Source organism: Streptomyces sp. ATCC 21386 (assembly GCF_018728545.1).
In the GTDB taxonomy this organism is placed as follows: domain Bacteria; phylum Actinomycetota; class Actinomycetes; order Streptomycetales; family Streptomycetaceae; genus Streptomyces.
On record NZ_JAAVVL010000001.1, the window covers coordinates 4,865,106 to 5,326,478 of the forward strand.

Genomic DNA, 461,373 nt, shown 5'->3' on the forward strand with positions numbered 1-461,373 from the left:
ACCTGCCCGTCACCAAGTCCACGACCACCCACCACTTCCGGGTGCTGCGCGAGAGCGGGGTGATCCGGCAGGTCTACCGGGGCACGGCCAAGATGAACGGTCTGCGCCGGGACGACCTCGACGGTCTCTTCCCGGGGCTCCTCGACACCCTCGTCGACGCCGCCGCCCGGGAGGCCGCCCGCCTCGGGGCCGACTGAACCCACGACGAACACCGACCGAACCCGCCCCCCGGGGACGCCGACCGAACCCGCCCCCGCCCCTCAGGGCGCGGTGCCGCCGCGCGCGGCCGTCATCAGGGACTCCCAGTCGGGGATCTTCACCACGCCTCTGCCCAGGGAGGCTCCCAGGGCCGCCTCGGCCCGCTCTATCGACTGCCAGCCGGACCACTCGACCGGCTCGCAGCCCGCTGCCCGCAGCAGCGCCACCGGGTCGTCCGGCAGGCTCCTGGCCGCGAGCTCCGGCGCGTCCTCCAGCAGCGAGGTCGCCGTCTCCTTCGCACAGGGGCGGTTGGTGCCGATCACTCCGGTGGGGCCGCGCTTGATCCAGCCGGCCACGTACTCGCCCGGGGAGGGCACCCCGTCGCGGAGCACGCGTCCGGCGGCGTGCGGGACCGTGCCGTGGACCGGGTCGAAGGGGAGGCCGTCGACCGGGACGCCCCGGTAGCCGACCGAGCGGAGGACCAGCTGGGTCTCGATCTCCTCGTACCGTCCGGTGCCGCTCACCCCGCCGTGTCCGTCGGGCTCCGTGCGCTCCAGGCGTACGGCGCGGACGCGGTCCCCGTCGGCGAGGATCTCGACGGGCCGCAGGAAGAAGCGCAGTCGGATGCCGTGGCGGCCGGCCGGGGCGGGCGCGGTGGCCCAGCCGCGCAGCACCTCGACGTTGCGGCGCTGCGCGGCGGGCAGGGACGACGGGTCGGCATAGCCGGGATCCAGCTCCAGCTCGGCCGGGTCGACGGTCACCCGGGTGTCGGGGAGGGCGCCCAGCTCGCGCAGCTCCTTGGTGGTGAACCGCGCCTGGGAGGGGCCCCGGCGGCCGATCATGTGCACGCGGGTGACCGTGCCGACGGCGAGGGAGTCCAGGGCGGCCTGGGGCATGTCGGTGGGCGTCAGTTCGGCCGCCCCGCGCGCGAGCATCCGCGTGACGTCCACCGCGACGTTGCCCACCCCGACGACGACGGCGGTACGGGCCCCGGCGAGGAAGCCGTCGGCCACCGCGTCCGGGTGCGCGCTGTACCAGGCGACGAACTCCGTCGCCGACCAGCTGCCGCGCAGTTCCTCGCCCGGGATGTCCAGCCGTCTGTCCGTCGCGGCGCCCACGCAGTACACGACCGCGTGGTACAGCTCCCGCAGCCGGGCGACGGGCACCCCGCCCGCGCCCACCCGCACGCCGCCGAGGAAACGCACCCGCTCGTGCTCCAGGACGGTCCGCAGGTTGTTCTGCAGCGACTTGATCTTCTCGTGGTCCGGGGCCACCCCGTAGCGCACCAGGCCGTACGGGCACGGCAGCCGGTCCAGCACGTGGACGTGCACCCCCGGGTCCTGCTGGACGAGGCTCTGGGCGGTGTAGCACCCGCTCGGCCCCGAACCGACGACGGCGACTCGCAGCACGGCGGAACTCCTTGCGCGAGGAGATGCGCTGATGCCTCAAGGATCCCACCGCCGGGCCCGCCGGGGGAGGTGGGAAGCGAGGGCGGGATGCTGCGCCGTCGGGGTGCCGTGCATCCCCGGCACGCGTGGCTGCGCGCAGAGAATGTGATCATGCGTTTACGTTGCGTGGGTGCTGGAAGCATCCTTTCTCAATCTCTCCGACCGCCACTGGCAGGACGGCGCGGTGTCCGTGTGGCCCGCGTGGGAAGTGCAGGAGCACGACGGCGCCACGGCCTGGTTCAACGCCCGGCTCTCGTTCCCGGACGGTGCCGGGGTCGAGGTCCTCGCGGTGGTCTGCGGGGGCCGGCTGTCACTGGAGGACGTACGCGCCCAGCCACCGCTGTCCCTGGACGACCTCTCGGAGCTCGCCGACTGGATCGAGGGGCCGCTGTTCGAGGCGTGCGGCACGGTGCCGGACCTCGTCGAGGAGGAGCCGCCGCGGACCTCGTACGGGCCCGGGCGGCGGGCCCGGCCGGCGTGGCCGCGCGGTGTGGAGGGGCGGCGGCTGGTGGCCGAGGAGTATCTCGCCGCGCAGCGGAGCGGCTACGACCCGGTCCTCGCGGTGATGTGCGCGACCGGGCACAGTCGCCGCAAGGCGCTGCGGCTGATCGCCGGGGCGCGTGACGAGGGCCTGCTCGGCCCCCGTCACGCCCGCCGCTGAGTCCGGGGCCGGGGACGCGGGGGAGGGCGGCCGGTCACTGCGTCAGGTCGCGCATCCGGCTGATCTCCGTGGTCTGCTGGGCGATGACGTCGTCGGCCATCTCCTCGATCAGGATGTTGTTGCCCTGCGCCTTCACATCCGTGGCCATGGTGATCGCCCCCTCGTGATGGGTGATCATCAGTTTCAGGAACAACTGGTCGAACTTCGCCCCGTCGAGCGTGCCGAGTTCCTTCAGCTGGGCCCCGGTCGCCATGCCGGGCATCTTGTCGTGGTCGTGCGAAGTGTCCTGCCCGTCGTCGCCGTTGGCCTTCAGCCATCCCTCCATGGCCTCGATCTCCGGCTTCTGGGCGGCCGAGATGCGCTCGGCGATCCGCTTCACCCCGGTCGACTTCGCGTGGTCGGGGGCGAGTTCGGTCATCTCCAGGGCCTGGGTGTGGTGCTGGATCATCATGCGGGCGTAGTCGAAGTCCGCGGAATTCGGGGAGTCGTCCTCCGCCCGCTGCTTCTCGGCGTCTTCCGGCGAGAGGGTTCGAGCGGCCTCACCGGGTTTTCCGGGCGCGATCACCGCCGGTCCGCTCGACCCGCCCGATCCGCCGTCCGGGGCCGCCTCGGTCCCCGAGTCGCAGCCCGCGAGCACCAGCAGGGCGACCGTCAGCGAGGCCGTGACCAGCGGCGCGCGGGATGTGCGGCGAACGAGCACAGTGACCTCCTGGGACACAGTAACGGGCGTACACCTCGTGAGTGTTGACGAACGTTCCTAACACGCTTTCGCGTGCGGGTGATCAAATTTGTTCGTTACAAATACATTTCCGTCTGTTGATCTGTGCATGATGAAGACGATACTGCGGAGGTGCTCGAACCGTTCAACTGCGAACGGCCACAAGGGAGGACACAGTGACCCTGTTGAACAACCTTCGGACGCGGCGCAGACGTCTGGGAGTCGCCGCGACTGCGGCCGGCCTCCTGGCCGCGTTGCTCACCGCCGGTCCGGCGGCCGCGACCCCCGACCCCGGGGACTCGCCCGCCGTGCGGGAGAAGGTCTCCAAGAGCGATGCCGCCGAGGCGCGGGAGGCGATAGCCGCCGGCGAGATCCCCGGCCAGGACGAGATCGTCCACTCCAGCAACATCCAGCACCTGACCAACATCCCCAAGGACGCGCTGCCGGGCACCAACTCGGACCTCGCCTTCCAGGGCAAGTACGCCTTCGCCGGCAACTACGACGGCTTCCGCGTCTTCGACATCAGCAACCCGAGGGCGCCGAAGACGGTCGCCCAGGTCCTCTGCCCGGGCTCGCAGAACGACATCTCCGTCTCCGGGAACCTGCTGTTCCTGTCCACGGACTCCTCGCGCAGCGACAACTCCTGCAGCAGCACCACGCAGCCCGCGACGGAGAAGTCGTCGTGGGAGGGCATGAAGATCTTCGACATCAGCGACAAGGCGAACCCGAAGTACGTCGCCGCCGTGGAGACGCCCTGCGGCTCGCACACCCACACCCTGGTGCCCGAGCGCAGGAACGTCTACGTCTACGTCTCCTCGTACTCGCCGAACGCCGCGTTCCCCGACTGCCAGCCCCCGCACGACGGCATCTCCGTCATCAAGGTGCCGCGCAAGTCCCCGGAGAAGGCGGCCGTGGTGGGCTTCCCGGTGCTGTTCCCCGGTGAGGGCCCGGACGGCGGCGGCAACCCGGGTTCACCCACGAACCCCGGCGTCTCCAAGACCACCGGCTGCCACGACATCACGGTGCTGCCGTCGAAGGACCTCGCCGCCGGCGCGTGCATGGGCGACGGCATCCTGTTCTCCATCAAGGACCCGGAGAACCCGAAGGTCATCGACCAGGTCCAGGACAACGTGAACTTCGCGTTCTGGCACTCGGCCAGCTTCAACCAGAAGGCGAACAAGGTCGTCTTCACCGACGAGTTGGGCGGCGGCGGCGCGGCCACCTGCAACGAGGCGACCGGCCCGAACCGCGGTGCCGACGGCATCTACGACATCGTCGGCAAGGGCGATCAGCGCAAGCTCGTCTTCAAGAGCTACTACAAGATCCCCCGCCACCAGGCCGACACCGAGAACTGCGTCGCCCACAACGGCTCGCTGATCCCGGTCCCGGGCAAGGACATCATGGTCCAGGCCTGGTACCAGGGCGGTGTCTCCGTCTGGGACTTCACCGACTCCTCCAAGCCCAAGGAGATCGCGTACTTCGAGCGCGGCCCGATCTCCACCACCACCCTGGTGGGCGGCGGCTCCTGGTCGGCGTACTACTACAACGGCTACATCTACTCGAACGACATGGTGAAGGGCTTCGACGTCCTGAAGATCAACGACAGGCGCACGGACCCGGCGAAGTGGGTCCCCATGCGTGAGCTCAACGTCCAGACCCAGCCGGACTACTACGGCTTCGACTGGTAGGAGGCAGCGGCACCGCGACCGCCACCGCGGTCGGGTCACCCGTCCCGCCGGGCCCTTCGGGGACCGGCGGGACACCGCGCTCCCGGCGCCCGCGTCGACCGGGGCGCCCTGCGAGGACATCCTGTAACTCCCGCGCGGGCGACGATCGGCGAACTATACTCAGCGCCTCCGGGCGGCGACCCTGTGTGCGCCGGCCCGGCCGTTGTTCGTCCCGGGCCGCACGGGGGACGGTCCGGGACGGACGTCCGGCGGCGACGAACAGCCGTGCGGCGCACCGGACACGGGCGGACGGCCCCCGCACGGTGAGACGGCCGACGGCACCTCAGTCCAGCAACTCCAGTACGGGCCGCAGCCCGTCCGGCCGCCCCGCGATCGGCAGATGGTTCACGAAGTGCACCCGGCACCCCAGCGCCGCGGCACCGCCGTCGGCGCGCCGGTCGTCACCGACCATGAGGGTGTCCCGCGCGTCCACACCGAGCTCCGCGCAGGCCAGCGCGAACAGCCTCGGGTCCGGCTTCTGCGCACCGTGCTCGTACGACAGCACGTAGACGTCGACGTACGCGTCGAGGCCGTGCGCGCGGAACACCGGCCGCAGGTCCCAGCCGATGTTGCTCACCACACCGACGGCGACCCCGCGCCGCCGCAGGGCCGCGAGCACCTTGGCGGCGTCCGGGTAGGGGCTCCAGGCCGACGGTGTCATATGGCGGTCGTACAGCGCGTCGTGGAGCGAGGGGGTCGGGAGCGCCACCTGCCGGGAGAGGCCGGTGAACGCGGCCCGGTGCTCCTCGGCGCTCCGGTCCCGCAGCGCCCACAGGCCGGCCAGTTCGCCGGTCGGCGCTTCCGCCGGTGGCGCCCCGCCCGGCAGGGCGCCCGCACGCTCCAGCGCCTGTGCCGTACGAGTCAACTCGGCCTCGGGCAGGGTGAGCGAGGAGTCGGTGAGGGCCGCGCGGAGCCAGGACTCGGTGGACTCCACGCGGAAGAGCGTCCCGGAGAAGTCGAACAGCACTCCTTTGACCGTCATGCCGTCGATCCTTCGTGACCGTGCGCGCCCGGTCAAGGACGCCTCGGCGCACCCCACTTCTCGTACGCGAGCAGCGCCAGCGCGATCGTCAGGCCGCCCAGCAGCCAACCGGCCAGCACGTCCGACGCCCAGTGCACGCCCAGCCAGATCCGGGTCAGCCCGACGCCCACGACGGAGACGACGGTCACCACCACCGCCGTGCGCACGACGGCGCGTCCGGCGCCGTACCGGTGCAGCAGCCACACCAGCAGTCCGAGGACGACCGTGGCCGTCATGGCGTGACCCGAGGGATACGCGGCGTAGTGGGCGGAGTCGACGGGATCGGGCCACGCGGGCCGTTCCCGGCCGACGGCCGCCTTCAGTCCCTGCTGGAGCGCCGTGCCCGCCGCGCAGGTGACCGCGAGCCAGAGGGCGAGCCACCACTCCCGGTGGCGCCACACCAACCAGATCGCGGTGGCCGCCACCAGCAGTCGCATCGTCACCGGGTCCCAGACCCAGTCCGTCAGGATGCGGAACGCGTGGGTGACGCCGGGTTCGTCGACGGCCCATCCGTGCGTGGTGTTCGCGATGTTCTCGTCCAGCGCCATGAGCGGCGCCCATGAGACAGCGACCAGGACGAGCAGGACGACGGAGGACGCCGCGCACCCGGCGGTGGCGCGGACGGTGCGGTGGGTCGACGGCCGGTGGGGCGGCGAGTCGACGGTGGGGGTGTGCATACAGCGATCCTGGCCGACTCCCGGGGTCTCGGGCCAATACCGAGGCGTGAGATCACTGTCACGCCGTGCGACCGGAGCAAAGTCCTCGCGCCGCGCGTTGTCCTTGGGTTGGTCTTGATCACCTCTTTGCCGAATCACAACCTGTCGAGTGCCCGCAATGCCGGGACGAAAGCCACCGGACCGGTCGGGGTGTGGGGCCGGGCAGCCGCCGGCGTCCAGTCGCGCCCTCGACCACGACCAGCCGGTCGCCGTCCGGCTCCTCGCCGGGCAACGGCGGGGCGCGCAGCCGGAGTTCGCTCGCGGCGGTTCAGACCGTCAGCAGCATGGCGAACATCCCGATGCCCATGGAGAGCCGGCAGGCCCGCGCCAGCTCCGGCCGGTCGCCCCAGCCGGCCGCCCCGGCCCGAACCGGCGCCCCGGGGGCGGCCGCCAAGGGCACGAGCCGGAGCCCCGCCCGCACCACGTACCCGGCGAAGTACACCAGCAGCGCACCTGTCACCAGGGGCAGGCCCGTGCCGCCGTGACCGCCGTTCGGCGCGGCGGCCATGACCGCGGCCATGTAGACCATCGCCAGCGCGCCCACCAGATGGTGCAGATGGTGCGCGTTCCCGCGGGCCGCCCACAGCGCGCGCACCGCGGCCGCGCCGAACACGAGCGCGTAGCAGAGCCACGCCCAGCGCGGCGGAGTCAGGGCCGCGGCGGGCACGGCCATCGCCGCCATGCCGAACCCCATGAGCGCCTCGCCGCCGGCGGCGCGCCGCTGCTCCTCCACGGCGCTGCGCATCCGCAGCAGGCAGTACCCCCCGGTCACCGCGCACAGCGCGACCAGCAGCCAGCCGGCCGAAACCGGTCCGTGCACCAGTACCTCCCCGTTCGACGACGTAGGTCGGGCCGAGAGTGAGGTCGGACAGTCGGTCAGGGCATGCCCGGGCCCGATGGCGCGCATACGAGCGCAAGGGTGTACGCGGGGGAGCGCGCGGGAGTGCGCGATGGCGGGCGGGTGCCACCGAGAAGCGCGAGACGAGTGCCACAGCTGCATATACTTCACAAGTAAAACACCAGCTAAGGTTAGGGGATGCGCAGCGTCCGACCACACCGTGCCCGCCGGCTCCCGCTCTCCGGCGTCCTCCGGTTGAACCGCCCCTCCGAGATCTGGTTCAAGCCCGCGCTCAGCGTGGTCGTCGCGATGGCACCGCCGAACCTGGCGCTGCTCGCGCTCGGCCGCCTCGACCTGGCCATGTACGCGATGGCCGGTTCCCTGTGCGCGCTCTACGCCCACCACCGCCCCTACGCGGACCGCGCCCTGACCCTCGCCCGGGTCGTGCTCGGCATGGTCGCCGGACTCGCGGTCGCCCTCGTCACCGCCTCGCTCACCACGAACGCGGTGGTGCTCGTGACCGTCGGCGCGCTCCTCGCCGCCGCGCAGAAGGCCCTGAGCGACGCGAGCCGGATCGGGCCGCCCGCCAACGTCATCTTCACCTTCGTCACCTCGGCGGCCCTCTTCACGCCCCAGAGCCTCGCCCAGGTCCCCGGCCACCTCGCCGTGGCCGCCCTCGCGGGCGCCTGGGCCTGGCTCGTGTGCATGGCCCCCGGCCTGGTGCGCCCCTACGGCCCGGAGTGCCGCGCCACCGCCCAGGCGCTGAACGCGGTGGCCGCCCACGCCGAGGCACCCGAGCGGCCCGGGTCCCGCGCGGCCGCCGCGGCCGCCGTGCACACCGCCTGGCAGACCCTGCTCGCCGCCGGCGCCCGCACCGAGCCGCGGCGCGCCCTCGCGGCGCTCCTGGTCCGCGCCGACACCGCACTCGCCGCGCCCGCCGAGGCGCACCCCGGCCGGCTGCGCGCGCTCGCACCGCGACCGCGCACCGCTGCCCACCTCGGGCGGGCCGCCACCTCGGCGGAGGAGGCCGACGAACCACTCGACACACGGCCAGGACGGCGGCCCCGCCGTCCGGCGCTGTGCAGCGCGCTCGGTCCGCTCGCCCCCCTCGCCGTCCGCACGGCGCTCGGGTGCGCCCTCGCCGGGTACGCCTCCCTCGCGCTCGGGGTCGGCCGCCCCTACTGGGCCCTCGTCACCGCCGCCTCGCTCTACCAGGCGAACCTCACCCTCACCTGGAACCGGGGCGTCCAGCGCGTCGTCGGAAACATCGCCGGGGTACTCGCCTTCGCCGCCCTCGTCCCGCTCGCCCACCTCGGCCCGACGGCGCTCGTCCTGTGCTGCCTCGCGCTCGGCTTCGGCGCCGAGGCCCTGATCAGCCGCAACTACTGGCTCGGCACGGTCTGCGTCACCCCGATGGCCCTCCTCGCCACCGAGTTCATCCGCTTCGCGGACCCCGGCGAACTGATCACCGCCCGGCTCCTGGACACCCTCGTCGGCGTGACGGTCGGCTTCCTCACGGCGGTCGTCGTCACCGACCGGCGCTCCGGCGACCGGGTCGCCCACGCCCTCGCCGCCGTGGAGCGCGCCCGCGCGCACACCCTCCGCACCGCCGCCGACGGGGACGCCACCCCCGGCGCCCTGCCCGCCGCACGGCACGCCCTGGCCGCGGCCCTGGTCGAACTGCGCGCCGTCACCGACACCGCGAGCGGCGAATGGTGGCAACGCGCCCTGCCGTCGGAGCGGGTGACACACGTCGAACGGGCCGGACACCGTACGCTCGCGGCGACGGTACGACAGCACGGGTTCCGGGAAGCGGAGGGCGCACGGGCATGACGGCAGGCAACGGGCGGGCGGGGGCGGGGAGCGGCGCGGCTCTCGGGGACACGGTCGCCAAGGTGGTGCGCCAGTGGCAGACGGTGCACCCCGGTCTCGACACGGCCCCGATGGAGATCATCGGCCGCGTCAACCGGTGTGCCGCCCTCCTTCAGCAGGCCGAGGACGCGCCGTTGCGTCACGCCGGGCTCACCCGCCCCGAGTTCGACGTCCTCGGCACGCTGCGCCGCACGGGCCACGAACTGACGCCCAGTGAGATCGCCCGTGAGACCTTCGCCTCCGGCGCCGCCGTCACCAAGCGCCTGAAGCTGCTCACCGAGCGCGGCCTCGTCGAGCGGCGGGGCGACTCCCGCGACCGGCGCGTCGCCCACGTCCGGCTCACCGACACCGGCCGGGACCTCGTGGACAGCGTCATTCCGGAGCAACTGGCGTACGAGGAGACCGTGCTCTCGGGGGTGGACACGGGAGACCGCCGCGAACTGGCCGTACTGCTGGGCGAGTTGCTGATCCAACTGGAGGGCCGACTGGGACTGCCGCGCGCCTGAGCCGGCGCGGGGCCGCGCCTAGGTTTCCGCCCCGCGGGCACCGAACACGGCCCCCTGGGGATCCCGCAGCACCGCGATCCGCGGCCCCTCCGGCACCGTGGTGGGCTCCATGAGGAGGGTGCCGCCCGCCTCGGTGACGATCCGGGCGGTGTCCTCGACGTCCTCCACGGTGAAGTACGGCAGCCAGTGCGAGGGCACCTCGGGCGGGAACTTCTCGTCCATCGTGATCATGCCGCCGAAGCGGGCGCCGTCGATGTCCCACCGTGGGTAGTCACCGGTGCTCACGCCCCAGCCGAACACCGCGGCGTAGAAGGGCTGCGCGCGCTCCGGCGCACGGGTCAGCAGCTCGACCCAGCCGAGTGCGCCGGGCGCGTTGAACAGTCCGGCGCCGGGAAAGCTCCGCGCCTGCCAGAGCTGGAAGGCCGCGCCGCCCGGGTCGAAGACCACGGCGAACCGCCCAAGGTCGAAGACGTCCACGGGCTCCAGCGCGACGGTCCCGCCGGCCGCCCGCACGGCCGTCACCGCCGCGTCCGCGTCGCGCACCGCGAACGACACGTTCCAGGCCACCGGCTGCGATTCCTGGTACAGCGGCGCGAGGGCGGCCACCGCCGCGTCCCCGAGGTGGGCCACCGTGTAGCCGCCCGCCTCCTGGCGCGGATCGGTCTCGGGGCGCCAGCCGAACAGCTCGGTGTAGAACCGCTCGGCCGCCTCCAGGTCGCTGGTCCCCAGCTCGGTCCAGCAGGGCCCACCGGTCACGGGCCGCTCGAGCTCCATGGCGTCCTCCCGAAGGGAATCGGGCGCGGTGCGCGTGTCCCCCTCCAGCACGCTATGCCCGCGCCCGGGCCCCGGCCACCGGGGTGTGCCCTCAGATCCCGGGGCGATAGCGCAGCGGATGGTCCGCGGGGATCTCCACCAGCACGATCTCTGTCCCGTCGGGGTCGGCGATCCACATCTCGATCAGTCCCCAGGGCTCCTTCACCGGCTCTCGCCGTACCTCCACCCCGGCCGCCAGCAGCTCCGTGTGCGCCGCCGCCACGTCCGCGACCTGCAGCCACAGCTTCAGCGCGGGCGACGGCGGAGTCGGCGAGCGACCCGCGACCTCCAGGAAACCGCCGCCGAGGAAGTACACGACGCCCCGGTGGTCGCCCGTACCGAACTCCCGGTACACGGGGAGCCCGAGCTGCTCGCCGTAGAACACGCGGGAGCGCTCCGGGTCGGTCGGACGCAGGAGGGTGCGGCTGCTCAGTACGTGGATCATGTGGACGAGGGTAGGCGCTCCGCCGGGGCGGGCTGTCGATACCCTCTTCGGTGTTCGAGCCCTGCGGAGACCGACCAGGAGCAGCCCGTGGACACCACCACCGACCTGACCTTCCGTGACGCCACCGACGCGGACGTGGACGTCCTGGTCGCGCTGATCGAGTCGGCGTACCGAGGGGACTCCAGCCGGGCCGGGTGGACCACGGAGGCGGACATCCTCGACGGGCAGCGGACCGATCCCGAGGGTGTCCTGGCGGTCGTCGAGGCACCGGACAGCCGGTTGCTCGCCGTCGAGCGGGACGGCACGGTCGTCGCCTGCTGCCAGCTCGAACACCGTGGCGCGCACGCCTACTTCGGGATGTTCGCGGTGAGCCCGGCCCTCCAGGGCGCCGGCCTCGGCAGGGTGATCATCGCCGAGGCCGAGCGGATCGCGCGCGAGACCTGGGGCGTGCGCGAGATGCACATGACCGTGATCTCCGTACGGGACGACCTCATCGCCTGGTACGAGCGGCGGGGCTACCGCCGTACGGGACGGACGACCCCGTTCCCGTACGGCGACGAGCGCTTCGGCATTCCGCGCCGCGACGACCTGCGGTTCGAGCTCCTGGTCAAGGAGCTGGCGTAGTGGTTCAGGCCGTGAAGCGGCCCGTGCGTTTGATGTCCGGGTAGTCGGTCGTCGCGCCGTCCAGCTGGAGGGCGCGGACCAGGCGCAGGTGGTCCTGGGTGTTCACCACCCAGCCGATGATCCGCAGGTTGGCCTTGCGGGCCTTCTCCACGACCTCCAGCGTCAGCCGCCGGATGTTGAGCACCAGGGTGGCGGCTCCCACCGCCACCGCCCGGTCCACGACGTCGGTGCCGTAGCGGCTGGCGACCAGCGCGGTGCGTACGCCCGGCACGAGACGGGCGATCTCCGCGACCGCCTCGTCGTGGAAGGACAGCACCTCGACCCGGCTCACCAGGTCGCGCCGGTGCATGACCTCGGCGAGAGCGCGGGCCGCCGCCGTGTCCTTGATCTCGGCCTGGAGCGGCGCCCGCACCGCGTCCAGCACCTCCTCGAAGGTGGGCACGCGCTCGCCGCGGCCCGCGTCCAGCGCGCGCAGCTCGGCGAGGGTCTTGTCGGCGATCGGGCCCGTGCCGTCCGTCGTCCGGTCCACATCCGCGTCGTGCATGACGACGAGGGCGCCGTCCTTGCTCAGATGCAGATCGAGTTCGATGACGTCGAGGCCCGCGCGATCGGCGGCCACGAAGGAACGGAGGGTGTTCTCGGGTTCGACACCCATGACTCCGCGGTGACCGATGGTGAGGAAGTTCAAGGTGGACTCGCTTCCGTCGACGGCGGCTCGGCCCGCGTGACCGGGGGAGGGGCGGCACGCGGCTGGGGCGCAGCGTAGTCCTCCCGCCGTGCGATGCATCCGCATGTGCACGGGCCCTTTCGGGTCGTGTCACCCCGTGTCGGCCCGGGGAACAGGACCGTTTCCGCACCTGGCCCGCACCGATCAGGTCATCCCTGAGTGGGCGAGTCCGGCGCGCGTTGACCCCGAGTGCCATGGGCACCGAGGGCGTGACGCACGAAGTGTGATCTACGACGCGTGTGACAGGAGATTCAGCGGTTAGGTGCGGGGAGTGGCGGGAAGATTTCCGGCTGGGCCGCTCAAGATCGGTCTTGCGGTGAGGAACCCTCGCTACGTACGGTGTCACTACGAAAGGTTCTCCCGTGGAGGATGGGTCATGACGGAAATTCTTGTGCAGATGGCTGCGGAGGACGTTGTTCCTTCGGTCGGTAGGGTGGTGGAGCACCCGGCCTGGCCCGTGCTCAAGGATGCCGTGGAGCGGATCCGGCCATGGCAGTCCAAGGACGGTTCGATCGACTTCGGCGCCGAGCGGGCCCCCGACCGGGGTGCCGCCGAGCAGGCCGTGCGGGACGTCGTCGGGGCTGTCGAGGCGCTGTCCCCGCTGCTGCCGCACGACGCCGCCTACCACCGGGCCCTCGTCGGGGACCTGCGGCGCTGGGCCGACCAGGGCTTCGAGGTGCCCGACTTCCTCGACTCGCTGCTCGCCTTCCAGCCCGCCGCGAACCGCGCGGACGGCCTCCAGCACCTGGTCGTCTTCCCGATGTACACGCAGAACGGAAACCCCGACCGCAACCTCGAAGCGGTCGTGCTGCGCATGGTCTGGCCCGAGTGGCTGGCCGAGCTGGAGCGCACCCGGTACGACAACCCGCTGTTCTGCGGCATCAAGTTCGAGGACTTCACGGCGGGCTACGACACCAACTCCGCCGTGCTCTTCCCGGAGACCATCGCCGTGCGCGAGGCGCCGGAACGATTCTCCTGGGGTGGCATCTTCTGCGACCGCGAGGCCGCCCGCTTCCGCCGGGTGACCGACGCCGCCGTCGACATCCTCGGCCTGGAGCTGCCCGAGGACATCGCCGCGATGGTCCACGACCAGACCCGCTGCGAGGAGGCCTTCGTCCTGTGGGACATGGTCCACGACCGCACCCACAGCCACGGCGACCTGCCCTTCGACCCGTTCATGATCAAGCAGCGCCAGCCGTTCTGGATGTACGGCCTGGAGGAGCTGCGCTGCGACCTGACCGCCTTCAAGGAGGCCGTGAAGCTGGAGGCCGAAGGCGTCGCGCAGGCCCGTGACGTGCAGTTCGCGGTCCTTTTCGACCGGATGTTCCGTTTCCCGGTCACCGGTGAGCGCGTCCGCAACTACGACGGCCTCGGCGGCCAGCTCCTCTTCGCCTACCTGCACAAGCACGACGTCGTCCGCTGGACCGACAACAAGCTGCACATCGACTGGCAGCGCGCCCCGCAGGTCACCAACCAGCTCTGCGCCGACATCGAGCAGCTCTACCGCGACGGCATCGACCGTCCGAAGCTCGTCCACTGGTTCGCCGGGTACGAGCTGGTCTCCACCTACCTCGCCCCGCACCCCGGCTCCCGCTGGGCCAAGGGCCCGGACGCCCTGGATCTGACGCAGCCGCCGCGGAAACTCGTCGACGACGTGCTTCCGGACGAGTTTCCGCTCAGCATGTTCTATGAGGCGCTCGCCAAGAAGCTGAAGACCGTGATCGCCTCCACCAAGGGCATCACCGCGGCGGACACCGAGCGGGTCGCCGCGTGACCGCCCGGCTCGCAGGCGTCACAGTCGCTGCCCAGGAGGCGAAGACCATGCAGAACGGCAACGGTGCACTGAGCGGCGCGGTGATCGCGGTGGCCGGCGCGGGCGGACCCGCCGGCCGGGCGGCCCTGCTGCGGCTGGCCGACGCGGGAGCGATCGTCGTCGGCTCGGACAACGACCCCGAGCGGCTCTCGGAGGCCGTGGACGCGGCCCGCTACGCGCACGGCGGCGCCACCGTCGTCGGCGACACGGTCGATCTCCTCGACCTGCAGTCGACCCGTGACTGGGCCACCCGCATCGAGAAGGACTTCGGCCGGGTCGACGGTCTCGTCCACCTCGTCGGCGGCTGGCGCGGCAGCGAGACCTTCACCCGGACCAGCCTCGACGACTGGGACTTCCTGGAGATGCTGCTGATCCGCACCGTGCAGCACACCTCCCTCGCCTTCCACGAGGCCCTCCAGCGCAGCGAGCGCGGCCGGTACGTCCTGATCAGCGCGGCCGGCGCCAGCAAGCCCACCGCCGGCAACGCCGCGTACGCCGCCGCCAAGGCCGCCGCCGAGGCGTGGACGCTCGCCACGGCCGACTACTTCCGCAAGGCGGGCGGGCCGGAGGGACCGACCTCCGCGGCTGCCATCCTGGTCGTGAAGGCGTTGGTGCACGACGCGATGCGCGCCGACCGCCCCAACGCGAAGTTCGCGGGCTTCACCGACGTCAAGGAGCTGGCCGAGGCCATCGCCGGGGTCTGGGACAAGCCCGCCGCCGAAGTGAACGGAAACCGTCTGTGGCTGACCGACAAGCCGTGAATCCTCCGAAGACCGACGCCCGACGCCATCACGACCCGGAGGTCCGCGGCTTCGCCAGCGACAACTACGCGGGCGTCCACCCCGAGGTGTTCGCCGCCCTGGCCCTGGCCGACGGCGGGCACCAGGTCTCCTACGGCGAGGACGACTACACCGAGAACCTCCAGCGGATCGTGCGCAGCCACTTCGGCGCGACCGCGGAGGCGTTCCCCGTCTTCAACGGCACCGGCGCCAACGTCGTCGCGCTCCAGGCCGTCACCGACCGCTGGGGCGCGGTGATCTGTGCCGAGAGTGCGCACATCCACGTCGACGAGTGCGGGGCGCCCGAGCGGGTCGGCGGCCTGAAGCTGCTCACCGTGCCCACACCCGACGGCAAGCTCACCCCCGAGCTGATCGACCGGCAGGCGTACGGCTGGGACGACGAGCACCGCGCCATGCCGCAGGTCGTCTCGATCACCCAGAGCACCGAACTCGGCACCCTCTACACGCCCGAGGAGATCCGCGCGATCTGCGACCACGCCCACGCGCACGGCATGAAGGTGCACCTGGACGGCTCGCGGATAGCGAACGCCGCCGCCTCCCTGGACGTGCCGATGCGGACGTTCACCAACGCGGTCGGCGTGGACCTGCTCTCCCTGGGTGGCACCAAGAACGGTGCGATGTTCGGCGAGGCGGTCGTCGTGATCAACCAGGACGCCGTCCGCAGGATGAAGCACCTGCGCAAGCTCTCCATGCAGCTCGCGTCCAAGATGCGCTTCGTGTCGGTGCAGTTGGAGGCCCTGCTGGCGAAGGATCTGTGGCTGCGCAACGCCCGCCACTCCAACGAGATGGCCCAGCGGCTCGCCGAGGGCGTCCGCGCGGTCCACGGCGTCGAGATCCTGTACCCCGTGCAGGCCAACGCCGTCTTCGCCCGCCTCCCGCACGACGTGAGCGAACGCCTGCAGAAGCGTTACCGCTTCTACTTCTGGGACGAGGCGGCCGGTGACGTCCGCTGGATGTGCTCCTACGACACGACGGAGGAGGACGTGGACGGGTTCGTCGCGGCGCTGAAGGAGGAGATGGCGCGCTGACGGCCCTAGGAAGGTCTGCATAGATATACGGTCACCCGAAAAGTCATTGACTCCCGGGTGATCGTTTTTCTATGCTCTGCGGGCATGGAGCTGATCCAGCACAACCCCGACCTTTCCGCCTACTTGGCCGCTGACGAGGTCATAGACCATCACCATCCACAGGTGCGGCAGACGGCCGCGCGGCTGGCCAGGGAAGCGACGGACTCGTATGACTATGCGCGTGTCGCGTTCGAGTACGTCCGCGACGGCATCCCGCACTCCCAGGACGCCGGCGATCCGCGCGTGACCTGGCGCGCCTCCGACGTCCTCGAACAGCGCACCGGGATCTGCTACGCCAAGGCCCACGCCCTGGCCGCCCTGCTGCGTGCCGAGGACATCCCGACCGCGCTCTGCTACCAGCGGCTGGCGCACGACGACGGCGAGGGGCACGTCGTCCACGGCCTGGTCGCCGTCCGCTTCCACGGCGCCTGGCACCGCCAGGACCCCCGCGGCAACAAACCCGGCGTGGACGCGCGGTTCTCGCTGGACGGGGAGCGCCTGGCCTTCGTACCCGATGCCGCGGCGGGCGAGTCGGACGACCCGATCCTCCACGCCGCGCCGCACCCGGCCGTGCTCGGCGCCCTCCGGGCGGCCCGCGACCGGGCGCACCTGTGGAGGACGCTCCCCGTGGCCCTGTAGGGCCGGGTCAGCGGGCCTCGGCCTCGCGGACCTGCTCCGGGGTCGGGGCCGTGCCGCCGAGGTGGGCGGGCATCCACCAGGTGTCGTCCGGGCCCTTGGGGCGGACCGGGTAGGCGCGCTGCGCCGCCTCCAGCAACTCCTGCACCCGCTCGCGGAGTTGGCGGGTGATGGCGCCCGCGTACTTGTCCTTGGAGGCCTCTATCGCCTCGCCGACCCGGATGGTGATCGGGATGTGGCTGCGCTTGAAGTTGCGCGGGTGGCCCTTGGTCCACAGCCGCTGGGTGCCCCACACGGCCATGGGGATCAGCGGGACGCCCGCCTCCTGGGCCAGCCGGGCGGCGCCCGACTTGAAGCTCTTCAGCGTGAACGACTGGGAGATGGTGGCCTCGGGGAAGACGCCGATGATCTCGCCGGAACGCAGCGAGTCCAGCGCGTGCGCGTAGGCCGCCTCACCCTGCTCGCGGTCGACCGGAATGTGCCGCATGTTGCGCATCAGCGGACCGGAGATCTTGTGCCGGAACACCGACTCCTTGGCCATGAAGCGCACCAGCCGCTTCTGCGGGAGCGCCGCCAGGCCGTCGAAGATGAAGTCCAGGTAGCTGATGTGATTGCTCACCAGCACGGCGCCGCCCTGGCGCGGGATGTTCTCCGAACCCTTGCAGTCGATCTTCAGGTCCCAGACCTTGAACAGGGTGTGGGCGAGACCGACAGCGGGACGGTAGACAAGCTCTGCCATGGGCGGAGTGGACCCTTCTCTCTGCCTGGGAAGAGGGGCTCCCGGCGGGAGGTTACGCAGCCGTAGGTTTACGGCATCTCGCAGATCGTGCCCCAAGAACGCACGAGTAGCCAGTCCTGGCACCGGCCGCGGGCGAGATTCTCGTCACGTCGGACACACGATCGACCGCTGGTCGTTCACCAGGACGTCACCGCGCGCGTATGGTCGCCCGCCGGACCAGCAGGTACATCTCGCACCCCAGGCAGTACCCGAACACCGCGTTCAGGAAGGCCGCGGCGAGCGCCGCGCCGGTCGCCGCCAGTCCCAGCCACCCCGGCCCGACCGTGAAGCCGACCAGGCCCACCAGCGCGAAGACCAGCCCGACTCCCTGGGCGAACCGCGGCGGCTCCGGCGCCTCGAACTCCGTCGGCGGCCCGAGACGCGGTCGGACGAGCGCGCGGAAGACACGGCCGTACGGCGAACGCCCCACCCCGCCCGCCGCGCCCAGCGCGAACGCGAACGTCTGCCAGGCCAGCAGCCACGCGCTGCCGGTGATCAGCACGACCGCCAGCACCGCGGTCGTCACGGCGGCCCCGAAGCGGGGTCCCCTCACATCGATGTCCATGCGTCAAGCATTCCGCAGGCCAATCTCCGTGGGGAGGCGGGAATCTTTGCAGTCTCGTGAACGCTGAAGCACGCTGTGACCGGACTTGTGGTGTGTGGACTGGTGCTCGCGGCGGCGAGCGCCTACGGAGTGCTGCATCGGCGGCGGAGCGGGAGGGTCAGGGTGCGCGGGCGGGACGGCGACAAGCGGCTCGGCGCGGCGGAGTTGGGGGAGGAGCTCGGGGGCCGGGCCACGCTGGTGCAGTTCTCCAGTGCCTTCTGTGCCCCCTGCCGGGCGACCCGCAGGGTCCTCGCCGACGTGGCCGCGATGGTGCCGGGCGTCGCCCATGTGGAGATCGACGCCGAGGAACACCTGGACCTCGTGCGCCGGTTCGACATCCTCAAGACGCCGACCGTGCTCGTGCTCGACGCCGATGGCCGGATCGTGCGCAGGGCGACCGGACAGCCGCGCAAGGCGGATGTGATCGCCGCGCTGGGCGAGGCCGTGTGACACCGCATACCGGAACGCTCTTGACGATACGTGTCACCCGTCGTCAGCCTGACCGTATGCCACCGGAAATCCTTCTTTTCGAGCGCGTCCATGTGGACCTCGTCCGCACGGCGGGTTCGCGCTGTCCGGGAACCTGAGCTCTTCACGGACCAGCCCGTCGACTCCACCAGAAGGACATCTCCATGACGGCCACCTCCGGCCTCGGTTCGCCCCGGCTCGCCTCCCCCGACCTCCTGCGCTCCGTCTTCCGGCGCCATGCAGCCGGTGTGGCGGTGATCACGGCCCAGGGTGCCGCCGGACCCGTCGGCTTCACCGCCACCTCGCTCAGCTCGGTCTCCGCCGATCCCCCGCTGCTCTCGTTCGGTATCGGCACCGGCGCCTCCAGCTGGCCGGTGATCTCTGAGGCGGAGCACATCGGCGTGCACATACTCGGGGAGCACCAGCGGGAGCTGGCGGCCACCTTCGCCCGCAGCGGCGCCGACCGGTTCGGGGCGCCCACCGGATGGCGTAGCGGCCCGGAGCGAGTTCCGGTCCTCGACGACGTGCTCGCCTGGCTGGTCTGCCGGGTGGTGGCGCGGGTCCCGGCCGGCGAGCACCGCATCGTCCTCGCCGAGGTGGTGGTGGGGGATCCCTCGGGCGCCGGCCGGCCGCTGCTGTATCACCAGGGCCGCTTCAACGGTCTGCGAGACTGATTCCCGCGCGATTACGCAGGGTTGCCTAACTCACAGTTCAAAGCGCTTGCTTAGCGGGCACGAGATGCGGGAACGTAAGCGTCGTACTGGCGAGTAATATTTCGACCGGAGCGCAGGTCGCCCCGATCGGGATCGGCCGCTTCAGGCGCCTATGCTGCCTGGAAGAAGGCAGCCCAGAAATGACGATGCAGTAGGAGAGCCGGCGTGAGCTTGAGGATCGTTGTCACTGTGAAGTACGTGCCCGACGCCACTGGCGACCGGCACTTCGCCGATGACCTGACCGTCGACCGTGACGACGTGGACGGTCTGCTCTCCGAGCTGGACGAGTACGCGGTCGAGCAGGCGCTGCAGATCGCCGACGAGGCCGACGACGCCGAGATCACCGTGCTGACCGTGGGTCCGGAGGACGCCAAGGACGCGCTGCGCAAGGCGCTGTCGATGGGTGCGGACAAGGCGATCCACGTCGAGGACGACGATGTGCACGGCACCGACGCCATCGGTACCTCGCTGGTGCTGGCGAAGGCGATCGAGAAGGCCGGTTACGACCTGGTGATCTCCGGCATGGCCTCCACCGACGGCACCATGGGTGTCGTCCCGGCGCTGCTCGCCGAGCGGCTGGGTGTCCCGCAGGTCACGCTGCTCTCCGAGGTCTCCGTCGAGGACGGCGTGGTCAAGGGCCGCCGTGACGGCGACGCCGCCTCCGAACAGCTTGAGGCATCCCTGCCGGCGGTCGTGTCGGTCACCGACCAGTCGGGCGAGGCGCGTTACCCGTCCTTCAAGGGCATCATGGCGGCCAAGAAGAAGCCGGTTCAGTCCTGGGACCTGTCCGACCTCGACATCGAGGCCGAGGAAGTCGGTCTGGAGGGCGCCTGGACGGCTGTCGACTCCGCGGCCGCGCGCCCGGCGCGTACCGCCGGCACGATCGTCAAGGACGAGGGCGAGGGCGGCAAGCAGCTCGCTGAGTTCCTCGCGGGCCAGAAGTTCATCTGAGCCCCGCACCCGCCGACCGCCCCTCAACTTCGTTTCGCAGGAGAGCAATCCCATGGCTGAAGTTCTCGTCTACGTCGACCACGTGGACGGTGCCGTCCGCAAGCCCACCCTGGAGCTGCTGACCCTGGCCCGTCGCATCGGCGAGCCCGTCGCCGTCGCGCTCGGCGCCGGTGCCGCCGACACCGCCGCCTCCCTCGCCGAGCACGGCGCGGCTCGGGTCCTCACCCACGACGCCGCCGAGTACGCCGACTACCTGGTCGTTCCCAAGGTCGACGCGCTGCAGGCCGCCGTCGCCGCCGTCTCCCCGGCCGCCGTGCTGGTCTCCTCCTCCGCCGAGGGCAAGGAGATCGCCGCCCGTCTCGCGCTGCGCATCGGCTCGGGCATCATCACCGACGCCGTCGACCTGGAGGCGTCCGACGAGGGCCCGGTGGCCACGCAGTCGGTGTTCGCCGCCTCCTTCACCACCAAGTCCCGTGTCTCCAAGGGCACCCCGGTCATCACGGTCAAGCCCAACTCCGCCGCCGTGGAGGCCGCCCCGGCCGCAGGCAGCGTCGAGGCCCTGGACGTCACCTTCGGCGCGCTGGCCACCGGCACCAAGGTCACCGGCCGCACCCCGCGCGAGTCGACCGGCCGCCCGGAGCTGACCGAGGCCGCGATCGTGGTCTCCGGCGGCCGCGGCGTCAACGGCACCGAGAACTTCGCCCTCATCGAGGCCCTCGCCGACTCCCTCGGCGCGGCCGTCGGCGCCTCCCGCGCCGCGGTGGACGCCGGCTGGTACCCGCACACCAACCAGGTCGGCCAGACCGGCAAGTCGGTCTCCCCGCAGCTGTACATCGCCAACGGCATCTCCGGTGCCATCCAGCACCGCGCCGGCATGCAGACCTCGAAGACCATCGTGGCCGTCAACAAGGACGCCGAGGCCCCGATCTTCGACCTCGTCGACTACGGCGTGGTCGGCGACCTCTTCGACGTCGTCCCCCAGCTCACCGAGGAGATCAAGGCCCGCAAGGGCTGAGCCTCACCGGTCCTGCCGAGGCCCCCACGACCGTTCGCGCGGTCGCGGGGGCCTCGGCTCATCCCAGGGTCAGCGAGGCCTGCACCGGCAGGTGGTCGCTCGGGTATGTCCCGCCCCTCGAGAAGGTGTTCATCGCCGCCCAGTGCGTGGTCACCCCGGGCGAGGTGAGGATCCAGTCGATGCGCCTGCCGTCGGGCTTGAGCGCCCGGTAGCCGTGGTACGTCCCGTACGCCTCGGTGCGCGAGGCGGCGGCGTCCCAGGCGTCCACGAGGCCGTTGCCCAGCATCAGGTCGTACACCCGGTTGTCGTGGGCGGCCGCGTTGAAGTCGCCGGTGACGACCACCGGTGCCGAGCGGTCCCAGCCGGCGATCGTCTCGCCGATCAGCTTCGCCGAACGCTCCCGGGCGTACTGGCTGACGCTGTCCAGATGGGTGTTCAGGACGTAGAACTCCCGGCCCTCGTCGGCCAGATCGGCGAATTTCACCCAGGTCACCATGCGCAGCCAGTCCGCGCCCCAGGTGTTGGAGGCGACCGTGTACGGGGTGTCGGACAGCCAGAAGTGGTCGAACTCGATCGGATCGAGTCTGCGGGTGTCGTAGAAGATCGCCATGAACTCGTCCTTGCTGCCGCCCCCTCGGCCGGTGCCGATCCAGTCGTAGTGCCCGCCCAGATCCTTCTCGATCATGCGCAGCTGCTGGTAGAGCCCTTCCTGGGTGCCGATGACGTGCGGTCGCTCGCGACGCAGCAGTTCCCGCATCACCGGGCGGCGAACGGCCCAGCGCGGTGTGCTGTCGACGACGGTCGCGAAGCGCACGTTGAACGTCATGACGTTCAACGCGCCCGCGTACTCACCGGCGGACGCCGGTTGTGACGAGCCCGCCGTCGTCAGCAGTGGCACAGCGATGGCGGCGGCCGCCGCGGACCTGAGTCCCTGGCGGCGCGTCACTCCGACCTCTTTCGGCACGCGAAGTCCTCCCCTGCGAGTCACCATGAAGCTTGCCTACTGATACGGATGAAGAGGCCAGATCGGCGGTGACCAGGCAAAGAGCTTGGGTAATCCCACATCCGGAGGGTGTTGACCGTGGCGAAGATCGACAGTTAGCTTCGTTATGCGGATTGTTGATTCCGTACTGCGGAAAGCGGAGGGTTTGGAATGGGGCAGGGCCGACAGGAGAACGTGGCGACGAGTCTCGCGGGCGCCGTCAGCGAGGAGATCAGCGCCGCCCTCGCCCCCGTCGACGCGGAGCTGGAGCGCCGCTACCCGGGCGACCCCGGCACGCGCCAGCCCGTGCACACCGTCTACGTCCCCGGCGACGTCTTCGCCGCCGACACCCTGCGCACCTGGGGCGACCGGGCCCTCGCCGCCCTCGACGAGCACGCCCCCGACGCGGCGTCCTTCGCCGCCGTCCTCGGCCTCCGCGACGACCTCGCCGAACCCGTGTACGACCGCGTCCGCGCCAAACTGGAGCGCGAACCGATCGAGGACCTCCGGGTCGACTTCGAGGACGGCTACGGGGCCCGCCCCGACGCCGAGGAGGACGAGGCCGCCGCCCGCGCCGCCCGGCTCATCGCCCGGGCTCATGCGGACGGCACGGCCGCCCCGTACATGGGCATCCGCATGAAGTGCATGGAGGCACCGGTCCGCGACCGGGGCATCCGCACCCTCGACATCTTCCTCACGGGCCTCCTGGAGGCCGGCGGCCTGCCCGACGGACTGGTCCTGACCTTGCCCAAGGTGACCTACGCCGAGCAGGTCACCGCCATGGTCCGGCTGCTGGAGGCCTTCGAGAAGGCGCGCGGCCTGGAACCCGGCCGGATCGGCTTCGAGATCCAGATCGAGACCAGCCAGTCCATCCTCGCCGCCGACGGCACCGCCACCGTCGCCCGGATGATCGGAGCCGCCGAGGGCCGTGCCACCGGGCTGCACTACGGCACCTTCGACTACAGCGCCTGCCTCGGCGTCTCCGCCGCCCACCAGGCCAGCGACCACCCGGCCGCCGACCACGCCAAGGCGATCATGCAGGTCGCGGCCGCCGGCACCGGCGTACGCGTCTCGGACGGCTCGACGAACGTCCTGCCCGTCGGCCCGACCGCCCAGGTCCACGACGCCTGGCGACTGCACTACGGCCTCACCCGCCGCGCCCTGGCCCGCGCCTACTACCAGGGCTGGGACATGCACCCGGGCCACATCCCGACCCGCTACGCGGCCGTCTTCGCCTTCTACCGGGAGGGGTACGCGCAGGCCGCCGCCCGCCTCTCCCGCTACGCCAACCGCGCGGGCGGCGACGTGATGGACGAGCCGGCGACCGCCAAGGCGCTCAGCGGCTATCTGCTGCGCGGCCTGGACTGCGGCGCCCTCGACCTCGACGAGGTCTCCGGGGCGACCGGCCTGACCCGCGCCGATCTGGAGGGCTTCGCCGCGCCGAGGCGGGCGGATCTGACCGTCTCCGGCCACTAGGAACCGGTACGGGACGGTACGGACGGGTGGGTCGGCGGCGGGGTGCGTAGCGGTCCTGTGACAGCCGCCGCCGACGGTCAGGAGCGCCCCCGACCACCGCTTAGGCTTACGCCATTCATCGGTGTGTCACAGGAACGAGGCGCGGGTGTCTTCGGGGGCGAACGAACAGACGGACGATGCCGGGCGGATCCTCGCCGGGCGGTACCGGATCGTGGAGCAGCTCGGACGCGGCGGCATGGGCGTCGTCTGGCGGGCCGTGGACGAGGTGCTCCACCGCGAGGTCGCCCTCAAGGAACTGCGCACCTACACGGACGCCGGGGCGCCCGAACTGGCCGACCTGGGGCTGCGCATGCAGCGCGAGGCCCGGGCCGCCGCCCGTGTCCGGCACCCCGGAGTCGTCGCCGTGCACGACGTGGCCGAGGTCGACGGCCGCCCGCTGATCGTGATGGAGCTGGTCGACGGGCCGTCCCTGGACGACGTCCTCAGCGACCGGGGCCTGCTCGACCCGCGTGAGGCCGCCGCCATCGGCGCCAAGGTCATGGACGCCCTCGCCGCCGCCCACCGGGTCGGTGTGCTGCACCGGGACGTCAAACCCGGCAACATCCTGCTGGACCGGTCGGGCCGCGTCGTCCTCACCGACTTCGGCATCGCCACGATGGAGAACCCGGGCGACGGCTCAGCCACGCACCTCACCCGCAGCGGCGAACTCGTCGGCTCCCTCGACTACCTGGCCCCCGAACGCGCCCAGGGCAACGACCCCGGCCCCGCCTCCGACGTCTGGGCCCTCGGCGCCACCCTCTACGCGGCCGTGGAGGGCTCGTCCCCGTTCCGGCGTACGTCCACCTGGTCGACGCTCACCGCGATCGTGACCGACGAGCTGCCCGAACCCCGGCGGGCCGGGCCCCTCGGACCGGTGCTGCGGCAACTCATGGACAAGCGGCCGGAGTTCCGCCCGGACGCCGACGCGGCCCGCGCACTGCTGGAGGCCGTGGCCTCCGGCGGCCCGCTCGACCCCTCGACGACCGGGGCCACCGCGCCCGCGCCGCAGCCCAGGGCGGAGACCCAGCACAGTGTCCCCTCGGTGCCGCCCGGGTTCGGGCCGCCGACCGCGGAGACCCCGGCGGCCGGGACGGCCGCGGGATTCGGCGCGCCCGCACCGACCCCCGGCTTCGGACCTCCCCAGCCGCTCGCCGGTCCCGGCACCGGCGCCTCCCCGGCCGTCGGGAGCCCCGCCGCGGGCACGCCCGCGCCCCCCTCGGGTCCCGTCACCACCGTCTCCTCCACCGGCGGCCGTCCGCGCAAGGGCCGCGCCCTGCTCGCCGCCGTGGCCGTCACCGTCGTGCTCGCGGCCACAGGAGTCACGGTCGCCCTGCTGAACGGCGACGACAGCAAGGAGACGGGCGCCCGCCCCTCCGTCGACGCGACCGACAGCGGCACACCTTCCCCGGGCCGCAGCCGGGGCACGGTCGACCTCACCGACGACTCGGCCGCGAAGGAGAAGGACGACAAGAAGTCCGCGAGTCCCGACGAGAAGACCGACGAGGCCGAGAAGGACGGCAAGGCGCCTGAGGCGTCCGCGTCGCCGACGAAGAACGCGAGCGGCGGCACCACCGGCGCCGGCACGGGAGGCTCCGACACCTCGGGCGGCACCACCGGCGGGAGCACGACCGGGGGCACGACCGGCGGCGGGACCACCGAGGAACCGGTCTGCCACTCCATCGGCGGCGGCAAGTACAACTGCACCGTCTGGACCACCGCCAAGTCCTACACGGCCGCCGGGACCGAGGTCGGCATCCTCAGGCAGGGCATCAACTACTTCTACTGTCAGTCCAACCTGGGCCGCCGCGAGACCTCCGGCGAGTGGACCAACGTCTGGTGGGCCAAGACCGACGACGACAGCGGCAACACCGATGTCTGGGTCAGCGACGTCTACATCCAGGGCGGCGACAACGACGCCCCGGTGCCCGGCCTCCCGGTCTGCTGAGGCCGGTACCCGCCGTCACGGCCGCACCCGGGTCCCCGGGTGCGGCCGTACGTACTGCTCCAGGCCCGACACCGTCGTCCACCTCCGCTCGGCGAACAACTCCCTGCCCCGGACGCACAGTTCCCGGTTGCCGCGCGCACGGGCGGCGAACTCCTCGGGCGTGGTGCCGAACAGCTCGCGCAACTCGGCCGAGGCATCGAGGAGTTCGGTGAGCAGCGGGCGCTGACGGCCGGGATGGGGGCGGGGGTCCGGGCCGCCGTCGCGCAGCACGCCCCACCGGTTGACGTAGATCCAGGCGTGGTCGAGGACCTGGCCCGACTCCAGCTCGACCCGGAAGTCGGCGGCGGGCAGGGCGGCCCGCTGGAAGTTGCCGGTCGGTGAGTCGACGCCCTCGCTGGCGTCGACCACGGCGAGCTGGGCCTCGTCGAGCCAGGTGAGGAACAGGTCGGCGGTCGAGCCGGGGGAGTGGAACGGCGACCCCGAGAGGTAGCCGAGCAGGCTCACATGGGCGGAGACACCGATCCCGATGCCCGTGACCCGGGCCTTGACCATGGGGATCCGGCACGCGACCCCGCGCTCCGCCATCTTGTGGACGAGCTGCGCCGGACAGGCGTTGGAGCCGACGGAGAGCACCGGCAGCCGGTCCTCGAAGACCAGCGTGTCCAGCGGCAGCATCCGGTTGCCGTCCAGGAGTGCGGACTCGGCCGGCCACGTGCCGGGATAGCTCAGCGGGTCCTCGCGCGGCGCCACGGCGAGGCCGAGCGCTTCGAGCGTACGAGGGTCGGGGGCGTCCAAGGGTCAGTCCGCGGGTGGGAGTTCGCCCGAGCCGCGGACGATCAGCCGGGTCGGCAGCTCGATGCGCTCGGGGGCGACGAGGGAGCCGTCCAGCTGCTGGAAGAGCCGTTCGGCGGCGGTGCGGCCGAGCCGGGAGGGATCCTGAGCGACGACGGTGATGCCCGGCCGGAGCAGATCGGCCAGCTCGAAGTCGTCGAAGCCCACGAGGGCGACCGGACGGGTGTGCTCGGCGAGGACCCGTACGACCGTGACCGTCACCCGGTTGTTGCCGGCGAAGACCGCCGTCACGGGCGAGGGGCCCGACAGCATGTCCTCGGCCGCCCTGCGGACCCGCTCGGGATCGGTGACGCCCAGCGACATCCACGCGTCCTCGACGGGTATGCCGGCGTCCTCCATGGCCGCCCGATAGCCGCGCAGCCGCTCGGCGGCGGTGTGGATACGGGGCATGTCGCCGATGAAGCCGATCCGGCGGTGGCCGTGGGCGATGAGATGGGCGACACCGTCACGGGCCCCGCCGAAACTGTCCGCGAGCACCACGTCGGCGTCGATCCGCCCGGCCGGGCGGTCCACGAACACCATGGCGACGCCCGCCCTGATCTCGGGCTCCAGGTACCGGTGGTCGTCACCGGCCGGGACGATCACGAGCCCGTCCACCCGGCGGGCGCACAGCGCCAGCGCCAACTCCTGCTCGCGGTCCGGGTCCTCCGCGCTGGACCCGTTGATCAGCAGCGACCCGTGGGCCCGGGAGACCTCCTCCACCGCCCGGCTGAGCGGGCCGTAGAACGGGTCGGCGAGGTCCTCCAGGACCAGGCCGATGCTGGCCGTGCGGCCCTTGCGCAGCACCCGGGCGCTGTCGTTGCGCCGGAAGCCGAGCGCCTCGATGGCCTCCTGGACCCTGCGCTCGGTGTCCGGGGTGACGCCCGGCTCGCCGTTCACCACCCGGGAGACCGTCTTCAGGCCCACCCCGGCCCGGGCCGCGACGTCCTTCATCGTGGGACGGTTGCCGTAGCGGTTCTCGGGGCGGCGGCTGATGCCGGCTGCGGTCTCGGGCACGTGCGCTGTCCTGTCCTGTCGTCCACGGGGGCGGTCGCGGGTGCGGCCGCGGTCCGGTCGGTGGCGCGGGTGCGCCGGGGTCGGCGCCGCGATCGGTGGTGCGGTTGCGTCGCGGTCGGTGGTGTCGTGTGGAAACGGTGCGGCTGTTGTGGATACGCCGTCGAGCATAGAGCCTGGACAACGTTGTCACAGCCGGGGGAGACTGTCTATCGCATTCTCTGGCCGGCGCCCCCCACCAGGCGATCGTCGTGCTGCCGGTTTTCCGGCCGGAGAGCCGGGTGTCGCAGGATTCGGGCGCCCGGTAGGAGACTCGCAGCGGGAGAACTGACACTGATGCAGACCGACCTCGTGGCCGCGCTCGACATAGGCGGCACCAAGATCGCCGGGGCGCTGGTGGACGGCCACGGCCGGATCCTGGTGCGCGCACAGCGCCCGACGCCCGCGCGGGAGGACGGCGACACCGTGATGCGGGCCGTCGAGGAGGTGTTCGGCGACCTGGCCGCCGATCCGCGGTGGAGCGGGGCGACGGCGGTGGGCATCGGCAGCGCCGGACCGGTGGACGCCTCCGCCGGAACGGTGAGTCCGGTGAACATCCACGGCTGGCGTGGCTTCCCTCTCGTCGAGCGGGTCCGGGGCGTGACCGGTGGGCTGCCCGTCGAGCTGATCGGCGACGGCGCGGCCATCACGGCGGCCGAGCACTGGCAGGGTGCCGCGCGCGGCCACGACAACGCGCTGTGCATGGTCGTGTCGACGGGCGTCGGCGGCGGCCTCGTCCTCGGCGGGAAACTGCACACGGGCCCCACCGGGAACGCCGGGCACATCGGTCACATCAGCGTCGACCTCGACGGTGACGCGTGCCCGTGCGGCGCCCGCGGTTGTGTCGAGCGCATCGCCAGCGGGCCCAACATCGCCCGCCGCGCCCTGGAGAACGGCTGGCGGCCCGGGCCCGACGGCGACACCTCCGCCGCCGCGGTCGCCGCCGCGGCGCGGGCCGGCGACCCGGTCGCCGTGGCCTCGTTCGAACGGGCCGCGCAGGCCCTCGCCGCCGGGATCGCGGCCACCGCCACCCTCGTCGAGATCGATCTCGCGGTCATCGGCGGTGGCGTCGCGAACGCCGGTGACGTTCTCTTCGCCCCGCTCCGCACCGCCCTCAAGAACTACGCCACCCTCTCCTTCGTCCAGGACCTGACCATCGCCCCCGCCGTGATGGGGACCGACGCGGGCCTGGTCGGCGCGGCCGCGGCGGCGCTGACCGGACGACGGAGCGGGCCGGGATCCGGGACGGAGTGACCGGCGCGAGAGGAAACGCGGAAACCGGGCGTGACCCCTCGGGGGCTTGGGCAGTTGAGCGGGGCATGAAGAAGCGCAGCATGCTCGCCATCGCCTCCCTCGCCACCGGTTTCGTCGTCGCGGCCGTCACGCCGTCGCACGGTCTCGAAGCCGCCGACACGCTCGGCAAGACCGACGCACTGAGCAAACTGGACGTCGAGGGCACGCTCGGCGAGGTCGGCCAGACCGTCTCCAGCGACAGCCTGGCGGTCGACGACGACGCCCTGGGAGGCCTGGGGCAGGAGGGCAAGGACGGCAAGCAGGGCTGACGTCCTGGTGGCGGGAGGCGGATCCTCCGTCCGCCGCCCCACGCACCGCGCACGGCGGGCCCGCTTCGGCGGGCCCGCCGTCGTCGTATTCCGGCTCCTCATCAGCGGCTGGTTTCCGTGGCGGAGTGGAGGGCAAGCCTCAGGGGGTCAACAGAAGAGGGGGAACCGTGATCGTCTGGATCAACGGTGCGTTCGGTGCGGGGAAGACCACCACCGCACGGGAACTGATCGAACTGATCCCGAACAGCACGCTCTTCGACCCCGAGGTCATCGGCGGCGCCCTGACGCACATGCTGCCGGCCAAACGCCTCGCCGAGGTCGGCGACTTCCAGGACCTGCCGAGCTGGCGACGGCTGGTGGTCGAGACCGCCGCCGCACTGCTCGCCGAGCTGGGCGGCACCCTCGTGGTCCCCATGACCCTGCTCCGCCAGGAGTACCGCGACGAGATATTCGGCGGCCTCGCCTCCCGCCGCATCCCTGTACGGCATCTGCTCCTGGCCCCGGCCGAAACGATACTGCGGGAGCGAATAGCCGGGCGGGAGATTCCGCCAGACCTCCCCGACGGCGAGATGCGGCTGCGTCAATGGGCGTACGACCACATCGCGCCGTACCGCGCCGCGCTGAGCGGCTGGCTCACCTCGGACGCCCATCTCGTCGACACCGGCACCCTCACCCCGTACGAGACCGCGCGGCGCATCGCCGATGCCGTGGCCACCGACGGCGTACCCGTGTGCGACATCGTGCAGACCCCCGAGCCGACCGCCGAGACGGTCGCCGCGGGGGTTCTGTTGTTCGACGAGCAGGACCGGGTGCTGCTCGTCGATCCGACCTACAAGCCCGGGTGGGAGTTCCCCGGAGGGGTCGTGGAGGCGGGAGAGGCGCCGGCCAGGGCGGGGGTGCGGGAGGTGCTGGAGGAGACCGGGATACGGCTCGACGAGGTGCCCCGGCTGCTGGTCGTCGACTGGGAGGCGCCGGCGGCACCGAGGTACGGAGGGCTGCGGCTGCTGTTCGACGGCGGGCGACTGGACGTCAGTGGTCCGCAGCGGCCCGTGCTGCCGGGGACCGAGCTGCGTGACTGGCGGTTCGTCACGGAGGAGGAGGCCGCGGATCTGCTGCCGCCGGTTCGCTACGAGCGGTTGCGGTGGGCCCTGCGGGCTCGGGAGCGGGGCGCTGCGCTGTACCTGGAGGCCGGGGTTCCGGTGTAGGGGGCTGTTAGCGCCCCCGCCGTTTCGGGTCGGTCGTGCGGAGGGTGCGGGTGGGTCCTGGTTGCTCGCGCCCACACGGCGGAGCCGCATATGTCACAGCCCCGCGCCCCTTTCGGGGCGCGGGTTCGCTCAGCTGTTTGCGTAGTTGCGCAGGAACAGCGCCTCCGTCACCGACATGCGCTCCAACTCCTCCGGGGACACGCTCTCGTTGACCGCGTGGATCCGGGCCTCCGGTTCGCTGAGCCCGATGAGGAGGATCTCGGCGTCGGGGTAGAGGGCGGCAAGGGCGTTGCAGAGGGGAATGGAACCGCCGTGCCCGGCGTACTGCATCTCCTGACCCGGGTGGGCGACGGCCATGGCCGTCGCCATCGCCTCGTACGCCGGGCTGGAGGTGTCGGCGCGGAACGCCTGGCCGTGGCCGATGAGTTCGCAAGTGACCCGGGCGCTCCACGGGGTGTGGGCCACCAGGTGCGCTTCGAGCAGCTTGATCGCCTGCTGGACGTCCACGCCCGGCGGGACGCGCAGCCCGATCAGGGCGCGGGCGCTCGCCTGGATCGACGGGGTCGCGCCGACCACGGGCGGGGCGTCGATGCCCAGCACGGTGGCGGCGGGGCGCGCCCAGATCCGGTCGGCGACGGTGCCGGCGCCGACCAGGTCCACACCGTCGAGCACCTTGGCGTCCTCGCGGAACTGTGCGTCGGCGTACCGCAGGCCGTCCCACGTCCCGTCGCTCGCGAGTCCGTCGACGGTCGTCGTGCCGTCCTCGGCGCGCAGGGAGTCCAGGACACGGATCAGCGCGGCCAGCGCGTCGGGGGCCGCGCCGCCGAACTGGCCCGAGTGCAGGTTGCCTTCGAGGGCGTCGACGCGGACCCGCATGAGGATCATGCCGCGCAGGGAGGTGGTGACCGTCGGCAGGCCCACCCGGAAGTTGCCCGCGTCCCCGATCACGACGGTGTCGGCGGCGAGCAGTTCGGGGTGCGCCTCGGCGTACTGCTGGAGGCCGCCCGTGCCCATCTCCTCGGAGCCCTCGACGATCACCTTGACCGTGACCGGCACCCCGCCGTCGGCCTTCAGGGCCCGCAACGCCAGCAGGTGCATGATCACACCGCCCTTGCAGTCGGCGGCGCCCCGCCCGTACCAGCGGCCGTCGCGCTCGGTCAGCTCGAACGGCGGCGACACCCAGGCGGCCTCGTCGAGCGGTGGCTGCACGTCGTAGTGGGCGTAGAGGAGGACCGTCTTCGCGCCCACGGGTCCCGGGAGGCAGCCGTACACGGACTGGGTGCCGTCGGGGGTGTCCAGCAGGGCCACGTCCTGGAAGCCCTCGGCGCGCAGCGCGTCGGCGACCCAGCGCGCGGCGCCCTCGCTCTCGCTCCTCGGGAACTGGTCGAAGTCCGCCACCGACTTGAAGGCCACCAGTTCGGCGAGCTCCTGCTTCGCCCGGGGTATCAGCGAGGCGACGGTCTCGGCGACCGGGTTCGACGGCATGGGCACGCTCCTGGTGGGTGCGACGTTGTCCTTCTGGGTACGGGGTCGCACACGCTCCTGCCCGGTGTGTCGGTGTAGGGCGCATGCGCTGCCGATCCTCCCACAGCGGCCCGGGGCGTCACCCGCCGTAGGATGCGGGGGACAGGTGCGGCAGGCGGCTGGATCGGGAGCAGTAGACCATCGTGAGCAGCGAGAACTCTTCGGCGGACGACGTGCAGCGGGTGTGGGACGTCGTCGTGGTGGGCGCGGGCCCCGCAGGGGCTTCGGCCGCCTACGCGGCGGCGGTCGCGGGACGCAGCGTCCTGTTGCTGGAGAAGGCGGAGCTGCCGCGCTACAAGACGTGCGGCGGCGGCATCATCGGCCCCTCGCGCGACGCGCTGCCGCCCGGTTTCGAACTGCCCTTCAAGGACCGGGTGCACGCGGTCACCTTCTCCCTCGACGGCCGCTACGCCCGCACACGCAAGTCGAAACAGATGCTCTTCGGGCTGATCAACCGGCCCGAGTTCGACCAGCAGCTCGTCGAGCACGCCCAGAAGGCGGGCGCCGAGCTGCGGACGGGCGTCACGGTCACCCGTGTCGAGCAGCACGGCTCGGCGGTGCCCGACCGGCGTACCGTCGCCGTCGTCCTCCAGGGCGGTGAGACGCTGCTCGCGCGTGCGGTCGTAGGCGCGGACGGCAGCGCCAGCCGCATAGGGGCACATGTCGGGGTGAAGCTCGACCAGGTCGATCTCGGCCTGGAGGCGGAGATCCCCGTTCCGGAGACGGTCGCCGAGGACTGGAAGGGGCGCGTCCTCATCGACTGGGGCCCGATGCCCGGCAGTTACGGATGGGTCTTCCCCAAGGGCGACACCCTGACCGTCGGGGTGATCTCCGCGCGCGGTGAAGGCGCCGCCACCAAGCGGTACCTGGAGGACTTCATCGGGCGGCTCGGCCTCGCCGGCTTCGAACCGAGCGTCTCCTCCGGGCACTTGACGCGCTGCCGTGCCGACGACTCGCCGCTGTCGCGGGGCAGGGTGCTGGTCTGCGGGGACGCGGCGGGGCTGTTGGAGCCGTGGACCCGGGAGGGCATCTCCTTCGCGCTGCGCTCGGGGCGGCTGGCCGGTGAGTGGGCGGTGCGGATCGCCGAGGCCCATGACGCGGTGGACACCCGTCGCCAGGCCCTGAACTACGCGTTCGCCGTGAAGGCGGGGCTCGGTGTCGAGATGAGCGTCGGCAAGCGGCTGCTGATCGCCTTCGAGCGGCGGCCGGGGCTCTTCCACGCGGCGCTCACCGGATTCCGGCCCGCTTGGCGGGCGTTCGTCGACATCACGCGCGGGTCGACCTCCCTGGGGGAGATCGTCCGCAGCCACCCGATCGCCCAGCGTGCGCTGACCGCGTTCGACAAGTAGGCCCACGCCGTCGCTCGTGTCGCCACCGGCACCCCGGCCGGTCACCGCTGGACGGTGATCCGGAACACGGGGTGCTTCGGCGCGGCGGCGAGCAGTTCCGCGTCGCTGGAGTCGGCGTCGACGTCACCGAAGAACCGGCCCACTTCCCAGCCCCATTTCTTCAGGTAGGAGCGCAGCACGGCGGGCTTCTCCTCGTCGGGCAGCTCGACCGCCGTGAACTCCCGCACCCGGCGGCCCACCTGGAGCCGTCCGCCGCCCGCCGCCCGCATGTTGCGCACCCACTCCGAGTGGCCGCGCGCCGAGACCAGGTAGGGGCCGCCCTCGTACGGCAACGGATTGACCGGAAGCCGACGCCACTCGCCGCTCCTGCGGCCGCGCACGGAGAGTTCGGCCGTGCCGAGGAGGCTGACGCCGTGGCGTGCGAGCCAGCCGATGAAGCCGTTGAGCGCGCGGTCGACGCGGTTGGCCTTGATGTAGTGGGGCGACGACGACATGGAGTTCCTCCGTGGGCGGGCGAGCGGGTCGGTGGGTGCGCGTTCCAGAGAGCACTGCTCTCGCTTGAGAGCAGTGTGCACGAGATCAGTGCTCCGCGGCAAGAGCAGTGCTCTCATTTGTGTGCAGTGCTCTTGATCTGTGGCACACTCCTCTTCATGAGCACCGCACGAGGGGTTCGCGCCCGTGCCCGGATCGAGGTCACCGCCGCCATCAAGGACGAGGCACGCAGACAGCTCGCCGCGGAGGGTGCCGCCAAGCTGTCGCTGAGGGCCGTCGCACGCGAACTCGGCATGGTCTCCTCCGCGTTGTACCGCTACTTCCCGAGCCGTGACGAGCTGCTCACGGCGCTGATCATCGACGCGTACGAGTCCCTGGGCGAGGCTGCCGAGGCCGCGCACGCGAAGGCCGCCGGGGAGAGCCCGGCCGGGCAGTGGGTCGCCGTGTGCGAGGGGGTGCGGGCGTGGGCGCTGGCGCGGCCGCACGAGTACGCGTTGATCTACGGCTCGCCGGTGCCCGGGTACAGCGCGCCCGAGACGACGGTGCCGGCCGCCGCCCGGACGGGGCAGGTGCTCATCCGGATCCTGCGGGACGCCCATCTGGCCGACGCGTTGGCCTTGCGGGAGCTGCCCGCCGAGCTGCGGCCCGAGGCGGTGCGGATGGCCGAGGACTTCGCGCCCGATCTGCCGCCGGAGGCGCTCGCGGTGCTGGTCGGGGCGTGGGCCCAGTTGTTCGGGCTGGTCAACTTCGAGGTGTTCGGCCAGTTCAACAAGGTGGTCGAGAACCGTGAGGTGTTCTTCCGGCACGCGGCGCAGGGGCTCGCCCGGCATGTGGGACTGGCCGACGTGGTGCGCCCGGAGTAGACGTGATCACCGACCGGGCGGGCGGCGACTGGGCGCGACCGGGCGACCTCGCCGCGACCGCGCCCCCGGATGGTCGCCCTGGCCTACGAGGACTACGAGTTCGGGTGGTTGCGGCCGGGTGGGCCGGGCTGAGCCGCGCCGGGTCCGGCGGGCGGTGCGGCAGCCGGCCGGCCCGGCCGGAGGGCGTGCCTGAAGCGGGTCAGCACGATGGTGACGACCGCGATGAAGACCACGACCGTGGCGGCGGTCGAGAGGTGACGGAGCAGGTCCTCCCGGCCGCGCAGGGAGCCGACGACGTCCGGCAGGAACTCGCTCACGCCGAAATAGGCCGCGCCCGCCATCACCGCCCCCGCGAAGAGGGCGAACCCGATCTCTGTCGTGATCGCGTCCCGCTCGGCCTGCGTCCGTCTCCCCATGGACCGAGTGTGGGGGCGGCGGGCGTACCGGACAAGAAGGCCGACGCGCCCGCCGGTTCGGTTTCAGACGATGCCCGAGGTCTCCCGCCACAGCTCGGCGAGTGTGGGGTCGCCGGTGACGGAGGGGAAGGGGAGCCGGTTCCACAGAGCCAGGTAGAGCCGGGACGCAGGGCCCGTGATCTCGCAGTCGGCGTCCGGGGCGTGTGAGACGTCCACGCGTTCCGCCGCAGGTGGTTCGGACGACAGCCGTACGGTCCAGAGGGCGTCCGTGTCGGTCGCGCGCACCCGCAGGACACGTGGTGCTTCGGTGCGTACCCGGCTCTTGGGGCGGGCGTGGAAGCCGAGCAGCAGTTCGTCGATGCCGTCGACCGCGAAGTCGACCGCGAAGTCGGTGGCGAAGTCGGTGGTCAGGGTGGGGGCCATGGTCGCCGGGGGGTCGTCGGTGGGGTTCGCGGTGGGGTCCAGGACGGCCTCGGCGAGGTGAGCGCGCGGTGCGTCGCCGAGGGCGGACTCCGCGTCGGCGCGGTGCACGGCCGTCTCGTGGGCCTGGCGGCGTGCCCAGAAGGCCGGTGGGGAGGGGGCGGGCAGGAAGCTCCAGCAGTCCAGGTCGGCGGGGGCGGCACGCAGGGTGTCGAGGAGGCGCCGGTGACCCTCCTCGAACCAGGTCAGCAGCGCGTCACCATCCAGTTCTCCCGGCCCGTCCGGGAGGGGGCGGGGCGTGGGGTGCCCCTCGGCGACGAAGGCCGTGGCCCAGCGGTGCACGGCTCCCGTGTGGCGTACCAGGTCCCGTACCCGCCACGACGGACAGGTCGGGACCTCGGCGTCCGCGCCGGCCTTGCGGGCGGCCGCGGCGAGCAGTCGGCCTTCCTCGTCCAGGGCTCTGATGTGCTCAGCGGTCTCCATGGGAGGAGTCTGCCGGACGAACCGCGCACAGCGCCCGTTCCGGGCCGACGCATGTGCCTACGCCGAGGTGTCGGCCGGGGCCGAAGTGCCTGTACCGGGCCGACCCATCTGCCGAGCCGACGTGAGTGCTCCGGCTCGACGCAGTTGCCGAGTCGGCGTGTGCGCCCCGGTAGGCGCGATGCCCGGGGTGTCGAGCCGGCCGGAGCGACGCGCATGCCTGGCACCGCGTGGCCGTCAGCGAGTGGAGCGCCCGCGCCGGTCGGGCGGGCGCTCGGGGTGTGCCGGAGTCGCCGGTGGGCTCAGGGGGACGCGCGGATGCAGCTGTGGTGGCGGTCCCTCACCCTCGGTTCCCCCTCGGCCAGCCACTCGGCGACGCTGCGGGCGATTGGCTGGCCGGTGTCCATCTCCACGAACCCGAACTGGCCGGACTGGTTGCACTCCAGGAACCACCAGACCCCGTCCGCGTCCTCGGCGAAGTCGAAGGCGCCGTAGGCGAGTTCGGCGTCCCGGAGGTAGGCGCGCACGGCGGCGGCGGTACGCGCCGGGACCTCCACCGGCCGCCAGGGCGTGGTGGAGGCCGTGAAGCGGACGTCGACGTCGTCGGGATGCGCGTCCGGGGCGGCCGCCTTGCGGGCGGCCAGCATGCGGCCGCCGACGGCGGTGAGCCTGATGTCCGCCGCCTTGGCGATCCGGCGCTGCAGCAGCGTGGGTCCGAACGCCACGGCGGCGAAGTCGGTGCCGGGCGCAACCCTGCTCGTGGGGACCGTGCGGGCCGGCTCCTGCGGGTGGGTGCCGGAGACCGGCTTGACGACCAGGTCCGGGAAGCGTTCGGCGAAGTCACGGGCGGCCTGCGGGAACGTGGTGATGAGCGTGGCCGGTACGGGGAGACCGCAGCGTTGGGCGTGCCGCAGCTGCCACGGCTTGTGACGGGCCCGCCGGGCCGCGTCCGGGTCGTTCATCCAGCGGGCCCCCGTGCCGCGCAGCATGCCGTACAGGGCCTGCGAGGACTCCTCGGTCAGCCAGGCGGAGGGCTCGCCGACCCGGCTGGCCGGGACCCCTGGTCGGCGCAGCCAGATGGAGCGCAGTCCGCTCATGCTCACCAGGCGTCCGCCGGCGGACAGGTGCCCGCGGAAGGCGCCGTGCACGTACTCGCCGGAGAGGGCCACCCCGCCCGGAAGGTCGGCGGGGTCGAGCCGGACCACCGGGACGCCGGTCCTGTTCAGTTGTGCCACCACCAGGTCCGCCGTCACATCCTGTTCGGAGGTGAGGATCAGCACCGTCATCGTCGCCGGTCCGCGTTCAGTCGTCGAAATGGGTCTTCGAACCCGCGGTGGACGTCGTCGCCCCCAATTCCCGCATAAGACCCTGGTCGTGAGCGGCTATCCGCCCATCGGCGAGCACGTTCAACTGCAGCCCGGAGTCGTAGGTGTACGGAGCGCTGAACTCCAACTGCTCAGCGGAGCGAGCGTAGTTGAGCACGAACAGTCGCATCGTCTCTCCTTGTTCGGGACCATCCGGAAAAAGCGGATGGTGACGCTCCGGCCGCCTCTGTTCGGCCGGGTCGCAGTGTCTCCAGGGAGTTATACGAATCGAACGACTGAATGGTTGCCTCATGTTCTCGGAGGGCTGACTTCATACACCGCGAGGGGTCAAGGGGCAACGTAGAGTGGTCAATTCGCGGCCGAGTGGCGCGTGGCGAAGGCGATGACGGAGGCGAACGCGGCGAGTACCGCGACGCTTGTGAGGGCGGTGGGCAGGGAGAACCACTCGGCCATGAAACCGATCGCGGGCGGGCCGAGGAGCATGCCGAGATAGCCGAGCGTGGAGGCGGTCGCGACACCGCCCGGACCGGCCAGCGCCCCGGCCCGTTCGATGGCCACCGGGAAGATGTTGGCGAGGCCGAGACCGGTGACCGCGAAGCCGAGGAGGGTCGCCCAGATCGAGGGGGCGAGGGAGCCGAGCAGCATGCCCGCCGTCGCGGTGGCCCCGCCGGCCACGAGCACCGTGGTCCTGCCCAGACGTTCGAGCAGGGTGGTTCCGGTCAGTCGGCCGACGGTCATGGCGAGTGCGAAACACGAGTAACCGATCGCCGCGACACCGGGTGAGGCGTCCAGGTCCGCCTCCAGGTGCAGGGCGCCCCAGTCGGCCAGCGCCCCCTCGCCGTAGGCCGTGCAGCCGGCGATCAGGCCGAGGACGACCACCAGCGCGCGCGTACGGGCGTCCAGGCGGCCGGGGGCCCGCGGGCCGGTCTCCCGGGCGGGGGGGCCAGGGGCGCGGTCGAGGGGTGCGGGGGGTTCGTGGCGCAGCAGGGCGGGCGCGGCGACGGCGGTCACCAGGAGGCCGATCACGGTGATGCCGAGCAGATGACGGGTGGGGGAGAGCGAGCCCGCGACGAGGCTGCCGAGCCCGGCCCCGACCATGCCGCCGAGACTGAACGCGGCGTGGAAACCGGGCATGACGGGTCGCCCCAGCGCGGCCACCAGGTCGACGGCGGCGCTGTTGAAGGCGACGTTGATCCCGCCGAAGGCAGCGCCGAACACCAGGAGCACCGCACCCAGGGCGAGCGCCGAGTGGGTGAGTGGGGGCAGCGCCACGCTGAGGGACAGCAGCACGGCACAGGCGACCGTCACCGGGTGGCTGCCGAAGCGGCGGCAGAGGCGGCCGGTGAGCATCATCGTGATCACCGCTCCGGCGGACACGCCCAGCAGGGCGAGCCCCAGCGCGCCGGGGGAGGCGCCGGTCTGTTCCTTGATCGCGGGGATTCTGACCACCCAGCCGGCGAAGACGAAGCCGTCGAGGGCGAAGAAGGCGGTGATGGCGATACGGAGGGTTCGCAGATGTGGGGGGCCGGCGGGGTGGCCCGGCACGGCGTTGTGCGATCGGGTTTTGTTTATTCGCGGCACAAAACCAGGCTAAGTGGGGGTCGAAGGTGGGGCAAGGTGGTTCGCCCGACGGCCGCCGGACGGCCCGGGAACGACCTGCGCATCCTGCCCGGAACCAAGATCGTCATCGGGCCGCCGAGGAGGGGGCGCAGGAGAAGAAGCGCTGGACCATCGCCAACAGGTCACCACCGCCACGGCGTTGGGCGTCACCGGGCTCCTGAGGAACAGGGGCCTCTCGACCGGGACGCGGACGGGCTGCTGCCGAAGTTCCTCGCCCGCCTCGGCAACCGTCACCCTCAGTGATCGCTCGCGTCGAATTCGATCAGCGGTGCCGGCGGCTTTCCGCGGCCCCGGTGCGGAATTCGGCAAGGGCGCGGTATTCGGGCGCGATCTCCCGGCCGTAAGCGATGTGATTCACGGCACAGTTCCGCGATTTGCCACCCGGTCGAACCGGAACCGGTAATTCGGCGGCGATTTCGTCCGAGGTGACGCGGGCGTGGCCTTGAATCGCTCGGCGCCCCGGTCCGGGGGCGTGACCTCGGTGAATTGGCCAAGGCCGCGAATTCACCGAGGTCACGCCCGGCGGGGAACGGCCCCACGGGTAGGGCCGGTCGATTCAGCCGACCGCCCGGAACGTGCGCAGGCGAAGGGAGTTGCCGACGACGAAGACCGAGGAGAAGGCCATGGCCGCCCCCGCGATCATCGGGTTGAGGAGACCGGCCGCCGCGAGCGGCAGAGCGGCCACGTTGTAGGCGAACGCCCAGAACAGGTTGGACCGGATCGTGCCGAGGGTCCGGCGGGCGAGGCGGATGGCGTCGGCCGCCGCGCGCAGGTCGCCCCGTACGAGGGTCAGGTCGCCGGCCTCGATCGCGGCGTCCGTGCCCGTGCCCAGCGCCAGCCCCAGGTCGGCCTGGGCGAGCGCGGCCGCGTCGTTGACGCCGTCACCGACCATGGCGACCGAACGGCCCCGCGCCTGCAGTCGCCGGACGACGTCGACCTTGTCCTGCGGCAGCACCTCCGCGACCACGTCCTCGGGCGCGATCCCGACCTCACGGGCGACGGACTCGGCGACGGCCCGATTGTCCCCGGTCAGCAGGATCGGGGTGAGGCCGAGCCCACGCAGCCGTGCGATCGCCTCGGCACTGGTCTCCTTCACCGCGTCGGCGACTTCGAGGACCGCGCGGACCTCGCCGTCCCACGCGACCACGACGGCGGTGCTGCCGGCGGCCGCGGCCCGCTCCTTGGCCTGCCGCAGGTCCGCCGGCAGTTCCATGGCCCACTCGGCGAGCAGCCGTGAGCGGCCGACGAGCACCGCGTGGCCGTCGACGACGCCCTGGACCCCGAGGCCGGGCACGTTCGCGAAGTCCTCCGGCGTGGGCAGCGAACCGTGGCGGGCCAGGGCGCCCTCGGCGACGGCACGGGCGACCGGGTGCTCGGAGGCGTGCTCCAACGCGCCCGCCAGGCGCAGCACCTCGGCCTCGTCGGTGCCGTCGGCGGGGCGCACCGCCAGCAGGGTCATCCGGCCGGTGGTGACGGTGCCGGTCTTGTCGAGGACGACCGTGTCGACCCTGCGGGTGGACTCCAGCACCTCCGGGCCCTTGATCAGGATGCCCAGCTGCGCGCCGCGTCCGGTGCCGACCAGCAGCGCGGTCGGTGTGGCGAGGCCCAGGGCGCAGGGGCAGGCGATGATCAGTACGGCGACCGCCGCCGTGAAGGCGGCCGTGAGCCCGGCGCCGTTGCCGAGCCAGAAGCCGAGGGTGCCCAGGGCGAGGGCGATCACGATCGGCACGAACACGGCGGAGATGCGGTCCGCGAGCCGCTGGGCCGAGGCCTTCCCGTTCTGCGCGTCCTCCACCAGCTTCGCCATCCGGGCCAGTTGGGTGTCGGAGCCGATCCTGGTGGCCTCCACGACGAGACGCCCGCCCGCGTTCACGGTGGCGCCGGTGACCGTGTCGCCGACCGCGACCTCCACGGGCACGGACTCGCCGGTCAGCATGGACGCGTCCACGGCGGACGAGCCCTCGACGACGGTGCCGTCGGTGGCGATCTTCTCGCCCGGCCGCACCAGGAAACGGTCGCCGACCCGCAACTCGGCGACGGGCACCGTCCGTTCGCCGCCGCCGGGAGTGAGCACGGTGACGTCCTTCGCGCCCAGCTCCAGCAGTGCCCGCAGGGCCGCGCCCGCCTTCCGCTTGGAGCGGGCCTCGAAGTAGCGCCCGGCGAGGATGAAGGCGGTCACCCCGGCGGCCGCCTCCAGATAGATCGAGCCGGCGCCGTCACCCCGGACGATGGTCAGCTCGAAGGGATGCGTCATCCCCGGTGTGCCCGCCGTTCCGAAGAACAGCGCCCACAGTGACCAGCCGAAGGCGGCCAGGGTGCCGATGGAGATCAGGGTGTCCATGGTGGCGGCCCCGTGCCGGGCGTTCTTCCAGGCGGCTCGGTGGAAGGGCCACCCGGCGTACGTCACCACGGGAGCCGCCAGCGTCAGGGACAGCCACTGCCAGTACTCGAACTGCCACGCGGGCACCATCGCCATGGCGACCACGGGGACGGCCAGGGCCACCGCGGTGACCAGGCGCTGCCGGAGCAACCGCAGCTCGTCGTCCGCCGCCTCGCGGGTGCCGTCCCCGCCGTTCTCGCCGTCGGCGCCGAGCGGCTCGGTCCGGGCGGGCGGCGCGGGTTCCCGTGCCGTGTAGCCGGTCGCCTCCACGGTGGCGATCAGGTCCCGCACCGAGAGGCCGTCCGGATAGCTGACCTTCGCCTTCTCGGTGGCGTAGTTGACCGTCGCGGAGACGCCCTCCATCCGGTTCAGCTTCTTCTCGACGCGTGCGGCGCAGGAGGCGCAGGTCATGCCGCCGATGGTGAGCTCCACCTCCGCGGCGGTCCCGGTACCGGTGCTGGTGACGGTCATGGCTGCTCCCTCGTACGTGGTGGGCGGCGATCTGCTCGGATACGGGGCGGGGGTATCCTTGCGCACTGCTGTCTGTATACCCCTCAGGGGTATTGATGGCAAGCGTGAGCCGACGTTGACTCTATACCCCCTAGGGGTATGGTGAGCTGTGTGAAGACCTGGACCTCGAAGGAGACGGCCATGAACACCGGTCTGAGGATCACCGCGTTCGCCGCCGCGCTGGCCGCGACGTTCGGCGCCGCCTACGGCGTGGGCAAGGGCGTCGAACCCGTCGTCTCGGACACGGCGAGGAAAGAGCCCGCGCGCCACGACGGCCACACCGAGAAGTCACCGAGGCCCGGAGAGGGCGCCGGCGCGCACGCGACCGCCCCGGCCGGCGGACTGCAGATCTCCGAGGGCGGCTACAGCCTCGACCTGCGCACCCCGAGCGTCACCGCCGGAGACCGCTCCGACCTGCGCTTCGTCATCAGGGACGCGAAAGGCCGCGCCGTCACCGCGTACCAGCGCGAGCACGACAAGGAACTCCATCTGATCCTCGCCTCACGCGACCTGGTCACCTATCGCCATCTGCACCCCACCCGCGCCGCCGACGGCACCTGGAGCACCCCCGTCGACCTGCCGGAGGCCGGTGACTACCGAGTCTTCGCCGACTTCACCCCGGCCGGCGAGGACGCCGAGAACCTCACCCTCGGCGCCGACCTCGCCGCCTCGGGGACGTACAAGCCGCGCAAGCTCCCGGCGCCGGCCGTCACCGCCGAGGCCAACGGCTACGAGGTCGAGCTGGACGGCGGCCTGCGCCCGGGCGCCGCGAGCGAACTGGAACTGAAGGTCTCCCGCGACGGCAGGCCCGTCACCGACCTGCAGCCCTACCTCGGTGCGTACGGCCACCTGGTCGCCCTGCGCTCAGGTGACCTCGCCTACCTGCACGTCCACCCGAACGGCGAGCCCGGCGACGGCACGACCGCACCCGGCCCGGACATTTCCTTCACGGCCACCGCTCCCAGTGCGGGCAGCTACCGGCTCTTCCTGGACTTCAAGCACGACGGGAAGGTCCACACGGCGGCCTTCACGGTCGAGGCCGGGGCAGCGGCCACGCCGGACGCGGCTGAGGAACCTCCGGCCGAGCACACGCACTGACAGCCGGGCGGCGCGTCACGGAGATCAGGTGCGCCGAGCGCATCCAGTCGAGAGGGGTCTCCACCGGGGTGCCCTCCACGACCGTCGGGTACGCCCCGTGACAGCCCTCAGGCGGTGACGACCCGTACCCCGGCCTCCTCGAAGCGGCGCACCGTCGCGGGCGCGGCGGCCGAGTCCGTGACCAGCGTGTCCACGGCCTCCGTCGCACAGATCCAAGCGAAGGCCCGCCGCCCCAGCTTGCTGGAGTCGGCCGCGACGACGACCCGCTCGGCACGTTCGCACAGCAGCCGGTTGACGGCGGCCTCGGCCTCGTCGTGCGCGGCGGCGCCATGGGTCACGTCGAGGGCGACGACACCGAGCACGGCCACGTCCAGGGTGATCCGTTCCAGCACCCCGTCGGCGAGCGGGCCCACGAGTTCGTACGACTGGGCGCGGGCCACTCCGCCCGTCACCACGATCTTGAACTGGGGGCGCACCGCCAGTTCGCTCGCGATGTTGAGCGCGTTCGTGACGACGGTCAGCGCGGGCGCGCCGGACGCCAGATCGCCCCGCAGGGCCAGGGCCCGCGCCACCTCAGTGGTCGTCGTGCCACCGGTCAGCCCCACCGCCTCGCCGGGCGCCACGAGATCCGCCACCGCCTTCGCGACGCGCTGCTTCTCGGTGGCACGCCGGGCCGTCTTGTAGCGCAGCGGCAGCTCGTACGAGACGCCGTGCACGACCGCCCCGCCCCGGGTGCGCACGAGCATCTGCTGCTCCGCGAGCCCGTCGAGGTCGCGCCGGACGGTCGCGGCGGACACCCCGAGCTCGACGGCCGCCTCCTCGACGGCCAGCCGCCCCCGTTCGACGAGCAGTTCGAGCAGTGTCTGCCAGCGTTCGGCGCGGGACATCTGTCTCCTCGTGCTTGAAGATGCTCGAAAGAAGACTCTATCTTGCATAAACAAGCATGAGCCCTGCGAATCCCGGGGAGGGTTCCCGCATGACCCATGTCGAGGACGAGCTGCACAGTCAGCCCGAATGCTGGGCCCGCGTCGCCGCCGACGCGCCCGGACACGCCAGGGCCCTGCCGGCGCCGGGGGAGCGGGTGGCGCTCGTCGGCTGCGGAACCTCGTACTTCATGGCGCGGGCCGCCGCCGGCTTGCGCGAGCGGGCCGGGCAGGGCGAGACCGACGCCTTTCCGGCCTCGGAGTTCCCGCACGGGCGGGCCTACGACCGCGTCGTCGCCCTCACCCGCTCCGGCACCACGACCGAGGTGCTGGACCTGCTGGGCGCGCTGCGCGGCCGTACCCGCACCACGGCGGTCACGGCCGACCCGGACACTCCCGTCATGACGGCCGCGGACGACCTGGTCGTGCTGGACTTCGCCGACGAGAAGTCCGTCGTCCAGACCCGCTTCGCCACCACCGCCCTCACCCTCCTGCGCGCCCACCTCGGCCTGCACCCGGAGGCCGCCGTCGCCGACGCGCGTGCCGCGCTGGAGGCGCCGCTGCCCGAAGGGCTCGTCGACAGCGCCCAGTTCACCTTCCTCGGCCGGGGCTGGACCGTGGGCCTCGCCCACGAGGCCGCCCTGAAGATGCGCGAGGCCGCGCTGGCGTGGAGCGAGGCCTACCCGGCGATGGAGTACCGGCACGGCCCGATCAGCGTCACCACCCGCTCCACGGTGACCTGGATGTTCGGTGAGGCGCCCGACGGCCTGGCCGCGCAGGTGCGGGAGACCGGCGCGACCTGGGTGGCCGGCGGGCTCGATCCGCTCGCCGAACTGGTCCGTGCCCAGCGGCTCGCCGTCGCCGTGGCCGCCGCCCGCGGCCTCGACCCCGACCGTCCGCGCCATCTGACGCGTTCGGTGATCCTCGACGCGAACGACCGCTGAACCAGGAGGAGTCGTGCCCCTGACGACGACCGGTGCGCTGATCACCGAGGCCGCCGCCGCGCACTCCGCGGTGGCCGCGTTCAACGTCATCACCCTGGAACACGTCGAGGCGATCGTCGCGGGCGCCGAGTCCGTGGCCGCGCCCGTGGTCCTCCAGGTCAGCGAGAACGCCGTCAGGTTCCACGACGGTGACCTGCTTCCGCTGGCCCGCGCCGCGTCGGCGGCCGCCGAGCGGGCGGCCGTGCCCGTCGCCCTCCACCTCGACCACATCCGCGGCGACGACCTGCTGCGCAGGGCGGCCGACGCAGGCTTCAGCTCCGTGATGTACGACGCCTCCCGTCTGCCCTACCTGGACAACCTCGCCGCGACCCACGCCGCCGTTCAGTGGGCGCACGGCCAAGGGCTGTGGATCGAGGCCGAGTTGGGGCAGGTCGGGGGCAAGAACGGCGCGCCGCCGCTCGACGCGCACGCGCCGGGCGCCCGTACCGACCCCGAGGAGGCGCGGGCCTTCGTGGCGGACTCGGGCGTGGACGCGCTCGCCGTCGCCATCGGCAGCGCCCACGCGATGACCACCCGCACCGCCGCCCTCGACCACGTCCTGCTGAAACGGCTGGCCGCCGCCCTCGACGTCCCCCTCGTCCTGCACGGCTCCTCCGGAGTCCCGGACGGCGAACTGCGCGCGGCCGTGGCGGGCGGCATCGCCAAGGTCAACATCGGCACCGCGCTCAACATCGCCCTGACCGGCGCGGTCCGGGACCACCTCGCCGCCCACCCCGACGCGGTGGACCCGCGCACCTACCTCGCGGCGGGCCGGACGGCGATGGCGGACACGGTCGCCCGGCTGATCGGCGTCCTGCGGACGGAAGAGACGCTTCCGCCCGCGTAGGAAGCCCGTACGTGTCCGTCCCGCGTGGGAATGTGACCGTCTCGCGAAGCGCCCCTCCCCAGGAGCGAAGTGTGACGCCCGTCACTGATACGTTTCCGGTCATGCGGGAGATGGAGATCCACCTCGGTGAGCCACCGGACGTCGCCCTCACCGGTGTCGGCGTGCACGGCGTCGCGAGCCGCACGGACGTGTTCCGGCTGCCGGAGCTGTGGCAGCTGCACCTCTACCAGTACGACGCCGAACTGACCGTCGACGGCACCACCCACGCCATCCGCCCCGGCCGGGTCAGCCTCGTCCCGCCCGACACCACCGTCCACTACCGCTACCGGGGCCGCTCCGAACACCTCTTCGCCCACCTGCGCATCGCCCCGTCCGGACCGCCCCGCACGGTGCCGGTCGTCCAGGACGCCGGCGCCGAACTGCCCGCGCTCACCGGCCTGTTGCTCCAGGCGGTGGCCGCCGCGCCGAGCGAGCCGGACCGCACCCGGGCCGAACTGTGGACCGCCCTGTGGCGGGTGGCCCAGCTCACCCCGCCCGTCGCGGCCGCCCCCGGACCGCACCCGGCGGTCACCACCGCCATCGCCCACATCGAGGCCCACCTGGCCGCCCCGCTCACCATCCCGGAGGTGGCACGCGTGGCCGGCGTCTCCCACAACCACCTGACCCGGCTCTTCCACGCCGAGACCGGCGGCACCGTCGTCGCCTACATCCGCCGCCGCAGACTCGAACGCGCCCACCATCTGCTGCGCGCCACGACCCTCTCCATCCCCGCCGTGGCCGCCTCCGTCGGCATCCCCGACCTCCAGGCCTTCAACAAGGCATGCCGCCGCGAACTGGGCGCCTCGCCGCGCGCCCTGCGCGGGGCCACCTTCGCGGCGGGGGTCGCTAGGTCCGCCTGACCGCCCTGAGCACCACGAACTTGGCATCGCTCGCGACGAGTTCGCTGTTGCCGAAGATCCGCTGCAGCGTCACGTGATAGCCCAGATGGCGGTTGCCCACCACCCACAGCTCACCACCGGGCCGCAGCGCCCGCCGCGCCCCGGTGAACATCCGCCGCGCCGTGGCGTCGCTCGTCGCCTGGTGCGAGTGGAACGGCGGGTTGTTCAGGACCAGATCGACACTGCCCGGCGCGAACCCCTCCAGTCCGTCACCGACCAGGAACTCGGCCGCCCCGCCGGCCTCGCCTCCAGCGGCACCGGGTGCCCTACCGCGGACCGCTGCGCCGCCCTTCCCGTCGGCGTCCGGCAGATTCGCCCGGTAGGTCGCCTCCGCCGAGGCCACCGCCTGGTAGGACTCGTCGACGAACACCACCTCGGCGTCCGGATCGGCCAGCGCGACCGCCGTACCGACCACCCCGTTGCCGCACCCCAGATCGACGACCCGCCCGCCGCGCGGCGCCTTCGGCAACTGCCGCAGGAAGAACCGGGTGCCGATGTCGAGCCGGTCGGCACAGAACACGCCGGCGTGGTTGACGACGGTGCGTCCGGCCAGCACACCTATGTCGTCCGGCAGCCGGTAGGCGTACGGCCACGGATCGTCCCCCCGGGCCTCGAGCGTCGCCGTGTCCGGGGTGCAGTGGATCAGCCGCGCCTTCTGCCGGGCGAGCGAGGTGCGGGTCGGGCCGAGGATCCGCTCGAAGAGCTTCAGCGTCGAGGTGTGGATCTCCTTGACCATCCCGGTGCCGACCACGACCGTGCCCTCGTGCACGGCGGGCGCGAGCCGGTGCAGCTGGTCCTCCAGGAGCGCGAGGCTCTTGGGGACCCGTACGAGGAGCACGTCGACGCGGTCCGGGGGCGTGTCCCGGGTGGTGAGCAGCCGCGGGCCGTCCGCCTCGACGCCGTTGCGTTCCAGGTTGGCCCGCGTCGCCTGCCGGCCCAGGAAGGAGTCGGTGATCTGCGTCGGCCGGTGCGCGGCGAGCGCGGTGGTCAGCGCGCCCCAGCGGTCCCCGACGACCACGAGGGTCCCGTCCAGCCGCGTCCCGCTCTCCGCGAGGTGGCGCAGCAGATACGCGTCGGACGCGTCCCAGGCGCGCAGCGGGTCACGAGGGTCCTCGGGAAAGCGGGCCAGGTCGTACTCGCCCTCGGGCGCGGTCATACGGTCGCTCATCGTGCGCCCAGGCTAACCGAGCACGGCCCCGCTCCCGGCCCCGAGCAGCCGTGGGGGCGAGGGCCCCGCCGACACCTGGCCGGCGTGCGGGACGATGGTCCCATGGACGCCGAGCTGTTCCCCCGGAGCCGGACGGAGATCGCGCCCGGCGCGGTCCACGTGCCCGACTGGCTGGACGCCGAACAGCAGCGCCACCTTCTGGACGCCTGCCGCGCGTGGGCCCGGCCGCCCGCCGGGCTCCGTACCGTCCGCACACCGGGCGGCGGCACGATGACCGCCCGGCAGGTCTGCCTCGGCCGGCACTGGTACCCGTACGCCTACGCCATGATCGTCGTCGACGGCGACGGCGCGCCCGTGAAGCCGTTCCCGGACTGGCTGGGGGAGCTGGGCCGGCGCGCCGTCACGGACACCCTCGGCGCGCAGGCGGCGACCGCCGCGTACGACATCGCCCTGATCAACTTCTACGACGGCGACGCGCGCATGGGGATGCACCGCGACGCCGACGAGAAGTCGGACGCGCCGGTGGTGTCGCTGAGCCTCGGTGACAGCTGTGTCTTCCGTTTCGGCAACACGCGGACCCGGACCCGGCCCTACACGGATGTGGAGCTGCGCAGCGGTGACCTCTTCGTGTTCGGCGGGCCGGCCCGGTCCGCCCACCACGGGGTGCCCCGGGTGTACGCGGGGACCGCGCCGGCCGGGCTGGGGCTGGTAGGGCGGCTGAACATCACCCTGCGAGTCGGCGGGTTCGACGACGGCTGAGGCAGGCCGGGCGGGGCTCGACGCCGAGCGGATCATGGGAGACTCGCCCTCATGGACGGGAAGGCGGCCCCCAAGGCGGCGGGCGAAGGGACGACGGCACGGGCGCGGCTGGACCGGGGCAGGGGCGCCCTCGGTCCGGCGCTGGAGCTGGTGCACACCGGGCGAGCCCCGACGAGGGCCGTGCTCACCGCCGAACTGGGCGTCACCCGGGCCACCGCCGGTGCCGTGGCCGCCGAGCTTGAGGCCCTCGGACTGATCCGGGTCGACGCGCACCCGGGGGCCGCCGCCGGCTCCCAGGGCCGCCCCTCCCACCGCCTGGAAGTCGCCGAGGAGGGACCCGTCGCGCTCGCCGCCCAGGTGCACTCCGACGGCTGGCGCGCCGCGCTGGTCGGGCTCGGCGGGCAGATCGTCGCCACCACACCCGCCTGCGAGATCGTCGACGCCGACCCGGCGAAGGTGCTCGGCTCGGTCGTCGACGCGGGCGCCGAACTGCTGGCGGAGACCGGACGCCGGTGCGTGGGGTCGGGCCTGGCCGTGCCGTCGGCCGTCGCCGAACCGGCGGGGCTGGCCCTGAACCCGCTGCACCTGGCGTGGCCGGCCGGGGCGCCGGTCCGGCAGATCTTCGCGGAGCGGGTCCACGCGGCCGGGATCGCGGGGCCCGCGTTCGCGGCGAACGACGTCAACCTCGCCGCCCTGGCCGAACACCGGCACGGCGCCGGGCGCGGCTCCCGCGAACTGCTGTGCGTGGCGACCGGGCACCGGGGCGTCGGTGGCGCGCTGGTCCTCGACGGCCGTCTGCACACGGGCAGTTCGGGCCTGGCCCTGGAGGTCGGTCACCTCACCGTCAATCCCGAGGGCCGGCCCTGCCACTGCGGCAGCCGGGGCTGCCTCGACGTCGAGGCCGACCCGCGTGCCTTCCTGTCCGCCGTGGGCCGCGATCCGGGCCCCGAGGGTTCGCTGCTGCAACAGGCAAACGAACTGATCCGCACGCAGTACGGCGACCCCGGTGTCCGTACGGCCGCCGAGGCCGTCATCGACCGTCTCGGCCTCGGGCTCGCCGGGCTCGTCAACATCCTCAACCCCGACCGCATCATCCTCGGCGGCATGCACCGGGCCCTGCTCGACGCCGACCCCGACCGGCTTCGGGCGGTCGTCGCCGAGCGCAGTCTGTGGGGACGGCAGAGCGGGGTCGCCCCGATCCTGGCCTGCACCCTGGATCACAACAGCCTGGTCGGAGCGGCGGAGTTGGCGTGGCAGCCGGTGCTCGACGACCCGCTGGGCGCGCTGGCCTGAGGCGGCTCATCCGGACCCGGAATCCCGCAGCATGATCGTGCGGGACACCAGGAACGTCACCGGGATCGCCGCCCCGGACGCCAGCAGGGGCGCGAACCTGCTGCCCGCGTGCAGCACGTCCACGATCACGTACACACCAGCCGTCGTGAGCAGGAAATTCGTGGCGTTGGTCAGCGGGAACAACAGGAATTTACGCCAGGTCGGACGGGTGCGATAAGTGAACCGCGCGTTGAGGAAAAACGAGCCCGTCATACTCAGGGCGAATGCGAGAACATGCGCGGCGAGATAGGGAAGCCCGTTGAGGAACAACAGATAAAGGCCGTAATAGACCCCGGTGTTGACGACCCCGACCAGAGCGAACGTCATGATCTGTCCTGATATACGCCGCTCGGGTGCCGGGTGGGCCGCGGGGTGCGGCGGTGTACGCGTCGCCGTCCCCATCAGCGAATGAGGTCCTTCGTCGTGCCGCACGCGGCGTGCCCCTCCGTCTGTTCCGCGTTGGTCGCCTGCACCAGGAAGTGCGGGCGCCCCTTCACCTCGTAATAGATCCGGCCGGTGTACTCCCCGATCACCCCGAGCATGATCATCTGCACTCCGGCGAGGGCGGTCACGGCCATGACGATGGTGACATAGCCCGGCGTCTCCACGCCGTTGACGAGTGCGTCACCCACGATCCAGGCCGTGTAGAGCCCCGCGCACACCAGCAGGCACAGACCGAGGTGGAGGGCGGCACGCAGCGGACGGTTGTTGAAGGAGAGCAGCCCGTCCAGTCCGTAGTTCAGGAGCGACCGGAAACTCCAGGAGCTGCGCCCGTGCCGGCGCACGGCGTTCTCGTACTCGAAGGTCGTCCCGGGGAAACCGACCCAGGCGAAGAGCCCCTTGGAGAAGCGGTTGTACTCCGTCAGGTCCAGGACGGCGTCGACGACCCGGCGCGACAGCAGCCGGAAGTCCCCCACGCCGTCGACGAGTTCCACGTCGACCAGCCGGTTCACCAGCCGGTAGTACAGGCGGGCGGTGGCGGTGCGCAGCAGACCGTCGCCGGTCCGGGTGCGGCGCGCTATGACCTGGTCGTAGCCCTGCTCGCGCAGGCCGACCATGCGGCGGATCAGTTCCGGCGGGTGCTGCAGGTCGGCGTCCATGACGACCACACAGTCGCCCGAGGCGTGCCGCAGCCCCGCGAGCAGTGCGGATTCCTTGCCGAAGTTGCGGCTGAACGACACGTACCGGACCCGCGCGTCGAACTCCGCCAGCCCCTTCAGAACGGCGAGCGTACGGTCCCGGCTGCCGTCGTCGACGTACACGAACTCCATGTCGTGTCCGAGCGGCAGCAGTTTCTCCGCGACCTTCTGGATCTCCTCGTGGAACCGTCCGACGACGGCGTCCTCGTTGTAGCAGGGTGCGACGATCGAGATGAGCATGGAACTCCCCCAGGGGTGCGGTTCACGGAGCGGTGGTCACGCGCTCGCGTACGGTCGGGTCGTCGGGCGCGGGGTGAGCGGTGTCCGGGGTCACGGGGCGCGCCTGCCCCCGCAGCCGACGGCGGCGGAGCGACCCCGCGGCCGCGATCACCAGGACGGCGGTGAGCGAGAGCGCCCCCACCGCCGTGCCCAGACGCAGCCCGGGCGGATGGAACGTGCAGGTCACGCTGGAGGCCGAGCCGTACAGCGGTACGGCGACGAGGCCGTGGTGGCTCTTGGCGGGCAGGGCCGGGGCGCCGTCGGCGGCGCAGCGCCACCCCGAGATCCGGGGCGTGGCGAGCACCGCGATCCCCGTGCTGTGGGCGGGCAGTTCGGCCCGGACGGTGCCGTCGTCCACCCGCACGCGCGTGGCGCCGGTGGCCTTCAGCCCCGCCACGGCGGTGCGCAGCCGTGCGGTGTCCAGACAGCCCACCGCGCCCTTCGGGACCAGGCTCGTCCGGTTCGGCGACAGCTCGATCCGGAACCGCCCGGAGTCCCCGACCGTGCCCAGCCGCTGCATCGGGGCGATCTTGGTGACGGGCTGGTCGGACCGGAACCGCCCGGTCGGCTCCCCACCGGGTCCGACTCCTGAGGCTCCGCCGTCGGCGAGCCGCGCCGTGCCCGACAGATGCGGCGCCCACAGGTACAGCTCGGACCCGGCCGGACAACCGCCCGTGATCGTCGGCTTCTTCGGCGCGCTCGTGTGGGGCAGCGGGCCCACCCGCATCCCCGGCCGCCCGTCGTCGCCGGGCGACGGAGACCTCCCGGCGGCGGTGCGCACGGTGATCCGGGGCACGGTGTACACCCGCGCGCCCAGCAGCAGTTCCTGGTTGCGGTACGGCGAGGGACCGAAACCGGAGTGGTCCCCGGGGCCGTCGGCGCGATCGGCGTGCGGTCGCACCGTGACCAGCGGCGGCACGTCCTGCCGGGTCACGGTCACCCCGCTGCCGTCCTGCGGGAACCAGTCCTGGTGCGGGTCCGGCGGGGAGTGCACCCGGGCGCCCACGGAGAAGATGACGTCCGTCACGGCGTTGTCCAGGCTCTGCACACTGCGGCCGCGCGAGGTCCAGCCGCCCCCGAGGGCGGTGAGCGTCCGGCTGAGCACGTCCGAGGTGAGACTGCTGTAGTACTGCGCGCCCTGCCCGCCCACCAGCAACGGGTCGTTGCCGACGGTCTGCTCCCGGCCCGGGTCGGTCCGGTGACGGGGCCAGCCGTCGGCCCCGGCGATCGCCGCCGCCTGCTCCCGCTGCCGCGCGCCCCAGGGGGCGTAGTCGTCCATGTGCCCGAGCCGCAGCCGGGTGTCGGCGGCGGAGGTCACGGCGGTCTCGCCGAACTGCGTGCACACCAGCAGCGCCACCGCGAGGACGGCGACGCGCCGGCCGTCCCCCCGCCTCCGCCCGAGCAGGAGCAGACCGCCCAGCGCGCCCACGGCGGCGAGCAGCGCGAGCGGGAGGGTGAAGGCACGGGTGGTCCGCTCACTGCCGCTCGCGACCACGATCACCAGCGTGAGCAGCGCCCCCGCCGCGCCCAGCGCACGCGGGCCGGGAACGCCGTAGGACAGGGTGTGCCAGGCGGTGATCACCAGCAGCGCGCAGAGCACGAAGACCTGACGGTACGAGCCGCCCTGCGGGGTGGCGAAGGCGTGCCAGACCAGATGTGTCGGCCCCCACTGCGTCGACAGGGCCACCGCCACCACCAGCAGCGTCCACCCGGCACGTGTGCGTACCGGGGCCTCCCTGTGGAAGGGCAGGGCGAGCGCGAGCAGCAGCGCGGTGGTCCCGACGAAGACGGCCGGCGTGCCGAAGCTGTAGGTCCCCGGCAACAGGCGGGCGAGCAGGTCCTCCGTCGGCACGGGCACGAACTGCCGGACCCGGCCCGGACGGGCGTGCCGGGTGCCGAAGTAGACGACGGCCACCACAGGGGCGGACAGACCCATGCCGAGGACGGTGATCAGGGCGGCGCGCCCCGCGGCCCGGAGCCGCTGCCGGCGCGTGAGGTCGCCGAGCCACAGCCGGAGCAGCAGCACCAGGCCCGCGCCCAGGGTGGCCATGTACGCGGTGTAGAAGTTGGCCGTCCAGGCGAGCGCCACGATCAGCACACCGAACAGGGGCCGCCGCCCCCGCCGCGCCCACTCGCCGACCAGGCACAGCAGCGGCAGGAAGACCAGACCGTCGAGCCACATGGGGTTGTAGACCGCGTCCGCCAGGGTCCAGCCGCACAGCGCGTACGACGACCCGAGCAGCCCCGCCGCCCACCAGCGGCCGGGACGCAGGGCGAGCAGCAGCCAGGCCATCGCGGAGGCGGCCGACGCCACCTTCAGCAGGGTGATCACGTACACCGCGAGGTCGATCTCGTCGCGCGGGAACAGCGCCACGAGCGGGGCGAACGGGCTGCTGAGGTAAGTCCCGAGGTCGGGCAGGAAGGCAGTGCCGAAGCCCGACTGCCAGTTGACGAACAGGCCCCCGTCCGCCCTGCCGTGCAGCAGGTCCCACAGGTGCGCGTGGAACGGCACGTACTGGTTGCCGAGGTCGTTGACGCTGCGGGTGCGCGGGCCGAAGGGATGGCTGCGGGCCACGGCATCGGCGGTGCAGAGCACGGCGAGGGTGAACGTGGCGGCGAGCAGCGCGGCTTTCCCCCGCGGTCCGACTCCCGCCGCGGAATAGGCTTTCGGTTTCACACCCCGACCCTGTCCGCTCGCCACATCGAGTTCCGCTGAACCAACCACTTCATTTTTCCGACGGACCTTCCTCTCGGCTCGCCGGATTAGAGGCTCGCGACTCGTTGAAGGTTGTGCCGCCGACGAAAAGTGAAAGCGGTAGTTCCGAATTCCGCAGAGGAGGGGAAAGGGAGAATTGAATTCATGGATACGGGAGTTGTCACCCAGATGATCGACGGGTGAACTCGGCCGTGAGACTCCACAGCGCGGCCACCTGGGGCCGCCGCAGATCCGCCCGTCGCACGCACAGCCCGATCAGGAACGGCCGCGGAGGCGTGTGGGTGGGGATCACCGCGAGCCGGTCGCGTACCGCGCTGTGGTCCAGCACCAGGCGGGGGACCACGCCCGTGCCGCAGCCCAGTGCGACGAGGGTCAACAGCGCCTCGTGACCCTCCGGTTCGGCCGCCAGGTCGGGGGCGGTACCGCGGGCGCGGAACCACCGGTCGGCCGCGTCGCGCACGGCACCTCGGTGGGGGAGCACGAAGGGCCCGTCGAGACCGGGGTCGGGGCGGTGGTGCGCGGTGACGAACACCAGGTCCGTCGTCGCCACGGTCCGGCTCACCAACGGCTCCGGCAACCGCGCCGGGAGTCCCGCGACCGCCACGTCCACCTCGCCCTCGTCCAGCCGGGCCAACGCGGCCGCCGCGTCTCCGGTGCGCAGGTCCAGCCGGACCTGGGGATGCGCCGCCCGGAAGGGCGTCAGCAGCTCCGGCAGCAGCGCCTGACACGCGGTCACCGTCGCGAACACGGTCAGCCGACCGGTGAGTTCGGCCGGGTCCGGGTGCTCCTCCCGGTACGCCCGCCACAACTCCAACGCCCGGGCGGCATATTCGCGGAAGCGATGCCCCTCGGCCGTCAACGAGACACCCTTCGGCCCCCGGTCGAGGAGCCGGTGCCCGAGGTCGGACTCCAGCCGCTGCACGGTCCGGGTCAGGGTCGCCGGGCTGACGTGGCAGTCCAGGCTGGTCCGCCCGTAGTTCAGGGTCCCGGCCAGATGGAGGAAGAGCCGAAGCTCGCGATGGTCGTCCCGCACACCGCCACCTGCGCCTTTCGTTCTCCGCAACGCCCCGCTGCAAAGGTTGCGCTTGTCGCAACACTCGCCGGGACCCTACAACTCCACCATGACCACCTCCACCGTCTTCGCCCTCGAAACCATGGACGTGCCCGGCGGTACCGAGACCGTCCTGCGCGGCGGCCGTCACCTCTTCCCCCTGTTGCCGCGTGCCTTCGCCGGGGTCCGGCGCATCGGGGTCGTCGGCTGGGGACCGCAGGGCCGGGCCCAGGCCCGCAACCTGCGCGACTCCCTCTCCGGCACCGGTATCACCGTCTCCGTGGGCCTGCGCCCCATTTCCGCCTCCGCGGCCGATGCCCGAGCCCACGGTTTCACCGAGGCGGACGGCACCCTCGGCGACTGGCTCGCCGTCACCGCCGAGAGCGACCTCGTCATCCTGCTGATCGCCGACGCGGCACTCGCCGCCCACCACCGGGAGATCTTCGCCGCCCTGAAGCCCGGCGCCACCCTCGGCCTCTCCCACGGCTTCCTCCTCGGCCACCTCCGGGCGACCGGGGGCGACTTCCCACCCGGCCACGGAGTCATCGCCGTCTGCCCGAAGGGGATGGGTGACTCGGTCCGCCGCCTCTACGAGCAGGGGGCCGAGATCAACGGCGCCGGGATCAACAGCAGTTACGCCGTCCACGCCGACCCCGACGGCCACGCGACCGACCGTGCCCTCGCCTGGTCGGTCGCCCTCGGCTCCCCGTACACCTTCCGCACGACCCTGGAGAGCGAGTACCTCTCCGACATCGTCGGCGAGCGCGCCATCCTGCTCGGCGCCGTGCACGGCATCGTGGAGAGCCTCTACACCCGCCACCGGCTCGCCGGCGACGACGAGGTGACCGCGTACGAGCGTTCCTGCGAGAACATCACCGGCCCGATCGCCCGCACCATCTCCCGTGCCGGGCTGCGCGCGGTCCGCGAGGGCCTCGACGCGGACGGCCGGGACGTCTTCGACCGCGCTTACACCGCCACCTACGGGCCCGCCCGGGAGATCGTCGCGGAGATCTACGACGAGGTCGCGGACGGCACCGAACTGCGCAGCGTCGTCCTGGCCGAACGCCGCCTCGGTGCCCGCCCGATGAGCGTGATCGGTGGTTCACCGATGTGGTCGGTGAGTGCCAGGGCCCACGCCCGCCGGGAAGGGCGCGACCTGCCCGTCGACCCGTTCACCGCGGGGGTCTTCGTCGCCACGATGACCGCGCAGATCGACGAGTTCGTCGAGCGCGGCCACCCTTGGTCGGAGATCGTCAACGAGTCCGTCATCGAGGCCGTCGACTCCCTCCTGCCCTACATGCGTGCCCGGGACGTCGCTCACATGGTCGACAACTGCTCCCGCACGGCCCGCCTCGGAGCCCGCCGCTGGGGCCCCCGCTTCCAGGCCGCCTACACGCAGATCGCCTACCCCGCCGCCGAACAACCCGCCGACGAGGACCTGTTGGCGTCCTTCACCGTCCACCCCGTGCACCAGGCCCTGGCTGCGGCGGCGAAGCTCCGGCCACCGGTGGACATCTCGGTGGCCTGAAGGCCTGAAGGCCTGAAGGGGCCTGAAGGGTGGTCACCGCCCGGTCAGCCTGCGACGGTCGACCGGGCGGGAGCGTGTTCGGACCGGTGCCCACGCGTGGCGGGCCTGCGTCCGGTGTCGTACGGCGGGGCGGTGTCGAGCGTCAGTCCGGTGTCAAGCGTCAGCCCATTGTCGAGCGTCAGGCCCGTGTCGTACGGCGAGATCTTCGGTACCGCGGCCGAGGACGCCGGCAGGGTGAACCACACGACCTTCCCCGTCTCGCCGTGCGGCCGCACACCCCAGCTCTCGCTCACCGCTGCGACCATCGCGAGCCCCCGGCCGCAGGTGGCGAAGGGGTCCGCGTCCTGGACGACCGGGAGACGGGGGTCGTGGTCGTGCACCGAGACCGTGAGCCGGCCGAGGAGCAACTCCATCTCCACGGTGCACGTCTTGTCCGGCTCCGCGTGCCGGTGGACGTTGGACAGCAGCTCGGTCACCCCGAGTGCGGCCCGCTCTATCAAGGGATCCAGATGCCAGTAGCGCAATTGCGCAGATACGATTCTGCGGACCTGGCCGATCCGCGACGGCAGGGCTTGGAGCTCCACCGTGCAGTGCCTGCTTTGCTGGCTGATCACGGCTGCGACTCCCCGAATTGAGTCCGGAAGAAGATCGGAGTACGGATCCAGCGAGGTGGCTGGGCGAAAAACGCCGCCTGCTGAGGTGCGGCCGCCTACGACTGCCGCCTGGGGCGGAGGCCTGAGCCGCCGCCTGCTCGTGGGTGGCTGTCGACGACCGCCGCCCGCTGACGTGGCCGGCGGGCTGGTTCGCAGCGTTATCGCCGGTAAACCCAGAGTGACGTGAGACCAGAGTGACCCAGGGGGGCCGCTCCCGCAACTCGCGATTCGTCAGCCGCTGCGACCGGCCGCCCTGCGCACCGCCTCTATGAACCGGCGCGCGGACGGTGGACCGGGCTTGCCCGGAGCGGGGTCGTGCTCGTTCAGCGTGAGCGTGTAACGGGTGCCGTTGACATCGGCCAACGCCCGGTCCTCGTTGGCGAACCAGGGCTTCGAGGCCCGGACCGCCTGCACCGGGGCGCTGTCGATCTCGCTGCCGTAACTGGTGAGCAGCTGCAGTCGGCCGTCCTCGATCCGGACCTGCCCCGCCCGGGTGAGCTGCCGCAACCTCTTCCCGATCCGCACGCCCGTGGCCGTGAACTCCGGCTCGGCCATGTACCCCGCCCCCTAGTGCGCTCCGACTGTGCCCTGTCGTCTGATCCGTCGCGGACCGTGATCCAGTGTGCCCGAGGTCGCCTCCCCCTGGACGGCTCCGGCGGCGTCGACTCGGCCCGTGCGGTGAAGTCTGCCCGTCCCCCGCGTCGAGCACCAGTGCGCACGGTGGACCGGGGGCGGGGTTCCGGCGCATGCGCGGCATGCGCCCCCCATGCGCCCCGCGCATCCTCACCACAGGAGTCTCTTTGAGGGGCTCAAAGGCATGTTTATGCAGGTGAGAAGCGTGCGGAAGGTGTCTATCATCGGGACGTCCGACGCCGCGATCCGCCGTCGGCGCAATGCGTGAGGAGCACGCCGTGACCACCGCCCACCCCACCCGTCCTGGCGCCACCCTCGACGTCGATCACAGCGACACCGAGTACCGCGGCTGGCTCAAAGAGGCCGTCCGCAAGGTCCAGGCGGACGCCAACCGCTCCGCCGACACCCATCTGCTGCGCTTCCCACTGCCCGAGAGCTGGGGGATCGACCTGTATCTCAAGGACGAGTCCACCCACCCCACCGGCAGCCTGAAGCACCGCCTCGCCCGCTCCCTGTTCCTCTACGGCCTCTGCAACGGCTGGATCAGGCCTGGCCGCCCCGTCATCGAGGCCTCCAGTGGTTCCACGGCCGTCTCCGAGGCGTACTTCGCCAAACTGATCGGCGTCCCCTTCATCGCTGTGATGCCCCGCACGACCAGCGCCGAGAAGATCCGTCTGATCGAGTTCCACGGCGGACGCTGCCACTTCGTCGACGACTCACGCAGGATGTACGAGGAGTCGGCCCGCCTCGCGGCGGAGACCGGCGGCCACTACATGGACCAGTTCACGTACGCCGAGCGGGCCACGGACTGGCGCGGCAACAACAACATCGCCGAATCCGTCTTCCGCCAGCTCCGTCTGGAGCGCTTCCCCGAGCCCACCTGGATCGTCGCCACCGCCGGGACGGGCGGCACCTCCGCGACCATCGCCCGCTACGTCCACTACATGCAGTACGACACCCGCATCTGTGTCGCCGACCCGGAGAACTCCTGCTTCTTCGAGGGCTGGACCACCGGCGACCCCGACGTCACCTGCGACTGCGGCTCCCGTATCGAGGGCATCGGCCGTCCCCGCATGGAGCCCAGCTTCGTCCCCGGGGCCGTCGACCGCATGATGAAGGTGCCCGACGCCGCCAGCGTCGCCGCGGTCAGGGCCCTGGAGAGTGCCATCGGCCGCAAGGCCGGCGGCTCCACCGGCACGGGCCTGTGGAGCGCCCTGAAGATCGTCGCCGAGATGGTGGCCGAGGGCCGCCAGGGCAGCGTGGTCACCCTGCTGTGCGACCCGGGCGACCGCTACCTCGACAAGTACTACTCCGACGAGTGGCTCGGGCGTCAGGGCCTGGACATCGAGCCGTACGCGGCGGCCATCGAGAGGCTGCTGACGACGGGTGTCTGGACGGACTGAGGCGCGCTCGGCCCCGCCGTGCACGTCCGCGCCCCCTCAGGGGCGCGGGAACCGCGACCGGCGGCCACGAACGCCCGGGCGTCTCGAACCGACTCATCCGTGGCGGCGCTCAGAAGGTCCGCGCGCCCAGAGGTCCACGCGCTCAGAGGTCCGCGCCGTCGTCCTCGTCCTCCCCGGCCACCACCAGCCGCCGCAGATGCTCGGAGATCTCGGCCCGCGCCTGCGCGGCCAACCCCGCGTCGGTCACCAACGTGTCGACCTGCTCCAACGCGGCGAACGAACTCAACCCCACCGTCCCCCACTTGGTGTGGTCGGCCACCACCACGACCCGCCGCGCCGACTGCACCAGACGCCGGTTCGTCTCGGCCTCCGCCAGGTTCGGCGTCGACAGGCCGGCCTCGACCGATATCCCGTGCACACCGAGGAACAGCACATCGAAGTGGAGCGCCGCGATCGCCTGATCGGCCACCGGCCCCACCAGCGAGTCGGACGGCGTCCGCACCCCACCGGTGAGCACGACGGTCGCCGCACCCTGCCGGGGGCCGGTCGTGCGCTGGGCGGCGTGGAAGACGTCGGCCACCCGCACCGAGTTGGTGACCACGGTCAGATCCGGCACGTCCACGAGCCGGTGCGCCAGCGCGTACGTCGTCGTGCCGCCCGACAGGGCGATCGCCGAGCCCGGCGCCACCAGTTCCGCGGCCGCCCGTGCGATGTCCTCCTTGGCGGTCAGCTCCAGCCCGGACTTCGCCTCGAAACCCGGCTCGTGGGTGCTCGCCTCGGCCACCGGCACGGCGCCGCCGTGCACCTTCTCCACCGCGCCCTGACGGGCCAGCGCGTCCAGATCGCGGCGGACGGTCATGTCCGACACACCGAGTTTCCGCGTCAGCTCGTTGACCCGGACCCCGCCCCGCCGTCGTACCTCGTCGAGGATCAGGGCCCGGCGCTGCTCCGCGAGGAGGTTCTGGTTCTCACTCACGTTCGCTCCGGTCCTCTCGCCCCATCACGCCCGACACGCCTTCCCTACCCCCTCCGACGAGGACATTTCCCCGTCCCCGGTCCCGAGGACGTCCCATATTCGCACGCTCCACCACAGGTGACGCCATTCCCGGCACAGTCGCGTGCACGTCACGCTCCGTTTCTCGCGCCCGCCACTATCACACGGATCGGGGAGATTCGGTGATCACAGGTGTATGACGTCCGATCAGGGGCGATCATCAGTGCCTGCACATCACACCGACTTGTGGCGCGTCACGGGGGAAGCGGAACAGTGGATCGTGCGAGGGAACATACGACACACACGGAACCCAGGGAACAGCCGGCATCGCGGCACGGAGGCCGACACCCCTGTTCCGGCCGCTCCGCGACGGACGCGACCGCCCTCGAACTCCTGGTCCACGGCGTCGGCGGCACCACCCCCGAACGCATGCTCGACGATCCGCGCACGGTCCGCGTCACCGGCGACGACACGGCCGCGGTCTTCCGGCGCATCGACGACGCCGACGCGGAGAAACGTCCCGCCGACTACCGCGGCAAGCCCGTCCCCGAGGCCTACGTCTGGTGCAACCTCACCTCCGGGAACAGCTCTCGGGCCCTGTGGCTGTTGCTGCTGCCGTTCATGGTCGTCAACCTCGCGCACTGGATGCGCCCCAGCACGCGCGGCCGCCGCCGCACGGTACGCCTCTACGGGCTCCTCGTCCGGCTGGCCGGCCTGACCCTGACCGTGCTGCTCGTCGCGGCGGCCTGTGAGGTCGCGCTCGACCTGACCGCCTGGCAGTGCGCCGGCGCACGCGCGTGCGCGGACGCGCACACCTGGCTCGGCTTCCTCTCTCCCGCCGTCTCGGGCGACGGCTGGTGGAGTCAGCCCGGCCGCCGCCTCGCCGTGGCGGCCGTGGTGCCCGCCGCGCTGACCGGCCTGCTGTGGTACCTCTCGCACCGCACCTGGAGCGCGTACGAGTCCCAGCGCCCCATGGACCGCGACGACGGCCGCGCAGAGGAAGAGGAACCGGCCCCGGACTCACCCGAGGGCGACGGCAGGACCCACATCGCACCCGACGTCGGGCAAAAGGCAGGCGCCACAGCCGATGTCCAGGAGACGGCCCGCGTCGCACCCGACGTCGAGGACACGGCCCGCGTCGCGCTCGGCCGACCCGGCTTCTGGTACGGGCGCCGTCTCGTCGCCAGGCTGCGCGCCGCCCACGCGGCGGCCGGGTTCCTCACCGTCGCGGCGGCCGTCGGCACCTCGGCGGCCCGCCACGACCGCCGAGCGGGCGGACCGGCCCTCCTGGAGCTCCTGGGCTGGCTGCTGAACTCGGCACTCGTGCTGCTGGCGGTGAGCGTGGTCTGGGTGGTCTGCCGCCGAGGCCGCAGCGAGCGGCGCCTCGACAAGGAACTCGACGAGAACCTGGTCCGCCGCCTCCCGGCCTGCTCGATCGCCGTGCTCGTCCTCGCCGTGGTGTACGCCGGGTGGTCGCGCCCCGGCTGGAGGTCGACGGGGCGACTGCCGGGCGACCTGGCCTTCGGAGGGATCACCCTGGTGCAGGGCTTCCTCGTGGTCGCGCTCGGTGTGGTCGCCCACACCCTCCACCGCTCCCGCCCCGACCCGCGCACCGCCATGTACGGCCTGGCCGGCCCCGCCGTCGCGATGCTCGCCTGTGCCCTCGGCGGCGTGATGTCCGCCGGTGTCGCCCAGCGGGTGGCCGACTGGCTGGGCGGCACGCAGGACGCCCTCTCCGGCCCGCCCGTCCTCCTGACCTGGCAGGCCTCCGTCATCCCGCCACTCCTCCTGGTCCTCCTCGCCCTCCTGGGCTGGCTGACCCACCGCACCTGGGTCCTGCGCGAGGCGGAGACGGCGGCGGTGGAGCGCGAGTACGGCCTGCTGCGAGAACCGCCGCAGGAGCAGCACGAGCCGCAGAAGTCCCCGGCACCCGGAGCTTCCGGTCCGGCGGCGAACGGGGAGCACGAGGCACAGGACGCCGGTCGCACCCGTCGTATCGCGCGGACCCGCGCCGTGGCGGCCCTCACCGACCGGGCGCCCCGTGTCGTCGCCGTCACCTCCACCGTGACCCTGCTGCTCGGCGCGGCGGCCCTCACCGGTGCCCTGGTGACGGGCGAGACACCGGCGGGGGCCGCGCACGGCTCGTACGACGTCGTCGCGGGCGCCGCCGAGACCGCGCAGGCGCTGGGGTCCTGGCTGATCGGCGTGGGCTTCCTGCTGTTCGTCACCTGGGGACGCCGGGCCTACAAGGACGCCTCCGCGCGGCGCACGATCGGCATCCTCTGGGACGTGGGCACCTTCTGGCCCCGCGCCGCACACCCGTTCGCACCGCCCTGCTACGCCGAGCGGGCCGTACCCGACCTGACCTGGCGCATGGCCACCTGGACCCGCTCCACCGGGGGCCGGCTCGTCATCTCCGGCCACTCCCAGGGCAGCGTCCTCGCGGCGGCCGCCGCATGGCAGCTCACCCCGTCGGTGCGCCGACGCGTCGCGCTGCTCACCTACGGATCACCGCTGGAGCGGCTGTACGGGCGCTGGTTCCCGGCCCACTTCGGCCCGGAGTCGCTCGCCGCCCTGCACCGCGAGGTCGACTGCTGGCGCAACCTGTACCGCCGCACCGACCCCATCGGCGGCCCCGTGCGGCTGACGAGCCGGCACGGACCGCAGGTCGACGCCGAGCCCTTCACGGACCCGCTCGCCTACGGCCGCACCGGCGCCCACCCGCTGCCCGCCCCGATCCTCGGCCACTCCGACTACCAGGCCGACCCGGCCTTCGTGGCCGAACGCAAGCACCTGCTGGACAGGCTCGGCACCGACCTGCCGGGCCCACGAACCTCGCCCTAGTCGCCGCAGCTGACATCCCGCGAGGGACGCTCGCCCGTGGTCAGGAACGCGGTCACGGCACGGTTGCCGCAGGCGTTGCCCGTACCCAGGTAGACGCCGTGACCGCCCCGCTCGACCGTGACGAGCCGCGCCCGGTCACCGAAGGCCGTACGCATCCGCAGCGCGCCGACGTACGGGGTCGCCGGGTCCCGCCGGTTCTGGATCATCAGGATGTTGGACGGGCCCCGGTCGGTGAGCCGGGTGGGCTTGTCGGCGGGGGCGTCCTTCCAGAAGGCGCAGGGGAAGATGTTCCCCGGCAGCCCGGCCGTGAGCGGGTACCGCGCCCGGTTCGCGGCCACCGCCCGCTCGTACCCGGCCACCGACTTCGGCCAGCGCACATCGTTGCAGACCACGGCCATCGTGACGGCGGCGTCCTCGTCACTCAGCGGTCCGGCGACCTCCGGCGGCAGCACCGGGGTCGCCCCCGGCGTCAGAGCCGCCCGCATCAGCCCCGCCAGGCGGGGAAAGGAGGCGTCGTTGTAGAGGGAGTCGTACATGACCTGCCGCAGCACGTTGCCGGTGAGCGGCACACCGGGTGTCGTCGACTCCCTCGGGGCGCGGTCCAGCGCCGCCGCCAGGGAGAGGAACAGCGGCCGGATCTCCTCGGTCCGCGCGGCGAGCCGCAGGCCCTCCGCGTCCCGGGCCGGATCGGCGGCCCAGGCCGCGAAGTCGGGGAAGCGGTCCTCCGTGCCGACGGCCATGTTCGCCACCCAGGCCCTCTCGACGAGGCGGGGATCGGGGTCGTCGTTGCTGTCCAGCACCCAACGGTCCGTGTGTTCCGGGTACTTCTGCGCGTACACGGCGCCCGCATAGGACCCGTACGAGACGCCGTACGCCGACAGTTTCTCCTCGCCGAGGGCCCGGCGCAGGAGGTCGATGTCGCGTACCTCGTTGGCGGTGCTGAAGCTGCGCAGCAACGCACCGCCGTTGCGGGCGCACGACTCCGCGGTGCGGCGGGAGCGGGCGACGTTCTCCGCGATGGTGCCGTCCGGCGCGGGCCAGGGCCGCAGGGTCACCAAATGCCGGTCGGCTGCGGGCAGTTGGCAGGATGCGCGGGTGCTGGCGCCGACCCCGCGCGGGTCGAGGCTCACGATGTCGTACGTGCCGCCGAGTTCCCGGCGCAGTGCCTCGCCCTGCCGGGTGAGCCGGGCGATGCCGGAGCCGCCGGGGCCGCCGGGCAGCACCAGCAGGGTGCCCCGCCGGGCCTCGGGGCGCTCACTGGGCAGCCGGGACACGGCGAGGCTCAACCGGGGGCCGTCGGGGGCCCGGTGGTCGATCGGTACGGCCAGCTCGGCGCACTCCTGCCCGGCCGGGCCGCCGGGCTGGGCGCACGGGCGCCAGGCGAGCGACGGTGAGGACGGTGAGGCGAGGGCGGGGGTCGTGGCCGTCAGCGCGGTGCCGACGACCGAGGCGGTGAGAGCGAGGACCAGGGCGTTCCGGGTGCGAGCTGTCATGGCCCCATGCTGTCCGGGGGACCACTGCCGCCCCATCCGGCAGCCCGGTCACCCGGAGGTGGGGTTTGCCCCCGGCCCTCGGCCCGCTACCCCCCGGCCCGCGAACCCGTGCCCTACGGCAGCTCCGGCAGGTCCTCCGCGTAGAGCAACGTCAGGTCGTCCGTGCTCGGTTCGTCGACCTGGGCCACCCGGCTCGCGTGCCGCTCGACCATCGCCTCGAAGGTCTGGCGCGCGGTACGGCCGTTGCCGAAGGCCGGGCCCTTGGGGAGGGCGGTGAAGTACTTCAGCAGGGCGTCGCCCGCGCCCGGCGCCAGCCGGTACTCGTGCTCCTCGGCCTGCTGCTCCACGATCCGCAACAGCTCGTCGGGGACGTAGTCGTCGAAGGTGATGGTCCGTGAGAAGCGGGACGCCACACCGGGGTTGACGGTGAGGAAGCGCTCCATCTCGACCGTGTAGCCCGCGACGATGACCACCACCGCGTCGCGGTGGTCCTCCATCAGCTTCACCAGGGTGTCGATGGCCTCCTTGCCGAAGTCCCTGCCCGAGTCCTCCGGCGACAGCGCGTACGCCTCGTCGATGAACAGCACCCCGCCGCGGGCCCGTTCGAACGCCTCCTGGGTGCGGATCGCGGTGGAGCCGATGTGCTCGCCGACCAGGTCCACCCGGGAGACCTCGACGAGATGCCCCTTCTCCAGGACGCCGAGCGAGGCCAGGATCTCGCCGTAGAGGCGGGCCACCGTGGTCTTGCCGGTGCCGGGGGAGCCCGTGAACACCAGGTGCCGTTTGACGGATGCAGCCTTGAGACCGGCCTGCTGGCGGCGGCGGCCCACCTCGATCATGTCGGTGAGGGCGCGGACCTCGCGCTTGACGCTGTCCAGGCCGACCAGGGCGTCGAGTTCGCCGAGGACAGCCTTCGAGGTCCGCGCCGGCGCCTCGGGCGCCGTGGCGGGCACGGCGGTCGGCGGCTGCTCGGCGGGGCGCTGACCCGGGATCGAGCCCAGCACGCCGGTCGTCTGAGCGGTGGTCCGGGTGGCCGTCTCCCGCGCGACGGGGGTTCGCACGCCGGCGCTCTCGTCGCTGGTGCAGTCCTCGACCACCGGACCACCGCCGGCCGTGCCGGGGCCGCCGTCCGCGAACTCGTAACCGCCGCGTGCGCAGCGCTCCGTACGGCACTTGCGCAGCGTCGCCCGGCAGCCGTCGATGACGTGGAAGCCGTAGCCCCCGCTGCCGGTCACCCGGCAGTTGAGGAAGCTGCCCCGGCCCTCGGCGGAGACGTAGAAGCCCGCCTCGGCGGGCGAGGTCACCGTGCAGCGCTCGATGGTCGGGTCGGCGCCCTTGGTGACGATCACGCCGGTCTGGGTGCCGTCCACGGTGCAGCCGTTGAGGGTGCCGCCGCTGCCGTGGTCGCGGAACCAGGCGCCCGTGGCGGCGTCCCGGATTCGGCAGTCGTCGAGCTGCGCGGTGGCGCCGTCGCTCACCGACACCGCCGTGTTGCGCACCTGCGACAGGTCGCTGTCGACGACGTCCGCGCGGGAGCCGCGGTCCAGCACGAACAGCGCGTCCGGCACGTCGTGCACCCGGCAGGACTCCAGCACCGCCGTCGCGCCGTCGCTGACCCAGACCGCCGGGTAGTCACCGGTGCTGTCGAAGATCTCGCACTGGTTGGCGTCCACCCGGGTGCCCGGGTCCCACACCGACAGGCCGTTGCGCCCGAACTGCCGGACCGACGTACGGGTCAGGGTGAGGACCGAGCGCGAGCGGAGGTCCACCGCGTTCTCGGGGATGTCGTGGATGCGGCAGTCCGCGAGGGTGAGCACGGCGTCGGTGTCGAGGGTGACCCCGTCGGCCGTGGTCCGGTGCACATCGCAGTCGGTGAGATGGGCCGTGGCCCGCCCGGTGATCTGTACGCCGCTGCCGCGGACCTCGTAGATCTCGCAACCGACCGCCTCCAGCGCGGAGTTCTCCCCGGTCGCCGTCAGGCCGGAGCCCGAGGTGTGGTGGATGCGGCAGCGCTCCAGCCGGGGGTGTCCGCCGCCGCGCACCGCGACTCCGGCCTGGCCGGCCGCGACGACCTCGCACTCCTCGAACACGCCCCCGCCGCCGTCGACCACGGCGATGCCGATGCCGGCCGGGTTGTCGACCGTGCAGCGCCGGACCGTGGGGCGGGCGCCGCCGCGCACCTCGATACCCGCCGCGGAGCGGGTGACGATCCGCAGGTCCAGCAGCTCGGGGGTGCCGTCCTCGACGAGCAGTGCGGGCGCCGCCGCGTCCTGCCCCTCCACATGCAGGTCCTGGACGACGGCCGAGGCGGAGACGGTCAGCGGTACCCCGTCCACGGGCGCGATGCGCACCGAGCCCGGCGAACCCTCCGGGCCGCGCAGCGTGACCCCGCGCCGCACCACGAGGTTCTCCCGGTACGTGCCCGGAGCGACGATGAGCACGTCCCCGTCGCTCGCGGCCTCCAGGGCCGCCGCGAGCGACGAGTACTCACCCGTGCGGCGCCGCCACCGCGATGTACCGGTGTGCGTCACCTGGACCGTGCCCTGTGCCATGGCGTTGCTGTGCCCCCACCTCGTGGAACGCGGGTCGATGCCGAACAGTTCGGCTGGTCGGTCCACCGTAGCGTGCGCGGGCAGGGGGAGTTGACCGGAGTGGGAAGGCGGTCAGCTGCCGGCGCCCGTCCTGCCCCAGTCCGGCCCGGCCTTGTCCCATGCCTGGTCCCACCGGGTGTAGCGATGTCGGATCATGCGCCAGAGGATCAGCCGTCGGATCCCCTCGACGAGTCCCGCGGCGAGCACGGTCGAGCCGAATCCGGCCAGCACCGCGTGGGTCGTCGCGGTGGCGGTGTCCAGGGGGCGGCCCACCGTGCGGCCCTGGCCGTCCGTCCACAGCGTGAAGTGGTCGCCGGGCCGAGGGGTCTTGAGGTTCGCCATGACCGTGCCGTGCCGGGCGGTGCCGTCCGGGCCGGTCCAGTCGGCGACGACCCGGCTCTGCCGGTCCCGGGTCGTCGCGGTCTCCGGATCCGGGTCCAGAGGGGAGCCGTCGACCTTCTTGACGACCGTGGCCGTGACCCGGTGGCGACTCAGCTGCTGGTCCCGCACGGACTGCTGCAGGGCGCTCTGGGCGCTGGTGCCGACGACGGTGCCGATCAGCGGCGCGGCGACGAGGATCAGGAGGAGGGCGGCGAACGCCAGCCAGGCCTCGACCAGATCGGTCGTCCGCCGCAGCGGGTTGTGACGCCAGCGCCACAGCCCGCCGAACGCCCGTAGCCCACCGATTGCCCGCACTCGCCCCACACCCCCTTACGCGTCCGTGATAGCCCCGGGCGGAGCCGTCCACGCGCGATCCCGGTCCAGAGAGAGGGAAATCACCCTCCGGCCGGCCTTCTCATGAACTTCTCATCAAGACCCAACGGCCGGACCCGCGGCGCGTGTTCCCCGCACGAACCGAATCGTAGGCCGAATCGTAGGAGATTGAATTTTCAAGAGGGGATCGGGGGTTCTCTCAGGACCGCTCGGAACCCCTCGGGACGGAACTCGCTATTCGAGCACCCTGACCGGATCGCCCACCCGAACCGTGCCCGGGGATTCCGGGACGAGGTTCTGTCCGAAGACCAGCTTGTCGCCGAAGCGGCGGTGGCGGGCCAGGGTCCGCAGCGGCTCACGGCCGCGCTCGGCGGTGTCCTGGTCCGTGGTGGTGACCACGCACCGGCCGCACATCTTGGCGACCCGGAAGCTCACTTCGCCGATGGCGACCCGCCGCCATCCGTCCTCGGCCCAGGCGTCCGTGCCGTCGACGACGACGTTCGGCCGGAAGCGGCTCATCGGCAGCGGGCCCTCCTCGGCGTGGTCGCCCCGTGCGATCAGGTCGTTGAGCGCGTCCAGCGAGGCGAGCGTGGTGAGCAGCAGCGGATAGCCGTCGGCGAAGCTGACGGTCTCGCCGGGGCGGGCGTACTCGGGGTCGATCGGCCGGCGGGTGGCCGGGTCGTCGAGGTGCACGAGCCGGACCGGGAGGCCCAGGTAGTCACTGAACCAGGTGTGCGCCGCCACGCCGGCGGGGACGCCCTCCACCTTGTCCCGCCAGATCTCCACGGTGGCCGTGTCGGAGGGGGCGGGCACCGGGACGGTGAGGGGCTCGCGGCCGGGCGCGGACAGCAAGAGGCCGCCGCCGGACTGCTGCCCGGCGGCGGCCAACGCCATACGCGGATGCGGACGTTGAGTGATGACCTTGCCCGAGTCGTCGACCAGCACCCAACGGCGGTCGCCCGCCAGCCCCCAAGGCTCCACGACGGCCTCGTCGGGGGCGAAGCCCCGGGCCGCCTTCAGCGGGTGGACATGGATCGAGTGCAGTGACGGATTCCCCATGGGGTCATCCTGCCAGCAGGCTGTGACAACCCCACGCGAAAGGTTCCAGATGCCTCAGTACCCGCGGTACTGCTGCCCGTTGTACGGGTCCTGCTGGTACGGGGCCGCGGGGGCCGGGCGGGGGGCCGCCGGGCGCATGGCCTCGTAGCCCGCCATCGGACGTTGCTGCTGCGGCGGCTGGGCGCCCGGGTAGCCGCGCGGGCCGGCGGCCTGCTGCGGGATGTACGCGTTCGGCGCCTGCTGGAGCGGCGAAGGCTGCTGGGCCTGCGGATAACCGTAGGCGGGCTGGGAGGGACCGGCCGGCAGCGCGGGCAGCGCGGACGGGAGGGCGGGCAGGTTGCTGCCCGGCGTGTCGTACGCGGCGGGTACCCGGATCGGGGCGATCTGAGGGGTTCCCCGCTCGGCGACGAGAGAGTCGTAGATCGGGGTGTCCGCGAAGGACGAGGCGGAGTAGTAACCGCCGCCGTAGGTGGAGCGGGGGGAGGTCATGGCACATAAGTTAAGCCCACGATGTGCTGGTTGGGGAGACCGATAAGAGGGTTGTTTTCCGTGTCGGCAGTGACGCCGGATCCCCAATGCGAGCGAACTCGGCGAAAAAGGGCAGCAAAGCGCGTTCTGATCGTGTAATGGGCGAGTTACCGGCGGTTGACCAAGGATCTTTCGGTGCGGGTCCTGGGGCATCCGGGCCCCGGGGGAATAGGTTGGGCCGACAACGGATCCGGCCGGATCCGACGGACTGCGTGGGACGCGGCCTGGTGACGACCTTCTGGATGACCATCTGATGGGGGCGGACATGTCAATGCCGAAAGGATCGAACACCGCGGTGCCGACGACCGCGCTGCGCGTGGAGCTGGGCTGGCGTTCCGGACCGGGCGTCCCCGACGCGGACGCCTCGGCGTTGTTGCTGGTCGGCGGAAAAGTGCGCTCGGACGCCGACTTCGTCTTCTACAACCAGCCCGCGCACTCCTCCGGCGCGGTCCGGCACGAGGGCAAGCGCGACGCCGGGGGACAGGTGACCGACGCGCTCCTCGTCGACCTCGCGCGCGTGGAGCCCGCCATCGAAACCATGGTGCTGGTCGCCTCGGCGGACGGCGGCACCTTCGGACAGGTGCCCGGACTGCACATCCGCGTGCTCGACGAGCGGGCGGGCACCGAGGTGGCCCGCTACGACAGCGCGGACGCCGGCGTCGAAACCGCTTTCGTCCTCGGGGAGTTCTACCGCCGCCAGGGCGCCTGGAAGTTCCGCGCCGTCGGCCAGGGCTACAGCACCGGGCTCGAAGGCCTCGCCACCGACTACGGCATCACGGTGGACGAGCCCCAGCAGGCGGCGGCACCGACGCCCGCTCCCGCCCCGGTCGCCCCGCCCGCGCCCGTCGCTCCCGTCGCCCCTCCCGTCACCGTGCCGCCGCCGGTCACGACCGCCCCGCCCCCGCCTCCCGCCCCGCCCGTGGCGCCCCCGGCCCCGGTCCGGCTGACCAAGGTGACGCTCACCAAGGAAGCCCCGGCGGTCTCCCTGACCAAACAGGGCGGCACATCCGGCGCCATGCGTGTGAACCTCAACTGGGAGGTGCGCAAGCAGTTCAAGGGATGGGGCAGCAAGCTGGGCCGGGCCGTCGCCATGCACGCGGACCTCGACCTCGACCTGTGCGCCCTGTTCGAACTCTCCGACGGCAGCAAGGGCGTCGTCCAGTCACTCGGCAACGCCTTCGGCTCCCTGCACCAGCCGCCCTTCATCCACCTCGACGGCGACGACCGCACCGGTGCCGTCAGCAGCGGCGAGAACCTCACCGTCAACCTCGACCACAAGCAGTACTTCCGGCGCATCCTCATCTTCGTGACCATCTACGAGGGCGCCCGCTCGTTCGCCGACCTGCACGCCACGGTCACCCTCCAGCCTCAGCACGGAGCACCCATCGACTTCTCGCTCGACGAGTGCACGGTCCCCTCCACCGTCTGTGCCCTCGCCCTCATCACCAACCAGGGCGGCGACCTCATCGTCCAGCGCGAGGCCCGCTACCTCGTCCCCGAGCGCGGGGTGAGCCCGCAGCGCACGGTCGACTACGCCTACGGGTGGGGCATGAACTGGACACCGGGCCGGAAGTAACCGCGCATGCGAGGAAAGGGTTCCGCACCCGAGGCAGGTCCCGGTGCAGACCTCTAACCCTCGTCCGGCACCGGCTCGGGGCGGGCGTAGGTGCGGCCCTTCCAGGCCGCGCCGCGCCCCCGGTGGTGCCGCACCGCCGAGTCGACCGTCATCAGCAGGTACAGGAACGCGGTGAACGGCAGCAGGAGGGCGAGGCTCGGCGGCTGCCCGTAGTGACGGATCATCGGCACGTACGTCACCGTCATCACCAGCCAGGCGAGCCCGCCGGGCAGCGCCGCCGCCGGGTCCGCCGTGACCAGGCCCGTCACGAGCGCGACCGGCGGGACGAGATAGACCAGGGCCAGGCCGAGGACCGTCCCCGCGAGCAGCAGCGGACTGTGCAGCAGCTGGGCGTAGGCGCTGCGCGCCACCATGTGCCACAGGTCGCGCAGCCGTGGGTAGGGCCGCACGCTCTCCACACGCTCCGCCAGCCCGAGCCAGATGTGGCCGCCGCTCCTCTTGACCGCGGCGGCCAGCGCCACGTCGTCGATGACGGACTGCCGGATCGCGTCCGGGATCCGCGCCCGCCCGGCGGCCTCGGCGCTCAGCAGCACACAGCCGCCCGCCGCTGCCGCCGTGCGCGAACCCGGTACACCGATCCGCCGGAACGGATAGAGCTGGGCGAAGAAGTACACGAAGGCCGGAACGACGAGTTTCTCCCACACGCTCTCGGTACGCAGCCGGGCCATCTGGGACACCAGGTCGAACCCGCCGGTCCGTGCGGCCGCCACCAGCGCGCGCAGGCTGTCCGGGCGATGCGCGATGTCCGCGTCCGTCAGCAGCAGGAACTCGGGTTCCCGCGCGCGTGTCAGCGCGATGCCGTGGCGTACGGCCCAGAGCTTGCCCGTCCAGCCCGCCGGCGGCTCCCCGGGCGAGGACACGGTCAGGGGCAGGCCGCCGAACCGGCGGGAAAGCTCACGGGCCAGCTCACCGGTCCCGTCCGAACTGCCGTCGTCGACCAGGAAGACCTCCGCCCGGCCCGGATAGTCCTGACCCAGCAGCGAGGGCAGGCTCTCGGGCAGGACGGCGGCCTCGTCACGGGCGGGGACGACGACACAGACACTTGGCCATTCGCCGGGGTCCCGGCGGGGTGGCAGGCGCACATCCGTGCGCCAGAAGAAACCCTGGCCGAGCAGCAGCCACAGCCAGGCGGCGAGTGATCCGACGGCGGTCCACGCGATGGCGCTCACGCCCGCAGTCTGCCCCACGGCAGCGGCCGTACCGAGGCCATCGTCTATCGTGGCCGGGTGAAGATCGCGCTCATGGACTCCGGTATCGGTCTGCTGCCCGCCGCCGCTGCGGTACGGCGGCTACGGCCCGACGCGGACCTCGTGATCTCCTCGGACCCCGACGGCATGCCCTGGGGACCGCGCACTCCCCAGGACCTGACCGAGCGCGCGCTCGCCGTCGCCGAGGCGGCCGCAGCCCACCGGCCCGACGCACTGATCGTCGGCTGCAACACCGCCTCCGTGCACGCCCTGCCCGCCCTGCGCGCCCTCCTCGAACCCGGTCTGCCGGTGATCGGCACCGTCCCGGCGATCAAGCCGGCCGCGTCCGGCGGCGGCCCCTTCACCATCTGGGCGACACCCGCCACCACCGGCAGCCCCTACCAGCGCGGCCTCATCGAGGAGTTCGCCGACGGCGTCCCGGTCACCGAGGTGCCCTGCTGGGGACTGGCGGAAGCGGTGGAGCACGCCGACGACGCGGCGATCGACGCCGCCATCGCCGCGGCGGCCGCGCTGACGCCCACCGATGTGACGACCGTCGTCCTCGGCTGCACCCACTACGAGCTGGTCGCCGAACGCATCCGCGCGGCCGTCCAGCAGCCCGGCCTCCCGCCCCTCGTCCTGCACGGCTCCGCCGGCGCCGTGGCCGCGCAGGCGCTGCGCCGCATCGGTGAACTGCCCAAGCCCGAGGCCGACTGGACCGGGTCGACGCTGACCGTCATCCTCAGTGGACGCGAGGGCTCGCTGCCCGCCCCCGCGCTGGCCTACGAGGAGGGCCGACTCCTCGGGACCGCCGGCGCGACGACGGCTGTCATCGCCGAGCGGTAACGCTCCGCGACCAGGTGCCCGCGCAGCGGAACCTGAGTACTCTCAAGGCCATGAGGGACCACCCCCACGGCGAGCCGGGCACCCCCGAAGGCCCGCACCCCGAGGTCTGGACCGGCCGCGCGACCAACCGCGGCCAGTGGCTGCTGGCACTCGGCGGCGCCGCCTGCATGGCACTGGGCATCGAACTCGCGGTCGACTCCGCGTGGGCGTCCGGTGTCGCTCCGCTCGTCATGTCCGTCGTCGGCTGCATCGCGGCCGGGCTGCTCGTCCTCTTCGGCACGCTCGCCTTCGTGCACGTCTCCGTGAAGGTCGACGAGGACTGCCTGGAGGTCCGCTGCGGTCACATCGGTGTGCCGCGCCGTCGCATCCCCCTGTCCCAGGTCGCCGACGCCGCCTTCGCCCCCTGCGTCACGCCCCACCAATGGGGCGGCTGGGGCTACCGCTGGCGGCCCGAGAAGGGCACCGCCGTCGTCGTACGACGTGGCGAGGCCGTGGTGCTGAGCCTCTGGGACGGTCGCACGTTCACGATCACCGTGGACAACGCGGAGACGGCCGTGGACGTCATCCGCGCCCGGCTCACCCCCCAGGCGTCCGACGCCGCGCACTGACGCCGTTTACGTCCGCCGGTCGCACAGAGTCTGTCGTGCCTGGCGTCGTGAGGCAGGCGGGAAGGTGACGACAACCCCTAACGGCCGTCGAGGTCCGGCGTCCCCGCCGTCTCCCCGTCCGGCAGGGGCCGGGCCGTCGCCATGCCCGCGAGCAGGCCCGCTCCCGCCGTCACCGTGGTGAAGCTCAGCGCGTTGCCCACGGCGGCGATCGCGGCCACCGCCGTCAGAGCGGCGCCCGCCGTGAGCACCACCGGCGTGGAGCGCGGGGTCCGCCACAGGACGTACAGAACCCAGCCGAACACGGCGGCGAGCAGCGCCACACCGACGATCCCCTGCTCGGCGGCCAGCTGAAACAGCGCCGAATGGGGCCGGTCGTCGGTCGACAGCGACTCGGCGACCGTCGGGCTGAGCTCGCCGAAGCGGCCCGGTCCCGCGCCGAGCAGCGCGTCGTCGTGGACGAGGACGAGCGCGTCGTGCCACAGCAGGATCCGGTGCGGCGTGAGCTGGCCCTCCAGCGAGTCGGTCAGCCCGGCCGGCAGGGCGTTCTCGGCGACGGCCCAGACCGTCGCCGTGACCAGGGCCGTGGCGAGGGCGAGGCCCACGAGCCCCGGGCCCCGGCGCATCCGGGCCGCCGCGAGCGAACACAGCAGCACCCCGGCGCACGCGGCGAAACCGGTCGTCGAGCCGAGCACCGCCGCGGTCACCGCGATCCCGCAGGCCAGCAGCCGCAGCGTCAGCCTCAGGCCGGGCGACCGGGTCGCCCAGGCGGCACAGCAGGCGGCACCCGCCGCCAGGACCAGCAGCGCGGCGGTCGCCCCGGTGTGCCCGAGCGGTGAGACCAGCGGCGAGCCCGTCATGGTGTGCGGGTCGGTGACCGCCAGACCGAGGCCGGCCAGCGCGCCCGCGGACGGTGCCACCACCGGCAGCAGGGCCCCGCAGATCCGGCCCGCGGCATAACCGGCCGCCACGGCGAGCACCGCCAGCAGCACACCCTCAGGACGGCCGCCCCGCGCCGCCGCGGTGATCAAGGACCAGGCGGCGCACGCCCCGAGCAGCAGCACTCCCGTGACATCGGAGACGTTCCGTCTCTCGTGCGAGGCCGACGCTCCGGCCGCGGACTCCGTCCCCGTGGACCCCAACGTGTCGCCCCCCGACTGTGCCGGGCCTCGACCGCCCGGACCGCATCCGGCCGCACGTCAGAGGCTCGCGCACACCGTAACGGGTGATGCGCCGGTTTGTGGACGAGTTATGCAGGAACGATGCGGCCGGCGGGCGACAAATGCCGCACCCGGGACGTGCGGACCGCGCTGTCGGCGCCGGGGTGACGCGCCGTACACTCCCCGAGTGACCGTCACCGCCACTCCCGTAGACGAGCCGGAGCAGCTCGAACCCCAGGCCACGCCCGTCTCCCGGGTGTCCCGATGGGTCGGCCGGCTCCTTCCGGCCGTCGTCGCGGCCCTCTCCGGGGTATTGCTCTACGTCAGCTTCCCGCCCCGCACCCTGTGGTGGCTCGCCCTGCCGGCCTTCGCCGGCTTCGGCTGGGTGCTGCGCGGACGCGGCTGGAAGGCGGGCCTCGGTCTCGGCTACCTGTTCGGTCTGGGGTTCCTGCTGCCGCTGCTGGTGTGGACCGGCGTGGAGGTCGGCCCCGGTCCGTGGCTCGCGCTCGTTGCCATCGAGGCGGTGTTCGTGGCGCTCGTCGGCGCGGGCGTCGCCGTCGTCTCGAAGCTGCCCGGCGGGCCCGTGTGGGCCGCCGCCCTGTGGATCGCGGGTGAGGCGGCACGCGCGCGTGCCCCGTTCAACGGATTTCCCTGGGGCAAGATCGCCTTCGGCCAGGCGGACGGCGTCTTCCTGCCGTTGGCCGCGCTCGGCGGCACACCGGTCATGGGGTTCGCGGTCGTCCTGTGCGGGTTCGGCCTTTACGAGGTGGTGCGCCTGGTCGTGGAGAACCGGCGCACCGGCGAGGCCGTACGCCGGGGCACCGCCGCCGTGGCGGCGCTCTCCGTGGCCGTACCCCTGGTGGGCGCCTTCGCCTCCCGCGCGCTGGTGAGCGACAAGGCGGAGGACGGCACCGCGACCGTCGCGGTCATCCAGGGCAATGTCCCGCGCCTGGGGCTCGACTTCAACGCCCAGCGACGGGCCGTCCTCGACTACCACGCCCGGGAGACCGAGCGGCTGGCCGCCGAGGTCAAGGCCGGCAAGGTCGCCCGGCCCGACTTCGTGCTCTGGCCGGAGAACTCCTCCGACATCGACCCCTTCGCCAACGCCGACGCCCGCACGGTGATCGAGGATGCGGCCACTGCCATCGGCGCCCCGATCTCCGTCGGCGGGGTCGTGGAGCGGGACGGCAGGCTCTACAACGAACAGATCCTGTGGGACCCCGAGAAGGGTCCCGTCGACACCTACGACAAGCGGCAGATCCAGCCGTTCGGCGAGTACCTGCCGCTGCGGTCGCTGATCGGCGCCATCAACAGCGAGTGGACGTCCATGGTCCGTCAGGACTTCAGCCGGGGCACGAAGCCCGGCGTGTTCACCATGGACGGTGCCGAGGTCGGTCTCGTGACCTGCTACGAGGCGGCCTTCGACTGGGCCGTGCGCTCCGAGGTCACCGACGGCGCGCAGCTGATCTCGGTGCCGAGCAACAACGCCACCTTCGACCGCAGCGAGATGACCTACCAGCAGCTCGCCATGTCCCGCGTCCGCGCCGTGGAGCACAGCCGCACCGTCACCGTCCCGGTGACCAGCGGGGTCAGCGCGATCATCATGCCGGACGGGCGGATCACGCAGAGGACGGGCATGTTCGTCCCGGACTCCCTGGTGCAGAAGGTCCCGCTGCGGTCCTCGCAGACGCCCGCCACCCGTGTCGGCATCGCGCCCGAGATGCTTCTGGTGCTGGTCGCGGCGGGTGGACTCGGCTGGGCGATCGGGGCCGGTGTGCGCGGGAGGCGCGCCGGTGGCGTGTAGCCGTACGCCTCGCGTGCGCGTGGTGGATGCGGCGGGGTGAGGGGACGGGCCCGTTAGGGTCGGCTCCATGGCTACCCCTGATTTCATCCGCACACTCCGTGCTTCCGCCGGCAACCAGCTCCTCTGGCTCCCCGGAGTCACCGCCCTCGTCTTCGACGACGAGGGCAGAGTGCTGCTGGGCCGCCGGTCCGACACCGGCAGGTGGGCGCTGATCGGCGGCATCCCGGACCCGGGGGAGCAGCCGGCGGCCTGTGCCGTGCGGGAGGTCCACGAGGAGACCGCGGTGCGGTGCGTGGCCGAACGGGTCGTTCTCGTACAGGCGCTGGAACCGGTGCGGTACGACAACGGGGACGTCTGTCAGTACATGGACATCACGTTCTCCTGCCGTGCCGTGGGCGGGGAGGCGCGGGTCAACGACGACGAGTCCCTGGACGTCGGCTGGTTCTCGTTGGACGCCCTGCCGCCGGATCTGTGCGAGTTCGCGTTGTTCCGCATCAAGCAGGCCATGTCCGACACGGCCACGTGGTTCGACCCAACCGTCTGAGACCGCGCGGGACGCCGGGGCCTGGTCCGTCCGCGTGGTGCGCGCGCTCGCCGCGCGGGCGTGCGCCCGGGCACCGGCCCCGACCGTCCCTTCCTTCGGTGGCGTTGGCACGGTCGAACGACGGCTCCCGGAACGGGCCGCGACTACCGGGTCCGCACGGATGCGGGCGACCGGGTCCTCGAGATCCTCATTCCCGCGACGGATCCGGCGGCGCTGGGCGCCCGGGACGTCAGTGGCGCCCTGGAGCCGCAGCGCTCGCACACGGCGTCACGTCGATCACCATCGCGTCGGCGGACTCCTCGACGTCCGCCGGCAGCCGCCCGCCGATCGCCGTCATGTCGGCCGCCCGCTCCAGGAAGTGGACCTGGAACCCGGCCCGCGCGGCGAGGCGAACTGGCCGACCTCGGGCACGAGGACCGCGTCCGTCAGAGTCTCGGCCGACGTCCGACGCTGTTCCAGGCTCAGACGCCCCTGTGCGGTGTTCACGGTGATGACGGTCATGACCGCCCTTCTGTAGCGATCGTTATAGAAGCCGCCGTACACAGCTCTATGGCGACTGTTCTCATCCGTCGCCGTGGCGGAAGGGGGACGTTCTCGCTGGTCATGGCGCGCGGTAAGGTGCGCCTAAGTGGACGGTTGTCCATGAAGGTGAGGGGACGGTGAGTCGTGTCGAGAGGCGAGGTGCCGCAGCGGTCGGACGCGCAGCGCAACCGTGAGCGCATTCTGGAGGTGGCACTCGCCGAGCTGTCGCGCTCCCCTGACGTCCCCCTCAGTGCGATCGCCAAGAAGGCGGGTGTCGGACAGGGCACCCTCTACCGGCACTTCCCCGACCGCGAGGCGCTCGTCCTGGAGATCCACCGCCAGGAGGTACAGCAACTGGCCGACAGCGCAGCCGAGTTGCTGCGGACCCGGGAACCCGACCGGGCCCTGCGGGAATGGATGGACGGCCTCGCCCGGTACGCCATGGCCAAGGCCGGCCTGGCGGACGCGCTCAGGCGGGCCGCCGCCGTGACGGGTGGTGCGGCGAAACCGGGCTATCCGCTCTTCGTCGCCGCGATCGATCGTCTGCTGGCCGCCAACCACGAGGCCGGTACCATCCGCCCCGGCGTGACCACGGACGACTTCGTCCTCGCCATCGCGGGCGTCTGGCAGATGGACCCCGCGGGCGATTGGCGCCCTCGGGCCGACCGCCTCTTCGACCTGGTCATGCGCGGCCTGCGCACGGGGGCGCCGGGCCGGGGCTGAGAGTTGCGGCCCCGAGCGGTGAGAAAGGCCTCGACGGCGCGCTCCGCCCGGCCGAGGGTGATCGCACGGGGGCCGCAGAGCCAGGACTTCGGTGAGGGGCAGGGCGAGACGTGCCTGCTCACCCGGTGAGTGCGTCCAGGAGCAGGTCCGCGCCGAACGGTACGGTCAGGGCCCGGGGCGCCAGGTCGGCGGGGGCCTCGGGACGGTCGGGCTTCCGTCGTCCGTGGCGTCGTCCGTGGCGTCGTTCTGGGCGGTCATCTGTGGGGTCCTTTCGAGCGTCCTCCCAACGTAGGGCGGGGACCGGCCGGGGCCCGGGTCGGTTCGGGACCGATGATGGTCGGAATCCGACAGCCGCTGCCCTCTCGCCTGCCACTCCGCCGCCCCCTCGCCCGCCGCCCCGCCGCCCCGCCGCCCCGGCGGTCCCCTTCGGCCGTGTCACTCGTTGTGCAGCACCTGCGCGATCGTCAGCCGGGCCGCACGGCGTGCAGGGACGTACGCGCCCATGACGGCGATCACGACGCCCGCGACGGCGAGCGCGGCCAGGGCCGGGGCGTTCCAGACGTCCGTCATGTACGACGGCAGGGTGAGGTCCACGGCGTCCGCCATACGCGGAACGACCACCTGGTGGCCCGCCATGCCGAGCGGTATGCCCAGGAGCGAGCCGAGGGCGCCGAGCAGCGCCATCGAGGCCACTGTCATCACCGTGACCTGGCGCGGTGTCATCCCGATGGACTTGAGCATGCCGAGGTCGCGGCGGCGGTCGCGGGTGTTGAGGACGACGGTGTTGAAGACACCGAGCGACGCGACGGCGGCGAGCAGGAGGGTGAGCGCGGTGGCAGAGCCGATGATGGTCCGCGTGACGGAGTCGGCGCCGGTCGCGGACGGGCTGAGCCCCGGATCGGCCGCCGCGGCGGCACGGGCGTAGGCGCCCGCGTCGGCCCCGTCGCGGAGCTTGACGTGGTAGGCGATGGGATTCTCCGCCGGGGCCACGGTCCGCATGGTCGCCCAGTCCGCCACCACGACACGCGCGTTGGTCTCCATGTACTCGCCGACGACGACCACGTCCGCGTCGCGATCGCCCTTCTCCATCCGGAACCGGTCGCCGACGTCCAGACCGTGACCGCGCAGGAAGGCGGAGCCCGCCACCACCTCACCGGTGCCCCGGAGCCACCGGCCCTTGGTGAGCACGCTGCCCATCGGGGGATTGTCGCCGCGGCGGGCTTCCAGCCAGAGCTTCTCCGTGGAACCCGCCAGCCGGACCTCGGTGTTCGCCCGGGCGGTGACCTCACGCGCGTCCGGCAGCGAACGCAGCAGGGAGTGCAGGGCGAGGTCGTCGTGGACCGGCCTGATCTCCTTGCCGTCGTGATACTTCCCCACGTAGACCGTGACCTGGTAGGCGTCACGGCCCGCATTGCCGAACCGGTCCATCGTCGTGGCCAGGCCGGTCGCGAACGTCACGGTGGTCACGCCGAGGACCACGGCGGCGAGCGTGAGGGCGCTGCGCCCCGGCCGGGCGAACGGCAGCCCCATCCCGAGGCTCACCGAGCGCGGCAGCCGGCTGCCCGCCAACCGGCGCTGCACACCGAGCGCCCGGCCGGCGCGCGGCGCGCTGCCCGCGCTGATCGCCCGCGCGGCGGAGAGCCGGTGGGCGCGCACCGAGGGCGCTAGCGCGGCGAGGAGGCACACGGCCGGCATGCCGGCCAGGGCGAGGACGTTCACCCAGGGGGCGAGCGAGACACTGTTGTGGAACACCCCCGCGTCCGGACCCGTGAACGCGAACTGGAGCAGGGGCCGTGCCGCCAGATTGCCGGCGACCGTCCCGAGGACACAGCCCAGCACCGCCGGGACGGAGATCATCACCAGATAGACGGCCACCACCTGCCCCGGGGTGAACCCCAGCGCCTTGAGGATGCCGATGTGCCGGAAACCGGAGATCACCGCGCCGCTGACGACGTTGGCGACGATGAGCACGGCCACCGCGACGCCGAGGACTCCGAAGGCCAGCAGATAGGGCGCGTACGCCCGCGCCGCACTGCCTATCTGGTCCTTGAGGGTGAGGTAGGACCGTGAGCCTGCCAGTGCACCCGTCGGCAACTCCTCGGTCACCGCGTTCAGTTGGCTGCCGAGCCGACGGTCCGACGAGGCGTCGTCGAAGCGGAACAGCATTTGCGTGGCCGTCGGGTGCAGGGCCTCGATCTGCCCGGGGGAGACCCAGGCGTCGGCGGTGAGGCTCAGATCGAAGGCGAAGCCGACGATCGTGAGCGTGGGTCCGGAAGGCAACCGGAGCCTCTTGCCCAGGTCGTCCTCCGTCCAGCCCGACTGCCGGTTGAGGACGACCTCGCCGGGCCCGGTGGCCCAGCGGCCCGCCCACAGGTCCAGCCGGTCCACCGGGCCGCCGGGGCCGGACCGGCCCACGACGGTCAGCTCGCTGCCGAGGCCGTAGCCCATGGCCTCCCGCGGCAGCTCGACGGTGGCCTGCGCGAAGGGGCCGGCGGTCGCCGCGACTCCGGGCTGCCGGGCCGCCCGTCTCAGTTGACCGTCCGAGACCTTCGCGGCATCGAACGCCGCGACCACGTGCGGCCCGCGCTGCGCGCCGAAGGCCTTGTCGAACGGGGACGAGGCCGCGTCGACGAGACCGAGTGCCACCACGATCGCTGCCGTCGAGGTCAGGGTGACCAGCCCGATCACCAGTGTCTGGAGCCTGCGCCGCCGTACCGCCGCGCGCGCGGCCCGCCACACGGCCCTCATACGGACGGCTCCAGGGTGTGCTCGCCGCGCACGCGGCCGTCGGCGAACTCGACGAGACGGCTGGCGCAGCGCCGCGCGAGACGCTCGTCGTGCGTCACCAGGATCAGCGTCTGGCCGATCTGGTTGAGGTCGAGCAGCAGGTCCATCACCTGCTCGCCGGCACGGCTGTCCAGCGCGCCGGTCGGTTCGTCGGCCAGCAGCAGGGCCGGCCGGTTCATCAACGCCCGTGCCACCGCCACCCGTTGCCGCTCACCGCCGCTGAGCACCGCCGGGTAGGCGTTGCGCCGGTCGGCGATGCCGAGTTCGTCGAACAGCTCCAGAGCGCGGCGGCGGGCCTGCCGGGCCGGGGTACCGGTCAACTGGGCGGCCAGGGCCACGTTGTCGAGGGCCGACAGATCGTCGATCAGGTTGAAGAACTGGAAGATCATGCCGATGCGGCGCCGCCGGTACAGGGCGAGCCCCTTCTCGGTCAGTTCCCCCACGCTCTCACCGTGCACCACCACCGTGCCGCCCGTCGGACGGTCCAGGCCCGCGATCATGTTCAGCAGCGTCGACTTGCCGCACCCCGAGGGGCCCATCACCGCGACCGCCTCACCGGCCCGGATCTCCAGTGACACCCCGTCCAGCGCCGTCGTCTCCCCGTACTCCTTGCGCACACCGTCGAGTCGTACGACGGCCTCCGCGCTGCTGTTCTCGTTCTTCTCGGTGACCATGCACCGGACGCTAGGCGAGCGGCGCCGCCGGGACATCCCTCCTCGGACGGCACCGTGGCCCGTGCCTCATCCCGCAGATGCAGGGGACCGCATCCCGGGGCGGATGCGCGGCGGCGGGCAGGTCTGCGAAGGTGAACCCCATGCGGGAGTGGGGGACGAACGGACCGTTGGTCGCGCTGGGGGTGGTGGCAGCGGTCGCGGTGTGGCTGGCGGTGGCTCTGCTGCGCACCCGGCGCCGTTGGCGGAAGACCATCGGGGAGCGTGGCTGGTTGCTCGAACGGGAGCGGGAGAGCGCCGCGCGGGCCGCGGTCGCGGCCGAACGGGACCGTATCGCCCGGGAGTTGCACGACATCGTCAGCCACAACGTCAGCCTGATGGTGGTTCAGGCGAGCGCGGCCCGCGAGGTGTTGGACACCATGCCGGACGAGGCGGCGGCGGCTCTGCTGGCCGTCGAGGACGCGGGGCGCGGGGCGATGACCGACCTACGGCATCTGCTGGGCCTGCTGGCGCCCTCGCAGGACGGCGAGGACCCGGAGGAGGGGACGGCCGCGCGAGGGGACGCGGTCCGGGAGGCGGACCTGGCGGGGGGTGCGGGCATGGCCGGGGGTGCGGACATCGCCGGGGCCGACCGTGGGGCGGGGGAGGGAACACGGCGGGTGGTGTGCCTGGAGCGGGCGGAGGGAGCGGCGCGGGCGGAGGTGTCGGAGCTGGCGCCCCAACCCGGACTCGACCGGCTGGGGTCGCTCGTCGACCGGATCTCGTTCGCCGGTCTGCCCGTCGAGGTACGGATCTCCGGTGAACCGCGTCCGTTGCCACAGGGCATCGACGTGACGGCGTACCGGATCGTCCAGGAGGCGCTCACCAACGCGCTCCGACACGGTGACGGCGGAAAGGCCGAGGTCACCGTGCGCTATGCCGACCGTGCGCTGCGCGTGGAGGTGCTGAACAGCGGCCCCAGCGTGCTGACCGGCGGCACCCCCTCCCCACCGCGTCCCGCACGGCCCGCCCCGCGCCATCCGAGCGGTACCGGGCGCGGGCTGCTGGGCCTGCGCGAGCGCGTCGCGGTGTACGGCGGCGACCTGGACGCCCGACGTCGCCTCGGCGGTGGCTACCGGGTCCGCGCCCGCATCCCCCTGGACCGGCCATGACACCGGCGGAGGAGCCGGTGACGAGGCCGGTGGAGAGGCCGGTGGAGAAGCCGGTTGAGAGGCCGGTTGAGACGTCGGCCGGGACGTCGGCCGGGATGTCGGCCGGGACCGAAGCGGTGGCGCCGCGGGTGCTCGTGGTCGACGACCAGACGTTGATCCGGACCGGGTTCCGGCTGATCCTCACCGCCCGGGGCATCGAGGTGGTGGGCGAGGCCGCCGACGGCGCGGAAGCGGTGGCGATGGCCCGCGAACTGGAACCGGACGTCGTGCTGATGGACATCCGGATGCCGATCATGGACGGCCTGGAGGCCACCCGGCGCATCCTCGCCGCGAACCCGGAGTGCCGAGTGCTCATGCTCACCACCTTCGACCTCGACCGCTACGTCTACGCGGCCCTGTCGATCGGCGCCAGCGGTTTCCTCCTGAAGGACGTCACACCGCGGCATCTCTCGGCGGCCGTACGCCTGGTCGACACCGGCGACGCGCTGCTGGCCCCCTCGATCACCCGACGCCTGGTGGAACGCTTCGCCGCGGAAGCCGCCGAAACGCCCGCGGTCCCCGCGGACCTCCAGGTCCTGACCCCGCGCGAACTGGAGGTCCTGACTCTCCTCGGGCGCGGTCTGTCCAACACGGAACTCGCGGCCGAACTCACCCTGAGCGAGGCCACCGTGAAGTCGCACGTGGCCCGCATCTTCGCCAAGCTGCAGCTGCGCGACCGCGCCCAGGCCGTCGTGATCGCCTATGAGAAGGGGCTGGTCAGAGCCAGGGAGCCCTGAGGGGCGAGGGCGCCGCGCCACGGGCCGACCCCCGTGGGCTCGTCCGACGAGCGCCGCCGACGCCGTGCTCGGTCCGGTGGCCGCCCTCGTCCCCACCGCCGGGACCGGTTGTTTCGTCGCCCAGGAGTTTCGTCCACGTCTCCGCCGACCGGACACGGCGCGAACCTCTGAGGGGATGACGGCCCACCGGGGCCGCCGGGCGCCGGGGCCCCGGTGGGCCCGAGGTTCCGGCGCCCCGGTGGGCCGAGGGCCCGGAGCGGTGCGATGGCGCTCGGCCGTGTTCGGCCGAGGGTCAGGTGGTGGGGGCCGGGAGCCGCCAGGTGGACCGGATCAGGGCGCGTTCGGTGCCGGTCAGGTAGACCGCGGTGGCGAGCCAGGCGCGGGCATAGCGGTCCGGGTCGGGGTCGGTGACGCGTCCGAAGACGTCGCGGGAGCGGCGGTCCGCCTCTGCGGTGAGCGCGGTCGCCAGGTCCGCGCCCGCCTTGAACCCACTGCGCCGCAGCGCCGTGCCCGCTCCGTCCCGGTCGCCGTCGCGGGCCGGCTCGGCGACCGCGCGGCGGCCTCCGGAGACGGCGACCTCGACCAGTCGGCGCAGCCGCCACAGCGGAGCCTCGGCGAGCGGGTCGGCCGGGGCCCCGGCCGGGCCGTCGACCTCGGGCAGCGCGTCCTGCGGCGGGAAGTGCGCGCCCCGCAGGCGGTCGTAGCCCAGGTCGGCGTGACCCTGCCACTCGTCCGGCAGCCGCAGCGTCGCCTCGGTGCCCGGGACCGGGCCGATCGCGAGCGGGCGGAGCGTGGCCGCTCGGTCGGGTTCCAGGCGTCCGAGCACCCGTATCCGCAGCCCGGGACGGCCGGCCAGCTGACGGAAGTTCGCGGTGTGCGCGAGATCGGTGTGGCCGTTGGCCGGGGTCAGCCGGACGAGGAGACCGCTGTCGGCCGACTCCCCGGAGCGGGACACCTCGCGGGCGAACAGGTGGTCGCCCGCCGCGCCGACGAGGACCAGGTCGCAGCCGATCAGTCTGCGCGCCTCCAGCTCCGCCTGCTCGGGGTCGGCCCCCGGGTCGCCGGTGAGCCGCTCGGCCACCGCCTCCGCGAGGGGGCGGGCGAACAGGGCGGCGAGCGGGCCCGCCGTCCAGGAGAGACCGGCGAGCGGAGTGGCCCGCACGCCCTTGCCGGAGCCGAGGCGGCCCTCCGGCGAGACAGTGGCGCCGGAGATCAGCAGTCCGCCCCGGGAGAGTCCGGCGTGGTCGAGGGTCCCGGAGCCGAGGGCGACCGTGGCCTTGGCGGCGCCCCGGGCGCGGGCCGGACCGCCAGGCTTCACATCGGCGATCGAGTACCAGCTCCCGTCGTCGGAGACGAGATGCGTGACGACACCGCCGTATCCGGTGGCCGAGATCACCGGTTCCCGGCACACACCGTGCACCCGCAGACCACCGCCCGGCCGATAGGCGCGCCGCGCCGTGCCGACGAGGGCGGGGTCGGTGTCGGACGCCGCCAACAGGCCGGTGGTGAGCAGCAGTTCGCGCACGGCGGCGACCAGGTCGGTCAGCCGGTGGCCGTCGTGCCGGGCGCGGGCCCCGCGCAGCCCGCGGACGACCCGCAGAGCCGCCGCCTCGGCGCGGTGCAGTCCGGCGAGGCGCGCGGTGTGCGCGGCCCGCAGCAACTCCGCCTGTGGCACCGCCCCCGCCGCCGGGACCCCGGCGGCCAGCACGGCCGCGGTGGCCGTCCACAGACCGGCCGCGGCGGCGACCTGGGCGGGGGAGGGGGCCTTGCCGCCGCCACGGCCTCTGTCGCCGGCCCCGCCGACGGGGCCCACACCCGCGCCGACGCCGGTGCCGGTGCCGGTGGTGCCGGGTTCGGCCGGTCCCTTCGCGTCGGCGGGGGCGATGGGATCGGCCTGCCTCGGGCCTTCGGCCGGGGTGACGGTGGCGGAGGAGCCGTCCGCTGTGCTGGAGCCATTGGCCCTGCCGGCTGAGCCGGACGCCGGAGCCTCACCATCGCTCCCGTGGAGGTCGTCCGCCGCCGGCTCGGCCGCGGCCGTGTCCTCGGCGTCGGCCACCGGGCAGGCGCTCAGGACGGCGGCACGGTGCAGACAGCGGGGTGCGAGCAGGCAACTGCACACCGCCCGCTCGGCGTCGGTCACCGCGCCCGAAGGACCGGGCGCCAGCGTGACTTCGGCGTCCTCGCCGCACCGGACGCGCAGGACACCGTCGTCGACCTCGACGGGCAGGGCCGCGTACGTCTCGACCGCGGCGTCCAGTTTCTTGCGCAACCGGGAGGTCAGGCTCTCCACGGCGGCGGCCACCACCTCGGGTGCCACCGGGGGCAGTTCGGCGTTCATCGGCTCTCTCCGCGCAGGCGGTCCCCCACCCAGCGGGCGAGGGCGAGGGGACTGAGGGCGGCGACCGGCATGCCGGCCGCGACGAGTTGCTGGGCGACGGGCACCGAGTAGCGCGGGGTGCCCGTGTCGTCCAGGGCGGCACAACCCATCAGGTGCACACCCGAACTCGCGAGGGCCCGCACCTCTCCCAGGAGGCCGCCCAGCGGGTAACCCTCCTCGAAGTCGCTCACCACGACCACGAGGGTCCGGCTGGGCACGGTCACCAGGGAACGGGCGTGCGCGAGCCCCGCCGCGATGTGCGTGCCACCGCCGACCCGGACCTCCAGCAGCAGCGACAGCGGGTCGTCCACCCGGTCGGTCAGATCGATCACCTCGGTCGAGAACGCCAGGAAGTGCGTCGACAGCGTGGGCACGCCGCCCAGTACGGCCGCGGTCAGCGCCGACCAGATGACGGAGGCCTCCATCGACCCGGACACGTCGACGACCAGGATCAGCCGCCAGTCCGCCTCCTTGCGGGACCGGGTGCTGAACACCGGCCGCTCCGGTACGACCATGGTCCGGCCGTCCGCCGTACGGTGGGTGCTCGCCAGGTTGGCCCGCAGGGTGCGCGGCAGATCGAGCCTGCCACCGGGTCGCCGGGTCGGACGCGGGGTGGCCAGGCCGGTGAGCGCGGGGCGCATCCGGGTGGCCAGCTCCTTGGCCAGTTCGTCGACGAGCCGCCGTACCAGCGGGCGCAGCCTGGCCAGTTGCTGTTCGGGCATTCCGCCGGCGAGGTTCAGCACGGAGGTCAGCAGGTCGACCGACGGGCGGACGGCCTTGGGGTCCAACTCGGCCAGTACGTCCGTACGGCCACGGTCGGCGGCCCGCGCCAGCACCTCCTCACGGACTTCGGTACCGAACAGCGCGTCCAACTCCTCGCCCCACTCCCGGGCCGTGGGGAACGACGTCTCCTGAGAACCGCCCTGACCGGGGCCGCCCCGGCCGAGGTCCGAGGAGCCCTCGCCCCGTCCGGTGCCGTACAACTCGTCGAGCGCGTGCGCGTAACGCCGGGCGTTCTGCGGCAGCTTCTCGCTCTCCCGGCCGAGGAGCAGCCGCCAGCGGTCGGTGGGGGAGAGGTGGAGGGGCTCGACGGACGGCTGAGTGGTGGGGTGGGGTGCGTCGGCGGTGGCAGGGCGGGCGGCGTCGGCCGTGACTGCGGCCTCGGCAGTTTCGGCCGACGCAGCGCTCTTGCCGACGTCGGGCGCATCCTTCGGATCACCGGTGACAGCCGGGGGCCGCGCGACGGTGGTGTCGTCGGCAGACCCCACCGAGGTCGCACCGATCGGCAGCCGGAGCGAGTCGACCGCCATCAGGCCCGCCGTGTCCGCCGCCGTCCACAGCGCGAGGAGTTCCGGGGAGGCGCTGAGGGACAGGTCGAGGCGGTCGCCGAGGCGTTCGGTGACCGTACCGAGCAGACGGTCGCGGCCGGCCGGGGTGAGCGTGTCGAAGCCGCCGCGCAGGGCGGGCAGCCGATCCAGGAAGCCCTGGTCCGTGAGCGTGTCGATCCGGTCGAGCAGTGGGTCCAGCGCGGTCGGCGCGGACTGGAGCAGCGGCGCGGCGCCGCTGAGCAGACCGCTGAGCCGAAGGGCCAGCGCGAGGCGGCCGTCGGGCCCGGTGGCCGTGTCGATCCAGCCTGCCGCACGCGTCCCGACGGTGTCGGCGCCGTCGAGGTCGAGCAGTACCCGCGCGGCGAGGGCTGCCCCTTGGATCAACGGGGAGCCGGAGCGCGCGAGCGTGCCCAGGGCGTCGTCCATGCGCAGTCCGAGGCGGTGTTCACCGGCCCGGGACGCGAGCGCCACGAGTGCGGCCGCGTCCTCCGGCTGGTCACTGCCCGCGAGACCGGGCAGCGCGCGGACCGCCGCTTCCAGAAGGCCGACGGCCAGCTCGGCCGCCGCCGACCTGCTCTCGGGCGTGGTGCCGGGCAGGTGTCCCCGCCGCAGTGCCTCCAACAGGTCGAGCCCTTCCAGCAGTTCGGGCAGGGTGGCCGTGGACGGGAGCACGACGGCCGCGTCCGCCAGCCGGTCGGCGACCAGCGCGGGCAGGTCGCAGCGGGCCGCCGCCCGGAGCCCGGCGAGGACCAGGGCACAGGTGGGCCCGCCGTCCGCCGACTCCCGGCGGAAGGTCTCCCGCAGGGTGCCCTCGGCGGCCAGGGCCGCGGTCACACCCCGGATCCCGGCCAGGTCGAGCCGGACGGGGACGGCCGGGGTCCACGACACCCGCCACCGGGTGGTGAGCGCCGTGCCGTCGCCCGTGCCGGTCACCTCCACGGATTCGCCGTAGCCCGCACCGCACACCGCGAGGCGCTGCAGCAGGATCTCGCGGCGGCCGTCGAGGGCGGAGCGGAGCGGGTCGAGCCGGAGTTCGCGCGAGGCGGGGTCCTCCGGGCCGGGCAGCCGCAGCGCGGCCACCTCCGCCTCCACGGACGGGCCGAGGCCGGAACGAGGGGTGCCCGGTGCGATCCGGCCCCGATCGGTGCCGACCAGCACCACTTCGAGCGCCCGGGCGAGAGCCCGGCCCCGGCCGAGCGGCTCGCCCTGGCCCAGCACCGTCGTCAGCGCCTCCAGGACCTCGCCCCGGCCGGGGGCCGCGAGCCCCCGGAGACTGGCCAGGTCGCCCGCCACCCGCAGGGCCTCGGTCGCCTCGCCCGTGCCCGCGGTGTGCCCGGCAGCGCGCAGCTCCCGGCACACATCGGTGACGGCCCGCGCGGCGGCGCCGTACAGCTGCTCGGGGTCGCCCCCGGCCGTGAACACCGCCTGCTGCCAGCGCGGGTCACGGATGCCCGCCGGATACCCGGAGCGGGAGTCGAGCAGGTCGAATGCGTACGGGACGAGCGAGGTGACGACCGGCGGGTGGTCCCCGACGAGGTCCGCTCCCCGGGCCCCGGCCGCGACGCCGTCCGCCCTCGCGGCCGACACCGCACCACCCGTGCCGGCCGTCTCCTCGCCGGCGAGTGCGACCGTTCCGTCCTGCGCGCCGGCCGGGTCGGCGTCCACCTGGGCCGCGTCCGTCAGCGCCGGGGCGTGGAACGCGCCGATCACGGCCGCCACCCGGCGCCCACCCGCCGCCGCGCGGGCGATCGTGTCCCGCATGTGCGCCTCACGGGCCAGGTCGACCGACGGCACGCCGCCCGCCGTCCGGGCGTCGCTGCGCAACGCCCACCCCACGCCCAGAGCCGCCCGGCGGATCGCCTCGGGCGTACAACCGGGAGCGAGTACCTCCACACACCGGTCCCACAGATCGTCACCGTCACGGCCGGTTCCGGCGGCGGTGAGCGCCGCCGCGAAGGCGGTGGGCGAGACGAGGGACGCCCTCGGCCGGTCCGCGTCCGTCGCCGGTCGGTCCGTGTCCGTCGCCGGTCGGTCCGTGTCCGTCGCCGGACGACCGGTGTCCGGGGAGGGCTCTCCGGTGTCCGTGGTCGCACAGTCGGTGTCCGTGACGGGATCCGCCGTGTCTGTCGCCGGTCGGTCCGTGGCAGGGAGGAGCTTCTCCGTCACAGTCCCAGGTCGGCCGATGTCCGTGCTCGGTCGGTCCGTGCCCGGTCGGTCCGTGTCCGTCCCCAGTTGGTCCGCGCTCCACGCCGGATGGGACATCGGCAGGTCGCAGCACACCACCTCCTTCCCCCGCTCCCGGGCCCAGCGGAGGGCGGCGAGTTCGGGGGAGAAGTCGGCGAACGGGTAGAAACCGAGGCGGCCGCCCTCGCTCGCCCCGGCCAGGGCCACCGGCGCGTGGGTGCCCGGCGCGGCGAGGTGAGGCAGCCAGTGCTGGAAGTCGGCCGGCAGCTCCACGCAGACGACATCCGCGCCGGACGCGTCCAGCAGGGCGGGCACGGCCGCGGCGAGTGCCGGGCTGTGGTGTCGTACCCCCAGCAGGTACGGCGCCGCCGAGTCGGCGAGGACCGTGACGGCGGCCCTCGGGTCCTGAGTGGTCGTCACCGAAGGTTCTCCCGCAGGTCCCAGAGGCGGCGCCACATCGCCGAGCCGTCCTCGGCGCGACGGCGCACCGGGCCGTCCCAGTAGCCGAGCAGCCGGGCGTGGTCGGCCGGGTCGTCCTTGCGGACCACGCCCAGCAGGTGCCCGGGGACGAGGTCGAGCGCGTCCCCGCCGGGCAGGTACGCGGCGGCCACCCCGAGCGAGGCCGCGACCGACACGGCCTCGGCGGTGGACATCACCGTGCCCGGACGCTCCACGTCCCATCCCTCGGCGGAGCGCCCCGCACGCAGATCGCGGAAGACGGTGACCAGCACGTCGAGCACCGCGTCGTCCACGCCGAAGGCCGCGCCCGCCCGCTGCACCGCCGCCTCCGCCTGCCGCCGGACCAGGGCCGTCTCGGCGTCGACGTCGGCGATGGGGTGCACGGTCTCGAAGTTGAAGCGGCGCTTGAGGGCGGCCGACATCTCCGAGACACCCCGGTCGCGCAGGTTGGCCGTGGCGATGACCGTGAACCCGGGCGCCGCCGCGACCTGGGCGTCGTCCGTGCCGGACAGCTCGGGCACGCTCACCCGGCGGTCGGACAGGATCGACACCAGGGCGTCCTGCACCTCCGGCAGACAGCGGGTGATCTCCTCGACCCGCGCCACCCGGCCTGAGCGCATCGCGCCGAGCACCGGCGAGTCGACCAGCGCCTGCGGGGTGGGCCCCTGGGCGAGCAGCAGGGCGTAGTTCCAGCCGTAGCGGAAGGCGTCCTCGGTGGTGCCGGCCGTGCCCTGCACGGTGAGCGCGCTGGTGCCGCACACGGCGGCCGACAGCAGCTCGGAGAGCATCGACTTGGCCGTGCCGGGCTCGCCGACGAGCAGCAGGCCGCGCTCACCGGCGAGGGTCACCACGCACCGTTCGACCAGGGCGCGTTCGCCGACGAACTTGGGCGCGATCACCAGCTTGTCCGGCAGCGTCTCGTGCGGCTTGGCCAGCTTGAGGGCCTCGCCGCCGCTGCCGCAGACGAAGGTGACCACGGAACGCGGGGTCAGGCGCCAGCCGGGCGGCCGCGGACCCTCGTCGTGGGCGGCGAGGAAGTCGAGCTCGGTGGCGTGGCGCTCCTCGGCGGGCAGGATCTGCCGGGCCGGAAGGGCCGTCGCCGTGTCGGTCGGGGTCATGAACGTCCTTGCTCAGTGGGTCAGTGGGTCAGTGGTCAGTAGGTAAAGGCGTAAGCAGGAATGCCGGTGAGTGCGTGGAAAGGGGCGAGGTCGGGCCGGGGCGCCCGGTGGCCGGGCGCCCCGGTCCCGATCAGCGGCGGCGGCCCCGACGCACCTTCAGTTCCTCGAACCGTGGCGCGTCGCCGTCCTGGATCCGCTGCCAGGCCCTGCGGTACAGCTCGGCGGCCGGTTCGGAGGGCACGATCACGCCGAACGTGGCGTGCTCGTCGGTCATCAGGCCGTCGAACAGCGGCAGCTTCCACCGCTCCAGCGGCAGCCGCGGCGCCTTCGGGTCGACCCAGCCGCCGGGCAGGAAGAGCGAACGCCCGGCCCTGGCACGGCTGGCCTCCACCACCAGCTCGCCTCCGGCCAGTTCGGCACGGGCCGCCTTGAGCCGGGCCGGCTTCCACCCCGTCCAGCGGGCCGTCATACGGTCCGTCGGGTCGGGCATGGCGAGCAGCATCAGATACAGCGTGGCCGCGTCCTCGCCGATGCCGTACTCCTTCGCCACCTCGGTCACCAGCTCGGGCACCGAACGGCTCGGGTCCTGCGGCCACCAGGTGCCGTCCTTGCCGCGCTCGCCCGCCACCGGGTCGCCCGGGTCGGCCAGCAGAGCGGCGTACGGGGCGGAACGGGCCAGCCGCAGCGCCACCTCGACGGCGTAGGGCCGCTGGTTGTCGATGCGCAGCGCGGGCAGGTACGGATCCTCGCCCGCCTCGTCGAGCAGCGCGACCCGGATGCCCGGCGCGGGCTGGTCGTCCTGGGTGGCCAGGATCACCGCGCCGTACCGCTCGAACCCCTCGCCGACCTCGGTCGGGGTGCCCGCGGTCTTCCGGAACTGGGGGAGGCCGATGTACCGCCCGACGTCCAGGACGAGCCCGGGGTGCGCGAGCCGCTCGCGTACGGCGGTCAGCGCGGTGGGCAGCGCGGCCCGCAGCGGGTCGCCGGCGGGCAGCCGGTGGGCGAGCCAGGCGGCGAGGCCCACCGAGCCGACGAGGGTGTCGGCGGTGAACCCGACCGCGCCGTCGTCGACGGGCCGGACCCGGTCGCCCCTGACCGCCCATTCCAGGTCCCGGGCGAGGCGGGGTTCACCGGCCGGGCTGAGCAGCGCGGGCAGGGCGCTGCGGAGTTCCCATGGGGAGTGCTTGACCGCGCGGGTCGCGTCGGCGAGCAGTTCCTCGGGGATCGCGATTCGCCTGCCGACCCTGCTGTTCCAGACCTCGGCCGCGGCGGCCACGTCGGGCCCCTCGGTCCACAGCCGGGCGGGGTCGGAGGGCAGCAGCGCGGCCACGACGGCGGCGCGGATCTCGCCGTCGACGCCGCGCAGTTCGTCCTTGGCGACGGCCGCGGGAGCCTGCTTCACACCGATGGCGTTGCGGGTCTCCGTGGACAGGAACGCCCGCTGGTAGACGTCGACCTGGGGAAGTCCGGCGACGATCAGCCGGGCCATCGTCTCGGTGACACCGGTGCGGCGCGCGAACTCCTCGGCGGCCTCCGGGAACCAGGGGGCCGGGCCACGCTCGGCCAGTTCGGTGAGAAACGCGCCGAGCCGGGCGGCATGCGCTTCCCCGGCCAGTCGGCAGGACTCGCGGAGGGTGTACGGCTCCGGGATCTCGAAGCGTCCCGTCGGGTCGTGGAAGAACCCGGTGAAGACGGCGCCGTCGTCGTCGTTGAGGGAGAGGCGTCCCACGACGGCGAGGAAGGCGCCGTCGCCCAGTGGCAGCAGGCCGTTCCACGAGCCGGCGCGCCAGTCGCCGGACGCGGTGCGCAGTTGATCGGCCTTCAGGCCCAGTATCACCGCGCGCCACCGCTCGGAGGCGGCACCGATCCCCAGCCCCAGCGTCGCGAACCGGTCGAGCAGGGCGCGCAGCGCCTCCCGGTGCTCTTCCGGGGTGGTGAGGGCAAGGGCTCGGAAGACGATGGCGCTCGTGCGGTCGGCCAGCGACCACAGATCCGGCCGTCCGCTCGGCAGTTCGGTCCCGTCGATGTGGAGGCGGACCGCCCCTCCCTTCGATGCGGTGGTGGCGGGGAGGAGTCCGGCGGCCCTGCTCATCACCCGCAGCGAACGGAAGACGGTGTCGGCCTCCTCGTCGCGGTTCCACCAGTGGTGGGGCGGCTCGCCGAGGCCGCTCAGGGCGCTCTGGAGGACGGTGTCGGCGGGGCCCGCGGGTCCCTCCGGCTCGTCCACTCCCTCGTCCAGCGCCCGGGTGAGGCGGGCCGCCGCCGCGTCGAGGACGGCCTGCTGCCCGGCGGCGTGGCGGACGACTCCGGCGATGCCCGCCACGAGGGCGTCATGGGTGACCGGCAGCAGCGCGCGGATCGCGTCGGGCAGCGCGTCCTTGTCCTCCTGCGCGGCGGCGGCCAGCAGGGCCGTCGACGTGGCCGCGTCGATGCGGCGCAGCGCCGCGGAGCCCTCCGGGTCGCGGGGCGTCATGCACTCCCAGAACTGCACCGGAGGCAGCAGCAGCGTGCCCTCGCCGAAGACGCCCGGGGTGCGGTCCGTCTTCGCGACGGAGGTGACGACGCCGTCGGTGTCGACGATCTCCAGCTGCCAGCCGTTGCGGACGACGGCGCGGGCCCGGTCGTCGCCCGGGAAGACGACCAGCGCGGACGGCCGGCCCTTCCCGGTGGGCAGGGTCACGGTGTGCCCGGCCAGGTCCTGCGTGCGGTAGGCGCCGTCGGGCAGCCGGATCGTGCGGAGGCCGACCACACCGTCGACGGGTGCGCAGGCCGGCGCGTGGCCGACGGTCGGGGAGGGGCCGAGCCAGCCGCCGTCGTACACGCTGCCCTCGGGGGCGTCGCGCAGCGCGTCGGCGAGGAAGGCGGGCATGCTCATGCGCCCGCGCCTGTGCGTCGCCGGGTCGTACTCGTAGAAGCCGTGTGTCTCCCGCTCGCCCTCCGCGTGCCAGACCCAGTACGAGGCGCCGTCGAACATCAGCCACCGCTCGTCGGGGATCGTGGTGTCCCCGGCGTGCAGCACCCCCGCGCCGGTCGCGCGGCCGCCGCCCGGCAGGGGCAGGGTGAGCTTCAGGTCGGCCTTGTACCAGTCCATCTCGGTGCTCCGGGTGCCGCCCGGACCCTCCATGGGCTGGGGGCTGTCGGCCCGGGTGTGCCAGTAGCCGCGCAGGCCGTTGTCGCGGGACCGCCAGTAGACGAGCAGCTCCCCGTCCACGTGGTGGAAGCCCGGGTCGCCCCACCTGTCGTCCGCGGAGACCCGCAGGTCGTGGGTGAGGAGTGTGCCCTCCGCACCGATCACCCGGGCCTGGGCGGCGCCCGCCACGACGAGGTGCGGCCAGGCGTCGGCGACGACGATGTCCTCGACGTCGTCCTTCGGGACGAGCGTGGCCGTCGCGTCCTCCCAGGCGGGCCAGCCCAGTTCGTCGAAGAGCCCGGCGCGCAGCGTGCGCGACAGCACCGGTGCCAGGTCGGTGGAGACGGCACCGCGCACCTCGTCCTCGGCGAGCGCCAGCGCCTCGGCGGGCAGCCACTTCAGCCGGGCGAGCGCGTCGGGCAGCTGCGGCAGACCCACGGCGGCGAACCGCCGGACGACCCCGCGCACCCACTCGGCCAGCAGCGGCCGCCCGCCCGGCGACGCGGCCAGCATCCGGATCGCGCGCCGTCCCTGGTCGTCGTCGCCGAACCGGTCCGCGCCCCGCCGGAAAGCCTTGTGGAAGCGGGAGTCGGCGGCCAGCGACAGCAGCTCGCGGTGTCCCTCACCCGGGGCCCACTGCTCCAGCGGCAGCGCCGAGTCCCCCGGCGGGGCGGCCACGGGCACGTCCAGGGAGAGCAGCAGATCCATCAGGTCGATGTCGTGCGTGACCCGCAACTCGCGTCCGGTGCTGGTCAGTTCGGCGCGCAGCCGGTCCGCCGTCCGCTCGACGAGCGGATACAGCTCGGGCATCCGGGTGGAGCCGCGCCAGGACCGTGCCCGCTCACGGTAGGTCAGGAACCGCTCCAGCCAGCCCGCCGTGCCGTCGTGCGGACGCTGCTCCTCGGGCAGGGAGCCGTCCCACAGCCCGGCCGTGGCGCCGGAGGCCTCCAGCATCTCCAGCCACATCGCGGGCATGTCGTCGTCGTGCGACGAGGGGAGCGTGTCCAGCAGGGTGCCCCGTACCTTGGGCTCGCGCTCCGCCAGCGCCACCAGTGCCGTACGGTGCCCCTTCCACCAGCCCGCCGCAGCGCGCAGCGTGGACGGCAGGACCAGCAGTTCGGCCAGGTACTCCTGTTCGGTCCGGTTCGCGTCCCGTCCGGCGGCCCGCGCCAGCCGGCGCAGGTCGTTCGCCATCTGAGCCGAGGGCGGCAGACCGCCTGCCGTACGGCGCAGGCACAGCTTGGTGAAGCGCCGCAGCGCCTCCTCGGCCGGGACCCGCGCGGCCAGCTCCTTCGCGTACGCCGACAGCACCTTCACCGGGAGGGCGCCGGCCAGCGCGAACTCCAGGAACACGGCGTCGAGCCGCTCCTCCTCCACGACGAGCCCGTGTTCCGCCTCGGCCCTGCGGGCGCGGGTGAACAACTGGGCCGCGTACGTGGCGTTCTCCTCGGCGAGGAACACCCGCCCGGCCTGCTCGAAGAAGGTCGGCAGGAAGTGCGGCACCGACGCCGCAAGCCGCTCGCCGAGTTCCAGATAGGCGTCCATGGCCGTCTTCGGCTTGGACTTCGCGTGCCGGGCCGCCTTCTCCAGGTCCGGCACGATGCCCAGCGCGTGGTGCCCGTCCGCCGGGTGGTGGACCAGTACCCACTCGGGGAAGCCCAGCGACTGCCGCAGCCCCAGCCCGACGACCGCCGGCTCCGCGTCCTGCTCCAGGCCCAGGAACCCGGCGGCCAGATCCTCCGCCGCGCCCAGCTCCCCGGCGACCAGCTGCACCACCACCCGGTCGTCCAGGCCCGGATGACGGTACGTCCGCGCCGTCAGCGGCACCGCCCGCTCCCCGGCCCCCTCGGTGTCCGGCGGCAGCACCCCGCCCGCTGCCAGCACATCCTCGTACGACACCCGTGTCCCCCCGCTCATGCGTCCTTGCCCTCCTCGATCACGCGCCCGGCGTACAGCGCTGCGGCCATCCGCATCCCCTCCGACCACGCCACCGGGCCCACTTCGCCGAGCGGCAGGGCGTGGCCGTCCTGGTCCTGCCAGGTGAGGCTGCCGGTCTCCACCTCGTCGTCCCAGTACGGCTCCCCGATCCACACGGAGGCCTCGACGGTGCGCCCGCCGTCCCGGACCCGGGCGGTGGCGTACCCGCCGGAGACGCGGTACCCCAGGGACGTGGCCCGTGCGGCGAGCGCGAACCGGGAGCGGTACCGGCCGCCGGTGAACTCCCGCACCTGGGTGGCCTTGGCGGCCAGGTCCTCCGGGCGCCGCCAAGTGGCCCGGTGTATCTGCTCGACGCGCTGGACGATGCCGAGCTCCGCCGCGAACTCGCGGATGTCGTCGAGGTCCGGCAGCAGCACCGGGTGCGGCAGGGTCACCGTGCGCGGGGAGAGACGGACCGTCTCACCGTCCAGGTTCACCACGCGCAGTTCGCCGGAGTCGGTGGCGCCCCGCAGGAAGCCCACCTCGTCCGGGTCGTCACCGACCACCGCGAGGTCGCGAAGGGCGACCTGCCACGCCTCGTCCGGCCACACCCGGGCCAGGAGGCCGGTGGGTACGGGCAGTGACGACACCATCCAGGCGTCCACCTGTTCGACGCACGCCGTTGCGTGCCGATCCAGCCATTCGGCGAACCGGCGCAGCCGGTCCACCTCGGGATGGTCCTTCAGCGCCCTCGGCAGCGACTTCAACTGCCGTCCCGCCGCACGGCCCGAGGTGGCTCGTGCGGCCACCCGCCCCTCCACAAGAGCGACTTCGTACCCGTCGCCCGCCGACAGCCATCCCACGAACCCCAGCCCCTAGCGTCAATTGCACAAGAAGAAAGCACAGTTCAGCCGGGGAATCCCGGCCCAAGTGCGACCATGTGCGGAACGCTAGCGGCAGCCACTGACAATCGGTCCGGCGCCTCCCCCCGAGGCCCCCTGCGGCACCTCGGGAAGCCCGACCGCGCAAGGGGCACGCGAGAGGATCCCCCCGGCGCCCGGCAAGCCAATCGAAGCGAACAGGGCAGACGCATCCGTAGACCTACGTAACCGGAGTACGTATTACCGGCCAGTCGCCGTAGGCGGCGCCGCGCGGCCGACGTGGGTCCGTCGCGTTCACCCTCCGCAGTGACACGTGCCCTGGCCGGCGGTCGCGCCGGGGGCACCGATCGCCCGACGGGCGGCGTCCCCCTCCGGGGGTGGCCGACCACCGGGCGCGGCCATGCCGCGGGCGATGCCCCGCGGCGTTCCCACGGACAGGGGCCGGAAATCGGCGGATGGCCGAGATCCCGCGCACCGCGCGGTGGCGGGAGAGCGGCGCGCGGTGTGCGATACGCGCCAATGCCGTCCGGATGCCGCCCCGCCCGCCGGACGGCCCGAACGGGTGGCGCCGGCCCCGCCCGTACCCCCTGTCACACCGTGGTTACCGTGCGCTGATGTGGGCTCGCGGGGTGGATGTCCCAGCTCCGCCGTACCGTCTTCACCCGGCGTGCACTTCCGGCCGGGCCGCGGCCGACCGCCGCCCGTCGGGGCAGACGGTGCGCCCGGCGGATGCCTAGCCTCCCGGCCCATGCGATCACCACTGATGAGACGCTTCGGCCTCGGTGCCGTACTCGCCCTCGCCCTCACCGTGTTCGGTACGGCCCCCGGCGCGAGCGCGGCCGCCCCGGCCCCCGCGGAGCTGACGTTCGCCACCGACAGCGCCACCACCACGCCCGGCGGCACGGTCGACCTGTCGATGACGATCACGAACAACCACACATACGACGTCTGGTTCATCTACCAGACCATCGAGCCCACCTGGCTGACCAACCAGCGCCCCGACCTGAAGTACTCCTTCACCGGCTGCAGCCTCGCCACGGCCTCCGGCGCCACCCCCTGCGCCGGCACCGGTCCCGCCAACCTCGGTACCAACTACGGCGCCACCATCCCGCCCGGCCAGAGCCGCACCGTCACGCTGACCCTCCAGGTCGCCGGTGACTCCGGCTGCAACGGGAACATCGGCTTCTACTCGTACTACTACGCCGAGTTCAGCGACAGGACCAATGTCAGCGCCGGTCCGGTGTTCACGCCCGAGACCCGGGTGCTCTGCGCCTGACGGCCGTCGGCCAGGTGTGCGGTCGTGACGGGAGTGACCTGAAATGATCTGCGGTCAGGCTTCCGTCATGGTCTGAACCACTGGCGAACGATCTGGCGGACCCCGGAGGTCCGCCGACCCGCCCCGCAGGGCCCGGACCAGCGCGCCGGGCCCTCGCGGTCGTCGTGCGCCCATTCGAGGGCGGATGAGAAAACGTTCAATTCGGTTCCAGATGTGCCCACTTGGACACCTGCGCTTTTCCGTCATGTTTCGCGGCATGACCACGAAAGCCACACACAGACACCACTATGTGACGCGACGGATGCGTCGACGACTGGGTTCAGAGGGGGACGCCGGCGTCACGCAAGGGGGTGCGTCCGCTCCAGGAGGCGTGCTCACCCCTGCCCGGGGAGGGGACTTCACCGCATGAAGCGGACTTCACGCACCACCGTGCTCACGGTGGGCGCGCTCATCGCCGCACTCGGCCTGCCCGCCGGTCCGGCCCAGGCCGACGACCCCGCACCCCGCATCGATCTGCGGGTCCTGGTGGTCAGCGACGGTGGCCCGTCCACCGACGCGATAGCCGCCGAACTCACCACCGCCGGCACGCCGTACACCGAGGTCGACCTGACGAGCTCCGACCGGCCCGTGATCGACGCCGGCTTCCTCGCGGACACCGTCGACGGCCGCCCGCGCGCCAAGTACCAGGCGGTCGTCCTGCCCAACGACAACCCGTTCCCGGCCGGCTCCACCGAGATGACGGCGCTCGCGGAGTACGAGCGCACGTACGCGATCCCCCAGGTCGACGCCTACACCTACGCGCGTCCGGAGGCCGGTCTGCAGTACCCGGTGTACGGCGGCTACTCCGGCGGACTCGACGGCGCCGAGGCCCAGGTGACCGACGCCGGGAAGGCGGGCCCCTTCGGCTACCTCGACGGTGCGGTGCCCTTCGAGGACAACGACCCCGCCGTCGGCGAGAGTTACGGCTATCTGTCGAGACCGGTGGCGGGCGCCGACTTCACGTCCTACGTCGACGCGGCGATCCCCGGCGGGTCCACGCGCGGCAGCCTGGTGGGCGAGTACCGCCACGACGGGCGGCGCGAACTCGTCGTCACCTTCGTGTACAACCAGTACCAGCAGCAGTTCCGGCTGCTCGCCCGCGGCATCGTCGAGTGGATGACCGCCGGGGTGCACCTGGGCGCCACGCGGAACTACTTCGCCGTGCACGTGGACGACGTGTTCGCCGCCGACGACCGCTGGAACACCGCACTCAACTGCACCCCCGGCGACGTCGACTGCGCCGACCCGAACGTCGAGCCCGACCCCATCCGCATGACCCCGGCCGACGTCGACCACGCCACCGCCTGGCAGACCGAAAAGGGCTTCACGCTCGACCTCGCCTACAACGGTGCCGGCAGCGTCGACCACCGCGAGGACAACAACGGAGACGACCCCCTCACCGACCGGTTCGTCGCGGAGCGCAACCGCTTCCGCTGGATCAACCACACCTACTCGCACCCCTTCCTCGGCTGTGTCCAGGACACCAGCGTGGTCCCCTGGCGATGCGCGACCGAAGCCGACGGCTCCACCCGGTGGGTGAGCCGCAACGACATCTCCGACGAGATCGCCACCAACCGCGTCTGGGGCGAGACGGCCGGACTCCCCCTGGAGGACGGCGAGTTGGTCACCGGTGAGCACTCAGGCATGAAGGTGCTGCCGCAACAGCCCGCGGACAACCCCAACCTGGCGCTCGCCCTCGACGACAACGACATCACCTGGCTCGGCTCCGACAACTCCCGCGAGCCCGTCCAGCGCGAGGTCGGCCCCGCCACGACCGTGCCCCGCCACCCGATGAACGTCTTCTACAACGCCGGCCGCGCGGCCGAACAGGTCGACGAGTACAACTGGATCTACACCGGCCGAGCCCAGGGCGGCAGCGGCATCTGCGAGGACAACCCCGCCACCACCACCTGCCTCACGGCACCGCTGGACCCGGCCACCGGGTACGAAGAGGTCATCGTGCCGCTGGAGAAGCGGATCGCCCTCGGCCACGTCCTCGCCGGCGACCCCAAGCCGCACTTCATCCACCAGTCGAACCTGGCCGAGGACCGCATCGCCTACCCGGTGCTCGACGGCGTCCTCGACGGCTACGCGGCCCTGTTCGCCGAGAACACCCCCGTGGTCAACCTGCGGATGAAGGACATCGGCGCCGAACTCCGCCGCAGGGCCGCCTGGCAGGCCGCGCTGCAGGCCGGTGACGTCACCGCCCACCGCATCGGCGACACCGTCACCGTCGAGGCACCGGACGGCCTGGCGGTCACCGTCACCGCGCCCACCGGCACCACCCTCGCCGGTTCCGCCTTCGGCGATCCCTACGCGGGCGCCGTCTCCGGCTGGACCCCCTCCACGGGTGCCCCCCTCTCCCTCGGCCTGCCCGCCTCCGTCGGCCCCTCGGCCACCGACGCCACCGGGCCCGTCGAGAGCACGGCCCCCGCACCGGACACCCGCGTTCCCGCGGGCGTGAACGAGAGAGTGCCGTACACCGCGGACTCCGTCACCTCGGGCTCCACCACCGCGGACGACTGACCCGCGGCACCCGCCCATCGAGCCGTCCCGGCCGCACCACCCGGCCGGGACCGGCAGGAAGCACCCCACACCACGGCCGTGGAGCACACCGATGCCCGTTCCCCACGACGCGCGCCGACTCGGCGCGGCGCGCGTCACCCTCCTCACCGAAGGCACCTATCCCCACAGTCACGGCGGCGTCAGCGTCTGGTGCGACCAACTCGTCCAGGGCATGCCGGACGTCGACTTCGACGTCATCGCCGTCACCGGCACCGGACGCGAACCCCTCGTCTGGGACCTGCCCGCACACGTGTCCCGTGTGCTGTCGGTCCCCATGTGGGGCGACCCGCCCGAGGGCCGCGCGGCCCGGGGCCGTGCCCGTCACCGACTCGCCGGCGCCTACGAACGGTTCCTCACCGCCCTGCTCGACCCGGCGGCCGAGGCCGGCTTCGCGCCCGCCCTGTACGAGCTGGCCCGAGCAGCGGGGGACGGCACGCTCAGCCCCTTCCTGCGCTCGGACCGGGCCATCGCCCAGCTGACCGCCGTCTGGAACCGCCCCGGCCTCGCCGTCCGCGAGGCCCGCCCCACGCTGCACGACGCGCTCACCGCGACCTCCCTGCTCGAACACGCCCTGCGCCCGCTCGCCGCACCGGCTCCCGAGACCGGCGTCGCCCACGCGGTCAGCGGCGGCGTCGCCGTCCTGCCGGGCCTCGCCGCCCTCGAACGGCACGGCGTCCCCCTGCTGCTGACCGAACACGGTGTCTATCTGCGCGAGCGCTACCTCGGCTACCGCACCGCGCCCTACCGCTGGCCCGTGAAGGCGGTCGTCCTCGGCTTCTTCCGCCTCCTCGCCGAGGAGACCTACCGGCGGGCCGCCCTGATCACCCCGGGCAACCGCTACAACCGTCTCTGGGAAGAACAGGGCGGCGCCGACCCCGAGTCGATCCGTACCGTCTACAACGGCGTCGACCCCGCCGCGTTCCCGCCCGCCGGGCCCGAACCGGAGGCGCTCACCCTCAGCTGGGCGGGCCGCGTCGACCCCATCAAGGACCTGGAGACCCTCATCCGGGCGTTCGCCCTCGTCAGGGCGGAACTCCCGGACGCGCGACTGCGGTTGTTCGGCGGGACACCGCGCGGCGGCGAGGCCTACCGGGAGCGCTGCGAGGCCCTCGCCGCCGAGCTGGGCCACGGCGACGCCGTCACCTTCGAGGGCCGCGTCGACGACATCAAGGACGCCTACGCCGCCGGTAACGTCGTCATGCTCTCCAGCATCAGCGAAGGCTTCCCGTTCACCCTCATCGAGGCCATGTCCTGCGGGCGGGCCACCGTCTCCACCGACGTGGGCGGTGTGCGCGAGGCCGTCGGCGACACCGGGCTCGTGGTGCCGCCGCGCGACCCGGAGGCGATGGCGAAGGCCGCGCTGGAGCTGCTGGGCGACCCGGCGCGCCGCCGGGCCATGGGGGAGGCGGCCCGGCTCCGGGTGATCGAGCAGTTCACCCTCCGCCGGACCATCGACACCTTCCGCTCCATCTACCTCGAACTGCCCACCCTGGAAGAGCGATCGGCGGCCGTCGTCCTCCCGGCGCCGACGCCCGCCCCGATCAGCACGGTGGCCGGATGAGCGGCCCCCTGTCCCTCGAACCCGGCGGCGTCGAACACGACACCCTCGCCATCCGGCTGGCCGACCGGCGCCGCCCGCGCCGCCGCCCCAGCTGGGCCCTCGGCGACGACACCACCCTCACCATCCGGCTCCCGCACCGGGGCCCGGACGAGGAAGCGGTCAACGCACTCGCCGCCGAACTGGCCGACCGCGTCGGCCCCGCCGTCCACCCGTACGAAGTGGCCGCCCTGCTGGAGGCGGAGGGCCTGTCCACCTCCCTCATCAAGGAACGCTACGGCCACCCGAACCTGTTCTCGCTGGCCTCGGCCCTGTACGAACGGGTGCCGAGGACGTTCCCGGAACCCGCGCCGGGCCCCGACCCCTGGCGCCCGGACACCCTGCGCTGCCTGCTGCGGGGCGTCCTCTTCGCCCTGCCCGGCCTCGCCTATCTGCTGACCGCCCCGCTGTGGAACCCCGGCGCGCACGCCCCGGCGCTCATCGTGGCGGGACTCGTCTCCTGGGCCTGGGGCCAAGCCCTCGGCCACCGCGCCCACCTGCGGTTGGCGACCGGGCCGCGCGAAGCGGGCCGTACGCTCCTGATCGGCGCGCCCGTCGGAGCGCTCGTCGCCACGGCCGTCGCGGCACTGCCCGCCGACGGCGGACCCGTGACCCTCGTGGCGGCCGCCCAGTCCGTGTACCTGGCGGCGGCCGGCGTCCTGCTCGTCCTCGGCCGGGAGCGCCTCCTGCTCGCCGCGCTCAGCCCGTTGACCGCCGGGGCCGGCGTCCTGCCCTGGTGGGAACCGGGACCGTGGCTCCGCGCCGCACTGCCCCTCCTCGCCCTGGCCGCCACCCTCGCCGCCACCGGCCTGACCCTGCGGACCGCCCTCGCCGCCCCGGCCGTCCCGGACGCCCGCCGCCCCCGCCCGCTGTGGTCCCTGCCGTACGGCCTCTTCGGACTGGCCGCCGGCGTCCTCGTGCTGCTGGAGGGCAGGCAGGAGCCGTACGCGGTGATCGTGCTGACGGTGAGCATGGGCCCGGCGGAATGGCTGCTCCACCGCTACCGGGGACTGTCCGTCTCCGCGCTGCGCGCCGTCGCGACCCCCGCCGGGTTCCTGCTGCGCTCGGCCGGGATCCTCGGCCTCTGCCTGCTCGCCCACCTGCTGCCGCTGCTGCCCGCAGCCCTGCTCACCGGGGCCGACCCCGTCCCACTGCTGCTGCTCGCCGCCGTCCTGTGGACCGCGCTGCTGCTGCAGGCCTTCGGCGTGGCCTGGCCGTCGGCCGCCATCTGTCTCGCGGCGGCCGGCGGCGCCGGGACGGTCACCCTGCTGCGCCTGCCACCGGGCGACCTGGCGCTGCCCCTGTGCTGCGCCGCCGCCGCGCTCTGTCTGTCGGCGTGCGCGCTGCGGCTGCTCGGCCGGCCCGCACCGCACGCCTGAGCCCCGTGCTCACCACGACCACCGCACACCCCCCCGTGCCACCCCCACACAACCGACCGACCGGAAGGACACACCAGTTGACCTCCGCACCGCTCGCCGCCGTCACCGGAGCCGAGGGCTTCATCGGCTCGCACCTGACCGAGGCGCTCGTCGCCTCCGGACACCGGGTCCGGGCCATGGCCCAGTACAACTCCTTCTCCTCCTACGGCTGGCTGGAGACCCTGCACCCGGATGTCCTCGACCAGGTCGAGATCGTCCTCGGCGACGTCCGCGACCCCGGCTCGGTCCGCGGCCTCCTCGACGGCGCCGACACCGCGTACCACCTGGCGGCCCTCATCGCGATCCCGTACTCCTACCAGGCGCCGCACAGCTACGTGGACACCAACGTCACCGGCACCCTCAACGTCCTGGAGGCCGTCCGAACCCTCGGCACACCCCGCCTGGTGCACACCTCCACCAGCGAGACCTACGGCACCGCGCGGACCGTGCCGATCACCGAGGACCACCCCATCAACACCCAGTCCCCGTACGCCGCCTCGAAGGCCGGCGGGGACCGACTGGCCGACAGCTACCACGCGAGCTTCGACACCTCGGTCGTCACCCTGAGACCGTTCAACACCTTCGGGCCCCGCCAGTCGATGCGCGCGGTGATCCCCACGGTGATCGGGCAGGTCGCGGCGGGGGAGCGCAGCATCACCCTCGGCGATCTGCGTCCCACCCGGGACTTCACCTTCGTCAAGGACACCGCGCACGCGTTCCTGACCGTCGGCACCGCGCCCGCCGACAAGGTCGTGGGCCGCACCTTCAACGCCGGCACCGGGGGCGAGATCTCCGTCGGCGACCTCGTCGCGCTGATCGGCAAGGTCATGGACCGCGAACTCGACGTCCGCGAGGACGAGGCTCGCATCCGGCCCGCGAACTCCGAGGTCATGCGGCTGGTCGCGGACGCGAGCCGGCTGACCGCCGCAACCGGCTGGCAGCCCGCCCACACGCTGGAGGAAGGCCTCGCGCACACCGTGGAGTTCTTCCGCGACCCGGCCAACCTCGCCCGCTACAAGACCGGCATCTACAACATCTGACTCCCGTCCACGCACGGCACGAAGCATGAAGGAGGAGCACCATGCACGCAGTGATCCTGGCGGGAGGCAAGGGCGTCCGGCTGCGGCCCTACACGACCGCGCTGCCGAAGCCGCTCGTCCCCATCGGCGACCAGCACGCCATCCTGGAGATCGTGCTTCGCCAGCTCTCCACGGCCGGCTTCACCCACGTCACCATCGCCATCGGCCACCTCGGCGAGATCATCCGTGCCTACGTCGGCGACGGCTCCCAGTGGGGCCTGACCGTCGACTACGCCCCCGAGGAGAGCCCGCTGGGCACCATGGGCCCGCTGCTCAACCTGCGCGAGAAGCTGCCCGAGTCGTTCCTCGTGATGAACGGCGACATCCTCACCGACCTCGACTACGCCGACGTCCTGCGCCGGCACCGGGATTCCGGGGCGCCGCTCACCATCGCCACCTACACCCGCGAGGTCCACATCGACTTCGGTGTCCTGACCACCGACGACAGCAAGGTCGTCGCCTTCACCGAGAAGCCGAGCATGGACTACCGCGTCTCCATGGGCGTCTACGGCGTCTCCCGCTCCACCCTGGAGGGCTACACCCCCGGCCTCCCGCTGGGCTTCGACGAGTTGGTGCTCGACCTGATAAGGGCTCAGAACCAGCCGCACGCCTACGACTTCGACGGGTACTGGCTCGACATAGGCCGCCCGGACGACTACGACCGGGCCAACGCCGAGTTCACCACCCGCAAGTCGCTTCTGCTCAAGGGAGCCTGAGCACCACATGCGCATTCTCGTCCTGGGTTTCACCGGCTATCTCGGTTCTCATGTCGTCGAGGGGCTGCGTGCCCTGCCGGGCGCGCTGGTCCTCGGCGGCGGCCGTGCGCCGGCCGCCGACCACGCCGTCGACGTCGCCGTCGACCTCGCCACGGTCAGCCGTGCGGAACTGGCGAAGAGCCTGGCGTCGGCCGCGCCCGACACCGTGATCAACTGCGCGGGCGCGACCGGCGGTGACCCCGTCACCCTCGCCGAGGTCAACGCCAGGGGCGCCGCCGTCCTGTGCGCGGCGCTCCGCGAGGCCGCGCCCGGCGCCCGGCTGGTGCACCTGGGCTCGGCCGCCGAGTACGGGCCCGGCGTCGCGGACGTGCGGGTGACCGAGTCGGCGGCCACCCGTCCGGTCGCCCTCTACGGCGCGACCAAGCTCGCGGGGACGGTCGCCGTCACCACCTCCGGCCTGGACGCGGTGGTGCTGCGGGTCGGCAACCCGGTCGGCCCCGGGGCACCGGCCACCAGCCTCCCCGGGCGCATCGCCACCCTGCTCCGCGCGGCCGGCCCCGACCCCGAGGCCGTTCTGCCCCTCGGTGACCTCTCCGCGTACCGCGACTTCGTCGACGTCCGCGACGTCGCCCGAGCGGTCGTCCTCGCCGCCACGGCCACCGGCCCGCTGCCGCCCGTCCTCAACATCTCCGGCGGCCGAGCCGTGCCGGTCCGCACCCTGGTCCGGCTCCTGTCCGAGAAGGCCGGCTTCCGAGGACATATCACCGAGAACGCGACGGCCGGGCGCGCGGCCGACGCTCACGCGGCCGGGTCGGTGCGGTCGGCGGAGGTGTCGTGGCAGTGCTCCGACATCACCGCTGCCGAGGCTGCCCTCGGCTGGCGTCCGGCCCACAGCCTGGACGACGCGCTCACCGCGCTGTGGGAGAGCGGCGAAGACACCGGGGAGAACACAGGCATGGGGAAGGACCAGGCTGTCGGCAAGAACAAGGCCGCAGAGCAGAACGAAGCCGTCGAGACCGAGGCGGTCGGGGAACGGCACGGCCCCGGGGAACGGCACGGCGTCTGGGAACGAGACGGCGTCGGGGAACGCGGGGGCGGCGAGAAGGGTGTCCGTACGTCGTGAGTCTGCTGATCCCGCTCTACGTCCACCCGGCCGAGGACCCGGGCGCCTGGCACCGCCTCATCACGGCGGCGCCCCGCACGTACGCCGTCGTCCTCAACCCCGCGAACGGCCCCGGCGACGTCCCGGACCCCGCGTTCACCGCGGCGGCCGGGGCCCTGCGCGTGGCCGGCGCCCGGCTCCTCGGCTACGTCGACACCGACTACGGGGTGCGCGACCGAGCCGAGATCGCCGACGACGTACGCCGTCACCGGGAGTGGTACGACGCCGACGGGTGCTTCCTCGACCAGGTGACGGCCACCCCGGACGGCCTGCCCGACTGCCGCAGGCTCGTCCGGGCCGTCCGCCGGCTCGGCGCCGCCACCGTCGTCCTCAACCCCGGGGTCCACCCGGCCCCGGGCTACGCCCGTCTAGCCGACCTGACCGTCACCTTCGAGGGCCACTGGTCGACGTACGTCTCGGCGTTCAGCCGGCCCGCCTGGGCCGCCCGCCACCCGCCCGAGCGGATCTGCCACCTCGTCTACGGCGTCCCCGAGGCACTCGTCCCGCTCGCCGTGCGCACCGCGCACGACCGGGGCGCCGCCGTCTGCGGTCCGGTGACCGGGGAACCACCGAACCCCTGGGCCCAGTTGACGCCCGCCCTCACCGGGACGGACCGATGAGGAGGCCGACGTTCGCGTACGTGGCGCTGCTGACCGCCCTGCTGGCCTCGACCCTGGCGGGCTGCGGCGACTCCGAGCCGGACACCGAGTCCACGACCGGGCCGCGCTGGAGACCCCGGCCCGGTCTCGCCTGGCAGTGGCAGTTGGACGGCAGGGTCGACCCCTCGGCGGACGTCCCCGTCTACGACATCGACGGCTTCGAGAACTCCGCCGGGGACGTGGCCCGGCTGCACCGGGACGGCCGCAAGGTCATCTGCTACATCAACGTCGGAGCCTGGGAGGACTTCCGGCCCGACAAGGACGCCTTCCCGCGCTCGTTGCTCGGTGAGGAGAACGGCTGGGCGGGCGAACGCTGGCTGGACATACGGCAGGTGGACGTCCTGCGGCCCCTCATGGAACGCCGCTTCGACATGTGCCGGGACAAGGGCTTCGACGCGGTGGAGCCCGACTTGATGGAGGGCTACGGCGACGACACCGGCTTCCCCCTCACCGCGCGCGACCAGCTGACCTACAACCGCATGATCGCGGACATCGCCCACGAGCGCGGGCTGGCGGTGGGCCTGAAGAACGACCTGCCCCAGATACCCCAGCTGCTGGCCGACTTCGACTTCGCGGTCAACGAGGAGTGCGCCCAGTACGACGAATGCGAGCGGCTCTCGCCCTTCGTCGAGGCAGGCAAGGCGGTTTTCCACGTCGAGTACACGGAACCCAGGAGCCGTTTCTGCGCGGAGTCCCGTCGGCTCGGGCTCTCGTCCATGGTCAAACGACTGGAGCTGGGGGTGTGGCGCCAGCCATGCTGAGCGCGGCCAGCCCGGTCGGCGCCCTCGCAACGAAATCCTCACCCTGCGTGACCCGTGCGAGGACGCCCGGCACGCGGGGACCGACATCGGTCCCTCCGCGGGAGGTCGCCGAGCTGTCCCGTCACGAGGACGGGCACGGCTGGGCCCGACGCGCGACATCCTCCTGCGCACCGCCCGCTGACGACCTCCGGCGGCGCCCCTCGCGCCCGCGACGCTGTGTCGTCGCTCGTGCAACCGTGCGTGACCGGGTTGTTCTCCTGGAACGAGAAGCGCGCCCACACGGCTCTCGGCTCCTATGGTGGAGTTCTCAGGCTGGCACGGACGCTGAGGCGGCGACCATGGCGGATACGGCGATCGACTACGCGGCGGTGTTCCAGGCGCTGCCGGGCATGGTGGCGCTGCTGACACCCGAGCTGGTGTACGCGGACGCGAACGAGGAGTTCCTGCGGATGTCGGGGCGCACCCGCGAGCAGGTGGTGAACCGGTACCTCTTCGACGTCTTCCCCGACAATCCCGAGGACCCGTCCGCGAACGGGATGCGGAACCTGGCGGCCTCGCTCAACCGTGTGGTGACGACCGGCGAGCGCGACGCAATGGCGTTGCAGCGCTACGACGTGGAGTCGGCGGAGCGGCCGGGGGAGTGGGAGGAGCGGTACTGGAGCCCCGTGAACGCGCCCGTGTGCGACGCCCAGGGGAAGGTGGTGCTGCTGATCCACAAGGTGGAGGAGGTCACCGAGCTGATCCGCGCCCGCGAGCGCGCCCCCGGCGACCGGGCCCGCGTGCTGGAGGCCGAGCTCTACACCCGCGCACGGGAGCTGCAGGAGGTCAACGAACGACTGCGCGAGTCGCACGCCCACGAACGGGAGGTCGCACTCGCCCTGCAGAAGGCGATGCTGCCCGCGCCCGACCCGATCGGGAACCACCGCGCGGCCGTCCGCTACCAGCCGGCGACGGACGCCCTGAACGTGTGCGGCGACTGGTACGACCTGGTCGACCTGGCCGGCGCCGACCGTGTCGGGATCGCCGTCGGTGACGTGGTCGGTCACGGTCTGGCCGCCGCCTGTGTCATGGGCAAGCTCCGCAGCGCGCTGAGCGCCGCGTCCCTGGTGGCCGACGGCCCCGCCCAGGCACTGGACGCGCTCGGCCTGTACGCCCGCTCCGTCGACGGCGCCGAGAACACCACCGCCGTGCAGACCTGCGTCGACTGGGACACCCACACCATCACCTACAGCAGCGCGGGCCATCTGCCGCCCGCCCTGCTGTGCCGTGACGGCACGGTCGTCTTCCTCGACGGGGCCACCGACCCGCCGCTCGGCGCCCGCCCCGAGCACATCCCCCGTCCCGAGGCCACCCTCGACTTCACCGAGGGCGACATCCTGGTCCTCTACACGGACGGTCTGATCGAACGCCGTGACGAGGACATCGACGTCAGCCTCGGGCGCCTCGCCACAGCGCTCACCCGCCATCGCCGCTCCGCCCCCGAGCTTCTCGCCGACGCCCTGCTCCTCGACCTCCTCCATCACGGCCGCGTCACCGACGACACGGCCCTCGTGATCCTTCGGCTGTGAGGCGTACACCCGGTGGCCACGGCGAGCACCGCCCGCCGAGCCACCCCGAGGCCCTGCCGCGTGACGCCGCTCACCGCGCCGTCACGAACGGTCAGTCCAGGAAGTCGGCCACCAGCGCGGCGAACTCGTCCGGGTCGGCCAGGCGGATGCCGAGGGCTTCGGCCTTGGCGCGCTTGGAGCCGGCGTTCTCCCCCGCGACGACCAGGGACGTCCGCTTGGAGACGCTGGAGGAGGCGCGGCCCCCGGCGCGTTCGACGAGTTCGTTCATCTGGTGGCGGCTGAGCTTCTCCAGGACGCCGGTCATCGCGCCCGTGACCACCACCGCCATCCCGGCGAGCGGCCCGCCCGCGGCCCCGGTGCCCTCCTCGGCGCCGGCGGAGCTCTCGGTGCCGGGGGAGTCCTCGCCGGCCGGCGCGGGAGGCGTGGCGCCCGGCTCGGTCATGTTCACCCCGGCCGCCACGAGCTTGTCGATGAGCGGGGCGAGTTCGGCGAGTTCGGCCACGATCGACGGGGCCTTCTCGGTGCCGATGCCCTCGACCCGCTGGATCGCCTCTGCGTCCGCGGCCCGGATGTTCTCCATGGTGGCGAAGTGGCGGGCGATACGGCGGGACATGGAACGTCCGGTGCCCCGCACCCCCAGCGCGCACAGCACCCGTGACAACGGCCGCCCCTTGGCCGTCTGCAGCGCGGCGAGGAGATTGTCGGTGCTGGTCTCCCCCATGCGCTCCAGTCCGAGGAGCTGCTCCCGGGTGAGGGCGAACAGGTCCGCGAGGTCGGCCACCAGGCCCGCCTCGACGAGCTGGACGACCCGGGTGTGCCCGAGCCCCTCCACATCGAGCTGGTCACGGCCGACGGCGTACGACAGGGAGGCGACCAGGTGGCAGTTGCGGCCGTTCTCGCAGCGCCAGCGCTGTTCGCCGGTGTCGATGCCGGAGCCGCATCTGGGGCACACTTCGGGGAACGCGATGGGCTGTTCGTCGCCGGTGCGCAGATGGGCGACGGGCGCCTCCACGCGGGGGATCACGTCACCGGCGCGGTGCACCATGACATGGTCGCCCAGCCGCAGGTCGCGGCGCGTGATGTCGGCCGGGTTGTGCAGGGTGGCGTACGTGATGGTGGAGCCGTCGATCTCGACGGGCTCCAGCACGCCGCGCGGCGCGATGATGCCGGTGCGGCCGACGTTCCACTGCACCTCCAGCAGCCGTGTGATCTTCTCGACGGCCGGCAGCTTGTAGGCGATCGCCCAGCGCGGGGCGCGGGAACCGGATCCGGCGGCCCGCTGGTCGGCGGCCAGGTCGGCCTTGACGACGATCCCGTCGATCCCGAAGGGCAGCCCGGCCCGCAGCGCGGCGATCTCCGTCACCCGGGTGAGCACTTCCTCGACCGAGTCGGCGGTGACACCGGGCACGGCCGTGCTCGCGGTGGTGTTGACCCCCAGTTCGGCGGCGCGGGTCATCAGCTCGCTGTGGGCGAGTTCGGTCAGCCGGGCGGCGTCGGCGGCGTCCGTGCCCGGCAGCGCCAGGAGCCCGTACCCGAAGAACGTCATCGGCACGGTGTAGGCACGCTCCTTGGCGCGCAGGGTGCCCGCCGCGGCGTTGCGCGGGTTCGCGAACGGCTGCCCGCCGTGCCCGGTGCGTATCTCGTTGGCGTGCTCGAACTGGGCGGTGGTCATGAGGACTTCGCCCCGCACCTCGACCGTGACCGGCTCGGTGAGCGCGTCCGGCAGCCCCTCGATGGTGCCGATGGCGTGCGAGACGTCCTCCCCGGCCGTCCCGTCGCCACGGGTGATCAACCGCGTGAGCCGGCCCCGTGTGTAGCGTGCGGCGACCGCGAGCCCGTCGAGCTTGGGCTCCACGCTGAACCGCTCCACGTCGTGCCCGATGCGCCGGGCCAGCGACGCCGTCCACGCGGTGAACTCCTCATCCGAGAAGACGTTGTCCAGGCTCAGCATCGCCACCGTGTGGGGCACGTCCCCCTCGACCGCGCCACCGGCGACCTTGCCGGTGGGCGAGTCGGGCAGGATCAGATCGGGATGCTCGGCCTCCCACGCCGCGATGCCGCGCACGAGCCGGTCATAGGTGTCGTCGTCCAGCGCCGACGTACCACCGGTGTAGTAGGCGGCCGAGGCCCGCACCGCGTCCTCGACGGCCTGTGCGTAGGCGGCGGCATCCACGATCACTGCAGCTGATGTCGTCATGCCCCCATCCTGCCGCCCACCACTGACAACGCCCCCGAACCGGCGCAGCGCGGGGCTTCAGCCCTTGGGCTCGGTGAAGCGGATGCTGTTGCCGAAGGGGTCGCGCAGACCGCAGTCGATGCCGTAGGGGCGGTCGGTGGGTTCCTCGGTGAACTCGACGCCCTTGCCGAGGAGGGTCTCGTAGGTCTTGCGGCAGTCGTCCGTGCTGAAGATGAGGTGGCCGCCCATGGCCCCCTTGGTGAGCAGCTCGCGGACCTGTGCCGCGGTCGCCTCGGAGAGCGCCGGCGGACCGGGCTTCTCCAGGAGGATCTGGCGCTCGGGCCGGCCGGGCACCTGGACGGTCAGCCAGCGCATGAAGCCCAGGTCGACATCGGTGTTGACCTCCAGGCCGAGCTTGCCGACGTAGAAGTCGAGGGCCTCGTCCTGGTCGAGGACGTAGATCTGCGAGTGCGTGATGGCGGTGAACATGGGTTTCACGCTACCGAGCGGGCGGCGCGGAAACTTATCCAGAACTGCTCAATCACCAACTGCTCGATCGCCGACTGCTCGATCGCTCGGCCGCGTCCACGCCTTCGCGAAACACGTCGGTACGGGCAGCGGCGGCGCTTCCTTGCGGTACTGCCGCGGCGAGGTGCCCACGATGTCGCGGAAGGTGCGGCTGAAGGTCCCCGGGCTGGCGAAACCCACGTCGAAGCAGATGTCCGTCACGCCGCGGTCGGTCTCCCGCAGCAGGAACATCGCCCGTTCGACGCGACGGCGCTGCAGATAGCGGTGGGGTGTCTCGCCGAACGTGGCCCGGAACGTCCGCGCGAAGTGAGCCTCGGAGACATGGGCGATCCGGGCCAGCGCGGGCACGTCCAGAGGGTGCGCGTACGCCCGGTCCATGGCGTCCCGGGCCCGCAGCATACGGCGGTTGGACTCTTCTGACGCTCGGCTCACCAGGCCATCACACCATGCGGGCCGGACGTACAGGTGGGCCGGTCGACCGGTGGGCCGGAGCCGTCAGCCGGCCGCAGCGTCGTCGAGGGGCCCTATCCCGAATCAAGACGTTCCGAGGGGTTCCGTGGAACGCGAACCGCCCGCCGGGCGGAAGGCCCGGCGGGCGGCCGGTGTCACGTGAGAGGGCCCTGGGCCCGGTGGATCAGACCGCCGGAGCCGGGTACGTCGGGTACTCCACCCCGGAGACGTGCTGGACGACCCGGATGACCTGGCAGGAGTAGCCGAACTCGTTGTCGTACCAGAGGTAGAGGATCGCGTTGTCGCCGTCGACCTTGGTGGCACCGGCGTCGACGATCGAGGCGTGACGGGAGCCGATGAAGTCGCTGGAGACCGAGTCGGGCGCGTTGGTGAAGTCGATCTGGCGCTTGAGCGGCGAGGTCAGCGAGACGCCCCGGAGGTAGTCGAGGACCTCCTCACGGTCCGTCTCACGGCCGAGGCGCAGGCTGAGGATCGCGATCGAGACGTCCGGGACGGGGACGCGGATCGAGCTGCCGGTGATGGGCGCCTTCAGGTCGGGCAGCGCCTTGGCGACGGCCGAGGCGGCACCTGTCTCGGTGATGACCATGTTGAGCGGCGCGGAGCGGCCACGACGGTCCGACTTGTGGTAGTTGTCCAGCAGGTTCTGGTCGTTGGTGAACGAGTGGACGGTCTCCACGTGACCGCGCAGCACACCGAACTCGTCGTCCATCGCCTTCAGCGGCGGCACGATCGCGTTGGTGGTGCAGGACGCGCAGGACAGGATCTGCTCGTCCGGCTTGATCGTGTGGTGGTTGACGCCGTGCACGATGTTCGGGACGTCGCCCTTGCCGGGCGCGGTCAGCACGACCTTGTCGATGCCGGGACGCAGGTGCTTCGACAGGCCCTCGCGGTCGCGCCACTTGCCCGTGTTGTCGATGAGGATGGCGTTCTTGATGCCGTACTCGGTGTAGTCGACCTCGGACGGGTCGCCGGCGTAGATCACCTTGATCTCGTTGCCGTTGGCGTTGATCGTGCTGGTGGCCTCGTCGACGGTGATCGTGCCCTGGAACTGGCCGTGGATGGAGTCCCGGCGCAACAGAGAGGCACGCTTGACGATGTCCTGGTCCCCGCCGCCGCGTACCACGATGGCCCGCAACCGCAGGCCGTTGCCGGAGCCGGCCTTCTCGATGAGCAGGCGGGCGACGAGGCGGCCGATGCGACCGAAGCCGTAGAGGACGACGTCGCGGCCCTCGCCGCCCTCGATCTTGTTGGCGCCGGTGGCACCGGCGACGGCCTCGGCGGTGAATTCCGCGACCGACAGCCCCCGGTCGTCGGCCTGGTGGGCCTCGGCGAGCAGGCCGATGTCGATCTGCGAGGGGCCGAGGTCGAGCGTGGTGAGGGCCTGGAGGAACGGCAGGGTGTCGGTGACCGAGAGCTCCACGCCGGCGATCTGGCGGGCGAACCGGTGGGTCTTCAGGATGCTGACCACCGACTTGTTCACCAGGGAGCGGCTGTGCAGCAGAACCGTCACGTCCCGCTCGCGGTGCAGCTTCCCGATGATCGGGATCATCGATTCCGCGATCTCCTCGCGGTGCTTCCAGGCGGTGAACGAGTCCTCGTTACGAGTCACAGGTTTATCTTTCGAGCTAGGCGGCGCTCATATGCTAAACGGTCGCCGAAAGTGCCATGCCACCGGGGTCCGACCCGGTGGCATGGCCTCCAACGAGTTCAGTGGCTCATCACGAGACACGCCAGGACACGGCGTAGGGCTGGGCGAACTGGGTGATGCGGTGGGCGCGCACGACGACCTCCGCGTCACCGGCGGGGACACCGCTCCAGTTGACCTGCTCCACGTTGTTGACGCGGTCGAAGCCGGACCCCGTGCCCATGTTGCCGTGGCGCTCCTGACCGCCCGCGCGGACGATCAGATCCAGGTCGTTCTGCAGAGCCGCGCCGGGCGGGTCGGTCCACACCAGGGTGACCTTCAAGGTGCGGGCCGTCCCCTGGGGCACCGGCACGCGGAAGGAGCGTTCGTCGCCCTGCTCCAACTCCTCCTCGTCCGCGAAACCGGCCCGGTCGTCGTCACCCGGGAGGACGACGGAACGATCGAGGTTCACCAGGCCGAAACCAGAGTTGTTGTTGGGGGACGGGCCGGCCTCACTGGGGTTGTACTGGCCCGGGAGCTCCTCCGCGCCGTTGATCAGCATGGCTTTCAGGAGGGCTGCGCTGGGGTCGGGAGTGCCGTTCCGCACCAGGGTCTCGCGGAGTACGGCCACACAGCCCGCGACGAGGGGGGTGGCCATGCTGGTGCCGCTGAGGAAGGAGTAGGCCGGGTCCGAGGAGACCCCGAACCGTGAGTCGTCCGGAGCCACCTGGGAGCGGGCCGAGAGGATCGACGTGCCGGGGGCGACGACATCGGGCGCTATCCGGCCCTCCTGGGTCGGCCCGCGGCTGCTGAAGGCCGCCATCCCGGACGGGTTGTCGGCCTGCGGGTCGTCCCGGATCGGATTGGCGGGGAAGGCGACGATGCTCAGGTCGCCGTACGTCAGCGGGATGCCTGGACGTTTGCTCTCGCTGGCGCCGACCGTGATCGTGTTCTTGGCCCCTGCCTGTCCGCTGACCGAGGACTGGTTGATCCGGCCGTCGCGGTCCCGGTCGTGCCCCTTGTTGCCCGCCGAGAAGCAGATGACGAAGTCCTTGTGGTCCCAGACCATCCGGTCGGCCTCGAACGCTCTGCTGTCGTACGGCAGGCTGGGGGACTTCGGCCCCCACGAGTTGGTGTGGATCCTCGCCCCGCGCTGGAACGCGGGCTCGAACAGGTCGCTCAGGTCGGTCGGGACTCCACCGAGGCCGCCGCCGTCGTCGAGGAGCGACTGCAGTACCAGTTTCGCCTCGGGGGCCGTGCCGGTGACGGCGCCGCCCATCGACGGGGAATTCCCGTTGCCGAGGACGGACCCCGCCACATGGGTGCCATGGCCGTCGGGGTCGTCCACCGCCTGCGAGAGCGGGCGGCCGAGGGCGGCCAGGTGCTGGACCCGGCCGGTGAAGGCGGGATGCACGTTCGTCGTGGAGCCGAGGTCGAAGCCGGTGTCGGCCACCGCCACCACCTGCCCCTTGCCCCGGAAGGACGTCCCGTTGAGAGAGATCCTGGCGTGCATCAGCGTCGCGGCGACGTTGTTGTGCAACACCAGCTCCGGTACTTCCTCGACGTGGCGCACCTCGTCCAGCGCGGCGAGCGCGGGGAGGTCCGTTTCCTGGACCGTCAGTCGCACCTTGTGGCGGTTGGTCTCGATGCCGTCGGCAGAGGCGCCGACCGCTCGGGCGATCAGGTCCCGTACCGCGCCGTTCGTCGTATCGATGTCGTCGTGCAACACGACGTCCACGGTGTGCGTACGGGACGACGTGGTCTCGACGGGCTCGGCCAGCAGGGCGAGAGCGGGCTGCAGCCGGTCCGGCCTCAGCGACGGAGCGATCTTGAAACCATCGAGATACACGTCGGCCCACGCGACGAACGGCAGTGCGCGCACCGCCTCCAGGTCCGTGGGCCGGTAGCCGCACAGATACGTGCTGTCCGGAACATATTCGTGGATCACCACGCCGAGTGCCGCGAGCTGTTCCTTCTCCTCGGCGGTGGGGGGTCGCGTGGTCTGTACGAGCAGATAGTTGGACCGCGAGGCGTCCTCCGACACCAGGGACGCGGCGGCGAGTTCGGCGGACTGCGCCAGAGGGTCGATGCTCACGCCGTTGATGGTGATGCGAGCCATGAGGCACTCCTTGGGGATGGTGGGGCGGTTCGGGCGGGCGGTTCAGGGCCAGACGCCGGAGAGGCCGTTCTTCTGCGCCCATTCCGGGCGGTCGATCAACGGGTGGTGGTTGCCCTGGAGTTCGGCGACGGCGGCGTTGCGGTGGCGTTCGTATTCGCTCACCGGTTCACCGGCGTGCACGGGACCAGTCGGTGCCCAGGAGGTTCAGCCGCTTCTCGACACGCTCCGGTTCGTCGGCGTACAGCACGCCGCGGGAGGGAGAGGAGTTCCGCCGTCGTCATGGGTCCGCCTCCCATGTGAAGGGGTGGGGAGCGCGGCGCGTCACGCCACGAGTCGTGTGCTGCGTGATGCCTCGTCGGGGTGCGTGCCGAGGCAGCCGTGCGCCGAATTCCACAACTCCTGGGAGGAGCCGCCGACTTGGTTCGATACCAGGGTGGTCCCGGCCGCTCCTTGTGTGTGCAGCCCCCTCTTCGATGCTGACAGCTCGGGCAAACGCACGCAAAAGGTGCAAGTGTTTCTCGTCGGAGATCACGGCCGACTACGGCGACCCGGATCTCGGAGTACAGCGGCGCCGCCGCCGACAACCGACCGACTGGAGAACGCTGTCGGCCGAGGGAGCATGTGTCGCGTCACGCCGGGCCGGGCACCCCAACCCATACCCGGCTCAGACGCCGCCCTCGCGCAGCTCGTCGCGGGTCTGGAGGGCCGCCAGTGCCGCCCGGGACGTGACGCCCGTCTTGCGGTAGATGCGGGACAGGTGGGTCTCGACCGTGCGCGGGCTGAGGAAGAGCTGCTCGGCGATGGCGGGACTGGTCAGGCCCTTCGCGACGAGGGCGGCGATCTCCCGCTCCCGCGCGGACAGCACGGCCAGCTCCTCGGCCGCCCCGGCGCGCGAGGGGGCGGCCGAGGAGCCGGCCGTGCCCTGCGACGTCGCCGACTCCACGAAGACCGCCGGGCGGATCACCTCCGCGAGGCCCGTCAGCAGGTGGGCGCCGGTCCCCTCGCTCAGCCGCACGGCGCGCTCCCACATGGCGCGGGCGCGGGCCGGGCGTCCCGCCGACGCGGTCAGGGGCGCGCCCATGAGCAGGGTCTGCGTCTCCCACAGCGTGCCCGGCCCCCGGGCCGCCTCCTCGGCGGCCTGCTCGAACAGCTCGGCCGCGGCGACCGGATCGCCCTCGGCCAACGGCACCTGCGCCCGGCTGCGCAGCGCCGACGCCCGCTGTGCGACCAGCCCGAGCCGTTCCGCCTCCTTGCGGGCGCGTTCCGCCCACTGCCGGGCCTCGTCCGCGTTCCCTACGGCCACGGCGGCGAAGACGAGGGTCTCGATGAACAGGGGCCGCATGCTCGGCTGCAGCCCGGCCAGATCCTCCCCGCCCGCCCGCAGCACGGCCGCCCGGGCCCGCGCCGGATCTCCGGCGTGCAGCGCGGCGAACCCCAGCATGCACCACGCGATGGACGCCCACCAGCCGGTGCCGGCACCGGCCCGCGCGACAGCCTCCTCGGCCACGGCCAGCGCACCACCGTCACCCGGCGCGAGCGCGGGGATCAGCGCCTGGGCCTTGGACGCCAGGACGAAGGCGAGCAGTTCGTCGCTGCCGATGCCCCGCGCGATCGTCTCCGCCTCCTCCGCGAGTTCCAGGGCCGACCCCAGCCGCAGCGTCATGACGTGGAGGTGGGACCGGCACAGCAGCAGGTGCGGCACCACATAGAGCAGACCGCCCCGGCGGGCGATCACGAGACCGCGTTCCGCGTGCCGTTCGGCGTCGGCGTACCGCTCCAGGAACGCCTCCGCCCAGCTGAGCCGGGCCAGAGGTTCGCACAGGCCCGCGAGATCCTGGTCGGTGAGGGAGTCGATGAGCGCGGCCGCCCGGTCGGTCGCCTCGGTGGCGGCCTCGATGTCGCCCTCGTACGCCCTCCCGAGCGCGGTGACGGCGAGCGCTCCCGCCTCCGCGACCTCGTCACCGAGCGACCGGGCCAGCTCCAGGGTGCGGGCCACTTCGTCGTGCACGTCCGGGTACGAGCTGGCGTGCGGAGCGGACGAGCCCAGCTCCAGCCCGAGCCGGACGGTCTCGGCGGGGGAGAGGTCGGCCCCCCGGGCCAGTTCACGGCGGAGCAGGGCCACGGCCTCCGTGTACCGGCCGAGATGGCGCTCCATCACCGCGCACAGGGTGACGGCCAGGGCGCGCGCGCCGTCGTCGGTGCCCGGCGGAGACAGGCTGATCACCTCGTGCAGCAGGTCCCGGCTCTCACGCAGTCCGCCGCAGACGCCGAGGGCCTCGGCCCGGCGCAGCATCAGATCCCGGCGCGGCACGCTGTGCGCAGGTCCCTCGGGCAGCTGGGCGAGGGCGACGCCGAGCCAGTGGGCGCTGCTCGCGGGCGCGGTCGCGGCGGCCTGCCGGGCGGCCTCCGTGAGCACGGCCACGGCATCCGGGTCGAAGCCGGTCAGTGCCAGCTCCACGTGGTGCGCCCGCTCGCTGGCCGGCGCCCCGATCCGGGCCAGTTCGACGGCGGCGAGGTGGTGCATCCGGGTGCGCAGCGTGGGATCGATGCTGTCGTGGACGAGGGACCGCAGCACCGGATGCCGGAGCGCCAGGCGGCCGTCGGGCCCCGGCCGCGCGAGATCCCGGGCGGCCAACTCGCTGAAGTCCGCGTCGAGTTCGTGCTCGGGTCGGCCGGTGACGGCCGCCACCAGAGCGGGTGCGGCATGGTCGCCGAGCACGGCCACGGCCTGCACCGTCCGGCGTGGCCCGTCGGTGAGCGGCGTCAGTTCGTCCAGCAGCAGTGAGCTGAGCCCTGCCGGCCTGCCGGCCTGGAGCAGAGCGAGGAAGTACAGCGGGTTGCCCTCGCTGGCGGTGTACAGCTCGGCGGCGAGACCGGCCGGGCGGCCGGGGGCCAGGGCCGCGAGGCAGGCGTCCCGGTCCAGGGGGCCCAGTTCGAGCCGGAGCACCGTCCCGGCCTCCACTCCCCGGGTGAGGGAGGCCGCGAGCCGGGGCGCGGTCTGCCGTTCACGCCGGGCCACCACGATCACCACGGGGGCGCGCCGCGGCGGATGCCGGACGAGGTGGTCGAGGAGTTCCAGCGAGGCCGGGTCGGCCCAGTGCACGTCGTCGAGGGCCACCACGAGACCGTCGCCCGCGCGCGCTGTCCGGGCCAGGAAAGCGGCCGCCGCGCGTTGCAGGGCGAAACGGTCCATGGTGTGGATCTCGGTGAACGGCGACGGGATCCCGGTCTCGGTGTCGAGGTCGGCGAGGGCATCGGTGAGCGGCTGGTAGGGCAGGTGCCGCTCGTACTCGGTCGCCCGGCCGCGCAGCACCGTCATGCCCCTGTCCCGCGCCCGTGCGCAGAACTCGGAGACCAGCCTGCTCTTGCCGATGCCCGCCGCACCGGTGACATCGACGACCGCGGGACCGGCCACGGCCCCGCGGTCGGGGCCCGCCCCGGTGAGTGCGTCGAGTACGCCGGTGAGGCGGGCAAGTTCGGTCTCCCGGCTCACCAGAGGAGCCACGTCCCACGGCACTGCGATTCCCCCCGAAACGGGCCCGGGGCCGTCCCGGGCCGGTCCGGAGGTTCATGAACGCGAACCTCCGGTCGATTCCCGAGGATTGTACGTAGCCGCCGACAGGCCCCCGCCGAGGTGTCCCCGCCGGTCAGTCGCGCCCCGAGCCCCGGTAGAGGTCCAGCTCTCCCTCCAGCTCCACGGCGAGGACGGTCGCGTACGGATCGAGGTCGGCCTGGGCGGGCGCGTCGATCCACGTCACGCCGGGCACCGCGTCGAGACCGCCGACGACCCGGTGGCCCAGCTCGGTGCCGGCGCCGAGGACGGTGACCCTCTTGACCGGGTTGCGCAGCCCCCGTACCGCCACGGACTCACGCGGTACGTCGAAGCACATCAGGTACAAAGTGCGCCGGTCGGCGGAGAGGGTGCTCGGACCGTAGTGGTGCCCGGCGGGCAGCCCGGCGACCGTGCCGTACACGGCGTCGGAGTGCCGCCCGATCCACGCCCCGAGCCCCTCCAGCCGCTCGACCTGCTCGGCGGGGATCGTCCCGTCCGCCCTGGGGCCGACGTCCAGCAGCAGATTGCCGCCCATGCCGATCGTCTCGGCGAAGTAACGCACCAGCTGCCGCACGGATTTGTGGTTGTGGTCCGCGTGCTGGAAGCCCCATGAGTCGTTGATGGTCAGACACAACTCCCAGGGCCCTCCGGGTGCTTCGAGGGGCACGCCCTGTTCCGGGGTGGCGTAGTCGCCGTACGAGAGCATGCGGGCGTTGAGCACGGTGTCCGGGTGCTCGCCGAGGATCAGCTCGGCCAACTCCTTTGTCCGCCACTGCTGTTCGGTACGTTCCCACTCGCCGTCGAACCACAGCAGGTCGGGGTGGAACCGCTCGACCAGCTCGCGCACCTGGCCGTCCCGGTAGGCGAGGTAGCGATCCCAGGCGGCCGGGTCCTCCTCGCCGGAGGCGGCGTGGGAGTAGGGATTGGCGTCGTTGCCGCCTGGGTGCTCGTTCGTCCACCGGTCGATCTCGGGGTGGCGGGCACTGGCGTAGTCGGGGTGGTTCCAGTCGGAGTGCGAGTAGTAGAGGCCGACCTTCAGGCCCCGTTCGCGCAGCGCGTCGACGTAGCCGGTGACCAGGTCCCGGCCCGCCGGCGTACGGCGGACGACGCCCAGGTCGCCGTGGGCGGTGTCCCACAGGGCGACACCGTCGTGGTGACGTGCGGTGAGCACCGCGTACCTGGCGCCCGCCCGGGCGAACAACTCGGCCCAGGCCGTGGGGTCGTACGCGGACGCGGTGAAGCCGTCGAGCTGTTTCATGTACTGCTCGTGCGTGACCTCGCCCCAGTAGAAGGACCAGGACTCCGGCACGCCGTCCACGGCGTAGATGCCGTAGTGGATGAAGATGCCCAGCTTGGCGTCGGGAAACCAGGGTTGCATGGTCATGCGGCCACGCTAGGACCGGGACCCCGGCGGGCGCGTGGGCGCGGGTCACCACTACTGGTTCATTTTCACCTGCCTCGGGAGCCGCCGAGGCCCCCGGAACGCTTCGGCGGAGCAGAGGCCGGGTGACCTCCTCGCGCGGCGGTCCCGGCTCGCCCGGAGACGGCATCCGCGGTGTCTCCGAGATGACCGCACCCGTCGTGACCGGGGCTCCTCGGGCCTCAGCGGTCCCTCGTGTCCCGTATGCATCGACCAGGCAGAGGAATGCCGGCCTCGCCCTCGGGTACGCGAGGGGCGCAGCGCCCGGGACGGACGCCGTCCCGGGCGGCCTTTCCGCTACTAGCTGGGATCTTCCGATGGACATACCCGCCAATGGCCACACTCCGCACCAGGCCGCCTCGCCGGCCCAGCGGGCGCTGACCGCGCTCGCCTTCGACACCCACGACACGGCCGCGCTCCACACGCTCGCCGACACCGACGTGCTGATCCCGGTCCCGGACGACGCCGACGAGGCGGCCGTCAACGATCCGACGGCCGTGGCGCTGCCTGTGCTGGAGCAGCCCGGCGGCGAGCAGATCGTGCCGGTCTTCACCTCGGAACCCGCGATGGCCGAGCTCCTGCCCTATGTGTCGCGCTACCGACTGGTGCCCCTGGGCGCCCTGGCCTCCCAGTGGCCCGCCGACGCCGACCTCTCCCTCACCATCGACGCCGGCTCCCCGCACGGCCTCACCCTCGACGCCCACGACGTGGGCACCCTGCTGGGAGGTCAAGGGATCTGATCCGCACGGGGGAAACTCGCCCGACGGACGAGGGGACGGCCCGCAGAGCGTTCCCGCGGCCCCGAGGGCGGGTCAGTCCTGCCGCAGCATGCGCGCTAGGACCTCACGCTGCAGGGGCTGGACCTCTGTGTGCAGCTCGCGGCCCCTGTCCGTCAATGCCACCCACACGCCCCGTCGATCCTCCGCGCACACCGTCCGCTCCACCAGGCCGTCCTTCTCCAGCCGGCCGATCAGCCGGGACAGCGCGCTCTGGCTGAGGTGGACCTTCTCCGCGATGTTCTGCACCCGGCACTGGTCCCCGGAAGCGCTCGCGGCCGCCATCCCCGACGCGAGGATGTCGAGCACCTCGAAGTCGCTGGCGCCCAGCCCGTGCGGATGCAGCACGCGGTCGATCTCGCACATCGTGCGGGCGTGCACGGACAGGATGTCCCGCCACTGGTCCTCGAGCCGGACACCGGTCGTGTTCGCTGCCATGTCTGCACGGTAACAGAGGGCGAAGTGTTCTTTGTCCGTGCAACTAGTGCAGACGCAACCATCGCGGGCGCTACGCCACCTCCGTGTCCTCCATCAGCCCGATCAGATTGCCGTCCGCGTCCTTCACCGAGGCGATCAGCCGGCCGCCGCCCACGTCGTGGACGTCCTCCAGCGTCTGCGCCCCGGCCTCCAGCAGCGCCGCGAGCCTCGTGCGGATGTCGGTGACGTGCCAGTACGGCACCGGTCCCGTCATCCCCTTGGCGTGGCCGTTCGGGTCCAGCCCCACGTCCTGCCCCGCGTCCTTGAAGCCGACGTAGTACGCCGAGTCCGCGTACGGCTCGACCTGGAGCAGGGCACTGAACAGGGCCTTCGCCCGAGCCAGGTCCTTGACGGGGTAGATGACGGTCTTCAGTCCGGCAGTCATGTCGCACTCCTACGGGGTGATGTCGGGTGATCCCCGGTCGCTCGGATCAGCCCTCACGCTAGGGCGCACCGGCGCCGCCGGGCTTCTCCGATCCTGATCGGTCGCCCCGGGGGCGGGCGACGGCTCGGGGAGGAGCCAGACCGTGGCCAGCGGGGGCAGCGTCAGCCGGACACTGGCCGGCCGGCCGTGCCAGGCGTGCGGCTCGGCCTCGACGGGGTCGGGGTGCGTGACCCCGCCGCCCCCGTAGACGGCCGCGTCGGTGTTCAGCACCTCGTGCCACACCGCGACGCCGTCCGGCACCCCGAGTCGGTAGTCCTCCCGCACCACCGGGCTGAAGTTCGAGACGGCCAGCAGCGGTGTTCCGTCCGCGGCGAGCCGCAGGAACGCGAAGACGTTGTCCTCGGCCGCGTCCGCACTCACCCACTGGAAGCCGGCCGGGTCGGTGTCCCGCTGCCAGAGGGCCGGCGTGCGGCGGTAGGTCGTGTTGAGGTCGCGGACGAGGTCCCGCACTCCCCGGTGGTCGGCCTCGGCGCCGTACCCCGGATCGAGCAGCCACCAGTCCGGCCCCTGAGCCTCCACCCACTCCCCGCCCTGGGCGAACTCCTGGCCCATGAAGAGGAGTTGCTTGCCGGGGTGGGCCCACATGAAGCCCAGGTACGCGCGGTGGTTGGCGCGCTGCTGCCACCAGTCGCCCGGCATCTTCGACACCAGAGCCCGCTTGCCGTGCACGACCTCGTCGTGGGAGATGGGCAGGACGTAGTTCTCGCTGTACGCGTACACCATCGAGAACGACATCTCGTTGTGGTGGTACTTGCGGTGCACGGGTTCGTGCTCCATGTAGCCCAGCGAGTCGTGCATCCACCCCATGTTCCACTTCAGTCCGAAACCCAGTCCGCCGCTGTCGGTCGGGCGGGTCACGCCGTCCCAGGCGGTGGACTCCTCCGCGATGGTCACCACACCCGGCGCCCGCCGGTACACGGTGGCGTTCATCTCCTGGAGGAAGGCGACCGCGTCCAGATCCTCGCGCCCGCCGAACACATTGGGCGACCACTGTCCGGAGTCCCGCGAGTAGTCGAGGTAGAGCATGGAGGCGACCGCGTCCACCCGCAGCCCGTCGACGTGGTACTCCTCGCACCAGTACACGGCGTTCGCCACGAGGAAGTTGCGCACCTCGGTGCGGCCGAAGTCGAACTCGTACGTACCCCAGTCCGGATGCTCCGCCCGACGGCTGTCCCCGGGCTCGTACAGCGGCTCCCCGTCGAAGCGGCCGAGCGCCCAGTCGTCCTTGGGGAAGTGGGCGGGCACCCAGTCCACGATGACCCCGATCCCGGCCCGGTGCAGGGCGTCGACCAGGTACTTGAAGTCGTCCGGGGTGCCGAGGCGGGCCGTCGGGGCGTAGAAGCCGGTGACCTGGTAGCCCCAGGAACCGCTGAACGGGTGCTGGGCGACCGGCATCAACTCGACATGGGTGAACCCGAGGTCCCGCACGTAGCCGGGCAGCACATCAGCCAGTTGACGGTACGTCAGTCCCGGTCTCCAGGACGGGAGATGGATCTCGTACACGGAGAACGGCGCCTCGTGCACCGGGACGTCACCGCGCCGGGCCATCCACTGCGCGTCACCCCACTCGTAGCGCGAGGCGTGGACGACGGACGCCGTCGCGGGGGGCACCTCCGCGCGGCGGGCCATCGGGTCGGCCTTGAGCAGACGCCGGCCGTCGCGCGCGGTGATCTCGAACTTGTAGAGGGCGCCCTCGCCCACCCCCGGAAGGAACAGCTCCCACACCCCGGAGGAACCGAGGGACCGCATCGGGAACGCCGTCCCGTCCCAGCAGGCGAAGTCCCCGACCACCCGTACCCCCTGGGCGTTCGGTGCCCAGACGGTGAAGCGGGTGCCGGTGACGCCCTGGTGGGTCATGGGCTCGGCCCCGAGCGCCTTCCACAGCTGCTCGTGCCGCCCCTCCCGGATCAGGTGCAGGTCGAGTTCACCCAGCGCGGGCAGGAAACGGTACGGGTCGTGGACCTCGTGGTCGGCGTCCTCGTAGGACACGAACAGCGTGTACGCGGGCACGGCGTCGAGCGGCAGGAGGACGGAGAAGAGACCGTCGCCCTCCGAGGCGAGGTAGGTGCGTTCGCCCTCGATCACGACGCTCACGGCGTGCGCGTACGGGCGCAGGGCCCGTACGGCGACCCCGCCGCCCGGCACCGGATGGGCGCCCAGCAGGGCGTGCGGATCGTGGTGTGCGCCGCAGAGCAGCCGTGCGCGCTCCTCGGGGGGCAGGGGAGGGGCGGCCACGGTCAGCCGGGGGCGGCGCCGGGGCGGACCGGCGGACTCGGGGGGCGTGGTGTCACGCAGAGCCACGGATTCAGTCTCCTCTCACGGCGAGACGCTCGATCGCCGCCATCGGTACGGGGAGCCAGTCGGGCCGGTGCCGGGCCTCGTAGAGGACCTCGTACACCGCTCGGTCCGTCTCGTAGGCGCGCAGCAGACCGTGCTTCTCGCGCGGGTCCCAGCCGGCGCGGGCGGCGTAGCCCGCGCAGTACTCCTCCCGGCAGCGGCGCGCCCACTCCGGGCGCCAGGGCCGGCGCTGCCGGGCGGCGTAGTCGAAGGAGCGCAGCATCCCGGCGATGTCCCGCACCGGAGACTGCGTGCCGCACCGCTCGGCGAGCGGACGGGACGGCTCTCCCTCGAAGTCGATGACGAACCAGTCCTGGCCGGCCCGCAGCACCTGTCCGAGGTGCAGATCGCCATGGACGCGCTGCGCGGGCGGCCCCGGGTCGCAGGCGAGCAGGGCGCGGAAGGCCGTTCGCAGCCCGGGGACGTACGGCCGCAGGGCCGGTACGGAGCGCGCGGCGGCGTCCAGCCGTTCGGTCATCGCGGCCGCCGTCCGCCCGGTCTCGTCATGGGCGCCGGTGGGGAAGGCCGAGGCCAGCGCGAGATGCACCTCCGCCGTGGCCCGGCCCAGCTCACGGGCCTGTGCCGTGAAGTCCTGCCCGGCGGCGAGCGCGCCGAGCGCCAGCGTCCAGCCGTCCGACGCGTCGGGCAGGAACGGCTGCAGCACACCGAGGGTCGCCGGGAACGGATCGATCGTCCGGAACCAGGCCACCGGCGCCGGCACCCGGCCGCATCCCTGCCCGGCCAGCGCGCCCGGCACCTCCAGATCGGGGTTCACGCCCGGCTGGACGCGCCGGAAGACCTTCAGGATGTACGCGTCCCCGTACACCAGCGAGGAGTTGGACTGCTCGGCGTCCAGCAGCCGGGGCGCCAGCCCGGCCGGTACCCGGGCGCCGGGGTCCGCCTCGAAACGCAGCGGGCCCGCCGAGCCGGGATGCCGCAGCCGTTCGAGGAGCAGCTCGGCCGACCGGGGGTCGTACAGCGCGTCGTACACCGTCAGACCGGCGAGCGGTCCCTCGTGGGCCTGCCCGATGAGCGCCCGGGCCAGGCGCGGCACCGGATGCTCACGCACTCCGAGCAGGAGCTGGTAGCAGTCGCCGGCCGGGGGTGGTCCGCCCGGCGCGGGCACCCCGCCGTGCGCGGGATGGCTCGGCTGACCGGTGTGCACGAGCAGATGCAGGCAGCCCGGATACAGCTCGGTCATCGACAGCAGGGCGAGCTCCGTGACCGGCCGGTCCTTGCCGGCGAACCAGCGCTGCCGCGGCAGCCACTCGCGCAGCAGTCCCGCCAGCGAGGTCATGAGACCGGCGGCGACCTCTTCGCCACTCGGGCGGAGCAGTGCGATTGCGGTCTTCGACATGGTGACGCGTCCTTTCGCCGGCCCGCGCTTCAACGCCCTAGGGCAGCGCGGGAGAGGACTCGGGAGAGCCGGAACCAGTAGAAGCCGTGGCCCGCGAGGGTGAGGAGGTAGGGCAGTTCACCGATGGCGGGGAAGCGGACTCCGCCGATGAGTTCGACGGGGTGGCGTCCTTCGTAGGCGTGCAGGTCGAGCTCGGTGGGCTGGGCGAAACGGGAGAAGTTGTTCACGCACAGCACCAGGTCGTCCTTGTACTCGCGCAGGTAGGCGAGCACGGACGGGTTGGAGGAGGGCAGTTCGGTGTAGGTGCCCAGGCCGAACGCCGGGTTCTGCTTGCGGATCTCGATCATCCGGCGGGTCCAGTGCAGCAGCGACGACGGCGAGGACATGGACGCCTCGACGTTGGTGACCTGGTAGCCGTAGACCGGGTCCATGATCGTCGGCAGTGACAGTCGCCCCGGATCACAGGAGGAGAAACCGGCGTTGCGGTCCGGGGTCCACTGCATGGGGGTGCGGACGGCGTCGCGGTCGCCGAGCCAGATGTTGTCGCCCATGCCGATCTCGTCGCCGTAGTAGAGGATCGGCGAGCCGGGCAGGGACAGCAGCAGGGCGGTGAAGAGTTCGATCTGGTTGCGGTCGTTGTCCAGGAGGGGCGCCAGGCGGCGGCGGATGCCGATGTTGGCGCGCATGCGCGGGTCCTTGGCGTACTCCGCGTACATGTAGTCGCGTTCCTCGTCGGTGACCATTTCGAGGGTGAGCTCGTCGTGGTTCCGCAGGAAGATGCCCCACTGGCAGTTCGAGGGGATGGCGGGGGTCTTGGCGAGGATTTCCGAGACCGGGTAACGCGATTCCCGTCGTACGGCCATGAAGATGCGGGGCATGACGGGGAAGTGGAACGCCATGTGGCATTCGTCGCCGCCGCTGGCGAAATCGCCGAAGTAGTCGACGACGTCTTCCGGCCATTGATTGGCTTCCGCGAGGATGACCGTGTCCGGATACAGCGCGTCGATCTCTTGGCGGACATGTTTCAGGAACGCGTGGGTGGCCGGGAGGTTCTCGCAGTTGGTCCCTTCCTCCTGGTAGAGGTAGGGGACGGCGTCCAGCCGGAAGCCGTCGATGCCGAGATCCAGCCAGAACCGCAGGGCGGCCAGCATTTCCTCCTGCACGGCCGGGTTCTCGTAGTTGAGATCGGGCTGGTGGGAGAAGAAGCGGTGCCAGAAATACTGTTTGCGGACGGGGTCGAAGGTCCAGTTGGAGGCTTCGGTGTCGACGAAGATGATGCGGGCGTCGGGGAACTGCTTGTCGTCGTCGGCCCAGACGTAGTAGTCGCCGTAGGGTCCGTCGGGGTCTTTTCTCGATTCCTGGAACCACGGGTGCTGGTCGCTGGTGTGGTTCATGACGAAGTCGATGATGACGCGCATGCCGCGCTGGTGGGCCGCGTCGACGAATTCCACGAAGTCGGCGAGGTCGCCGAATTCGGGGAGGACGGCGGTGTAGTCGGAGACGTCGTAACCGCCGTCGCGCAGGGGCGACTTGAAGAACGGCGGGAGCCAGATGCAGTCGATGCCGAGCCACTGCAGGTAGTCGAGTTTGGCGGTGAGGCCCTTGAGGTCGCCGACGCCGTCGCCGTTGCTGTCCTGGAAGGAACGGACGAGGACCTCGTAGAAGACGGCGCGTTTGAACCAGTCCGGGTCCCGGTCCTTCTGCGGCGTGTCCTCGAAGGTGTCCGGAACGGGCTCGTTGACGATCATTGTGTGGGTGACCCCCCGATCTGCGGGTTGGACGGTCGCAGGACGGTCAGTACGTGGGCGGGCGAGCGGCCCGGTTCCAGACGTACGTAGTTGTTCCTGCCCCAGGTGTAGACCTCGCCGGTGAGCTCGTCGCGCACCAGCACGGACTCATGCCAGTCCAGGCCGAGTCGCGGCATGTCCAACGAGACCGTGGCCTCCTGGGTGTGGTGGGGGTCGAGGTTGACCACCACCAGAACCGTGTTCGAGCCCGCGCGCTTCGAGTAGACGATCACCGCTTCCTGGTCGGCATGGTGGAAGTGCAGATCCCGTAGCTGACGCAGCGCAGGGCTCCGACGCCTGATCTCGTTGAGCTTGCCGAGCAGGGGCGCGATGGTGCGTCCGTCGCGTTCGGCGGCGTCCCAGTCGCGGGGGCGGAGTTGGTATTTCTCGGAGTCGAGGTATTCCTCGCTGCCGGGTTTGAGGGGGGTGTTCTCGCAGAGTTCGTAGCCGGAGTAGACGCCCCAGGTGGGGGAGAGGGTGGCGGCGAGGACGGCGCGGAGTTCGAAGGCGGGGCGGCCGCCTTCCTGGAGGAAGGCGTGGAGGATGTCGGGGGTGTTGACGAAGAAGTTGGGCCGCATGTAGGCGGCTGCTTCGCCGGCGAGTTCGGTGGCGTAGTCGGTGAGTTCCTGTTTGGTGTTGCGCCAGGTGAAGTAGGTGTAGGACTGCTGGAAGCCGGTGGCGGCCAGGGTGTGCATCATCGCGGGGCGGGTGAAGGCCTCGGCGAGGAAGATGACGTCGGGGTCGGTGGCGTTGATCCGGGCGATGACCTGTTCCCAGAAGACGACCGGTTTGGTGTGGGGGTTGTCGACGCGGAAGATGCGGACCCCGTGGTCCATCCAGTGCCGCAGGATCCGGACGGTCTCGGTGATCAGGCCGGGCATGTCGGCGTCGAAGGCGATGGGGTAGATGTCCTGGTACTTCTTGGGCGGGTTCTCGGCGTAGGCGATGGTGCCGTCGGGGCGGTGGTGGAACCACTCGGGGTGTTTGTGGACCCAGGGGTGGTCGGGGGAGCATTGCAGGGCGAAGTCCAGGGCCACTTCCATGCCCAGGGCGCGGGCCTGGGCGACGAAGTGGTCGAAGTCCTCGAGGGTGCCCAGGTCGGGGTGGACGGTGTCGTGGCCGCCTTCGGGGGAGCCGATGGCCCAGGGCACGCCGACGTCGTCGGGGGTGGGGGAGAGGGTGTTGTTGCGGCCCTTGCGGAAGGTGGTGCCGATGGGGTGGATGGGGGGCAGGTAGACGACGTCGAAGCCCATGGCGGCGATGGCGGGCAGGCGCCGTGCGGCGGTGCGGAAGGTTCCGTGGGGCTGCTCGGGGGTGCCCTCGGAACGGGGGAAGAACTCGTACCAGGAGCCGAACAGGGCCCGTTCGCGTTCCACCAGCAGGGGCAGCGGCTCGGAGGAGGTGACCAGTTCCCGCAGGGGATGGCGGGCCAGGACCTCGTCCACCTCCGGCGCCAACGCCGCCGCCAGCCGGTCGGCGGCCGGCAGGGTGTCGTCGCGGAGCTTGCCGACCACCGTCACCAGGACCGCGTGGAGGTCCGCCTCCGGCACCCCGGCGGCCGCCCGCACGAAAAGTTCGGCGCCCTCCTCCAGGACGAGCCCCGTGTCGATGCCGGCCGGGACCTTGATGCGGGCGGTGTGACGCCAGGTGGCGACGGGGTCGCTCCAGGCCTCGACGCGGTACGTCCAGCGGCCCTCGGAGGTGGGGGTGACCAAGGCACCCCAGCGGTCGGTGCCGGGAGCCAGTTCGCGCATCGGGGTCCACGGGGCCGGACGGCCCTCGGGGTCCTTGAGCACGACGTTGGCGGCCACCACGCCGTGCCCCTCGCGGAACAGCGTCGCGGTGACCTCGAATGTCTCGCCGACGACTGCCTTCGCGGGACGCCTGCCGCACTCGACGAGCGGGCGGACATCCCTGACGGGGACGCGGCCGACGGCCGGGGCCGGAGTCGGGCTCATGGGTCTCACCTCCGCCGTGCTCGGGGATCGGCGCTGGGCCGAACGGATGCTCTGCGGGTCCTACAGCCCTGCCGTGGAACGCCGACCGGACGGCGGACCACCTTTGGCGGAACGGCCCTCGCCGGTCCGGGGCGTGCCGCTCCCCTGACGGGCCCGGTCCTTACGGGTCTTGCCACCGGGCTCCTGCTGAGGACGGTCGCCCTGCTCCTGGAGACGGGCGGGCGGGCTCGTCTGCAGATAGCGCTCGGCGGCCGCCACGGCCTCCCGGGCACAGCGTTTGCCCATGAGGACGCAGAGCGTGTAGCCCGAGTCCTCGAAACTGTCCCGGGCCGCGCGGTCGGTCGGGGACGCGAGCATCACGCGTTCCCAGGTGCGGTAGCGCCGCAGATGTCTGGCCACCTCGTTCTTGGCGGGCAGCAGCATGTGCTGGTCCCTCCCGGCACTCTCGGCGGAGCACGCTTCCCGGGGGAGGTCGTGCACGGAGGGGCATCGACCCCTCACGGAACCGATGCCTTCACTCATGGTGCACGCGCAACCACCAGGCGTCTTGTTGGTTCTTCAACAACCTCGGGCGTCGCTCGTGTTGCACGAATGGCGTAGCCCTCCCACTCTGTAGGTGACTCAGAAGTAATCGGTGCTCACGCTTCGTGCATGCGCGGAGGGAGCTTCGCCGGTGAGGAGCCCACGACGATGAAGACCGCAGTGCCTCGCTACTACCACCTCGACGTGGAAGTCAGTCCGGAGCGGGTCGGGCAGGTCAGCCGCATCCTGGCCGCGCACCTCCGGTTCTGGGACCTGGAGACGCTCGTCCAGCCCGTCTGCCACAGTGCCGAACTCCTCCTGCACGCCATCGAGGAGCACGCGACGGACAAGAACACGTCGATCGAGATGTGGTGGAACGGTCAGCACCTCATCTCGGCGGTGGCCGAGAACGACCGGGAGCTGCGCCCCGACCGGGAGTTGCGTCCCTGCCTGACCCGTATCGCCGCGCTCAGCGACGGCTGGGGCTGTTGCTCCACGGACAACGGCAGCACGGTCATCTGGTTCACCCAGCGGGCCCCCGTCGACCAGAGCGCGCCCCTGGTGCCGACGACACCCGAGCCGGCCCTGCGCGCGATGCTCCAGGTGCCCCGCGAGACGCCCGTCGCGACGCTCGCCGGTGTGCCCGGCGGCGAGGCCCCGGACATCCTCGAAGACGCGCGGTGACCGTGCGCCCGGACCGCGAAGGGGTGCCCGTGTGGAGCGGGCACCCCTACCCGCTGGGCGCCTCCTACGACGGCACCGGCACCAACTTCGCGCTCTTCAGCGAGGTCGCCGACCGCGTCGACCTCGTCCTCGTCGACGACACGGGCCGCCATCGCGCCGTCCCGCTCACCGAGGTCGACGGGTTCGTCTGGCACGGCCGGCTCCCCGGCGTCGGCCCCGGGCAGCGCTACGGCTACCGGGTGCACGGCCCCTGGGACCCCGCCGCGGGTCACCGCTGCGATCCGGCGAAACTGCTCCTCGACCCGTACACCACGGCCGTCGACGGACAGGTGGACAACCATCCCTCCCTCCGCGAACCCGGCGCCGACAGCGCCGGGCATACCATGCTCGGCGTCGTCACCGACCCGTTCTTCGACTGGGGGGACGACCGCCCGCCCCGACGTCCCTACGCCGACACCGTCATCTACGAGGCGCACGTCCGCGGCCTCACCCGCACCCACCCCGACGTACCCCCTGAACTGCGCGGCACCTACGCGGGGTTGGCGCACCCCGCCGTCGTCGAACACCTCACGTCGCTGGGCGTGACCGCGATCGAGCTGATGCCGGTCCACCAGTTCGTGCAGGACGGCGTCCTCCAGGACCGGGGTCTCGCCAACTACTGGGGCTACAACACCATCGGCTACTTCGCGCCCCACAACGCCTACGCCGCGCACGGCACCCGGGGCCAGCAGGTCACCGAGTTCAAGTCGATGGTCAAGGCCCTGCACGCGGCTGGCCTCGAAGTGATCCTCGACGTGGTCTACAACCACACCGCCGAGGGCAACGAGAAGGGGCCCACCCTCTCCTTCCGGGGCATCGACAACAGCTCCTACTACCGCCTGGTGGACGGCGACTGGGCGCACTACTACGACACCACCGGCACCGGGAACAGCCTCCTGATGCGGCACCCGTACGTCCTGCAACTGATCATGGACTCGCTGCGGTACTGGGTCACCGAGATGCGTGTCGACGGCTTCCGCTTCGACCTCGCCGCCACGCTGGCCCGGCAGTTCCACGAGGTGGACCGCCTCTCGGCGTTCTTCGACCTGATCCAGCAGGACCCCGTGATCAGCAGGGTCAAGCTCATCGCCGAACCCTGGGACGTCGGCGAGGGCGGCTACCAGGTCGGCAACTTCCCGCCCCTGTGGTCCGAGTGGAACGGCAGATACCGTGACGCCGTACGGGACTTCTGGCGCGGCCGCCCCCATATGCTCGGCGAGTTCGCGTCCCGGCTGACCGGCTCCGCCGACCTCTACGAGCACAGTCGGCGCCGCCCGCGCGCCAGCGTCAACTTCGTCACCGCGCACGACGGTTTCACCCTGCGCGACCTGGTCTCCTACGACGACAAGCACAACGAGGCCAACGGCGAGGGCAACCGGGACGGCGAGAGCGTCAACCGCTCCTGGAACTGCGGCGCCGAAGGACCCACCAGGGACCCGCGGGTCCTCGCCCTGCGGGCCCGGCAGCAACGCAACCTGCTGGCCACCCTGCTGCTGTCCCAGGGCATCCCGATGATCTGCCACGGCGACGAGTCGGGCCGCACCCAGCGCGGCAACAACAACGCCTACTGCCAGGACAACGAGGTCTCCTGGCTCGACTGGCGGCTCGACGACGAACGGCGCGCGCTGCTCGCGTTCACCCGCGACCTGATCGCCCTGCGCGCGGCACACCCGGTGCTGCGCCGACGCCGCTTCTTCCGGGGCGACACCCCGACCCGCGCGGACCAACCGCTGCCCGACCTGGTGTGGCTGCGGCCGGACGCCCACGAGATGACCGACGCCGACTGGGACCGCTCCGACGCGCACGCCGTGGCCGTGTTCCTCAACGGTGACGCCATCGCCGAACGCGACCACGGCGGCAACCCCGTCGTCGACGACTCCTTCCTGCTGCTGCTGAACAGCCACTGGGAGCCACGGGTCTTCCGGCTCCCCGGCGCCCCGTACGGCGAGCGCTGGACGACCCGGGTCGACACGACCGCGGAACCCGACGGCGTCCCGGACGAGTCGGAGCACAAGGCGGGTGCCGAGATCACCTTGGCGGCGCGGGGGCTGATGCTGCTGTCCCGGCCCTCCCGGGCCGACTGATCCCCGGCCGTCCCGGTCAGGGTTCGCCGCGCGACGTGATCGTGAACTGGGCGCCGTCCGGGTCGCGGAGGACCGCCTCGTGCGCGTCCTGGGTGAGGACCGTGCCGCCGTGGTGCGTGGCGGCCTGGACACGGGCCGCCACGTCGGAGACGGAGAAGTGGACCTGCCAGTGCGGGCGGATCGTGGGATCGGGAGCGGCCTCCAGCGCGCCGGAGGTGATCCGGGCGACCACCTCGCCCTCGCTGCGCAGGACGACCTCGTTCGCCTCGTAGCGCACCTCGCAGCAGCCGGGCTTCTCGGTGGCCCACTCCAGGACCTCGCCGTAGAAGATCGCCGCGTCGAAGGCGTCCCGGGTGTGCAGCCGGATGAAGGCCGGGGCGGCCTTGCGCCAGGTGTCCCAGTCGGTGAAGAGCGCGCCCTCCCAGATCCCGAAGGAGGCGCCGTGCCGGTCCGCCAGCAGGGCGGCGCGTCCGGGCGGGAAGGAGAGGGGGCCGACCGCGACCGTGCCGCCGCGTTCCCTGGCCCGGGACGCGGCCGCGTCGGCGTCCGACACGGCGAAGTACGGGGTCCAGGCCACCGCCATCTGCCACAGGGAGGCCACCCCGGCGATGCCGGCGACCGGCACCCCGTCGGCGAGCGCGATCCGGAAGTGGTCGCCGAGCTTGGCGGTACGCCACTGCCAGCCGAGCACGGCGGCGTAGAAGTCCTCCGTGGCCGGCAGGTCCCGGCTGGTGAGGCTCACCCAGCAGGGCGCGCCGAAGACGGAATGGCTGGAGACGACGTTCTCGTCGTCCCGGTGATTGCTGTCGCAGTTCATGGCAGTCGTGTCCTGGTCTCGTCCCTCGGCGCAACCCGGCCGCACTCCAGTGTCCAACCGGATCCGGGGCCGGTGCGCGTCGAGTACCCCGGGACGGGCTTCCGACCCCGGTGGCGGCGCGATCTTCGGACGGCCGTTCGGGTGGTGACTCAGAGTCCCCGGTCCTTACGGAACGTCGCCGCCGAGCGTTGGCCCGGGAAGCACCCGGGCATCCGAGGACATGGACGCCCGAGGAGGAACGACGCCTGAGGAGAAACAGACGCCCGAGGAGACACGGACGCCCGAGCGGGGGCCCGCGCACCGCTGACGTCGGCGAGCGCCCGTGCGCGGCCGCGTCCTACGTGGACTCCCGCCGCACCAGCTCCGTCGGCAGGATCACGGCGGCCGGGGCCTCGCCGCCGATCTGCGCCAGCAGGACCCGCACCATCTCATTGCTGATCCGGTCGTAGGGCTGGCGGATGGTGGTCAGGGCGGGGACGGACTCCGTCGCCGCGGCCGAGTCGTCGAAGCCGCCCACGGCCACGTCCTCGGGGACCCGGCGGCCCGCCCGGCGCAGTGCCGTGAGGGCGCCCTGCGCCATCAGGTCGGAGGCCACGAACACGGCGTCCATGTCGGGGGCCCGCTCCAGCAGCAGGTCGGTGCCCGCCTCGCCACTGGCGCGGCTGTAGTCGCCGGAGGTGACGAGCCGCTCGTCGATCTCGACGCCCGCCTCGGTGAGCACCTCCTTGTAGCCGGCGAGGCGGTCGACACCGCCGGGCGAGTCCAGCGGACCGGTGACCACACCGATCCTCCGACGGCCCAGCGACAGCAGATGGCGCACCATGTCACGGGCGCCGTCGCGGTCGTCGGCGGCCACGTAACTCACCTTGGAGCCGGGAGTCATGGGCTTGCCGCACTGGACGAGGGGAATGCCCGCCTCGCGGAGCTCCTGGGCGACCGGGTCCGCGGAGTGGCTGGAGACCACCAGCACACCGTCGACGTGGCCCGCCGTGATGTACCGCGTGATCCGGCGCCGCTCGTCCTCCGTGCCCGCCACCATCAGCAGCAGCGGGATGTCGTGCGCCGCCAGCGCCTGGGTGCAACACCGCAGGAGGACATTGAAGTTGGGGTCCTCGAAGAGCTTCTCCTGCGGTTCCGTCAGCAGGAAGCCGACCGAGTCGGAACGGCCCGTGATCAGCGAGCGGGCGTGCCGGTTCACGACGTAACCCGTCTTGCGGATCGCCGCGTTGACCGCCTCGGCCGCCGTCGGGCTGACGTAGTGACCGCCGTTGAGCACGCGCGAGACGGTTCCCCGGGAGACTCCCGCCTCGCGCGCCACGTCGTGAATGGTCGGCGGTTTGCGCCTGCCCCCCGTGTTGCTCATGGTCATGACTTTACGGCTCCGGAGAGCAGATCGAGACTCCAGAACCGCTGGACCACCAGGAAGAGCGCGATCAGCGGGATCACCGCGAGCAGCGCGCCCGTGATCACCAGGGTGTAGAGCGCCGGGGTGTTGGAGCCCTGTTCGAGGAGGGTGAACAGGCCCAGGGCGATCGGGAACTTCTCGTCGTCGCTGAGCATGATGTACGGCAGCAGGAAGTTGTTCCACACGGCCACGAACTGGAACAGGAAGACCGTCACCAGACCTGGGATCATCATCGGCAGCGCGATCCGGGTGAAGATCCGCCACTCGCTCGCCCCGTCCATCCGCCCGGCCTCCACCACGTCGGAGGGGACGGCGGCAGCGGCGTAGATCCGGGACAGATAGACGCCGTACGGGGAGAGGACCAGCGGTAGCAGCACCGACCAGTAGCTGTCGGCCAGGTCCGCCTTCGCCATCAGCAGGTACTGCGGGATCGCCAGGATCACCGGCGGCATCAGTACGCCCGCCATCAGCACGTTGAAGACGGCCTCGCGGCCCTTGAAGCGGTAGATCGCCAGCGCGTAGCCGCTGATCGCGGAGACGGCGGTGGACAGCAGGGCGCCGACACCCGCGTACAGCGCGGAGTTGCCCATCCACGTCCAGTACACGCCGTCGCGGTAGGCGTTCAGGTCGGACAGGTTCTCCGTGAAGCCGGTGCCCGGCAGGAAGGTGAACGTGCTGAACAGCTCGCTGCCCGACTTGGTGGCCGCGATCAGCACCCAGGCGACCGGCAGCAGACAGTAGAGCGCGCCCAGCAGCAGGGTGAGCGTCGGGACGAGTGCGATCCGGCGCCGCAGCGGCGGGCCCTGGGCGGTGCCGGGTGCGGTGCCGGGTGCGGTGCCTGGGGTGGTGCCGGCCGCCGGGGCGGCCTTGCGTACGGCAAGAGAACTCATCGTGCTGCCTCCTGCTTGCTACGGGAGTTCGCGGCCTTCAGGAAGCCGAAGGAGAGGACGAGCGTCGCCACGGCGATGATCACGGCACCCGCGGCCGCCGAGTGGATGTCGCCCTCGCCGAACGCGTCCCGGTACACCTTCATCAGCGGACTCCACGTCGTGGAGACCGAGTTGGTGAGGGGCTTGAGGGTGGTGGGTTCGCTGAAGACCTGGAGCGTGGCGATGATCGAGAAGAAGAAGGTCAGCACCAGCGAGGGCGCCACCATCGGGACCTTGATCCGCAGCGCGATCTGCAGCGGCGACGCGCCGTCCAGCCTGGCCGCCTCGTACACCTCGGCGGGGATCGCCTGCAGCGAGGTGTAGATGACGATCATGTTGAAGCCGGTGCCGCCCCAGATCGCGATGTTCGACAGCGCCGCGTACAGGCCGCCGCCGTCCAGCAGGTCCGGCTGCGGCAGACCCAGCCGCTCCAGTACGAAGGAGAAGGGGCTGACGTCCGGGAGGTAGAGGAAGCCCCAGAGCAGGGCCGCCACGACACCGGGGACGGCGTACGGCAGGAAGATCGCCAGCCGGGTGAAGGGGGCCAGCCGCACCTTGTCGTTGTCCAGCATCAGGGCGAGGACCAGGGCCAGACCGAGCATGACCGGGACGACGATCGCGCCGTAGCCGAGGACGCGCAGGGTGCCGTCGAGCAGTTCGGAGTCGGTCAGCGCGTCGGTGTAGTTCTCCAGGCCCGCCCACACCTCGCTGCGCGCGCCCGAGCCGAGGCCGAGCCCCTTGACCTGCACCTTGTGCAGGCTGAGCCAGACCGCGTAGCCGATGGGCAGCGCGAAGAAGAGGGCGAACAGGATCGTCGCGGGGAGGAGGAACACGTAGGGAGCGCTTCGCGCTCGTTCGAGGGTGGTGGTGGGAGAGGGGTGGGCGTACGGGGCCCCCTCGACCCCGTGCGCCCTCCGGCGTGCCGTCGTCACCGAGCGACCTCGAAGCCCTGCTTCTTCATGTCGGCGACCGTGTCGTCCTGCATCGTCTTCAGGGCGGTACCGAAGTCCGACTTGTTCTTCGCGGCGGCGCCGAACGCGTCCTTGAAGGTGGTGTAGGCGACGTTCACGTTCGGGCCCCAGGCGGACGGTGCGGTGGTCTTCGCGATCTCGGAGGCCACGGTGTAGAAGTCGGCCTGGTTGGAGAAGAAGGCCGGCGGCTGGGCGAACACGTCACTGGTCTGCGCGGTGGTGGCGGCCGGGTAGATGCCGCCCTCCTTGGCCAGCGCGGTCAGCGCCTCGGGGTCCGTGTTCAGCCAGGTGGCGAACTTCGCGGCGGCACCCTTGTTCTTCGAGTCCGTGGTGACGGCGGTCGAGGAGCCGCCCCAGCTGCCGGTGGTGTTCTCGGAGGCCGACCACTGCGGCAGCGGCGCCACCTTCCACTTGCCCTCGGTGTCGGGCGCGGCGGTGGTCAGCGTGCCCGGCGCCCACACGGCGCTGACCCAGGCGATCTGCTTGCCGGTGTTCAGGGCCTTGTTCCAGGCCGGGGTGTACATCGGCTGGTTGTCGATGGCGCCTTCCTTCACCAGCCCGCCCCAGAAGTCTGCGACGCGTCGGGTGGCCGCGTCGTCGATGCCGACCTTCCACTTCTGGCCCTCGGTGGTCCACCACCGCGCGCCCGCCTGCTGGGCGAGACCGGCGAAGAGACCGGAGTCGTTCGCGGAGAACGTCGTCAGGTCGACGTCCGCGTCCTCCTTCTTGAGCTTGCGCGCGGTCTCGGCGAACTCGTCCCAGGTCCTGGGGACCGTGAGGTCGTACTTCTTGAAGAGGTCCTCGCGGTAGTAGAACATCATCGGCCCGATGTCCTGCGGTATCGCGTAGACGGCGTCGGAGCCCAGCGTGGTCTGCTGCCAGACGCCGGTGGCGAACTTGCCCTTCGCGTCACCCGCCTCGCCCGCGATGTCGGCGACCGCGTCGTTGCTGACCAGGGTCGGCAGCGCCTGGTACTCGGCCTGCACCAGGTCCGGGCCCTTGCCCGCCTTGTGCGCGGTGAGGATCTTGGTGACCAGGGTGTCGCCGGAGGCCTGCTTCTTCACCGTGACGGTGATCTGCTGCTTCTTGCCGGGGCCCTCGTTCCAGAGGTCGACGACCTTGTCCATGCCGGGCGTCCAGGTCCAGTACGTCAGCCGGGCGGGCCCCGACTGAGCCTCGCCGTCCTCGTCGGACCCGCCGCAGGCGGCGAGTGTGGTGGCGCCGAGCGTGACGGCGACGGCAGTGGCCACAAAGCGCCGGTGCTTCGTGATGTCGGACATGGATCGTTCTCCCCTGACCTGGGTCCTCGTCTACTGCGAGGACCATGCCATGCTTCTGTGAGCGTTCACAGTAGAGAAACATCCCGGACACTTGTCAATGGTTGTTGCTGTGCGGTTATGTAGGGCTCCGCACCGCGCCGACGTGTGTGCACGTTCCCAGATGATCGACAAAACGGGAGAGATCCATGCCGGAGACCACCCCCACCGGCCTGACCGGGCTCGCCTTCGGTGGGGACTACAACCCCGAGCAGTGGCCGGAAACCGTCTGGCGCGAGGACGTCCGGCTGATGCGTGAGGCCGGCGTCACGATGGTGAGCGTCGGCATCTTCTCCTGGGCCCTGCTGGAGACCTCACGGGGCACCTACGACTTCGCGTGGCTCGACCGTCTGCTCGACCTGCTCCACGACAACGGCATCCGCGTCGACCTCGGCACCCCCACGGTCGTCCCGCCGGCCTGGTTCTACCGCGAACACCCCGGGGCGCTCCCCGTGGCCGCCGACGGCACCCGCTACGAGTTCGGCTCGCGCGGCGCCATCTGCCACAGCAACGCCGACTACCGGGCCGCCGCCGGCGGCATCACCACGAAGCTCGCCGAGCGCTACGCCGACCACCCGGCGCTCGCCCTGTGGCACGTCCACAACGAGTACGGCGTCCCCGTCTCCGCCTGCTACTGCGACTCCTGCGCCGTGCACTTCCGCCGCTGGCTGGAGCGGACGTACGGCGACGTAGCGGCGGTCAACGAGGCCTGGGGCACCGCCTTCTGGGGCCAGCACTACACCGACTTCGCACAGATCAACCCGCCGCGCGTCACCCCCACGGTCGGCAACCCCGGCCAGGCCCTCGACTACAAGCGGTTCGCCGACGAGACGATCCGCGAGAACTTCGTCGCCGAACGGGACATCCTGCACCGCCTCGCCCCCGGCATCCCGGTCACCACCAACTTCATGACCGCGCTCAGCCAGTGCGACTCCCTGGACTACTGGGCCTGGGGCCGCGAGGTCGACCTCGTCACCAACGACCACTACCTGATCACCGACGGCCGCCGCACCCACGTCAACCTCGCGATGGCCGCCGACCTCACCCGCTCGGTCGGCGGCGGCGCCCCCTGGCTGCTCCTGGAGCACTCCACCTCCGGCGTCAACTGGCAGGCCCGCAACCCTGTCAAGGCCCCCGGTCAGATGGCCCGCAACTCTCTCGCCCACGTGGCACGCGGCTCCGAGGGCGCCATGTTCTTCCAGTGGCGGCAGTCCCGGCGCGGCGCCGAGAAGTTCCACTCGGCGATGCTGCCGCAGGCCGGCACCGACTCGCGCGTGTGGCGCGAGGTCGTCGGACTGGGGGCCTCCCTGGACTCGCTGAGCCAGGTCAAGGGCAGCCGGACCGTCGCCGACGTGGCCGTCCTGTGGGACTGGCACTCCTGGTGGGCGCAGAACCTCGCCTGGCGCCCCAGCGAGGACCACGAGGCCCGCGAGCGCGCCGACGCCTTCTACGAGGCCCTCTACGACCGCCACCTCACGGTCGACTTCGCCCACCCGGAAGCCGACTTGTCGGCTTATCCCCTTGTCGTCGTTCCCGCCCTGTACCTGATGACGCGAGCGGCGGGGGACAACCTCAAGGCGTACGTCGAGAACGGCGGCACCCTCGTCGTCTCCTACTTCTCCGGGATCGTCGACGAGCACGACGCCGTCCACGAGGGGCCCTACCCCGGCGTCCTGCGCGACGTACTCGGCCTGACCGTCGAGGAGTTCTCGCCCCTGCTGGGCGGCGAGAGCGTCCGCCTCACCGGCCCCGACGGCTCCGAACTGACCGGCGACGTGTGGACCGAGTTCGTGGTGCCGCGCGGTGCCGAGCCCGTGTGGACCTACGCCGACGGACTCGCCGCCGGCCGGCCCGCCGTGACCCGGCACCGGCTCGGGGAGGGCTCCGCCTGGTACGTGTCGACCCGTCTCGACGCACACGGCCTCGACGCGCTCCTCGGCTGGGCCGCCGACGACGCGGGCGTCGCACCCCGCGCCGACCTGCCGCGCGACGTCGAAGTGGTCCGCCGCGCGGGGGAGTCGGGCGACTTCCTCTTCGCGATCAACCACACCGCGCTCGACGCGAAGGTGCCGCTGGACACGGCCGGCACCGAACTCCTCACCGGCGAACGCGCGGCGGGCCGCCTCGTCGTACCCGCCGGCGGCGTCAGGGTCGTACGTCTCGACCCCTGATCAGCAGATGTGGGCGGCAGCCCGTCACCGAGCCGCACGGGTGACGGCCGCCGCTCCCCGCCCGGGGGCGTTTCCCCGCCCCGGGGCATCCCCGACCCCGACCGGATCTCTGGGGACATCCGGTCGGCCCCGGCGGCGCCGCGCCCACGGCCTTCGGGCGCGGCGCCGTCACAACACCGCATCACCCGGCTCCCCACCTTCGTCGAAGGGACGACGATGTTCCACGCGAGACGTGCCCTCAGGGCCCTGCTCATACCGCTGTTCGCGGGTCTGGCGCTCACCACCGTGCCCGCCGGCTCGGCACACGCCGCCTCCACCCTCACCAACGGGGGCTTCGAGTCCGACGGCACCGGGACCGCGACGCCGGCCGGCTGGTCGACGTACTCGGCGGGCGGGCAGAACGCCGCCTCCTTCACCGAGTCCGGTGGCCACGGCGGCAGTCACCGCCTCACCCACTGGTCGTCCTCCGCCTACAAGGTGGAGACGTACCAGTACCTGTCCGGCCTGACGAACGGGAACTACAAGCTCACCGCGTGGGTGCGCTCCGGCGGCGGCCAGAACTCCGCGTACCTCGCGCTGAAGAACTGCGGCAGCGCCGAACAGCGCACCGACATCCCGGTCTCCGCCAGTGGCTGGATCCGGATCGTCACCTCGATCGCGGTGACCAACAACCAGTGCACCATCAGCGTCAACTCCGACGCCAAGGCCGGGAACTGGATCAACGTCGACGACCTGACCTTCGCGTCCGGGACGACGGGCGTGCCCATCAAGGGCTCCGACGTGTCCTCGCTCGTCAAGAGCGAGGCCAAGGGCGGCGTCTACAGGAACAGCTCCGGCACCACCGGCGACGCCCTCGCCGTCCTCAAGGGCGCGGGCCAGAACTACGCACGCCTCAAGGTCTGGGTGAACCCCGCCGACGGCTACAACAACAAGACCCGCGTGCTCGCCGCCGCCAAGCGCGTCAAGGCGCAGGGCATGAAGCTCCTGGTCGACTTCCACTACTCGGACACCTGGGCCGACCCGGGCGCCCAGACCGTGCCGTCCGCGTGGGCCGGTCACTCCTACAGCCAGCTGCGGACGGACGTCTACAACCACACCTACGACGTCCTGGGCGCCCTCAAGGCGCAGGGCTCCACCGCCGACATGGTCCAGGTCGGCAACGAGATCAACGGCGGCATGCTGTGGCCGGCGGGCTCCACCTCCAACTGGTCGCAGCTCGCCGGACTGCTCAACTCCGGCTACGACGCGGTCAAGGCGGTCAACTCCTCCACCCAGGTGGCGCTGCACCTCGCCAAGGGCGGGGACCTGTCCGGCACCCGCAGGTGGTTCGACAACGCGGTCTCCCATGGTGTGAAGTTCGACGTCATCGGCCTGTCGTACTACGGCTACTGGCACGGCACGCTCGCCGACTTCCAGAGCACGCTGGACGACGCGGCGTCCCGCTACGCCAAGCCGGTGTTCGTCGCCGAGACGGCGTACCCGTTCCGGCTGGACAGCGAGGACGCGCACGAGAACATCATCGACCTGAGCAGCGAACTCGTGTCCGGCTACCCGGCCACGACCGCCGGTCAGACGCGGTGGATGAAGGACATCGCGAGCATCGTCGAGGCCGTCCCGGGCGGGCGGGGTCTCGGGATCTTCCACTGGGAATCGACGTGGACCGCGGTCGACGGCAACGGCTGGGACCCGACGGACGCGGCCTCCGGGAACGGTTGGGAGAATCAGGCGCTGTTCGGGTACGACGACAGGCTGCTGCCGGCGGCGGCGTGGTTCAGCCACCGGTGAGGAGATCACCGGTTCGGGCCGTGGTGATACCGCGGGCCGGTGGGGGCTGGTCGCGCAGTTCCCCGCGCCCCTGAAGGGCGCGGTCGTGGGGCCGTACGTGATTGCGTGCGGCCCCTCCTGATGTTTTCAGCCGCCGAGGAACGCGTGCAGCGAACCGGTCATGGCCGTGACGAAGGTGTCCCGGACCCGCTCGGGGAGCCGGTCCAGGGAGAGGTAGGGATTGAGGTCCTCCAGTTCGACCAGGAGGAGGTCGCCGTCCTGCGTTCGGCAGGCGTCCACGCGCTGGATGCCGTGGTCGAGGGTGTTCCAGTCGATGAAGCGCCGGGCGAAGGAGAGGTCGGCCTCGGAGGCCTCGTAGGGCTCCAGGACCCAGCGGCGGTCGGGGTCGGGCGCGTGGAGGGCGTACTGGAAGGTGTCGTCGACGTAGTAGAAGGACACCTCGTAGCGGAAGTCGACGCGCGGCTGGACGAGGAGGTCGCCCCCGGCCAGGCCCGCCAGCTCGGGGCCGGTCAGGAAGCGCAGGCCGACGGAGTCCGCGCCGGCCTTCGGCTTCACCACGTACGCGGCGGACTCCGGCAGCCGCGTGAGGTCCTCGGGCCGGTCGACGGTGGGGATGACCGGGTACCCGGCGGCGGTGAGGTCCAGCAGGTACTGCTTGCCGCCCATGTCGGCGCGGCCGGTCAGCGGGTTGTAGACGCGGGTCCCGAGCGCCGTCGCCCGCTCGCGGAAGGCGTCGTACGCCTCTTGGTGGTGCAGGACGGGCCCGCTGTTGCGGACCACGACGGCGTCGAACCCGTCCATCAGAGCCACCGTGTCCAGGGGGTGGCACAGGGCGATGTCGAACTCCGCGCGCAACCGGGAGGTGAGGAAGATGTCCTCGTCGCAGTACCGCCGCCCTCGGGCCGGATAGGCGAGGTCGGTGACGTACAGCAGGCGGGGGCGGACGGGCACGGCGGTCTCCCTGGTCGGCGACGGCCAATCTAACCCGGGCCACCGGTGGGGCGGCGCGGCCCCTGCCAGGGTGGAGCGGCGCGGGCGATCGGGCGCAGCACCTGTTGCCGCCGGGCGGCGTGCTCCGGCCCGAGGGTGCGTCGTAGGCGGGCCGGAGGGGCCGCGCCGAGTCCGGAAGTTCGGCGAAGGCGGACCGAGCCGTCCCCGAGGCGCGGGAGGCACGGTCGGGTGCTGTGGTCCGTCGTGCCTTCCGCCGGTCATGTGGAGCCCGGGGGTCGGCACCCGGCCACCGGCGAGACACGAGGCCCGACCCAGGGGACCGGTCCGGTGCGGCCCGCTCGTGCGCGTGCGGTGCGAGCGTTGCACCGCCGAGTGCGGCGGCGAGGACGGGCGCGTTACGCTGTCGGCCGAGCCGCGATCACGGTCGCGGCGCGGCGGTGGGGCCCGCCGTACCCGAACCGCGGCGACGACGCCGACAACGGTCCCTGCTTGCGACGGAGCACGCCCGGCGACCTCCGGGCCCGGCGAGTAGGAGACCCGCACCCATGCCGCCCCCACCCCCCGACAGGCCCGGATCCCGGCCGTCCTCCGGTGAGCCCGAAGTCCCGCCGCCCGGCGGGTCACCGGATGTCCTGCCGCTCCCAGGTGGGCCGCCGGGCGTCCTCCCGTCCGTCGGCGACTCCGAGGTCCCGCAGTCTCCCGACGCCCCCGTCCCCGATCCGCCCCGGCCCGCCCCCTGGCACGGTCAGGCACCCGTGGTCGCGGTCGTGGCGGTCGGTGGGGGTCTCGGGGCCGCGGCCCGCCACGGTGCCGCGCTGCTCTGGCCCACCGGGACCACGGGTTTCCCCTGGACCACCTTCTGGGTGAACGTCGTCGGCTGCTTCGTGGTCGGCCTCTTCATGGTCGCCGTCACCGAGGCGTGGACGGTCCACCGCCTCGTCCGCCCCTTCTTCGGCACCGGAGTCCTCGGCGGCTTCACCACCTTCTCGACGTACGTCGTCGACATCCAGCGCCTCATCGAGGAGGGCCGCCCCGAGACCGCCCTCGGCTACCTGGCCGTGACCCTGCTCGCCGCCCTCACGGCGGTCTTGGTCGCGACGGCGACGGCGCGTCGCGTGCTGCGCCCCACGCCCGTCCCGGCACATGAGAAGGGTAAGAGTCCGTCGTGAACTGGCTTCTCGTCGTCGTCGGCGGAATGGTGGGCGCCCCCCTGCGTTACCTCACCGACCGCGTGGTGCAGTCCCGCCACGACAGGGCCTTCCCCTGGGGTACCTTCACCGTCAACGTGGCGGGCTCCGGCGTCCTCGGCTTCCTCACCGGTGCCGTGGCGGCCGGCGCTGTCGGCTCCCACCTGCAGCTTCTCCTCGGCACCGGCCTGTGCGGAGCGCTCACCACCTACTCGACCTTCTCCTACGAGACCCTGCGCCTGGCGGGAGCCGGCGACCGCTTCCACGCCGCCGCCAACGCGGTCGCCGGCGTGACGGCCGGCCTGGGCGCGGTCTACGTGGGGCTCGCGGTCGCGCGGGCGTTCTGGTCCTGAGCGCGGGCCTTACCCGGCCGTAGTACGACTGCTGTCCCGGCGCGATCACGGTCGCCGTGACCCGTGGCGCCCGGCCGATCCTCAGCCGTGCCCCCCGTCGGTCATGCCCTCGCGAAGCAGAACTGGACCTCATGAGCACCATCAGCGTCGGTCAGGCAGTCGTCCTCGGAGCAGTGGAGGGGGTGACGGAGTTCCTGCCGGTGTCCTCCACCGGTCATCTGAAGATCACCGAAGGGCTGATGGGGATCCAGGTGGACGACAAGGCGGTCGTCGGGTTCTCGGCGGTCATCCAGGTCGGCGCGATCGCCGCGGTGCTCGTGTACTTCCGTCACGACATCGCGCGCATCGGGTCCGCCTGGTTCCGGGGGCTGTTCGACGCGGACAAGCGGCAGGAGCGGGACTATCGCTTCGCGTGGTGGGCGATCGCCGCGACGATCCCGATCGTCGTCGTGGGGCTGGCCGCCCGGTCGCTGATCGAGGGGCCGCTCGCCTCCCTGTGGGTGGTGGCCGGCTCCCTGATCGTCGGCAGCGGAGTGATGTGGCTCGCCGAACAGGTGGGCCGGCGCGGGCGAGCCGAGGAGGACACCCGGTTCCGGGACGCGATGCTCGTCGGCGGTTCGCAGATCCTCGCTTTGCTGTTCCCCGGTTTCTCCCGCTCCGGCGCCACCATGTCCACCGCGCTGCTGCTCGACCTCGACCGCGTCGCCGCCACCCGACTCTCCTTCTTCCTCGGCATCCCCGCTCTCACCGGCGCCGGTCTGTACGAGCTGAAGGACGCCCTCGGCGCGGGCGTGGGCGCGGCCCCGCTGATCGCCGGCACCACCGTGTCGTTCGCGGTCGCGTACGCCTCGGTCGCCTGGCTGCTGAAGTTCGTGACCAGGCACTCCTTCCAGGTGTTCGTGTCCTACCGGATCGTCGTCGGCGTGCTGCTGTTCGGGCTGCTCGCTGCCGGTGGCCTCAGCTGACGTGGTCCGCGGGGTGCGGCCGGCACCCGACGCACGGTCGATCCACCACCGCCCATGACCTGGAAGATCGAATACGCACCCCCTTGACAGCCCCCTCCGGTCACCCGCAGGATCACCCCCGTGAACCTGTCAGACAGCCAGACAGGTGGCTCGGCACCCCGGCGCGTCAGCGCCATGGAAGCGGTGCTCACCCACCTCCGCGACGCGATCGAGCGCGGCAAGTACGCCATCGGGGAGAAGCTTCCCTCGGAGGCGGAGCTCTGCCGGCAGCTCGAAGTGAGCCGTCCGGTCCTGCGCGAGGCGCTGCGCGCCCTTCAGGTGATGGGGCTGACCCAGTCCCGCACCGGCAAGGGCACCTTCGTGATCGCGAACGCCGTCGAGGACCCCACCTTCGGCGACTACGCGGCGAGCGACCTGCTGGAGGTGCGCCGGCACGTGGAGATCCCGGTCGCCGGGTACGCGGCAGTGCGCCGCACCCCGGAGAACCTGGACCATCTGGCCCACCTGCTGGACCGGATGGAGCGGGAGACCGATACCACCGCCTGGGTCGCGATGGACACCCTCTTCCATCTGGCCGTGGCGGAAGCCGCCCAGAACCCGGTGTTCCGCCGGGTGATCGAGGAGATCCGGGACGCACTGGCGCGCCAGTCGGCCTTCCTCAACGAACTGGGCGGACGGCGCGAGCAGTCCAACCGCGAGCACCGGGCCATCGTCGAGGCGCTGATCGACGGTTCCGAACACGACGCGGTGGAGGCCATGTCCCACCATCTCGACCGCGTCGAGACCACCCTCACCGACATCGTGCGTTCCCCGCGCACGGACAGTTCCACGGAAGGCGGACCCGAGGCGTGAGCGAGCAGTCCCTCGAAAAAGACGCCGTACAGGCCGGGCAGCCGGCGGCCCACGTCGACGCCGGAGACGCCGGCTACAGCAAGTCCCTCAAGTCCCGCCACGTCAACATGATCGCCATCGGCGGCGCGATCGGCACCGGCCTCTTCCTCGGCGCCGGCGGACGTCTCGTCGACGCGGGACCCTCCCTCTTCATCGCCTACGCGGTCTGCGGAGTCTTCGCCTTCCTCGTCGTCCGCGCCCTCGGCGAGCTGGTCCTCTACCGGCCCTCGTCCGGCGCCTTCGTGTCCTACGCCCGGGAGTTCCTGGGGGAGAAGGGCGCCTACACGGCCGGCTGGATGTACTTCCTGAACTGGGCCACCACCGGTATCGCCGACATCACCGCGGTCGCCCTCTACACCCACTACTGGGGCATGTTCTCCGACATCCCCCAGTGGGTGATCGCGCTCATCGCGCTCGGGGTCGTCCTCGCCGTGAACCTGATCTCGGTGAAGATGTTCGGCGAACTGGAGTTCTGGTTCGCGATCATCAAGGTGGGCGCGCTCGTCACCTTCATGCTGATCGGCATCTTCCTGCTGGTCACCCAGCAGCCGGTCGACGGCCACACCCCCGGGCCGTCCCTGATCACCGACAACGGCGGCATCTTCCCCAACGGTCTGCTGCCCATGCTGCTGATCATCCAGGGTGTCGTCTTCGCCTACGCCTCCGTCGAACTGGTCGGCGTCGCGGCCGGCGAGACCGAGAACCCCGAGCAGGTCATGCCGAAGGCGATCAACTCGATCATGTGGCGCGTCGGTCTGTTCTACGTCGGCTCCGTGATCCTGCTGGCGATGCTGCTGCCCTGGTCCTCGTACAAGGCCGGCGAGAGCCCCTTCGTCACGGTGCTCTCCAACATCGGCGTCCCGGCGGCCGGCGGCATCATGAACCTGGTCGTGATGACCGCGGCCATGTCCTCGCTCAACTCGGGCCTGTACTCCACCGGCCGCATCCTGCGCTCCATGGCGATGGCGGGCTCCGCCCCGAAGTTCACCGGCGTGATGAGCCGCAACCAGGTCCCCTACGGCGGCATCCTGCTCACCAGCGGTATCTGTGTGCTGGGCGTCGGGCTGAACTTCGTGGTCCCGGCCGACGCGTTCGAGATCGTGCTCAACTTCGCCGCGATCGGCATCATCTGCACCTGGGGCATGATCATGATCTGTCACCTGGTGTTCTGGCAGAAGACCGAGAAGGGCGAGCTGACCCGGCCGAGCTACCGGTTGCCCGGCTCCCCCTGGACCGAACTGGTGACCCTGTTCTTCCTGGCGTCGGTCCTGGTCCTGATGTACGCGGACGGCGGCGCGGGCCGCACGACCGTGCTGTGCCTGCCCCTCATCGTGCTGGCGCTGATCGCGGGGTGGTTCGGCGTGCGTCGCCGGGTCGCCCAGCAGTCGGCCGGAGTGAAGAAGTGATCCACGCAGTGACGTACGACCCCACGACCACCGGCGCCTCGGCGACCCCTGCGGCTCCGGTGGCCGCGGCCCCCGCGATCCGGGAACCGCTGCACGCCCCCGTCGCCCACCTCGTACGCGGAGGTGTCATCGAGGGCATCCACCACGGCTCCGTCGTGGTGCTGGGTGCCGACGGGGAGGTGGAACTCCAACTCGGCGACATCGAGGCGGCGTTCTACCCCCGGTCGGCGCTCAAGCCGGTCCAGGCCGTGGCGATGCTGCGCGCCGGACTTCCCCTGGACGGCGAACTGCTGTCGCTGACCGCCGCCAGCCACTCCGGCGAGGAACGCCACCTCGCCGGAGCCCGGCGGATCCTGGAGCTGGCCGGCCTCACCGAGGCCGCCCTGCGCAACGTCACCGACATGCCGTACGACCCGGCCGTCCGCGACGCGTGGATACGCGACGGGAGGCAGCCCTCCCGTCTCGCACAGAACTGCTCCGGCAAGCACGCCGCCATGCTGTACACCTGCAGGCTCAACGGCTGGTCCCTGGACGACTACCTCGACCCGGCCCACCCCCTGCAGCAGGCCATCGCGGAGATCGTCGAGGACCTCACCGGGCAGGCCGTCGCCCGGGTGACCGTCGACGGCTGTGGCGCGCCCCTGTTCTCCGTCTCCCTGCACGGTCTCGCCCGCGCCCTCGCCCGGATCACCACCGCCGCCGAGGGCACCCCCGAGCGCACCGTCGCCGACGCGATGCGCGACCACGCCGAGATGGCCTCCGGCGCCGGACGCGACGTCGCCGAGCTGATGCGGGCCGTGCCCGGACTGCTCACCAAGGACGGCTTCGAGGGCGTCCAGGTCGCCGCGCTGCCCGACGGCCGGGCCGTCGCGGTGAAGATCGCCGACGGCGCGAACAGGGCGCGGGTGCCGGTGACCGCGGCGGCGCTCGTACGGGCCGGGATCGATCCGGAGACTCTCGCCGGGTTCTCGGGTGAGGCGCTGCTCGGGGGCGGGCGGGAAGTGGGGCGGGTCAGTGCGGTGCGGGCGCTGGATCCGATGCCGCGTCTGCCCTGACCAGAGTCTGCGTCGTCGGGCGCGGGCCCGGTGGGGCTTCTCGCGCAGTTCCCCGCGCCCCTGAAAAGCGGGGCTGCGCCCCTGCTTTTCCGTGCCCGAGGAGCACGGGGCGCAGCCCCGGCCCTTCAGGGGCGCGGGGAACTGCGCGACCAGCCCTCACCCACCCGCACCCGACGACGCACCCACCCCACCCCGACCACCGACTCACCCGCAGTTCACGAAAGAAGGCCCCCTGCCATGACCGCCGCCGCAGCGACCCGCAGCGAACACGATCTGCTCGGAGACCGTGACGTCCCCGCCGACGCGTACTGGGGCGTCCACACCCTGCGCGCCACGGAGAACTTCCCCATCACGGGCACCCCGATCTCCGCCTACCCCCACCTGGTCGACGCCCTGGCCGCCGTCAAGGAGGCCGCCGCCCGCGCCAACGAGGAACTCGGCCTGCTCGCCCCGGAGAAGGCCGCCGCGATCATCGAGGCCTGCCGGGAGATCCGCGACGGCAAGCTGCACGAGCAGTTCGTCGTCGACGTGATCCAGGGCGGCGCCGGCACCTCCACCAACATGAACGCCAACGAGGTGATCGCCAACCGGGCGCTGGAGCTGCTGGGCCACCCCAAGGGCCGGTACGAGCACCTGCACCCCAACGAGGACGTCAACCTCGGCCAGTCCACCAACGACGTCTACCCGACCGCCGTCAAGGTCGCCACCGTCTTCGCGGTGCGCGGGCTGCTCCAGGCGATGGCCGTCCTCCAGGACTCCTTCGCGGCCAAGGCCGTCGAGTTCCGCCAGGTGCTCAAGATGGGCCGCACCCAGCTCCAGGACGCGGTCCCCATGACGCTCGGCCAGGAGTTCTCCGCGTTCGCCGTCATGATCGACGAGGACCGCAGCCGCCTCGCCGAGGCCGTCGAGCTGATCCACGAGATCAACCTCGGCGCCACCGCCATCGGCACCGGCCTCAACGCCCCCGCCGGCTACGCCGAAGCGGCCCGCCGCCACCTCGCCGAGATCACCGGGCTGCCGCTGGTCACCGCCGCCAACCTCGTCGAGGCCACCCAGGACTGCGGCGCCTTCGTGCAGATGTCGGGCGTGCTCAAGCGCATCGCCGTCAAGCTCTCCAAGAGCTGCAACGACCTTCGTCTGCTCTCCTCCGGCCCGCGCGCCGGCCTCAACGAGATCAACCTGCCCCCGGTGCAGGCCGGTTCGTCGATCATGCCCGGCAAGGTCAACCCGGTGATCCCCGAGGTCGTCAACCAGGTCGCCTTCGAGGTCATCGGCAACGACGTCGCCATCACCATGGCCGCCGAGGCCGGACAGCTCCAACTCAACGCCTTCGAGCCGATCATCCTGCACTCCCTCTCGGAGTCCCTCACCCACCTCCGCGCGGCCTGCCTCACCCTCGCCGAGCGCTGTGTCGACGGCATCACCGCCAACGAGGACGAACTGCGCGCCGCCGTGGAGAACTCCATCGGCCTGGTCACCGCCCTCAACCCGCACATCGGGTACACGGCCGCCACCGACATCGCCAAGGAGGCCCTCGCCACCGGCCGGGGCGTGGCCGAACTCGTCCAGGAGAAGGGCCTGTTGCCTGCCGAACGCCTGCGGGAACTGCTGCGGCCCGAGGTCCTCGCGGGCAGCGGCGCACCGTCGGCCTGATGGAGACCCCCGCCTTCGGGCCGATCCTGGAACGCATCGCCGAGGAGATCGAACGGACCCCGGGCCGGGGCCGGCCCGCCGACTACATCCCGGCGCTCGCGGCCCGCGACCCGCGCCGCTTCGGCATGGCCGTCGCGGAGCCCGACGGCACGGTGTACGGCGTGGGGGACTGGCGTGAGCCGTTCTCCACGCAGTCCATCACCAAGGTCTTCACCCTCGCGCTCGATCTGGAGCGCGAGGGTGACGCCCTCTGGGAACACGTGGGCCGCGAACCCTCCGGCAACCCCTTCAACTCCCTGGTCCAGCTGGAGTACGAGAACGGCATCCCGCGCAACCCGTTCATCAACGCGGGCGCCCTCGTCGTCACCGACCGCCTGCACACCCGGACCGGCGACGCGGCGGGCACGCTGCTGTCCTTCCTCCGCACGGAGAGCGGCAACCCCGACCTCGACTTCGACCCGCAGATCGCCGCCTCCGAATCCGCCCACGGCGACCGCAACGCGGCCCTCGCCCACTTCATGGCCTCGTACGGCAACATCGACAACCCCGTGCCGGTCATCCTCGACCAGTACTTCCGCCAGTGCTCCCTCAGCGCCTCCTGCGCCGACCTCGCCCTGGCCACCGGCTTCCTGGCGCGCCACGGCGTCCGCGCCGACGGCACCCGGCTGCTGACCCGCAGCCAGGCGAAACAGATCAACGCGGTGATGCTCACCTGCGGCACGTACGACGCCGCCGGTGACTTCGCGTACCGCGTGGGCCTGCCCGGCAAGAGCGGGGTGGGCGGCGGCATCATCGCCGTCGTCCCCGGCCGGTGCACGCTCTGCGTCTGGAGCCCCGGGCTGGACGAGCGCGGCAACTCGGTGGCCGGGGTGGCGGCCCTGGACCGGTTCACCACCCTGACGGGGCTGTCGATCTTCTGACCCTCCCACCCCGGGCCCGCCGCCGAGAGCCCGCAGCCCCGGTACCGCGGTCGCCGACCGGGGCGGCGGGTTCGCTCCTGGTCACGTCCCGGTACCCGGCCGGAAGGCGCGGCGTCGCTTCCCCGCCACCCGGCGTTGACAGCCTGACCGAGTGTTGGCCATCGCTTTTCCCGTCGACCTGCGCCGCTGTCAGGCACTCGGCCTGGCCGGAACCGCCTTCCTCGCCCTCGGAGGTGAGACCGCCGGAGCCCTGCCCGTGCGGGAGCTGCTGTCGCCGACCTCGGGGCGCGGCGCGCTGGGGCTCGTCGGCGTCTACTTCGGCGTCGTGCTGCTGACAGCCGCCTGGGCGCTGCTCGGCAAGGTGATACGCGGCCCGGAACCACCGACTCCGCGCGCCCTGCTGCTCGTTCTGGCCGTCTGGGCGGCGCCGCTGCTGCTCGCGCCCCCGCTGTTCAGCCGGGACGTCTACAGCTACCTCGCCCAGGGCGCCATGGTCGACGCGCACATGGACGTCCATCTGCACGGGCCCGCCCGGCTCGGCGGACCGCTCGCCGACGAGGTGGCCCCGATGTGGCGGCACACCCCGACCCCCTACGGCCCGGTCTTCCTCGCCCTGGCCTCCGGGCTGTCCGCGCTCACCGACGGCCGGATCCCGGCCGGGCTCATCGGGATGCGCCTGATCGCACTGCTCGGCGTGGCGCTGATGGCCGTGGCACTGCCCCGCCTCGCCCGGCACAGCGGAACCGACCCGGCGGTCGCGCTCTGGCTCGGCGCGCTCAACCCGCTCGTCCTCCTGCACCTGGTGGCCGGGGCCCACAACGACGCGATGATGCTGGGACTGCTGGGCGTCGGGCTGGTGCTCGCGCGGGGCCGCTGGTATCCGGTCGGCGTCGTCCTGGTCACCCTCGCCGCGCTGGTGAAGGCACCCGCCGCGCTCGGGCTGGTGGCGGTGGTGGTGATGCGCGGTCGTACGGGACGGGTCCGCACGGCGGCGGCGACTCTGGCCGTCGCCGCCGGCACCACGGCCGCCGCGACCGCACTGGCCGGCACGGGGTACGGCTGGATCGCCGCGCTGCGCACCCCCGTGTCACCCCAGAACTGGTCGCCCACCACCGTCCTGGGCCGCGCCACCGCCACCCTGCTGCACGACCTCGGCAGCGACCTGGCCCCCCTCGCCCTCCCGGCCTGGCGCGCCGCCGGACTGCTGCTGACCCTCGCCGTCGTCCTCCACATATGGTTCCGGCTGCGACCCGGCCCGGTGTACGCGCTCGGCCTCAGCCTGGCCGCCGTGGCCGCGCTGGGCCCCGCGATCCGCCCCTGGTACGCCCTGTGGGGCCTGTTCCTCATCGCCGCCGCCGCCCGGGACGTCTCCGTACAGCGCCGGGTCGCGGCCGCCAGCGGGGTTCTCGCGCTCGCCGTCCTGCCGAGCGGCGACCCGGCGGACACCGAGCAGTTCGTCCTCGCGGTGTGCGGGGCCGTGCTCGCGGTGGTCGTGCTCTGGCAGGCCGAACTGGCCTCCCGTGCACCGGCCCTGGAGCGCACGGCATGAGCGAACCGCGCCCGAGGCAGGTTCGGCCACGCACCGAGCGGACCCGCGTCCTCCTCGTCCTCGCGTCGGCCCTCGCCGTCACCGCCTTCACCGCGACCGTCCCGCTGCTGCGCGGCTTCTTCGACCTGCGCGTCTACCACGGCACGATCGACCACTGGGTCCACCACGACGGCAGCCTCTACGACTACCTGGTGCCGGGCACGACCTACGGCTTCACCTATCCGCCGTTCGCGGCCGTCGTCATGCTGCCGATGGCGCTGGTCGGACTGCGCACCGCGATCGTGCTGTGCCTGGGGCTGAACCTGGCGGCACTCGCGGTCGTCCTGCGGGTACTGGCCGGCCCGGCACCGAGCCGCCACGGCTGGTTCGGCTTCTCCTTGCTTCTCTGCGCCCTCGCGCTGTTCGAACCGTTGCGGGACACCTTCAGCTTCGGGCAGGTGAACCTCCTGCTGCTGGCCCTGGTCCTCGCCGACGCCAGGCTGCTGGCCACGGGCCGGGGCCGCTGGGCGGGCGTCGGCATCGGCCTGGCGGCGGCGGTCAAGCTGACGCCCGCGATCTTCATCGGACTGCTGCTGCTCGCCCGGCGGTGGCGGGCCGCCGGGCTCGCGACGGCCGTCGCCGCGGCCGCCACCGCGGCGGCGGCCTGGATCGCCCCGGCCGCCTCGCGCTTCTACTGGACCGAGGCGCTCTGGGACACCAGCCGCGTCGGCCGCCTCGACTACGTCTCCAACCAGTCGTTGCAGGGTGTCCTGGCCCGGCTCGTGGCGCCGCACGAACCGAGCCGCGCCGTCTGGGCGGCGCTGGTGCTCGTGGTGCTGTGCGTGTGGGCGTGGCGGACCCGTGCCGCGGTGCGCGCCGCCGACTGGACCGCCGCCTTCGCCCTCACCGGGCTGACCGGCGCCCTGGTCAGCCCGATCACCTGGGTGCACCACCTGGTCTGGCTGCTGCCGGCCTTCGCCGTCCTGCTCAGGCACCGCCGGCTGCTGCCGCTCACGGCGGCGCTGTACGCGGTGCTGTGCAGCAGCGTCGTGTGGCTGTGGTTCGACGACGCGTCCGGCGTCGTCGGCTTCGTCGGCAGCAACACCTACGTGTGGATCACGCTCGGGCTGCTGCTGTGGCTGCCGGTCGGTCAGCCCCGGGCGGACCGGCCGGTCCTGAGCCGCAGCGCCAGGGCCACGGCCGCCGCGCCCACCCCGGCCGCACCCGCGATCGCACCCACCACCGGCCAGTCGGGAACGGTCACCTCGGCCGCCTCCGCGCGGGTCACGGGCCGCGGTCCGGGGCCGGCCTGAGGCGCCGCCGCCGGGCGCGGCGGCAGCAGGGAGCCCACGGCGTCCACCTGCCCGGCGGCGTCGAACCCCCAGTCGAGCAGGGAGCGCGTTTCCTCGTACACGGCCAGGCCGCCGGACTCGGGGCGCATCACCGTCACCACGAGGGTGCGCCCGCCCCGTTTCGCGGCGGCGATCAGCGTGTTGCCCGCGTTGGTGGTGTAGCCGTTCTTGACGCCGATCAGCCCCGGATACCGTTCCACTCCGGCGCCGGTGAGCAGCCGGTTGGTGTTCTGGATGCCGTACGACCAGCCGCCCGCAGGGAACTTCGCGGTCGCCGTGGCGCAGTACCCGGCGAACTCGGCGTTGCGCAGCCCCGCCCGTCCGAACACCGCCAGGTCGTAGGCGGACGACACCTGACCGGGCGCGTCGTAGCCGTCGGGGGAGACGACGTGTGTGTCCCGGGCGCCCAGCGCGCGGGCCTTGTCCCGCATCTGACGGGCGGTCGCCTTCCAGCCGCCGTTGAGGTGGGCCAGGACGCGCACGGCGTCGTTGCCCGAGCTGAGGAAGACCCCGCGCCACAGGTCGGCGACGGTGTACGTGCGGCCCTCCTTGACGCCGACCAGACTGCTCCCGGCGCCGATGCCCGCCAGCTCCTCGCTCTTCACGGTGTGTCTGAGACCCGACGGGAGGCCCGGCAGCACGGTGAGCGCGAACAGGGTCTTCAGGGTGCTCGCGGGCGGCAGTCTGCGGTGCGCGTCGTGCGCGGCGAGGACCGCGCCGCTGTCGGCGTCGGCCACCAGCCACGACACCGCGGTCACGTCCGGCACCTCGGGCGCCCCGGCCCGCGGCCGCACCTGTGTCCCCTGCCGGTACAGGATCGGCGCCCCCTGCGCGGCCTTGGCGTCCTGCGCGTCCGTCGCGGACCGGGGGCCGGTGGCTTCCGGGTCGGTCACGACGGCCAGGGCCCCGAGCGCGCAGACGGCGGTGCAGCACACGGCGAGGCGGGCCGCACGGGAAGCGCGGGCGGCACGGGGAGCACGAGGACCGCGGGGAGCACGGGGTGAGAATCCGATGGTCATATCGCAAACGTAGGAAAGGGGGGTGCCGTACTCCCGGGTGCCAGGGCCGAGCGCACGGATCGAGCACCCGGATGCCGCATGTCATGCCGCCGGCAGCGTGGGCCGCACCTGCCGCAGGAAGGCGGTGTTGTCCGGTGTGGCGCGCATCCGCTCCAGCAGTGTCTCCAGGTTCGCCTGCCCCTCGCGTGACCGCAGGACCTGCCGCAGACCGCGTACGGCCGCCAACTCGCCCGCTGTCAGGAGGAGTTCCTCGCGGCGGGTGCCGGAGGGGGTGATGTCGACGGCGGGGAAGACCCGACGGTCGGCGAGGGCGCGGTCCAGGCGGAGTTCCATGTTGCCGGTGCCCTTGAGCTCCTCGAAGAAGAAGCCGTCGGCGCGGGACCCGGTCTCCACCAGGGCGGTGGCCAGGATGGTGAGGGAGCCGCCCTCCTCGGTCAGCCGAGCGGCGCCGAAGAGCCGCTTGGGGCCGTGCAGGGCGGCGGCGTCCACTCCGCCGCTGAGGGTGCGGCCACCGGACGCGGCCGCGTTGTTGTGGGCCCGGCACAGCCGGGTCAGGGAGTCCAGGAGGATCACCACGTCCTCGCCCTGCTCGACGAGCCGCTTGGCGCGCTCCACGACGAGTTCGGCGAGCGCGATGTGCTGCTTGGGGGACCGGTCGAACGTCGAGGCGTACACCTCGCCCCGCACGGAGCGCCGCATGTCGGTCACCTCCTCGGGCCGTTCGTCGAGCAGCACCACCATCAGGCGGGCCTCGGGGTGGTTGGCGGCGATCGCGGCGGCCACCTGCTGCAGCAGGACGGTCTTGCCGGTCCTGGGCGGGGCCACGATCAGCCCGCGCTGCCCCTTGCCGACAGGGGCGACGAGGTCGACCAGACGGCCCGTCAGACCGCTCGCCGGGTGTTCGAGCCGCAGCCGCTCGCGGGGGTGCAGCGGCGTGAGGTCGCAAAAGTGCGGGCGTGCGCGCAGCTCCCCGGGCGTACGGCCGTTGATCCGCTCGACCTCGGTGAGGGTGCGCCGGCCGTCGCGCAGGCCCTCGACGGTGTCGCCCTTGCGCAGGCCGTACCGGCGGATGAGCGCCGCGGGGACCTGCGGGTCGGAGGGGGTCGGCAGACAGCCGTCGACGCGCAGCTGCCCCTGCCCGCCCTGTGTGGTCTCCAGGACGCCGGTGACCCGGACCGGCGGCCGAGATTCGGTGGAAGTGCGTTCGAGAGTGGTGGTGGTCATGGGGGGAGGTCCTTTCGAGGACGTGAGGAAAACGCGAGAGGGGGGAGGGGAAGGCGCACACCCGGAGCGTGGCCGAGCCGTGCACGGCCGCGTTGCGAGAGGCGGCCCGTGCGTCGCGGGTGGTTGCGCTGAAGCCGACGGCCGGTCGGGGATCGACGGGCGGTGCGGCGAGAAAGACCTCAGGATCCATGGGATCCGAGAGAGAGTGGCAACGGCGCCCGAGAAAGGGCGATACACACGTGCCGACTTGAGCATACCACCATCGGTGGCTGGCTGTGGAGAGTTCCTTACCGACGGCTTACCCGTGGTCGTTGAACTGATCTCGCGGAGCTCCCGTACAGATGGGGGCACCGCCAGCGGTCTTCGCACGGAAGGAACGTCGCGTGTCGCTCTTCACGCGCTCCAGCCCCTCGTCCGACACGGACGAGACGAGCAAGCCCTCGACCGAGGACGCACCGCCGAAGGCCGTCGACCCCGTCCGCCGATGGCACGGTTACCGGACTGCGTTGCGGACGAAGTACCCCGTCGCGGCGCGGAGCGTGTCGTGGGGCGTCACGGGACTGGCCGCCGCCCTGGTCCTCTTCGCGCTGCTGATGCCCGGCAAGGCCGAGTACTTCGAGGCACGGCAGTTTCTGCGGCTGCCCGTGGAACCGATCCTCGCCGCCGCCCTGATGCTGGTGCTGCCCCGGCGGCCGAGGCTGGTCGCGGCGGTCGTCATCGGGCTCGGCCTGGCCGCGCTGGTGGTCGTGAAGGCACTCGACATCGGCTTCAACCAGTTCCTCGGCCGCGGCTTCAACGTGGTCCTCGACTGGGGCCTGCTGGACGACGCCGAGTCGTACGTCCAGGACACGCTCGGCCCGACGGGCGCGACGGCCGCCGTGGTCGGCCTCGTGGTCCTCGTGCTGCTGCTGTTCGCCGTCATGGCGCTGGCGGTCGTGCGGCTCGTCGCCCTCCTGGTCCGCGACCGGGACCGGGCGACCCGGGGCACCATCGTCGCCGGGACCGTGTGGATCACCTGCGCCGCACTCGGCCTGACGCCGATCCAGAACACGGCGGTCGCCTCGAGGAACACCATCGGTTTCGTGCAGGACCGTCTGGACCGGGTGCGGGAGACCCTGCGGGACGAGGCCGCGTTCGCCAAGGAGGCCAAGAAGGACGAGTTCGCCGATGTGCCCGCCGACCGGCTGCTGACCGGACTGCGCGGCAAAAACGTCATGATCACTTTCATCGAGAGCTACGGCCGCGCGGCCCTGGAGGACCCGGCCGTCGCACCGGGCGTGAACGCGGCCCTCGACGAGGAGGGCAAGGCCCTGACCGACGCCGGGTTCGCCGCGAGGAGCGGCTGGTTGACCTCCGCGACGTACGGCGGCAGCAGCTGGCTCGGCCACTCCACGTTCCTGACGGGCCTGTGGATCGACAACCAGAGCCGCTACCGCACGGTCACCGCCGGCGAACGCCTCACGCTGCCCGGCGCGTTCCACAAGAGCGGCGCCTGGCGGACGGTCGGCATCGTGCCCGGCGTGCAGAAGAACTGGCCGGAGGGCGACTTCTACGGTCTCGACAAGGTCTACGACTCCCGTGATCTCGGCTACCAGGGGCCGAAGTTCAGCTGGTCGACCATGCCCGACCAGTACGCCCTCACCGCCTTCGAGCGCCTGGAAGCCGCCAAGAAGGGCGACAAGCCGCTGATGTCGGAGATCATCCTGACCTCCAGTCACCAGCCCTGGGCACCGCTGCCGGAGATGGTCGGCTGGGACGAGGTCGGCGACGGCTCCGTCTACCGGGACATCGAGAAGGCCGGCAAGGACCCCGCCGACGTCTTCACCGACCCCGTCAAGGTCAAGGAGGAGTACGGCAAGTCCGTCCAGTATTCGCTGCACAGCCTCCTGCAGTACGTGGAGAAGTACGGCGACGAGAACACCGTCCTGGTCTTCCTCGGCGACCACCAGCCCATGGCGAGCGTCAGCGGCAACGGCGCGAGCCACGACGTACCGGTCACCGTCGTGGCCCACGACCCGAAGGTCCTCGACCGGATCGCCGACTGGGGCTGGTCCGACGGCCTGCGGCCCGGCGACGACGCCCCGGTCTGGCGCATGGACACCTTCCGCGACCGTTTCCTGACGGCGTACGGCGAGGAGCCGAGGACGGCCGGCTCGCCCGCGCCGTAGAGGTGCCACCCCGGCGCGGGCATGCGTGCCGCGCCGGCTAGTCGGCGAGCTCGAAGATTCCGTGTCCGAAGCCCTGTGCGGTGATCGTGCCGTCCGTGATCTCCACGCCCCGCCCCTCCAGGGCCCCGCGGACGGCGCGCCCGTACGACCAGCCGGCGGTGTCGCGCCGGGGGTTGACCACCACCAGATAGCGCCCGCCCCGGACGTACACGAACGGACTGCCGGTGTGCAGCACCTCCACCGAGCCGCCGGAGCCCAGTTCGGGGGTCCGGCGGCGCAGGGCGATCAGGCGGCGGACGAGGTGGAGGAGCGAGGCGGTGTCGGCGCGCTGGGCGGCGACGGTCGGGCGGTCGGGGGAGGGGTCGAGGGGGAGGTAGAGGCGGTCGGCGGGGGCGGTGGAGAAGCCCGCGTTCGGGGTGTCGTCCCACTGCATGGGGGTGCGGGAGCCCGCGCGGTTGTAGTCGGCGCCGAGGACGCTGCCCTCCTTGTCGGGCAGGCCCGGAAGGTAGCGCATGCCGATCTCGTCGCCGTAGTAGATCGCCGGGAGCGTCGGCCAGGTCAGCTGGAAGACGAAGGCCGCGGGCAGCTGTTCGGGCGTACGGGGGCCGCAGTTGAGGCGGGAGAAGTCGTGGTTGGCGCTGGGCAGGGAGATGAAGCCCGTGTCGCCGACGGCCGAACTCGCCTGCCGCCAGGCATCCACGAACGGGCCCGGTGAACCTCCACCGCCCGCGTCGAAGAAACAGTCGAGGGGGTCCCAGTTCCCGTGGACCGTGCCCGTGCTGTTGTTCCACAGCGAGCGCAGGGCGAGACCGTCGGTGGGGCCGCCGAAGTGCAGGAAGAAGTCGGCGTGGAAACCGGCCGGGATCGACACCTCCGGCTCGCCCCACTCGGCGAGCAGCACGGCGTCCGGGTGAGCTGTGTCCAGCCAGTGCCGCAGTTCGGTCCAGACCCGGGCGGTCTCGGCCCGGTCCGGATCGTCTTTCACGAGTGAGGCGGCCATGTCGACCCGGAAACCGGAGAGACCGAGGCGCAGCCAGTGGTCCATGATCGTGCGGAGGGCCTCGCGGTTGGCGCGTGGCCCGTCGGCGTCGACCGGCAGCCGCCACGGCTCGGCCGGATTGCCGCGTGCGTAACCGAAGTTGAGGGCCGGCTGGGAGTCGAAGAAGTTCGGCAGGTACGCGCCGGGCCGGGTGCCGGGGGAGGCGACGAAGCCCTCGGGCCGGCCCTCGGCCGTCCAGATGTAGCGGTGGTCGTCCGGGTCGTTCGCGGAGGCCCGGAACCACGGGTGGTCGATCGACGTGTGCCCGGCGACGAGATCCAGCAGGATCCGGATGCCCCGGCGGCCCGCAGCGTCGACGAGCCTCGCCAGGTCGTCGTTGGACCCGTAACGCGGGGCGACGTTCAGATAGTCCGCGACGTCGTACCCGGCGTCACGGAACGGCGAGACGAAACAGGGGTTCAGCCAGACGGTGTCGACGCCCAGCCAGGACAGGTGGTCGAGACGGTCGGTGATCCCGGCGAGATCCCCGATGCCGTCCCCGTCGGAGTCGGCGAAGGACTGCGGATAGATCTGGTAGAAGACGGCGTCGGCCAGCCAGGTCGGGGCGGGACGGAACGAAGTCATGCTCCGGACCCTAGGCGAGAGTCCGGGCCCGGCGCTGCCCCGAGTCAGGGCCTAAGCTGAGGTGATGTTCACCCCGCAAGGCCCCAGCCTCCGCGAACTCGCCGTTCAGGCGCTCTCCTCCGTCGAACACGGCTACGACCTGCTCGCGCCCAAGTTCGATCACACCCCGTTCCGTACCCCGGACTCCGTCCTGGAGGCGGTCGAGGCGGCCCTGTCGTCGATGGGCCCGTTCGAGGACGGCCTCGACCTCTGCTGCGGCACCGGGGCCGGGATGGAGGTGCTGCGCGAGGTCTGCCGGAAGAGCGTCACCGGCGTGGACATCAGCGCCGGGATGCTGGCCGTGGGCAGGGAGCGGGTGGGCTCCGGCACCACCCGCTCCCCGGGTCCCGGGGAGTCCGCCGACAGTCGATCGGGCTCCGGGGGAGCCTCGGCCGCAGGCGAAGGCCCCGGCCTGTCCTGGGTGCGGGGAGACGCCCTTGCCCTGCCCTTCGCCTCGGCCTTCGACCTGGCCGTCAGTTTCGGCGCGTTCGGGCACTTCCTGCCCGAGGAGCTGCCGCGCCTGTTCTCCGAGGTCCACTCCGTCCTCAGGCCGGGCGGGCGCTTCGCGTTCCCGCTGCCCGCCCCCGCCCCGGCCCGCTCCCCCTGGTACTGGGCAGCCCTGGGCTTCGATGCCGCGATGCGGGTGCGTAACGCGGTCTGGCGGCCGCCGTTCGTCATGTACTACCGGCCGTTCCGGCTCGGGCTCGTGCGGAGCGAGCTGGAACGCGCCGGCTTCGAGGTGGAGCTGTTCGTGCTGCCCGAGTTCGGCCGACGGTCCGACGGCAGCCCCCGCTGCCGCATGGTGGTGGCCACCCGCAGGGGCTGACGCGGAAGCGTCGGGCCGAGCCTCAACGAGTGGACTTCGCCGCCGACTTGATCAGTGCGGTCACCTTGTCCGGGTGCGACATCATCGCCACGTGCGAGGAGTCGACCTCGATCGTGTGCGAGCCCGCCCGCTTCGCCTGGAAGCGCTCCAGCGCGGGGGAGATGGTCTTGTCCTGGGTGGCCACCAGGAACCACGAAGGGATCGAGCGCCATGCCGCTGCCTGCGCGGTGGATTCGAACGCCCCTACGCTGACCGGGCGTTGGGACACCGCCAGCACCGACGTCGTGGAGCGCGGCAGATCGGCCGCGAACACGTCGTGGAACTTGTCGGGCTTGATCGCCACGTCGTGGTGGCCGGCCCCGTCCGGCAGCGCCTCCAACGCCGGGTCGAGCTCCGAGCCCGGGAAACGGTTCGCCAGTTCGCCGAGCACCTCACCCTTGTCGGGCATGAAGGCCGCCACGTACACCAGCGCCTTCACCTCGGGCACGGACGCGGCGGCCTCGGTGATGACGGCGCCGCCGTACGAGTGCCCGACGACGGTCTTCGGACCGGCGATCGTGCCCAGGAGCGAGGAGAGGTACGCGGCGTCCGACTGCAGGCCCCGCAGCGGATTGGCCGGGGCGACGACCGGATAGCCGGCCTTCTTCAGCCGTGAGACGACGCCGGACCAGCCGGAGGCGTCCGCGAACGCGCCGTGCACCAGGACGACCGTGGGCTTCGGTGACGTCCGGCCGGCGGAGGGGGCGGCGGCCGACGGGATGACCGTGGCGGCGAGCACCCCGACCGTGACGGCGAGGCCCAGGACCAGAGGACGGTGATGTCTGCGCATGCGTGTGTCAGCTCCTGACGAAGACGAGAAATCGGCGTCGAAGGACCGCTGTTCGCCGCGGGAGCGGCGATGGACCGCAGTTCGCTCGGGGTCGATACTGGCACCGGACGAGGGGCGGGAATCGACTGAGCGTGCACTGCCGCCGGACTCTCCGTGCAGGGTGAGCACACATCCCGGACCTAGGCGGGGCGGGTCGCCCCTTGGGTCACAGCGCGCTGTAGAGCGCGTCGACGAGCGCCATCTTGCGTGGGTCGTCGGCGATGTGCGGACCCATCCGGTTCATGACGTAGCCGAGGGAGACACCGGCCTCCGGGTCGGCGAGACCGCAGGAGCCGCCGTAGCCGTCGTGACCGAAGGCCCTGGGATTCGGCCCGTACGAGCCGTGCGGGCCGCTCAGCCACAGCCCCAGCCCGATCTCCGTGTCCCGGCCGAATCCCGCGCCGAGCACCAGGTCGCGGCAGGCCCCCTGTCCCTCGCGGACCCGCTCGGCCGCCCGCGCGGACAGCACCTTCCGGCCGCCCCAGGTACCGCGCAGCGCGAGGATCCCGTACAGCGCGGCCACCGCCCGCGCGGTGCCGTGGCCGTTGGCGGCGGGCACCTCGGCGGCCCGCCACTCGGCGGTGTTGGCCTCGGCCGCGCCGACCAGCGGGTTGGCGAGTGCGGCCAGCGCGGTGGGCGTCAACTGGGCGAAGGCCGCCGCCTGTTCGCTGGTGGTCGCGGCCGGCGGATGGACCAGCTCGGCCGCCCGTGACTCCTCCGTCTCCGGCAGCCCGACGGTGAAGTCGATGCCCAGCGGACCGGTCACCTCCCGCGCCAGGAACGCGCCCGGCAGCAGCCCCGACACCCGCCGGACCAGCTCGCCGACGAGGAAACCGAACGTCATGGCGTGGTACCCGGACCCGGTGCCCGGCTCCCACCACGGCTCCTGGGCGGCGAGTCGCTTGACGGTCAGCTCCCAGTCCAGGAGCTGCTCGAACGACAGGGGCTCACGGGGCCCGGCGAGCCCCGACCGGTGCGAGAGAAGATGCCGGACGAGGACGCCCTCCTTGCCGGCCGCCGCGAACTCCGGCCAGTACGTGGCCACGGGGGCGTCCAGGTCGAGCAGGCCCCGGTCGGCGAGGAGGTGCGCGCACAGTGCGGTCGGGCCCTTGGTCGTCGACCAGACGTTGACCACGGTGTCCCGCTCCCAGGGACGGGTCCGCGCCGCGTCGGCCCAGCCGCCCCACAGGTCCACCACCGGCTCTCCCCGCAGTGTCACGGTGACCGCCGCCCCCAGCTCGTCGCGCTCGGTGAAGTTCTCCTCGAACGCGCTGCGCACGGCCTCGAACCGCGCCTCGCAGTGACCCCGCACGTGAGACATGAACCCTCCGTCGTCCGCGGCCGTGCGCCGGGATCGCCGACCCCCCTGAACGTACCGACTGGTCGGACAGGAGGGAAGGCGTGCGACGGAACCGCGGCTACCGCTGCGGCCGCCCAGGCCGCCCGAGCAGGAACATCGGCGGGGCGGGCTCCGTGTGGACCGGGACCAGATGCCAGTAGTCCCGGGACTCCACCGCCAGGCCGGACGCGTCGAACCGGACGAAGACACAGCCCGCGAGGGTCTGCGGGTCCTCCTTGCTGACCTGGGACAGGACCCGGAACTCGGCCACGGCCACGCCGTCCGGGCCGACCATCGGCTCCGAGAACCGCACGTCCTCCACCCGCTCGTCGGTGAACGACCAGCGCAGGTACTCGGCGAGTTCGTCGTGGCCCCGGTGCGGCTCCCGGAAGGGCATGGACCGGTGCACGCAGTCCCGCGCGTACAACTGCAGGATCGCGTCGACGTCATGAGCCGCCCACGCCCGCTGCCACACCCCCACGAACCGCTCCGCGGCCTCGGCCGTGTCCATCAGGTCCCCCTCAGATCTGTGCGGCCAACCAGCGCAGCTTGACCGCCTCCTGGAACGGGCCGCCGCCCTCGTGGTCGTTGAAGTCGTAGACCTCGATGCGCTTGTTGGCCTCGGCCCACGCGTTGAAGGCCGCGAAGACCGTGGACGGCGGGCAGGTCTGGTCCTCCAGGGCCGCCGAGAACAGCGCGGCGGCCCGGCCGCGCGCGGCGAAGTGCACGGCGTCGAAGTAGGCGAGGGTGCGCCCGACCTGCTCCGTGCGGCCGCGGTGCGTCTTGAGGTACTTGCCGATCTCGCGGTACGGATCCCGGTCGGTGATCGTCGTGGAGCGCGGGAAGTCGCACAGGAAAGGCACGTCGGGTGCGACGGCCACCAGGTCGGGGACGAGTCCGCCGACCGCGATGGCGATACCGCCGCCCTGGCTGGTACCGATCACGGCGGTGCGCGCGGCGTCGGTGCGCGGATGCGCGCGGGCGGCCTCCACCGCGCGTACGGCGTCGGTGTAGACCCGGCGGTAGTAGTAGTTCTCGGGGGCGTCGATGCCCCGGGTCATGAAGCCGGGGAAGGCGGGCACGCCCGCCACCGGGTCGGGGGTGTCGCCGCCCCCGCCCCAGGCGCTGCCCTGGCCCCGGGTGTCCATGACGAAGTGCGCGTAGCCCGCCGAGGCCCACAGGAGATGGGTGTGGGGCAGGTCGCGCCCGCCGCCGTAGCCGATGAACTCCACGACGGTGGGTAGTGGTTCGGTCGCTCCGGCCGGGAGGACCAGCCAGCCCTTGACCGGGTGGCCGCCGAATCCGGAGTAGGTGACGTCGTGGACCTCGACCGTCCGCAGATGGGTCTCGACCGGCTCGAAGCGGGCGTCCAGGTCGTGTGCGCGGGCCTCCTGGAGCGTCTTCGCCCAGAAGGCGTCGAAGTCCTCGGGCTCCGTTGAAGCGCTTCGATAACCACGGAGCTCGTCCAACGGCAGGTCGAACAGGGCCATGAAGGACCACCTTCTGGGTTCTGGGGTGCGGATGATCACACCGTACGTGGGGCGTCGCGGCCCGCCAAGGGGGCTTTCCGGGGGTGCGACGCCCCACGGTTCACCCGTGGCCGGTACCGGCGCCGGTGCTCACCTCAGGTCGGCCGACCAGGGCTTGGACCTCGAAGTCCTCGTAGACGTTCTCCCGCTCCCGGGGGCCGAGACGGGAGCCGAGCCATCCCAGCAGGAAGCCCGCGGGGATCGAGACGATGCCGGGGTTCTGCAGCGGGAACCACGCGAAGTCGGACTGCGGATAGACCGACCCGGGGGTGGAGGAGACCACCGGCGAGAACAGCACGAGCAGTACCGAGGTGGTCAGACCGCCGTACAGGCTGAGCAGGGCGCCGCGCGCCGTGAACCCCCGCCAGAACAGGCTGTAGACGAGGGTCGGCAGGATGGCGGACGCGGCGATCGCGAAGGCCAGGAACGCGAGCGTGGCGGTGTTGGTGCCCCAGGCGAGGAGGGCGAACAGCATGCTCAGGACCCCCAGGATCACCGCGGCGATCCGGGCCACGGTCAGCTCCTGCGTCTCCTTGGCCCTGCCCTTGCGGATCACCTCGCCGTACAGGTCGTGGGCGACGGACGAGGCCGCGGCCAGCATGAGACCGGCGGCGACCGCGAGCAGGGTGACGAAGGCCAGAGCCGAGACGATCGCGGTGAGCACCTCACCGCCCAGTGCGTGGGCGAGGAGCAGGACGGCCGCGTCGCCCTTGTGGTCGATGTCGACGATGGCCTTGCGGCCGACGACGGCCGTGGCGCCGAGGCCCAGCACGCCGGCCAGCAGGCACACGAACCCGACCAGGCCCACCGCCCACACCACCGAGGCGCGCAGCACCCTGGTCCGGCGCGGTGCGAACAGCCGCATCATGACGTGGGGGAGCGCGGCGAGCCCCAGCACGATGGCCAGTTGGAGACTGAAGAAGTCGATCTTGCTGATCGGTCCCGCCCCGTAGCGCAGACCGGGCTGCAGGTACTGGTCGCCCAGTCCACTGCCCGTGGTGGCGGACGCCAGGAGGCCGTCGATGTTCCAGTCGAAGCGGTTCAGGACGAGGAACGCGAGCACCGTGACCCCGGCGACGAGCATCACGGCCTTGACCACCTGGATGAACGTCGCGCCGGGCATTCCGCCGATGGCCGCGTAGATGGTGACGATGGAGCCGATGATGATCACGGTCATCATGCGGGTGTTCGGGCCGGGTTCGCCGACGAACTGTGTCATCAGCGCGATGCTGCCGACCAGTTGGGCCACGAGGTACAGGGTGCACACGGAGAGCGTGCAGACGGCGAGGGCCAGCCGGACCTGCCGCTGCCGCAACGGGAGCCGGCGGGCCAGGGCGTCACCGAGGGTGAACTTCCCGGCGTTGCGCAGGGGTTCGGCGATGAGCAGCAGCACCATCATCCAGGCGACGACCGTGCCGCCGAGGTAGAGCAGACCGTCGTACCCGGTGAGGGCGACGAGGCCGGTGCTGCCGAGCAGGGTCGCCGCCGAGAGGTAGTCACCGCACATGGCGAGGCCGTTGCGCAGGGGCGACATGTCACGGTTGCCGAGGTAGAACTCGCCGATCTCGTCCCGCTGCGGCGCCGTCAGCAGGGCGGTGAACAGGCTGATCACGACGACGGTCAGGAACAGCACGAAGGTCAGCCGCAGGCTGAACGCGTCGGCCACGGTCGCGGAGACGGTCACCATGCGCCGAACCGCCGTCCGGCCGGAACCTGACGCCGCTCGGTCTCCTGCTCCTCCATCCGGGCGCGGAGCCTGCGGACGACCGGGTCGATGTTCTCGCGCATGTGCCGGACGTACAGGAACGCGGTCAGGCCCATGACGGCGAACTGTGCGAGGCCCAGGGCCAGCCCGAGCGTCAGATGTCCGGTCAATCGCTCATTCATCACCCCTGGCGCGAAACTCGACAGGAGGACATACGACAGGAATGCGCCGACGGACAATGCGGTCGCCGTTATCCCGAATCTGCGAAATGACGAGCTTATTGAATGAAATTCAGGGTCGGCGTGGATGGGCTGTCGGCTTGTCCGTGCGGGGGGCGGTGAGGCCGAACTCCCGTACCGTGCCGCGTGGTTGGACACAATGCACCCTCTTCGCTGCCTTATTCCTGTGGGGGGGAGGAAGCGGAGTATGGCAGCAAGGCAATTGAAGTATCAACTGCGTTGGACAAGTGGATTTTGTGGATGTTCCGGGGTGGCCTACACGCGCTGCGCAGCTATGAGCCGAGAATTGTTCGTGCTCCGCGTCAGGCCCAACGGTGTCCCCAGTCGGGCCCCGTCCGCGCCCACTCCCGCTCCCATTCGGCGAGCCGGTGCCGAATGGCGACCCGGCGGACCACGACGTGCCCGAGCAGCACCACGGTGACGGCGCCGCCCGTGGCGCAGGTCCCCATGGCCAGCGCGTGCTGCCAGACGGCGGTGTCGGACGGTGGCGGCGGGACGCTGCGCCCGGCCTCGTCCAGCCACACATCGGCACGGTCGCCGCGCTCGGTGCCCGCCGGGACCCGGGCCTCGCCGGTACGGGAGCCACCGTCGGGTTCGGTCCAACGTGCCCCCACCCAGTACCTGGGCTGCCTGTCGCCGTGCGCCGACGGCACGGACGCCGGCGCCCTCTCGACGACCACGGCGCTGACCCGGTCCAGCGTGGCGCGCTCGGCGGCGGCGTGCGCCCGCGCGTCCCCGTGGGCCCACCGGCCCACCACGACCCCGAGGGCCGGGGCGCCGAGGGCGAGCAGCAGCACGACGCACAGCACCGTCCACGCCTCGACGACGTCCGATCGTCGCCGCAGCGGGTTGGCGCGCCAACGCCACCCGAAGACCTGGCCTCGCATCTCGCCCTCCCTCACCGGCGCGGCCCTCTGATACGAGAACCCCGGTTAGGACTGGTCCGCACTTCCGGTGTACCCGAAAGAGGCCGGGATGGCATGGTTTGCGCCATGGATCAGGGTGGAAAGGCCGGATCCCGGGGCGTGCGGCACCCGCGTCGGACGGTCGGGCGGGGCAGCCCGGCCCGGCTGCCCGGGACGCGTGAGGGTCAGCCGAACCGTTCGATGCGGATGCGGTCCACCGGCTGTCCCGCAGCCACCAGCAGCCGCGAGGCGTGCTCGGCGAACGCGTTGGAGCCGCACACGTACGCCTCCCACCCGCCCGGTGGCCGCTCGGCCAGCACCGGCGCGACCTGCGCCGCCGACAGCCGCCCCACCGGCACGCCCTTGGGCGCCCGCCTGGTGAACACGGCCGTGGTCTCCGCGCCGTACTCCGCCGCGTAGATCAGCTCCTCCGGTCCGCGCGCGGACACCAGCAGCCGCAGGGGCACGTCGAGCGCCCGCCCGCGATGGTGGCGGAGCATCGACATCAGCGGTACGACACCGGAGCCGGCGCCGATCAGCAGCGCGGGCCGGTCCCCGGGCCAGGCGAAGAAACCGCTGAGCGGGCCGCGCACCTCCACCACGTCGCCCGGCCGGGCCTCGGTGTGGAACCAGCCGGAGACCTCACCGCCCTCGACGTGGTCCAGGGTCAGCTCGATGTGCCCCGCGTCGTCCGGCGGTGACGCCAGCGAGTAGTGGCGCTGCGCCGTGTAACCGTCACCGGCGGTCAGCCGCAGCATCAGGTGCTGCCCCGGCAGATGTCCCGCCCACCCGGGCACCGCGAACCGGAACGTGGACACGGCCGGCGTCTCCCGCCGGATCTCCGTCAGGGTGGCCGTCTGCCACCGGGCCGCCTCCCGGGTGCTCACGGCGATACGGCCGGGCACGGCGAACCGGGTGGGCGGCGAGAAGGGCGGGTGTGCCGCTGTCGTCTCGGCCGGTGCGGTCGGATCAGTCACCGATGTCGTCCCGGTCGCCGTTGTCGTCCCGGTCGACGTTGTCGTCTCAGTCACCGGAGTACCGCTGTTCCTCCCACGGGTTGCCCCGCGCGTGGTACCCGTTCTGCTCCCAGAAGCCGGGCTCGTCGTGGTCGAGGAGCCGCAGGCCGGCGATCCACTTGGCGCTCTTCCAGAAGTACAGGTGCGGCACCAGCAGCCGCGCCGGACCGCCGTGCTCGGCGGGCAGCGGCCGACCGTCGTACTCCCACGCGATCCAGGCACGTCCGCCGGTGAGGTCGGCGAGCGGGAGATTCGTGGTGTAACCGCTGTGCGAGTACGCGACCACGTGCGTGGCGGACGCGTCGGGCCGGACCGCGTCCCAGAACGCGTCCAGCGAGACGCCCCCGAAGCGCACCCCGAACTTCGACCAGCTCGTCACGCAGTGGATGTCGCCCTCGTACACCGAGGCGGGAAGTGCGTGCGCCTCGTCCCAGTCCCAGGTGCGGGGCTCCGCCACCAGACCGTCGATCCGAAACGTCCAGTCGGCGGGCGCGAGGTCGGGGGTGACCTCGGCCGACAGCACGGGCCAGTCGTCGCCGGCGTCGTACTGGCCGGGCGGCAGTCCTGGGTGGTGGACGCGAGGGCGTCCGGTGAAGCCTCGGGTGACGTTCATGGGGGTCCAACGTGACGGCGGCGGTTGCTGAGTCGTACAACCGTACGCGCCGCCGAGGCTGGCCCCGGCCCCGGGGCGGGGGAGGAGCCGGTGGGGGTGCAGAGCGGGAGCGGCACCGGGGGCGTCCGCCGGACCGGGTGGTTCGGGTACGGGCACGCCGGTGCGGCTCGGGCTCCCCGACCTGGCGAACGGCCTCGTCGCCCCCGGCGCCGTGCGCGGGGCGGGCGTTGGGCGTCACACCTCATGCCTCCCGAGGGTCGCGGCGGCGCCGCCCGGCCCCCGTCGGTCGGTCGTGACCATGGGGTAGGGTTGCCGGGCCAGTCAGTACGTGGACCCGGGAGGTGAGACCCATTACCGCTGTAGCAGGTCGGGTGCTCTCCCCTCGACGCGGCGCGGTGCCTCGCCGATAGGTCACCGCGGAGCGCCCTTCGGCCCACCGAAAGGCTCTTCGGCTGTCATGCCACTTCTCTCCCTCGCCTCCGTCGTCTCGGCACTGCGCGCCGCCGGTTGCGTCTTCGCCGAGGACGAGGCGGAGTTGATTCTCTCGACCGCCCGCACCCCGGACGACGCCGCCGCCATGGTGGACCGGCGTGTCGCGGGCCTGCCCCTCGAACTCGTCCTCGGCTGGGCGGAGTTCGCCGGCCTACGCATCACCGTGGAGCCCGGCGTCTTCGTCCCCCGCCGCCGCACCGAGTTCCTCGTCGAGCAGGCCCTCGCCACCGCCCCCCGCGCCCGTGTCGTCGTCGACCTCTGCTGCGGCTCCGGCGCGGTGGGTGCCGCCCTGGCCGCATCGCTCGACGGCGCCGAACTGCACGCCGCCGACATCGACCCGGCGGCGGTCAGCTGCGCCCGGCGCAACCTCGCGCCCTACGACGGCCACGCCCATCTGGGCGACCTCTACACCGCGCTCCCCGAGCGCCTGCGGGGCCGGATCGACATCCTCGCGGCGAACGTCCCGTACGTCCCCACCGGCGAGGTCCCGCTCCTGCCGAGCGAGGCTCGCGACCACGAGCCCCTGGTCGCCCTCGACGGCGGCACGGACGGCCTCGACGTCCTGCGCAGGGTCGCCGCCGAGGCCCCCGACTGGCTCGCCCCCGGCGGCTGTCTCCTCGTCGAGACCAGCCGCCGCCAGGCCCCGCCGGCCCTCGAAACCTTCCGCCGCTCCGGCCTGACGGCCCGCACGGCCGTCGCGGCGGAGGCGTACGCCCACGTGGTGATCGGCACCAGGGCCTGAGAATCCGCCGGTTCCCACGCGCCGACCCCGCCCGCCCGGCCCCTTCGCGGTCCTGCGCAACCTGATGTGGTCTTGCCCTCAGTCATTGTGCAACTAGTTGCATAATAGTCGTGGCGTCGTCTACAACCTTGCTGACGACGCCACGCACGGAGGGCCCCATGAGCCGTTACCCGCACCTGCTGAGCCCGCTGGACCTGGGCTTCACCACGCTCCCCAACCGCGTGCTCATGGGCTCCATGCACGTGGGCCTGGAGGAGGCCGAGCGCGGCTTCGAGCGCATGGCGGAGTTCTACGCCGCCCGGGCGCGCGGGGGAGTGGGCCTCATCGTCACCGGCGGCATCGCGCCCAACGAGGCCGGCCGTCCCTACGAGGGCGGCGCCAAGCTCACCACCGACGCCGAGGCCGACCGGCACCGCGAGATCACCGACGCCGTACATCGCGAGGGCGGCCGGATCGCGATGCAGATCCTGCACTTCGGCCGGTACGCCTACCACCGCGACCTCGTCGCGCCGAGCGCCCTGCAGGCCCCGATCAGCCCGTTCGTCCCGCACGCGCTCACCGACGCCGAGGTCGAGCAGACGATCGACGACTACGCGAACGCGGCCCGCCTCGCCCGCCGGGCCGGGTACGACGGCGTGGAGATCATGGGCTCCGAGGGCTATCTGATCAACGAGTTCATCGCCGCCGGGACCAACCGCCGCGACGACCGCTGGGGCGGCTCGTACGAGAACCGGATGCGCTTCCCCGTCGAGATCGTGCGCCGGGTCCGCGAGGCGGTCGGCGAGGACTTCATCGTCGTCTACCGGCTGTCGATGCTCGACCTGGTCCCCGGGGGCTCCACGCTCGACGAGGTGGTCACGCTGGCGAAGGCCGTCGAGGCGGCCGGGGCGACCATCATCAACACGGGCATCGGCTGGCACGAGGCCCGTATCCCCACCATCGCGACCTCGGTGCCGCGCGGCGCGTACACCTGGGTGACGAAGAAGCTGATGGGCGAGGTCTCCGTCCCGCTCGTCACCACCAACCGCATCAACACCCCTGAACTGGCCGAGGAGTTGCTCGCCGACGGTCATGCCGACATGGTGTCCATGGCCCGCCCGATGCTCGCCGACCCGGACTTCGTCAACAAGGCTCGCGAGGGCCGCTCCGACGCCATCAACACCTGCATCGGCTGCAACCAGGCCTGCCTGGACCACACCTTCAGCGGCAAGATCACCTCCTGCCTGGTCAATCCGCGCGCCTGCCACGAGACGGAACTCGTGCTCTCCCCGACCCGGCGGCGCAAGCGCGTCGCGGTCGTCGGCGCGGGCCCGGCGGGACTCGCCTGCGCGGTGAGCGCGGCCGAACGCGGCCACGAGGTCACCCTGTTCGACGCGGCGAGCGAGATCGGCGGCCAGCTGAACGTCGCCCGCAGGGTCCCCGGCAAGCAGGAGTTCGACGAGACGCTGCGCTACTTCCGCACCCAACTCGACGCGCACGGCGTCGACGTACGCCTGGGCACCCGGGTCACGGCCGACGACCTCGCGGCGACGGCGTACGACGAGGTCGTCGTCGCCACCGGTGTCACCCCCCGCACCCCCGAACTCCCCGGCGTCGACCACCCCAAGGTCCTCGGCTATCTGGACGTCCTGCGCGACAACGCTCCCGTCGGCGACCGCGTCGCCATCCTCGGCGCCGGCGGTATCGGCTTCGACGTCGCCGAGTTCCTGACCGACGGCGGGGAGAAGACGAGCGAGGACCCGGCCGCGTACTTCCGGCAGTGGGGCGTCGACATGGACTACCGCGCCCCCGGCGGTCTCGCCGCCCCCGAGCGGCCCGCGCCGCCGCGATCGGTCCACCTGCTCCAGCGCAAGACCACCAAGGTCGGCGCCGGACTGGGCAAGACCACCGGCTGGATCCACCGCACCGAACTCAAGCACCGCGGCGTCACCATGGTCCCCGGCGTCCAGTACGACCTGATCGACGACGCCGGGCTGCACGTCACCGTCGACGGCGTCCGCCAGGTGCTGGAGGTCGACACGGTCGTCCTGTGCACCGGCCAGGACCCGCGCCGCGACCTCTACGACGACCTGATCGCCGCGGGGCGCTCCGCACACCTCATCGGCGGGGCCGACGTGGCGGCCGAACTGGACGCCAAGCGGGCGATCAAACAGGGGACGGAGCTGGCGGCGGCACTGTAGGAGGGGGCCGCGGGCGTCCGGCCGAGGCGGCGCGAGCGGCCGTGGCCGGCCTCCGGCCTTCCTAGGATGGGCCCATGTCACTCCCGCACGCGATTCTCACCGCCCTGCTCGAGAAGCCCTCGTCGGGCCTGGAGCTGACCCGGCGGTTCGACCGGTCGATCGGCTACTTCTGGTCGGCCACGCACCAGCAGATCTATCGCGAGCTCGGGAAACTGGAGGGCGAGGGCTACATCCGGGCCCTGCCCTCCGAGCGGCCCGCCCGGGGCCAGAAGAAGAGCTACGAGGTGCTGCCGGCCGGCCGGGAGGAACTGGCCCGTTGGACCTCCGCGCCCCAGGACCCCAAGCCGTGGCGCGACGCGCTCTTCGTCCGGCTGCGCGCCGCCGCCGTGGTCGGCACCGACGGCCTGGAGGACGATCTGCGGCGCCATCTCACTTTGCACCGGAGGAAGTTGGCGGAGTACGAGCAGATCGAGAAGCGGGACTTCGGGCCGGGCCGGGACACGGCCCAGGACCGTCTCCAGCATCTGATCCTGCGGGCGGGGATCGATCTGCAGACCTTCTGGACGCAGTGGCTGACCAACGCCCTGGAGGAGTTCTCGACGCTGCCGGGGGACACCGGCGGCGGCGAGGACAGCGGTGGGGCGGGCGCCGCGGAAGAGGTCGGCGCGGAAGACATGAGCGGGAAAGACCTGAGCGTGAAGGACGTGCGCGCGGACGGCGGCGACAAGGTGGGGGACGGCCGCGCTGAGGAAGAGCGCGCGAGGCAGGAGTAGCGGGCCCCGTGGTCACAGACGGTGCGGCTTGGCCCGGCGGCGCAGGTACCAGACGGCCGCCCCGCTGCCCAGGGCCACCAGCGCCCCGCCGCCGACGAGGGTGACGGTGCCGTATTCCCGGGTCGCGCCGCCGACGCCGCCCATGACGCCGCGCGCCGGCGATGCCGTCGTGGAGATGGTGGGGGTCGCCGCCGTCACGATGACGGACTGGGTGCCCGCCGTGGTCCCGTCCTTGCACACCACGATCACGGTGTACGTGCCCGGGCCCACGTTCTCCCACGACGCGGACTGGGCGGTGCTGGTGCCGGTCAGGGTCACCTGACGCCCCTGGGAGAAGTTCGCCTGCCCGCCGGAGAGCAGCGAGGCGGTGCCGAACGTGCCGTTGGTGCTGTCGGGGCAATCGCTCGTGGTCACGCTGACCGAGGAGCCCGTGGTGCTCACCGAGATGCCCGTCGGCACCGCCGAGGCCGGCTGCGCGGTCAGGGCGATCGGCAGCGCGGCGGCGGCCACCGTCAGGCCGGAGCGGAGGAGTAGCTGAGACGTACGCATGGTCTGCCCTCCAGCGGCACGGTCGCGGCACATCCCTTGCGCCGCCGAGGTTCGGGGGACCCGTGCTGCCTCAGGGTGAGCCAACGTGCCCCGCGCCCCGCCCGCATGCGGACGACACCCGGGCAGGTGACGGATACCGCCGTGCGGGGGAACCGCGGCCCTCACCCGCCGGTGGTGACCGTCCGCTCCACCGAGAACCCGCCCCAGGTCCCGTCCGGCAGCTTGGCCCGGATCCGCACGCGGTACGTCACCCCCGCCTCCCGGCCCACATAGAAGTCGTACGAGGCCCGGCCCCGGGGCGGTGCTCCGCCCCACACGAGGGTGGTCGCCGGCCGCCCGTCGAGCTCGATCTCGTACTCCGTGACGACCCCGTCGACGAGCGGAGGAAGCCAGGACAGCTCGACGGAGTACGCCCCGTCGTGCCGGCGTGCTTCCGCACGGAACCCGGTGGGCGCGGTGCCCCGCCCGTCGTCCGCTCCCGGACGGGTGCTGAGCCGGACCTCCGCGCTCGCGGGCGAGACGTTGTCCGCGGCGTCCCGGGCCCGCACGGTGAAGGAGTACCGGGTACCGGGCCGCAACCCCGTGACCACGGCCGACGTCCGCTCCCCGCCCACACCGTGGATCTTCGAGCCGCCTTGCAGGATGTCGTACGACTCCACGTCCCGGTCGTCCCTCGACGGCTCCCACGACAACCGCACCGTCCCGCTCCCGAGCACCTTCCCGTCGAGGCGCTCCGGCCGACTCGGGGGTCGCCGGTCCGCCGGGCCGGCGGCGGGCGTCGTGGCGCGGACCTCCGCACTCGGCGGCCCGAGGTCCCCGGAGGTGCCGCGGGCCCGCACGGTGAACACGTACGTGGTGGAGGGCCTGAGCCGGGTGATGTCCACCATGTGCTCGTCGCCCGGCACATCCTTGACCTTGGTCCTGCCCCGGTACACCTCGTACGCGGCGATCTCCGAGTCACCGGGGGCCCGGTTCCACATGACGTGCACGCTGGTGGCGCTTCCGGAATCGGCGGTGACGCCGGGCGGGGCGGGCGGCGGGCGGCCGCCGGGGCGCTCCTCCACCGCGCAGCCGACGGTGAGGAGCAGCGAGCCACTGAGCGTGGGCACCAGGACGAGTGCCGACACGAAAACGCGTCGCACGATCTGCCCCCTCGATCGATGCGGGATTGGTCTGTACCTATCTCCATGTATGACATGACTGACGCGGTCACATCAAGAGGTGCGTTCGAGGTGGACGCGGTTCACGGCTCCGTGGGCGGCTACGTATGCTGGTGCTCCGACACGGCGTGAACTCGCCTCTGTGCCAGGCCCGTTCATGCCGTACGGCGCGGGCCGCTGTCGTCGCCGAACCCGCGCCGACGAGAGCGGCCGAGTGGCCGGGGCCGAGGCGAGCCCGGGCCCTCGGCCGCGCCCGTGGTCCGTCCGGCCCCCTCCCGGTGGCCGTTCTCTCCGACCCGCACCACCTTTGGGTGAGTGTCCGTCATGTCCCCCCAGGAGAGGGTTCCTCATCGTGCGAGTCCGCTCGTTGACGCTGGCCGCGGTCGGCGCCGCCCTGCTGGCCCCGGTCGCCCTGCCCGCCCTGGCCCATCCGCAGCGCCCCGCGCAACACGAGGGCGGCGTGACCGCCGCCGAGCTGCTGGCCAGGGCGCGCGGCTGTGTCCGGGTCTCCGAGGGGCTGTACAGCAGTGACGCCGGGAAGCCCGCAGTGATCCCGGTCTGCGGTGTCGACGGCGCGGTGCACTGGAAGGCGGACATGGACATCGACTGCGACGGCCGGCCGAGCCCGCGCTGCAACCGCGAGACCGACCCGTGGTTCCAGCCCGCCACGTCCTTCCTGCAGTCCGACGGGCGCTATCTCCGCTCCGAGAGCCTGCCGTTCGTCGTCGTCCCCGCCCCGAGCCGCGTCTGGGACTTCCGGGTGCACGGCATCAAGGGCGGCTCCGTCGCGGCTGTCGTCCACGGGGACCGGGTCCAGTACGCCGTCGTGGGCGACACCGGCCCGCAGAACATCATCGGCGAGGCCTCCTACGCCACGGCCAAAGGGCTCGGCATCCGCCCCGACCCGCGCACCGGCGGCACCGCCTCCGGGGTCACCTACATCGTCTTCGAGGACTCCGAGGTGACCCCGATCCAGGACCACGGAGCGGCGGTCGAACTCGGCGAGGCACTCGCCCGAAAGTGGGTGGAGGGCGCGGGGCTGCGCCGCGGGGCGGCGATGCGGGGCGGGGCGACGAACTGATTCCGCCGACGCTGGGGAGGCGCCGAACGGCCCCGCGTCCGCCGCCGACCGCCTGGCGGCACCGCGCCGACCGTCCGACGGTGCCGCGTCGTTCGCCTGGCCTCATCGCGGGGATCGTCCGACGGTGCCGCGTGGATCCCCCGATGCCACCTCGTGGATCGTCCGACGGTGTCGCTCCGTCCGCCCGGACGCCATCGCGCCGGGCGGACGAACGGCTCCCATCTTCCCGGCTCGGCCCCGGTCGCCGGCAGGTCGGGCCCCGTGGGGCCCGAGTGGGCTCGCCCACGTTAGTTTCGATCGCGGTGGGCTCGACCCGCGAGTTTCGATCGCTGGTGGGATCGGCCCGGGGGTGTCGGTCGCTGGTGGGCTCGGGCCCCCGGGGGTCGCCCTCCGGTCCGCCGGAGGGTCAGTCCTTCCGATACGTGTACGCCTCCGCGGCCGCGGCCGCCACCGTCGCGAGGTCCGCGCCCGTCGACGCCGTGACGACCGCAGCGACCGCGCCCTCGACGAACGGGGCGTCCACCAGGCGTGTGTCCGCCGGGAGTTCGTCGCCCTCGGCGAGCAGCGCCTTCACGGTGAGGACCGCGCTGCCGAGGTCGGTCAGGACCGCGACCCCGGCACCCCGGTCCACGGAGGCGGCCGCTGCCGAGATCAGTTCGGCGCTGGTGCCCAGCCCCCCGCCCTCGGTGCCCCCGGCCGGCGCGACGGGAACGGAGACCCCCGTGCCGGCGAGCCCCTGTGCCAGCTCGGCCACCGAGGCGGCGACTGCGGCACTGTGCGACACCAGCACGATGCCGACCCGCTTCTCCTCAGACATCGGCGGCCTCCGGGTCGGCGGTGGCGGCGAGGGCCGCGATCAGCAGCGCGGCGGAGGTGGCACCCGGATCCTGGTGGCCGATGCTCCGCTCACCGAGATAGCTGGCCCTGCCCTTGCGGGCCTGCAACGGCGTGGTCGCGAGGGCACCCTCCTCGGCCGCGGCCCGCGCGGCGGCGAACGACCCCGCGAGCGCGTCGACCGCCGGGATCAGCGCGTCGATCATGGTCTTGTCCCCGGGGGCCGCACCGCCCAGCGTCATGACGGCGTCGACCCCGACGCGCAGGGCGTCCGTGAGCTGGGCCTCGCTCACCTCGGCGGCGTCGCCGAGCGCCTTGCCCGTCCGGCGCAACAGAGTGCCGTACAGCGGGCCGGACGCGCCGCCGACGGTCGAGATGAGCTGCCGCCCGGCGAGCACGAGGACGGCGCCGGGCGTGTCCGGGGCCTCCTTCTCCAGCACGGCCGCCACGGCGGTGAACCCGCGTTGCAGGTTGCTGCCGTGGTCGGCGTCCCCGATCGGCGAGTCGAGCGCCGTGAGCCGCTCGGCATCGCGTTCGACCGAGGCCGCGGTGGCCGTCATCCAGCGACGGAAGAAGTCGGCGTCGAGCACGGAATCTCCTTGCGTGGTCAATGAACTGACGGGCAGTGAGGCATTCTGCCGCGGAGGGCGGTGCGAGCGCGGCCGTCGGTGCGCCCCGCTCACACGCCCCAGCGCAGACCCGGTGTCCGCACCGGCGCGTCGTACAGCCGCAGCAGCTCCTCGTCGACCTGGCACAGCGTCACCGACGCGCCTGCCATGTCGAGGGAGGTGACGTAGTTGCCGACGAGGGTGCGGGCCACGGCCACGCCGCGCTCGGTGAGCACCCGCTGCACCTCGGCGTTGAAGCCGTACAGCTCCAGCAGGGGTGTGGCACCCATGCCGTTGACGAGCAGGAGCACCGGGTTGCGGGGGCTCATGTCGTCCAGAATGGCGTTCACCGAGAAGTCGGCGATCTCCCGCGAGGTCATCATGGCGCGCCGTTCACGCCCCGGCTCGCCGTGGATTCCGACGCCCAACTCCAGCTCTCCGGAGGGGAGTTCGAAGGTGGGGCTGCCCTTGGCCGGAGTGGTGCAGGCGCTCAGGGCGACCCCGAAGCTGCGGGAGTTCTCGTTGACCTGCCGAGCCAGCGCCTCCACGCGCTCCAGCGGCTGCCCCTCCTCGGCGGCGGCCCCGGCGATCTTCTCCACGAACAGCGTGGCGCCCGTGCCACGCCGCCCGGCGGTGTAGAGGCTGTCGGTGACGGCCACGTCGTCGTCGACGAGGACCTTGGCGATCCGGATGCCCTCGTCCTCGGCGAGCTCGGCCGCCATGTCGAAGTTCAGCACGTCGCCGGTGTAGTTCTTCACGATGAACAGCACTCCGGCGCCGCTGTCGACGGCCGCCGCGGCCCGCACCATCTGGTCCGGCACCGGGGACGTGAACACCTCCCCGGGACAAGCCGCCGACAGCATCCCGGGTCCCACGAACCCACCGTGCAACGGCTCGTGCCCCGAACCACCCCCGGAGACCAGACCTACCTTCCCGTCCACCGGCGCGTCCCGCCGCACCACCACCCGGTTCTCCACGTCCACGGTCAGCTCGGGATGCGCGGCCGCCATGCCTCGCAACGCATCAGCGACAACGCTCTCGGCCACGTTGATCAGCATCTTCACTGCTACCTCCTGCAGACGTTCTCGGGCGAGCCGCTCAATTATTGATGGTGACGATCGACGGCGGTCGTAGGCGAGCTCCGGCGGTACTGACGCTGACTCCATACTGACCTCCATGACGGGACGTCAGGTGTCAGGGGTTGGCGGACAGGGTTCGGCGCATTCGCATCTGCAGGAAGTATCGACCGAGCAGCGGCGAAGGTCACGTGCCTGAGCGCGCATGAGCGTGCCGGGGCTCTCGAGCCCTCTGTCAGTCGCAGCGTGGGAGGTTCAGGACCGGCATGATCGCGATCCGCGGCCGGAGACCAGGTCGGTCGGTGCGGTGAAGGCGGTGCGGTGAAGGCGGCGCGCCGGCTCTTGAGCGGGCCGGGTCGGGCCGGCTTCGGGCCGGAGGCGCGGTGTCCCCGGCCGGGACGGGGGTCGCGTCCCGGCCGGGGGCCGGTTCAACGGGCCACGGGCCGGCCGAGGCCTTCCAGAACCGGCGTTGGCGTCATCAGTCGCTCAGGCCGGGGAGGAAGGAGACCATCCTGCTGCCGCTCCGGGCGATCAGTACGTCCTCGTAGAGCAGGGCCTGGGGCATGGCGCCGTACTTGCCGGCGTCGACGTGACCGCGCCAGATCCGCTCACCGGTGTCCGCGTCGAGGCCGGACAGATCGCCGTCCGGGCCGAAGAAGTACACGACGTTCCGGTGCGGCGACACCACCGGCGTCGCCAGGTCGGTCCAGTTCGCCTCGCTGTCGGGCACCTTGATGCCGACCGGGGCGGTCCACAGGGTCTTTCCTGTCGTGAGCGAGTAGGAGGACGACTGGCCCGCGCGGGACACGGAGATCAGACGGTCCCCGACGAGGGCCTTGGCGACCGGCGTCCCCTGGACCGGGTAGGTCAGCGGGGTCTGCCTGCCGGAGCTGTCGACGACCGTCAGCCTCTCGGTCCTCGCCTTCTGCTCCTCCTTCTCGAAGACCACGCTCGTCCGCTCCGGCATCCTGGTCAGGACGATCCGGTCCCCCCAGATGCCGACGATCTGCTGCCTGCCGGGGACGGCCGTGACCTTGGTGGTCCGTCCGGTGGTCGGGTCGAGACGGAGGACCTCGGTCGGGCCGGGCTTCTTGCTCTCCGGCGAGCACAGCAGGTAGGGGACACCGCTCAGCGCCACCCGGTCGCACCAGATGCCCTTGGCCCAGCTGTGGCGCCACTTCACCTTGCCGGTCCGCGGATCGACGGCCGACAGCGTCCGGTCCCTGGGGGTGTTGGCCAGGACCGCGCCGTCGATGAGCAGGGCGGCCTGGTCGTCGCGGTTGTCACTCGCCAGCTCCACCGACCACAGCACCTTGCCGCTGTCGGTGTCCACCGCCATCAGGTCGGTGCCGGGGGCGTAGTTCCCGTCCGGCCCCTTTTCGGCGGTGTGGGCGCGGTAGGCGTAGAGCACGCCGTCGCGCACGGCGACAGGCCGGCTGGACACGGACACGGGTCCCGAGCCGTCGCCGATCGCCTTGAGCTTCCACAGCCGTTCGCCGGTGTTCGCGTCGAACTTCACGGCGTCGTACTTGTACCCGGCGCAGTACAGCGCGGAGCCGTCCACCAGACAGCCCCGGTCGACGGCGCCACGGGCGTCGGTCCGCCACGGCTGCCAGCCCTCCGGCGACTGAGCCGCCGGCCGCACAGGCCGGTCCTGGTCGCCGCCCCCGCCGCCCCCGAAACCGAACACCGCACCCACGGTGATCGCGGCCACGGCCGCCACCGTCCCCGCCACCTGCGACAAGCGGCGCCGCGCGCGCCGCCGCAGCACCTTCTCGACCAGGTCGCCGGGGGCCCGTACGCGGTCCAGGTCGACGGCGTGCAGCGTCTCCCGGACCTTCTGCTCCATCAGTTCCGTCGTCATCCCTGAACCCCCTTCGGCGTAAAGCTGAGCTGCTGCACCTGTTCCTCCGCGAGCCCGGCGGGCCCCAGTTCCGGTACGAGGGCCCGGAGCTTGGCGAGCGATCTGTGTGCCGTGCTGCGCACGGTGCCGACCGGGCACCTCAGCAGCGCCGCGACCTCGGCCTCCGGCAGGTCCTCGAAGTAGCGCAGGACGACCACGGCCCGCTGCCGCTTCGTCAGTCGCGCGAGCGCCGCCCACAGCGCGATCCGCAGCTCGGACTCCGCCCCGGCGTCGGCGTCGGTGCCCGATTCGGGCAGTACGGGCACCGTCGTCTCCGCGCGGTGCCCGCGCAGCCGCCAGCGATTGACCTGCTGGCGGTACATGACCTGGCGCACATACGCCTCGGGCTGCTCGATGCTCGACCAGCGCCCGTAGACCTTCATCAGCGCGATCTGCAGCAGATCCTCGGCTCCATGCCGGTCTCCGCCCGTGAGCAGCACCGCGAGCCGCAGCAGCGCGGTGGAGCGCATCGCTACGAACTCCCGGAACTCGTCGTGACTCGACGCTTTCATCAACCCTCCCCCTTCTCGGCACGCCTTACGACGTGCCGAGCCGCGCACGGCTATCCCTCGTCGAGGAAGATTGTGCGTCCGCTGCCGGGGACAGAAGCACGCGGCCGCCGAACGCACGGGTCCCCGCACCCCGAATGACGGGTGCGGGGACCTGTCCCACGTCCTGCTCGCCACGAGGGCGGGCGCACATGTGCCCCGGGCCCTGGTCGGCGGCCGGGTCAGCGCAGTCCGGCGAAGAGGTCGTCCTCGGGTGTGGCCGCGCCGGTGGTGTCCCGGACACGTACGAAGGTCTCCATGCCCATGAACTCGCCGAACCTCTCCTTGCCCATCTTGAGGAAGAAGATGTTCTCGCCCTGACTGGCGTGCGCGGCCAGCGCGTCGTACTTCTGACCACTGAACGCGGTGGTGTCCACCCACGTGGTGATCTCGTCGTCCGGGAGACCGATCTCGGCCATGGCGGCGGCCTCGGCGGGATCCGGTTCGGGCATGTCCGGATGGAACTCGCGCATGAGCTCGCCGAATCGCCGCATCATCGAGCGCGGCGCCGTGGTCCAGTACACCTTCGGCGTCAGCGCGGTCATGTCCAGCGCCGCCATCGTGATGCGGTGGGCCTGGATGTGGTCGGGGTGGCCGTAGAACCCGTTCTCGTCGTAGGTGACGACCACATCGGGCCGGTAGTGCCGCATGAGCTCCGCGAGGCGGGCCGCGCCCTCCTGCACGGGCGTCCGCCAGAACGACCGGGGGGCGTCGTTGCTCGGCCAGCCGATCATCCCGGAGTCGGCGTAGTCAAGCGTCTCCAGATCGCTGATCTTCAGGACGTCACAGCTCGCCTCGAGTTCCCGGCGGCGCAGCGAGGCGACCGCCGCCGGATCGTGGCCCGGCTCACCCGGTTTGACGCCTCCTGGTCCGTCACCGCAACCGCCGTCGGTACACGTCACGAGAACCGTGCGGATGCCTTCCGCCGCGTACCGCGCGAGGACTCCTCCGGTTCCGGTGGCCTCGTCGTCGGGGTGAGCGTGTACGGCCATGAGCGTCAAGGGGTGGTCAGTCATGCAACAGCCCTTCTGCAGAAGTACGTCTTGATCTCGGTGCGCGGTACGAACCTCGCGCGCCCGGAGCTCGGATCGCGAGGGAGCGGACGGACCGGTGATCCCGCGCTCCCGCCCCTCTGCCGATGCAACCGGCCCGCCGGACGCGCTGTTCCCGGCGAGACCGCTTGATTTTCCGCTCAGGGCCGGCTTTCCGCGGGCAGGCAGTCGCCGGAGGTGAAGAGCTGGGGCCATGCGCTGTTCCCCTGGTACGCCGCGACGGTCCAGTGGGTGTAGTTCCAGCGCTTGTCGCGCTTGTACTCGGCGAGCAGCCTGGGGCACGCGGTTCTGGTGACGACGTCCTGGAAGTGGGACTGCTGGGCGCGGCCGGAGAGCACCCCGGAGCCGTCCAGCGCCCACACGTACACCATCTTGTCGACGGGATCGAAACCGAGGGTGATCGCGTCGTCGTGGTCGAAGGGTTCCAGGCCGTGGCCCTCGGCGACGCGCGTGTCCCAGGCGGCGGTGATCGCTTCGACCGTGTCACCGGCGACACGGATCTCGTCCCGGTCGGCGCTGGGCAGCTCGGCGGTGACGATGCCCTCGTCCGTGCCCTGGCGCCGTCCGGCCTCCTCGCTGTAGCAGCCGGTGGTTGCTCTGCCGAAACCGAGGATCGTGGCCTCGTCCTGGCCGTCGTAGTCCTTCCAGTAGACGGAGAACCTGCCGTACGGCCAGCTGCGCGGCGCGTCCTTGAGCCGGTGGGCCAGGGTGGTGCACGCGGCCATCTCGCTCGCGCGCCGGAAGACCTCCTTGTAGTCGTCGGTGAGGGTGGAGATGGGGCCCCCGGTGACCATCACCGTCTGCGCCCGGCGGTTGAAGGTGACCGTGGGTTCCATGAACGACATGTCCTTCGTGGTGAGCATGGCGGTCACCTCGTCGACGATGTCGGCCGCGGCCTTCCGCTCCGCCGCGCCGGTGGCGTACCGGCTCGCGCCCCACTCGCCGGGGACGGGCTGGGCCTCGTCGTCCGCGCGGGTGAAGGCGGGATCGGCCACTCCGGCGAGCGGGTCGGCCGGGACGGGCACGGCCCGTGGATCGGTGACCGCCGGGCCGGTCGCCTCCGCGTCGGACACGCCGGAGGGCGACCGGGCGGCTCCCGCACCTGAACCGCCCGCACCTGAACCGCCCGCGCCCCTGGAGGCCGTCGTTCCGGCACTGGTCGCCGAGTCCCCGCCGCTCCCGTCCTGGCGGAAGGCCAGTACGCCGCCGACGACCGCGCCGACGACGGCCGCCGCGACCACGACAGCGACAACGGCCCGGCGTCGGGAGGGTTTTGCGGCAGGGACGGGTGCCGGTACGGGCCAGGAGGGGTCCTCGGGGGCCGGTACGGACCACAGCGCGGTGACCAACTCGCCGACGGACGGCAGAGCGTCACCCTCTTCCACCGCCTTGTCGTCGGCGAGCAGTTGAGTGGACTGCGCGGCCAGCAGCCGCGCGCAGGTGTCGGCGGCCTCGGCGGCGTCCGGCCGCTCGGCGGGTTCCTTGGCGAGGGCCCTCTCCAGGATCTCCCTGAGCGCGTGGGGGACACCGTCGAGATCCGGCTCGCCGGACAGGACACGGTAGGCCACCGCCTCGGGAGCGCCGCTGCCGAAAGGGAGCCGGCCGGTCGCCGCGTGGGCCACCAGCGCGCCCCAGGCGAACAGGTCGCCCTCGGCCGCGGTGACGCCGTCGCGGTAGTGCTCGGGGCTGATCCACCCGGGGGTGCCGGTCAGGATGCCGGTCCGCGTGACGCTGGTGCCGTCGGCGGCGTGTGCGATGCCGAAGTCCAGGACGCGGGGTCCGGCCGGCGTCAGCAGCACGTTCTGCGGTTTGACGTCCCGGTGCACGACGCCGGCGGCGTGGATCGCCGCGAGGGCCTGCGCGGTGCCGGTGGCGAAGGCGTACAACGTGCCCTCGCTCAGCGGTCCGTGGGCGGCCAGATGCTGGGCGAGGGTGGGGCCCGGGGCGTAGGCGGTCGCCAGCCAGGGGGCGTCGGCATCGGGGTCCGCCGCGAGGAGCGGCAGCAGGAACGGGCCCTGGACCCGGGCGGAGAGCCGCACCTCACGGCGGAACCGCGCCCGGAACTCCGGGTCCCCCGCCTGCACGGGATGGATCACCTTCACCGCCACCCGGGCGCCGTCGTCCGTGAGCGCGGCGTACACGGTTCCCATGCCGCCCGCACCGAGCCGGCCGACCACGCGGTACGGGCCGACATGGGAGGGATCACCCGGGCGAGCGGGCTGTATCCGCCCGACCGGTACAGCAGCGCTCACAGACAGTCCGATCGGTCGTGCGGGAGACGTTCGAGGCTGGATGATATCCGGCCGCCGTGCGTCTCCTCGGCGGCCGGAAACCATTGAGCACCACCACCGGCTCGTCGACATCTGCGCCGGAGGCGACGCACACGCCGCCGAACTCACGGTCCACCACTGCTCCGAACCCGGCGGTCACATCAACGAGCCGTTCGGCACCGGCCAGTTCGGCGAGACGCGCACCGGTCGACGCGTGGGTCCCGGCGCGGGAACGCTTCGATCACCGGCGCTGCAACCACGCGAACGAACGCACGCGGCGAAGCAGTCACACCCTGCGGACGCCTGCCGGGCTACGGCGCGGCTACGAGCTGGGCGGGACGGGGAAGACCATGCAGCTGCTGGTGGCGTGGGCGAGCAGCCGGTCCTCGGAGTCACGGAGCTCGGCCTGGGCCAGGGCGGTGCGGCGGCCGCTGTTGAGGACGGTGCCGATCGCGCGGACCTTGCCGGTGTCGACGGTGACCGGGCGCAGGAACTTCAGGGTCAGGTCGAGCGAGGTGTAGCCCGTGCCCCGCGGCAGCACGGACTGCACCGCACAGCCGGCCGCCGAGTCCAGGAGGGTGGCGTACACCCCGCCGTGGACGCTCCCGATCGGGTTGTAGTGCTCCTCGCCCGGCACCAGGACGAAGACCACCCGGCCGTGCTCGGCCTCCTCCAGGGTGAAGCCCAGGGTGGCGGCCACCGGCGGGGCGGGCAGCCGCCCGGCGAGTATCTCCCGCAGGAAGTCGAGGCCGCTGTGGTCACCGACGGCTCGGGCGGAGACGGTGGGGTCCTCCCACGCGAACGTACGTGACCTGCGCATTTCCACTCCCGGAGTAGCTGGCTTCTTAAAATGAAGCTAGCTGGCCACGCATCTGGCTGTCAATCGCGAAGTCAGCCTAGGATGAGCGCATGAGGTGGCTGGAGACGAGCGCGGAGAACTGCACGGTCCACCGGACGCTGGATCTGGTCGGCGAGAAGTGGTCCCTGCTGCTGCTGCGGGACGCCATGAACGGCGTACGGCGTTTCGACGACTTCCGGCGCCACGTCGGGTTGTCCGAGGCCGTCCTCGCTGACCGGCTGCGCAAGCTGGTCGCGGCCGGGATCCTGGAGACCGTCGCCTACCGCGAGCCCGGCAGCCGCACCCGGCGCGAGTACCGGCTCACGCGCAAAGGCTGGGACCTGTGGCCCGCGATGATCGCCCTCAAGCAGTGGGGCGACCGGTACACGGCCGACCCCGAGGGGCCGCCCCTGGAGGTGAGTCACGCGGACTGCGGCGACACCGTGCGGGCGGTGGTCGTCTGCGAGGAGGGTCACGGACCGCTGACCCCGCGGGAGGCCCGTACCCGCCCCGGACCCTCGGCGCGGCTCCTCGCACGGGCGGACGTCCGAGGTGACGAGGACCGGCCCGCTACGGACCGGGGTCGACCGTCTTCATCGTGAAGTGCGAGGTGACGTTCTTGAGCAGGCGAGTCAGCGTGGCCGTCGCGCTGGTGCTCACCCCGGGCGTGGATGCCGGTCGGGATCCTCACCATCCCGGCGATGACCGCCCTGCACGGGACGTCGTCACCGACCGGCACCCTCTGACGCATCAGGGCTTGACGTAGGTGCAGATGGCGAGCGGTGAGTCCGGGCCGTACGGGGCCGCGTCGGACCAGTCGCCCAGACGGCGCTCCGGTTCGAGGCCGGCGGCGCGGGCGTAGGCGTCGAACTCCTCCGGGGCGGTCAGCCGGGAGATCTCGGTGCCGACCCGGGTGGTGCCGTCGGACTCGTACCAGACGTGGGAGAGGTGCCACAGGGATCCCTCCGGCAGGAGGACGGAGTGGCTCTGCAGACCGGTGCCCGGCTCCGGATAGGGCGAGAAGTACGTGGCGCGGGCGCTGCCCTCGTGCAGGGCGATGACGGCCGGCTTGTTGTGGGTCTCGACAACCAGCCGGCCTCCGGGAGCGAGCAGATCGGCGGCGCGCTCCACGGCCTGCCGCTGCTCGTCGGGAGTCAGCAGCATGGAGAGGGTGGCGCAGATCGCGTACACGAGCCCCACGGTGCCGTCGGCGGTGTAGGTGCGGATGTCGGCGTGCACGGGCTCCACGGGGGTGTCCTCGGTGAGGTCCCGGCGCAGCAGGGCGAGCATCTCCGGTGAGGAGTCGACGCCGGTGATCCTGCCGACCCGGCGGGAGAGCGGGAGGGCGATGCGCCCGTTCCCGACGCCGAACTCGACCGTCCCCGAGGCAGGGTCGGGGTGCAGCGAGGCCAGCAGCTCCACCTCGGCGACGACGGACGCGTCGTCCGGGAAGAGACGGTGGTACCAGCCGTCGAACTGCCGGCCGTAGCCGATGTCGTCGACGATGTCTGACGTGGTGGAGGTGATGCGCTTGGTGGACGTGGTGGACGTGGTGGATGGAGTGGATGTGCTCATGGGTGGTGCCTCCGCTTCTTGGGTGTCGTGGTCCTCGGATGGGCGTTCCGTCTGGCCTGGGAGCAGGCACCGAGCAGCACCACGAGGGCGACGCCGAGAACGGCGGGGGTGCTGACGGCTCGGGTGGCGATGAGGAATCCGACGATGCCGAGGGCTACCACGGACGGGATGAGCAGAAAGTCGTTCATGAACTTCTCCTGTCGGGATGTCTTCTCCTGCGGGGGTGTCAGGACGCCAGGTCGCTGAGTTCCTGGAGCCGGGCGAGCCTGCGGTACAGCTCGCTGTGCCGGTGGAGTTCGTCGTGCGTGCCCACGGCGTGCACCCGCCCCCGGTCGAGCACGACGATCTGCTGGGCCTCGGTGACCGTGGACAGCCGGTGGGCGATGGCGATGACCGAGCAGAAGCCCGAGATCATCGCGATGCTGTCGCGCAGCGCGTTCTCCGACTCGGTGTCGAGGTTCGCGGTGGCCTCGTCCAGCAGCAGGAAACGGGGGGCCTGCAGCAACGTACGGGCGATGGCGAGGCGTTGGCGCTGGCCGCCCGACAGCCCGGCACCGCGGTCGCCGAGCGGAGTGTCCAGGCCCTGCGGCAGCGCGGCGATCACCTCGGTCAGGTTGGCCATGCGCAGTGCTTCGGCGATGTCCTTGTCGTCGGCGTCCGGCGCGCTGTAGGTGAGGTTCTCCCGGACGGTGCCGCGCAGCAGCGTGTGGTCCTGGTCGACGTAGCCCACGATGGACCGCAGCCGGTTGAGCGGCAGGTCGGTGATGTCGGTGCCGTCGATGCGGATCGTGCCGGAGACCGGGTCGAAGAGCCGCTCGATCAGCTGGAAGACCGTGGACTTGCCGCCGCCGGAGGGACCGACGACGGCGGTCAGCCCCTCGGCCGGGACGGTGAAGGAGACCCCGTCGAGGACGAGCTTGTCGCTGCCCGGATAGGAGAAGCGGACACCGTCGAAGGTGAGGCCGGGCTCGTACCCGCGCCCGAACGAGCGTGCGGCGCGGGGCCGTTCCGCCGGCCGGCCGTTCTCCGGTTCCGTCTCGACCTCGATCTTGCCCAGTTCCGCGAGCCGTTCCACCGACGCCCTGCCGATCTGGAACTGCGCGATCGACTCGAACAGCGTCAGCAACGGCGCCACCAGATAGAACAGATAGAGGATGAACGCCGTCAGATCGGCGGTCGGCATGGCCCCGGTCGCGGTGCGGGCCGCGCCCAGACCGATGACGACCGTCAGGGCGAGCTGTGTGCCGATGCTCATGGTCGGGTCGAGCAGCGACGACATCACCGTCACCTTGATCCCCGACTTCCGGGCCCGCCGCGCGATGGCCGCGATGCCCTCGGCCTCCCTCGCCTCGGCCCGCGACGCCTTCACGGTGGGCATCGCCCCCAGCACCCGCAGCAGGGCGGTGCCGAAGGTGCCCAGGTCGGTCTGGTTGCGCACCGACACCCTGCGCACCCCGCGCGCCAGGAAGAGCGAGACGACGCTGGTCGCGCCGAGACAGACCAGGGTGGCGGCCAGCAGCACGGTGTCGATCCAGGCCATCAGCACGATCCCGCCGACGACCAGGAAGCTGTTGTTGAGGATGCTGTCGATCGCGTGGGTCATCGTGGAGCGGGCCAGCATCGTGTCGCTGACCATCCGGGAGAACACATCGCCCTGCTGCATGCCGCTGTAGGCCTTGAACCGGGACCGCAGCAGCCGGGCGGCCAGGGTCCGGCGGATGTCGTAGACGATGTTCTCCCCGGCCAGCCCGATGACGTACGAGTGGGCCGCGCCGAGGAGCGCGTCGGCGATGAACAGGGCCGCGCCCACCATGATCGGGCCGGTCAGCGAGCGGCCCTCGCCGACGGCGGCGACCAGTCCACCGATGACGGCGGGCTGGGCCAGGGACGTGGCGGCGCCCACCAGACCGAGGAAGATGCCGAGCAGGACCAGGCGGCGGTGCCGCCCCATGGCCCGCCATGGTTTGGCTCCCTCACCCCACAGCAGATGCAGGTCGAGCTGGGGAACCGCCCGGTGGGCGGCGCGCCGCCCACCGCCGGGGCCGGTCTCCTTCTCCAGGTTCACCGGCGGGCCCTGCGGGCGAGTGTGCCGTCCCCGGCCGGCCGGCCGGTCACTCATCGCGTGCCCCCGGTCCCGCGGTGGCCGCCCGCTCCCGGTTCACTCGTGCTCCCTGCCGTCCTCGTCCGGTTCGGCGCGGTCCTTGGCGAGCCGCAGGCCGGCCTTGAGCAGGCCCACCGCGAGTATCAGGAGGCCGAGGAGGATGAAGGGGGTCGCGTTGTCCATGGTCACACCTTCGCGGGGGTCTTGGCCGGGGTCCGCGTCAGCGGGGTGCCCGGGGCCTGCGGATCGAGGGGAACGAACGGGGAGACGAACATCAGCTCGGGGCGGTGACGCGTGTCGAAGCCGGTGGCCCGTGCCAGGGCGAACTGGAAGCCCCGGATCTCCTCGGCCACGGGGCCCTCGGACCTGATGAGGACACGCAGGTGCTCGGTGACCATCCGGTACCCGGGTGTGCGTGCGGCGGCCTCGAAGCCGCCGAACTCCAGGGTCGGCATGATGTCGGCGCACGCGTCGAACACCCCCTTGTCCGCACGGCGCGTGGGGAACCACACGATGTGCTGGGGCTTGCGCGTCTCGGTCGAGAACGCGTCCCGCCAGGGGGAGGCGCTGCCGTCGGCGTCCACCGTGCGGTACAGGAAGTGGCTGTCGTGCATGCACGGATTGGGAGCGAAGAACCTCCAGTTGGGCACCAGCGAGAGGACGTCCTTCGAACGGAACCGGGAGAACTGCTCGAAGGGGTGCTGGCCCGCGACGGTGACGAGCAGCATGGCGGCTCCGGCGATCCGCCAGGCCGCGCCCTCCCCGGTGAACGGGTTCCGCGAGGGTGGACGGCTCGGGGTGTTCATCGTGCGGTCTCCTTGTCGAGCGTGACGGAAGGGCTGCGCCGGGGCGCCCGGGGGCCCTCGTCGAGGCGCTGGAAGAACGCGAGGACGCGGTCCGTGACCTGGCCTGCGAGACGGCTGTTGAGCAGCAGCGTGTCGTGGCCCGCCCCCTCGATGACCACCGTCTCGCTGGGCGCCCCGCGGTGCGCCTCGGCCAGTTCCCGGTGCATCAGCAGCTGGTCGGGGTCGCGGTCCACGGTCCGCTGCGCGGAGATCACCAGGCCGGGTACGCCCTCGATCGTGGGGAGTCGGCCGGGGAACGCCGCGAAGTCCTCCTGCAGCGCCTTCCATTCGCGGCGGGCCGCGTACCACATCCGAGCGTCGGCGTACTGGGCGAAGACCTTCTCCTGGTAGGCGGCGGGCAGTTCACGGATCCACCACGGGCGGGTGAGAAGGGCTCCGGTGCCCAGACGCAGGGCCCGGCTCATGGACGCGAAGGTGCCGCCCAGACCGGCGCCGGTCACCCGCTGCTGGGCGGAGCGGTTGAACTGGTCCGGGTGCGAGGAGTCGAGGTACACGACACCGTGCACCCGGTCGCCGAGGCGCTGGGTGGCCCGGCGGACGAGCTCCCCGCCGATCGAGTGGCCGACCAGGATCACCTTGCGGTGCGGTGCCACGGCGCCGTTCACCAGGTCGACGAGGTCGTCGACCGACTCCGACAGCCGGTAGACGGTGGTCGCCCTGCGGCGACTGCCCGCGTATCCGGCGCGGGCGTAGGCGATGACGCCGTACGGGGTCTCGTAGGACAGGCGCTCGCTGATCCAGGCGTAGTGCTCGCTGGTGGACAGCAGGCCCGCGGCGAGCACGAACACCGGGCGCTCGCCGTCACCCACCGACATCTCCTCGTACTGGAGCCGGTTGCCGTGCCGGGTCGTCAGGACGCGGGAGGTCCGCCAGCCCTCGGTGGCGCGGATGCGCCGCTGGACGGCGGTGCCGGCCGCCACCGCCGTCGCCCCCGCGAGCAGGGTGAGAGCGGCCGGCAGGGCGCGGTCGTCGCGCCCCGCGACGGCCGGGTGACTGCGGGGGGCCGCCGTGTAGGCGATCAGGGGGTGCATCGCGGGGAAGGCGGTGGCGAACCTGCCGAGCCCCATGAAGTAGCCGTTGGCCAGGTGGAACGCGGCGGCGCTCGCGAGGACGGGACGGGTCAGCCGGCCCTCCTTGAGATAGGCGAGCGGGAAGAGGCACTCCAGTGCCAGCACACTGTGGGCGAGCAGCCTGGCGGCTCGGGGGTTGTTCCGGATCCACGAGTGCATGCCCTCGTGGCCGTAGGTGTGGGTGCGCATCACGCCGGACAGGGCGGAGCCGTCCCGCCAGTCCGGGCCGAGCAGCTTGACCCAGCCGGAGACCAGGTAGGAGAGGTTGGACTGCAGGGCGACGTACCAGAGCAGCGCGTCCTTGGCGGCCGGGGAGGGCACCAGTCGGGCGCCGCCGGTCGCGAGCTGGACAAGGGTCGCCACCTGGTCGGCGCCGTCGCTGCCGTAATGCTGACGGGGGCCGAGCAGAGCGGAGGTCGCTCCCAGGAAGAGGCTGCCCGCCCCGCGCCAGTTCGACCTGCCAGGCAGCAGCATCGCGGTGGCGACCCCGGCCCGGGCGAGGTGCAGGGCCGTCGTGGTCCGTGGCCCACTGGCGAGGTCGACCAGCCGACGCAGCAGGGGATTCGCGTGCGCGATGCTGTCCTTGGCGATCTCCCAGTCGTTCATACCCCCCTTGTCCATCTCGTGGCGCTGGGTGAGGTATTCGAGGGACGAGGTGAGGCTCGTCGCGGCGGCCAGCCGCTCCGACGGCCCCAGCGCACGGTCCCGGCCGACCGGCAGCGGGCTGAACACCGCGGAGGCGACCTTCCTCGGCACCGCGGAAGTGATCCTTCGGACGCGTTTCATGGAACCTCTTCTCCTGATACTTTTGAGCACGTTTTTTCGCGTGCGACGGAACCCGCCGCCGGACCAGAACAGCCCTCTGGTCCGACAGCGGGTTCCTATGCGTTCACCGCCGGTCGTCAGACCGCGGGCGGCGGGCCACCGGCGGCGGCGAGAGCGGCCGCGTTCTGGGCGTTGGCCTCCGCCGCCAGGTTGTTCGCCTCCGCGGCCTGGGCGACACCGACCGTGGCGCCGACGCCGGCCAGGGCGGCGCCGACGCCCTCGGCCGCCTGGGCGACCCGGCCGATCCGCGCGATGCGCGGGGTTCCCAGGGTCGGGCGAGCGGCGACGTAGACGACACCCTCGACGGGGATCTCCACGCTGTTCAGCGCGTTCTCGGTGCTGCTCATTTCATTTTCCTTTCGCGTTCGAAGCCTCGGAAGTTCTTTTCTTCCGGTGCCCTTCTGGAGAAAACATTAGGCTCTCGCCGATCCCCTCCGCATCGATAAAAATGCCTATTCTCGGCACCGTTCTTCTTCGGGTGGCCTGAATTCCGTGGCAGCGGAGAACGGAAAAGGCCTGGACCGAATCGGTCCAGGCCTTTCAGGAATGGTTCGCTCAGTCCTTGCCCCGCCGCCGCCCGAGATGACGCAGGGCGGACGCGGCGGCGTTCGCGCCGCACATGCCGTGGGCGCCGGCGCCCGGCGGTGTGGCCGCCGAGCAGATGAACATGCCCGGCACGCCGGTGCTGTACGGGTCGAGCGCGGCGCGGGGGCGCATGACCAGCTGGAAGGCGGTGTTCGCCCCGGCGACGATGTCACCGCCGACGTAGTTCGGGTTGTACTCCTCGAACGCGGCCGGCGGGCGGACGGCCATGTCCAGGACCCGCTCGCGGAAGCCGGGCGCGAAGCGCTCGATCTGCGCGACGATCGCCTCCGTGGCGTCGCCGTCGTAGCCGTGCGGCACGTGCGCGTACGTCCACACGGGATGGAGGTCGCCCTTCGAACGCCGGGGGTCGGCCAGATACTGCTGCCCGACCAGGACGAACGGCCTCTGCGGCATACGGCCGGCATGAACGGCCCGCTCGGTGGCGGCGACCTCCGCGTAGGGCCCGCCGAGGTGGACGGTGCCCGCCCGGCGGGCCGCCGGGTTGGTCCAGGGCACTCCGTCCTGGACGGCGAAGTCCACCTTGAAGGCGCCGGGGCCCTGGCGGTAGCGCCGGTAGGCACGGGCCACCCGGCCCGGCAGCAGATCCCCCAGGATGTCGGCCACCGCCCCGGGGGCCACGTCGAAGAGGACCAGGTCGGCCGGGGGCAGGTCGGCCCGGGAACGCACGCGCGTCCCGGTCTCGACGCGCCCGCCGAACTCGGTGAGCTGGGCGGCCAGCGCGTCGCTGATCGCCCGGGAGCCGCCGGCCGCCACCGGCCAGCCGTGCCGGTGGCCGGCGGCGATGATCGTCAGACCGATCGCGGCGCTCGCGGGCCGGTCGAACGGACGGAAGGCGTGTGCGGCCACGCCGGCGAAGAGGGCACGGGCACTCTCGGACCGCCATCGTCGGGCCACCGCCGCGGTCGGCAGCAGGGCCCGCGGTCCGAAGGCCGCGAGGCGCACGGGATGGCGCGGCACGTGCGCGAGGGGTCGCATGAGGTCCTCGGCCAGCGCGTCGTAGCCGTCCACGAGTGGCCCGAAGGTCCGCCGCCACCTGCGGCCGTCGCCCTCCGGGAGGCCGTCCGCCGTCTCGTCGACCGACCGGTGCAGGACCCCCGCCTCGCCGGAGTCCAGCGGATGCGCGCAGTCGATCTCCGGCAGGCACCAGGTCAGCCCGTGGCGGGCGAGGTCGAGGCTCCGCAGGAACGGCGAGCCGACGGCCATGGGGTGGGTGGCGGAGCAGTGGTCGTGCAGGAGACCCGGCGTCAGTTCGCTGGTGCGGGTGCCCCCGCCGATGGAGTCGGCGGCTTCGAGGACGGTGACCTCGACGCCCTCCCGGGCGAGGAACACGGCCGCGGCGAGACCGTTGGGACCGCTGCCCACCACGACGGCCGTAGTCATACGTCTCCCGCGTCCGCTCGACGATCGCGCCGGTCCGCCCGGCGCGCGGTGGTGCACGGTGCACGGTGGTGCACGGAAAAGAATGGAACGGGCCCCGCGAAGGGCCCGTCCGGCCGATTCACCACTCTGCGGGACGTAGGAAAACCGTCCCGGCGCCTTTGGCTCTTCCACGATAGGGCGATCGGCCCTCCCGGCGCGATTCGCAGAATTGCCTAATTCGCGGACCCGGATCACCTCATACTCCAGCCGTAGATCGTGATCTCGCTGGTCGGAGCCGGCACAGCCGTAGCCAGGTGCTGTCGCTGCTACGGTCGGGCGCATGCTGATTGTCGAACTTGCCTTGACCGCTTCCCCTGAACGCCTCGCGGCACGTCCGGCGCATCGCGCCCTCCTCAGCCGCCTTCACGAGGAGGGCTGTCTCGTCGCCGCCGGTCCGTTGGCCGACGACACAGGTGCGCTCCTTGTCTTCGATACGGAACGCGCAGAGCTGGACCGCATACTCGACGCCGATCCGTACTACCGCACCCCGGGTGTCGAGGTGGTTGGTGTGCGCGAATGGGCGCCGGTGGTGGGTCTGGAGCGGCGGTGACGGCCAGGAAGGCGTCACCAGTGTTCACACACGGATGATCAGCGGTGGCCGCTCCCGTGCCCGGGCCGGCTCCCAGCCTCAAGATCACGATCTACGGCTGCTAGGTGGCGTCCCAGCTCATGTCCGGTTCGGGTTCGGAGGGCGCGTGCGGCTTCGCATGGCGTCCGGAGGTTCGACGGGAGACCGGACCCGATGCGGAACCCGGTGCGGCGCCCTCCTCGGATTCCTCGGGCTCGGCTTTCGGCAGCACCGGGAAATGCGCGATGAGCCACCAGCCGCCCTCGTCGTCCGGGCCGGCCGTCAGGGAGCCGCCGACCGCCTCCGCCCGCTCCCGCAGCCCGATCAGGCCGTAGCCGCCGCGGCCTCCCGTCGGACGGGAGACCCGCCCGGCGGGCCCCTCGTTGTAGACGTCGACCCGCAGCAGGTCGTCGCGGGTGCGGTGGACGCGCACCGTGGCCTGGGTGCCCGGTGCGTGCCGCCGCACGTTGGTCAGCGCCTCCTGGACCACGCGGTGGACCGCCGAACCCACCTCGGGCAGCAGAACGCTTCTGCGGGCGGCTCCGGTGATCTCCAGCTGGGCGGTCGAGCCGTCGCCCTGGCCGCTGAACTCCGAGACCAGCTTGGTGAGTTCACCGTACGGCTCCTCGGGGCGTTCGAGGGAGACCTGTTCGCCGTCCTCGCGCAGCACCTGGATCAGGCGGCGCATGGAGTCCATGGTGCGTTGCCCGGCCTCGGAGATGTTGCCCAGGATGGGGCCGACCTGGTGGGGCGCGCTCTCGTGGATGACACTGGCGGCGTGCGCCTGCGCGATGATGCCCGTCACGTGGTGGGCGACGAAGTCGTGCAGTTCCCGGGCCAGTTGGATCCGCTCGGCGAGCCTGACGGCGGCGATCGTGCGACGGCGCCGGGCGTCCAGGGTGCGCAGGTAGCACCCCGCGCCGACAGCGCCTCCGACCGCGAACGTCAGCAGGAACGGGTAGGTGAGGGTGATCCCCGTGCCTCCGGTGCGCAGGGGTTCGTCGATGACGCTGGCCCCCACCGCGGCGGCCAGCGCCAGGGCGACCCGGGGCCGCGCCACACGGCGGCAGATGCGGACGAGCAGGACCAGCATGCACGCCGTCTCCAGCAGCCCCCACCCAGGCATGGCCCAGCCCGTCAGGGAGATGCTCAGGGTCACCGTCGTCGAGATGGCCGCGCAGAACCCCGTACGCCAGGTGATGCTGAGCCGTGATTCGGGCACGAGCACCAGGACCAGGGCGACGGGGCCCGTCACCAGCGGCAACCAGTCGAGAGGGCCACGATGCCGCGACACGACGATGCCGATGTCGAGCAGCCACAGCACGCCCAACGCCGGGTACAGGGCGTGGTGGTCCAGCCGTCGCGCTGATAGCCGGGGGCGGCCGTGGTGGTGCGGCTGGGTTGCTCGTGCCGACAGTGCCGCGAGTGACGAAGGTGTCATAGAACCGGAGGCTAGGCATGCACATGCCTCCCCGGCAGCGGGTGGATCGATGTGTGGGGAGCGTCATAGATCCCTCACAGGGTGTTCGCGCAATCCCCGTCAGTGCCCGTTCCGTACCGTCCCGTTGGCCCAGGCCCAGGCGGCCACCTCGACGCGGTTGCGTACGCCGAGCTTGTGGTGGATGTGGCCCAGATGCGTCTTCACGGTGGACAGCGACAGGCACAGCGCGTCGCTGATCTCCTGATTGGTCCGGCCCACCGCGACCAGGCGGGCCACCTCCAACTCCCGTGCGCTGAGCGAGGATTCGGGCACACCGGCACCGTCCGCCGGGGCCGCCGACCGCTCCTCCAACTGCTTCAGCAGCCGGACCGTCACCGCGGGCGACACCAGCGCGTCACCTCGGGCCGCCGCCCGCACCGCCTCGATCAGCAGCGCGGGCGCCGCGTCCTTGAGGAGGAAGCCGCACGCTCCGTTGCGCAGGGCGATGTTGAGGTAGTCGTCCTGGTCGAAGCTGGTGACCACCACCACCTGGGTCGGGTGCGTTGCCCCCGGCCCGGCCAGCAGCCGGGTCACCTCCAGCCCGTCCAGCTTCGGCATCCGGACGTCCACCAGACACACATCCGGCCGCAACGCGCGCGCCATCTCCACGCACGCGAGTCCGTCGGCTGCCTCTCCGATCACCTCGATGCCCTCCTGGGCGTCGAGGATGAGCCGGAAACCGGCCCGGATCAGATCCTGGTCGTCGGCGATCATCACACGCGTGGGGGTGCTGCTCACGCGGCCGAGCATGCCACGGATCATCCGCCCGGTCCGGCGGTCCCGGGAAGCCGACGGGCTAACTCCCCTGCCGAATCGGGCGGTTGGCGCTTACCCGACGAAAGATCTGCCCCGGAACGAGGGGCCGAGGCCGATCGGCCGATGATTACCGCCGGGTATCGGTCGAATGGTCGATGGCCGGTGCCCGGGTGTCACGGGAGAGTCACAGCGCAGGCAACGGACGACTGCGGGTCCTCGACCCCCACTTTGAACAAGGCAGGCACTCATGACAGTGGACAGCTCCGGCCGACTCAGCGCCCGGGAAATGGAGATCCTCCTTCTGGCAGCCCACGGTATGTCGGACGCGGACATGTCCCGTCAGCTGTCGATCTCACCCCGCACAGTGGCTGCCCATATGCGTAGCATCCGGGAGAAGTTGTGCGCGAAGAACCGTACGCATCTGGTGGTCACCGCGTTGCGGGCGGGAATCCTGGCGCTCCGCACGGACCGCACGGACCGGGCGGCCCGGACGGACGGCCTGGACGAAACGTTCCGCTTGACGGGCCGGAGCGGAGTCCGGGCCCGGCCCGTCGGCATTGCGTGGCAGGTGGCTGAGCGTCGTATCTCCGAGTATCGGACGAACCGCGTGCGCCAGGCGTAGCGCGGCCCGCGGCGCGTACGAGTCAGTCGCCGAACCGAGGCGGCGGCTTCGATCGCTGCCGTGACGGTGTTCGTGCTTCCTTTTTGACAGCAGAAAACGATCAGGGCGGGACGGTACGGGCTCAGGGTGCACCGTCGACCGGCAGTTCCAGTCGCAGCTCGTAGCCACCGTCGCCCAGATGCCTGGAGGTCACCGTGCCGCCGAGGAGTTCGGCCCGCTGGCGCAGGCCGATCAGGCCGTGGTGGGCGCCCGGCAGCGAGAGGGCCGGGCGGCTCGGCGCGGTGTTCGTGACGGTCACCCGCAGCGTGCCGCCTTCCTGGCGCATCCGGATGGTGGCGATGGCACCGGGGGCGTGCTTGCGGATGTTGGTGAGCGCTTCCTGCACGGTGCGGTAGACGGCGCGCTGGACGGGCGGCGGCAGATCGCCCGGCAGGTCCGTCCGCAGGTCGGTGTCGATGCCGCTGCCGGCGACCAGCCGGTCGAGGTCGGCGAGCGAGGGCTGCGGGGTCAGTTCGGTGGGGCGGCTGCCGGAGGCCCGCAGTACGCCGACCATGTGCCGCAGCTCGTCCAGGGTCTGCACGCTCAGCCGCCGTATCGTGGCGGCCGCCTCCCTCGCCTCCGTGTCCCGGCTGCCCACCTGGAGGGCTCCGGCGCGCACGGCGATCAGACTGACCTGGTGGGAGACGGCGTCGTGCATCTCCCGGGCGAGCTGGGCGCGTTCCTTCGCCAGGACGCCCTGTGCGATCAGCAGCCGTTCGTGCTCGCGTGCCTCGGAGACCTCGACCAGACGCAGCGACAGCTCCCGGCGGGCATGGACGAGCCGGCCGAGGAAGAGGGGCGCGGTCGCCTGCGCCACGCTGTAGGAGAGCGGGATCAGGGCCTGGCGGTCGTCGATGTCGGTGAACTCCGGTGACGGCCACGACCACCAGGTCAGGTCGCAGACCGTGAACCCCAGCGCGCACACGGCCAGCAGCACCCGGTGGTGGGTGCGCGAGGCGAGGGTGTACAGCGCCACCAGCGTGGCGAACACGGCGTCCGTGAACAGTGCGGTCGGCAGGGCGAGCAGGAAGGTGGGCAGCGGCAGCCGGCGGCGCACGACGAGCGCGAAGGCGGCGAGCAGGGCGGCGGCCAGCTCCTGGGGGTGATGGGGGCCCACGTCGTGGATCCACACGTCGGCCAGGGAGACCGTGATGAGCAAGGCGTCCGTGATCCAGGGACTCGGAACGCCGGAGAGGGCCCTCGTCCGGTGCCGCGGGCGCGGGGCGTCGGAGAGGGCCCTCATCCGCCCTCCCGGCCGTGTCCGCCGCCGCCGACGGAGCGCGACCGCCTGAGCAGGCCCGCGCGTTCGGCCAGCAGCGCGGCCTGCACCCGGCTGCCCACCTCCAACTTGGTGAGCAGCGCGCTCACATGGTCCTTGACCGTGCCCGTGCTCAGATGCATCCGGTCAGCGATGTCGGTGTTGGACAGCCCTTCCGTGATGAGGACCAGGACGTCCCGCTCACGTTCGGTCAGCCGGTCCACGAGCCGGACGGCGGTCTCCCGGGGCCCGTTGTCCAGATAGCCGTCGACGACGGTCCGGGTCACCCGGGACGACAGCACGACCCCACCGGCCGCCAAGGTGCGTACGAGATACGGCAGTTGCTCCGGATCGGTGTCCTTGAGGAGGAAGCCCGCGGCTCCCGAGCGGAGAGCGGCCGCCACGTACTCGTCCATGTCGAAGGTGGTGAGCATGGCCACCACGGGAGGGCGGGGGAGTCTCCTGAGTTCGGCGAGGACGGTCAGCCCGTCCACGTCCGGCATACGGATGTCCAGCAGGACGACCTCGGGGCGCAGCTCCCGTACGGCGTGCACGGCCCGGCCGCCGGGGACCGCCGCGACCACGTCGATGTCGTCCGCGGAGTTGAGGATGTGCTCGAAGCCCGTACGGATCAGGGCTTCGTCGTCGACCACCAGTACCCGGATCACCTGTGCCCCGCTCGTCGTCGGACCACCACTGGACTTCTGCTGGAACCGCTACGACGCCCGAAGTCGCCGCCGGGTTCCCATTCCTCCCCATTTCCGGTCACCTGGCGGGGAGGACCCCGGCTGGTCGGCGGGGGCCCTTCCAGTCACCCGCCGGATGGGAACGCGCCCCTCGCGCCCCCGACGCTGAAGGCCATGACACCAGACACGTCACCGGACCTGTCGTCCCCGCCGGCCGCGGCCCCGGCGCTCGCCCCCGTCGCGGCCGCGGCTCCCGCCCCGGCCCGTGTCCTCTCTCCCGCCCCGGTCCCCGCAACCGTGGAAGGCCGCCGGGGGCCTTCCACCGGGCGGCTGGTCGGCATCGATCTGGCCCGGGGGCTCGCGGTCTTCGGCATGTATGCCGCGCACGTCGGTCCGGACCCGGCGAACGGCGGGCCGCTCGGCTTCGTGATGGAACTGGCGCGGGGCCGCTCCTCGGCGCTGTTCGCGCTGCTCGCCGGATTCACCCTCGTCCTGATCACCGGCCGGCCGCACCCCCGCACCGGGCGCGCCGGACGGCAGGCCGTCGCCCGGATGGTCATCCGTTCCCTCGTCCTGATCGTCCTCGGGTTCGCCCTGACCGCCCTCGACACCGACGTCGACGTGATCCTCGCCTTCTACGGGCTGACCTTCTTGGCCGTCCTGCCGTTCCACCGCCTGCGCGTCCGGACACTCGCGCTACTGGCCGCCGCGGGCGCCCTCGTCATGCCCCAAGTCCTGTACGGGGTGAGGCTGTCGATCGAGCACGGCGACTGGGCGGACGCGCTCGTCGCCGCCGACCCGCTGGCCCGGGTCAGCGACACGGACGGCTTCATGGAACTGCTGTTCACGGGCGAGTACCCGGTGCTCACCTGGATGTCGTTCATGCTGGCCGGCATGGCGGTGGCCCGGGTCGACCTCACTCGGAGCGCCGTCCGCCCCCGACTCGCCGCGGCCGGGGGCGCGTTGACCGTCCTCGGCCATGGAGGCTCCTGGCTGGCCCTGCGTCTCGTCCCGCACGCTCGGACGACCGTCGCCGCCGCCACGGACGGCGACGGGGCCGCCTCGGCCTGGTGGTCCGACACCGTCGGCCACCTCGTCGACGACACCCCGGCGGCCTGGCTCCTGGTGGGCGCGCCGCACAGCCAGACGACCTTCTCCATCCTCGGCAACACCGGTGTCGCGCTGCTCGTCGTGGTGCTGTGCGTGACGGCCGTGGAGCGGCTGCCGCGCTGCGCGCGCCTCGCCCGGCCCGTGTGTGCCGTCGGCATGACGGCCCTGACGGCGTACGTCCTGCACATCCTCGCCATCCGGGAGTTCGGCATGGAGGAGGAGACCGGCCCGGCCCTCGTCGACCTCTTCCTCCACAGTCTGGTCGCCCTGGTGCTCGCCACTGCCTGGACCCGGTGGTTCCGCCGTGGACCGCTGGAACACCTGCTGCATGTCGGCACGCTCCCGGCGCGCCATGTGAAGTGACCGGGACGGGGCGACGTGCGGGCGAACTTCGGCCAAACCATGCTCGTTCCACGACGTCCGCATGGACAGCCCACGTCCGTCTGCGCGCAAGCTTCTCTCCGCACCATCGACTCGACCCGATCATCGACCCGGCCCGCCCTCGACGGCAGTCGGAAGCCTGGACGGTTGTCGAAAGCCTCGACGGCAGTCGGAACTTTCGACGGCAGTCAGGACCATCGACTGCAGTCACGACGGTAAGGAAGCGAACGCCTGTGAGAACGCCCCGCACTGCTCGAAGCGCCGTCCTTCTCGCCTCGGTCACCGCGCTCACCACCTTCCTCGCGACGACCCCCGCCGGAGCGGGAACGGTCGCGCTCCCGACGGTGACCGCTACCAGCGAGTCCGCCGCGCTGTACGACGACGAGGCCGGCGGCAACTCCGACGCCGACGACCCGGCGATCTGGCGTGACCCCGCAGACCCGGACCGCAGCCTCGTCGTCGCCACCGCCAAGGAGGGCGGCCTGCGCGTCTACGACCTGGACGCCCGCCTCGTGCAGTCCCTCACCGCGCCGACGCCGCCGACGCCGGACGACGCCCCGGGCCGCTACAACAACGTGGACCTCGTCACCGGTCTGCGCACCGCCGCGGGCCGGGCCGACGTGGCCGTGGTCAGCGACCGGGGCAACGACCGGCTGCGGATCTACCGCATCGACCCCACCCGACCGGACGGCCCGCTGACCGATGTCACCGACCCGGCGGCCGCTCCCGTTTTCTCCGCCGACCAGGCCGAGATCAACGACCAGCGCACCGCGTACGGCCTCGCCACCTGGACGGACAGGGCCACCGGCCGGTCCTACGCCCTGGTCAGCCAACGCGAGCGCACCCGTCTCGCCCTGCTCGAACTCCTCCCGGCGGCGAACGGCAGGGTCGGCTACCGCAAGATCCGCACCCTCGACCTGCCCGCCTCCTTCCGGCTGCCCGACGGCACCCGATGGAGCCCCTGCGCGGAACCCGGTGAACTCCCGCAGGTCGAGGGCATGGTCGTCGACCCCGCCACCGGCACCCTCTACGCCGGCCAGGAGGACATCGGCATCTGGCGGCTGCGCGCCGACCTCACCGGCAAGCCCGTCCTGATCGACAGGACCCGGGAGTACGGCGTCCCCGGCACGTACGACGAGGCGACCGAGGAGTGTGTGCCCGGCACCGACCCCGGCTACGGCGGGAAGCGGCTGTCGGCCGACGTCGAGGGCCTGACGCTCTATCAGGAGCGCGATGGGGACGGCTACTTGCTCGCCTCCAGCCAGGGCGACGACACCTTCGCCCTGTACGACCGTGAGGTGAGCGAGCGCAACGAGTACGAGGGCGGCTTCCGCGTCGGGGCCGCGTCGGACACCCTCGACGGGGTGCAGGAGTGCGACGGCGCGGCCGTCCTCAACGCCCCGCTGGGCAGCCGCTACCCGCGCGGCCTGCTCGTCGTCCAGGACGGCCACGAGACGCCCGGGGCTCCGGACGGTGAGGGCGGCACGCGCACCGCGACCGGCTTCAAGTTCGTCGACCTCGGTGAGCTGGTGGACGCCGCGGACCTGTAGCGCGGTCAGTCCTCGACTGTCCGTGAGTGCCACGAGGTGCCGCCCTGTACCGGGACTGCTCCCGCTTCTCGCCGGAGGCGAAGCGGGAGCAGTCCCGGTACAGGGCGGCGATCATGAACCCGGTGAACGAGCAGCGGAGTTTGAAGGGCCACTACCTCGGTGGATGCGGTGAAGTGATTCCTCCGATGTATCTAGGACGTCGAGGGTGCTACGACGGCAATCTCCGGGGCTGATGAGGGGTTGTTCCAAAGGATTCGACCATCTGTCCGGGCGGCGGTGCTCGCACTCCGGGGGGCAGTGAAGTCGCACATGTCGGACTTATGAACTGCGGGAAGTCCGGCTGCAGCCACATACATCCGAGGAATGCGTTGCAAGGGCGTGGATCTGCACCTAAAGTCGCGGTGCGCCATTCCTCCGATGAATGAATGAACCCCATGGCAAGGGAGCTACCCCAGTGAAACTGCTACGCGTCGGCGTCCCAGGAGAAGAGCGGCCTGCTGTCCGCACCGACGACGGCACGCTGCTCGATCTGTCGTCCGTGGCCCGCGACATCGACGGCGCCTTCCTCGCGTCCGGGGGAGTGGACCGGGCCCGCGTGGCGATCGAGGACGGCTCCCTTCCCGAGCTCGACCCCGACGGGCTGCGGATCGGCGCGCCACTCGCTCGCCCCGGCAAGGTGATCTGCGTCGGACTGAACTATCGCGACCACGCCGCCGAGACCGGTGCCGCGATCCCGCCCCGCCCCGTGGTCTTCATGAAGGATCCGAGCACGGTCGTGGGCCCGTACGACGAGGTGCTGGTCCCGCGCGGCTCGGTCAAGACCGACTGGGAGGTCGAGCTGGGGGTCGTCATCGGCCGGCGGGCCCGCTATCTGGAGGGTCCCGAGGAGGCGGCCGGGGTGATCGCCGGGTACGTGGTCAGTCATGACGTCTCCGAGCGCGAGTTCCAGCTGGAGTACTCCTCGCAGTGGGACCTGGGCAAGTCGTGTGAGACCTTCAATCCGATGGGGCCCTGGCTGGTGACCGCCGACGAGGTCGGCGACCCGCAGGATCTCGGGCTGCGGCTGAGCGTCAACGGTGTCGAGCGCCAGCACGGGCACACCCGCGACATGATCTTCCCGGTCCGCGAGATCGTCGCCTACCTCAGCCGGTACATGGTTCTTCAGCCCGGCGATGTGATCAACACCGGTACGCCCGCGGGCGTGGCCCTCGGTCTGCCCGGCACCCCGTATCTCCGCCCGGGTGACACCGTCGAGTTGGAGATCGACGGGCTCGGGAGCCAGCGCCAGACCTTCGGCCAAGCGTGAAAGGCACCCCCTTGACTGCAACCCACGCCCGGATCACCGCGGTCGACACCTACGACGTCCGGTTCCCCACCTCACGGGAGCTGGACGGGTCGGACGCCATGAACCCGGACCCCGACTACTCCGCCGCCTACGTCGTGCTGCGCACGGACGCCGGCGACGGTTGCGAAGGCCACGGCTTCACCTTCACCATCGGCCGCGGCAACGACGTCCAGGTCGCCGCCATCGGCGCCCTGCGGCCCCACCTCCTCGGCCGCTCGGTCCAGGAGCTGTGCGCGGATCCCGGCTCGGTCAACCGCGACCTGATCGGCGACAGCCAGCTGCGCTGGCTGGGCCCCGAGAAGGGCGTGATGCACATGGCCATCGGCGCCGTCGTCAACGCCGTGTGGGACCTGGCGGCCAAGCGCGCCGGGCAGCCGTTGTGGCGGCTGCTGGCCCACGCGGAGCCCGAGTGGCTGGTCTCCCAGGTCGACTTCCGTTACATCGCCGACGCCCTCACCCCCGAGGAGGCACTGGACCTGCTGCGTGGGGGCCGTGCCGGGCTCGCGGAGCGCGAGGCCGTGCTGCTGGAGCGCGGCTACCCCGGCTACACCACCTCACCCGGCTGGCTCGGCTACCCCGACGAGAAGCTCACCCGGCTGGCCAAGCAGGCCGTCGCCGACGGCTTCACCCAGATCAAGCTGAAGGTCGGCGCCGACCTGGCCGACGACGTCCGCCGGATGCGCACCGCCCGCGCCGCCGTCGGCGACGGCATCCGCATCGCCATCGACGCCAACCAGCGCTGGAACGTCGGCGAGGCGATCGAGTGGACCCGTGCCCTGGCCGGCTTCGACCCCTACTGGATCGAGGAGCCCACCAGCCCCGACGACATCCTCGGCCACGCCGCCGTGCGCCGTGGCGTCGCCCCGGTGAAGGTCGCCACCGGCGAACACGTCCACAACCGCATCGTCTTCAAACAGCTCCTCCAGGCCGGCGCCATCGACGTCCTGCAGATCGACGCCGCCCGCGTCGGCGGCGTCAACGAGAACCTGGCGATCCTGCTGCTCGCCGCCAAGTTCGGCGTGCCGGTCTGCCCGCACGCCGGCGGCGTGGGCCTGTGCGAGCTCGTCCAGCACCTGTCCATGTTCGACTACCTCGCCCTCTCCGGCACCACCGAGAACCGGGTCATCGAGTACGTCGACCACCTCCACGAGCACTTCACCGCCCCCGTGGTGATGCGCGAGGGCCACTACACCGCCCCCCTGACCCCGGGCTTCTCCGCGACCATGCGCGAAGAGTCCATCGCCGAATACCGTTACCCGGACGGCGCGTTCTGGGCCGCCGACCTCGATGGACGGGAGGAAGTCGCATGACCGGGCAGACAGGTGAACTGACGGGTCTTCGCGCGATCGTCACCGGTGGCGCGTCCGGGATCGGGCTCGCCACCGCCAGACTGCTGACCGCACGGGGCGCCCGGGTCGCGGTGCTCGACCTCGACCCGTCCGGGGCCTCGGCCCCGCTGCTCGCCCTCAAGGCCGACGTCAGCGACGACGCCTCCGTACGGGCCGCCGTCGCGGAGGCCGCCCAGCGGCTCGGCGGACTCGACATCCTCGTCAACAACGCCGGCATCGGCGCGCAGGGCACCGTCGAGGACAACCCCGACGCCCAGTGGCAGCGCGTCCTCGATGTCAACGTCCTCGGCATGGTCCGCACCAGCCGTGCGGCCCTGCCCCACCTGCGCGCCTCCTCCCACGCGAGCATCGTCAACACCTGCTCCATCGCCGCCACCGCAGGCCTGCCCCAGCGCGCCCTGTACTCCGCCAGCAAGGGCGCCGTCCTCTCCCTGACCCTGGCCATGGCCGCCGATCACGTCCGCGAGGGCATCCGCGTCAACTGCGTCAACCCGGGCACCGCCGACACCCCCTGGGTCGGCCGCCTCCTCGACGCCGCCGACGACCCCGAAGCGGAGCGCGCCGCCCTCAACGCCCGCCAGCCCATGGGCCGTCTGGTCGCCGCCGACGAGGTCGCCGCCGCCGTCGTCTATCTGGCGAGCCCCGCCGCCGCGTCCGTCACCGGCATCGCCCTCGCCGTCGACGGCGGAATGCAGGGCCTCAGGCTCCGGCCGGCGGGCTCATGAGGACCACGACCCTCGGCCGCACCGAGGTGCGCGTCACCGAGCTGGCCTACGGCGCCGCGGGCATCGGCAACCTCTTCCGCCCGGTGTCCGACCAGGAGGCCGCCGCCGCGATCGACGCCGCCTGGGACGCCGGGATCCGCACCTTCGACACCGCCCCCCACTACGGGCTCGGCCTGTCCGAACGCCGCCTCGGCGCCGCGCTCCGCGGCCGTCCCCGGGAGTCGTACACGATCTCCACCAAGGTCGGCCGGCTGCTGGTGGAGAACGAGACCGCCGAGGGCGACGACCTGGGGAACGGCTTCGCGGTCCCCGCGACCCACCGCCGCGTCTGGGACTTCACCGCCGACGGCGTCCTGCGCTCCCTGGAGGCCAGCCTGCGCCGGCTCGGCCTGGACCGGGTGGACGTGGCCCTCCTGCACGACCCCGACGACCACGTCGAACAGGCCCTGCGGGAGGCGTACCCGGCGCTGGAGCGCTTGCGCGACGAGGGAGTCGTCGGCGCCATCGGCGTCGGCATGAACCAGTGCGCCGTGCCCACCCGCTTCCTGCGCGAGACCGACATCGACGTGGTGCTGCTGGCCGGCCGCTACACCCTCCTCGAACAGGAGGGCCTGGCGGAACTGCTGCCCGAGGCCACCGCCCGGGGACGCAGCGTGCTCATCGGCGGCGTCTTCAACTCCGGACTGCTGATCGACCCGAAGCCGCAGGCCACGTACGACTACGCCCCCGTGCCGAAGCCCGTGCTCGACCGCGCCCTGCGGCTGAGGACCGTCACCGAACGCCACGGGGTACCGCTGCGCGGCGCGGCCCTGGCGTTCCCCTCCGCCCACCCGGCGGTCGCGGCCGTACTGACGGGCGCGCGCTCCGCCGAGGAGGTACGCGACACGGTCGACCTGCACGGCCGTTCGACCCCGGCCGCCCTCTGGGACGAGTTGCGTGCCGAAGGGCTCCTGAGCCCGAACACCCCCGTCCCGCAGCCGAAGGAGGCGTCGTGAGGGTCGCCCTGCACACCAAGGTCCGCGCCGACCGCGTCGAGGAGTACGAGGCGGCCCACCGCGAGGTGCCGGAGGAACTGACCGCCGCCATCCGCGCCGCCGGGGTGAGCGCGTGGACGATCTGGCGCAGCGGCACCGACCTCTTCCACCTGCTGGAGGTCGAGGACTACCCGGCGATGATCGCCGAACTGGAGAAACTGCCGGTCAACATCGCCTGGCAGGCTCGGATGGCCGAACTCCTCGACGTCGTCCACGACTACTCGGCCGAGGGCTCCGACGCCGGACTGCCCGTGGTGTGGGAACTGTGACCGGCACGGACGACACCGACGCCTGGACCGTCGACGCCCACCACCACGTCTGGGACCTCTCCGTCCGCGACCAGGACTGGATCACCGGGCCCGAACTGGCGCCGCTGCGCCGCGACTTCACCCTCCGCGAGCTGGAGTCCGCCGCGAGCATCGCCTCCGTCGCCGCCACAGTCCTGGTCCAGACGATCACCGTGCCCGAGGAGACCCCCGAGTTCCTGGCACTCGCGGCCGGCAGCGACGTGGTCGCCGGGGTCGTCGGGTGGACCGACCTCACCTCTCCCGCCGTCGCCGACGCGCTGACCGATCTGCGTGAGGGCCCCGGCGGGGAGTACCTGGTGGGCATCCGCCACCAGGTGCAGGGCGAGCCCGACCCCCGCTGGCTGACCCGCCCGGACGTGCGGCGGGGCCTCGCCGCGGTCGCGGACGCGGGACTCGTCTACGACCTCGTGGTCCGGCCACACCAGCTCCCGGCCGCCGTGGAGGCGGCGGCCCGCCTGCCCGAACTCATCTTCGTCCTGGACCACTTGGGCAAGCCGCCCATCGCCTCCGGTGAACTGGAGCCGTGGGCGGGGCAGATCCGGCGGCTCGCCGCCCTGCCGAACACCGTGTGCAAGCTCTCCGGCCTGGTCACGGAGGCGGACTGGCACTCCTGGCGGGTCGCGGACCTCGTCCCGTACGCCGACACCGTGCTGGACGCCTTCGGCCCCGAGCGGCTGATGTACGGCTCCGACTGGCCGGTCTGCGACCTCGCCTCCGACTACGTCGAAGTCCTGGACGTCGCCGACGCGTTGATGTCCGGACTCGGTGAGGCCGAACACCGGCAGGTCTTCGCGGGCACGGCCGTCCGTGTCTACGGCCTGCGGATCTGAGGCTGCGGCAGGAACGGCCCCGGCCCGGTGTCCGACCCCGCCAGGGCCGCCAACTCGTCCGGTGTGCGCGGACCTGACTCCTCATCCGCCAACAGCCCCTGCTCGCGCAGGAGTCGGGCCACCACGACACCCCAGGGGAGCCGAAGTCCCGCCTGCTGGAGGAGATCCGTACGGGCGAGCATCTCGGCCACCGGGCCCGTGCGCGCGCCGGAGGGGGTGAGCAGCGCCGCGTCGTCGGCCCAGCGCAGCGCGAGGTCGACGTCATGGGTGGCCATCACGACGGTGGTGCCGGACCGGCGCAGCTCGTCCAGGGTGGCGAGGAGCCGCTCCTGTCCGTCCGGGTCGAGCCCGGCGGTCGGCTCGTCGAGGATCAGGACCCGGGGCCGCATCGCGACCGCCCCGGCGATGGCGGTCCGCTTGCGCTGGCCGTAGGAGAGCAGATGGGTCGGCCGGTCGGCGAGGGCGGCGATACCGAGCGCGCCGAGTGCCTCGTCCACCCGGGCCCTCACCTGCGCGTCGGGCAGCCCTAGGTTCAGCGGTCCGAACGACACGTCCTGCGCGACGGAGGCCGCGAAGAGCTGGTCGTCCGGGTCCTGGACGACCAGCTGGACCGTCGTCCGCAGCCGGGTGAGGCCCTTGCGGTCGTACGACACCGGCCGGCCTTCGACCGTCAACTCGCCCGAGTGGGGCCGCAGTCCGCCGCTGAGCAGGCGCATCAGCGTCGTCTTGCCGCTGCCGTTGCGGCCCAGCAGGGCGAGCGCGCGCCCCGCGCGCACCTCGAAGTCGAGTTCGCTGAGCACGGGCGGTCCGTCCTCGTACGCGAACGACGCGCCCCGCAGGGCGACGAGTACGGGCTCGCTCATGTCAGCGGCCTTTCCAGGACGAATCCAGTACGAGGGTGAGGGCGGCCACGGCCGCCAGCAGCGCGGCACTGGCCATGGTGAATCGCACGGACACCCGGGCCTCGGGCACCAGGACGCGCAGGGTGCCGTCGTACCCGCGCCCGGCGAGCCCGGTCTGCAACCGCGCCGCCCGGTCGAAGGCCCGGACGAACGCGGTGGCGCCGAGCCCGGCCAGGGAACGCCAGGTGGCGGCCCGGGTGGTGTGCCCCAGCCGCGCCGCCTGCGCCTCCCGGATCCGGCGCACCGAGTCCAGGAGGAGGAAGCTCATCCGGTACGTCACCAGCGCCACGTCCACGACCGGCGCGGGCACCCCGGCCCGGACCAGCCGGGGCAGCAGGTCCGACATCGGGGTGGTGAAGGCGAACAGGAGGACGCCGAGGGAGGCGGCCGAGGTACGCAGCAGCAACTCCCCGGCGCGGACCGCTCCGCCGTCGGCCGGGGTGACGAACCCGTCCGGCCCGCCCACCTGGACGAGCAGCGGCAGCGCGCCGGTCACGCAGAAGCCCAGCGGCACCCGGTAGGCCCGCCACAGCCGACGGCCGGGCACGCCCGCGGGGCCCAGCAGCACGACGAGCGAGGTCAGCAGCACCAGGGCCGCGCCCGGCCAGGGCGGCAGGGAGATCGCGAGCACGGTGAGGCCGAGCCCGAGGACGGCCTTGTCCACGGGATGACGGCGGCGCCAGCGACTGCTGTGCGCCGCCGCGTCGATCGGCAGCACCCGGGTCAGCCCCGCCCGGCCGGGTCGGCCCCGGAGCGGCTGGAGGAGCCTGCGTCGCCGGTCGGGTCGGAGGCGCCGGACGCCCCCGACGCGCCCTTCGCCACCGCGGCCGCCGGCACATGCGCCGCCGGGCCGGACGCGCTCGCGGTCGGGGCCGCTACGGTCGCGTCCACCGGCTTCTGCGCAGCCTTGTCGGCCTCCCCGGCCGCGTCCAGCAGGGCCCGCGCCCGGGCCTCGCCCTGGCGCCGGCCCCGCCGGACGCCGAAGTAGTAGGCGAGGACGCCCGCGCCGAGGGCGGCCTGGAGGGAGAAGAGCGCCGACTCGATCTCGCCGGAAGGCGGTTCGTAGAGAGGGGAGAACCACGGCTCGTAGTCCGGCTCGATCTCGGTGATCGCCGTCTCCGCCTCGCCGTCGGCGCCCGAGAACGGCTGCTCCTTGTGGTCGCCGAGGCCGAGGGCCAGCGGCAGGACCGCGAGCGCCGCCACGACGAGCAGCAGCAGTACGTTGATCTTCGTGTTCCGGCTCATCGGGCCACCGCCTCGGTCTCGTTCTCCGTCCCGGCACCGGCGCGGCTCCGCCGGTCGGTCAGGAGCACACCGAGCCGGGTGAGTTCGCCCTTGCTCGACTGCACCAGCAGGCGCATCACCAGCACGGTGAGCAGACCCTCGCTGACCGCGAGCGGGATCTGGGTGACCGCGAAGATGGAGCCGAACTTGCCGAGCGCGCCCAGGAAGCCGCTGCTCGGGTCGGGGAAGGCGAGCGCCAACTGCAGGCTGGTGGCGCAGTAGGTGACCAGGTCGGCGACGAACGCGCCGAAGAACACCGTCACCATCAGCGGCACGCCGAAGCGTCGCAGCAGCCGGTAGACGCCGTACCCCGCCCAGGGGCCGGCGATCGCCATGGAGAAGACGTTGGCACCGAGCGTGGTCAGACCCCCGTGGGCGAGCAACAGGGCCTGGAAGAGCAGGGTGATGGTGCCGAGGACCGCCATGATCGGCGGCCGGAACAGGATGGCGCCGAGACCGGTGCCGGTGGGGTGGGAGCAACTCCCGGTGACCGACGGCAGCTTCAGCGCGGACAGGACGAAGGTGAAGGCACCCGAGGCACCGAGCAGCAGCGTGCTCTCGGGGTGCTCCCTGACCTCACGGGTGAGTGCCCGTACTCCGTGGACGACGAACGGCGCGGACGCGACGCCCCAGGCGATCGCGTGCGCCGGAGGAAGGAAACCCTCGGCTATGTGCATGGCTCAGCAGACCCTCTCCAGCACCTCGTGGATGGTTGACGCGCCTTGGCCGGTCTCCTGGCTTACGGGTGACACCGCCCGTGCTCCGCCTTCCCGGGTCCGAAGACCCAGTGGCTGTCCGTGAGGACCGGAGCCGGACTTCCCGATCACAGTGGCGAGGGCCGCACCGGCATCACACCGGATTTCCCGTTCACCAAGGCGTGGTGACAGTAGTGCCCCGACAAGGACGCTGACAAGCGGAGGCGAGGGGTGCGCGGGCGCCGTGCGACAGCTCACACCCGGGCGCACGCTCCGGCGCACGCCTCGCGCGTCGGTGGGAGCTCGCGGCCTGACCGACGGCCCTGCCCGTCCTGTTCGCGGCCGGGACGTCGCTCCTCGACACCGTGGACGGCTCGTTCATGAACTTCGCCTACGGCTGGGCGTTCTCCCAACCGGTCCGCAAGGTCTACTACAGCCTCACCGTCACGGGCCTGTCCGTGGCCGTCGCCCTCGTCATCGGCTCGGTCGAACTCCTCGGCCTCGTCGCCGAGAAGGCCCCTCTGCACGGCACCTTCTGGTACCGGGTCGCCGGCCTCGACCTCAACACCGTCGGCTATGCCGTCGTCGGCCTCTTCCTCGTCACCTGGGCGGTCGCCCTGCTGGTCTGGCGGTTCGCGCGGATCGAGCAGAAGTGGACGACCGGCTGGCCGCCGCACCACGGCCCACACCCTGGTACGCGTGCAGCCCGTCAGTGCGCGTGCAGCCCGTCCGCGAGATGGCCGTGGCTGTGCCGCCACCCGGCCCGGACGTGTCGGGCGCCCACCAGATGGGGGTGACCGGAGGGCAGCCCGGCGTGCACGTGGGACGTCGACGACGCCGGCCACAGCCGTACGGCCGTCAGCGCCGCGCCCAGCGCGAGCGAGCCCAGGGCGAGCACCGCCCAGTTCAGCCCGGCCGCAGCCCCCAGCCATCCGGCCAGCGGATACGTCACCAGCCAGCAGCCGTGCGAGAGGGAGAACTGGGCGGCGAACGCGGCCGTACGCTCCCCGGGCGCCACCGAGCGGCGGACGAGACGCCCGGCCGGAGTGAGCACCGCAGAGCACGCGGCACCGAACGCGGCCCAGAGCGCCAGTAGCGCGGGCAGCCGCCAACTCCCGCCCTGTGCGGCGGTGACGGCCCCGAGCCCGGCGAAGACGCCGGCCAGCGACAGGGCGCCCGGCAGCATCACGGCACGGTCCGGGACCTTCTCCAGCACCCGGGGCAGCACCAGCGCCACGGCCATCGACCCCGCCCCGTACGCCCCGAGCGCCAGTGGCAGGGCGCCCGCGGACAGGCCGAGCACATCACGGACGTAGACGACGGAGTTCACCGTCACCATCGCCCCGGCCGCCGCGACCGCGAGGTTCAGGACGAGCAGGGCCCGCAGCTCGGGGACGCCGAGGAAGAGGCGCGTCCCGGCGGTGGCCCTGGCGTACGCGCCGCCCGCGCGCGGGGTGGTGACGGCGGCCCGCTCGGGCAGGGCGGTGGAGACGACCAGCGCGGCCGAGGCGAGGAACCCGAGGACCGTGCCGGTGAACAGCCCGTCGTAGGTCGTCACGGACAGCAGTGCGGCCGCGAGCGCGGGGGAGAAGAGGCTCTCCAGGTCGTAGGCGAGCCGGGACATCGACAGGGCCCGGGTGTAGTCGCGTTCCTCGGGCAGCACATCGGGGATGACGGCCTGGAACGTGGGAGTGAACACGGCCGACGCGGACTGCAGGAGGAACACCAGGACGTAGACCTGCCAGACCTCGCCTACGAACGGCAGGGACACGGCGATCCCCGCGCGCACCAGGTCCGCCGTCACCATCAGGGTCCGGCGCGGCAGCCGGTCGGCGACCGCGCCCACGACGGGGGCGATCACCACGTACGCCACCATCTTGATCGCGAGTGCCGTACCGAGGACGGAACCGGCGTCGGCGCCCGCGAGGTCGTACGCCAGGAGCCCGAGCGCGACGGTCGCGAGCCCGGTCCCCACCAGGGCCACGACCTGGGCGGCGAAGAGCCGCCGATAGGCACGATGACGCAGTACGGCAAGCATGACCAGATGATAACCATCATGTGCGCACCTATGCACATGATGGCGGGAGGGGAGCCCGCAGGGGCGCAGGGATATGCGCGACCAGCACCCACGGACCCGCACCCCAGAGCCCACCTCCCCGCACCCTCGGCGGAGCGCCTACGCTGGGCGCATGCCTGAACGCCATGCCGTGTCACCTGCGTCCGGTGCGCATCTGCGCGCCCCCGACGGCGCACGGCTCACCGAGGCGACCGGAGTGTTCGCGATGCTCTCCGACGTCACCCGGCTGCATCTGCTGTGGCTGCTCGCGCAGGGCGAGTCGGACGTCGGCTCACTGGCGGACCGCTGCGAGGCGTCCCGCACGGCCGTCAGCCAGCATCTGGCGAAGCTGCGGCTCGCCGGGCTCGTGGACACCCGCCGCGAAGGCCGTCACATCTACTACAGCCTCGCCGACGGGCACCTCAAGCGCCTGGTCGTGGAGGCGCTCAGCCACGCAGACCACCGGGTCAGCGGCCAGGCACCGCACGACTGAGATCGGCTCATGACCGCCGGACATCCACCGTCCCCTCCGCCGTCTCCCGACCGCGTGCGGCCGGACCGCCCCGGTGCCGGACGGGTCGGCGCCGTGGCGGCCGGGCTGACGGCCGGGCTCCTGCTGTTTCCCGGCCTGGTCCCCAACTCCGGGGGCCGGCTGGGCAGTCTGCTGGAGGCGTTCCTGCCCTGGCTCGGCCTGGTGGTCGTGGTCCTGCTCGGCGTGGGGCTCCTGCACCGCTCGGCCGTCACGCTGCTGGCGCTCCTGCTTCCGGCGGCGGCCTGGACGTACACCTTCGGCGGTCTGCTGCTGCCCGCCGCGTCGGCCGGGGCGCGGGACCTCGTCGTGGTCCAGCACAACGTGAGCGACGAGAACACCGACCCGGCGGGTACGGCTCGCGCCCTGGCCGATGCCGGGCCCGACCTCATCGCGCTGGAGGAACTGGTGTCCTCGGCGCTGCCGGTCTACGAGAGGACACTTGCCCGGGAGTACCCGCACCACGCGGTCCGCGGCACCGTCGGACTCTGGTCGCGGCATCCGCTCACCGGGACCCGTTCGCTGGACATCAAGCCCGAGGGGATCGAGGAGGACTGGCGCCGCGGCCTCAGGACCTCCGTCCGTACGCCGCACGGCGACATCGCGGTGTACGTCGCTCACCTGCCGTCCGTCCGCCTCGGGGCGGGCGGGCTCGCGTCGCGGTGGCGTGACGAGAGCGCCGGCCTGCTGGGCCGGGCCGTCGCCGCCGAGACGCGGAACCCGGTGGTCCTCCTCGGCGACCTCAACGGCACGGTCGACGACCGCGGCCTGGCACCGCTCACCACGCGCATGAACGTGGCGGAGCGCGGCTTCGCCTTCAGCTATCCCGCCGGTCTCCCGCTCGCCCGGATCGACCAGGTCATGGCCCGCTCGGCGACCGTCGCCGACATCCGTGCCCTGCCCGCGACCGGCAGTGACCACCTGCCCGTCGCCGCCCGGATCACCCTGGACTGACCACCGGCCCGATGGACTCCAGCGTCGGCACGACCTCCTCGATCGAGCCGTCAGCCGCGAACACGAGCCGGTCCAGGGTGGATTCACGGCGGACGCCGTCACCGCGCGGGGTGCCGGGGCCCGGAATCGCGAACCGGTGGTAGCAGATGAACCAGTCGTCCGTGCCGGGGACGTTCACGACCGTGTGATGGCCGGTCGCGAGGATCCCGTGCTCGGGGCGCTTGCGCAGGATCACGCCCTTCTCGGTCCACGGGCCGAGCGGAGAGGGGCCGGTGGCGTAGGCGACGCGGTAGTCCTCGCTGCGGGTGTCGTCCTCCGACCACATGTAGTAATAGACACCCCGTCGCTTGAGGACGAAGGCGCCCTCGCGGAAGTCCTTGGGTGTGAACCGCCTTACCTGCGCCGGGTCGAAGGAGACCATGTCCTCGTCGAGCGGGACCCCGTACGCCTCGCTGTTGCCCCAGTAGAGATACGCGGTGCCGTCGTCGTCCGTGAAGACGGCCGGGTCGATCATCTGCCCCGCGTAGTCGTCGCGCCCGATGAGCGGCCGGTCCAGGGCGTCCCGGAAGGGGCCGGTGGGGCTGTCGGCGACGGCCACACCGATCTGCTGGTCGGCGCAGAAGTAGAAGTAGTAGGACCCGTTCCGTTCCCCGGCGGCCGGGGCCCAGGCGTGGCGCTCCGCCCAGCTCACGTCCGACTCCAGGTCGAGGGCGACGCCGTGGTTCTCCCAGGTGACCAGGTCGTCGGAGGAGAACACCTCGAACCGGGTGCCGCCCCAGCCCTCGAAGCCGTCCGTCGTCGGATAGATGTAGTAACGGCCGTGGAACTCCTGGATGTTGGGATCGGCGTACAGCCCCGGCAGCAGGGGGCTGCGCATCGGCACCGCCTCGACCGTCCAGGTGCGAGCGGTGCCGTCGGCCGCCGTGACGGTGTAGCTCCGCGGGGTGCGGAAATCGCGTTCGGTGCCCGACGGCGGGTCGATCCGTGAGTCCGCCGACAGATCGAACTCCGGTGCCAGACGGGTGAGTTCGGTGCCCGGGTGCAGAGGCAGGACTACCTTCGACGCGGTGTCGTCCACGAGCGCGTATGCCTTCATCCCGTCCGGCACGGTGGCGTCGACCACGGACGCCGGCGGCGCGTACCCGGTGAGGAGCCGCTCGTATTCGGCCCGCGTCACGGGCAGCACCGAGCCGTGCCGCGCACCGGGCGGCAGCGCGAACTCCTCGCAGGGCGTCCACTTCCCGGAGTCCAGATCGGTGGTCTCGAAGGGCACGTAGCCGCGGCCGCTGAACTCGTCGACGAACAGGTACCACCTGCGGTCGTCCGAGTTCGACCTGAAGACGATCGGCCCCTCACCCTGCTCCACGGCCCCGTGACCGATCCGGTCGGCCACGAAGTCGTACGCGGTGTCGCGCAGCCCCGGCGACTTCTCCGCGGTGATGAACTTGCCGCCGGGCGCGGCGGGGGAGTGGGCCCGCTCGTCCTTGGTGAAGCGGTAGTAGGTGCCGTCGTGCCGGACGACGGTCGAGTCGATGACCGAGTGGCCGGGATCGTGCCACAGGCGGGGCTCGCTGAAGACACGGAAGTCACGGGTGGTCGCGTACAGCATCCTGTTGTGGGTGTCGGCGGTGTGGTCCGGGTCGTCCTCCGCGTACAGCTTCGACGCCCAGAAGACGACGAACGCGCCGAGCTCCGGGTCGTGGACGGCCTCGGGCGCCCAGACGTTGCCGGCCGTGTCGGGGGCGACGCGCACCAGCCGGCGGTCGGTCCAGCGCACCAGATCGGTGCTCTCCCAGACCATCAGCGAGGTGCTTCCGGTGCGCTGCACCCGGTCCCAGTCGCCGTGCGGCTCCCCGTGCATCCTGAGGTCGGTGGCGATCAGATAGAACCGGTCGCCCTCCGGGGCGCGCACGAGGAACGGGTCGCGCAGCCCGCCCGTCCCGAGGTCCGAGGAAAGCACCGGCGCCCCGCCGTTCAGTTCACGCCAGCGCAGCGGGTCGTCGCCCCGGCTGAGCGCGAACCTGATCCGCTCGCCGTCCGGGCTGCCCTCGCCGGTGAAGTAGACGAAGACGTATCCGGCGTACTCCTGCAAACCGACCTCCAGCGCTGCGGCCTTTTGGTATGTCCTGTGGGAAAGCCCATCGAAGAGTGTTGCTATCTGAGCCGAGTGGCGTCAATCGGCTCAGAGGTCCGCGGTGGCAGCGAAAGTTTCGGCGCGGGGGCTTCCCGCGCGGTCAGCCCTCCAGCCGGCGCAGCCGTTCCGCGTCGCAGGTGCGCGGGCAGGTGGAGCAGGCCTCGGCCGGGCGGATCGTGTAGTAGAGGCAGCAGCCCAGACGGGTACGGGTCGGGTGCTCACGGCCGTCGCTCGTGCGCAGGGAACGGAAGTCCGCGCCGCCGGGGAAGGGCGCCCGAGCGCCGGGCAGGACGGCGGCAGCGGCCCGGATGCCGGCGGCCTCGTCGCCGCGTGTCCGCCCGAGGTACCAGAGGCCGGAGACCAGGTCGTCGGAGACCAGCCCCCACAGCGCGCGCGAGCCCCGGCGGACGTACGGGCCGAGCGCCTCCAGCACCGGACCCATGTGGTCGGCCACTGCGGACCTCAACTCGGCGCCCAGCGCCTCCTGGTGGGCGACGACCCGGGTGCCGGGGAGGAGCGCGGCCGGATCGCCCGGGAGGCAGACGAGCTCGGTGCCCGGGGTGACCTCGAAGGTGCCCGATCCGAGATCGACGCGTATGTCGCCGGGGGCGACCCGGGGCACGCGGTGCTCCAGGAGCCATACTCCGCTCATCAACAGGCCCACCGACCAGGCGTAGTCGTGCAGAGCGCGGGAAGCGGCGACGTGCCGGGGCGCGATGTGGTCGTGGTGCTCCCGGATGCGGGCGGCCTCCGCCTCCACGAAGGCCTCGACGCTTTCCTGGCCCTCCGTCAGGCCTACGGTGCGGGCGGGCGACGTCCCCGGTTCGGCGATCCGTACGGCCAGCGCCTCGCACATCGCGTCCAGGCGGCGGTAGGCGGCGGTGAGGAGTTCCGGGACGGGTGTGGCGGTGTCGGCCTGGGCGGTTTCCAGGTGGGCCACGGTCATCGGTAACTCCAGAGCGTGAAGGGTTTGGCGTAGGAGGCAGGTAAGCCTTACCTTAGCGGCAAGATCACGCGGCGCCGACCAAGCGGGGTGTGAAGTAGTCGTGTACATCGTTGACCAGCGAAGTTACCGGCTGGTTGATCAAGGGCGTTGTGGATCACAGTGAACTCACAGCAGTTGAAAACTAAAGCATGCCTAACCTAAGCTCACGTTTCGTGACTGCGACCGAACGGGCCGCGCCGACCGGCGTGCCCCCGCGTGCCCTGAGGCACCTGACCCTGCTCCTCGGCGGAATCGGCGCGCTGACGCTGTGCGCCGCGCTGAGCCTCGCCATCGGAACCCGTTCCGTCCCCCTGCCCACGGTGCTCGACGCGCTGTCGGGGCACGCGGAGGGCCGGGACGCCCTGGTGGTGACGGGACTTCGGCTGCCGCGCACGGTCATCGGCCTCGCGGTCGGCGCCGCCCTCGGAGTCGCGGGCGCCGTGGCCCAGGGCATCACCCGCAACCCGCTCGCCTCCCCGACCACCCTGGGCATCAACGCGGGCGCGGGCTTCGCGGTCGTCGTCGCCATCTTCGCGCTGCGACTCACCGACCCCGTCGAGTACGTCTGGTTCGCGTTCGCCGGAGCCGCCGCGGCCGCCGTCCTCGCCCAGGCGCTGGCCCGCCGCGCCGGGGACATCGACCCGGTACGGCTCGCCCTCGGTGGCACGGTGCTCCAACTGGTGCTGCTGTCCTGGACGTCGGCCGTCATGCTGGCAAGCCAGCGCACCCTCGACGAGGCCCGCTTCTGGCTGGCGGGCTCCCTCGCGGGACGCCAACTCGACACGCTCTGGCCGGTCCTGCCGTCTCTCCTGGTCGGGCTCCTGCTCGCCGGGGCCGTCGCGCCCGCCCTCAACGCCCTCGCCCTGGGCGACGACTCGGCCCAGGCGCTCGGCGTGCCCGTCACCCGTGTCCGGCTCACCGGCGGCCTCGCGGTCGTCCTGCTCGCGGGATCCGCCGTCGCCGTGGCCGGCCCGGTCGCCTTCATCGGACTCGCCGCGCCCCATCTCGTCCGCCCGCTCCTCGGCGGCGATCACCGCCTGCTCGTCCCCGGCTGCCTCCTCGCCGGCCCGCTGCTCCTCCTCACCGCCGACATCCTCGGCCGCCTGGTCATCCGCCCCGCCGAACTGGAGGTCGGCATCGTCACCGCGTTCCTCGGCGCGCCCCTGCTGGCCCTGCTCGCCCGGAAGGCCGCCCGATGACACTGACGTACAAGGCGGCCGTACGACGCGGCACGCACCGCCCGCCCGGCCGGGCCCGCCTCCTCGCCTACGGTGCGACCGGTCTCCTCACCCTGCTCGCGCTGGTCACGGTCGCCGTCTCCACGGGGGAGATGGGCATGCCCGCCTCCGTGGCGCTCCGTGCGCTGGCCGGGTTCGGCGATCCGGGCGATGTGCTGGTGGTGCGGGAGTTCCGGGCGCCGCGCGCCGTCGCCGCCGTGGTGGCCGGCGCCGGACTGGGAGCGGCGGGCTGCGTCCTGCAACGGCTGTTCCGCAACCCCCTCGCCTCCCCGGACGTGATGGGGGTGACCGGCGGGGCCTCGCTCGGAGCGGTCGCCCTGCTTGCCGCCGGCGCCTCCCAACTGCTCATCCCCATCGGTGCGTTGGCCGGTGGCCTGCTGGCCGCGCTGCTGCTCGGCGTGTTCGCCTGGCGCTCCGGGCTCGCCGTCACCCGGCTCGTGCTGACCGGCCTCGCCGTCCAGGCGGGCCTGGCCGCCGCGGTCAACCTGATGATCGTGCGCTTCCCCGCCGAACTCGCGGGCTCGGCGCTCCAGTGGACGACCGGATCGGTGTACGGCCGCACCTGGACGGAGGTCTGGGGCGCGGGCGCGGCCGTGCTGCTCGCCCTGGCCGTCGCGCTGGTCACCCACCGCCGTCTCGCCGTGCTCGACCTGGGCGACGACTCCGCGGGCGCGCTCGGCCTCGACACGTCCGCCGCACGCCTCCAACTGCTGCTCGTGGCCGTCACGTTGGCGTCGCTGGCGGCGGCCCTCGCCGGGCCGGTCACCTTCGTCGCCCTCGCCGTCCCGCACATCGTCCGTTTCCTCACCGGCCCACCCACGGCGGCGACGCTCGCCCTGGCGGCCCTCACCGGGGCGGTACTGCTGCTCGCCGCCGACCTCGTGGTCCAGCACCTGCTCCCGGTGGAGGGCCTGCCGGTCGGGGCCGCGACGGCGACGTTGGGGGCGCCGTGGTTGCTGGTGCTGATGTTCCGTCAGAGTGCGGCGGTGCGGGGGTGAGGGGGCGGCCCCGGGGTACGTCGTCGGGTGCGGGCCCGGTGGGGGCCGGCCGCGCAGTTCCCCGCGCCCCTGAGAAGCAGGGGCTACGCCCCGTGCTTTTCACCCTGCGCGACAGCCGCCTGTCGAACCGCCCCGACCGTCGCCGTTCGGGCCCGGGGGACGGCCGCCTGTCGGGTCGGCGGGACGGCTGTCTTTCGGGCCGCCATGACTGTTGCCTTTCGGGTTGGCGCGACCGCTGTCTTTCGGGCCCGGGGGACGGCCGTCTGTCGGGTCGGCATGACCGCTGTCTTTCGGGTCGCCCCGGCCGTCGTCTTTCAGATCCGGAGGACCGTCGTCTTTCAGGCCCGCAGGGGCCTGGTCTTTTGGGGGCGCGGGGAACTGCGCGAGAAGCCCCACCGGACCCGCACCCGACAACGCACCGGCCAGCACCGTATCCGGACCTACCCGTACCCCGACTCCGCGTACCGCACAACGAACCGCTCGCCCCCAGGAGCCCACATGCCCCCCACCAACGAACTCCGCACCCGGCGCCTCGACCTGCGCTACGGCGACCGGCTCGTGGTCGGCGGGCTGGACCTGACACTGCCCGGCGGCGCCGTGACCGCGATCGTGGGCCCCAACGCCTGCGGTAAGTCAACCCTGTTGCGAGGCCTCAGCCGACTGCTCGCCCCCACTGCCGGCACGGTCACCCTCGACGGCTCCGACATCCACCGCATGTCCGCCCGCGCCCTGGCCCTGCGGATGGGCCTGCTGCCGCAACAGCCCGTCACCCCCGAGGCGATCACCGTCGAGGCACTCGTACGGCTCGGCCGCTTCCCGCACCAGCGCCTGCTCAGCCCCTGGTCGACCGCCGATCAGCGCGCCGTCGACGAGGCACTGGACCGTACCGGCACGACGGCGCTGCGCGACCACCCCGTCGACAGACTCTCCGGCGGCCAGCGCCAACGCGCCTGGATCGCCCTGGCGTTGGCGCAGGACACCGACCTGCTCCTGCTCGACGAACCGACCACCTTCCTCGACCTCCGGCACCAGCTCGACGTCCTCGACCTGGTCGCCGCCCTGCACGCCGAGGCCGGCCGCACCGTGGTGATGGTGCTGCACGACCTCGGACAGGCCGCCCGTTATGCCGACCACATGGTCGTGCTCAAGGACGGGCGCCTCGCCGCCGCCGGCCCACCGGCCGACGTGCTCGACGCGGACCTGGTCAAGTCCGTGTTCGACGTGGACTGCCGGGTCATCCCCGACCCGGAGACCGGCACCCCGCTGGTCATCCCGAAGAGCGGCGCGACACGTCACGGCACCGCGCCCGCCACCACCTGACCGCCCGTCAACTCACTTACACCTTCCTCCTTTCACTCCTTCACCCGTTCACTCCTCACCCCTTCACCCCTTCACCTGTTCATCCCATCTGCCGATCAAGAAAGACTCCTCCCTCATGCTCAAGCGATCACCCCTGCGCGGATTCGGCCGCCCCGCCGCCGCACTGCTCACCGTCGTCCTCGGCACGGGCCTCCTCGCCGCCTGCGGCGACTCCGGCACGACGAAGGCGGACGACGCCGCCCAGGCCGGTGCGGACAGCGCCGCCTTCCCCCGCACCCTCAAGACCGTGATGGGCGACGTCGAGATCCCGGCGCAGCCGAAGAAGGTCGTCGTCCTCGACACCGGTGAGCTCGACGACGTGACCCTGCTCGGCGTCGACCCCGTCGGCGCCGTCGCCCCGCACTTCAAGACGGAGGGCGGCTTCCCCGCGTATCTGGAGGGCGACCTCAAGAACACCACGGACGTCGGCCCGCTCCTGGAGCCGAACCTGGAGAAGATCGCCTCCCTGCGGCCCGACCTGATCCTGTCCTCCAAGGTCCGGCACGAGAAGGTCTACGACAAGCTCAGCGCCATCGCCCCGACGGTCTTCACCGAGACCACCGGCGGTGTCTGGAAGGAGAACCTCAAGGTCCACGCCGAGGCGCTGGGCCTGGAGGACGAGGCCGCCGCCAAGCTCAAGGAGTACGAGACGCGGGCCGAGGCGCTCGGCGAGGCGATCAAGAAGAAGGACGGCGCCCTGCCGACCGTCTCCGTGGTCCGCTTCGTCGCCGGCCCTACCCGGCTCTACGCCTCCAACTCCTACAGCGGTGTCGTCCTGAACGACGTCGGCTTCCGGCGCCCGGAGTCACAGATCTCCGACGACCCGGCCGTGACCATGAAGGACGTCGGCCCGGAGGAGATCGACCAGGCCGACGCCGACCTGATCTTCGTCACCACCGCCGACACCCCGGACAAGACCCAGCAGAAGCAGGTCACCTCCAACCCCGTCTGGAAGGATCTGCCCGCCGTCGAGGACGGCAAGGTCTTCGAGGTCCCGGACGAGACCTGGATGTCCGGCATCGGCGTCCAGGCCGCCGAGGAGATGCTCGCCGACATCGCGAAGGCGACCGGCGTCGAACTCCCGAAGCGGTAACTCCCGCGGTACCCGGGGCGGGCCCCACCACGAGACGGGCCCGCCCCGCCCCACCCCCCACCTGCTAGCGGAAGCCGTGCACCACCCCATGCGCCTGTACCTGCTCGCCCTCAACCCCACCGACTCCGTCACCGAGGGCTTCCTGCCCGCCGCCGTACGGCTGGGCCTGGACGTCACCCTCCTCACCGACCAGCCCGACGCGCATCGCGCGGCCTACCCGGAGCACCCCGGGATCGAGATCCTCGACTGCGACGTACGGGACCACCGTGCCGTCATCTCCCGGATCTCCACCCGTCACCGGCCCGACGCGGTCTTCACCAACAGCGACCACCTCCAGACCCAGGCCGCCCTCGCCGCCCACTACTTCGACCTCCCCGGCAAGGACTGGCGGGCCGCGCTGCGGGCCAAGGACAAGGGCGAGATGCGGCGCCACCTCGCCGTGGCCGGCGTGGACACCGTGTGGTCCGCCGAGATCACCTCACCGGCCGACCTCACCGGCTCCCTCGTCGCCGATGCCCCGTACCCGTGCGTCGTCAAGCCCCGCGAGGGCGTCGCCAGCGAGGACGTCGTGCTCGTCGACAACGCCGAGGACCTCGTGGCACGCGCCAAGGAGATCCTGGCCCGCCGACCGGGCGGCACCCTGGTGGTCGAGGAGTATCTGCCCGGGGAGCTGTACACCCTGGAGACCCTCGGCGACGGCCGCGTCCGGCATGTGCTCGGCGGTTTCCACACCGAGTTGTCGCCGCCGCCGTACTTCATCGAGGAACGGCTCACCTTCGTCCCGGCCCACCCCGAACCGGTCGTCGCGCAGGTGCTCGCCCAACTCGACGCGCTGGGCGTCGGGTTCGGCGCCTGTCACACCGAATTCGTCGTCCACGACGGACGGGCCCGCGTGATCGAGGTCAACTACCGTGCCATCGGCGACCAGTGCGACCTGCTGCTCGCCCAGCTTCTCGACCTCCCGCTGTTCGAGCACATCCTCCGGGCCCACCTCGGGGAACCGCTCCCCGCCGACCTCGGCGTCGGGCGCGACGGCGCGGCCCGCCTGGAGTACCCCTGCGCCGACCGGGCCGGCACCCTCATCGCCGCACCGGCCGCGACCGACGTCACCGTCGAGGGGGTACGGCTGACGTACCGCCCGCTGCGCGCACTCGGCGAACGCCATGAGCTGTACCGAACCAACCGCGACTACCTCGGCGTCCTCCGCGCCACCGCCACCGCCACCGCCACCGCCACCGCCACCGCCACCGGCACCGGCACCGGCAGCACCGGTCAGCGGACCGTGGACCGGGTGGTGGCGGACTTCCTCGCCGCCCAGCGTTGGGAGATCCAGCCGTGACCGCGATCACTGCCATGACCGCACCGACCGCCATGCCGGCCCCTACCGCCGCGACCGGCATGACCGGCATGACGGCCGGACCTGCTGCGCCTGCTGCCCTTCCTGCACATGCCGTGCCTGCCGTGCCTGCCGCGTCCGCAGCGGACGCCGCCGAGGCCGAACTGCTCACCCGGGTGCTCGGCGCCCTGCTCCGCGAGGACGTGGTCGGCCTGCGTACCCGCAGCACGCCCGTCGACCTCCCGGACGGGGCCTGGCTGCGCCTGCCCACCGCCGACGGCGACGACGCCCTCCTCCTCCCCGTCACCGAGGACGGCTTCCAGCACACCCACGCCGCCCGACTGCCCCTCCTCGTCCGGGAGTCGGACGGCACACCCCTCCCCACCTGCGACACCGTCCTCGCCGCACTGCGCACCCTCGCCGACCCCGTCGACCGCGACGGCTTCGACGCCTTCGCCGAGGAGTGCCGCCAGACCCTCGCGACGATGCGGCTGCACGACGACACGGCGGAGGAGATCGCCGAGGGGCTCACCGACCTCTACGGCGCCGACCTCGCCGACTGGACGGGGCTGCGCGGCGGCCTGGCGTACGAGACGCTCGCGGCACGCCTCGACCACCCGGTCTACCCGACCGCACGCGGCCGCGCCGGACTCGACGAGGACCAACTGCGGCACTACGCACCCGAGTTCCACCCGACCTTCGCGCTCCAGTGGCTCGCCCTGCCCAAAGAGTCCCTCACCGTCACCGGGGACCTCCCGGACGGCTGGCCCACCCCCTCCGGGCTCGGGCTCGCGGACCTCGACCACACCCATGTCACCCTGCCCGTCCACCCGCTGACCGTCGGCGCGCCCCTGGACGCGGCACTGCGCGAGGCGGGGCTCGCGGACCGGGCCGTACTCGCCGACCGGGCGTACCTGCCGGTCGTCCCCACCCTGTCGATGCGCACGGTCGCACCCGCCGCCGCACCCTCCCTGCACCTCAAACTGCCCCTGGCCACCGCCACGTTGGGCCTGCGCAACAAGCGGTCCATCAAGCCCGGGACCCTCGTCGACGGTGCCGCCGGGCAGCGGCTGCTCGCGGCCGTGACCGACCGCGAGCCCCGCTTCCGGGGCCGGGTGCTGCACGCCGACGAGACGGTGTACGCGCACGCCGGCCACGAACTCCTCGCCGTCCTGTGCCGCCGCTACCCGACGGACCTCGACGACTGTGCCGTCGTGCCCATGGCCGCCCTCCTCGCCCAGGCCCCCGGCGGCCGACTGGTCCTGGACCACCTCGCCGACCGCTACCACGGCGGTGACCCGACCGCACTGCTCGACGCCGTGCTCACCCTGTTGTTCGACTGGCAGACGACGCTCTTCGGCTACGGCATCGCCCTGGAGTCGCACCAGCAGAACGTCTCCCTCGTGTTCGGCCCCGGCCCCGGCGACCTGCGGCTGCTGCTGAAGGACAACGACGGGCCCCGCGTGAACCTGGCCCGGCTGAGCGCCAAGCTCGGTGCGCATCCCGCGAGGTGGGGATTCGACGACGCCCGCACCTTCACCACCGGCGACCGAGCCGTGGCCGACCTCTTCACCACCATCACCGTCCATCTGTGCGCCGGCGCCTACGCGTTCGGCCTGGCCCGCCACGGCCGGGCCCCGCTGCCCGAGGTGCTGCGCCTCGTCCGGGACCGCCTCACCGAGGCCGTCGACCGCCTCGGCGGCGACGCGGCGGCTGTCCTGCGCGAGCGGGTGCTGAACGCCCCCGAGCTGCCGGTGAAGGCGATGGTGACCGCCGGGACGCTGCTGAGCAAGGAGCGGTCGGGCGCGGCCGACATCAACAAGCACTACACCACCGGGCCCAACTACCTTCTTGGGGAGGGGAGTCCGGTATGACCACCGAGACGCTCGCGGTGTCGCGCCCCGCGTTCGGCCGTCGGCAGGTCCACGCCGTGGCCGCCTGCTACTTCGTTGCGTCGTTCGCCGCGCTGGGGCTGCCGCCGTACTTCACCGAGATACTGCCCGGCCTGGGCGACCGCGCGGCCCGCTGGGCGGGTGTGCTGTACGTCGTGCCCACCGTGTTCAGCGCGCTCGCGGCACCCCTGTGGGGGCGGCTCGCCGACCGCTTCGGACGCAAACGGCTCCTGCTGCGGGCCCAGTTGGGCCTCGCCGTCTCCTTCCTGCTGGCGGGCTGGGCCGACTCGCTCACCATGTTCACGGTGGCGCTGGTGCTGCAGGGCATCCTGGGCGGCACGTTCGCGGCCTCCAACGGCTATCTGGGCGCCGCTCTGGACGGCCCGCGACTGTCGAGGGCGCTGACCCTGATGCAGGGCAGTGCGCGGGCCGCACTCGTCTTCGCGCCGATCGTCGTCGGCGCGCTGTCGCCGTGGCTGCCTCCGCACCGCCAGTACGCGCTCCTCGCCCTGCTTCCGCTCGCCGCCGCCCTGCTGCTCGCCGCGCTGCCCGAACCGGCCGAGGCCGAGGCCGAGGAGCCGGCGGAGCGGGAGCCGGAGGCCGCCGCCCCCGCCCCGAGGGCCGCACTGCGCCGGCTCTACGCCCTGGAGTTCGCCTTCGTGTTCTCCACGGTGATCTCCTTCCCCTATCTCATAGCCCTCGTCGAGGAACGCCTCCCCGGCGCCTCCGCCGTACTCTCCGGCCTGCTCTTCGCACTGCCGCACCTGTGCTACCTGCTCACGGCCCTGGCCGTGCACCGTGTGCTCCACGCCCGTCCCCGGCACGGCATCGCCCTCGGCTTCGCGCTGATCGCCCTCGGCCTGTCCGGGCACGGCGTCGCCGACACCCTGCCGGCCCTCGTCGTCGTACGGCTGCTCCTCGGCGCCGGTCTCACCCTCGGCATGGTCGGCCTGTCGGTCCTGGCCGCCGACTGCGCCCGGGGCCGCGCCCCCGGCGGGATGTTCGGCTCACTGGAGTTCTTCTCCAAGGCCGGCGCCGTCGCCGCCGGCGTGACCGCCGCCGTGGGCAGCGCCCGGTTCGGGTCCGCTGCCCCGGTGCTCATAGGCGGCGGCATGGCCGCCCTCACCGTCCTCGCGACCCTCCTGCCCCCACATCCGCGTACCCGCTGGAGCCACTGAATGCCCCCGCTCACCGACTCGCTCGGTACCACCCAGTTCCCCACCGCCGACGAGGCCGTGGCCCGCCCCCTCCCCACCGCCGACGACGCGGTGGCCCACACCCTCCTCAACTGCCTGCTGCGCGAGGTCTCCGGCCCCGAGCACCAGACCGCCGTCATCGACGGTCACCTCCTGGTGCGTCTGCCCCGCCGCGGCCTGCTCCTCCGGGTCGCCCTGCGCCGCAGGTCCCTGCTGGGCGCCCACCGTTTCACCGGCCCCGTCCAGGAGCAGTCCGACACCGGCTGGACCGCACTCGCCTGGCGCCGTCTCGCCGAATACGCCCACGACGAACTGTCCCTGCGGACCGGCGTCCGCAACGACGAGTTCCTGGACCAGATCGACTCCAGCCACCGCACCGTCGCCACCGCGCTCGCGGGCCGCGAGACCGGCGAGCGCACCGGGACCCGTGGGGCCGCCGCGCCGGGCCCGCACGCCTCCGCCTCCCACGGGCATCCGGACTATCTCGCCTCCGAGCAGTCCCTGCTCTTCGGCCACCGCTTCCACCCCACCCCCAAGGCCCGCACGGGCGACGCGGACGCCTGGCGGTCTTACGCCCCCGAGGCAGGCGCCTCCTTCCCGTTGCGCCGCCTCGCCGTCCGCGACCACCTGATCGCCGAGGAGACCGCCGAAGCGGGCGCCACCGCCGTGCTCGACCGGGAACACGGCGGCGTCCCCGACGGCTACCGACTGCTGCCCGCCCACCCCTGGCAGTACGCGATGCTCCGCGAACACCGTCTGCTGCGGGAGGCGTTGGGCAGCGGTGACATCCTCGACCTGGGCCCCGGCGGTCGGGAGTACGCGGCGACCGCCTCCGTCCGCACCCTCTTCGACGGTGACTCCTTCCTGAAGTTCAGCCTCAATGTCCGCATCACCAACTGCCTGCGCAAGAACGCCAGTTACGAACTCTCCGGCGCCGTCGCGCTCACCCGTGTGCTCGCGCCCGCCCTCACCGACCTGGAGACCCGCTTCCCCGGCAGCGCGATGCTCCGGGAACCCGCCTACCGCAGCCTCGCCGTCCCCGGCCCCGACGGCACCCCCGACCGGGCCCTCCTCGAAGGCTTCGGCGTCATCGTCCGCGAGGGCCTGTCCCGGCGACTGCTGCCCGGCACGACCCCGCTGCTCGCGGCCGCCGTCGCCGACGAGTACCCGACCAGCGCCGCCCATGTCTCCCGTCTCCTCGGCGGAGCGGGCCCGCGGACCGCGCTGCACTGGTGGCAGGCGTATCTGCGCCTCCTCGTCCCGCCCGTGCTCTCCGCCTACTTCGACCACGGCCTGGTCCTGGAACCCCACCTCCAGAACGTGCTGATCTGCGTCGACGGCGACGGGATGCCCGCCCAGGTCCTCTTCCGCGACCTGGAGGGCACCAAGCTCGTCCCCGACCACCACGCCGACACCCTCGCCGGGCTCCCGCCGGAGGTCGCGGGGCCGATGTCCTACGACGCCCGGCGCGGCTGGGACCGTGTCGTGTACTGCCTGCTCGTCAACCACGTCGCCGAACTGCTCGCCGCGCTCGCCGATCTGCACCCCGAGAGCGAGGCCGATCTGTGGGCCGCGGTCCGGGAGACCCTGCGGGACTACGCCGACGAGGAGGGCTGCCCGCCGCGCCTCGCCGCCCTCCTGGCGGGGGTCCCGCTCCCCGCCAAGACCAACCTCCTCACCCGCTGGGAACGCAAGGCCGACCGCGAGGCCGGCTACGTCCGTCTCCCCTCCCCGCTCGCCGAGGACGTCCTGCGCTGGAGCTCCCGGTGAACCGCGAACCCCGGACGAGCCACCGGCGCGTCACGAGCCAGGAGTCCTCGATGCCCCACCCCACCCCCGCCGTCCGCGACCGCGTCCTGACCCTCGCCCCCGCCGAACTGCCCGCCTACGTCTACGACTTGGCGGCGCTGCGGGAGCACGCCGCGCACGTACGGGCCGCCCTCCCCGAGCGGGTCGAGCTGTACTACGCGGCCAAGGCCAACCCGGAACCGGCGATCCTGGCCGCGCTCGCCCCGTACGTCGACGGCTACGAGGTCTCTTCCGGCGGCGAACTCGCCCACGTCGCCGAGGCGGTCCCGGGCCGTCCCCTGGCCTTCGGCGGGCCCGGCAAGACCCCCGACGAGATCCGGGCCGCCCTGGAGCGGGGAGTCGAGCGCTTCCACGTGGAGAGCCGGCACGATCTGCGCATGCTCGCCGAGCTGGCACGCCAGGTGGCACCGGACACGCGGATCGGGGTGCTGCTCCGCTTCAATCTCGCGGTGGCGGACGGCTCGCTGGCGGGCAGCGCGCTCGCCATGGGCGGACGGCCCACCCCGTTCGGCCTCGACCCCGAGAGCGCACCGGACGTGCTCCGCCCCCTCACGGACGGCACCCACCCCCATCTCGAACTGCGAGGCGTACACGCCCACTTGGCGAGCGGACTCCACGCACCCGAACAGCTCTCCGTCGCCCGCACGATCGTGGAGTGGGCGACCGGCCTGGGCGTACCGATCGCCGAGGTGAACGTGGGCGGCGGCATGGCCGTCGACTACACACGCCCCGAGAGCCGCTTCGACTGGCAGACGTACGGCAAGGGCTTGGCCGAACTCGCCGACGCACACCCGGAACTGACGCTGCGTATCGAACCGGGCCGCGCGCTCACCGCCTACTGCGGCTGGTACGCCACCGAGGTGCTGGACGTGAAGCGCAGCCACGGCGAGGAGTTCGCCGTGGTCCGGGGCGGCACCCACCATCTGCGCACTCCCGCCACCAAGGGACACGACCAGCCGTGCTCGGTCCTGCCGGTGGAGGAGTGGCCCCACCCCTGGCCGCGCCCGGCGGCCGAGGGGGAGCGCGTCAGCCTCACCGGACAGCTCTGCACGCCGAAGGACCTCCTCGCCCGGGACACCCTCGCTCCCGGACTGCGCGCGGGGGACCGGGTGGCCTTCGGCCTCGCGGGCGCGTATGCCTGGAACATCTCGCACCACGACTTCCTGATGCATCCGCGCCCCGGTTTCCACTTTCTCGACCGAACCGATGGGGGAGTGTGACCGTTGACAGGCGGGCGGGTCGGGCGCAAACTCATCCTCGATAAGTGAAGTGAAGTTCACTAGACGAACAAGGTCGGGGCCCGGGGGACGGGCGCGGCTCGTCCTCAACGACGAGGAGTACTCAATGCACACCACCGTCGGCATCATCGGCGGCGGCCCCGCGGGGCTGCTGCTGGCCCGTCTGCTGCACAACGCGGGAATCGACAGTGTGGTCCTGGAACGCAAGGACCGCACCTATGTCGAGCAGCGTCAGCGCGCCGGAATCCTGGAACAGGCCACCGTCGACGTCCTGCGCTCCGCCGGGGCGGGCGCGCGGCTGGACGCCGAGGGCATCCCGCACGACGGCATCGAGCTGCGTTTCGACGGCCGCGCCCACCGCGTCGACTTCCCCGAGCTGACCGGTGGCCGCCGGGTCTGGGTCTACGCCCAGACCGAGGTGGTCAAGGACCTCATCGCCCTCCAGCTCGCCGACGGCGGACCCCTGCTGTTCGAGGCGCAGGTGCACGCGGTGGAGGGTGCCGACACCGACCGGCCCGTGGTCCGCTACACCCACGAGGGCCGCGAGCAGACGCTGACCTGCGACTACGTGGTCGGATGCGACGGCTTCCACGGGGTGGCCCGGGACGCGGTGCCCGAGGGGGTGCGGACGTCGTACGAGCGGACGTACCCCTACTCCTGGCTGGGCATCCTCGCCGACGCCCCGCCCGTCTACGACGAGCTGATCTACGCCCACTCCGAGCGCGGGTTCGCGCTGGCGAGCATGCGCTCCCCGTCCGTGAGCCGTCTCTACCTCCAGGTCCCGAACGGAACCGACCCGGCCGACTGGTCCGACGAACGCATCTGGGACGAGCTGGACGCCCGCTTCGCGCTCACCGCCCAGCCCGGGTGGCGGCTCAAGCGGGGGCCGATCACGTCCAAGGCGGTCCTGCCGATGCGCAGCCACGTCACCGAGCCGATGCGCCACGGTCGGCTCTTCCTGGCCGGGGACGCGGCCCACATCGTGCCGCCCACCGGCGCCAAGGGCCTCAACCTGGCCGCCACGGACGTCATCGTGCTGGCCCGCGCCTTCGCCCGGCTCAAGGAGACCGGCTCGACCGAGCTGCTCGACGCCTACTCCGACACCTGTCTGCGCCGGGTCTGGCGGGCCGAGCACTTCTCGTACTTCATGACCACGACGCTCCACGCCGACCCCAGCCAGTCCCCGTTCGAGACCCGGCTCCAGCTCTCCCAGCTCGACCGCGTCGCCACCTCACGGCACGCGGCGGCCGAACTCGCCGAGAACTACACGGGGCTGCCGCTCGACACCGATCTCGGGTCGTCGTAGCCGCGCGACCGCACGGCCCGCTGCGCGACGGCACAGCGAGGGGCGCTCCCCCTGCCACGCGCAGGGGGAGCGCCCTGAAAAGCCGTAGGTGCCTCGATGGTGTCAGTGGGCGCCGAGGCCGCCGCTGCCGAAACCGCCGCTGCTGTTCTTGCTCCAGCGCGGCCGCTTCTTCTCCGGGCTCGGCCGGGTCCCCTGGTTGCCGTGCACCTCGTACGGTGTCAGCCGGCGGTCGCTCTGGGGGATCTCGTCCGGTTCGCGGAGCAGCCGCTCCTCGTGGACAGGGCCCCCTTCGGGGATCCGGGGCTGCTCATCGGGGCGCGGCCGGCGCGGCTCACGGGCGCGTACACGCGCGCCCAGCCAGAGTGCGCCGATCAGCATGGCCACCACCACGACGCCCGCCAGGAACGGTGCGATACCGCCCAGTACGCTGCGTTCTGCGGCTATATCAGTCCATTCCATGTTCATAAGGGATGAATACCCCCAATGTGTAGAGTGAACCGGCCCTGTTTCGCACGAGCTGACCGGGGGCGGACGGGTGCCCCGCCCCGGACCGTGGGAAACGGAATCGGGGGAACCGGTGCGGGCGGACGTCGCGCCCCGTGTTTGGTGGGAGCGGCTCCGGCTACCCGCCCCGGGTGACCACGACGACATCCCACCAGGAACTCATCCGGTTCCTCGAGGACCGCTTCGCGTGCGCTCAGGCCTGCACCGAGTGCGCGCGTGCGTGCGCGCTGCGGGCGAGCCTCGCCGATCCGGACGGCCCCGAGGGCCAGGAGAAGATGCGACGCAAGGGCATCATGTGCGCGGAGGTGTGCGACGCCACCTGCAGAATGCTCTCCGAGCAGACCAGCCTCGACGAAGCCGCCATCCGCCTCCAGGTCGAATGGTGCCGGACCGTCGCGCTGGAGTGCGCCCGTGTCTTCGACGACACCCCCGGCGCCGAGGACGGTGCGAAGTCCTGCCGCGAGTGCGCACAGGCCTGCACGGACTTCCTCGCCATCCTCCGCTGAGCCGCCCGGCCGGGTCCGGCGCGCGGTGAACGGGGCCGCCCCGCCTGTTCCCAATTACTGGAACACGTTCTAGCGTGTGCGCCGTCAGGTCGGCCTTGGGGAGCCTGGAGGCGCCGTGCACCTCGAATACACGCCCGAGCAGCAGCGGCTGCGCACCGAACTGCGCGCCTACTTCGTCGAGTTGGTCCCGGACGGCGCCTACACACGCCATGCCGACCCGGCGGCGCAGAAGCGGTTCTACCGCGAGACCATCCGCCGGCTCGGCGGCGACGGCTGGCTCGGCGTGGGCTGGCCGAAGGAGTACGGCGGACGCGGCCTGACCGCCATCGAACAGTTCATCTTCTTCGACGAGGCCGCGCAGGCGGGCGTGCCACTGCCTCTGATGGCGCTCAACACGGTCGGCCCGACGATCATGCAGTACGGCAGCGAGGAGCAGAAGGCGTACTTCCTGCCGCGGATCCTCTCCGGCGAGCTGGACTTCGCCATCGGCTACAGCGAACCAGACGCCGGCACGGACCTGGCCTCGCTGAAGACCCGTGCGGTGAGGGACGGCGACGAGTACGTCGTCAACGGGCAGAAGATCTGGACGACCAACGGCGACACGGCCGACTGGGTGTGGCTGGCGACCCGCACCGACCCCGACGCCCCGCCCCACAAGGGCATCACCATGCTCCTCGTCCCGACGACGGAGCCCGGCTACTCCTGCACCCTCATCAACACCCTCGCCTCCCACGACACCACCGCGAGCTACTACGAGAACATCCGGGTCCCCGTCTCCCTGCGCGTCGGCGAGGAGAACAAGGGCTGGCGGCTGATCACCAACCAGCTCAACCACGAACGTGTCACCCTCGCCGCCCACGGCACCATGGCCATCCGCTCCCTGCACAACGTCCAGCGCTGGGCCATGGAGACCAAGCTCGCCGACGGCCGCCGCGTCATCGACCTGCCCTGGGTGCGCCGCCGCCTCGCCCAGACCCACACCAGGCTCGACGCCCTCAAACTCCTCAACTGGCGCATGGTCAGCGCCCTGCAGGAAGGCACCCTCACCCCGCAGGACGCCTCCGCCGTCAAGGTCTACGGCTCCGAGGCCCGCCGCGACGCCTACGCCTGGCTCATGGAGATCGTCGCCGCCGCCGGCGTCCTCAAGGAGGGCTCCGCGGGCGCGGTCCTCCACGGCGAACTCGAACGCGGCTACCGCTCGGCGGTCATCTTCACCTTCGGCGGCGGCAACAACGAGATCCAGCGCGAGATCATCTCGTGGATCGGCCTGGGCATGCCCAGGGTGCGGCGCTAGCGTCAGGGGCGGACACCGTGGTGCCGGGCGTGTGGATCCGGACCGCCGCTGTGGACAGGAGCGCCTCCCGCCGCGAGGGCGGGAAGGTCGAGAAGAAGCGCAGGTCGACGAAGTGTTCCAGAGACAACCAGATGCCATGGGCGCACCTGACGGGGTGGACGCCCCCGCTCGCCCCGCGCCGGGCGACCCCGGCCTGTTCGGGCCGGCCTCCGTGACCTGGCAGGTCCACGGCGACCCCATGATGTGGATCGCCGGGGTCCGCGCGCTGTACCTCCAGGCCCTGCACCCGCGCGCGGTCCGCGGCGTCATGCAGAACTCCGACTTCCGCAAGGACGCCTGGGGTCGGCTGATGCGCACGGCGAGCTTCGTCGGCACGACGACGTACGGCACCACCGAGGCCGCCGAGCACGCGGGCGCCCGCGTCCGGAAGATCCACCGTCTGCTCTCGGCGACCGATCCGGACACTGGGGAACGGTACGGCGTCGACGAGCCCGAGCTGCTGCTGTGGGTCCACTGTGCGGAGATCGACTCCTATCTCCACATCCTGCGCCGCTCCGGCTACCCCCTCACCGAGGCAGCCGCCGACCGGTACGTCGGCGAACACCGCGTCAGTGCCCGCCTGGTGGGCCTCGACCCCGTCGAAGTGCCCGGGAGCACGGCTGAGTTGGCCGCCTACTTCGAGCGGGTGCGGCCGCAGCTGGCGGCCGGCCCCGAGGCACGGGAGGTCGACGACTTCCTGCGGCGGCCGCCCACCCACCCGTTGCTCGTACCGGCACGTGAGGCACTGTGGCGGCGCGTGGCGAACCTGGCGTACGCCTCCCTGCCGCCGTACGCCCACGAGTTGTACGGCCGACCCGGCCCCGCACCCGCCGTGGCCACCCGTCGCCTGCGGCTCACCGGAACCTTCCTGCGCTGTGTTCCCGCACGTCTGCGCTGGCAACTCCCGCCCAAGCACATCCTGCGCGCCATGTCACGGCTCGGCCCCGGGTCCCGCCCCGCACCGTACAAAGTCGGCAGATAGGCCGCCATACTGGACGGGCCAGGGGAGGGCGGGTCCGTTCGGATACGGGGGCGATCGTCGGCGATGGGGGACACCAGGCTGATCCAGGGCCGGTACCGGCTGCTCGATCTGATCGGGCGCGGGGGAATGGGCGAGGTCTGGCGGGCGAGGGACGAGTCACTGGGGCGGCAGGTCGCGGTCAAGTGCCTCAAACCCCTCGACGCCCAGCCCGACCAGTCCTTCACCCGGGTCCTGCGGGAACGCTTCCGGCGCGAGGCACGCGTCGCGGCGGCCCTCCAGCACCGGGGCGTGACCGTCGTGCACGACTTCGGCGAGTCCGACGGAGTGCTGTTCCTCGTCATGGAGTTGCTGGAGGGCCGCAACCTCAGCCAGCTCCTGGAGGACAACAGGCACCATCCGCTGGCCGTCCCCGTGGTCGTCGAGATCGCCGACCAGGTGGCGTCCGCCCTCGCCTACACCCACCTCCAGGGCATCGTGCACCGCGACCTGAAGCCCGCCAACATCATGCTGCTCACCGACGGCACTGTGAAGATCTGCGACTTCGGCATAGCGCGCCTGGGCCGTGACGTCACCTTCACCTCCCGCCTCACCGGCACCGGCATCGCGATGGGCACCCCGCACTACATGTCGCCCGAGCAGATCATCGGCGGTCAGGTCGACCGGCGCAGCGACCTCTACTCGTTCGGCTGCGTGCTCTACGAGATCGTCACCGGTGTGCCGCCGTTCGACCTGGACGACGCCTGGGCGGTGCTCATGGGCCACCGCGACACCGTGCCGACACCCCCGCGCAGCCACCGCGACGAGGTGCCCGAGTACCTCGACCGGATCATCCTCGACCTGCTCGCCAAGGAGCCGGAGGAACGTCCCCACGACGCCCGTGAGCTGGCCCGGAGGGTCGACGAGGGGCGGGCGGCGACGGCTCCGGCGGCCGCCCGCGCCCACGGCCCGACCGCGGCCCCGCCCTTGTCCGCCCCCGAAGCCGCTCCCGGCCCGCCCCGGCCCAGGGCACGCCCCGGCCGACCGCCGTCGCGCGAACCCCGGCTGCCCTCCTGGACACGGGGCATGACCACCGGTCACAAGGCCGCCGGAACCGGACCGGGCCTGCCCCCGCCGGACCCCTCCGCAGGGCTCACCGGCGACTGGATCGCCCGCCCCGCCACCGGCCGCGTCGAACACCCCGCACAGGACGAACGGCCCGCCCCGCCAGCGGAGTTGATCACCATCCTGGCCGGCCGGCACAGCGCGGGCCTGAGTCTCGGCCGCCTCGGCCGCTGGACGGAGGCCGGCGAGGTGCACCGCGCGGTCGCCGCCGAACGCGAGCACGCCCTCGGCCCCGACCATCCCGACACGCTCTCCAGCCGCTACGAGGTGGGCTTCACCCTGAGCCGCACCGGACGCCCCGCCGACGCGCTGCGCGAGTTCGCCCACGTGGCCCGCGCCCGCGAGCAGGTCCTCGGCCCCGAGCACCCCGAGACCCTCGCCGCCCGGCAGGAAATGGCTTATGTGCTGGGCCAGTTGGGCCGTCACCTGGAAGCCCACCAGGCCTACACCTCGGTCCTCGCCGTCCGCGAGCGCCTGGCCGGCCCCGACCACCCGGACACCCTGCGCTGCCGCCACAACCTGGCCTTCAACCTCAGCAGGCTCGGCCGCCTGGAGGAGTCGTACCGCATGGCGGACGACGTGGCCGCCGTCCGCGCCCGGGTGCTCGGTCCCCATCACCCCGACACCCTCGTGACCCGGTACGAGGTCGCCTACGCCCTAGGCCAGTTGGGCCGCTGGCCCGAGGCCCTGCGGACCTACCAGGAGGTCGCCGACTCCCGAGCCCAGGCCCTCGGCCCCGACCACCCCGACACGCTCGCCGCCCGCCACGAGGTCGGCATCAGCCTCGGCAGGCTGGGCCGCAGCGCCGACGCGCTCGGTCTCTACCGCGCCCTGGTCGACGACCGCACCCGCGTCCACGGCCCCGCCCACACCGAGACGCTCCGCGCCCGCCACGGCCTCGGTGTCAACCTCGGCCGCCTCGGGCGCTGGGAGGAGGCGCTCGCCGAGTCCCGTGACGTGTGCGCCCTGCGCGAGCGCGTCCTCGGCCCGGACCACCCCGACACCCTCGTCAGCCGCCGTGAGGTCGCCGTCGGCCTCGGCTGGCTCGGCCGCTGGGGCGACGCCCTCACCGAGTACCGGCGGGTCGCCGACGCCCGCGAGCGAGTCCTCGGCCCCGACCACCCCGACGCCCTCGCCAGCCGCAACGACGAGGCGCACTGCCTGGAGCAGCTCGGTCGCGGCCAGGAGGCGGTGGAGCTGTACCGACGCGTCGCGGAGTTACGCCGAGTGCGGCCGACCGGCCACCGCTGAGCGCCGCCCACCGGACCGGGCCTCCGCCACCGGGTCGGACCCGCCACCGGGCCTTGCCTCCGCCACCGGGGCCGGACCCCGCCACCGGTCCGCCGCCCCGCCGCCCGCCGTTGATCCGCCTGACCCGTTCCCCTGGCCGACCCCGATCGGCGCGTGTTACCAAGAGCCATGCCTGCCACCCCCGGACCCTCAGCACGCCCCGCACGCCCCGCACGCCCGAGCGGGCCCCGGTCGCACGACTCCTACGACGCCGTGATCGTCGGCGGCGGTCACAACGGTCTGGTCGCCGCCGCGTACCTCGCGCGCGCGGGCCGGTCCGTCCTCGTGCTGGAGCGGCTGGACCACACCGGCGGAGCAGCCGTCTCCACACGCCCCTTCGCCGGGGTCGACGCCCGACTGTCGCGGTACTCCTACCTGGTCAGCCTGCTGCCCCGGAAGATCGTGCGGGACCTGGACCTCGACTTCCGGGTCCGCGGCCGCACGATCTCCTCCTACACCCCCGTCGAACGCGACGGCCGGCCCACCGGTCTGCTCGTCGGCGGCGGCGAGCACCGCACCCGCGAGGCCTTCGGGCGGCTCACCGGTTCGGGCCGCGAGTACGAGGCCTGGCAGCGGTTCTACGGGATGACGGGCCGGGTCGCCGAACGGGTGTTCCCCACACTCACCGAGCCCCTCCCCACCCGGGACGAACTGCGCCGACGCGTCGACGACGCCGAGGCGTGGCGGACGCTCTTCGAGGAGCCGATCGGGGCCGCCGTCGAGTCGACGTTCACCGACGACCTCGTACGCGGTGTCGTCCTCACCGACGCGCTCATCGGCACCTTCGCGGACGCCCACGATCCCTCGCTGCGCCAGAACCGCTGCTTCCTCTACCACGTGATCGGCGGTGGTACGGGCGCCTGGCACGTGCCCGTCGGCGGCATGGGTGCCCTCACGGACGCGCTGGCCGGGGCCGCGCGCGACGCCGGTGCCGTCATCGCCACGGGCCACGAGGTCCGGCGGATCGCCACGGACGGCCGGTCCGCCGAGATCACCTACCGGACCGCCGACGCGGAGGGCACGGTCGCCGCCCGGCATGTCCTGGTGAACGCCTCGCCGCAGCAGCTGGCCGCCCTGACCGGCGACGAACCGCCCGCTCCGGCCGAGGGCGCCCAGCTCAAGGTGAACATGCTGCTCAAGCGGCTCCCCAGGCTCCGGGACGAGTCCGTCGATCCGCACGAGGCCTTCGCCGGGACCTTCCACATCGCCGAGGGGTACGGCCAACTGGCGGCCGCCCACGCCCAGGCCGCCGCCGGAACACTGCCCGAGGCCCCGCCCTCCGAGATCTACTGCCACTCCCTCACCGATCCGACCATCCTCGGCCCGGACCTCGTCGAGCAGGGTTACCAGACGCTCACTCTGTTCGGTCTGCACACACCCGCGCGGCTGTTCGAGGCCGACAACGACGGCGTACGCGAGGAACTCCTCAAGTCGACCCTCGCCCAGCTGGACGCCCATCTCGCCGAGCCCCTCGCGGACTGCCTGGCCACCGACGCCGACGGCCGCCCCTGCATCGAGGCCAGGACCCCCCTCGACCTGGAACGCGACCTGGGCCTCCCGGGCGGCAACATCTTCCACGGCGACCTCGCCTGGCCCTACGCCCAGGAGGGCATCGGCCGCTGGGGCGTGGCGACCCGCCACGCCAACGTCCTGCTGTGCGGCGCGGGCGCGGTACGCGGCGGCGGCGTGAGCGGCGTCCCCGGACACAACGCGGCGATGGCCGTCCTGGGGGAGTGAGGCGGCGAGGCCCCCGACCGCCTTGACCAATGTCCGGTCGCCCGACCCCCCCTGCCAAACAATGCGCCGTGCGCTGAAATCGACACCGCGAGCGGCAACGGGGGACCGCTCACGGGGGAGAGGCCCTGCTGATTGCCCGCGATCAGCAGGGCCACACCCCGTCAGGGTCGCGCCCGCAAGGGGCGCGGGGAACTGCGCGCCCAGCCCCACGCACCCCCGCACGAGACCGACGGCCCTTCTCTAGCACCTCTCTATGCCGAGGGTGAGCCGCCGCAGCCCGGACGCGCTGGCCGACGGGAGTACGACGGGCAGCCCGGGATCGCCGCGCCGTCGTGGATGAACCTGGCCTGGCTTCTGGAAGACCTCGCTGCCTTGGTCCGGCAAGGCCGACGACCACATCACCGTGGTCGGTCTTGAAGCGCCGGAGCCTGACTGGTGCCACGTGCTCATCCTCGCGTGGCGGTGACCGCGGTGGCCGCAGGCGCTGCGCACAGTGACACGAACACCCGTCTCATGAGCCGATCCCCCTGCTCTCACTTGGTCGTGGTTGCCGCGTGCTGACGTGTCCAGAGTGGTCCCGCCTCTCCGGGCGGTCGGCGGGTTTACCGTTGCCCGCCGTCACGTCGGCCAGGAAAACAAGTGGTGACCTGGGAGGACGTCGGAGTGGAGAGAACGCGGGGGCGTCTGTGGGGGCGAGGTGGCCACGGCGGGGCCACGGCTCGGTCACAACGGACACAAGCGGAATCACATCTTGCAGAAAATGCGCAGAATGCATTGACGCATGCATACGTCCCTCTTATCTTCTGATCGAACTTTCGCACAGTGTGCGTAATTTCGAACACATTCATGCCTCAGGGCAGTTCGCGCAGAAATGGGACGAGCGTTGAACAGAACCCTCAGAGCAGTCCTCGCCCTGCTCACCTCGGTGGCCGCCCTGCTGGGCCTCACTACCGCCCTCGCCGGTCCGGCCGGAGCCGACACCCCGCCGCCGGGACAGGTGACGCGGTACACGATGACCGCCTTCACCAAGACCAGCGAGTCGAACATGTACGTCTACGACTCGCCGGACGCCACCACGTACACCCTGCGCAAGGGCCCGGCGTACACCCCGCCGTCCGGTCTGATCCGTGACCCCAGCATCTTCAAGCACACCGACGGCTTCTACTACCTCACGTACACCACCAACTGGACCGGCAACACGATCGGCATCGCCCGCAGCGCCGACCGTCTGAACTGGACCTTCCTGTACAACTACACGGTCCCGATCAGCGGGATCACCCGCACCTGGGCGCCCGAGTGGTTCATCGACACCGACGGCAGCGTCAGCATCATCGTGACCCTGACGTCGGCGAGCACCGCCGTCCACTTCGCCCCCTGGAAGATCACGGCGACCGACTCCACGCTGACCAACTGGTCCGCGCCCACGCGGCTCGCCGGCATCGGCCCGAACCACATCGACACCTTCGTCGTCAAGATCGGCTCCACCTACCACGCCTTCGCCAAGAACGAGACGACGAAGCTCCTCGAGTACGCCACCGCCTCCAGCCTCACCGGCCCGTACACCTTCAAGAAGACCGGTGACTGGGCGGGCTGGGGAGACTGGGTCGAGGGTCCCGCGCTGGTCCAGCTCGATGACGGCGGCTGGCGCATCTACTTCGACGGCTACCGCGAGGGGAAGTACTGGTACAGCGACAGCTACGACAACTTCGCCACCTGGACCCCCAAGAAGGAACTGCCGGGCCTGAGCGGCTTCGTCCGCCACATGACCGTCCTGAAGGAGCGGGTGCCCAGCGGCGCGACCCTGCCGACCAACACCACCCGGTCGCTGCAGTCCGTCAACTTCCCGAGCCGCTACGCCGTGGTCCGCTCCGACAGCCTCGGCTACCTCGACCCGGTGGGCGACTCCAGCACCACCGCCGTGAAGCAGAGCGCGACCTTCACGATCGTGCCCGGCCTCGCCGACGCCACCTGCTACTCCTTCCGTGACTCCGCCGGCCGCTACATGCGCCACTGGGACTACCGGATCCGCTTCGAAGCCAGTAACGGCACCGCCACCTTCAACAAGGACGCCACCTACTGCGCCCAGCCGGGCAGCACGGCCGGCTCGGTCAGCCTGCAGTCGTACAACTTCCCCGACCGCTACCTCCGCCACTACGGCTACACACTCCGCATCGACCCCTTCCAGGACACGGCCGCCTTCAAGGCCGACAGCTCCTTCACCGCAGTGACCCCCTGGGCCTGATCCAGGACGGTTCCCCGCGCCCTCCGACAGGGGCGCGGGGAACTGCGCGACAAGCCCCATGACCCCGCATGGCCCGACCCCGGACACGCGGAGTCGGGCCCGTTGCCCGCCCGGACGGACTAGGTCCACGTTCCGGCTCTGGTCAGCGCTCCACCGGGTGTTCGCTCGCCTACGTGATCGTTGTCGCCGGGACCGTCGTCTGTCCGTTCTGTGCGGGCTTCCGAGGCACCGGAAGAATCCGACTGCTCGACTGCAGCAACGGCTTCGTCAGAACCGCCTGGCTGGTGCAGGTCGGCGGAGATATCCAGTTTGGGCATGGAAGCCGCCATTTGTCGGGCGAGGCGTTGCGCTGGTTTGTCGATCAACGCCATCTGGTCTGCAACCTAGCGGCACCGGCTGTGAAGACGCGCCTTGCGGGCGGCCGCATGCTCCAGTCGTTCGTCCGGCACGATCGGCTGCTCGTAGGAGATGGCCGTCCGCGCATGGACAGTACCGCGTCCCAGCCCGGGGGCCTGGCCCGCCGGCACCGTCATCTGCGCCAGTAAATCTGACGATGCATCAGAAAACCCCTTCCCTCGTCCGGAGGACTACGGCATCCTGCGCACCATGCAGACGGAGCTGAGCAACACCCTCGGAGTCCAGTACGCCGTCTTCGGCTTCACCCCGTTCCCCGCGGTCGCGGCCGCCATCAGCCGGGCCGGCGGCTTCGGGGTGCTCGGCGCGGTCCGCTACACGGCCCCCGACGACCTCAAACGCGACCTCGACTGGATCGAGGCCCATGTCGACGGCATGCCGTACGGCCTGGACGTCGTGATGCCGGCCAAGAAGGTCGAGGGCGTGACGGAGGCCGACATCGAGGCGATGATCCCCGAGTCGCACCGGCAGTTCGTCAAGGACACCCTCGCCCAGTACGGCGTCCCCGAACTCGCCGAGGGGGAGGCCTCCGGCTGGCGCATCACCGGCTGGATGGAACAGGTCGCCCGCAGTCAGCTCGACGTCGCCTTCGACTACCCGATCAAGCTGCTCGCCAACGCCCTCGGCTCCCCGCCCGCCGACGTCGTCGACCGTGCCCACGAGCAGGGGATCCTCGTCGCCGCGCTCGCCGGCAGTGCCCGCCACGCCCGCAAGCACGCGGACGCCGGTATCGACATCGTCGTGGCCCAGGGCTACGAGGCCGGCGGCCACACCGGCGAGATCGCCTCCATGGTGCTGACTCCCGAAGTCGTCGACGCCGTCGCCCCGTTGCCCGTGCTTGCCGCCGGAGGCATCGGCAGTGGACAGCAGGTGGCCGCCGCCCTCGCGCTGGGCGCCCAGGGCGTCTGGCTCGGCTCGCTCTGGCTGACCACGACCGAGGCCGAACTGCCCTCGCCCCGGCTGATCGAGAAGCTGCTCGCCGCGGGTTCCGGGGACACCGTCCGCTCCCGTGCCCTCACCGGGAAGCCGGCCCGCCAGCTGCGTACCGAATGGACCGATGCCTGGGACGACCCCACCGGACCGGGCACCCTCCCCATGCCCCTGCAGGGCCTGCTCGTCGCCGAGGCGGTGTCCCGCATCCAGAAGTACGAGGTGGAGCCGCTGCTCGGCACCCCGGTCGGGCAGATCGTCGGCCGGATGAACAGCCAACGCAGCGTCCAGGCCGTCTTCGACGACCTCACCCGGGGCTTCGAGAAAGCCGTGGACCGCATCAACCGGATCGCCGGAAGGAGCGAGGGACAGTGAGCCAAGACTCCCAAGGCCAAGACTCCCAAGGCCAAGACTCCCAAGGCCAGGTATCCCAGGGGCAGGCCTCTCAGGGCCAAGCCCCGCGAAGCGGGCCTCCCCAGGGCTTCTGGGCCCAGGCCACCGCGGACCCCGACCGTACGGTGCTCGTCGCGCCCGACGGCGAGGAATGGACCGCCGGACGGCTGCACGCCGAGACCAACCGGCTGGTCCACGGACTGCGCGCGGCCGGCCTCGAACGTGGCGACGCCTTCGCGGTGGTCCTGCCCAACGGCGTCGAGTTCCTCGTCGCCTACCTGGCCGCCACCCAGGCCGGCTTCTACCTCGTGCCCGTCAACCACCACCTCGTGGGCCCCGAGATCGCGTGGATCGTCTCCGACTCCGGCGCCAAGGTCCTCATCGCGCACGAACGGTTCGCCGAAGCCGCCCGGAACGCCGCCGACGAGGCGAAGCTCCCCGAGAGCCGACGGTACGCGGTCGGCACGGTCGAGGGATTCCGGCCGTACGCCGAACTCCCGGACGGGCAGCCCGAGTCGGTGCCCGCAGGGCGCACCCTCGGCTGGGTCATGAACTACACCTCGGGCACCACGGGCCGCCCCCGGGGCATCCGCCGCCCGCTGCCCGGCAAACTCCCCGAGGAGTCCTACCTGGGTGGCTTCCTCGGTATCTTCGGCATCCGGCCGTTCGACGACAACGTCCACCTGGTCTGCTCGCCGCTCTACCACACGGCCGTCCTGCAGTTCGCCGGAGCGTCCCTGCACATCGGACACCGGCTGGTGTTGATGGACAAGTGGACGCCCGAGGGAATGCTCCGCGCCATCGACACCCACCGCTGCACGCACACCCACATGGTGCCTACCCAGTTCCACCGGCTCCTCGCTCTCCCGGAGGACGTGCGCGCCCGCTACGACGTGTCGTCCATGCGGCACGCCATCCACGGGGCCGCGCCCTGCCCGGACCATGTGAAGCGGGCCATGATCGAGTGGTGGGGCGAGTGCGTCGAGGAGTACTACGCGGCCAGCGAGGGCGGCGGTGCCTTCGCCACCGCCGAGGACTGGCTGAAGAAGCCCGGCACGGTCGGCAAGGCCTGGCCCATCAGCGAGCTCGCGGTCTTCGACGACGACGGCAACCGGCTGCCGCCCGGTGAACTCGGCACCGTCTACATGAAGATGAGCACCGGCGGCTTCTCGTACCACAAGGACGAGGGCAAGACGCGCAAGAACCGCATCGGGGACTTCTTCACCGTCGGCGACCTCGGCGTTCTCGACGAGGACGGCTATCTCTTCCTCCGGGACCGCAAGATCGACCTGATCATCTCCGGCGGCGTCAACATCTATCCCGCCGAGATCGAGGCCGCCCTGCTCACCCATCCCGCCGTCGCCGACGCCGCCGCCTTCGGTATCCCGCACGACGACTGGGGTGAGGAGGTCAAGGCCGTGGTCGAACCGGCCCCCGGGTTCACACCGGGGCCGGTCCTGGCCGAGGAGATCCTGGCCCACTGCGCCCGCAGACTGGCCGGGTACAAGCGCCCGAGGAGCGTCGACTTCACCGAGGCGATGCCCCGCGACCCCAACGGCAAGCTCTACAAACGGCGGTTGCGGGAGCCGTACTGGGAGGGCCGGGAGAAGACCGTCTGAACCCCGGACGGCATCGGCACCGGAACCGGTATCGGCTGCGATGCCGGGGGCAACGGCGTCGCGGCGCCGCCAGCGGCGTCGGCACCGGCGTCGCGACCCCGCCACGGGTGTCGGCGTCGGCGTAGGCATCGACGTCCCGTCACGGTTTGCGCGCGACCCCGCCCAGTGCGATGACCTCGCCGTGGACCGGGGTCGCCGGGCCGGGGCGCCAGTCGTTCAGCGGGACGACCCCCGGTGCCAGCAGCTCCAACCCGTCGAAGAAACCGGCCAGTTCGGCCGGGCTGCGCAGGAAGTAGGGAGCCGCTCCACTCTCGTTGTAGCGGCGGGTGGCCTCGGCGTTCGCCTCGTGCGTGTCCACGCTGTCGTTGAACGCGAACCAGCTACCGGACGGCAGCGCGTCCATCAGGGCGCCGACGATGGCACGCGCCTCGGCGTAGTCGGCGATGTGCCCGCTGACCTGCATCATCGTCAGCCCGACCGGCCGGGAGAGATCGAGCGTCTTCGCGGCTTCCCGCAACACGGTCTCGGGGTCGTGCAGATCGGAGTCGATGTAGTCGGTCGCCCCTTCGGGCGTGCTGGTGAGGAGCGCCCGCGCGTGCGTCAGCACCAGCGGGTCGTTGTCGACGTAGACGACCCGCGCGTCCGGGGCGGTCCGCTGCGCGATCTCGTGCGTGTTGTCCGCCGTCGGCAACCCGGTGCCGATGTCCAGGAACTGGCGTATCCCCGCCTCACCGGCCAGGAAGGCGACCGCCCGGCCGAGGAACGCCCGGGAGTCGCGGGCGAGATCGGTGATGCCGGGGAACACCGCGCGGAAGGCGTCGCCGGCCGCGTGGTCGACCGGGTAGTTGTCCTTGCCGCCCAGCCAGTAGTTCCAGATCCGGGCCGAGTGCGGCACCGACGTGTCGATCATGGTCGTCGAATCCGTCTCCGGACGTAACGAGTCCTGAGCCACCGGGGGGCCTCCTCATGGGGATGGTGATATGCCAATGGCATGGTGCCGTCAGAAGAATGGTGCCGCCCCGAGCGGGACGGCACCACACCCCCTCGCTCATTGGCTCACACGCACCACCTTCAGCTTCGGCGAGGACAGGATGTCCTGCTCGCAGAACCGGGAGGTCACCCACCTCTCCGCCGAGAACAGCCGCGTCTGGTCCAGGTAGTGGGGTGAATTCGGGTTCGACGACTGCGAGTACGTCAGCAGCGTGCGGGCCACCGGGCAGCGGCCGCCGTCCCAGCCGACCGCCTGGATGTGGCTGGAACCCGACGAGACCTCCGCGTAGCCGCCCTCGGCCCCGCGCCACGCCGACTCGATCTTGTTCCACACGCCCAGCGACTCCGTGCCGCCGGACACCGGGACGCGCAGACCGTTGCGTACGACGAACTGGTGGTCACCGAGCTTCGCGTCCAACGCGACGCCCGCCGCTCGCAGTTCCGTCACTGTCTCCGCCAGGGCCGTCTCGAAGCCGGGCGCGTCGGTGTTGAGCGTGTTCGGGGTGCTGACCGGGTCCGCCGCCGAGAACGGCACCTTCCACAGCTGCGGGCGCGGCACCGTGGCGTTCAGCCGCCGCCAGAAGCGGTCGAACAGCAGCGCGCCCCGGCTGTCACTGTCGACGGTCCGGTCCCAGCTCCGCAGCACCCGGCACGCCCCGGACACGTCCACCTCCTCGCCGTCGCCGGCCGTCGCCGTCCCGCCCGGCAGCGCGGCACACGCCCGGGCCACGTCGTCGGCCGCGAGATCGGCCGCGGGCACCCGGTTCGCGAACTGCTGCCGCTGCAGGTCGCGCACGGTCAGGCCACCCCTGTCGGCCATGGCCGCCACGTCCTCGATCGCGCCGCGGGTCCGCAGCGACCGCTGGGTGCCGACATTGCCGAAGACCCGCTCGTATCCCGTCAGCGGCTGGTCCGCGTTGGCCAGCCACGCGCTGTCGTTGGAGTTCTCCGCGTACGGCGCGTCCTTCAGCGTCGGCATCCTCGCGGGCCCGAAGATGCCCGGCTGCACGGCGTCGGCGTCGCTGCCGAGCGCGCAGTCCGAGCGCGAGCCGTCCAGGACCGCCACGCCCGCCGAGGGATAGGTGGCCCTGCCCAGCGGGGTCGAGCAGCGGGCGGCGAGGTCGTCGGTGATCCGGGGGAGGGTCTGCGACTGGGTGAAGAGGGTGTGCCCCGCCGAGTCGGCCGCGACGGTGTTCACCCACGGCAGGCCCTGGTGCCGGGCGAGGGACCTCAGGACGTCCGCCGTGCCACGCGCCTTGGCGAAGCCCAGCGAGGTGTCGGTGAAGCGGATGTTCGCCGCGTTGGGGTCGTTCACGGCGTACGCGGTACCGGCGGTCCAGGGCAGCGGAAGATCGGCGCCGAGCGAGACGACGACCGGGCCGTACCGGGTCCACCACTGGGTGCGGGTGACCGGCGTGCCGTCCTTCACCCCGACGGTGACGGTCCGCTTCGTCATCCGCTCCGGCTCGCCGTCCACCAGGTACACGGTCGGGTCGGCCGGGTCCAGCGTCAGCTGATGGACGTTCATGGGGACGCCGGTCGCCACGGTGTGGCTCCACGCCACCTTCGTGTTGAACCCGATCTGGGTGATCGGCGAGCCGAGCAGCGCCCCGCCGGAGACGTTCAGCTCACCGGGGATCGTCTGCTGCGCCTGCCAGAAGCGGCGCCCGCCGGCCCAGGGGTAGTGCGGGTTGCCCAGCAGCAGACCCCGGCCGCTCGCCGTGGTGTCACCGCCGAAGGCGACGGCGTTCGACCCCATGTCGGCGTCGGCCGCGTCGAACAGCTCGCGCGCCGCGCGGGCGGCGGTCTTCGCGTCCGGAGCGGCGGCGCTCTCGTCGGTGGCGCCGGGGGCGGGCGGCTGGGCGGTGGCGATGGTGTCCACGAGCCGTCCCTCGCCGCCGAGCACGGCCAGGGCGTACGCCCGGGAGAACACGTCGAGCGTGGAGACCGGCCGCACCCAGGCGGCACCCCTGCACGCGGGGTCGGTGATCCGGTTCTTCCTCAGCCAAGCGTTGTACCCGGCCGCCCAGCCCCGCATCAGGTCCTTCACCGCACGGCTCGGCCCCAGCGGCTCGGGCCGCTCCAGCTGCCGTCGTACGGTGCCGGCGTCCCGGACGCCCCGGAAGTACAGGTCGCTCGTGAGGTTCCTGGAGGCGGAGGAGAGCGAGAAGTCGGGGGCGGCGTCGGGCCCGAAGTGGCGGGAGCGCTCCCCCCGTACGGTCACGAAGCCGTCGGCGAGCACGCACACCTGGTCGGCTGCCTGCGCCCAGCCGGTGCCGAATCCCAGGTTCGCGTAGTCCTTCGCGACGATGTGCGGTATGCCGTACTCGGTGTAGCGGATCACGGCGGACAGCCCGCCGTGGGAGGTCCGTTGCCCACCGGCCCGTCCGTCGTCGGTGGCGGCGGTGGCCGAGGGCAGTACGGCCGAGGCGGTGAAGAGGGCGACGGCCGAGACCAGCAACTGTCTCAGACGGGTGCGCATGGCGACTCCCAACGTCGTTGGAGGAAGAAAGGGTTGAGCAGGTCGACACGTGTCCACGTAGTCCATACGGGTGATGGATCTTTCCTCAAGGTGACTCACCGTACGAAGGCCCGGGTTGAGCGACTTTCCGCCATGTGCGCCGGACGGCGGCCACGGGGGCGATGCGCTTGACCTGGCTCGCGCGACGGAACGAGGATCGCGGCAGGACCTGGACGAAGGAGAGCAGGACATGACGGCTGGTCGCAGCGTGACGGTCGACGGGACGCTGCGGCGCAGCGCCCGGCGGACCCCCGCCCGCACCGCGATCCACTACGGCGAGCGGTCCTGGACCTACGCCGAACTGGACGACGCCGTCTCCCGCGCCGCGCGCGCCCTGCGCGACACCGGCCTCGCACCGGGCGACCGGGTCGCCGCCTACGGCCACAACTCGGACGCCTACCTGATCGCCTTTCTGGGCGCCGCCCGAGCCGGCCTGGTGCACGTCCCGGTCAACCAGAACCTCACCGGGGACGACCTCTCCTACATCCTCGACCAGTCGGGCAGCACCCTCGTCCTCACCGACCCGGACCTGGCCGCTCACCTCCCCGACGGCACCCGCACCCTCGCGCTGCGGGACACGGACGACTCGCTCCTCGCCCGCCTCGCGACCACCGAGCCGTACGACGGCGAGGAGCCCCGCGCCGAGGACCTCGTCCAGCTCCTCTACACCTCGGGCACCACCGCGCTCCCCAAGGGCGCGATGATGACGCACCGCGCGCTGGTGCACGAGTACCTCAGCGCCATCGCCGCCCTCGACCTCCAGGCGGGCGACCTGCCCCTGCACTCCCTGCCGCTCTACCACTCGGCGCAGATGCATGTGTTCCTGGTGCCGTACCTCGCGGTCGGGGCCACCAACACGATCCTCGACGGGCCCGACGGCGACCGGATCCTCGACCTGGTGGAGGAGGGCCGCGCCGACAGCCTGTTCGCCCCGCCCACGGTGTGGATCGCCCTCGCGAACCGCCCCGACTTCGACACCCGCGACCTCGGCGGGCTGCGCAAGGCCTACTACGGGGCGTCGATCATGCCGGTGCCCGTCCTGGAACGCCTCAGGGAGCGCCTGCCGAAGCTGGCCTTCCACAACTGCTTCGGACAGAGCGAGATCGGCCCGCTGTCCATGGTCCTCGGTCCCTACGAGCACAAGGGCCGGATGGACTCCTGCGGGCGTCCCGTCATGTTCGTCGAGGCGAAGGTCGTCGACGAGGACGGCGAGGAGGTGCCCGACGGCTCTCCCGGCGAGATCGTCTACCAGTCGCCCCAACTCTGCGAGGGCTACTGGGAGAAGCCGGAGGAGACCGCCGACGCCTTCCGCGACGGCTGGTTCCGCTCCGGGGACCTCGCGGTGCGCGACGCCCACGGGTTCTTCACGGTCGTCGACCGCGTGAAGGACGTCATCAACTCCGGTGGCGTCCTGATCGCCTCCCGCCAGGTCGAGGACGCGCTCTACACCCACGACCGGGTGGCCGAGGTCGCGGTGATCGGCCTGCCCGACGACCACTGGATCGAGGCCGTCGCGGCGGTCGTCGTCCTCAAGGGCGAGGCGACCGAGGAGGAACTGATCGCCCACGTCCGCGAGAAGCTCCCCCACTTCAAGGCACCGAAGCGGGTCTTCTTCGTGGACGAACTACCGCGCAACGCCAGCGGAAAGATCCTCAAGCGCGAACTCCGCGACCGTTTCGCGCGCCCCTGACCGGACGCCGCGACCCCGGTGGCCGGCTCACGCGTCCGCCGCCACCGCCACCGAGCGCGCCCAGCGGTAGTCCGCCTTGCCGCTGGGAGACCGCTGGATGGCGTCGGTGAGGACCAGCTGGCGGGGGATCTTGTAGCCGGCGAGACGGGTGCGGCAGTGGGTCTGGATGTCCTCCAGCGACGGCCGGGCGGCACCCTCGCGCAGCTGCACCACGGCGGCCACATGGTTGCCCCACCGCACGTCCGGCACTCCGGCGACCAGCGCGTCGTAGACATCGGGATGGGCCTTGAGCGCCTGCTCGACCTCCTCCGGATACACCTTCTCGCCACCGGTGTTGATGCACTGCGACCCCCGGCCGAGGACCGTGACGACACCCTCCTCGTCGACGGTGGCCATGTCGCCGAGGAGCACCCAGCGCTCGCCGTCCCGCTCGAAGAAGGTCTCGGCGGTCTTCCGCGGGTCGTTGTAGTAGCCGAGGGGGACATGGCCCCGCTGCGCCACCCGGCCGGGCACACCGACCGGGACCGGCTCGTACGTCGCCGGGTCCACGACCTGCGTACGGGAGTGCACGCGGATGCGGAAACCGTCGCCCGCGCCCGCGTCCTGCGTGGCTGTGCCGTTGAAACCGGACTCCGACGATCCGAAGTTGTTCAGCAGCATCGCGTTCGGCACCAGGGCCTGGAACTGCCGCCGGACCGTCTCGGACATGATCGCCCCGGAGGACGACACGCTGAACAGCGACGAGCAGTCGGTGCCCTTCAGCGGCCCGTCGAGCGCGTCGATCAGCGGGCGCAGCATCGCGTCGCCGACCAGGGACACACTGGTGACCTTCTCCCGCTCGATGGTGCGCAGAACCTCCTCGGGCACGAACTTGCGATGGATCACGACCCGTTGGCCGAAGTTGAACCCGATGAACGCGGTGAGCGTGGACGTCCCGTGCATCAGCGGGGCCGTGGGGAAGAACGTGATCCCCTCGCCCCCGGCGGCCACCCGTTCGGCCAGCTCCTCCGGGGACTTCACCGGCTCGCCGGTCGGCGCGCCGCCGCCCAGCCCCGAGAAGAACAGGTCCTCCTGCCGCCACATCACGCCCTTCGGCATGCCCGTGGTGCCGCCGGTGTAGATGATGAACTGGTCGTCGCCCGAGCGGGCCGGGAAGCCCCGCCCGTCGGACGCGGCCGCCTCCACCTCGGTGAAGGCGGCCGCGTCGAGGGCGGGCGCGTCCGACGCGGGGGTCCCCACCCGCACCAGATGCCGCAGCTTCTCCGTCCGCGGCAGCGCGGCGGCCACCCGCCCCGTGAACTCCGCGTCGAAGACCAGCCCGGCCAGGTCCGCGTCCCGGTAGAGGTAGACCAACTCCTCTTCCACATAGCGGTAGTTGACATTGACCGGCACGATCCGCGCCTTGAGGCAGCCGAGCGCGGTCTGCAGGTACTCGACGCCGTTGTAGAGGTGCAGGCCGACGTGCTCGCCGGGCCGTATCCCGCCGTCGAGCAGATGGTGGCCGATCCGGTTCGCCGCCGCGTCCAGTTCGGCGTAGGTCAGCCGGCGTTCCGCGCCCGTACCGGGGATGTCGAGGTACGCGAGCGCCGCTCGGTCGGGGACCACGTCGACGACCGACTCGAACAGGTCGGCAAGGTTGTACTCCACCGCACTCCTCCTGACCCCGCTGCCCCTCGGTTGCCGGTCATCAGAGCAAAGGGCGGCACAACTGTGAAGAGTCCACGCACAGAAATCTGACTGTCTGTCAGAAAACCCTTGAAGTGCCGACCCGGCTCCTGCAACCTGTTCTCGTTTCCTGTGGACGGAGGACACCCGATGGGCGGCACCGAACACCTCACCGTGCGACGCGAAGGCGCCACACTGGTGCTCACGCTCAACAGGCCCGAGGCCAAGAACGCGCTCTCGCTGCCGATGCTGGTCGGCCTGTACGACGGCTGGGTCCAGGCCGACGAGGACGAGGAGGTCCGCTCGATCGTCCTCACGGGAGCCGGCGGTGCCTTCTGCGCCGGGATGGACTTGAAGGCCCTCGCGGGCAAGGGGATGGAGGGGCAGCAGCACCGGGACCGCCTCAAGGCCGACCCCGATCTGCACTGGAAGGCGATGCTGCGTCACCACCGGCCGCGCAAGCCGGTCGTCGCCGCGGTCGAGGGGCACTGTGTCGCCGGTGGTACGGAGATCCTCCAGGGGACGGACATCCGTGTCGCGGGGGAGTCGGCGACGTTCGGCCTCTTCGAGGTCAGGCGCGGGCTCTTCCCGATCGGCGGCTCCACGGTCCGCCTCCAGCGGCAGATCCCCCGTACGCACGCGTTGGAGATGCTGCTCACCGGTCGGCCCTACAGCGCGCGGGAGGCGGCCGGGATCGGACTGATCGGTCATGTGGTGCCCGATGGCTCAGCCCTGACCAGGGCCCTGGAGATCGCCGAACAGATCAACGCGTGCGGGCCGCTGGCCGTCGAGGCGGTGAAGGCGTCCGTGTACGAGACCGCCGAGATGACCGAGGCGGAGGGGCTGGCCGCCGAGTTGAAGCGGGGGTGGCCGGTCTTCGACACGGCCGACGCGAAGGAGGGGGCTCGTGCCTTCGCCGAGAAAAGGCCCCCTGTTTACAAGCGGGCGTAGACGTATTGCTCAGGTCGTGTGTCGGCCGCGGGTCCGTCGTGGCTGGTCGCGCAGTTCCCCGCGCCCCTCGGGGGCGCTCCTGTCGCCCCCCTTCCGAAGGAGGCAAGCCCCGATGTCCGCGATCCTCAAAGCACCCCTCACCGTCGAGTTCCCCTTCACCCGTTCCCTCGGGCCCGTGCAGAGCGCCTTTCTCACCGGACTGCGGGAGCGAGTCGTGCTCGGGGTGCGTACCGGGGACGGGCGGGTGCTGGTGCCGCCCGTCGAGTACGACCCCGTCACCGCCGAGGAGATCCGGGACCTCGTCGAGGTCGCCCCCACCGGAACCGTCACCACCTGGGCCTGGAACCACGAACCCCGTCGCGGGCAGCCCCTCGACACCCCCTTCGCCTGGGCGCTGGTGAGACTCGACGGCGCCGACACGGCCCTGCTGCACGCCCTCGACGCGCCCGGCCCGGACGCCGTCCGCACCGGAATGCGGGTCCGGGTGCGGTGGGCCGAGGAGCGGTCCGGCGCCATCACGGACATCGCGTGCTTCGAACCGTACGACGGCGCACCGGTGGAACCGGCAGGGCACAGCGGAGAGTTCGAGGAGGCGATCACGGGCATCGTCGCCGCCGCCCGCCTCGACTACACCTACTCGCCGGGCCGCGCCCAGACCGGTTACATCGAGGCCCTCGGCGACCGGCGCATCGTCGGCGAACGATGCCCGTCCTGCCGCAAGGTGTACGTCCCGCCCCGCGGCGCCTGCCCGACCTGCGGGGTCGCCACGGGGGAGCGCGTCGAGGTCGGCCCCGGCGGCACGGTCACCACCTTCTGCATCGTCAACATCAAGGCGAAGAACCTGGACATCGAAGTCCCGTACGTCTACGCCCACATCGCCCTCGACGGTGCCGGGCTCGCCCTGCACGGCCGGATCGCCGGCATCCCCTACGACCAGGTGCGCATGGGGCTGCGTGTCGAACCGGTGTGGACGGAAGGCGCCCGCTATCCCGACCACTACCGGCCCACCGGCGAACCCGACGCGGACTACGACATGTACAAGGAGCTGCTGTGACGCGCGAAGAAGCCCCGGGTGCCCGTGACATCGCCGTCGTCGCCTTCGCCCAGACCGAGCACCGGCGCACCAGCGACGAGGTCTCCGAGGTGGAGATGCTCATGCCGGTGCTCCACCAGGTCCTGGCGCGGACCGGGTTGAAGACCGCCGACATCGGCTTCACCTGCTCCGGCTCCAGCGACTACCTCGCCGGCCGCGCCTTCTCCTTCACGCTCGCCCTCGACGGCGTGGGCGCCTGGCCGCCGATCTCCGAGTCCCACGTCGAGATGGACGGGGCGTGGGCGCTCTACGAGGCCTGGGTGAAACTCCGCACGGGGGACGCCGACACCGCGCTCGTCTACTCCTACGGCAAGTCCTCGCCGGGCGCCGTACGGGACGTCCTCACCCGGCAGCTGGACCCGTACTACCTGGCCCCGCTGTGGCCCGACTCGGTAGCCCTGGCCGCCCTCCAGGCCCAGGCCCTCATCGACGCGGGTGCCACGGACGAACCGGCCCTGGCGGCGGTCGGGGCGCGCAGCCGTGCGGACGCCGCCGGCAACGCCCACGCACAGCTGCGGGGTGCGGTGCCGCAGGGCGACTACCTCGTGCGGCCGTTGCGCACCGGGGACTGCCCGCCCATCGGTGACGGGGCCGCCGCCGTGATCCTCGCGGCGGGGGAGCGGGCCAGGGAACTGTGCGAGCGGCCCGCCTGGATCCGGGGCATCGACCACCGCATCGAGGCACACGGCCTCGGCGTGCGCGACCTGACCGACTCACCGTCCACCCGGCTCGCCGCCGAGCGGGCGGGAGCCTACGAACGGCCCGTCGACACCGCCGAGTTGCACGCACCGTTCAGCTCGCAGGAGGTCGTCCTGCTCCGGGCCCTCGGGCTCGACGAGTCCGTGCGCGTCAACCCGTCGGGCGGGGCCCTGGCCGCCAACCCGATCATGGCCGCCGGGCTCGTCCGGATCGGCGAGGCCGCCGCCCGCATCCACCGGGGCGAGTCCGACCGGGCGCTCGCGCACGCCACCTCCGGCCCGTGTCTCCAACAGAACCTGGTCGCCGTACTCGAAGGGGATCCCCGATGAGCAAGGAGCCCGTGGCCGTCGTAGGGGTCGGCCAGACCAAGCACGTGGCGGCGCGCCGGGACGTCTCGATCGCCGGGCTGGTCCGGGAAGCCGCCCGAAGGGCCCTGGACGACGCCGAGTTGAGCTGGGCCGACGTCGAGGCCGTCGTCATCGGCAAGGCGCCCGACTTCTTCGAGGGCGTCATGATGCCCGAGCTGTACCTCGCGGACGCGCTCGGCGCGGTGGGCAAGCCCATGATGCGGGTGCACACGGCCGGCTCGGTCGGCGGCTCGACCGCGCTGGTCGCCGCGAGCCTGGTCGCGGCCCGGGTCCACGGCACGGTCCTCACCCTCGCCTTCGAGAAACAGTCCGAATCCAACGCCATGTGGGGGCTGTCCCTGCCGATCCCGTTCCAGCAGCCGCTGCTCGCGGGCGCGGGCGGCTTCTTCGCCCCGCACGTGCGCGCGTACATGCGGCGCAGCGGTGCCCCCGAGACCGTCGGTTCCCTGGTCGCGTACAAGAACCGCCGCAACGCGCTGAAGAACCCGTACGCCCATCTCCACGAGCACGACATCACGCTGGAGAAGGTGCAGGCCTCGCCCATGCTGTGGGACCCGATCCGCTACTCGGAGACCTGCCCGTCCTCCGACGGGGCCGTGGCGATGGTCCTCACCGACCGGGCGGGCGCGGCGCGCGCGCCCCGGCCCGCCGCGTGGATGCACGGCGGCGCGATGCGCAGTGAACCCACCCTGTTCGCGGGCAAGGACAGCGTGTCGCCGCGCGCGGGGCGGGACTGCGCGGCCGATGTGTACCGGCAGGCGGGCATCGCCGATCCGCGCCGGGAGATCGACGCGGTGGAGATGTACGTGCCGTTCTCCTGGTACGAGCCGATGTGGCTGGAGAACCTGGGTTTCGCCGCCGAGGGCGAGGGCTGGAAGCTCACGGAGTCCGGGGTCACCGAGCTGGACGGGGACCTGCCGGTCGACATGTCCGGCGGTGTCCTCTCCACCAACCCGATCGGCGCCTCCGGCATGATCCGGTTCGCCGAGGCCGCGCTCCAGGTGCGGGGTCTCGCCGGAGAACACCAGGTCGAGGGCGCCCGGCGGGTCCTGGGGCACGCCTACGGCGGCGGTTCGCAGTTCTTCTCGATGTGGCTCGTGGGCGCCGAGCCGCCCGACTCCTGAACCCTTCCCCTCGCACGGCCTGTGCGCGGTGGGGGCCGGTCGCTAGTCTGGCGGGCGGACGACGAACCGGGAGGAGCACGGACGTGGCCGAGACCACCATGCAGCAGCGATCCCTCGATGGCTGGCACAAGCCGGCGGAACTGGACCTGAGCAACGCGGACTGGCGGTCGAGCAGCCAGGGGCGGGGAGATGTCCAGATCGCCTTTGTCGAGGGTTTCATCGCCATGCGCAACAGCGGCAGCCCCGAGAGCCCCTCGCTGATCTTCACCCCCGCGGAGTGGGGCGCCTTCGTGTCGGGGGCCCGGGAGGGCGAGTTCGACCTGACCTGAGCCGCCGTACGCGCCGTGGGGTGGGCGGCCCGGCCGCCGACCCCACGGCTGGGTCAGCGCAGGGTGACCTCGCGCGGGCCGTTGTAGGGCGCCAGTGACAGCACGGTGCGCGGTGTCCGCAGGCCCTCGCGTTCCGCGAACAGTTCGCGTGCCGCGGCGAAGCACACTTCGTCGCCCATCACCGGGGCGACCTCGTCGTAGAGTTCGCGGACCGGGTCGACGAGCTCTTGGCCCGCCTGCGTCTCGGTGCCCCAGATGTCCCACAGCAGCGTCTCGACCTTGTTCAGCGCCGCGAGATCGAGCCGGACGTTCCCGGCCACGAACCACTCCCCGTTCAGCGGCCCGTCCTGCGGCGGGTGCAGGCCGAACGTCCGGGCGTCCGCCTCACCCGCCCGGACGGCCCGCCATGCCTTGCCCGCCACCAGGAAGCGGTCGCGCGGTACGTCCATCGGGTCGAAGTCGATCCCCCACTCGTCGGCGACCAACGGCTCGGCCAGCTGCGCGTCGGCGAACAGCCAGCCCCGCGCCGGGTCCCAGTACTCGGTGACCACGTGGTCGCAGTGGAACCCGTTCTCCCCGAAGTACGTGGCGAAGCCCGAGCGCAGTCGGGCCGGCACGCCGAAGTGCCGCAGGAGCGAGCAGTGCAGCAGCGCGAAGTCGCGGCACACACCGACGAACCGGTCCCCGGGCTCACGGCGGTGCGTCAGCGGCGCGTCGTTGCGTCCGACGACGAGTCGCAGGATGTCGTCGAGGTAGCGCGTCTCGGCGTCGTCGTGCAGCCGTTCCCGCGCCAGGGTGTGGCCGAACGTTGCGCCCTCGAGCCGATGGATCATCAGATCCCGTGCCACGCGGGCGAGTCGGGCCGGATCGCGTGGGAGGCCGTCGTAGAGCGGGGCGAGGTCGCCCGGGTCGGTGAACGCGCTCTGCTCGGTGTAGAAGGCGGCGACGTCCGGTGCGAGCGGTACGGGTGGCATGAGCGAACCCCCAGAAAGAATCGGCCGCGTGTTCGATTTACGGGCCGCTCCGCCTCACCGTGCCAAAATTCACCAGCAACTGTCCACAACGCACGGGGAAGTGCGGGGGAATGCGGGTGCCCGGAATTCTCCGCATTCCCCGCACGCGTGTCACTCGACGAGGATTAATGGATGCGGGCTCACCTATCATTAGCCGCATGGAGTACTCGATCAGCGGGGACGCCCGGCTCGCCCTGGATCTCGCCCTGACCGTCCGCCACGACGGCAGCGGCGGGGTCGCCGACGACCTGACCGATGTCATGGGCCTCGCCACCTGGGTCCGCGCCCACACGGACGACCTCCCGGCCACCCTCGGCCCGGCCGTCGACGAGGCCACGCTCACCTCCGTCCGCGACCTCCGCGCCGCCGTCCGCACCCTCTTCGCCCGCGCCGTCGCCCCCGGCGAGCCCAGCCCCGCCGACGCCACCCGCCTGCTGCCCGTACCCGAGGCACTGGCGCGCCTCAACCAGGCCGCCGCCCTCACCCCGACCGTCCCGGTCCTGACCTGGGGCCCCGGTGCCGACCCCGTCGTGCACCACCGGCCCGCCACCGGCGAGGACCCGCTCACCGCCGCCCTCGCCCGCGCCGCGCTCGCCTTCCTCGCGAGCCCCGAACGGCAGCGGCTGCGCGCCTGCCACGCCCCACGCTGCGTGCGCTACTTCCTCAAGGAGCACCCCCGCCAGGAGTGGTGCAAACCCGCCTGCGGCAACCGGGCCCGGGTGGCCCGCCACCACGACCGCCACAGGAAGACCTCGGCCTGACCGCCGGGACCGTCCTCCCCGGCGCTCCCTCGGCTCCACCGTGGGACGACACGCCGTACCATTGCGGCATGTCCTTCCTCCGCCGCCGCAGCGCCACTCCCGCCGGACCCGATTTCGACGTACTGGCCATGGACCCGGGCGACTGGCCGGGCAATCTCGGTGCCGGTCTGCTGCCCGCCCCCGACGGCAGCTGCCAGGGCGTCTTCCTGCGCTACGACCTCTACGGCGGCCGCGGCCCCGCGATGATCATCGGCAACCTCCCGGAGGGCTCCCCGGCGCGCGAGGTCGCCGACGGCGAGATCCCCTTCGAGGTCGCCCAGCTGCTGGTCGCCCTGGAGAACGAGGAGGACATCACCGTCGTCGGTTCCGAGGACATCCCGGTGATGCAGGGCGACAACCTGCTGATCGTCCGCCGCCTCAAGCTCTCCGAGTCCCGGATCTCCTGCGTCCAGTTCGACCGCAGCGACAACGTCCTGGTGACCATCGCCGCCTGGGACCGCCCCATCACCGACGACCTCTACGCGCTGCTCAAGCCGCTCCCGGCGGAGCTGTTCCAGCAAGGCTGAGAGCGCGCGCGACGTACGAAGCCCGACCGGGTCGTGACCCGGTGAGGACGAGACGAGAAAGGGCCGGGTACGCACCCGGCCCTTCTTCGTGCCCTACGGGCGGCCGGCCGCTCACCCGGCCGGCAGTACCCGCACATCCGCCGCCTTGACGAACGCCACCCGGTGGCCGAACTGGATCTCGTAGTAGAGGTCCTTGCCGACCACCACCCGGTGTCCGCTCGTGTCGAAGGTGACGGCGTAGTAGTACTCGCCGGGCACCAGGCCCCCGGTGACGTACTTCTGCCCCTTGAGGAGCTTGTACGGCCACGGCGACACCGCCTGCGCGGGCACCCCCGCCGGGTACGCGGACGCCTCCGGGTAGGCGCGGCCGTACACCGGGATGTCCGCCAGGCCGTCCCGGGGCGTCACGACCAGCCCGGTCGCGCCGACCGCCGTCGGCTCGCCCGGCGGGTTCTGGAACCAGGCCTTCTGTCCCAGGAACCAGATCGCCGTCCAGTCGCCCTGCCGCTCCGCCACCGCGTACTGCTGCCCCGTGGAGACCCGGGACCCGAGGTCGTTCACATTGGTCGTCGAGCCGCTGCCGTCCGGCCGCAGCCCGATGTCCTTGATCAGGGGCGAGGTCACGTCCGGGCGGCTGTAGAGGCGTACGGCGCTGGAGCCGTGCACCGCGCAGGTCGCGCCGGCGGAACCGCAGCCGGTGAACACCGGCCGGTTGGCGGCGTAGTCCGGGAGGATCGTGACCATCGTGCTGTCGGCGCCGGACGTCGCTCCGAGCGGCTTGCCCAGCAGCTCGAAGTAGTGCCGCCAGTCCCAGTACGGACCCGGATCGGTGTGCATTCCCGGGATCGTCGCCGTCGTCGGACCGGGCACGGTGTCATGGCCCAGGATGTGCTGCCGGTCCAGCGGGATGCCGTACCTGTCGGCGAGGTACCTCACCAGCCGCGCCGAGGACCGGTACATCGCCTCCGTGTACCAGGCGTCCGGCGAGGCGAGGAACCCCTCGTGCTCCAGACCGATCGAGCCCGCGTTGACGTACCAGTTGCCGGCGTGCCAGGCCACGTCCTTGTGCTTGATGTGCTGCGCGATGTGCCCGTCCGTGGAGCGCAGCGAATACTGCCACGACACGTACGTCGGATCCTGGACCAGTTCCAAAGTGGTGTCCCAGTAGCCCTCGGTGTCATGGACGACGATGTACCGGATGGGCTGCGAGTTCGGCCGGTCGGCCAGGTCGTGGTTGCCGTAGTCGTTGTCGCCGAACTCCTGGTACGGCGCCGGGATCCACTCACAGGCCACCGTGGTCGGGCACTCCGCCCCGGCGGCCGCCGCGCGCAGTCCGGACCGGGACAGCTGCCCGGTCTCGGGCGCGAGATCCGGGTCGGCCGCCAGGGCCACCCGCTGACCGGCGTCCGTGACGCGCTCGGCCCCGGCACGGATGACCGCGAACACCTCGTTCGCGTACGCCGCCGCCGTGGCCCGGTCGTCGGCGCCCGAGAAGCGCGCCACCGCCCCGTACCAGTCCGCGGGATCGGCGCTCGGTTCCGCGCCGAGCTGCCGCTGTGCGGCGGCGAGCAGCGCGGCACCACCCGCCACGTTCGCCTCGGCGTCCGTGCGCAGCTTCCGCGCGGGCAGCCCGGTCAGCTCCGCCGCCCTCGTCAACGTCCGCAGCCGGGCCGGGAGTTCGGCGGGCTCCGGCAGTTTCGCCTCCGGCACGGTCAGCGGGCGCGACTCGTCGCCGCGCGCGTCCTCCGTGCCCTCGCTGTGGTGCGGGGCCTCGGCCAGGGCCGTGCGCGCGTCGGTGAGATGCATGGGCCCGTAGCCGCCGGTCACGCTGGGCGCGCCGCCGTGCTCGTCCCAGCGGGACTGGAGGTACGAGACGCCGAGCAGGACACTGCGCGGTACGCCGTACCTCTCGGCCGCGGCGGTGAAGGCGCCCTGCAGACCGCCGGAGGCGGAGGAACCGCTCTGAGGCGGGGCCGCGCCCAGCAGGGGCAGCAGCAGGACGGCGGGAGCCGCGGCGAGCGCCGCGCGGCGGACACGTCTGGGACGGGGGGTGGGCCTGCGGTCGGTGGGGGATCCTCGCAAGGCGGGCCTCCTCTAACGGTGGGGCGTTGGCGGAGTGGCAGACCAAAGGCTCCTCCCGCGGGCGGAGCCACGTGCGGAGGAGCGCTTCTGTGCTATCGGTCGGCCGACGATCCGTCAATCATGCCCCCGGAAGGCCGTTTCCCCGGTGATTGCCGGCCGCACGACCACCCCATGGTCATGACGAAGGCCCGCGGTGCGGCCCTTGCGCAGGCACACCGCGGACCTTCGTATCCCCTCAGCGAGTGCCGACCGCCGCCCGTACGGCCTTGCGGGCCAGCTGGCAGTCGTCGTGCAGCCGCCTGAGCAGCAACCGCTGTTCCTCGCCGGACGGCGCAGCAGCCGGGTGGGCCTGACCCGGTGCCGCCGGGGTCGAGTCGTGCATCGAACGCTGCACGGCCGTCTCGTAGGTACGGATCTCACGGGTCAGTACCAGCATCAGGTTCACCAGGAACGCGTCCCGGGAGGCCGGGCCCGCCGACTGCGCCAGCTGGCTGATCTGCCGCCGTGCCACCGGTGCGTCCCCGAGCACCGCCCACAGCGTCGCCAGGTCGTACCCCGGCAGGTACCAGCCCGCGTGCTCCCAGTCCACCAGCACTGGACCGGCCGGTGAGAGCAGGATGTTCGACAACAGGGCGTCGCCGTGACAGAACTGGCCCATGCCCTGACGGCCGGACGCGTGCGCGATGCCGTGCAGCAGCTTCTGCAGATCGCCCATGTCCCGGTCGGTGAGCAGACCCAGCTCATGGAAGCGGGAGATCCGCTCCGCGTAGTCCAGCGGGGCGTCGAACGTTCCCACCGGCGGCCGCCACGCGTTCAGCCGGCAGATCGCGCCGAGCGCCGCCCGGATGTCGGCGCGCGGCGGCGCCTCCACCGGATGCCGCTGCAGGGCCGCCACCCGGCCCGGCATCCGCTCGATGACCAGGGTGCAGTTGTCCGGGTCCGCCGCGATCAGCCTCGGCGCCCGCACAGGGGGGCGGTGCCGGACGAACGAGCGGTATGCGGCTATTTCGTGCCGGATCCGGTCCTCCCAGATGGAGGAATGATCCAGTAAACACTTGGCGACAGCCGTACTTCGCCCCGTGGTACCGACGAGCAGCACCGAGCGGCCGCTGCGGCGCAGCACCTGGACCGGAGTGAACTCCGGACAGATGCGGTGCACGGAGGCGATCGCCGTGCGCAGCTGTGCGCCCTGAGGGCCGGACAAGTCGATTCTCCCGCTGAGCGGTTGGGTGCCGAGGCCCGGCACGCGCCGCGTCCGGCCGCCGAGCACCGGGGCCGTCGTACGCGTGGGGTCGAGGTAGGGGCCGCCGCCGCCCGGCTGGCGGGGGTGCAGCGACCGGGGAGGAGCGGACACGGAGGACGATGCTGCGTACATGGGAGAGGACAGATCCCTTCGTGTGCCGGCAGGTCACGTGCCACCCGCCCCGGCCGTACCGGGGACACCCTGGGGAGTGCCCGTCGGGGCGACCGGGTCGGGGTGGCGCTTTCCTACCTGACACCGGATGGACCCTGGCACACCATGTAGCGCACCCTGGCGAAGCCTGGCGAATAGTCCCCGAGCAACTGACAGCGGGCTACATTCAACTCAGCCGAGAACCTGGGGGCTTGACGTGAGCGGACAACCCAACACCCGACTCGCAGACCTGTTCGGCCTGGCCGGCTGGTCGAAGGGAGAGCTCGCGAGGCTGGTCAACCGGCAGGCGGCGGCCATGGGCCACCCCCAGCTGGCGACCGACACCTCACGGGTACGGCGGTGGATCGACATGGGAGAGATCCCGCGCGATCCCGTGCCACGGGTGCTGGCGGCGCTGTTCACCGAGCGTCTCGGCCGTGTCGTGACCATGGAGGACCTCGGTCTGGTCCGGCACGGGCGTGCGGGGAAACGGCAGGGCGGCGGGAATGTGGAACATCCCGACGGCGTGCCGTGGGCGCCCGAACGGACTGCCGCGGTCCTCACCGAATTCACGGGAATGGACCTCATGCTCAACCGACGCGGCTTGGTGGGTGCGGGCGTCGCGCTCACCGCGGGATCCGCACTCAGCAGCGCCATGCACGACTGGCTGCACACCGATCCGGCCCTCACGGCCGACGCCCCCGACCTCGACAACCCCCTGCACGCCGACCCCGCCGGGTTCGACCGTTACGAGGCCGCCCCCATCGGGTCGCAGGAGATCGAGGAACTGGAGCGCTCGGTCGAGGTGTTCCGAGCCTGGGACGCGGCCCGCGGCGGCGGGCTGCAACGCAAGGCTGTCGTGGGACAGCTCAACGAGGTGGGGGGCATGCTCTCCTACCGTCACCCCGAACACCTCCAGCGGCGCCTGTGGGGCGTCGCCGCCAACCTCGCCGTACTCGCCGGCTGGATGTCGCACGACATCGGCCTCGAACCCACCGCCCAGAAGTACTTCATCATCGCCGCCCACGCCGCCAGGGAGGGTGGTGACCGGCCCCGCGCCGGCGAGGCCCTCTCCCGGGCTGCCCGACAACTGGTGCACCTCGGGAAACCCGACGAGGCGCTGGACCTCATGAAACTCGCCCAGTCCGGCTCGGGCGACCAGGTCCTGCCCCGCACCAAGGCCATGCTGCACACCGTGGAGGCCTGGGCGCAGGCATCCATGGGCAAGGGCCAGGCCATGCGCCGCACCCTGGGCCAGGCCGAGGACCTGTTCGTCTCCGACCGCGGGGACGTGCCGCCGCCGAGCTGGATGCAGATGTTCAACGAGGCGGATCTGTACGGCATGCAGGCCCTGGCCTACCGCACCCTCGCGGAGCACGAACCTGCGGCGGCCCAGCACGCCCGGCACTACGCGGAGAAGGCGTTGGACCTCAGGACGAACGCCCAGGGGAGGTCGCAGATCTTCGACTACCTGTCGATGGCCTCGGCCTGCTTCATCGGCGACGACCCGGAGCAGGCGAGCGGGTACGCGCGTCTGGCGCTGGCGTCGATGGGCTCCAACTCCTCGCACCGCACTTGGGACCGGCTGCGTGAGATGTACCGGCTCACCGGTCAGTACTCCAGCTATCCGAAGATCCAGGATCTGCGGGAGGAGATCAAGCTCTCCCTGCCCAAGCCCCAGCCGAGGGCCTCGCTGCCCAAGAACAGGGGCGACATCGCCCCGGCGTGAGGGCAACACCCCCAGGCGCGAGGGGGAGGGGCGGCGTGCGGGTGAGTGGCCCGTTCCTCAGGAGCTGACCCGGGCGACGAGCACGCACGCGTCGTCCGTACGCTCCCTCTCGCCGAACTCCTCCACCACCGTCCGGACACATTCCTGGGCCGTACACGCCTCGCCGAACCGGGGGGCCAGGTCCAACAGTCGCTGGACGGCTGCCTCTCCGTCCCGCCGGGGGACCAGTCCATCGGTGTGCAGGAGCAGCAGATCGCCCTGTTCGAGCGTCACTTCGGCCTGCCCGTAGACGGCTCCGGAGGTCGCTCCGAGCAGGACTCCGTCCGGCGGGGGCAGCACGCGCCCCGTCCCGTCGCGGAACAGCAGCGGGGCGGGGTGCCCGGCCTGCGCCCAGACGAGGGTGCGGGTCGCCGGCCGGTAGCGGCAGCAGACCGCGCTGCCGAGCGCGGGCTGCACGGTGGCGTCCAGTAACTGGTTGAGGCAGGCCATCAGCCGGCCCGGCTCGGTTCCCGACATCGCCATGCCGCGCAGCGCGCCGATCAGCATCGCCATGCCCGAGGTCACGGTGACACCGTGACCGGTGAGGTCACCGACGCTCAACAGGCTTTCGCCGCCCGGTAGTTCGAGGGCGTCGTACCAGTCGCCGCCGATCAGTGCGCTCGTCGAGCAGGGCAGATAGTGGGCGGCCAGGTCCAGCCTCTCGGGGCCCCGCTGCGGGAGCCGCAGGGGGCCGCGCCACGGCGGCAGCACGGCCTCCTGTAGCTCGACCGCGAGCCGGTGCTCGGTCTGCGCGATGTGCCGCTCACGGTGCAGCGAGTCACGGCTCTCGCTCACCGCCCGCTGGCTGCGCCGCAGTTCGCTGACGTCCCGCAGGACGGCCCACATGGAGGCCGTGGCGCCGTCGTCGTCGAGCACGGGCTCGCCCATCATGTGCACGGTGCGCACCCCGCCGTCGGGGAGCACGATCCGGAACTCCCCGTCGATGCGTTTGGCGTCGATGAGGCAGTCCGTGACCATCGCGGTCAGTCGCGGACGGTCCTCGTCGTAGACCAGCGACGGCAGTTCGTCCAGGGTGAGCGGCGGGGCGGCAGGGTCGCGGCCGAGGATCTGGAACAGCTCGCCGGACCAGCTCGCCTCGTCCGTCAGGAGGTTCCACTCGGCGCTGCCGACGCGGCTGAGCAGCGACTCGCGCCGGGGGGCCGGGGGTGGCGCGACCGGGAGGCCGGCCGTGGCCGGGGGGGCGGGCGGAGGGGCCGGACCGTCCCGCAGCTGCGCCAAGTGGTCGTCGAGATCGCTCAGTTGATGCAGAGCCAGCTCGCAGAGCGCCCGCTGCCAGCGGATCTCGGGATCGGCTTCGTCGGCGGCCGCGTCACGTCGTACGGCGTCCACGTCGCCCCGCAGCCGCCGCGTCTGCGAGATGAGCGCGTCGACCGTGCCGCGTCGGGGCGGCTGGGCGGCGGGACGATCCGCAGAGAGAGGGGACGGCATCACGTACTCCGATGGGGGACGGTACGACCAACGCTGACGTAAGGGCCGATTACGACTGTTGCACAGGCCCGGACGCGCTGTAAGGGCTTTGGCAAGACACGATACGGCGGTGCTTCCGGCATATGCCACCGTCCTCGCGGTCGGGGGTGCCCACTGTGGTTCGATGCGCGCCCTGGAGCCCCAAGTCGTAGGAATCGTAAGTGACTTGACGGGTCGTCGCCTGCACTCACTTGTCTTTCATTCCCCTGTTCGAGGGGCATGTGTGCGAGCGATTCCTCGGGTCGGCGAGTGATATGGGTCACAGAGATGAATCCAGGACGTCGCGTCCTGCGAAACCTCTCGGCAGGAGAGCTTCATCCGAAACGGAGACCGTTCATGACCGTCACGCTGGAACAGCCCGCCCGCGCGCTCCTCGTCACCGAGGAGGACCGGGATGTCCCGGTGCCCGCGAGCCTGCGCTATTCCTCCGACGATCCGCTGGCCGTGCACCTCGACTTCCCGGCCGACATCTCGCTGAACGGCTCCATGGTGACCTGGACGTTCTCCCGCGGGCTGCTGGAGGAGGGCGTGCGCGCCCCCGCGGGCGCCGGCGACGTGCACATCCGGCCCGACGGCCGGTTCCGCACCGTGGTGGAGCTGCACTCCCCGTACGGCATGGCGCTGCTCCGGTTCGAGAAGGCGGCACTGCAGCGTTTCCTGCTGCGCAGCTACACCGTCGTCGCCGCCGGGAGCGAAGAGGTGGGCCCCGCGCTCGACCGGGGACTGACGTCCCTCCTGCGGGGTGTCTGACGTCCCTGCCGGTGGCGCCGTGGTGGACGCCGGGCTCGGCTCAGTAGCGCAGGACGCCCGCGATGCCCCGGGCGTCGCCGAGCATGCCGTCGGGGACGAAGCGGACCTCGGCACCGGTGTCCAGACAGCGCTCGACGATCTCGTCCACGATGTCCTCGCGGACGTCGAGGTCGCCGCTCTCGGCCGGCACGAGATGCCCGTCGGCGCTGCCGCCGTCCGCGCGCACGGCCGCCCGGAAGTTCTCCTCGACGGCGAGGAGCTGGATCCGGCCCTGCCGGGCGTTCTGGCGGACCTCGTCGACGCCCGCGGCGAACGTCTTGTGGCCGCGCGCCGCTTCGAGCCGCCGCGCCACGGTGTCGACGCTCCTGCGGTCCTCGGCGGCGACCACGGGCCCCACCGCCTGCCACACGGCCTCCGGGGTGCCGTGCGCGAGACCGCCGTGCGGGACGTGGGTGGCCTCCCTGGTGACCGTGCCGATCTCGTCGAGCAGGGACAGCGCCGCCGTCTCGCCGGTGACGTACAGGGGGCGCTGCCGGGTGCGCAGCACCCGGGCGAGCGCGGTGTCGGCGTCGCGGAGGAAGTGCCGGGTGTCCTCGTCGCGGTAGGCGGACGGCAGGTCGCCGACCCGTTCCTGCCGCTCGGCGTCGAAGTTGTCGCGGTCCCTGGTCATCGGGAACCCGCCGACGTGCGCCTCGGTGACGCGGTCGCCGCCGCCGTTCCACAGGGTGACCCGGTCGGCGGAGACCGCGAGCACCCAGAACGGCCGCTCGGCGGCCTGCGCCGCCACCAGGTTCCGGGTGAGGAAGGTGTCCGAGAGCACCACACGCTCCGGCACCGGGCGGGTGAGCGACCAGACCTGGTGCTCACCCGGCGCGGCGAAGATCACCAGGCCGTCCTCGGTGTGCGTCAGGTCCACCTCGGCCAGCGCTCGGTCCAGCTGTTCGACGACGTCGTGGCGCCGCTCCCGGGTCACGGCGGGATCGTGCTCCAGCCGCTTCTTGGCCTCGGCCACGACATTGCGCAGCCGGACCGGATCCTGGGCGTTCTCGGGCTCTCGGCGGTGCGTCGGCGTCAGTACCGAGACCGCCGGGTAGGGCCGCGGGCGGCGCAGTTCGATGAGGGTCGCGGGGCTGAGGGCATGCTCCATCTCTTCACGATAGGACTGATTCGCGTATCGGGCATTTGGGGTATCGAAGCCCCTGTTCGGACCTCCCCGACAGGCGTGGCGGAGCAGCGAACGAGTCCGCCGGAGCGCACCGATGAGGGTGCGCGCCCGCGGGGTCCGCGGCGCGGCGGCCGCCGCGCGGGTCAGCCCACTTCCTTCTTCAGTGCCTTGTCGGCGGCGGCCTTGGACGGCTTCCACCAGGTCGTCACCGGCTCCCAGACCTTCACCTTCTTGGTGGCGCCCAGCTCCTTCAGCGTGAACGTGCGGCCGTAGAGGTTGGGGTTGGCCGACACGGTGATCGTGCCGACGCGACGCGCCTCGGGGTCCCCCAGGTCGGCGATCGTGCGGACCGCGGCGTACACCGTCTTCCCCGCGCCGACCTTGTACGGGCCGCTCTCGCCGGACGGCACCGGCTGGGCCGCGCCGTCGAGGTCGCCGAAGTTGACGACGGGAAGGCGGTCGACCGTGCAGGCGCGGGTACCGGTGTTCTTGACGCTGATGTGCACGATCCGCGTGTCCTTCGCCTGCTTGGCCCCCAGCTTGAGGACCTTCGACTTGCAGACCGGGGTCTTCGCGGCGGGCTGGGCCGCGAGCCCCTGAGGGGCGGCGGTGAGCAGGAGCGCGGCGCCGGCGGTGGCCACGGTGGAGACGGTGAGCAAGGAACGGATGCGCATCGGTGGATTCCCCCAGGTTCAGTCACATACGGGTACGGCACGCGCAAACGTGACGTCTGCCCAGTGTGACGAGCGAGATGCGCCCGGGGTTGTACCGATTGCGCCCGTGTTACGGGCCCGATGCTCAGTCGTCGACTCCGCATGAACTTCCGTCGTCGGGCAGTGTCCCGAACAGCAGGAAGTCGTCGACCTTCGCGTGCACGCACTTCGACGACCCGTACCCGGTGTGCCCCTTGCCCTTGTTGTCCAGGACGACCGCCGAGGGGCCCAGCCGCTTCGCCGTCTCCACGGTCCAGCGGTAGGGCGTGGCCGGATCGCCGCGGGTGCCCACGAGCAGCATCTTCGGGGTGTCGACGTCCCGCACCTCCTCGCGGATGTAGTCGCTGCCTGCGGGGCGGCCGTAGCACATCAGCACCTGGGTGAGCCGGAACCGGCCGAAGACGGGGGAGGCGTCCTCGTAGGCGGCGCGCAGGTCCCGCAGATTGTCGGTGATCTTCCTGGCGGAGGGCCGGTCGGGGTCGTCGGCGCAGTTGATCGCCATGAGCGCGGCCGGGAGGTTGTCCAGCGGGATCTCCTCGATGTCGACCAGCCCGTCGTGCGGGGTCGCGGAGGCGGACGGAGTGGGATCCGGGGGTTCGTGCGGGCGGCCCGGCGCCGCGACGCGGTACGACGCCGCGACGCGGTACGGGGTGGCCGGCGGGGCGAAGCCGCCGCCGGTGAGTGCCATGACGCCGCGCGTGTCGCCGTCGTGCACGAGCATGTTCAGCGCCTGGGTGAGCATGGGCCACAGCTGTTCGCTGTAGAGGGCGTGGCCGATGGCGCCCACCAGGTCCTGGCCCGTGAAGTCCGGCCCGAAGTCCGACGGCAGGGGGTGCTCGTCCAGCGAGTCGACCAGCGCCACGACCTGCTCACGGGCCGAGCGGGCGTCCTGTCCGAACGGGCACGTCAGCTCCTCGGTGCAGGCGTCGAGGTAGTCCTCCAGCGCCTTCTGCTGTCCCTGGGCGCCCACCAGGCCCCGCTCGGTCAGCGGTTCGCTCAGGGTGTCCACCCCGTCGAGGGCCATCCGGCCCACCCGCTGGGGGAACTGCGCGGCGTACACCGCGCCCAGCCGGGTGCCGTAGGAGAAGCCGAGGTAGTTGAGCTTCTTGTCGCCGAGGGCGGCGCGCATCACGTCGAGGTCGCGGGCGGCGTTGCGGGTGCCTATGTGCGGCAGCACCGGCCCCGAATTCTCGCGGCACTCGGCGGCGGCCCGCCGCAGCCTCGCGAGCGCGGTCCCCGGGTCGTCGGCGTCCTCACCGCCGTCGGTCGCCTCCAGGGCCTCGTCGGTGCCGTCGCCGCAGCTGACCGGGGAGGAGCGACCGACCCCGCGCGGGTCGAAGGTCACGACGTCGTAGCCCTTGGTGAGATCCATGAAGTCCTCGCCGCCGTAGGCGAGTTCGGGCACCCCCGGGCCGCCGGGGCCGCCGAAGTTCAGCAGCAGCGAGCCGCGTGCGTCGCCGGTGGCCCGATAGCGGGCCATCGCCAGGTCGAGGGTGCCCGCCTCGGGCCGGGTGTAGTCGAGCGGCACGGTGACCTTGCCGCAGCGCAGATCCCGGGGCATCTCCGCGCCCTCGCACTTCGACCACTTGATCCTCTGGTCGTAGAAGCGGCTCAGGTCGGGCCGGGCGTCGTCCTTGTCGTCGTCGGCGCCCGCCGTCACGGCGGGCAGCCCGGCGCCCAGCAGGGCGAGCACCGCGACCGCGGCTCCGGTGAGAGGGCGCCGTCTGTGCGTGGACCGCATGCGTGCCTCCAGGGAAGCCCGGCCAGGGCGGCCGGGGACGACCCCCGGATCACCATAGGCGGCCCGCCGGGGCCACGCCTCCCGGCGGGCGGACCGCCCGGGAGTGCCTTACTCTGCGCCGCGCCAGGAAGTCCCACCGGCGGTGCGCGGCGTCGCTCGTACGTGTGAAACGGGCTGCCGGAGCGGCCGAGGCGCGCCGCGGGCCGGCCGTTTCCGGCGTCGCGGGTGCGAGCGGGCTTCGGCGAGGATGCTGCGGGGCGCGGCCGACCACCGTTGCCCGCGGTCGCGCGGCGGCCGCGCACTCGCGACCTCAGCGAAGGAGCGCAGAGATGACCTCTCCGGGCCATCAGGACCTCGTCGTCACCCGGGCCGGCGTCGACGACTGGGCGGTGGTCGCCCGGTGGGCGGGGGACGAGGGCTGGAACCCGGGCCTGTCGGACCCGGCGTGCTTCCTCGCACAGGACCCCGAGGGCTTCTTCATCGGCCGGCTCGACGGGGAACCGGTCTCCGCCGTCTCCGTCGTCACCTACGGCGACGACTACGCCTTCCTCGGGTTCTACCTGGTCCGCCCGGACCTGCGCGGCCGGGGCCACGGCCTCACCACCTGGAAGACCGCGCTCGCCCACGCGGGCGACCGCACCGTGGGCCTCGACGGCGTGGTCGCGCAGCAGGACAACTACCGCCGGTCCGGCTTCGAGTCCGCCCACCGCACCTTCCGGTACTCCGGCGTGGTGCCGCGGACCGCCGTCCCGGCCGATGTCCGGCCCGTCGACGACGCCCGGCTCCTGGCGCCGTACGACAGGGCCTGCCACCCGGCCGACCGCCCCCGCTTCCTGGAGCGCTGGCTGACCGCCGACGGACACCGGGCCCTCGCGCGGATCGTCGACGGGCGGCTCACCGGCTACGGCGTCATCCGGCCCGGCCGGGACGCCCTGCGCATCGGTCCCCTGTTCGCGGACACCGCCGAGGACGCCCGTGCGCTGTTCGCCGGGCTCGCCGCCGAGGCCGCCGGCCGCGAGCTGGCCGTCGACGTGCCGGAGCCGAACACGGCCGCCGTGGCGCTCGTCGAGGAGTACGGGCTGACGCCGTCCTTCGAGACGGCCCGTATGTACACCGGCCCGATCCGGCCGTACGCGGCGGAGCGGGTCTTCGGGGTCACGACCCTGGAGCTCGGCTAGGGGTCTCCCGGCGGGCCACCGCGGAAGCCTCCCGCCGGGCCTCAGGGGGAGCCTCGCGCCGGGCCTGCGCGGAGGCGGGAGCGGCGTCGCCCGGCGGGGCGGCGCCGCTCTTCGAGAACGCCCACTCCATGCGAGGCTCGACGACACAGCGGAGCGCGGCCCGTACGGGGGACGTGCACAGCAGGGTGATGCCGCCGACCGCCACCGCCGTGACCGCGAGTTCCCCGAGCGGGGTGTGCAGCCACTCGACGGCGTACCAGTCCCGGAAACGCGCCCACTTGATCACGAAGCCGTGCAGCAGATAGCCGTACATCGTGCCCGCGCCCAGCGCCGTGAACCACAGGTGCCGACCCGGCACCCAGGCCAGGAAGCAGGCCGTCAGCAGCACCGCCAGAGCGAACAGGGCGGGCGTGGTCAGCAGGCCGGCCCAGCGGGTGACGCCCTGGCCGGTGACGCTGCCCCGGTGGTAGAACCAGCCCGCGTCGAACCACGGCGCCGCCCAGTAGGCCCCCACGAGCGCCCCGAGACCGACCGGGAGCAGCGACAGCCGGACCCGGCGTGTGCGCAGCCGTTCGAAGTGCGAGGCCCGCAGGGTCAGGCCCAGCACGAAGAACGGCAGGAAACCGAGCACCCGCTGGATGGAGACGTCGCCGCCGAGATCCGGTGAGACCGCCGCCAGCGTCGCCAGGGCCAGCGCGACCGGCAGCGGGTGACGCAGCATCAGCCACAGCGGTGTGGTCAGCCGCCAGATGAAGAGCGCGACCAGGAACCACATGACGTACCAGGGGTCCAGCAGGCTCAGCGGATAGCCCGGGTCGTCCTGCGCCCACCGGTAGAAGAGCGTGTACGCCGTCTCGAACACGACGTACGGCAGGGCCACGCCCGTCAGCAGCCGCTTCAGACGGCCGGGCGCCATGTCGAAACTCCGTGAGAAGTACCCGGAGATCAGGGCGAAGGCCGGCATGTGGAACGCGTAGACCGTCAGGTACGCGGCCGTGGCCGCCCGGCTGCCGTACGTCAGCGGCTCCCACGCGTGCCCGCACGCCACCAGGACGATGGTCAGGTACTTGGCGTTGTCGAAGTACGGGTCCCGCGAGGCCCGCCCTGCCCGGCGTTCCTTCCCCTCGGGTGGGGCGGCGGCGGAGGGGCGGGTGTGCTGCACCACGTCTTCGGGCATCGCTGAGTGGTCTCCGGACGACGACGACTGAACCCGGACCGCCTGCCCCGTCCCGCCGGTCCCAGTCGTCCTCGACGACACCACCGACGGTTTTTGGCGTGGAACCGCCGGTGCGAGTCCCACCCGCCCGACCGTCCCGGACACCGGGACCCGCCCGTAGCACCACCGAGTGGTGAGAAAGGGATGAATTCCGTTGCCAGGGCGAACGACTGGTGATGGAGTGAGCACCATGGATCACGCTGCTGTGCTGGCACTGTTCGACCGGGACATGCGAGAGGGCGCCCGCCCCGACGGGCCCGGGGCCCGGATCGAGCGCGTGGGCGGGGTGGTGCGCCAGGTCGGTTCCGAGCACGGCTGGAGCGGTGTCGTCTGGTCCGACCTGGACGAGGCGGGCGCCGACGCGGCGATCACCGAGCAGATCCGGTACTTCTCCGGGCTCGGACGCGACTTCGAATGGAAGCTGTACGGCCACGACCTCCCCGTCGATCTGGGAAGACGCCTGCGCGCGGCCGGTTTCACGCCCGCTCCGGAGGAGACGCTGATGGTCGCCGAGGTCGCCGACCTGACCCTCGACGTCGAGCCGCCCGAGGGCGTACGGATCCTGCCGGTCACCGACCGCGCGGGCGTGGACCTGGTGGCCGACGTCCACGAGAAGGCCTTCGGCACGGACAGCTCCCGGATGCGCCACCAGTTGCTGGCCCAGCTCACCGGCGACACCGAGACGGTCGTGGCCGTCGTGGCGCTCGCCGGGGACGTACCGGTGAGCGCCGCCCGGATGGAGCTGCTGCCCCACACCCGTTTCGCCGGGCTCTGGGGCGGTGGCACTGTCGAGGGCTGGCGCGGCCGGGGTGTCTACCGGGCCCTGGTCGCCCACCGCGCCCGTGTCGCGGCCGACCGCGGCTACCGCTACGTCCAGGTCGACGCGCTGGCCCGCAGCCGCCCGATCCTGGCCCGTCTCGGTTTCGAGCCGCTCACGACCACCACGCCGTACGAGTACGCGGTGGGCAGCGCGGCCGCGGCCTGAGCGCCGGTCACAGGTCGAGCTGGTACTCGATCGCCGTGTGCGTCGGCCGGTAGCCGAGCGCCTCGTTGACCTGGCGCATGGGGAGGTTCTCCTCGGCGGTGTCGGTGAGCAGGGCCAGGTCCGGGGCCAGGGCGTGGGCGTGGCGGATCGCCTCCGCCTTCATCCGCAGCCCGAGACCGTGGCCCCGGTGCTCGGGCAGCACGGCCGTGCCGTAGTGCTGCCCCTCGCCCTTGCCGTCACCCGGCAGGACCAGCTCCGAGAAGCCGACGATCGTGCCGCTCGACGTGTGCACGGCGGCAACCGTGTACAGCGTGTCGCCGCGCCGCGCGATCGCCTCGGCGGCCGCCACGACCCGCTCGACGTCCCAGACGACCTGGCCGTAGTCGGTGTCGCCCATCGGCATGTCGTCCATCGCGCGACGCGAGGCGGCGTAGGTGCGGGCGAGCTCCGGCGGCACGAGGCCCGTCCACCGGGTCAAGTGGTAGCCGGGGCAGGGCTGTTCGAGGATCCGGGTGATGTGGTCCGGGTCGATCCCGGAGAGTTCGAGCCGGGCGTACGTCAGGGTCAGCACCCGGCGGAAACCACGCGCAGCGAGGAACGCGTCGCCGGGGGAGCCCCGGTCGGCCTGGGCTATGACGGCACGGCGCCGGTCCTCCCGGGCCGAGACGATCGCAGCGTCGAGCAGCGCCGTACCGACACCCCGCCGCCGCTCGGCAGGGTGCACGCGGACGTCCAGCTCCGCGAGATGGAGCTGCCCCTCCTTGGTGAACACCCGCAGGAAGGCCGTTCCCAGGGGGGTGCCGTCCTCGCCGGTCGCCAGCCAGGCGAGCCGACGGCTCGACGGGGTGGCGGCTGGGTCGGTGAGATGGGTGACGCGCGGGGACAACGGCCCTCCGGGAAGGTCGACGGGCGAACGGCGGCGCCCGGCGACGCTAGCCGCCGGGCGCGATCACCCGCAACGAGATTATGGACGTGCGCAGGCGCCCGCCGTCGGTCCCGGGCCGCTCAGCGTCGAGCCCGGCCGCGGTCGAGGGCCACGATTCCCAGGGCCGCCAGGGCGATCTGGATCAGCCACTCGATCCAGTCGACGCCGCCGGTGTCGGCCACACCGATCCCCGCCGCGATCGCACTGCCGATCAGCGCGGCGACGATGCCCACGAGGATCGTCAGCAGGATGCCGACGCGCTGCCGACCCGGTACGACGAGCCGGCCGAGCACGCCTATGACAATGCCGATGACGATGGCGCTGATGATGCCGTCGATCTCCATCTGAACTCCGCCCCTTGTCGTCGGGATCCCCGCAACCGTGCGAGTGCCCTTCGAACGCGAGTGCAGTCCGTTTCCGTTTCACCTTCTTCACGGGCCCGGCACCCATCCCGTGACGGCGAGCACCTCCGCCGCGATGTCCATGACGGTGCGCCCGTCCGTCGCGACGCGGACGGTGTCCGCCGGCGCCCGTTCGTCAAGCAGCCGTGCCTTGCGCGCGCTGCCGGTCAGCTCCCGCTCCAGCTCGGAGCCGATCTCCCGCCCCCGGAGCCGTCGCTCGGTCGTCTCGTCCGAGGCGGTCAGGAGTACCCGTACGATCCGGACATCGGCGCCCATCGCCCGCCGGAAGGTGTCCGCCGTCCCGGAGAGCACGCTCAGGGTGTTCGTGTAGACGAGCCGGCGGTGACCGAGGGCCGCGTAGTTGCCCCACACGGCGGTGAGGTTGCGCTCCACGATCGCGGCGCGCTGCGGATCGTCCGCGGGCGCCGGGTGCACCTGTCCCAGGAAATCGCCCTCGATGAGGGCGTGCGGGACCTCGGCGACCCGCAGCCGGTCGGAGATCTCCCAGCCCACGGTCGACTTGCCGACCCCGGCCCGACCGCCGATGAGCAGCACCTCGGCACGATCCAGCTGGTCCACCGTTTCCATCTGCTCCGCCGTCTCCGTCCGGTCCACCATCTCTGTCGAGCCGAGGCCGGGATGCCTCCGGCAGTGAAGGGCCCTGCGGATCGCCGCCGCCGGGTCGCCCTCGTGGTACGGCCGTTCCGAGGGCTCGATGCCGTCGAGGAACTCCTGGTAGCGCACGGCGTACGTGAGGTGTGCCAGCGGCTCGGCCAGGGCGAGTGCGCGGGCCGGGTCGCTCTGCGGGGCGTGCGTCCTCCAGGCGTCGACCCAGACCCGGACGGCCGTGCCGCGCACCGCCTCGGGGAGGAAGTCGTACAGGCGCAGACAGTCCAGTACGGGGTTGCCCCAGTGGGCGTCGGCGAAGTCCATGACGACCGGTGACCCGCCGTCGCCGCGCCAGTTGCCCGGGTGGAAGTCGGCGTGCACCAGGGTGTCGGGGAGGCCGCACTCGGCGAGCCGCTCCCAGCGGCCCGTCAACTCGCGTGCCCCGGCCCGTTCCTGTGCGGTGAGGCCGGGTGCGGCCGGTCCGTCGAGCAGGTCACGCACCAGCCCGGTCAGGACCGGGTCCCGTCGGTCCCGGAGACGTGGCGGCTCGTGGCGGGCCAGGGCGGCCTGCGCGGCGACCGTACGGCGTACTCCCGCCTCGACCGTCGCGGCGTCGGCCGCCCAGCAGTCCTCTCCCGGGACGTGCTCCAGCAGAATCCGGCGCTCGTCCGCGGCGAGGACCGTCGGGACGAGTCCCGCGTCGACGCGGGCGAACGCGGCGATGACGGCGGCCTCGTCGGAGGCGAAGGGCGGTGTCGCCTTGAGCCAGACCGGCCCCTGCCCGGTGGGCAGCCTGAAGAGACCCGCCAGGTTCCAGGTCCGCCGCTGCCGGACCGGTCCCGTCACCGGCCGCCCCAGCGCGGCCAGCGTCCGGGAGGCCCAGCCGAGCAGTTCACGCAGCCCGTCCGCGCGTGCCCAGGGGGAGCGGAGGGCGTTGTCCGTCTCCAGCAGCGCGCGCGTGCCCCGATCCGCGGGACGGAGCGCCGGGCTGTCGGACGCGGGGCGCTCCAACGCCTCGACGTGGTACGTCACATGCCCGTCGCGCCCGCCCTCACCGCCGTCGACACGCAGCAGCCGCACCACGTACACGGTCACGCCGAGCGCGCGTTCCAGCCGCTCCACGACGGGCTCGACCTCGGCCCACCACGGGACGTCGACGGGGAAGGGGCCGGTGACGCCCAGTAGGTCCGCCCCCGAAGTCACCAGGGCGCTGAAGGTTCGGCTCACGGCGACAGTGTGCGGCGCGGCCTCGACGATTGACATGCAGGTAATTACCTGCATAACGTGGGGTGTGCGATCAGAGAGCGATCCCGGCATGGACAAGGTCTTCAGGGCGCTGGCCGACGAGACCCGCAGGAAGCTGCTGGACCGACTGCACGAGCACAACGGGCAGACCCTGGGCGAGCTGTGCGCGCGGATCGACATGGCGCGGCAGTCGGTGACGCAGCACCTGGGCGTCCTGGAGGCCGCCAACCTGGTCAGCACGGTGCGGCGGGGGCGGGAGAAGCTGCACTACCTCAATCCGGTCCCGCTCCACGAGATGCAGGAGCGGTGGATCGACAAGTTCGAGCGCCCCCGGCTGAGAGCGCTCGGTGCCGTGAAACGACGAGCCGAGGAAGCCATGACCGACAAGCCCGCATTCGTGTACGTCACCTACATCGCGAGCACGCCCGAGAAGGTCTGGGAGGCACTGACCAGCGCCGATCTGACCGCCGACTACTGGGGGCACCGCAACGAGTCGGACTGGCGGCAGGGCTCGCGCTGGGCCCATGTCCGCACCGACGGCTCCGGTGTCGAGGACGTCGTCGGCACGGTCGTGGTGAGCGAGCCCCCGACCCGGCTGGTCACCACCTGGGCCTCCCCGGAGAACGAAGGCAGGGAGGAGACCTGCTCGCGGGTCACCTTCGACATCGAGCCGCACGCCGACATCGTGCGGCTCACCGTGACCCACGAGGATCTGCAGGACGAGGGCGCGCTCGCCGAGGTGTCCTTCGGCTGGCCCGCGGTGCTGTCCAACCTCAAGTCGCTGCTGGAGACCGGCCGTGTCCTGCCGCAGCAGCCGTGGGAGGTGCCTGCCCGAGGGTGAGCGGCGGATCGTCGGGCCGGGAACGGCGGTGGCCGCCCGAGGGTGAATGGCGACGGCCGGTCCGCCCGAGGGAAAACGGCGACGGCCGGTCCGCCTGAGCGGACCGGCCGCCGTTACCCCTCGCGGGCGTTCTGGTCACCCCTACGGGGTGCGGCCCCCTCGGGTGCCGCCCTTGGCCGCGACGCCGGCGCACATCAGCCCCAGCAGCAGGGTCAGGCAGCCGATGATGATGTTGTTGACCACGACCCCGGCGTCCGGGCTCTCGCCCACGATCCATGGCGAGATGATCATCCAGACACCCAGCGCGCCCATGGCCCAGCTCAGGCCGTACATCCTCTCCGGTGCGGCGGTGAAGCCGAGGGCCAGCAGTCCGATCGCGATGCCCACGATGAGGTTGTGGGGCACCAGCGCGGGCTGGCTCGTGGTGAAGTGGAGTATCCACGGGGACACGGCGCAGTACAGACCGAGCAGGAACACCGGTCCGTCCACGAGCGCCACGTCGCGACCGCCGAGCATGCGGGCGTACCGAGCCTGCATTTCGGGTGCGTCGGGGTGACTGGATATGTCACTCCTGTGTGAGACGTTGGCCATGAGTCGACTCCTTTGAACTCCGCAGGCCTGACCGCGTCTGGTGGGGTATGCGGTAAGCGCCGCGTACGTTCATTCTGCGCTTATTTTGCCTTTATGTGTAGTGGTCGGGACGGAGTGGACCATGGGGGATGACGGCCGTCCCCGAGGGGCGCCGACCGCACCTCGGGGACGGGCCTGGACGGGGCCGCGCCCTCGACCGGCAGTGGCCCGGTCGTTCGGCCCCGCCCCTTCAGCACTTCCGTGGGAAGCGGGCCTTCGGATGCACAGGGCGGCGATCTCGCCGGATCGGGCTTCGGTTCGCAGCGCTTCTGCGTCGTATAGTCGCCCGCATGGGCGCATACGGGGAGGAAAACCCTGCCGATCCGGGACTCACCAGCGGGGCTCTCGCCCGCAGGCTGGGCGTGTCGCCGACCACCTTGCGTTCCTGGGACCGCCGCTACGGCATCGGGCCCGCGGTCCGCGCCGACGGCCGGCACCGGCGCTGGACCCCGCGGGACGTGACGGTCGTCGAGGCGATGTGCCGGCTCACCGCGGCGGGGGTGCCACCGGCTGAGGCGGCCCGCGCGGCGAAGGAGGGGGCCGGGGGCCGCAGCGCGGAGGAGGACCCCGAACGTACCCGGACGCCGGACGGCGGGCCGCCCCGGCCGTCCCGCGCCGCCGTCCCGCCCGCCCCCGGGGACCTCCGCAGGGAGTGCCGGGGCCTCGCCCGCGCCGCCGTACGCCTCGACGCCCCGGCGGTGGAGGAGCAGCTGGCCGAGGCCGTCGCACGGTACGGGCTGACGGTCGCCTGGCAGGAGGTGATGGTGCCGACCCTGCATGCGGTGGGCCGCACATGGGCCTCCTCCGGGGACCGCTACGTGGAGGTCGAGCATCTGCTGTCCTGGCACGTCTCCACCACACTGCGCCGCCACACCCGGCCGCCCGCGCCCCGGGACGACACCACCGCGCCGGGACCGGTCATGCTCGCGTGTGTGCCGGGCGAGCAGCACACCCTCCCGCTGGAGGCCCTCAACGCCGCTCTCGGCGAACTCGGCCTGCCCACCAGGATGTTCGGCGCGGCCGTCCCCGCCGAGGCGCTCACCGCGGCGGTCGACCGGCTCGGCCCCGCGGCGGTCGTCCTGTGGGCCCAGGCCCGCTCCACGGCGAGCCTGCCCCTCGCCCGTCATGTCGCCGCCGCGCGCTGGGGCGTGAAGGGCGCCCGCCGGCAGCCGCTCGTCGTGTTGGGCGGCCCCGGCTGGCACGGGCACCCCGCGCCCGGCACCGTCCGGCCGTCCTCGCTGGGCGACGCGGTGGAGGTGCTGTCGGGGCTGCGGGGGCAGGTGGGCCGGTCGGAGCCCCCGTCCCCCGGCGCCGGAGCGGCCGATCCGGAGGCTGGGGAAGCGGAGCCTCGTGATCCGCAGCGTCAGGACCTGCGTCCCCGGAGGAACCGTTCCCGTCCCTCGGCCAGATCCACGATCGGCTCCGGATAGTCCAGCGCCGCACGGTCCAACCCGAGCAGCTTCCACGGCTCGTGCACCGCCGGCCCCGCGACGTCCGCCAGCTCCGGTACCCAGCGCCGCACGTACTCCCCCTCCGGGTCGTACCGCTTCGCCTGGGTGACCGGGTTGAGGATCCGGTTGGGGCGGGTGTCCGTGCCGGTCCCCGCGACCCACTGCCAGTTGAGCTGGTTGTTGGCCACGTCGCCGTCGACGAGGAGATCCAGGAAGTGCCGGGCGCCCACGCGCCAGTCGACGTACAGCGTCTTGGTCAGGAAGCTCGCCGTCAGCAGACGGCCGCGGTTGTGCATCCAGCCCTCGTGGCGCAGCTGGCGCATGGCCGCGTCGACCACCGGATACCCGGTGCGGCCCTCCCGCCACGCCTCGACCTCGTCCGGAGCGGATCGCCAACGGTCGTGCCTGGCCCGGTAGTCCACGGACGCCGCCGTCGGCCGCACGGCCAGCACCTGGCGGTGGAAGTCCCGCCACGCGAGCTGCCGTACGAACGCCTCGGCACCCGGGCCGCCCGCCCCGCGCGCCCGGTGGACCAGTTCGACGGGGGAGAGGGTGCCGAAGTGCAGATGCGGTGAGAGCCGCGAGGTCGCGTCGCCCGCCAGGTCGTCGTGCCGGTCCTCGTACGCCGCGATGCCGGACCGCAGCCAGGAGGTGAAGCGTGCGCGGCCCTCCGTCTCACCGCCGGCCGCCAGCTGCGGCGACAGGCCGGACAGCTCCGCCCGCGAGGGCGGTTCCTCCGAGCCGATCCCCTCCGGCACCCGTACCGTCCGCGGCGCGGCCAGCGGGTCGCGCAGCCGCTGCCGGGACCAGTGGCCGAAGTACGGCGTGAACACCGAGAAGTGGTCCGACGAGGCCGGTGTCACCGCCCCGGGATCCACGGCGGTCGTCACCGTCTCGTGCACGTGCAGCCGTACGCCCTCGGCCTCCAGGGCGCGCCGCAGCCGCTCCTCGCGCCGCTGGGCGTAGGCGCCGGCGTCGGCCGCCAGATGCACCTCGTCGGCGTCCGCCTCCGCGGCCACCTTGCACACCTCCTCCACCACGTCGCCGGAACGCACGACCAGGCGGCCACCCCGCTCACGCAGTCCCGCGTCGAGGTCACGCAGACAGTCGGCGAGGAACGCGAGCCGGTTGGGCACGGCGAACCCCGCCGCGGCCACGGCCCGGTCGCGCACGAACAGCGGGACCACCTGCCGTGATCCGTCGAGCGCCGCGCACAGCGGCGGATGGTCGTGCAGCCGCAGATCGGAGGTGAACAGGACGACCGAGACGTTCATGGACGGACTCCGGGGAGGGGGAGGGGGGAAGCGGACGAGGATCGAACGGGTTGGGCGCATTGGACGGATCGGATTGATCGGGCGGATCGGGCGGATCGGGTGGATCGGGCGAATCGGGCGGATGTGGAGCGGGTGCGCGCGGGCCGTGCCGCCGCGCGCCACGGCGTTGCGGGGCCAGGCCTCACCGGAGCGTGGTCGCGCGCGCCCCGCGCCCGGCGTCGTGGCCCTCGACATCACTTCCACCGCGACCGCGGCCGCGGATGCGCCCGGGGAGCATCGCCGCGCGTTCGGGTGATCGGTACGGCGACTACGCTGGCCGCGTGGCCACAGTGAACGATCCCGCTCGGCAGCCGGAGAACGACGGGGGTGCCGTCTCCGGGGCGCCGACCGACCTGCACGCCTTCGCCGTGGCGCTGCGCCGGATGAACGGCGAGATCAACCGGCTGGTGCATTCCTTCGCGGGCGACCACGGACTACACGCGACGGACGTCCAGGCGCTCGCGGCGATCCTGGACGCGGATGCGCCCATGACGCCGAAGCGGCTGCGTGCACACCTCGGGCTGACCTCCGGGGCGGTCACCGCGTGCGTGGACCGGCTGGAGCGCGCCGGGCACGTCCGCCGGGTCCGGGAGAGCGCCGACCGCCGGGTGGTCCACCTGTACTACGCGGCCGACGCGCGAGTCACGGCCCGTACCTACTTCCGGCCCCTCGCGGTGGCGACCGAGGCCGCGCGTTCCCGGTTCACCGCCGAGGAACTGGCCGTCGTCCTGCGCTTCCTCGCGGCGATGAACGAGGAACTGGGCGCGGACGTCGGCGCCGGCGCCGAGCAGTCCGGCTGAGCCGGCCCCGCCGGGTCGATCAACCCCCTGCTGAACCGGCCGAGCACCGGAACCTCTAGGATCAGGCCGCGAAGTAACTCGATTATCGAGATTGTTTTTCGTTGAGTCATCTGTTTGGGTCACTCGTCGAGGCAACTCCGCCCGGACCCTGGAGCACCATGTCCCCCACCCCACGACGCGCCCGCCGGCTCGTCCCCCTCCTGCTGATCGCCGTCTGGCTCGTGGTCGGAGGAGTCCTCGGCCCGTACGCCGGGCGTCTCGGCGAGGTCGCCACCAACGACCAGGCCGCGTTCCTGCCGCGCAGCGCCGAATCCACCGAGGTCGTCTCCGCCCAGCGGGCCTTCCGGCAGGACGAGACGCTGCCGGCGATCGTCGTGTGGACGGGCGACGGTCTCGCGGAGCGGCGCGCCTCCGCCGACCGCGTCCTCGCCTCCCTCGCCGACACCCCCGGGGTCACGGGAGAGCCCTCGCCCGTACTCCTCTCGGAGGACGGCGAAGCCCTGCGGGCAGTGGTCCCGCTCAGGCCCGACCTCGGCGACAGGCTGCCCGAGACCCTCGACCAAATCCGTGCCGCCGCCGAACGCCTGCCCGGCACCACCGTCCACCTGGCCGGTCCCGCCGCGAGCCAGGCGGACCTGTCCGACGCCTTCGCCGGCATCGACGGCCTGCTGCTCGCCGTCGCCCTCCTGACCGTGCTGGTGATCCTGCTGCTCGTCTACCGCAGCGTGCTGCTCCCTCTCGTGATCATCCTCGGCGCGGTGTTCGCCCTGGGCCTCGCCTGCGCGGTCGTGTACGCCCTCGCCGACCGGGGCGTCGTCCGCGTCGACGGGCAGGTCCAGGGCATCCTGTCCATCCTCGTCATCGGCGCCGCCACCGACTACGCCCTGCTGCTCACCGCCCGCTTCCGTGAGGAACTCGCCGACCGCGCCGACCGGTTCACGGCCATGCGGGCCGCGCTGCGGCAGTCCTGGGGCGCCATCGTGGCCAGTGCCGCGACCGTCGCGCTCGGCCTGCTCGCCCTGCTGCTCAGCGACCTCACCAACAACCGGGCGCTCGGCCCGGTCGGCGCCATCGGCATCGCCTGCGCCGTCCTCGCCACGCTCACCTTCCTGCCCGCCGTCCTGGTCGCCCTCGGCCGCGCCGCCTACTGGCCCGCCAGGCCGGGCGCCCGCACGGCCGCCGCGCGCCGGGGCGAGGGCGTGTGGCGGCGGGTCGCGAACCTCGTCGACCGTGCTCCGCGTCGGGTGTGGGCGGTGACCCTGGTCCTCCTCCTCGCCGGCGCCGCCTTCGCGCCGACCCTCACCTCCAAGGGCGTCCCCCTCGACGAGACCTTCGTGGGCGGCGCGCCTTCCGTCGCCGCCCAGAAGACCCTCGGCGAACACTTCCCCGCGGGCTCCGGCAACCCCGCCGTGGTCGTCGCGGACGCGGACCGGCTGGACCGGGTGCTCGTCGCCGCCCGCGACACCGACGGCGTCGCCGCCGCGGCGGCCGCCACCGCGTCCGGGCGCCCCGGCGGCGAGCCGCTGGTCGTCGACGGCCGGGTCCGCGTCGACGTCACCCTCGACGCGGCCGCGGACAGCGACGCCGCGAAGCGGACGGTGGCCCGGCTGCGGACCGCTCTGCACGCCGTGCCCGGCGCGGACGCCCTCGTCGGCGGCTACACCGCCCAGCAGTACGACACCCTGCGCACCGCCGAGCGTGACCGCGCGCTCATCGTCCCGGTCGTCCTCGCCGTCATCCTCCTCATCCTGATCGGTCTGCTGCGCTCGCTGCTGCTGCCGGTGCTGCTGGTCGCCACGGTGGCCCTGAACTTCCTCGCCACGCTGGGCGTCTCCGCTCTCGTCTTCAAGCACCTGTTCGGCTTCACCGGGACCGACCCGTCCGTCCCGCTCTACGGGTTCGTGTTCCTGGTGGCGCTGGGCGTCGACTACAACATCTTCCTCATGTCCCGGGTCCGCGAGGAGTCACTGCGGCATGGCGTACGCCAGGGCGTGCTGCGCGGGCTGGTCAGCACGGGCGGGGTCATCACCTCCGCGGGCGTGGTCCTGGCGGCGACCTTCGCCGCGCTGGGTGTGATTCCGCTGGCCTTCCTCGCCCAGATCGCCTTCATCGTGGCCTTCGGCGTCCTCCTGGACACCCTCGTGGTGCGCTCGCTGCTGGTGCCGGCACTGGTGCGGGACATCGGGGAGCGCGCCTGGTGGCCGGGGAGGGTGGGCTCCGGCGAGGTGGCCGACGACGGCAGGACGCCCGAGGACGGCGAGTCCGTGGGCCGCGAGGCGGCGGGTCGCCACGCCGGCCGGTGAGACGTGATCGCGCCCGGGGCGGGTCATGAGCCCGCCCCGGGCCGGTTCATGAACTCGCCCGGGCGCCCAGCGTCCGCGCCCGCCTGACGAACGCCTCGTGCAGATCCCGCGCCCCCTGCGGCACGGAGTCCGCCCTGCGGCGCTGGAGCATCAGCAGCACCCGTGTCGTGTCGTCGGCGATCGGCCGGTGGACGAGAGCGCCGCGCCGTTCGAGCGGGTCGCCGATCACGCTGAAGTCCGGCAGGACGGTCGCCCCGAGTCCTTCCGCGACCATCAGTTTGCCCATCTCGGCGCCGTCGGTGGAGTACGCGAACGCGGGATCGCGGCCGTCGAGGAGCCGATGGACGTAGCGGTGCATGACGTACCCGGAACGCATCCCGATCAGCGGTACGGCGAGCAGGTCGTCCACCGACACCGCCGCCCGGCCCGCCAGCGGGCTGTCCGGCCGGAGGACCACCACCGGCCGGCCCCGCAGCAGTTCGGTGGTCTCGAACGCGGCCGGTACGTCGTCACCGTCGAGGTGGTTGACGAGCCCGAGGTCGAACGACCCCTCCAGCAGCGCCCGTTGGATGTCGGTCTGCTGGGCCCCGACCACCTCGACCCGGGTGAGCGGGTGCTCGGCGCGGAAGTCACGGATCACCGGGATGAGCAGCGGCACGGTTGCCGCGTTGACCGTGCCCAGGCAGACCATACGGCTGATGCGGTGCTGCTCGCCCGCCGCGGCCCGCAGCCGGTCCACCGCGTCCAGCACCCCGATGGTGTGCGGCAGCAGCTCCCGGCCCGAGGCGCTCATCGTCGCTCCGGACCGCTTGCGCTCCAGCAGATCGACCCCGAGTTCACGCTCCAGATTCCGTACGGTCTCGCTCAACGCGGGCTGGGAGAGCCGTAGTTCGTCGGCGGCCCGGCGCAACGAACCGAGCCTGGTCACCGCCGTGATGTATTCCAGCTGTTCCGTTCGCACGGCAGCAGAATGCGTGCCGATTTCCGGCGTGTTCAAGGGTTTCCCTGTCACACCTTCGTGAAATGCAATGGTCCGGGATACGAGACCGGTCGGGTTCTCCTTGACGGCCGTCGACGGCGGCTGCCACGATCGACGGCATGAAGATGCGACTGGACCTCACGCGGCGACGCCATGTCGACCTCGCGCGCGTCTCCAGCGCCTCCTGTCGCGCCGCGGCCTGATCACCCTCCACGATCCGCCGCGCTTTTCCGCATTCCCCGCTGAATTCATCGCGCCCGCTCACCCCGTGCGGCATCGGCGTGTGCACGGCATTTCCGTGCGCCCACTGAATTCAGCGTGCCCGAAAACATTCCGCGACAGGAGTTCCGCATGCCCGCCGCGCCCGTGAAATTCGCCTACTGGGTCCCCAACGTCAGCGGGGGACTCGTCACCAGCAAGATCGAGCAGCGCACCGACTGGGGGTACGACTACAACCGCGAACTGGCCGTCCTCGCCGAGAACAACGGCTTCGAGTACGCCCTCAGCCAGGTCCGCTACATGGCGAGCTATGGCGCCGAGTACCAGCACGAGTCCACCGGCTTCAGCCTCGCCCTGCTGCTCGCCACCGAGCGGCTGAAGGTCATCGCCGCCGTCCACCCCGGTCTGTGGCACCCCGGGGTGCTCGCCAAGTTCGGCGCGACCGCCGACCATCTGTCCAACGGCCGCTTCGCCGTCAACGTCGTGTCGGGCTGGTTCAAGGGCGAGTTCACCGCCCTCGGTGAGCCCTGGCTCGAACACGACGAACGGTACCGCCGCTCCGAGGAGTTCATCACCGCGCTGCGCCGGATCTGGACCGAGGACCACGCCGAACTCGCCGGAGACTTCTACCGGTTGCGTGACTTCTCGCTCAAGCCGAAACCCCTCAACACCCCCGAGCGGCCCCACCCGGAGATCTTCCAGGGCGGCAACTCCACCGCCGCCCGCGCCATGGCCGGCCGGGTCTCCGACTGGTACTTCTCCAACGGCAAGGACTTCGACGGGGTCGTCGAGCAGATCGAGGACGTCCGCAAATCCGCTGCCGAGGCAGGCCGTACGGCACCCAGCTTCGGCCTCAACGGGTTCCTCATCGCCCGCGACACCGAGGCCGAGGCCCGCGACACCCTCCGGGAGATCGTCGCCAAGGCCGACATCGAGGCCGTCGAGGGATTCGGCGCGGCGGTGAAGCAGGCCGGGCAGTCCACGGGCGACCGGAAGGGCATGTGGCAGGACTCCGGGTTCGAGGACCTCATCCAGTACAACGACGGCTTCCGCACCGGCCTCATCGGCACCCCCGAGCAGATCGCCGAGCGGATCGTCGCCTACAAGCGGCTCGGCGTCGACCTCTTTCTCCTCGGCTTCCTGCACTACCAGGAGGAGGTCGAGTACTTCGGCCGGCGGGTGCTGCCGCTGGTGCGCGAACTGGAGGCCCAGCTCCCCGAGTCCGTCCCCGCCCAGGTCTGAGGAGGCCATCGAGATGAGCACCGCCACCCCCACCGACTGGAAGACCGGCCCCGCCCCGAAGACCGCCCGGGAGTGGATCGCCCGCGCCGGTGAGGTCGCCGCCGTCCTCGCCACCGACGCCGCCGAGCGCGAACGCGCCGGGGCCACCCCGTACGACGAGGTCCGTCTGCTCAAGGACGCCGGCCTGGTCACCCTGCTCGGTCCCGCCGAGCACGGCGGCGGGGGCCAGGACTGGCCCACCGCCTATCGCGTCGTCCGCGAGGTCGCCAAGGCCGACGGGTCCGTCGGCCAGCTCCTCGGCTACCACTACCTCTGGAACTGGGCCGCCCGTCTGGTCGGCACCCGCGAACAGTGGGAGCACGTCGAGGCCGAGGCCGCCCGGAACCGCTGGTTCTTCGGCGGCGCGGTCAACCCGCGCGACCGGGACGTCGTGGTCACCGAGGACGGCGACAACCTCGTCTTCACCGGCCGCAAGTCCTTCTCCACCGGCAGCAAGGTCTCCGACGTCACCGTCCTCGAAGGCGTCCTGGAGGGCACCGACAGCCACGTCTTCGCGATCGTCCCCTCCGACAGCGACGGCCTGACCTTCCACGACGACTGGGACAACATCGGCCAGCGGCTCACCGAGAGCGGCGGGGTCACCCTCGACGGCGTCCGCACGCCGTGGTCCTCCGCCGCCGGCTACGTCGACAAGGAGTTCCGGCCGCGCACGTACAACACCCTCAACGTCCCCACCATCCAGCTCGTCTTCGTCAACTCCTACCTCGGCATCGCGGCCGGCGCGCTCGAGACGGCGGCGACCTACACCCGCACCAAGTCCCGTTCCTGGCTGCACGGCGGTCACGAGCGGGCGGTGGACGAGCCGTACGTCATCGACGTCTACGGTGATCTGACCGCGAAGCTCTGGGCGGTCGAGGCCCTCGCCGACACCGTCGCCGTCGAGGGGCAGCGGCTGCACGACGACCCCGACGCCGTCACCGAGAAGGCACGCGGCGACTTCGAGGTCCGGGTGGCCGCGGTGAAGGCCCGTGCCACCGATGTGGCCCTGGAGATCGCGACGCGCGTCTTCGAGGTGACCGGCGCCCGCTCCACCGCCACCTCCGAGGGCCTCGACCGCTTCTGGCGCGACATCCGCACCCACACCCTGCACGACCCCGTCGCCTACAAGCGCCGCGAGGTCGGCCGCTGGGTCCTCGAAGGCGAACTGCCCGAACCCACCTGGTACTCCTGACCGCTCCCCTCCGGGGTGCCCGTCCGCACGGGCACCCCGGGCCCCCAGAAAGAGGATCCATGGCCACCGTCCTGTCCGTCTCCGGCAGCCCCTCCGTCTCCTCCCGCACCGCGAAGCTCCTGCGCCACCTGGACGCCCGTCTGATCGCCCAGGGCCACGAGGTCGTGCCCCTCGACATCCGCACCGTCCCCGCCCAGGCCCTGCTCGGCGCGGACTTCAAGCACCCCGCCATCGTCGAGGCCACCGAACTCTTCGAGCGGGCCGACGGCGTCGTCATCGCCACCCCCGTCTACAAGGCCGCGTACTCCGGGGTCCTCAAGGCCCTGCTGGACCTGCTCCCGCAGTACGCCCTCACCGGCAAGACGGTGCTGCCCCTGGCCACCGGCGGCACCACCGCCCACGTCCTCGCCCTCGACTACGCGCTGCGGCCGGTCCTCAGCTCCATGGGCGCCCGGCACATCGTCCCCGGCTGGTTCACCCTCGACAAGGACATCACCGTGGGGGAGGACGGCAAGGTCACGGTGGCCCCGGCCACCGCCGAGGCCCTCGGCCAGGTCGTCGACCAGTTCCTGGGCGCGCTGGGGCCGGCACCGGTACTGGCCGCGGCGAGCTGACCCCATGACCGACATCCCCACCGACACCTTCACGGACGTCCTCGGCGGACCCCCGGCCGCGAAGGTCATCGTCGACGAGACCGAGGCGCTGGCCGTCGCCGCCGCGCTCGCCGAGGAGTTCCGGCCCGGGGCCTCGGCGCGGGACGCCGAACGGCGCCTGCCACGCGCGGAGGTGGACCGGCTCTCCGCCTCCGGGCTGCTCGCCGTCACCGTGCCCGCCGCGTACGGGGGAGCGGACGTGAGCCAGGAGACCCTCGCGGAGATCTTCCGGCTCCTCGCCTCCGCCGACGCGAGCCTCGCCCAGATCCCGCAGAGCCACTTCGCCTACGTCAATGTGCTGCGGCGTCAGGGCACCCCGCGGCAGCGGGAGTTCTTCTTCGGCGAGCTCCTGGCCGGGCGCCGCTTCGGCAACGCCCAGTCCGAGGCGGGCACCCGGCACGTCCAGGACATCCGCACCCGGCTGGAACCGCGGCTGGACGGTTCGTACCTACTCGACGGGGTCAAGCACTACGCGACGGGCGCCCTGTTCGCCGACTGGATCCCGGTGCTGGCCCGCGCCGAGGAGGACGCGCTCCACGTCGCCTTCGTGCCCCGGGACGCCCCCGGCGTCACAGTGATCGACGACTGGGACGGACTCGGCCAGCGCACGACGGCCAGCGGCACCGTCCGCCTGGAGCGGGTACGGGTGCCGGGCGACCGGGTACTCCCGCACCACCTGACCTTCGAGGGCCCCCAACTGCACGGAGCCTCCGCCCAGTTGCTGCACGCCGCCATCGACGCCGGGATCGCCGCCGGCGCCCTCGCGGAGGCGGCGGAGTTCGTGCGGACGAAGAGCAGGCCGTGGTTCGAGAGCGGCGTCGAGACGGCGGCCGCGGACCCGCTGCTCATCCAGCGCTTCGGTGAACTCGCGCTCCAGGTAAGGGCGTCCGAGGCGCTGCTGCGGGAGGCCGCGCGGGCGGTGGACAGGGCGGGTGACGCCCTGACGGACGACTCGGCGGCCGAGGCGTCCATCGCCGTGGCGGCTGCCAAGGTGCAGGCGGCCCAGGCAGCCCTGGAGGTGGCGAGCGCCCTGTTCGAGGTGTCCGGCACCCGAGCGGCGCTCGGCTCGCTGAACCTGCACCGGCATTGGCGGGACGCCCGCACCCACACCCTGCACGATCCGACCCGCTGGAAGCTGCAGCACATCGGCCGGTACACGCTGAACGGCACGCGCCCGCCCCGCCACGGCCTCCTCTAACGACCCTTCAGACAGGAGACCCCCCGTGTCCCTCACCTTCCACTGGTTCCTGCCCACCAACGGCGACAGCCGCCATGTCGTCGGCGGCGGTCACGGCACCCCCGCCACCGAGTCCGGGCGGGACCGGCCGCCGACGGTCGGCTATCTGAGCCAGATCGCCCGTGCCGCCGAGGACCTCGGCTTCGTCGGCGCGCTTACCCCCACCGGTGCCTGGTGCGAGGACGCCTGGCTGACCACCGCGATGGTCGCCCAGCACACCGAACGCCTGAAGTTCCTGGTCGCGTTCCGCCCCGGCTTCGTCTCGCCCACGCTCGCCGCCCAGATGGCCTCCACCTTCCAGCGCCAGACCGGCGGACGGCTCCTCCTCAACGTCGTCACCGGCGGCGAGAGCCATGAGCAGCGGGCCTACGGCGACTTCCTCGACAAGGACGACCGGTACCGCCGTACCGGCGAATTCCTGGAGGTCGTACGGGGGTTGTGGGAGGGCAAGACCGTCGATCTGAGCGGCGAGCACCTCCGGGTCGACGACGCGAGGCTGGCCAGGCTGCCCGACCCGGTGCCCGAGGTGTACTTCGGCGGCTCTTCGCCGATCGCCGGGGAGATCGCCGCCCGCCACGTCGACGTCTACCTCACCTGGGGCGAACCGCCGGCCGAGGTCGCGAGGAAGATCGCCTGGATCAGGGAGCCGGCGGCGAAGGAGGGCCGCACGCTCCGCTTCGGGATCCGGCTGCACGTCATCACCCGCGACACCGCCGCGCAGGCGTGGGCGGAGGCGAACCGGCTGCTCGACGGCTTCGATCCCGAGACCGTACGGTCCGTGCAGGCCGGACTCGCCCGCAGCGAGTCCGAGGGGCAGCGGCGCATGCTGGCTCTGCACGGCGGTGGCCGCGACGGCCTGGAGATCCACCCCAACCTCTGGGCGGGCATCGGCCTGGTGCGCGGCGGGGCGGGCACCGCCCTGGTCGGCAGTCACGACGAGGTCGCCGAGCGGATCAAGGAGTACCACGCCCTCGGCATCGACGAGTTCGTCCTCTCCGGCTACCCGCACCTGGAGGAGGCGTACTGGTTCGGCGAGGGCGTCCTGCCGCGCCTCGCCGCCCAGGGCCTGTGGCGCCATCCTGTCGCCGGGCCGGCCGCGCCCGTGGCACAGGTGCCGTTCGCGAGCTGACCCGCCGCGCGGACCCGGCCGGTTCAGTACGCCGCCGACAGCGAGGCGAGGTGGGCGCGGCGAACCTCGGGGGTCTGGCCCTGCACCAGGAGGAACATCGCCTCGCGAGCCAGGCGCTGGGCCCGGCTGTCCAGGTCGATGGCGCGTCCGCCGCCGGCGACGACCGCCGCCGTCGTCGCCGTGCGCATCAGGTCGAACGCCTTCGTCTTGAGGGCCAGCCGCTCCTCCATGTGCTCGTGCGGCGCCGGATGGTCGGCGAGGGCGTACGCCTGCCGCCGCACCTTGTCGAGCCGCAGCCGGAGCGCCTTGGTCGCGGGGTCGTCCTGGTCGAGCAGGCCGAGGGCCGACTCGGCGACCCCGAACACCGCCGGCGAGGCGTTCGTCGGCTTGGGGCGGTCGCTGGCGGCCCACGACTCGTACGGCGCGTGCAGGGCCAAGGCGTCGTCGGGGACCCACAGCCCGTCGAGCTGGAGCGAGACCGTACGGGCGGCGGAGAGCGCCGCGAGCCGCATGGGCGCCGAGGCCCGCAGCCCGGTCTGCGGACGGGCCTGTGTGAAGGCGAACACCACCTCGTCCGCGTCCGTGACGCCGGCCAGCAGCATCACGTCGTTGAGGCCCCAGCCGGTGTACCAGGGGACCGTGCCGTGGAACCGCCAGCCGCCACGCCGGGGCACCGCCCGGACCGGGACCTGCGGATAGCGCCGCAGATGCGCGTACGCGACGCCGGACAGCAGCTCGCCGGTGGCCAGCTTCCCCAAGAGGTTCTCCCGGGCCGGGAGTTCGCTCTTCGCGAGGGTCAGGACGGGTGTGTGGTGCTGGGCCTGCACGAACCAGGTGGAGCAGCAGGCCCCGGCCAGGATCTCGGCGGTCTCCCGCGCCACCGAGCCGGGCGCGCCCGCCCCGCCGTACGCCACCGGCGCGCTCACCCCGAGCAGCCCGGACCGCTTGATCGCCTGGACGGTGCTCGCGGGCACGCCCTCCTGGTCGACGCGCTCCGCCTGGGGCGCGAGGACCTCGGCGGCGAGTCCGCGCGCCTGGGCGACGAGAGGGTGCGGTGACGTGGTCATGGGGTGATTCTCCCCGGCTCGGAGCCCAAAGATCACATCTTCGGGACCGGAAGATCACACGTTCTCCATCCGCCCGCATGGCATGTGACCTGCGCCACGTCGGTCTGTTGACGGGTCGTCGGGCGCGAGCGGCCGGGAGTTGACTGGTCTACACCCTTGACTGGTACAGACCAACGCGCTTGAGTGTGCCTCACACCCCCACCACGGCCGCCCCCACGCCGTGGCCGGCATCGCCGGCACATGCGCGCGAGGTGCGTCACAGCCATGCCTCCGGCCCCTCGCCCGGGGGCGGCCGTGCTCCACGAAGGAGTTGGTCACGTGTCGAGGCGCCGCATATCCGCCCTGCTGACCGCGCTGCTCATCGGCGGTTCCACCCCGCTGCTGCTGCCCGCCCAGAGCGCGTCCGCGGCTCCCTGTTCGAGCTATGCGAGCTGGGTGGCCGGCCGGTCCTACGTCACCGGCGACATCGTGCGCTACACCGACGGCCGGGCGTACATCGCCGAGCACGACAACCCGGGGTACGACCCCACCATCAGCACCTGGTACTGGGAGCCGTACGCCTGCGAGAACGGCCCCACCAACCCCTCCGGGTTCGTGGTGAGCGAGACACAGTTCAACCAGATGTTCCCGAACCGGAATTCGTTCTACACGTACAGCGGTCTGCGGGCTGCCATGAGCGCCTACCCCGCCTTCGCCACCACGGGCAGCGACACCGTCAAGAAGCAGGAGGCGGCGGCGTTCCTCGCCAACGTCAACCACGAGACCGGCGGCCTCGTCCACATCGTCGAGCAGAACACCGCCAACTACCCCACCTACTGCGACTGGGGGCGGCCCTACGGCTGCCCGGCCGGACAGGCGGCGTACTACGGACGCGGCCCCATCCAACTGAGCTGGAACTTCAACTACAAGGCGGCCGGCGACGCGCTCGGCCTGAACCTGCTGGGCAACCCCTGGCTGGTCCAGAACGACGCGGCCGTCGCCTGGAAGACCGCCCTGTGGTACTGGAACACCCAGACCGGTCCCGGCACCATGACCGGCCACAACGCCATGGTCAGCGGCGCCGGTTTCGGACACACCATCCGCAGCATCAACGGCTCGCTGGAGTGCGACGGCAAGAACCCCGCGCAGGTGCAGAGCCGGGTCAGCGCGTACCAGCGGTTCGTCCAGATCCTCGGCACGTCGGCGGGCGGCAACCTGTACTGCTGAGGGGACCCGGTCGTGCGCGCCCGGCTGCGTGGGAGACTGCGGCAGTCGGGCCACGACCGGGGCGGGTGTCCAGGCAAAGCGGCATCAACGGGTTCATATAGGCTGCCGGTTCTGTCCCTGCCGTTCGTCACCATCCGGGAGCGTCACTCGTGAGCGTAACCACCGCCCACTCCGCATCGGCCGTACCACCCGCCGACGAGACACCCGCGACCGGCGCGGCGCCGACCGGGGACGAGGGTTTCTGGGTCGAGCCCGGAGCGGTCGAGACGCGGACCCCCGAGGCCGTACCCGCACCCGAGGTGCCCGCACAGTCCTCCGGGGGAACGGCGCCCGCGCGGCCGACGTCCGACGAGACTGCGCCGGCCGGCCTGGACGGCGCCGCCGAGGAGGCCGTCGACGCCACCCCGGCCGACGGTGTGGACGAGCAAATCGCCCGTGACGCGCGGGAGTTCGGGGTATACGCGCGCACCGGAGGCTGGGCCTTCGCGCTGAAGGTGGCGCGAAGTGTGCGGCCCGGCGGGGAGATGGCGGGCGAGACGCCGAAGGTGTCGGCGAAGCACTTCGCCGAGCTCGCGGGATGCTCGCCGGAGCGGGTGATGCGGTACTACAAGGCCTGGGACAAGGCGGCCGACGACGGCATGGTCCCGCACTTCGAGGCGCTGGCCCCCGGCGAGGAGGTCGACCTCCCGGACGCGGACGTGTGGCTGTCGTACTACAGCTCCCGGTCCAGCGCGACCTCCGACCGGGGCACCGCGATCACGGCGGCGGCAGAGGCCGAGGGCATCCGCCCGACCAAGGCGCTGGAGGTCGCCGAGAACCCCACCGCGCTGCGCGCCGCGATCCTCGCCGACCCCTCCACCGCCCAGGCGGCCCGCACCGCCCTGCTGGACCGCCTCAAGGAGGACCCGGCTCTCCAGACCGAGCTGGCCCGCGACATCGCCCGCACCGACGAGCTGAAGAAGGCCGTCGCCAGCGAGACCCAGGCGGCCAGCCGGATCGGTTACGTCCGGCAGATCGTGGAGAACGGGCAGGTCAAGACCCCGGCCGGGCAGGTCATCGACGCCACCGCCGAACTGCGCGCCGAGGCCGAGCGGCACCTGTCCCTCATCGACGAGCTCGACGACGACGAGGACACCGGAGAGTGGGCGACGGAGGCCTACGACACCGTCAAGGAACTCGTCGTCCAGGCCGTGGAGTCCGACCCCGAACTGCGGGTCCAGGAGCGGCGGACCAAGTTCTACAGCAGCCTCCAGAAGGCGACGAAGGTCTTCGAGGAGCTGACCCTCGACGACGCCGTCGACCTCGACGCGATCTACGAGGACGACATGCTGGAGCGCCTGGAGGAACTTCAGCAGGCGCTGAGCACGTGCATCGCCGCCCTGCGCAAGGCCTCGCCCGGCGAGTGATCGCGGGCCTACGCACTCCCGAGCCCCCGAGACCCCCCGCATCGCGGGGGGTCTCGGTCGTGCCGGGGGCCACCCGGAGCCACGGGAAGAACGCCACTTGCCGTCCGGTGCGTGTTACGTATAACCTCCCGGGAACCCAGAGCGACCCGAGAGGCCCCGATGAGACGCATAGCCCTGGTCACCCTCGTGGTCGACGACTACGACGAGGCCATCCGCTTCTACACCGAGGCACTCGGCTTCCGGCTCGTGGAGGACGAACCGCGGCCCGACGGCGCCCGCTGGGTCGTCGTCGAGCCCGGGAGCGAGGGGCAGGGCGGCGGACTGCTGCTGGCGCGCGCCAAGGACGAGGCGCAGCGCGGCCGGATCGGCGACCAGACCGGCGGACGCGTGGGGTTCTTCCTGCACACCGACGACTTCGCCCGCGACCACGCCCGGATGCGGGCCGCGGGCGTCAGGTTCCTGGAGGAGCCGCGCCACGAGCCCTACGGCTCGGTCGCCGTCTTCGAGGACCTGTACGGCAACCGCTGGGACCTCCTCCAGCCCGCCGTCGACTGATCCCGTCCCCACCTTCGACCCACCCCACCGCACCACCTGCCGAGGAACGAACGCCATGTCTGCTACGCGCATAGACACCGAAGTGATCCGCCGCCTGCCCAAGGCCGTCCTGCACGACCACCTCGACGGCGGCCTGCGGCCCGCCACCCTCGTGGAACTCGCGGCGGAGGTCGGCCACACCCTCCCGGAGACCGACCCGGAGGGCCTCGCCGCCTGGTTCTACGAGGCGGCCAACTCCGGTGACCTGGTGCGCTACATAGCCACGTTCGAGCACACCCTCGCGGTGCTGCAGACCCGCGAGGGCCTGCTGCGCGCGGCCGAGGAGTACGTCCTGGACCTGGCGGCCGACGGTGTCGTCTACGGCGAGGTCCGCTACGCCCCCGAGCTGAACACGCGGGGCGCTCTCACGATGAGCGAGGTCGTGGAGACCGTGCAGGAGGGCCTGGCCGCCGGCATGGCGAAGGCCGCGGCCGCGAGCACCCCGGTCCGGGTCGGCACCCTGCTCTGCGGGATGCGGATGTTCGACCGGGTCCGGGAGGCCGCCGACCTGGCCGTGGCCTTCCGGGACGCCGGTGTCGTCGGCTTCGACATCGCGGGCGCCGAGGACGGCTTCCCGCCCGCCGACCACCTGACCGCCTTCGAGCACCTGCGCCGCGAGAGCGTGCCCTTCACCATCCACGCCGGCGAGGCCCACGGGCTGCCCAGCATCCACCAGGCCCTCCAGGTGTGCGGCGCCCAGCGCATCGGCCACGGAGTGCGCCTGAGCGAGGACATCGTCGACGGCAAGCTCGGCCGCCTCGCCGCCTGGGTGCGCGATCGCCGGATCGCCCTGGAGATGTGCCCCACCTCCAACCTCCAGACCGGCGCGGCGACCTCCATCGCCGAGCACCCGATCACCGCGCTGCGGGACCTCGGCTTCCGCGTCACCCTCAACACCGACAACCGCCTGGTCTCGGGCACCACCATGACCCGCGAGATGTCCCTGCTCGTCGACGAGGCCGGCTGGACCCTCGACGACCTGCGCACGGTCACGGTCAACGCCCTCAAGAGCGCCTTCATCCCGTTCGACGAGCGCAACGCCCTCATCGAGAACGTGGTCCTGCCCGGCTACGCCTCGGCGTCGTCCCGCTGAAGCAGTCCTCGGACGTACGCCGCCTGGCCGACGTGCTGGAGATCGTCGGCCAGGACACTGACCAGGCGGACGCCGAGGGTGACGGGCGGGTTCCACCGCTCGTCCACGACTCGGTCCAGGTCGGCGGGCCCGAGCCCGCGCACGTACTCCACCGTACGGGCGTGCACGGCGTCGAAGTAGCCGGTCAGCAGGTCACCGGAGTCCACCCGGACCTCTGCGACCTGCGCCGGACCGTGCCCGTAGCCCGTGTCCCGGGGCGGCAGCGCGAGTCCGAGGCGTTTCTCCCAGCCCTGGGACAGCCAGACCTGGTCGAAACCGGCGGCGTCGGCCACATGGTCGTCCTGGATCCGGGTGAGATGCCAGACCAGCCAGGCGACGGAGTTGGCCTCGGGGGCGGGGCGGTCGTGGAGCTCCGCCGGGGACAATCCGTCCACGGCGGCGTGGACCTCCCCCTTGATCCGGCCGTACGCGTCGATGAGAACGTCCTTCACATCCATACGTCCACCATCGAGCATCGCGGCCGTGCCCGCACCGCCCCGCCCAGCCGCACCGGTCCCCCGGTCCGGCGCCGCACGGACCCCGTCAGCTCCCCGCGGCACCCTTCGTGCCGATGTGGAAGATCCTCAGGTCGCGGTTCATGTCGTCGACCAGCTCGGTCGTCCTGCCGTTGCCCCAGGTGCAGGTAATACCGGCCTCGGTGTGGTTGGCGGTCCGTTGTCGGTCACCTTCCAGCGCACCGGGGTGTTCTGGGCGTGCCTCACACCGTCGGCGTTGTTCCACTTCTCCCAGGCCTTGAGTTCCTGGAAGCCGGCGATGCGGGTGATCGGGTCGGTCGACCTGCCGGTGACGGTGCGCGGGCCGCCGGCCGACGCGGTGGCCGTCACGCCGAGGTGGTGGCCGTCACGCCGAGGCCGAGGGCCAGGGCGAGGCCGGCCGCCACCGGTCGGACCTCGGTCGGTTGTCGTCAGTGGAGCTTGTTGACGGCGGTGGTCGTCGTCTTCTTGAAGGCCTTCACCGGGGCGTCCTTGAAGCCGCCCATCTGCCCCCAGTCCACGACGGTGACGGTCCGGCCGTCCCGGCCGACCGACAGGAGACTGATGTCCATGGCTCCCCAGGACGTGACCGTGGCCACGCCGTGGACGCGGGCTCCCTCCTCGACGGCCAGCGTCCCGAGGTCGCGGTACTCGGCCTCGACGTCCGGGTCGGAGGACTTGCTCACACAGTTCTTGAAGTCCTTGTTCAGCCGCGCGGCGAGGGCCTTGGCCTTACTGTCACTGCCGGTGACGACGACCACCTGCCGGGCGCTGGTCTCCAGGTCCGTCCGGTAGGAGCGGTGGTTGATGTCATACGCCAGGAACGCGTCTCCCAGGCAGTACTGCAGCTCCTCGGGGAGGCCGTCCTCGATCTTGCCGGCCGTCCAGGAGGACGAGGGGTGCGGCGGGAGCTCGGAGGCCGACAGGTACTTCGGAGCGCCGCTCGCCTTCGCGGCGGCGGCCGGAGCGGCGCCGACGGCGAGTGCGGAGCCCGCGGTGACAGCCGCCAGGGCGAGTGCGGTGAGCGTGCGGGTCAGGGTGTGCTCGGGCATGGATGTCCCCCGTGAACGAGTACTGAGTGCGTACATGGAATGAGTGAGCCGCTTCGCCGACGACGCCGGATGGTCCGTCCGGCCCTGGTCGGTGCGACACCAAGAGCATCGGCCGTCACGGGGCGTGAGCGCAACGGGCTGCGTCCGATCCCCGGCCATGGAACCATCCCAGCCCCTCTGACGTGCATGTATGGGGAGACCCTGGGATGCCGTCCCGGGGCGGGGAGGATGTGGAGAACAGTGTCGGCAGCACCGGACGAAGTGCGGGAGTTCGCGGAAGCGCTCACGCGTCTCAAGGAACGCACGGACCGCAGTTACGGGCAGCTGGCCCGGCGCCTGGGCATGAACACCTCGACGCTGCACCGCTACTGCGCGGGTGACACCGTCCCGCTCGACTTCGCACCCGTCGAACGCTTCGCCGCGCTCTGCGGCGCGACCGGCGCGGAGCGGCTCGAACTGCACCGGCTGTGGCAGCCGGCGGTGGCGGCGCGGCAGCGGGCGCGGACGGGTGGGGGAGGGGCGGCCGCCGCGCCGACAACGGAGCCGGCCGAGCCGGCACAGCCCGCCGAGCCCGCCGAGCCGCCCGTGGAATCGGCGAGATCCGCGGAATCCGCGGAATCCGCTGTGGCCGCCGGTCCGGTCGAGCCCACGGAGCCGACGGAGCCGACAGAGCCCGTCGGGTCCACCGATCCGGTCGGTGCGGTCGGTGGAGTCGGGGCAGTCGGTGCGGTCGGTCCGGTCGAGTCGGCCGACGCGCTCGCGTCGGTGCCTCCGTCCCGGCAGCCCTGGCACCGCCGTCGGCGCACCCTCGTCAGCTCGGCCGTCGCCGCGGTGCTCGTCGCGACGCTGGGCAGCCTCACCGTGATCCCGTCCGGGCGTTCATCGGGTGACGGCACCGCGCCGGGCGGCGAGCCGACCTCCTCCCGTACGACCTCGGCGGCCCAGCGCCCGTCCGCCGCGCCCACGAGCCCGTCCCCCACGCCGTCGGACAGCGGCGGCACCGAGAGCCCGTCCGGTACCCCCTCGCCGTCGCCCACGCCCACCGAGGCCCGTCCCACCGAGGGCGACGACACTCCCGAGCGGCAGCCGCCGGCCACCGGGGTGCCCCTCACCTGGACGGTGAAGTCCCAGCTCTGGGGCCTCGACTGCGGTCATGACTACGTTGTCGCCAAGCCGCCGAAGGAGGTGCCCCCGCCGCCGGCGCCCCAGGACGCGGCGGTCTGGGCCGCGACGCAGCGGGGGGTGCACGGCCGGAACACGATCGTCGAGTTCACGGTTCAGGGACGGAAGTCCACGGACGTCCTCCTGACCGCTCTGCGGGTCCGCGTCGTCGAGCGCGCGGCTCCGGTCAAGGGCTACTCCTACATCATGGGTGGAGGCTGCGGGGGACAGGTCACGCCCCGGTACTTCGACGTGGACCTGGACCAGGGCCGGCCGGTCGCCCGCTCGGTGGACGGCGCGGACCTGGACGTACGGATCCCGGCCGTGAAGTTTCCGTACCGTGTGTCGGCCGAGGACCCGGAGGTTCTGAAGGTCTCCGCCAAGACCGTGACCTGTGACTGCAGTTGGTACCTGGAGCTGGACTGGTCCTCCGAGGGCCGTACCGGCACGGCCCGCATCGACGACGGCGGCCGCCCGTTCCGCACGACCGGGATCGAGGGACTGCCGCGCTACGACTACGACACCCTGAACCGCCGGTGGACCCCCGTCACCGACTGACCTCGGGACATCCCGCCGGCGGGTCGAGGAGTTCCATCAGGGCGCGGGCCGCCGGGCTCATGGCCTGCGGCGGCGGCAGCAGCGCGACCGTCTCGTACACGGTCTCGCCCGTGCCCTTGACGGCGAGCGCGACGAGCGAGTCGCGCTTGTGCCGGAAATGGCGCGGGACGACGGCGACACAGAGGTTCTCCTCGACGAGCTCCAGCAGGCTGTGCACGTCGTTGACCTCCAGGGCGACCGTGCGGCGGACCCCGGCGGCGGCGAACACCGCGTCGGTGGTCCGGCGCGGACCCCAGTCCGGGTGGAAGTCGACGAAGACCTCGCCACCGAGCTCCTCCGGCGTCACCGGGGCGCCGGCGGTGGCGAGGGGATGGCTCGGGTGGCACAGGACGGTCATCGGCTCGCCGGACAGGGGGACGCCCCGCAGCTGGTCGGTGTCCTTCTGCGCCGCCCGCACGGCGAACGCCAGATCGAGGCGGCCGCTCGCGACCTCCTCGGCCAGCGCGCCCGAGCCCGCCTGGCGCAGGCAGATCTCCACATCCGGATGGCGGCGCCGGAACGAGGCCAGCAGCCCCGCCACGTTCAGGCCGGCGACACACTGCTCGGACCCCACCGCCAGCATGCCCCGCAGCACGCCCTGCACGGCGGCCACCGCCTCCCGCGCCGACCGCACCTGCGCGAGGATCCGCTCCGCCTCGCCCAGCAGCGCCCGCCCGGCGGGGGTGAGCATCACTCGGCGCGTCGTCCGCACGAACAGCGGCGTCTGCAGCTCGCGCTCCAGGGCCCGGACGGAGGCCGACAGACCCGACTGGGAGACCAGCAGCCGTTCGGCGGCCCGGGTGAAGTGCTCCTCCTCGGCGACCGCGACGAAGTGCTGGAGATGACGGAGTTCCATGACTGAGAAGCGTAGGCGCTGAATCCCATCGGATTCTTCTGTTGGACCAATGCCCCCAGGTCGCGAAAGAGTGGACACCGGTTCTCAGGGACTCCGTCCCCCCGTGCCGACCTCTGGAGTCGCGTTGTACACCGCACACCCCGACCGCTACGCGGACATGCCCTACCGGCGCACCGGACGCAGCGGCCTGAAACTGCCCGCACTCTCGCTCGGCCTGTGGCACAACTTCGGCCCCGACCGCTCCGTCGAGACGCAGCGCGCGATCCTGCGCCGCGCCTTCGACCTCGGTGTCACCCACTTCGACCTGGCCAACAACTACGGCCCGCCGCCCGGCTCCGCCGAGTCCGCCCTCGGCGAGGCCCTCAGGACCGACTTCGCCCCGTACCGCGACGAGCTGGTCATCTCCACCAAGGCCGGCTATCTGATGTGGCCCGGCCCGTACGGCGAGTGGGGCTCGCGCAAGTACGTGCTCTCCTCGCTCGACCAGAGCCTGAAGCGCATGGGCCTGGACTACGTCGACATCTTCTACTCGCACCGCCCCGACCCGGAGACTCCGCTGGAGGAGACGATGGGCGCGCTGCACTCGGCGGTCCAGCAGGGCAAGGCGCTGTACGTGGGTGTCTCCAACTACTCGGCCGAGCAGACCCGTGAGGCCGCCCGGATCCTGGGCGAGCTGGGCACCCCGCTCCTCATCCACCAGCCGCGCTACTCCATGCTGGACCGGCGCCCCGAGAGCGAGGGCCTGCTCGACGCCCTCGACGAGCTGCAGGTCGGCTCCATCGTCTTCTCCCCGCTGGAGCAGGGCCTGCTGACCTCCCGCTACCTCGACGGCATCCCGGAGGGCTCCCGCGCGGCGAGCGACAGCCCGTTCCTGAACTCGGAGGCCGTCACCGAGGACCTGGTGGGCAGGCTGCGCGCGCTGGACGAGCTCGCCAAGTCCCGTGGCCAGACCCTCGCGCAGCTCGCCCTGGCCTGGACGCTGCGCGGAGGCCGGGTCACCTCGGCGCTCGTCGGCGCGAGCAGCGCCCGCCAGATCGAGGACAGCGTCGGCGCCATCGCCAACCTCGACTTCGACGCGGAGGAGCTGGCCCGCATCGACGCCATCATCGAGGGCAAGGGCTAGCCACTCGTCCGGCCTCGGGTCACCTGCGGCCCGGTGGGGCTTCTCGCGCAGTTCCTGGCGCCCCTGAAGATTCAGGCCCCTGCGGGCCTGAAAGCACGGGGCGCAGACCCGGCTTTTGGGGGGCGCGGGGAACTGCGCGAGAAGCCCCACCGGACCCGCACCCGACAACGCACCCCGACCCGACCATGTCCGTTGAACACTCCGCCGAAGCCATACGTATGGAACCCGAGACGATCACGCCCGGAACCACCTCCGCCCTCCCCCGGCTCACAGGAACCCCGGGTCGGAGGCCCCTTCGCAGCGTTTCGGCCAATCGCGCCCTCGCATATGCCAGGAGACTGGCTGAATTGGCATGGTGACAGAGGGTCAGGAGTGGCGATACTCGACTGACAGGGCGATTGAGTCGTGAACGAACGCGCACTGCCGCGCGCTCTTCACGTCACTGTGTGTGACGTTCTCGTCGCCGGATACGCACGACCAGCAAGTCTGCGAGGCGAGAGCAAGCCCGTGCGGCGCGTGGGGCCGGGCGGGTCCGGCGGTGCGATCGGGGGAGCGAAGCGTGCACGACGAATTCCTGTGCCATGTCACCGCGTACGGCTGGTGCGGCGGTCAGCGCGTCGGCGTGCCCCTCGGTACCTACCGCGCCCCCACCCTGGCGCTCGCCCTGTGGTGGATGCGCGACCGTGCGTTATGGATCGCCGAACGCCTCGACCCGCGTCCCGAGAACCCGAACTTCCCTCCCTACGCGGTCGTCCCGGTCGCCGACACCGTACCCGACGTACCCAGCCAGCTGCGCGCCTGGTCCGCCGACGACGTGCAACAGGATCTCGTCGCCGAGGAGTTGGCCGCCGGGAACCTGGTCCGGATCGCCACCAACGACGACACCACGGAGTACGAACTGCTCGCGGAGTCCGTCGACGCCGTCCGCATGCAGCGCATCGCCCAGCGCATCGCCGCACCCGCCGCCTGACGCAGGGCTCGATCCGGCGCCGGGTCCGGGCCCCACCGCGCCGGGCGCGCATATGGGGACCCATCGGTAGAATTTTCGGCATGGCAGAGCGGTCGATCGCCTCGACTGCGCCCGCACTCGTGCTGGAGACCGAGTCGGGCTCGACCGTGCTGGCCCCGTCCCACGACTACCACGTGGGGCGCGACCCGCTCAGCGACGTCGTCCTCGACGACGACCGGGTCTCGTGGCACCACGCGGTGCTGCGGGCCGACGCCGACCACTGGACCATCGAGGACGAGAACAGCACCAACGGCACGTACGCCGACGGCCACCGGATCCACGAGTGGGACGTCGGCCCCGGCACGGTCATCCACTTCGGCAGCCTGCCCGACGGCCCCCGCGCGGTGCTCACCGGTCTCGCCCCCGAACGCCCCTCCGGCATCCTCCGCCCCGCGTCCACCGGCACCTTCCGACAGCCCACCAGCGTCCATCCGCTGCCCGAGCGGACCGTCCGCATCGGCCGCGCCGCCGACAACGACCTGGTCATCGACGACCTCGTCGTCTCCCGCCGGCACGCCGAGCTACGGGCGCGGCCGGAGGGCGCGTACGAGATCGTCGACCTCGGCAGCCACAACGGCACCTACCTCAACGGCACCCCCGTCGACCGGGCGCCGGTCACTCCGGGTGACATCGTCGGCATCGGTCACTCCGCGTTCTGCCTGGTCGGCGACACGCTCCAGGAGTACGTCGACACCGGTGAGGTCTCCCTCGACGTCCAGGAGCTCACGGTCGCCGTCGACCGCGGCCGGAAGACGCTGCTCGACGGGGTGTCGTTTCCGGTCGGCGAGAAATGCCTCCTCGCCGTCGTCGGCCCGAGCGGGGCGGGCAAGTCCACCCTCCTGAACGCCCTCACCGGCCAGCGCCCCGCCGACACCGGCACCGTCCTCTACGACGGCCGCGACCTCTACCGCGACTACGCGGAGCTGCGCCAGCGCATCGGACTGGTCCCGCAGGACGACATCCTGCACGCCCAGCTGACCGTCCGCAGAGCCCTCTCCTACGCCGCCGAACTCCGCTTCCCCCAGGACACCGCGAAGACCGAGCGGCAGGAGCGGGTCGACGAGGTGATCCGCGAACTCGGCCTGGAACAGCGCGCCGGCCAGCCGATCCACAGCCTCTCCGGCGGCCAGCGCAAACGGGTCAGCGTGGCCCTGGAGCTCCTGACCAAACCCTCCCTGCTCTTCCTGGACGAACCGACCTCCGGGCTCGACCCCGGCATGGACCGCTCGGTGATGCACATGCTGCGCGGCCTCGCCGACGACGGCCGTACCGTCATCGTCGTCACCCACAGCGTCCTCAGCCTCGACGTCTGCGACCGCCTCCTCGTCCTCGCGCCCGGCGGCAAGGTCGCCTACTACGGCCCGCCGGAGGACACCCTCGCCTTCTTCGGCTTCCAGCAGTGGCCGGAGGCGTTCGAGGCCTTCGAACGGGACCGGGAGCGGGACTGGGCGGGGGAGTACCACGACTCGGCCTTCAGGAGCCGGTACGTCACCGCCGCCATGGACCGGCCCTACCGGGCCGACCCGGAACCGGTCGCCGTGGCGCCGCCGCCCAAGCCGCAGAGCTGGGGCGCCCAACTGGGCACACTGGTCCGCCGGTACACGGCCGCGCTCAGCGCCGACCGCACCTTCCTCGTCATCATGATCGCGCTGCCGTTCGTGATGGGGGCGATGGCCAGGGCCCTCGCGGGCGGCACCCTGGACCGTGAGACCGCCATGAACGCCCTGCTCATCCTCTGCGTGGGCGGCGTCCTGACGGGCGCCGCGAACGCCGTGCGCGAACTGGTCAAGGAGCGGGTCATCTACCGGCGCGAGAGAGCCGTGGGCCTGTCCAGATCCGCCTACCTGATGTCCAAGGTCGTCGTCCTCGGCACGGTCACCGTCCTCCAGGCGGTCGTCCTCACCCTGGTCGCGCTGCTCGGCGTCGACCTCAACGCCCCCGGCGGCGAAGGGGTGTTGCTGCCACCCCTGGTCGAGATCACGATCGCCGTGGCACTGCTCGCGTTCACCGCGATGATGCTCGGCCTGGTCGTCTCCGCGCTGGTCCGCAAGGAGGAGGTCACCATGCCGCTGCTGGTGCTCCTCGCGATCGTCCAGGTCGTGTTCTGCGGCGCCCTGCTGGACGTGCGGGGCACGATCGTCCTCGAACAGCTGGCGTGGCTGGTGCCGTCGCGGTGGGCGTTCGCCGCGATGGCCGGCACGATCGGCCTGGAACGGATCGTGCCCGACACCTCGGACCCGCTGTTCGCGCACTCCGCGGGCGTCTGGCTGCTCGACCTCGGGATGCTCGTCGTCCTCTCGCTGCTCTGCGGCTGGGCCGTCGCCCGGCTGCTGCGCCGCCGTGAGCCCGCGGTGATGCGGAAGTAGCCGCCATGACGACCCCCGGCTTCCTGCCCACCCATGTCGTCCCGCCGGACGGCCTGCCCGCCTGGGAGACCCCGGACCCGGCCCACCCGACCGTGGCCCTGGACGCCCTGCTGCCGGTCCGGCTGGTGGAGCGGCGCGGTGACTGGGGCCGGGTCCTGTGCGCCAACGGCTGGTCCGCCTGGGTCGACGGCCGCCTCCTCGTCGCCGTACCGCAGGACCCTCCCGTCGCCGGCGCCGCTCCCGCCCGCACGGCCGACCCGCGCCCGCTGCTGGCCCGCGCCGAGGAGGCCCTGACGCGCTACCGCACCGAGGCGGAGGCGCTGGCCGCCGGGCACCGCGACGGGGAGTCCTTCCGCGAGCGCACGAAGGGGCTGCGGATCGGGGTCGTCGTCGACGGCGAGTCGCTGTGGCTGTTCGACGCGGCGCACGAACGGTGGGTGTACTGCGACGGGACACGGTTGAGCACCTTCGCCGCGGTGGAGGAACCGCGCGAGACCCCGGCCGCCCCCCGGTTCACACCGGCAGCCGCCCAGGCCCCGACACCGACACCGACACCGACACGGGCTCCGTCCCCGGCCCCGGCCCCGGAACCGACGAGGGTCGTGGGGGAACCGGTGCGCGAACCGACGGACCGGCGAGCGTCCGACCCCTCACCCGGCGGGCCTCGGCCCGCCGCCACCAGGCCGGCCGACCGGGGGCCGAGCGACGGCGAGCCCACGCGCGTGGTCCCGCCGGTGACCCGCGATGAGTGAGACGCAGCCGTACGCCGGGCATCCCTCCGAGCTGGTCGGGCGGCGGATCGCCGGATACCGCGTCGAACGCGAGATCGGCCGGGGCGGGATGGCCGTCGTCTACCAGGCGCGGGACCTCCGGCTGGAGCGGACGGTCGCGCTGAAGCTGCTCGCCCCGGAACTGGCCCGCAACGACACTTTCCGGCGCCGCTTCACCCACGAGTCACGGGTGGCCGCCGCGATCGACCACCCCCACATCGTGCCGGTCTTCGAGGCGGGCGAGACGGACGGCGTCCTCTACATCGCGATGCGGTACGTCGCAGGCAGCGATCTGCGGCACCTGCTGGACCGGGAGGGGCCGCTGCCGATCACGACCGCGACCCGCATCGCCGCCCAGGTCGCCTCCGCGCTCGACGCGGCGCACGACCACGGACTGGTCCACCGGGACGTCAAGCCCGGCAACATCCTGGTCGCGCGGGGCACCGACAGCGACCACCCCGAGCACGTCTACCTCACCGACTTCGGTCTGACGAAGAAGTCGCTGTCCCTGACGGGCTTCACCACCGTCGGCCAGTTCGTGGGGACCCTCGACTACGTGGCGCCGGAGCAGATCTCGGGCAAGCCGGTCGACGGCCGCTGCGACGTCTACAGCCTCGCCTGTGTCGTCCACGAGACGCTCGCCGGCCGGCCGCCCTTCCAACGGGACGACGACATGGCCCTGTTGTGGGCCCACCAGTACGATCAGCCGCCGCCGCTGACCGGCGTGCGCCCCGATCTGCCGCCCGCGGTGGACGACGTGCTGGCGACCGCGCTGGCCAAGTCCCCGGACGACCGGTACGACTCCTGCCTCTCCTTCGTGGCGGCGCTCCGCGCCGCCGACACCGCACGCGGCTTCCCGCCGGGGCACGCGCCGACCCGGGCGGTCGCGCCGAGCACGTCCGGTCCGCACGACGCCCCGCCCGAGCCGCCCCGGTGGGCCGCACCCGTGTTCACCCGGTCCGACCGGCACCCCGGCTGACGTCGAGCCGCTCGATGTGGGCCACGTTCTCCCGGTCGTCGGCGTCCGAGCCGGCCTCGGCGGCGAACCAGGCGTCCAGGATCTCCTTGAGCAGGGGCTCGGAGGTCAGCCGCAGCCCGATCGCCAGCACATTGGCGTCGTTCCACCGGCGGGCGCCGTCGGCCGTGTAGGCGTCCGTGCACAGGGCCGCCCGTACACCGGGCACCTTGTTCGCGGCGATCGACGCGCCCGTGCCGGTCCAGCAGCACACGACGGCCTGGTCGGACGCGCCGGAGGCGACCTCGCGCGCCGCCGCCTCGGAGCACACGGCCCAGCGCGGGTCGTCACCGGCGCGCAGCGCGCCGTGCGTCACGACGTCGTGGCCCCGGCCGCGCAACTCCGCGACGAGGAGGCGCGCGACAGGTTCGTCCATGTCGGAGGAGACCGAGATCCGCATGCCTCCGAGGCTACCCGGCCCCTTGCCCCCGGCCGGCCCCTGGAAGCGCGACCTCCGACCCGCTGCCGCCCGGACCGTCCCGAGTGCTGAGAGCCTCACGCCCCCAGGGCATACGCGTGCTGCACGGCGCTCGCGGGAGCTCTCCTGGGGCACCGTGGGCGCCCGCGTCCGGCAGGCCGTACCCGTGGCCGGCTGACCGATCATTCCGCTCGCAGGGCCCGACCGACCTCATGCCACCGCGGCGGTCGGCCGGGCCCTCGGTTGAGCGGGACGCGCCGCGGCGGGATGCTGGAGGCAGCGCCCCCGGTGGGCGCGCAGCGCCGTGCTGGAAACCGGCAGGAACGACGTCGGGATACGCCCATGGACAACGAGCCCGACACGACCACAGGAGCAGAGGGAACCACCGCACCCGACGACTTCGCGGTCGTCGTCGACGCCCGCGGGGTCATCCTGGTGTGGAGCGCCGGGGCCGGGCGGCTGCTCGGGTACGAGCCCGAGGACGTGGTGGGCCGACCGGCCGCCCATCTGCGTTCTGCGAGGCTGCCCACCGCGCTGCGGCGCCATCTGGCCGCCGGTGAGCCCTGGGTGAGTGACCTGGCCCTGCGGAGGCGGGACGGCGACCGGGTCACCGTGCGGCTTCGGGGCACACCCCTGCTGGACGCGCGCGGCCGGATCCACTGGGTGGTCAATCCGGCGGCGGTGACCTACTCCGCCGGGCCGGCGGACCCGGGATCCGCCCAGCTGTGGGACCTCACGCTCGCACAGCTTCCCCTGCCCGTGGCCATCTACGACAGCGAGGCCCGGTTCGTCACCTGCAACCAGGTCATGAGCCAGGCCATGGGGCTGAACCCGGAGGAGATGGGCGGGAAGACGCTGTGGGAGATCTATCCCATGCCGCCCCTGGACGAGATCGACCGGCTCCAGCACCAGGTCGTACGCACCGGCGAGATGATCTTCCGCGAGGAGCAGCCCTTCCGCGCCTCCGGTGAGGTCCGCGACCACGCGTGGTCGCTGTTCCTGTCCCCGGTGAAGGACAGGGCGGGCGCCGTGCTCGGACTGTCGGCCCTGGTCATCGACATCACCGAGCAGTACTGGGCCCGTCGGCGCCTGGCCGTGCTGAACGACGCCAGCGTGCGCATCGGCAGCACCCTCGACGTGACCCGGACCGCCGAGGAACTGGCCGAGGTGGCGGTGACGGGGTTCGCCGACTTCGCCACCGTCGATCTGCTGGAGTCCGTCGTCCAGGGCCATGAGCCGCAGCCCGTGCCCCCGGACGCGTCGGTCGTCTGCCGCCGCACCGCACAGCGGTCGGTGCTGCGTGGGTGCCCGGAATCGGTGGTGGCGACCGGCGACACCGACATCCACCCGCCGGGCTCTCCCCCGGCCCAGGCACTGATCACCGGCCGGGGCAGCCACCACAGCGCGGGCGACCCGCTGCTGCGTGCGTGGACGGCGGCCGTGCCGGGCCGCGCGGAGAACATACGGCGATTCAAGATCCACTCGGTGTTGATGGTGCCGCTCCGGGCCCGGGGTGTCACCCTGGGCGTGATGCAGCTGATGCGCCATCGCACCGAGGACGCCTTCGGTCAGGACGATCTGGTGCTCGCCGAGGAGATCGCCGCGAGAGCGGCCGTGAGCATCGACAACGCCCGCCGCTTCACCCGTGAGCGACGGACTGCGCTCGCCCTCCAGCGGAGTCTGTTGCCGGAGCGGCTGCCCGATGTGGAGGCCGTGGACCTCGCCTACCGCTATCTGCCGGCCGGCCCGGGGGACGAGATCGGCGGGGACTGGTTCGACGTGATCTCCTTGTCCGGGGGACGGGTGGCGCTGGTGGTGGGCGACGTGGTGGGCCACGGTGTGCACGCCTCGGCCACGATGGGACGGCTGCGCTCCGCGGTACGGACCCTCGCCGACGCCGACTTCACACCCGACGAACTGCTCACCCGGTTGGACGACCTGGTCATCCGCCTCGACCGGGAAGAGGGCCCGGACGCGCGGAGCGCGGCGGAGGGCGCCTCGGGCGAGGTGGGGGCCACCTGCCTCTACGCCGTCTACGACCCCGTCGCCGGTGTGTGCGACCTGGCGCGGGCCGGGCATCCGCCCCCCGTTCTGCTGCGCCCCGACGGCACGGCGGAGATCCTGGACCTGCCCCCCGGGCCACCGCTCGGCCTGGGCGGACTGCCCTTCGAGGCGGCCCGCGTCGACATGAGCGAGGGCAGCATGCTCGCCCTCTACACCGACGGCCTCGTCGAGGCTCCTGGTCGCGATGTCGACGTCGGACTCGACCTGCTCACCGAGGCGCTGCGCTGCCCGGCCAGCGACCTGGAGGGAACCTGCGACGAGGTACTGCGCAAGGTGCAGCCCGACCCCCCGGCCGACGACATCGTCCTGCTCCTGGCCCGGACCGCCACGCTCGGCGCCGACCGGGTACGCACCTGGGAGCTGCCCATGGACCCCGCGGCCGTCGCGGGGGCACGCCGGGAGACCGGAGAGCAACTCGACGCCTGGGGACTGGCCGAGCTCGACTTCTCCACCGAACTGATCGTCAGCGAGCTGGTCACCAACGCGATGCGCTACGGCAACGCCCCCATCCGGCTGCGACTCATCCGCGCCGACGCCCTCGTCTGCGAGGTCTCCGACGGCGGCAGCGCCGCCCCGCACCTGCGACGTGCCCGCGTCTTCGACGAGGGTGGACGCGGACTGCTGCTCGTCGCCCAGATCGCCGAGCGGTGGGGCAGCCGCCAGACCTCCGTCGGCAAGACGATCTGGGCCGAGCAGCCCCTGCCGGGCACCGAGACCCCCATCTGACGGACGGCCGCTGGGGCTTCCGGTCCTTAAGGGCCGTCAGTCGGCGCTGAGGGAGACCTGTGGTCGTACGCGGTAGCCGCCTTCGGTGGTCGGGCCGGGTCGCAATGTGCATCCCCGGCGCACGGGCCGCCGCCGACTCCGACGCTGCCCCGGAGGACCGGGAGACGACCACGGTGGAGGTGTCGGATTCCGGCACCTGACAGGGGGCGACGGGGGCGCCCTGGGCGGTCAGCCCGTGCGGCGCAGCAGGGTGGACAGGGCGAGGCGGGAGGAGACGCCGAGTTTGCGGTAGACGCGGAACAGGTGGGTCTCCACCGTGCGCGGGCTGAGGAAGAGCCGCTCGGCGATGTCGCGCGTGCGCAGCCCCTCCGCCGCGAGTTCGGCTATCTCGCGTTCCCGGTCGCTGAGCATGGCCAACGCGTGGGCCGCCGGGTCGTTCCCGGCCAGCTCGGCGCGCAGGCCGTCCACCCGCTCGCTCACGAGCGAAGCCCCGTAGGAGCGGGCGACCGTCCCGGCCACGTCCAGCTGCCGCAGGGCCTCCGTCGGCCCCTCGGCCTCGGCGCACGACGGGGCGCCGGTCGCCAGGGTCCAGGCGTACTGCACCGGCATGTCGGCGGCCCGGAACGCCCGCGCGGCCAGGGCGAAGAGTTTGGCCGCGGCGTCGTGTTCGCCGTCGGCGGCGTGCAGTCGGGCGCGGGCCTCGTGCACGTACGCCTCCTGCACCGGCAGCCCGAGTCCGCCGACCTCCACCTCGGCGGCCTGCACCAGGTGGTGGGCCCTGTCGCGGTCTCCGCACTCCAGGGTGGCCGTGGCCAGCAGGGCGAGGAGGAAGGGCCGGGAGAAGGGGCGCACCAGGGGCAGCCGCTCGCCGCCCACGCCCTCCAGCAGCGTCCGCCGGCATCCGGCGGCGTCACCGGCGAGCAGCCGCGCCTGGGCGAGCAGCCCCGTCGCGGAGGTGGCCCACCAGCTCTGGCCCGGCGGGGTGACCGTGGTCGCCTCCTCGACCAGTGCGACGGCCTCGGCGGCGTGCCCCCGGCCACGGGACCAGACGAGAGCCGTGGTGCGCATCGCGCGCGCCAGGGTGACCGCGCCGTCGGCGCCGATGGCACCGGCGAGGGTCTCGACCTGCCGGGCCCGCCGCTCGGAGGCCTCCAGCCGACCGGTCCACTGCTCGACCATGGCGAGGGCCAGGAGCCGGTGCATCAGGATGGGCCGCCCGGCGTCCGAGTCCGCCGTGTCCGGTCCCCGGCCCAGATGCCGTGCCGCGTCCGCGAACCGTTCCAGGTAGAGCTCGGCGCAGCCGAGCAGGGCGAGTGTCTCCGGTGTGCGCCCGGCGATCGGGTCGGGCAGGGCGTCCAGCAGCCGGGCGCAGTCGGTGATCTCGGGACCGGCCTCGTCGAGGTCTCCGGCATGGGTGGCGCACAGGGCGGAGAGGACGCGCAGCACGATGCGATCCGCGCGGTCCGCCCCGCCCGCCGCCCGCGCGGCCTCCCGGAGCAGTGTCCGCGCCTGCTCGTGGGTGCCGCGCACCACATGGATCAGGCCGTACTCGATGGCGAGGCGGACGGCCTCGGGCGGCAGCGGGTCGGGCAGCGGCCGGGGCAGCAGGCCGAGCGCGGCCCCGACGACGGCAGTCGCCTCCTTGTACCGGCCGAGCTGCCGCTCGGCGTCGGCCCAGACGGTGTGAGCCTGGAGCGTCTGGCTGTCGGTGAGTTCGGCCCGGGGATCGCCCAGCAGCTCATGGGCGTGGGCGCGTGCCTCCTCCGGCTGCCCGGAGGCGATCAGGGCGCGGCAGCAGGCCAGTTCCAGCGCGGTCCGGGCCGCACGGTCGCCCGCCCGGCCGGGCATGGTCTCCAGCGCCAGACGGAACCAGCGGGCCGCGGTCGCCGGTGCCCGCGCGGCGATCTCGGCGGCTCCCTCGGCCAGCGTGCGGGGGGCGTCGAGGCCCTCCGTGCCCAGGAGGTGCTCGGCGTGGCGGGCCCGTTCGGCGGCCCGACCGCCACGGGCGGTGACCAGGTCCAGGGCACGGTGGTGGGCGCGCAGCCGGACCGACGACCCCGCCCGCTCGTAGGCGACATGGCCGATCACGGGGTGGCGGAAGCGCAGGCCTCCGCTCCAGTCGGCCGGCCGGACCAGGTCCGCCCGCTCCAGTTCGGCGAGCACGTCCAGGGTGGCGTCCAGGCCCAGTCCGGAGACCTGGGCCACGTCCTGCGGGCGGAACGGGGAGCCGAGCACGGCCGCCGCGGCCATCGCCGTCGCGGCCGGGGGTGTCAGCGCGTCGAGTTCGGCGATCAGGGGTTTCGCCTCGCGCAGCAGGCCGTCGATGTCGGTCCCGGGCCGGTCGGGCCAGTGGCCGGGACGCCAGTCCGCCGCGACGAGCAGGCGCAGGAGGAACGGATTGCCCTCCGCGGCGGCGCACACCTGACCCGCGAACTCGCGCAGCGCGGCGGGCTCGTGCGGCGGGGCGAGCTCGTGCGCGTGGGGCGTGGGACTCTCGGGCGCGGGCCGGCCGGCGAGCAGGGCAGCGGCCGCCTCCGCGTCGAGGGGGCCCGGTTCGATCCGCGTCACCGTGCCGGCGCGGACCCCGTCCTCCAACGCCTCCCGCAGCTCGGGCGGGGTCTGCCGGGGCCGGTGGGCGAGCGCGAGCACGAACGGGCCGGGCACCACGGAACGGACCAGCCGGACGAGCGCGGCCGTCGACACCGGATCGCATCCGTGCACGTCGTCCAGCACCAGGACACCACCGGCGGCCCAACGGGCGGGCCGGTCGCGGAACTCGGCGAACACCCTCCCGCCGACCCCCGTCGGCCGGGGGAAACCCCGCCGTGCCTCGAAGGCATCACGGAACACCTGGAGCGGGGTCGCGCCGCCGCGCATGGCGTGGGCCCGGGCGACCGGGAGTCCCCGGCGTGCCGCCAGGTCCACGAGGGCCGTCGCGAGCCGGGTCTTGCCGATGCCCGGCTCGCCGGTGATCTCCACCACCGACCCCCGGCCGTTCCCCAGCGCCTCGACGAGGTGCGCGAGCCGCGCGAGTTCGGCCTCCCGCGCGACGGGAAGGCCTCCGGTCTCCGGTACGGGCACCGCGGTCATGCGTGCCGTTCCCCCTCCGCGTACGGTCCGGCATCCCCTGGCGCGTGCCGGGCCCGGGGGATCCTCCGGGCAACCCTACCGAAGTAAAAGAGGGTGATCCGTTTGTGTGATCGGGGGTGGTGGTCGACCCAGGGCGCGCCGGTGGTGCGGTCCGGGTAGGGCCGTGGTGCGGTCGGGTTCGGGCGGTGGCCCGGAGCAGGTTCGGGCGCTGGCCGGTCAGGGCGAGGCGGGCGTATCCAGGTGCCTGACGACGATCGACCACGGTCCGTCGGAGCGGGCGTACAGGAGACAGGGGCCGGTGAGCGCGGCTTCGCCCTGCCAGGGACCCACGTGGTTGGCCAACTCGTCGAGGAAGCCGGTGCCGTCCGGCTCGAAGGTGTCCACGAGGAAGTACCCGCCGTCGTCGGAGCGCGGATCGCCCTCGTACCGCAGCGTCGCGATCCCGGGCCCGCCGGTGTGGCGCAGCACGTCCGAGGCGGGACGCCGCGTGTGGCCCGCACAGGGCAGCGCGCTCGACAGCGGGCTCACGTCGACCGTCCACGGTCCGTCCGCCTGGACGCGGAGCGCCCGCACCGGCCGGTCGTCGGCGTTCACCAGGGCGCGGCAGGAGAAGGGGCCGTAGGTGTAGACGAGTTGGCTCTGCGAGTGCAGCCTGCCGTCCAGGGTGTCCACGACGAAGTGTCCGTTCCCCGAGTGGGTGATGTCGAGGATGACCGGACCCGTCCCGGTGGTGAGCCGGGCGACCGTGTCGCCGTCGCCGCCGATCCGCTGGAGCGCCGGGTCGCCGGCGGTCAGCAGCGGGGGCGCCTGCCTGGGCGGCTCGTCGCTCCCGCCGACCTCGGAGGGCGGCACCACAGGGGTCTGTCGCCGCGCACGGTCGTGTCGGAACCACTTCATGGAGCCCCCCGGTGACGTCTGCGCACAGTATTGGGCGTCCGGCTCTCCACGTATACAAAAAGGACCGCACTTCACCAACCGGCTGCCCGGCGTGGGGGGATCGAAGGCGATCGGCATCGGGGTGACCACGCCGCGCGGTTGCCGCATCGGCCCCGACGGCTCCGGAACCATGTTCCTCGTGCCCTCGGCGGACTCCCCGCGCGACATCCCGGCCCGGCGCCCCCGATCTGACGCGGCGCCCGACGATCTGACCCCACGCCCGCCGCTTCGACCGGGCGCTCACCGATCCGTCAGTACGCGTCCTCGCCCTCGACGAACGTCCGCACCACCTCGATGTCCCCGATCCGGGACACGTCCACCCGGCGCGGATCGTCTCCCAGCACGACGAGATCGGCCCGCCTGCCGGGGGTGATGCTGCCCGCGTCGCCGTCCCAGTGGCAGGCGCGGGCGGCCTCGACGGTGTACGCGCGCAGCGCCTCCTCGACCGTGAGCGCCTCGTCGGGACCGATGAGACGGCCGGACTCCGAGGCCCGCTCCACCATGAACTGGATCGCCCGCAGCGGGGCGCCGTTCGCGACCGGGCGGTCCGAGCTGCCGGCGATCCGGACACCGTGGTCGAGGAAGCCCCGGCCCCGGTACAGCCAGTCGGCCCGGTCCTCGCCCATGACCGTGGCGTAGTCGTCGCCGTAGTAGTACAGGAAGCTCGGCTGGACGACGACGGTGACCCCCAGCGCGGCCAGCCGCGGCAGCTGGTCGGGGCGGACCAGCCCGGCGTGCTCGACGCGATGGCGCGCCTTTGGGCGGGGGCTCAGCTTCCGGGCCTTCTCCAGCGCGTCCAGGGCGACGTCGAGGGCCCGGTCGCCGATCGCGTGCACGGCGAGCTGCCAGCCCGCGAGGTGTCCCTCGACGATCGTGCTCTCCAGGACCTCGGGCTCGTGCATGAGCTGACCGGAACCACCGGGGCCTTGCGGGGTCAGGTACGGGCTGGTGAGGGCCGCCGTACGGGCCATCATGCCGCCGTCGGTGAAGACTTTGAGAGAGCCGAGGGAGAGGGTGCCCTCGCCGAAGCCCGTGCGCAGACCGAGGTCGATCGCCCGGCTCGTGGTGTCCTCGGCGTCCGCGCGGACCGGGCGCAGCGCGTCGGCGGCCACCATCAGCCGCACCCGCAGCGGCAGTCGGCCCGACTCGTGGGCGAGCTGGTACGCGGCGCCCTCGATGGGGCTGTGCCCGAACAGCCGGGCCCCGACGCCCGCTTCGGCGCACCCCGTGATGCCCTCGGAGCGGCAGACCCGGGCGGCGTGCTCGATCGCGGAGGCCAGTTCGGTGAGCGAGTGCGGTGGCCGGGAGCGCAGCGCGGCCCCCATGGCGCCCTCCGCGAGGAAGCCGTCCGGCCTGGCCACCTCCGCCGGAAGCCCCGCGAGGACCGCCGAGTTGACGAGGCAGGCGTGCCCGGAGAGATGACCCAGGTACACCTTGCGACCGGCGCTGACGGTGTCGAGGTCGCGCGCCGTGAGAGGGCGGTCGAGGGTGCGCTGGTCGTAGCCGCCGAAGTCCACCCAGCCGTCCGCCGGGGCCTCGGCCACCGCCTCCGCGACCGCCCGGAGCACGTCGTCGGCGCGCCGACTCGGCGCGACACCGGGCGCCTTGGCCTTCAGGCCCGCCCACGCCAGGTGCACATGGGCGTCGACGAAGCCGGGGAGTACGGTGGCGCCGTCCAGGTCCAGCGTCCGCCGCGCCGCAAGGCCCGCCACGTCCTCGTCCAGGCCGACGACGCGCCCCCGCCAGATCCCGAGCTCCCGGGCGGCCGGGCGGCCCGGATCCATCGTGACGATGCGGGCGTTGGTGATCCTGGTGCTGAGCACGGACGGGTCCTTCCGTTCGGGGGCAGTGCGCCCGGTGTGTTCTCGTATCGGTGAAGTGACTTGTTCTGTCTGTGAGTTGACGGTCGGTTCGGCTACTGTCCCTGCGTTCGGGAGGCCCATCGAGGTCTCGAAGACGTCTCGGGGCTGGTCCAGGACGGCAAATATAGTTAGGCTTACCTAAGTTTCTTTGTACGTATCCTGTGTTGGCGAAACCGGTCCGGAGTGTTGCGTGAGAAAAGCGGACCCACCGGGGCGGAACGTCCTGTGGCGCGCGGTCGGCGGACAGCGTCGGGACGTCGTGCTCGGCGCGGTCCTGGGGATGGGGCACCAGACGGGCGAGGCCCTGGTGCCGGTGCTCATCGGACTGGCCATCGAACGCGGGGTCGTGGACGGCGACGTCCCCGGACTGCTGCTGTGGCTGCTCGTCCTGGCCGCCGTGTACGTCGGCCTCTCCTTCAGCTTCCGGTTCAGCGCGAGGGCCGGTGAACGCGCCGCCGTCACCGCCGCGCACCACCTCAGGACCGCGCTCGTCGGCCGTGTCCTCGCACCCGAGGGCGGCGCCGAACAGGGAAGACTGCCGGGCGAGTTGACGAACATCGCCACCGAGGACGCCAAGCGGGTCGGGGCCGTCGCCATGGCCCTCATCGTCGCCTGCGCGGCCACCGCCGGGCTCGTGGTCAGCGCGGTGGCCCTGCTGCGCGTCTCGTACGTCCTCGGCCTGCTCGTCCTCCTGGGCACCCCCCTGCTGCTGTGGCTGGGACACCTGTTGAGCAAGCCCCTGGAACGGCGCAGCGAGACCGAGCAGGACCGCGCCGCACAGGCCTCCGGTGTCGCCGCCGACCTGGTGGCCGGACTGCGCGTCCTCAAGGGCATCGGCGCCGAGCGGGCGGCCGTCGCCCGCTACCGGCGCGTCAGCCAGGACTCCCTCGCCGCGACCCTGCGCGCCGCCCGCGCCGAGGCCTGGCAGAACGGCGTCGTCACCATCCTCACCGGTGCCTTCATCGCCCTGGTCGCCCTCGTCGGCGGACGGCTCGCCGCACGCGGTGACATCGGCCTCGGCGAACTCGTCTCCTCCGTGGGGCTGGCCCTGTTCATCGTCGGCCCGCTCTCCGAGTTCGCCTGGATCAACACCGAACTCGCGCAGGGCCGCGCCTCCGCCACCCGTATCGCCGAGGTGCTGGACGCCCCCGGTGCCGTACCCGCGCAGGGGGCCGATGCCCTCCCGCTGGCCGGTGTCGAGGGACGGCTGACCCTGCGCGGCCTCACCTGCGGCCCCCTGCGCGGGGTCGACCTCGACATCGCCCCCGGCGAGACCGTCGGCGTCGCCACCACCGATCCCGCCGACGCGACGGCGCTGCTGCGCTGCCTGGGCCGCCACACCGACCCCGACGACGGCACCGTGGAACTGGACGGCACCGCGCTGACCGCGCTCGGACCGGACGACGTCCGTGCCGCGATGCTCGTCGCCGAGCACGACGCCGACCTGTTCGAGGGCACGGTCCTGGACAACGTGACGGCCGCGATCGCCGTCACGGCGCCGACACCGGCGACGACGCCCGCGACGGCGGCCGTCACCGCCGCCATGGCCGCCTCCGGCACCGACGAGGTCGCCCGCGCGCTGCCCGACGGCGTGCACACCGCCGTCACCGCGCGCGGCCGTTCACTCTCCGGGGGCCAACGCCAGCGCGTGGCCCTGGCCCGCGCCCTGGCCGCCGACGCGCCGGTCCTCGTCGTGCACGAACCGGCGACCGCCGTCGACGCCGTCACCGAGAGCCGCATCGCCGCCGGCATCCGGGACGTCCGCGGCGGACGGACCACGCTCCTGGTGACCAACAGCCCCGCGCTGCTCGCCGTCACCGACCGTGTCGTCCTCCTCCACGAAGGCCGGGTCACCGCGACCGGCGACCACGAACGCCTCGTCCACGAGCGCGCCGACTACCGGACGGCGGTCCTCACATGACCGATCACGCCGCATCCGCGGAGACCGACGAGGCCGCGTCCGCGGAGACCCCTCGACCCGCCGAGACCGCGCAGGCCGGGGGCGCCCTCCGGGGCCGAGACGCGGCGGCGCGCGCCGATGCCGGCCCGCCCGCCCAGGGCGCGGACGCGGGGAACGACGCCCGGTCGGTCGGGGCCGCGGACGTCGCCGGAACCGTCCGGCCCGACGAGACCGCGGACGACGCCGAAGCCGGGGAAGCCGGCCATGGCGTCGGAGCCGTCGAGGCCAACTCCCGGAACCATGACCACGCCGGGCCCCTGCTGCTGCCCGTCGCCACGCCCGCCCGTACGCGTGCCGCGGTCGCCGAACTTCTGCGGCCGCAGCGGCGGTTGGCGGTGTCCGCGTTCGCCGTCATGGTCGGGTCCACCGCACTCGGCCTGCTCGTGCAGCCCCTCCTCGGCCGGATCGTCGACCTGGCCGCCGACCGGGGGTCCGCCGACGCCATCACCGTCACCGCGGCGCTCCTGGTGGCCGTCGCCGTCGCGCAGGGCGTCACCGCAGGCTTCGGGTTGTCGCAGATCGCCCGGCTCGGCGAGACCACCCTGGCCCGGCTGCGCGAACGCTTCGTCGAGCGCGCCCTGACCCTCCCTCTGGACCGCGTGGAGAAGGCCGGCGCCGGCGACCTGACGGCCCGGGTCACCGCCGACGTCTCCCTCATCGCCGACGCCGTCCGCAACGCGCTGCCCGCGCTCGGCCGGTCGGTGCTCACCATCGTCCTCACCTTCGGCGCCCTCGCCCTGCTCGACTGGCGGTTCCTGCTGGCCGTGCTCCTCGCGGTCCCCGTGCAGGCGGCCACCGCCCGCTGGTACGTCGCCCGCGCCATCCCGCTCTACGCCGAGCAGCGGGTGGCCGCCGGCGCCCAGCAGCAGCAGCTGCTCGACACCATCGGCGGCAGCTCCACCGTGCGGGCCTTCCGACTGGGCCGTGAGCACACCGAGCGGGTCACCGAACGGTCGTGGTCCGTGGTGGCGCTGACCATGCGGGGCGTACGACTCGTCCTCGGCTTCTACAGCCGGCTGCACATCGCCGAGTACATCGGGCTCGCCGCCGTCCTCGTCACCGGCTACTGGCTGGTCCGCGACGGCTCCGCCAGCATCGGCACGGCGACCGCCGCCGCCCTGTACTTCCACAGCCTGTTCGGCCCCGTCAACGCGGCCCTCGCACTCCTCGACGACGCCCAGTCGGCCACGGCGGGCCTCGCCCGGCTCGTCGGCGTCACCGACGAGGCCGTGGCTCCGCCCCCGACACGCACCGTCGCGGCCGACGGTGTCGACGTCACCGTCCGGGGGCTCGGCCACGCCTACCGGCCGGGCCATCCCGTCCTGCACGACATCGACCTGACGATCCGCCACGGCGAACGCGTGGCCCTCGTCGGCGCCAGCGGAGCCGGCAAGACCACCCTGGCGCGACTCGTCGCCGGCATCCAGCCGCCCACCACCGGCGCCGTCCTGGTGGGCGGGGTCCCGCCCACCGAACTCGGCTCCGCCGCCTCCCGCACGATCGCCCTGATCACCCAGGAGACCCATGTCTTCGCGGGCCCCCTCGCCGACGACCTGCGGCTCGCCAGGCCCGATGCCACCGACGACGAACTGCGCGCCGCGCTCGACCGGGTCGACGCCCTCGCCTGGGCCGAGGCGCTGCCCGACGGCCTCGCCACGGTCGTCGGCGACGGCGGTCACCGGCTCAGCGGCGAGCGGATCCAGGCCCTCGCCCTGGCCCGGCTGATCCTGGCCGACCCGCCCCTGGTGATCCTCGACGAGGCCACCGCGGAGGCGGGCAGCGCCGGAGCCCGCACCCTGGAGAAGGCCGTGGCCCGCGCCGTCGACGGCCGGACCGCACTGATCGTCGCCCACCGCCTCAGCCAGGCGGCGACCGCCGACCGCGTCGTCGTCATGGAGGACGGCCGCGTGGTGGAGAGCGGCACCCACGACGAACTCCACGCCGCGCGAGGCCCCTACGCCGCCCTCTGGGCGGCCTGGTCGGACGCCCGCGACACCGGCCCACGGCCGGCCCCCGAGACCCCCACACGCACCGCTCCGCAGAAACCCGAACCGAAGGACCGCTGATGTTCCGCTCCCGCAGAGCGCCACGGCTCGCCGTCGTGCTCGCCTCCGCCACCCTGCTCCTCGCCACCGCGTGCGGCGGCGGGTCCGACTCCGACGACGCGTCGGGCGCCGGCGCGGAGGCGAGCACCTCCTCCGGCGACTCCGCCTTCCCGGTCTCCCTCGACCACAAGTACGGCAGCACCACGATCAAGGCCGAACCCAAGCGGATCGTCACCGTGGGCCTCACCGACCAGGACGCGGTCCTCGCCCTCGGCAAGGTCCCGGTCGGCACCACCGAATGGCTCGGCGGCTACAAGGGCGCCATCGGCCCCTGGGCCGAGGACAAGCTCGGCTCCGCCGAGGCGCCGACCGTCCTGAAGGACACCGGCACCGGCCCCCAGGTGGAGAAGATCGCCGCCCTCAAGCCCGACCTGATCCTCGCGGTGTACGGCGGACTGACCAAGGAACAGTACGAGTCGCTGTCGAAGTTCGCGCCCGTGGTCGCCCAGCCGAAGGCGTACAACGACTACGGCGTCCCGTGGCAGGAGCAGACCGAGACCATCGGCAAGGCGCTCGGCAAGCCCGAGGAGGCCGCGAAGGTGGTCGCCGACACCGAGGCGAAGATCAAGGCCGCCGCCGACGACAACCCCGGCTTCAAGGGCGCCTCGGCGGTCATGGCGACCCCGTACGAGGGCATGTTCGTCTTCGGCAGCCAGGACGCCCGGTCCCGTCTGCTGACCGGCCTCGGCTTCACCCTGCCGGCCGACCTGGACAAGGCGATCGGCGACAAGTTCGGCGCGAACATCAGCAAGGAGCGCACCGACCTGCTCGACCAGGACGCCGTCGTGTGGATCGTCGGCGACCCCGCGAAGGACGCCGCGAAGCTGCACAAGGACGCCTCGTACAAGGACCTGAAGGTCGTGAAGGAGGGCCGCGAGGTCTTCGTGAACGAGAGCAGCGACTACGGCAACGCCACGTCCTTCGTCTCGGCCCTCAGCCTGCCGTACGTGATCGAGCGCCTGGCGCCGCAGCTGGCCGCGGCCGTCGACGGCAAGACGGACACCAAGGTGGAGCAGCCCGCATCCTGACCCGGTCGGGCCGATTCGGTACGACGAGGGGGGCCGGTCACCGACCGGCCCCCCTCTCGTGTGCCTGGTGTCAGCCGTCCATCGACTCCGCCAGACTGCGCGGCCGCATGTCCGTCCAGTGCGTCTCGACGTGCTCCAGGCAGGACTGCCGCGAGTCGGGTCCGTGGACCACCCGCCAGCCGGCCGGGACGTCCACGAAGTCCGGCCACAGGCTGTGCTGGTTCTCGTCGTTGACCAGCACCAGGTAGGTGCCCTCGGGGTCCTCGAACGGGTTGCTCATGCCACTCCTCTTTCTACTTCGGGTTCCGCTCGGCCCACGCGACGAGTCCCCGTAGGGCCCGGAACCAGGTCTCGGCGAGATCCTGGACCGTGTCGCGCGGCAGCAGTCCTTCCAGATACGACCAGTGCGCGGCCAGCACCGGCCCGTCCGCCCGGTCCTCGGCCACCACGTTGATCTCCAGCGCGTGACCCTCCCGCATCGAGTCCTCCGACCCGATGTCCGCCGCGTCCTCCTCCGGCGCGTACGACCAGTCCGTCTCCTCCGGGATGCCGAACCGGCCCAGGTAGTTGAACTCGACGCGCGGCGGCTCGTAGGCCGCCAGCACCTCGCGGGTACGGGGGTTGAGGTGCCGCAGCATCCCGTAGCCCACCCCGTTCGCGGGCAGCGCCGCCAGATGCTCCCGCACCCGGCGCACGGCTTCGGCCGCCGCCGGGCCCCCGGCGAAGGCATCGGCGGGGTCGGCCGGTCCCGGATCCAACCGGACCGGGTAGACGCTGGTGAACCAGCCGACCGTACGGGACAGGTCGATCCCGTCGCCGCCCAACTCCTCCTCACGTCCGTGACCTTCGAGGTCGACGAGGACCGAGGTGTCCGTGCCGCCGTCCCGGCGTCGCCGGTCCGCGAAGGCGAGCGCGAGCCCGGCGAGCAGGACGTCGTTGACGGCGGCACCGAACGCGGCGGGCACCGCCGACAGCAGGGGGCCGGTGTGCTCGGCGGGCAGCCGGAGGACGACCTCGCGCCGGGTGGCGCTGGTGTCGCGGTCGGGGTCGCGGTCCCGGGACAGCGGCAGGGAGGCGGCGCCCTCGGCGAGAATCGCCTCCCACACGGGGAGTTCGGCCTCCCGCTCGGGACGCTGGGCCAGCTCTGTGAGCAGCCTCGACCAGCGGGCGAAGGAGGTCTCGACGGGCAGCAGCCCGACGGGCCGTCCGGCCGACACGTCCTGCCAGGCCGCCGCGAGGTCCGGAAGCAGCACCCGCCAGGACACACCGTCCACGACGAGGTGGTGGCCCATCAGCAGCAGCCGCCCCGGAGCGTCGCCGGCGTCGAACCACACCGCCCTGACCATGATCCCGGTATCGGGATCGAGCAACGACCGTGCCGCGACGGTGTGTTCGCGTACGGCCTCGCCGAGCGCGGTCGCGTCCAGACCGCGGACGTCGACCCGTTCGATCCAGTCGGCCGGGTCGACCGTGCCGACGCGCGGCACGTGCAGCGACCACTGCTCGGTGTCCTCGACGGAGGGCCGGACCAGGGTGGCCCGCAGCAGGTCGTGCCGGTCGGCGAGCGCCCGCAGCACGGCGGTCAGACCGGGCAGGTCCAGGGCCGCCGGAGTGCGGACCAGGGCCGCCTGGTGGTAGGAGGCGAAGGGGCCGCCGAGTTCGCGCAGCCAGTGCATGACCGGGGTGAGCGGCACCGTGCCGGTGCCGTCGTCCGCCGGGCGCGGCGCCGACATGTCGGCCGCCTCGGCGACCGTGCCCAGCGCGGCCGGGGTGCGGTGCCGGAAGACCAGCCTCGGGCTGATCCTCAGTCCCGCCGCGCGGGCCCGGCCCACGAGCTGCATGGCGACGATGCTGTCACCGCCGAGGGCGAAGAAGTCGTCGTCCGCACCGACCCGTTCGAGCCCCAGCACCTCCGCGAACACCGTGCACAGCATCTCCTCCACGGGCGTCGAGGGTGCCCGTCCCGAGGACAGCGCGGAGAAGTCCGGCGCGGGCAGGGCGGACCGGTCCAGCTTGCCGTTGGCCAGCTGCGGGAACCGCTCCAGCACGACCACGGCCGCCGGGACCATGTGGTCGGGGAGCCGTCCGGCGACATGGGCGCGCAGCGCCGCCGACTCGGGCTCCCGGCCCGGGGCCGCCACGACATGGGCCACGAGCAGCTTGCGCGACCCGTCCTGATGGACCGTCACCAATGCCTGGGCGACCTCCGGATGAGCGGTCAGCGCGGCCTCGATCTCGGCGGGCTCGATCCGGAAACCGCGGATCTTGACCTGGTCGTCGGCGCGGCCGAGATAGTCGATCCGTCCGTCACCCGTCCAGCGGGCCAGGTCGCCGGTGCGGTACAGCCGTGATCCGGCCGGACCGAACGGGTCGGCCACGAACCGCTCCGCCGTCAGACCCGGGCTGCCCAGATAACCCCGGGCGAGACCGCCGCCCGCCAGATACAGCTCACCGGGAACGCCGGGCGGCACCGGCCGCAGCCGGTCGTCGAGGACGTACGCCCGGGTGCCGGCCACCGGCCGCCCCACCAGCGGCCGTTCACTGTCGCGGACGCGTCCCACGAGGGCGTCCACGGTCGACTCGGTCGGCCCGTACAGGTTGAACGCCTCGGTTCCGGGCAGTTCGGACAGCCGCTTCCACAGGGCCACGGGGACCGCCTCGCCGCCCACGCCGACGACCGTGAGCGGGCAGTCGCCGCCCCGCAGCAGCCCGCTGTCGGCCATCTGCGCCAAGAACGACGGCGTGACCTCCAGGAAGTCGAAGCGGTGCCGGAGCACGGCCTCGGTCACCAGCTCCGGGTCGCGCCGGACCTCCTCCGACAGCACATGCACGCAGTGCCCGTCCAGCAGCCACAGCTGGGGCTGCCAGGACGCGTCGAAGAAGAACGACCAGGCGTGGCCGACCCGCAGATGGCGCCGCCCGGCCGCCTCGATCGCGGGCTCGTACAGCGTCCGGCGGTGGCTGTGGAACAGGTTGCCGAGCGTCTCGTGGGTGATCACGACACCCTTCGGGCGGCCGGTGGAGCCCGAGGTGTAGATGACGTACGCCGGGTGGCGGGGCGTCAGCGGCGCGCGGCGGTCGGCGTCGGTGAGGTCGGCCGGGTCCTGGGCCGCGAGCCGCTCCCGGGTGCCGGGATCGTCCAGCCGCAGCGCGGCGGTGCCGGGCGGCAGTCCGGCGCCGGATGCGCGGGTCGTCACGGTGAGGACCGGACCGGCGTCGGCGAGGACGTCGGCCGTACGCTCGGCCGGGGCGTCCGGGTCGAGCGGCAGGTACGCCGCTCCCGCCTTGTGCACCGCGAGGACGGCGGTGAGGAAGTGCGCGGTGCGCGGCAGCGCGAGCGCGACGAACCGCTCGGGTCCGGCGCCCGACTCGACGAGCAGCCGGGCCAACCGGTTGGCGTCCGCGTTGAGTTCGGCGAAGGTCAGCTCCACGCCGTCGGAGGCCGCGGCGGGCAGGTCGCCGTGCAGGTGCGCCCGCTCCTCGAAGAGCGCGGGCACCGTGGTGGGTTCGCCGACAACCGGCGTGCTGTGCCAGCCGCCGAGCAGCCGGGCCCGCTCGTCCGGGGCGAGGATGTCGATGCCGCCGAGCGGGGTGTCCGGATCGGCGGTCACGGCGCGCAGGACGCGCCGCAGCCGGTCCGCGAACGACTGGGCGGTGGCCGGGTCGAACAGATCGGCGCTGTACTCCAGGACACCGTCCACGCCGGTGCCGTCGCCTCGCTCGACGAAGTCGAAGGACAGGTCGAACTTGGCGGTCGTCTGCGCCACCTCGTCCCGGCGGGCCGCCAGACCGGCCAGGCCGGACAGCCCCGTCTCGTCGCCGGACGCGAGATACACGACCATCACCTGGAACAGCGGGTGACGGGCGAGGGAGCGGGCCGGGTTGAGCACCTCCACCAGCCGCTCGAAGGGCACGTCCTGGTGGTCGAAGGCCGCCAGGTCGGTCTCCCGGACGCGGCCGAGCAGCTCCCGGAACGTCGGGTCACCGGAGGTGTCGGTGCGCAGCACCAGCGTGTTGAGGAAGAACCCGACCAGGTCGTCCAGCCCCGTGTCGGTGCGCCCGGAGATCGGGCTGCCGATGGGGATGTCGTCACCCGCGCCGAGCCGGGACAGGAGCGTGGCCACGGCCGCCTGGAGCACCATGAACACACTGACCCCGTTCTCCCGGGCCAACCCGTCCAGCGCGGCGGCGAGCCCGGCGTCCAGCGACAGGTCGGCGGAGCCGCCCCGGTAGGTGGACTCCAGCGGACGCGGCCGGTCCACGGGCAGCGCCAGCTCCTCGGGCAGCCCGGCCAGCGCCTGCTTCCAGTATGCGACCTGCCGTGCCGCGAGGCTGCGCCCGTCCTTCTCGTCGCCGAGGACGTCCCGCTGCCACAGCGTGTAGTCGGCGTACTGGACCGGCAGCGGCTCCCACTCGGGCGCGCGTCCGGCCGTACGGGCGGCGTAGGCGAGTCCGAGGTCCCGGTGCAGCGGTCCCTCGGACCACTCGTCCCCGGCGATGTGGTGCAGGAGTAGCAGGACGGTCCACTCCTCCTCGCCGGTGCGGAACACATGGACCCGCAGCGGGAGTTCACGCTCCAGCGCGAAGCCGTACGCGCCGGCCTCCGCCAGCAGCTCGGGCAGCAGCTCGTCGTCCGTGTCGACGACCTCGAACGGCACCCGGACGTCCTCGGGCGCCAGGACCAGCTGGTGGGCCCGGCCCCCGTCGTCGGGGAAGACCGTGCGCAGCGTCTCGTGCCGGACGACCAGATCGTGCACGGCAGCCCGCAGCGCCTCGACGTCCAGCGCGCCCGTCAGCCGCCAGGCCGAGGGGATGTTGTACGTCGCGCTGGGGCCCTCCACCTGGTACAGCACCCACAGACGCTGCTGGGCGGAGGACAGCGGCAGCCGCTCGGGGCGCTCCCGGACCGTCAGCGCCGGGCGGGCGGCCCCCGCCGCGTCCGCCGTGTCGGCCAGCCGCCGCGCGAGCCGGGCCACCGTCGGCGCGTCGAACACCGTGCGCAGCGACACCTCGGACCCGAACGCGGCCCGGACGCCGGCGACCAGCCGCATGGCCAGCAGCGAATGACCGCCCAGCGCGAAGAAGTCGTCGTCGACGCCGACCCGGTCCACGCCCAGTACCTGGGTGAACAGACCACGCAGGATCTCCTCGCGCGGACTCCCCCCTCGGCCGCCGACGCCGCTGCCCACCGTGAAGTCCGGCGCCGGCAGCGCCCGCCGGTCCAGCTTGCCGTTGGACGTCAACGGCAGCGCGTCGAGGACGACGACCGCCGCGGGCACCATGTGCTCGGGCAGGGCGGCGGCGGTGTGGGCCCGCAGGACCGCCGGGTCGGCGGCTCCTCCTGTGGCGGGGACGACGTACGCGACGAGCCGCTCGTCGTGGGGGACGACGACCGCGTGGGCGACGGACCCGTGCCGCGCGAGCACGGCCTCGACCTCCCCGGGCTCGATGCGCACACCACGGATCTTGACCTGGTGGTCGGTCCGGCCGAGGAAGTCGAGGGTGCCGTCGGGCAGCCAACGGGCCAGGTCGCCCGTCCGGTACATCCGTGCGCCCGGCCCGCCGTACGGGTCCGCGACGAACCGCTCGGCCGTGAGCCCGGGACGGTCGAGGTAGCCCCGGGCGAGCTGGACGCCCGACAGATAGAGCTCACCCGCCACACCGGGCGGCACCGGCCGCAGCGCCGCGTCGAGGACGTAGGCCCGGGTGTTCCACACGGGACGCCCGATCACCACCCGGTCGGCACCCGGCGGCACCCGGCCGGCCGTGACGTCGACCGAGGCCTCCGTCGGCCCGTACAGGTTGTGCAGCTCCGCCGGAAGCACCTCGTGGAAGCGTGTCGCCACCGCCGGCGGCAGCGCCTCGCCACTGCACATCACCCGACGCAGACCCGTGCAGCGCGAGGCGGTCGGCTCCTCCAGGAACACCTGGAGCATCGACGGCACGAAGTGCGTGGTGGTCACGCCCTGCTCGCGGATCACCCGGGTCAGATACGCCGGGTCCCGGTGGCCGTCCGGCCGGGCGACCACCAGCGCGGCGCCGGTGACGAGCGGCCAGAAGAACTCCCACACCGACACGTCGAAGCCGGCCGGGGTCTTCTGCAGCACCCGGTCGTCGGGACCGAGCCCGTACGCGTCCTGCATCCACAGCAGCCGGTTGACGATGCCCTCGTGCGGTACGACCACCCCCTTGGGGCGGCCGGTCGAACCGGAGGTGTAGATCACATAGGCCGGGTTCGCCGGGTCGTACCCGGTGGGGAGTTCACCCTCGGGGCCCTGCGGCAGCGCGTCCTCGACGACGCACACCGGCCGGGCCTCCTCCAGCATGAGCGCCCGCCGTTCCCGTGGCTGGTCCGCCTCCAGGGGCAGATAGGCGCCACCGGCCCGGTGCACCGCCAGCAGGGCGACCACCAGGTCCACCGAACGCGGCAGCGCCACCGCCACCGTGCGCTCCGGACCCACGCCCATCCCGGCCAGCACCCGCGCGGTGCGCTCGACCCGCTCGTCCAACTCCGCGTACGTCAGGCGCTGTTCGTCGTGCACGAGTGCCAGGGCGTCGGGAGTCCGCGCCACCTGGGCGCGGAACAGCTCCGGCAGGGTGGTCGCGGGCACCTCGCGTCCGGTGTCGTTCCACCGGACCAGCACCGACTCCCGCTCGGCCTCCTCCAGCACCTCCAGCTCCCGGACGGGCGTGTCCGGCGCGTCGGCGACCTGCTCCAGCAGCCGCGCCAGCCGCCCGGCCGTACGCCGGGCCGTCTCGTCGTCGTAGAGGTCGAGCGCGTACTCCAGCAGCAGCGTGAGACGGCCTGGTCCCACCTCGTCGACGAAGGTGAAGTGTAGGTCGAACTTGGCCATGCCGGTGTCCATGTCGAACCACTCGGTCGGCATGTCCAGCACGTCCGGGTCGCCGTCGGGCCGGTAGTGGTAGCCGAGCATGACCTGGAAGAGCGGGTTGCGGCCGGTGACCCGGGGCGGGTTCACGGCCTCCACGACGTGGTCGAACGGCAGGTCCTGGTGCTCGAACGCCTGGAGTGCCGACTCCCGGACGCGACCCAGAAGCTGCGTGAACGTCAAGTCGGACGGACCGTCCTCGGTGGCCGACAGATCGGTGCGCAGCACCAGCGTGTTGACGAAGAAGCCGACCACGTCGTCGAGCGCGTCGTCCGTACGCCCCGCGATGGGAGCCCCGAGCGGAATGTCGTCCCCGGCACCCAGTCGGTGCAGCAGCGCCGCCGTGGCCGCCTGGAACAGCATGAACATACTGGTGTTCGTGGCGGCGGACAGCTCGCGCAGCGCCCGCCCCGTGGCGGGGGTCAGCTCCAGACGCACCTTGCCGCCCCGCCCGGTGGGCGCGTCCGGCCGGGGCCGGTCCAGCGGCAGCGCCAGCTCCTCGGGCAGCCCCCGCAACGCGTCTGTCCAGTGGGCGAGTTGAGCCGCACCGACCTGCCCGAGCAGCGCGTCCTGCCAGAGGGTGTAGTCGGCGTACTGCACCGGCAACGGTGCCCACCGCGGAGCGTGGCCCTCGACCCGCGCCCGGTACGCGGTGGTGAGATCGGCGAGGAACGGCCGGTCCGACCACTCGTCGGTGGCGATGTGGTGCAGGACCAACGCCACCACGTGCTCGGCGGGCCCGAGCCGCAACACCTCCGCGCGCACCGGCAGTTCGGTGCTCAGGTCGAAGGGCCGCCGCTGTGCCGCCTCGATCCGGCTCGCCAGGTCCTCCTCGACGGCCTCGACGACCTGGAAGGCGGGCTCGGCGGCGCCCGGCGCCACGATCCACTGATAGGGCTCGCCGTCCTCCTCCAGGAAGCGGGTGCGCAGAGCCTCATGACGGTCCGTCACATCACTGAGGGCCGCCCGCAGCGCGTCGAGGTCCAGCTCGCCGCGCAGCCGGAAGACCAGGGGGAAGTTGTAGGCCACCCCGCCGCCGGCGAGCCGCTCCACCAGCCACAGCCGCCGCTGCGCCGCCGACAGCGGGACACGCTCGGGCCGCTCGGCGACCGTCCGCAGAGCGGGCCGCGCGGGACGTCCGGTGCCCGCCCGCAGCGCCAGCGCCTCCGGGGTGGTCGCCTCGAACAGGTCACGGATGGCCAGCTCGGCGCCCAGTTCGGTGCGGGCGCGGCTGATCAGCCGGGTCGCGAGCAGCGAGTGGCCGCCCAGGTCGAAGAAGTTGTCCTCGGCGCCGGTACGGGGCAGCCCCAGCACCTCGGCGAAGAGCCGGCACAGCACCTCCTCGACGGGGGTGCGCGGGCCGCGCCCGGCCGACAGGGCGACTGCCGGCTCGGCGTCCGGCAGGGCGCGCACGTCCAGCTTGCCGTTGTCGTTCATCGGCAGGCCGGGCAGCACCACGAACGCGGCGGGCACCATGTAGCCGGGCAGCCGCTGTCCGAGGTCCTCGCGCAGCCGCCGGACGAGCGCGGTGTGGCCGCGTCCGGCCGCCGGCGTGTTGGCGTACGGAGCGGTGGCGTCGCGGTCGGCGCGCGGCCGGTACAGGCCGGCCGTGCGGGCGGTGTCGGTGCCGGGCACGAACACGGCCTCGTAGGCGCCGGGTTCGGCGGACCAGGTGGTGAGCAGCCGGTAGCCGCGCGCTGCCGCGGTCTCCCGCAGGTCCTCCGGTTCCACGCCGGTCGCGGCGACGGGTGACGGACGACCGGTGTCCAGGGCCCGCAGCCCGGCGAGGTCACCGGCGGTACGGGCGTCCGGGACGCCCCGCACCCGCAGCGGTCCGCCGCCGTCGAGCCGGTCGAGGAGCGCCTCCCGTCCGGTCCAGTCGACGGCCGGGACACCGTCCAGCGAGAGACCGGCGGGCCCCTCGTAGAGCACCACGTCGTACCGGTAGCGGGTCAGCTCGTTGTGGTGGCGGCCCGCCTTGGTGCGCAGGTCCACGCCGACACCGAGCGTGGTGAACCAGTCCGGGTCGACGAGGAGTTCCTTCTCCAGCGCCAGACCCCGCTCCACGGCCCGGCGCAGGGCCTCGGGCTCGGTGTCCGCGTCGGCGCGGGCGGCCTGGATGCCGGACTGGAACACCCGGGCCTGGCGCAGGTCGCGGACGTCACCGAGGAACAGGGCACCGCCGGGCGCGAGCAGGCCGAGGGCACCCCGGATCACCTGGTGGAGGTGGTCCAGGCTCGGGAAGTACTGGACGACGGAGTTGATGACGATCGTGTCGAAGAACCCGGTGGGCAGGCCGTCGGTCACCTCGGCCGCCTGGCAGCGGAGTTCGACCTTGCCCGCCAGCACCGGGTCGCCGGCCACACCTTCGGTGAGCTTGCGGATCACGGGCGCGGCGAAGTCGGTCGCCCAGTAGGCCTCCGCGTCCGGGGCGAGCTTCGACAGCAGCAGACCCGAGCCGACGCCGATCTCCAGGATGCGGCGCGGCCCCAGCTCGCGGATGCGTTCCACGGTGGCCTCGCGCCACTCCCGCATGTGTTCCACGGGGATCGGCGTGCCGTCGTAGGAGCTGTCCCAGCCCGCGAAGTCCTCGGTGAACAGGGCGGTGCCGATCTCGGTGTACTCGGCGGAGTAGATCTCCCGCCACTCACCGATCTGCTCCCGTTCGGCCGAGTCCCGGGCGTCCTCGTCGAGTTCGGCGGGCACGACGTAGCCCACGAGCCGCTTCGTACCCGGCGCCGAGGTGTCGTCGCGGGCGATCACGGCCGCCTGGGACACCTCGGGGTGCTGGGCGAGCGCGGTCTCGATCTCGCCCAGCTCGACCCGGTGGCCCCGGATCTTGACCTGGTCGTCGGTACGGCCGAGGAAGTCCAGGTTGCCGTCGGCGCGCCGGCGCACCAGGTCGCCGGTACGGTACATGCGCTCACCCGGCAGCCCGTACGGGTCCGCCACGAAACGCTCGGCGGTCAGTCCCGGCCGGTCGAGATAGCCGCGCGCCAGGCCGACACCCGCGATGTACAGCTCGCCCGCCACCCCGTCCGGCACCGGCCGCAGCCAGGTGTCGAGGATGCGCGCGCGGGTGGCGCGGATCGGCCGGCCCACGGTCGGGGTCGCGCTGTCCGCCGTGCCGCCGCCGAGGGTGTTGATGGTGTACTCGGTCGGGCCGTACAGGTTGTAGCCGTACGTGCCCTCGGTGTCCCGCAGGGTGTTCCACACCGTCTCGGTGACGGCCTCGCCGCCGAGCAGCACCAACGGCGGCCGGTGCCCCTCCAACAGGCCCTCCTCGATGAGGAGATGGGCGTAGGTGGGAGTCACGTTGACGACGTCGACCCGGTGTTCCTCGCAGTACGCCACCAGTGCGGTCGCGTCCCGCCGCAGCTCCTCGTCGCAGATGTGCACCTCATGCCCCTCGACGAGCCACAGCAGCTCCTCCCAGGACATGTCGAACGCGAACGACACCGTGTGGGCGATCCGCAGCCGCCGGCCGCCAGCCGACGCGATCGCCGGCGCGAAGATCTCCTTCTGGTGGTTGAGCTGCATGTTCGTCAGACCGATGTACGGCGTCACGACACCCTTGGGGCGGCCCGTGGATCCCGAGGTGTAGATGACGTACGCAGGGTGGTCCAGGCTGAACGACACCGGCACCGGGCCCGCCGGGAAGGCCGCCAGCTCGGCCGCCACCGCCGGGTCGTCGAGCAGCACGCGCGGCGTGTCGCCCGTCAGCGTCCGCGACACGGCCTCGGTGGACAGCAGGAGCAGCGGGCGGGCGTCGGCCAGCATCAGCGACAGCCGGTCGGCGGGGTGGTCCAGCTCCAGCGGCAGGTACGCCGACCCCGTGCGCAGCACCGCGAACAGCGCCACCACCATGTCGATCGAGCGCGGCAGCCCGAGCGCGATCACCTGCTCCGGTCCGGCGCCCCGCGCGAGCAGCAGCCGGGCCATCCGGTCGCAGCGCGCGTCGAGTTCGGCGTACGTCAGGGTCCGCGCGCCGAAGACCAGAGCGGTCGCGTCCGGGGTGCGGGCGGCCTGCGCGGCCAGCATGTCCGCGACCGTCTCGTGCGGCACGGGCTGCCGCTGCTCGGCCTCCTCGCGGGCCAGCGCGGCGGCCTCGGCCGGCAGCAGGGCGTCCAACGAGCCGACGGGGGCGGTCGGGTCCGCCACCAGCCGGCCGACCAGCAGCACGAAACGGTCCAACAGGCCCTGGGCGTACGTGTCTTCCAGCAGGTCGGGCCGGTAGGCCAGCGTCACCCGGACCTGTTCGCCGGGGGTCACCACCAGGTTCGCCGGATAGTGCGTGGCGTCGACATTGGCCACGGCCGTCGCGCCGTGCCGCGCGCGCAGCTCGGCGAGCCGCTCGTCCGTGTCGGCGTTGCGCAGCACGAACAGCGTGTCGAACAGCCGCCGGTGGCCGGTCTCGGCCTGGAGCACACCCAGGCCCAGGTACTCGTACGGCATGACCTCCAGCCGCTCGCCCTGGACCCGGCGCAGCAGGTCCAGGACCGGCTCGCGCGGGTCGAAGGCGATGCGCGCGGGCACGGTGTTGAGGAACATGCCGATGACGTTCTCGACGTCCGGCACCTCACTCGGCCGCCCGGCGACCGTCGTACCGAAGGCGATGTCGTCGCGGCCGGTCGCGCCCGTCAGGACCAGCCCCCAGGCGGCGTTGAGCACGGTGTTGAGGGTCAGACCGTGGGCGCGCGCGGTGTCGCGCAGCCGCCGCGCGACCGCCGTGTCCAGCACGGCGTCCAGCTGCCGCGGGATCACCGGCTCCCGGCCCCGGTCGGAGGCGGCCGGCACCAGCAGCGTGGGCTCCTCGAAGCCGGACAGGGCCGCCCGCCAGGCGCGGGTCGCCTCGGCGTCGTCCTGTCGCTCCAGCCAGGTCAGGTAGTCGCGGTACGAGCCGGGGCGGTCCAGGCCCGCCGGGTCGCCCCCGCTCTCGTACAGCGCGAACAGCTGGTCCAGGAAGAGCCAGGCCGACCAGCCGTCCCACAGGATCAGGTGACGGCCGACGATCAGCCGGTCGCCGCGCTCCTCGCCGAGCCGCACGAGCAGCATCCGGAAGAGCAGCGGGCGGGTGAGGTCGAACCGCTGCGCCCTCGACTCCTCCAGCAACTCGCTCATCCGGAGATCCTGTTCGGCCGCCGGGAGCCCCGCCAGATCCACTTCTCTCAGCGGGATGTCGGCGTCGCGCACGATGAACTGCACCGGCTGGCGCAGCCCCTCACTGGTGAACCCGGCACGCAGGCTGGGGTTGCGGCCCAGCAGCGTGCGCACGGCGGCCGACAGCCGCCCGGCGTCGACGGGTTCGGCGAAGTCGAACGACTCGTGGACGGTGTAGACGTCCAGGGCGCTGTCGTCGAAGTTCGAGTGGAAGAACAGGCCCTCCTGGAGCGGGGCGAGGGGCCACACGTCCTCGATCCGGCCCGGCGCGAGCCCTTCGACGCGCTCACGCTCCTCCTCGGTCAGCGCGAACGCGGACTCGGCGGGGCCGTCCCCGGCGGCCGAGTCGTCCACGGCCGCCGTCGCCGCGAGCGCCGCGGGCGTGCGGTGCTCGAACACCTCGCGCGGGCCGATCGCCAGACCCGCCCGGCGGGCCCGGCTGGAGACGGCGATCGAGCTGATGCTGTCGCCGCCGAGGTGGAAGAAGTCGTCGTCGACCCCGACCTCGGGGAGCTTCAGCACGGCCGCGAAGATCTCGACGAGCACCTGCTCCCGGGCGTTGCCCGGGGCCCGGGTGACGGTGCCGCGCGCGGCCCGCGGGGCGGGCAGCGCGGCCCGGTCCAGCTTGCCACTGGGGGTGAGCGGCAGCGCGTCCAGGACGACCCAGGCGCTCGGCACCATGGGGGAGGGGAGGGTGCCGCCCAGGGCCTCGCGCAGGTCGCCCACGTCGGTGGTGTCTGCGGCGGGCACGACGTACGCGACCAGGGTGTCGTCCCCTACCGTCACGGCTGCCTGCGCCACGACCGGCAGCCGCACGAGCGCGGCCTCGATCTCGCCGAGCTCGATCCGGTTGCCGCGCAGCTTGACCTGCCGGTCGGTGCGGCCCAGGTACTCGATCACGCCGTCCGCGCGCCGCCGGACCAGGTCACCGGTGCGGTACATCCGGCTGCCGGGCGGCCCGTAGGGGTCGGCGGTGAACCGCTCGGCGGTCAGCGCCGGCCTGGCGTGGTAGCCGCGGGCGAGCTGGACGCCCGTCAGGTACAGCTCGCCGGGGACATCGTCGGGAACGGGCTGCAGACAGGTGTCCAGGACCCGGAGCCCGGTGTTCCACACGGGCCGCCCGATGGGCACGGACGCGCCGGCCGGCTCCTCGTCGGGGGCATACGGGTGGTACGTGACGTCGACGGCCGCCTCGGTCGGGCCGTAGAGGTTGTGCAGCGGCACACCCGTCAGCGCGTGCCAGCGGCTCGCGGCGGTGACCGGCAGCGCCTCGCCGCTGCTCAGCACGCGGCGCAGCGACGCCGACCAGGTCGGGTCGCCGGTGACCTCGTCGTGCTGCAGGAAGGCCTCCAGCATCGACGGCACGAAGTGCATGGTCGTGATGGACCGCGCCCGTACGAGTTCGGCCAGGTAGGCGGGGTCGCGGTGGCCGTCCGGGCGGGCGAGCACCACGGTCGCGCCTTCGAGGAGCGGCCAGAAGAACTCCCAGACGGACACGTCGAAGCTGGACGGCGTCTTCTGCAGCACCCGGTCGTCGGGGCCGAGTCCGTACGCGCCCTGGGCCCACGCCAGCCGGTTCACGACGGCCCGGTGGGTGACGACGACGCCCTTGGGCAGACCGGTCGAGCCGGAGGTGTAGATCAGGTAGGCGGGGTCGTCGGGGCGCGCGGAGGCGAGGGCGGCCGTGGGGGCGGGGGAGTCCCCGGTCGGCGCGCTGTCGGCGGTGTCCAGCAGCAGGACGGAAGGAACGTTCCCCCCGGCGGACCGGCTCGCTCCGGGAAGCCGGGCGGCTGTCGCGGCGAGTGTGACCACCGTCGTGGCGCCCGAGTCGGCGAGCATGTGCGCCACCCGGTCGGCCGGGTAGTCGAGGTCCACCGGCAGATAGGCGGCGCCCGACTTCAGGACGCCGAGCAGGGCCACCACCAGCTCCGCCGAGCGCGGCACGGCGACCGCCACGAACGCCCCGGGCCCCGCGCCCCGGCCACGCAGCCGTACGGCCAACGCCTCGGCCCGCGCGTCCAGTTCGGCGTAGCTCAGCCGCTCGTCCTCGAAGACGACGGCCGTCGCGTCCGGTGTCCGGGCGACCTGCGCGGCGAAGACCTCCGCCAGGGTGGACTCCGGGGCGACGCGCTCTTCCCCGGCGGGGTGCGCCCGCAGAGCCTCGTCGGGGGAGAGCAGTTCGACGGAGGCGGCGGCCCGGTCCGGTGCCTCGGCGATGGCCTCCAGGACACGGACCAGCCGGTCGCCGAGGGCGCGGACGGTGTCACCGTCGAGGCGCTCGGCGTGGTGCTTCAGCCTCAGGTCGAGCCGTCGACCGGGCTTGACGACCAGGGCGAGCGGATAGTGCACCGCGTCGTGGAAGGCGTCCCCGGTGATGCGTACGGTGCCCGAGGCGTCCCCGAGGCCCGACTCGGCGGGGTAGTTCTCGAACACGACGAGGGTGTCGAAGAGTTCACCGGAGCCCGCGTGCCCGGTGAGCCGCTGGATCTCCGCGAGGCCCAGGTGCTGGTGGTCGAGCAGCCGGGCCTGCTCCTCCTGGAGGCGCGCGAGCAGGGTCCCGAGGGGCTCGCGGGGTGTCCAACGCAACCGTGTCGGAAGGGTGTTGATGAACAGGCCCACCATGGTGGCGATGCCGTCGACCTCGCCGTCGCGTCCGGAGACCGTGGTGCCGAACACCACGTCGTCCCGGCCGGTCAGCCGGCCCAGCAGCAGACCCCAGGCGCCCTGCACCACCGTGCCCAGGGTGACACCGTGCTCACGGGCCCGCTCGGCGAGCCGCGCGGTGGTCCGCTCGGACAGCTCCACCCGGACGTGCTCGGGCTGTACGGGTGCCCCGTCGGCCGGGGCGACGACCAGCCGCGTGGGCTCCTCCAGCCCGGCGAGCGCGTCGCGCCAGACCTCGCGCGCCGTCTCACGGTCCTGCCCGGCGAGACGGCGCAGGAAGCCGCGGTAGGGAGCGACCTCGGGCAGCGCGGGCGCGTCGGTGCCGTAGTACGCCATGAGTTCGCGGTGCAGTACCGGCAACGACCAGCCGTCCGCGATGATGTGATGGAATGTCAGCATCAGACGGCTGCGCTGCTCGCCGAGCCGGACCAGGGCGCAGCGCAGCAGCGGCGGCGCGGCCAGGTCGAAGCCCCGGGCCCGCTCGTCGGCGGCCACCGCGTCGCCCAGCGACTCGCGGACCTCGCCGTCCTGGGACGACAGGTCGACCTCCCGCCAGGGAAGTCCGGCGTCCCGCGTGATGATCTGCACCGGGGTGCCGTCCGGGCGCTGGCGGAACGCGGCCCGCAGCGGCGCGTGCCGGTCCAGCAGGCGCTGCGCGGCCCGGCGCAGCACGTCGGCGTCGACCGGTCCGGCGAGGTCCAGGACCTGTTGGACGACATAGGTGTCCCCGTCGGCCCCGCCGGTCAGGGCGTGGAAGAAGAAGCCCTGCTGGAGCGGGGTGAGCGGCAGCAGTTCGGCGACGGGCAGCGGATGTGCGCCCTGGATCTCGGCGAGTTCCGCCGGGCCGACCTCGATCAGGGGCTCGTCGGCGGTGTGGTCGGCGACCCGTTCGACGGCGGCCTCGGCCAGCGCCTCGACCGTGCGGTGCCGGAAGACGTCACGGGTGGTGAGCCTGAGCCCCGACTCCCGCGCTCGGATGAGGAGTTGGATGGCGCTGATGCTGTCACCGCCGAGCGCGAGGAAGTCGTCCTCGGCGGTCACCGCGTCGAGGCCGAGCACCTCGGCGTACAGCGAGCACAGGAGCCGCTCCCGAGGGGAGCGCGGGGAGCGTCCGGAGCTCATCGTGGCGTAGTCCGGCGCCGGCAGCGCTCTCGCGTCGATCTTGCCGCTGGGGGTGACGGGCAGGGCGTGCAGCGGGACGAACGCCGAGGGGACCATGTAGTCGGGCAGCCACTCGGCGGCGTGCCCGCGCAGCGTCCGCATCAGGGCGCCCACGTCACGGAAGGGCGCTGGCCGGTTGGCGTGCGGATGGACACCGGCCGTCCGGTACAGCGGGCCGAAGGGACCGTCGAGGACGAACACGGCGTCGAACGCGCCGTCGTCGGCGTTGCCGTTCCAGGTGAGCGCCACCCGGTAGCCGTGCTCGGCCGCCAGGGCGTGCAGGTCCTCGGGGTCGGTTCCGCCCGCCGCCTGCCTGCTGCTGCCCTCCAGCCGTCGCAGGTCCGCCAGGTCGTCCGCGAGGCGTGCGTTGGGCACACCCGTGACGCGGAGCCCGTCCGGTCGCCCGGCGAGCAGCCCCGCCAGTCCGCCGAGGCCGCCGACCTGCGACCAGTCCGCCTCCGGCAGCTCCCGGGCCGCCGTCGGAGTCCCCGGGCGCAGCACGACGTCGTACCGGTACCGGCTCAGCTCGTTGTGGTGGGCGGCCCGCTTGAGACGGATGTCCGCGTCGAAACCGTCGAGGGCGGCGAAGAAGTCCGGGTCGAGCAGGAGTTCGCCCTCCCAGCGCACCGACCGCTCGACGGCCGCCCGCAGCGCGCTCTTGTCGTCCTCGTCACCGCCGGTCGCCCGGCGGGTCTCCACGGCGGCACGCAGCGTGCGCAGCAGACGCAGGTTCCGGACGTCGCCGACGAAGATACGGCCGCCGGGGGCGAGCAGCCCCGACACCTGACGCAGGACGTCGGCGAGGTACTCCTCGCCGGGGAAGTACTGGGCGACGGAGTTGATGACGACGGTGCCGAAGTACCCCTCCGGCAGGCCGTCGGTGTCATGGGCGGGCGCGGTCCGCAGCTCGACCTTCGCGGCCAGCTCCGGATCGGTGTCGACCTGTGCGCGCAGGGCCGCGACGGCCTCCGCCGAGAGGTCGGTGCCCCAGTAGGCCTCGCAGTCGGGTGCGATCCGGGACAGGATCAGGCCGCTGCCGACGCCGATCTCCAGCACCCGCCGGGCCGGGCCGAGTTCACGGATCCGGTCGACGGTCGCGGCGCGCCATTCGCGCATCTCCTCGACGGGGATCGGCGTGCCGTCGTACATGCTGTTCCAGCCCGCGAAGTTCTCGCGGATGCCGGATCCCCCTGATTCCCCGGATCCCTCGAGTCCCTCAGTGTCCTCGGTGCCCGAGTCCTCGGAGCCGGCCGCGCCGTAGAGGAGTTCGTGCAGTTCCTTCCACTCCTCGACGCGCGCGTCGGGATCCGCGTCACGCGGTGCGTCGAGGGCCGGGACGACATAGGCGGCGAGACGGCGGTCGCCCGGGCGGTCCTCGCGGACGACGACCGTGACCTGGTCGACGGCCGGATGGCCGCGCAGCACCGACTCGATCTCGCCCGGCTCGATACGGAAGCCGCGGATCTTGACCTGGGCGTCGGCGCGCCCCAGGAACTCCAGCCGCCCGTCCGCCCGCCAGCGCACCAGGTCACCGGTGCGGTAGAGCCGCTCGCCGGGCTCTCCGAACGGGTCGGCGACGAACCGCTCGGCGGTCAGGTCCGGCCGGCCGAGATAGCCCCGCGCCAGGCCCGCGCCGCCCAGATACAGCTCGCCGGTGACTCCGGCGGGGACCGGCCGAAGGAACGCGTCCAGGACGTACGCCCGGGTCCCCGGGTCGGGCACACCGATCGGGACGATCGCCCCGGCCGGGATGTCCGGATCGCACAGCCCGAGCGTGGAGTTGGTGGTGGCCTCGGTCGGACCGTAGGCGTTGAACATCATGCGCCCGCGCGCGTACCGGCCCACCAGCTCGGGAGAGACCCGCTCGGTGCCCGCCAACAGCGTGGCAGTGGGCGGCAGTTCGATGTCGTCGGGCATGGCGGCGAGCAGCGCGGGCGGCAGGATCATGAAGGTGATGCCGTGCGCGTTCGCGTAGTCGGCGAGCGGCGCCCCGGGCACCCGTCGCTCCGCCGGGACGACGACCAGCCGGCCGCCGGACAGCAGTCCGAGGCACAGGTCCCAGAAGGCGACGTCGAAGCTGGGCGAGGCGAACTGCAGCACCCGGCTGTGCGGGCCGATGCCGAACCGCTCGCTCTGCGTGGCCACCAGCTTCGCGACACCGCCGTGAGCGAGGACGACACCCTTGGGGCGGCCGGTCGAGCCGGAGGTGTAGATCACATAGGCGGCGTTGAGGACCGTGAGGGGCGCCCCGCGGTCCGCCTCGGTCGGATCGTGGACAGGGCGACCCGCCAACTCGGCCGTCGTGGCGGGCGAGTCCAGCTCCAGGAGGGCCAACCCCCCCTCCGGGTCGGGGAGGTCGCGCGCGGTCTCGGCGGTGGTCACCATGCAGACGGGCCGTGCGTCGCCCAGCATGTACGCGATGCGGTCCGCCGGGTAGTCGTGGTCGATCGGCAGATAGGCGGCGCCCGACTTGAGGACGGCCACCTCGGCCACGATCAGTTCGGCGGACCGCGGCAGCGCCAGGGCGACGATCCGCTCGGGACCCGCGCCCCGCGCGATCAGCGCGTGCGCCAGGCGGTTGGCGCGTTCGTCCAGCTCGGCGTAGGTGAGTTCCTCGTCCTCGAAGACCAGCGCCACGGCCTCTTGGCGCCGGCGAACCTGCTCGGCGAACATGGCCGGCCAGGTGTCCGCGGGCACCGTGTGCGCGGTCGCGTTCCAGTCGAGGACGACCTGCCCGTACTCCTCCCGGGACATCAGGTCCAGCCGGGCCACGGGCATCGCGGGCCGGGCCACGGCGTCGGCGAGCAGGGTGCGGTAGTGGCCGAGCAGCCGCTCGATCGTGGTGCCGTCGAAGAGCGCGGGGGAGTACGACGCGCGCGCCGAGTCCCCGTCCACCTCCAGCAACACGTCGACCGGAGCCGGAAGTTCACCGGCCGGGCGGTCCGCCGTGCCGAACGCCGTGTTGCAGAACAGCCCGCCGCCCCGGGTCGGCCGGGGGCGCAGCTCCTCCACCAGCAGGCCGACGGGCACCCGGTGGGTCTCCGCGTCCTCCCACGCCTCGGTCATCCGCCGCACCAGTTCGGCGAACGTCGGCTCGTGCGCGACGGACACCCGCAGCGGGAGCCCGCCATGACCGACCGTCAGGTCCGTCGCACCGGTGTAGCGGTGCAACAGCGCCACGAACGCCGCGAGTCGGACGGTGTCGGGGGCGTCCGGGAGGTCCGTAACCGCCCGCGTGTCCCGTTCGGGCAGCGGATGTGGCGGATGCGGCCGGTCGGAGGGCAGCGCGATCTCGAGCGGGAGCGGTGTCAGCAACCGCCGCCAATGGGACAGAACTTCCTCGGAACCGCACACAGCCGCGAGCCTCCCCAGCGGGTCGGGGTCCCGGACCAGGGGCCGGGGTCGCCGACATACTAAGGTAAGGGTTACCTAATTCCCAGGGTCCGCAAAGAGAGGTACCCGTCCGGACGGGACGGCATTCGACGGAAGACCTACAGTTCACCCCGTGCTCGCCCTACAGTTAAGGCAAGCCTCATCAAAGAAAGTTGAAGACGTGGGGACCTCGACGGTCCGGGCGGCGAAAGGCCCCCGCGCGGTACTGCTGCTGACGCTCTCCGGCATCCTCCTGCTCACACTGTGCGCCCTCTCGATGGCCTTCGGTGCCCTCGGTGTCCCTCTCGACCAGGTGTGGCACACCCTGGTGGGAGAGGCCCCCAGCACCCGGATCGACAACGTCATCTGGTCGGTACGCCTGCCACGCACCGCCCTCGGCCTCGCCACCGGCGCCGCCCTCGGTCTGTCGGGCTCGCTGATGCAGGCGCTGACCCGCAACCCGCTGGCCGATCCCGGCATCCTCGGGGTGAGCGCGGGCGCGGCATTCGCCGTGGTCCTGTCGGTGGGGGTACTGGGCATCGGATCGGTGTACGGCTACATCTGGTTCGCCTTCGGCGGCGCGTTCGCCGCCAGCGTCCTCGTGTACCTCCTCGGCGGACTGGGCCGGTCCGGCTCCACGCCGGTCAAACTCGCCCTGGCCGGTGTGGCGGTGACCTCCCTGCTGTTCTCGCTGACCAGCGCCATCGCCCTGACCGACCCGGACGCGCTCAACCGCTACCGCTTCTGGAGCGCCGGCTCCCTCGCCAACCAGGACGAGGCCGTCCTGCTCCGCGTGCTGCCCTTCCTGGCCGTCGGCGCGATCCTCGCCCTCGCCTGCGCCCCCGCCCTCAACAGCCTCGCGCTCGGTGACGACGTCGCGAAGTCGCTCGGGCTCAAGCTGGGCCTGGTCCGCGTCCAGGGCGTCGTCGCCGTCACCCTGCTCACCGGGGGAGCGGTCGCCGTCATCGGGCCCGTGGTCTTCGTGGGCCTGGTGGTCCCGCACATCGCCCGGGTCCTCGCCCAACTGGCCGGGATCGGCCCGGACCACCGCTGGCTGCTCCCGCTGTCGGCCCTCCTCGCCCCCTGCCTCCTGCTGGCCGCCGACATCGCGGGCCGCCTGCTCGCCCGCCCGACCGAGATCCAGGCCGGTGTCCTCGTCGCCTTCGTCGGCGGCCCCTTCTTCATCGCACTGGTCCGCCGCCGACGTCTCGCGGAGCTGTGAACCATGACCTCACGACCGGGCGTACGCGGGCCCGTGAGAACCGAATCCGTGGAGCTGTGAGCCGATGACGACCGAACTCGCCCCCGTGCCGCCCCCGAAGGACGGCGGGGACCCCACGCCGAAACGGCGTACGGCCGACCGCGTCGCCTTCCGGATCCCCGCCCCGCCCGTCTCCGGCGTCGTACGGCCCCGGCTGCTCGTGGTCGGTCTGCTGCTCGCGGCGGCCGCGTTCCTGGCGTTCTCCGTGGAGATCTCCGTCGGGGACATCGCCCTTCCGATCGGCGACGTGATGAAGGCCCTGGTGGGCACGGGCGATCCCGGTACCGAGCTGATCGTCCACGAACTCCGGCTGCCGCGGGCCCTGGCCGGGCTGCTCGTCGGCATCGCCTTCGGCATCTCCGGCGCCCTCCTCCAGACGGTGACGCTCAACCCGCTGGCCAGCCCCGACATGATCGGCATCACCCAGGGCGCCGGCACCGCCGTCGTCGCGGGGATCGTCCTCGGCTGGGACGCGGGCCTGGGCACCCAGGCCCTGGGCCTGCTCGGCGCGGCGGTCACCGGCCTGCTGGTCTACGCGCTCGCCTGGAAGCGCGGCACCACCGGCTACCGCATCGTCCTGGTCGGCATCGGCGTGGCCTGGATCTGCACCAGCCTCACCGACTACCTCATGGCCCGTGGCCAGCGCTTCCAGGCCCAGGCCGCCCTCGGCTGGCTCGTCGGCAACCTCAACGGCCGTACCTGGGACCAGATCGGCCCGCTCGCCGTCACCCTGGCCGTGCTCGTGCCGCCCGCGATCCTGCTCGGCCGGCAGATCCGTGTCATGCAACTCGGGGACGACGTCGCGAAGGGCCTCGGCACCCGGGTGCAGCTCGTCCGGGTGGCCGTCCTGCTCATCGCCGTCGGCCTCGTCGCCTTCGGCACGGCCACCGCCGGACCCATCGCCTTCGTGGCGCTCGCCGCGCCCCAGGTCGCCCAGCGCCTGGCCGGCACCCCGTTCCCGCCGCCCGTCGCCGCGGGGCTCACCGGCGCGGTGATGGTCCTCGTGTCGGACCTCGCCGCCCGCAAGCTCGTCCCGGACACGGAGCTTCCGGTCGGGGTCGTCACCGGGGTGCTCGGCGCCCCCGTACTGCTGTGGCTGCTCATCCGCGCCAACCGCGCCGGTTCAGGAGGCTGAAGACGTGTCATCGAAGGACGAGCCGACCACGAAGCGCGACGACCGCGCCGACGCCCTCGGCGATTCCCGTGCCGATTCCCGTGGGGGCGGTGCCGTCGACGGTCCCGAACTGCGTGCCGAGGGTCTGCGTCTCGCCTACGACGACCGGATCGTCGTCGAGGACCTGGACCTGGTGATCCCGACGGGCCGGGTCACCGCCATCGTCGGCGCCAACGCCTGCGGCAAGTCGACTCTGTTGCGTGCGCTGGCCCGTCTGCTGACCCCCAAGGCGGGCACCGTCCACCTCGACGGCCGTTCGGTGCACTCCCTCCCCACCCGGGTCCTCGCCCAGCGGCTCGGCATCCTCCCGCAGACGCCCGTGGCACCCGAGGGCCTGACCGTCATCGACCTGGTGGGGCGCGGGCGTTCCCCGCACCAGACCTGGTGGCGCCAGTGGTCCCGGAGCGACGAGGAGGCCGTGCACGAGGCCCTCAGGGCCACCGCCATGGGCGACCTCGCCCACCGTCCCGTCGACGAACTCTCCGGCGGACAGCGGCAACGCGCCTGGATCGCCATGGCCGTCGCCCAGGGCACTCCGGTGATGCTGCTGGACGAGCCGACGACCTACCTGGACCTCGCCCACCAGATCGACGTCCTCGACCTGATCACCGATCTCAACCGGCACCAGGGCCGCACCGTCGTCATGGTCCTGCACGACCTCAACCAGGCCTGCCGGTACGCCGATCACGTCGTCGCGATGAAGGGCGGCCGGATAGCGGGCCAGGGAGCACCCGCCGACGTCATCACCGCGAGGACGGTCGAGGACGTCTTCGGACTGCGCTGCGTGGTCGGGGAGGACCCCGTCAGCCGCACGCCCATGGTGATCCCGATGGGCCGTCACCACGAGGGCGCGGAGGCGGACGCGGTGCCCGTCGCGGGGACGGCCGGCTGACCCCGGGCACCTCGTGGCACGCCGGCCGGCCCCGGCCGCCTGCGGGCACCGCCGACCGGCAGGGGCGTCCTGCGGGCACCGCCGACCGACGCGGCCGACGGTGCCCCGAGCTCACGGACGGGCCGTCAGATAGCCGCCCATCGTGCGGAAGTAGTCCGTCGCCGCGAGTTCCGTGCCGTCCTCCGTCCGCACCCGCTTGACCACCAGCCCCGGCAGCCGCCCGGAGCGTGCCTCGGCACCGGCGACGATCACGACACCGTCTCCCTCCCGGATGAAGATCCGCCCCGGCGTGCCGCCGTAACGGCCCTCGGACACGGCGGCCGAGACGATCCGGACGCGTTGCCCCCGATGGTGGGTGAAGGCGTTCGGATACGGGTCGGACTGGGCCCGTACGAACCGCTCCAGATCCTCGGCGGGCCAGGTCCAGTCGATCCGGCTGTCCTCCAGGGACCGCTTGTGGAAGAAGCTCGACCGCGAGCGGTCCTGGGGCGTCCACACGGCCTTGCCGGAGGCGATGAGATCGAGCGACTCGGTGACGAGCGGGCCGATCAGATCGACCGTGCGGTGGAACAGGTCCGTCGCCGTGTCCTGCGGCCCGACCGCCACCGACCGCTGCAACAGCACGTCGCCCATGTCGAGTTCGGCGTCCATCCGGTGGGCCGTGACGCCGACCTCGGGCTCGCCGTTGATGAGCGCCCAGATGAGCGGGGAGAAGCCCGCGTAGGTGGGGAGCAGCGAGTCATGGATGTTGAGCGTGCCGTGCGGCGGCAGATCGAAGATCTCCGGCGGCAGCCAGGTGCGCCAGTTGTTCGCCACGATGAGGTCGGGCTCGGCCTCCTTGAGCACGCGCAGCAGCTCGTCGTCGTCCGGCCGGTTGCGCAACAGCACCGGTACGTCGTGCTGTTCGGCGAGATCGGCCACCGAGTCGTTCCAGATCTTCTCGTACGCGTGGTCGCTCTTCGGATGGGTGACGGCCAGCACCACCTCGTGGTCGGAATTCAGCAGTGCCTGCAGCGTCCGGTGTCCCCAGGTCTGGTACCCGAACATGACGACCCGCATATGAGCCCTCCTCAGCCGTTGCTAGGTAAGGCTTACCTTATCTAACATGGCTGTGCTTGGGGGAGGCCGTGTTCCGGCTTGGGAGACTCTGTGACCCCTTCTATGAAAGGCAGATGACGCGGTGACGACGCTGCACACCGGGGCGGATTCCATCTACGACGTACTGGGGATCGGGTTCGGCCCGTCCAATCTCGCACTCGCCATCGCACTGCACGAACACTCCGTGGCCTCCGGCGCGCGGGACGGACTGCGCGTCGGATTCCTGGAGAGACAACCCCGGTTCGGATGGCACCGGGGCATGCTCATCGACGACGCCACCATGCAAGTGTCCTTCCTCAAGGACCTGGTGACGATGCGTGACCCCACCAGTGACTTCAGCTTCCTGTGCTACCTGCGCGACCGCGGCCGCCTCGTCGACTTCCTCAACCTGAAGACTCTCTTCCCGCTGCGCATCGAGTTCCACGACTACTTCGAGTGGGCGGCCGCCCGCGTCGCGCACCTCGTCGAGTACTCCTCGGAGGTCGTCTCCGTACGTCCGGTCACCCGGGACGGTGAGATCCGCTACTTCGACGTCACCAGCCGCGTCCCCGGCGACCCGGACAGTCTGACCGTCCGTCGGACCCGCAGCATCTGCGTGGCCACCGGCCTGGAGCCGCATCTCCCGCCCGGTGCCGCCCTGTCCGAACGGGTCTGGCACAACAGCGAGTTGCTGCCCCGCGTCGAGCAGGTCGTGCGCGGCGGACGGCCGGTGCGCCGCGCGATCGTCCTCGGCGCGGGCCAGAGCGCGGCGGAGGCCGTGGACTACCTCCACCGCAACTTCCCCGAGGCCGAGATCTGCTCGGTCTTCGCCAAGTACGGCTACACGCCCGCCGACGACAGCCCCTTCGCCAACAAGATCTTCGACCCCGAGGCAGTCGACCTGTACTACGGCGCGCCCCGCGAGGTGAAGCAGTCACTGTTCGACTACCACCGCAGCACCAACTACTCCGTCGTGGACATGGACCTGATCGAGTCCCTGTCCCGCTCCATGTACCAGGAGAAGGTCCAGGGCCGGGAGCGGCTGCGGATGATGAACGTCTCCCGGCTGCGCGAGGTCGAGGCCGGCCCCGACGACGTCAAGGTGACCGTGGAGTTCCTGCCGACGGGGGAGCGCGAGGTCCTCTCCTCCGACCTCCTCGTCTATGCCACCGGCTACCGGCCCCGGGGCGTCGGCGACGACCTGGGGGAGATCGGCAAACTCTGTCTGCGCGACGACGAGGACGCCCTCCTGGTCGGCCGCGACCACCGGGTCGCCACCAACCCCAACGTCACCGCCGACATCTATCTGCAGGGCGGCACCGAACACACCCACGGCCTCACCTCCACCCTCCTGTCCACCACCGCCGTACGCGCCGGGGAGATCTGTGCCTCCCTCCTCGACCGGCGTGCGGCGGTCCCGGCGCCAGTGGAGGGGTGAGGATCGCGCGAGCCGCCCCCGATGCCGGGGGCAGCCGCTCGCCGCAGCAAATCGGTCATTTGCTTGGCGCGTTGGCGCCGCGCACCCGGAGATCCGGACGAGTGACCTCCGGGGCGCGTTAGCATCACGGTGTGATGACGGTTCGGCCACTTCGACGCATGGCTCGGGCCCGCGCTCTCGCGGGCCCGCTGCTGCGCGTGCTCGGCCTCGCCGTGGTGCTGTTCGCCGTCGCCCTGACACATGGGGCGACCCCGGATAGCGCCGGTGGACACGGGACGACCAGCGCCGTGACCCCCGCTGCCGGCACGACCGGACTCCCGCCCCACGGTGCGGACGTGCCGTCCACGGTCTCTCCGGCCACGGCCGTCGAGGCCCTCGTCGCGCCTCCCGCCGACCCGCACGACCGGCCCGCAGGGCACGGCGACCACGGCGTCGGCAACCCGGTCGAACACTGCGCCGCCGCGCAACCGCAGCAGGGTCCGTCCCTGGCGCAGCCCCGATTCGCGGTGTCGGTGAGCGAAGTCGTCGCACCGGGCTGTGCCCCGTCCGCGCGCGACGCCGGCGAGGCGCACCCGTCCGACCGGTCGTCAGCCGCCGTGAGGGCACTGGTCGTCCAGCAGGTCTAGGCCCCCGGGCTCCTCCCTCCCGCCCGGTTGTCGTTCCACATCCGCGTGCCCTCGTCCGCTCCCGGCCGCCCGCCGCCGAGCCGGGCCTGCCGTGCGCGCGCCCGGAGGACCCCAGTTGCCGCTCCAGTCCCGCGTGCCCGTACCCCGTCGGCGGGCACCGGCCCTCTCACGCCGGTCGCAACCGCTTGCCGCCCTCGTGCACGGTTTCCTGCTGGTCGCGTTCATCCTGTGCGCGTTCGCGCACGGCCCGTCCGACGAGTCGCACCGCTCGTCCGCGGCTGCCGCCCCCGTGGTCACCCCGACCTCGGTGGCCGGGGTCACGGTCGAAGCGACCCCGGCGACCCCGGCGACCCCGGCGACCCCGGCGACCTCGGCGACCCGCGCGACCCCGGCGGCACCCGAGGCCCCGCACGGACCCCATGGCCACCACTCGGCCGAGGAGTGCCTGACCGGCGGCGTCCCCCGGACACCGACCGCCCAGACCTCGCACCAGCCATCGCTCGCCACTGATCCCGCGCCCCTGCTCGCCGGGATCGCCGCCGCGGCACCGGGCCCACCGCGGCCGGTGCGCCGCGGCCCGCACCGACGCCGACACCCCCGCACGGGCCGGACCGTGTTGGTGCGCACCTCGCGGTGGCGGATCTAGACCTCTCGCCCGCGGCCTCCCCCCAAGGCGGCCGCCACGTGCACGCGACCATGTCAACGTCCAGCGAGAGCGACACCATGCGATCCATCAACGCCACCTCCCACGCCCTCCCCGAGGCTGTCCCCCTCACCCCACCCACCTCGACCGCACTCACCGACCGGATTGCCGCGAGCGGCCGTTCGGCCCTGCCGGCGCTGGTCGGCAACACCCCCCTCCTGCGCGTGTCCGAGCCGCTGACCCCGGCCGGACACGGCTTCTGGGCCAAGCTGGAGGGCTTCAACCCCGGCGGCATCAAGGACCGCCCCGGCCTGTACATGGTCGAACGGGCCCGCGCACGAGGCGGGTTGCGGCCCGGCGCGCGGATCATCGAGTCCACCAGCGGAACCCTCGGCCTCGGCCTCGCCCTGGCCGGAATGGTGTACGGCCACCCCGTCACCCTGGTCACCGACCCCGGCCTCGAACCGTCCATGACCCGGCTGCTCGGCGTCTACGGCGCCGCCGTCGACATCGTCACCGACCCGCATCCCACAGGCGGTTGGCAGCAGGCCAGGCGCGACCGGGTCACCGAACTCCTCGGCCGGTACGAGGGCTCCTGGTGCCCGGACCAGTACAACAACCCGGACAACACCACCGCGTACACCCCGCTCGCCCTCGAACTCGCCTCCGCGCTGGGCCACATCGACACCCTCGTGTGCAGCGTCGGCACCGGCGGACACTCGGCGGGCGTCGGACGGGTCCTGCGACAGCTCTACCCGGACATCCGCATCGTCGGCGTCGACACCGTGGGCTCGACCATCTTCGGCCAGCCCGCCCGTACCCGTCTGATGCGGGGCCTGGGCTCCAGCATCCACCCGCGCAACGTCGCCTACGACACCTTCGACGAGGTCCACTGGGTCGCCCCGGACGAGGCCGTACGGACCTGCCGTCTCCTGGCCGCGTCCCACTACGCCACCGGCGGGTGGAGCGTCGGCGCGGTCGCCCTCGTCGCGGGCTGGGTGGCCCGCACCGGGTCCCCGGACACCCGTATCGCGGCGATCTTCCCGGACGGCCCCCAGCGCTACCTCGACACCGTGTACGACGACGAGTACTGCGCCCGGCACGGGCTGCTCGCCGGACCGCCGGCCGTCGAACCCGACGTGATCGGCCGCGCGGACGAGAAGGAAGTCACCCGCTGGACCCGCTGCACCGACGTCGTCGACCCCCTCGCCCTGCCCGCCGCCCGCGAGGAGGACGGCGCGTGAAGGGGACACTCTCCCAGGTACGGTCCTACGACCCCGCCGTCCAGTTGTTGATGGTCAACCAGTTCACCATCAACCTCGGCTTCTACATGCTGATGCCCTACCTGGCCGCGCACCTCTCCGGCACCCTCGGGCTGGCCGGCTGGATCGTCGGACTCGTGCTGGGCGTACGGAACTTCAGTCAGCAGGGCATGTTCGTGGTCGGCGGCGCACTCGCCGACCGCTTCGGCCACAAGCCGCTGATCGTCGCCGGCTGCGTCCTGCGCACCGTCGGCTTCGCGGCCCTCGGCTTCGTCGACTCCCTGCCCGCCCTGCTGGCGGCCTCGGCCGCCACCGGCCTCGCGGGCGCCCTGTTCAACCCGGCCGTGCGGGCCTACCTCGCGGCCGGGGCGGGGGAGCGCAGGGTCGAGGCGTTCGCCCTGTTCAACGTCTTCTACCAGGCGGGCATACTCCTCGGCCCGCTGGTCGGCATGGTGCTCACCGGTGTCGACTTCCGCGTCACCTGCCTCACCGCCGCCGGTATCTTCGCCGTGCTGTCGGTGGTGCAGATCCGCGCGCTGCCCTCCCGGGACCGCGAGGACGGCGGGGCCCGGCGGGACGAGGGCCGAGAAAGCCTGCTCGTCCAGTGGCGCGGCATCCTCGCCAACCGGCCCTTCCTGCTCTTCGCCGCCGCGATGACCGGTTCGTACGTCCTCACCTTCCAGGTCTATCTGTCCCTGCCGCTGGAGGTGCGGCGCCTGGGCGGGGACGGGGAGTTCGGCACGGCGGCCGTGGCGGTGCTCTTCGCGGTGTCCGGGCTGAGCACCGTCCTCGGCCAGACCCGGGTGACGGCCTGGTGCAAGGCCCGCTACGAACCGGGCCAGGCACTGGTCCGGGGACTGGCGGTCATGGGCGCCGCCTTCGTGCCCCTGCTCGTGCCCGCGTTGCTGCCCGTGCCCGACGCCGGACCGGGGCGGTGGCTGTCCGCGGCCCTCCCGCCGACGCTGGCCGCGCTGCTGCTCGCCGTCGGCACGATGATCGCGTACCCCTTCGAGATGGACACCATCGTCCGCCTCAGCGGAGACCGGCTCGTCGCCACCCACTACGGGCTGTACAACACCGTCTGCGGTATCGGCATCACCGTCGAGAACCTGCTCACGGGCGCCGCGCTGGACGCCGCCCGGCAGGCCGGGCTGCCCGCACTGCCGTGGCTCGCGCTGACCGCGCTCGGCCTCGGCTGCGCCGCGTCCGTGCACGGTCTGTACCGCGGGGGCCGGCTGGCGGCACCCGCGCCGGAGCCGTTGACCGTCCGGTCGGCCTGACCGTCCGGCCGGCCTGACCGCCGGACGGCGCTGACCGCCGTCCGTCCGGCCTGAGCCGCCGACAAGGGGCGGACGTCGTACGACGTCCGCCCCGCCTACCGGCGGTCGGCGGCACCCCCGCCTACGGGCGGTCGGCGGCCCTGTCGACCTCGCCCCGCCGTCGTACGCCCTTCGCCAACACCCCACCCAGGAACCCGGTCACGAGCCCCCACAGCACGGCGAGGCCGAGCGCGGACCACAGATGGGGCCGCAGGTACAACTCCCCGCCCAGGTCGCCGCCCAGGTCGCCGATGCCGATGACCGACAGTCCGTAGTGCGCGGAGATCCGGCCCACGAGGCAGATCATCAGCACGGTGAGGGCGAGCGCGGCCGCCATGTGCACACCGTGCTGCCACAGCCGCATCCGGGCCGGGGAGCGGGCCGCCATCACGAACGCGGCGGCGGTCAGCAGCACGGCGTTCACGGCCACCAGCCACCAGACCCGGCCGTCGTACTCGGCGAGGGAGCCCAGGTTCAGCGTCGACACATCGGGGCCGCGCACGACCTCGTCCAGGATCCTGGGCATCGGCAGCCCGAAGGGCCCCTCGACCTGGCTGTCCCAGGTGGCGCCCAGGCCGATCGTGAGGACCAGCCACAGCACGTTCGGCAGCCCCAGCAGGATCACCGCGGCCGTCTCGGCGGCATGACCTCGGGTCAGCGCCACCACCACCGCGATCACCAGCCCGATGCCGACGTACGCCAGCAGCAGGCCCACCATCGCGTACGCGGCGGGCCGCACCGACTCCTGGAAGCGCAGCAGCCGCGCCGGGAGCGGCGCCCCGCGCGACACCAGCAGTGCCAGGACGAGGACACCGGCGAGCCACAGCAGCCCGAAGAACAGGGTCGGCGCCACGGCGGTCTCGAACCCCACCTCGGCGGAGGCACCGAAGAAGTCGCCCACGTCGCCGAGCGGGACGTCGAAGCTCTGGCGGGCCGAGACCGCGAGGCCGATCAGCGCCACGAGCCACAGGACGGCGATCCGGGCGGCCCAGCCCGCGAGTTCGCCCGCTCCCGCGACCGCCCGGTGCCGCAGGGGCCGCAGGAATCCGGCGGCGATCACCAGCGCGCCGACGAGGGTCACCGACAGGGGGACCACGGTCAGGTCCGCCCGCGTCTCGGCGAGGGGCCCGGCGTCGCCGGAGAGTTCGATGGTGCCGCCGACCGCCGTCACCACGGTGGCCGCGACCACCCGGGGGAACGCGCCGTCGGGGAGGTCTGTGGCGCCCGCCGCCCAGAGTCCGAGGGACGCCGTCACGATCATCGCGATCAGCCCGGCCAGCACGGTGGCGAGGGCGTGGAGCCAGCCGTGGCGGGCGACCGCCCGCCCGGATGACGCCGTTCGCCGCGGACGCAGGGTCTGGGGACTCACTCTTGCCACGCTAAGCACGGCCGGGGCACTCCGCGCGGCGAGCGGGCGGGGCATGTCACCGACACCCGTCGGCTTGCGGGGTGCACGGGACCAGGGCACACAATGGGCCTGTTGTGGAGCAGAACGCCGTCATCGGCGTGAATCGCCGCAGATCCCTACGGCGGGAGAAGCCCCGTGAGCGCCGACCAACCGTCCTCCGGCCGTCCGACCGGCCCGCCCTCCGGCCCTCTGTCCGGACCGTCGGGGCCCGGCCCCACCCCACCCGACCCGTCCCACCCGAGCGGCGGGGGACCACCGGAACCCCCGAGCGGACCCTCGGGCGCGGGCGGAACAGGCGACTTCGGCGGAGCATCCGGCGGGTCCTGGGGGCCAGGAGGGCCAGGAGGGCCCGGTGGGTCCGCCGGGGGCTCCGGGGCAGGCCCCGCGGGCCCCGGTCGTCCGTGGTGGCGGTCCGCGCCCCGCATCGCCCTGCTGATCGCCGCGGCCGTCGTCGCCGTGGTCCTGGTCGTCGTCCTCACCCGCTCCGACGACTCGGGCGGCTCGGCGGACGGCGAGGTCTTCCTCCAGGCCGCCGGCAAGTCCGGCCCCGACCCGTTCACCGAGTCGACGGCGACGGACAGCTCCACCCCGCCCGAGACCCCCACCACCACACCGACCCGGTCCGAACCGGCCAACGTGACCCGCGCCGTGGACGGTGCGGCCGCCGGCCTCTACGGCGGCACCCGCAACATCGCCAGCTGCGACGTCGAGAAGCAGGTCGAGGTACTCAGGGCGAACCCCGCCAAGAACGACGCGTTCGCCGCCGTGGCCGGCGTCGAGTCCGCCGGCGTGCCCGCCTACCTGCGTTCGCTCACCCCGGTGCAGCTGCGCCTGGACACCCGCGTCACCAACCACGGCTACCGCGACGGCGCCGCCACCAGCTACCAGGCCGTCCTCCAGGCGGGCACCGCCGTCCTCGTCGACGACCGGGGGGTGCCCCGGGTGCGCTGCGCCTGTGGCAACCCGTTGAAGCCGCCGGTCGCGCTGAAGACCACACCGGAGCCGAAGGGCGACTCCTGGTCGTCGTACCGGGCCCGGAACGTGGTGGTCGTCGAGCCCTCGACGGTGATCATCAACGTCTTCGTCCTCTACGACCCCGACCACGACGACTGGTTCACCCGTCCCGCCGGCGACACCGGTGGCAAGGACGAGAAGACCACCCCGCCCGTCGACCAGCCCTCCCCGTCGGCGTCCACGTCGTTCTCCGAGGAACCGCCCACCAAGTCGCCCGAACCGTGCGATTCGAAGGGGGCCGACGCGGCCGCCACCCCGTGTCCCTCCTCGTCCGCCGTGACACCGTCCACCTCCGTGTCCGAGCCGGAGCCGGAGCCGGAGCCGAAGAGCCCCGAGACCGACGACTCGGCGCCGGACGACACCACGACGACGAGTTCGGCGGCCCTCCGTGATGCCGCGGAGCCGGTCACCCCGAACTCGTGACCGGCTCACCGGCCGGCCCAGGACCCCGTCGGCCCTCGCGGATCAGGGCGAGGGTTGCACGGGAGCACACAGCGACTCCAGCCCGCCCCCGGAGCCGGAGACACGCGGTCCCGACGGAAAACGGGTGGCGGAGCGCCGCGCGGACGGCCGATGCTCCTCCGCATGACCGATCAACGTGGGACACGGACCGACGAACAACCGCTGCCGGAGCGGGTGACCGGGTGGGGCGACCGATTCGTCGGCCCCGACGAGGACCCGCGAGGCGACGGCGGGTTCGACGGGGAACGGGCCACGCTCGTCGGGTACTTGCGCAACCAACGGCTCACCCTGGAGCTGAAGTGTTCCGGCCTGGACGCCGAGGCGCTGGCCCGGCGCGCGGTGCCGCCGTCGAACATGTCGCTGCTCGGGCTCGTGCGCCATCTGGCGGGCGTGGAACAGTACTGGTTCCGCGAGGCGTTGGCGGGCCGGCCGGAGCCTCGCCACTACCGCGCCGGGGAGAACCCCGACGCGGACTTCGACGACGCCGTGGCCGACCCCGAGGCCGTCGCCGACGCCTGGCGGACCTGGCGCGCCGAAGTCGACTTCGCCGAGCGCCTCGTGGCCGCCGCCCCCGACCTGGGCGTCACCGGACACCACGACGGCGAGCCCATCGCCCTGCGCGAGGTGCTGGTCCACCTGATCGAGGAGTACGCCCGCCACAACGGCCACGCCGACCTCCTGCGCGAACGCACAGACGGCCGTATCGGCCAGTGACACCTGGTGCGCGACCGGATTCCCCTCTGGGCGGAACGCCGAGCCCTTGCTCTCCCGCGTGCCGTTCCTAGGCTGGAGAGGTGAGCCGACACGCGTCGAACGAAGCCCGAGTCATTCCACTGCGCCCGGTCCCGCCGGCCGGTCCGCCCGCCAAGGAACCCCTGTGGCGCGACCTCGTCGGCGACGTGCTCCGCCGCGAGCGCCTGGCCCAGGAGCGCACCCTGAAGGACGTCGCCGACGCGGCCCGCATCTCGATGCCGTACCTCTCGGAGGTCGAACGCGGCCGCAAGGAGGCCTCGTCCGAGGTTCTCGCGGCAGCGGCCCAGGCACTGGGCCTGGGCCTGGGAGACCTGCTCTCCCGGGCCCACAGGGAACTGACCCGCGCTACGCCCAGGGCCTCCTCCAACGGCCTGTGCCTCGTCGCCTGACGGGTCGGGGGTCTCAGACCCCCACGGGCCGTCGGCTCAGCACCTCGTCCGCCAGCCCGTAGTCCACCGCCTCCTCCGCCGTGAACACCTTGTCCCTGTCCATGTCGGTCCGCAGTTCCGCGACCTCACGCCCCGTGTGCCGCGCGAGCACCCGCTCGACCTGCGCTCGGATGCGCACCATCTCCTTGGCCTGCAGGGCGAGGTCGGAGACCGTGCCCTGACGGCCCCCGCTGGCCGGCTGCCCCAGCAGCACCCGTGCGTGCTCCAGCACGAACCGCCGACCGGGGTCTCCGCCCGCCAGCAGCACCGCCGCGGTCGAGGCCGCCTGTCCCACACAGAGGGTGGAGATCGGCGCCCGTACGTACGACATCGTGTCGTAGATCGCCATCAGCGAAGTGAACGAGCCGCCGGGCGAGTTGATGTAGACGGAGATCTCGCGGTCCGGCATCGCCGCCTCCAGATGCAGGAGTTGGGCGATGACGACGTTCGCCACCCCGTCGTCGATCTCCGTGCCGAGGAAGACGATGCGCTCGGACAGCAGTCGGCTGAAGACGTCGTAGGACCGTTCGCCCTGGGCGGTCCGCTCGACCACGTTCGGAATCGTGTACGTCCCCATCACTGCAGTCCCATCCGTCGACGCGAGGAGGCCGGCCGCACGTCGTCGAGCGACTCGACGACCCGGTCGACCATCCCGTACTCCCGGGCCTGTTCGGCCGTGAACCAGCGGTCGCGGTCGCCGTCGCGGGAGACCGTCTCCTCGGACTGCCCGGTGTGCTCGGCGGTGATCCGCTCGATGGCCCGCTTGGTGAACTCCAGGTTCTCCGCCTGGATCTCGATGTCCGCGGTGGTGCCGCCGATGCCCGCCGACGGCTGGTGCATCATGATCCGCGCGTTGGGCAGCGCGAACCGCTTGCCGCGCGTGCCGACGCTCAGCAGGAACTGCCCCATGCTCGCGGCGAACCCCATCGCCAGCGTGGACACGTCGTTGGGGATCAGCCGCATCGTGTCGTAGATGGCGAGACCCGCCGTCACCGAACCCCCGGGGCTGTTGATGTACAGGCTGATGTCGGTGCGCGGGTCCTCCGCGGACAGCACCAGCAGCTGGGCGCAGACCCGGTTCGCGGAGACCTCGTCGACCTGGGTGCCGAGGAAGACGATCCGCTGGGCGAGGAGCTGTGCGGCGAGATGGTCGTCGAAGCGCGAGGGCGGGGTGTCACCCTCCTCCGCGCGCGGGGCGAGCAGCGGGGCCCGGCCGGTGATCAGTGGAACCACGGTTCCTCCCTGTGGGTGAACGCGGCCGCGGTGGCCGCTGACTCCACCCTCCCCGTGAACCGCCCCTCACCTGGTCTTTCTCTGCCCACGGCAGATTCGCCGACAGCAGAGCACTCCCGACGCGTCCTCACCCGGCGCCTCTCGCGTCCACGCCACCGATGAGTTTCGGCACCAGGATCGGTCGACACAGGAGACGACACACCCCGCCGGAGGAGGCGCACATGTCCAGCGAAGGATTCACCACCTGCCTGTGGTTCGACGGCCAGGCAGAGGAGGCGGCCGCCCACTATGTCTCGGTCTTCAAGAACTCCCGGCTCGGCCGGGTCACCCACTACGGCGAGGGCGCGCCCCAGCCGGCAGGCACCGTGCTGACCGTGGAGTTCACGGCCAACGGCCAGCAGTTCGTGGCGCTGAACGGCGGCCCGGAGTTCAAGTTCACCGAGGCCATCTCCTTCCAGATCCTCTGTGCCGACCAGGACGAGATCGACTACTACTGGAACAGCCTCACCGAGGGCGGTGAGCCCGGTCCCTGCGGGTGGCTCAAGGACAGGTTCGGCGTCTCCTGGCAGGTCGTGCCGGCCGAACTCATCGACATGATCAGCGACTCCGATCCGCAGAAGGCGGCCCGGGCGACCGCGGCGTTCATGGCGATGGGGAAGTTCGACCTCGCCGCCCTGCGCAAGGCGTACGCGGGCGAGTAGCGGTCCGCGCAGCCCCCCACCGTGGTGGAGGGCGGTCCGGGCTACGGGCTGTCGGTACGCGCGTCGGCGATGGCCCGGGTGATCTCCCGGGCCATCCGCGTGATCCCCGGGGACCGGACCGGGCACGGCCTCGGCCTGGCCGTCGTCGGGGCGAGACAGAAGTGCAGGTAGTCCTTGTCGTGGTGGAGTGCGGTGCGGCCCCGGCCGGGCTGGGTGCAGTAGCCGTCGTGCTCGCGTTCGTAGGCCGTGCACGGCAGGTACTGGGCCCAGGTGTAGCGGTCGGCGGCCGGGCTGACCGCCTTGCCGGCGTCCGCGACCAGGTCGCCGGAGGCCTTGGCCTGCTTCGTGTACAGGGCGTTCACCCGGCGCACCCGGTCCGGGGTCATCGGGTCCGGACCCTGGAGCACCCACACGATCGTCGGCCGGTGTTCGCCGCCCGCGTTCGCGATCTGGTCGGTGAGCTGCTCGGCGGCGGCCGTGTACCGCCGGAAGTACTCGGCGCGGGCCTTGCCGTAGGTGACGCCGTCCATGCACGGCGTGTAGTCCCAGGCGTTGCCCCAGAACTGCAGGACCACATAGTCCGGGCGCAGCCGCCGCACCAGCGCGGCCGCCTTGTCCCGCGGCGGGACGAGCGACCGGTCCGCGGTGCCCTCCAGGTAGTCGCACAGGGTCGTGCCGGAGTAGGGGGCGCTGGTGTAGCGGGCGCCGAGGTCGTCCTTCAGCAGGTCGCCGAGGACGGTCTGGTTCTCCGTGGCGAGGGAGTCCCCGAGGTAGAGCACCCCGGGCGCAGGTTTCGTCGTGCCGGTGCCGGTGCCGGTGCCGGTGCCGGTGTCTGCGTCGGCGCCGCCCGTGCCGCCGCCGGGCGACCCGGTGGCGGCGCGCTGACGGGTGGTCGACGACGGCTCCGGTGCCGCGGCCGACGGCGGCGCCTGCTCCGGTGCGGACTCCGGATCCCCGCACGCGCCGAGCAGCAGCCCGGCGAGCACCGCCCCCGTCACTCCCACGATCCACGGCTTGCGCATACGGCGACTCCCGCCCCGACCACCGAAACGGTTCCCCAGGCAAGCACAGCCCGGCCCGGGGCGGAAGACCCGTGTCGGCCACGAGGGCGCCCGTCGGCGCGGACGCCCCCGCTCCGTCAGATCACGGGGTCATGCCACCCGTGCAGGCGGCCCCCGGCTCCGGTGTCTGCTCGCCCTGCACGTACTTGTCGATGAACTTCCGCACCCGCGGGTCGGACGCCTTGTCCACCTTCAGCTGGTGCTCCCAGGCGCTCAGCACGATCGGCGACGACTGGTCCTCGTAGGGGCTCATGAAGGTGTACGTCGTCTTGTTCACGAGGCCGGTCAGCGACTCGACGTCCGCCTTGGCGGCCTTGTCGTTGTACGTGATCCAGACGGCGCCGTGCTCCAGCGCGTGCACCGCGTTCTCGTTCGGCACGGCCTTGGTGTACACCTGCTTGTCGCAGTTCACCCACACCTGGTTGTGGTCGCCGCCCACGGGCGGGCTCATCTTGTAGTCGACGGTCTCGGTGACGTGGTTCTGGGTGAGCTTCGACCAGCTCTTCACGCCCTCGACGGGCGCGGCCTTCGCCTCCTCCTTCTCCTGCGCGGCGTCGATCAGGTACCAGCCGCCGCCGACCAGCCCGGCGAGGATCACACCGGTCACACCGAGGGTGAGCAGCCGCATGCGCCGCTCACGGGCCTGCTCCGCCTTGCGTATCTCCTCGACGCGGGCACGCCGTGCCGCCTCCCTGGCCTTGGGGCTGTTGTTCCTGCCCTTCGGCGCGCTGTTCTTGGCCTTGGACTTTGATGAAGCCATGGGGTGTCCTTCTCCCGGCCCTGCCCACCCGGGGCACGGCGGTCCTGCGAGTCGTCTGAGGTGGTGTCGTCACGGCCGGTGCCCGGCCTAGACGCGGAGCAACTGCAGTTCGTGGAGATCGGGAGGACGGGCCCGCCCCGGCTCCCCCGCGCCGGACGGCGCGAGCGCGGCCGGAGCCGGCGCGGGCTGCCAGGGCGCGGCCGTGTGATCGGCGCCCGGCAACGGCATGTGGCCGAGCACGGCGGCCGGCTCGGAGGAGTGGCAGTCGTGCTCGCCGGGACTGTGTCCGCAGGGGTCGCGCTCCACGAGGCCGGTCCGCGCGGTGACCGACCGGCTCGCCGCGGACCGTTCCTTCACCGGCGGCCCCTGGGCCGGCCCCGCCGAGACCGGGTGCAGCCGGCGCTCGGACGCCTCACCCGGGGGCGAGCCCGTGCAGAACAAGAGGAACGTGGTCAGGGCCAGCGCGGCCACGAGCACCAGGTGTACCGTCCGGCCCCGGGCGCACGGCAGCGCCGTACGTCGGAACGGTCGGCCGGACATGGCGGCACCTCACGAGTCGAGTCACGAGTCGAGGCGAACGGGAGTGCGAGCGCCGCTGAAATTATCAGACACCGCACGGCCGTGGCCCCGCCCCGAGGAACTCGTGCCGGTTTCACGCGGTCCGTCCCGCTCGGCGCGCGACCGGGACCCGCCCTGGTTAGCGTGAGAGCCGGGAGACCACCCGTCGAACCGAGGAGAGTGGCAGCCATGGCCGCACAGCCCGAGGGAACGCCCTGTTGGGTCGACGCGATGTTCGGCGACGTCGAGGGCGCCAAGAACTTCTACGGCGAGGTCCTGGGCTGGACCTTCGGCGAGTCGTCCGCCGAGTACGGCAACTACACGCAGGCGTACGCGGACGGCAAGGCGGTGGCCGCAGTCGTCCCCCCGATGCCCGGCCAGGAGGGGCAGTCGGCCTGGTGCCTGTACCTGGCCACGTCCGACGTGGACGCCATCGCGGCCAGGATCCGTGACAACGGCGGCGACGTGCTGATGGAGCCGATGCGGGTCGGCGAGTTCGGCTCCATGCTGCTGGCCCGCTCCCCGGAAGGCGTCGTCTTCGGCTGCTGGCAGGCCGGCGTCCACGAGGGCTTCGAGGCGATGGGCGTGCCCGGCGCGTACACCTGGGCCGAGATCTTCACCCGGGAGCCGGAGAAGTCCGACGCGTTCTTCCCGGCCGTCTTCTCCTACCGGTCCAGGCAGATGGAGGACCCCGACGACCCGCACATGGACTTCCGCGTCTTCGACCTGGGACAGAACCCGCTCCTCGGCCGGATGAGAATGACGGCCGAGGACTTCCCGCCCGAGGTGCCCTCGTACATCAACGTGTACTTCACCGTCCCCGACTGCGACGACGCGGTCGCCAAGGCGACGAAGCTCGGCGGTGTCCTGCGTTTCGGCCCGATGGACACCCCGTTCGGCCGCTTCGCCGCGCTCAGCGATCCGCAGGGCGCGTCGTTCTCCGTCATCGACGTCACCAACACCCAGGGCGAGATGCCGGAGCTCAAGGACGTCGACTGAGCGGGCACCGGAACCGACGGGCACGCGCGGCATGGCATGATCGAGCGCATGTCGGAACGTGTTGTGGCCGCCTGTGACGGAGCCTGCAAGGGAAATCCCGGACCGGCGGGCTGGGCCTGGGTGGTGGCCGAGGACGATGAGATCCCCGCGCGCTGGGAGGCCGGCCCGCTGGGCAGGGCCACCAACAACGTCGCCGAACTCACCGCGCTGGAGCGGTTGCTGGCGGCCACCGACCCGGCGGTCCCGATCGAGATCCGGATGGACTCCCAGTACGCGATGAAGGCGGTCACCACCTGGCTGCCCGGCTGGAAGCGCAACGGCTGGCGCACGGCCGCCGGCAAGCCGGTCGCCAACCAGGAACTCGTCGTCCGCATCGACGAGTTGCTCGCCGGACGCTCGGTGGAGTTCCGCTATGTGCCCGCCCACCAGGTCGACGGCGACCGCCTCAACGACTTCGCCGACCGTGCGGCGAGCCAGGCGGCCACCGTCCAGGAACCCGCCGGCACCGAACTGGGCTCCCCGGAGCCGCCGGCCGCGCCCGACACGGTCCCGGCCCGCCGCGCACCGGCGAAGAAGACCGCGAGGTCCGGCAGGGCGGGCGGGCGCAGCGGCTCCTCCGCCTCCTCGTCCCGCACCATCAAGGCGAAGTTCCCCGGCCGCTGTCAGTGCGGCCGCCCGTACGCCGCGGGTGAGCCCATCGCCAAGAACGACCAGGGCTGGGGCCACCCGGAGTGCCGTACGGGAGCGACGGCCGGGGCCGAGTAACCGGCCCGGCGGGACGCCCCGGGAGAGCGTGCGCGTCACACGACGGCGCCGCGCCACTCCCCGGTCTCCCGGCCGCGCTCCTCGATGAACTTCTTGAAGCGTGCCAGGTCGCCCTTGGTCTGCCGCTTCACGACGCCCAGCTTGTCGGCCACCTTCTCGGCGGTGCCCTCCGGCTGGAACTCCATCTGCAGCATCACCTTTGTGCGCCCCTCGGCGAGGTGGTGGAAGGTGACGACGCCGGCCTGCCTGGCCTCACCGGAGACGGTCGTCCACGCGACCCGCTCGTCCGGGATCTGCTCGGTGATCTCCGCGTCGAACTCACGGCGCACACCGTCCACCTTGGTCACCCAGTGCGTCAGCGTGTCGGACCGCTGCTCGATCCGCTCGACCCCGCTCATGAACTCGGGGAACGTCTCGAACTGCGTCCACTGGTTGTAGGCGGTCCGTACGGGGACCTGGACCTCGACGGACTCCTCGATCTGGGTCATCGGTCGCCTCCTCACATCGGTTGCGTTGCGGTCGCGACCGGGTCGCCCCGGCCGCGTCCCGGCGCGAGTACCCAGGTCCCCGGCGGATCAACGTCCTCAGGCCGCGTCGAACGTGTAGTGCGGGGTGTGGTCCAGCAGCGCCGCAGGGGTCGTGTCGCCCCACGGCTTCATCGTCTCGTTCAGGTCCACCACGTTCGGCGTCCCGGAGGCCGGCAGATACGCCGAGTTCGGGTGCAGCCGCTGCCAGTCGGCCCACAGCTTGTCGATGAACGCGTGGTGCAGCCAGAACACCGGGTCGTTGGGGGAGACCCCGGTGCCCATCTGGCCGCCCACCCAGACGTGCACCCGGTTGTGGAGGTTGACGCCCCGCCACCCCTCCAGGTGATTGCGGAACCCGTCCGAGGCACTGTTCCAGGGCGCCATGTCGTACGTGGGCATGGCGAGCACCGAGTCCACCTCGGCCCGGGTCGGCAGCTGCCGCACCGCGCTCCCGAGAGCACGGCGCAGATAGGTGCGGCCGTCGATGCGCACGTTGATGGGCCAGTTCCCGGTGGACGCCGCGAACGGGCCGTCCATCACCTGTCCGTCGCGGCTGCGTCCGGTGCCGCCGAGGAAGTCGGGGGCCCAGAGGGAGGAGCGGGCCGTGCGGTCGGCCGTCCAGTCCCAGTAGGGCAGGGCGACCGTGGAGTCCACGGACTGCAGGGCCCGTTCGAACTCCAGCAGGAATCTGCGGTGCCAGGGCAGGAAGGACGGCGAACGGTGGCCGGTTCGCTCGCCGTTGTCCGTGTCGCCGAGGATGAACGCGTTGTGCGTCGTGACGAACTCGTCGTAGCGGCCGGACCGCTTCAGCGCGATCAGCGCGTCGACGAAGCGCCGCTTCTCGTCGGCGGTCAGGGTCGCCTGGTTCTTGCGGGTGGTCATGGTGCTGCGGCTCCTTGCAGTGAATCCGGTGGTGCGCGTGCGGGCGGCGCGGGTCAGTTGAAGGGGACGAGGCGGGCGCCCTGGAGCTCGTCGACGGCCGCGCGGGCGGCCGCCCGCGGGGTCGGCACGGGGGAGTAGTGGCTGACGACGCTGATCCAGCTGCCGTCGGCGTTCCGCATCATGTGCAGCTCCGCCCCGTCGACGAACACCGCGTATCCGGTGCCGTGGTGGTGCCCCCCGCCCTCGGTGGCACGGCCCTGTATCCGGCGGCCCCGGTAGACCTCGTCGAAGGGCTGGAGCGGCTGATGGCCGTCGTGGTCGCCGTGGTCGTCGTGGCCGGTGCGGTCGTCCGCGGCCGCCGCGGTGAGCGGGGCTCCGACGGTCACGGTGAGGGCCGCCGCGGCCCCGAGAGCGTGGCGCCGGGTGATGTCGGGCATGCGAAAACCTCCTGGGAAAGGGGTGATTGATGACTCGTCATACCTATCGACCTGCTGTGGGGCGGGAGAAATCCCGGGAAACCGGTTGGCTGCGATCAGGACAATCACGTATATGTCGTGCAAGGTTGAACAAAGATGATCTTGCTGTGCCGCCTTCGCGGGGGAGGGGGGAGGGAGATATTCCGCCCGGTGGCGGCGCCGGCGCCGATGATCTTGCGGTGCGGGTGCGTGGTGCGTGGTCGGCGTCACGCGGGCAAAGTGGCGTGAATCCGGACCGCACGCGCACTGCTACTCTTCGTGGTCAATTGATCGCTTTGCGCAGCGAAATGGGAGTGTGCGTGAAGATCGCGTGCGTCGGCGGCGGACCCGCAAGCCTGTACTTCTCGATCCTGATGAAGCGGCAGGACCCGTCCCACGACATCACCGTCCATGAACGGAACCCGGCCGGGTCCACCTACGGCTGGGGCGTCACCTACTGGTCCGAACTGCTGGACGAGCTCCGCGAGAAGGACCCCGAGACGGCCCTCGCCATCAGCGAGAACTCCGTCACCTGGAACAGCGGGGTGGCGTACGTCCGCGACCGCAGCACCGTCCAGCCCGGCGACGACGGCTTCGGCATCGGCAGGCGCCGCCTGCTCGAACTGCTGGCGGACCGAGCCCGCGCCCTGGGTGTCCGGGTGGAGTACGAGGACGAGATCACGGCCGTCGCCCTGCCGGAGGCCGACCTCGTCGTCGCGGGCGACGGAGTCAACAGCACGGTGCGCGAGAGGTACGCGGACCGCTTCGGCAGCGAGATCACGCTCGGCCGCAACGCCTACATCTGGCTGGGCACGACCAAGGTCCACGACGCCTTCACGTTCTCCTTCCAGGAGACCGACCACGGCTGGATCTGGGCCTACGCCTATCCGTTCAGCGACGAGCAGAGCACCTGTGTCATCGAGTGCTGCCCGGAGACGCTGAGCGGCCTGGGCCTGGACCGCCTGGGGGAGGCCGACGGCCTCGCCCTCCTGGAGAAGCTCTTCGCCGACATCCTGGACGGCCATCCGCTGCTGGGCCGGGACCAGGGTGACGGCACCGCCCGGTGGCTCACCTTCCGCACCCTGACCAACCGCGTCTGGCACCACGGCAACCTGGTCCTGCTCGGCGACGCCGCGCACACCACGCACTACTCCATCGGCGCCGGCACCACCCTCGCGCTGGAGGACGCCATCTGCCTGGCCGAGTCCCTCGGCGCCCACCCGGACACGGAGAGCGCGCTCACCGCCTACGAGCGACGCCGCAAGTCCGACCTCCTGCGGCTGCAGAGCGCCGCCCGGTACAGCGCCCAGTGGTACGAGAACATCCAGCGGTACATCGAGCTGCCGCCGGAGCAGATGTTCGCGCTCCTCGGTCAACGGCACTCGCCGCTGCTGCCGTACGTGCCGCCGCAGCTCTACTACCGCCTCGACCGCGCGGCCGGCCGTCTGGAGGCCCTGCGCCGGCTCAAGCGCTGGCTGGGCCCGAAGCTGGCCCGGTCCTCGCAGGCGCGGGCCCTCGCCGGACGGAAGTAGCCGGCAGCGCACCGCGCCGCCCCGCCCCGCCCCGCGGCTCGCCCGCGGCCCCGCCCCGCGGCTCGCCCACGGCCCCGCCCCGCGGCTCGCCCACGGCCCCGCGCCCGGCGGGCGGACTGGCTAGCGGACGCCGCGCGGCCGGAACTGGATGCTGATGCGCGGCCCCACCGCCCGCGTCGACTTGGGTACCGCGTGGTCCCAGGTGCGCTGGCAGGAGCCGCCCATCACGAGCAGGTCGCCGTGCCCCTGTGGAAAGCGCAGGGTCGGTCCACCGCCGCCGCCGTGGGGGCGCAGGGCCAGATCGCGGGGGTCGCCCACGGACAGGATGGCCACCATCGTGTTCTCCCGGGCGCCCCGGCCGATCCGGTCGCCGTGCCAGGCCACGCTGTCCCGGCCGTCGCGGTAGAAGCAGAGCCCCGCCGTGACGAACGGCTCGCCGAGCTCGGAGCCGTAGTGCGCGGACAGCGCCTGCCGGGCCTCGTCCAGGACGGGGTGCGGCAGGGTGTCCTCGGGGCCGTAGTAGGCGAGCAGGCGGGGTACGTCCACGACCTGCTCGTACATCTGTCGTCGCTCCGCCTTCCACGGCACGTCCTCGGCGAGCCGCTCGAACAGCGCGTCGGCGCCGGTCAGCCACCCGGGCAGTACGTCGACCCAGGCGCCGGCCCCCAGCTCACGACGGCGCAGCCCGTCGAGCGGACCGAGGCGGACGTCGTCGGACTGGTCGAAGAGGGAGCCCTGGAGGTGCGCGGCCATACCTGCAGCGTACTCCTGGATTCGAAAACCTGTTCGCTTGGGCTCCCTGTCGTCCGTCGGCTCAGTGCTGCTGGGCCTGCGGAGTCACCTCGCTCGGCCGTACCACCACGAAGCCCTCGCCCTCCAGCTTCAGCTGCACGGCCTCCCCGGAGCCGCCGCGGATCATCGAACCGAAGGACTGGGAGCGGTGCAGGGAGGTGGTGAGGTGGGCCGTCCAGCCCACCACCGCGTCCGTGTCGACGAACACGGGCAGCTGCGGCGACACCGGGATGACCAGCGGATTGCCGTCACAGATGAGACCCAGCTTCCCCTGTCCCGTGAAGACGCTGTTGAACAGGCCGCCACCGGTCATGCCGGCGCCCTTCACCGTCTTGATCTCGTAGGACAGGGACGCGTCGAAACAGAGCACGTTGCGTCCGTTGACGGTGAACACGTCGCCGGGCTCGATGTCGACGATGAAACAGTTCTGCGCCTCGTGCGCGAACCAGGCCTCGCCCTGACCGCGCACCGCCATCAGCGCCAGCCCCTCGCCGGTGACCGCGCGCTTGAGCATGCCGCCCACGCCCTGGCCCTTGCGTTCGAACTGCAGATTCCCCCGGAAGGCGATCATCGCGCCCTGCCGGGCGAGCATCTCGCCGTTCACCGCGTACTTGATCGACTTGGCGTTCTGGACGCTCATCCCCGGCGCGTACGCCGGCTGCACCATGTTCTCGTTGGAGAAAAGATCGCTCTTCATACGGGCATGCTGTCCCGGACCGCCCGATTCCGCCAAGCGACGCGCGCGGCAAGCGAATTGAGATGCCTGACAACGTCTCGACCGCAATGGTAGAAGCGGACGCATGACCAACAAGACCGTCGGAGTCGACGTCCCGGACCGCCGGGGCCGTACCGGGCTCGACCGCACCGGCCGGGACCTGACCGGCAACCCGCGCGTCAAGGTGCGGGACGTCCGCCTGCTGTCCAGCCACTGGTACGTGGAGCGCACGACCACCTTCGACTTCCAGCACACCGACGGCACCTGGAGCACCCAGGAGCGCGAGACGCACGACCGGGGCAACGGCGCCACCGTCCTGCTCTACGACACCGAACGCGAAACCGTGCTGCTCACCCGGCAGTTCCGCTACCCGGTGTACGTCAACGGCCACCCCGACGGGATGCTCGTCGAGACGCCGGGCGGTCTGCTCGACGAGGAGGACGAGCACCCCGAGGTCGCCGTGCGGCGCGAGGTCGTCGAGGAGACCGGTCACACCATCGGCGAGATCCGGCACGTCTTCGACATCTACATGAGCCCCGGCTCCGTCACGGAACGCGTCAGCTTCTACGCCGCCCCCTACGGCCCGTCGACCCGTACCCACGAGGGCGGCGGCCTCGGTGAGGAGGGCGAGGACATCGAACTCGTCGAACTGCCCTTCCGCCGCGCGCTGGAGATGATCCGCAGCGGGGAGATCGCCGACGCCAAGACCATCATGCTGCTCCAGTGGGCGGCGCTGGACGGTCCGTTCGGTACCGGCCGCGACGTGTGAGGGAGCCGCGGGGCCCCGTCAGGGATCGAGCGTCTCGGCGGCCTCCGCGGCGACCGCCTCCGCCACCGCCGTCAGCGCGGGGGAGTCGAGCTTCCACTGCTGCCAGAACAACTGGGCGTCCACGGTCCGTTCCGGTGCCAGGTCGACCAGGCGGCCGCTGTCGAGGAGCCGCTCGGCCTGGGCGGCGGGCACCATGCCCCAGCCCATGCCGGCGGCCACGGCGTCCACGAACCCCTCCGAGGTCGGTACGTAGTGCCGGCGGGGACCGGCCGGGTGGCCCCGCGTCAGCCGCCGGACAAAGGCGTCCTGGAACTCGTCCCGCCGGTCGAAGAAGACCACCGGCGCGTCGACGATCAGCTCCTTCAGCGGTGTGCCCGATCCGAGGCCCAGCCACCGCTCCGCGAAGGCGGGCGTGGCGCAGGGCCGGTAGCGCATCCGGCCGAGCGGCCGGACCGAGCAGCCGGCCACGGCGTCCGGTGCCGAGGTGACCGCGGCCATCACGAGCCCCTCGCGCAGCAGCCGGGCCGTGTGCTGCTCGTCCTCCCGCAGCAGTTCGTAGCAGGGGCGCAGTTCCTCGGGCACCCGGGTCAGGGCGGGCAGGAACCACGTGGCCAGCGAGTCGGCGTTCACCGCGATCGACACCCGCGTGGTCTCCCCGGCGCCCGTCATCCCGAGCGCGGTGTGCGCGTCGTGTTCGAGACGGGCCAGCTGGCGCGCGAACCGGACGATCACCTCGCCGGACTCCGTCGGCCGCACCGGCTTCTCCCGGATCAACAGGACCCGGCCGACCCGCTGCTCCAGCGCCTTGACCCGCTGGCTGACCGCCGACGGTGTCACGTGCAGGGCACCGGCCGCCGCGTCGAAGGTGCCCTCGTCCACCACGGCCAGCAGGGTGCGCACCAGGTCCAGGGGTAGCTGAGACATCACGGTGGCTAATGATACGTAAGAATCTTTAGCTGTACGCAGGGCGGCGCGTTTCCTAGCGTCGTGGGTGTGTTCAGCGAAATGACAGCCCTCGCGGCCGGATTCGGCACCGGCCTCTCCCTCATCGTCGCCATCGGAGCCCAGAACGCCTTCGTCCTCCGCCAAGGCCTGCACCGCGACGCGGTGCTGCCGGTCGTGGCCATCTGCGCCCTCTCCGACGCGCTGCTGATCGCCCTCGGCGTCGCCGGGGTCGGTGCGGTGGTCGTCGCCTGGCCCGGCGCGCTGAAGGCGGTCGCCCTGGTCGGCGGCGGTTTCCTCCTGGTCTACGGCGCCCTGGCCGCCCGCCGCGCCCTGCGGCCCGGCGACGACGCGCTGCGCGCGGAGAGCGGGTCGGCGGGCTCCCGGCGCCGGGCCGTCCTCACCTGTCTGGCGCTGACCTGGCTCAACCCGCACGTCTACCTGGACACCGTGTTCCTGCTCGGTTCCATCGCCTCGGACCAGGGCTCCCTGCGCTGGACCTTCGGTCTGGGCGCAACCCTCGCCAGCCTGTGCTGGTTCGCCGCCCTGGGCTTCGGCGCCCGGCTGCTCAGCCGGCACCTGGCCCGCCCGTCCGCCTGGCGAGTCCTCGACGGCCTGGTCGCGGTGACGATGCTCGTCCTCGGCGGAATGCTGATCGCCGGAGCCTGAGGCGCGGCGGAGGCGGTGGGATCCACGGTCATGCGGAGGTCCCGCCGACAGCATGTGAGACGGCGGCGAAATCGCCTGTCCCGGCGGTGGTGATCTCCGCGATAGTGGTGCCCGTATCGAAAGATGTATCGAGCATCAGGATGCCCGTGGACACCACCCAGAGCAGCACCGGCGACGACACCGCACCGGAGAACGACGCCGGCTCGGAGAACGGCACCGCTTCCAAGGGCGACCCGGCGGCGCCACCCCGCCGGGGCTGGCGTCGCTGGGCGATGGACACCCGGCCGCTGCGCCGCCCCGCCTACCGGCGCCTGTGGTCCTCGACCATCGTGACCGCCGTCGGCAGCCAACTGACCGCCGTCGCCGTCCCCAAACAGATCTACGACATCACCGGCTCCTCCGCCTGGGTCGGCTACGCCAGCCTCGCCGGCCTGCTGCCGCTGGTGGTCTTCGCGCTCTGGGGCGGCGCGGTCGCCGACAGCGTCGACCGCCGCATGCTGCTGCTCGTCACCAACACCGGTATCGCCGTCACCTCGGTGCTGTTCTGGGTGCAGGCCGTCACCGGCCTCGAGTCCGTCTGGACGCTGATGGCCCTGCTCGCCCTCCAGCAGGCGTTCTCCGGCCTCAACTCACCCGCCCGCAACGCCTCCGTGGCCCGGCTGGTCCCCGCCGAGGAACTGCCGGCGGCCGCCGCGCTCGGCTCGACCGTGATGCAACTCGGCCTGGTGGCCGGACCGTTGCTCGCCGGCGCCCTCATCCCGGTGATCGGCCTGGCCGAGCTGTACCTCATCGACGCGCTCGCCCTCTGCGTCACCCTCTGGGCCGTGTACCGGCTGCCCTCCCTGCCGCCTCTGGACACCACCACCGCCAGGCGGGCCGGCCTGCGGGAGGTGGTCGCGGGCTTCCGTTACATCGCCCTGCACAAGGTGCTCCTGCTGTCCTTCCTCGCCGACATCATCGCCATGGTCCTGGGCATGCCCCGCGCCCTCTTCCCGCAGCTGGCCGCCACCACGTACGCGCCCTACGGCGAAGGACTCGCCCTCGGCCTGCTGTTCGCCGCGATCCCCATCGGGGCCGTCGTCGGGGGCCTGATGTCGGGCACCTTCTCCCGCTCCCACCGGCACGGACTCATGGTCCTCGCGGCCGTCATGGCCTGGGGAGCGGCCATCACGGGCTTCGGGCTGAGCACCAGCCTGTGGCTCGCCGTGGCGTTCCTCGTGGCCGCCGGAGTCGCCGACATGGTCTCGATGGTCTTCCGCGGCGCCATCCTGCTCTCCGCCGCGACCGACGAGATGCGCGGCCGGATGCAGGGCGTGTTCACCGTGGTCGTGGCCGGCGGCCCCCGGCTCGCCGACGTCCTGCACGGCACGGCGGGCGCCGCCTTCGGCACCCGTACGGCCGTCGCCGGCGGAGGCCTGCTGGTCATGATCGCCGTGCTGCTCCTGGCGACGGCCACACCGGCACTGCGGCGGTACCGGATCTGACCGATCGGCACACCACCTCTTTCGTACGCTTGTCAGCCCACCCCTCACAGGCAGGAGTTGCAACGATGCAGTACGTGAAGCTCGGCTCGACGGGTCTGGACGTGTCCCGGATCTGTGTGGGATGCATGAGTTTCGGCCTCCCCGACCGAGGCACGCACGAATGGACCCTGGACGAGGAGGCGTCACGCCCGCTGATCCGGCAGGCGCTGGACGCGGGGATCAACTTCTTCGACACCGCGAACGTCTACTCCGACGGCACCAGCGAGGAGATCGTCGGCCGCGCGCTCGCCGAGTTCGCGCGGCGCGAGGAGGTCGTCGTCGCGACCAAGGTGAACGGCGCCATGCACCAGGGCCCCAACGCCTGGGGCCTGTCCCGCAAGGCGATCATGACGGAGATCGACAACAGCCTGCGGCGCCTCGGCACCGACTACGTGGACCTCTACCAGATCCACCGCTTCGACCCCCACACCCCGGTCGAGGAGACGATGGAGGCCCTGCACGACGTGGTGAAGGCGGGCAAGGCACGTTACCTCGGGGCGAGTTCGATGTACGCCTGGCAGTTCGCGAAGATGCAGCACACCGCCCGGCTGAACGGCTGGACCCGGTTCGTGTCCATGCAGAACCACTACAACCTCCTCTACCGCGAGGAGGAGCGCGAGATGCTCCCGCTGTGCGAGGACCAGAGCGTCGCCACGCTGCCCTGGAGCCCGCTCGCGCGCGGCCGCCTCACCCGGGACTGGGGCTCCGTGACCGCACGCACCGAGACCGACAACTTCGGCAGGACCCTCTACCAGGAGGGCGACCGGGAGATCGTCGACGCCGTCACCCGGATCGCCGGTGAGCGCGGGGTGCCCCGTGCGCAGGTCGCCCTGGCCTGGCTGCTGAGCCGTCCCACGGTCACCGCCCCCATCGTCGGCGCCACCAAGCCCCACCACCTGGCCGACGCCGTGGCCTCCCTCGACGTCACCCTGACGGACAAGGAGACCGAGGAACTGGAGCAGCCCTACACCCCGCGCGCGATCAGCGGTCACTGAGCGGCCGCGGGCCTCACAGGCGGGAGTACTCCAGACGCACGGTCGTGGCGAGACGGGCCAGGGCCTCCTCGGCGCCCTCGCGGTCGGTCTTGTCGAGGAGCGCCAGGGCGTCCGCCGCGGCCAGGCGCACCCGCTGGGGCACCTCGTCGAGGGCCGCCATGCGGTAGGCGATGGTGCGGCGGGCCTCGCGTTCCTCCGCGCTGACGCCGCTCGGCCCGGTGCGGGGGAAGACCGCGGCCTCGTAGGCGGTCACGTGGATGAGCACGCCGTGCGCGATGCCCTCGGCGTAACCCCGCTGCCCGGCCTGCCGCTGGGCCATGGCGAAGTGCGCCATGGCCCGCCGCCGCACGATCAGCGAGCCCACCATGCCGACCAGACCGGCGCACACCGCCGCCCCCAGGGCGACGGGACCACCGCCGATCAGCGCACCGATGAGGGCGCCGCCCGCCATCAGCAGACAGGTCAGCCCGGTGGTCAGCATCAGCAGGGCGCGCGCGGGAGTGAAGGAGGCCATGACGTGCAGTGTCTCAGCCTCGCCCGGGTGCCGGAGCGGTGGGCCGGTGGGGGAGGGGAGAGGCGGTACGTGCCGGACGGTCGGGCGGCGCCCGTGGCGGCGGGCCGCCCGACCGCACAGGGGCCGGGCAGCCTGGCGGGAGAGCCCCGCCGCGAGCACCGATTCGAGTGACCTGGCCCAGGTCCGAGGGCGTGGGTGAGGCCGGCCCCGTCGCGCATCACTCCGACCTGGCGGGCGGTGCTCAGGTCGACGACCGTCAGTGGCTGTACCGCTACACGGGCGAGGGCGTCGTGGCCCTCCTCGCCGCGAAACCGGTCGTCGTCGGTGGCACCTTCGTGCGGGCCGTCGGAGGCGAGGCTCAGGACGAAGTCGTGGGGGGTTTCACCGGAGAACCGCACGACACGGAAGTCGCTGAGCGCGGGAGGCCGACGGGCTCTCCGCCGTCGGCGGCAGCGGCGTCGATCGTCGTGGGGTCCGCCGCCGTCGAAGCGTCCGTGCCGGGGCCGCCGGACCTCAGCATGATCACCAGGATTCCGAGAAGGACGGACAGGGCGACCGCGATGAGGACGCTGGTGGGCATGGTGCGCTCCGGTTGTTCGACGTGCGGCGATACGACGCTCGACGCTCACAGCCGGGAGGTTGTCTGGCACGCCCCTGGTGCCGCCGCGTACAACTCCGGGCGACCGGTTTCATGCGTTTTTCGCTGTTTTTCCCGATGGTGGCGGCGAGGAGTCCGACAGCGGCAGCACTCACCGAGCGCCCCCGCCACGCATCAGGCCCCACGGCCGAAAAGACGCCCCTGGGCCGGCCGTGGTCACGCAACGGGGGCGGCTGTCAGGGGCAGACGCGCCTGTACGGCTGGTCCGGGACGTAGGCGCGCCACTGTTCCCGGGTCAGCTCCGTGTTGCCGGCACGGGAGCAGACGAGGGAGACCGCTCGATCAGGATCCACGGCGTACCGCTGGAGCGGCACGTTCACGCCGCCCGCGTACAGCGTGGTGCTGTCCGGGCTGAAGGCGAGCGTATCGACGCTCCCACCAGGGGTGGGCAGAGAAGGGCCGACGGGCTGCCGGGTCGCGAGGTCCCAGAGCTGGACGGTTCCCGAGTCGCCGCCCACGGCGAGCGTGTCGCCGTCCGGGCTGAACGCGAGAGCCGTGATCGTCTCCGCCGAGTCGTAGGTCGGACCGTCGGGCGCCAGGAAGACGTTCCTCAGGATGCCCGCCCGGTGCCGGAGGTCGCCGTCCCAGACGGCCACCCGCCCTGCCCTGTCGCCGGCCGCCAGTCGGGAGCCGTCGGGGGCGAAGGCGATGCGCTCGACGGCGTCGTGCTGGACGAGGTCATGTGCCTGGGACCGGCCCGCTCGGACGACGCGGTTGTCGGTCACGAGGAGCCCGCCGTCCGGGCTGACCGCCAGATGACCGCCTCCCGGGCCGGGGAGGCGGGCCGTCCTCCGCCGGTGCGCGGTGTCCCACGTCTCGTTGACGAAGCCGTCGGGCGTCCCCCGGGCGGTGAGGACAGTGCGACCGCCGGGCCCCAGGACGACCGTGTCCCGGGGCACCTCGTACGCTCCCGTGGGCCTCGGTGTGGCCAGGTCCACCGTGGTCCTGACGTGTCCGGCGGTCACGTCCCACACCGTCAGACGCTGCGACGCCGCGTCTTCGCCGGAAACGGAGATCCCGTAGGCGAACGCGCCTCCGTCGGGGCTGAAGGACAGCAGAGGCTCCGTCTCGTCGGCGAGGGCGAGCGGTCTGTCGGTACGCAGGGCGGGGAGGGCCGGGGGCGGCAGGGTGCGCAGCAGACGGCCGTCGCGTGTGTTCCGCAGGTGGAAGGCGTAGCCGTCACGCGTGCGTTCGGCGGTGGCGAGCGTTCTGCCGTCGGGGCTGAGCCGGACCCCGGCGAGCGGATTCTCGCGCCAGGCACGGGTGAGCGTCGTGGTGAGGTCGAGGGTGTGGACCGTACCCCCTTCGAGAAACCGCAGCAGAGGCCGCGAGGAGTCCCAGGCGAGACCGGAGAGCGAGGCGTTGTCCAAGGAGTGCCGGAGGACGGGGGCGCCGCGGTGGGACAGACGCCACACTTTGATCTCCTGGCCGCCGCCGGTCGCCAGAAACGAGCCGTCCGCGCTCACGACGGCGCCCAGGGCGCCCGGGTGGGTGACGTCGGCGAGTTCTCGTCCCGACGTGGTGTCCCATACACGCACCCGGTCCCCGGAGAGGGTGAGGAGCCGGCCGCCGGTCAGGCCGAGGAGGGTGACGTCACCGTCACAGGCGCCGCGAGCGCTGGTCCAGGCGCCGGGCCGGACGCTGCGCGCGGAGGTGTCCCAGACCTGCGGGGCCCGGCCGCGCGGGCAGACGGCCAGCAGCCGGTCGTCGGCCGCCGCGGCGGGGCGCTCCCCGCTGCCGGCCGACGGGGTCCGGAAGACCAGCCGGCCGTCGGTGGCGGAGTAGAGCCCAGCCCGGTCGTCGAACAGGCTCGTCACCAGGTAATTGCGGCCACTCGCCTCGAAGCTCACGATGTCCCCGAGCGGCAGGGTGTCCCCGATCCACCGCTTAGTCCGGGTGTCCCACATCCGCTGGGTCTGCCGGCCGGTCTGGACGACGAGCACCCGGCCGGCCGGACCCGCGGCGAGTACCGCCCCGTGAGGTACCCGTCCCGAGGCGATACGGCGGTGGGTGGCGACATCCCACACCCTCCAGGTGTTCCCGTCGACGCTCAGCAGGGTGCGCCCGGAGCTGTCGAGGGACCGGGCCGGTCCGTCACCGGGCGCCGGGTCGGTGAAGCTGCCCAGTTCGCGCTGGGCGAGCGCGCCCAGCAGTGCCCGGCGTGACTCCGGCAGCTCGGAGATGCGCCATGCGGCGACGCCGAGCAGCATCGCGGTCCGCGGGTCGGTGGTACGCAGTGCGTCGGCGACCGCGGCAACCCGGCGGGCCGCCGTGTCGGTGGTCTGCTTCTCGCTGTCCTGACGCAGCCGTACGGCGGCCAGGCCGACGACCAGGGCCACCGCCAGCAGGGCGCAGAGCGAGGCGATGAGTGTGCGGCTGCGGCGGCGGGCCCGGGTGGCGGCACGCTCCTCCGCCGCCCGCTGCTCCGCCGCGGCGACCATGAAGGCCGTCTCCTCCGACGTCAGCCCGTCGTGGCCGCCGTCGTCGTCCGCGAACAGTTCCTCGGCCCGCGCCAGGCGGGTGCCCCGGTAGAGGGTGCCCGGGTCGCGGTCGTGCTCCAGCCAGGTGCGGGCGGCGTCGGTCAGCTGCCGGTGGTGGCGCAGCCGCTCCCGGTCCGCCTCGATCCACTCGCGCAGCCGCGGCCAGCAGGAGATGAGCGCCTCGTGGGCGAGCTGCACTCCGTCGTCGTCGGTGGTCAGCAGCCGGGCCCGGGTCAGCCGCCCGGCGACGGCCCGCACGTCGGGGTCCTCCCACCCGCCCATCTCCTCCCAGGTGAGCGGGCGACGGGTGTCGGCGTTGCCCTGGCCGGGCTCGACCATTCGCAGGAGCAGGTGCCGGGCGGCGTGTGCCTGCGCCGGTGCGAGTTCCCCGTACGCCTCTTCGGCGCTGGCCGCGATCGCGCCGCGCACCCCGCCGGCCGCCTCGTACGCGGCGAGGGTCAGCATCCGTCCCTTACGGCGTCGCCAGGTCTCCAGCAGGGCATGGGACAGCATCGGCAGTCCGCCGGGCTCGCCCAGCACGTCCTCGACGATCCGCGCGGTCAGTGTCCGCTCCACGATGAGCCCGGCGGCCTGCGCGGGACCGATCACCGCCTCACGCAGCTCGTCCGCGGTCATGGGCCCGACCAGGAGCCCGCTCCTGTGCAGCGCCTCCGCCAGGCGCGGGTGCTCCGCGCACCGTGCGTAGAAGTCGGAACGCACGGCGATGAGCACGCGCAGCCGGCTCCCCGGTTCGCGGGCGGCGAGCAGCAGATCGAGGAAGCGGTCCCGTTCCGCGCGCTCGCGGCAGAGGGTGAAGACCTCCTCGAACTGATCCACCACCACCCAGCACTCCGGTTCATCGGCCGTCGGCGCCAGCAGATGGCCGTAGGTGGTGGCGGGCCGCGCCCCCGGCGTCAGGATCCGCAGGACCGCCTCCCGCCCCTGCTGCGCGAATCTTTCCCGCAGCAGGGGAATCAGACCGGCCCGCAGCAGGGAGGACTTGCCGCTGCCGGACGCTCCGAACACCACGGCGAACGGGGACCCGCACGCCAGCTCGCTCAGCTCGTCGACCAGCCGGTCCCGGCCGAAGAACAGGTCACGGTCGTCCGCCTCGAAGCGCGCGAGGCCGCGGTAGGGCGGAGTGGCGTCGGCATCCTCCTGCCGCTCCTTGCCTGCCTGCGCCTCGGCCTCCGCCCAGCGCGCCTCCCACGGGGCGGGGTCCTCCTCCCCGCACGCCTCGACGTACGCCCGGAGCACGGCCAACGACGGCAGTCGCTCGCCGCTCGCGGCCTTCGCCAGGGTCGTCACCGAGAAGCCGGCCTTCTGCGCCATGGCCCGGTACGACACGTTGCCCGCCGCGCGGCGCAGCTCCCGGAGATCGTTGGCGAGCCGCTGCACGGGACCGGCCGCCGGGTCGACCGGTAGTTCGGGACGCCCCATGGCAAAGCCTCTTTCACGCACAAGAAGAACAAGCTGATCAGCAGCACAAACTACGTTTCGTCCCCCGCGGACGAAAACCCTTTCCCCCTGTGATGTCCGCCGAGGGTTCGCTGCGGACCCGGACCAGGCCTCGCGGGCCTGGAAGTCGACGGAGCTGCGGGGGCGAAAAGAACAGGGCGCCGTCCCTGGTTTTCAGGGCGCGGGAACGGTGCGAGAAGCCCCACCGGGCCGCTCCCGACCGCGCACCCTCGTCACGCCCCTCCGACCGCGGTCCTCGCAACTCGGTCAACTACCCACCCCGGTACGAAGATCAGGTGACTGCATAGGGTGGGGCCCGTGAGAAGCAGCGACACCGGTGCGGCAGTCGCGTGTCCGAGCGCGACCGAGGGGGAGACCACCGTCCGATGAACCAGATCCTGTACGCCGGGGCCATCGGCCTGTTCCTGACGTTGATCGGCACACCGCTGCTGATCAAGCTGCTGGCCCGCAAGGGATACGGCCAGTTCATCCGCGACGACGGGCCGCGTGGTCATGCGGGCAAGCGCGGTACGCCGACCATGGGCGGCATCGCCTTCATCCTGGCCACCCTCGTCGCCTACGTCGCGACCAAGGTCATCACCGGGGAGAGCCCGACCTACCCCGGTTTCCTGGTGCTGTTCCTCATGGCGGGCATGGGTGTGGTCGGATTCCTGGACGACTACATCAAGATCGTCAAGCGGCGGTCGCTGGGGCTGCGGGCCGGGGCCAAGATGGCCGGTCAGCTGATCGTCGGTATCGTGTTCGCCCTGCTGGCCATCCGGTTCGCGGACGAGCGGGGTCAGACACCGGCCTCCCTGAAGCTGTCGTTCGTCACCGACTTCGGCTGGACCATCGGTCCGGTGCTGTTCGTCGTCTGGGCCCTGTTCATGATCCTGGCCATGTCGAACGGGGTGAACCTCACCGACGGTCTGGACGGCCTCGCCACCGGCGCGTCGGTCATGGTCTTCGGCGGCTACACCTTCATCGGTCTGTGGCAGTTCCAGAACTCGTGCGCGAACGCCCTCGAACTCACCGACCCCGCCTCCTGCATAGAGGTGCGCGACCCGCTCGACCTCGCCGTGGTCGCGGCCGCGCTGATGGGTGCCTGCTTCGGGTTCCTGTGGTGGAACACCTCGCCGGCCAAGATCTTCATGGGCGACACCGGCTCGCTGGCGCTCGGCGGGGCACTTGCGGGCCTCGCCATCTGCTCCCGCACCGAACTGCTCCTGGCCGTCCTCGGCGGGCTGTTCGTCCTCATCACCATGTCGGTGGTCATCCAGGTCGGCTCGTTCAAGCTGACCGGCAGACGCGTCTTCCGGATGGCACCGCTCCAGCACCACTTCGAACTCAAGGGCTGGTCCGAGGTTCTGGTCGTGGTCCGCTTCTGGACCATCCAGGGCATCTGCGTGATCGCCGGCCTCGGCCTGTTCTACGCGGGCTGGGCCGCGAGCTGACCGACGAGCGCCCGACGCCCGACCCGCCGAGCCTTCCGCGCTAGTCGGCGTCGCGCGTCAGCCGGAACACCACGGCGCGGCGCAGCGGTCCCTGCGGCATCGACGGGTCGTCGAAGTCGTCGTCCGGGTTCCGGGTCATGCCGAGGCGGCGCATAACGGCCTGGGAGCGGAGGTTGAGGGCGGTGGTCACCGCGAGGATCTCCGGGAGCCGGAGCTGCTCGAAGCCGAAGTCCAGGACCGCCCGCGCGGCTTCGGTGGCATAGCCGTGGCCCCACGCCGTACGCGTGAGTCGCCAGCCGGCCTCCACGCCGGAGAACGGCATGTCCTCGTTCACCGGATCCAGCCCGGCGAAACCGATGAACCGCCCCGTGGACCGCACCTCCAGTGCCCACCATCCCCAGCCCCGCCGGTCGAGGTCGTTCTGGAAGCGGGCGGCGGACGCTTCGCTCTGTTCCGCCGTGAGGACACCCGGAAAGTGTTCACGCACCTCGGGGTCGGCGTTCATGGCCGCCCAGGGGGCCAGGTCGGACTCCCGCCAGTCGCGCAGGAGGAGGCGTTCGGTTCGCAGGTCGGGCATCGGGCGACGGTAGCGCGATCACGGGGCGGGGGCGATCGGATTTCCGGGCCGGAGTCGCCGTCCGCCTGCGGTGACCACCGCGTAATCCTCGGTGGACGCACGGTTGTTCACAGCCCGCCGCTCGCCCCCAGGTCGACGCGTACCGCCCGTAGATGGTCGGTCAGGGGGCCGAGGCCCACGTCCTGGCGGCGTTCGTCGACGGACTCGGGGTGGCGGATGGGGTACGGGAAGAGGGTGCCGGGGTCGATGCGGGTGCCGTAGAACTGGGGCTGGTTCAGGGCGACGGCGCAGTGGTCGGCGATGTACGCGTGGTGCAGTGCGGGACAGCGGCCGTCCGCGACCGCCTCGGCGATCAGGTCGCGGCACGTGAGCTGGAAGCCGAGGTCGGGGGAGTGCAGCAGGAGCATGAGAGCCGCCGTCGAGGCGGGTTCGCCGACCGACTCGGCGGTGGGCCAGCCGTGACGGGCGACGATCGCGCGCAGGGCCTCGCCATTGCCGGTGTGGCACGCGGCGATGCGGTCCCGGGCCCGAGCGGTGGGCGCGGACCGGGCCTCCCGCGCCAGCCGCCGTCCGTCCTCGGCCCGGCGGATCAGCTCGGCGGCGAGCACCCGCCCGCGGGGCGGACCGGTGCCGGGCGCGGGTCGCGACGTGGGTTCCATGGCCGGGGCGCCCTTCACGCCGGCTCCCGCACGGCGAGCGAGAACCACACCCTCTTGCCCTCGTCCCCCGGCTCCGGCGGCTCGGTGCCCCAGTCGTCGGCCAGCGCGGACACGATGGACAGCCCTCGTCCGGACTCGGCGGACGCGGGCACCGTGCGAGGCCGGGGCGGCACGGGCGAGGGGTCGGCGAGGGTGACGCGCAGTTCGCGCCCGGAGCACTCGAGGACCATGGCGATGGTGTCGGCGGGACCGGCGCTCGCGTGCCGGACCGCGTTGGCGAAGAGTTCGTCGGTGGCGAGGACCGCGTCGTCGAGGATCGCGGACAGCTTCCAGCGGGCCAGCTGCGCCGCCACCGTGCGCCGTACTCCGGCGGCACGCGAGGGGTGCGCGGGTACCGCCATCCGGACGAGGCGGGACCTCTCCAGGGAGATCAAGGCAGTCTCACCGCACCCTGGGGTCGCCCCGCCCCGCCGGACGGGGCGTCGTGCACGCTCCACCCGGGGTCGTGCGCTGCCGCGGCAGGGATCCGTCGGCGGGACGTGCCGACACTGACCGCCGTCATCGAGTTCCTCCACATCCTCGAAGGCGATGTCTCCGGGGTGTTGTTCCCGGGGGTGTTGTTCCTGGGGTGCCGTTCCTGAGAGCGCTGTTTCTGGGGGTGCTGTTTCTGGGGGTGCTGTTGTCGAAGACAACAGCACCGGGCACACAAAACGCCAGGTGGTGGAGGGGTTGTGCAGTTGCGGGCGGGTAGTGGCGCCCGCTGTATAGGTTCCCCACCATGGTGAACGTCGACGAGGGCCCGCCCTCGCGGGAGCGGTGCCTCCCGGCCGGGTGGCCCGGTATGCGCGGCAAGCGGGTGGTGGTCACCGGGGGCACCCGGGGCCTGGGCGAGGGCGTCGTACGCCTCCTGCTCGCCGAGGGCGCCCACGTGGCCACCTGCGCGCGCCGGACGGCCGGACTGACGGCGCTGGGTGACTCCCTGGCCGGGGAGGAGCGGGCCCGGCTGTTCACCGAGGCGCTCGACGTCACCGAGCCCGGACGGCTGGAGGACTTCGTCACGACTGCGGCGAAGGGTTTCGGCGTCCTCGGGGGCACCGCGAAGCGGGACGGCGGGGGCGGCTCCGACGGCATGGACGACGGTGCCGACGCCTTCGACGGCATGGACAGGGCCGACGGCTTCGACGGCCTCGTGGCCTGTGTCGGTGGTTCCCGGGGCGGCGCGTTCGAGCAGGCGAGCGGCGCCGACTGGGCGGCCACCTGGGAACTGAACGTCGGCCACACCGCACGTCTGGTCCGAGCCGCGCTGCCGCACCTGCGTACCGCCGGCGGCGGTTCGGTGGTGCTGATCGGCTCCGTCTCGGGCTGGAAGCCCGGGCCGCCCGCTCAGTACGGGGCGGCGAAGAGCGCCCTGATCCATCTGGCGGCCTCGCTGGCCCGGGAGTTGGGCCCGGACCGCATCCGCGTCAACGCCGTGTCGCCCGGTTCCATGCTGATCCCGGACCGCCGCTGGGACCGGATGCGCCGGGAGGAGCCACGGGCGTACGAGGCGTTCGTCGGGAGGGAGCTGCCGACCGGTGCGCCCGTCACCCCGCACGAGGTGGCACGCACGGTGGTCTTCCTGCTCTCCGACTGGGCGACAGGTGTCTCCGGTGCGCACCTGCCGGTGGACCGGGCCCAGAACGCGCCCTCGCCGGACGGCTACTGAGGCGGGTGGGCGTGACGCTGAGGCGGGCGTGCGTGACGCGTCCATCTCAGGCGGCCGCCCCCAGCACCACCCGCGACCGGCGTTCGAAGTCCTGGACGAGCGGTTCGTGGCGGCGGGAGGCCAGACGGCCCCGGAAGTCGCGGAGCGCCTGGATGGAGCGCTCGCTGTGCACACCGCCGAGCGCTTCGAGCGCGTCCGTGGCGGTGGCGACGGCCTCGTCGAGACGGTTCTGCTGGAGATGGGCCGTGGCGAGCACGGAACGGCTGATGGCCTGGCGTCGGCGACGGTCGGTGTGGGCGCGCACCGACGCGCTCGCCGTGTGCTCGGCCTGCGCGGCCAGACCCAGGTCGCGGAAGCAGAGCGCGGACTCGGCCTGGAGGTAGTGGTGGTCGAGGAACCGCACCCAGGGCGACTCCTCGGTGGCACCCCGGCTCGCGTCGAGCTGCTTCTCGGCGGCTCGCAGCGCCTCGGCGGTCTCACGGGGCCGGCCCAGTGCCGCGTGGCCGCGCGCGGACATGGCGTGCAGCCGCATCAGGCCCAGGGGGCTGCCGGAGTCGTTGGCGGTGGCGACCCCGGCCCGGGCCAGGGCCACACCCTCGTCGGGGCGGCCCAGACTGGTCGCCAGATGGGACAGCCCCGCCAGGATCTGCCCGCCCAGCACATGGTCGCGGCCCTCCGCGCAGAGCCTGAGGCCCTGGGTCATGTACCGCTGGGCCAGGCCGTACTCCCCGGCGTCGTACGAGCTCCAGCCCGCCATGGCGGCCAGCCGGGCGGCGGCCGCGAACAGCTCGCGGCGGTGGTGCGGGGTCACACCGCGCTGCTGGAGCAGGGGGATCACCTCGGTGGTGAGGTACTGCACGATGCTCGTGCGGATCCCGCCGCCCCCGTAGTGGTTGTCCATCTCGTCGAACATGCGGAGCATCGCGTGGACCTGCTCCACCGGCCCGCCACCCGACACCGGCGCGAGCCGGGGCGCGTCACGGCTCTCCACCAGCCACAGCAGCCAGGCTCGCTGAGGGTTCGTCAGGGCGCCCGGCACGAACGGCACCGCGCCGAGCAGACTGCGCCGCGAGATGTCGGTGGAGCCCAGCTCGGCCAGGGTGTGCAGGGTCTCCGCCACGTTCTCGACGTACATCAGTGCCCGTCCCGTCACCGGTCGTCCGCGGTCGAGCGGAAAACCGAGGTCGGCCGGAGTGAGCGCGCGGCCCAGCCGTTCGCCGAGGACCGCGGCGATCAACTCCGGTGTGTTCCCCCGTGGTTGCTGGCCCTGGAGCCAGCGGGTGACGGAGGCCTTGTCGTAGTTGGTCTCCGCGCCCTGACAGCGGCCCAGTTCGTTGACCCGCAGGGCTAGGGACGCGTACGAGCAACCCGCCTCCTTCAGGGCTGTCGCCAGCGGCTTGTTGGGCCCCCCGGTCCCCTTGACCGGGCTCCTTGGTAATCCGTTCGTCACGGCGGCCATCCAGGTGTCGCATCGTGTCGGCGCGCGGCTTGACCCCTGCCCGCCGTGGCGCCAACTCCTGGGCGGGCCGGAGGAGTTCGAGGGACGCTGCGCAGCGTGTGCGGCAGGTCACTCGATCACTATGGTGGCGGAACGACTCAGACCGCAACCTGCGTTCTGATAATTTCAGAATGAACCGCGCGGACCTGTCCGTGTCAACGGATCGCGTGGCACACTGCACGCTGTGAATCCCGCCCGGGGAGGTTGCGCGTGAGTGAGACCCGCGTCGGAGGGACCGCTCCTGCGGCGCCCACGGTCCTGCGCATGGTCCTCGGAAAACGGCTCCGCCAGCTGCGGGAGCGCGCCGGAGTGTCCTTCGACGAGGCGGCCCGCGCCATCGAGGTCACCGCCCTGACGGTCCGCCGTATGGAGAAGGCGGAGGTGGGCCTCCGCATCCCCTACGTGAAGGAGTTGCTGCGCACCTACGGGGTCTCCGGCACGGAGATCGAGGACTTCCTCTCCCTCGCCCGCGAGGCCAACCAGCCCGGCTGGTGGCACAAGTTCCGCGATGTGCTGCCCGAGTGGTTCAGCGCGTACGTGAGCCTGGAGAGCGAAGCCGCCGTCATCCGCCTCTACGAACCCCAGTACGTGCCGGGCCTGTTGCAGACCCACGACTACGCGGCCGCCCTCATCCGGGTCGGCTTCCCCAACGCGAACACCGAGGAGGTGGAACGCCACGTCGCCCTGCGCCTCAGGCGCCAGGACCTGCTGGTCAAACCCGAGGCGCCGGCCATCTGGGCCATCCTGGACGAGACCGTGCTGCGCCGTCCCGTGGGCGGATCGCAGGTGATGCGGGAGCAGATCGACCGGCTCGTCGAGGCCACGGAACGACCCAAAATCAAAATCCAGATCATGCGGTTCGCGGCCGGGCCGCATCCCGGGGCGTACGGCCCCTTCCACTACTTCCGGTTCGGATTCTCCGAACTCCCCGACATCGTCTACACCGAGGGTCTCGCGGGCGCCCAGTACGTCGACCAGCCCGTGGACGTCGTGACCTATCTGGAGGTCCTCGACCGGATGTCCGTGCAGGCGGAACCGGTGGCTCGGACCAGGGACATCCTGGCGGCACTACGCAAGGAGTTGTGACACATGGCAAGGACACCCGACGCCCCTGTCCGCAGCGGCATGCCCGCGCCCGACCTCGGCGCGGAGGGCTGGCGCAAGCCCTGGAGCGGTACGAACGGCGGTTCCTGCGTGGAGGCCAAGCGGCTGCCCGACGGGAGTGTCGCCTTCCGTCAGTCCACCGATCCCGAGGGTCCCGCGCTCGTGTACACGCGGGAGGAGATGGTGGCGTTCCTGGAGGGGGCGAAGGCGGGGGAGGCGGACTTTCTGATCGCCTGAGGGGGTGGGGGTTTCGGGTACGTCGGCGGGTGCGGGTGCGTGGGGCTTCTCGCGCCCATGCGGCGGAGCCGCACAGTGGTACAGCCCCACGCCCCTGAAAAGGCGGGTCCGCGCCCCTGCTTTTTCGGCCCGCCACTCATCACTACGCCCGCACAACCGGACAACCCGCACGCGCACTCCCGGCACCTCCCTGCCCCGCCCAGACTGGGGGCACCTCCCGGCCGTTCACGGGTCCGGGAGGACGACGACCGCCGCGCACCACCCGAAGGGAGCGGCATGCGCACGCCGCCTCGTGCCCCGGGCCGCTCCCGAGGGGTGGGGACGACCCCGCCGTACCTGCCCGCGCTGACCCCGTACCGGACCCTGATCGTCGAGGGACACGAAGGACGCGGCCGGGCCCGTCTGGTCGCCGAGCTGGCGCGCCTCGGGTTCGAGGTCCGGCGGCTGCCGTCCGCCCTGCACCACCTGGACCCCGCCCTGCCCTGCCGTGAACTCCTCGCCGGCCCCGGACGCCTGGCCGTCGACGGCAACCTGATCGCGGAACTCGTCCACGGCCCGCTGAGCCGGGGCCGCTCCCGGGTCACCTGGATACAGGCCCTGGACCTCGCCGACGCCGTGGCCGAGCGCGACGGGGCCATGCTCCACCTGACCACGCCCGAGGTCTCGGAGGCGGCCACCGCGTACGCCCGGGTGTTCCGCACCCTCGCCCAGCACGTACCCGTGGTGACCCTCGATGTCGGCGAGATGAGCGGCCCGTCCGGGCTCTCGCCGCCCGCTCGTCCCAACTCTGGCGTGAAGCAGTGCACTTGACGATAGGTTGGCGACGACCACGCGATGTGAGGCAGGAGAGTCCCATGGCAGAAGGCCACCCCACTCCCGACCAGGAAGCGCTGTCGAAGATCGACACCACGGTGCCCCACTCGGCCCGTATCTGGAACTACTGGATGGGCGGCAAGGACAACTACGAGGTCGACCGTGAGGCGGGCGACGCCTACCGGGAGATCGCCCCGAACATCGAGACGATGGCCCGCGCCTCCCGCGTCTACCTCATCCGCACGGTCACCTTCGTGGCCCGCGAGCGCGGCATCCGTCAGTTCCTGGACATCGGCACCGGCCTTCCGACGTACGACAACACCCATCAGGTCGCCCAGAAGGTGGCCCCCGAGTCCCGCATCGTCTACGTCGACAACGACCCGCTCGTACTGCGGCACGCGCAGGCACTGCTCACCAGCACCCCCGAAGGGGTCACCGACTACGTCGACGCGGACCTGCACGACCCGGACGCCATCCTGGAGGCCGCCGGGAAGATCCTCGACTTCGACAAGCCGGTGGCGCTGATGCTGATGGGCATCCTCGGCCACATCCAGGACTACGAGGAGGCCAAGGAGATCGTCCGCCGCCTCCAGGCCGCCCTGCCGTCCGGCAGCTACTTCGTCCACTACGACAGCACGGACACCGACGCCGAACTCAAGCGCGCGCAGGAGGGCTACGACGACACCGGTGCCGTCCCCTACGTCCTGCGCAGCCCCCGGCAGCTGCACGCCTACTACGAGGGCCTGGAACTGCTGGAACCCGGCATCGTCTCCTGCCCGCTGTGGCGACCGGAACCGGGCACCACCCCGGAGCCGACGGACGTGTACGGGGGAGTGGCCTACAAGGCCTAGCACCGGGAGCACCACGGGCCCGGCGCGCAGGACTCGGGCGCGGCGTCCCGGGAGCCGGTCTGTGGCCCGCCGAGGAGTCGGCCAGGACGGCCGTGTACTCGCGGGCACTTCGGGTAGGCCCCCCGCATGACCGGACCCGCCGACCTCGACCGGCAGGTTCTCGACGCCGTGGAGAACCTGGTGCCGCTCTGGTTCTCGGCAGTGGAGGAGGTCACCCCGCGACTGTCGCCGAGACAGATCCTGGCGCTCCGCGCGGTGCGCGGGCGTCCCGAGCTGAACCTGACCGGCCTGGCGGAGCGGCTCGGCGTCGGGCTGCCCACGGCCAGCCGGCTCTGCGACCGCCTCGAAGCGGCCGACCTGCTCCAGCGGTGCGTCCGGCTCGACGACCGGCGCGAGGTGCACCTGATGCTCACCGAAGGCGGGCAGCGGTTCCTCGCGGAGATCTCCGAACGCCTGTCCGCGCTGCTCGGCGACGCCCTGGCGGCGTTGCCGCCGACGGAACGCGTCCGGGTGGAGCAGGTGCTGCGGGCCCTGGGGGGAAGTGTCAGTTGAGCTGTGCCGTGACCCGATCGGCGGCACTGTGCACATGGCAGAGCAGCAGGCAGACGTCGTCCTCGTGCTCCTCGTCCAGCAAGGGGGCGAGGAGCTGGTCGGCCGACTCCTGGAGGTTCTCGTCCAGCGTCGTGGACGGCAGCCCGCCGAGCGTGGCCGCGAGCTGTTCGATGCCCGGGTCGATGCCCAGGGCACGCCGTTCCACCAGTCCGTCCGTGTAGAGCGCCAGCGTCGAGCCGGGCGGCAACGGCACGGTGTGGTCGGCGATCTCCTGGTGCAGGGGGATGCCGAGCATCGCGCCCGGCTTGGCGTCCAGGATCCGCACCGTCCCGTCGGGTGAGCGCAGCACCGGCGGCGGATGGCCGGCGGCGGCCCAGGTGAGCGTGGGTTCGTGCGGGTGGAACCGGGCGATGACGGCCGTGGCGTACAGGTCGGGCTGGAGATGGTGCAGGAACAGATGGAGATGGGTGAGCAGCTGCCCGGGGCTCTTGCCGTCGACGGCGTACGCGCGCAGCGCCGTCCGGAGCTGGCTCATCATCACCGCCGCGTGCAGACCGTGTCCGGTGACGTCACCGATCACGGTGATCAGGCTGCCGTCGGGCTGCCGGAAGGCGTCGTACCAGTCACCACCGATGTTCAGGCCCCGCGTGGCCGGCAGATAGCGCGCGGCCAGCCGCAGCCCCGGCGTGGTGGGCAGTTCGGTGAGCAGGGCCCGTTGCAGGGTCTCGGCGATGTCGCGGTTGTGCTCGAAGCGCCGGGCGTTCTCCAGCGCGACCCCCGCCCGCCGGGCCAGCTCGATCAGCATGAAGGCGTCGTCGGCGTCCCACCGCTGGTCGTCGGGCGGTGACAGCGTCAGCACGCCCAGAGGCGCGCCCCGGGTGATCAGGGGCACGCACAGCAGCGGCCGGGAGGGGTCGATCGCCGAGGGCGGCTGGTCGTCGACACCGGGCAGCTCGCCGGGATGGTCGGCGGCGTACTGGGGGCGCCCGCGGCGCGCCGCGACGACGGCGGCGGCCGGACGCGGACCGGCACCGGCCGTCTCGCCCTCCCCGTCGAACAGCCACACGTCGGCGCTGCGGGCGTACCGGGGCACCAGCAGCGACGGCAGCAGCCGCACGATCGCGTCGGGGTTGAGGGACGCGGTCAGGGCGGCGCTGGCGTCGGCGAGGAGAGTGAGCCGGCCACGCGCGTTCTCGGCCTCCCTGCGGGCCTTCTGCTCGGCGTCGAACAGCTCGCGCTGCGCCCGCCCGGCCGCGTCCAGCTCGGCGTGCAGGGCGAGGACGCCCTGGTTGGTCTGGTGCAGTTCCTCGCGGTGGAAGGCGACCAGCGCCTCCTTCTCGTCGAGCTTCTCCAGCAGCAGCGCCGCGTCCTCGTCGGCTCCGAACAGCGCCTCCGCCAGCGTCGTCGGGTCACCGGGCACATGCTCGCTGTCCGGCAGCCGCACCTCCTCCGAGCAGGCCACCGTCAGCCGCCACGGCTGCCGGTACTCACCCGGTCGCCGGTTCGCCGACGTCACCTCGACCAGGAACCGGCAGCCACCGGGCCGCGCCGTGACCGCCCGCGCCGTCAGCAGCCACGTGCCGCCCTTGGTCAGGCACTGGCGCAACTGTGCCGAGAGCACGGACACCAGCCGCGCCCGGTCGGTCGGCGACACCCCGTGCGCGGTGGCCAGCCGCGCGGTGGCGATACGTGCCCGGGCGGCGTCGGTGACGGAACGGACAGTCCAGGTACGGGTCATGGGAGGTGGTCCGGCGGGGAGGGGCTCAGTACGGCGACGGTGGTGTCGTCGCGGACCGGCCGGGCGGGGCTGCTCGCGTCGCGCACGATCACGGCGGCGATCACAGCGGGGTCGAGGGAGGGACTGTGGGCGGCGGGGCCCGGGCTCCAGCGGCTGGGCAGACCGTCACTGTGCAGGACGAGCAGCCGGTCGTCCCCCCAGGCCACCTCTTGCTGCGGAACATGGGCGGCCCGGTGGGCGCCGACTATGCCGGGCCGGGACAGCAGCGGCTGCCACTGCGCCCCGGTGCGCAGCCGCGCCCCGATGTTGCCGATCCCCGCGAACAGCAACCGACGTGCGGAGAGGTCGAGCTGGGCGACGGCGACGGCCGCGCCCCGGGTGTCGCGCAGCGCGCCCTCCAGCCGCCGCAGCAGCTGTGCGGGAGGCAGCTCGGGCGCGCGGTACAGCTGCTGCACGGCCGCCGACGACGCGCGGGCCGCCGCCACGCCGTGGCCCAGCCCGTCGGCCAGCAGCAGTGTGGTCAGGTCGCCGGACCGGACCCAGGCCCAGGCGTCGCCGGAGAACTCCGCGCCGGCGAAGGGGACGTTGACACCGCCGGCCCGGACAGCCGGGGCGGGGGAGGCCTGTCTGCCCCGGCGGCCCGCCCGTGCGCCGAGCCTGGCCAGGGCGATGGTGCCCCGGCCCACCGTGCTGTGCAGGTCGAAGTCGTCAGCGACCCGGCGGCAGGTGCCGAGGCCCGCGCCGAGCGACGACGTCGTCGAGAACCCGTCCCGCAGCGCGCCCGCGATGTCGCGCACCCCCGGCCCGTGGTCGATGGCCACGATCTGCACCATGGGCGCCGCGCCGTCCGCCCGGTCCGGGTCGGGGCGGGAGAGGACGTCCAGCAGTATCAGCCCGCCCCCGGCGTGCTTGAGCAGATTGGTCGCCAGCTCGGTGGCCACCAGGGCGCAGCCGGCGGCGCGGCCCTCGTCCAGCCCGGCCCGTGCCGCGGCGGCCTCGGCGGCCACCCGGGCGTCGCGCACCCGGGTCGAGTCGTGCACCGGCACCTCCCAGACGCGTGGCATCACCGCTCCTCGCGCGGGCGCGGCGCACCCGCGAGCCAGGACGTCACGGTCACCGTGGTGCCCGAGCCGGGCCGGCTGTCGATCGCGAAGTCGTGGACCAGTCGCCGGGCGCCGCCCAGCCCCATCCCCAGACCCTCACCGGAGGTGTAGCCGTCGAGGAGGGCCTGGTCGAGGTCGGCGATGCCGGGCCCCTCGTCGCGGAACGTCAGCCGCAGCCCTCGTGCCCCGCCCTTGTCCACGGGAGCGCACTCCATCTGGCCCCCGCCGCCGTGGACCAGGGTGTTGCGCGCCAGCTCGCTGGCCGCGGTGACCAGTTTGGTCTGGTCGACCAGACCGAAGCCGAGCTGGGCGGCCGCTTGCCGCACATGCTGACGTACCCACACCAGATCGAGATCCGAGTGGATCGGCAGGCAGGCGGAGATGCCGCCGGCGGTCTGCATCACGGACTCTCCTGGCGGGCGTGGACTCGGTGGCTGAAGGTCGGGTCCGCTTCGCCGAGGAGGCGCAGCGCGTCCTCGGTGGTGAGCGCGGTGCGCAGCCCCGGCAGGGTCAGGCCCAGCTCCACCAGGGTGATCGCCACGGCCGGACGCATGCCGGCCACGACCGTCCCGGCGGCCAGCAGACTCGTCTGGGCGGCGATGTCGCCGAGCACCCGGCCGAGGAAGGAGTCGACCATCTCCACACCGGAGAGGTCGATCACCACACCCGTGGCGCCGCTGCGGGCGACCGTGTCGCTGATGTCCTGCTGGAGCTGCTCCGCCGCGCCGTCGTGCAGATCGCCCTGGAGGGACACCAGGAGCACGTTGCCGAGTTTGAGCACGGGGACGGGCGCCCCGTACGAGGACGGGCCGCCGTACGCGGCGAACAGATCGCCACTCACCTGGGCCCCGAACCGGCGCCGTCGCGGGAGACGATGTCCGTGCCCAGCTGCCGGAGCGCGTAGGCGAGGGCGTCCGCGAGGCTGGTGCGGGTCAGCACCGAGCTGAGGTCGATGCCCAGGTGGACGATGGTCTGCGCGATGGGCGGCCGGATGCCGGAGACGATGCACTCGGCCCCCATCAGCCGGGCCGCCGCCACGGTCTTCATCAGGTGCTGGGCCACCAGCGAGTCCACGGTCGGTACCCCGGTGATGTCCAGGATGGCGAACCGGGCGTGCTGCTCGACGATGGAGTCGAGGAGCCGCTCCATCACCACCTGGCTGCGCGCGCTGTCCAGCGTGCCGATCAGGGGGACGGCGACGATGCCCTCCCACAGCTTGATGACCGGCGTGGCGACCTCCATCAGCTGCAGCCGCTGCCGGTGGATGAGTTCCTCGCCCTCGCTGAGCGCGGTCTCCAGCACCACCAGGCGCAGGGTGCCCATCAGCACGGTCAGGGTGGTGGTGCACTCCCGCAGATGCACCGCCGGGGCATTGGCGAACTCGGCCAGCAGCACGTCGGTCACGGGCGGCCGCAGCGCGTCCACCTCGGCCGAGATCTGGGTGACCGTGGAGCCGGCCCGCGCGCGGGAGGCGGCCGTCCGCGCGAGCTGTTCACGGACGACCTGGAAGCCGCCGGCGTCCGCGTCCTCCACGCTGTCCACGGCGGCCACGGCGGCGAGCGCGTCCACGACGGCCCGGCCCGCCTCCACCGCCTCGTCCCGGGAGTGGGTGAAGACGGTGCGGAACAGCGCGGCGTCGGCCCAGCGCTGGGCGATCTGTTCCTGGCGGTCGCGCAGGAACCGCGCCACCTCCTGCGTCGGTGTCAACTGCTGGTCTGCCGTGTCCTGTTCCGGCACGGGTCTCTCCTCACGTGCTGTAGTGCCTCCCCGCTCCGGGGAACGACTGCCGGGCTGGTTCATCGGTCGGGCCGGCCGGCACCCCCTCGGCCGAACCAGTCGAGACAGACCACGAGCGCGTCGTCGTCCGCCACGGGTGTGCCGCGGTGACCGGAGAGCTCCCTGAGCACCGCGCCGGGGACGTCGGCGGCGGGCAGCAGCCGGGTGGCGTTGATCGCCCGGGCCAGCGCCCGGTCCCCGTACTCCTCCCCGCCGGGTGTGGCGACGGAGTAGACCCCGTCGCTGACGAAGACCAGCCGGTCGCCCGGTTCGAGCCGCAACCGCTGTGCGGTGTACTCGGTCTCCTCGAACATGCCCAGCGGCAGCTGTGCCTCCAGTTCGACCGCGCTGACGCTCCTGTCGCGCAGCAGCAGCATCCGGGGCGAGCCCGCGTCGACGATCTCCAGGTGTCCGGTGGCGAGGTCCAGGTCCAGCAGGAGCACCGACAGGTGCTGGGCCCCGCCGTACTGGGCGTGCACGGCCTGGTCGGCGAGGGCGGCCTGCTCGGCGACGGGGACGCCGGCCCGGCGGGCGTTGCGCAGCGCGTTGATCCCCAGCTGGGTCAGCAGGGACGCCTCGATGCCCTCGCCCATGCCGTTGGTGACGTACAGCATCAGGTGGTCGGCGTCGGCGGACCAGTCGAAGTTGTCGCCGAAGATGGCGTAGGCGGGTTCCAGCTGGCCGCCGAGCGCGTACTCCGACCGGGTGGAGGAGCGGCCCGGCAGCAGCTCCCACTGCATCTCGGCGGCCAGCGTCAGCCTGGTGGAGCGGCGCGCCCGGAGGTACACGTCGGTGTCCCGCTCCGCGACGACCAGCTCATGGCCCAAGACCTGGGCCAGCTCCGTCAGTTCGGCGAGGCTGTCCTCGGTGTGCGCGGCGGACGGCAGCGTCAGCCGCAGCACGCCCAGGCGGTCACCGCGCACCGTGACCGGCAGATGCACCCGCACCCGGTCGTCGCCGCGCTGGTCCACGTACGGCTCCTGCGCCCCGAACGCCCGGGCGGCCGGGCCGTCGTGCATGGGCAGCGGACCCGCCGGGTCCGGGCGGGCGGACGCGGGCCGGAGCGCGGTGAGCGAGTAGTCGGCCAGGTAGAGCTCGACGTCCCGCGCCGACCAGTCCTCGCCCAGTACGTCGCGGAGAGCGTCCACCAGGTGGTGCGGAGCAGCGGAGCGAAGCGCTCGTCCGGCTGCCACGATTCTGTTCACGATGTCGGGTACGCCATTCTTTCCACAGCTGACAGTGTTCGAAATGCCTGGAAGAGTGGGTGCGTGACTTCCTCCTCCCATCCGCGGCCGGACGAGGTGGCGCGTGTGACCTCCGAGGCGGCAGAGCTGCTGGAGGTCGTGTGGGGACGCGCCTCGACGGCACCCGTGTCCGCCTCCCAGCTCCGTGTGCTGTTCATCCTGGAGCACAACGACGGGATCAATCTGCGGATGCTCGCCGACGCCCTCGGCTCGACGCCGCCCTCCACCAGCCGGCTCTGCGACCGGCTGGAGGCGGTGGGTTTCGTCGAGCGCCACACCAGTGCGGCCAGTAGGCGCGAGCTGTGTCTGCGGCTGAGCCGGCGCGGGCGGTCGTACCTCGTGGACCTGCGCGCCCGGCGCGAACGCGCCCTGCGGTCCGTGCTGGAGCAGATGCCGGCCGCGAAGCGGACCGCTCTGGTGGAGGGGTTGGAGGCGTTCTGCGACGCCGCGGCGGCACAGATCCACGAGGGCGACGCCACCGACGCGCGGAGCGCCTGATCGCCGCCGACCCGGTCCCGGTTCGACAGCCTCATTCCAACCCTTCCCACTCTCGGCCCCCGGCTCACTCTGTTGCCTTCCGGCCATAGTTGTCAAACGACAACCATTGGCCATGGGTGTGTGCCGCCGCGCCGACGGAGATGCCAAGCGGCGCTGCCCGTCGGCGCGTTGACGGGCAGCGGGCTCATTCCTGGGCCGGCGGCTCGTCCGGATGCGGGGCGACCTGCCCGGAGTCCACGGCGGCCAGCGCCTCGTCCACGCTGTCCACCGTGGACACGGTGAGGCTGACACCGGTGAGATCGAGTATGCGTCGCACCGCCGGAGCCGGGGCGATCACGTACACCCCGCCCGGGATCCGGCGCACCTCTTGATAGGTGCGCAGAATGATGTTCATGCCGGACGAGTCCATGAAAGGGACGGCCGACACGTCCAGCAGGAAGTGCTTTCGGCCGTGCCGCAGTTGGTTCGCCAGATGGTGCTGCAGCTCGGTCGCCGTGTCGATGTCCAGTTCCCCCGCGATCGTGAGCAGCACGGCGTCGTCCCGGGGCAGGTCGACCTTGATCGACAGGGGGTTGTGGGCAACGGACACGAGAACCTCCAAGGAGTGGACCGATCGGGGCGGTTGCCCCGATTCACGGATTCGACGCATCGCCCGGCGATGCGCCCGTGCGCATACCCGCGAATCGTGCGGGCACACGGGCCCCGATCAGGCGACTCCGGGTTCCAGCAGTCCCGCGCGCAGCCGCTTGATGATGCGGCTGATCAGCCGGGACACATGCATCTGCGACACCCCGAGCTGCTCGGCGATCTGTGACTGGGTCTGCTCCTCCACGAACCGCAGATGCAGGATCCGCCTCTCACGGTCGTCGAGTTCCGCGATCAGCGGCGCCAGCGAGTGGAAGTCCTCGACGAGCTGCAGGGAATGGTCCTCCTCGCCGATGAGGTCCCCCAGCACGGTGTCACTGTCCTCGCCGCCGTCGGAGGTGAGCGCCGCGTCGAGCGAGGAGGTGTTGTAGCCGTTGGACGCCTTGCGCGCCTCGATGACCTCCTCCTCGGACAGCGACATCAGCTCCGACAGCTCACGCGTCGTCGGCATCCGGCCCAGCCGGGACTGCAACTCGTCCGTCGCGCGGGCCAGCTCCACCCGCGCCTCCTGCAAGCGCCGCGGCACATGCACCGCCCAGCTGGTGTCCCGGAAGAACCGCTTGATCTCGCCGACGATGTACGGCACGGCGAAGGTGGTGAACTCCACCTCCCGGGACAGCTCGAACCGGTCGATGGCCTTGATCAACCCGATGGTCCCGACCTGGACGATGTCCTCCAGGGAGTCCTCGCGCCCGCGGAAGCGCGAGGCCGCGTACCGCACGAGCGAGAGATTCATCTCGATGAGCGTGTTGCGCACGTACTGGTAGGTGTGCGTGCCTTCGTCCAACATGGCCAAGCGGTCGAAGAACTGCCGGGACATCTCCCGCGCGTCCTTGGGCCTTACCTGGGACGGGTCCTCGATCAGGGGCAGGTCCACCCCGTCCGTCATGACCCTCCCCCGTGCCGTGGCCGTAGTACGTGCCGTCACGGCTGCCATGCTGTCCACCCCTCTCGCCCGAAGCCTTGTTGCCATCCCACGCTTGCCCCGCGAAGCGCGTCTCAGTCCTCCTCATTCGGTAAAGGGACCGTGTCGCTCCCCACTCTGGCCAGAAGTCGCCGCCGACCCGAGTGACCTGCCTCAGCGGGTCTGGCGATCCGTCACCAAGAATGCGCGGACCGCTGTTTGCCTCCCGGGTCGCGGGGCAATCGGAGTTCCACGCCTCCGTACGGGAGGCACGCCGACGGAAGCGGTGTTCCGCGCACGGGCCTCGGCCGCCCGCCACCGTTCCCCGCCGCGAAGTCCCTGAAAGCGTCGTTCAGGAGCGATTTCCCATGCTGGTCAATGTGTCCGCAAACGGCTCAGGCACATCCGTTCGTCCCGGTACCTCCGACAGGAGGACGCACGACGACGCCCCCGACACCGCGGGCGACTTCGCCCGGCTCGCGGCGATGGACGAGGGGCCCGAACGCGACCGGGTCCGCGACGAACTCGTCCGGGCCTGGCTGCCCATGGCCCACCGCATCGCCGGCCGTTTCCGCAACCGCGGCGAGTCCCTGGAGGACCTGCGCCAGGTCGCCGCGATGGGCCTGGTCAAGGCCGTCGACCGCTACGAACCCGACCGGGGGGCGTTCGAGAGCTACGCCGTGCCCACCATCACCGGAGAGATCAAGAGGCACTTCCGCGACCGGATGTGGACGCTGCGCGTCCCCCGGCGGGTGCAGGACCTCCGCAACAAGGTGCGCGTGGCGCGGCGCGAACTCAGCCAGACCTCCGGCGGTGCCGCCGAGCCCTCCGTCGCCGACATCGCCGCCCTCGCCGGGCTCACCGAGGAAGAGGTCCACGCGGGGATGGAGGCGCTCGACAGTTTCAGCGCGCTCTCCCTGGACGCCGAGATGGCCTCCGGCGACGACGGCTACAGCCTCGCCGACACCCTCGGCGCCCCCGACACGGCCTACGACACCGTCGTGGACCGCGAGTCGGTCAAGGAAGGGCTGCGCCGGCTGCCCGAACGCGAGCGGGCCATCCTCTACATGCGCTTCTTCGAGGACATGACCCAGAACCGCATCGCCGACCGTCTCGGCATCTCCCAGATGCACGTCTCCCGCCTCATCAGCCGCAGTTGCGCGCGCGTCCGCGAAGAGGCCCTCGGCCGCACCACGCCCACCGTCTGACAACCCCCAGGAGCGACACAGATGCTGATGCCCCACCCCGCGACCCTGCGCCGGCTCGTCGAGGAGTACGAGTCGGTCGTCGCCCACCAGGGCGATCGAGGCGATCCGCAGAGCGTCCGCCGCGCGCAGGACCTGGCATACACGTTGTGCGTGTCCACGGGCACCCGCGACGTCCGCCGGGCCCTGGACGCGGCACGCGCGCAGCTCGCCGCCGCGCAGGCGACCGCGACCGCGGAGCTGTGCGGGACCGGGACGACACTCCCGGGAGATCTCGGCAGCCATGGTCCGGGCGGGAGCGGGTATGCGGCGCTTCATGAACAGTGAAGGACCCAGCTGTCCCGAGTCGTCGACCCCTTACCTGCCATGACATCGATGGAACGCCGCCCGCTCGTGCACCACGACCCCGCTCCCGCGGAAGCGGCAGGACCCGACGGCCGGCCGCCGCGGCCGCCGATCGCGATCACCACCGCCGCGGCCGCCCGCCGTCACGTACGGGCGTTCGTGGGGGAGCGGTGGCGTTCCCCGGCGGGACCACCGACCGAGCAGTCGATGATCGATCTCATTCTCGTCGTCTCCGAGCTGGTCACCAACGCGGTCCGGCACGGCGGCGGGATCGCCGGGTTCGACGTCGCCCTCACGCCTGAGGGCGTGCGGCTCAGCGTCCGCGATCACAGCGCCGCCGTGCCCGTGGGTCCCCACGGGCCCGGCGCGCTGCCCCGCGCCCACGAGGGCAACGGCTACGGCTGGCCGCTGATCAACCGCCTCTCCAGCAGGGTCGACGTCGAGCGCCGCGCGGCCGGCGGCAAGACCATCAGCGTGCTGGTGCCGCTGACCTGAGGGTCGCGCGACCTTCACCGGCCCGCCGCCGGGGCCGAGACCCCGGGGCTTGCACCAGCGCCTTCACCACGGCAGGAAGACGTGGACGTCCTTGCCGTGGTCGTGCACCACCACGCTCACTTCCTCGCACAGCGTCTGGATCAGATACCAGCCGATTCCGCCGCCGCCCTGGCTGGGGCTGAAGGGGCGCGGCGCGGGCGATGTCGTGCTCGTGTCCCCCAGCGTCACATGCACCCCGTCGAGGGTGCGCCGCATCGTCAGCTCGAACCGCCCGGGGGCGTACTGCACCGCGTTGGCGGCCAGTTCCGTGACCACCAGCAGGATGTCGTCCCAGTGCTCGACAGCGGCCGGCGGCGACGTGCGCGAGAGGACGCCGAGAAACCCCTCCGCGGCCGTACGCGCCCCCGTCACGTCGCCGAGTTCTCCGTCGAAGGCGGCGTGGCTGTCGTAAATCTCCTCGGCAGGCAGTTTGTCGTCCCTACGTGGCTCTGTTGACATCTCGTCGTCCCCGGTTCGGCTGCTTGAGGCGGACGCGATGGCGCGTTCCCCTCCGACGCTCGTGTTTCCCGTGCGGAGAGCTGCTACGCGTGCGAAAGCGTAGGGATGTGTGGGGCCTTGGGGAAGACCGTGGCCCTCCGGAGCCCCGGGCCCGCTTCGGCGCTCTACCGGTCACCCGCCTCACCGTCCTCGGCCGGTGTCCGGAAGACCAGCAGGGCGACGTCGTCGTCGTTGTCGACGGGACGCGCGCGCTCCAGCAGCAGGTCGCAGAAGACGTGCAGGGGCCGGTGGACGAGAGCCGCCGCGTGCTGACGCAGCCGGGCCAGGCCCCGGTCGAGCGTGTGCCCGGGGGACTCGATCAGACCGTCCGTGTACAGCACCAGCGTGGACTGCGGCGGCAGCGGGGTGAGGGTGTCGGTGCGTGCCCGGGGCAGCCCCGTACCCAGCAGGTGGTCGTGCTCCTCGTCCAGGAACCGGGACCTGCCGTCATGGGTGATCAGCAGCGGCGGCGGGTGCCCCGCGTTGGTCCACCGCAGGGCCCACGCGTCGTCGTCCCGCTCGACCCGGCCGAAGATCAGCGTCGCCATGGACGCCTCGGTCACGTTCACCACGGCCTGGTCCAGCCGCTCCACGATCGCGCTCGGCGGCTCCTCCAGCGCCCACGCGTAGGCCCGGAGCATGTTGCGGACCTGGGCCATCCCGGCCGCCGCGTCGATGTTGTGTCCGACGACGTCCCCGATCGCCACCGCCATGGACCCGTCGGCCAGCGAGAACGCGTCGTACCAGTCGCCGCCGACCTGCGAGGACTTCGACGCCGACTCGTAGCGGGCGGCCATCCGCAGCCCCGGCACCTCCGGCATCTGGGGCAGCAGATGGCGCTGCATGGTCTCCGCTATGTGCCGCTGCCGCTGGTACAGGCGCGCGTTCTCCAGCGCCAGCCCGGCCCGGCGCGCGATGTCGTCCAACAGGGACAGCTCGGCGTCGGTGAAGGCCCCCGGCCGCTCGCTCAGACCGAGGGTGAGAGCGCCGAGCACGGCGCGCGGCCCCCGGATGGGCGCGATGGCCGCGGAGCGCAGCCCCGCCTCCTTGAACAGCCTCTGCTGGGCGACCGTGATCCCCGAGTCCGCCGGCCCCTGGTAGGTCTCCGGCCCGGCCAGGGTCGACGCCGCCCCGCGCAGTGCCCGGGACAGCGGCATGAGCGACTCCTCGTGCACCGGCGGGAGCGGGCCCTCCAACTCCTCGCGCCGCACCACCACGCCGTCGCGGTGGGTCGCCACCGTGGTCCGCCAGACGTCGTCGCTCTCAGTGATCAGGTCCACGACGGCCCAGTCCGCCAGCCTCGGCACCACCAGCCGCACCAGGCGGGCGACCGCCTCCTCGGCGTCCAGGGTCGAGCTCAGCCGGGTCGTCGTCTCGGCGAGCAGCGCCAGCCGGTCCAGCTGTGACAGCGTCGGCGGCTCGCCGTCCGTGACGACGTCGCTCTCCGGGGCGCACTCGTGGAAGAGCACCACCGCGCCGGTCGCCGACCCGTCGAGGCGGCACTGGGTGACCAGCCACGTGACCGGCAGCAGCGTGCCGTCGCCGCGCAGGAACCATTCGCGGTCCCCGCCGGCAGTGCGGCCACTGAGGAACGCGCGCATCATCGCGCACGTCGCCCGCGGCACGGTGTGCCCGAGCTGGTCCCGGTGCAGCAGCTCGTGGGCGTCCCGTCCGACGAGTCCGTCGGCCGGGCGGCGGAGCAACTCCTCGGCCCGGGGATTCGCCGCGACGACGAGGCCGTTGCCGTCCACCGCGTACATACCGGCGTCCATGAGGTCGGGCAGCCCGGCCGCTGAGCGCACCGCCGGACCCGGCGGCCGCCACTCGGTGTGATCCGGGCTCCACGCGCTCATGTTCGGGCTCCTCCGGCTCCGGTCGCGAACCGGATGATCGTAGACGTCGGCGGACGCTGCCGCCGTATGTGCTGCACGCATTACCCCGTCCTCGACGACCTACGCGCACGAGGTGCTCGACCGCAGGTGGGAGCGGTGCGTTCCGGACGCCGCCGGAACGGACGGGGCCGCCGGGGTCAGGCCTGGGTGTGCCGTACGCAGGCCGCGACGACCTCGCGCAGGCTGCCCGTCCGGGCCATCACCTCACGCTGTACCCGGGCTCCGTTGCCGCGCCCCGTCAGCGCGGCGACGGCGTCCCGGACCAGGTCGGCGTCCCCGTGGTCGGCGAGGGCGTCCGCCACGTGGTCGAGCAGCGAGCGGATCACCTCCACGGCGGGCCGGGGCCGCATCGTGACGGGATCCAGGAGGTTCTCGGAGATCCCGGAGCGGGCGGCCCGCCAGGTGGCCAGCCGCAGCAGCCCCGCACTGTGTCCGAGCGGCTCCACACCGGCCCGCCACTCACGGGCGGCGGTCTCCACGAGCCCCCGGGCGAGGGCGGCGACGAGGACCGCGGTGTCGGGGTGCAGACAGACGTCCGCGACCCGGATCTCGACGGTCGGGTACCGCTGGGACAGCCGGGCGTCGAAGTAGATCATGCCCTCGTCGCGTACGACCCCGGTGGCGATCAGGTCCGTGACGCACTGGTGGTACCGCTCCGCCGAGCCGAAGAGGTCCGTCGGCCCGGCCATGGGCCACATGTCCCAGACCTGGCTGCGATAGCTCGCGTACCGACTATCGTGACCCTGCCAAAAGGGGGAGTTCGCGCTCAGGGCCGTCAGCACGGACAGCCACGGGCGCATCCGGTCCAGGACCGCCACGCCCTCGTCGTCGGACTCGACGGACACATGCACATGGCAGCCGCAGACCAGCTGCACCTGCGTGTGCAGGCCGAACTCGCGGGCCATCCAGCGGTACCGGCTGTTCACGGTGATCGTCGGACTCACCGGCAGCGGCGACGTCGCCAGCGCCACGACCGCGCTGCCGAGCCCCTCGGCATGACGGGCCGCGTCCTTGCGGCAGCGGACGATCTCCGCCCCCAGATCGGCCATCGACGACTGCGGATGGGTCGCGAACTCCACCTGTTCGTCGTGCAGCTCCTTCTCGAACACGTCCTGCCCCGTGCCCTCCAGCGCGACCCGCGCGAGCACCGCCGCGGCTCGCGCCTGCGGCTCGCCGGTATCCGGATCGACCAGCAGGAGTTCCTCTTCGACACCGACGGTACGCACGTCATCCGGCCCTTCTGCCCTAGGTGGTGTGAGCCGTGTGCCCTCGGACGCCGCCGGGACACCTCACCGGACGGCTCGCGGGCCGGGGCCGTGTACGCGGCGGACGCCCGGGTACCCGGGCGGCGCTTCGGGAGCCGCGCCGGACGGGCGCGGGCCCCCTGTCCACGAAACGGAGGAGGAGAACGTGACCAGCACCGCCGAGACCGGCCGCGTGACCGGTACCGCCGACCAGGACTACAACCTGATCTAGTACGTGGAGGCCTGTCTGAGCAACGCGCTGCGCCTCGAGTCGTACATCCAGGACGCGGAGCGGGAGAAGGACACCGAGGTCGTGGAGCTGTTCCGCAAGGCGCAGGCCGACAGCCGAAAGGGCGCCGACCTCGGCAAGGAACTCCTGCGGCGCCGTCTGAGCGACTGACGGTGCTTCCGGGCCGCGTGCGGTCCGGGAGAACATCGCACGCTCCGTTCCCGGCACAGCGCCATTGTGGGCACGCCCCGGGCCGTCACGCGAACCGGAGGGCGACGCAGGAGAACCACGGCGATGCCGGAGAACCGGAGGAGAACGACAAAGGCAAGGAGGTCCAGTCCTCCTTGCCACTCTCAACGTATAGCGCACCGGGGGGCTTGCGGCAAGACCCTCCCCGTGCCGCAGAATCGCCGACCGAAGCGAGAAGCGACGGCACAACTGCGCACATGGGGGTTGAGATGATCGACGTCATCGTCGTCGGGGGCGGACCGACCGGGCTGATGCTGGCGAGCGAGTTACGGCTGGCCGGTGTGGAGACGGTCGTGCTGGAGCGGCTGACCGCACCGACCGGCGAGTCCCGGGGGCAGGGCCTGCACGCGCGCAGTGTCGAGGTGATGGACCAGCGCGGCCTGCTGGAGAGGTTCCTCGCGGTCAGTGAGAAGTTCCGGGTCGGCGGACTCTTCGGCGGCATCATGAAGCCCTGGCCGGAGAGCCTGGACACGGCACACGCGTACGGCGTCGCCACCCCGCAGCCGGTCACCGAGCGCATCCTCCAGGAACGCGCGCTGGAACTCGGCACCGACCTCCGGCGCGGCGGCGAACTGGTGGGGCTCGACCAGGACGAGAACGGGGTGACCGCGGAACTGGCCGACGGCACCCGGCTGCGCGCCCGCTACCTCGTCGGCTGCGACGGGGGCCGCAGCACCGTCCGCAGGCTGCTCGGCGTCGGCTTCCCCGGCGAGCCCGCCACGGTCGAGACACTGCTGGGCGAGATGGGGGCGACCGAGGACCCGGCGACGATCACCGCGATCGTCGGGAAGGTGCGCAGGACCGAACTGCGCTTCGGCCTCGCTCCTCTGGCGAACGGCACCTACCGCGTGCTGGTACCCGCCGACGGGGTGTCCGAGGACCGTACGACCCCGCCCACCCTGGAGGAGTTCAGACGGCGGCTGCGGGACTTCGCGGGCACCGACTTCGGTGTCCACTCACCGCGCTGGCTCTCCCGGTTCGGCGACGCCACCCGGCAGGCCGAGCGCTACCGGGTCGGCCGCGTGCTGCTGGCCGGCGACGCGGCGCACATCCATCCCCCCACCGGGGGCCAGGGACTCAACCTCGGTGTGCAGGACGCCTTCAACCTGGGCTGGAAGCTGGCCGCCGAGGTCAACGGCTGGGCGCCGGAGGGGCTGTTGGACACCTACCATGCCGAGCGGCACCCGGTCGCCGCCCGCGTGCTGGTCAACACCCGCGCGCAGATCACCCTGCTGGGGTCCGAGCCGGGGCCGACCGCGCTGCGGGAGCTGCTGTCGAAGCTGATGGACTTCGAGGAGGTCAACCGGTACGTGACCGGCATGATCACCGGGGTCGACGTGCGCTACGACCTCGGCGACGGCCACGACCTGCTCGGCCGCCGGATGCGGGACCTGCGGCTGAAGCGGGGGCGGCTGTACGAGCTGATGCACGACGGCCGCGGCCTGCTGCTCGACCCGAGCGGCGCGCTCTCGGCGGAGGGCTGGGCGGACCGGGTCGACCACGTGGTCGACTCCGCCGAGGACCTGGACGCGCCCGCGGTCCTCCTGCGACCCGACGGCCATGTGGCGTGGGCCGGCGAGGACCAGAGGGACCTGCTCGACGCGCTCGCCCGGTGGTTCGGGGCCGCGCGCTGAGGAGAGGGGCGGCTGAGCCGAGCCCGGCGCACGGGGAAGCGTGCGTGGCCTCGAGAGACGCTGTCGCTCGGGCGGTTGTGGGGGCGGGCGACACCGCGCAGGATGCTGCGATGACCCCGACTCCCGCAGTCCGCCCGTACCGGCCCGAGGATCGCGACGCCGTCCACGACATCTGCGTCCGCACCGCCCACAACGGCGGCGACAGCCGTCCCGTCCACGCGGACCCCGACGTCTTCCCGGCGACCTTCGCCACCCCGTACACCCACCTGGAACCGGAGCTGGCCTTCGTCCTCGACGACGGCGGCGGTCGAGCGGTCGGCTACATCCTCGGCACCGCGGACACCCCCGCCTTCGTCGCGGACTTACGTGCGAAGTGGCTTCCCCTGGTGGCGGAGCGCTTCCCGCTGCCCGCAGACCGGGCGGACACCCCCGACGCGGCGATCGTCCGGCTCCTGCACGACCCCGAGCGCATGATCCTTCCCGAACTCCTCCCGTACCCCGCCCATCTGCACATCGACATCCTCCCCGCCTGGCAGGGCCGGGGCCACGGCCGGGCACTCATGCGCACCTTCCTGCGAGCGCTGCGCGACCGGGGCGTCCCGGCCGTCCACCTCACCATGGTCACCGCCAACACACCGGCACGCGCCTTCTACGACCGCCTGGGCTTCCACGAGATCGAGGTACCGGACCCCGGGCCGGTGACCCATCTCGGCCGCACGACACGCGACTGACGGACCGTCCGAGCCGACGCCGACCGCACAGGGCGACACGGCTACGGCTTCGCCCGCACCAGACCCGCGTCGTAGGCCATGATCACGGCCTGGACGCGGTCCCGGGCACCGATCTTGGCGAGGACGCGGCCGACGTGCTTCTTCACGGTGGACTCGGTGAGCACGCGACGTTCGGCGATCTCCGTGTTGGTCCATCCCCGGCCGATGGCGACGAGCACCTCGTGCTCGCGTTCGCTCAGGCTCCGCAGCCGGGGGTCGGGGGGCAGGGGCGTGCCGGTCGGGGCGAGGACCTGGTGGGCGTAGGCGTCCAGGAGCCGGCGGGTGAGACTGGGGGCGACGACGGCGTCCCCGGTGGCGACCGCGTGGATGCCGGCGGGCATAACCGGCGGGCATAAGGGGCACCCGGACCGCTCGGCGGCGGCGGTCAGCCGGACGTGCTGGTCGCGTTCCCGGTGGTCACGGCGACCGCCAAGCCCAGCGTCCGCGGAGAACCGTGCAGGGCCAGGCTGTACAGGGCGGCCGCGGGAGCGGTGCGTCTCAGGTGTGCCTCGGGCGTGCCTCAGGTGTCCGATGCGCCGCCGCGCCTTTCGCGGGCCTTTCGGCGGGCGCCCAGCAGCACCCGCAGGGTGCCCGCCACCGGTGGGGACGCGGAACCGCGTGACAGCCGGGCACCACGGGCGGACGCCGCGTCGGCGGTCAGCAGCTCGATCCTGACGACCGCGTCCAGGAGCACTCCGCCGGGCCCTTCCCCGAGCGCCGGCAGTCCGGCGGCGGTGCGCAGGCAGACGCGGGCCGCCTCGACCTGGTCCCGCACCAACTCCCGTACGCCCGCCGACTGCCGGCCCGCGGCGAGGTCCTCGACCGTGACCGAGAAGCGGGCCAGCGTCTCGGCCGGGATGCCGAGACGGCCTTCCGGCAGGTCCTCGGCCAGGTCGTTGACGAAGTCCAGCCGCTGGCTGCCCTCCATGAGCGTCCGGCACGCCGCCCGGAACCGCCCGTCATCGGCCTCCGGGCCCAGCAACGACCCGACCAGCATGAAGGCGGGCAGCGAGTAGGCGTCCACGTAGGCCTGGTAGTCCGCCTCCGTGGCGAAGCCGGTGAACTCCAAGTCGGTGGTGGCGGTGGACAGATACTCCTCTACCGTCCCCCGCAGCCGCGGATGCTCCGCCGTGGTGTGCAGCAGGGCGCGGATCAGCGGATCGTCGCTCGTCCCGGTGTCCAGTGCCTTGCGCACCTCCTGCTCCCACGACGCCCACGCCGCGACCCGCTGCGGCTTCGGGCCGGTGTCCAGCAGATTGTCGCCGTGGTGCATCACGGCCGTCGCCGCCACCGCGTGGGGCAGCAGCCGCCGTGGCAGCAGCAGTCGAGCCGCGAGATACGAAGTGCTCCGGCCACGCGCCACCAAGTCCCGTTGTCCGCCGTAGTCCTTGCGCAACCCGGGATCCCGGATGCCAGCCGCGTCCAGACTCCGCTTCCACTCACTCATGCGTTGATCGTAGGCAACACCGTGACGCCGTCGCTGGAGACGACGCGGGAGATGTGTCGGCCGTAGCGCACGGCGACCGGGACTTGTCCGCGCTCCGCCGCGGCGGGACGAGGGAGCCGGCGCGACATCGATGTCGCGCCGGCTCCCCCCGGGGACGCCGTGCGCCGTTACTTCTGCTTCCAGGCCCAGTGCAGCCGGTCCAGGCCGCTCTGGTTGTTGACCTTCAGGCTGAGGCGGGTGCCGGTGCCCTGGAGGGTGGTGAGGGAGTAGGTGTCGCCGTTGCGCAGACCGGGCCAGTAGACCGAACCGAGGCCCAGCTCCCGGATGATGTCGGTCGCGGCCTGGATGTAGGCGACCTCGTTGGAGCCGTTGACCGGGCCGTTGTAGTTCAGGCCGGTGGTCATGGACGCGCCGAACTCGTCGAGGATGGTGCGCGAGGCACAGGTGCCGATGCGCTCCTTGAAGTCCGCCTTCCACTGGTCGACGCTGGTCCAGTCGGTGTGCCAGAAGCCGTAGTTGTGCAGGGCGATCCGGGTGCCGTTCAGCCGGCTGTCCGCGCAGATCGGCTTGACGTCCTCGCTGTACTTGAAGCCGCCGATGAGGACCCGGTCGCGGGGGACGGCACGGTGGGTGGCCAGCCAGCGCGCGGCGACGTCGCGCCACTCCTCGGAGGTGTAGCCGAACGGCTCGTTCATCGGCTCGAAGTACACCTTGGGGTTGTGCCCGTACGCGGTGGTGATCCGCGCCCACATACGGTCCCAGGCGGCCTGGTCGTCGATCTTGCCGTCCTTGGCGTTGTCGGCCTCCCAGTAGCCCAGGATGACCTTGAAGCCCTTGGCAGTGGCGGCGTCGATCGCGGCCCGGTACGACTTCCAGAAGGGACCGTTCACGGAGGTGGGGTTGACCGGCAGACGGACCGTGTTGGCACCGAGCTTGGCGAAGCCGCCGATGATCGCCCGGGACTTGGCGTACGTGGTGCCGTAGTTCTCGCTGGTGGACAGGCCCGAGGGGACGACCGCGTCGTCGGCGTAGTTGTCGCGCGGGTCGGCCCAGTTGACGCCGCGGAAGTCACTGACCGGCGGCGGTGAGGCGTGGCGGGAGGAGGCGGCGGACGCGGGGGAGGCGAGAACTCCGCCGAATGCCGTGATGCCGGCCAGCGATGCCGCGAGGCAGGCTGTCCCGCGATGGTTCTTTCGTGGCACCAGATCCCTTTCTGGACAGTTGCGTCCGCGAAACCCGGCTGTGCGGGTCGGCGGCTCAGTGGCTCCCGCAACGTAGAAGAGATCTCGAACAGAGGTCAACACATCTGCACACCAAATTTCATCAAGAACCACTGAATCACTGGCCACCGAAGGCCAGTTGCGACCCGGTGAGCCGGACCCGGATACCGTCCTCCTCCACGCGCACGTCGCGCAGCCGCACGTTCCCGCGCTCCGGCTCCGGCAGTTCGAAGGAGAGGGAGAGCCGGTCGGCGAGCGCGGGGCGGGTCAGCCGGGACAGGGCGTCGAGGAGGTCGGGATCGAGGCCGAGACGGCGCAGTACGGCGGGGTTGTCCAGGGCCAGGTCGATGAGGTTGAGGTCCTGGGCCCGGCGGGCGAAACGCGGCGACCCGGTCAGCTCGGTGAGCTTGCCCTCGTCGGCGAGGGCGGCGCGGGCCGTGGCGTCCGACATCCCCAGCCGCCGTACGATCGCCGGCACCGACAGCAGCGCCTTCGCCCTGCGGGTCTCCCGCGCGAGGTCGGCGGAGGCCTTCGGGGTCAGGTGCAGCCCCTCCGAGGGCCGCGTGCCGGGGCGGAACGTGGCCAGGTCCCCGATGTCCAGGCGCATGCCGCCGATCTCCGTGGCGATGCCCCGCTCGCCCTGCCGCTGGATCGTGGCCTCGGCCCGCAGCCGCAGATCACGCCCGGCGACCGGCAGGGTGCCCCGCGCCCGGACCCGGTCGCGGCCCTCGCCGGTGAACGTCACCTGGGACGCGCCGAGTTCGCGGTTGAGATCGGCGAAGGACAGCAGCACGTCGCCGTCGAGCCGCGGGACGTGGGCGCCGCGCACGGAGGTGAAGCCCTCGGCGTCCAGTCGCACGTCATGGGCCGTCGCCGACACCCTCGCCAACGACACCCGGTCGGCGGCGACGTCCGGCACGGTCAGCCGTACCGACTCCAGCCGCTTGTCGACGAGTTGGGTGAGAAAGGGGAAGCCGCCGATCTCCACCTCGGGGGCCGCGGCCAGCTCCAGCCGGTCCTCCAGGGCGTCCGCGGCCCGGTGCTCCGCGTACAGCACCGCCCACCGGTCCGCGAGGCCGGCGAACGCGGCGAGGACCACCAGTCCCACGACCCCCTTCACCGCGAGCGGCAGCCCGGCGAACCGACCCCGGCGCCGCCGTCCGCCCCGCCGGTGCACGGGCGGGGACCACGGCGGCTCCTGCTCCTCCTCGTCACCGCGCCCGGTGGTGTCCTCGTCGAAGAACTCCTCCAGGGAGGTCACTTCGAGGGGGCCGTCGTCGAGGGCGCCGAGCTCCTCGTAGGGGTCGCGCGGCGTGTCGGAGCGGTCGTCGGAGAACTGATGCGGATCTGTGCGGTGGGGGGAGCGCATCGTCTCATCCGAACATGTCCACCACCCCCGCCCGCAAGCTGAACCCCGGGTATGCGATGTAGTTCACGATCGCGACGCCGGGTCGTGGAGGCGGTTCCCCGGTGGCACGAACGGGTGCTGACCGACTGTCACCGAAGGTGCTCGTTCCCGTACAGTCCGTGCTGCGAGCAGTCGAGCAGGGGGAAGACACATGGACACCGAAGCCGGTTCCGGCTCTCTTGCGCACATGCCCGGAGCGGCACCGCCCGTTCCCGAGGCCGAACCGGCGCTGGTGGCCCGGTGGCGGACGGACGGCGGTGAGCTGATCGACCTGCTGACGCTGGTGCGGCAACGGCTCGGCGGGGTCGCGGCGTTCCGCCTCGGGCCGACGCCCACCGTCCTCGTCACCGACCCGCAGGCGGTCCGGCACGTCCTCGTCCTGCGGCCGGAGCGCTACGTCAAACGCTCGCACCGCGCCCGTCTGCTGATCGGCGACGGCCTCCTGGCCGCCGACGGCGCGGCGTGGAAACGACAACGCCGCCTGTTGCAGTCCCAGTTCACCGGCCCCGGGATGCGCCGCTACGAACAACGCATCACCGCCGCCGCCCGTACCACCGCGACACGCTGGGACGCCTGCGCCCGTACGGGGCAGACCTTCGACCTCGGCCAGGAGATGCGCCGGTTCGCCCTCGACACCATCTGGCGGTCCCTCACCGGCCACCCCCTCGACGACGAGACCCAGCGCGAACTGGCGGCCGTGGAAGCCGTGGGGGCCGCGCTGCCGGCCCTGCCCGCCGACGCCGACAAGGCCCGGGAGGCGGTCGCCGCCGACCTCGCACGCATCGACGCGGTCGCCCGGCACGCCATCGACGCCGCCCGCGACGGCGAGGCGGGCCCCCACGGTCCGGGACTGCTGCAGGTGCTGACCGATGCCTCCGCCGAGCACCCCGAATACACCGACCAGCTGATCCGCGACGAGTTCGTCACCCTGCTGGCAGCCGGACACGAAACCACCGCCACCACGCTGACCTGGCTCTACCTGCTCCTCGACCGGCACCCCGAAGCCCGCGAACGGGCACTCGCCGCCGGCGACGAGGACTCGCCGGAGCGCCGACAGGCCGTCCAGGCCCTGATCCACGAGACCCTCCGCCTCTACCCGTCGGCCTGGATCCTCGCCCGCCACGCCGCCGAGGACGACGTCCTCGGCGGTCACACCGTCGAAGCGGGCTCCGACCTCCTGGTCTGCCCCTACCTCACCCATCGCGATCCCGTCCTGTGGCCGGACTCCGAGCGCTTCGACCCGCGGCGCTTCACCTCCCCGGGCGGCCGCCCCACCCACCCGGGCGCGTACTTCCCCTTCGGCATCGGGCCCCGCGCCTGCCTCGGTCTCCAGTTCGCGCTGCGGGAGTCGACCGTCCTCCTCGAACACCTGCTGCCGGCCCACCTCCCGGTCTTCCACTCCGACCCCCCGAAGGCCGTCCACGGCATCACCGTCCGCCCCGACGGCCCCACTCCCGTCAGCCTGAAACCGCCGCGGGACTGAGGAGGCGCCCACCGGCCCGGTCGGTCCGGCCGGTGTGAGGCATCGCAGCAGGGCGTGGGCGCACGCCGGATCGGTGAGCCGGGTGCCGACGCGCAGGAGCGACAACACTCCGAGCCCGTTGCCGTTCCGTCGCTTCCCGTAGCCCCTCCCGGTACCTCGGACGCTGTTGGTAAATCCGGGGGCCTGCGTGACGACGGCCTGCACGACCCCGTTGGGGTTGTGCAGGCCGTCGTCCACCCGCACCTCACCCTTCGCAGCACTCCGCCCCGCTGAATGAGATCCAGCGGGGCGGATTTACCAACAGCGTCCGGTACCTCGGCAGGGGCCTGATGTGCGAATTCGCCACGGACTCGCCCTCGGCCTCGGCCCGGGGAACCGATCCACGGCGTAGCCTGCGGCGGGCCGACGCCTGACGAGGAGCCGCTCGTGACCACCCCTGAAGCGACGAGACCCCACCCGCGCAACTCGGGCCTGCGGGTGGACCTCAACCCGGCCGCCGCCGTCGCGCGCAACGCCCGCCACCATGGCACGTCCGTCGTCATCCGCTACCCGGGCGGCGACCTCACCTGTGCCGAACTCGACGACAGGTCCGCCCGCCTGGCCACCGTTCTGGCCCACGGCGGCGTCGGTGACGGAGACCGGGTCGCCCATCTCGGCCTCAACAGCAGTTCCTTCCTGGTCACCCTGCTGGCCGCCCACCGGCTGGGCGCCGTCTTCGTCCCCGTCAACTTCCGCTTGGCGGTAGCCGAGTTGGAAGCCGTCCTCGTCCGCAGCGGTGCCACCGCCCTCGTCTGCGAGGAGGGGCACCGGGAGAGCGTCGACGAGATCCGCGACCGGACCGCCCTCGCCCGGTTCCTCCTGGTGGACGACGACCCCGAGGTGCCGACCGGGGGCGCGGCCGGCTGGGAGTCCTGGGCGGGTCTCCTCGCCGATGCCCCGCCGACGACCTCCGTGGCCCCGAAATCCGCCGACGACCCGGCGATCCTGATGTTCACCTCCGGCACCACCGGTACGCCCAAGGGCGTCCTGCTCACCCACGGAAACGTCTGGTGGAACGGTGTGAACGTCGACCTCCGACTCGACACCCGCCGCGGCGACGTCACCTACGCAGCCGCCCCGCTCTTCCACATCGGCACCCTGAACAGCTTCGTGATCCGGACCCTGGTGCGCGGGGGCACAGTGGTCGTCAGTCGCGGGTTCGACCCGCGGACGTGTTTCGACGACCTGGTCACCCACCGGGTCAACTCCATGTTCGGCGTCCCCCAGATGTTCGCCGCCCTCGCGAGAGAACCCGGTCTGTTCGACCGGGACCTCGGCCATCTGCGGTCGATCGTGGTCGCGGGCGCCCCGGTACCGCCCTCCCTCATCGAGCTCTACGCCCGGCACGGCGTGCTGCTCCAGCAGGCCTGGGGCCTGACCGAGACCGCCCCGTTCGCCACGCACCTGCCGGTGGAGCGCACCCGCGAGAAGGTCGGCTCGGCGGGCATCCCCATGCCGTTCACCGAGGTCCGGGTCGTCGACGTGGCCACCCACGCCCCCCTGGGGGCGGGCGAACCGGGGGAGATCGTCGTACGCGGCCCCAACGTCACCCCCGGCTACTGGAACGACCCCGAGGCCACCCGCGCCGCCTTCGACGAGGAGGGCTGGTTCCACTCGGGCGACGTCGGCCACCTGGACGAGGACGGCTGCCTGTACATCGTCGACCGGCTCAAGGACATGATCATCAGCGGCGGCGAGAACATCTACCCCGCCGAGGTCGAGCGGGTCCTGGCGGCCATGCCGGGGGTCCTGGACGTCGCCGTGGTCGGCGTCCCCGACGAGGAGTGGGGTGAGAGCGTGCGGGCCGTCGTGAGCGTGGACGGCACGGCGGAGATCACCCTGGAGGCCGTCCACGCCTACGCGGCGGACCGGCTGGCCCGGTACAAGCTGCCCGAGCGCCTCACTGTCGTGCCGGCCGTCCCGCGGAACGCCTCCGGGAAGCTGGACAGGGCCGGCGTCCGGCGCCTGGTCGAAGGCGCGGAGTAGAAAAACGCTCCCGGTCCCCGCGGCCGCGGCGCGGCCGGGAGCCGGGAGCCGGGCGCCGGGAGCCGGGCGCCGGGAGCCGGGCGCCGGGAGCCGGGCGCCGGGAGCCGGCACGTGCGCACGAGGGCACACGTGCCGGTAGGACGGCTCCCGCCGTCCTCCTGGCCACCGGTCAGAAGTCGTCCGGTGTCCTGACGCGCTCACGGACCCACACGCCCGCGGGCTTGAGAGATGACGTGCCGGTCCACGGACCGTTTCCCGCGCAGGTGCCCTGCTTGAAGACGGCGCCGCTGCGCTGGTCGTCGGAGTAGTTCCAGTTGACCCAGCTGATCTTCTTGGCCGCGAGGAGATCGAGGTAGCGCTGCGACATGGCGAAGTCGTTCGCGCCCTCGCCCGCGTAGTTCTGGGTGCCGAACTCGGTGACGAAGACGGGGATGCGGTCGGCCGCGCGGGAGAGGGTCCGCAGGTACTCGTCCCGGTGCGAGTACGCGTAGAAGTGGAAGGTGTACATGATGTTGGCGGCGTTCACCGGGTTGCCGACCACCTCGGACTCGTCCGCGCCCTCCGACACACCGAGCGAGGACCAGGCGCGCGTGCCGACCAGGATCGGGGTGTCCGGGTCCTTGGCCCTGATGACGGGGATGAGCTGTTCGGCGTAGCTCTTGATGCGGGACCAGCTCACGCCGCTGGGCTCATTGGCTATCTCGTACAGCAGGTTGTTCTTGTCGCGGTGGCGCTGTGCGATCTCGGAGAAGAAGGTCTTGGCGCGGGCGAGGTTGAAATGGGGGTCGCCCGGGTCGAGCATGTGCCAGTCGACGATGACGTACATGCCACGGGCCGTGGCCTGCTCGACGGCGGAGTGGACCAGGTCGGTGAAGCGGCGCGGATCGGTCTCGTAGCCGTCCTCCTGGATGTACATGGAGACGCGCAGGACGTCCGCCTTCCAGTCGGTGGCGAGGGCGTTGAGCGAGCCGCCGGTGACGCACTGGCTGTACCACTGCAGCCCGTGGGTGCTCATCCCGCGGAGCTGGATCGTTTTTCCTTGCTGGTTGCAGAGCTTGGTGCCGCAGACCTTGAGCTGCCCGTTGGCGGCCACGGGGGTCGGGGCCTTGGGGGCGGACTGCGCGGTCGCGGGGGTGAGGACGAGGCCGAGGAGCAGCAGCGCGGCGACGAGCAGAACGGATCGTGCCGGTCTCATGGGGGACTCCTGCCAACTGGTAGGAAACTTTCCTAACAGAAAGGGATTAGCAGTTGGTCCGGACCTTTGCAAGGGATGATGCGGAACCGCCCCGGAGCGACTTCCGGGGCGGGGTGGTGTTCGTCAGGGTGGTGTGCGGCTAGTCGGAGGAGGCGTCGAGGCCGTTCACCAGGCCGCGCAGGACGGGCCCGTACTCCGGGTGGGCCAGGGCGAAGGCCATCTGGGCGACCAGGTAGTCGGCCGGGTTGCCGGTGTCGTACCAGCGGCCCTTGATGACCTGCCCGTAGACCGCGCGCGTCGCGGCGTAGGCGTTGATGGCGTCGGTCAGGTAGACCTCGCCCGTCCGGTGCTCGTACCAGCGGCGGGTCTGCTCGCGCAGTTCGTCGATGATGCCGGGGGTGACGACGTAGCCGCCGATGGCCGCGAACGCCGAGGGCGCGGCGGCGGGTTCGGGCTTCTCCACCAGGCCGGTGATGCGTAGCTGGCCGTCGCCGAGGTCCTCCTTGACGATGGGCACGCCGTAGCGCTGGGACTCGGTGGGGTCCATCGGCAGGAGGGCCAGCACCGGGCAGCCGGTCTGCTCGTAGGCGCGGATGAGCTGCTGGGCACGGGGGACCTCGGCCACGAAGACGTCGTCGGGCCAGAGCACGAGCACCGGTTCGTCGCCGAAGGCGCGGGCGGCGTTCAACACCGGCGTGCCGTTGCCGTACGGGCCGTACTGGTCGAGATAGGTGATGTGGCCCTGGCGGGCCAGCTCCGCGACCTCTTCGACCGCGTCGGCGTACGCCGTCTTGCCGTCCTCGCGGAGCTGCTCGACGAGAGCGGGGTTGGGCCGGAAGTGGTCCTGGATGAGGCTCTTGCCGCCGGAGACCACGATGGTGATGTCGGTGATGCCGGAGTCCACCAGCTCACGCACGGTGTGCTCGATGACCGGCTTGTCGCCGACCGGCAGCATCTCCTTCGGGATCGCCTTGGTGAGGGGCAGCAGACGGGAACCGAGGCCGGCGGCGGGGATGACAGCCCTGCGAATCGTCGGGGACATCATGTCTCTCCTGGTCGAGCGGCACTCCGCACCGGTCGGTACGACGGTGCCTGGGCACCACGCGGTCGCGCGGCCTCGCAGGAAGCCTACCCAGGCTCTTCCCGGGGCCCGCGCCTCGTCCCCGATCGGCGGCGCATCTTCGGCGTACCGCTGCGGTGATCGCTAAATCGATTGCCGCCTGCTCTTCCCGCCCGGTAGGAAGCTCGCATGCTGAGAGGTGCCAAGGTCGGGCTCAGGGCCCGGCACGAGGACGACATTCCGATACTGCGGACCGAGCTCTACAACGACGTGGTCTACGGCTCACGGACCGATACCGCGCCGTGGCGGCCGCTCGCCCCCGACAAGGACGCGCGGCTCATGGCGGACGACGAGGAGCAGGCGCGGGTCCAGTTCTCCGTGGTCGAGGCGGAGGGCGGGACCCTGGTCGGTTCCACGGCGCTCTGGGGCATCGACACCCACAATCGGACCGCGCACATCGGAATGGGGTTGCTGCCCGCCTCCCGGGGCAAGGGCTACGGCACGGACGCGGTCGCGGTGCTGTGCCACTACGCGTTCGTCGTGCGCGGTCTGCACCGGCTGCAGATCGAGACGTTGTCGGACAACGTCGCGATGCTGCGCGCCGCCGAGCGCAACGGCTTCCTCCGTGAGGGAGTGCTGCGTTCCTCCGCCTGGGTGATGGGCGAGTTCCTGGACGAGGTCGTGCTGGGGCTCCTCGCCCAGGACTGGAAGCCGGACACGACGGCCTGAACGCCGCCGGGGGCGTGCGACGGCGGGGCGGAGATGCCCCGTGCCTCACCCCTCGCTGCCCGGCCGGAGGCGACCCGGGCCCGTCCGTCGGTGGCCGGCCGACGGCTCGATGGTGACGAGGACGGGACCGGGGTCCGGGCGGGCAGCCCGCCCCTCGCCCGTCGTGTTGTGCAGCAGGGCGCGGGCCACCGCGTGCGCCTTGGCGACGGCGCGCTCGGACACCGGTCCCGCGTGCCGCCGCCGCACCACCGCCGACCACAGCTCCAGCCAGCGGTCGAAGTGCTCGGCGCGCAGCGGGCTCTCGGCGTGCAGGGCGCGGTGCGCCCGCAGGGCGTTGCGGCGGTAGACGCCCGGGGACAGCAGGGCGCTCTCCCAGAAGTCGGCCATCACGGGCAGATGGGCGGCCATGTCGACGCGCGCCACCTCCGTGAAGAACCGGCCGATCAGGGGATCGCCGAGGACGTCGTCGTAGAACGCGCCGACCAGTCGCTCCACGTCCTGGCGGTCGCGGATGTCGGGAAGGTGCCGCGTCCCGTTCACTTGCCGAGCCAGAGGTCGGGGCCGAACACCTCGTAGTGCACGGCGGCGGGACGCAGCCCCTTGGCCAGCAACTCGCCCCGCACCGCGCGCATGAAGGGAAGCGGCCCGCAGAGGTAGGCGGTGGTGTCCGGGGCCGGGGTGAGGTGGTCGAGTGCCGCGCGTCCGGTGAAGACGTTGGCGTTCGGGGAGAGGTGGGCGTCCTGCTCGTACCACAGGTGCAGGTCGGCTCCGGTCAGACGGCTGACGAGGTCCGCCTGCTCGTCCCGGTGCACATGGTCGAGCGGCGAGCGGTCGGCGTGCACGACGGTGACGGGGCGCGTGGAGGAGGTGAGGGCGAGGTGGTCCAGCATCGACAGCATCGGGGTGATGCCGATGCCGGCGGAGGCGAGGAGGAGCGGGGTGTCGCCCTCCGGCAGTACGAGATCACCGGCCGGCAGCGAGACGTCCAGGACGTCCCCCACCTCGGCGTGGGCGTGCAGCCAGGACGAGACCTCGCCGTCGGGCACGGAGCCGTCGGCGGCCCTCTCCCGCTTGACCGTGATGCGCCAGGTCTTGTGGTCGGGGGCCGTGGACAGGCTGTACTGGCGGATCTGGCGGGCTCCGTCGGGCAGGCCCACGCGGACGCTGACGTACTGGCCGGGCCGGAACGCGGGCGTCGCACGCCCGTCGGGCCGGCGCAGGACCAGGGACACGGCGTCGGCGGACTCCTGGCGGCGCTCGGCGATCTCCAGGGGCCGCCACACCTCGCCCTCCGCCACCCCCGCCTCGGTGTACAGACGGGCCTCGATGGCGATCAGGGCATTGGCCATCAGCCAGTAGACCTCCTCCCAGGCCGCACCGATCTCGGGGGTGACGGCGTCGCCGAGGACCTCGGCGACCGCCCCGAGCAGGTGACGTCCCACCAAGGGGTACTGGTCCGCGGTGACACCGAGGGAGACGTGCTTGTGGGCGATGCGCGCGAGCACGGCGTCCGGGCGCTCGTCGGGCCGTTCGACCAGGAGCGTCGCGAAGGCGGCCACCGCACCGGCCAGGGCCTCGCGCTGGGCGCCGGAAGCCTGGTTGGCGCGGTTGAACAGATGCCGCAGCAGCTCCGGACGTTCCTCGAACAGCCGCCGGTAGAACACTTCCGTGATCGTGGTCAGCGAGGCTCCCACCACGGGAAGCGTCGCACGGACGACGGGGGCCGACTGCGCGGAAAGCATCAGACACACTCCTGTATCGAGAGTCGATTCGGTGTCACGGGAACCGAGTCGTCTGGGCATGCAATTGAATTGGTATGTGAGACTCGAATTTTTGGCCGCAGTGGTCGCTCGTGGTCACGATCGCGACCGTGAGTCGCGGAACGGTCAGCCCGGGGGAGCGCCGAGGGCCAGCAGGACCGGCCCTGTCGGTGACGTCACCAGATCGGCCACGGTCACACCGTTCAGCGAGGCGTAGAAGGCGTCCTGAGCCTGTCGCAGCGCTCGCCGCAGCCGGCAGGCGCCCGCGAGCGGGCAAGGAGTGTCGCCCTCGCACACCACGGCTTCCCGGTCGCCCTCCAGCGTCCTGACCAGATCCCCCACGTGGGTGCTCCGGCCCGCCTCGGTGAGTGTCAGCCCGCCGTTGCGGCCGCGTCGCGCCTCGATCACCCCCAGGTGCTGCAACTGTGCGATGGCCTTCGCCATGTGCGTGTAGGGGACGTTCATGGAGTCGGCGATCTGTCGCGTGGTCAGCAACTCCTCGCTCTCCACGACGGCCAGGCGCATCACCGCCCGGAGTGCGAGATCCGTGTATCTGGTCAGCCTCACGGCAGCAGCCTAGCAATCTTGCATCCAAGATGCTTATTAAAAGGGGGAGCTGGGGGAGTGGCATACGTCTCGTCGGACGCCTACGCCTGAAGGCGGCTCAGCTCCCGCATGGCCTCATGCTCCACCCGTGCGAGTTCACCGAGCACCGTGCCAGCCTGTCGCAGGTGCTCCTCCTCGCCCGACGCACCGGCCTTCTCGATCAGCGCCGCCACTTCGGTCCACAGGGTGGCCGCCTCGGCGTACAAAGCGTGGCCGGTGCGGACATGGTCGCTGTCGATCAGCTCGGCGCACTCGGCGAGGAAGTCACGATAGAGATTGCGGAACAGGGCGCCGCCGGTGCCCGCCCTCTCCATCAGCAGTGCGGTCTGCGGCAGGTCCCGTCGCGGATCGCCGGTGCGCCGCATCCATGTCGGTACGAGCCTGCCGGCCTTCTCGATGCCCCGGTGCCCCAGGTTGGCGATGGGCGGGTGGAGGAAGGCGTCGGCGCAGGCGCTGATGGCCGGGGCGATCCGGTCCGCCGGGCCGGGTGTGCCTCCTGCGGGGACGGTGAGCGTGAACGAGCGGTGCCTGGCGCTCATCGGGCCACGCGCGGCCCGGGCCTCGGCGAGGCTCGTCAGGCTGGTGGACACCGCCCCGCCCTGCTGCTCGGTGTCCACCAGCCGGGCGTCGCGGTCGTCGTAGCCGTACAGGGCCACTACGTGGCCGGCGAAGTGCACCTTCGAGGAGAAGTACGGCAAGTGGTAGCTGTCGAGCTGGAGTCCGACCGGGTGACCGGCGTCCAGGGGGGCCTTCACGTTCTCCCACGCCCTGCGGGGTGAGCCGGTCTCCTGGACGACCAGTTCCAGGCCGAGCGCGGCGGCCAGGTTCCTGGTGAGTTCGAACGGCTTGACACGCCCGCCAAGGAACGGGAAGTCCATGTTCTTGCTGTCCCAGTAGATGAAGGACAGCCCGGAGCCGAGGCCGAAGAGCATGGGCTCGGACAGATCGAGCCCTTGGTGCCGCAGCAGCACCCCTAGGGTCGTCGTCTCGCAGTGGTGTGTGTCGCGGACCTCGATGCCTTCCACTGTCGTCATGCGGGCCATCATGGCGGACGCTCGCACCATGGCAGGGCCCGACGGTTCCCTCGGCCCGGAGGTCGCCCCGGTTCCTCCGGGCGCGATCCGCCGGCTACTCGGTGGGCTCCGCCAGCCGCTCCACCTCCGAGGCGGCTTCGCGCGCCGTCCGTTCGGCCCGGGCGAGGGCGTCAGCGGCCTCCTCCCGCTGTTTCTCCGCCGCCCGTTGCTGCCGTTCGGCCCGCTTGAGGTCCGCACGTGCCTCCCGCACCCGCTGATCGGCGGCCCGAGCCTCCTCACGCGCCCGGCGCAGGTGCTCGCGCTTCTCCTGCCGCTCACGTCTTTCCTGGGCGAGCCGCTCTCGCCTCTCTGCGGCGAGCTGCTCCCGTTTCTCCCGGGCGAGCTGCTCCTGTTCCTCCTGGGCGAGCCGTTTCCGTTCTTCCCGGGCGAGTTGCTCCTGCTTCCGGCGGCGCCGTTCGGCCACCTCGTCCCGCGCGTGCTGGCGGGCGGCAGGCCCCTTGGCCGCCGCTCCGGCCGGACCTCGGCGTCGATCGGTCCGCACGACCGTGGGGTCGGGAAAGTCCGACGGAGGGGTGAGGGCGCTCTCCAGGCGGCCGGTGGCCCACCGGTCGGCCGCGTCCTGGTCGGCGAGCACGGCCCGCAGGGTGGCCTCGACGTCTCGCAGGACCGGGTCCGACAGCCGGTGACCCGCCTCGGCGGCGAGCCCGGCGGCCTGCCGGGACATCGCGGAGACGACGCTGCGGCGCTGCTCGGTCAGTTCCTTCACCCCCTCGGCGTCCAGACTCCGGTAGGCGTCGCGCAGCGCGCGCCCGAGGTCCAGGAACGTCCGGCTCTCCTCCGGCCGGGAGCGCAGCAGCAGGTTCGCCGCCCAGGCCGCGAGGGAGGGGCGCCGGGCGGCACGGATCCGACGGGCGTCCGCCGTGCGGCCGGCCGCTCTTGCCTCGCCGGCCAGACCCTCGCGGCGGGAGACGAACGCAGGGGGCGGCGTGACATAGAGCTCGTCGAGCGCCGTTCCCACGGCGTCGCCGTCGCCGCCGCTCTCTTCGGTGTTGCCGCCGCTCTCTTCGGGTTTGTCGTCTCGGCCGTCTTGTCCACCTCTGCGGCGCGCGCTCATCAGGTCCGCCCGGACCGGTCCGCGGCGGGGGCAGTGCCGAACCGGGCCGTGTCGACGCCGCCCTGCCGCAGCAGCTGGGCCTCCCGGAAGAGGTCGTCGGTCCGGTCGGACAGGACACCGCCGAGAAGCAGCTCGGGCGTGTAGAAGGACCGCGCGGCGGCAGCCACCTGTCGTGCGGACAGGTCGATCTGGATGATGCCGGTGCGGCGGATCCCGTCGATCGAGGTGGCCCAGACGACACGCCGCACGTCCGCCCACGCCAGCGCGCTCATACACATCGAGCAGGGCTCGCCCGTCGTGTAGAGGGTGGTGTCGCCCCAGCCCTGGTTGCCCTGCCGCCGTACGTAGTCGTTCATGGCGACCACCTCGCCGTGCAGCAACGGGCTGTCCGCCCCTTCGTTGACCCCGCTCCCCAGCACCTCGCCGGTACGGCTGTCGACGATCACCGCGCCGAACGGCCATTCCGGGTTCCGCCGTGCCTGCTCGATGGCCAGTTCCATGAATCGCTCGTGCTCGGTGCGAGTGCGAGTGCGAGTCTGGGGCTCCGGTTGGGCCTGGGTCTGGGTCTGGGAGTCGAGCGGCTGGGCGTGGCTCTCACGGAGCGCGGGCCGGGGGAGGGCGACGGGCGCCGCGGCTCCCGTCAGCACGGCTCCCCACCTGCCGAGAAACTGCCGCCTGCCCGCATCCATCCGTCTCTCCTCACGTCGCGCTGACGATTCCGGAGAGTATCGGTTCGGATCTGCTGTGTAGTTGATGCAGGGGGGTGGCCGAGGGCCGTGCCGTCAGGACGTCGCGTCGGAGCGGCCCCCGGGACCCAGGAGGCCCGTAGGACGGAGTGGGGTCTCGGATTCGAGGCGGGGGAGGTTGCGGCGGGTCGCGCGGAGGACCAGGGGTGGGATCGCGGCTCGGGTGAGCTGGGCCAGGCGGAGCCAGCGGGGGATGTAGACGGCGGTCCGGCGCTGTTCGACAGCGTGTACCAGGCGCGCGACGACGGTCTCGACGGTCTGGACGTGCCTGGCCGGCGGCGGCATGTGCGCCCGCAGTTCCCGCACGGCCGGGTACCGGTCGGCGTCCCGGATCAGCTCGGTGTCGGTCCAGCCGAGGTAGGCGATGCCCACGGCGACACCGTGGTGTGCAGTCTCGGCGCGCAGGGTGTGGGTGAACGCCTCGACCCCGGACTTGGAGGCGCAGTACGCGCTCATCATGGGCGCGGCGCCGATGGAGGCCAGGGAGGCGATCTGCAGGTGGTACCCGGCGGTCCGTACCAGGTCCGGCAGGAACGCGCGGGCCGTCTCGGCGCTGCCGATCAGGTTGACGTCGATCACCCGGCGCCAGGTGCCGGGGTCCGACCGGGCGAAAGGGCCGCCTTCGGCGATGCCCGCGTTGGCCACGACGACCGAGGGCGGGCCGAGGCGTCCGCGGATGGTCTCGGCGGCGTCGTCGAGGGCAGCACGGTCGGTGACGTCGACCCGCAGGGCCAGCGTCGTGCCGGGCAGGACGGCGGCGGTCGCCCGCAGCGCCGGCTCGTCGTGGTCGAGGAGGGCCAGGCGGGCGCCCCGCCGGGCGAGCCGGTGGGCCAGCGCCGCTCCGATGCCGCGTGCGGCCCCGGTCACCACGACGGTGCGGTCCTTGAGCGGACTGTCGGCCATGGAACCCTCCCTTCTGTCTTCCTCGTGCGGAGAGACCCGTTCAGCGGTCGGGGCCGGGTTTTCGGCCGGTGCGGTCCCGGTGGGCGAGGACGCGTTGGGCGCGGGTCAGGCCGGGCAGCCGATGCCGGCGCAGGGCCGCGCGGGCGGCGTTGGCGCCCGGGGCGCCGTGGACCCCGCCGCCCGGGTGGGCGGAGGCGGAGGCGAGGTAGAGCCCGTCGACGGGCGTCTCGGGACGGCCGGTGCCGGGTGCGGGGCGGAAGACGAGCTGCTGGTGCAGGGCGGCGGTGCCGCCGTTCAGGGCCCCGCCGTGCAGGTTGCGGTCCAGGGACTGGAGGGTGGGCGGGGCCAGCACCCGCCGGGCGCGGACGCGGGAGCGGAAGCCGGGCGCGAACCGCTCGACCTGACGTTCGATGCGATCGGCCATCAGCTCCTGCTCCGTACGGCTCCACGTGCCGGTCAGGCCCTCGTCGCCCGCGTCGGACTTGATGACGTGCGGCACATGGGTGTAGGCCCAGGCGGCCTCGGTGCCCCGGGCCGAGCGGGACGGGTCCGCGGTGGTCATCTGTCCGAACAGGGCGAAGGGACGGTCGGGTATCTGGCCCATGGCGATCTGGGCGGCGCAGCGGGTGAGTTCGTCGACCCCGTCGGCCAGGTGGACGGTCCCGGCCCTCGCCGCCGCCTCGGCCCGCCAGGGCACGGGCCCGTCACAGGCCCAGTCGACCTTGAACGTGGCGAAGTCCCACTGGAAGCGCCTGAGATCGACCAGCACCTGGGAGGGCAGGTGTTCCGGGCCCACGAGTTCGCCGTAGAGGGCAGGTGCGGACACGTCCGCCAGGACGGCGTTGCGTGCGCCGACCGTCTCTCCCTCGGCGGTGAGCACCCCGGCGGCCCGTCCGTCACGCACCAGGACCTCCCGGACGCGCTGCCCGCAGCGGACGCCGCCGCCGCGCGCTCGCAGCCTGGCGACGAGGGCCGCCGTCAGGGCTCCGGCGCCGCCGGCCGGCACCGGGAAGCCGTACGTCTGTCCGAGCATGCACAGCAGCCACCCGTAGCCGCCGCTGCCCGCGGCCTCCGGTGCGAGGTCGGCGTGCTGGGCGTTCCCGGCCAGCAGGAGTCTGCCGCCCTCCCCCCGGAACTCCTCCTCGCCCATGCGGCGCACCGGTGTCGCCAGGGTGCGGGCCATCCGCAGGCCCCCGGCCGCCCGCAGCCTGACAGCGAGGCGGGCCGCGGCGCGCAACGGCGGGAAGGGGGTGAACAGGGCGTCCACGATGTCGGGGCCGAGGCGTTCCCAGGTCGCGTGCAGACGTTTCCAGGCGTCTCCGTCGCCGGGGTGGAAGGCGTCGAGAGAGGCGGCGGTGACGTCGATGTCGCGGGAGAGCACCGCGCACCTGTCGTCGGTGAGGGGGTGGGCCAGGACGTGCGGGGCGTGGCTCCAGCGCAGCCCGTGCTCGTGGAGACGCAGACGCGCGAGGACCGGTGACGCGGCGGCCAGGGGATAGAAGGAACTGAAGAGGTCGTTGACGAAGTCGGGGTCGACCTCCCGGTCGTGGCGCACCGCGCCGCCTGGCTCGGGCTGTTCCTCCAGGACTTCGACGCTCCATCCGGCGTCCGCCAGCAGATTGGCGGCCACCAGCCCGTTGGGACCGGACCCGATGACGACGGCGTCAGGCATGGCCGTCGGCGCTGCCGTGCGCCGCCGCCCCGCGCAGCCCACGCGCCCTCGCGGGCCGTTGCGTCCCGGCGTCATCCGGGGCCTGCGGCTCGGGCGCGCCCTGCGCCTCGCAGAGCCGGGCGAGCCGGGCGAGCATCGCGCGGTGCCGCAGCTGGATCAGCGCTTCCGCGCCCACGTTGTGGAGCTTTCCGCCCAGGCCCTGCAGAGGGTGCTCGTCGGCGATCACCAGGCAGTACCGCCCCCAGGGGCGCAGTTCGAGGGAGATGCGCGCCGTCCCCAGCACGCCTGCCCGGGCCTCCAGGCCCAGCGCGGAGCCCTCCTCGCAGGAGCGGACGACCGTCTCGTTGCCGAGCCGCACGGGGCCCACCCGGATTTCGTAGGCGAGCGCCGAGCCGACCTGCGGCCACTGCCCCCGCACCGGCTCGGTGTCCGAGGTCCCCACCACCCACTCCCCGTACCGGCTGCCGTCCGCGAGGACGTCCCACACAGCCCGCGGGCTCACCTTGATCAGACGATGCCGTACCGCCATCGCGCACCTCCAGCCGTGTCCCGCCTCGGTCGACGGCCGAGTGCCCGGCCCGGGCGGAACCACACCAGACACGCGCACCGCGCGATGTCCGCTGTCCCATGGGCCGCCGACCGCGTCCGATGGTTGCCCGATCGGATGCCGAGGTCTGCCCCTATGGACCTCGTCGAACAGGGCGGCGCCGGTGTAGCAAGGAATTTCACGCGTTGGTCACGGGAGAGGGCTGTCAGTGCGGACACGCAGGAGCGACAAGGCAGGCGACGACAGGAAGGAGAACCGGGGCCCGGCCGTGACAGCGGCGTCACCCGCGCGGCAGCACCCGGATCTGTCGTCGCCGCAGGGACTGCTCGCACTGCAGAACGCCACCGGCAACGCCGCGGTCGTCCAGCTGCTCCGCCGGGCCGGTCATTCCTGGGCCCAGGAGGAGCACCGGCACAGTGCCGACTGCGGGCACCGGGGTGCCGCCGAGCCCACCGTGCAGCGTTCGGCCGTCCACGACGTCCTGCGCGCGCCCGGCCAGCCCCTGGACGATGCCACCCGTACGGACATGGAGGCGCGGCTCGGTGCCGACTTCTCGGACGTCCGCATCCACGACGACAGCGCGGCGAGGGCGTCCGCCGCCGAGGTCGGCGCCCGCGCCTACACCTCCGGCAGCCATGTGGTCATCGGGGACGGCGGAGCCGACAAGCACACGCTCGCCCATGAGCTCACCCATGTCATCCAGCAGCGCCAGGGACCGGTCGCCGGCACTGACAACGGCGGCGGGCTGAAGGTCTCCGACCCGTCCGACCGGTTCGAACAGGCCGCCGAGGCCAACGCGCGCCGGGTGATGTCAGGCCCCGCGAGGCCCGAGGTGCAGCGGGCGGCCGACCCGGGGCGGGTCTCGGCGGATTCCGCGCGTGGGCTTCATTCCGCGCCGGCGGTCCAGCGGACCCTCGGCGATCCGCAGGAAATGCTCCAGGAGAAATACTGGAAGGACAAGATGACCGCCGCCGGTCATCCGCTCCTTCCGCCCAAGACGAAGAAGAAGGGGAAGGCAGGGGCCGCCCCGAAGCGGAAGCTGGAGGACATTCTCCACACCGTCGGACCCCAGCTCCTGGCGCAACTGGCCGACCTGGGCGACAAGGGCAAGGGGCGTCTGAAGCTGTACCGGACCATGTTCGTGAGCGAGGCCGTCCAGATCATGGAATGGAAGGGAAAGGCCACCGCCACCGAGGACTGGCTGAAGACCGAGAGCAAGGACGGCGAGGGGATCGCGAAGCGTTTCCGTGCGGCGGTGGCGGACGGCGCCGGCGACGTCGGAGTCATGCCCGTCAGCAACCACCTCGGTGACTCAGGTCAGGCTGCCGAGTACTTCCACGACGAGGACACGCAGGTGATGGTCGAGTTCACGCTCAAGGAGGGCGCGCACGAACTCCTCTTCCATCCGGAGTACATGGCGATCTCCGGAGACAAGGGAACTCCCTATCACATCAGGAAGACCCGCGAGGAGGAAACGGGAAGCACCTTCCCGACGGCCGCGGGCGGCGAGGGAAAACTCCCCGGATTCATCGGGCTCAAGCCCGAGGCGAAGGAGCCGTTCAGCCTCTCCCTCGGAGACAGTGACATCACGCGTCTGCTCTTCCAGTTGTTCGTGGAGGACGTCAGGCCGGTGAAGGGCGAGAAGAACGTGTAGGCCCCGGAGCATCCGTGAGGGGATCCTGAACGTCCCGGGCGAGGGGGGTGGACCCGCCGCCTCGGCGGAGCCGATCATGGGCCTCATGAGTGACATGCCCGTGGGGGAGGAAGCCGCCGAGGTCCGCTGTTTCTGGGAGGCGCTCGCCCTGCCCGGACTGGTCGACGTCCATACGCACTTCATGCCCGAACGGGTCCTGCGCAAGGTGTGGGAGTACTTCGACGGGCTCGGACCCCTGACCGGCGGGATGGAGTGGCCGATCACCTATCGGCACGAGGAGGCCGAACGGGCCTCCCTGCTGCGGGAGTTCGGGGTCCGGGCCTTCACGGCGATGCTGTATCCGCACAAGCCGAGCATGGCCCGGTGGCTCAACGGCTGGGCGGCCGACTTCGCCCGCCGCACCCCCGACTGCCTGCACACCGCGACCCTCTATCCGGAGCCGGGCGCCGAGGCGTACGTCCGCGAGGCCGTCGAGGCGGGCGCGCGTGTCTTCAAGGCGCATGTGCAGGTGGGCGCCTACGACCCCGCCGACGAACTCCTCGATCCCGTCTGGGGTCTGCTGGCCGAGGCCGGGGTCCCCGTGGTGATCCACTGCGGGTCCGGACCCGCGCCGGGCAAGCACACCGGCCCCGAGCCGATCGCCCGGGTGCTGGCGCGGCATCCTCGGCTGCGGCTGATCGTCGCCCACATGGGGATGCCCGAGTACGAGGAGTTCTTCGGGCTCGCCGAGCGGTACGGGGAGGTGCGGCTGGACACCACGATGGCGTTCACCGACTTCAGTGAGGGGTTCATGCCGTTCCCCCGTCGCGCCCTGCCCCGGCTGGCGGACCTCGGTGACCGTGTCCTGCTCGGCTCCGACTTCCCGAACCTCCCCTATCCGTACGTGCACCAGCTCCACGCCCTGGAGCGGCTGGGCCTCGGCGAGGAGTGGCTGCGGGCGGTGTGCCACGACAACGCGGCGAGGCTGTTCGCGCTGTAGGGCTCAGGGCACGTGTCGCCCAGTCACTTGATAGGCAAGTGGAGACTTGCCTATGCTGGGGGTGTGGCCGACGATCTGTTCAAAGCCCTGGCCGACCCCACGCGCCGGGTCATCCTCGACGAGCTCACCGAGAAGTCCGGGCAGACTCTGTTCGAGATCTGTTCCCGACTGAGCATGAAGCACCAGCTCGGGATCTCGCGCCAAGGGGTCTCCCAGCACCTCGCCGTGCTGGAGTCCGCGGGGCTCGTCGAGACCAGACGCGAGGGCCGCTACAAGTTCCACGACCTCAACACGGCCCCACTGCGGCGGATAGCCGAGCGGTGGCACATGACCGACACCCCCGCACCGCAGCAGGAGAGCACCCCATGAAGATCCATCTGACCAGTGTCTTCGTCGACGACCAGGCCGAGGCCGAGCGGTTCTACACCGAGATCCTGGGCTTCGTGAAGAAGCACGACGTCCCGGTGGGCGAGAAGCACCGGTGGCTGACCGTCGTCTCGCCCGACGAGCCCCACGGCACCGAACTGCTCCTGGAGCCCGCCGGTCATCCGGCCGCCAAGACCTACCGCGACGCGCTCGTCGAGGACGGCATCCCGCTGGCCCAGTTCGCCGTCGACGACGTGCGCGCGGAGTACGAGCGCCTGCGCGGCCTCGGTGTGCGCTTCGTCCAGGAGCCCGTGGAGATGGGCCCCGTCACCACCGCCGTCTTCGACGACACCTGCGGCAACCTGATCCAGATCGCGACGGAGCCGCAGTAGGGGCGTAGGGGCACCGCTCGCCAGGCTGGGCGGACCGCGCGGCCCGGCGGGTGGAGTTCACCGGCCGGACGAGCCCGGCGGCACGACCCTCCGCCGGTCGGCGGACTCAGGCGGGCGAACCGGTCACGGTGCCGCCCGACTTGGTGACGTGGTACGTCGCCCTGGCACCGCTCCAGAAGTGGAAGGTGAGCGTCACCCGCGCACCCTCCCGCAGGGAGGTGACGAACTCGGAGGTCAACTTGATGGAGTCGTCGGTGTAGGCCGAGAACGCGGTGTCCCACTGCTGGTACGGAGTCCAGCTCGCCGGGCCCGCGTCGCCCCCGTCGTCGTACCGGGCCTCCATGGTGGCGAGCCGGTCGCCCCGGAACCGGGTCGGGACGGACAGACCGCTGCCGCTCCCCGAGGCCGCCGAGAGCTCCGGGCTGTCGGCGGTGATCACATCGATCCGCCAGGGCACGCCCCGGGAGAACCGCGCCTCCAGCGTCGCGTTGACCCCGTACGCCCGATCGCCCGCCAGTTCCGTCAGGGCGGTCGCCGTCAGCGTGAGTCGGTTGCCGGAGAGGGTGTAGTCGCGGCCCTGGAGGAGGTTGCGGGAACCGTGCCGCAGGCCCTGGAAGTCGGTTCCGTTCGGGTTCAGGGTGAGCTCCCGGGCGGTGACGGCACCCGACCGCGGGAGGAACACCTCGTCGCTGGAGGCGGCGCCGGAACGGGTGGTCCAGCTCGATCTGATCTGCCGGAACAGTTCCGAGTCGCGCCACTGGAGGGTGTTGCGGTTCAGGAACTGACCGGCGTCCCACAACATGGTGGTGAAACCCTTGCGGCGGGCGTAGTCGCCCAGGAACTCGAAGTACTTGCGCTGCTCACCCCGTTGGATGATCCCGGGGCGGTTGTGGTCGTAGGCCAGCAGGGCGTACTCGCCGATGACGACGGGGATGCCGCGTGCCGTGAACGTGGTGTGCACACGGTCGAAGGTGGCGGTGAGGTCCTGCTCCGAGGTGGCGTCGAACCGGGTGTATCCGGCGATGTTCACACTGAACGGCCACCAGCCGTAGAAATGGACCGTCGTGGCCACCATGGGGTCGCGCAGCTCCGCCAGTTCGGCGGCCAGCGCGTCGAGGCGGCCCTGATCGGCGTTGGTGTACAGGGTGGGCAGCACCAGCAGCCGGTTCGCGTTGCCGCCGCCGGAGTCACGGACGATCCGGTGGAAGACCCTGTTGAGCTCGGCCAGCAACCGGTAGTTCTCGTCGTCACCGGAAGTGCCGGTGAACGTGGGCTCGTTGATGCTCTCCAGCGCGAGCCGGGGCGACCGGTCGCGGAACTCCGCCGCTATCTGGGTCCAGGTGGCGCGGTACCGGGCGAGGACGGCGTCGTGGTCCGTGGGGAGGGTGTTGACCCACATCCAGGAGTCGTGGTGCATGTTCAGCAGCACGTACAGGTTCTCGTCCAGCGCGAGATCGACGACCTGGCGCACCTTCGCCATCCAGGCCGGGTCGACCGTGTACCCGGGGGCCGCGCCCTGGTGGATGCCCCAGGTGACGGGCAGGCGGATGCTCTTGAACCCCTGGGACCTGACCTTCTGGAAGAGGGCCCGGGTCACCGGGGGCCCCAGGACGTCTCGTCGGGGATGGCGTCGTAGGTGTTGCCCAGGTTCCACCCGGGCTGCATGGCCGCCACCGCGCTGCGGGCGGCCGGTGAACCGGCCGGGGGGACGGGGGGATCGGCGGCCCGGGAGGTCGCGGGCATCAGCGGGAGCAGGACCAGCGCCAGGAGAAGCGCCGTCAGTCCGCTCGCGAGTCTTCTCGCATCACGTGCACCTTCCGAAGTGGGGGTGTGCGACGCGCGGGATCGGCCCGAGGCCGAGAGACACAGGAGAAAGAAACTTTCTCACTTGGCGGCGGAAAAATTAACATGAGGACGCTGTGGAGGCCACCGTCGCGGCGACAAGTGGTGCCAGAATGAACCGGGTGCGATCAGGAGACGGGCGGGCGACCTTGGCGGACCAGACGGCCGACGGGCCTGCGGACAGCAACGACGGACAGGGCGACACGTCCCGGCCGGTCACGATCGCGTTCATCGCAGAGTCGGCGGGAGTGTCGGTCCCCACCGTGTCCAAGGTGATCAACGGCAGGTCCGGCGTCTCCGCCGACACCCGCGCCCGCGTCGAGGAACTGGTCGACCGCTACGGCTACCGCAAGCCGACCGGCGCCCAGCGCAACAACGTCCTCGAGCTGGTGTTCCGCGAGTTGGAGCACCTCTGGGCGGCCGAGATCATCCGGGGTGTCGAGCGGGTGGCCCGCCGCCACCGCGTGGGCGTCATGGTGTCCGAATTCGGACTGCACGACTCGAACCCGCTCACCTGGGACGACACCGTCTCCCGGCGGCCCCACTGCGTCCTGTCCGTGGCCCAGCTGTCCGAGGCCGAGCGGGAGCAGCTCACGGCCAAGGGCATCCCGTTCGTCGTCTTCGACCCGGCCACGGAACTGCCCGACGACGTCCCGTTCGTGGGCGCCACCAACTGGTCCGGTGGCCGCGCCGCGACCCGCCACCTCACCGAACTCGGCCACCGCCGCGTCGCCATGATCGCCGGCCCGCCGGACCAGCTGTACTGCAGCGCCCGGTTGGACGGATACCGCTCCGCGATGGGGGCGGCCGGTCTGCCGGTCGACCCCGAACTCGTCGTGCACGCACCCCTCACCGGGGAGGACGGCCGGCGCGCCGCACGCGCCCTGCTGGCGCTGCCCGACCGTCCGACGGCGATCTTCACCACCAACGACCTCCAGGCGCTGGGCGTCTACCAGGCGGCACGCGAAGCCGGTCTGCGGATCCCCGACGACCTGAGCGTCGTCGGATTCGACGACCTGCCGGTCGTGGCGTGGGTCGACCCGCCCCTGACGACCGTTCACCAGCCCCTGACGGAGATGGCGGTGGCCGCGACCGAACTGGCGCTCACGCTCGGCCGGGGCGAGGCCGCCCCCCAGTCCGGGATGGAGATCGCGACGACCCTGACGGTCCGGTCCAGCACCGCCCCGCCGCCGGAAGCCGACCGGCCGGGCCGTTGACCGTCGGGACGATCGGTAACTAGCCTGCTGCAGAAACTTTCTACAAATTGATACGAGACTTTCGTACCTGCGAAAGGACCCTGAGGGTGACCAGCGTGTCCGAGACGGACCACACCGTCAGCAATCCGGTGATCCCCGGCTTCTACCCCGACCCCTCCGTCTGCCGGGCCGGCGACGACTACTACCTCGCGTGCTCCAGCTTCGAGTACTTCCCGGGCGTCCCCCTCTTCCACAGCCGGGACCTGGTGCACTGGACCCAGATCGGCAACGCCCTCGACCGCCCGAGCCAACTACGGCTGCCGCCGGACGCGGCCTCCTCCGGAGGGATCTACGCGCCCACCCTGCGCCACCACGACGGCCGTTTCTGGCTGATCGTCACCAACGTCAGCGGCGACGGCAATCTGCTGTTCACCGCCACCGACCCGGCCGGACCCTGGTCCGACCCGATCCGGCTGCCCGGGGTGCACGGCATCGACCCCGACCTCGCCTGGGACGACGACGGCACCTGCTGGTGCACCACCGCGGGAGTCGGACAGATCCGCCTCGACCCCCACACCGGCGAGACCTCCGGCACCCGCCGACAGCTGTGGTCCGGCGCACCCGGCGCCAAGGCCCCCGAAGCACCGCACCTCTACCACATCGGCGACCACTGGTACCTGCTCATCGCCGAGGGCGGCACCGAGCGGGGCCACGGCGTCTCGATCGCCCGGGGCACCAGTCCCACAGGCCCGTTCGAGCCCTGCCCGGACAACCCGATCCTCAGCCATCGCGGCACGGACCACCCCATCCAGAACACCGGCCACGCCGATCTCGTGCAGGGGCCCGACGGCTCATGGTGGATGGTGCTGCTCGGCGTACGTCCCGGTGGCGGCACCCCGGGCTGGCACGTACTCGGCCGCGAGACCTACCTCGCACCCGTCGAGTGGGCCGACGGCTGGCCCGTCGTCGGTGAACTGTCGACCGTGCTGCCCGCACCGCCCTGGCCCCTCGACCCGCCCGCCGTCGCCCCGGAGGTCCGGGACGACTTCGACGCCGCTGAACTGGCGCCGCACTGGATCTCGTTGCGCAGGCGTCCCCCCGAGGACGTCACCACCAAGGAACGGCCCGGTGCACTGACCCTGCGTGCCCGTGGAGGGTCACTCGACGACGCCGAGGTGACGTTCGTCGGACGCCGGCAGCAGCACGCGTCGTGCCGGGTGCGCACCCTGGTGGACGTGGCGGGCGGGCAGGGCGGCCTCGCCGTACGCCTCGACGAACGGCACCACTACTCCGTCGAGACGAGCGCGGGAGAGGTGCGGGTCCGCGCCCGTATCGGCCCGTTGAACACGGTCGTGGCCTCCCTGCCGGTGCAGGCAGGACCCGTGGTGCTCCGCGCCGAGACGGTCCCCGCGACGGTGAACGACCCGCGTACCGGGCCCGACCTCGTCTCGCTCGGCTTCGAGGAACCCGACGGCACCTACGTCGAACTTGCCTCGCTGGACGGCCGATACCTGTCCACGGAGGTCGCCGGAGGGTTCACCGGACGGGTGTTCGGCATGTTCGCCTCCGCGGCCTCCGCGCACTTCGACTGGTTCGACTACGAGCCGCTGGAGAGCTGAAGCGACGACCGCTGCCGCTGCCGCTGCCGCTGCCGCTGCGGATCCGGGTCCGGCACGGGTGCGGCCGCCACCAGACGGCGGGTGTACTCGTGCTCGGGCCGGTCGCACACCTCGACGCTGTTTCCCTCCTCCACGATCCTCCCGTGCTGCCGGACCGGGGTGCGGTCCGCGAACTCCTTGATCCGGCTCCGGCGGCCGCTTGGGGAGTGACGCCGGCGCGGTGCCGAGAGCCCGGCGAGGCGTTCATCAGGAGCGTGGCAGGTACAGGGGCGTCCCCGTCCGTTCGACCTCGACGTCGTCGGCGAAGGCCCCGGTCGCCGTCACACCACCGAAGAGCATGATGGCGACCGCCGCAGCCACCGCGAACGTCCTCCGGCGCGGCCGCACCCGCCTGGCACGCCCGCTCCGGAGGACGTCTTCCGCTCCCTCCCGGTGGCGCGGGTCCGGGTCGGCCGCGACCGTGCGAGAAGGCACAGCGGTCTCGGCGGGCGGCCCGCACGCGATGGCCACGCGCGCGTCCAGCCACGCCTCCGCCTCCTCCGCCCGCACCCCGCACGCCGCCACGAACGCCGCGACCAACTCCTCACGGGGCAGGCGGTCCCGGCCGAGCATGGTCGCCGCCGTGGAGTAGGGCAGGGTATGACCCGCTTCGGTCGCGCGGCGCTCCAGTTGGCGGTAGCTCAGGCCCGACCAGGCCTTGAGACGGCGGAGCGCCGCGACGAAGGCGGCCGCGTCGGTTTCCGGCGGTGCGGGCGGTGCTGTGGTCATCGTGGTTCCCCCTGGTCGACCTGGACGTACACGGGCTCGCACAAGCCCGAACACCATCATGGCTTGAGGAGCGGCGGTCATGACGGTCAACATCGGGACGGATTCCCGATGTTGGAGGTCATATGGGCACGACTCCGTCGCCCCTCAGCCACGACCACAAGCACAGTCCCGACCACAGCCATGGTCACGGTCACGGTCACAGCCATGGTCACGGCCCCCGCCGCCGTACGGCCATCGGCACCGCCTTCGCCGCTCTGCTGGCGATCGCCGGGTGCGCCGAGAAGCCCGGTGCCGAACGGTCGGAGGGGCGCGCCCCCGAGGCCCGGCACCGCGAAGCGGAGTCGGTCGCCGACTTCCTCCGCCGTACCCTGCCCGCCGGGCCCGGTGGCACCGTGATCGCCGCCCGCGGCGACCGGCTCGTGCACTGCGGCGGATTCGGGGCTGCGGACCGTGCCGCCGGCACTCCCGCGAGCTGCCGGACCGTGTACGACGTCATGTCGATCACCAAGCAGTTCACCGTGGCCGCGATCGTGAAACTGGAGGTGCGGGGCCGGCTCCGGGTGAGCGATCCGATCAGCCGGTTCCTCGGACGAGGGCGGGTCGTGCCTGAGGACAAGCGCGGCATCACCGTCGAGCACCTGCTGACGCACACCTCGGGCCTGGTCGAGGGGCTCGGCGACGACTACGACCCCGTGTCACGGGAGGAGTTGGTGCGTGGGGCCCTCTCGTCGCGGCTGCGGTCCGCCCCGGGAAAGGAATTCCACTACTCCAACACCGGTTACAGCCTGCTCGCGGCGATCGTCGAGGAGGCGTCCGGCGAGACGTACGAAGAGTTCCTGGCCCGGCACTTGTTCCAGCCGGCCGGGATGGAGCAGACCGGCTATGTGCTGCCCCGCTGGCCCAGGCACCTGGTCGCGGTGGAGTACGACAGCCGAGGGCGCGCCCAGGGGCGGCCCTTCGACCACCCCTGGGCCGCCGACGGACCGTACTGGAACCTGCGTGGCAACGGCGGCATGCTCTCCACCGCCCACGACATGTTCCGGTGGCACCGCGCGCTCCTGGGGGACGAGATCCTGCCGGCGCGGGCCAGGGACAAACTCTTCGAGCCCCGCTTCCCGGAACCAGGTTCGGAGAGCTCGTACGGATACGGCTGGAGCCTGCGCGACACCTCGGATGGCCGGCTCGCCTGGCACGACGGCGGCAACGACTGGTCCCTGGGGCTCCTGAGCCGGTCCCTGCGGGACGGCGTCCTCGTGTTCTGGATCAGCAACCATGCCTCCCGCGACGGGAAATGGAACCTGGAGGACCAGGCGCAGGCGCTGACACTGGGCATCGCGGACCGTGTACGCGCGGAGGGCGACTGACGCGCCCCGGGCGAGCCGCGTCAGCCGCCCTCCGCGTGGCGTCGCGGTGCTCAGGGCAGTCGGGTCCTCCCGGCCTCAGTCGGTCGCCGCCGCGGGCTCGGAGGTGGACTGTGCCGGGGCGGCGGGCTCCGGAGCGTCGGGACCGGTGTAGTACACGGAGGAACCCTGCTTGACGCGCTGGGCGTTGCTCTTGGCGACGAGCCCTTCGAGGGTGGTGCGCACGACGTTGGTCTGCACGCGGCGGTCGGGGTGGGCCTGGGTGAGCGCGGCGGCGACCTCGGCCGCGGAGCGCGGTTCGCTCTGCTCGGTGAGGTGGCGGCGGATGAGTTCGACGAGCGTGGGCTGCGCCTTCTCGGCGGTCGCGGTCTTGGTCGCCGTCGTCTTGGCCGCAGCCGTCGTCTTGGTGGATGCCGTCGCGGTCTTCTTGGCCGTCGTGCTGCCGGACTTCGTACTCGCGGACTTCGTGCTCGCCGTCTTCGTGCCCGCCGACTTCGTGCTCGCGGACTTCGCGGTCGCTGACTTCGGAGCGGCGGTCTCGGTGGCGGCGGTCTTGGTGGCCGCGGCCTTGGGAGCGGCGGTCTTCGTGGCGGTCGACTTCTTCGTCCGCCTGCCGTCCTGCGTGGGCTCGGCTTTCTTCGCCCGGGTGCGCCTGCCGGCTCCCGGGGAGGGAGCGGTCTTCTGGCGGGGCACGGAGGGAGCTGCGGGCTCCTCGGTCACGGCCGCGGGCTCGGATGCCGCGACACCGAGGGCCTGCTGCATGTTCACCAGCACGGCGTGGTCCTGCCGCAGACCGAGGAGTTGCTCCTGCAGAGCGTCGATCTCCCCGATGAGACGGTCCTGTTCCTTGGCGTTGCGCTCCAGGTCGGCTGCGACCTGGGCGGTGTACTGCGTCTTGAGATCGGCCGACTCGGATGGTGTCTCGGTCATGGCGGTTCCCTTCCCGACAACAAACGTGATGTGTGCGGATGGTACTCACCCATGTGCCCTCACAACCCCTGCATGAGCAGTTGTTCCCACGGAGAGGTGGCTTCCGTGCGGTGTGCGAATCTCGGTTGCCGCGGTGGTGCTCCGGCCACGATGCTGAGGTGATGAGGCACCCCGTATGCGGCTGAGGCTGCGCGAGTTCAGGCCCCGGATCGGGCCCCACGAGCACCGTGTCGTCCAGCCCCGACAGCCCCTGCGCCACACCTCGTTGCGCGCGCCGGAACCGATCGGAATTCTGCTCGGCGACCACGACGGGCTGAACCGGCTGGCCGGACTGTTCTCCTTCGCCGCCTACTCCCGGCACACGATCGTGCATGTGCCGTTGCGCGACGGTGTCCCACCGGACGAGGGCGTCGGCGAGCGTGTGGACCTGGTCCTGGCCCACCACACGCTCGGTCTGCGCTCCAGCAAGTGGCCCGAACTGCGACGCAAGCTGGTCGACGGCACTCCGCTGACCGTCCGCACCGACGAGGCGCGCACCGTTCGGGACGCCGGTTCCTGGACCGAACGTGAGCAACGGGCCGACTTCCGTGACGGGTTGCGGCACGCCACCCATGCCAGGACGTTCTTCCTCTTCGGCAGCCGTGACGTCTTCGCCGAGACAGCGACGTACTTCTCCCACGCGGCGGGCTGGGGCCCTCACCAGAAGGGAGTGGCCAAGGGCCACTCGGCTCTGATGGCGGCACTCCCGTCACTGTCCCAGCCACCCGGAGGCGGCCACCCCCTCGAAGTCCTGATCTGCTTCAAGCGGGTCTGCGGCCCCAGGCGGTGAGCATGCCGGCCGACAGCGCCGCGCACTCGTCCGCGCCCAGGTACCGGATCGCCGCGTCGACTGCCGCGTCGTCGACCAGGCCGGTGGCGACCATCGCCGCCCTGCTCCGGTCCCATGTGTCCGCCCAGAAGCGGCTGATGGGGCTGTCCGGCAGCAGCGGCGGTACATGGACCTCGGCGGCGACGGACTCCAGGCCCGCGCCCCGCAGCAGCCGGGGGTACGACGGCACCCAGGAGACATCCGTGCCGATGGTGGTCCGCAGCCCCTCCCACATGGCCCGCATCGCCACGCCGTACGGGGTGTCGGGTGTCCGCTCGCCCGTCAGGTCGACCGCGTCGCTGAGGACCAGCACACCACCGGGCGCGACGAGTTCGGCCAGCGCCGTGATCAGGCGCTCGCGCTCGGGGAGGTGCATCAGCACGAAGCGCGCGTGGACGAGCCGGAAACGGCCCGGGGCGAAGGACGGGGCCGAGATGTCGGCCTCCAGGACGTCGAGCCCGGGTACCGGCCGGGTTTCGAGGAACCGTACGTCGCGGTCCGCGGCCAGCACGCTGGTGACCCCGGCCTCCTCCAGCAGCCGTCGGGAGACGGTGCCCGTGCCGGCGCCCACGTCGAGGCAGCGCCACCCCGGGCCGACCCCGAGGTTCCGCAGCCGCGCCAGGGTGATGTCGTCGTAGGCGAGGGCGCCGTAGTCGATCCGCTCGCTCTCTCCCGCCTGGTCGGGGCGGAAGGCGGCCTCGCCGTAGCGTCCGCCGTCGGGCGAGTCGTCGAACCCGGTCATGCGCGAACCCCTTCGCACGAGGGACAGGTGCCGGGCGGCTCCCACGAGGCCGCCGCCCCACCCGATCGTCCCCGGCCCGCGCCCCACCGGCCCGAGGCGCGCCGCACCACCGACCCCTCCCACCCGGTCGCCGACCGCCGGACCTCCCACCCGGTCGCCGGCCTCCGGCGCGTCGCGGAGGCTTGTTCCGATCCCGCGTCCCTCAACCCCCGAGGCGTTCGCTGTACGCCTCGGTCGGTGGATACGGGGCGGACCGTGTCATGCCCACCGACCAGAACGACCTGGTGCCCGGAACGGACGTCACGTCGTTGAGATACGGCGCCGGTGCCGGGCCCGCCGGGCCCCGGGCGAGGGCCCAGGTGTCCCCGTCCCGGCGCAGATACGTACTACGGGCCTGGTCCGAGAAGTTCCAGCCCGATATCCACGCGGCGCGCCCCCGGACGTCGCCGGCGATCCCGGTGAGCGACCCGAGGGTGAAGCCGGCCTCCAGTCGGCTCCATGCCGTGCCGTCCCAGTGGCTCAGGGCGGGGTTGCCGGGGCGGCCGATGGGGCCGCCGACGCCGGCCTCGGTGCCCACGGCCCACACGTCGTCCGGAGCGGCGCAGTGCACGTCGGCGATGCCGAGCCGGAGGCCCGCGACCGGGGGGAGAACCGTCCAATCCCCGTTCCAGCGGGCCACGAGGCCGGACCAGCCACCTCCGTTCGACCGGTCTCCGCAGACCCACACCTCGCCCGGCCGACGGACGACCACCCGGTAGAGGTTCACGCTCGCGACGGGCAGCGGGTCCAGCCAGCGCCACCTCCGTCCCTCGCCGAGCAGCAGACGGGCGGCGCCGTCCCGCACGCCGCAGACCCACACGCGGCGGTCGCGGCCGACCGCCACCGCGCTGATCGTGACGTCCGGTTCACCCCTGCCGGGGAAGTCGGCCTCGCGCCACGTGGTCCCGTCCCAGCGCAGCAGGGGGCTGCCGTCACCGGTGGGGTGGGCCACGGCCCACGCCGCGGACGGGCGGACACCGGCGACGTCGACGATCCTCGTGTGCGAGAGGTGCGACAGGTCGGCCTTCGACCAGGCACCGCCGTTCCACACCATGGTCAGGGCCTGTTGCTGGGCCTGAGGGGCCAGGTTCTCCTCGCCCACGGCCCAGGCCAGTCGCGGCCCCGCGGCGGCGATCCGCCGCAGCTGCGCGGCGGGAACGCTGCCGGGTGCGGGCACGGCCTGCCACTCCCGCGGATCCCGCGGACGGGGTAGCGGCACATCGGCCCGGGACGCGGCCCCGCCGAGTACCGTCCCCGAGAGGACACCGATGCTCCCTGCCACAAATCGCCTACGTCTCACTGCGGGATCCCTCCGGGCGGTCAGGGCGGACAGGAAGAACCACCGTGAACCTGCGCACCCCAGAGTTCTAGCCACCCGCATGACAAAACGCGCGGACCCGCCTTACCCGATCGGGTGACCGACCAGTGGCGTATGTGCTCGGTGGGGGAGTAACAACTCCTACGAGGCACCAGGCACGAGGCACCAGATAAGAGACACCAGACAAGAGACACCAGACATGAGGCACGACGCACGGCATGAGGCGCGGCGTGCGGACCGGGCGAGTGGGGAGACAGATGCGTGTTCCGATGACGGTGGCCGACTTCCTGGACCGGGCGGAGGCGGGGTTCGCCGACAGTCCCGGGGTGATCGACGAGCCGAGTCAGCCCGCGGTGCCGCTGGCGCCGTCGACGTACGGACGACTGGGTGAGCGGGTGCGGGCCTGGCAGGCGGGACTGGACGCGCTCGGCGTGGGGGAGGGCGAGCGGGTGGCGGTGGTCAGTCACAACTCGGCCCGCCTGCTGGAGCTGTTGTTCGCGGTGCCGATGAGCGGACGGATCTGTGTGCCGGTCAACTTCCGTCTGAAGGCGGAGGAGATCGAGTACGTGGTGCGCCAGAGCGGTGCCTCGGTGCTGCTGGTCGATCCCGAGGTGCTGGACACGGTCGCCGACGTCAAGGTGGCGCACCGGTTCACTCTGGGGGAGCAGACGGACAACGAGCTGATGCGGTTCGGGGTGGAGCCGAGGCCCTGGTCGAACCCGGACGAGGACGCCACCGCGACGATCAACTACACCTCCGGAACGACCGCACGCCCCAAGGGAGTTCAGCTCACGCACCGCAACATCTGGGTCAACGGCCTGACCTTCGGGCTGCACACACGGGCCTGGGAGCGGGACGTGTATCTGCACACGCTGCCGATGTTCCACTGCAACGGGTGGGGGATGCCGTTCGTGATGGCCGGGCTCGGCGCCAAGCAGGTGGTGCTGCGCAAGGTCGACGGCGCCGAGATCCTGCGCCGGGTGGACGAGCACGGGGTGACACTGATGTGCGGCGCCCCGGCGGTGTGGAACGCGGTCCTCGACGCGGCGACCGGCTGGAAAGGGCCGGTGCCGGGGCGCGACCGGGTGCGGATCGTGTGTGCGGGAGCGCCGCCGCCGAGCCGGATGATCCAGCGCGTGGAGGAGGAACTGGGCTGGGAGTTCACCCAGATCTACGGCCTGACGGAGACCTCGCCCCTGCTGACGTTCAACCGGACGCGACCCGAGGACGACGCCCTGGGAGGCGAGGAACGGGCGCGCAAGCTGTCGCGGGCGGGTCTTCCGGCGCTCGGTGTGAAACTCGAAGTGGCGGACTCCGGTGAGGTGTTGGCGCGCTCGAACGTGGTCCTCGACGGGTACTGGGAGAAGCCGGAGGAGACCGCCGCCGTGCTGGAGGACGGCTGGTTCCACACGGGCGACGGCGGGAGCCTGGACCCCTCTGACGGACATCTGACGATCTCGGACCGGAAGAAGGACGTCATCATCACCGGCGGCGAGAACGTGTCGTCGATCGAGGTGGAGGACACGATCTTCAGCCACCCGGGGGTCGCCGAGGTTGCCGTCATCGGGGTGCCGGACACGAAGTGGGGCGAGACGGTCAAGGCGCTGGTCGTACGGGCCGGGGGAGCGGCCGTGACCGAGGCCGAGATCATCGCGTACTGCAAGGAGCGGCTCGCCGGGTACAAGGCCCCGACGAGCGTGGAGTTCCGCGAGGTCATCCCGCGCACGGCGACCGGGAAGGTCCAGAAGTTCAAGCTGCGGGAGCCGTACTGGGCCGGGCGGGCCCGGGAGGTCAACTGACCGGCTGCCGGCAGCGGTACGACGATGGTGTACGGCGACGACGAAGCACCGTCGTCGCCGTACACCACGGGTGTCGCAGCGGCGCCGAGGCAGCGGCGGGTGCCCGGGGCGGTCCGAGTGCCCGGGCGCGGCGCGGTGAGCTCGCTCAGGCGCGCACCGCGTGGAAGAAGTGGGTCGGCTGCTGCACGGCCACGCTCTCGTGAACCTCGGCGCAGACGGCCGTGCCCGGTCGCTCGAAGAGGCCGGGCGGCGGCTCCGCGACCTTGATCACCGAGCGGCCGGACTCCAGTAGACGCGCGGCCATCGCGAAGTCGCCGACCAGCGCGGAGCCGGGAGCGACATGGCGGTGGCGGCAGATCATCACCTTCTCGCGGGCGAGGTCGGCCAGCAGGCTGCCGGAGCCCACCAACTCCCCGTAGTAGTCCTGGGGGTTGATCATCAGGGCGTGGCCGGTGCCGCCCTGCTGCTCTATCTCGTTGAAGGCGGCGAGGACTCCGGCGGTGTAGGAACCGGTGTACGGCAGGGTGGCGACATCCGGGTGGTCCACGACGTCCAGGGTCAGGGCGCGGTTCTCCGCGGTGCCGAGCCGGACCATGAGCCGGTGGTCGATGAACTGGGCCAGCGCGTCGGGCTGTTCGCCGAGTGCCTCGGGAATCTGCACCCACGCCGTGATCGGGCGCACTCCGTAGGTGGCCGCCTCGAACCGGTACGCGCTCTCCCGCAGCCCGCCGGAGGCGTGCGGCGCGGCCGGCCGGGTCTCGAACCACGACCGGACCGTCTCGCTCGTGACGCGTTGCTTCTTGAACAGGTTGCGGGCGGTCAGCCGCGGCCGGTCCTTCCCGGGCTGGAAGGAGTCGGTGATGGTGTGGTCGAACCGGACCTCGGCCTTCTCCGGGTCCTCGGCGAAGGCCCGGGCGAACTGCTCGCCCGGGGAGGCGGTTGCGGTCGTACCGGCGGGGGGCGTCGTACCGGCGGTCGTCGTCATCGGGGCGTACGTCCTCGGGATCGGTGGAGCCGATGTGGGTCGGCGGCAGGCGGTGGGCACGTCAGAGCGCGTGCTCGACCAGGCGCTCGTAGTACGGAAGGTGGTACTCGTAGTAGCCGCGCAGCCGTGCGTCGTTGTAGACGGTGGCGGGGTACTCCTTCTCCGGAGCCCGGAACCCCGCACTGGCGATGGCGTCGAGGTGCCAGCGACGGTTCTGGCGCCACTCGGAGCGCTCACCGGGCCGCCAGTTCAGCGCCTCCGGCAGGAAGGGCAGGCCCACCCGGTCGCAGTACGCCGCGACGACCCGCGCCGGGTCGGCGAGCAGTTGTTCGGCCGTGATGACCACCGGGCGGCGGCCGGTGATCTTCCACGCCAGTTCGAACAGGGCGTACTGGTGCTCGTAACCGATCTCCCGGCAGGCCAGTTCGGGCTTGATCGCGTGGTGCGAGGCGATCGTGCGGGCCGGATGGCGGACGATGAAGGTGTGCTCGAAGTCGGCGATCCGCTCAGGATGGTCGAAGAGATGCTGGTGGTGGTACTCCAGGGTGTCCTTGAAGAACACCGGCCGGCGGGCGCCGAGTCGGGCGAGATGTGCCAGCAGCTCACCGGCGTCGCGCAGGGTCGCCGTACCGCCGTCCGGGTCGGGGACGGACACCTCGCCGTGGTCGGTGAGCAGGACCAGCGGCTCGTGCACGACGGTCACGTCACCGCGCTCGACCATCATGCGGAGGAACGCCGTGGAGACCGCTCTCGGGTGCGCCCACAGGGCGATGACCGTGGGGCGCGACGCGGGGCGCGACGCGGGGCGAGGGGCCTGGCTCGGGGGCGGGGCCCCGGTCACATCGACCACTCCGTCGGCTGCCGGTCCCAGCGGTGTGCGCGCAGCTCCGCCAAGAGAGCCGGGTCGAGCGGCGGAGCGCCGGAGACGGCGAGGTTGGCACGCGCGTGCTCGGGTGTGCGCATGCCGGGGATGACCGTGCTCACGGCGGGGTGGTGCAGGATGAAGCGGAGCGCGAGTTCGGGCAGGGTGACGCCCTCGGGGAGGATCTTCTTGAGGAGTTCGGCGCGTTCGACGGTCGGGCCGAGGTTCTCCGGGCCGAAGTAGACGGCGCGCCAGTCCTCCTCGGGGAACGTCGTGTCCCGGGTGAGCCGGCCGGTGAGGCCGCCCTCGTCGAACGGGACACGGGCGATGATGCCGATGTCGTCGCGCAGCGCCCGTTCGAACAGCTCGTCCTCCGGGGCCTGGTCGAAGATGTTGTAGATGACCTGGACGACGTCGACGAGCCCGGTGTCGATCGCGCGCAGGCAGTTGGCCGGCTCCCAGCGGTTGACGCTGAGGCCGAAGCCCTCGATGACCCCCTCCGCCTTGAGGTCGGAGATCACCTGCTGCCAACGTTCGTCGTCGCTCCAGCGGTCCTCCCAGACGTGGAACTGGAGCAGGTCGATGCGGTCGGTGCCGAGGTTCTCCAGACTGCGGTGGACGTACTCCCGAATGTGGTCGGAGGGGAAGACGTCGTCGAGGGTGTCCTGCGGGCGGGGCGGCCATTCACGGTTGAGCGGCGGGACCTTGGTGGCGACGCGGAGGCGACGGTCGGGGTGCCGGCGCAGCAGGGCGCCGAGCATCCGCTCGCTCACGCCCCGGCCGTAGACCCAGGCGGTGTCGAAGAAGGTGCAGCCCTCCTCCACCGCCAGGTCCAGACAGTGGGGTGCCGTGTCGTAGTCCCAGCCGGTGAAACCGCCGGGGCCGCCGCCGATGCCCCACATGCCGTAGCCGATCTCGCTGATCCGCCAGCCGAGCCGGCCCATGGTGCGCTGGTGCATGTCGTCCTCTCGTGTCACTGGGTGAGGGTGGTGCGGTAGGCCGCGAGGGCCGCCTCGAGCGGCTGTTCCCGCAGGCCGTGGCGGGCGTCGAGCGCCGAGCAGGACTCACGGGTGAACAGGCCCGGGTTGTCGGTCAGCAGCCGCCGGAAATCCGGTGTGCCGTCGGGCCCGGACGCCGGCAGCAGGGTCAGCACGGCGTCCAGCACGGCCGCCGGGGAACCTGCGTCCTCGGCTGCCGCGGCCCGCAGAGCCGTCAGGAACTCCCTTACGGAAACGGTCCGTTCGCCTTCCGTGAGTGCGATCGCGGCGAAGTCCGCACCGCCGTCGCGGAACACATGGTGGACCGCGCCCCCGGCCGGCTCGGCGAGCCCGGCGACCAGCCGCGCGGCCGTCTCGTCGACGGGTGTGTAGTCCGATCGCATCGGCACGTCGGGCCGCAGGCCCAGCCGACGGAACGCCGACAGCAGCAGATGGGTGAGCGCCTTGGGGTTCGGCACGCCGTTGTCGGCGGCCGGCATGATCTCGCCGAGCCGGTAGAGGGTGACCGGCGCGCCGAGTCGCCGTGCCGAGAGCACCAGCCGTTCCGCGACCCACTTCGAACGGCTGTAGCCGCTCGTGGGCGTCGCCGCCCGCGCGGGATCGAAGTCCTCGCCGAGACGGCCCCGCGCACACTCCCGCGCACGCGCCGCCTCCCGGTCGAGCACACCCAGGGTCGACACGTGATGCAACGCCTTGACCCGTCCGGACAGCGCGAACCGCAGGACCTCGGCCGTGCCGGTCACATTGGCGGGGCGATGGGCCCGGTAGTCCAGCAGGAAGTTGACGAGCGCGCCGATGTGCAGGACCGCGTCGCACCGGGCGGCGTACGCCTCCCAGGTCTCGTGCGTCCAGCCGAACCGGCGCCGGGCGAGGTCGCCGCGCCGGGCGTCGAGCCGCCCGGCCAGGGACTCCTCCCACAGCCCGTGCGCACGCAGGGCTCCGACGAGCCGGTGCCGGGCGTGCGCGTCGTCACGGGCCCGCACCACGCACACCACCCGGGCCCCGGTGGTCGTCAGCAGCCGGTGCACGGCCCTGGCCCCCACGAAGCCCGTGGCCCCCGTGACCAGCACGGTGCGCGGCGGCGCGGCCGGGCGGGCGGCGCCGGCCCGGCGGGCCAGGGCGGCCAGTTCCTCCGGCAGCGCGGCGTCGCGCTCCATCAGCGCGGCCTCGTCCTCGGCGGAGGTGACGGTGGCCGCACCGTTGCCGAGCATCGCCGCGGCGAGCGCCGCAGGGGTGCGGTGCGCGTAGAGGTCGGAGATGCCGACGCGCATGCCGAGCGTGTGCCGGATGCGCAGGGCCGTGGTCAGCGCGGTGAGGGAGTCCCCGCCGTGGTCGAGGAAGTCGTCACGGACGCCGAAGCCGGGCCGGTCGAGCACGGCCCCCATGACCTCGGCGACGCGCTCGGCACGGGTGAGCCCGGCGCGGTCCCCGGCACCTGTGGTCGTGGCCGGGCCCCTCTCCGCGCCGGTGCCGGTCCTCGTGCCTGTCGTCGCCATGCCTGGCGTCCCCGTGCCGGAGCCGAGTTTCTCCTCGACGATCGTCGTCAGCGCCCGCAGGTCGACCTTGCCGTTGTCGGTGAGCGGCAGCGCCTGGAGGACGAAGCAGTGGCGCGGCACCTGGACGCGCGGTAACACGGAGGCCAGGTGCCCGCGCAGGGCGGCCGGGGTCGTGCCGTCCTCGGCCGCCACGGCGACCACCAGCCGGGTGCGGCCGGATCGCCGCAGGGTCAGCGCCTTGGCCTGGATGACACCGGGACAGGACTCGGCGGTCGTCTCGATCTCCCGGAGCTCGATCCGTACGCCGTCGACCTGGGCCTGCCGGTCCCGGCGGCCGACGAACCGCAGCAGCCCCGAGTCGTCGATCCGGCCGAGGTCGCCGGTGCGGTACAGCCGCTCGCCGGGCACGCCGGGGCAGGGGTTGGGCACGAACGCCCCCGCCGTGAGTTCCGGGGCGCCGAGGTACCCGGCACCCAGACACGCGCCGCCGATGAGGATCTCCCCGACGCCGTCGGCGCCCGCTCCGTCGATGAGGGCGTAGCAGTTGTCGATGGGCCGCCCGAGCGGGATGTGGTCGCCCTCCGTGCCGTCGACGCGGTGGAAGACCATCCCGATGCTCGCCTCGGACGGCCCGTACCCGTTGGTGATCCCGAGCCCCGGCACCAGGTCCCTGAGCCGGTGCACGGCGTGCGGGATGATCTCCTCGCCGCCGACCACCAGATGGCGCAGCGAGGCGACCCGGGCGACATGCGCCGGCTCGGCCTCCAGCAGGGCCACCAGCATGCCGAGGATGGCCGGCACGAAGTCGGTGACGGTCACCCCGTACCGGGCGATGGTGTCCACGGTCCGTTCCAGATCGAGGAATTCGCCCTGGTCGGGGATGATCGTGCGGCCGCCCGTCGTCAGCGGCCACAGCAGCTGCCAGATCGCGGAGTCGAAGGTGTGCCGGCTGTTCTGCAGCACCACCTCGTCGCCGGTGGCGGCGAAGTAGCGGGACATGAAGCGGAACCGGTTGGTCAGTCCGCCGTGCAGATTGACGGCGCACTTCGGGACGCCGGTGGTGCCGGAGGTGAAGACGCCGTACACCGGACGACCGGGACCGGGCCGCACCCCGGGGCGCTCGGTGCTCGGGACGACGGTCCGGTGGGAGACGACAAGGGACCTTCGGTCCGTGGGGACGAGAGACCCCGTGGTCAAGCACAGCGGGGGGTCGAGCACCTTCAGCACGGCGCGCAACCGCTCCTCCGGCCAGGCCGGGTCACAGAGGACGAACACCGCGCCCAGTTTCATCAGGGCGACCATGCACAGCGGGAGTTCGACACTGTTGCCGATCATCAGCGGGACGAGATCGCCCTCGCGCACACCCGCCCGGGTCAGCTCCGCCGCCAGCCCGTTGGCGAGCGCGTCGAACTCCGCGTAGGTCAGGGCCGTCTCGGTCTCGCCCCGGTGGACGAGCGCGGTACGGTCCGGGGTTCGGTCGGCCTGTTCCTCGATGAGGGTCGCCACCGGACGGTACGGTCCGTGGTCGACCTCCGCGCCGGCGACCTGCCAGTTCGTTTCCGACATATCCTCCGAGCTCTCTGCTGATGCTGATGTGGGTGGGGGCGCCAGAGAGATGGCTGTTCACGACCGGCCGGCGCGGGCGGGGGTGGTGCCCGCGACGGCCACGGTGAGCCCGGGTGGCGGCTCGTTCCCGGCGATGAGCGCGGCGAGCAGGGCGCCCGCCGCGGGGGCTGTCTGGATCCCGTAGCCGCCGAGTCCGGCGAGCCAGCAGAAGCCGGGCGCCTCCGGATCGGGGCCGATCACGGGGGTGTCGTCGGGGGCCGAGCTGCGCAGTCCGGCCCAGGCGCGGCGGACGTGACGGACCGGCAGGTCCACCACCGCCCGGAACCGGTCGAGCGCCAGCGCCACGTCACGCTCGTCGGGCCGTACGTCACCGGGCGGGACGGGCGTGGCATCGGCGGGCGAGACCAGCAGGCCGCCGGACTCGGGGCGGGCGTAGAACGTGTCCGCCACGTCGGCGATCATCGGCCAGTGGGCGATGCCGGCTGCCGCTGTGCCCGGCAGGTTCCCGTCCCCGGGCGCTCCGTCCGCCGGAACTCGAGCCGTCGGGACCCGAACCGCCCGGTCCCGATCGGCTGGGGCCCTGTCCGCAGGGACCCGGTCGGCCGGGACCCGATCCGTCGGGACGGAGACGAGCGCCGCCGTACGGCGGTACGCCACCAGGCCCTGGGTGGGGACACCGGCCGACTCCGCCACCTGGTCGGCCCAGGCGCCTGCCGCGTCCACCACGACCGGCGCGGAGAACTCCCCGGCCGACGTCGCCGCGTGCCACCGCCCCCCGCGCCGGGTCAGGGCGTGCACCCGGGCGCCGGTCACGACGCTCCCGCCGGTGGCCTTCAGACCCCGCAGAAAGCCCTGGAGGACGGCGTCCGTGTCGATGTCGCGGGCACCCGGCTTGTACAGCGCACGGTCGAAGGCGCTCGGCCGCAGCGCCGGGCACAGGGAGAGCGCCTGCTCGCGATCCACCTCGACGACCGGCTGCGGGGCGCTCGCGCCGGAGGCCTTCGCGGCGTCGAACTGCCGGCCGGTGCCCGGGGTCCCGAGGGCCAGGACACCGCGCGGTCGCAGCAGTTCGGCGACGGGCGAGAATCCCGCGGGGGGAGTCTCGTAGAAGGCGCGGGAGGCCCTGGTCAGCTCCCGTACGACGGCGTTCCCGTAGTACTCGGAGAAGAGTGCCGCCGACCGGCCGGTGGCATGCGTGCCCGGAGCGCTCTCCGCCTCCAGCAGCGTCACCCGGCCGCCGGAGCGGCCCAGGAAGTAGCCGGCCGAGGCACCCGCGACACCTCCGCCGACGACCAGGACGTCCGACTCCCGCACGGCGTTCACCGGCCCTTCCGGGGCAGGGTGAGGGCCGCCACGCACAGCGCCAGCAACGTGAGACCACCCGCGACGGCGAACCCCCGGGCGACCCCCGTGGACAGTCCCGCGGCCGTCCCGCCGGACGCGGCGGCACCGGACGACCACGCCACCGCGCCCAGCACGGCGAGACCGATCGCACCGCCGATCTGGCGGGCCATGTTGACGAGTCCGGACGCCGCGCCCGAGTCCTCGTCGGCGACCTTCGCGAGCGCGGTCAGGGTCAGCGGCACACCGGTCACGCCCAGGCCCGCGTAGGTCAGCAGGGTCGGCACGAGCATCCCGGTGGTGTAGCCGCCGGAGTCACCGATCCTCGCCAGCCACAAGATCCCCGTGGTGGCCACCAGCAGGCCGCCGCAGACCACCGCACGGGTGCCGAAGAGCGCCAGGAGCGGGGAACCGGCCTTGGCCCCCAGGATCAGCAGACAGGTCAGCGGGAGGTAGACCAGCGCGGTGCGCAACGGGCTGTAGTCCCACACCTGTTGGAGGAAGAGGGTCAGGAAGAAGAAGATGCCGAACACGGCCGTGCTGATGAGCGCCGTCACGGCGTAGCTGCCCAGACGGGTGCGGTCGGCGAACAGCCGCAGCGGGACGAGGGGTTGGGCGCTGCGCCGCTCGACGAGAACGAACACGGGCAGCAGGAGGGCCGCCGCGCCGAGCGCCCCCAGCACCACCGGCGATGACCAGTTGCCGCCGCCGGAGGCGCCGTCGATCAGTCCGAAGCACAGCAGCAGTGCGGCCAGGGTGCCGGTGACCGCCCCGAGGACGTCGAACGCGCCGCGAGTGCGCGGTGTCTCGCGCAGCACCCCGGCGCCGACGGCGAGGATCGCGACGCCGAGCGGCACGTTCACGAACATCACCCAGCGCCAGGACAGGTGGATGGTGATCAACCCGCCCGCCAGCAGCCCCACACCGCCGCCCGCCGTGGCCACCGCCGTGTACCAGCCCACGGCCCGATTGCGTCCCGGGCCCTCGGGAAAGGTCACCGCGATCAGCGACAGGGCGGCGGGCGAGGCCGCGGCGGCGCCCACCCCCTGCGCGGTGCGGCAGACGGTCAGCAGCCAGGCCTCGGTGGCGAATCCGCCGAGCAGCGAGGCGACGGTGAAGACCGCGACGCCCGTCATGAACACGCGCCGCCTGCCGAGGATGTCCCCCGCCCGGCCGCCCAGCATCAGCAGTCCGCCGAAGGCGATCGAGTACGAGGCCACGACCCACTCCAGGTCGGAGCCCTGCAGGCGCAACGACCTCTGGATGTCGGGCAGCGCCACATTGACGATGGTCGCGTCCAGCAGGAACATCAGCTGCGCCGAGGAGATCACCGCGAGCGCGACCGACCGCCGCCTGCCGACGTGGCCCTCCTCGGGGTACTTCGAGGCGTCGGCGGCGGTCCGCGCGGACGCTGTCATCGGCGGGCGGCGTGTTCGATCTCGAGACGTTCGCGCAGCGGGTGCCGCAACACCTTGCCCAGCGAGTTCTTGGGAAGCTCCCAGACGAACTGCACCCGGTCGGGCCAGAGCACCTCCGCCATCCGCTCCTGCGCGAGATGGCCGTGCAGGGTCGCCAGGGTGGGCGGCTCTCCTTCCGGCACGACGACGGCGCAGACCAACTCGCCGCCGGGGATCCGCGGATCGGGACAGCCGACGAGCGCGACCTCCTTGACGGCCGGGTGCCGGGTCAGTACGGCCTCGACCTCCAGGGTGGAGACCTTCTGGCCGCTGCCCCGGGTGATCTGGTCGACGCTGCGGCCGACGATACGGATGCCGCCGCGACCGTCGTCACGGGCCAGGTCGCTGGTGTCGAACCAGCCGTCCTCGTCGAGGCACGCCTCGTAGACCTCGCGCCGGCCCAGGTAACCGAGGCACTGCGAGGCCCCGCGCACCAGCAGCCGGCCGGAGTCGCCGCCGTCCTCGACGGCGATCCGCACTTCCATCCACGGCTCGGCGCGACCGTCGCTGTGGCCCGCCCAGCCCTCCGGGTCGTCGTCCCGGGTCACGGTGACGGCGCCGTTCTCGGTCATGCCCCACAGGGCGCGCACCGGGATGTCGAAGACCTCACGGACCTGGGCGATCAACCCCGGGTCGATGGGGGCGGAGCCGGACACGATCTGTACGACGCTGGAGGTGTCGCGGGGCTCCTTGCGCTGGGCCTCCAGCAGGTCCACGAGGTACGCCGGGGAGGCGTAGGCCCAGGTGACACGGTGGGCGGCGACGATGTCGAGCAGCAGTTCCATGTCCCGGTTGGCCTCCTGCATCACACAGGTGCCGTGCAGGAGCAGCGGCATGTAGCAGGCGTAGGTCAGACCGGCCATGTGTGTGGCGAAGTTGGGGATGGAGATGACGTCGTCCCGGGTGAGCCGGTGCGGCTCGGACACCGCGAGCACCGCCGCGTGCAGGGTGTTCTGGCTGTGCACGACACCCTTCATCCGGCCGGTGGTGCCGGAGGTGTAGAGCAGCAGGGCCGGGTCGTCGGGGCCCGAACTCCGCGCCGTGTCGACGTCGTGCCGCTCCTCCCAGGGGGTGCGGACGAAGAACTCGTCGAAGTCGACCGCGCCGGTGGCGGCGGCGTCGCCCACCACGATCCGGTGGGCGAGGGCCGGGGGAGCGGCCTCGGCGAGCCGGGCGCCGTAGTCGATGTCGTTGAAGCGGTCGACGGTGACGCAGATCCGTGCGGCGCTCTCCTGGAGCACCTGGGCCAGTTCCCGCACGTCCAGAGCGGGGATCACCGGGCAGGCGACGGCCCCCACCCGGTGGCAGGCCAGGTACAGGGGGGTGAGGACCCAGCGGTTCGGGAGGTAGAGCGCGACCACGTCGCCCGTGCCGACGCCGAGTTCGGTGAGCGCGGCGGCGAACCGCTCCACCAGCTCGGCCAGTTCGGCGTAGCTCACCTCCCGGGTGAGGTCCCGGCCCTCGTAGGCGATGACGGCGGGATGCTCCGGTCTGGTACGAACAGCTTCGGCCAAGTCGGCCAGAAATGTTTCCTCTCGCCACCAGCCGGCCGTCCGGTATTTCGCGGCCGTCTCCGGTCCGGGAATTACCAGCGTGTCCCATTTACCCACTGAAGCGCCCCCGCTCTTCGTACTTCGAGATTGATACCTGCAGCACGAATCCGATGGCAGAGCCTAGAGGATGAGGGAAGGCCGCGGTAGGCGGAACGGTGAAATCCGATTCTGTTTATCAAACACACGCCGTCATCACCGTTCGCGCAAAAGCGCGCAGTGTCCAGGATTGCGGCGATCCGTGTTCAACGGGTCCCGGAGATAAAGCACTTGACAGACGGCTGCTGCGAGAGTGAGGCTGCGACGGCGTCCGCTCTGTCCACGGCAATGCGCGAGAGCACTGGAGGCACGGTGAAGATAGGCCTGCTCGGCTGGGACTATTCGGGAATCGATCCCGATGGCATAAGCCTGGTGGAGTACGGTCGGGAGCGCGGGCATGAAATGTCGTTCTTCACGCTCGAGGAGCTCGCCTATCGCCCCGGCCCGTCCGGCGTGACGCTCACCCTGGGAGGGGAGCCCGCGGAGGCCTTCGACGCCGTCATCAACCGCTCCAAGCTGTACGGGGACGACTGGCAGGACCGCGTCGAACGGCTGACCATGCTCAGCAACGTCCCCGGGCTGCGGCTCTTCGACCCGGCGGACGTGTGGGTGACGGGATACAGCAAGTTCCTGATGGCCCAACGGCTGGCCGCGGCCGGTGTGCCCGTACCGCCCACCCGCTCGGCGACCTCCCTCGCGGACGTCGAGGCGGCCTGCGAGGAGTGGGGCGCGGTCATCCTCAAGCCCTCCTTCGGCTACCGCGGCACCGACGTGGAGCGCGTCGCCGACTTCGCGGCCGACAAGGCCGTCGCCGAGGAACTGCTCTCCCGCTACCCGACCCTGGTCTGCCAGCGCTTCTACCCGACCTCGGGCGGTGAGTACCGGATCACGGTCGCCGGGGAGGCCACCCCGATCAACATGCTCAAGCTGCCGGCACCGGGCTCCTGGCGCTGCAAGACCATGGAGGGCGCCTCCTTCGAGCGGTTCGAGGCCCCCGACGACCTCGTGGACCTGTCGCTGCGCGCCACCCGGGCCATGGGCATCACCCTGGCAGGCCTGGACATCCTGCCCGCCCCGGACGGCTATGTGGTCCTGGAGGTCAATCCGGTCCCGGGCTACCTCTCCATGCTGGGCAGGGACCAGCACCGCCAGGTGCTCGGCGGTGTCTTCGACTGGGTCGAGGCGAAGACCTCCGCCTGAAATCCGGGCCCGCGCCGCTCCCGGGCCCGCGCCAGGGCCGCCCCTTCCGCCCCGCCACCCCGTCCCTCGACTCCGTACCCGTCGGCACTCAGGAGAGTCATGCGCTACACCACCTTCGGCCGCAACACCGGGCTGCGCGTGTCGGAGTTCGCCCTCGGCACGGCCAACTTCGGTACGGGCGTCGGCGCGCACCCCGAGGCCGCCGGGTTGATGTGGGCCCGACGGGGCGACGGCGCCGGACGGGAGGACGCGCGCAAGATCTTCGACCGGTTCGCCGAGGCCGGCGGCACCCTCATCGACACCGCCGACTGCTACCAGTTCGGTGAGTCGGAGAAGCTGCTGGGCGAGTTCCTCGCCGCCGACCGCGACCACTTCGTCCTGTCGTCGAAGTACACCAACAGCGACTCCGTCCGGCCGGGTGTCTCCGACACCGGCAACAGCCGCAAGAACATGATCCGTTCGGTCGAGTCCAGCCTGCGGCGCCTGCGCACCGACCACATCGACCTGTACTGGGCCCACTTCCCCGACACGCTCACACCGACCGAGGAGATCCTCACCGCCGTCGACCAGCTCGTGCGCAGCGGGAAGATCCTCTACGCCGGTCTCTCCAACTTCCCCGCCTGGCGCGTCTCCCGCGCCGTCACGATCGCGGAACTGCGCGGCTGGGCCCCCGTCATCGGCATCCAGACCGAGTACAACCTGGTCAACCGCACCGGCGAGCGCGAACTGCTGCCCATGGCCGAGGCGCTCGGTCTCGGCGCGGCCCTGTGGTCCCCGCTCGGCGGCGGCCTCCTCACCGGCAAGTACCGGCGTACGGCGGCCGGCTGGGTGAGCGACCAGAACCGCCGTCACCCGCGCAACGACACCGACCGGATCGAGGCGGTCGTGAACACCGTCCTCGCCGTGGCCGAGGAGACGGGACTCTCCGCGCCCCAGGTGGCACTGGCCTGGCTGCGCGACCGTGCGGCACGGTCGACCACCGCGCTCGTGCCGGTGATCGGCCCGCGAGACGTGAACCAGCTGGAGGAGTACCTCAGGTCGCTCGACGTCACGCTCACGGACGAGCACCTGGCCCGGCTGGACACCGTGAGCGCCGTGGAGCTGGGCAGCCCGCACGAGATCGGCCGTCTCGTGCGGAACTCCCTCATCGGCGGGGACCCGGACCGGATGAGCACACCCGTCGTGCCCGTGGCTTGATCGCCGACCGCCCCCGCCGGCTCGGGCCACGGGGGCGACCGGCGATCAGTCCGGGGCCGCCGGCCGGTGGTGGACGGTCGCCGGGTCCAGGAACGGCGCGGTGTACAGCTGGGCCTCGGCCGGCTCCATCGGCTTCTCGCTGATCAGGTGTGCCGCGAGGCGCCGCCCTGCGTACCCGAGGACGAGCGTCGGATCGCTGAGTGCCGTCAGCCGCAGGACGAGATCGGCCTCGTCGGAGGCCTGGGGGTCGGCGCACTCGTGCGAGGGGACCGCGCGGAATCCCAGAGCGGTCTTGAAACGCAGCAGCCCCGGCTGCGTCAGATGCCCCATGAGATTCGGCTCGTTGCCCAGCGTCGCCCGCCCGTAGCCCCTGGCGCGTGCCGCCCGCAGCACGGAGAAGTAGATGACGCGGGGCAGGCTGGAGCGCCGGTACGCCGCGCTCACCGCAGAGAACCGGAGCACCAGCGTGTCCACCGCCGGGCATTCGAGGGCCAGACAGCCGCCGACCAGCTCCTCCCCGTCGTACGCGAAGACCCCGAAGAACTTCCGTGGGCCGTGCAGGACGGCGTCCCGGTGGTCGAGCGCGAACGGGACGCCGAACGGCATGTCGGCCACCCGCTCCCGGTAGAGCGCGAGGAACCGGTCGAGGGTGGCCGGTGTCACCGGGTCCTCGACGGTCTCGCGCACACCGGCCGCGACCGCCTGGCGCTGGGCGCGCCGGACGGTCTGGCGTGACGAGCGGTCGAGACCCGCGAGGAAGGCGTCCTCGTCCGCGCCCAGCTCGGCCACCCAGGTGAGCAGGGACGGTTTGCGGATGAACCCCCGGCGCGTGAGGTCGTCCCAGGTCCCGGCCGGTGGGTTGGGCAGGCGGACGACGTCGATGGGCTGATCCGTCCTGGTCCAGGGTTCGTCGGCCAGTTCCGAGGGTTCGATCAGGGCGAGCGCCAGGCCGTAGCGGTCCACGATCTCCATGCGCCGGGCGGGTCAGGCACCCGCGGCGACGGGGTCCGTGGCACCGGGGACCCCGTCGGACGCCGACGCGGTGCCGGTCAGACAGTCGGCGAAGCAGGCGAGGGCACGGGACCAGTTCTCGGAGTACTCCCGGACCAGCGTGACGAACTCGGCAGCCTGCGCCGTGTCCGTGACCACCCAGGTCATACCGGTCTCGTCGTCGCTGACCTGCGCCGCGTGCACCGTCTCCGCCTTGATGTGGGAATCGATCCAGGCGAACTGGTCGGTCTCACCGAAGACCCGTTCCCCGTCCACCCAGACCTTCGCGTACAGCCGGCGGAAGGCCACGGCGATGTCCAGCGCTATGGTCTCCACCACCCGCAGTTGGATCGCCGCCCCGAGCGGAGAGCGTCCGAGCCGGTCCATGTTGGCCAGCAACTCCGTGATGGTGTCGGGCAGTTGGGACGCCGCCCGAACCTCGTCCGCGCCCAGCGCGGCCGCCAGCGGGGCGACGATGGTGTCGTCCCACCACACGTAGTGGATGCCGGCCGGACCCTGCGGGGCCACGGCCCGGAACTCCGGCGCGGCGTTGTCCAGGTCGTCGCCGATCACCCGGTAGACGGTCTGGAAGGCGCCGAGGATGTCGTGCGTCGGCGCGTCCTGCGCCGAGAACACCCGGGCCATCTCGCCCATGCCGGCGATGGTGCTGAACATGAAGCTCTTCGTCATCGACCGCCACCACACGCCCAGGGTGAGCGCGGCCCGCGCGGAGACGGATTCGGCGGCGCGCGCGTTCCCGAAGAACGCGTGGTCCGCCCGTCGCAGTCCCGCCCGGTCGATTTCCTGGTCCACCCGCTCGTCGAGTTCGGTCCGGTCGGCGAGGGAGAACTCGGTTGCAGCAGTCACGATCGCTCCAGAGAAGTATGAGGACGACGAGGTTCGCTGAACAGGCCGATGCGCGGCCGAGGTCATACGCCGAGTCGCTCTTTCACATCGGCGAAGAACGGGATGTAGCGGTAGTCGCGGGCCACCGGGTCGTAATCCGTGTAGCGGTTGGTGAATTCCAGCAGACGCCGACGGACGGCTTCGACGGGTTCGTCGTGGATCCTGCGCTCGATGTCCTGGATCGCGCCGAGGAAGCGGGCCAGCACGAGGGGGAGGTCGGGACTCAGCTCGATCCTGCCGCCGGCCACCCGGATGCCGTCGTGCTCGCTGAGGTACCCGAAGAGCAACTGGGAGGCCACGGCGTCGTAGTTGGGCCGTGGGATGCCTTCGACGGCGTAGCGCAGGAGGCGTTCGGCGAGGATGTACTCGTAGGCGGTCCGCGCCTGTTCGGCCGGGAGGGCGGGGTCGTTCAGCAGGACCAGCATGGCGGAGACGTCCACGCGCAGCTCTTCGAGTCCCGCGAGGGGTTTGTACTTCTTCGCCGACAGGAACGCGGGGATCGGCATGTCGCCCTGCCGGTGGTGGTATTCGTGCAGTCGTACCCACCACGACGAGGCCTGTTCCACCTGTTTGTCCGTCGCTTGCTGGATGAGCGGGAAACTCCCCGCGGCCATCACCGCGTCGATCATTTTCCGGGTGGTGCGGTTGTGCCGTTCGACGAACTTGTCGATGAAGTAGAAGATGAGGTCGTCCGGGTCCTGGATCCCGTCGAAGTGGTTCTCGGGGAAGAGCGCCACGACCACCCGCGAACGGAATCCGTCGGACTGCCCGGTGACGGTGACCGGAGCGGTGGGACTGGCGTACCGTTCCGCCAGATGCGGATCGGTGGGCAGCATCTCGTACGTGAGGTAGTCGAGGGACAGCGACGGAAAGTACGAGGCGTCGAACAACGAGAAGATGTGGTTGTCCCGACGGCTGTTGATGTGTTCCTTCGTGGCCCGCAGTCTGGAACCGGGAGCGAACGTGCGCAGATCCTCCAGAAAGGCCTGGACTATCGGCTGCCGCCGTAGGTGAGTCGATCCTTCGAGTCGACGGGCCAACTCCTTCTGGGTGTCCGCCTCACGGAACGAGGAGTGACTGCCGAACTCCCCCCGTAATTCATTGACTTCCGCGAACACCGAGCCCATGTCGATGTCGATCAACAAATGCTCCTCCCCGTCAACTCCGGTGCACGCTACCACGCCCGGATGTTCGAATCTTTGCGTTTTCGGAATGGCCGCAATAGGTCCCGCAATTCAGCGGGAGCCGTACCGAGGCGCGGCCGCGAGAGTCGCGCGCAGAACCGCGTACGGCGGGTCCGCGATGAGGTAGAAGTGATCGCCCGGGACCCCGACCTCCCGGACGGGCGACGTGCTGAGCGCACTCCAGGGGCGGCGGTCCGCGTCGTCGTCCCGGTCGCCGACGAGGGTGGTGACCGGACACGTGAGCAACGGCTCGGCAGGCATCACGTAGTCGTGGAACATACGGCCGTCGGCGATCAGGTAGGGCAGGACCACCTCCTGGAAGATCGGGTCGGCCGCCATCTCCGCGTCGGTGCCTCCCATCCTGACCAGATCGTCGAGCAGCCGGTCCGGGTCCTCCTCGGCGACGAGACCGGTGGGCAGCGGAGCGTCACGCGACCCCGAAGCGAACAGGTGCTCGATGTGGATGTTCCGGCGTTGCAGCGCGCGTGCGGTCTCCAGGGCTATGGGCGCGCCCAGGCTGTGCCCGAAGAAGGCGAGGGGGCGGTCGGCGAGCGGTTCCAGCGCGTCGGCGATGTCGCCGGCGAGCCGGACGAGGTCGTGCGGAGGCTCCTCGTCGAACCGGTCGGCGCGCCCCGGGTACTGGACGGCATGCACCTCCACCTCGGTCAGCGCCCCGCCCCAGTCGCGGTAGAACGAGGCCGACCCGCCGGCGTGCGGGAAGCACACCAGACGCATCCGCGCCTCCGGCCGTGCGGTGTCGCACGTCAGCCAACGAGAGGTACCCCCGGTCACCGGCTGACCCCCTTCCGGGCGCGCTGCTGCCGAAGCCTCGCGGTACGGGCCCGGCGGGCGGCCTCGGCCGAGGAGCCGGCCCGGGCGTCCTCCCCCTGCACGCGGCCGGCGCGGATGAGCGCGACCTGTGCCGTCACGGTGGTCTCCTGGAACAGGTCGACGATCGACGGCCGCAGGCCGCAGTGCTGCTCCAGCGCGTCCTGAAGCTTGAACATGGCCAGTGAATGACCGCCGAGGTCGAAGAAGTTGACGTCCGAGGGCACCGTGGGCCTGCCGAGCACCTCAGCCCACGCGGCGGTCACCTGGGCGGTGAGCGGGTCACCGGTGAGGTGCGCGGCCGGGGCCCGGCCGATGGATGTCTCGGCGGTGGGTGTCTCGACGGCGGGCGGCTTGGTGGGCGGCTCGGCGGTCGGCTCGATGGCGGGCGGCTCCGAGGCGAGCGTCCGCAGCAGCGCGCGGTCGAGCTTGCCGTTGAGGTTGCGCGGCAGCTCCGGCAGTACCCGCAGCTCACCGGGGACCATCACGGAGGGCAACTCCTCCGCGAGGGCCCGCCGCAGCCCGACCGGATCAGCGCCCTCCCGTGAGGCGACGAAGCCGACCAGGCCCGTGCCTCCCGCGTCGGGGAGCACGACCGCCTCCTCGACGCCGTCCAGCCCGCGGAGCGCCGACTCGACCGCACCGGGCTCCACCCGGTGCCCCCGGACCTTGATCTGGTCGTCCTTGCGGCCGACGAAGTCCAGCCCGTGGTCGGAGTTGCGGCGCACGATGTCACCCGTGCGGTACATGCGCGCGCCCGGCTCGTCGGCGAAGGGGTCGTCGAGGAAGACCGCCGCCGTGGCCTCGGGCCGGTCGAAATAGCCACGGGCCACTCCCGGCCCGCCGATGAACAACTCGCCTTCCAGGCCCGGGGCCACGGGCCGGAGCTCGTCGTCGAGCACATGGAGCCTGGCTCCGGGGATCGGTCCGCCGATGTCGACCGGCGCGGCGCGGGTGAAGCGGCGGAAGGTGGCCCACACGGTCGTCTCCGTCGGGCCGTACTCGTTGACGAGGTCCACCCCGTGGGGATGGACGGTGAAGTGCCGGTCGACCAGCGACTGCGGCAGGGCCTCGCCCGCCACGATCACCCGCCGTAGGGACGCCAGCCGGCCCGGACCGGTGCGCCGGGCGGCGTCGAGCAGCAGTCCGTACAGCGCGGGCACACACAGGAGGCGGTCCACCCGGTGGCGGTCGACCAGGGTGACCAGTCGCTCGGGGTCGCGCAGTTCCTCCTCGGACGCGACGACCAGGCAGCCGCCCGCCTGGAGCGTCCCCCACATCCCGGCCACCGACGAATCGAAGGCCGGAGGTGAGACCAGGAGGAAGGTCGGGCTGCCCGGATGAACCATGAGCCGCGCCCGGGTCGACGCGTCGAGGTTCCTGTGCTCCACGACGACGCCCTTGGGCTCACCCGTGCTGCCCGAGGTGTAGATGAGATAGGCCGGGTCCCTCGGACCGACCTCGGCGGCGAAGGCGCCCGGGTCCCTTCCGGGCTCCGGGTCGGGGTCGTCCGGGACGGTGATGACGGGAACGGGGGAGACGGTGGTCGTCCGCGGCCCCGTACGTGCCGTCGCCACGACGGCCGTCACCCGGGCGTCGTCGAGGATCGTGGTGAGACGGGCGTCCGGCTGCGCCGGGGCGACGGGTACGTAGGCGGCTCCCGCGCCGAGCACGCCCAGCACGGACGCGATCACCGTCACCGAGGGCTCGGCGACGAGGGCGACCCGGTCGCCGGAACGCACCCCGGCAGCGGCCAGCCGGTGGGACAACCGCCGGGACCAGGCGATCAGTTCGCCGTAGGTGACCTCGATGTCACCGCAGCGCACGGCGACCTTCGTCGCCCGGTCGGCGGCCACCTGGGCCACCGCCTCGTGCGCGGGAACGAACGGGACGTCCGGCAGCGGTTCGCCGATCTCTTTCCTGTGGTGCGTTGACGACAACTGAGAAACTCCCCCGTGCAATAAGCGGAATTTGGTGATCCGTGTTGCCGGGCGGTCGAATTGTGTCCGGTCGCCCGTGGTTGGGAATGCGTTCAGCGGGTGGATTCGTCCTGGATTCGGCGAACCACCGCGATATGGCCGTCCAGTGTTCTTCGGGCCAGCATCTCGCGTACGGGGACACGGATCTCGAACTCCGTGTTCACCCTCCGGATGAGCCGGGTGATCAGCAGGGAGTCACCGCCTTCCTTGAAGAAGTCGGCGTCCGCCGGGAAATCGTCCCGGCCGAGCAGTTCCGCCCAGATCCGGGTCACTCCTTCGGTCGCGTCGAGGGGCACCGGGTGCTCACCGGCCGGTGGTGCCGGGGTCGCGGCGGCCGGTGGTTCCTGTGTCGCGGTCGATGGTTGCGGCGTCGCGCCGCGGGGCGGCTCCTCGGCCGAGGCGAGTGCCTCCGGGGCCACCGTGCGTGGTCCGCGGAAGGGATAGCCGGGCAGCCGGGCCCTGCGGCCCACGCCGGTCAGCGCGTCCACCGCGACCGGGTGGCCCAGTGCCCAGAGCGCGCCCACACCCGCGAGCACCGTCGACGCCGGGGCGTCCCTGGCCCGGTCCAAGGCGATCACGGGGAGTCCGGCGGCCTCGGCCGACGGCGACAGCGGACGCCCCGGACCGATCTCCACGGCCACGGCGTCCGGGACGTGCTCGGTCAGCGCGTCGAGCGCGGCGCCGAACAGCACGGGCCGTCCGACCTGCGTGACGAACGTGTCGGGCGGCAGGACCGTACCGGCCGCGACGACCCGGCCCGACTCGTTGAGCGCGATCGGAAGAGCGGACGGCCGCAGCTCGATCCGCGACATCGCCCGGCTCAGCGCGGGCAACGCGGGCTCGATCAGACGGGAGTGGCCGGCGTGGGAGTAGCGCAGACGCCGTACGAAGCAGGTGTCGCCGATCCGGCGCAGATACGCGTCGACCTGCTCGGCCGGACCTCCCAGTACACAGGAGTCCGGTCCGTTGACCGCGGCCACGTCGAGGTCGAGACCCCACTCCTCGGCGAGCGCGAGTGCCTGCTTCACGTCCGCGCCGACGGCCACCATCGCGCCCTCGGGGCACTCCTGCATGGCCCGGCCCCGTTCCGTGATGAAGGCGGCCGCGTCGTCCAGGCCGAGGACGCCGGCGACCGCGGCGGCGGTGATCTCGCCGGAACTGTGCCCGCACACCGCGGCGGGCCGGACCCCCAGCTCCCCGAGAGCGGTCGCCGCCGCGTGGCCCACGGCGAAGAGCGCCGGCTGCGCCAGCGCGGGCCGATCGAGCTCGTCGGCGGGGAAGTCCGGGTCGCGGACGGCCTGCCGGATCCTCGCGGCCAACGGGGAGTCGAAAGCGTCGAGACACCGGTCGAGCGCCGGGTCGAAACCGGGGAGGGCGGTGAAGGGCGCGGCCATTCCCGGGCGTTGGGTACCACCGCCGGGGAAGAGGAGGACCACCGGGGCGGACCCACCGGTCATGGGCACGGTGCCCCGGGAGGTCCCGGACCGGGCGGCGAGGCGCTCGGCGACCTCGGCACTCGTCCGACCCGTGACGGCCAGCCGCTCGCCCAGGGCCGGGCGCCCGTTGACCAGCGTGCCGCAGACCTCACCGAGATCCGGATCGTGCTTCCGGAGATGAACGGCCAGTCCGTCCACCATCCGGTCGAGCGCTTCGGAATCACCCGCCGACAACAACACGAGCCGCTCACGCGGTTCCCACGGCCCCGGCGCGGGGGAGGGGCCGGCCGGCCGGGGCGGTGTCCGGTCCGCCTCGGAAGCGGCGGTTCCGTGCGGCCCGGGGGACTCAGCAGAGGCCTCCGCGAGGACCTTCGCGCGGGCCTCCCCACGGGCCCACTCGTGGGAGGCCACAACCCTGGGACCGGCCGCCCCGCGCGGGGCCGCTGCCTCGGGGCCGCGCGGCACCGGCACCGGGCCGGCCTCCTCGGCGGCCGACTCGCGCGGGCCGTCGGTCCCCGGGGCGGTCGGCTCGCGTGGCGGTGCCTGTTCGATCACGACGTGGGCGTTGGTGCCGCCGATGCCGAACGCGCTCACCCCGGCGCGTCGCGGGCCCTCGCCGGGCCACGGGACGGCCTCCGTGGGGATGTACAGCGGGCAACCCGCGGTCTCCAGCAGGGGGTTGCGCTCGGTGAACCCCGCGACGGGCGGGATCACGCCGTCGCGCACCACGAGCAGGGCCCTGATCAACGCGGCGACTCCCGCGGCGGCGTCGAGGTGGCCGACGCTCGCCTTCAGCGCGCCCACCGCCACGCTGCCCGGCCGGGCCCCGCCCTCACGCAGCGCGGCGCCGGCCGCCGTCCACTCGATCGGGTCCCCGATCCGGGTGCCCGTGCCGTGGGCCTCCAGGAAGCCGATGGAGCCGCCGTCGACCTCGGCCGTGTCCAGTGCCGCGCCGATGACCCGCCGCTGCCCCGCCGCGGCGGGCGCGTAGTAACCGGCCTTCGCGTGACCGTCGTTGTTGATCGCGCTGCCCAGGATGACACCGTACGGTTCGGGGTCGTCGTCGGTGACGTCGGACAGTCGGCGCAGCACCACCGCGCCCGCGCCCGACCCGGCGATCACCCCGTCCGCGTACCGGTCGAACGGACGGCAGACCCCCGTCGCGGACAGCACACCCCCCGGCTGGTGCAGATGGCCCGCCTGGGGGTAGCCGAACCCGGCCCCCACCACCAGTGCCTGGTCGCAGTCCCCGCCGAGCAGCGCCTGCACCGCCAGGTGCACGGCCACGAGGGAGGAGGAGCACGCCGTCTGCACGGCGAAGGCGGGCCCGGTCAGGCCGAGCCGGTAGGCCACCCGGCTCGCCATGAAGTCCGGCTCGGTCCCATGGATCACGTCGTCCAGCAGTCCGGGGTCGAGATGGCCGCCGCGGACCATCGCGCGCATGTAGCCGCTGCCGGTCATCGACGCGTGGACGCTGGTCACCAGGGTGTCGTCGCGGGGTGGAACCCCGGCGTCCGCGAGGGCGTTGTACGCGACCTCCAGCATCCAGCGATGCTGGGGGTCCATCAGCTCCGCCTCGCGACCGCGGATCTGGAAGAAGTCGTGGTCGAAGCGGTCCCAGTCGTCGAGATGACCGCGTACGGGCACATAGTCCGGGTCGGAGGCCGACGTGGCGGGCACGCCGGCCGCGAGCAACTCCTCCCGCGTGTATCTCCGGCTGTGCACACGGCCCCGGAGTTGCGAGTCCCACCACTCGTCGATTTCCCGGGGGCCCGGTAACCGTGCCGCCATACCGACGACCGCGACGTCCAGGGAACGATCCCGACTCGTCACAACGTCCCCCATCATGCCGTTGGAAATCGGATATTCCATCAGATGCTGCGTCGGTGCCGTGTCGCCTCGTGATCATATTCATGATGCAGGCAGTCTCAACCCTATTTTGGGAAAAGGAGGTTGGCAGGAAACGATCAGACATGGCAACGTCGGACGCCGCTGATTGCGAAGGGGGCGACGAGTTGCAGTCGAGCAAATCGCCGGGGGAAGGACTGCACGATGTCTTCGCCGCGTGGGCGGCCGCTCAGCCGCGCCGCACGGCGCTCATTGCGGGAAACACCCAGGTCTCCTACGGGGAATTGGACACCCGTGCCGAGCGATGGGCCGACCGGCTCGCCGCCGCCGGTGTCGCGCCGGGGCATCTCGTGCCGATCCTGATGCCGCGCTCCGTGGACCTGGTCGTCGCCCTGCTCGCCGTCCTCAAGTGCGGCGCCGCCTACGCGTTGCTCGATCCCGACTGGCCGGCCACCCGGCTCGACGCCGTGGTCGACCGGCTCCACCCGCCCCTCGTGGTCGCCCGACCGGGCACGGCGGTGCGCTTCTCCGCACCGCTGTGGTCCCCGTCCGACGACAGTCCGGAGCAGAGCCACGCCCGTCGCGCCGCCGTGAGGGTGCGGGACAGCGACGCGTGCTGTGTGTTCTTCACGTCCGGCACCACGGGACGGCCCAAGGCCGTGGTGAGTCCGCACCGGGCCACGGCGCGGCTCTTCCGGCCCGGCACCTTCGCCCGCTTCGACCGGGACACGGTCGTCCCCCTCGCGGCGGCACCCCCATGGGACGCGTTCTCCCTCGAACTGTGGGCCGCGCTCCACAACGGCGGCGCCTGCGTCCTGATCGACGAGCCGTTCCTGACGGCCGAGACCCTACGGGCGCTGGTCACCGACCACGGAGTGAACACGGTGTGGCTGACCAGCAGCCTGTTCAACCTGATCGTCGACGAGGACCTCTCCGCGCTGAGCGGCCTGTCCCAGCTGATGATCGGCGGTGAACGCCTGTCCGCCCGCCACGTCGGCCGCTTCCTCGACCGGTTCCCCGGCACGGCCCTCGTCAACGGCTACGGCCCGGTCGAGAGCACGGTGTTCACCACCACCCACCGCGTCACCCTCGCGGACACCGCCCGCCCGGGTGGCATCCCGCTCGGCCGGCCGGTGCCCGGCACCTCCGTCTTCGTCCTCCGGGGCGACCGGCCCTGCGCTCCCGGGGAACCTGGGGAGATCTGCGTCGCGGGCGACGGCCTGGCCCACGGCTACCTCGATGAACCGGCCCTCACCGCCGAGAAGTTCACGGACGTCGACATCCTCGGTGAACGGGTCCGGCTGTACCGCACCGGAGACCTGGGAGTCCTCGACGACAACGGGATCATGGAGTTCCGCGGGCGGCTCGACCGGCAGGTCAAGGTCCGGGGCAACCGCGTCGAACCGAGCGAGGTCGAGCGGCAGATCGTCGACCTCGTCCCCTCCGTAGCCGACTGCCGGGTGGTACCCCGCTGGAACGAACTCGAGGGCGCCCTCGACCTGGTCGCCTTCTGCGTACCGCACCGACCCGCCGACGCACCGCCGGAAGCCTCGACCGGCGCGAGCGCGGAAGGACCTACGGGCACACGGGCCGACGTCTCCGAGGACCCGCCGACGGACGTCCTCGCGGAAGCGCCGACGCACGCCCGCGCGGACGCAATCGCGCCCGTCCCCACGGAAGTGACCGCACACGTCCTCGCGGAAGTGTCTGCGGTGCTCGCCCGCTATCTGCCCGCCCACCAACGTCCCGCCGCCGTAGCCGTCGTGGACGCCTTCCCCCTGACCGGTACCGGAAAGCTGGACGACAAGGCCCTGCTCGCGGGTCTGCCCGATGCGCCGGGCGAGGCCCACCACGGCCCCGTCGACGACCCGCTCGTCCGCCTCGTGTCCCAGGCGTTCGCCGCGGTACTGGGCCGACGGTCCGTACCACCGCACACCCCGTTCTTCGAGCTCGGCGGCTCCTCGCTCCAGGCCGCCCGCGCCTGCACCCGGATCGGAAGACACACGGGTCGCCCGGTTCCCCTGTCGAGCCTGTACGAGCACCCGTCGGCCGCACGTCTCGGCACCTGGCTGCGGTCGACGCCGGCCCCCGACCCCGTCGCGCCACCGCCGCGCGGTGACATCGCGCCGACCCCCATGGAACTGGTCTTCCTCACGCGCCATCTGACGGCGCCCCAGGACCTGTCCCAGTACTGCCTGATGACGTGGCACCTCGACGACCGGCTCGACCCGGAGGCACTGGAGGGGGCCGTCGCCGCCGTCCACGCCCGGCACCAGAGCCTGCGCACCGCCTTCCGCGTGGACCCCCGGCCGCGTGCCGAGGTCACCGACGTGCCTGCCCCGCCCCTGGAACTGCTGGACGCCCGGCCCACCCTCGACGAGGCGGTCGTCGCGCTGCGGGCGCTCTTCGCGGAGCCCCTCGAGCCGAGGGACGCCGACCTGTGGCGCACCGCGCTGGTCCCGGTGACCGACCGGGGCGGCTGGCTCTTCGGGGTCCTGGTCCACCACATCGTCTTCGACGGGCGGTCGGAGTCCGTCCTGGCACGCGACCTGTCGGACGCCTACGCCGGACGCGAGCCGGGCCCCGTCCCGCCCACCCTGGCCGAACGGACGGCGCTGACGACGGCGGCCACCGCCGTGACGGACCCGGCGGCGCGTACGGCGCGAGCACGGCAGGAGTTCCGGGACGTGCCCGAGCTCCGCTGGCCCGAACCGCCCGGCCCCGGCGAGAGCGGCACGCGCCACCTCGACAGGTCCGTACCCCGCCCCCTCGCGGCAGGCCTCGACGCACGGGGCACGGCGCTCGGGGCGAGCAGGTTCGTGGTGCTGCTGTCGGCCTGGGCCGACACGCTGGCCGAGATCTGCGGGCAGCGGGACTTCGCGGTGGGCGTCCCCGTCGCCGAACGCAGCCTCCCCGAGCTGGACCGCGCTGTCGGCTGCCTGATCGACATGGTGCCGGTGCGCCTGCGCGGCCGGGCCGTGGCCGGCGGCGACGACGGCATACGGGAGACGGGCCGGCTGGTCCACCAGGCCCTCGGCCGGGGCGCCGTCCCCTTCACGGCCGTCGCCGAGGGCGCCACGACGACCCCGGGGCGACCTCCGGTGTTCCAGACCCTCTTCGCCCTCCAGGACAACCCGCCACCCCGCCTCGACCTCCCCGGCGTCGCCTCCACACATCTGCGCCAGCCGTACCCGGCCCTCCCGTTGGAACTGCACCTGGAGGTGTGGCCGGACGAGGACGGTGCCCTCGACGTGGTCCTGTCCCACCGACGCGAAGCCGTCGCCGACGTCACCGCCCGGAAACTGCTCGACGGCTTCCACGACCGTCTGACCCGCATCGCGACCGGAGCCCCCGCATGACCGTGGTGACCTGCGACCCCGCCGGTGTCGTCGACCCGGAGCTGCACGCCTCCGGCGAGGTGCACGAGGTGTGGCGCTGGATGAGACGGCACGCACCGGTCCACTGGCACGAACCGGGCGACCTGCCGGGCTTCTGGTCGCTCACC

385 protein-coding genes, 6 pseudogenes and 1 riboswitch (2 of these 392 running past the window's edge) are annotated in these 461,373 nt (G+C 72.3%); of the genes and pseudogenes, 188 read left to right on the plus strand and 203 right to left on the minus strand.

All coding sequences use genetic code 11. From position 1 onward, the window contains the following. Positions 1–197: the 3' portion of a helix-turn-helix transcriptional regulator gene (locus GWK25_RS20735; protein ID WP_215452030.1), read on the plus strand. The gene continues 157 nt to the left of window position 1, outside the view; the window shows 197 of its 354 coding nt (coding positions 158–354); its start codon lies beyond the left edge, outside the window; its stop codon occupies positions 195–197. Positions 198–260: 63 nt separating this feature from the next. On the opposite strand, the gene GWK25_RS20740 is transcribed toward GWK25_RS20735, so the two are convergent. Beyond that, entirely contained in the window at positions 261–1,607 is a 1,347-nt protein-coding gene (locus GWK25_RS20740) for an FAD-dependent oxidoreductase (protein ID WP_215452031.1), read from the minus strand. A gap of 223 nt (positions 1,608–1,830) precedes the next feature. Between GWK25_RS20740 and GWK25_RS20745 the strand changes: the two genes are divergently transcribed. Further along, complete coding sequence (locus GWK25_RS20745) at positions 1,831–2,307, plus strand: DUF6214 family protein (protein WP_215457481.1); 477 nt, start codon at positions 1,831–1,833, stop codon at positions 2,305–2,307. A 34-nt stretch (positions 2,308–2,341) separates the two neighbouring features. Here the strand turns inward: GWK25_RS20745 and GWK25_RS20750 are convergent, their stop codons facing one another. Next, entirely contained in the window at positions 2,342–3,007 is a 666-nt protein-coding gene (locus GWK25_RS20750; RefSeq protein WP_215452032.1) for a DUF305 domain-containing protein, read from the minus strand. A gap of 194 nt (positions 3,008–3,201) precedes the next feature. Here GWK25_RS20750 and GWK25_RS20755 point away from each other — a divergent pair, with 194 nt between their 5' ends. Continuing rightward, on the plus strand, positions 3,202–4,713 hold the full coding sequence (locus tag GWK25_RS20755; protein WP_215452033.1) for an LVIVD repeat-containing protein: 1,512 nt from the start codon (positions 3,202–3,204) through the stop codon (positions 4,711–4,713). 322 nt (positions 4,714–5,035) lie between these two features. Here the strand turns inward: GWK25_RS20755 and GWK25_RS20760 are convergent, their stop codons facing one another. From GWK25_RS20760 to GWK25_RS20770, 3 genes are all read right to left on the minus strand, one after another. Further along, on the minus strand, positions 5,036–5,734 hold the full coding sequence (locus tag GWK25_RS20760; RefSeq protein WP_215452034.1) for an HAD family hydrolase: 699 nt from the start codon (positions 5,732–5,734) through the stop codon (positions 5,036–5,038). A gap of 32 nt (positions 5,735–5,766) precedes the next feature. Beyond that, the gene (locus GWK25_RS20765; protein ID WP_215452035.1) at positions 5,767–6,450 is read right to left on the minus strand and encodes a phosphatase PAP2 family protein; all 684 of its coding nucleotides are present in this window, start codon (positions 6,448–6,450) and stop codon (positions 5,767–5,769) included. 307 nt (positions 6,451–6,757) lie between these two features. Beyond that, positions 6,758–7,309: a DUF5134 domain-containing protein gene (locus GWK25_RS20770; protein ID WP_215452036.1), complete on the minus strand. Its 552-nt coding sequence runs from the start codon at positions 7,307–7,309 to the stop codon at positions 6,758–6,760. 216 nt (positions 7,310–7,525) lie between these two features. Between GWK25_RS20770 and GWK25_RS20775 the strand changes: the two genes are divergently transcribed. Both GWK25_RS20775 and GWK25_RS20780 read left to right on the plus strand, forming a co-directional pair. Then, entirely contained in the window at positions 7,526–9,160 is a 1,635-nt protein-coding gene (locus GWK25_RS20775) for an FUSC family protein (RefSeq protein WP_215452037.1), read from the plus strand. Further along, positions 9,157–9,705, plus strand: a complete 549-nt coding sequence (locus GWK25_RS20780) for a MarR family winged helix-turn-helix transcriptional regulator (RefSeq protein ID WP_215457974.1) — start codon at positions 9,157–9,159, stop codon at positions 9,703–9,705. Before GWK25_RS20775 ends, GWK25_RS20780 begins: the two co-directional genes overlap by 4 nt. A gap of 18 nt (positions 9,706–9,723) precedes the next feature. Here the strand turns inward: GWK25_RS20780 and GWK25_RS20785 are convergent, their stop codons facing one another. Next, complete coding sequence (locus GWK25_RS20785; protein WP_215452038.1) at positions 9,724–10,479, minus strand: VOC family protein; 756 nt, start codon at positions 10,477–10,479, stop codon at positions 9,724–9,726. Between the two features lie 91 nt (positions 10,480–10,570). Beyond that, a complete protein-coding gene (locus GWK25_RS20790; RefSeq protein ID WP_215452039.1) occupies positions 10,571–10,963 on the minus strand; it encodes a VOC family protein in 393 nt (130 codons plus the stop codon). 87 nt (positions 10,964–11,050) lie between these two features. Here GWK25_RS20790 and GWK25_RS20795 point away from each other — a divergent pair, with 87 nt between their 5' ends. Further along, on the plus strand, positions 11,051–11,587 hold the full coding sequence (locus GWK25_RS20795) for a GNAT family N-acetyltransferase (RefSeq protein ID WP_215452040.1): 537 nt from the start codon (positions 11,051–11,053) through the stop codon (positions 11,585–11,587). A gap of 4 nt (positions 11,588–11,591) precedes the next feature. Here the strand turns inward: GWK25_RS20795 and GWK25_RS20800 are convergent, their stop codons facing one another. Continuing rightward, positions 11,592–12,275 carry a glycerophosphodiester phosphodiesterase family protein gene (locus GWK25_RS20800; protein ID WP_215452041.1) on the minus strand — a complete coding sequence of 228 codons (684 nt, stop codon included), beginning with the start codon at positions 12,273–12,275 and terminating at the stop codon, positions 11,592–11,594. Positions 12,276–12,690: 415 nt separating this feature from the next. On the opposite strand from GWK25_RS20800, the gene GWK25_RS20805 reads away from it, so the two are divergent. From GWK25_RS20805 to GWK25_RS20820, 4 genes are all read left to right on the plus strand, one after another. Beyond that, complete coding sequence (locus GWK25_RS20805) at positions 12,691–14,088, plus strand: DUF6421 family protein (protein WP_215452042.1); 1,398 nt, start codon at positions 12,691–12,693, stop codon at positions 14,086–14,088. A 47-nt stretch (positions 14,089–14,135) separates the two neighbouring features. Next, a complete protein-coding gene (locus GWK25_RS20810) occupies positions 14,136–14,888 on the plus strand; it encodes an SDR family NAD(P)-dependent oxidoreductase (RefSeq protein WP_215452043.1) in 753 nt (250 codons plus the stop codon). Further along, entirely contained in the window at positions 14,885–15,955 is a 1,071-nt protein-coding gene (locus GWK25_RS20815) for a low specificity L-threonine aldolase (RefSeq protein ID WP_215452044.1), read from the plus strand. The genes GWK25_RS20810 and GWK25_RS20815 overlap by 4 nt, the downstream gene beginning before the upstream one ends. An 84-nt stretch (positions 15,956–16,039) precedes the next feature. Further along, positions 16,040–16,633 carry a transglutaminase domain-containing protein gene (locus GWK25_RS20820; RefSeq protein WP_215452045.1) on the plus strand — a complete coding sequence of 198 codons (594 nt, stop codon included), beginning with the start codon at positions 16,040–16,042 and terminating at the stop codon, positions 16,631–16,633. 7 nt (positions 16,634–16,640) lie between these two features. Here GWK25_RS20820 and GWK25_RS20825 read toward each other — a convergent pair whose 3' ends face one another. Continuing rightward, positions 16,641–17,369 carry a 1-acyl-sn-glycerol-3-phosphate acyltransferase gene (locus GWK25_RS20825; protein WP_215452046.1) on the minus strand — a complete coding sequence of 243 codons (729 nt, stop codon included), beginning with the start codon at positions 17,367–17,369 and terminating at the stop codon, positions 16,641–16,643. 187 nt (positions 17,370–17,556) lie between these two features. Further along, positions 17,557–17,973 carry a DUF4395 domain-containing protein gene (locus GWK25_RS20830; protein WP_215452047.1) on the minus strand — a complete coding sequence of 139 codons (417 nt, stop codon included), beginning with the start codon at positions 17,971–17,973 and terminating at the stop codon, positions 17,557–17,559. A gap of 75 nt (positions 17,974–18,048) precedes the next feature. Here GWK25_RS20830 and GWK25_RS20835 point away from each other — a divergent pair, with 75 nt between their 5' ends. From GWK25_RS20835 to GWK25_RS20850, 4 genes are all read left to right on the plus strand, one after another. Then, complete coding sequence (locus tag GWK25_RS20835; RefSeq protein WP_215452048.1) at positions 18,049–18,462, plus strand: thioredoxin family protein; 414 nt, start codon at positions 18,049–18,051, stop codon at positions 18,460–18,462. 182 nt (positions 18,463–18,644) lie between these two features. After that, positions 18,645–19,154, plus strand: coding sequence for a flavin reductase family protein (locus tag GWK25_RS20840; protein WP_215452049.1), 510 nt, complete (start codon positions 18,645–18,647; stop codon positions 19,152–19,154). 204 nt (positions 19,155–19,358) lie between these two features. Further along, positions 19,359–20,144, plus strand: coding sequence for an electron transfer flavoprotein subunit beta/FixA family protein (locus GWK25_RS20845; RefSeq protein ID WP_045561738.1), 786 nt, complete (start codon positions 19,359–19,361; stop codon positions 20,142–20,144). A 52-nt stretch (positions 20,145–20,196) separates the two neighbouring features. Beyond that, a complete protein-coding gene (locus GWK25_RS20850; protein WP_215452050.1) occupies positions 20,197–21,159 on the plus strand; it encodes an electron transfer flavoprotein subunit alpha/FixB family protein in 963 nt (320 codons plus the stop codon). A 58-nt stretch (positions 21,160–21,217) separates the two neighbouring features. On the opposite strand, the gene GWK25_RS20855 is transcribed toward GWK25_RS20850, so the two are convergent. Further along, the gene (locus GWK25_RS20855) at positions 21,218–22,123 is read right to left on the minus strand and encodes an endonuclease/exonuclease/phosphatase family protein (protein ID WP_308404276.1); all 906 of its coding nucleotides are present in this window, start codon (positions 22,121–22,123) and stop codon (positions 21,218–21,220) included. 189 nt (positions 22,124–22,312) lie between these two features. Here GWK25_RS20855 and GWK25_RS20860 point away from each other — a divergent pair, with 189 nt between their 5' ends. Both GWK25_RS20860 and GWK25_RS20865 read left to right on the plus strand, forming a co-directional pair. Then, complete coding sequence (locus GWK25_RS20860; protein ID WP_215452052.1) at positions 22,313–23,617, plus strand: aldolase/citrate lyase family protein; 1,305 nt, start codon at positions 22,313–22,315, stop codon at positions 23,615–23,617. Positions 23,618–23,762: 145 nt separating this feature from the next. After that, complete coding sequence (locus tag GWK25_RS20865) at positions 23,763–25,601, plus strand: serine/threonine-protein kinase (protein ID WP_215452053.1); 1,839 nt, start codon at positions 23,763–23,765, stop codon at positions 25,599–25,601. A gap of 15 nt (positions 25,602–25,616) precedes the next feature. On the opposite strand, the gene GWK25_RS20870 is transcribed toward GWK25_RS20865, so the two are convergent. Next, complete coding sequence (locus GWK25_RS20870; protein WP_215452054.1) at positions 25,617–26,396, minus strand: hypothetical protein; 780 nt, start codon at positions 26,394–26,396, stop codon at positions 25,617–25,619. A 3-nt stretch (positions 26,397–26,399) separates the two neighbouring features. Continuing rightward, positions 26,400–27,449, minus strand: coding sequence for a LacI family DNA-binding transcriptional regulator (locus GWK25_RS20875; protein WP_215452055.1), 1,050 nt, complete (start codon positions 27,447–27,449; stop codon positions 26,400–26,402). Positions 27,450–27,782: 333 nt separating this feature from the next. Between GWK25_RS20875 and GWK25_RS20880 the strand changes: the two genes are divergently transcribed. From GWK25_RS20880 to GWK25_RS44305, 3 genes are all read left to right on the plus strand, one after another. Further along, the gene (locus GWK25_RS20880; RefSeq protein WP_215452056.1) at positions 27,783–28,739 is read left to right on the plus strand and encodes an ROK family protein; all 957 of its coding nucleotides are present in this window, start codon (positions 27,783–27,785) and stop codon (positions 28,737–28,739) included. 65 nt (positions 28,740–28,804) lie between these two features. Further along, positions 28,805–29,047 (plus strand): hypothetical protein, encoded by a 243-nt coding sequence (locus GWK25_RS20885; protein ID WP_215452057.1) that lies wholly within the window; start codon positions 28,805–28,807, stop codon positions 29,045–29,047. Positions 29,048–29,214: 167 nt separating this feature from the next. Beyond that, positions 29,215–30,252, plus strand: coding sequence for an NUDIX hydrolase (locus tag GWK25_RS44305; protein ID WP_215452058.1), 1,038 nt, complete (start codon positions 29,215–29,217; stop codon positions 30,250–30,252). Between the two features lie 129 nt (positions 30,253–30,381). Here GWK25_RS44305 and GWK25_RS20895 read toward each other — a convergent pair whose 3' ends face one another. Further along, entirely contained in the window at positions 30,382–31,737 is a 1,356-nt protein-coding gene (locus GWK25_RS20895) for a dipeptidase (RefSeq protein WP_215452059.1), read from the minus strand. Between the two features lie 182 nt (positions 31,738–31,919). Here GWK25_RS20895 and GWK25_RS20900 point away from each other — a divergent pair, with 182 nt between their 5' ends. After that, positions 31,920–33,125, plus strand: coding sequence for a geranylgeranyl reductase family protein (locus GWK25_RS20900; RefSeq protein ID WP_184898043.1), 1,206 nt, complete (start codon positions 31,920–31,922; stop codon positions 33,123–33,125). A 41-nt stretch (positions 33,126–33,166) separates the two neighbouring features. On the opposite strand, the gene GWK25_RS20905 is transcribed toward GWK25_RS20900, so the two are convergent. Further along, positions 33,167–33,619, minus strand: a complete 453-nt coding sequence (locus tag GWK25_RS20905) for a nitroreductase family deazaflavin-dependent oxidoreductase (protein ID WP_215452060.1) — start codon at positions 33,617–33,619, stop codon at positions 33,167–33,169. Positions 33,620–33,775: 156 nt separating this feature from the next. On the opposite strand from GWK25_RS20905, the gene GWK25_RS20910 reads away from it, so the two are divergent. After that, positions 33,776–34,480 carry a TetR/AcrR family transcriptional regulator gene (locus tag GWK25_RS20910; RefSeq protein WP_215452061.1) on the plus strand — a complete coding sequence of 235 codons (705 nt, stop codon included), beginning with the start codon at positions 33,776–33,778 and terminating at the stop codon, positions 34,478–34,480. 92 nt (positions 34,481–34,572) lie between these two features. Here the strand turns inward: GWK25_RS20910 and GWK25_RS20915 are convergent, their stop codons facing one another. From GWK25_RS20915 to GWK25_RS20940, 6 genes are all read right to left on the minus strand, one after another. Beyond that, complete coding sequence (locus GWK25_RS20915) at positions 34,573–34,896, minus strand: DUF6332 family protein (RefSeq protein WP_215452062.1); 324 nt, start codon at positions 34,894–34,896, stop codon at positions 34,573–34,575. A 63-nt stretch (positions 34,897–34,959) separates the two neighbouring features. Continuing rightward, the gene (locus GWK25_RS20920) at positions 34,960–35,799 is read right to left on the minus strand and encodes a maleylpyruvate isomerase family mycothiol-dependent enzyme (protein ID WP_215452063.1); all 840 of its coding nucleotides are present in this window, start codon (positions 35,797–35,799) and stop codon (positions 34,960–34,962) included. Positions 35,800–36,098: 299 nt separating this feature from the next. After that, positions 36,099–37,082: an ATP-grasp ribosomal peptide maturase gene (gene tgmB / locus GWK25_RS20925; protein WP_215452064.1), complete on the minus strand. Its 984-nt coding sequence runs from the start codon at positions 37,080–37,082 to the stop codon at positions 36,099–36,101. Between the two features lie 16 nt (positions 37,083–37,098). Then, positions 37,099–37,290: a putative ATP-grasp-modified RiPP gene (gene tgmA, locus GWK25_RS20930; protein ID WP_033525738.1), complete on the minus strand. Its 192-nt coding sequence runs from the start codon at positions 37,288–37,290 to the stop codon at positions 37,099–37,101. Between the two features lie 179 nt (positions 37,291–37,469). Beyond that, on the minus strand, positions 37,470–38,666 hold the full coding sequence (locus GWK25_RS20935) for an MFS transporter (protein WP_215452065.1): 1,197 nt from the start codon (positions 38,664–38,666) through the stop codon (positions 37,470–37,472). A gap of 631 nt (positions 38,667–39,297) precedes the next feature. Then, positions 39,298–41,592, minus strand: coding sequence for a cation-translocating P-type ATPase (locus GWK25_RS20940; protein WP_215452066.1), 2,295 nt, complete (start codon positions 41,590–41,592; stop codon positions 39,298–39,300). Positions 41,593–41,772: 180 nt separating this feature from the next. Here GWK25_RS20940 and GWK25_RS20945 point away from each other — a divergent pair, with 180 nt between their 5' ends. Next, a complete protein-coding gene (locus GWK25_RS20945) occupies positions 41,773–42,729 on the plus strand; it encodes a DUF748 domain-containing protein (RefSeq protein ID WP_215457482.1) in 957 nt (318 codons plus the stop codon). 107 nt (positions 42,730–42,836) lie between these two features. Here the strand turns inward: GWK25_RS20945 and GWK25_RS20950 are convergent, their stop codons facing one another. Then, positions 42,837–43,616 (minus strand): DeoR/GlpR family DNA-binding transcription regulator, encoded by a 780-nt coding sequence (locus GWK25_RS20950; RefSeq protein ID WP_215452067.1) that lies wholly within the window; start codon positions 43,614–43,616, stop codon positions 42,837–42,839. A gap of 89 nt (positions 43,617–43,705) precedes the next feature. On the opposite strand from GWK25_RS20950, the gene GWK25_RS20955 reads away from it, so the two are divergent. The 3 genes from GWK25_RS20955 (at position 43,706) to GWK25_RS20965 (ending at position 46,381) form a co-directional block, all read left to right on the plus strand. Next, positions 43,706–44,596, plus strand: coding sequence for an SIS domain-containing protein (locus GWK25_RS20955; RefSeq protein ID WP_215452068.1), 891 nt, complete (start codon positions 43,706–43,708; stop codon positions 44,594–44,596). Positions 44,597–44,609: 13 nt separating this feature from the next. Continuing rightward, on the plus strand, positions 44,610–45,482 hold the full coding sequence (locus tag GWK25_RS20960) for a class II fructose-bisphosphate aldolase (protein WP_215452069.1): 873 nt from the start codon (positions 44,610–44,612) through the stop codon (positions 45,480–45,482). Between the two features lie 101 nt (positions 45,483–45,583). Continuing rightward, positions 45,584–46,381, plus strand: a complete 798-nt coding sequence (locus tag GWK25_RS20965) for an AraC family transcriptional regulator (RefSeq protein WP_215452070.1) — start codon at positions 45,584–45,586, stop codon at positions 46,379–46,381. Here the strand turns inward: GWK25_RS20965 and GWK25_RS20970 are convergent. Further along, positions 46,368–47,588: a methyltransferase gene (locus tag GWK25_RS20970; protein ID WP_215452071.1), complete on the minus strand. Its 1,221-nt coding sequence runs from the start codon at positions 47,586–47,588 to the stop codon at positions 46,368–46,370. The two genes, GWK25_RS20965 and GWK25_RS20970, sit on opposite strands and share 14 nt — an antisense overlap. A 102-nt stretch (positions 47,589–47,690) precedes the next feature. Between GWK25_RS20970 and GWK25_RS20975 the strand changes: the two genes are divergently transcribed. Together GWK25_RS20975 and GWK25_RS20980 are read left to right on the plus strand one after the other, a co-directional pair. Next, positions 47,691–48,347 carry an alpha-ketoglutarate-dependent dioxygenase AlkB gene (locus tag GWK25_RS20975; RefSeq protein ID WP_215452072.1) on the plus strand — a complete coding sequence of 219 codons (657 nt, stop codon included), beginning with the start codon at positions 47,691–47,693 and terminating at the stop codon, positions 48,345–48,347. A gap of 51 nt (positions 48,348–48,398) precedes the next feature. Continuing rightward, a complete protein-coding gene (locus GWK25_RS20980) occupies positions 48,399–49,640 on the plus strand; it encodes an ROK family protein (RefSeq protein ID WP_215452073.1) in 1,242 nt (413 codons plus the stop codon). A 6-nt stretch (positions 49,641–49,646) separates the two neighbouring features. Here GWK25_RS20980 and GWK25_RS20985 read toward each other — a convergent pair whose 3' ends face one another. The 4 genes from GWK25_RS20985 to ilvY form a co-directional block, all read right to left on the minus strand. Then, positions 49,647–50,006, minus strand: a complete 360-nt coding sequence (locus GWK25_RS20985; RefSeq protein ID WP_251828959.1) for a GtrA family protein — start codon at positions 50,004–50,006, stop codon at positions 49,647–49,649. 74 nt (positions 50,007–50,080) lie between these two features. Further along, entirely contained in the window at positions 50,081–51,058 is a 978-nt protein-coding gene (locus tag GWK25_RS20990) for a glycosyltransferase family 2 protein (RefSeq protein WP_215452075.1), read from the minus strand. A gap of 22 nt (positions 51,059–51,080) precedes the next feature. Next, complete coding sequence (locus tag GWK25_RS20995) at positions 51,081–53,774, minus strand: YfhO family protein (RefSeq protein WP_215452076.1); 2,694 nt, start codon at positions 53,772–53,774, stop codon at positions 51,081–51,083. Positions 53,775–53,973: 199 nt separating this feature from the next. Then, positions 53,974–54,846 carry an HTH-type transcriptional activator IlvY gene (ilvY, locus tag GWK25_RS21000; protein ID WP_215452077.1) on the minus strand — a complete coding sequence of 291 codons (873 nt, stop codon included), beginning with the start codon at positions 54,844–54,846 and terminating at the stop codon, positions 53,974–53,976. Between the two features lie 88 nt (positions 54,847–54,934). Between ilvY and GWK25_RS21005 the strand changes: the two genes are divergently transcribed. Further along, positions 54,935–56,392, plus strand: coding sequence for a ketol-acid reductoisomerase (locus GWK25_RS21005; RefSeq protein ID WP_215452078.1), 1,458 nt, complete (start codon positions 54,935–54,937; stop codon positions 56,390–56,392). A 44-nt stretch (positions 56,393–56,436) separates the two neighbouring features. Here GWK25_RS21005 and GWK25_RS21010 read toward each other — a convergent pair whose 3' ends face one another. Together GWK25_RS21010 and GWK25_RS21015 are read right to left on the minus strand one after the other, a co-directional pair. Continuing rightward, on the minus strand, positions 56,437–57,006 hold the full coding sequence (locus tag GWK25_RS21010; RefSeq protein ID WP_215452079.1) for an ATP-binding protein: 570 nt from the start codon (positions 57,004–57,006) through the stop codon (positions 56,437–56,439). Between the two features lie 270 nt (positions 57,007–57,276). After that, positions 57,277–57,600 carry a hypothetical protein gene (locus GWK25_RS21015; protein ID WP_184898104.1) on the minus strand — a complete coding sequence of 108 codons (324 nt, stop codon included), beginning with the start codon at positions 57,598–57,600 and terminating at the stop codon, positions 57,277–57,279. Positions 57,601–57,938: 338 nt separating this feature from the next. On the opposite strand from GWK25_RS21015, the gene GWK25_RS21020 reads away from it, so the two are divergent. Continuing rightward, positions 57,939–59,081, plus strand: coding sequence for a PLP-dependent cysteine synthase family protein (locus GWK25_RS21020; protein WP_215452080.1), 1,143 nt, complete (start codon positions 57,939–57,941; stop codon positions 59,079–59,081). A 142-nt stretch (positions 59,082–59,223) separates the two neighbouring features. Here GWK25_RS21020 and GWK25_RS21025 read toward each other — a convergent pair whose 3' ends face one another. After that, the gene (locus GWK25_RS21025; RefSeq protein WP_215452081.1) at positions 59,224–60,057 is read right to left on the minus strand and encodes a DeoR/GlpR family DNA-binding transcription regulator; all 834 of its coding nucleotides are present in this window, start codon (positions 60,055–60,057) and stop codon (positions 59,224–59,226) included. A gap of 291 nt (positions 60,058–60,348) precedes the next feature. Here GWK25_RS21025 and GWK25_RS21030 point away from each other — a divergent pair, with 291 nt between their 5' ends. Further along, positions 60,349–62,919 (plus strand): hypothetical protein, encoded by a 2,571-nt coding sequence (locus tag GWK25_RS21030; RefSeq protein WP_215452082.1) that lies wholly within the window; start codon positions 60,349–60,351, stop codon positions 62,917–62,919. On the opposite strand, the gene GWK25_RS21035 is transcribed toward GWK25_RS21030, so the two are convergent. The 5 genes from GWK25_RS21035 to GWK25_RS21055 form a co-directional block, all read right to left on the minus strand. Next, the gene (locus GWK25_RS21035; protein ID WP_215452083.1) at positions 62,916–64,412 is read right to left on the minus strand and encodes an alpha/beta hydrolase; all 1,497 of its coding nucleotides are present in this window, start codon (positions 64,410–64,412) and stop codon (positions 62,916–62,918) included. The two genes, GWK25_RS21030 and GWK25_RS21035, sit on opposite strands and share 4 nt — an antisense overlap. 113 nt (positions 64,413–64,525) lie before the next feature. Then, a complete protein-coding gene (locus GWK25_RS21040) occupies positions 64,526–66,964 on the minus strand; it encodes a right-handed parallel beta-helix repeat-containing protein (protein WP_215452084.1) in 2,439 nt (812 codons plus the stop codon). 111 nt (positions 66,965–67,075) lie between these two features. Continuing rightward, complete coding sequence (locus tag GWK25_RS21045; protein ID WP_215452085.1) at positions 67,076–67,699, minus strand: hypothetical protein; 624 nt, start codon at positions 67,697–67,699, stop codon at positions 67,076–67,078. 252 nt (positions 67,700–67,951) lie between these two features. Beyond that, positions 67,952–68,776 carry an MOSC domain-containing protein gene (locus tag GWK25_RS21050; protein ID WP_215452086.1) on the minus strand — a complete coding sequence of 275 codons (825 nt, stop codon included), beginning with the start codon at positions 68,774–68,776 and terminating at the stop codon, positions 67,952–67,954. A 54-nt stretch (positions 68,777–68,830) separates the two neighbouring features. Continuing rightward, positions 68,831–69,265: a DUF6643 family protein gene (locus GWK25_RS21055; RefSeq protein WP_215452087.1), complete on the minus strand. Its 435-nt coding sequence runs from the start codon at positions 69,263–69,265 to the stop codon at positions 68,831–68,833. Between the two features lie 304 nt (positions 69,266–69,569). Here GWK25_RS21055 and GWK25_RS21060 point away from each other — a divergent pair, with 304 nt between their 5' ends. Continuing rightward, on the plus strand, positions 69,570–70,880 hold the full coding sequence (locus GWK25_RS21060) for a TerD family protein (protein ID WP_215452088.1): 1,311 nt from the start codon (positions 69,570–69,572) through the stop codon (positions 70,878–70,880). A gap of 53 nt (positions 70,881–70,933) precedes the next feature. Here GWK25_RS21060 and GWK25_RS21065 read toward each other — a convergent pair whose 3' ends face one another. Continuing rightward, a complete protein-coding gene (locus GWK25_RS21065; RefSeq protein ID WP_215452089.1) occupies positions 70,934–72,127 on the minus strand; it encodes a glycosyltransferase in 1,194 nt (397 codons plus the stop codon). Positions 72,128–72,166: 39 nt separating this feature from the next. Between GWK25_RS21065 and GWK25_RS21070 the strand changes: the two genes are divergently transcribed. Next, positions 72,167–72,973, plus strand: coding sequence for a glutamate racemase (locus tag GWK25_RS21070; protein WP_215452090.1), 807 nt, complete (start codon positions 72,167–72,169; stop codon positions 72,971–72,973). 50 nt (positions 72,974–73,023) lie between these two features. Further along, positions 73,024–73,581: a hypothetical protein gene (locus GWK25_RS21075; RefSeq protein WP_215452091.1), complete on the plus strand. Its 558-nt coding sequence runs from the start codon at positions 73,024–73,026 to the stop codon at positions 73,579–73,581. Between the two features lie 77 nt (positions 73,582–73,658). Here GWK25_RS21075 and GWK25_RS21080 read toward each other — a convergent pair whose 3' ends face one another. Beyond that, a complete protein-coding gene (locus GWK25_RS21080; protein ID WP_215457483.1) occupies positions 73,659–74,642 on the minus strand; it encodes an O-antigen ligase in 984 nt (327 codons plus the stop codon). Between the two features lie 283 nt (positions 74,643–74,925). Between GWK25_RS21080 and lnt the strand changes: the two genes are divergently transcribed. Then, positions 74,926–76,542, plus strand: a complete 1,617-nt coding sequence (gene lnt / locus GWK25_RS21085; RefSeq protein WP_215452092.1) for an apolipoprotein N-acyltransferase — start codon at positions 74,926–74,928, stop codon at positions 76,540–76,542. A gap of 67 nt (positions 76,543–76,609) precedes the next feature. After that, the gene (locus tag GWK25_RS21090; protein ID WP_215452093.1) at positions 76,610–77,086 is read left to right on the plus strand and encodes an NUDIX domain-containing protein; all 477 of its coding nucleotides are present in this window, start codon (positions 76,610–76,612) and stop codon (positions 77,084–77,086) included. Positions 77,087–77,419: 333 nt separating this feature from the next. Here GWK25_RS21090 and GWK25_RS21095 read toward each other — a convergent pair whose 3' ends face one another. After that, on the minus strand, positions 77,420–77,587 hold the full coding sequence (locus tag GWK25_RS21095; RefSeq protein WP_251828963.1) for a hypothetical protein: 168 nt from the start codon (positions 77,585–77,587) through the stop codon (positions 77,420–77,422). Positions 77,588–77,752: 165 nt separating this feature from the next. Between GWK25_RS21095 and GWK25_RS21100 the strand changes: the two genes are divergently transcribed. Next, on the plus strand, positions 77,753–78,331 hold the full coding sequence (locus tag GWK25_RS21100; RefSeq protein ID WP_215452094.1) for a TetR/AcrR family transcriptional regulator: 579 nt from the start codon (positions 77,753–77,755) through the stop codon (positions 78,329–78,331). Between the two features lie 435 nt (positions 78,332–78,766). On the opposite strand, the gene GWK25_RS21105 is transcribed toward GWK25_RS21100, so the two are convergent. Both GWK25_RS21105 and GWK25_RS21110 read right to left on the minus strand, forming a co-directional pair. Beyond that, positions 78,767–81,079, minus strand: coding sequence for an FtsX-like permease family protein (locus GWK25_RS21105; RefSeq protein WP_215452095.1), 2,313 nt, complete (start codon positions 81,077–81,079; stop codon positions 78,767–78,769). Next, the gene (locus GWK25_RS21110) at positions 81,076–81,792 is read right to left on the minus strand and encodes an ABC transporter ATP-binding protein (RefSeq protein WP_215452096.1); all 717 of its coding nucleotides are present in this window, start codon (positions 81,790–81,792) and stop codon (positions 81,076–81,078) included. Before GWK25_RS21110 ends, GWK25_RS21105 begins: the two co-directional genes overlap by 4 nt. Before the next feature lie 140 nt (positions 81,793–81,932). On the opposite strand from GWK25_RS21110, the gene GWK25_RS21115 reads away from it, so the two are divergent. Further along, positions 81,933–82,940, plus strand: coding sequence for a sensor histidine kinase (locus tag GWK25_RS21115; RefSeq protein WP_215452097.1), 1,008 nt, complete (start codon positions 81,933–81,935; stop codon positions 82,938–82,940). Positions 82,941–83,035: 95 nt separating this feature from the next. Then, a complete protein-coding gene (locus GWK25_RS21120) occupies positions 83,036–83,716 on the plus strand; it encodes a response regulator transcription factor (protein ID WP_215457484.1) in 681 nt (226 codons plus the stop codon). Between the two features lie 292 nt (positions 83,717–84,008). Here the strand turns inward: GWK25_RS21120 and GWK25_RS21125 are convergent, their stop codons facing one another. From GWK25_RS21125 to GWK25_RS21145, 5 genes are all read right to left on the minus strand, one after another. After that, the gene (locus GWK25_RS21125; RefSeq protein WP_215452098.1) at positions 84,009–86,054 is read right to left on the minus strand and encodes an SWIM zinc finger family protein; all 2,046 of its coding nucleotides are present in this window, start codon (positions 86,052–86,054) and stop codon (positions 84,009–84,011) included. After that, positions 86,051–90,025 carry a DUF5682 family protein gene (locus GWK25_RS21130; RefSeq protein WP_215452099.1) on the minus strand — a complete coding sequence of 1,325 codons (3,975 nt, stop codon included), beginning with the start codon at positions 90,023–90,025 and terminating at the stop codon, positions 86,051–86,053. The genes GWK25_RS21125 and GWK25_RS21130 overlap by 4 nt, the downstream gene beginning before the upstream one ends. Beyond that, positions 90,022–91,182 carry an AAA family ATPase gene (locus GWK25_RS21135; protein WP_184898146.1) on the minus strand — a complete coding sequence of 387 codons (1,161 nt, stop codon included), beginning with the start codon at positions 91,180–91,182 and terminating at the stop codon, positions 90,022–90,024. Before GWK25_RS21135 ends, GWK25_RS21130 begins: the two co-directional genes overlap by 4 nt. A gap of 130 nt (positions 91,183–91,312) precedes the next feature. Then, a complete protein-coding gene (locus GWK25_RS21140; RefSeq protein WP_215452100.1) occupies positions 91,313–96,229 on the minus strand; it encodes a DNA-binding protein in 4,917 nt (1,638 codons plus the stop codon). Next, on the minus strand, positions 96,226–97,092 hold the full coding sequence (locus GWK25_RS21145; RefSeq protein ID WP_215452101.1) for a DUF4132 domain-containing protein: 867 nt from the start codon (positions 97,090–97,092) through the stop codon (positions 96,226–96,228). Before GWK25_RS21145 ends, GWK25_RS21140 begins: the two co-directional genes overlap by 4 nt. A gap of 766 nt (positions 97,093–97,858) precedes the next feature. Here GWK25_RS21145 and GWK25_RS21150 point away from each other — a divergent pair. The 10 genes from GWK25_RS21150 (at position 97,859) to GWK25_RS21195 (ending at position 109,950) form a co-directional block, all read left to right on the plus strand. Continuing rightward, positions 97,859–98,386, plus strand: coding sequence for a hypothetical protein (locus GWK25_RS21150; protein WP_215452102.1), 528 nt, complete (start codon positions 97,859–97,861; stop codon positions 98,384–98,386). A gap of 405 nt (positions 98,387–98,791) precedes the next feature. Continuing rightward, positions 98,792–100,951 carry a hypothetical protein gene (locus tag GWK25_RS21155; RefSeq protein WP_215452103.1) on the plus strand — a complete coding sequence of 720 codons (2,160 nt, stop codon included), beginning with the start codon at positions 98,792–98,794 and terminating at the stop codon, positions 100,949–100,951. A gap of 91 nt (positions 100,952–101,042) precedes the next feature. After that, positions 101,043–102,551 carry a GT4 family glycosyltransferase PelF gene (gene pelF, locus GWK25_RS21160; RefSeq protein ID WP_215452104.1) on the plus strand — a complete coding sequence of 503 codons (1,509 nt, stop codon included), beginning with the start codon at positions 101,043–101,045 and terminating at the stop codon, positions 102,549–102,551. Next, a complete protein-coding gene (locus GWK25_RS21165; protein ID WP_215452105.1) occupies positions 102,548–103,966 on the plus strand; it encodes a hypothetical protein in 1,419 nt (472 codons plus the stop codon). Before pelF ends, GWK25_RS21165 begins: the two co-directional genes overlap by 4 nt. Positions 103,967–104,043: 77 nt before the next feature. Beyond that, positions 104,044–105,045, plus strand: coding sequence for a GDP-mannose 4,6-dehydratase (locus tag GWK25_RS21170; RefSeq protein ID WP_215452106.1), 1,002 nt, complete (start codon positions 104,044–104,046; stop codon positions 105,043–105,045). 41 nt (positions 105,046–105,086) lie between these two features. Next, positions 105,087–105,800, plus strand: a complete 714-nt coding sequence (locus tag GWK25_RS21175; protein ID WP_184898157.1) for a sugar phosphate nucleotidyltransferase — start codon at positions 105,087–105,089, stop codon at positions 105,798–105,800. A 7-nt stretch (positions 105,801–105,807) separates the two neighbouring features. After that, positions 105,808–106,923: an NAD(P)-dependent oxidoreductase gene (locus GWK25_RS21180; protein ID WP_215452107.1), complete on the plus strand. Its 1,116-nt coding sequence runs from the start codon at positions 105,808–105,810 to the stop codon at positions 106,921–106,923. Beyond that, positions 106,920–107,582 carry a spherulation-specific family 4 protein gene (locus tag GWK25_RS21185; RefSeq protein ID WP_215452108.1) on the plus strand — a complete coding sequence of 221 codons (663 nt, stop codon included), beginning with the start codon at positions 106,920–106,922 and terminating at the stop codon, positions 107,580–107,582. The genes GWK25_RS21180 and GWK25_RS21185 overlap by 4 nt, the downstream gene beginning before the upstream one ends. Further along, positions 107,579–108,382, plus strand: a complete 804-nt coding sequence (locus tag GWK25_RS21190) for an endo alpha-1,4 polygalactosaminidase (protein ID WP_215452109.1) — start codon at positions 107,579–107,581, stop codon at positions 108,380–108,382. Before GWK25_RS21185 ends, GWK25_RS21190 begins: the two co-directional genes overlap by 4 nt. Positions 108,383–108,720: 338 nt before the next feature. Then, positions 108,721–109,950: a PP2C family protein-serine/threonine phosphatase gene (locus GWK25_RS21195; RefSeq protein WP_215452110.1), complete on the plus strand. Its 1,230-nt coding sequence runs from the start codon at positions 108,721–108,723 to the stop codon at positions 109,948–109,950. 91 nt (positions 109,951–110,041) lie between these two features. Here GWK25_RS21195 and ligA read toward each other — a convergent pair whose 3' ends face one another. From ligA to GWK25_RS21235, 8 genes are all read right to left on the minus strand, one after another. After that, positions 110,042–112,147, minus strand: a complete 2,106-nt coding sequence (ligA, locus tag GWK25_RS21200) for an NAD-dependent DNA ligase LigA (protein ID WP_215452111.1) — start codon at positions 112,145–112,147, stop codon at positions 110,042–110,044. Between the two features lie 57 nt (positions 112,148–112,204). Beyond that, the gene (locus GWK25_RS21205) at positions 112,205–112,615 is read right to left on the minus strand and encodes a VOC family protein (protein ID WP_215452112.1); all 411 of its coding nucleotides are present in this window, start codon (positions 112,613–112,615) and stop codon (positions 112,205–112,207) included. A gap of 48 nt (positions 112,616–112,663) precedes the next feature. Continuing rightward, on the minus strand, positions 112,664–113,086 hold the full coding sequence (locus GWK25_RS21210) for a helix-turn-helix domain-containing protein (protein ID WP_215452113.1): 423 nt from the start codon (positions 113,084–113,086) through the stop codon (positions 112,664–112,666). Between the two features lie 202 nt (positions 113,087–113,288). Continuing rightward, positions 113,289–114,734: a glyceraldehyde-3-phosphate dehydrogenase gene (locus GWK25_RS21215; protein ID WP_215452114.1), complete on the minus strand. Its 1,446-nt coding sequence runs from the start codon at positions 114,732–114,734 to the stop codon at positions 113,289–113,291. A 109-nt stretch (positions 114,735–114,843) separates the two neighbouring features. Then, the gene (locus GWK25_RS21220) at positions 114,844–116,868 is read right to left on the minus strand and encodes a S8 family serine peptidase (protein WP_215452115.1); all 2,025 of its coding nucleotides are present in this window, start codon (positions 116,866–116,868) and stop codon (positions 114,844–114,846) included. Positions 116,869–116,910: 42 nt separating this feature from the next. After that, positions 116,911–117,048 (minus strand): endonuclease, encoded by a 138-nt coding sequence (locus tag GWK25_RS21225; protein ID WP_215452116.1) that lies wholly within the window; start codon positions 117,046–117,048, stop codon positions 116,911–116,913. 484 nt (positions 117,049–117,532) lie between these two features. Then, complete coding sequence (locus tag GWK25_RS21230) at positions 117,533–120,364, minus strand: LuxR family transcriptional regulator (RefSeq protein WP_251830032.1); 2,832 nt, start codon at positions 120,362–120,364, stop codon at positions 117,533–117,535. A 151-nt stretch (positions 120,365–120,515) separates the two neighbouring features. Further along, complete coding sequence (locus tag GWK25_RS21235; protein WP_215452117.1) at positions 120,516–121,805, minus strand: alpha-L-fucosidase; 1,290 nt, start codon at positions 121,803–121,805, stop codon at positions 120,516–120,518. A gap of 353 nt (positions 121,806–122,158) precedes the next feature. On the opposite strand from GWK25_RS21235, the gene GWK25_RS21240 reads away from it, so the two are divergent. Then, positions 122,159–122,581: an SseB family protein gene (locus GWK25_RS21240; RefSeq protein ID WP_215452118.1), complete on the plus strand. Its 423-nt coding sequence runs from the start codon at positions 122,159–122,161 to the stop codon at positions 122,579–122,581. 72 nt (positions 122,582–122,653) lie between these two features. Here GWK25_RS21240 and GWK25_RS21245 read toward each other — a convergent pair whose 3' ends face one another. The 7 genes from GWK25_RS21245 to GWK25_RS21275 form a co-directional block, all read right to left on the minus strand. Further along, positions 122,654–123,055: a MarR family winged helix-turn-helix transcriptional regulator gene (locus GWK25_RS21245; RefSeq protein WP_215452119.1), complete on the minus strand. Its 402-nt coding sequence runs from the start codon at positions 123,053–123,055 to the stop codon at positions 122,654–122,656. A gap of 70 nt (positions 123,056–123,125) precedes the next feature. Next, positions 123,126–123,479 carry a VOC family protein gene (locus GWK25_RS21250; RefSeq protein ID WP_215452120.1) on the minus strand — a complete coding sequence of 118 codons (354 nt, stop codon included), beginning with the start codon at positions 123,477–123,479 and terminating at the stop codon, positions 123,126–123,128. Between the two features lie 9 nt (positions 123,480–123,488). Further along, entirely contained in the window at positions 123,489–125,840 is a 2,352-nt protein-coding gene (gene glgB / locus GWK25_RS21255; protein ID WP_308404277.1) for a 1,4-alpha-glucan branching enzyme, read from the minus strand. A 4-nt stretch (positions 125,841–125,844) separates the two neighbouring features. Further along, positions 125,845–127,233 carry a maltokinase gene (locus GWK25_RS21260; RefSeq protein ID WP_215452121.1) on the minus strand — a complete coding sequence of 463 codons (1,389 nt, stop codon included), beginning with the start codon at positions 127,231–127,233 and terminating at the stop codon, positions 125,845–125,847. Positions 127,234–127,262: 29 nt separating this feature from the next. Next, positions 127,263–128,981, minus strand: coding sequence for a maltose alpha-D-glucosyltransferase (gene treS, locus GWK25_RS21265; protein ID WP_215452122.1), 1,719 nt, complete (start codon positions 128,979–128,981; stop codon positions 127,263–127,265). After that, on the minus strand, positions 128,978–130,978 hold the full coding sequence (locus GWK25_RS21270; RefSeq protein ID WP_215452123.1) for an alpha-1,4-glucan--maltose-1-phosphate maltosyltransferase: 2,001 nt from the start codon (positions 130,976–130,978) through the stop codon (positions 128,978–128,980). Before GWK25_RS21270 ends, treS begins: the two co-directional genes overlap by 4 nt. Before the next feature lie 60 nt (positions 130,979–131,038). After that, on the minus strand, positions 131,039–131,401 hold the full coding sequence (locus GWK25_RS21275) for a DUF5133 domain-containing protein (RefSeq protein WP_215452124.1): 363 nt from the start codon (positions 131,399–131,401) through the stop codon (positions 131,039–131,041). Positions 131,402–131,668: 267 nt separating this feature from the next. Between GWK25_RS21275 and GWK25_RS21280 the strand changes: the two genes are divergently transcribed. Together GWK25_RS21280 and glgX are read left to right on the plus strand one after the other, a co-directional pair. Next, positions 131,669–132,184 carry a pep a2 gene (locus GWK25_RS21280; protein ID WP_215452125.1) on the plus strand — a complete coding sequence of 172 codons (516 nt, stop codon included), beginning with the start codon at positions 131,669–131,671 and terminating at the stop codon, positions 132,182–132,184. Beyond that, a complete protein-coding gene (glgX, locus tag GWK25_RS21285; protein WP_215452126.1) occupies positions 132,181–134,307 on the plus strand; it encodes a glycogen debranching protein GlgX in 2,127 nt (708 codons plus the stop codon). The genes GWK25_RS21280 and glgX overlap by 4 nt, the downstream gene beginning before the upstream one ends. Before the next feature lie 16 nt (positions 134,308–134,323). Here the strand turns inward: glgX and GWK25_RS21290 are convergent, their stop codons facing one another. The 5 genes from GWK25_RS21290 to GWK25_RS21310 all read right to left on the minus strand — a co-directional run bounded on the left by GWK25_RS21290 (position 134,324) and on the right by GWK25_RS21310 (position 139,709). Next, entirely contained in the window at positions 134,324–135,124 is an 801-nt protein-coding gene (locus GWK25_RS21290) for a VOC family protein (protein WP_215452127.1), read from the minus strand. Positions 135,125–135,461: 337 nt separating this feature from the next. Next, entirely contained in the window at positions 135,462–136,493 is a 1,032-nt protein-coding gene (locus tag GWK25_RS21295) for a LacI family DNA-binding transcriptional regulator (protein ID WP_215452128.1), read from the minus strand. After that, positions 136,490–137,419 (minus strand): carbohydrate ABC transporter permease, encoded by a 930-nt coding sequence (locus GWK25_RS21300; protein WP_215452129.1) that lies wholly within the window; start codon positions 137,417–137,419, stop codon positions 136,490–136,492. The genes GWK25_RS21295 and GWK25_RS21300 overlap by 4 nt, the downstream gene beginning before the upstream one ends. Then, positions 137,416–138,390 (minus strand): carbohydrate ABC transporter permease, encoded by a 975-nt coding sequence (locus GWK25_RS21305; RefSeq protein WP_215452130.1) that lies wholly within the window; start codon positions 138,388–138,390, stop codon positions 137,416–137,418. The genes GWK25_RS21300 and GWK25_RS21305 overlap by 4 nt, the downstream gene beginning before the upstream one ends. Beyond that, positions 138,387–139,709, minus strand: a complete 1,323-nt coding sequence (locus GWK25_RS21310) for an extracellular solute-binding protein (RefSeq protein WP_215452131.1) — start codon at positions 139,707–139,709, stop codon at positions 138,387–138,389. The genes GWK25_RS21305 and GWK25_RS21310 overlap by 4 nt, the downstream gene beginning before the upstream one ends. Positions 139,710–139,894: 185 nt before the next feature. On the opposite strand from GWK25_RS21310, the gene GWK25_RS21315 reads away from it, so the two are divergent. Together GWK25_RS21315 and GWK25_RS21320 are read left to right on the plus strand one after the other, a co-directional pair. Beyond that, positions 139,895–141,916, plus strand: coding sequence for a beta-galactosidase (locus tag GWK25_RS21315; RefSeq protein ID WP_215452132.1), 2,022 nt, complete (start codon positions 139,895–139,897; stop codon positions 141,914–141,916). A gap of 216 nt (positions 141,917–142,132) precedes the next feature. Further along, complete coding sequence (locus GWK25_RS21320) at positions 142,133–143,701, plus strand: arabinogalactan endo-1,4-beta-galactosidase (RefSeq protein WP_215452133.1); 1,569 nt, start codon at positions 142,133–142,135, stop codon at positions 143,699–143,701. 126 nt (positions 143,702–143,827) lie between these two features. Here GWK25_RS21320 and GWK25_RS21325 read toward each other — a convergent pair whose 3' ends face one another. Beyond that, positions 143,828–144,652, minus strand: a complete 825-nt coding sequence (locus GWK25_RS21325; protein ID WP_215452134.1) for a hypothetical protein — start codon at positions 144,650–144,652, stop codon at positions 143,828–143,830. Positions 144,653–145,197: 545 nt separating this feature from the next. On the opposite strand from GWK25_RS21325, the gene GWK25_RS21330 reads away from it, so the two are divergent. From GWK25_RS21330 to GWK25_RS43605, 10 genes and pseudogenes are all read left to right on the plus strand, one after another. After that, positions 145,198–145,821 (plus strand): CrcB family protein, encoded by a 624-nt coding sequence (locus GWK25_RS21330; RefSeq protein WP_374200628.1) that lies wholly within the window; start codon positions 145,198–145,200, stop codon positions 145,819–145,821. Further along, on the plus strand, positions 145,818–146,192 hold the full coding sequence (gene crcB / locus GWK25_RS21335) for a fluoride efflux transporter CrcB (RefSeq protein WP_215452135.1): 375 nt from the start codon (positions 145,818–145,820) through the stop codon (positions 146,190–146,192). Before GWK25_RS21330 ends, crcB begins: the two co-directional genes overlap by 4 nt. Before the next feature lie 131 nt (positions 146,193–146,323). Beyond that, positions 146,324–147,157 carry an undecaprenyl-diphosphate phosphatase gene (locus GWK25_RS21340; RefSeq protein ID WP_215452136.1) on the plus strand — a complete coding sequence of 278 codons (834 nt, stop codon included), beginning with the start codon at positions 146,324–146,326 and terminating at the stop codon, positions 147,155–147,157. A 120-nt stretch (positions 147,158–147,277) separates the two neighbouring features. Then, positions 147,278–148,009, plus strand: coding sequence for a FadR/GntR family transcriptional regulator (locus tag GWK25_RS21345; protein WP_215452137.1), 732 nt, complete (start codon positions 147,278–147,280; stop codon positions 148,007–148,009). Beyond that, positions 148,006–149,454: an amino acid permease gene (locus tag GWK25_RS21350; RefSeq protein WP_215452138.1), complete on the plus strand. Its 1,449-nt coding sequence runs from the start codon at positions 148,006–148,008 to the stop codon at positions 149,452–149,454. The genes GWK25_RS21345 and GWK25_RS21350 overlap by 4 nt, the downstream gene beginning before the upstream one ends. 8 nt (positions 149,455–149,462) lie before the next feature. Further along, positions 149,463–150,509, plus strand: a complete 1,047-nt coding sequence (locus GWK25_RS21355; RefSeq protein WP_215457487.1) for an asparaginase — start codon at positions 149,463–149,465, stop codon at positions 150,507–150,509. Between the two features lie 237 nt (positions 150,510–150,746). Further along, on the plus strand, positions 150,747–152,162 hold the full coding sequence (aspA, locus tag GWK25_RS21360; protein ID WP_215452139.1) for an aspartate ammonia-lyase: 1,416 nt from the start codon (positions 150,747–150,749) through the stop codon (positions 152,160–152,162). Beyond that, positions 152,162–153,082 (plus strand): glutaminase, encoded by a 921-nt coding sequence (locus tag GWK25_RS21365; protein WP_215452140.1) that lies wholly within the window; start codon positions 152,162–152,164, stop codon positions 153,080–153,082. Before aspA ends, GWK25_RS21365 begins: the two co-directional genes overlap by 1 nt. A gap of 160 nt (positions 153,083–153,242) precedes the next feature. Continuing rightward, entirely contained in the window at positions 153,243–154,631 is a 1,389-nt protein-coding gene (gene mptB, locus GWK25_RS21370; RefSeq protein WP_215457488.1) for a polyprenol phosphomannose-dependent alpha 1,6 mannosyltransferase MptB, read from the plus strand. A 251-nt stretch (positions 154,632–154,882) separates the two neighbouring features. Then, positions 154,883–155,485, plus strand: a pseudogene (locus tag GWK25_RS43605) (glycosyltransferase family 87 protein); the annotation flags it as partial. Between the two features lie 275 nt (positions 155,486–155,760). On the opposite strand, the gene GWK25_RS21380 reads toward GWK25_RS43605, so the two are convergent. Both GWK25_RS21380 and rho read right to left on the minus strand, forming a co-directional pair. Continuing rightward, positions 155,761–156,981 (minus strand): D-alanyl-D-alanine carboxypeptidase family protein, encoded by a 1,221-nt coding sequence (locus GWK25_RS21380; protein WP_251828964.1) that lies wholly within the window; start codon positions 156,979–156,981, stop codon positions 155,761–155,763. Between the two features lie 81 nt (positions 156,982–157,062). Beyond that, positions 157,063–158,205 (minus strand): transcription termination factor Rho, encoded by a 1,143-nt coding sequence (gene rho / locus GWK25_RS21385; RefSeq protein ID WP_215452142.1) that lies wholly within the window; start codon positions 158,203–158,205, stop codon positions 157,063–157,065. Positions 158,206–158,588: 383 nt separating this feature from the next. On the opposite strand from rho, the gene GWK25_RS21390 reads away from it, so the two are divergent. Next, positions 158,589–160,373: a sulfatase gene (locus GWK25_RS21390; RefSeq protein WP_215452143.1), complete on the plus strand. Its 1,785-nt coding sequence runs from the start codon at positions 158,589–158,591 to the stop codon at positions 160,371–160,373. A gap of 37 nt (positions 160,374–160,410) precedes the next feature. Here the strand turns inward: GWK25_RS21390 and GWK25_RS21395 are convergent, their stop codons facing one another. Next, positions 160,411–161,997 carry an alpha-amylase family glycosyl hydrolase gene (locus GWK25_RS21395; RefSeq protein ID WP_215452144.1) on the minus strand — a complete coding sequence of 529 codons (1,587 nt, stop codon included), beginning with the start codon at positions 161,995–161,997 and terminating at the stop codon, positions 160,411–160,413. A gap of 64 nt (positions 161,998–162,061) precedes the next feature. Between GWK25_RS21395 and GWK25_RS21400 the strand changes: the two genes are divergently transcribed. After that, on the plus strand, positions 162,062–162,862 hold the full coding sequence (locus GWK25_RS21400) for a class I SAM-dependent methyltransferase (RefSeq protein WP_215452145.1): 801 nt from the start codon (positions 162,062–162,064) through the stop codon (positions 162,860–162,862). Between the two features lie 22 nt (positions 162,863–162,884). On the opposite strand, the gene GWK25_RS21405 is transcribed toward GWK25_RS21400, so the two are convergent. The 9 genes from GWK25_RS21405 to GWK25_RS21445 all read right to left on the minus strand — a co-directional run bounded on the left by GWK25_RS21405 (position 162,885) and on the right by GWK25_RS21445 (position 171,076). Next, on the minus strand, positions 162,885–163,691 hold the full coding sequence (locus tag GWK25_RS21405; RefSeq protein WP_215452146.1) for an alpha/beta fold hydrolase: 807 nt from the start codon (positions 163,689–163,691) through the stop codon (positions 162,885–162,887). Positions 163,692–163,896: 205 nt separating this feature from the next. Beyond that, on the minus strand, positions 163,897–165,051 hold the full coding sequence (locus GWK25_RS21410) for a serine hydrolase domain-containing protein (protein WP_215452147.1): 1,155 nt from the start codon (positions 165,049–165,051) through the stop codon (positions 163,897–163,899). Positions 165,052–165,148: 97 nt separating this feature from the next. Continuing rightward, positions 165,149–165,580 (minus strand): nuclear transport factor 2 family protein, encoded by a 432-nt coding sequence (locus tag GWK25_RS21415; protein ID WP_215452148.1) that lies wholly within the window; start codon positions 165,578–165,580, stop codon positions 165,149–165,151. A 10-nt stretch (positions 165,581–165,590) separates the two neighbouring features. Then, a complete protein-coding gene (locus tag GWK25_RS21420) occupies positions 165,591–166,559 on the minus strand; it encodes an acetylxylan esterase (RefSeq protein ID WP_215452149.1) in 969 nt (322 codons plus the stop codon). Positions 166,560–166,659: 100 nt separating this feature from the next. Continuing rightward, positions 166,660–168,285 (minus strand): cation acetate symporter, encoded by a 1,626-nt coding sequence (locus tag GWK25_RS21425; RefSeq protein WP_215452150.1) that lies wholly within the window; start codon positions 168,283–168,285, stop codon positions 166,660–166,662. Continuing rightward, positions 168,279–168,680, minus strand: coding sequence for a DUF485 domain-containing protein (locus GWK25_RS21430; protein ID WP_308404278.1), 402 nt, complete (start codon positions 168,678–168,680; stop codon positions 168,279–168,281). Before GWK25_RS21430 ends, GWK25_RS21425 begins: the two co-directional genes overlap by 7 nt. A gap of 164 nt (positions 168,681–168,844) precedes the next feature. After that, positions 168,845–169,429 carry a hypothetical protein gene (locus GWK25_RS21435; RefSeq protein WP_215452151.1) on the minus strand — a complete coding sequence of 195 codons (585 nt, stop codon included), beginning with the start codon at positions 169,427–169,429 and terminating at the stop codon, positions 168,845–168,847. Positions 169,430–169,632: 203 nt separating this feature from the next. Then, positions 169,633–170,424 carry a ferredoxin reductase gene (locus GWK25_RS21440; protein ID WP_215452152.1) on the minus strand — a complete coding sequence of 264 codons (792 nt, stop codon included), beginning with the start codon at positions 170,422–170,424 and terminating at the stop codon, positions 169,633–169,635. A gap of 46 nt (positions 170,425–170,470) precedes the next feature. Continuing rightward, a complete protein-coding gene (locus GWK25_RS21445) occupies positions 170,471–171,076 on the minus strand; it encodes a sulfite oxidase-like oxidoreductase (protein WP_215452153.1) in 606 nt (201 codons plus the stop codon). A gap of 457 nt (positions 171,077–171,533) precedes the next feature. On the opposite strand from GWK25_RS21445, the gene GWK25_RS21450 reads away from it, so the two are divergent. The 3 genes and pseudogenes from GWK25_RS21450 to GWK25_RS21460 form a co-directional block, all read left to right on the plus strand. Next, positions 171,534–172,310, plus strand: coding sequence for a putative protein N(5)-glutamine methyltransferase (locus GWK25_RS21450; RefSeq protein WP_215452154.1), 777 nt, complete (start codon positions 171,534–171,536; stop codon positions 172,308–172,310). 158 nt (positions 172,311–172,468) lie between these two features. Next, a complete protein-coding gene (locus GWK25_RS21455; RefSeq protein ID WP_215452155.1) occupies positions 172,469–174,490 on the plus strand; it encodes an NADPH-dependent 2,4-dienoyl-CoA reductase in 2,022 nt (673 codons plus the stop codon). A gap of 74 nt (positions 174,491–174,564) precedes the next feature. Next, a pseudogene (locus tag GWK25_RS21460) lies at positions 174,565–175,104 on the plus strand (PadR family transcriptional regulator); the annotation flags it as partial. 171 nt (positions 175,105–175,275) lie between these two features. On the opposite strand, the gene GWK25_RS21465 reads toward GWK25_RS21460, so the two are convergent. Then, the gene (locus GWK25_RS21465; RefSeq protein WP_215452156.1) at positions 175,276–175,812 is read right to left on the minus strand and encodes a hypothetical protein; all 537 of its coding nucleotides are present in this window, start codon (positions 175,810–175,812) and stop codon (positions 175,276–175,278) included. A 161-nt stretch (positions 175,813–175,973) separates the two neighbouring features. Continuing rightward, positions 175,974–176,954, minus strand: coding sequence for a fibronectin type III domain-containing protein (locus tag GWK25_RS21470; protein WP_374200629.1), 981 nt, complete (start codon positions 176,952–176,954; stop codon positions 175,974–175,976). Between the two features lie 370 nt (positions 176,955–177,324). Between GWK25_RS21470 and GWK25_RS21475 the strand changes: the two genes are divergently transcribed. Beyond that, a complete protein-coding gene (locus GWK25_RS21475; RefSeq protein ID WP_215452157.1) occupies positions 177,325–178,053 on the plus strand; it encodes a glycoside hydrolase family 75 protein in 729 nt (242 codons plus the stop codon). Between the two features lie 406 nt (positions 178,054–178,459). Here GWK25_RS21475 and GWK25_RS21480 read toward each other — a convergent pair whose 3' ends face one another. From GWK25_RS21480 to GWK25_RS21515, 8 genes are all read right to left on the minus strand, one after another. Then, on the minus strand, positions 178,460–178,870 hold the full coding sequence (locus GWK25_RS21480; protein ID WP_215452158.1) for a PTS-dependent dihydroxyacetone kinase phosphotransferase subunit DhaM: 411 nt from the start codon (positions 178,868–178,870) through the stop codon (positions 178,460–178,462). Further along, a complete protein-coding gene (gene dhaL, locus GWK25_RS21485; protein ID WP_215452159.1) occupies positions 178,863–179,477 on the minus strand; it encodes a dihydroxyacetone kinase subunit DhaL in 615 nt (204 codons plus the stop codon). Before dhaL ends, GWK25_RS21480 begins: the two co-directional genes overlap by 8 nt. 89 nt (positions 179,478–179,566) lie before the next feature. Then, on the minus strand, positions 179,567–180,559 hold the full coding sequence (gene dhaK / locus GWK25_RS21490; protein WP_215452160.1) for a dihydroxyacetone kinase subunit DhaK: 993 nt from the start codon (positions 180,557–180,559) through the stop codon (positions 179,567–179,569). 490 nt (positions 180,560–181,049) lie between these two features. Then, positions 181,050–182,435 carry a PQQ-binding-like beta-propeller repeat protein gene (locus GWK25_RS21495; protein WP_215452161.1) on the minus strand — a complete coding sequence of 462 codons (1,386 nt, stop codon included), beginning with the start codon at positions 182,433–182,435 and terminating at the stop codon, positions 181,050–181,052. Next, positions 182,432–182,986: a SigE family RNA polymerase sigma factor gene (locus GWK25_RS21500; protein ID WP_215452162.1), complete on the minus strand. Its 555-nt coding sequence runs from the start codon at positions 182,984–182,986 to the stop codon at positions 182,432–182,434. Before GWK25_RS21500 ends, GWK25_RS21495 begins: the two co-directional genes overlap by 4 nt. 218 nt (positions 182,987–183,204) lie before the next feature. Further along, the gene (locus GWK25_RS21505; protein WP_215452163.1) at positions 183,205–184,038 is read right to left on the minus strand and encodes a PIG-L family deacetylase; all 834 of its coding nucleotides are present in this window, start codon (positions 184,036–184,038) and stop codon (positions 183,205–183,207) included. Positions 184,039–184,214: 176 nt separating this feature from the next. After that, positions 184,215–186,224, minus strand: coding sequence for a serine/threonine-protein kinase (locus tag GWK25_RS21510; RefSeq protein ID WP_251828966.1), 2,010 nt, complete (start codon positions 186,222–186,224; stop codon positions 184,215–184,217). Between the two features lie 442 nt (positions 186,225–186,666). Continuing rightward, the gene (locus GWK25_RS21515) at positions 186,667–187,164 is read right to left on the minus strand and encodes a PaaI family thioesterase (RefSeq protein ID WP_215452165.1); all 498 of its coding nucleotides are present in this window, start codon (positions 187,162–187,164) and stop codon (positions 186,667–186,669) included. Positions 187,165–187,253: 89 nt separating this feature from the next. Here GWK25_RS21515 and GWK25_RS21520 point away from each other — a divergent pair, with 89 nt between their 5' ends. Continuing rightward, positions 187,254–187,784, plus strand: a complete 531-nt coding sequence (locus tag GWK25_RS21520) for a helix-turn-helix domain-containing protein (protein WP_215452166.1) — start codon at positions 187,254–187,256, stop codon at positions 187,782–187,784. A 148-nt stretch (positions 187,785–187,932) separates the two neighbouring features. Here GWK25_RS21520 and GWK25_RS21525 read toward each other — a convergent pair whose 3' ends face one another. The 8 genes from GWK25_RS21525 to GWK25_RS21555 all read right to left on the minus strand — a co-directional run bounded on the left by GWK25_RS21525 (position 187,933) and on the right by GWK25_RS21555 (position 195,605). Continuing rightward, positions 187,933–188,757, minus strand: a complete 825-nt coding sequence (locus GWK25_RS21525) for a trans-aconitate 2-methyltransferase (protein ID WP_215452167.1) — start codon at positions 188,755–188,757, stop codon at positions 187,933–187,935. Continuing rightward, positions 188,754–188,945 carry a hypothetical protein gene (locus GWK25_RS21530; protein WP_215452168.1) on the minus strand — a complete coding sequence of 64 codons (192 nt, stop codon included), beginning with the start codon at positions 188,943–188,945 and terminating at the stop codon, positions 188,754–188,756. The genes GWK25_RS21525 and GWK25_RS21530 overlap by 4 nt, the downstream gene beginning before the upstream one ends. A 38-nt stretch (positions 188,946–188,983) precedes the next feature. Beyond that, complete coding sequence (locus GWK25_RS21535; RefSeq protein WP_215452169.1) at positions 188,984–190,876, minus strand: ABC transporter ATP-binding protein; 1,893 nt, start codon at positions 190,874–190,876, stop codon at positions 188,984–188,986. 39 nt (positions 190,877–190,915) lie between these two features. Then, positions 190,916–191,041, minus strand: a complete 126-nt coding sequence (locus tag GWK25_RS44310) for a hypothetical protein (protein WP_286014539.1) — start codon at positions 191,039–191,041, stop codon at positions 190,916–190,918. Between the two features lie 2 nt (positions 191,042–191,043). Further along, positions 191,044–191,664 (minus strand): hypothetical protein, encoded by a 621-nt coding sequence (locus GWK25_RS21540; protein WP_215452170.1) that lies wholly within the window; start codon positions 191,662–191,664, stop codon positions 191,044–191,046. After that, positions 191,661–193,580 carry an alpha/beta fold hydrolase gene (locus GWK25_RS21545; protein WP_215452171.1) on the minus strand — a complete coding sequence of 640 codons (1,920 nt, stop codon included), beginning with the start codon at positions 193,578–193,580 and terminating at the stop codon, positions 191,661–191,663. Before GWK25_RS21545 ends, GWK25_RS21540 begins: the two co-directional genes overlap by 4 nt. Positions 193,581–193,696: 116 nt before the next feature. Continuing rightward, positions 193,697–193,966 (minus strand): hypothetical protein, encoded by a 270-nt coding sequence (locus GWK25_RS21550; RefSeq protein WP_251828967.1) that lies wholly within the window; start codon positions 193,964–193,966, stop codon positions 193,697–193,699. Between the two features lie 208 nt (positions 193,967–194,174). Further along, positions 194,175–195,605 (minus strand): NAD(P)/FAD-dependent oxidoreductase, encoded by a 1,431-nt coding sequence (locus tag GWK25_RS21555; protein WP_215452172.1) that lies wholly within the window; start codon positions 195,603–195,605, stop codon positions 194,175–194,177. Positions 195,606–195,924: 319 nt separating this feature from the next. Here GWK25_RS21555 and GWK25_RS21560 point away from each other — a divergent pair, with 319 nt between their 5' ends. Beyond that, positions 195,925–196,194 (plus strand): YciI family protein, encoded by a 270-nt coding sequence (locus GWK25_RS21560; protein WP_215452173.1) that lies wholly within the window; start codon positions 195,925–195,927, stop codon positions 196,192–196,194. Between the two features lie 100 nt (positions 196,195–196,294). Here GWK25_RS21560 and GWK25_RS21565 read toward each other — a convergent pair whose 3' ends face one another. Together GWK25_RS21565 and GWK25_RS21570 are read right to left on the minus strand one after the other, a co-directional pair. Next, positions 196,295–197,653, minus strand: a complete 1,359-nt coding sequence (locus GWK25_RS21565) for a sensor histidine kinase (RefSeq protein WP_251828968.1) — start codon at positions 197,651–197,653, stop codon at positions 196,295–196,297. Between the two features lie 99 nt (positions 197,654–197,752). Beyond that, positions 197,753–198,442 (minus strand): response regulator transcription factor, encoded by a 690-nt coding sequence (locus GWK25_RS21570; protein ID WP_215452174.1) that lies wholly within the window; start codon positions 198,440–198,442, stop codon positions 197,753–197,755. A 253-nt stretch (positions 198,443–198,695) separates the two neighbouring features. On the opposite strand from GWK25_RS21570, the gene GWK25_RS21575 reads away from it, so the two are divergent. After that, entirely contained in the window at positions 198,696–199,070 is a 375-nt protein-coding gene (locus GWK25_RS21575; protein ID WP_215452175.1) for a response regulator transcription factor, read from the plus strand. 121 nt (positions 199,071–199,191) lie between these two features. Here GWK25_RS21575 and GWK25_RS21580 read toward each other — a convergent pair whose 3' ends face one another. Beyond that, a complete protein-coding gene (locus GWK25_RS21580) occupies positions 199,192–200,352 on the minus strand; it encodes a sensor histidine kinase (protein ID WP_215452176.1) in 1,161 nt (386 codons plus the stop codon). After that, entirely contained in the window at positions 200,349–201,035 is a 687-nt protein-coding gene (locus tag GWK25_RS21585; RefSeq protein WP_215452177.1) for a response regulator transcription factor, read from the minus strand. Before GWK25_RS21585 ends, GWK25_RS21580 begins: the two co-directional genes overlap by 4 nt. Positions 201,036–201,227: 192 nt before the next feature. Between GWK25_RS21585 and GWK25_RS21590 the strand changes: the two genes are divergently transcribed. From GWK25_RS21590 to GWK25_RS21625, 8 genes are all read left to right on the plus strand, one after another. Then, positions 201,228–202,526, plus strand: coding sequence for a DUF418 domain-containing protein (locus GWK25_RS21590; RefSeq protein WP_215452178.1), 1,299 nt, complete (start codon positions 201,228–201,230; stop codon positions 202,524–202,526). A 251-nt stretch (positions 202,527–202,777) separates the two neighbouring features. Continuing rightward, positions 202,778–204,094 carry a phytase gene (locus GWK25_RS21595; protein ID WP_215452179.1) on the plus strand — a complete coding sequence of 439 codons (1,317 nt, stop codon included), beginning with the start codon at positions 202,778–202,780 and terminating at the stop codon, positions 204,092–204,094. A gap of 454 nt (positions 204,095–204,548) precedes the next feature. Beyond that, positions 204,549–205,400, plus strand: coding sequence for a fumarylacetoacetate hydrolase family protein (locus GWK25_RS21600; RefSeq protein WP_215452180.1), 852 nt, complete (start codon positions 204,549–204,551; stop codon positions 205,398–205,400). Between the two features lie 11 nt (positions 205,401–205,411). Beyond that, positions 205,412–206,749: an L-fuconate dehydratase gene (locus GWK25_RS21605; protein WP_215452181.1), complete on the plus strand. Its 1,338-nt coding sequence runs from the start codon at positions 205,412–205,414 to the stop codon at positions 206,747–206,749. Then, positions 206,746–207,513, plus strand: a complete 768-nt coding sequence (locus GWK25_RS21610; protein WP_215452182.1) for an SDR family NAD(P)-dependent oxidoreductase — start codon at positions 206,746–206,748, stop codon at positions 207,511–207,513. Before GWK25_RS21605 ends, GWK25_RS21610 begins: the two co-directional genes overlap by 4 nt. Then, the gene (locus GWK25_RS21615) at positions 207,510–208,508 is read left to right on the plus strand and encodes an aldo/keto reductase (RefSeq protein ID WP_215452183.1); all 999 of its coding nucleotides are present in this window, start codon (positions 207,510–207,512) and stop codon (positions 208,506–208,508) included. Before GWK25_RS21610 ends, GWK25_RS21615 begins: the two co-directional genes overlap by 4 nt. Then, the gene (locus GWK25_RS21620) at positions 208,505–208,816 is read left to right on the plus strand and encodes an L-rhamnose mutarotase (RefSeq protein ID WP_215452184.1); all 312 of its coding nucleotides are present in this window, start codon (positions 208,505–208,507) and stop codon (positions 208,814–208,816) included. Before GWK25_RS21615 ends, GWK25_RS21620 begins: the two co-directional genes overlap by 4 nt. Then, positions 208,813–209,685, plus strand: a complete 873-nt coding sequence (locus tag GWK25_RS21625) for an amidohydrolase (RefSeq protein WP_215452185.1) — start codon at positions 208,813–208,815, stop codon at positions 209,683–209,685. The genes GWK25_RS21620 and GWK25_RS21625 overlap by 4 nt, the downstream gene beginning before the upstream one ends. Here GWK25_RS21625 and GWK25_RS21630 read toward each other — a convergent pair. From GWK25_RS21630 to GWK25_RS21645, 4 genes are read right to left on the minus strand one after another with little or no spacing between them, the layout of a single operon-like run. After that, positions 209,667–210,548 carry an energy-coupling factor ABC transporter ATP-binding protein gene (locus GWK25_RS21630; protein WP_215452186.1) on the minus strand — a complete coding sequence of 294 codons (882 nt, stop codon included), beginning with the start codon at positions 210,546–210,548 and terminating at the stop codon, positions 209,667–209,669. The genes GWK25_RS21625 and GWK25_RS21630 overlap by 19 nt on opposite strands. Before the next feature lies 1 nt (position 210,549). Next, positions 210,550–211,305 carry a cobalt ECF transporter T component CbiQ gene (cbiQ, locus tag GWK25_RS21635; RefSeq protein ID WP_215452187.1) on the minus strand — a complete coding sequence of 252 codons (756 nt, stop codon included), beginning with the start codon at positions 211,303–211,305 and terminating at the stop codon, positions 210,550–210,552. A 5-nt stretch (positions 211,306–211,310) separates the two neighbouring features. Next, a complete protein-coding gene (locus tag GWK25_RS21640; protein ID WP_215452188.1) occupies positions 211,311–211,832 on the minus strand; it encodes an energy-coupling factor ABC transporter substrate-binding protein in 522 nt (173 codons plus the stop codon). After that, positions 211,829–212,548, minus strand: coding sequence for an energy-coupling factor ABC transporter permease (locus GWK25_RS21645; RefSeq protein ID WP_215452189.1), 720 nt, complete (start codon positions 212,546–212,548; stop codon positions 211,829–211,831). The genes GWK25_RS21640 and GWK25_RS21645 overlap by 4 nt, the downstream gene beginning before the upstream one ends. Positions 212,549–212,577: 29 nt before the next feature. Next, positions 212,578–212,783, minus strand: a riboswitch (cobalamin riboswitch). Positions 212,784–212,889: 106 nt separating this feature from the next. Between GWK25_RS21645 and GWK25_RS21650 the strand changes: the two are divergent. After that, positions 212,890–213,231 (plus strand): annotated as a pseudogene (locus tag GWK25_RS21650) (HoxN/HupN/NixA family nickel/cobalt transporter); the annotation flags it as partial. 44 nt (positions 213,232–213,275) lie between these two features. Here the strand turns inward: GWK25_RS21650 and GWK25_RS21655 are convergent. Beyond that, positions 213,276–214,604, minus strand: coding sequence for an MFS transporter (locus GWK25_RS21655; protein ID WP_215452190.1), 1,329 nt, complete (start codon positions 214,602–214,604; stop codon positions 213,276–213,278). A gap of 151 nt (positions 214,605–214,755) precedes the next feature. Here GWK25_RS21655 and GWK25_RS21660 point away from each other — a divergent pair, with 151 nt between their 5' ends. Continuing rightward, entirely contained in the window at positions 214,756–215,115 is a 360-nt protein-coding gene (locus tag GWK25_RS21660) for a metalloregulator ArsR/SmtB family transcription factor (RefSeq protein WP_215452191.1), read from the plus strand. A 9-nt stretch (positions 215,116–215,124) separates the two neighbouring features. After that, entirely contained in the window at positions 215,125–216,105 is a 981-nt protein-coding gene (locus tag GWK25_RS21665) for an endonuclease/exonuclease/phosphatase family protein (protein WP_215452192.1), read from the plus strand. Here GWK25_RS21665 and GWK25_RS21670 read toward each other — a convergent pair. Next, positions 216,092–218,197, minus strand: a complete 2,106-nt coding sequence (locus GWK25_RS21670; RefSeq protein ID WP_215452193.1) for a family 43 glycosylhydrolase — start codon at positions 218,195–218,197, stop codon at positions 216,092–216,094. The two genes, GWK25_RS21665 and GWK25_RS21670, sit on opposite strands and share 14 nt — an antisense overlap. Positions 218,198–218,339: 142 nt before the next feature. Continuing rightward, a complete protein-coding gene (locus GWK25_RS21675; RefSeq protein WP_215452194.1) occupies positions 218,340–219,185 on the minus strand; it encodes a (2Fe-2S)-binding protein in 846 nt (281 codons plus the stop codon). A 188-nt stretch (positions 219,186–219,373) separates the two neighbouring features. Between GWK25_RS21675 and GWK25_RS21680 the strand changes: the two genes are divergently transcribed. The 10 genes from GWK25_RS21680 to GWK25_RS21725 all read left to right on the plus strand — a co-directional run bounded on the left by GWK25_RS21680 (position 219,374) and on the right by GWK25_RS21725 (position 232,689). Continuing rightward, positions 219,374–220,423, plus strand: coding sequence for an iron ABC transporter permease (locus tag GWK25_RS21680; protein ID WP_251828970.1), 1,050 nt, complete (start codon positions 219,374–219,376; stop codon positions 220,421–220,423). Beyond that, complete coding sequence (locus GWK25_RS21685; RefSeq protein ID WP_215452195.1) at positions 220,420–221,460, plus strand: iron ABC transporter permease; 1,041 nt, start codon at positions 220,420–220,422, stop codon at positions 221,458–221,460. The genes GWK25_RS21680 and GWK25_RS21685 overlap by 4 nt, the downstream gene beginning before the upstream one ends. A gap of 498 nt (positions 221,461–221,958) precedes the next feature. Beyond that, a complete protein-coding gene (locus tag GWK25_RS21690) occupies positions 221,959–222,780 on the plus strand; it encodes an ABC transporter ATP-binding protein (protein WP_215452196.1) in 822 nt (273 codons plus the stop codon). A gap of 115 nt (positions 222,781–222,895) precedes the next feature. Next, positions 222,896–223,912, plus strand: a complete 1,017-nt coding sequence (locus GWK25_RS21695) for an ABC transporter substrate-binding protein (protein WP_215452197.1) — start codon at positions 222,896–222,898, stop codon at positions 223,910–223,912. 88 nt (positions 223,913–224,000) lie between these two features. Further along, positions 224,001–225,251 carry an acetyl-CoA carboxylase biotin carboxylase subunit family protein gene (locus GWK25_RS21700; RefSeq protein WP_215452198.1) on the plus strand — a complete coding sequence of 417 codons (1,251 nt, stop codon included), beginning with the start codon at positions 224,001–224,003 and terminating at the stop codon, positions 225,249–225,251. Positions 225,252–225,319: 68 nt separating this feature from the next. Beyond that, positions 225,320–227,122, plus strand: a complete 1,803-nt coding sequence (locus GWK25_RS21705; protein ID WP_374200695.1) for an IucA/IucC family protein — start codon at positions 225,320–225,322, stop codon at positions 227,120–227,122. Further along, positions 227,119–228,318 (plus strand): MFS transporter, encoded by a 1,200-nt coding sequence (locus GWK25_RS21710; RefSeq protein WP_215452199.1) that lies wholly within the window; start codon positions 227,119–227,121, stop codon positions 228,316–228,318. The genes GWK25_RS21705 and GWK25_RS21710 overlap by 4 nt, the downstream gene beginning before the upstream one ends. After that, a complete protein-coding gene (locus GWK25_RS21715; RefSeq protein WP_215452200.1) occupies positions 228,319–230,106 on the plus strand; it encodes an IucA/IucC family siderophore biosynthesis protein in 1,788 nt (595 codons plus the stop codon). Between the two features lie 50 nt (positions 230,107–230,156). Further along, complete coding sequence (locus GWK25_RS21720) at positions 230,157–231,365, plus strand: type III PLP-dependent enzyme (protein WP_215452201.1); 1,209 nt, start codon at positions 230,157–230,159, stop codon at positions 231,363–231,365. Positions 231,366–231,489: 124 nt separating this feature from the next. Beyond that, on the plus strand, positions 231,490–232,689 hold the full coding sequence (locus GWK25_RS21725; protein WP_215452202.1) for a 4-hydroxybenzoate 3-monooxygenase: 1,200 nt from the start codon (positions 231,490–231,492) through the stop codon (positions 232,687–232,689). A gap of 102 nt (positions 232,690–232,791) precedes the next feature. Here the strand turns inward: GWK25_RS21725 and GWK25_RS21730 are convergent, their stop codons facing one another. Further along, positions 232,792–233,154, minus strand: a complete 363-nt coding sequence (locus tag GWK25_RS21730) for a DUF6479 family protein (protein WP_215452203.1) — start codon at positions 233,152–233,154, stop codon at positions 232,792–232,794. Between the two features lie 170 nt (positions 233,155–233,324). Between GWK25_RS21730 and GWK25_RS21735 the strand changes: the two genes are divergently transcribed. From GWK25_RS21735 to GWK25_RS21775, 9 genes are all read left to right on the plus strand, one after another. Beyond that, positions 233,325–233,699 carry a ferredoxin gene (locus GWK25_RS21735; protein ID WP_215452204.1) on the plus strand — a complete coding sequence of 125 codons (375 nt, stop codon included), beginning with the start codon at positions 233,325–233,327 and terminating at the stop codon, positions 233,697–233,699. A gap of 115 nt (positions 233,700–233,814) precedes the next feature. Then, positions 233,815–234,993: an acyl-CoA dehydrogenase family protein gene (locus GWK25_RS21740; protein ID WP_215452205.1), complete on the plus strand. Its 1,179-nt coding sequence runs from the start codon at positions 233,815–233,817 to the stop codon at positions 234,991–234,993. Positions 234,994–235,129: 136 nt separating this feature from the next. Next, positions 235,130–236,014, plus strand: coding sequence for an oxygenase MpaB family protein (locus tag GWK25_RS21745; RefSeq protein ID WP_215452206.1), 885 nt, complete (start codon positions 235,130–235,132; stop codon positions 236,012–236,014). 63 nt (positions 236,015–236,077) lie between these two features. Then, complete coding sequence (locus GWK25_RS21750) at positions 236,078–238,366, plus strand: serine/threonine-protein kinase (RefSeq protein WP_215452207.1); 2,289 nt, start codon at positions 236,078–236,080, stop codon at positions 238,364–238,366. 168 nt (positions 238,367–238,534) lie between these two features. Next, on the plus strand, positions 238,535–240,142 hold the full coding sequence (locus GWK25_RS21755) for an NAD(P)/FAD-dependent oxidoreductase (protein ID WP_215452208.1): 1,608 nt from the start codon (positions 238,535–238,537) through the stop codon (positions 240,140–240,142). An 883-nt stretch (positions 240,143–241,025) separates the two neighbouring features. Continuing rightward, complete coding sequence (locus GWK25_RS21760; protein WP_215452209.1) at positions 241,026–242,384, plus strand: glycoside hydrolase family 43 protein; 1,359 nt, start codon at positions 241,026–241,028, stop codon at positions 242,382–242,384. Positions 242,385–242,557: 173 nt separating this feature from the next. Further along, entirely contained in the window at positions 242,558–242,929 is a 372-nt protein-coding gene (locus tag GWK25_RS21765; protein WP_215452210.1) for a hypothetical protein, read from the plus strand. A 61-nt stretch (positions 242,930–242,990) separates the two neighbouring features. Beyond that, positions 242,991–244,103 (plus strand): nitronate monooxygenase family protein, encoded by a 1,113-nt coding sequence (locus tag GWK25_RS21770; protein ID WP_215452211.1) that lies wholly within the window; start codon positions 242,991–242,993, stop codon positions 244,101–244,103. A 143-nt stretch (positions 244,104–244,246) separates the two neighbouring features. After that, a complete protein-coding gene (locus GWK25_RS21775) occupies positions 244,247–245,740 on the plus strand; it encodes an acyl-CoA synthetase (protein WP_308404280.1) in 1,494 nt (497 codons plus the stop codon). A gap of 139 nt (positions 245,741–245,879) precedes the next feature. On the opposite strand, the gene GWK25_RS21780 is transcribed toward GWK25_RS21775, so the two are convergent. Continuing rightward, a complete protein-coding gene (locus GWK25_RS21780; RefSeq protein ID WP_374200630.1) occupies positions 245,880–246,692 on the minus strand; it encodes an SAM-dependent methyltransferase in 813 nt (270 codons plus the stop codon). Positions 246,693–246,788: 96 nt separating this feature from the next. Beyond that, a complete protein-coding gene (locus tag GWK25_RS21785) occupies positions 246,789–249,212 on the minus strand; it encodes a penicillin acylase family protein (protein WP_215452213.1) in 2,424 nt (807 codons plus the stop codon). Between the two features lie 229 nt (positions 249,213–249,441). Between GWK25_RS21785 and GWK25_RS21790 the strand changes: the two genes are divergently transcribed. Next, on the plus strand, positions 249,442–250,941 hold the full coding sequence (locus GWK25_RS21790) for an acyl-CoA synthetase (RefSeq protein ID WP_215452214.1): 1,500 nt from the start codon (positions 249,442–249,444) through the stop codon (positions 250,939–250,941). Between the two features lie 27 nt (positions 250,942–250,968). On the opposite strand, the gene GWK25_RS21795 is transcribed toward GWK25_RS21790, so the two are convergent. Next, complete coding sequence (locus tag GWK25_RS21795; protein ID WP_215452215.1) at positions 250,969–252,588, minus strand: acyl-CoA synthetase; 1,620 nt, start codon at positions 252,586–252,588, stop codon at positions 250,969–250,971. Positions 252,589–252,756: 168 nt separating this feature from the next. Between GWK25_RS21795 and GWK25_RS21800 the strand changes: the two genes are divergently transcribed. The 5 genes from GWK25_RS21800 to GWK25_RS21820 all read left to right on the plus strand — a co-directional run bounded on the left by GWK25_RS21800 (position 252,757) and on the right by GWK25_RS21820 (position 257,170). Beyond that, the gene (locus GWK25_RS21800; RefSeq protein WP_215452216.1) at positions 252,757–253,557 is read left to right on the plus strand and encodes a crotonase/enoyl-CoA hydratase family protein; all 801 of its coding nucleotides are present in this window, start codon (positions 252,757–252,759) and stop codon (positions 253,555–253,557) included. A 112-nt stretch (positions 253,558–253,669) separates the two neighbouring features. After that, entirely contained in the window at positions 253,670–254,611 is a 942-nt protein-coding gene (locus tag GWK25_RS21805) for a Zn-ribbon domain-containing OB-fold protein (RefSeq protein WP_215452217.1), read from the plus strand. Continuing rightward, positions 254,608–255,678: a thiolase domain-containing protein gene (locus GWK25_RS21810; protein ID WP_215452218.1), complete on the plus strand. Its 1,071-nt coding sequence runs from the start codon at positions 254,608–254,610 to the stop codon at positions 255,676–255,678. The genes GWK25_RS21805 and GWK25_RS21810 overlap by 4 nt, the downstream gene beginning before the upstream one ends. Then, complete coding sequence (locus GWK25_RS21815) at positions 255,675–256,841, plus strand: thiolase domain-containing protein (RefSeq protein ID WP_215452219.1); 1,167 nt, start codon at positions 255,675–255,677, stop codon at positions 256,839–256,841. The genes GWK25_RS21810 and GWK25_RS21815 overlap by 4 nt, the downstream gene beginning before the upstream one ends. 83 nt (positions 256,842–256,924) lie before the next feature. Then, on the plus strand, positions 256,925–257,170 hold the full coding sequence (locus GWK25_RS21820; protein WP_033526253.1) for a DUF397 domain-containing protein: 246 nt from the start codon (positions 256,925–256,927) through the stop codon (positions 257,168–257,170). 53 nt (positions 257,171–257,223) lie between these two features. On the opposite strand, the gene GWK25_RS21825 is transcribed toward GWK25_RS21820, so the two are convergent. Further along, positions 257,224–258,144 (minus strand): transglutaminase domain-containing protein, encoded by a 921-nt coding sequence (locus GWK25_RS21825; protein ID WP_215452220.1) that lies wholly within the window; start codon positions 258,142–258,144, stop codon positions 257,224–257,226. A gap of 197 nt (positions 258,145–258,341) precedes the next feature. Here GWK25_RS21825 and GWK25_RS21830 point away from each other — a divergent pair, with 197 nt between their 5' ends. Both GWK25_RS21830 and GWK25_RS21835 read left to right on the plus strand, forming a co-directional pair. Next, positions 258,342–258,944, plus strand: coding sequence for an ABATE domain-containing protein (locus tag GWK25_RS21830; protein ID WP_215452221.1), 603 nt, complete (start codon positions 258,342–258,344; stop codon positions 258,942–258,944). Between the two features lie 68 nt (positions 258,945–259,012). After that, on the plus strand, positions 259,013–259,510 hold the full coding sequence (locus GWK25_RS21835; protein WP_215452222.1) for a hypothetical protein: 498 nt from the start codon (positions 259,013–259,015) through the stop codon (positions 259,508–259,510). Between the two features lie 111 nt (positions 259,511–259,621). Here GWK25_RS21835 and GWK25_RS21840 read toward each other — a convergent pair whose 3' ends face one another. Together GWK25_RS21840 and GWK25_RS21845 are read right to left on the minus strand one after the other, a co-directional pair. Beyond that, positions 259,622–261,592, minus strand: a complete 1,971-nt coding sequence (locus GWK25_RS21840; protein ID WP_215452223.1) for an N-acetylmuramoyl-L-alanine amidase — start codon at positions 261,590–261,592, stop codon at positions 259,622–259,624. Positions 261,593–261,827: 235 nt separating this feature from the next. After that, complete coding sequence (locus GWK25_RS21845) at positions 261,828–262,967, minus strand: aminoglycoside phosphotransferase family protein (protein WP_215452224.1); 1,140 nt, start codon at positions 262,965–262,967, stop codon at positions 261,828–261,830. 235 nt (positions 262,968–263,202) lie between these two features. Here GWK25_RS21845 and GWK25_RS21850 point away from each other — a divergent pair, with 235 nt between their 5' ends. After that, on the plus strand, positions 263,203–264,714 hold the full coding sequence (locus GWK25_RS21850; RefSeq protein ID WP_215452225.1) for a hypothetical protein: 1,512 nt from the start codon (positions 263,203–263,205) through the stop codon (positions 264,712–264,714). A gap of 57 nt (positions 264,715–264,771) precedes the next feature. Here GWK25_RS21850 and GWK25_RS21855 read toward each other — a convergent pair whose 3' ends face one another. Continuing rightward, positions 264,772–266,202, minus strand: coding sequence for a PP2C family protein-serine/threonine phosphatase (locus tag GWK25_RS21855; protein ID WP_215452226.1), 1,431 nt, complete (start codon positions 266,200–266,202; stop codon positions 264,772–264,774). Between the two features lie 375 nt (positions 266,203–266,577). Here GWK25_RS21855 and GWK25_RS21860 point away from each other — a divergent pair, with 375 nt between their 5' ends. After that, a complete protein-coding gene (locus GWK25_RS21860) occupies positions 266,578–266,991 on the plus strand; it encodes an SsgA family sporulation/cell division regulator (RefSeq protein WP_215452227.1) in 414 nt (137 codons plus the stop codon). A gap of 40 nt (positions 266,992–267,031) precedes the next feature. Here GWK25_RS21860 and GWK25_RS21865 read toward each other — a convergent pair whose 3' ends face one another. The 3 genes from GWK25_RS21865 to GWK25_RS21875 all read right to left on the minus strand — a co-directional run bounded on the left by GWK25_RS21865 (position 267,032) and on the right by GWK25_RS21875 (position 270,610). Continuing rightward, complete coding sequence (locus tag GWK25_RS21865) at positions 267,032–268,138, minus strand: chemotaxis protein (protein ID WP_215452228.1); 1,107 nt, start codon at positions 268,136–268,138, stop codon at positions 267,032–267,034. Positions 268,139–268,299: 161 nt separating this feature from the next. Further along, positions 268,300–268,830 carry a DUF4232 domain-containing protein gene (locus tag GWK25_RS21870; protein ID WP_215452229.1) on the minus strand — a complete coding sequence of 177 codons (531 nt, stop codon included), beginning with the start codon at positions 268,828–268,830 and terminating at the stop codon, positions 268,300–268,302. A 124-nt stretch (positions 268,831–268,954) separates the two neighbouring features. Then, positions 268,955–270,610, minus strand: a complete 1,656-nt coding sequence (locus GWK25_RS21875) for an alpha/beta hydrolase (protein ID WP_215452230.1) — start codon at positions 270,608–270,610, stop codon at positions 268,955–268,957. Between the two features lie 329 nt (positions 270,611–270,939). Between GWK25_RS21875 and GWK25_RS21880 the strand changes: the two genes are divergently transcribed. Next, positions 270,940–271,788, plus strand: a complete 849-nt coding sequence (locus GWK25_RS21880) for a GNAT family N-acetyltransferase (protein WP_215452231.1) — start codon at positions 270,940–270,942, stop codon at positions 271,786–271,788. On the opposite strand, the gene GWK25_RS21885 is transcribed toward GWK25_RS21880, so the two are convergent. After that, entirely contained in the window at positions 271,766–272,965 is a 1,200-nt protein-coding gene (locus GWK25_RS21885) for an acyltransferase family protein (protein ID WP_251828971.1), read from the minus strand. The two genes, GWK25_RS21880 and GWK25_RS21885, sit on opposite strands and share 23 nt — an antisense overlap. 229 nt (positions 272,966–273,194) lie before the next feature. On the opposite strand from GWK25_RS21885, the gene GWK25_RS21890 reads away from it, so the two are divergent. Further along, positions 273,195–273,989: a GNAT family N-acetyltransferase gene (locus tag GWK25_RS21890; RefSeq protein WP_215452232.1), complete on the plus strand. Its 795-nt coding sequence runs from the start codon at positions 273,195–273,197 to the stop codon at positions 273,987–273,989. A gap of 7 nt (positions 273,990–273,996) precedes the next feature. On the opposite strand, the gene GWK25_RS21895 is transcribed toward GWK25_RS21890, so the two are convergent. The 4 genes and pseudogenes from GWK25_RS21895 to GWK25_RS21910 form a co-directional block, all read right to left on the minus strand. Beyond that, complete coding sequence (locus tag GWK25_RS21895; protein ID WP_215452233.1) at positions 273,997–274,875, minus strand: GNAT family N-acetyltransferase; 879 nt, start codon at positions 274,873–274,875, stop codon at positions 273,997–273,999. 119 nt (positions 274,876–274,994) lie between these two features. Further along, the gene (locus tag GWK25_RS21900) at positions 274,995–275,258 is read right to left on the minus strand and encodes a GlsB/YeaQ/YmgE family stress response membrane protein (protein WP_215452234.1); all 264 of its coding nucleotides are present in this window, start codon (positions 275,256–275,258) and stop codon (positions 274,995–274,997) included. 87 nt (positions 275,259–275,345) lie between these two features. Beyond that, positions 275,346–275,885 carry a hypothetical protein gene (locus tag GWK25_RS21905; RefSeq protein WP_215457496.1) on the minus strand — a complete coding sequence of 180 codons (540 nt, stop codon included), beginning with the start codon at positions 275,883–275,885 and terminating at the stop codon, positions 275,346–275,348. Between the two features lie 246 nt (positions 275,886–276,131). Next, a pseudogene (locus GWK25_RS21910) lies at positions 276,132–277,349 on the minus strand (aminoglycoside phosphotransferase family protein); the annotation flags it as partial. Between GWK25_RS21910 and GWK25_RS21915 the strand changes: the two are divergent. After that, complete coding sequence (locus tag GWK25_RS21915; protein WP_215457497.1) at positions 277,240–278,010, plus strand: metalloregulator ArsR/SmtB family transcription factor; 771 nt, start codon at positions 277,240–277,242, stop codon at positions 278,008–278,010. The pseudogene GWK25_RS21910 and the gene GWK25_RS21915 overlap by 110 nt on opposite strands. 141 nt (positions 278,011–278,151) lie before the next feature. Here GWK25_RS21915 and GWK25_RS21920 read toward each other — a convergent pair whose 3' ends face one another. Next, positions 278,152–278,601: an SPW repeat protein gene (locus GWK25_RS21920; RefSeq protein ID WP_215452235.1), complete on the minus strand. Its 450-nt coding sequence runs from the start codon at positions 278,599–278,601 to the stop codon at positions 278,152–278,154. Between the two features lie 329 nt (positions 278,602–278,930). Here GWK25_RS21920 and GWK25_RS21925 point away from each other — a divergent pair, with 329 nt between their 5' ends. Further along, complete coding sequence (locus tag GWK25_RS21925; protein WP_215452236.1) at positions 278,931–280,070, plus strand: MerR family transcriptional regulator; 1,140 nt, start codon at positions 278,931–278,933, stop codon at positions 280,068–280,070. Here the strand turns inward: GWK25_RS21925 and GWK25_RS21930 are convergent. Beyond that, positions 280,004–281,365: a deoxyribodipyrimidine photo-lyase gene (locus tag GWK25_RS21930; RefSeq protein WP_215452237.1), complete on the minus strand. Its 1,362-nt coding sequence runs from the start codon at positions 281,363–281,365 to the stop codon at positions 280,004–280,006. The genes GWK25_RS21925 and GWK25_RS21930 overlap by 67 nt on opposite strands. A gap of 320 nt (positions 281,366–281,685) precedes the next feature. Here GWK25_RS21930 and GWK25_RS21935 point away from each other — a divergent pair, with 320 nt between their 5' ends. Together GWK25_RS21935 and GWK25_RS21940 are read left to right on the plus strand one after the other, a co-directional pair. Next, the gene (locus GWK25_RS21935) at positions 281,686–282,204 is read left to right on the plus strand and encodes a MarR family winged helix-turn-helix transcriptional regulator (protein WP_374200631.1); all 519 of its coding nucleotides are present in this window, start codon (positions 281,686–281,688) and stop codon (positions 282,202–282,204) included. A 158-nt stretch (positions 282,205–282,362) separates the two neighbouring features. Then, complete coding sequence (locus tag GWK25_RS21940) at positions 282,363–284,507, plus strand: MMPL family transporter (protein WP_251828972.1); 2,145 nt, start codon at positions 282,363–282,365, stop codon at positions 284,505–284,507. A gap of 46 nt (positions 284,508–284,553) precedes the next feature. Here the strand turns inward: GWK25_RS21940 and GWK25_RS21945 are convergent, their stop codons facing one another. Then, positions 284,554–285,468, minus strand: coding sequence for a LysR family transcriptional regulator (locus GWK25_RS21945; protein WP_215452238.1), 915 nt, complete (start codon positions 285,466–285,468; stop codon positions 284,554–284,556). Between the two features lie 143 nt (positions 285,469–285,611). On the opposite strand from GWK25_RS21945, the gene GWK25_RS44790 reads away from it, so the two are divergent. From GWK25_RS44790 to GWK25_RS21970, 6 genes are all read left to right on the plus strand, one after another. After that, the gene (locus GWK25_RS44790; protein ID WP_351405193.1) at positions 285,612–285,689 is read left to right on the plus strand and encodes a putative leader peptide; all 78 of its coding nucleotides are present in this window, start codon (positions 285,612–285,614) and stop codon (positions 285,687–285,689) included. Between the two features lie 148 nt (positions 285,690–285,837). Further along, positions 285,838–286,947 carry a dimethylsulfone monooxygenase SfnG gene (gene sfnG, locus GWK25_RS21950; protein ID WP_215452239.1) on the plus strand — a complete coding sequence of 370 codons (1,110 nt, stop codon included), beginning with the start codon at positions 285,838–285,840 and terminating at the stop codon, positions 286,945–286,947. A gap of 13 nt (positions 286,948–286,960) precedes the next feature. Further along, complete coding sequence (locus GWK25_RS21955) at positions 286,961–288,178, plus strand: acyl-CoA dehydrogenase family protein (protein WP_215452240.1); 1,218 nt, start codon at positions 286,961–286,963, stop codon at positions 288,176–288,178. Between the two features lie 59 nt (positions 288,179–288,237). Next, positions 288,238–288,792 carry an NADPH-dependent FMN reductase gene (gene ssuE / locus GWK25_RS21960; RefSeq protein WP_215452241.1) on the plus strand — a complete coding sequence of 185 codons (555 nt, stop codon included), beginning with the start codon at positions 288,238–288,240 and terminating at the stop codon, positions 288,790–288,792. Positions 288,793–288,796: 4 nt separating this feature from the next. Then, the gene (locus GWK25_RS21965; protein ID WP_215452242.1) at positions 288,797–290,029 is read left to right on the plus strand and encodes an SfnB family sulfur acquisition oxidoreductase; all 1,233 of its coding nucleotides are present in this window, start codon (positions 288,797–288,799) and stop codon (positions 290,027–290,029) included. A 25-nt stretch (positions 290,030–290,054) separates the two neighbouring features. Then, the gene (locus GWK25_RS21970) at positions 290,055–291,197 is read left to right on the plus strand and encodes an LLM class flavin-dependent oxidoreductase (protein ID WP_215452243.1); all 1,143 of its coding nucleotides are present in this window, start codon (positions 290,055–290,057) and stop codon (positions 291,195–291,197) included. A 23-nt stretch (positions 291,198–291,220) separates the two neighbouring features. Here GWK25_RS21970 and GWK25_RS21975 read toward each other — a convergent pair whose 3' ends face one another. Continuing rightward, positions 291,221–292,264 (minus strand): acyl-CoA dehydrogenase family protein, encoded by a 1,044-nt coding sequence (locus GWK25_RS21975; protein WP_215452247.1) that lies wholly within the window; start codon positions 292,262–292,264, stop codon positions 291,221–291,223. 318 nt (positions 292,265–292,582) lie between these two features. Here GWK25_RS21975 and GWK25_RS21980 point away from each other — a divergent pair, with 318 nt between their 5' ends. The 4 genes from GWK25_RS21980 to GWK25_RS21995 all read left to right on the plus strand — a co-directional run bounded on the left by GWK25_RS21980 (position 292,583) and on the right by GWK25_RS21995 (position 296,563). Further along, on the plus strand, positions 292,583–293,470 hold the full coding sequence (locus GWK25_RS21980) for a glycoside hydrolase family 19 protein (RefSeq protein ID WP_215452249.1): 888 nt from the start codon (positions 292,583–292,585) through the stop codon (positions 293,468–293,470). Positions 293,471–293,619: 149 nt separating this feature from the next. Beyond that, the gene (locus GWK25_RS21985; protein ID WP_215452251.1) at positions 293,620–294,876 is read left to right on the plus strand and encodes a hypothetical protein; all 1,257 of its coding nucleotides are present in this window, start codon (positions 293,620–293,622) and stop codon (positions 294,874–294,876) included. 159 nt (positions 294,877–295,035) lie between these two features. Then, entirely contained in the window at positions 295,036–295,431 is a 396-nt protein-coding gene (locus GWK25_RS21990) for a VOC family protein (RefSeq protein ID WP_215452253.1), read from the plus strand. 55 nt (positions 295,432–295,486) lie between these two features. After that, on the plus strand, positions 295,487–296,563 hold the full coding sequence (locus GWK25_RS21995; protein WP_215452255.1) for an adenosine deaminase: 1,077 nt from the start codon (positions 295,487–295,489) through the stop codon (positions 296,561–296,563). Here the strand turns inward: GWK25_RS21995 and GWK25_RS22000 are convergent. The 3 genes from GWK25_RS22000 to GWK25_RS22010 form a co-directional block, all read right to left on the minus strand. Further along, positions 296,539–297,060, minus strand: a complete 522-nt coding sequence (locus GWK25_RS22000) for a DinB family protein (protein ID WP_215452257.1) — start codon at positions 297,058–297,060, stop codon at positions 296,539–296,541. The genes GWK25_RS21995 and GWK25_RS22000 overlap by 25 nt on opposite strands. 138 nt (positions 297,061–297,198) lie before the next feature. Beyond that, the gene (locus GWK25_RS22005; protein WP_308404282.1) at positions 297,199–297,447 is read right to left on the minus strand and encodes a hypothetical protein; all 249 of its coding nucleotides are present in this window, start codon (positions 297,445–297,447) and stop codon (positions 297,199–297,201) included. Between the two features lie 80 nt (positions 297,448–297,527). Further along, positions 297,528–298,148 carry a hypothetical protein gene (locus tag GWK25_RS22010; protein WP_215452259.1) on the minus strand — a complete coding sequence of 207 codons (621 nt, stop codon included), beginning with the start codon at positions 298,146–298,148 and terminating at the stop codon, positions 297,528–297,530. Between the two features lie 240 nt (positions 298,149–298,388). On the opposite strand from GWK25_RS22010, the gene GWK25_RS22015 reads away from it, so the two are divergent. Further along, positions 298,389–299,867: a helix-turn-helix transcriptional regulator gene (locus tag GWK25_RS22015; RefSeq protein ID WP_308404283.1), complete on the plus strand. Its 1,479-nt coding sequence runs from the start codon at positions 298,389–298,391 to the stop codon at positions 299,865–299,867. On the opposite strand, the gene GWK25_RS22020 is transcribed toward GWK25_RS22015, so the two are convergent. Next, positions 299,857–300,762, minus strand: a complete 906-nt coding sequence (locus tag GWK25_RS22020) for a LysR substrate-binding domain-containing protein (RefSeq protein WP_215452261.1) — start codon at positions 300,760–300,762, stop codon at positions 299,857–299,859. The two genes, GWK25_RS22015 and GWK25_RS22020, sit on opposite strands and share 11 nt — an antisense overlap. Positions 300,763–300,886: 124 nt before the next feature. Between GWK25_RS22020 and mgrA the strand changes: the two genes are divergently transcribed. The 5 genes from mgrA (at position 300,887) to GWK25_RS22045 (ending at position 307,009) form a co-directional block, all read left to right on the plus strand. Beyond that, positions 300,887–301,885: an L-glyceraldehyde 3-phosphate reductase gene (gene mgrA / locus GWK25_RS22025; protein ID WP_215457500.1), complete on the plus strand. Its 999-nt coding sequence runs from the start codon at positions 300,887–300,889 to the stop codon at positions 301,883–301,885. Between the two features lie 559 nt (positions 301,886–302,444). Beyond that, positions 302,445–302,855: a hypothetical protein gene (locus GWK25_RS22030; RefSeq protein WP_215452263.1), complete on the plus strand. Its 411-nt coding sequence runs from the start codon at positions 302,445–302,447 to the stop codon at positions 302,853–302,855. A gap of 80 nt (positions 302,856–302,935) precedes the next feature. After that, positions 302,936–305,260 (plus strand): FHA domain-containing protein, encoded by a 2,325-nt coding sequence (locus tag GWK25_RS22035; protein ID WP_215452265.1) that lies wholly within the window; start codon positions 302,936–302,938, stop codon positions 305,258–305,260. 5 nt (positions 305,261–305,265) lie between these two features. Continuing rightward, positions 305,266–306,012 carry a hypothetical protein gene (locus GWK25_RS22040; RefSeq protein ID WP_215452268.1) on the plus strand — a complete coding sequence of 249 codons (747 nt, stop codon included), beginning with the start codon at positions 305,266–305,268 and terminating at the stop codon, positions 306,010–306,012. After that, a complete protein-coding gene (locus GWK25_RS22045) occupies positions 306,005–307,009 on the plus strand; it encodes a serine/threonine-protein kinase (RefSeq protein WP_215452270.1) in 1,005 nt (334 codons plus the stop codon). Before GWK25_RS22040 ends, GWK25_RS22045 begins: the two co-directional genes overlap by 8 nt. On the opposite strand, the gene GWK25_RS22050 is transcribed toward GWK25_RS22045, so the two are convergent. Next, positions 306,981–307,445 carry an RpiB/LacA/LacB family sugar-phosphate isomerase gene (locus GWK25_RS22050; protein ID WP_215452272.1) on the minus strand — a complete coding sequence of 155 codons (465 nt, stop codon included), beginning with the start codon at positions 307,443–307,445 and terminating at the stop codon, positions 306,981–306,983. The genes GWK25_RS22045 and GWK25_RS22050 overlap by 29 nt on opposite strands. A 360-nt stretch (positions 307,446–307,805) precedes the next feature. Between GWK25_RS22050 and GWK25_RS22055 the strand changes: the two genes are divergently transcribed. After that, on the plus strand, positions 307,806–310,253 hold the full coding sequence (locus tag GWK25_RS22055; RefSeq protein ID WP_215452274.1) for a SpoIIE family protein phosphatase: 2,448 nt from the start codon (positions 307,806–307,808) through the stop codon (positions 310,251–310,253). Positions 310,254–310,481: 228 nt separating this feature from the next. On the opposite strand, the gene GWK25_RS22060 is transcribed toward GWK25_RS22055, so the two are convergent. The 3 genes from GWK25_RS22060 to GWK25_RS22070 form a co-directional block, all read right to left on the minus strand. Continuing rightward, complete coding sequence (locus GWK25_RS22060) at positions 310,482–313,343, minus strand: LuxR family transcriptional regulator (protein ID WP_215452276.1); 2,862 nt, start codon at positions 313,341–313,343, stop codon at positions 310,482–310,484. A gap of 216 nt (positions 313,344–313,559) precedes the next feature. Continuing rightward, on the minus strand, positions 313,560–314,240 hold the full coding sequence (locus tag GWK25_RS22065) for a hypothetical protein (protein WP_215452278.1): 681 nt from the start codon (positions 314,238–314,240) through the stop codon (positions 313,560–313,562). 290 nt (positions 314,241–314,530) lie between these two features. Next, positions 314,531–316,102 carry an amidohydrolase gene (locus GWK25_RS22070; protein WP_215452280.1) on the minus strand — a complete coding sequence of 524 codons (1,572 nt, stop codon included), beginning with the start codon at positions 316,100–316,102 and terminating at the stop codon, positions 314,531–314,533. Positions 316,103–316,331: 229 nt separating this feature from the next. Between GWK25_RS22070 and GWK25_RS22075 the strand changes: the two genes are divergently transcribed. The 3 genes from GWK25_RS22075 to GWK25_RS22085 are packed head-to-tail and all read left to right on the plus strand — an operon-like array spanning position 316,332 to position 321,234. Beyond that, positions 316,332–318,062: an ABC transporter ATP-binding protein gene (locus GWK25_RS22075; RefSeq protein ID WP_215452281.1), complete on the plus strand. Its 1,731-nt coding sequence runs from the start codon at positions 316,332–316,334 to the stop codon at positions 318,060–318,062. Then, positions 318,059–320,167: an ABC transporter ATP-binding protein gene (locus tag GWK25_RS22080; RefSeq protein ID WP_251828975.1), complete on the plus strand. Its 2,109-nt coding sequence runs from the start codon at positions 318,059–318,061 to the stop codon at positions 320,165–320,167. The genes GWK25_RS22075 and GWK25_RS22080 overlap by 4 nt, the downstream gene beginning before the upstream one ends. Beyond that, positions 320,167–321,234 carry an iron-siderophore ABC transporter substrate-binding protein gene (locus GWK25_RS22085; RefSeq protein ID WP_215452282.1) on the plus strand — a complete coding sequence of 356 codons (1,068 nt, stop codon included), beginning with the start codon at positions 320,167–320,169 and terminating at the stop codon, positions 321,232–321,234. Before GWK25_RS22080 ends, GWK25_RS22085 begins: the two co-directional genes overlap by 1 nt. A gap of 70 nt (positions 321,235–321,304) precedes the next feature. On the opposite strand, the gene GWK25_RS22090 is transcribed toward GWK25_RS22085, so the two are convergent. Both GWK25_RS22090 and GWK25_RS22095 read right to left on the minus strand, forming a co-directional pair. Further along, positions 321,305–321,514 (minus strand): MbtH family protein, encoded by a 210-nt coding sequence (locus GWK25_RS22090; RefSeq protein WP_149830609.1) that lies wholly within the window; start codon positions 321,512–321,514, stop codon positions 321,305–321,307. A 13-nt stretch (positions 321,515–321,527) separates the two neighbouring features. Continuing rightward, positions 321,528–340,463, minus strand: a complete 18,936-nt coding sequence (locus GWK25_RS22095; protein ID WP_215452284.1) for a non-ribosomal peptide synthase/polyketide synthase — start codon at positions 340,461–340,463, stop codon at positions 321,528–321,530. 199 nt (positions 340,464–340,662) lie between these two features. On the opposite strand from GWK25_RS22095, the gene GWK25_RS22100 reads away from it, so the two are divergent. The 3 genes from GWK25_RS22100 to GWK25_RS22110 all read left to right on the plus strand — a co-directional run bounded on the left by GWK25_RS22100 (position 340,663) and on the right by GWK25_RS22110 (position 343,808). Continuing rightward, positions 340,663–341,703: an iron ABC transporter permease gene (locus GWK25_RS22100; protein ID WP_215452286.1), complete on the plus strand. Its 1,041-nt coding sequence runs from the start codon at positions 340,663–340,665 to the stop codon at positions 341,701–341,703. Between the two features lie 64 nt (positions 341,704–341,767). After that, a complete protein-coding gene (locus GWK25_RS22105) occupies positions 341,768–342,877 on the plus strand; it encodes an iron chelate uptake ABC transporter family permease subunit (RefSeq protein WP_215452288.1) in 1,110 nt (369 codons plus the stop codon). Between the two features lie 4 nt (positions 342,878–342,881). Continuing rightward, positions 342,882–343,808, plus strand: coding sequence for an ABC transporter ATP-binding protein (locus GWK25_RS22110; protein ID WP_215452291.1), 927 nt, complete (start codon positions 342,882–342,884; stop codon positions 343,806–343,808). A gap of 111 nt (positions 343,809–343,919) precedes the next feature. On the opposite strand, the gene GWK25_RS22115 is transcribed toward GWK25_RS22110, so the two are convergent. Further along, complete coding sequence (locus tag GWK25_RS22115) at positions 343,920–344,867, minus strand: methionyl-tRNA formyltransferase (protein WP_215452293.1); 948 nt, start codon at positions 344,865–344,867, stop codon at positions 343,920–343,922. A gap of 121 nt (positions 344,868–344,988) precedes the next feature. On the opposite strand from GWK25_RS22115, the gene GWK25_RS22120 reads away from it, so the two are divergent. From GWK25_RS22120 to GWK25_RS22140, 5 genes are all read left to right on the plus strand, one after another. Then, positions 344,989–346,323 (plus strand): lysine N(6)-hydroxylase/L-ornithine N(5)-oxygenase family protein, encoded by a 1,335-nt coding sequence (locus GWK25_RS22120; RefSeq protein WP_215452295.1) that lies wholly within the window; start codon positions 344,989–344,991, stop codon positions 346,321–346,323. Between the two features lie 158 nt (positions 346,324–346,481). Continuing rightward, positions 346,482–346,949, plus strand: coding sequence for a hypothetical protein (locus GWK25_RS22125; protein WP_215452297.1), 468 nt, complete (start codon positions 346,482–346,484; stop codon positions 346,947–346,949). A gap of 196 nt (positions 346,950–347,145) precedes the next feature. Beyond that, positions 347,146–347,595 carry a hypothetical protein gene (locus tag GWK25_RS22130; RefSeq protein WP_215452299.1) on the plus strand — a complete coding sequence of 150 codons (450 nt, stop codon included), beginning with the start codon at positions 347,146–347,148 and terminating at the stop codon, positions 347,593–347,595. A 77-nt stretch (positions 347,596–347,672) separates the two neighbouring features. Continuing rightward, positions 347,673–348,836 carry a PLP-dependent cysteine synthase family protein gene (locus GWK25_RS22135; protein ID WP_215452301.1) on the plus strand — a complete coding sequence of 388 codons (1,164 nt, stop codon included), beginning with the start codon at positions 347,673–347,675 and terminating at the stop codon, positions 348,834–348,836. Next, positions 348,833–350,134, plus strand: coding sequence for an MFS transporter (locus tag GWK25_RS22140; protein ID WP_215452303.1), 1,302 nt, complete (start codon positions 348,833–348,835; stop codon positions 350,132–350,134). The genes GWK25_RS22135 and GWK25_RS22140 overlap by 4 nt, the downstream gene beginning before the upstream one ends. A gap of 121 nt (positions 350,135–350,255) precedes the next feature. Here GWK25_RS22140 and GWK25_RS22145 read toward each other — a convergent pair whose 3' ends face one another. Then, positions 350,256–351,542: a streptophobe family protein gene (locus GWK25_RS22145; RefSeq protein WP_215452305.1), complete on the minus strand. Its 1,287-nt coding sequence runs from the start codon at positions 351,540–351,542 to the stop codon at positions 350,256–350,258. A gap of 174 nt (positions 351,543–351,716) precedes the next feature. Between GWK25_RS22145 and GWK25_RS22150 the strand changes: the two genes are divergently transcribed. The 3 genes from GWK25_RS22150 (at position 351,717) to GWK25_RS22160 (ending at position 354,199) form a co-directional block, all read left to right on the plus strand. Beyond that, a complete protein-coding gene (locus GWK25_RS22150) occupies positions 351,717–353,018 on the plus strand; it encodes a DUF6777 domain-containing protein (protein WP_308404284.1) in 1,302 nt (433 codons plus the stop codon). A 162-nt stretch (positions 353,019–353,180) separates the two neighbouring features. Continuing rightward, entirely contained in the window at positions 353,181–353,771 is a 591-nt protein-coding gene (locus GWK25_RS22155; protein ID WP_251828977.1) for a DinB family protein, read from the plus strand. A gap of 80 nt (positions 353,772–353,851) precedes the next feature. Beyond that, positions 353,852–354,199 carry a helix-turn-helix domain-containing protein gene (locus GWK25_RS22160; RefSeq protein WP_215452309.1) on the plus strand — a complete coding sequence of 116 codons (348 nt, stop codon included), beginning with the start codon at positions 353,852–353,854 and terminating at the stop codon, positions 354,197–354,199. 13 nt (positions 354,200–354,212) lie between these two features. On the opposite strand, the gene GWK25_RS22165 is transcribed toward GWK25_RS22160, so the two are convergent. Next, positions 354,213–354,815 carry a ClpP family protease gene (locus GWK25_RS22165; protein ID WP_215452311.1) on the minus strand — a complete coding sequence of 201 codons (603 nt, stop codon included), beginning with the start codon at positions 354,813–354,815 and terminating at the stop codon, positions 354,213–354,215. Then, complete coding sequence (locus GWK25_RS22170) at positions 354,815–355,471, minus strand: ATP-dependent Clp protease proteolytic subunit (protein WP_308010788.1); 657 nt, start codon at positions 355,469–355,471, stop codon at positions 354,815–354,817. Before GWK25_RS22170 ends, GWK25_RS22165 begins: the two co-directional genes overlap by 1 nt. Before the next feature lie 221 nt (positions 355,472–355,692). Between GWK25_RS22170 and GWK25_RS22175 the strand changes: the two genes are divergently transcribed. Next, complete coding sequence (locus tag GWK25_RS22175; RefSeq protein WP_215452313.1) at positions 355,693–356,172, plus strand: VOC family protein; 480 nt, start codon at positions 355,693–355,695, stop codon at positions 356,170–356,172. A 41-nt stretch (positions 356,173–356,213) separates the two neighbouring features. On the opposite strand, the gene GWK25_RS22180 is transcribed toward GWK25_RS22175, so the two are convergent. From GWK25_RS22180 to GWK25_RS22190, 3 genes are all read right to left on the minus strand, one after another. Next, positions 356,214–357,194, minus strand: coding sequence for an SGNH/GDSL hydrolase family protein (locus GWK25_RS22180; protein ID WP_215452315.1), 981 nt, complete (start codon positions 357,192–357,194; stop codon positions 356,214–356,216). Between the two features lie 121 nt (positions 357,195–357,315). Continuing rightward, positions 357,316–357,993: a DUF3105 domain-containing protein gene (locus GWK25_RS22185; protein WP_215452317.1), complete on the minus strand. Its 678-nt coding sequence runs from the start codon at positions 357,991–357,993 to the stop codon at positions 357,316–357,318. 87 nt (positions 357,994–358,080) lie between these two features. Continuing rightward, positions 358,081–358,533 (minus strand): DUF6153 family protein, encoded by a 453-nt coding sequence (locus tag GWK25_RS22190; protein WP_215452319.1) that lies wholly within the window; start codon positions 358,531–358,533, stop codon positions 358,081–358,083. A 207-nt stretch (positions 358,534–358,740) separates the two neighbouring features. On the opposite strand from GWK25_RS22190, the gene GWK25_RS22195 reads away from it, so the two are divergent. Next, positions 358,741–359,550 (plus strand): VOC family protein, encoded by an 810-nt coding sequence (locus GWK25_RS22195; RefSeq protein ID WP_215452322.1) that lies wholly within the window; start codon positions 358,741–358,743, stop codon positions 359,548–359,550. 36 nt (positions 359,551–359,586) lie between these two features. Next, a complete protein-coding gene (locus tag GWK25_RS22200; protein ID WP_215452324.1) occupies positions 359,587–360,315 on the plus strand; it encodes a ribonuclease H in 729 nt (242 codons plus the stop codon). Between the two features lie 35 nt (positions 360,316–360,350). On the opposite strand, the gene GWK25_RS22205 is transcribed toward GWK25_RS22200, so the two are convergent. The 3 genes from GWK25_RS22205 to GWK25_RS22215 form a co-directional block, all read right to left on the minus strand. Then, the gene (locus GWK25_RS22205; RefSeq protein WP_215452327.1) at positions 360,351–360,803 is read right to left on the minus strand and encodes an SRPBCC family protein; all 453 of its coding nucleotides are present in this window, start codon (positions 360,801–360,803) and stop codon (positions 360,351–360,353) included. A gap of 96 nt (positions 360,804–360,899) precedes the next feature. Continuing rightward, a complete protein-coding gene (locus tag GWK25_RS22210) occupies positions 360,900–361,724 on the minus strand; it encodes a tyrosinase family protein (RefSeq protein ID WP_215452329.1) in 825 nt (274 codons plus the stop codon). Between the two features lie 53 nt (positions 361,725–361,777). Then, positions 361,778–362,161 carry a tyrosinase cofactor gene (locus GWK25_RS22215; RefSeq protein WP_215452332.1) on the minus strand — a complete coding sequence of 128 codons (384 nt, stop codon included), beginning with the start codon at positions 362,159–362,161 and terminating at the stop codon, positions 361,778–361,780. A 338-nt stretch (positions 362,162–362,499) separates the two neighbouring features. On the opposite strand from GWK25_RS22215, the gene GWK25_RS22220 reads away from it, so the two are divergent. After that, positions 362,500–363,711 carry an FAD-dependent monooxygenase gene (locus GWK25_RS22220; RefSeq protein WP_215452334.1) on the plus strand — a complete coding sequence of 404 codons (1,212 nt, stop codon included), beginning with the start codon at positions 362,500–362,502 and terminating at the stop codon, positions 363,709–363,711. A gap of 120 nt (positions 363,712–363,831) precedes the next feature. Here the strand turns inward: GWK25_RS22220 and GWK25_RS22225 are convergent, their stop codons facing one another. Both GWK25_RS22225 and GWK25_RS22230 read right to left on the minus strand, forming a co-directional pair. Further along, entirely contained in the window at positions 363,832–364,464 is a 633-nt protein-coding gene (locus GWK25_RS22225) for an alpha-ketoglutarate-dependent dioxygenase AlkB (protein ID WP_215452337.1), read from the minus strand. 61 nt (positions 364,465–364,525) lie between these two features. Then, a complete protein-coding gene (locus GWK25_RS22230; RefSeq protein ID WP_215452338.1) occupies positions 364,526–365,200 on the minus strand; it encodes an AIM24 family protein in 675 nt (224 codons plus the stop codon). Positions 365,201–365,303: 103 nt separating this feature from the next. Here GWK25_RS22230 and GWK25_RS22235 point away from each other — a divergent pair, with 103 nt between their 5' ends. Next, entirely contained in the window at positions 365,304–365,987 is a 684-nt protein-coding gene (locus tag GWK25_RS22235; RefSeq protein WP_215452339.1) for an NUDIX domain-containing protein, read from the plus strand. A gap of 18 nt (positions 365,988–366,005) precedes the next feature. Here the strand turns inward: GWK25_RS22235 and GWK25_RS22240 are convergent, their stop codons facing one another. Then, positions 366,006–366,914 (minus strand): LysR family transcriptional regulator ArgP, encoded by a 909-nt coding sequence (locus tag GWK25_RS22240; protein WP_215452340.1) that lies wholly within the window; start codon positions 366,912–366,914, stop codon positions 366,006–366,008. A 78-nt stretch (positions 366,915–366,992) separates the two neighbouring features. Between GWK25_RS22240 and GWK25_RS22245 the strand changes: the two genes are divergently transcribed. From GWK25_RS22245 to GWK25_RS22255, 3 genes are all read left to right on the plus strand, one after another. Further along, entirely contained in the window at positions 366,993–367,598 is a 606-nt protein-coding gene (locus GWK25_RS22245) for a LysE/ArgO family amino acid transporter (RefSeq protein WP_251830069.1), read from the plus strand. Between the two features lie 140 nt (positions 367,599–367,738). Then, positions 367,739–369,082, plus strand: a complete 1,344-nt coding sequence (locus tag GWK25_RS22250) for an MFS transporter (protein WP_215452342.1) — start codon at positions 367,739–367,741, stop codon at positions 369,080–369,082. Between the two features lie 65 nt (positions 369,083–369,147). Then, positions 369,148–370,116 carry an aldo/keto reductase gene (locus GWK25_RS22255; protein ID WP_215452345.1) on the plus strand — a complete coding sequence of 323 codons (969 nt, stop codon included), beginning with the start codon at positions 369,148–369,150 and terminating at the stop codon, positions 370,114–370,116. Between the two features lie 13 nt (positions 370,117–370,129). Here the strand turns inward: GWK25_RS22255 and GWK25_RS22260 are convergent, their stop codons facing one another. Continuing rightward, positions 370,130–370,630, minus strand: a complete 501-nt coding sequence (locus GWK25_RS22260; protein WP_215452347.1) for a hypothetical protein — start codon at positions 370,628–370,630, stop codon at positions 370,130–370,132. A 3-nt stretch (positions 370,631–370,633) separates the two neighbouring features. Between GWK25_RS22260 and GWK25_RS22265 the strand changes: the two genes are divergently transcribed. Continuing rightward, a complete protein-coding gene (locus GWK25_RS22265; protein WP_215452350.1) occupies positions 370,634–370,801 on the plus strand; it encodes a hypothetical protein in 168 nt (55 codons plus the stop codon). A 187-nt stretch (positions 370,802–370,988) separates the two neighbouring features. On the opposite strand, the gene GWK25_RS22270 is transcribed toward GWK25_RS22265, so the two are convergent. Together GWK25_RS22270 and GWK25_RS22275 are read right to left on the minus strand one after the other, a co-directional pair. Then, positions 370,989–371,210 carry a hypothetical protein gene (locus GWK25_RS22270; RefSeq protein WP_215452351.1) on the minus strand — a complete coding sequence of 74 codons (222 nt, stop codon included), beginning with the start codon at positions 371,208–371,210 and terminating at the stop codon, positions 370,989–370,991. Between the two features lie 254 nt (positions 371,211–371,464). Continuing rightward, positions 371,465–375,208 (minus strand): helix-turn-helix domain-containing protein, encoded by a 3,744-nt coding sequence (locus GWK25_RS22275; RefSeq protein WP_215452352.1) that lies wholly within the window; start codon positions 375,206–375,208, stop codon positions 371,465–371,467. 404 nt (positions 375,209–375,612) lie between these two features. Here GWK25_RS22275 and mraY point away from each other — a divergent pair, with 404 nt between their 5' ends. Next, a complete protein-coding gene (mraY, locus tag GWK25_RS22280) occupies positions 375,613–376,680 on the plus strand; it encodes a phospho-N-acetylmuramoyl-pentapeptide-transferase (protein WP_215452353.1) in 1,068 nt (355 codons plus the stop codon). Positions 376,681–376,720: 40 nt separating this feature from the next. Here mraY and GWK25_RS22285 read toward each other — a convergent pair whose 3' ends face one another. From GWK25_RS22285 to GWK25_RS22295, 3 genes are all read right to left on the minus strand, one after another. Further along, positions 376,721–377,257: a GNAT family N-acetyltransferase gene (locus GWK25_RS22285; RefSeq protein ID WP_215452354.1), complete on the minus strand. Its 537-nt coding sequence runs from the start codon at positions 377,255–377,257 to the stop codon at positions 376,721–376,723. A 107-nt stretch (positions 377,258–377,364) separates the two neighbouring features. Next, entirely contained in the window at positions 377,365–377,916 is a 552-nt protein-coding gene (locus GWK25_RS22290) for a DUF6624 domain-containing protein (protein ID WP_215452355.1), read from the minus strand. 14 nt (positions 377,917–377,930) lie between these two features. Next, complete coding sequence (locus tag GWK25_RS22295) at positions 377,931–378,350, minus strand: ATP-binding protein (protein WP_251828979.1); 420 nt, start codon at positions 378,348–378,350, stop codon at positions 377,931–377,933. Positions 378,351–378,694: 344 nt separating this feature from the next. Here GWK25_RS22295 and GWK25_RS22300 point away from each other — a divergent pair, with 344 nt between their 5' ends. Next, positions 378,695–379,621, plus strand: a complete 927-nt coding sequence (locus GWK25_RS22300; RefSeq protein WP_215452356.1) for an SDR family NAD(P)-dependent oxidoreductase — start codon at positions 378,695–378,697, stop codon at positions 379,619–379,621. Between the two features lie 46 nt (positions 379,622–379,667). On the opposite strand, the gene GWK25_RS22305 is transcribed toward GWK25_RS22300, so the two are convergent. Further along, entirely contained in the window at positions 379,668–381,080 is a 1,413-nt protein-coding gene (locus GWK25_RS22305; protein WP_215452357.1) for a hypothetical protein, read from the minus strand. Between the two features lie 303 nt (positions 381,081–381,383). On the opposite strand from GWK25_RS22305, the gene GWK25_RS22310 reads away from it, so the two are divergent. The 5 genes from GWK25_RS22310 to GWK25_RS22330 all read left to right on the plus strand — a co-directional run bounded on the left by GWK25_RS22310 (position 381,384) and on the right by GWK25_RS22330 (position 384,676). Further along, the gene (locus GWK25_RS22310) at positions 381,384–382,205 is read left to right on the plus strand and encodes a helix-turn-helix transcriptional regulator (protein ID WP_215457505.1); all 822 of its coding nucleotides are present in this window, start codon (positions 381,384–381,386) and stop codon (positions 382,203–382,205) included. 3 nt (positions 382,206–382,208) lie between these two features. Beyond that, positions 382,209–382,460, plus strand: a complete 252-nt coding sequence (locus GWK25_RS22315) for a DUF397 domain-containing protein (RefSeq protein ID WP_215452358.1) — start codon at positions 382,209–382,211, stop codon at positions 382,458–382,460. A gap of 276 nt (positions 382,461–382,736) precedes the next feature. Beyond that, a complete protein-coding gene (locus GWK25_RS22320) occupies positions 382,737–383,270 on the plus strand; it encodes a hypothetical protein (protein ID WP_251828980.1) in 534 nt (177 codons plus the stop codon). Between the two features lie 44 nt (positions 383,271–383,314). Further along, positions 383,315–384,124: an SAM-dependent methyltransferase gene (locus GWK25_RS22325; protein WP_215457506.1), complete on the plus strand. Its 810-nt coding sequence runs from the start codon at positions 383,315–383,317 to the stop codon at positions 384,122–384,124. Between the two features lie 126 nt (positions 384,125–384,250). Further along, positions 384,251–384,676, plus strand: a complete 426-nt coding sequence (locus tag GWK25_RS22330) for a MarR family winged helix-turn-helix transcriptional regulator (RefSeq protein ID WP_215452359.1) — start codon at positions 384,251–384,253, stop codon at positions 384,674–384,676. On the opposite strand, the gene GWK25_RS22335 is transcribed toward GWK25_RS22330, so the two are convergent. From GWK25_RS22335 to GWK25_RS22360, 6 genes are read right to left on the minus strand one after another with little or no spacing between them, the layout of a single operon-like run. Then, positions 384,669–386,414 (minus strand): PP2C family protein-serine/threonine phosphatase, encoded by a 1,746-nt coding sequence (locus GWK25_RS22335; RefSeq protein WP_215452361.1) that lies wholly within the window; start codon positions 386,412–386,414, stop codon positions 384,669–384,671. The two genes, GWK25_RS22330 and GWK25_RS22335, sit on opposite strands and share 8 nt — an antisense overlap. Next, positions 386,411–387,478: an ATP-binding SpoIIE family protein phosphatase gene (locus GWK25_RS22340; RefSeq protein ID WP_215452364.1), complete on the minus strand. Its 1,068-nt coding sequence runs from the start codon at positions 387,476–387,478 to the stop codon at positions 386,411–386,413. Before GWK25_RS22340 ends, GWK25_RS22335 begins: the two co-directional genes overlap by 4 nt. Continuing rightward, a complete protein-coding gene (locus GWK25_RS22345) occupies positions 387,478–387,918 on the minus strand; it encodes an anti-sigma regulatory factor (RefSeq protein ID WP_215457507.1) in 441 nt (146 codons plus the stop codon). Before GWK25_RS22345 ends, GWK25_RS22340 begins: the two co-directional genes overlap by 1 nt. Continuing rightward, a complete protein-coding gene (locus GWK25_RS22350; RefSeq protein ID WP_215452366.1) occupies positions 387,918–388,358 on the minus strand; it encodes an STAS domain-containing protein in 441 nt (146 codons plus the stop codon). The genes GWK25_RS22345 and GWK25_RS22350 overlap by 1 nt, the downstream gene beginning before the upstream one ends. Continuing rightward, on the minus strand, positions 388,355–389,254 hold the full coding sequence (locus tag GWK25_RS22355) for an STAS domain-containing protein (protein WP_215452368.1): 900 nt from the start codon (positions 389,252–389,254) through the stop codon (positions 388,355–388,357). The genes GWK25_RS22350 and GWK25_RS22355 overlap by 4 nt, the downstream gene beginning before the upstream one ends. A gap of 59 nt (positions 389,255–389,313) precedes the next feature. Then, positions 389,314–390,498 carry a PP2C family protein-serine/threonine phosphatase gene (locus GWK25_RS22360; RefSeq protein ID WP_215452370.1) on the minus strand — a complete coding sequence of 395 codons (1,185 nt, stop codon included), beginning with the start codon at positions 390,496–390,498 and terminating at the stop codon, positions 389,314–389,316. Between the two features lie 63 nt (positions 390,499–390,561). Between GWK25_RS22360 and GWK25_RS22365 the strand changes: the two genes are divergently transcribed. Beyond that, the gene (locus GWK25_RS22365) at positions 390,562–391,035 is read left to right on the plus strand and encodes a MarR family transcriptional regulator (RefSeq protein ID WP_215452371.1); all 474 of its coding nucleotides are present in this window, start codon (positions 390,562–390,564) and stop codon (positions 391,033–391,035) included. A 184-nt stretch (positions 391,036–391,219) separates the two neighbouring features. Here the strand turns inward: GWK25_RS22365 and GWK25_RS22370 are convergent, their stop codons facing one another. Together GWK25_RS22370 and GWK25_RS22375 are read right to left on the minus strand one after the other, a co-directional pair. After that, positions 391,220–391,624, minus strand: a complete 405-nt coding sequence (locus GWK25_RS22370) for an STAS domain-containing protein (RefSeq protein ID WP_215452372.1) — start codon at positions 391,622–391,624, stop codon at positions 391,220–391,222. Between the two features lie 117 nt (positions 391,625–391,741). Further along, a complete protein-coding gene (locus GWK25_RS22375) occupies positions 391,742–392,569 on the minus strand; it encodes an RNA polymerase sigma factor SigF (protein ID WP_215452373.1) in 828 nt (275 codons plus the stop codon). 383 nt (positions 392,570–392,952) lie between these two features. On the opposite strand from GWK25_RS22375, the gene GWK25_RS22380 reads away from it, so the two are divergent. From GWK25_RS22380 to GWK25_RS22390, 3 genes are read left to right on the plus strand one after another with little or no spacing between them, the layout of a single operon-like run. After that, entirely contained in the window at positions 392,953–393,792 is an 840-nt protein-coding gene (locus GWK25_RS22380; RefSeq protein ID WP_215452374.1) for a SigB/SigF/SigG family RNA polymerase sigma factor, read from the plus strand. A gap of 21 nt (positions 393,793–393,813) precedes the next feature. Then, positions 393,814–394,116 (plus strand): DUF5133 domain-containing protein, encoded by a 303-nt coding sequence (locus GWK25_RS22385; protein WP_215452375.1) that lies wholly within the window; start codon positions 393,814–393,816, stop codon positions 394,114–394,116. A 39-nt stretch (positions 394,117–394,155) separates the two neighbouring features. After that, the gene (locus GWK25_RS22390) at positions 394,156–394,629 is read left to right on the plus strand and encodes an ATP-binding protein (RefSeq protein ID WP_215452377.1); all 474 of its coding nucleotides are present in this window, start codon (positions 394,156–394,158) and stop codon (positions 394,627–394,629) included. A gap of 63 nt (positions 394,630–394,692) precedes the next feature. Here GWK25_RS22390 and GWK25_RS22395 read toward each other — a convergent pair whose 3' ends face one another. From GWK25_RS22395 to GWK25_RS22405, 3 genes are all read right to left on the minus strand, one after another. After that, positions 394,693–395,127 (minus strand): ATP-binding protein, encoded by a 435-nt coding sequence (locus tag GWK25_RS22395; protein WP_215452379.1) that lies wholly within the window; start codon positions 395,125–395,127, stop codon positions 394,693–394,695. A gap of 164 nt (positions 395,128–395,291) precedes the next feature. Next, complete coding sequence (locus GWK25_RS22400) at positions 395,292–397,019, minus strand: SpoIIE family protein phosphatase (RefSeq protein ID WP_215452380.1); 1,728 nt, start codon at positions 397,017–397,019, stop codon at positions 395,292–395,294. Positions 397,020–397,195: 176 nt separating this feature from the next. Next, a complete protein-coding gene (locus tag GWK25_RS22405) occupies positions 397,196–398,284 on the minus strand; it encodes a glutamate--cysteine ligase (protein WP_215452381.1) in 1,089 nt (362 codons plus the stop codon). Positions 398,285–398,468: 184 nt separating this feature from the next. On the opposite strand from GWK25_RS22405, the pseudogene GWK25_RS22410 reads away from it, so the two are divergent. The 3 genes and pseudogenes from GWK25_RS22410 (at position 398,469) to GWK25_RS22420 (ending at position 401,145) form a co-directional block, all read left to right on the plus strand. Continuing rightward, positions 398,469–398,702: pseudogene (locus GWK25_RS22410) on the plus strand (hypothetical protein). Positions 398,703–398,989: 287 nt separating this feature from the next. Further along, the gene (gene rox / locus GWK25_RS22415) at positions 398,990–400,414 is read left to right on the plus strand and encodes a rifampin monooxygenase (RefSeq protein WP_215457508.1); all 1,425 of its coding nucleotides are present in this window, start codon (positions 398,990–398,992) and stop codon (positions 400,412–400,414) included. A 110-nt stretch (positions 400,415–400,524) separates the two neighbouring features. Then, complete coding sequence (locus GWK25_RS22420) at positions 400,525–401,145, plus strand: GNAT family N-acetyltransferase (RefSeq protein WP_215452382.1); 621 nt, start codon at positions 400,525–400,527, stop codon at positions 401,143–401,145. A gap of 41 nt (positions 401,146–401,186) precedes the next feature. Here GWK25_RS22420 and GWK25_RS22425 read toward each other — a convergent pair. The 4 genes and pseudogenes from GWK25_RS22425 to GWK25_RS22440 all read right to left on the minus strand — a co-directional run. After that, positions 401,187–401,534: pseudogene (locus tag GWK25_RS22425) on the minus strand (response regulator transcription factor); the annotation flags it as partial. 170 nt (positions 401,535–401,704) lie between these two features. After that, positions 401,705–402,631 carry a squalene/phytoene synthase family protein gene (locus GWK25_RS22430; protein ID WP_215452383.1) on the minus strand — a complete coding sequence of 309 codons (927 nt, stop codon included), beginning with the start codon at positions 402,629–402,631 and terminating at the stop codon, positions 401,705–401,707. A 167-nt stretch (positions 402,632–402,798) separates the two neighbouring features. Then, positions 402,799–403,833: a glycoside hydrolase family 5 protein gene (locus GWK25_RS22435; protein WP_215452385.1), complete on the minus strand. Its 1,035-nt coding sequence runs from the start codon at positions 403,831–403,833 to the stop codon at positions 402,799–402,801. A gap of 136 nt (positions 403,834–403,969) precedes the next feature. Further along, positions 403,970–405,220 (minus strand): DUF2993 domain-containing protein, encoded by a 1,251-nt coding sequence (locus tag GWK25_RS22440; protein ID WP_215452386.1) that lies wholly within the window; start codon positions 405,218–405,220, stop codon positions 403,970–403,972. Positions 405,221–405,410: 190 nt separating this feature from the next. On the opposite strand from GWK25_RS22440, the gene GWK25_RS22445 reads away from it, so the two are divergent. Together GWK25_RS22445 and GWK25_RS22450 are read left to right on the plus strand one after the other, a co-directional pair. Beyond that, a complete protein-coding gene (locus tag GWK25_RS22445) occupies positions 405,411–406,742 on the plus strand; it encodes a cytochrome P450 (RefSeq protein WP_215452389.1) in 1,332 nt (443 codons plus the stop codon). A 426-nt stretch (positions 406,743–407,168) separates the two neighbouring features. Then, the gene (locus GWK25_RS22450) at positions 407,169–408,767 is read left to right on the plus strand and encodes a long-chain fatty acid--CoA ligase (protein WP_308404285.1); all 1,599 of its coding nucleotides are present in this window, start codon (positions 407,169–407,171) and stop codon (positions 408,765–408,767) included. A 169-nt stretch (positions 408,768–408,936) separates the two neighbouring features. Here the strand turns inward: GWK25_RS22450 and GWK25_RS22455 are convergent, their stop codons facing one another. Then, positions 408,937–409,962: a glycoside hydrolase family 5 protein gene (locus GWK25_RS22455; RefSeq protein ID WP_215452391.1), complete on the minus strand. Its 1,026-nt coding sequence runs from the start codon at positions 409,960–409,962 to the stop codon at positions 408,937–408,939. Positions 409,963–410,101: 139 nt separating this feature from the next. Next, entirely contained in the window at positions 410,102–411,004 is a 903-nt protein-coding gene (locus GWK25_RS22460) for a UTP--glucose-1-phosphate uridylyltransferase (protein ID WP_215452393.1), read from the minus strand. A 207-nt stretch (positions 411,005–411,211) separates the two neighbouring features. Here GWK25_RS22460 and GWK25_RS22465 point away from each other — a divergent pair, with 207 nt between their 5' ends. Continuing rightward, the gene (locus GWK25_RS22465) at positions 411,212–411,751 is read left to right on the plus strand and encodes a GNAT family N-acetyltransferase (RefSeq protein WP_215452395.1); all 540 of its coding nucleotides are present in this window, start codon (positions 411,212–411,214) and stop codon (positions 411,749–411,751) included. Positions 411,752–411,796: 45 nt separating this feature from the next. Here GWK25_RS22465 and GWK25_RS22470 read toward each other — a convergent pair whose 3' ends face one another. The 9 genes from GWK25_RS22470 to GWK25_RS22510 all read right to left on the minus strand — a co-directional run bounded on the left by GWK25_RS22470 (position 411,797) and on the right by GWK25_RS22510 (position 420,115). Next, on the minus strand, positions 411,797–412,291 hold the full coding sequence (locus GWK25_RS22470; RefSeq protein WP_308404286.1) for a group III truncated hemoglobin: 495 nt from the start codon (positions 412,289–412,291) through the stop codon (positions 411,797–411,799). Continuing rightward, positions 412,288–413,493 (minus strand): globin domain-containing protein, encoded by a 1,206-nt coding sequence (locus GWK25_RS22475; protein ID WP_215452398.1) that lies wholly within the window; start codon positions 413,491–413,493, stop codon positions 412,288–412,290. Before GWK25_RS22475 ends, GWK25_RS22470 begins: the two co-directional genes overlap by 4 nt. Before the next feature lie 144 nt (positions 413,494–413,637). Further along, entirely contained in the window at positions 413,638–414,078 is a 441-nt protein-coding gene (locus tag GWK25_RS22480; RefSeq protein WP_215452399.1) for an Rrf2 family transcriptional regulator, read from the minus strand. Between the two features lie 80 nt (positions 414,079–414,158). Next, a complete protein-coding gene (locus GWK25_RS22485; protein WP_215452400.1) occupies positions 414,159–415,151 on the minus strand; it encodes a BtrH N-terminal domain-containing protein in 993 nt (330 codons plus the stop codon). A gap of 94 nt (positions 415,152–415,245) precedes the next feature. Beyond that, positions 415,246–416,265 (minus strand): hypothetical protein, encoded by a 1,020-nt coding sequence (locus tag GWK25_RS22490; protein WP_251828982.1) that lies wholly within the window; start codon positions 416,263–416,265, stop codon positions 415,246–415,248. Beyond that, positions 416,265–416,954, minus strand: a complete 690-nt coding sequence (locus GWK25_RS22495; RefSeq protein ID WP_251828983.1) for a nucleoside deaminase — start codon at positions 416,952–416,954, stop codon at positions 416,265–416,267. The genes GWK25_RS22490 and GWK25_RS22495 overlap by 1 nt, the downstream gene beginning before the upstream one ends. A 93-nt stretch (positions 416,955–417,047) precedes the next feature. Beyond that, the gene (locus GWK25_RS22500; protein ID WP_215452401.1) at positions 417,048–417,914 is read right to left on the minus strand and encodes an SDR family oxidoreductase; all 867 of its coding nucleotides are present in this window, start codon (positions 417,912–417,914) and stop codon (positions 417,048–417,050) included. 40 nt (positions 417,915–417,954) lie between these two features. Further along, positions 417,955–419,586: an NAD(P)/FAD-dependent oxidoreductase gene (locus GWK25_RS22505; RefSeq protein ID WP_215452402.1), complete on the minus strand. Its 1,632-nt coding sequence runs from the start codon at positions 419,584–419,586 to the stop codon at positions 417,955–417,957. Next, complete coding sequence (locus tag GWK25_RS22510; protein ID WP_215452404.1) at positions 419,579–420,115, minus strand: SRPBCC family protein; 537 nt, start codon at positions 420,113–420,115, stop codon at positions 419,579–419,581. Before GWK25_RS22510 ends, GWK25_RS22505 begins: the two co-directional genes overlap by 8 nt. Before the next feature lie 226 nt (positions 420,116–420,341). Between GWK25_RS22510 and GWK25_RS22515 the strand changes: the two genes are divergently transcribed. From GWK25_RS22515 to GWK25_RS22530, 4 genes are all read left to right on the plus strand, one after another. Then, complete coding sequence (locus tag GWK25_RS22515) at positions 420,342–421,787, plus strand: DUF4157 domain-containing protein (RefSeq protein WP_215452407.1); 1,446 nt, start codon at positions 420,342–420,344, stop codon at positions 421,785–421,787. A gap of 85 nt (positions 421,788–421,872) precedes the next feature. Further along, positions 421,873–422,766, plus strand: coding sequence for an amidohydrolase family protein (locus tag GWK25_RS22520; protein WP_215452410.1), 894 nt, complete (start codon positions 421,873–421,875; stop codon positions 422,764–422,766). 63 nt (positions 422,767–422,829) lie between these two features. Next, complete coding sequence (locus GWK25_RS22525) at positions 422,830–423,135, plus strand: helix-turn-helix transcriptional regulator (protein WP_215452411.1); 306 nt, start codon at positions 422,830–422,832, stop codon at positions 423,133–423,135. Then, complete coding sequence (locus tag GWK25_RS22530) at positions 423,132–423,524, plus strand: VOC family protein (protein WP_215452412.1); 393 nt, start codon at positions 423,132–423,134, stop codon at positions 423,522–423,524. The genes GWK25_RS22525 and GWK25_RS22530 overlap by 4 nt, the downstream gene beginning before the upstream one ends. Before the next feature lie 106 nt (positions 423,525–423,630). Here GWK25_RS22530 and GWK25_RS22535 read toward each other — a convergent pair whose 3' ends face one another. Continuing rightward, positions 423,631–425,121 carry a cellulase family glycosylhydrolase gene (locus tag GWK25_RS22535; RefSeq protein ID WP_308404289.1) on the minus strand — a complete coding sequence of 497 codons (1,491 nt, stop codon included), beginning with the start codon at positions 425,119–425,121 and terminating at the stop codon, positions 423,631–423,633. Continuing rightward, entirely contained in the window at positions 425,118–425,267 is a 150-nt protein-coding gene (locus GWK25_RS44315) for a hypothetical protein (RefSeq protein WP_286014541.1), read from the minus strand. Before GWK25_RS44315 ends, GWK25_RS22535 begins: the two co-directional genes overlap by 4 nt. A gap of 212 nt (positions 425,268–425,479) precedes the next feature. Here GWK25_RS44315 and GWK25_RS22540 point away from each other — a divergent pair, with 212 nt between their 5' ends. Beyond that, a complete protein-coding gene (locus GWK25_RS22540) occupies positions 425,480–426,583 on the plus strand; it encodes a LacI family DNA-binding transcriptional regulator (protein WP_215452414.1) in 1,104 nt (367 codons plus the stop codon). An 80-nt stretch (positions 426,584–426,663) separates the two neighbouring features. Beyond that, positions 426,664–428,181, plus strand: coding sequence for a glycoside hydrolase family 43 protein (locus GWK25_RS22545; protein WP_251830080.1), 1,518 nt, complete (start codon positions 426,664–426,666; stop codon positions 428,179–428,181). On the opposite strand, the gene GWK25_RS22550 is transcribed toward GWK25_RS22545, so the two are convergent. Together GWK25_RS22550 and GWK25_RS22555 are read right to left on the minus strand one after the other, a co-directional pair. Continuing rightward, positions 428,160–428,315 (minus strand): hypothetical protein, encoded by a 156-nt coding sequence (locus GWK25_RS22550; protein ID WP_251828984.1) that lies wholly within the window; start codon positions 428,313–428,315, stop codon positions 428,160–428,162. The two genes, GWK25_RS22545 and GWK25_RS22550, sit on opposite strands and share 22 nt — an antisense overlap. Positions 428,316–428,427: 112 nt before the next feature. Beyond that, a complete protein-coding gene (locus GWK25_RS22555) occupies positions 428,428–428,949 on the minus strand; it encodes a hypothetical protein (RefSeq protein ID WP_215452417.1) in 522 nt (173 codons plus the stop codon). A 122-nt stretch (positions 428,950–429,071) separates the two neighbouring features. Between GWK25_RS22555 and GWK25_RS22560 the strand changes: the two genes are divergently transcribed. Continuing rightward, positions 429,072–430,313, plus strand: a complete 1,242-nt coding sequence (locus tag GWK25_RS22560) for a serine hydrolase (protein WP_251828985.1) — start codon at positions 429,072–429,074, stop codon at positions 430,311–430,313. Between the two features lie 75 nt (positions 430,314–430,388). Here the strand turns inward: GWK25_RS22560 and GWK25_RS22565 are convergent, their stop codons facing one another. After that, the gene (locus GWK25_RS22565; RefSeq protein WP_215452418.1) at positions 430,389–431,240 is read right to left on the minus strand and encodes a hypothetical protein; all 852 of its coding nucleotides are present in this window, start codon (positions 431,238–431,240) and stop codon (positions 430,389–430,391) included. A 175-nt stretch (positions 431,241–431,415) separates the two neighbouring features. On the opposite strand from GWK25_RS22565, the gene GWK25_RS22570 reads away from it, so the two are divergent. Continuing rightward, a complete protein-coding gene (locus GWK25_RS22570; protein ID WP_215452419.1) occupies positions 431,416–432,069 on the plus strand; it encodes a hypothetical protein in 654 nt (217 codons plus the stop codon). Here the strand turns inward: GWK25_RS22570 and GWK25_RS22575 are convergent. Both GWK25_RS22575 and GWK25_RS22580 read right to left on the minus strand, forming a co-directional pair. Next, a complete protein-coding gene (locus GWK25_RS22575) occupies positions 432,041–432,850 on the minus strand; it encodes a class I SAM-dependent methyltransferase (RefSeq protein ID WP_215452420.1) in 810 nt (269 codons plus the stop codon). The two genes, GWK25_RS22570 and GWK25_RS22575, sit on opposite strands and share 29 nt — an antisense overlap. Positions 432,851–433,052: 202 nt before the next feature. Then, positions 433,053–434,066, minus strand: a complete 1,014-nt coding sequence (locus GWK25_RS22580) for a hypothetical protein (protein WP_308404290.1) — start codon at positions 434,064–434,066, stop codon at positions 433,053–433,055. A gap of 398 nt (positions 434,067–434,464) precedes the next feature. Here GWK25_RS22580 and GWK25_RS22585 point away from each other — a divergent pair, with 398 nt between their 5' ends. Next, complete coding sequence (locus GWK25_RS22585; protein WP_215452423.1) at positions 434,465–436,006, plus strand: AMP-binding protein; 1,542 nt, start codon at positions 434,465–434,467, stop codon at positions 436,004–436,006. Positions 436,007–436,151: 145 nt separating this feature from the next. On the opposite strand, the gene GWK25_RS22590 is transcribed toward GWK25_RS22585, so the two are convergent. The 7 genes from GWK25_RS22590 to GWK25_RS22620 all read right to left on the minus strand — a co-directional run bounded on the left by GWK25_RS22590 (position 436,152) and on the right by GWK25_RS22620 (position 446,225). After that, complete coding sequence (locus tag GWK25_RS22590; protein WP_215452424.1) at positions 436,152–436,991, minus strand: family 3 encapsulin nanocompartment shell protein; 840 nt, start codon at positions 436,989–436,991, stop codon at positions 436,152–436,154. 61 nt (positions 436,992–437,052) lie between these two features. Further along, positions 437,053–437,832, minus strand: coding sequence for a sulfotransferase family protein (locus GWK25_RS22595; RefSeq protein WP_215452425.1), 780 nt, complete (start codon positions 437,830–437,832; stop codon positions 437,053–437,055). Further along, on the minus strand, positions 437,829–438,830 hold the full coding sequence (locus GWK25_RS22600) for an aldo/keto reductase (protein ID WP_308010793.1): 1,002 nt from the start codon (positions 438,828–438,830) through the stop codon (positions 437,829–437,831). The genes GWK25_RS22595 and GWK25_RS22600 overlap by 4 nt, the downstream gene beginning before the upstream one ends. Beyond that, entirely contained in the window at positions 438,827–441,913 is a 3,087-nt protein-coding gene (locus tag GWK25_RS22605) for a thioester reductase domain-containing protein (protein ID WP_215452426.1), read from the minus strand. The genes GWK25_RS22600 and GWK25_RS22605 overlap by 4 nt, the downstream gene beginning before the upstream one ends. 57 nt (positions 441,914–441,970) lie before the next feature. Continuing rightward, positions 441,971–443,236: an FAD-binding oxidoreductase gene (locus GWK25_RS22610; protein ID WP_215452430.1), complete on the minus strand. Its 1,266-nt coding sequence runs from the start codon at positions 443,234–443,236 to the stop codon at positions 441,971–441,973. Continuing rightward, a complete protein-coding gene (locus GWK25_RS22615) occupies positions 443,233–444,672 on the minus strand; it encodes an MFS transporter (RefSeq protein ID WP_215452431.1) in 1,440 nt (479 codons plus the stop codon). Before GWK25_RS22615 ends, GWK25_RS22610 begins: the two co-directional genes overlap by 4 nt. Next, the gene (locus tag GWK25_RS22620) at positions 444,669–446,225 is read right to left on the minus strand and encodes an AMP-binding protein (RefSeq protein ID WP_215452432.1); all 1,557 of its coding nucleotides are present in this window, start codon (positions 446,223–446,225) and stop codon (positions 444,669–444,671) included. The genes GWK25_RS22615 and GWK25_RS22620 overlap by 4 nt, the downstream gene beginning before the upstream one ends. 477 nt (positions 446,226–446,702) lie before the next feature. Between GWK25_RS22620 and GWK25_RS22625 the strand changes: the two genes are divergently transcribed. Continuing rightward, complete coding sequence (locus tag GWK25_RS22625) at positions 446,703–447,500, plus strand: RimK family alpha-L-glutamate ligase (RefSeq protein ID WP_215452433.1); 798 nt, start codon at positions 446,703–446,705, stop codon at positions 447,498–447,500. 99 nt (positions 447,501–447,599) lie between these two features. Continuing rightward, a complete protein-coding gene (locus GWK25_RS22630; RefSeq protein ID WP_215452435.1) occupies positions 447,600–448,697 on the plus strand; it encodes an aldo/keto reductase in 1,098 nt (365 codons plus the stop codon). Positions 448,698–448,742: 45 nt separating this feature from the next. Here the strand turns inward: GWK25_RS22630 and GWK25_RS22635 are convergent, their stop codons facing one another. The 6 genes from GWK25_RS22635 to GWK25_RS22660 form a co-directional block, all read right to left on the minus strand. Continuing rightward, positions 448,743–449,669, minus strand: coding sequence for a GNAT family N-acetyltransferase (locus GWK25_RS22635; protein ID WP_215452437.1), 927 nt, complete (start codon positions 449,667–449,669; stop codon positions 448,743–448,745). 12 nt (positions 449,670–449,681) lie between these two features. Beyond that, positions 449,682–450,554, minus strand: a complete 873-nt coding sequence (locus tag GWK25_RS22640) for a DUF6202 family protein (protein WP_215452440.1) — start codon at positions 450,552–450,554, stop codon at positions 449,682–449,684. A gap of 62 nt (positions 450,555–450,616) precedes the next feature. Further along, the gene (locus tag GWK25_RS22645) at positions 450,617–451,735 is read right to left on the minus strand and encodes a DUF6421 family protein (RefSeq protein WP_251828987.1); all 1,119 of its coding nucleotides are present in this window, start codon (positions 451,733–451,735) and stop codon (positions 450,617–450,619) included. A 93-nt stretch (positions 451,736–451,828) separates the two neighbouring features. Continuing rightward, positions 451,829–452,569, minus strand: a complete 741-nt coding sequence (locus tag GWK25_RS22650) for a thioesterase II family protein (RefSeq protein WP_215452443.1) — start codon at positions 452,567–452,569, stop codon at positions 451,829–451,831. After that, positions 452,566–454,545, minus strand: coding sequence for a non-ribosomal peptide synthetase (locus tag GWK25_RS22655; protein WP_251828988.1), 1,980 nt, complete (start codon positions 454,543–454,545; stop codon positions 452,566–452,568). Before GWK25_RS22655 ends, GWK25_RS22650 begins: the two co-directional genes overlap by 4 nt. 92 nt (positions 454,546–454,637) lie before the next feature. After that, positions 454,638–457,853, minus strand: coding sequence for a type I polyketide synthase (locus tag GWK25_RS22660; protein ID WP_215452444.1), 3,216 nt, complete (start codon positions 457,851–457,853; stop codon positions 454,638–454,640). 140 nt (positions 457,854–457,993) lie between these two features. Between GWK25_RS22660 and GWK25_RS22665 the strand changes: the two genes are divergently transcribed. Together GWK25_RS22665 and GWK25_RS22670 are read left to right on the plus strand one after the other, a co-directional pair. Further along, entirely contained in the window at positions 457,994–461,227 is a 3,234-nt protein-coding gene (locus GWK25_RS22665; RefSeq protein ID WP_215452445.1) for a non-ribosomal peptide synthetase, read from the plus strand. Continuing rightward, a protein-coding gene (locus tag GWK25_RS22670; protein ID WP_215452446.1) for a cytochrome P450 crosses the window boundary here: on the plus strand, positions 461,224–461,373 show its beginning. The gene runs 1,038 nt beyond the window's last position; the window shows 150 of its 1,188 coding nt (coding positions 1–150); the start codon lies at positions 461,224–461,226; its stop codon lies beyond the right edge, outside the window. Before GWK25_RS22665 ends, GWK25_RS22670 begins: the two co-directional genes overlap by 4 nt.

Coding starts and splice junctions, on each gene's coding strand:
- GWK25_RS21770 (WP_215452211.1), top strand. CDS start 242,991: ATGCAGACGGAGCTGAGCAACACCCTCGGAGTCCAGTACGCCGTCTTC.
- GWK25_RS21535 (WP_215452169.1), bottom strand. CDS start 190,876: ATGAGTGACCGGCCGGCCGGCCGGGGACGGCACACTCGCCCGCAGGGC.
- GWK25_RS21465 (WP_215452156.1), bottom strand. CDS start 175,812: ATGCGTACGTCTCAGCTACTCCTCCGCTCCGGCCTGACGGTGGCCGCC.
- GWK25_RS22665 (WP_215452445.1), top strand. CDS start 457,994: ATGGCAACGTCGGACGCCGCTGATTGCGAAGGGGGCGACGAGTTGCAG.
- GWK25_RS22210 (WP_215452329.1), bottom strand. CDS start 361,724: ATGACCACCCGCAAGAACCAGGCGACCCTGACCGCCGACGAGAAGCGG.
- GWK25_RS22455 (WP_215452391.1), bottom strand. CDS start 409,962: ATGAGACCGGCACGATCCGTTCTGCTCGTCGCCGCGCTGCTGCTCCTC.
- GWK25_RS21450 (WP_215452154.1), top strand. CDS start 171,534: ATGCCACTTCTCTCCCTCGCCTCCGTCGTCTCGGCACTGCGCGCCGCC.
- GWK25_RS20910 (WP_215452061.1), top strand. CDS start 33,776: ATGAGCACCGCACGAGGGGTTCGCGCCCGTGCCCGGATCGAGGTCACC.
- GWK25_RS22615 (WP_215452431.1), bottom strand. CDS start 444,672: ATGACAGCGTCCGCGCGGACCGCCGCCGACGCCTCGAAGTACCCCGAG.
- GWK25_RS21755 (WP_215452208.1), top strand. CDS start 238,535: ATGCCTGCCACCCCCGGACCCTCAGCACGCCCCGCACGCCCCGCACGC.
- GWK25_RS21075 (WP_215452091.1), top strand. CDS start 73,024: ATGAGGGACCACCCCCACGGCGAGCCGGGCACCCCCGAAGGCCCGCAC.
- GWK25_RS21685 (WP_215452195.1), top strand. CDS start 220,420: ATGACACTGACGTACAAGGCGGCCGTACGACGCGGCACGCACCGCCCG.
- GWK25_RS22285 (WP_215452354.1), bottom strand. CDS start 377,257: ATGCCCGACCTGCGAACCGAACGCCTCCTCCTGCGCGACTGGCGGGAG.
- GWK25_RS21515 (WP_215452165.1), bottom strand. CDS start 187,164: ATGCGCAGGTCACGTACGTTCGCGTGGGAGGACCCCACCGTCTCCGCC.
- GWK25_RS22090 (WP_149830609.1), bottom strand. CDS start 321,514: ATGAGCAACCCGTTCGAGGACCCCGAGGGCACCTACCTGGTGCTGGTC.
- GWK25_RS22485 (WP_215452400.1), bottom strand. CDS start 415,151: ATGACGACAGTGGAAGGCATCGAGGTCCGCGACACACACCACTGCGAG.
- GWK25_RS21115 (WP_215452097.1), top strand. CDS start 81,933: ATGCGGGAGTGGGGGACGAACGGACCGTTGGTCGCGCTGGGGGTGGTG.
- GWK25_RS21060 (WP_215452088.1), top strand. CDS start 69,570: ATGTCAATGCCGAAAGGATCGAACACCGCGGTGCCGACGACCGCGCTG.
- GWK25_RS22200 (WP_215452324.1), top strand. CDS start 359,587: ATGATCGAGCGCATGTCGGAACGTGTTGTGGCCGCCTGTGACGGAGCC.
- GWK25_RS21090 (WP_215452093.1), top strand. CDS start 76,610: ATGGCTACCCCTGATTTCATCCGCACACTCCGTGCTTCCGCCGGCAAC.
- GWK25_RS21520 (WP_215452166.1), top strand. CDS start 187,254: ATGAGGTGGCTGGAGACGAGCGCGGAGAACTGCACGGTCCACCGGACG.
- GWK25_RS20850 (WP_215452050.1), top strand. CDS start 20,197: ATGGCTGAAGTTCTCGTCTACGTCGACCACGTGGACGGTGCCGTCCGC.
- GWK25_RS22165 (WP_215452311.1), bottom strand. CDS start 354,815: ATGGGGACGTACACGATTCCGAACGTGGTCGAGCGGACCGCCCAGGGC.
- GWK25_RS21315 (WP_215452132.1), top strand. CDS start 139,895: ATGCCGGAGACCACCCCCACCGGCCTGACCGGGCTCGCCTTCGGTGGG.
- GWK25_RS21295 (WP_215452128.1), bottom strand. CDS start 136,493: ATGACCATGAGCAACACGGGGGGCAGGCGCAAACCGCCGACCATTCAC.
- GWK25_RS20990 (WP_215452075.1), bottom strand. CDS start 51,058: ATGCTCATCTCGATCGTCGCACCCTGCTACAACGAGGACGCCGTCGTC.
- GWK25_RS21695 (WP_215452197.1), top strand. CDS start 222,896: ATGCTCAAGCGATCACCCCTGCGCGGATTCGGCCGCCCCGCCGCCGCA.
- GWK25_RS22445 (WP_215452389.1), top strand. CDS start 405,411: ATGGACACCGAAGCCGGTTCCGGCTCTCTTGCGCACATGCCCGGAGCG.
- GWK25_RS21540 (WP_215452170.1), bottom strand. CDS start 191,664: ATGAACACCCCGAGCCGTCCACCCTCGCGGAACCCGTTCACCGGGGAG.
- GWK25_RS21380 (WP_251828964.1), bottom strand. CDS start 156,981: ATGACCATCGGATTCTCACCCCGTGCTCCCCGCGGTCCTCGTGCTCCC.
- GWK25_RS21510 (WP_251828966.1), bottom strand. CDS start 186,224: ATGGGAACCGTGTACGCCGCGCTCACGGACGACGGCGCCCGGGTGGCG.
- GWK25_RS44790 (WP_351405193.1), top strand. CDS start 285,612: ATGCGACTGGACCTCACGCGGCGACGCCATGTCGACCTCGCGCGCGTC.
- GWK25_RS21940 (WP_251828972.1), top strand. CDS start 282,363: ATGTCCCCCACCCCACGACGCGCCCGCCGGCTCGTCCCCCTCCTGCTG.
- GWK25_RS21790 (WP_215452214.1), top strand. CDS start 249,442: ATGACGGCTGGTCGCAGCGTGACGGTCGACGGGACGCTGCGGCGCAGC.
- GWK25_RS20820 (WP_215452045.1), top strand. CDS start 16,040: ATGGAGCTGATCCAGCACAACCCCGACCTTTCCGCCTACTTGGCCGCT.
- GWK25_RS22020 (WP_215452261.1), bottom strand. CDS start 300,762: ATGGAACTCCGTCATCTCCAGCACTTCGTCGCGGTCGCCGAGGAGGAG.
- GWK25_RS21660 (WP_215452191.1), top strand. CDS start 214,756: ATGCCTGAACGCCATGCCGTGTCACCTGCGTCCGGTGCGCATCTGCGC.
- GWK25_RS21575 (WP_215452175.1), top strand. CDS start 198,696: ATGACAGTGGACAGCTCCGGCCGACTCAGCGCCCGGGAAATGGAGATC.
- GWK25_RS21310 (WP_215452131.1), bottom strand. CDS start 139,709: ATGTCCGACATCACGAAGCACCGGCGCTTTGTGGCCACTGCCGTCGCC.
- GWK25_RS22630 (WP_215452435.1), top strand. CDS start 447,600: ATGCGCTACACCACCTTCGGCCGCAACACCGGGCTGCGCGTGTCGGAG.
- sfnG (WP_215452239.1), top strand. CDS start 285,838: ATGCCCGCCGCGCCCGTGAAATTCGCCTACTGGGTCCCCAACGTCAGC.
- GWK25_RS22310 (WP_215457505.1), top strand. CDS start 381,384: ATGGTCCTCGGAAAACGGCTCCGCCAGCTGCGGGAGCGCGCCGGAGTG.
- GWK25_RS21480 (WP_215452158.1), bottom strand. CDS start 178,870: ATGTCTGAGGAGAAGCGGGTCGGCATCGTGCTGGTGTCGCACAGTGCC.
- GWK25_RS22230 (WP_215452338.1), bottom strand. CDS start 365,200: ATGAAGAGCGATCTTTTCTCCAACGAGAACATGGTGCAGCCGGCGTAC.
- GWK25_RS21205 (WP_215452112.1), bottom strand. CDS start 112,615: ATGTTCACCGCCATCACGCACTCGCAGATCTACGTCCTCGACCAGGAC.
- GWK25_RS22585 (WP_215452423.1), top strand. CDS start 434,465: ATGCGTGTTCCGATGACGGTGGCCGACTTCCTGGACCGGGCGGAGGCG.
- GWK25_RS21630 (WP_215452186.1), bottom strand. CDS start 210,548: ATGAGCGAGCCCGTACTCGTCGCCCTGCGGGGCGCGTCGTTCGCGTAC.
- GWK25_RS21875 (WP_215452230.1), bottom strand. CDS start 270,610: ATGCGGTCCACGCACAGACGGCGCCCTCTCACCGGAGCCGCGGTCGCG.
- GWK25_RS22570 (WP_215452419.1), top strand. CDS start 431,416: ATGCGGCTGAGGCTGCGCGAGTTCAGGCCCCGGATCGGGCCCCACGAG.
- GWK25_RS21155 (WP_215452103.1), top strand. CDS start 98,792: ATGAAGCGGACTTCACGCACCACCGTGCTCACGGTGGGCGCGCTCATC.
- GWK25_RS21395 (WP_215452144.1), bottom strand. CDS start 161,997: ATGACTTCGTTCCGTCCCGCCCCGACCTGGCTGGCCGACGCCGTCTTC.
- GWK25_RS22080 (WP_251828975.1), top strand. CDS start 318,059: ATGACCGATCACGCCGCATCCGCGGAGACCGACGAGGCCGCGTCCGCG.
- GWK25_RS21640 (WP_215452188.1), bottom strand. CDS start 211,832: ATGAGCCGGAACACGAAGATCAACGTACTGCTGCTGCTCGTCGTGGCG.
- GWK25_RS21720 (WP_215452201.1), top strand. CDS start 230,157: ATGCCCCACCCCACCCCCGCCGTCCGCGACCGCGTCCTGACCCTCGCC.
- GWK25_RS22565 (WP_215452418.1), bottom strand. CDS start 431,240: ATGACCGAGACACCATCCGAGTCGGCCGATCTCAAGACGCAGTACACC.
- GWK25_RS21420 (WP_215452149.1), bottom strand. CDS start 166,559: ATGGCCCTGTTCGACCTGCCGTTGGACGAGCTCCGTGGTTATCGAAGC.
- GWK25_RS22540 (WP_215452414.1), top strand. CDS start 425,480: ATGAACCGGGTGCGATCAGGAGACGGGCGGGCGACCTTGGCGGACCAG.
- GWK25_RS21930 (WP_215452237.1), bottom strand. CDS start 281,365: ATGAACGTCTCGGTCGTCCTGTTCACCTCCGATCTGCGGCTGCACGAC.
- GWK25_RS21995 (WP_215452255.1), top strand. CDS start 295,487: ATGTCTGCTACGCGCATAGACACCGAAGTGATCCGCCGCCTGCCCAAG.
- GWK25_RS21865 (WP_215452228.1), bottom strand. CDS start 268,138: ATGGAGCATGCCCTCAGCCCCGCGACCCTCATCGAACTGCGCCGCCCG.
- GWK25_RS22625 (WP_215452433.1), top strand. CDS start 446,703: ATGTCGTTCTTCACGCTCGAGGAGCTCGCCTATCGCCCCGGCCCGTCC.
- GWK25_RS21260 (WP_215452121.1), bottom strand. CDS start 127,233: ATGTCGAAGACCGCAATCGCACTGCTCCGCCCGAGTGGCGAAGAGGTC.
- GWK25_RS20985 (WP_251828959.1), bottom strand. CDS start 50,006: ATGACGTTCGCTCTGGTCGGGGTCGTCAACACCGGGGTCTATTACGGC.
- GWK25_RS21900 (WP_215452234.1), bottom strand. CDS start 275,258: ATGGAGATCGACGGCATCATCAGCGCCATCGTCATCGGCATTGTCATA.
- GWK25_RS21095 (WP_251828963.1), bottom strand. CDS start 77,587: ATGACCGTCATCACCGTGAACACCGCACAGGGGCGTCTGAGCCTGGAA.
- GWK25_RS21845 (WP_215452224.1), bottom strand. CDS start 262,967: ATGTACGCAGCATCGTCCTCCGTGTCCGCTCCTCCCCGGTCGCTGCAC.
- GWK25_RS21655 (WP_215452190.1), bottom strand. CDS start 214,604: ATGCTTGCCGTACTGCGTCATCGTGCCTATCGGCGGCTCTTCGCCGCC.
- GWK25_RS21590 (WP_215452178.1), top strand. CDS start 201,228: ATGACACCAGACACGTCACCGGACCTGTCGTCCCCGCCGGCCGCGGCC.
- GWK25_RS21455 (WP_215452155.1), top strand. CDS start 172,469: ATGAGCCGTTACCCGCACCTGCTGAGCCCGCTGGACCTGGGCTTCACC.
- GWK25_RS21275 (WP_215452124.1), bottom strand. CDS start 131,401: ATGCTGCTGCCCGCCAAGAACGAGGTGGCCAGACATCTGCGGCGCTAC.
- GWK25_RS21955 (WP_215452240.1), top strand. CDS start 286,961: ATGAGCACCGCCACCCCCACCGACTGGAAGACCGGCCCCGCCCCGAAG.
- GWK25_RS22040 (WP_215452268.1), top strand. CDS start 305,266: ATGACGACCCCCGGCTTCCTGCCCACCCATGTCGTCCCGCCGGACGGC.
- GWK25_RS21990 (WP_215452253.1), top strand. CDS start 295,036: ATGAGACGCATAGCCCTGGTCACCCTCGTGGTCGACGACTACGACGAG.
- GWK25_RS21880 (WP_215452231.1), top strand. CDS start 270,940: ATGACCTCTCCGGGCCATCAGGACCTCGTCGTCACCCGGGCCGGCGTC.
- GWK25_RS21565 (WP_251828968.1), bottom strand. CDS start 197,653: ATGACACCTTCGTCACTCGCGGCACTGTCGGCACGAGCAACCCAGCCG.
- GWK25_RS22175 (WP_215452313.1), top strand. CDS start 355,693: ATGTCCAGCGAAGGATTCACCACCTGCCTGTGGTTCGACGGCCAGGCA.
- GWK25_RS20780 (WP_215457974.1), top strand. CDS start 9,157: ATGACGGCAGGCAACGGGCGGGCGGGGGCGGGGAGCGGCGCGGCTCTC.
- GWK25_RS22065 (WP_215452278.1), bottom strand. CDS start 314,240: ATGAAGTGGTTCCGACACGACCGTGCGCGGCGACAGACCCCTGTGGTG.
- GWK25_RS21005 (WP_215452078.1), top strand. CDS start 54,935: ATGACCACCTCCACCGTCTTCGCCCTCGAAACCATGGACGTGCCCGGC.
- GWK25_RS44310 (WP_286014539.1), bottom strand. CDS start 191,041: ATGGACAACGCGACCCCCTTCATCCTCCTCGGCCTCCTGATACTCGCG.
- GWK25_RS21055 (WP_215452087.1), bottom strand. CDS start 69,265: ATGACCTCCCCCCGCTCCACCTACGGCGGCGGTTACTACTCCGCCTCG.
- GWK25_RS22060 (WP_215452276.1), bottom strand. CDS start 313,343: ATGACCGCGGTGCCCGTACCGGAGACCGGAGGCCTTCCCGTCGCGCGG.
- GWK25_RS21550 (WP_251828967.1), bottom strand. CDS start 193,966: ATGAGCAGCACCGAGAACGCGCTGAACAGCGTGGAGATCCCCGTCGAG.
- GWK25_RS21835 (WP_215452222.1), top strand. CDS start 259,013: ATGTCCTTCCTCCGCCGCCGCAGCGCCACTCCCGCCGGACCCGATTTC.
- pelF (WP_215452104.1), top strand. CDS start 101,043: ATGCCCGTTCCCCACGACGCGCGCCGACTCGGCGCGGCGCGCGTCACC.
- GWK25_RS22495 (WP_251828983.1), bottom strand. CDS start 416,954: ATGGATGCGGGCAGGCGGCAGTTTCTCGGCAGGTGGGGAGCCGTGCTG.
- GWK25_RS21675 (WP_215452194.1), bottom strand. CDS start 219,185: ATGACCGTGGCCCACCTGGAAACCGCCCAGGCCGACACCGCCACACCC.
- GWK25_RS21400 (WP_215452145.1), top strand. CDS start 162,062: ATGTTCACCCCGCAAGGCCCCAGCCTCCGCGAACTCGCCGTTCAGGCG.
- GWK25_RS21050 (WP_215452086.1), bottom strand. CDS start 68,776: ATGGGGAATCCGTCACTGCACTCGATCCATGTCCACCCGCTGAAGGCG.
- tgmB (WP_215452064.1), bottom strand. CDS start 37,082: ATGACGGTGCTGATCCTCACCTCCGAACAGGATGTGACGGCGGACCTG.
- GWK25_RS21290 (WP_215452127.1), bottom strand. CDS start 135,124: ATGAACTGCGACAGCAATCACCGGGACGACGAGAACGTCGTCTCCAGC.
- GWK25_RS21340 (WP_215452136.1), top strand. CDS start 146,324: ATGAGCACCATCAGCGTCGGTCAGGCAGTCGTCCTCGGAGCAGTGGAG.
- ligA (WP_215452111.1), bottom strand. CDS start 112,147: ATGACGACATCAGCTGCAGTGATCGTGGATGCCGCCGCCTACGCACAG.
- GWK25_RS22185 (WP_215452317.1), bottom strand. CDS start 357,993: ATGGCTTCATCAAAGTCCAAGGCCAAGAACAGCGCGCCGAAGGGCAGG.
- GWK25_RS22440 (WP_215452386.1), bottom strand. CDS start 405,220: ATGCGCTCCCCCCACCGCACAGATCCGCATCAGTTCTCCGACGACCGC.
- GWK25_RS21180 (WP_215452107.1), top strand. CDS start 105,808: ATGCGCATTCTCGTCCTGGGTTTCACCGGCTATCTCGGTTCTCATGTC.
- GWK25_RS20775 (WP_215452037.1), top strand. CDS start 7,526: ATGCGCAGCGTCCGACCACACCGTGCCCGCCGGCTCCCGCTCTCCGGC.
- GWK25_RS21700 (WP_215452198.1), top strand. CDS start 224,001: ATGCGCCTGTACCTGCTCGCCCTCAACCCCACCGACTCCGTCACCGAG.
- GWK25_RS22510 (WP_215452404.1), bottom strand. CDS start 420,115: ATGGCGGTACGGCATCGTCTGATCAAGGTGAGCCCGCGGGCTGTGTGG.
- GWK25_RS21195 (WP_215452110.1), top strand. CDS start 108,721: ATGGCGGATACGGCGATCGACTACGCGGCGGTGTTCCAGGCGCTGCCG.
- GWK25_RS22105 (WP_215452288.1), top strand. CDS start 341,768: ATGACGACCGAACTCGCCCCCGTGCCGCCCCCGAAGGACGGCGGGGAC.
- GWK25_RS22520 (WP_215452410.1), top strand. CDS start 421,873: ATGAGTGACATGCCCGTGGGGGAGGAAGCCGCCGAGGTCCGCTGTTTC.
- GWK25_RS21680 (WP_251828970.1), top strand. CDS start 219,374: ATGCCTAACCTAAGCTCACGTTTCGTGACTGCGACCGAACGGGCCGCG.
- GWK25_RS22180 (WP_215452315.1), bottom strand. CDS start 357,194: ATGCGCAAGCCGTGGATCGTGGGAGTGACGGGGGCGGTGCTCGCCGGG.
- GWK25_RS22530 (WP_215452412.1), top strand. CDS start 423,132: ATGAAGATCCATCTGACCAGTGTCTTCGTCGACGACCAGGCCGAGGCC.
- GWK25_RS21715 (WP_215452200.1), top strand. CDS start 228,319: ATGCCCCCGCTCACCGACTCGCTCGGTACCACCCAGTTCCCCACCGCC.
- GWK25_RS20830 (WP_215452047.1), bottom strand. CDS start 17,973: ATGGACATCGATGTGAGGGGACCCCGCTTCGGGGCCGCCGTGACGACC.
- GWK25_RS20975 (WP_215452072.1), top strand. CDS start 47,691: ATGGACGCCGAGCTGTTCCCCCGGAGCCGGACGGAGATCGCGCCCGGC.
- GWK25_RS21855 (WP_215452226.1), bottom strand. CDS start 266,202: ATGCCGTCCCCTCTCTCTGCGGATCGTCCCGCCGCCCAGCCGCCCCGA.
- GWK25_RS21825 (WP_215452220.1), bottom strand. CDS start 258,144: ATGCCACCCGTACCGCTCGCACCGGACGTCGCCGCCTTCTACACCGAG.
- GWK25_RS22000 (WP_215452257.1), bottom strand. CDS start 297,060: ATGGATGTGAAGGACGTTCTCATCGACGCGTACGGCCGGATCAAGGGG.
- GWK25_RS21745 (WP_215452206.1), top strand. CDS start 235,130: ATGGGCGCACCTGACGGGGTGGACGCCCCCGCTCGCCCCGCGCCGGGC.
- GWK25_RS21805 (WP_215452217.1), top strand. CDS start 253,670: ATGTCCGCGATCCTCAAAGCACCCCTCACCGTCGAGTTCCCCTTCACC.
- GWK25_RS22475 (WP_215452398.1), bottom strand. CDS start 413,493: ATGCTTTCCGCGCAGTCGGCCCCCGTCGTCCGTGCGACGCTTCCCGTG.
- GWK25_RS21710 (WP_215452199.1), top strand. CDS start 227,119: ATGACCACCGAGACGCTCGCGGTGTCGCGCCCCGCGTTCGGCCGTCGG.
- GWK25_RS22010 (WP_215452259.1), bottom strand. CDS start 298,148: ATGCCCGAGCACACCCTGACCCGCACGCTCACCGCACTCGCCCTGGCG.
- GWK25_RS21140 (WP_215452100.1), bottom strand. CDS start 96,229: ATGAGCGGGGGGACACGGGTGTCGTACGAGGATGTGCTGGCAGCGGGC.
- GWK25_RS22275 (WP_215452352.1), bottom strand. CDS start 375,208: ATGGGGCGTCCCGAACTACCGGTCGACCCGGCGGCCGGTCCCGTGCAG.
- GWK25_RS21035 (WP_215452083.1), bottom strand. CDS start 64,412: ATGACAGCTCGCACCCGGAACGCCCTGGTCCTCGCTCTCACCGCCTCG.
- GWK25_RS21965 (WP_215452242.1), top strand. CDS start 288,797: ATGACCGACATCCCCACCGACACCTTCACGGACGTCCTCGGCGGACCC.
- GWK25_RS22385 (WP_215452375.1), top strand. CDS start 393,814: ATGCTGATGCCCCACCCCGCGACCCTGCGCCGGCTCGTCGAGGAGTAC.
- GWK25_RS21750 (WP_215452207.1), top strand. CDS start 236,078: ATGGGGGACACCAGGCTGATCCAGGGCCGGTACCGGCTGCTCGATCTG.
- GWK25_RS22500 (WP_215452401.1), bottom strand. CDS start 417,914: ATGGCCGACAGTCCGCTCAAGGACCGCACCGTCGTGGTGACCGGGGCC.
- rho (WP_215452142.1), bottom strand. CDS start 158,205: ATGACCACCACCACTCTCGAACGCACTTCCACCGAATCTCGGCCGCCG.
- GWK25_RS22205 (WP_215452327.1), bottom strand. CDS start 360,803: ATGACCCAGATCGAGGAGTCCGTCGAGGTCCAGGTCCCCGTACGGACC.
- GWK25_RS21525 (WP_215452167.1), bottom strand. CDS start 188,757: ATGAGCACATCCACTCCATCCACCACGTCCACCACGTCCACCAAGCGC.
- GWK25_RS21280 (WP_215452125.1), top strand. CDS start 131,669: ATGAAGACCGCAGTGCCTCGCTACTACCACCTCGACGTGGAAGTCAGT.
- GWK25_RS21830 (WP_215452221.1), top strand. CDS start 258,342: ATGGAGTACTCGATCAGCGGGGACGCCCGGCTCGCCCTGGATCTCGCC.
- GWK25_RS22505 (WP_215452402.1), bottom strand. CDS start 419,586: ATGCCTGACGCCGTCGTCATCGGGTCCGGTCCCAACGGGCTGGTGGCC.
- rox (WP_215457508.1), top strand. CDS start 398,990: ATGATCGACGTCATCGTCGTCGGGGGCGGACCGACCGGGCTGATGCTG.
- GWK25_RS21555 (WP_215452172.1), bottom strand. CDS start 195,605: ATGACTACGGCCGTCGTGGTGGGCAGCGGTCCCAACGGTCTCGCCGCG.
- GWK25_RS21435 (WP_215452151.1), bottom strand. CDS start 169,429: ATGCGAGGCCAGGTCTTCGGGTGGCGTTGGCGCGCCAACCCGCTGCGG.
- GWK25_RS22325 (WP_215457506.1), top strand. CDS start 383,315: ATGGCAGAAGGCCACCCCACTCCCGACCAGGAAGCGCTGTCGAAGATC.
- GWK25_RS21105 (WP_215452095.1), bottom strand. CDS start 81,079: ATGAGGGCCGTGTGGCGGGCCGCGCGCGCGGCGGTACGGCGGCGCAGG.
- GWK25_RS21125 (WP_215452098.1), bottom strand. CDS start 86,054: ATGAACGCCGAACTGCCCCCGGTGGCACCCGAGGTGGTGGCCGCCGCC.
- GWK25_RS22290 (WP_215452355.1), bottom strand. CDS start 377,916: ATGGAACCCACGTCGCGACCCGCGCCCGGCACCGGTCCGCCCCGCGGG.
- GWK25_RS22085 (WP_215452282.1), top strand. CDS start 320,167: ATGTTCCGCTCCCGCAGAGCGCCACGGCTCGCCGTCGTGCTCGCCTCC.
- GWK25_RS22465 (WP_215452395.1), top strand. CDS start 411,212: ATGCTGAGAGGTGCCAAGGTCGGGCTCAGGGCCCGGCACGAGGACGAC.
- mraY (WP_215452353.1), top strand. CDS start 375,613: ATGAACCAGATCCTGTACGCCGGGGCCATCGGCCTGTTCCTGACGTTG.
- GWK25_RS21545 (WP_215452171.1), bottom strand. CDS start 193,580: ATGAAACGCGTCCGAAGGATCACTTCCGCGGTGCCGAGGAAGGTCGCC.
- GWK25_RS21815 (WP_215452219.1), top strand. CDS start 255,675: ATGAGCAAGGAGCCCGTGGCCGTCGTAGGGGTCGGCCAGACCAAGCAC.
- GWK25_RS21925 (WP_215452236.1), top strand. CDS start 278,931: ATGGGCGCATACGGGGAGGAAAACCCTGCCGATCCGGGACTCACCAGC.
- GWK25_RS21580 (WP_215452176.1), bottom strand. CDS start 200,352: ATGAGGGCCCTCTCCGACGCCCCGCGCCCGCGGCACCGGACGAGGGCC.
- GWK25_RS44315 (WP_286014541.1), bottom strand. CDS start 425,267: ATGCCCGCGACCTCCCGGGCCGCCGATCCCCCCGTCCCCCCGGCCGGT.
- GWK25_RS20965 (WP_215452070.1), top strand. CDS start 45,584: ATGCGGGAGATGGAGATCCACCTCGGTGAGCCACCGGACGTCGCCCTC.
- GWK25_RS21800 (WP_215452216.1), top strand. CDS start 252,757: ATGGGCGGCACCGAACACCTCACCGTGCGACGCGAAGGCGCCACACTG.
- GWK25_RS21020 (WP_215452080.1), top strand. CDS start 57,939: ATGCGTGAGGAGCACGCCGTGACCACCGCCCACCCCACCCGTCCTGGC.
- GWK25_RS22225 (WP_215452337.1), bottom strand. CDS start 364,464: ATGGCCGCGCACCTCCAGGGCTCCCTCTTCGACCAGTCCGACGACGTC.
- GWK25_RS21870 (WP_215452229.1), bottom strand. CDS start 268,830: ATGCGCATCCGTTCCTTGCTCACCGTCTCCACCGTGGCCACCGCCGGC.
- GWK25_RS21505 (WP_215452163.1), bottom strand. CDS start 184,038: ATGACTGACCACCCCTTGACGCTCATGGCCGTACACGCTCACCCCGAC.
- GWK25_RS22340 (WP_215452364.1), bottom strand. CDS start 387,478: ATGCCACGCGTCTGGGAGGTGCCGGTGCACGACTCGACCCGGGTGCGC.
- GWK25_RS21705 (WP_374200695.1), top strand. CDS start 225,320: ATGACGGCCGGACCTGCTGCGCCTGCTGCCCTTCCTGCACATGCCGTG.
- GWK25_RS20825 (WP_215452046.1), bottom strand. CDS start 17,369: ATGGCAGAGCTTGTCTACCGTCCCGCTGTCGGTCTCGCCCACACCCTG.
- GWK25_RS22555 (WP_215452417.1), bottom strand. CDS start 428,949: ATGACCACAGCACCGCCCGCACCGCCGGAAACCGACGCGGCCGCCTTC.
- GWK25_RS22635 (WP_215452437.1), bottom strand. CDS start 449,669: ATGGAGATCGTGGACCGCTACGGCCTGGCGCTCGCCCTGATCGAACCC.
- GWK25_RS22245 (WP_251830069.1), top strand. CDS start 366,993: ATGACAGCCCTCGCGGCCGGATTCGGCACCGGCCTCTCCCTCATCGTC.
- GWK25_RS22460 (WP_215452393.1), bottom strand. CDS start 411,004: ATGTCCCCGACGATTCGCAGGGCTGTCATCCCCGCCGCCGGCCTCGGT.
- tgmA (WP_033525738.1), bottom strand. CDS start 37,290: ATGCGACTGTTCGTGCTCAACTACGCTCGCTCCGCTGAGCAGTTGGAG.
- GWK25_RS22395 (WP_215452379.1), bottom strand. CDS start 395,127: ATGTCAACAGAGCCACGTAGGGACGACAAACTGCCTGCCGAGGAGATT.
- GWK25_RS21110 (WP_215452096.1), bottom strand. CDS start 81,792: ATGGTCACCGAGAAGAACGAGAACAGCAGCGCGGAGGCCGTCGTACGA.
- GWK25_RS21610 (WP_215452182.1), top strand. CDS start 206,746: ATGACCGGGCAGACAGGTGAACTGACGGGTCTTCGCGCGATCGTCACC.
- GWK25_RS21270 (WP_215452123.1), bottom strand. CDS start 130,978: ATGAGCCCGACTCCGGCCCCGGCCGTCGGCCGCGTCCCCGTCAGGGAT.
- GWK25_RS20840 (WP_215452049.1), top strand. CDS start 18,645: ATGACGGCCACCTCCGGCCTCGGTTCGCCCCGGCTCGCCTCCCCCGAC.
- GWK25_RS22320 (WP_251828980.1), top strand. CDS start 382,737: ATGCGCACGCCGCCTCGTGCCCCGGGCCGCTCCCGAGGGGTGGGGACG.
- GWK25_RS21015 (WP_184898104.1), bottom strand. CDS start 57,600: ATGGCCGAGCCGGAGTTCACGGCCACGGGCGTGCGGATCGGGAAGAGG.
- GWK25_RS21615 (WP_215452183.1), top strand. CDS start 207,510: ATGAGGACCACGACCCTCGGCCGCACCGAGGTGCGCGTCACCGAGCTG.
- GWK25_RS20955 (WP_215452068.1), top strand. CDS start 43,706: ATGACCCATGTCGAGGACGAGCTGCACAGTCAGCCCGAATGCTGGGCC.
- GWK25_RS20970 (WP_215452071.1), bottom strand. CDS start 47,588: ATGAGCGACCGTATGACCGCGCCCGAGGGCGAGTACGACCTGGCCCGC.
- GWK25_RS20895 (WP_215452059.1), bottom strand. CDS start 31,737: ATGCCGTCGAACCCGGTCGCCGAGACCGTCGCCTCGCTGATACCCCGG.
- GWK25_RS20760 (WP_215452034.1), bottom strand. CDS start 5,734: ATGACGGTCAAAGGAGTGCTGTTCGACTTCTCCGGGACGCTCTTCCGC.
- GWK25_RS21165 (WP_215452105.1), top strand. CDS start 102,548: ATGAGCGGCCCCCTGTCCCTCGAACCCGGCGGCGTCGAACACGACACC.
- GWK25_RS20920 (WP_215452063.1), bottom strand. CDS start 35,799: ATGGAGACCGCTGAGCACATCAGAGCCCTGGACGAGGAAGGCCGACTG.
- GWK25_RS20940 (WP_215452066.1), bottom strand. CDS start 41,592: ATGACCGTCACCAGCACCGGTACCGGGACCGCCGCGGAGGTGGAGCTC.
- GWK25_RS20810 (WP_215452043.1), top strand. CDS start 14,136: ATGCAGAACGGCAACGGTGCACTGAGCGGCGCGGTGATCGCGGTGGCC.
- GWK25_RS21785 (WP_215452213.1), bottom strand. CDS start 249,212: ATGCGCACCCGTCTGAGACAGTTGCTGGTCTCGGCCGTCGCCCTCTTC.
- GWK25_RS20860 (WP_215452052.1), top strand. CDS start 22,313: ATGGGGCAGGGCCGACAGGAGAACGTGGCGACGAGTCTCGCGGGCGCC.
- GWK25_RS21040 (WP_215452084.1), bottom strand. CDS start 66,964: ATGGCACAGGGCACGGTCCAGGTGACGCACACCGGTACATCGCGGTGG.
- GWK25_RS21245 (WP_215452119.1), bottom strand. CDS start 123,055: ATGGCAGCGAACACGACCGGTGTCCGGCTCGAGGACCAGTGGCGGGAC.
- GWK25_RS22190 (WP_215452319.1), bottom strand. CDS start 358,533: ATGTCCGGCCGACCGTTCCGACGTACGGCGCTGCCGTGCGCCCGGGGC.
- GWK25_RS21235 (WP_215452117.1), bottom strand. CDS start 121,805: ATGACCATGCAACCCTGGTTTCCCGACGCCAAGCTGGGCATCTTCATC.
- GWK25_RS21975 (WP_215452247.1), bottom strand. CDS start 292,264: ATGACCACGTCACCGCACCCTCTCGTCGCCCAGGCGCGCGGACTCGCC.
- GWK25_RS22345 (WP_215457507.1), bottom strand. CDS start 387,918: ATGCAGACCGCCGGCGGCATCTCCGCCTGCCTGCCGATCCACTCGGAT.
- GWK25_RS22270 (WP_215452351.1), bottom strand. CDS start 371,210: ATGCCCACCAGCGTCCTCATCGCGGTCGCCCTGTCCGTCCTTCTCGGA.
- GWK25_RS21495 (WP_215452161.1), bottom strand. CDS start 182,435: ATGACGACGGAACTGATGGAGCAGAAGGTCCGGGAGACGCTGCACGCC.
- GWK25_RS20905 (WP_215452060.1), bottom strand. CDS start 33,619: ATGTCGTCGTCGCCCCACTACATCAAGGCCAACCGCGTCGACCGCGCG.
- GWK25_RS22420 (WP_215452382.1), top strand. CDS start 400,525: ATGACCCCGACTCCCGCAGTCCGCCCGTACCGGCCCGAGGATCGCGAC.
- GWK25_RS21150 (WP_215452102.1), top strand. CDS start 97,859: ATGCGATCACCACTGATGAGACGCTTCGGCCTCGGTGCCGTACTCGCC.
- GWK25_RS22215 (WP_215452332.1), bottom strand. CDS start 362,161: ATGCCCGACATCACCCGGCGCCACGCTCTCGGGGCCGCGGCGGCCCTC.
- GWK25_RS21405 (WP_215452146.1), bottom strand. CDS start 163,691: ATGCGCAGACATCACCGTCCTCTGGTCCTGGGCCTCGCCGTCACGGTC.
- GWK25_RS20765 (WP_215452035.1), bottom strand. CDS start 6,450: ATGCACACCCCCACCGTCGACTCGCCGCCCCACCGGCCGTCGACCCAC.
- ssuE (WP_215452241.1), top strand. CDS start 288,238: ATGGCCACCGTCCTGTCCGTCTCCGGCAGCCCCTCCGTCTCCTCCCGC.
- GWK25_RS22255 (WP_215452345.1), top strand. CDS start 369,148: ATGCAGTACGTGAAGCTCGGCTCGACGGGTCTGGACGTGTCCCGGATC.
- GWK25_RS21730 (WP_215452203.1), bottom strand. CDS start 233,154: ATGAACATGGAATGGACTGATATAGCCGCAGAACGCAGCGTACTGGGC.
- GWK25_RS21645 (WP_215452189.1), bottom strand. CDS start 212,548: ATGCACATAGCCGAGGGTTTCCTTCCTCCGGCGCACGCGATCGCCTGG.
- GWK25_RS21530 (WP_215452168.1), bottom strand. CDS start 188,945: ATGAACGACTTTCTGCTCATCCCGTCCGTGGTAGCCCTCGGCATCGTC.
- GWK25_RS22330 (WP_215452359.1), top strand. CDS start 384,251: ATGACCGGACCCGCCGACCTCGACCGGCAGGTTCTCGACGCCGTGGAG.
- aspA (WP_215452139.1), top strand. CDS start 150,747: ATGACCGCCGCCGCAGCGACCCGCAGCGAACACGATCTGCTCGGAGAC.
- GWK25_RS22300 (WP_215452356.1), top strand. CDS start 378,695: ATGGTGAACGTCGACGAGGGCCCGCCCTCGCGGGAGCGGTGCCTCCCG.
- GWK25_RS20945 (WP_215457482.1), top strand. CDS start 41,773: ATGAACACCGGTCTGAGGATCACCGCGTTCGCCGCCGCGCTGGCCGCG.
- GWK25_RS21445 (WP_215452153.1), bottom strand. CDS start 171,076: ATGAACGTCACCCGAGGCTTCACCGGACGCCCTCGCGTCCACCACCCA.
- GWK25_RS22400 (WP_215452380.1), bottom strand. CDS start 397,019: ATGAGCGCGTGGAGCCCGGATCACACCGAGTGGCGGCCGCCGGGTCCG.
- GWK25_RS22590 (WP_215452424.1), bottom strand. CDS start 436,991: ATGACGACGACCGCCGGTACGACGCCCCCCGCCGGTACGACCGCAACC.
- GWK25_RS21120 (WP_215457484.1), top strand. CDS start 83,036: ATGTCGGCCGGGACCGAAGCGGTGGCGCCGCGGGTGCTCGTGGTCGAC.
- GWK25_RS22135 (WP_215452301.1), top strand. CDS start 347,673: ATGCGATCCATCAACGCCACCTCCCACGCCCTCCCCGAGGCTGTCCCC.
- GWK25_RS21135 (WP_184898146.1), bottom strand. CDS start 91,182: ATGACCCCGACCGACACGGCGACGGCCCTTCCGGCCCGGCAGATCCTG.
- GWK25_RS21330 (WP_374200628.1), top strand. CDS start 145,198: ATGCCGCCCCCACCCCCCGACAGGCCCGGATCCCGGCCGTCCTCCGGT.
- GWK25_RS22195 (WP_215452322.1), top strand. CDS start 358,741: ATGGCCGCACAGCCCGAGGGAACGCCCTGTTGGGTCGACGCGATGTTC.
- GWK25_RS22115 (WP_215452293.1), bottom strand. CDS start 344,867: ATGCGGGTCGTCATGTTCGGGTACCAGACCTGGGGACACCGGACGCTG.
- GWK25_RS21570 (WP_215452174.1), bottom strand. CDS start 198,442: ATGCTCGGCCGCGTGAGCAGCACCCCCACGCGTGTGATGATCGCCGAC.
- GWK25_RS22125 (WP_215452297.1), top strand. CDS start 346,482: ATGGCTCGGGCCCGCGCTCTCGCGGGCCCGCTGCTGCGCGTGCTCGGC.
- GWK25_RS22575 (WP_215452420.1), bottom strand. CDS start 432,850: ATGACCGGGTTCGACGACTCGCCCGACGGCGGACGCTACGGCGAGGCC.
- GWK25_RS22050 (WP_215452272.1), bottom strand. CDS start 307,445: ATGCGGATCTCGGTCTCCTCCGACATGGACGAACCTGTCGCGCGCCTC.
- GWK25_RS22315 (WP_215452358.1), top strand. CDS start 382,209: ATGGCAAGGACACCCGACGCCCCTGTCCGCAGCGGCATGCCCGCGCCC.
- GWK25_RS22390 (WP_215452377.1), top strand. CDS start 394,156: ATGACATCGATGGAACGCCGCCCGCTCGTGCACCACGACCCCGCTCCC.
- GWK25_RS20915 (WP_215452062.1), bottom strand. CDS start 34,896: ATGGGGAGACGGACGCAGGCCGAGCGGGACGCGATCACGACAGAGATC.
- GWK25_RS20880 (WP_215452056.1), top strand. CDS start 27,783: ATGCAGACCGACCTCGTGGCCGCGCTCGACATAGGCGGCACCAAGATC.
- GWK25_RS20805 (WP_215452042.1), top strand. CDS start 12,691: ATGACGGAAATTCTTGTGCAGATGGCTGCGGAGGACGTTGTTCCTTCG.
- GWK25_RS21365 (WP_215452140.1), top strand. CDS start 152,162: ATGGAGACCCCCGCCTTCGGGCCGATCCTGGAACGCATCGCCGAGGAG.
- GWK25_RS21190 (WP_215452109.1), top strand. CDS start 107,579: ATGAGGAGGCCGACGTTCGCGTACGTGGCGCTGCTGACCGCCCTGCTG.
- GWK25_RS22560 (WP_251828985.1), top strand. CDS start 429,072: ATGGGCACGACTCCGTCGCCCCTCAGCCACGACCACAAGCACAGTCCC.
- GWK25_RS22155 (WP_251828977.1), top strand. CDS start 353,181: ATGACCGATCAACGTGGGACACGGACCGACGAACAACCGCTGCCGGAG.
- GWK25_RS21320 (WP_215452133.1), top strand. CDS start 142,133: ATGTTCCACGCGAGACGTGCCCTCAGGGCCCTGCTCATACCGCTGTTC.
- GWK25_RS20785 (WP_215452038.1), bottom strand. CDS start 10,479: ATGGAGCTCGAGCGGCCCGTGACCGGTGGGCCCTGCTGGACCGAGCTG.
- GWK25_RS20790 (WP_215452039.1), bottom strand. CDS start 10,963: ATGATCCACGTACTGAGCAGCCGCACCCTCCTGCGTCCGACCGACCCG.
- GWK25_RS21220 (WP_215452115.1), bottom strand. CDS start 116,868: ATGGCTCGCATCACCATCAACGGCGTGAGCATCGACCCTCTGGCGCAG.
- GWK25_RS21725 (WP_215452202.1), top strand. CDS start 231,490: ATGCACACCACCGTCGGCATCATCGGCGGCGGCCCCGCGGGGCTGCTG.
- GWK25_RS20950 (WP_215452067.1), bottom strand. CDS start 43,616: ATGTCCCGCGCCGAACGCTGGCAGACACTGCTCGAACTGCTCGTCGAA.
- GWK25_RS22235 (WP_215452339.1), top strand. CDS start 365,304: ATGACCAACAAGACCGTCGGAGTCGACGTCCCGGACCGCCGGGGCCGT.
- GWK25_RS21410 (WP_215452147.1), bottom strand. CDS start 165,051: ATGTCTCACGTGCGGGGTCACTGCGAGGCGCGGTTCGAGGCCGTGCGC.
- GWK25_RS21920 (WP_215452235.1), bottom strand. CDS start 278,601: ATGGCCAACGTCTCACACAGGAGTGACATATCCAGTCACCCCGACGCA.
- GWK25_RS20980 (WP_215452073.1), top strand. CDS start 48,399: ATGGACGGGAAGGCGGCCCCCAAGGCGGCGGGCGAAGGGACGACGGCA.
- GWK25_RS21560 (WP_215452173.1), top strand. CDS start 195,925: ATGCTGATTGTCGAACTTGCCTTGACCGCTTCCCCTGAACGCCTCGCG.
- GWK25_RS21915 (WP_215457497.1), top strand. CDS start 277,240: ATGGACAAGGTCTTCAGGGCGCTGGCCGACGAGACCCGCAGGAAGCTG.
- GWK25_RS22305 (WP_215452357.1), bottom strand. CDS start 381,080: ATGGCCGCCGTGACGAACGGATTACCAAGGAGCCCGGTCAAGGGGACC.
- GWK25_RS21890 (WP_215452232.1), top strand. CDS start 273,195: ATGGATCACGCTGCTGTGCTGGCACTGTTCGACCGGGACATGCGAGAG.
- GWK25_RS22380 (WP_215452374.1), top strand. CDS start 392,953: ATGCTGGTCAATGTGTCCGCAAACGGCTCAGGCACATCCGTTCGTCCC.
- GWK25_RS22375 (WP_215452373.1), bottom strand. CDS start 392,569: ATGACGGACGGGGTGGACCTGCCCCTGATCGAGGACCCGTCCCAGGTA.
- GWK25_RS21860 (WP_215452227.1), top strand. CDS start 266,578: ATGACCGTCACGCTGGAACAGCCCGCCCGCGCGCTCCTCGTCACCGAG.
- GWK25_RS22250 (WP_215452342.1), top strand. CDS start 367,739: ATGCCCGTGGACACCACCCAGAGCAGCACCGGCGACGACACCGCACCG.
- GWK25_RS21240 (WP_215452118.1), top strand. CDS start 122,159: ATGGACATACCCGCCAATGGCCACACTCCGCACCAGGCCGCCTCGCCG.
- GWK25_RS21500 (WP_215452162.1), bottom strand. CDS start 182,986: ATGAAAGCGTCGAGTCACGACGAGTTCCGGGAGTTCGTAGCGATGCGC.
- GWK25_RS21415 (WP_215452148.1), bottom strand. CDS start 165,580: ATGGACACGGCCGAGGCCGCGGAGCGGTTCGTGGGGGTGTGGCAGCGG.
- GWK25_RS22260 (WP_215452347.1), bottom strand. CDS start 370,630: ATGGCCTCCTTCACTCCCGCGCGCGCCCTGCTGATGCTGACCACCGGG.
- GWK25_RS22490 (WP_251828982.1), bottom strand. CDS start 416,265: ATGAGCGCGCGCCGCAGAGGTGGACAAGACGGCCGAGACGACAAACCC.
- GWK25_RS21690 (WP_215452196.1), top strand. CDS start 221,959: ATGCCCCCCACCAACGAACTCCGCACCCGGCGCCTCGACCTGCGCTAC.
- GWK25_RS21250 (WP_215452120.1), bottom strand. CDS start 123,479: ATGACTGCCGGACTGAAGACCGTCATCTACCCCGTCAAGGACCTGGCT.
- GWK25_RS22335 (WP_215452361.1), bottom strand. CDS start 386,414: ATGACCCGTACCTGGACTGTCCGTTCCGTCACCGACGCCGCCCGGGCA.
- GWK25_RS22055 (WP_215452274.1), top strand. CDS start 307,806: ATGGACAACGAGCCCGACACGACCACAGGAGCAGAGGGAACCACCGCA.
- treS (WP_215452122.1), bottom strand. CDS start 128,981: ATGATCGTCAACGAGCCCGTTCCGGACACCTTCGAGGACACGCCGCAG.
- GWK25_RS21425 (WP_215452150.1), bottom strand. CDS start 168,285: ATGGTGACCGTCTCCGCGACCGTGGCCGACGCGTTCAGCCTGCGGCTG.
- GWK25_RS22430 (WP_215452383.1), bottom strand. CDS start 402,631: ATGAGTGAGTGGAAGCGGAGTCTGGACGCGGCTGGCATCCGGGATCCC.
- GWK25_RS21300 (WP_215452129.1), bottom strand. CDS start 137,419: ATGAGTTCTCTTGCCGTACGCAAGGCCGCCCCGGCGGCCGGCACCACC.
- GWK25_RS20885 (WP_215452057.1), top strand. CDS start 28,805: ATGAAGAAGCGCAGCATGCTCGCCATCGCCTCCCTCGCCACCGGTTTC.
- GWK25_RS21175 (WP_184898157.1), top strand. CDS start 105,087: ATGCACGCAGTGATCCTGGCGGGAGGCAAGGGCGTCCGGCTGCGGCCC.
- GWK25_RS22035 (WP_215452265.1), top strand. CDS start 302,936: ATGGCAGAGCGGTCGATCGCCTCGACTGCGCCCGCACTCGTGCTGGAG.
- GWK25_RS21885 (WP_251828971.1), bottom strand. CDS start 272,965: ATGCCCGAAGACGTGGTGCAGCACACCCGCCCCTCCGCCGCCGCCCCA.
- GWK25_RS22605 (WP_215452426.1), bottom strand. CDS start 441,913: ATGTCGGAAACGAACTGGCAGGTCGCCGGCGCGGAGGTCGACCACGGA.
- GWK25_RS21665 (WP_215452192.1), top strand. CDS start 215,125: ATGACCGCCGGACATCCACCGTCCCCTCCGCCGTCTCCCGACCGCGTG.
- GWK25_RS22045 (WP_215452270.1), top strand. CDS start 306,005: ATGAGTGAGACGCAGCCGTACGCCGGGCATCCCTCCGAGCTGGTCGGG.